Here is a 444999-nt window from a genome sequence, read left to right on the forward strand (position 1 = left end):
CTGCTGTTTGCCCGCGTGGTGGAGTGCGGCAGTTTTTCGCGCGCCGCCGAGCGCGTCGACTTGCCCAAGTCGACCTTGTCGCGCCGCATTTCGCTATTGGAAGGCAAACTGGGCGAACGCCTGCTGCAACGGACCACGCGCAAGCTGGTGCTGACCGAATTTGGCGCCAGCCTGCTCGACCATGCGCGCAAGGTGGTGGAAGAAACCGAGGCGGCCGGCGCGCTGGCCCAGCACCGCCAGCTTGGGCCCAGCGGCTTGCTGCGCATCTCGATGCCGGCCGATTTTGCCGATGCCCTGATGCGCCAGGTGCTGGCCGAATTCGTGCGCCGCTACCCGGCCATTTCGCTGGAACTCGACTTGTCGGCGCGGCGCGTGGATTTGCTGGAGGAAAATTTTGACCTGGCCATTCGCATGGGCAAGCTGCCCGATGACGCCAGCCTGGCGGCGCGCCGTGTTGCCTTCAGCACCCTGGCGCTGTATGCCTCGCCGCAATACACCAGCGTGCACGGCTTGCCCGAGCACCCCGACGATTTGTTCCAGCACGATTTGCTGAGCTTGCCGCCCACCGTGCATGGCCTGGTACGCTGGACCTTGATACGTGGCAAGACGGCCTGGGAGCGCGATTTGCCGGTGCGCCTGCTGGCCAATTCGCCGGAATTGCTGGTGCGCATGGCGTGCACGGGCGTGGGCATTGCGGCCAGCACCGACCGTTTCGCCAACGCTTATCTGCAAACGGGGGAGCTGGTGCGGGTGCTGCCGGAGTGGAATTTTCCGCTGGTCACGGGCTGGGCCGTGTTTCCTGGCCGGCGGCTGATGCCGGCCAAGACGCGCGCATTCCTGGACCTGATGGAAGAGATGTACCGCATGGATACAGCTGTATAGCCGCGTTAGCGGGACAAGTTGCCCATCACTTCACCAAGCTGCACCGGGCCGGCCGGTTGCCACGCAGGGTTGAACTGCAGCTTGTCTTTCGGGAACAGCATGACGACCGTGGAGCCGAGCAGGAAGCGGCCCAGTTCCTCGCCTTTTTTCAGCACGATATTGTCGTTGGCATAGCTCCAGTCGCGTACCTGGCCCGAGCGCGGTGGATTCACCACGCCATGCCAGACGGTGGCCATGCTGCCGACGATGGTGGCGCCCACCAGGGTCATCACGAAGGGGCCGTTGGCCGTGTCGAACACGCAGACCACGCGTTCGTTGCGGGCAAAGAGGCCAGGGATGCCGCGCGCGGTGGTCGGGTTGACGGAAAACAGCTCGCCCGGCACATAGATCATGCGCGTCAGACGGCCGTCGCACGGCATGTGGATGCGGTGGTAGTCGCGCGGACTCAGGTACAGGTTGGCAAAGCTGCCGTGCTCGAACTGCGCCGCCAGCGCCGCATCGCCGCCGACCAGCGCGGTGGTTGTGAAATTGTGGCCCTTGGCCTGGAAGATCTGGTCCTTGTCGATGGCGCCGAACTGGCTGATGCGGCCATCGACCGGGCATACGTAGTCGGCTTGCGCGATCGGGCGCACGCCTGGGCGCAGTGCGCGCGTGAAGAAATCGTTGAAGCTGGTGTAGTGCGTGATGTCCGAATCGAGCGCCTCATCCATGTTGACGTTGTAGCGGCCGACGAACAAGCGGATCAGCCGCGTGGTCATGGCGCCGCCCCTGGCGCCGGCAACCCGGCCGGCGAAGTTGGTCAACGCGCTCTTGGGCAGCAGATATTGGGGCAGGACGGCAAGACGGGACACGATAGGGGGCCTTTGAGGGGAGGGTGAAATAATGATGTAAACGCATTATAGCGGTGTCGGGAGGGGAGGGCGAATCCGGCAAGTGCCTGCGCCTGCGTTTGCCCGTGTCAAAGCCGGTAATGCAGCGACAGCGAACAGGCATTTGCGCCGCAGGTGCTGGGATGGCGGTGGCAGCTGGGCTGCGGTGCGCCGCCCGCGCCAGTCGCCGCCGTGGCGGCGGTCACTGCGGCGTTTGGGGCGGCGCTTCGAGTTTCAACTCCCATCGGCTGCCTTCGGCTGCCTTCGGCCGCCGCCGGCAGCGGCCCACCGATACGGTATCCCATGCTTTCGAATACAGACGTACCTTGTCGTTGATCGCCTTGCCTTGCTTTTGGAACTCTCCTGGTGCTTGTTCTTGGCGACGCTGCGCCAGTGCTGCCAGTGTGGCGTAGCACCGCTCGCCCTCAAATCTGGCAAGGCCTGACAGATGCGGGACTCTAACTGTTAGCGTTCTTCACTGAAAATATTAGAGATGCCTTGATCTAGAATGTGATGATGAAGTGAGCGCCATCGTTGACCGGACGGGCATAGCGCACAGTTCCGCCGTTCAACTGAATTAGCTGCCGCACCATTGCAAGACCGATACCGCCTCCCTGTTTTTTGGTCGAGAAAAATGGCGTAAACATTTCCGACGCTACCCCATCGGCAATGCCATGTCCATTGTCACGCACATCGATGCGCAACCGGCCACCGGTCGTGAGGCGCGCATCGACGGCAACTTGAGGCACCGGACTCGCGGTGGTTGCTTCTACCGCATTCTGGAGCAGGTTAACCAGAGCTTGTTCGATCTGGCCAGAGTCAGCCCGTAATGCCAGCGTACTTGATGCGACGACGAAAGTCGCGCTTCCTCCGCGGGCCTGCCAGCTCGGTGCCACCAAAGCCGATAAACGTGCAAACAAGTCTTTAATCAGGAATTGTTGCGGCAGAGGCATAGGTAGGCTAGCCAACACGCGGTAATGGCTGACGAAATGAGCCAGACTTTCAGCGCGACGGCTTATTGCGTCCAGCGCGACGTCAAGGTCTGCGGCCACGTCGGGAGCGAGAGAGCCTGCTGCCTCAGCGAGCAGCGTGCGCGACGTTTGCGAAAGGGACGCCACCGGTGTCAGTGAATTCATGATCTCATGGGTCAATACATGGACGAGCTTGCGCCAGGCTTGCATGGCTTCAGCGGATAGTTCGTCCTCCAGCGGCAGAAGTGCAACCAGGGACTGCGGCGCACCATCGACGGTCAACGCATTGCGGACGGCCAGGGCACGTTCAGTGCCATGCTCACTGTCGAACTGAACCAGCGTCCGCGTGCCAACGGACAGGCCGGCCAAAGCCGTACTCAGGGGAACTGTGTCAGTGACACGTCCAGGCGCCAGAAGGCGCCGCGCGCTGGCATTCAATGGTTCCATCCTGGTGGGAGTCATGTTGAACAGAGGGACCGGTGCATGTTCAAGGCGTGCTTCAAGCAATAGCAGCCGGAGAGTCTCAGGCGCTTGCAAAGCCGTGAGTGGAAACCGTCTCTCTGGCGTCATTGCCGTAAGGTGTCCGATTGAATGCCAAATCAGCGCTGCAGCGAGCAGCACTGTCAGGACGAGCAAAACGGCGGCGCGTGCTCCCAGGCCATCAACGCTCTCATTTAGCGCACCACCTACCCAGCCAGCCGCAGCAAGCAGGGTCCCGCCGAGGGCGACGCGAGCCTGTCTATAACCCATGTTTGTCCAGCTTGCGATACAGCGCTGCCCGGCTTACACCCAGCGTCTTGGCAGCCTTGCTGATATTTCCCTTCACTTCCAGCAGTGCCGCGGCGATGGCGGCACGTTCGAGTGTACCCAGTTCACGTGGGACATCGATGGTGAGCGGGGGCGATAACGTCGGCACAGCTGTCTTCGCCGAAATACCAAAGTCAGCGATGGCATAGACATTTTCCCGACCCAGGATGACAGCGCGTTCACAGGCATGGCGCAGGGAGCGAACATTGCCTGGCCATGCATTCGAGCACAGTACATCGAATGCAGTCGCTGCTATGGCGCGCGGGGGTTTGCGATATTGGCGCTCGTAGTGGGCCAAATAATGGCGCAGCAAGTCCGGAATGTCGCCCGCGCGCTCGCGCAAGGGCGGAACGCGCAGGACGATAGTATTCAGGCGAAACAGAAGGTCTGTGCGAAAAAGCGCAGCGTCGTGCAGCCGGTCTTCTTCGAGATTGGTGGCACTAATGACGCGCACGTCAACGCCCTCGGGAGTGTCGGCGCCCAAGGGCGTCACCTGGCGTCGTTCGAGCGCTGTCAGCAGCTTCGCTTGTGCTGTCAAGGGCATATTGCTGACTTCGTCAAGAAACAATGTGCCACCGCACGCTGCCTGGAAGCGGCCCGCGCGGTCATTGCGTGCATCGGTGAACGCGCCGCGCCGGTGTCCGAACAACTCGCTTTCCAGCGTTGCCTCTGGCAGGCTCCCCATATCCACTGCGAGAAACTGCCGGGATGCCCGGTGTGAAGCCCGGTGAACGGCTCGCGCCACCAGTTCCTTGCCAACGCCGTTTTCTCCCAGGATCATGACATTTGCCTCGGTGGGCCCCACACTGGCGATCATGTCACGCAAGGCAGCCATCGCAGTCGAGTTTCCGAGCAATCCATCGGCGTCGGCTGGCGCCGCGTCAGATGCTTTGGCATGAAAAGGCTGACGCAAGGCCTGTCGCGCAAAGGCTGCCTCGACAGCATGCACCAGGCGAACGTTATCCCACGGTTTTGTCAGAAAATCGCTTACGCCGCCCTGCATCGCCGCAACGGCCAGAGGAACATCAGCGTACGCGGTCATTGCGATGATATCGGGTGGGTTGGGCAGCGCCCTCAATTGCGCCAAAACCTGCATACCTTCGCCACCATCCGTCCGTCCCGCCGAAAAATTCAAATCGAGGAGAACAACGTCAGGACGATTGCTTGCGAGCCATGTGGGTAACTGTGCAGGATGGTCAAGTGTCGCGACCTGCGCAACGTGCCGGCGCAGCAGCATGCGCGCTGCCAGCGCCACGTCTGCATCGTCGTCGAGGATCAGTACATTTGCTTGCTTGCCGGACATTGGAAATAAAAGAATTAACAGAACTCAAGTTTATCAGCATTGCTTTGCATGATTCCACAGCGCGATATCACTTTGCCCAAAGTGTCCGGAAGTGAACAGTTTGCGTGTGCGTTTGCGAACGAATCAGCGGGCAATTGAAAAAAATGCCGGTCGATTGGTCCGAAACCGCGTGGCACGGATGTTGCGACAGGAGAAATCATGACAAAAGACTACAGCAAAAATGCATCATGCCCTACGGGTGCGGCCATGGACCAACCGGCCCTGCGACAGCGCGGCCGGCGTTGGGGCATGGCAATAGCGATTTTGCTCATCTTGATTGCACTTGCCGCACTGGCATGGTGGCTCTGGCCCAGCGGACTGCAGGTACCTGCTGCTAGTGTGCGCATCGCTGTCGTCGAGCGCGGCATCCTGCGCGACGACGTGGCCGCGCGTGCAACGGCCCAGCCGCTGCACTCGGTCGTGCTGGATGTGGTGGAAAATGGCCGGGCCGAAGCGGTGATGGTGCGCGATGGCGCGCTGGTACGCCAAGGCGAATTACTGTTCCGGCTGTCGAATCCACAGCGCCGGCTTGAGGTGCTTGCACGCGAAGCTGAACATGCGCAGCAGATTTCAAACCTGTTGAACCTGCGCCTTGCGGGTGAAACCAGCCGGGCGGAAAGTGCGCGGCGCAGCGCCGACCTCGCGTTTGCAGTCGCTCAGGCCGAGAAGCAATTCGCGAGGAGCGCGGCACTGGCCAAGCAGGGTTTCGTGTCGGGTTCTGCGCTGGAAGAAGTAGCCGACCAGCTGACGCGGCAGCGCCACGCGCTAGCCAGCGAAGACGCCGCTCGGAAAAGCGAAGAGGCAGCCCGGCGCGACGCCATCGAACAGATCGCCCAGGCGGTATCCAGGCTGGAAGATGGCCTGAAGTTGGTCAATGCCGGCGTCGATGCACTGGCCGTGCGCGCGCCCGTTGCCGGCCGCCTGGCAGATTTCAAATTGCAGGTAGGGGAAACAGTCCGATCAGGACAACGCCTTGGACGCATTGACGACATCGCGCAATTTTGTTTAGCGGCCCAGCTCGACGAATACTATTTACGTCGCCTTGCCACCGGCCTACCGGCGACAGCCGTGATCGATGGCCACACCAGGCACGTGGTTGTCAGCCGCATATATCCGCAAGTGAGCGACGGCAAATTCACGGTTGAGTTGACGTTCGTTGATGGCCAGCCGGCCACCCTCAGCCCAGGCCAGAGCGTCGACGTCCTGATCACGCTCGGTGCGGCGCGGACCAGCTTGCTTCTTCCAAATGATGCGTTCAGCAATGACACCGGCGGCGGCTGGGTATTCGTCGTGCGCGCTGACGGCGTACAAGCGGAGCACCGGGCCGTGCGTTTTGGCCGGCGCAACAGCATGCAGATCGAAGTACTCGACGGTCTGGTCGCCGGCGAACGCGTCATCGTGTCATCCTACACGCCGTATGCAACGGCGCTGCATCTTCAGCTTACCCACTAACAGGTCTCTCACGGAAATGACAAAATCATGCAATTGAATCGCACACGACAGGAAAGCATGTTCAGGCTCGTCAACATGACGAAAACGTATCGCGGCGGTGAGGTGCAGACAACGGCGCTTGACCGGATTGACCTCACCATCGCCGCAGGTGAATATGTGGCGATCATCGGGCCGTCCGGCTGTGGCAAGTCAACACTCCTGGCGATGCTGGGACTGCTGGACACGCCCGACGGTGGCGAATGCTGGTTTGATGGTCGCAATGTGGCGGGCTGGAGCGAGGCACAGCTCAACCGATTACGGCGCGGACGTATCGGTTTCATTTTTCAGAATTTCAATCTCATCGAAGAATTGACGGTTGCCGAAAATGTGGCATTGGCACTTGACTACCTGGATGTGTCTGCAACGCAACGAAAGGTTCGCGTCGCCGCGATGCTCGATCAACTAGGCGTGGCGCACCGCGCCGGTCACCGTCCTTCGCAACTTTCCGGCGGACAGCAACAGCGTGTCGCCATCGCGCGCGCGCTTGTGGCCAGTCCAGCGCTGCTGCTTGCTGATGAGCCAACGGGCAATCTTGATACAGCACACGGCGACGAGGTGATGCGCATTCTGCGTCAGATCAATGCAGATGGCACGACCATCGTCATGGTGACGCACTCGCCGACGCACGCCGCGCAAGCTTCTCGTACGGTACGGCTGCTGGACGGCCGTATCCTGATCGACGCCCTGCAGCCCGCCTGACCGGAGAGCGAACATGTTATTGACCACGATGCGCCACAGCGCACGCGCACTGCGGCGCGAACCCGCCTACGCTGCCATTGTCATAGGCACCCTGGCTATCGGCATTGCTTCAGCCATACTGATTCTCGGCTGGGTGCGTTACTGCTGGCAATATAATGCCGAAGTGCCCGATGTGGAACATGTCTACGTCGTGAAGCAACGCGACAATGTCGATCCCACGGGCCCCTGGTACGACCAGGCGCCGCTGCTGCTGCGCTCTGTTGCAGCGGCAGCACCCGGTGTGGCTGCGGCCACCGGCTACTTGCCATCACGTCCCGAGACAACAGGCTTGACGGTCAACGTCGACGGCAAGCTGCATGCCCTGAAAAGCCTGACTGTCTTGCCTGGTTTTGTCGAGATGTTGGGCCTGAGGGCAGTGCGGGGCGATCTTGCCACCGCATTGGGAGCGCCGGATCAGGTCGCGGTCACCGAATTGACTGCAATGCGCTTGTTTGGCACCAAGCAGGCCCTGGGCCGCAGTATGTTTGCGGAAGGTAAATTGTTACGGGTTGGCGCGGTGCTGCGTACGCCGGCGGCGAATACCACCATGCCGTTTGAAGCACTACTAGGCACCGATTCAACGCTCGCGGCCGATGTCCGCGATGAAATGCGAACCGGCCTCAAAGGCTGGCCAGGCAAGCTCCTGGTGCGTGTGAACACCGGCACATCCTTGCCGATGCTTGTCCGGCAGCTGCAGGACGCAGTCGACGCTGCACCAGCATTACATCAGCAGGCCCCCGAGATCAAGGCGCGCCTGGGCCTGCGCCCAGTAATGGACATTGCGCTGGCGCGGCTCGATGCAGCGTATTTCGATACGGGCATCAAGGGTAATTTCATCGCTGGCGCCGGCCAGCGGGGCGATCCGGTGGTCGTTGCCGGCCTTGCCGCTGTCGCCGTGCTCATCCTTGTTCTGGCTTCGATCAATTTCGTGAACCTGGCGACCGTGCGGGTAGTGCGGCGCCAGCGTGAACTGGCCATGCGCAAAGTGCTCGGCGTCTCAGGTTGGAACATTGCGCTGGAATTGCTGGCGGAAGCATGGCTGATCACGTTCTTGGCGGCCTCTGTCGGCCTGCTCCTGGCATGGTTGGCACTGCCGCTGTTTTCGACCCTGGTCGGCCGCCAACTCAATGACGCCTTCACAGTTGGCGACCTGGGTTGGGTCGGTACCCTTGTCGTCGGGCTCGGGCTGTTGACGGCGGCCTGGCCGGCGTGGATTGCCTGGTCTGTCCCTTCGGCAAAATCATTGGCCGGGCGCACGGCAACTGAATCGCGTGCGACTGCACGCCTGCGGCGCAGTATGACCGTGGCGCAGCTAACCGCAGCGATGGGATTTGCCAGTGTGACGTTAGCAATCGCTTGGCAGACAAGTTACGCCATGCGTGCTTCGCCTGGATTCGACCCGGCCTCCATACTCATCGTGGATATGCCTGAACAGGTCAAATACAGCGCACCAGCGCGCGGCCTGATGACGGCTTTGGCGGCTGCGCCCGGGGTACAAGACGTCGCTGTGTCGGATGACGCGATCGGCCGTCATAACGACACGTGGCGCCGCGACCTGAAACGTCCGGATGGCACCAGTGCCACGATGGAAATCAAGCAAGTTGGCCGCAATTTTTTTATGCTTTACGCCATCAAGCCAGAAGCCGGGCGCTTATTCGATCGCACCCTGGACCATGACGACGACTCCCTGCCGCTGGTCCTGAATGCACTTGCAGCACGCCAGCTCGGCTTTGCCGACGCACGAGCAGCACTTGGTCAAATCGTCATCACGACAAGTTTTGATAACAAGCCGGTCCCAGGTCGTGTCATCGGGATCGCGCCACCACTGCGGTTCCAGTCATTGCGCGAAGCACCGGCGCCGATGGCGTTCCAATTGAGCACAGGCGGTAGTGCCTTGAGCGTGCGCACGGATGGCGACCCCGCCAAGGTGGTTAATGTCATCAGGTCCATATGGCCAAGTTATTTCCCCTCGGCCATTCCGTCCATCCAGCCAGCGTCGGGCGTCCTCGCCGCCAATTATGCGGACGATGCGCGCATGGCCAGCCTGCTCGCACTGGCAACAGGTATCGCCCTGACCCTTGCCGCATTTGGAACCTACGTTCTGTCGGCCGATACAGTGCAGCGCCGCGCTCGCGAAATCGTCTTGCGCAAGCTGCATGGTGCAAGTGACTCTGCTATCGGCCTGCTAGTCTTGCGCGGCGTCGGAACTATGCTGTCGGTGGCCGCGTTAATTGGATTGCCGGTTGCAGCAGTGGCCATCGCACGTTATCTGTCTACGTGGGTCGAAACGGCACCTGTCGGGTACTTGACCCTGCTGCTCGCGTTCGTCGTGACCAGCGTCGTTGCATTGGCGGCAGCCAGTCGACAAGCGTGGATCGCGATCAAGGTCCGTCCCGCCTATGCTCTTCGAATGTAACGCATCAATGTTTGTTACGGGCACATCCGTCCCCGCCCGGACAGGCGCCTACCAGTGGCGTGCCGGAGCGCTGCAGCAGGCTTTTCAGCTGGGCTCGGGCGTCCGGCGTGCCCCGACCAGTAACGCAAATAATCAAATGCCTAGTCTGTCGAGCAAAAGCGACGCCGTGTTCCCAAGCGCTGTGGCTGCGCTTGCGCGCCGGCCTGAAAAAAAAGCACGGCCAGCCATGGCGTCCGACGCATAAAAAGAGACCCGCGTCGGATGGCGCCACAAGCTGGCGAGAGGATGCAACATGGCGCAACCAGGAGATATTCGATCCGGGTGATTGTCCTGACATAATTTTCTTGCGTCAAAAATAAAATTGCGTAACTGGCAAATGACATACGCCTCGCCGACTTCGGAAGAGGCATAATGCCGCTGCCACTTTCCGCTGCAGCACCACTTTCAAGGTCCTCCTATGCCAGTCTGCCTGCCGCTGTTTCGCCTTGTCCTGTGCGGTGCCACCTTGCTGTTTGCCTTCAGTGCCAGCGCGCAGGATACGTCCCAGGGCAACACCGGCGTCCAGCCTGCCGATGCCAGCACGGTGGCGGAGCAGGCGCAACAGGTCGAAGTCAAGGGTAATGCTTACGATCCGCGCCGCGACGATACGGCCAGCAAGATGGTGGTGGGCAGCGAGGAAATCCTGAAGTATGGCGATACCAGCGTGACCGACGTGCTCAAGCGCCTGCCCGGCATTACCGTCACCGGCGCGGCCGGGCGCCAGGGCGGCGAGATCCGCATGCGCGGCCTGGGCAGCGGCTATACGCAGATACTGCTCAACGGCGAACGCGCGCCAGACGGCTTTTCGCTCGATACTCTGGCGCCCGACATGATCGAGCGTATCGAGATCCTGCACGCGGCCAGCGCCGAATTCAGCACGCAGTCGATCGCCGGCACCATCAATGTGGTGCTCAAGAAAGCGGTGAAAAAGGCCCAGCGCGAGCTCAAGCTGGGGGCCGGGGGCGGGCGCGATGCGCGCTCCGGCAATGGCAACCTGCAACTGTCGGACAAGGATGGCCTGTTTTCCTGGTCGCTGGCGGCGTCTTTCTACCGCTACGACTATGAGTATGGCGGCGTGGACGACAGCCCGGCGCTGGACCTGGGCTATCTGCCCGATGGCGAGCAAAACTTGCTGCGCCGTATCAGCGGCGGCGGCAATGGCCGCTCCGAAGGCATCAACCTGGCGCCGCGGCTGAACTGGAATACGCTGGGCGGCGACAGTTTCACCGCGCAGTTTTTCCTCAATGCCGGCCGTAGCGACAGTCGCGGCAACTACCACACCGAGACCGTGCTGGGCGCGCCGCCCGACATCGATACCGACGACAGCCGCAATCGGAATCGCCAGGTATTCGTCCGCACCGACCTCGGCTGGGTGCACAAGCTGGACGGTGGCGCCAGGCTGGAACTGGGCTTGCGCGGCATGGCCAGCAGCAGTTCGGCCGAGGCCGCCACCTTGGGCGAGATCGACGGCGTAGGGCTGGCGCTGGACCGCAAGGTGGATGTCGATGCGAGGTACAGGACGCTGTCGTCGAGCGGCAAGATTTCCTCGCCCTGGATGCCGGGCCATGCGCTGTCGATGGGTTGGGATGGCACGCTCAGCCGGCGCGAGGAAGAGCGACGCCAGCGCGAACGCGCAGTGCCGGGCGGCAGCGCTCCGGTTGCCAGCGATGACAACTTCGACGCCGGCGTCAACCTGCTGGCCCTGTACGCGCAGGACGAGTGGGATATCACGCCGCGCTGGTCGATGTATGCGGGCCTGCGCTGGGAAGGCATCGCCACGCGCACGTCGGGCAACCGTTTTGACGCCGTCGACCAGCGCAGCAGCGTCTGGAGTCCGCTGCTGCAAACGCTGTGGAAACTGCCTGATACCAAAGGCGACCAATTGCGCCTGGCCCTGACGCGCACTTACAAGGCGCCGTCCACCTCGAACCTGATACCGCGCCGCAGCATCTCGACCAACAATAGCCAGGCGGCGCCTGACCGCCAGGGTAATCCACAGCTCGAACCGGAACTGGCGCTGGGCATCGACGCCTCGTATGACCATTACTGGGCCGAAGGCGCCTTGTTCAGCGCGCGCGTCTCGGCGCGCCGCATCGACGGCTACACGCGCCAGGGCCTGCTGTTGCAGGACGGGCGCTGGGTCTCCACGCCTGTCAACGACGGCCGCGCCGACACGCAGACGGTCGGGCTGGAGGCGAAGTTTCCCTGGCGCGCAGTACAGGGCGCCAGCGCGCCGGCGATCGACATGCGCGCCAGCATTAACCGCAACTGGTCGCAAGTGGCGCATGTGCCGGGACCAAACAACCGGCTCGACCAGCAGACGCCAGTCAGTGGCAACGTCGGCATCGACTACAAGACGCCGGGCGGCATGCTGACCACCGGTGGCAGCCTCACTTTTACCAGCGGTGGCCCGGTGCGCATCACGCTGCAGCAGTTTGCCTATGCCTCGCCGCGGCGCGACCTCGACCTGTATGCGCTATGGAAATTCAATCCGCAAAACCAGCTGCGCCTGGCCGTGTCGAACTTGCTGGCACAGGATTATGAAAACAATTCGACTTTCACTGATGCAAACGGCAGCATCGTGCGTGCCGGTATCTCGCGCACCACGCCGCAGGCGCGCGCCACCATGGAAATGAAATTCTGACGGCTGGCCTGGCAGAGAACCGCGCTGACCGTCTGCCCGCAGTTGCCTTCAGTGACCTATAATCGCGGCTTCTGATACGCTGTCTTTTACTGTTGCAAGGTTACCCATGACGTTTTCCTCCCTCGGCCTGATCGATCCCCTGGTCCGCAAACTTGACGAACTCGGCTATGCCAAGCCGACTCCCGTGCAGGCCAAAGCGATCCCTGCGGTACTGGCCGGGCGCGACCTGATGGCCGCCGCCCAGACCGGCACCGGCAAGACGGCCGGCTTTGCCGTGCCGCTGCTGCAGCGCCTGACTCTGGAAGGGGTGGTGGCGCCGCAGTGCGTGCGCGTGCTGGTGCTGGTGCCCACGCGCGAGCTGGCCGAGCAGGTCTATGCCAGTTTTCGCAGTTATGGCGGCAACTTGCCACTGCGCAGTTTTGTCGCTTATGGCGGCGTGCCGATCGAGCCGCAAATCGCCAAGCTGCGCAAGGGGCTGGACGTACTGGTGGCCACGCCCGGCCGCCTGCTCGACCTGCAGTCGCAGGGCGCGATCAAGTTCGAGCAGGTACAAACGCTGGTGCTCGACGAGGCCGACCGCATGCTGGACCTGGGTTTCGAGCGCGAGCTGGACTTGCTCTTGATGACGATGCCGAAACAGCGCCAGACCCTGCTGTTTTCGGCAACTTTTTCCGACGCGATCCGCGCCATGGCGAAAACCATGCTGAAAGACCCGCTGTCGGTGGAAGTGAGTCCGCGCAACAGCACCGTGAAAGCGGTGAAGCAATCGGTGATCGTGTGCGACAAGAAGCGCAAGCCGGAACTGTTTTTGCATCTCTTGAAGAAAAAACGCTGGGGCCAGGTGCTGGTATTCGTGAAAACCCGCAAGGGCGTCGAGGTACTGGTAAAAACCTTGCTGGAGCAGGGCGTGAGCGCCGATTCGATTCATGGCGACAAGACCCAGCCGAACCGCCTGCGCGCGCTGGCCCGTTTCAAGGCCAGCGAAGTGCAGGTGCTGGTGGCAACCGACGTGGCCGCGCGCGGCCTCGATATCGAGCAATTGCCGCAAGTGGTCAATTTTGACTTGCCGACCGTGGCCGAAGACTATATCCACCGCATCGGGCGCACCGGCCGCGCGGGTGCGTCTGGCGAGGCGATTTCGCTGGTCTGCGCGGACGAAGTGGAATTGCTGTCGGCGGTCGAGGCGCTGACGCGGCAGACCCTGAAACGCAGCGAGGAGCCCGGCTTCGAGGCCGAACACCGCGTGCCCGGCACGGGCGCTGGCGGCGCGATCCAGAAAAAGCCGGTCAAGGTGCTGGCGCCGAAAGCGGCCGAACGCGCGGCCAAGCGCCGTTTTTATCGCTGATCCGCTTCACTCTGGCGTGCTGCATGCCTGGCGCATTCGTGCCATCATGCGGGCATGACCTCGATACCCTTGTTTCCGCTCAATACAGTGTTGTATCCCGATGGCTATCTGCCGCTGCAGATCTTCGAGGTGCGTTACCTGGACATGATACGCAAATGCATCACGGGCGAGCAGCCCTTTGGCGTGGTGCAATTGCTCGACGGCACTGAGGTGCGCAAGCCGGGACAGCAGGAAACCCTGGCCCAGGTCGGCACCCTGGCGCGCGTGGTGGACTGGGCCGCGCCCTTGTCGGGCCTGCTGCAAATCAAATGCATGGGGTCGCAGCGGTTTCACCTCGCTGCCAGCGAACAGCTGAAAACGGGCTTGTGGGTGGCGCAGATCGAGCTGCTGCCGCCCGACCTGCCGGTGCCGATTCCGCAGGAACAGCAAAACGTCGCCGATGCCCTGGGCGCCTTGATCCGTACCTTGCAGGAACAGAAAATCCCGCTCGACCAGATGCCGATCCAGCCGCCATACCGGCTCGATGAGTGCGGCTGGGTAGCCAACCGCTGGTGCGAGCTGCTGTCACTGACGCCGGTGCAGAAGCAGTTGCTGCTGAGCCAGGAAAACCCGGTGCTGCGACTGGAGCTGATACAGGATACGTTGTCCGACAACGGCCTGCTGGAAGAATAATGTCAAGGGCATCACCTGGATCAAGATTCTGTTGTGCAATTGCAATTTCTGTTGAGAAATACTTTACGCTATGCCGCCGCTGGCATAAGATAATGCCCCAGAGCAATGCGGCTTTCCTGCCGCAGGCAACGTAGACGAGAACATCATGGCAAAAGCAAGCGCGGAACAGATCAATGCGGCGATGGACGCGATGGCGGCCGAGGGCCTGCCCATCACGGTGCGCGCGCTGCGCGAAAAACTGGGCGGCGGCACCTGCCTGGGCACCATCAGCAAGCTGTTTCAAAGGCGCAAGGCCGGCGCCCAGCGCAAGCTTGCCGCAGCGGCCGAACTGTCGCCCGTGCTGCGCCAGGCCATACTTGATTTTGTGGGACAGGAACTGACCGCCAGCCAGAACGTGCATGAAGCCGAAATGAATGACAATCAACAGGAATTGATGGACTTGGCCAGCGAGAACGAGCGCCAGCAGGAACTGCTCGATCTGCAGGCCAGCGAACTGGAGACCTTGCGCGCCGAACTCGAACGCGAGCGCCAGGTCGCCAACCAGGCCCGCACCGACCTGGCCAAGGCCCAGCTGCGCCTGGAAGGCTTGCCACGTTTGGAAGAAGCTGCCGAGCAGGCGCGCATGGACCTGGCCAAGGCGCAATTCAAGCTCGAAGGCATACCGCGCCTGGAGGCGGCGGCCGAAACGGCGCGCGCCGAGCTGATCGAAGCCCAGCTGAAGCTGGAAACCCTGACCCGCGTGGAAACCGAACTGGCCACGGCGCGCCTGGAACTGGAAGCCGAACGCGAAGAACTGGGCGAGACGCGCGCCGAGCTGGACGAAGAGCGCACCTTGCGCATCAAGGCCCAGCAGTTCATCGTCGATCCTATTTTCAAAACATCTGTCTGACGTTCAGACTGCCTGCGCTGACAGCATGCTCAGCCAGGCAAATCCCGCCATATTCACCACCACGGTAATCCAGAACACCACCTGGAACGAGCGCTTGGCGGTCTTGTGGCGCAGCCATTGCTGCGCCAGCAGGGCGCCCGGCCAGCCGCACAGCAAACCGAGCAGCCACAGGGTTTTTTCCGGCGTGCGCCAGGCTTTGGCGCGCGCGGCGCGCTTGTCGATTGCGTAGACGGCAAAGCAGGTAATGCTCATCACGCCATACACGGCCGCCACCAGCAGCGGCAGCTGGTACAGCACGGTAGCGGCAAGATACAGCAGGGCGAACACGGCAAGGACAAGATAGGGCATGGGGCGGCATGGAAGCGAAGTGAGCCGCATTGTAACGGCTAAAGCGGACTGCTCACCGAGCCGGATAATTGATTGTTGCAGATACATCCTCGCCACTGTGTGGCAGCGTCCACAGGCCAATGGTGCTGCATGCGATAATTTGTGCTGCCAGCCTGAACAGCGGCAACCAGAATGCAGCCGGCCAAGCACAACAGATGGATGAAACATGACGAAAGATGGTGTACCGCTTGCGGTTGTTACAGACGCTACCGGCGTAGCGCCGGGAGCCTGCTGGTTCCTGAACGGCGACGACGAGATGAGCGCCAGGGTGCTGCGCCACGATTGGTCGGCGACGGCGCTCGGTCCGCTGGGCAGTTGGTCCACGCACCTGCAATCGGTGGTCGGTACCGTGCTGGCACTGCCATTTCCTACCTTGCTGTGGTGGGGTGGCGCGCTGACGCAAATTTACAACGATGCGGCGCGCCAGTGTTTCGATGTGCTCAAGGCGCCCGGGGCGCTGGGCCAGGACGCCGCCGCCTGCTGGCGCGATGACTGGGCCTTGCTCGGGGCGCAGCTGGACCAGGTAGCCAGCAGCGGGCGCGCGATCCGCCACCAGGACATGCTGATCCCGATCCTGCGCGACGGCCAGCTGGTGGAGTGTTACTGGACCTATTCCTATACGCCGCTGTTCGGTCAGCTGGGCGGGGTGGACGGCATCATGATCGCCAGTTCCGAAACTACCGGGCGCGTGCTGGCGGCACGCCGGCAAGGTGCGCTGGATCTGCTGCGCGGCGGCCTTGCCGCGTGCGAGACGGTGGCCCAGGTGCAATCATGTACACGCCAAGCCGCAGCCTGCGTACCACGCGACCTGCTGGCCATTGCGTTTCCCGGCGAAGCCTTGCCTGATGGCCCGGGCCGTCAGGTAATGGTGGAAGCGGGCGCGGCGCGCATGGCCGGACAGTTCGTGCTGGCGTTCACCGTTGCCGAAGCCTTGCCGCGTGACCTGGCCTGCCAGCAATTTTTGCAGCAGTTTGCCGGCATCGTGGCGTCGGCCATCGAGCGCATCGAAGCCGATATCGCGCGCACCATCCTCAGGGAAGAGCGCGACCGGCTGCTGCTCGACGCCCCGGTCGGCGCCGCCGTGATGATAGGCGACCAGCTGACCTACCAGCTGGTCAATCCGATTTACGCCATGGTGTCCGGCCGTCCTGCCGAGTGGATGGTCGGCAAGGCGTTTCTCGACGTGTTTCCCGAATTGGAAGACTCGCCCGTGCACCGCAGTTTTCTTGCTGTCTACCGTGCCGGCGAGCCGTTCGTGGGCGACGAAACGCTGGTGCAGATCCACAAGAACGGCGGTGAACTGGAAGACCGTTATTTCACCTACAACCTGTCGCCATTGCGGCGCGTTGACGGCAGCGTGTATGGCCTGATGGTGATCGCCGTGGACATTACCGTCCAGGTCGAATCGCGCAGCCGCATACTGGAACTGAACGTGGAACTGAACAAGTCGTCGCGCGCCAAGGACGAATTCCTGGCGCTGCTCGGCCACGAGCTGCGCAATCCGCTGGCGCCGATCGTCACGGCACTCGAGTTGATGCGCATGCGCGATACTGCGACGCAGCGCGAACAGGCGGTGATCCAGCGCCAGGTAACGCACCTGGTGCGGCTGGTGGACGACCTGCTCGATGTGTCGCGCATCACGCGCGGCAAGATTGAATTGCGCAAGGAAACGGTCGCGCTGCCGGAGCTGGCAGCGAAAGCTGTCGAAATGGTGCAGACTGCCATCGACAAAAAGCGGCAACGCTTTGAAATCGAGATCGCACCAGTCGAGCTGCATGTCGATCCTGCGCGCCTGGCGCAAGTGCTGTCCAACTTGCTGACCAATGCTTCGCGCCATACGCCGGAAGGCGGCCAGCTTGCCATGCGTGCCAGCGAGCAGGGCGGCATCGTGACGATCACCGTCAGCGACAATGGCGCCGGTATTTCCGCCGAGCTGTTGCCGCGCATCTTCGAGGCCTTCGTGCAGGGCGAGCGCAAACTGCAAGGGTCGGTTGGCGGCCTGGGGATCGGCCTGGCGCTGGTGAAAAACCTGGTCGAGATGCATGATGGCCAGGTCCATGCCCATAGCGCAGGCGAGGGGCAGGGCAGCACATTTACGCTTGCCTTGCCGGCCGGGCGCGATGCGCTGGCCCGAACCACCGCGGTGGACCTGCCTGTGCCGCAGCCTGGCGCCGGACCAGGCGCAACGCCGCGCAAGGTATTGGTGGTCGACGACAATGTCGATGCGGCCGATTTCCTGGCCGAACTGCTCACCTCATGGGGGCATGCGGTGCAAATTGCCTACGACCCGGCCGCGGCGCTGCGGCTGTGCGAAAACGCGCCGCCGGAACTGGCGATCCTCGATATCGGCCTGCCCGGCATGGATGGCTACCAGCTGGCCGCGCAGCTGCGGCAATTGCCCGGCTGCGCCAGCCTGGTTTGCGTGGCGCTGACGGGGTTTGGCCAGCAGGCGGACCAGGCACGCTCGCAAGCGGCTGCCTTCGCGGGCCATCTGGTCAAGCCGGTCGACGCAGCAGCCTTATCGCAGCTGTTTGCCGGCATGGACCGGGCGCGATAAAACAGCGTCTCAGTGCAGCTTGATCTTTACCGCCATGTCGCCTTCTTCCACCGTGATGGCGGCGTCGGCAAACTTGGGCGGACCGAAGCGGCTGGCCGCGTCGCGGCTGAAGCCGTAGTCTTCCTTGGGGATGCCGATCATGTTGCGATCAAGTTCGGCGTTGCCGTTTTCATCGTGGTAGGCAAGCACGGCCCAGGTGCCGGCCGGCACGTCGGCTACCTTGAGCACGGTTTCGCCAGCCTGCGCCGGGGCCGAGGCCGTATGCAAACACTGTTTCAGGAAACGTTCCTGATCGCACACGGCGACGCGGATCTGTCCCTTGGCGTTGCTGATGTTGCTCACATGCACTTCAATCGTGGCTGCCACTGCAGCGCTGCTGGCCAGAAAGGCGGCACACAGCAAGGCTGCGGCCGATAAGGTCGATGCTATGGTAGGCTTGCTCATCTTCTTGTCACTCCTGTTAAAAACAAATGTTAATCAATGCATTGATCGTGCTGGCCACCGTGGTGTTCATGGAGCTGTTTTCGATAGGCGCGCACAAATATGTGATGCATGGTTTCGGCTGGGGCTGGCACCGCTCGCACCATGAGCCGCGCACCGGCTGGTTTGAAAAAAACGATTTATATGCCGTGGTCTTTGCCGGCATCGCCATCGTGCTGATTTACCTTGGCACCGAGGGGCGCCATCCGCTCGAATGGATAGGCGCCGGCATGACCGCCTACGGCATGCTGTATTTCATTGCCCACGACGGCCTGGTGCACCAGCGCTGGCCGTTTCAATATGTCCCGAAGCGTGGCTACCTCAAGCGCCTTTACCAGGCGCACCGCATGCACCACGCCGTGCATGGCAAGCATGGCGCCGTCTCGTTCGGTTTCCTGTATGCGCCGCCGGTCACCCGCCTCAAACAGCAGCTGCAGGCGCTGCATGGCGGTGCGCTGCGCGAATCGGCCGCTGCCACAGCACCGCAGGACGAAGAGTCGCCGTCTGCCTGAAGCGCGACGCCAGCGCCTGCACGCCGCCCTTGCACAGCAGCCACAGCTTGCTGGCGCGCGAGGTGCCGACCCGTTCATCCCAGGCCTTTTCACCGCGCGCCTTGACCTCGATGCCGATCTGGCGATACACCAGGTGCGCGGTGGCAATCGCCCAGGCCGAGCGCAGGGGCAGGGCGGCCAGGCCCTCGCTGGCCGACGCATAATACGGTTCCGCATGGTCGACCAGGCGCGCCGCCACCTTCGCCAGCGCCGCGCGGTGTTCTGGCAGTGCCAGTTCCGCCTGCGGTAGGCCGGCCTCGCGCAGCCAGTCGGCTGGCAGGTAGCAGCGCCCGACTTTGGCGTCGTCGACGATGTCGCGCGCGATATTGGTCAGCTGGAAAGCGATGCCCAGATCGCAGGCACGGTCCAGCACTGCCGGCTCTTTTGCGCCCATGATGGTGGCCATCATCAACCCCACCACGCCGGCCACGTGATAGCTGTAGCGCAGGGTGTCGTCCAGCGTCTCGTAGCGCGCTGCCTGCACGTCCATGGCAAAACCGGCCAGGTGGTCGAACGCGTATTGCGGCGCTATCGCGCAGCGCAGCGCCACTTCCTGGAAGGCGGCAAAGGCCGGCTCCTGCATCGGCGCGCCCGCATAGGCCAGGCGCGTCTGCGCTTCGAGCTGCGCCAGGCCATGGGCCGCTGCTGCGCCATCCTGCGCCACGGCGGCAAAGCCCAGTTCCTGGCCATCGACGACATCGTCACAATGGCGGCACCAGGCATACAGCATCAGCACGCTGCGCCGCACCTCGGGCGCAAACAGGCGCGCGGCGGCGGCAAAGCTTTTCGAACCGACAGCGATCGTGTGGGTGGCGTGTTCCAGCAATGCCTCGCTCATCGTGCGATGTCCTCCAGCATCAGGCCGGCGGTGGCCTTGGCCGAGCCGATCACACCCGGCACGCCAGCGCCGGGATGGGTGCCGGCGCCGACCAGGTACAGGTTCGACACATCGCGGTCGCGGTTGTGCGGCCGGAACCAGGCGCTTTGCGTGAGGATCGGTTCGAGCGAAAAGGCCGAGCCGACATGGGCGTTCAGCTGGTCGCGGAAGTCATGCGGCGTGAAGATGCGGCTGGTGACGAGCTGGCTGCGCAGGCCCGGCATATAGCGTTCTTCCAGATAATCGAAAATACGCTCACGGTAGCGCGGCCCTTCGACCTCCCAGTCGATGTTGGCATTGCCCAGGTGCGGCACCGGCGCCAGCACATAGTGGCTGCCGCAGCCCGGCGGCGCCAGCGACGGGTCGGTCACGCACGGCGCATGCAGGTACAGCGAAAAATCGTCGGCCAGATGCTGGCCCTTGAAGATATCCTTGATCAGGCCCTCGTAGCGCGGGCCAAAGCACACGGTATGGTGGCGCAGCTGCTCGTGGTGATGATCGAGGCCGAAATACAGCACGAACAGCGAATTGGAAAAGCGTTTTTTGGACAGCGACGCAGCTTCCGACACGCCGCGCGGGTGGTGGCCCAGCAGCGAACCGTAGGTATGCACCACGTCGGCGTTCGAGGCCACCATCTGCGCCGGAAACACGCGCCCGTCTTCCAGGCGCACGCCGGTGGCCTGGTTGCCGCTGGTGTCGATGCGCGCGACTGAGGCGTTCAATTCGATGCGCCCGCCCAGGTCTTCGAACAGGCGCACCAATGCCAGGATCAGCGCACCGGTGCCGCCGCGTGGAAACCACACGCCCCAGCGCCGTTCCAGCGCGTGGATCAGGGTGTAGATCGACGAAGTGGCAAACGGATTGCCGCCCACCAGCAGCGAGTGGAACGAGAACGCCTGACGCAAATGATCGTCTTCGATAAAGCGCGACACCATGCTGTAGACGCTGCGCCAGGCTTGCAGGCGCGCCAGTTGTGGGCCGGCCGCTATCATGTCGCGAAACGACAGGAAGGGTACCGCGCCCAGCTTCAGGTAGCCTTCCTCGAACACGGCTTTCGAATACGCCAGGAAGCGCTGGTAGCCGGCGACGTCCTTCGGATTGCGCGCATGGATTTGCCGGTCCAGCGCATCCTGGTCGTTGACATAGTCGAAATGGTGGCCGTCCTCCCAGCACAGGCGGTAGAACGGCGCCACCGGCAGCATCTCGATATAGTCCGACATTTTTTTGCCTGCCACCGTGAACAGTTCCTCGATGGCGGTCGGATCGGTAATCACGGTGGGGCCGGCGTCGAACACGAAGCCCTGGTCTTCATAGACATAGGCGCGCCCGCCCGGTTTGTCGCGCTTTTCCAGCAGGGTCGTTTGCATGCCGGCCGCCTGCAGCCGGATGGCCAGCGCCAGGCCGCCAAAGCCGGCGCCCACGACCACCGCTTGTTTTGCATTGTTCATTCAGGTTTCCTGATCTGGTGAGGGTAAAATTTCAGTGCTGCGGAAAGCGCCTGGCCGACCGGCACCGGCGGCTTGCCCGAGACCAGGCGCACCTGGTCGGCCAGGGTCAGCCGGCCTGCATAAAAACGTGAAATCAGCGGCGCCGGCAAATGATAGAAACGGCGCATCACGCGCCAGCGGTGGTCCGCTTCGCCGGCCAAAAACAGCATGCGGTTGAGCAGGCGGAAAAAAACCTGGCCACGCCATTCCTGCAGGGCGTAGGTACGGATGGCGGCAAACAGCGAGGTGGCGTCAAAGTTGTCCAGCGCGGCGATGCGATCGGCCAGGCGCACCGCATGCGGCAGCGAATAGCCGGTGGTCGGGTGGAACAGGCCGGCGCGCAGGCCGGAGCAGGGCTGGCCCTGCAGGTCGTCCCAAAAGCCATTGACATCGCCGGCCAGTATGATCGGCAGCGAGCCGTGTTCTTCGCGCAGCAGTTCGGCGACCTGCCAGCCGCGCGACGCTGCATAGGCGGCGATATTGGCGCGCAGGCGCTCGGGCTGCCAGGCGCTGGTGTCGACGTAATGGGTGTCTTCGATCAGTACGCGGTCCGGGCCGAACGGCAGCACATACACGAAGCGGTAGCCGCCTTGCTGCTCCACGCTGGCGTCCATGATGATCGGGGCAGTCAGTCCGTGCGGTGCGGCCAGCCGTACTTCCTGGCCAAGAAAAGTCTGGTAGCCCAGCGCCAGGCGGCTGCTGGGGCGCATGCCGCGCCCGTCGATCACGGCGCGCGCCTGCAGCACTTCGCCGTCGGCCAGGTGCACCGAGGTTGGCGTCAGGCTGGCGATTGCGGTGCCCAGGCGCAGGCAGTCACCGAGGGCCGCTTCGATCACGTGCGCAAAGTCGGCGGACGCAATGCTGGCGTAGCCGCCGTCCAGGCTGCGCGCATGGCCGGGAAACAGCACGTCGTATCCTGGCCAGCGGTGTGACAGCAACGGTGACAGCCACGCAAGCTGGGCCGGGGTGACGTCGCTGTCATGGAACGACCAGGTGTGGTTGCCGCCCAACTGCATGTCGCGTTCGACCAGCAAGATGCGCATTTCCGGGCGCTGCGTGCGCAGGCGCCAGGCGATCAGGCCATTGGCCAGGCCGCCGCCGACCAGCACCAGGTCGTAGCTTGCAGGCCCCTTATGCAAACCGCGCTCCGCCGGCCACTGAGTTCTGCAGCGCCGCTTCGACCAGGTCCGCCGCGCGCGCCGTGCCGCCGGCCGCCCGCACAGCGCCGGCCAGTTCGGTGCAGCGCCGGGCAAAGGCCGGCTCATCGAGCAGTCGGCGCAGTTGCGCGGCGATGTGTGCCGGCCTGGCCCAGCGCGCCGACGCGCGCAGGCCGACGCCTGCATGCTCGACCCGCGCCGCCACGCCGGGCTGGTCAAACGCGATCGGCACGGCCAGTATCGGCGTGCCGGCGGCAATCGCATCCATCACCGTGTTCAGGCCAGCGTGCGACACCACCGCATCGGCGCGCGCCAGCACCGCCCGCTGGTCGGCAAATGCGCAGACCCAGGTGGCGCCGGCTTTTTTCAGTGCCGTGATCTCGCGCGCATCGAGGCCGCCGCAGTGGGCCACCAGCAGTTGCGCGTCGGCCAGCCTGCAAGCCCTGGCGATGCGCAGCAGCAGCGCGTGGCGGTGGCCTTGCAAAGTGCCGAGCGAGGCGAAAACAAACGGACGCGCGGTGCTGATGGCTGCCAGGTCAGGCGCGCCACTGGCGTCGATCTTGTGACTGCCGCCCGCCGAGCCGCGCAGCGGCCCTACATGATGCAGCTGGGCTGGCGCCTGCAGGCGCGGAAAATCAAAACCGGCGACGGTCTGGCTCAGCTGCAGCAATGGCGACAGCCAGTCGTGCATGCCGTCGCACACCGCCAGGCCCAGCGCCTGCGCGTTGGCGGCGATGCTGCGCCGGTGTGGCGTCATCAGCCAGTCATAGACGTCGCTGCTGCCCTGGCACATGCGCAGCGCGCGCTCGTCGCGGCCCGCCGCAAACGGCATCACGGGCAGCGGCACGCCCGCTTCGCGGTTGATCGGCAGCGCGCACGCCACGGAAATGAAGGGCAGTGACAGCGCTTGCGCCACCAGGCCGGCCGCCGCTTCCATCTGGTCGCCGAGCACCACGTCGATGCCCAGGCTTTTCAAGGCGGCAGGCAGTTCGCGGCAGAACATGTCGGTGGTATCGGCCATGTCGCCAATCACGCGGCGCAGGCCCCACGGGCTGCCGGGATTGGCGGCGCGGCGCAGTGACGCGGCCAGGCTGCCGGCCGGGTGGCTGCCGCGGCCCAATGCGTGAAACCCGATCCGCGCGTCACTCAGCCACGCGCCAGCTTCGGCGCGATGTAAAAAAGTGACCCGGTGGCCGCGTTCGATCAGCGCCACCGACAACGCTTGCAGCGCGCTGAAATGGCTGGGAAAGGCCGGTGCCACCACGCCGAAATGGTGCATGTGCACCCGCTCAAAGGCCATGTGCGGTGGCCAGCACGGGCGTCGCCGGGCTGCACTCGGGCGCCGGTGCGGCAAAAAAACTGCCCAGGAAGCTGCGCGTGCCCTGGCGCATGCCGACGGCGTCGGACAAATGGCGCTCCGCTTCCTGCAAATGGTGCGACAGCCGGCGCTGCGCCTCGTCCACGCCCAAGGTGGTAAGCAAGGTGGCCTTGCCCGCATCGAGCCCCACGTCCTTGCCGGTGATGGCGCTGTCGTTGCCGGGCAGGTCCTTCAAATCGTCGCGGATCTGGAACGCCTGGCCGGCGGCCAGCGCAAAGGCGCGCAGCGACTGCGTCACTTTTGCGTCGCTTTGCGCGATGATGGCGGCCATGTCGACCGTGGCGCCCAGCAGCACGCCGGTTTTCAGCTGGTTGGTCATGGCGATATCGTCGGGCGAGCGCGCGGCGCCACCGTGCAGGTCCTGGAATTGCCCCTTGGCCAGCCCTTGCGCGCCGACCGCTTCGGCCAGCGATGTCACCAGGCTGGTGCGCACCAGCGGTTCAAGGTCGGTGGCCGAGGCAATGATGCGAAACGCGCGGCTGAGCAGGGCGATCGAGGCCAGGATGGCGACATCTTCGCCATAGGCGACATGGATCGCCGGCGCGCCGCGGCGCAGCCTGGCGTCATCCATGCAGGGCATGTCGTCGAGCACCAGCGAGGAGGCATGCACCAGCTCCACCGCGCAGGCCACGTCGATCAGCGCCGGCGAGGCGCAGCCCAGGTCGCGCGCGATGGTCATCAGCAGCAGCGGACGCAGGCGTTTGCCGGCACCCAAGGCGGCCGCGCGCATCGACAGGGTCAGCAGGTCGGCGCCATCGGCGCCATTGCTGCCATCTGCCAGCAACTGCTGTATCCGCTCTTCAAAGCGGCGCTTCATGGCCTCGTGGTCCGCCGCCACCGCGTGGAGCTCGTTGATGGCGACACCGAAGCGTCGTCTTTCTGTGGTCATGCACTGGTCTCCCGTTAGCGTGGCTGGAACAAGCCGGACTGTTCTTCTAGGAGTGTATCGGAGTTCTGGGAAATATGATGGCCTCGCGCGAATCAGGGTGTGCTGACTAACAGATGAACGTCGTGTGGACACGGGTACGAAAGCAAATCATAGCCGCGCAAGCGTCGCTTGCCTTGCGCAATGTCACCGGCTGGCTGCGCTGGCGCCGCTTTGCGCGCGGTAAATACCGGTTTTTCCGGAGCAGCAATACGCCACCACGCAGGCAATTGCCGCATACAAGCCGATCTCCGGCCCGAACAGCTCGATGGCCATCACGGTCGAGGCCAGCGGCGTATTGGCGGCGCCGGCAAATACGGCCACGAAGCCGACCGCCGCCAGCAGCGCGAACGGCTGGTGCAGCAGCGGCGCCAGCGCATTGCCCAGGGTGGCGCCGATAAAGAACAGCGGCGTGACTTCGCCGCCCTTGAAGCCGCTGCCCAGCGAGACGATCGTGAACGCCATCTTGGCGAGAAAATCCATGGCCGGCAGCGGCTGGTGCAGCGCATCGACGATGGTAGGGATGCCCAGGCCGATATACTGGTCGGTGCCCAGCAGCCAGACCGCCAGCGCCACCACCACGCCGCCCGCAAACGGGCGCAGCGGCGCATAGGCAATTGCCCGTTTCATGGCAGCGGCCAATGCATGGGTGGCGCCGGCAAACACCCTGGCTGTCAGGCCGAACAGCACGCCGGCGACCGCCATCGCGCCCAAAGCCCAGGCAGTGACGTCCGGAATCAAAGCGATGGCGTAATGGGTGTGGTGCACGCCGAGCCAGCCGCCCCAGATCAGCTCGACCCGGTCGGCCAACAGGGCGGCGGCCAGGCAGGGCAGCAGTCCGGCATGGCGCGAACGACCGACCGCCAGCACTTCCAGGCCGAACACGGCGCCGGCCAGCGGCGTGCCGAACACCGAGGCAAAGCCGGCGCTGATGCCGGCCATTAGCACCACGCGCCGGTCTGCTTCATCGAGGCGGAACCAGCGCGTCAACTGGTCGGCCAGCGCGCCGCCCATCTGCACCGCCGTGCCTTCACGGCCGACCGAGGCGCCGAACAGGTGCGACACCACGGTGGCGCCCAGCACCAGCGGCGCCATGCGCAAAGGGATGGTTTTTTCCGGGTGATTGATTTCCGTGATCACCAGGTTGACGCCGCCCTCGACCTTGCTGCCGTAGCGCAGGTAGAGCCAGCCGGTGGCAAAGCCGGCCGCCGGCAGCAGCCACAGCAGCCACGGATAGCCCATGCGCGTGCCTGTGGCCCAGTCCAGCGCCCATAAAAACCAGGCCGAGGCGGTCCCGGCCAGCACGGCAACCAGCATCGCCAGCAGCAGCCACCGGGCGTGGCGATAGAATGAATTTTTCAGAACGATAAGCCGTTTCGTGGTGATGTCTGGTGGAACAGGTCAGATTTGGACAAGTGGCCGATCGGCGTCGGAGCAGTGTCAGCCGTGGCGAAAATTCTAGCATTACCAGCCCTTGCGCGCCACCAGATTCTGGCCTGCGCTAGCCGCTGACCTTCGCCGCTACCGCCGATGCATGGTTACGCGCCAGCGCCTCGATGATGGCGGCGAGGACAAGAGGCGAAGCGTCGGCGCCGAAATGGATCTCGTGCAGCTTCTTTGCCTCCGCGATTTGCGCTTCGGCGAGTTTGACGGCATAGGCCATGCGAGCCGCTTCCGGTGGGGTCAGGATCATGGTTTCCTTGGTTCTTCGTTGCGGTGGAGAATATGGCGCTTGCGGCGCCAATTGATTGCAACTACAATCATTGCAAATGCAATCGTATCGGCTGGCCGCATTTTGCGCAAGCCTTGCGCTGCGCCAAAGCCATCAGGGAGCTCACATGCAGTTGACCATCATCACGCCGCCGTTGCCTGCTGCCGCCACGCGCCGCTCGGCGGCCGCCTGCCTGGCGGCGCTGGCAGGGCAGGACATGCAGCGCCTGCCCGTCTCGCCGCTAGGCGCGCTGGCGGCCATCACGGCGCGCCTGCGCCAGGACCACCAGCTGGCTGGCCATCTGCGCATTGTCAGTACGCGCGAGCGGGAAGCCGCGCCAGATGAGCCGGCACATGGCACGCCGCTGCAGGCCAGCGCCTGGCAGCTGCGCTTTGGCCGTGCAGGCCAGGCCGAGACGCCGCTGCTGTATCTGGTGCGGGCAGAGTCGGTCGATGCCCTGCGCGCGCTGCTGCAGGCATCGTGCGGGCGCGGCATAGTCTGCAACGACGCCGAGGCCGGAAAAGCATGGACGCGCTGGCCCAAGGGCGTGCAGCCTGCCTTGCCTGCGTGGCTGGCTGCGCAACCGGACTGCATGCCTTTCGATCCTGCTTCGGGCGCAGAAGCACGCGCCATATTGGAAGGTGCGCTGCGGGCGCTGTACCTCGATCACGATCCCGGCTTTTATTATCTCGCTACCAATGATGCAGAGGTGGCGCAAGGCCGCGCCTTGTCGGCGGATGATGCGGCTGCGGCCTGCCAGGGCATGTACCGCCTGCCGTCAGCCCATAGCGACAGGCCGGCGCAGGTGCGCCTGTGCGGCGCCGGCAGCACGCTGGCGTCGGCCAGCGGTGCGGCCGCGCTGTTGTGGCAGGATTGGCAGGTGGCCGCCGAGGTGTGGAGTTGTCCCAGCTACACGCGCCTGGCGCGCGAAGCACGCGAGGCCGGGCACTGGAATCTGTGCCATCCGTCGGCGCCACCGCGCAGCGCGCATCTGCAACGCTGCCTCGGAGACAGCGCGGCGCCAGTGGTGGCAGTCAGTGGTTATGGCCGGCAGATCGCTGGCCAGATCGGCGGCCATCTGCGCGCCCGCCTGGTCGCACTCGACCTCGATGCCGATGCATCCTGGATGGCGATTGCGGCGCTCAGGGCGCTGGCCGACGAGGGCAACTTCGATACCCGGCGCCTCGTGCAGGCGCTGCGCCAGTACGGTTACGCATGAGGCGGCACTATGCCAGCTCGCGTGTCGCGCCGGCGGCGCGTTCCAGCGCGGCGTACAGGCTTGAGCGCTCGTCCGCGCTGAACTGCGCCAGGAACAGGTCGGCCACCGTGGCCTGGTAGACCTTCCACATTTTCTTGCGCAGTGCGCGCCCCGCAGCCGTGATCGATACAAACGCGGCGCGGCCATCTTCGCTCGAGCGCGAACGTGTCACCAGGCCGTCTTTTTCCAGCCGGTCGACCAGCCGCGTCAGGTTGTAGCGTTCGATGGCCAGCGTATCGGCCAGTTCATGCATGCGCCGCGAGCCGTCACTGCCGCTTTCCAGGCCCCACAGCACGTCATACCACGCATAGGCGGGCAGGCCCGCGGTGGCCAGCCGGCGTTCGATCTCGCGGATCATCAGGCGGTGCGTGCGCACGAAGGAGAACCACAGGTCGGGGGTAGCTGCTGACATGGGAGGTACCTTTCAATTCAATTATCGTTGCAAATGCAATTATACCGCCATATAATTGGCCGCATGACGATTGCAAATGCAACTATTGCGTTTGCAATTATCCTGTCTGTCTTTCAATGCTTTCCCCTCAGGAGATATGCCATGTCCTTACCCCTCACGCTGCCCGACGCCGATCCGCAGGAAACCCGAGAATGGCTCGAATCGATGCAGGCCGTGGTCGCGCTGGAAGGGCGCCCGCGCGCCCACTATCTGCTCGACCGGCTGGTCGATGCCGACACTGCGCAATACGGCGGGCTGCACGGCCGCGTCACCACTGCCTATGTCAACAGCATCGCTACCGAGCGCCAGCCTGCCTATCCGGGCGACCCGGGCATCGAGCGCAGGCTGAACGCCTACATCCGCTGGAACGCGATGGTAATGGTGCTGCGCGCGGCGAAACATTCGAACGTGGGTGGCCACATCGCCACCTACCAGTCGGCGGCAGTGCTGTATGACGTCGGCTTCGATCATTTCTTCCGCGGCCGCAGCGAGCAGTTTGCCGGCGACCTGGTCTACATCCAGGGCCATTCGGCGCCAGGCATCTACGGGCGCGCCTACCTGGAAGGGCGCATCAGCGAAGCGCAACTGGACAACTACCGGCGCGAGGCAGGGCGCGATGGCCTGTCTTCGTATCCCCATCCGCGCCTGATGCCGGACTTCTGGCAGTTTCCCACCGTCTCGATGGGCCTGGGACCCTTGACCGCCGCCTACCAGGCGCGCTTCATGCGCTACCTCGAGTACCGCGACCTGACACCGCACCAGGGGCGCAAGGTATGGGCGTTTCTCGGCGACGGCGAGATGGACCAGCCCGAATCGCTGGCCGCCATTTCGCTGGGCGGGCGCGAAAAGCTTGATAACCTGATCTTTGTCGTCAACTGCAATCTGCAGCGCCTCGATGGTCCCGTGCGCGGCAACAGCAAGGTAATCCAGGAACTGGAAGGCACCTTCCGCGCGGCCGGCTGGAACGTCATCAAGGTGATCTGGGGCAGCGGCTGGGATGCGCTGCTTGCGCGCGACGCCAGCGGCCTGCTGCGCCAGCGCATGATGGAGTGCGTCGATGGCGATTACCAGACCTTCAAGTCGCAAAACGGCGCCTATGTGCGGGAGCACTTCTTCGGCAAATATCCCGAGCTGCTGGCGCTGGTGGCCGACATGTCCGACGACGATATCTGGAAACTTGCGCGCGGCGGACACGACCCTGAAAAAGTGCACGCGGCGTATGCCGAGGCGATGCGCACGCAAGGGCGCCCCACTGTGATCCTGGCAAAGACCGTCAAGGGCTACGGCATGGGCGAGGCGGGCGAAGGCCAGAACATCAACCATCAGCTCAAGAAAATGAGCCTGGACGCGGTGCGCGCCTTCCGCGACCGCTTTGCGCTGCCCGTCAGCGACGAGCAACTGGAAGAGATGCCCTACCTGAAGCCGGCGCCGGGCAGCGAGGAAGCGCGCTATTTTGCTGCGCGCCGCCAGGCGCTGGGCGGCCATATCCCCGCCCGTGACGCCCGCGTGCCGGCCTTGCCGGTGCCGCCGCTGTCGGCCTTTGCCACCCAGCTGAAAGACAGCGGCGAGCGCGCTTCGTCCACCACCATGGCCTTCGTGCGCATGCTCGGAACCCTGCTGAAAGACCCGGCGCTGGCCAAGATCGTGGTGCCCATCGTGCCGGACGAATCGCGTACCTTCGGCATGGAGGGCCTGTTCCGCCAGATCGGCATCCATTCCTACCAGGGCCAGCTGTACACGCCGCAGGATGCCGGCCAGCTCAGCTACTACAAGGAGGCGAAAGATGGCCAGATCCTGCAGGAGGGGATCAATGAGTCGGGTGCGATTTCGTCGTGGATCGCAGCCGGTACCTCATACGCCAACCATGGCCTGGCCACCATCCCGTTCTATATCTTCTATTCGATGTTCGGCCTGCAGCGCGTGGGCGACCTGGCCTGGGCTGCCGCCGACGCGCGCACGCGCGGCTTCCTGCTGGGCGCCACCTCGGGACGCACTACCCTGATGGGCGAGGGCCTGCAGCATGACGATGGCCACAGCCATGTGCTGTTGTCGGTGATTCCCACCTGCGTCTCGTACGACCCGACCTATGCATACGAACTGGCCGTGATCATCCAGGACGGCATGCGCCGCATGTTTGCCGAACACGAGGATGTCTATTACTACATCACGCTGCTCAATGAAAACTACCCGCATCCGGCGATGCCGGCAGGTGCCGAGGCGGGCATATTGAAGGGGCTGTATCTGCTGCACGAAGGCGCGGCAACGGAGAGCGCCGCGCCGCGCGTGCAGCTGATGGGCAGTGGTTCCATCCTGCGCGAAGTGATCGCCGCAGCGCAGCTGCTGTCGCAGGACTTCGGCGTCGCCAGCGACACCTGGAGCGCCACCAGCCTGACCGAGTTGCGGCGCGACGGCATGGCGGCCGAGCGCTGGAACCTGTTGCACCCGGCCGATGCGCCGCGCGTGCCCTACGTGCAGCAGTGCCTGACGGGCCGGCAGGGCCCGGTGGTGGTCGCCACCGACTACATGAAAATCGTCGGCGACCAGGTGCGTCCGTTTGTCACGGACCGGCGCTTCGTGAGTCTTGGCACGGACGGCTTTGGCCGCTCGGACACGCGCGAATCGCTGCGCACCTTCTTTGAAGTGGACCGCCATTTCATCGCGCTGGCGGCCCTGAAGGCGCTGGCCGACGACGGCGTGCTGCCACGCAGCGTGGTTGCCGAAGCGATCGCAAAGTACGGCATCGATGTCGACAAGCCCGATCCCGCATCCATCTGACTGTTGAGGAGTGAACTCATGAAACTGTATTACGCCACCGGTACCTGTTCGCTGTCGCCCCATATCGTCGCCCTCGAAGCGGGCATCGGGCTGCAACTCGAACGGGTCGATATCCGTGCCATCCCGCGCCTCACCGACACGGGCGCCGACTACGCCCGCATCAATCCCAATCTGTACGTGCCTGCGCTGGAACTCGATGACGGCACGATCCTGCTGGAAGGTACAGCCATCGTGCAATACCTGGCCGATCTTGCGCCGGGCAGTGGCCTGGCGCCACCGACCGGCAGCGTGGCGCGGGTGCAGCTGCAGTCCTGGCTGGGATTTATCGCCACCGAACTGCACAAGGCGTTCAGCCCGTGGCTGTTCCATCCGGAATATGGCGCACAGGCGCAGGACGTGGCCCGCTCGCGCATCGCCGCGCGGCTCGATTACGTGGAGCGACAGCTGGCCGATGGCCGCACATTCCTGCTCGGCGAGCAGTTTACCGTGGCCGACGCGTATTTGTTCACGATCCTGAACTGGTCCGACCTGGCCCGGGTCGATCTGAGCGCCTTTGCGCAGGTACGGGCGCTACTGGCGCGTGTCGGTGCGCGTCCTGCGGTGCGGGAAGCGATACGGGTGGAAGCATCCCGCGCAGCCGGGTAGCCGCTGGATTGAAATCTGCCAGCCCCTGCCGTTGCAGGGGCTTTTTCATGGCCTGGCGCTGGCGTCAGCCGTCCAGTTCCAGTTCACTCGCCAGCGCCTGGCCGATGGCGCGCTGTTCATCGAGAATGGCGCGCAAATGATGCGGCCGGGTATGCACATTGCTCATCACCACGCGCAGCACATTGGTCGGGCCAGGGTAGCGCGTCGATTCAAGCACGGTGCGTGACACAAAGCTGCGGCCTTCGGCCTTCTGGCGGTTCTGCAACTTGGCGTTGAGGGTATTGAGCTGCTGGTTCAGCGCCAGGGCCGCGTCGCTGTCGCCACTGGCCAATAGCAACTCCATGCGCTGGCGCAGGCGTGCCGGTACATGGCGGTAAGTGAGGATGAAGGTGTCGGAACGGGTGACCAGTTCAAAGTCAGGCTGATCAAGCAGCAGGGCCTGGAACTGGCCGCTCAAAGTGGCTGCCTGTTGCAGCAAGGTGGTGTAGCCGGACACGCCCAGCACCTTGAACGAGGTCCACAGTTTCAGTGCGTCGAAACGGCGCGAGCCTTCCAGCGAAGTCTGGCCCAGGTCGCCGGAATTGTCGCGCAGGATGTAGTTGGCATTATGTTTCAGCAGGTTCAGGCTGGCGCGGTCCTTGAACAGCACCATGCTTTGCGCCATCGGCACCCACAGCAGTTTATGGCCGTCGATCACCACCGAATCGGCCAGATGGATGCCCTCATACAGCGGGCGGAACTGCTCGGCCACCAGCAGCGCGCCGCCCCAGGCCGCATCGACATGGAACCAGATCGCTTCGCGCGCGGCAATCGCCGCCATCGCCGCCAGCGGGTCGATCGCGCCGGTTTCCGTGGTTCCCGCGATGCCGATCATGGCAACGATCCTTATCTTGCGTGCTTTCAGGTCCGCAATCGTGGCTTCCAGTTGTTTGACATCGATGCGGTTGTCGCGGTCGACCGGCACCAGGTGCAGCGCCGCTTCGCCCAGGCCCAGGGTGGCCAGGGCTTTCTTGACCGAATAATGGCTGCGCGCCGAGCCGATCACGGCCAGGCCGGCGTGGCCGGACTCCTGCATGGTGGCAAACAGGCCGCGTTTCCTGGTGCCCGGCAACTGGTGTTCCAGCGCCACCGCCAGCGCCGTCAGATTGCCCATGGTGCCGCCGTTGACCACATTGCCCAGCGCGCCGCTGGTGGCCGCCATCGCATCCTTGTAGACCGCGTCAGCGTGCCGGTACACCTGGCGGTGCAGCCAGCCCAAAATCTGCTTTTCAATCAGCGTCGACACATACGCCGTCTCGATCTTCACCTGGTTCTGGTTCAGCGCGGCCGTAAACGCTTCGGCCAGCACGCTGACCCAGGGCAGCGCCTGCGTCATGTGGCCGATATAGCGCGGGTGGTTCAGCTGGGCCGTATTGGCCAGCACGGTACTGTCCAGCTCTTGCAGGAAGTCGGCCACGGGCATGCCGTGCGCGGGCGGCCGGGTATCAAGCAGCTGCGTCAGCAACTGCTCGAACGGCACGTGCGGGTACGGCACCTCGCGCGCGCCGGCCAGCCAGCCGCCCAGCATGGCCAGCGCCTGCTGCAAGGGCGCGGGCGCCTGCTGCAGCGCATCGATGGAAAAATGCTGCTGCAGCAGTTGTTCGATAGGAGTGTCGCTCATTGTTTCAGTTCGTGACCCCAAGACAAACGCCGGGGTCAGACCCTGAGGGTCTGACCCCAGGTCTTGTTGTTGGGTTGATTGCATCAGAAATAGTTCAGGCCCAGTGCCGACTTGACCTCGTCGGCCGTGCGGGCCGCCACTTCGCGCGCGCGGAACGTGCCTTCTTTCAGCATCTGGATGACTTGCCCCTTGTCCTTGGCGAATTCTTCGCGGCGGGCGCGGATCGGCGCCAGCATTTCCTGCAGCACCACTTCCAGGCGTTTCTTGACGATGCTGTCCCCCAGGCCGCCACGCACGTAATGGGCTTTCATCTCTGCCAAAGCGGCTTTTTCCTGGTCGAACGCGTCCAGATAAATGAAGGCCACATTGCCTTCCAGGTGGCCGGGGTCGGCCACGCGCAGGTGCAGCGGGTCGGTATAGACTTTTTTCACGGCGGCCGTGATTTCTTCCGGCGTGGCGCCCAGGTTAATGGTGTTGCCGAGCGACTTGCTCATCTTGGCCTTGCCGTCGATGCCGGGCAGGCGGCCGATTTCCGGCACCAGCGCCTTGCATTCCATCAGCACTTCGCGGTGGTACATGCGGTTGAAGCGGCGCACGATTTCGTTGGTCTGCTCGATCATCGGGATCTGGTCTTCGCCGACCGGTACCACGCCGGCCTTGAAGGCCGTGATGTCGGCCGCCTGGCTGGCCGGGTAGGTCAGGAAACCGGCCGGAATATCGCGCTCGAAGCCGCGCAGGCGGATTTCTTCCTTGACGGTCGGGTTGCGTTCCAGGCGCGCCACGGTGACGATGTTCAGGTAGTAGAACGTCAGTTCGGCCAGTTCGGGAATCTGCGACTGGATGAAGACGGTAGTCTTGGCGGGATCGATGCCGACGGCCAGGTAGTCGAGCGCCACTTCCACCACATTGCGGTGCACCTTGTCGATATCGTCCATATTGTCGGTCAGCGCCTGGGCGTCGGCCAGCATGATGAACTGCTTGTAGTCGTGCTGGTAGGTGACGCGGTTGCGCAGGCTGCCCACATAATGGCCCAGGTGCAGCGGGCCGGTCGGGCGGTCGCCCGTCAGGATCACCGATTGCGAAGCAATGGCGGCGGCCGACAGCGGCGCGGCGGCTTCCTGACTGTCGGGAGTATCGGGGGTATTTGGCAAGCTCATCAAGTTTCCTTTCGAGCCGCCTTGTCGGGATGATCCAGGATTTGCCTGTTACGCCACCGATCGAGGCGGCGTTGATCAAAATCACATCACTATGCAGTGGCCGCGCGGAGTGAGCGGGACCACCAATTCGGGCAGGCGTGTTGTGACTGGATAAAATTCATGGCGGTATGGTTGCAGTTTGACAGCGGTCTGTCAAGCTGACTGCCAATTTAGTTGAACGCGCCATCTTCCTGCCACACTTGTGTTGAGAGTATTATTGCCCGTTGGCTAATTTGCCCATCCTTGAAACTGGAGTCACCATGCGCCTTGCATCACCCGTCCGGCTTGCCTGCCTTGCCCTCATCGCGACTTTGACCGCGCCCGTGCTGGCACAAACACCGCCGATGACGCCCGATATCGGCAGCAAGCTGCTCATGCCGGACCTGAACGACTACGTCAAGCGCGTGGTAATGATCCCGATGCGCGACGGCGTCAAGCTGTACACGGTGATCGTGGTGCCGAAGGGTGCCAAGCGCGCGCCGATCATGCTGACGCGCACGCCGTACAACGCCGCGCGCCGGGCCCAGCGCGTGAACAGCCCCAGCATGCTGGCGACCCTGCCGCAGGGCGACGATACCCTGGTGGAAAATGGCTATATCCGCGTGTTCCAGGATGTGCGCGGCAAATATGGTTCCGAGGGCGACTATGTGATGACGCGCCCGGTGCGCGGCCCGCTCAACAATACCAAAGTCGACAATGTGACCGACGCCTGGGACACCATAGCCTGGCTGGTGAAAAATATCCCGGAAACGAATGGCAAGGTCGGCATGCTCGGTTCTTCCTACGAAGGACATACGGTGCTGATGGCGCTGGTCGATCCGCATCCGGCGCTCAAAGTGGCGATACCGATGAGCGCCATGGTAGACGGCTGGCGCGGCGACGACTGGTTCCACAACGGCGCCTTCCGCATGCCCAGCCTGGGCTACCTGGCGGGCCAGACCAGCGTGCGCGGTGGCGGCGAAGCGCCGGCATTGGGCGTCTACGACGATTACGAGGCCTATCTGCGCATCGGTTCGGCCGGTGACTTTGCCAAAAAATTCGGCATCGACAAGCTGACCTACACCAAAAAACTGTTCGAGCATCCGGCCTACGACAGCTACTGGCAGGAACAGGCGCTCGACAAGATCCTGGCCAAACGGCCGTTGATCGTGCCGACCATGCATGTGGTGGGCCAGTGGGACCAGGAAGATATCTACGGCCCGTATGCGACCTATGCGGCGATGGAAGGCAAGGACAAGCTCAACAACCTGAACTACCTGGCGATCGGCCCATGGCGCCACAGCGGCGTCAACTATGAAGGTTCCTCGCTCGGGGTGCTGAAATTCGACGGCGACACGGCGCGCCAGTTCCGTGAAAAAGTCATGCAGCCGTTCCTGAACCAGTATCTGAAGGACGATGCGCCGCAAGCGAACACGGCGCCAGTGGTGTCCTACCAGAGCGGCACCAATCAATGGCAGCGCCTGCAGCGCTGGCCGCTGGCCTGCGACACCTGCGACACCAAACTGACGCCGATCTACCTGCAGGACGGCTACCAGCTGGGTTTCAATGCGCCGGCCGGCGCGCTTGATGCCAGCGGCGCGTATGATGAATACGTGGCCGACCCGGCCAAGCCGGTGCCGTTCGTGGCGCGCCCGGTGCGCCTGAACGATGGTGATGTGTGGAAACCGTGGCTGGTCAGCGACCAGCGCAGCTATGCCGACCGCACTGACGTGCTCAGCTATGTCTCGGCGCCATTGAAAGAAGCCGTGCGCATCGCCGGCGCGCCGGTGGTCAACCTGTTCGCCAGCACCAGCGGCACCGACAGCGACTGGGTGGTGAAACTGATCGACGTGTATCCCGATGAAGTGCCGTCGCAGCCGGCCATGGGCGGCTACCAGCTGGGCGTGGCAATGGACATCTTCCGCGGCCGCTACCGCGACAGCCTGGAACACCCGAGCGCGATTCCATCGGGTAAAGTCGAGCGCTACCGCTTCGCGCTGCCGAACGCCAACCACGTCTTCCTGCCCGGCCACCGCATCGCCGTGCAGATCCAGTCGAGCTGGTTCCCGCTGTACGACCGCAATCCGCAGACCTTTGTGCCGAATATCTTTTTGGCCCAACCAGCGGATTACAAAAAGGCCACCCAGCGCGTATATCACGCGGCGGGCGCGGGCAGCGCGGTCGAGTTGCCGATCATCTCGGCCGAAGAAGCGGCGCAGGTGGCGCGCTAGGCGCCTGCGGATCAGGCTGATCGCATCAGCACGGCGCCTGCTGCGATCAGGGCGATGGCGAGGCAGCGGCGGGTGCTGATTTTTTCGCGCAGCACGACCAGGGCGATGATGCTGGCGAACACGATCGACGTCTCGCGTAGCGCCGCGACGGCGGCCACGGGGGCCTGCGTCATCGCCCACAACGCCAGGCCGTAGGACGCCAGGGTGCCGAAGCCGCCAGCGAGCGCCACACGCCATTGCGTCCTTGCGTAGCTTGCCAGGGCATGGCGGCGGCGCATCAGCGTCCAGCACAGCAGGCCGGCGCCATTCAAAACGAAGATCCACATCGTATAGGCGGCTGGCGCGCCGGACAGGCGCACGCCGATACCGTCGATCAGGGTATAACTGGCAATCACACAGGCGTTAAGCAAGGCAAAGGTTGTCGCGCGCGCCGTGTTGTTTGCCGCATGGCGAGAGGCCAGATATTGGCCGAGGATGCCGGCGCAGATGCAGACGATAGCCGCCACTTGCATCGCGGACAGCCGTTCGCCGAGCAGCGGCCAGCTGGCCAGCGCCACCATCAGCGGCGCGCTGCCGCGCATCAATGGATAGGCGTGGCTCATGTCGCCGGCCCGGTAGGCGGCCGACAGCAGGCTGTAATACGCGAGCTGGGCTACTGACGAGGCGGCCAGCCAGGGCCAACTGGCCAGCGCCGGCGCGTCCAGCCAGGGCAGGGCAAGCAAGGAAATGCCAGCGGCGCTGGCCGACACCAGCACGGTAGTGAGGAAGATATCCTTGCCCGCCTTGACGATGGCATTCCAGCTGGCGTGCAGCAGGGCCGCAAACAGCACCACAGCGACGACGAAACCGGACACGAATCCTTAGCGCGGCCGTATGCTCATGGAAAGCAATTCGGCGCGGTGGTTGCGCTGGAAGCTTTCCATCAGCGTACCCGAGCGGGCGGCTTTTTCCAGCAGTTCGCGCAGCACCGCCTGGTCGGCCGCGCTCAGCGACTTGCGCGAGACATACGCGCCCGAGAGGCCCCACGGCAGTTCGGGCAGCGCTTCCAGGCGCAGCCGGTCGGCCAGGCCCAGCACGCGCGCATCGTTTTGCACCGCCCCCGACAGAATGGTCGGATTCATGATGGTGGCGTCGATAAAGCCGCTTTGCATCAGGCGCGCAATCGACAGGGCGTCGACTTCGTAGAACAGCCGGCCCTGGCTGCTCAATTCCTTGGCCAGCGCCTGGTAAGGGTGACCATAGTCGTAGCCGCGCACCAGCGCCACGCGCAGTTCGCGCCGTTCGATCAGTTCCTGCATGCTGGTGACGGGTTCGCGCGCGCCTTGCAGGGAAATGAGCAGCGGGCGGTTGCCCAGCAGGGGGATGAACAGGCCGTGCTGGTCACGCCGCGGCGTGCTGCTGGCCGGAATCAGGATGTCGGCCTTGCCGGTCTCGAACAAGGCTTCCAGGCGCGCGCGCGGCACCACGCTGAAGATGAAATTGCATCCCATCTTTGCACCCAGGCTGCGCAGGAGCTCGGGATAAATGCCGCTGACCGTGGTGCCTGCGCCGACCACGCTGGCGCCGATCTGCGACACCGGCACATGGATATCGCGCGAGCAATTCGCCCACGCCAGTGCAGGCAACGCCAGCGACAATGCGGCCGCGGTACGGCGCCAGGCGCTGCAATAAAAGTCAGTCATACCCATCCTTGCTTGCCATCGGCTCGCGCTTCGGTAAGGCGCGGCCATTTGCGGTTTATCTGCGATGTTGTATCTGATTGTATCGCATTTTGTCTCTATATTGCCTCATGGCAATGTTGTGCGGCGGTCTATTTTGTGGCGGAAACCGCAAGGCCCGTGTCGCGCCGCGCCTTGAAGTAACGCCAGGCCACGAACATGCCCAGGGTCTGCATGATGGCGCAGACAAAAAAGGTGCTGCCGATACGCCAGTCGTTGGCCGGCAAATGGCTCACTTCGCCAAGGATGAGGCTGCCCAGCAGCGGCATGATGATGATGCCCAGGCTGCTGATCGACTGCAAGGAGCCCATCAGTTCACCCTGTTCGCCGGCTGCCGATCCCCTGGAAATAATGCCCTGCAGGGCGGGGCCGGCCGCGAACGCCAGCAGGTTGCACAGGATTAGCGCATACATCATCCAGCCCTGCGTGGCCAGGCCATACAGCAGATAGGTGATGGCGCCGGAGGCCATGCCCAGCAGCGACAGGCGCACTTCGCCCAGGCGCTTGATCAGGATGCCCAGCAGGCCCGCCTGTACCACCGCCGCGCACAAGCCCACGCAAAACAGCGCGATGCCGTTCTGGCGCGGCGTCCAGTCGAAGCGGAAGTGCGTGTACAGCACCCAGGTGGTGTTGAGCATCATTTGCGCAAACGTCATCAGGCCAAAGGCCAGCACCAGGCCACGGATTTCCACGCGGCGCGCCAGCTTGACCAGCGCGGCGAAGGGGTTGATGCGGGCCAGCGTGAACGGCGTGCGCGGGCCAGCCGCCAGCGACTCGGGCACGAAAAAATAACCATAGATGAAATTGGCCGCCGACAGGCCGGCGGCGACAAAAAATGGCAGGTGCAGATTGATATCGCCCAGCAGGCCGCCCAGCATCGGGCCGCAGATAAAGCCCAGGCCGAAGGCGGCGCCGATCTTGCCGAAGCTTTTGGCGCGGTTGTCCGGCGTTGAAATATCGGACGCATAGGCCGACGCGACCGACATGCTGGCCGACGATACGCCGCCGATAATGCGGCCGATAAACAGACAGGCCAGGTTGGGCGCCCAGCCGGTGGCGAGGAAGTTGACGCACATGCCCGCCATCGAATAGAGCAGCACGGGGCGGCGCCCGATTCGGTCGCTGATGGCGCCCAGCATGGGCATGAAGATAAATTGCAGCAAACCAAATACGGCCGCCATGATGCCGTACCACATCGCTTGCTGGTCCTTGCCATCGACAAAGTCGCCGATCAGGATCGGCAGCACCGGCACCACCAGGCCGATGCCCAGCATGTCGATGAACACGCAAACGAGGATGAAATTGAGATTGCCGGCGCGCGCGGGTGCAGCGCGCGAGGGCGAGGGCGATGGTTCGGGCGTGGCGTGGTCGGTCATGCAAGCTTTCGGCGCTTGCCGCGTTGCCATACGGCTGCGCGGCTGGAATGGTTGGCGTGGCGCCGGCGCCGTGACGCAGCAGCGCGCGGGCTGGACCTTGCATTATAGACAGCGCGCGCCGCGCTGGCTATCACTCGCTGAGTGCTCGCTGATTGCTCACTTGCCTCAGGCGCCGGCCGTTCCAGCGCCCCATTCTTCGGCAAAGGCAGCACGGAAATCGAGCAGGATCTGCAGGCGCTGCGCTGCCAGCGCGCGCCCGGCCGGCGTCTGCATCATGCCGGGCAGCTTGTCGAGCTTGGTGACGATATGGTCGAGCGAATACGCCTTGTCGTCCAGCGGGCGCTGCAGCGCCAGCGGATCGCTGCCATGGGCCAGCGCGCTGCCCATGCGGGCCGCCGTGTAAAACATGCGCGCCAGGCCCACGGCGCCCAGCGCGTCGATGCGGTCGGCATCCTGCACGATTTGCGCTTCGATGGTGGTGGGCGCCAGGTTGGCGGAAAAACTGTGGGTTTCGATCGCGTGCGCGACGGCAGCCAGTTTTTCTTCTGGAAATCCCAGGCCGGCCAGCTGGCGGCAGGCCAGCGCGGCCGCCTGGCGCGAGGCAAGGTGGCGCTCGGCGTGGTTTTTCGGCAGGTTGACCAGGTCGTGCAGATAGCAGGCGGCCATCACGACCAGCGCGTCGGCGTCAGTGTGCTGTTGCAGCAGGACGCTGGCATTGCGCCAGACACGGTGCAGATGGTTGATGTCGTGGGCGCTGTCGTCGCCGAGGCCGGTGGTGGCCAGCGCCAGGAGTTGCGGCTGCCATTGAGCAAGCGAAATGTGCATGATAAGTAAATCGTGAAAAACAAAGGCGCCAGTGTGGCATAAAACGCCCAGCCCGGTTGTCGCGCGCCACCCGGTATTCTTTTTTAGTGCATTGAGAATTTACATGCGGTAACATTGCCGCATTGCAATTCCAATGCATTATTTAGTAATTTTCACGCGGGACGCACCAGGCCATGAGCCGGTGCGCCGTCTTGTGCTTTTCAAAGGAACATCATGAACACCACCACCAGCGAAACAGGCGGCGTCGCCAAGGCCGCCGAATACCTGGCCTTTACCCTGGGCCAGGAAGAATATGGCATCGACATTCAAAAAGTGAGCGAAATCCGCAGCTATGAAACGCCGACCCGCATCGCCAACGCTCCCGAATTCGTCAAGGGTGTCGTCAATCTGCGCGGCATCATCGTGCCGATCGTCGACATGCGCATCAAGTTCAACCTGGGCACGCCCAGCTATGACCAGTTTACCGTGGTCATCATCCTTAATATCGGCAACCGCGTGGTCGGCATGGTGGTCGACCGCGTGTCCGATGTGACAACCTTGCTGCCAGAACAGATCAAGCCGGCGCCGGACATGGGTCGCTCGATCAATACCGAATACGTGATCGGCCTGGGCACCATCGACGAGCGCATGCTGATCCTGGTCGATATCGACCAGCTGATGTCGAGCGCCGACATGGGCCTGATCGAAAAACTGGCGGCTTGATCTCTTAGCCCCTACGCTACTTCCAGCCCCGGATTTTGCCGTGGGCGACAGGCGCACGGTTTCTTTGCAACCCGTGCGCCTCTTTTCATGATTACGCCCGATTCCCCCAGCTGCCAGCATGCCATGAGTCTGTTGCGTAGCGCAGCCTCAGCTCTTCAGGATTCCCCATGAATTTGTTCAGAAACGTCGGCATCGGCACGCGCCTGGGCACCGGTTTTGCCATTATCTTGCTGTTTTCCATGCTGATCACCGGCATCAGCGTCTGGCGCCTGCACGAGGTCGCGGCCGACACACGCGCCATGATGGAGCAGCCGTTGGCGAAGGAGCGCCATATTTCGGATTGGTACAGCCGCATCGACAGCGCCGTGCGCCGCACCATCGCGATCGCCCGCAGTTCGGACACCTCCTTGAGCGCGTATTTTTCGGAAGAGTCGAAAGTCTCCTCAAACAGTTCGGCACAATTGCAAAAGAAAATCGAAGCGCTGATCGACCAGCCGCAAGAAAAAGCCATGTTTGCCGCCTTGCTCGAGCAGCGCAAGGTGTACCTGAGCTCGCGCGACCAGGTCTACAAGCTCAAGGGCGAAGGCCAGGCCGAGGCCGCCAATGAAGTGTTTGAAAAGACCTTCGTGCCGGCCGCCGCCAAGTACCAGAAAATGGTGTTCGACTTGCTGGAACACCAGCGCGCCGCCATCGACGCCACCGCGCACAACATCGATGCGGTCGCCGTCACCAGCCGCAACATGTTGCTGGGCCTGGCAGCCATGGCGCTGGTGTTCGGTGTGCTGTGCGCCTGGCTGCTGACGATCGGCATCGTCCACCCGCTGCGCATGGCCGTCAGCGTGGCGCGCCGCGTCGCCGATGGCGACCTGACTGCGCAGATCGACGCCAGCGCCCGCGATGAAACAGGGCAGTTGCTGCAGGCGTTGAAAGACATGAACGGCAGCTTGCTCTCCATCGTGGCCGAAGTGCGCGGCGGCACCGACAGCATCGCCACCTCGTCGACGCAGATCGCGGCCGGCAACCAGGATTTGTCGAGCCGCACCGAGCAGCAGGCCGGTTCGCTGGAAGAAACCGCCTCGTCGATGGAAGAGTTGACCTCGACCGTGAAACAGAATGCCGACAATGCGAGCCAGGCCAACCAGCTGGCCGCCTCGGCGTCGCAAGTGGCGATCAAGGGTGGTGAGGTCGTGGCACGGGTGGTGGGCACGATGGAGTCGATCAATGCATCGTCCAACAAGATCGTCGATATCATTGCCGTGATCGACGGGATTGCCTTCCAGACCAATATCCTGGCCCTGAACGCGGCAGTGGAAGCGGCGCGCGCGGGCGAGCAGGGCCGGGGCTTTGCGGTGGTGGCGTCGGAAGTGCGCAACCTGGCGCAGCGCTCCAGCCAGGCGGCGAAAGAAATCAAGACCCTGATCGGCGCGTCTGTCGAGCAGGTCAACGCGGGCAGCATGCTGGTCGCCCAGGCTGGCTCGACCATGAACGATATCGTTGCCAGCGTGCAGCGTGTGAGCGACATCATTACCGAAATCACGGCCGCCAGCAGCGAGCAGAGCGTGGGCATTGACGAGATCAACCGCGCCATCGGCCAGATGGATGCGGTCACGCAGCAAAATGCCGCCCTGGTGGAAGAAGCGGCGGCCGCCGCTGAATCGATGCAGGACCAGGCGCACAGGCTGGCGCAGATCGTCAGCGTGTTCCGGCTCGCGGCGTAAGGCCCGGAATTTTGCTGCTGCGCCTTTGCAATCGCTGTGCTGCCTGCAACACCTTGCCATTCCCGGCTTGCTCTCTGCCGGTTTTTCTTTTACCGTGTTTTCAGGCGCAATGTGCGTCGTCTGCCAGGATAGTCATATGAATTTTTTAAGAAATATCAATATCGGTGTACGCCTGTGCCTGGGTTTTGCGGGCATCTTGCTGTTCTCCATCTTAATTACCGGCATCAGCGTATGGCGCTTGCACAATGTTGCGGCCGACACGCGCGTGATGATGGAGCAGCCGCTGGCCAAGGAACGCTATATTTCCGACTGGTACAGCAAGATCGACAGCGGCATCCGCCGCACCACGGCGATTGCGCGCAGCAGCGACACCTCGCTGGGCGCCTATTTTGCGGAAGAATCGAAGGCCTCATCCGTGGTCTCCGGTGATCTGCAAAAGAAAATCGAAGCCTTGCTGTCGACACCGGAAGAAAAGGAAATCTTTCGCCAGGTTAGCGAAATGCGCAAGGTCTACCTGAGTTCGCGCGACCAGATCTACAAGATGAAAACGGACGGCCAGCTTGACGAAGCGAAAGCGGTGTTTGAAAACACCTTCGTGCCCGGCTCGGCCAAGTTCCAGAAATTCGTGCAGGACTTGCTGCTGCACCAGCGTGCCAGCATCGACGCCACCGCGCGAGAGATCGACACGATGGCCGTGAGCAGCCGCAACCTGCTGCTGGGCCTGGCCGTGCTGGCGCTGGCCTTCGGTACCGTGTGTGCCTGGCTGTTGACGGTCAGCATCGTTCATCCGCTGCGCACGGCGGTAACCGTGGCGCGCCGCGTGGCCGATGGCGACCTGACGGCGCAGATCGACGCTGACGCCAAAGATGAAACCGGGCAATTGCTGCTGGCCCTGAAAGACATGAACGCCAGCTTGCTGCGCATCGTCGGCGAAGTGCGCGGCGGCACTGACAGCATCGCCACCTCGTCGACGCAGATCGCGGCCGGCAACCAGGACTTGTCGAGCCGCACCGAACAGCAGGCCGGCTCGCTGGAGGAAACCGCCTCGTCGATGGAGGAACTCACCTCGACCGTGAAACAGAACGCCGACAACGCGCGCCAGGCCAATCAACTGGCGGCCTCGGCGGCGCAAGTGGCCGTCAAGGGCGGTGAAGTGGTGGCGCAGGTGGTCGGCACCATGGAGTCGATCAACAGTTCCTCGAACAAGATTGTCGACATTATCGCCGTGATCGACGGGATTGCCTTCCAGACCAATATCCTGGCGCTGAATGCGGCCGTGGAAGCGGCGCGCGCAGGTGAACAGGGCCGCGGCTTTGCGGTGGTGGCGTCGGAAGTGCGCAACCTGGCGCAACGCTCCGCTTCTGCTGCGAAAGAAATCAAGACCCTGATCGGCGCGTCCGTCGAGCAGGTCAATGCCGGCAGCATGCTGGTGGCCCAGGCTGGTTCGACCATGAACGATATCGTTGCCAGCGTGCAGCGCGTGAGCGACATCATTACCGAAATCACCGCTGCCAGCAGCGAGCAGAGCGTGGGCATTGACGAGATCAACCGCGCCATCGGCCAGATGGATGCGGTCACCCAGCAGAACGCGGCGCTGGTGGAAGAGGCGGCCGCGGCGGCCGAATCGATGCAGAACCAGGCGCACAAGCTGGCCGAGGTGGTCAGCGTGTTCAAGCTGCATGGCAGCAGGGCGGTGGTGCTAAGGTAGGCTGGCGATCGCCATCTGCGACAGGCGATCCGCGTCACCATTGCGGTGACGCGGTATCCAGCGCAAGCTTACCTGCGGCAGTTGTTGCATCAGCGCCAGCACCCTGGCGCGCTCGGCTGCCAATCCTTTGGCAACCGTGATCCCCAGTACATCATTGATCACCACCTGGCTGTCGCCGCATAGCAGCAGCTGTGCCGGTTTGAGCCTGACGGCTGCCTGCAGCAAGGCGGTGAGGGCCGCATATTCGGCGTCGCTGCTGTCGCCTTCGCCGGCCGGCGCGCTGATTTCAATGCGCTCGCCGTTTGGCCCCAGCAGCAGGGCGCCGATGCCGAGCCGGCCCGGATTCGGGTGGGCCGAGCCGTCGAACCAGCCGCGCCAGGCCAGCGGACCGCCATCGTCCCGGCGTTTTGCCGCATGTTGCTCGCGCCGCAACCGCGCCTTGCGTGCCGAGGCTTCCGACACCATTACTTGATGAACAGCAGGTCGACCAGCGCCGCGATCCAGCAGGCGACCAGCACGCCGACCGCCACTTGCATGCCGGGGCCGTCGTTGGCGGACAGGGCCGCCACTTTTTCCGTAATCAGCTGGACGTCGAGCGGCAGCACGCCGCTGTTGATCTGATCCATGATCTGTCCGGTGCGCTGCATGATGTTGTTGATCACCAGCAGGAGGGCGATCAGGGACGGCAGCAGGAACAGCGCACCGCGCGCCTTGCGGCCCAGCAGCAGATGTCCGGTGCCGGGAAACACCAGGGCCGACAGCAAAATGGCCTTGGGCCGTCTGGAAGAGAGTGTGCCGCTCATGCGCGCTTTCAGGAATGGTTACAAGCGGCACATCATACTATTGCCAGCCGAATTTACGCAGATAAACGCGTTTCATCAGTGTCGTCAGCACCGTGTAGGCAACCAGGATGGCCAGCAGCCACGGGAAGTAGGCCAACGGCAGCGCCTGCAGCTTGAAGTAGCTGGCCAGCGGCCCCATCGGCAGGAACACGCCGACCGCCATGATGGCCGTGGTTGCCACCAGCAGCGGCACCGAGGCGATGCTGTCGATAAAGGGCAGCTTGGGCGTGCGGATCAGGTGCACGATCAGGGTCTGCGTCAACAGGCCGACGACAAACCAGCCCGACTGGAACAGGGTTTGCTGCGCCGGCGTATTGGCGCCGAACACATGCCACATCAAGACAAAGGTGCTGATGTCGAAGATCGAGCTCAAGGGGCCGAAAAACACCATGAAGCGGCCGATATCGCGCGGGTTCCAGCTCAGTGGCTGCTGGATCAGTTCGGCATCGACATTGTCGAATGGAATCGCGATCTGCGACACGTCGTACAGCAGGTTCTGCACCAGCAGATGCAGCGGCAGCATCGGCAGGAACGGCAGAAAAGCGCTGGCCACCAGTACCGAAAACACATTGCCGAAATTCGAGCTGGCCGTCATGCGGATATATTTGAGCATGTTGCTGAAGGTGCGCCGGCCTTCGAGCACGCCTTCTTCAAGCACCATCAGGCTTTTTTCCAGCAGGATGATGTCGGCCGCTTCCTTGGCGATATCGACGGCCGAATCGACCGAGATGCCGATATCGGCCGCGCGCAGGGCGGGCGCGTCGTTGATGCCATCGCCCATGAAGCCGACGATATGGCCGTTGCCGCGCAGGGCGCGCACCAGGCGCTCCTTGTGCAGCGGGCTGAGCTTGGCAAACACGGTATGGTTTTCGGCTGCCTGCGCCACTTGCGCGTCGTCCATGTCGTCCAGTTCTGGTCCCTGCAGCACGCCGCGCACCGCCAGGCCCACTTCGCGGCAAATTTTCGCCGTTACCAGGTGGTTGTCGCCGGTCAGCACTTTCACCGTCACACCATGCTCCTTGAGCGCGCGCAGGGCCGGCGCCGTCGATTCCTTCGGCGGATCGAGAAAGGCCACATAGCCGATCAGGGTCAGCGCGGTTTCATCGGCTACGCCATACACGGTTTTGTGCGGCGGCACTTCCTTGACGCCGACGGCGACCACGCGCAAGCCTTCGGCATTCAGGCCGTGGGTGGTGGCCAGCACACGGTCGAGCAAGGCGGTATCGAGCGGCACGTCGACGCCGTCCAGGCGCAGATGGCTGCAGGCGGCCAGCATTTCCTCGACCGCGCCCTTGCAGATCAGTTCGTGATGGTCATTGCGTTCGGACACTACCACCGACATGCGGCGGCGCACGAAATCAAACGGAATTTCATCGACCTTCACATAGTCGCGCGCCAGTTGCATTTCGGTCTGCAGCTGCACATGGTCGAGCACGGCGCGGTCGAGCAGGTTTTTCAGGCCGGTCTGGTAGTGGCTGTTCAGGTAAGCAAAGCGCAGCACCTCGTCGGATGGCTGGCCGAACACGTCGGTATGGCGCTCGAGCACGATTTTGTCCTGTGTCAGGGTGCCGGTCTTGTCGGTGCACAGCACGTCCATGGCGCCGAAGTTCTGGATCGCATCGAGGCGCTTGACCACCACTTTCTTCTTTGCCAGCTTGACCGCGCCCTTGGCCAGGGTGCTTGTGACGATCATCGGCAGCATTTCCGGTGTCAGGCCCACCGCCACCGACAGCGCGAACAGGAACGCCTCCATCCAGTCGCCCTTGGTCCAGCCGTTGATCAAAAACACCAGCGGCGCCATCACCAGCGCAAAGCGGATCAGCAGCCAGCTGACGCTGTTGACGCCAGCTTCGAACGCGGTCGGCGTGCGTTCGGTGGCCGTGACGCGGGTGGCAATCGCGCCAAAATAGGTGCGGTTGCCGGTGGCCAGCACCAGCGCCGTGGCCGCGCCCGAAATCACGTTGGTGCCCATGAACAGCAGGTTGGCCAGGTCCATCGGGTTCTTGTTTTCGCCATCAGCGAGCTCGGCCATTTTTTCCACCGGCAACGATTCGCCCGTCATCGCCGACTGGCTGACAAACAGGTCCTTGGCAGTGAGCAAGCGGCAGTCGGCGGGGATCATGTCGCCGGCCGACAGCACGATAATGTCGCCCTGCACCAGTGCGCGGATCGGCAGTTCCACCTGTTTGCCACCGCGCAGCACGGTGGCGGTATTGCCGACCATCGCTTTGAGGCGCTCGGCGGCGCGGTTCGAACGGCCTTCCTGCACGAAGCGCAGCAAGGTCGACAGCACTACCATGCTGCCGATGACGATGGTTGCCTTGGCGTCTTCGGTCAGGTAGGAAACGATCGCCAGCACCGTCAGCAGCAGGTTGAATGGATTCTTGTAGCACAGCCACAGATGCTGGTACCAGGCCAGCGGCTTTTCGTGTTCGACTTCGTTGGGGCCGGTCTGCGCCAGCACGGCTTGCGCTTCGTCGTCGGACAGGCCCGCTTCTCGCGTGGCCAGGCGCGCCAGTGCGCCTGGCAGGGCTTCGCTGGCGGCGTCCAGCAACTGGCGCGCCAGGTGGTCGGGCACGGCGCGCGCAGTGCTGTTTTCCAAAGGCATGGCCTGGCGGCGGAAGTGGCCTGCCGTGTGGCGCTTGCGCAGGAACGATTCGAACAGACGGGTGAAGAGGGTCATGGCTCTTCCTTTCAGGCTAGGGATTGATTCAGGATGTGTTTATTTATTGCAATGGCGCGCCGGTCCAGACCAGGCCCAGCGACCAGGTATCGCTGCGCGGCTGGCCCGACTTGCGGCCCCAGCTGGCGTCCAGCTGCAAGCGGCCGGGCACGATGGCGCGGCGCCAGCCGACGGAGGTGGTGGCACTGTCGCCATGCTGGCCAAAGCGTTCCAGGCTGATGCCGGTGAACTCACCGAACTGCCGTTCCAGCGCCAGGCCCCAGGTGGCGGCCGTCCGTGCGCCGTGCGGGCGGATTGCGCCCAGGTTGGCGTGCAGCAACGTGTCCTGGCCTTGCCAGGCCAGGCTGACAGGCAGGTTGATACTGGTGGCCGCCTGCGCACCCGCTTGCCGCGCCAGCACCAGGCCGGCGCCCCAGCTGTTGTCCGCAAGTGGGCGCAGCACTGTCTTGCCTTGCAGGACGGTGGCGCTGCGGCGCCTTTGTTCTGTGGGCAGGGATGCGGCGCCCAGCGCCAGTTCCCAGTTGCCGGTGAAATTACAGGCCGGCATGGCCCAGGCAGCCGACTTGCCAGCGCTGGTCTCAACCCAGCTTTCCAGCTGGCAGTTGCCGAAGTCGGCAATGCCGGCGTCATCGACCGTCAGGGGGCGGCCGGCGGGCGCATCGGGCGCGGCCAGCAGCAGGCCCAGCGCCAGTGCTGGCAGTTGCGTCTTGCGTTGTAAATTGCGTTGTAACGTTTGATACCAGATCATCACCGACTCCTGTGTTTGCAGGGAGATCAGGCGAGACTTGTCGCCGGGAGGGCGGCAACAAGCCGCACCCACGGTCGGGCTCAGCGCCGTCCGTCAGGACAATCAATGGTCAGGGAGGAAGTGCGCAGCAGGGAAACCTGTTGCAAACCGCACCTTGCTCGGCAAGGCGCGGCGGAAGAGTCGCGTGCTTGCCGGGATTAATTGTCGATACAAGATCGACTACTGTCACTGGAACAAGTACTCACGTGGGACTCCGTAAAATGAATAATGGACGCATGATAAAAGTGCAGCTTGGCAAGGTCAAGCAAAGATGGGCTACATTACCGAAGCGTAATGTGAACGAAGAGGATGACAGTAATGGACAAGGTGGAAAATTACTTTGAAGCGGAACTATTGAAGCACCTGCACGGCCCGCTGCTGGCCGGGACCATGGTGGCCGATGCCGACAGCGCCGGCTATTTTGCCAGGCTGGCGCAACGCTATCCCGTTGCCGGCTCCAAAATACGGTGGAGCGCGGTAGCTGGGGCGATCGAGCGCCGCAAAAATTGCCCTGATCGTCAACTGGCCGCCAGCGGCGATTTTTTCCGGGCGATGGTGGCGCTGCACGGTTTGGACGGCCAGGCCGTGTATCTGGGCGACAGCGCCATCGATTTTGCCCTGCTGGCGCCAGTCAGCATGTTTGCCCTGCACCTGGAAGCGCTGTTGTCGATTCCGCAGCACCACTATTTCGTGGCGGCCGATTATGCGTGGTGCATGGTGCTGAGCATGGAGGGGGACATGGCGTTTGGCCTGCGGCCACAGTAACCGGCAAGCCAGGCCTGGCCTGGCTATACGGCCGGCGCGAAGCGCGCGAACGTTTCCCCCAAAAATCCCACAAACGTCCGTATCCGCGCCGACAGTTGCTGCCGCTGCGGATACACGGCGTAGATATCGGCGTCCGGCGTGCGGTAGCCGGGCAGTACGTGCACCAGCCGGCCGGTCTCCAGGTAGCGTTCGATATCCCATTCGGCGCGCATCAGGATGCCGTGGCCGTCCAGCGCCCAGTTCACCGCGATCTCGCCATCGTTGGTAGCCAGGTTGCCGCGCACTTTGACGGCCTGCGCATCGCGCTCGGCTTCCTTGCTGCCGTACAGCCTCCATAGTCCATATGCTTCGTCGCCCTGGCGGATGCTGATGCAGTTATGCCGGCGCAGGTCCGCCGGCGACTTCGGCTCGCCATGTTTCGCCAGGTAGGCCGGCGACGCGCACAGCAGGCGGCGGTTGGACGCGAGCCGTTTGGCGATCACGCGCGTGTCGGCTGGCGCGCCGAAGCGGATGCAGACGTCGAACTGGTCGTCGGTCAGCGCCGGCGGGTCGACCGACAGCTGCAGCTGCACGTCCACTTCCGGGTAGCGCAGCACATACCTGGAAATTGCCGGCGCGATATGCAGGCGGCCAAAGCCCAGGGTGGCGTTGACGCGCAGCTGTCCTTTCGGCGCACTTTTCGAGGCGCCCAGCAATTGGTCGAGCTCGGCAATCTCGGCCAGGATGCGGCGCGCATGTTCCAGCAACACTTCGCCTTCCGGCGTCATGCTCATGCGCCGCGTGGTGCGGTTCACCAGCGGCACGCCGAGCCGTGCTTCGATGACGGACAGCCGCTTGCTGACGGCCGAGGTGGTGATGCCCAGCTCGCGCGCGGCGCCGCTCAGGCTGCCGGCGCTGGACAAGGTGACGATAAAGCCCAGTTCGGCCGGCTGGAATCCATTGCTCATGATTGTGGAGTTGGAGGTTAACAATGGATTGAGTTTAGCGGGCCTTGCACGTGGCGTCCACCGCGTAGAGTGGTGTCACTACCACCTTATTCCAGGAGACACCCCATGAAAACCTACAACATTGCCACCATTCCAGGCGACGGCATCGGCAAGGAAGTCGTACCGGCCGGCCAGCAGGTACTGGCCGCGCTGGCCGCCGGCAGCAGCACTTTCAAGTTTGCCTTTGAAGACTTCGGCTGGGGCGGCGACTACTACCGCCAGCATGGCGTGATGATGCCGGTCGATGGCCTCGATGCGCTGCGCGGCAAGGACGCCATCCTGTTCGGCTCGGCCGGCGACCCTGACATCGCCGACCATATCACCCTGTGGGGCCTGCGCCTGAAAATCTGCCAGGGCTTCGACCAGTATGCCAATGTGCGCCCGACCCGCATCCTGCCCGGCATCGACGGCCCGCTCAAGCGCTGCGCGCAGGAAGACCTGAACTGGGTCATCGTGCGCGAAAACTCGGAAGGCGAATATTCGGGCGTGGGCGGGCGCGTGCACCAGGGCCATCCGATCGAGGCGGCCACCGATGTATCGATGATGACACGCGTCGGCGTCGAGCGCATCCTGCGCTATGCGTTCAGGCTGGCGCAGTCGCGGCCGCGCAAACTGCTGACCGTGATTACCAAGAGCAATGCCCAGCGCCATGCGATGGTGATGTGGGATGAAATCGCCGTGGAAGTGTCGCGCGATTTTCCTGACGTTAGCTGGGACAAGGAACTGGTCGACGCCGCCACCGCGCGCATGGTCAATCGTCCGGCCACGCTCGACACCATCGTTGCCACCAACCTGCATGCCGATATTCTCAGCGACCTGGCCGCCGCCCTGGCTGGCAGCCTGGGCATCGCGCCGACCGGCAATATCGATCCCGAGCGCCGCTACCCGTCGATGTTCGAACCGATCCACGGTTCGGCCTTTGACATCATGGGCAAGGGCCTGGCCAATCCGGTCGGCACCTTCTGGTCGGTGGCGATGCTGCTGGAACACCTGGGCGAGCTGGACGCCGCCAAACAAGTCATGCAGGCGATCGAACACGTGACGGCCAATCCGGCCCTGCATACGCGCGACCTGGGCGGCAATGCCACCACGGCGCAGGTGACGCGTGCCGTCTGCGACTTCCTGGCTACGGCCACGCAATTGCAGGCGGCGTAAGGACGGTGCCCCTGACCGGACGCAGAGCCGGCAGGGGTGCTTGCAAGGCAACCATATCAGGAGACAAGCATGTTCAAACGTATCTTTGGCAAGCTGTACGTGCAGGTGCTGATCGGCGTGCTCGCCGGCGGCCTGCTCGGCTATTTTTCACCGGCGCTCGGCACGGACTTCAAGCCGCTGGGCGACGGCTTTATCCGCCTGATCAAGATGGTGTTTGCGCCCGTGATTTTCGCCATGGTGGTGCTGGGTATCGCCAAGATGGAAAGCATGAAGGAACTGGGCCGCGTCGGCGCCCGTGCGCTGATTTATTTTGAAGTGATGTCGACCCTGGCGCTGGCGCTGGGCCTGATTGTCGTCAACCTCGCCAAGCCGGGCGTGGGCATGAATATCGATGCCGCCTCGCTCGATACCAGCAGCATCGCCAGCTATACGGCAGCGGCCGCCAAGTCTTCGCACAGCTTTGTCGACTTCGTGCTGCACATGGTGCCCGTCAGCGTGGTCGATGCGCTGGCCAAGAATGATATTTTGCAGATCCTGGTGTTTGCCACCCTGTTCGGCATCGCCCTGTCGCACATGGGACGGCGTGCCAAGCCGGTGGTCGATTTCCTCGAAGCGTTCTGCAACAGCATGTTCATTATCGTCGGCATGATCATGCGCGTGGCGCCACTGGCCGCGTTTGGCGCGATCGCCTTTACGGTGGGCAAATATGGCCTCGGTTCGCTGCTGTCGCTGGGCCAGCTGATGGGCGCCATGTACCTGACCTGCGCCATGTTCGTCTTCGTGGTGCTGGGCTCGGTTGCACGCGCCTCGGGCTTCAGCCTGTACAAATTCCTGCGCTATATCAAGGAAGAACTGTTCACCGTGCTCGGCACCAGCTCGTCGGAATCGGTGGTGCCGCAACTGATGCGCAAACTCGAACATGCCGGCGTCTCGAAACCGGTGGTGGGCCTGGTGATACCGGCTGGCGTTACCTTCAACCCGGACGGCCAGTGCATTTATTACACGATGGCGGCCATCTTTATCGCCCAGGCCACCAATACGCCGCTGTCCATGATGGACCAGTTCATCGTGCTGGGCGTGCTGATGCTCACCTCCAAGGGCTCGGCCGGCGTCACCGGCTCCGGCTTCATTACCCTGGCGGCGACGCTGGCCTCGCTGGGCACGATTCCGGTGGCCGGCATGGTGCTGCTGCTGGGCGTGGACCGCTTCATGTCCGAAGCGCGCTCGATCACCAACACCATCGGCAATGCGGTGGGCACGCTGGCGATTGCCAGGTGGGTGGGGGCGCTGGACCGCGAACGCCTGCAGCGCGTGCTCAACGGCGAATCGACGGCGGCGGAAATGCGGGCGCTGTACCAGCAGCCGGAAGAGGAAGAGCTGGCACCGGCGCCAGCGCCGCTGGCGATGGTGCAAAAAGCCTCGGCGTAATTACAGTGCTTTTTTCGGCGGCTTTTGCGGGTTGAATTCCATCGACCAGATCACCGAATTGATCTTCCAGCCTTGCGTGGTGCGCACCAGTTGCCACGCTTCCTGGCCCCAGTTGGAGCGGTAGTCACCACGGTTGAAGTTGTAGTCGAAGTAGACCTGGGCGATATCGCCGTCGCTATCGATGCGCACATTGTCGAATTTCTCTTCGATCGCTTCCGTGTCGCTGACGATGGCATCGATGAACTTGACGGCGCTGGCGCCCGGCGTGATCTTGCTGACCTTGTCGCCCCGGTCTTCGATCATGTTCATGCTCTTGTCCTTGACCACGCCGATCCAGGGGATGGTCTCGCTGTACAGCAGCTTCATGAAGCTGGCCTTGTCCTTGTTGATCAGAGACAAGCGGAAGGTTTCCACCACCTGTTCCAGTTGCTGGCGGTCGGTCTGCGAGGGTGCCGCCTGGACGTTGAAAGCGCTGAACAGCAGAAGGGCAAGCAGGCTGTGTTTCATGGGGTCTTTCAGGAGGTTAAAAAGATTGAATCGACAGCGAATCGGACAATATCTGCCACAGCGCCGCGTGGCGCTGCTGCAGGGCGGCGCCGCCGGCGTAGATCAGTTCCACGTGCAGGCTGTCGACGATGCCCAGATACGCTTGCGAATACAGTTCGATGCGCGCCGACGGCAGGGCCGGGGCCAGGCGGCCCAGGCTGGCCACGTAGTGCTGCAGCAATTGCACCAGCAGCGCTTCGAAGCCGGCGCCCACCTGCACCCGCAGCGTTGCCGGCGGCAGGTAGGCGGTGCGCAGCAGGAAGCGCAGATGGGCCGAAGCGGCGTAGCGCTCGGCCATGCGGTCGCAATACAGCGAGCCGGCCTGCTGGCCGCCGCTGGCAAACCGGCTTGCTTCATCGGCAAAGCAGCTGTCCATGAAGGCCTGCTCCTGGGCCAGGGCATCGTCGAACACGGCCAGGAACAGCGCGTCCTTGCCGCTGAAGTGCGAGTACAGCGAGGCCTTGCGCATGCCGGCCAGTTCGGCGATATCGTTGAGGGACGAAGCGTCGTAGCCGTGTTCGGAAAAGTGCGCGACGGCGACGGCGCAGATGTTATCGGCCGAAGCCGAGCGTTTCTTCATGGAGTGGCTGGTAAATATCGTTGTGAGAGCGGTTCGGCGCGCGCCGACGCTCGCCATGATACCAGCCGGCCCTGCGTTGACCGATTTTATTGTACACTTACTGCCTACCGGTAGGTAGCTACATTTTTAATCAAGCGTTAATCAGGAGAATGGATATGATGCAATTCGGAATTTTGCTCAGTGGTATCGCCGCAGCCCTGCTGTTTGCTGCCTGGAGCACGAATCGCGCGCGCGGCGAGCGGCGCGACGTGGTGCTGTTGGGCGTGGTAGCCGGCGCGCTGGCCGTGCCGGGCGCGGCGATGCTGGCGCTGTGACATTTCAATAAAAGCAGTGTCAGCCAGCCGACGGTGCCGACCGCGTCCAGCGGTCGCCCGGCTGCTTCAGGTATTTCTTGATCACATAGCACCATGGCATGGCGATCGGGATGATCACCACCACGCCGACCGCAAACAGGTTCTCCAGCATGGCCGGTTCCAGCGGGCCTGCGCGCCAGGCCGGCAGCGCGACGACGATCAGCCACAGCGTTTTCCAGGTCAGCTCCCACAGCAGCACCGGCAGCATCTGCAGCGGATAGCGGATGCCGAGCGCGCACAGCAGGCCGAGGGCGGCCAGCATGCAGTTGACGAAGCCCTGCATCATGCTCCAGGGCTGCTCGTGATGAAGCATGCCGGGCCAGATCACCAGGCCCAGGCCGACGGCGATAATCAGGTAGACGGTGCGCAGCAGATACAAACGGGTCAGCGATACGGCGTGCATGATGAGGCTCCTTGGGTTGGGGGCTTACTCGACTGCTTTCAGGATTTTTTCAATCGTTACGATGCGCGTCTTCAGGTCCGCCAGCGCAGCCGCCGTTTCAGCCTGCGCGGCGATGCTGCGCTCGGCCAGTTGGCGCCAGGACTCGTCGCTTTCGTGGCGCAGCTTCGCTTCCTTGGTGCGCGCCAGGTAGCGCATGCCGAAGATCAGCAGCACCGTCACCGGCAGCATGAAGATCGTGACCAGATAAATGTGTTCGGACATGATGGGCTTTCTATTCAGGATGGGTGGACAGGGACTGCACCGCTGCGGCGATCATCGCCGGCGTGATGGCCAGCTCGAAGTCGCTGACTTCAAAAAAATTCAGGGCCTTGCCATCCGCGGACAACTCGAGCTGGCTGCTGACCAGGCCGGCATCCTGCAGCTTTTGCAGATGCAGATGCAGCAGCGGGCGGCTAATGCCCATCTCGCGCGCCAGCTGGCTGACGTAATTGCGTCCGCCCGACTGCAGCGCCGCCACGATGCGCAGGCGGTGCGGATTCGACAGCGCGGCCAGCATGGCCAGCAACTGGTCTCCGCTCGGTGGTGGCGTTTTTAATTTCATGTGTCAACATTATCTGACATGTGAAACCTCGTCAAGATAATTCGGTTATTATCTGAGCAAGGAGGAGGCATATGGCAAACACATATCCGGAAGTGGCGAGCGCCGAGGTGGCGGAGATTTATTTTCGCGGCGTCAAGAACCTGGCCGAGCGGCCGCTGGACGATGTTTTCCAGTTGCTCGGCATGCCGGTTGACTACGATGACTGGGATCTAGGCCGCGTGGTGTATGAATGGCGCAGCGCCCGGCGTTGCGTGCGTGCCCACACCCGGCATGACCGGGTCAACGCCGTGTACCTGGTCGACCCGGTCGATACGCCACGCTTTGGGGAGGCGCTGGAAGTGATTTTTTATAATCCGGACGGCCAATAAAAAAGGCAGGCCGCGCGGCCTGCCCTGGTGTGTACCGTAGCGCCCGTCAAGACGGGCGCTACGCGTTTACTCTTCTTCGTACGAACTGATCGGCGCGCAGCCGCAGAACAGGTTGCGGTCGCCGTAGACGTTGTCGGCACGGCCCACCGGCGGCCAGTACTTGCGCTCGCGCAGCGAGGCGACCGGGTAGGCGGCCACCGTGCGGCTGTACTTGCGGGTCCAGTCGTCGGCCAGTAGCACCTGCGCCGTGTGCGGCGCGTGTTTCAGCGGATTGTCGTCGTGGTCGAATTCACCGCTGGCGACCTTGGCGATCTCCTGGCGTATCGCGATCATGGCGTCGATGAAGCGGTCGATCTCGACCTTCGATTCGCTTTCGGTCGGCTCGATCATCAACGTACCCGGTACCGGGAAGCTCATGGTCGGCGCATGGAAACCGAAGTCCATCAAACGCTTGGCCACGTCTTCGTTGCTGATGCCGGTGGCGTCGGTGATCGGGCGCAGGTCCAGGATGCACTCGTGGGCGACCAGGCCGTCGTGGCCCGTGTACAGCACCGGATAGTGCGGCGACAGGCGGCGCGCGATGTAGTTGGCGGCCAGGATCGCCGTCTCGGTCGCTGCCGTCAGGCCTTCGGCGCCCATCATGGCGATATACATCCACGAGATCGGCAGGATGCTGGCCGAGCCGAATGGTGCGGCGCTGACCGCGCCGATGCCGGAAGCGTCACGCTGGTAACCGGAAGAGCGCTGGTTCGGCAGGAATTTTGCCAGGTGGGCGCCAACGCCGATCGGGCCCACGCCTGGTCCGCCACCGCCGTGCGGGATGCAGAAGGTCTTGTGCAGGTTCAGGTGCGAGACGTCGCCGCCAAACGAGCCGGGTGCTGCCACGCCGACCAGCGCGTTCATGTTGGCGCCGTCGATGTAGACCTGGCCGCCGTGCGAGTGAATGATTTCGCACAGTTCCTGGATGCCTTCTTCGAACACGCCGTGGGTGGACGGGTAGGTGACCATCACGCAGGCCAGGTTGGCGCTGTGTTTTTCAGCCTTGGCTTTCAGGTCCGCCAGGTCGACGTTGCCGTTGGCGTCGCAGCTGGTGACGACCACCTGCATGCCGACCATATTGGCCGAGGCCGGGTTGGTGCCGTGCGCCGACGATGGAATCAGGCAGATATTGCGGTGGCCTTCGCCGCGCGATTCGTGATATGCCTTGATCACCAGGAGGCCCGCGTACTCGCCCTGCGAGCCGGCGTTTGGCTGCAGCGATACGGCCGCGTAGCCGGTCAGCGCGCACAGCATTTCTTCCAGTTGCGAAATCATCTCGCGGTAGCCGACGGTTTGCGCGTCCGGGGCGAACGGGTGGATGTTCGAGAACTCGGGCCAGGTGACCGGGATCATTTCGGACGTCGCGTTCAGTTTCATGGTGCATGAGCCGAGCGGGATCATGGTGCGGTCCAGCGCCAGGTCCTTGTCGGCCAGGCTGCGCAGGTAGCGCAGCATTTCGTGTTCCGAGTGATAGCTGTTGAAGACCGGGTGCGTCAGGTAGGCACTCTCGCGCGCCAGGTTAGCCGGCAGCGCGCTTTCCACCGAAGCTTCCACGTCGTCCAGGTTTGGTGCGGCAGGGGCGTTGGCCACGCCTTGCGCAAACACCGTCCACAGCAGCGCGATATCGTCGCGCGTGGTGGTTTCATCGAGCGACAGGCCGACATGCCGGGCGTCGATCTTGCGCAGGTTGACGCCGTGGGCAATTGCGGTCGTGTGCAGTGCTTCGGCATCGGCAACCTGGATCGTCAGGGTGTCGAAATAGGTTTCGTTGGCGACGGTGTAGCCCAGGGTTTTCAGGTTGGCCGCCAGCACGCCGGTGAAGCGATGCACGCGCTTGGCGATCTGCAAGAGGCCCACCGGGCCGTGATACACGGCGTACATCGAGGCCATCACGGCCAGCAGCACTTGCGCGGTACAGATGTTGGACGTGGCTTTTTCGCGGCGGATATGCTGTTCGCGCGTTTGCAGCGCCAAACGATACGCTTTGTTGCCTTGCGCATCGACGGTCACGCCCACCAGGCGGCCCGACATATTGCGCTTGAAGGCGTCGCGGGTGGACAAGTAGCCGGCGTGCGGGCCGCCGAAACCGAGCGGCACGCCAAAGCGCTGGCTGTTGCCCACTACCACGTCGGCGCCCCATTCGCCCGGCGGCGTGAGCATGGTCAAGGCCAGCAGGTCGGCCGCGACGATCACCATGGCGCCGCTGGCGTGCAGTTTTTCGACGCCGGCGCGATAATCGCGCACCACGCCATTGACGCCCGGGTATTGCAGCAGCACGCCAAAGCAGTCGTCCAGCGCTTCAATCTCTTCAGGTTTAAAGACGCGCACTTCGATGCCGATCGGCTGGGCGCGCGTTTGCACCACTTCCAGCGTTTGCGGCAGCACGTCGCTGGCGACATACAAGACGTTCGATTTCGACTTGCCTACGCGCTGGATCAGGGTCATCGCTTCGGCGGCGGCCGTGCCTTCGTCCAGCATCGAGGCGTTGGCGATGCCCATGCCGGTCAGGTCGGTGATCACTTGCTGGAAGTTCAAAATCGCTTCCAGGCGGCCCTGCGAAATCTCTGGCTGGTAAGGGGTGTAGGCGGTGTACCACGCCGGGTTTTCAAAGATATTGCGCAGCACTACCCCTGGCGTGAAGGTGTTGTAATAGCCCTGGCCGATCAGGGACTTCAATACCTGGTTCTTGCCGGCGATGGCTTTCAGGCGCGACAGGGCTTCCTGTTCCGGCATCGGCTGCGAGTAGGCGCCCAGCGGCAGTGCGCCCTGGTTGCGGATATTGGCCGGCACCAGCGCATCGATCAGCGCGGCGCGCGAGGCATAACCCAGCGTGGAAAGCATGGCTTCCTGTTCGGAAGGGGAGGGGCCGATATGGCGGGCGATGAAGGCATCGCGTGCTTCGAGTTGGGTCAGGCTGGTGCGGGTCATGGTATAGAGGCCAAAAAGACTGAAAAAACCGGGAGGTAGAGGGAAAACAGACGGGCCGCTAAGGCGGCCCGTGGTCAAGCGTGATTACGCGTCGGTGGCGGCGCCATACGCGGCGGCGTCCAGCAGGCCGTCCAGCGACGATACATCGGCCGGCTTGATCTTGAACAGCCAGTTGGCGTAGGCGTCGGCGTTGATCGATTCCGGTGCGTTCACCACGTCGTCGTTGACGGCCGTGACTTCGCCCGAGACCGGTGCGTAGATGTCGCTGGCGGCCTTGACCGATTCCACCACGGCGGCGTCGTCGCCGGCGGTGAAGGTGGCGCCGACGTCAGGCAGTTCGACGAACACGATATCGCCCAGTGCATCCTGTGCGTACTCGGTAATGCCGACGGTGACGGTGCCGTCCGCTTCCAGGCGTACCCATTCGTGGGAGGCGGTGTACTTCAGGTCTGCAGGAATATTCATGTGTGGCTCCAGAGGGTAAATGTTCGGTTATTGGTTATATTGGATCGGTCGGTGCGGCTGGCTCTATACCTTACGCAACCAGGATTTTACCGTTACGCACGAAAGGCAGCTTGACTACCGATGCGGCCAGCTGCTTGCCACGGATTTCCACCTGCACGGTGTCGCCCACATTGACGCCGTTCGGCACGCGCGCCAGCGCGATCGCTTCCTGCATCGACGGGCTGAAGGTGCCGCTGGTGATTTCGCCGGTGGCTTCATTGCCGGCAACGATGACTTTTTGGTGGGCGCGCAGCACGCCGCCTTTTTCACGCAGGATAAGGCCGACGAATTGCGCGTTCTGGCCTTTTGCCAGCAAGGCGGATTTGCCGATGAAGTCGCGTTCGCTGACCAGGTCGATGGTCCACGCCAGGCCGGCGTCGAGCGGGTTGACGCTTTCGTCCATGTCCTGGCCGTACAGATTCATGCCCGCTTCCAGGCGCAGGGTGTCGCGCGCGCCCAGGCCAGCCGGCTTCACGCCGGCGGCCGCCAGCGCGTTCCACAGTGCTTCGACCTGTGTCGCCGCCACGCCGATTTCAAAACCGTCCTCGCCGGTGTAGCCGGTACGCGCCAGCATCACTTCGCCAAATGGCGTGTCCTTGACGATGACGGCGTTGAAGGGCTTGATCGCTTCGGACGCGCCCTGGGTTTCCGGCAGCACCTGCCATAACTTGGCGCGTGCGTTCGGGCCCTGCACCGCGACCAGCGCCATCGGATTGTTCGCGCTGCGGCGCTCGGTGATCGTCAAGGCGCTGTTGGTGGCGGCGTTTTGCTGCTGCATCCAGGCCACGTCTTTTTCGGCGGTGCCGGCGTTGACTACCAGGCGGAACCAGTTTTCGTTGAAGAAGTAGACGATCAGGTCGTCGATGACGGTGCCTTCGGGGTTCAGCATGCACGAATACAGCGCCTTGCCCGACACTTGCAGCTTGTCGACATTGTTGGCCAGCAGGCCGCGCAAAAAGGTGCGCGCGTTCGGGCCTTCGATATCGACCACGCACATGTGCGACACGTCGAACATGCCGGCGTCGCTGCGCACGGCGTGATGCTCTTCGATTTGCGAACCATAGTTGACAGGCATGTCCCAGCCGCCGAAATCGACCATGCGGGCGCCGCTGGCACGGTGGGCGTTATTGAGTGGGGTAGCGTTGAGCGTCATTGATTCCTCGGGACGAAGGTGAAAGGGAGGGTTAACAGTACAGTTAACAGCACACAGCATGGACTGGCCGACACGGCTTTCCAGCGTGAACATCACCCCCCTGTCCTTGGTACCTGAGAGATTACGGAGAAAAAGCTCCGTGCGCCCCTTCGGTGGGCCGCCGGCAAGTGCCGCGGCCGCTCTCCAGAGTTGAGCCGCAGCATGGCCATTGCCATCGTTGCGCCTCGCCTGATCGGTCCTTTTGCCTGAGAGTTTTTGGGTAGTGCCCCTTCGGCGGCAACGCGAGTTTGCCCTCTCCCGATCAAGTGGTGGGAATATATGCCAGTGGGGGTTTTCTGTCAATCTGTAAACCGCCAGCCGGCACGCACCAAAACAGTGCTTGCAGCCTGATATTTCCTGGGTGTAAGAGTGTTGCGCACGCGGTCAGCGAGACGGCGGCCGGCGCGGAAATTTGCTATGCTCATTGCCATCATCACCGTCCCCATCGAAGAGTGATTACCATGAGTGAAAGCCATAACAACATCGAGCAGCACGGCTGGTTTACCTTGTCCGGCGACGTCAACAGCGATATGGTGCGCCGCGTCTTCGACGCCGTGGCCGACATGACCGAAGACAAGCTGACCACCGCGCATATCCTGATCCAGTCGAACGGCGGCTATGTCAGCGACGGCATCTGCCTGTACAACTTTTTAAGCAAGCTGCCGATCAAGCTGGTGACCTACAACACCGGCGCCGTCGCCTCGATCGCCGTCACCCTGTTTCTTTCCGGGCAGCAGCGCTATGCCAGCGACACGGCGCGCTTCATGGTGCACAAGTCGCATGCCACGGCCTCGCCCGGCGCGCGCCCCGATGCCCTCAGCATCATTGTCGAAGGCTTGCGGGCCGACGATCAGCGCACCGAACGCATCCTGCGCAGCCACGTGGCGTTGAGCGAAGAGCAGTGGCTGGTGCATGCATATTCCGACCTGCACCTGACGGCCGAGCAGGCGCTGACGGTCGGCATGGTCGAAGCGATTCGCGATTTCGAAATTCCCAAGGGCAAGCGCCTGACGAACATCTGAGCATGTAAAAAAGGCCTGGACCGGCATGCCGGTCCAGGCCTTTTTTCAAGTCTTGCCTGTGGCTTGCGCCATCAGGGCAAGCCCTTATTTGCCGCTTTTGCTGCCGCCGCTGCCCGACTGCTTGTTGCCGTCGTTTTTATGGCTCTGGCGGCCAGCTTCCACGTGCTGTTCGTGGGTGCCGCCCTGTTTGCTGCCCTGGGTAGCGTTGCCGGACTGCTTGTTGCCACTGCCGGATTGCTTGTTGCCTTGATCGCTTTTTTGATTCGATTTCATCATATTTCCTTTGAGAAATAAAAGAGTCACGAAAAATCCTGCGCCGGAGCGCATCGGTAAAGGGGCGCCAGAGATACCGGGCCAGCTCCCCTTGGCTGATGTGTGCCGGTAAGGCATGATGCGCGGCAAGCATGAGTGCGACTATCGGAACACTGCTTGACGCCATGTAGGATTTGGCCTGCTTTCTTGCCGGAAATAACCTGATCAAATGTAATCGGATGTAATAGTCCGGGCTGGATTCTTGAAAACCGCGGCCTGGACCTTGCCAGTCGTGGCATAGTGCAGCCTGAACTTAAACGAGCGCAGTGACGATGAACTGGAATGCAATTTCTTTTACGGCCGACATGGCGGTGCTGGGGCCGGCTGGCGTGGCCATCGCCGTCTGGCTGCTGGTGTCGAAACAATGGCGGCTGGTACTCAGCTGGAGCTTGTGGTACGGCGGCGGCATGTTGCTGGTGGTGCTGTCCAAGCTGGCCTTCATCGGCTGGGGCATCGGTAGTGCGGCCTATGATTTTACGGGTTTCAGCGGACACGCCATGCGCGCCGGCGCCGTCTTTCCGGTGCTGATGTACGTGATACTGCAGCGCGCGCCGCGCCCCTGGCGCCATGCCGGCGTGATGCTGGGCGTGGCCTATGCCGTGCTGGTGGCGGTGTCGCGCGTGGTGGTGCATGCGCACAGCGTGTCCGAAGCGGTCAGCGGCTGCGTGCTGGGGCTGGCGGTGGCGTTCGGCTTCATGTGGCGCGCGCGCGGGGCCGTCAATTTTGCCGTCAGCCATGCCCTGGCGCTGGCCAGCCTGGCCTTGATGGTGCTCATTACCTTCAAGGCCGAGCCGATGCCGACCGAAGACTGGCTGCAGAAAATCGCGCTGGCGCTGTCTGGTCATGAGCGGGTTTTTTCGCGTGCCGACTGGCAACTGGCCGGCCGCCCCTGAGCAGGCGGCACGGACTGCGGTTTTTTGGCCAGAAAAAGCATGGCAAATGGTATGATGGGCCACTTTTTTGCGATGGTGGCAATGCATGGGCCTGGTTCCGCATTGCCGTCACCGATAACCGCCAGCATAGGCAGGAACTTTAAAACACGTGCGTCTCTCTTCCATCAAGTTGTCGGGGTTTAAGTCTTTCGTCGACCCCACCAATTTCCAGGTGCCGGGCCAGCTGGTAGGCGTGGTCGGACCGAATGGCTGCGGCAAGTCGAACATCATCGACGCCGTGCGCTGGGTGCTGGGCGAGTCGAAAGCGTCGGAGTTGCGCGGCGAATCGATGCAGGACGTGATCTTCAACGGTTCCACCCATCGCAAACCAGCCGGGCGCGCCTCGGTCGAACTGGTGTTCGACAATAACGACGGCAAGGCTTCTGGCCAGTGGGGCCAGTATGCCGAGATCGCCGTCAAGCGCACCCTGACGCGCGACGGCACTTCCACCTACTACATCAACAGCCAGCCGGTGCGCCGGCGCGATATCCAGGATATTTTCCTCGGCACCGGCCTGGGGCCGCGCGCCTACGCCATCATCGGTCAGGGCATGATTTCGCGCATTATCGAATCGCGCCCGGAAGAGCTGCGCGTGTTCCTCGAAGAAGCGGCCGGCGTATCGAAATACAAGGAACGCCGGCGCGAGACCGAAAACCGCTTGCAGGACACGCGCGAAAACCTGCTGCGGGTGGAAGACATCCTGCGCGAACTGAACGCCAACCTGGAAAAGCTCGAAGCGCAGGCGGCCGTGGCTACCCGTTTCCACGCCTTGCAGGCCGACCAGGAAGAAAAGCAGAAGCTGCTGTGGCTGCTGCGCAAGAACGAAGCGCAAAGCGAGCAGACGCGCTACTTCCGCGAAGTCGAGCAGGCGCAGACCGACCTGGAAGAGCAGACGGCCAAGCTGCGCAACGTGGAACTGACCCTGGAACAGATGCGCCAGGCTCACTTTGCCGTCGGCGACCGTCTGCATACGGCGCAAGGCCATCTGTACCAGACAAACGCGGAAATCGGCAGCCTGGAAGCGCAGATCAAGTTCGTGATCGAATCGCGCGCGCGCCTGCAGGCGCAACTGGCCACCTTGACGGCCCAGCGCGACCAGTGGAGCAGCCAGGGCAGCGAATACCAGGAGCAGATCGAGGAAGCCGAATTCCAGCTTGAAGAACTGGCCGCCAAGGTCGAGCAGTCGCAGATGATGGCCGAGCAGAAGGGCGAGCAATTGCCCGAACTCGACGCCGCCTGGCGCGCGGCCCAGCACAAGAGCACGGAATCGCGCGCGAAGATCATGCAGGCGCAGCAGCAGCTGGAACTGGAATCGGCGCACCAGCGCAATGCCTCGAATATCCTCAACAGCCTGCTCACGCGCCGCGAGCGCCTGCAGCAGGAAAAAAACAGCTTGAGCCTGCCCGACAGCAGCCACCTGGAAAACCTGAAACTGCAACTGGAAGAAAAGCAGCAGACGCTGGAGGAGCAGGGTTTTTACCTGGAAGAGGCGCTGGAACAGCAGCCCAAGCTGGAGCAGGAGCGCAGCGAGGCGCAGGCCCAGGTCAATGCCGAAACAGCGGCCAACGCCCAGCTCGAAGCGCGCCTGTCGGCCTTGAAACAGTTGCAGGAACGGGTGCAGACCCAGGGCAAGGTCCAGCCCTGGCTGAAAAAACACGAACTCGACACCTTGCCGCGGCTGTGGCAAAAGCTGCAGATCGAAGCGGGCTGGGAAGCGGCGATGGAGTCCATCCTGCGCGAGCGCACCTCGGCCTTGCAGCTGTCCAATATCGACTGGGCCAAGGCCTTCTTTGCCGACGCGCCGCCGGCCAAGCTGGCCCTGTATGCGCCGTCGACCGTGCCGCCGCTGCCGCTGCCGGATGTGCCTGGCCTGAAACCATTTTTGAACCTGCTGAAACTCAATGACCCGGGCTTGCGCGGCCTGCTGCAGGACTGGCTGCATAACGCCTATGCGGTCGAAGACGCGGCCGAAGCTTTGGCGGAGCGCAGCAAGCTGCCGCCGGGCGGCTATTTCGTCACGCGTGCGGGCCACGTGGTTACCAGCGGCAGCGTGCGTTTTTACGCGGCCGACTCGGAACAGGAAGGCATGCTGGGACGCCAGCAGGAAATCGACAATATCGGCAAGCAGTTGCGCGCCCAGCAGCTGCTGGCCGAAGAAGCGCGCGCCCGTTCGGTGCGCGCCGATGCGGCCGTGGCCAGCCTCACGCGCAACCTGTCCGACCTGCGCCTGCGCATGCAGCAGCTGACGTCCTCGGTACATACCTTGCAACTGGACGTGGTGAAACTGTCCGAGGTCGAGGCGCGTTTCAACCAGCGCAGCACCCAGATCGGTGCGGATCTGGCGGAAATCGCCGCCCAGGAAGCCGAACAGCAGCAGATCAAGATGGAATCGGAAGAAAAATTCGAACAACTCGACATGGAGCTGGGCAATCTGCAGGAAGAACACGAAAACGGCCAGACCGACTTCCTGCGCAAGGAGCAACTGTTGTCCGAAGCGCGCGACGCCTTGCGCGACCTGGAACGCGCCGCCAAGGATACGGAATACGCGGAAAAATCGCAGCGCACCCGCATCGAGGAATTGCGCCGCAATATCGCTACCGCCAGCACCCAGGCGCAGCAGGTGACGGCCAGCCTGCAGGCCGGCCAACTGGAACTGGCCAACCTGGAAAGCGGCGCTGCCAATGACGGCTTGCAGGATTTGCTTGAGCGCCGCACCAGCCAGGAAAAAGCGCTGGCCGACGCGCGCCATGAGCTCGACCAGGTCACCCAGCAGCTGCGTCTGCTTGAGGACGGGCGCACGCAGTCCGAGCGCAGCTTGCAGCCGCAGCGTGACAAGATCATGGAAATGCAGCTGAAGGAACAGGCCGCGCGCCTGAACCAGGAACAGTTCGCCCAGCAACTGCTGGAGTCCGGCGCCGACGAAGCGGCCCTGACGGAAAAACTGCACCCGGACATGCGCCCGTCCTACCTGCAGGGCGAAGTCACGCGCATCACCAATGCCATCACGGCGCTGGGCGCGGTCAACCTGGCCGCACTGGACGAACTGGCCCAGGCGTCCGAGCGCAAGAATTTCCTCGACGCCCAGAATGCCGACCTGACCGAAGCGATCAACACGCTGGAAGACGCGATCCACAAGATCGACAAGGAAACGCGCGACCTGCTGCAAGACACGTTCGACAAAGTCAACCATCATTTTTCCGAACTGTTCCCGATCCTGTTCGGCGGCGGGCAAGCGAGATTGACCATGACGGGCGACGAAATTCTCGATTCCGGTGTACAAGTAATGGCGCAGCCTCCGGGCAAGAAAAATGCCACCATCCACCTGCTGTCAGGTGGTGAGAAAGCGCTGACCGCGACCGCACTGGTGTTTTCCATGTTCCGCCTGAACCCGGCGCCGTTTTGCCTGCTCGACGAAGTCGATGCGCCGCTGGACGATTCGAACACGGAACGCTTTTGCCGCATGGTCAAGCGCATGTCCGACCAGACCCAATTCCTTTTCATTTCGCATAACAAGATTGCGATGGAAATGGCCCATCAATTGATCGGTGTGACGATGCAGGAGCAGGGCGTATCGCGCATCGTGGCGGTGGACATGGAGTCCGCCGCAAATTTTGCTACCGAGGCACAAGCAGCATGACAGACCTTCAAATTACCTTGTTCGGCGCCGGCGGCGTCTTTATCGTCGCCGTGTTCTCCTACAATAAATGGCAGGAGTACAAGGCCAAGAAAAGCGTCGAGCGCGCTTTTTCCAGCGACCACGACGACGTGCTTATGCGCGAAGGCGAGGCGCCTGCACCGACAGCACATGCCGAACCGGTGCTGCGTCAGGAACCGCGCCTGGACAGCGCGTCCGCGCCGGCCGCCAAGACCGAGCCATCGTTTGGCGCCGCTCCTTCCGCGCCGGCCGTATTTGCCGATGAAGTGGGGCAGGGCGATACCGCCTACGGCCTTGACACCGTGCCATCGCCCTCGCAGGAAAACAGCGCCGCCAGCGAACTGGCCACCAGCCTGGTCGATCCGCTGATCGATTGCCTGCTGCCGCTGTCGCTGGAAGCGCCGGTGCGCGGCGAAAAAATCCTGCCGGTGCTGCAAACCTTGCGCCTGGTGGGCAACAAGCCGGTGCACTTCATCGGCCTGCACGTCAACGGCGACTGGGAGCCGATCACGCACGGCGGCGTGTACACGAAAATGCAGGGCGGGGTGCAGCTGGCCAGCCGCAGCACGGCCCTCAATGAACTGGAATACTCGGAACTGGTCACGCGCCTGCGCGTGGTGGCCGACGATATCGGCGCCGAGCCGGAAGTGCCCGACATGATGGAAGTAATGGCCGAAGCGCGCAATCTGCACCGCTTCGTGGCCGGCCACGACGCCCAGTTGGGCGTCAACCTGCATACCAATGGCGCGCCATGGGCGATTTCCACTTTGCTCGTCGCGCTGGAAAAGCAGGGCTTCGACGTGCGCCCCGACGGCCGCTTCGTGATGCCGGACGGCCAGGGCGGCCATCTGTTCTCGCTGTCGACCAATGTCACCCTGGCCGAGGAAACCACGCCACGCCTGACCCTGCTGCTCGACGTGCCTTGCGTGGCGCCGGCGCGTGACGGTTTTGGCGCCATGGTCGCCTGCGCGCGTGCGCTGGTGGGCCGCCTGGACGCGACCATCGTCGACGACTACAACCAGGCCTTGTCCGACGCGGCCCTGGCCGAGATCGCCGGCCAGGTGCAGGAGTTTTACCAGGAAATGGAAGCGGCCGATATTCCCGCCGGTTCCACCCGCGCACTGCGTTTGTTTAGCTGAAGAATCTTGTAATAATGACCGACTCGACCAACGCCGCCAAACGCGTGCTGGAGCTGACCGCCGAACTGAATCGGCACCTGCACGCCTATCATGTGCTGGATAATCCGACCATTCCCGACGCCGTCTACGACCAGCTCTTTATCGAGCTGCAGACCCTGGAAGCGGCGCATCCCGAGCTGCGCGCACCCGACTCGCCCACCTTGCGCGTGGGCGCGGCGCCGCTGCCGTTTTTCGAGCAGGTGACGCACGCCGTGCCGATGCTGTCCTTGAATAACGGTTTTTCGGACGATGACATCGTCAATTTCGACCGCCGCGTGCGCGAAGGGCTGGACCACGACGGCGCCGAAATCGATTACGCGGCCGAAGTCAAGTTCGACGGCCTGGCGATCAACCTGCGCTATGAGAATGGCCTGTTCGTGCAGGCCGCCACGCGTGGCGACGGCGCCACGGGCGAAGACGTGACGGCCAATATCCGCACCATCGGCGGCATTCCGTTGCGCCTGCATGGCGATCAGATACCCGCCTTGCTCGACGTACGTGGCGAAGTAATGATGTTCAAGGCCGACTTCGCCAGCCTGAACGAGCGCCAGCGCGAAGCCGGCCAGAAGGAATTTGCCAATCCCCGCAATGCTGCCGCCGGCAGCCTGCGCCAGCTCGATGCGCGCATCACGGCGCGCCGCAAGCTGCGCTTCTATGCCTACGGCATCGGCGCGCTGCAAGGCGCGCCGATGCCCGCGTCGCACTCGGCCCTGCTGGACTGGTATGTAAAGCTGGGCATTCCCGTGTCGAAAGAGCGCAAGGTGGTGCGCGGCGCGCAGGGCCTGTTTGGCTATTTCAGGGATATCGGCGAGCGCCGTCCCGGCCTGCCCTTTGAAATCGACGGCGTGGTGTACAAGGTCGACGCCACTGAAGACCAGCTCGAACTCGGCTTCGTGTCGCGCGCGCCGCGCTTTGCGCTGGCGCACAAGTTCCCGGCCGAAGAAGCGCTGACGGTGGTGCAGGGCATCGATATCCAGGTCGGCCGTACGGGCGCGATGACGCCGGTGGCGCGCCTGGCGCCCGTTTCGGTAGGTGGCGTGACCGTCACCAACGCCACCTTGCACAATGAAGACGAAATACTGCGCAAGGATGTCCGCGTGGGCGACACGGTCATCGTGCGCCGCGCCGGCGACGTGATCCCCGAAGTGCTGGCGGTGGTGCTGGACCAGCGCCCCGATCCTGCGCCCTTGCCGTTCAAGATGCTGGAACACTGCCCCGTATGCGGCTCGCACGTGGTACGCGAAGAAGGCGAGGCGATCGCGCGCTGTTCGGGCGGCCTGTTCTGCTCGGCCCAGCGCAAGGAAGCGTTCCGCCATTTCGCCGGCCGGCGCATGATGGATATCGACGGCCTGGGCGAGCGGTATATTGACACCCTGGTCGAGCTCGACTATGTACACAGCCTGGCCGACCTGTACAAGCTGAGCCTGGAAAAGCTGCTGGAAATGAAAGTGCGCGCCGACGAACGCGACGGTTCCACGCCCGAGACGGTACAGCAAGGCAAGATACCCACCAAATGGGCTGAAAACTTGCTGGCCGGCATCGAAGCGAGCAAGCGCCCGCCACTGGAGCGCTTTTTGTTTGCGCTCGGCATCCGCCACGTGGGCGAATCGACCGCCAAGACGCTTGCCGAATGGCTGGGCAGCCTTGAACGCGTGCGCCATGCGCCTGCCGCCCTGCTGCGCGTGCTGCCCGATATCGGCGGCACGGTGGCCGAGTCGATTGCCGATTTTTTTGCAGAAGAGAAAAACCAGCAGGCTTTGCAGGCCTTGCTCGACGCTGGCGTGACGCCGCAAGGCGAACACGCGCCCAGCGCCAAGCTGCGCGAGCAACTGGACCAGGTCAAGCTGCTGGCCGCCATCGGCATCCCCAAGCTGACCGAGCCGCGCAGCCGGCAACTGGTCGAGCGCGGCGCCACCCTGGCCACCCTGGCCGAGCAGGGAAGTGGTTTCCAGGCCGGTTTGCCGGCCGGCGTGGCCGAGGCGCTGGCGTCGTGGCTGCAGGTGCCGGCGAATCTGGACTTGCTGCGTCAATTGAACGGCATGCGCGAGCAATTGCTGGCAGAATTACCACAACTGCCAGACGCCGGCGGCAAGTTCGAAGGCAAGACTTTCGTGCTCACTGGCACCTTGCCCACCATGAGCCGCGATGCGGCGGCGGCGCTGATCGAAGCGGCCGGCGGCAAGGTCAGTGGTTCCGTATCGAAGAAAACCAGCTACGTAGTCGCTGGCAGCGATGCTGGCAGCAAGCTGGCCAAGGCACAGGAACTGGGCTTGGCGCTGCTCGATGAAGCGGGCTTGCTGGCGCTGCTGGCGCTGGACGCACCTGAATAGAACAGTTTCCATTATTTCTACATTTATTTTATTTTCTACGTACCCAGGCATATGAAAAAAATCAGAAAAGCAGTTTTCCCCGTCGCCGGTCTCGGCAGCCGTTTTTTGCCTGCGACCAAGGCGCAACCGAAAGAAATGTTGCCCATCGTTGACAAGCCTTTGATCCAGTACGCGGTGGAAGAGGCCGTCGCGGCGGGCATCACCGAAATGATCTTCATTACCGGCCGTAACAAACGCGCCATCGAGGACCATTTCGACACGGCCTATGAGCTGGAAACGGAACTGGAAGCAGCCGGCAAGCGCCAGTTGCTGGAAATGGTACAGAACGTCATTCCGAAGCATATCAATTGCATCTATATCCGCCAGTCGGCGCCGCTGGGCCTGGGCCACGCCGTGCTGTGCGCGCGCCCGGTGGTGGGTGACGAACCGTTTGCCGTGCTGCTGGCGGACGACTTCATGGACGTGGAAGAGGGCGTACGACCGGTGCTGGCACAGATGACCGATGTGTTCCAGTACGAAAACTGTTCCTTGCTGGCGGTGCAGGACGTGCCGCGCGCGGAAACCAAGCAATACGGCATCGTCAGCGCCCGCAACTACCAGCCGGACCTGGAACTGGTGTCGGCCATCGTTGAAAAACCGGCGCCGGAAGAAGCGCCGTCGACCCTGGCGGTGGTCGGCCGCTATGTGCTGACCAGCCACATTTTCAATCACCTGGAAAAAATCGGCACCGGCGCCGGTGGCGAAATCCAGCTGACCGACGGTATTGCCGCCCTGATGCGCGAGGAACGCGTGCTCGCTTACCGTTATTCGGGCCAGCGTTATGACTGCGGCTCCAAGCTGGGTTACTTGAAGGCCATGACCGCCATGGGCCTCAAGCATCCGGAAACGGGCGCCGCCTTCCGCGCCTACCTTGACCAGATGCAATCGAACCTGGAAGCGGCCAAGCTGGAAGCAAAATGACCGTACGCGCAATTCTGAAAATGGGCGATCCGCGCTTGTTGCGGATGGCCGAGCCGGTGCGTGACTTCGACACGCCCGAGCTGCACGCCCTGATCGCCGACATGTTCGACACCATGCACGCGGCCAATGGCGCAGGCCTGGCGGCGCCGCAGATCGGCGTCAACCTGCAACTGGTGATCTACGGCTTCAAGCAGAATTTGCGCTATCCCGACGCGCCCCAGGTGCCGGAAACGGTGCTGATCAATCCCGTGCTGACGCCCTTGTCGGAGCGCAAGGAAGAGGGCTTCGAAGGCTGTCTGTCGGTGCCTGGCCTGCGTGGCAGCGTGCCGCGCTGGAGCGAGCTGCACTATGAAGGCGTCGACCAGTTCGGCAAGCTCATCAGCCGCGACTGCGACGGCTTCCATGCGCGCGTGGTGCAGCACGAAGTCGACCATCTGCACGGCATCCTCTATCCGATGCGTATCGTCGATTTCACGCAGTTTGGCTTTACAGAGGTGATGTTTCCCGATCTCGATCCGAACGACGACGATTGACCATCCATAAAAATGGCCGTTACCTGTGTAATGCCGTTCAGTCACGCTGTCCGACGCATGTAAATGCGTAAGGTGTACAAACGTAAAATGGCGGGCCGGAGACGCGAGCCCGAGAAAATGCCGATGGCGGCGTTGCAGCTCCTCGCCGTACATGCGTACTGTCTTCGTCGCTGCGCCTTGCCCTCGACATTTTTCAGGCTCGCTTGGCCCGGTGGGCCTGTGCGGGCGACTGGGTTTTTAATCCGTTTTGCAGGTTTACCGGGAGCCTGGGGACACTAACTGAACAACATGGCCGCTACCTGCGGCCATTTCATTTTTCAGCGCACCTTGCGCCCGCTGCCCAGGTTGTCGAGCAGCTCCACCAGCTCATCGCGCATCGCGTCCGTCAGGTTCAGGAAGCGGCAGCCGATCTGCACCTGTTCGCCCAGCAAAAACGAGCGGAAAGTGCGCGACAGGCGAATTTCCAGGTCGGCGATCATGACCTTGTTCGGTCCCAGTTCGAGGCGCACGCGCGACAGCTTGCGGCCCACGTACAGGCCGACCGTGTCGCGCGGGTGGGCGCGCATGCCGATGCCGCCAGCCGAGAAATCGTACAGCTGCAGTTCATAGGGACGGCCTTCGAGCACGAAGGCGGCCAGGTAGTAGACGCCCAGCGGCGTTTCCAGCCGCGTCGATTCGCGTCGCTCCAGCACCAGGCAGTGGCCGGGAAAATTGGTGAGATAAACGTTGGGCCGCTCGGGGTAGGCTTCCCATTCGCCATTGATGGTAAATTGCAGCTTGGCGCTTTGCACCCACGAGACGAAGGTGGCGCTGCCGGGCGGCAGGGTTTGTCCATCATTGAGTTCGAGCACGAATTGTGGCAGGTCGTCGTCGACCGACAGTATGCGCGCCATGATGGCGTGGTCGCTGCCGTCGGCGTAGATGGAAATGGCGTCGCCATTGTCGGCCAGGCTGCACAGGGTTTCACCGATATCCCACGGGTCGCTCATATGGTGCGGCTTGGTGCCCGGCGCCATCGGTTCGGCCACATCGGCCAGGCTGGGCGCACCTTTACGCAGGGGATTGGGAATGGGATCGTTCACAGCGGCTATCTCTTATGTTCTGTTAGGCAATAGTGTATAGCCTTACAGCAATATTTACTAAGTAAATATTGCATTTGCCAATATTGCAATTTTTCTGGTGCCGCTTAAAACTGCTCGTCGGCGGAGAGGTAGCGCCACTGGCCGGTGGGCAGGTCGCCCAGCTTGACCTTGCCGATGCGTACGCGCTTCAGGCCCAGCACTTTCAGTCCCACCAGCTCGCACATGCGGCGGATCTGGCGTTTCTTGCCTTCGCGCAGGGTAAAGCTCAGCTGATCATCATTTTGCCAGCGCACCTTGGCTGGCAGCAAAGGCTTGCCGTCGAGCCAGAGGCCATGGTTGAGCCGTTTCAATTCGCTGTCCGGCAGCTTGTCGCCCTTGGTATATTGCACCCGCACCAGGTACTCCTTGTCGACCTCGGTGTCGTGACCGATCAGCTGCTTGGCCACGCGGCCGTCCTGGGTCAGCACCAGCAGGCCGACCGAATCGATGTCGAGCCGGCCGGCCGCCACCAGGCTGCGCAGTTGGGTCGGGTGGAACTGTTCCGGGCTGCGGTCTTCCGCCCAGCGGTTCTCGGCCTTGATCAGCGCCACGGCCGGCGTGTAGCCGTCTTCGGCCTGGCCGCTGACGTAGCCGACCGGCTTGTTGATCAGTACGGTCACGCGCTTGGACTGCTCGGCGGCAGCCTGGCGTTCGACGGTGATGTGCTGGCTGGGGTAAACCTTGCTGCCCAGCTCGGACACCACCTTGCCGTCCACGCGCACCCAGCCGCGGGCGATCCATTCATCGGCTTCGCGGCGGGAAGACAGGCCCAGTTCGGACATGCGTTTGGACAGGCGTAATAATTCTTCGGTCATGGTCTTTATTTCGGTAAGGGTAAATCGACGTGCACGGTCTTACACTTTCAGCGCATCGAGTAAATCGGTTTCCAGCAATATCTGGTTGCGGGCATTGTTCAGGGCCGGGCCATCGACCAGGAACACGTCTTCGACCCGCTCGCCCAGGGTCATGATCTTGGCCGTGTGCAGATTGACGCGGTACTTGGTCAGCACATTGGCGATCGAATACAGCAGGCCCGTGCGGTCATTGGCGGCCACCGACAGCAGGTAGTACTGGCCCCGCTCGTCTGGCCGCAAATCGACCGTCGGCTGGAACGGAAAGGTGCGCGACAAGCGCGACAGCCGTCCCTTGCCCGGTGGCGGCAGCGGCGCCTGCGACAGCAGCAGTTCGCCCAGTTCATGCTCGATCAGGCTGATGATGTCGCGGTAGCTCTTTGCAAAGCTCTGCTCCGTCACCAGGAAGGTGTCGAGCGCATAGCCGTTCTTCGTCGTATGGATCTTGGCGTCGAGAATGCTGAAATTCTTGCGGTCGAAATAGCTGCAGATGCGGGCGAACAGGTCAGGCTGGTCGGGCACATACACCGCTACCTGCAAGCCTTCGCCGATTGGCGCGAGGCGGCATTTTACCACTGGCAGTTTGCTGTCGAGCTTGTCATACAGCGAGCGCGTCTGCCAGGCGATGTCGGAGGCATCGTGGCGCAGGAAATACGCCACGTCGAGCTGCTGCCACAATTTGACGTGCGCGTCCGGCGGCAGGCCATACAGGCGCAGGGTGGACAGCGCTTCCTGCTGGCGGTTCTTCAGTTCGCGGTCGGCCGAATGCGGCTCGCCGCCGAGCACGCGCAAGGTCACCTTGTACAGGTCTTCGAGCAGCTTGCCCTTCCAGGCGTTCCACACTTTCGGGCTGGTGCCGCGGATATCGGCCACCGTCAGCAGGTACAGCGCCGTCAAATGGCGTTCGTCCTTGACCACTTTGGCAAATGCTTCGATCACGTCGGGATCGGACAGATCCTGCTTTTGCGCTACGGTCGACATGCCCAAATGGTTTTCCACCAGGAAGGCCACCAGTTCCGTGTCTTCCGCCGACATGCCGTGCTCTTCGCAGAACTGGGTGGCGTCGGCCACGCCGAGCTTGGAATGGTCGCCGCCGCGGCCCTTGGCGATATCGTGGAACAGGGCCGCCACGTACAGCAGCCAGGGCTGCGAAAAATCGGCCATCAGCTGGCTGCAGTACGGGTATTCGTGGGCATGTTCGCTCATCGTGAAGCGGCGCATGTTGCGCACCACCATCAGGATATGCTGGTCTACCGTGTACACGTGGAACAGGTCGTGCTGCATCTGCCCGACGATGCGGCGAAAGTTCGGCAGGTAGCGCCCGAGGATGCTCATTTCATTCATGCGGCGCAGCGCATGGATGATGCCCACCGGCGCCTTCATGATGCGCAGGAAGAGGGCACGGTTGGCCGGGTCATGGCGGAAGGCCGTGTCGATCTTGAAGCGAGCGTGCCACAGCGCGCGGGTGGCGCGCGAGGTCATGCCCTTCAGGGCCGGGCGTTCCGTCATCAGGACAAAAATTTCCAGCATCGCCGACGGGTAGCGCTCGAACGTATCGTCGGCGCTGATGTCGATCAGGCTGTTGACTTCATTGAAGCGGGGATTGATGGCGACGGCCACGTCGTCCTGCGGGAATAGCCGTGCCTCGATGTTCTGCAGCAAGATGGTGTTCAGTTGGGTGACCGTTTTGGCGGCCCAGTAATAGCGCTGCATCAGAAATTCGCTGGCGCGGCGCATGTGCGGACCGCTGCCGGTCGCCTGCAAGCCCAGCGATTCGGCGATTGCCGTTTGCACGTCGAATACGAGGCGGTCTTCGCGCCGTCCAGCGTGCAGGTGCAATCGCACGCGGATATCCTTGAAGGCGCGCTCCTTTTCCATCAACTGGCGCGCTTCCGTCAGCGTGATCAGGCCGCTGGTGGCCAGGGTGCGCCAGGAGTTGGCCAGTCCGGCCGCCTTGGCCACCCACAGGATCACCTGCAGATCGCGCAGGCCGCCCGGGCTTTCCTTGCAATTCGGTTCCAGGCTGAAGGCCGTGTCTTCATACTTGGCGTGACGCTGGCGCATCTCCGCCGTCTTGGCCTGGAAAAACGCCTGCGGGTCCATCGCGTGCTGGTAGCGTTCCTGCAACTGGGCAAACAGCGCCCCGTTGCCGCACACCAGGCGCGCTTCGAGCAAACTGGTCTGCACCGTGATGTCGGCCTTCGACTCGCTCAGGCATTCGTCGACCGTGCGGATGCTGTGGCCGATTTCCAGCCCCAGGTCCCACAGCAGTTGCACCAGCTCTTCGAGCTTTTCAGTGGTGGGCGCATCGGGCGCGTGTTCCAGCAGGATCAGCAGGTCGATGTCGGAATACGGAAACAGTTCGCCGCGGCCGTAGCCGCCCACGCCGACCAGCGCCGTGCCCGGTGGCAGGGCCGCTTCTTCCCAGGCGCGCGCCAGCACGCCGTCGACGCTCTGGCGCAGGTTGCGCAACAGCTTCTCGGGCTTGCCGTCGGCCTGGAAAGCGGCAACGACGACTTGGCGGTCGGCTTTCAGTTGCTGCTTGAGCTCTTCGCGTACATGCTTTTTCATCGGTGCCCTGGGTCGCTGCGGTGGGTGGGGTATCAGGCTTTGTTCAGGATGAACGCTGGCGGCGGCGGCATCTGCGGCGACACGGTCAGGATTTCATAACCGGTTTCGGTCACCAGCACCGTATGTTCCCACTGTGCCGACAGGCTGCGGTCTTTCGTCTTGATGGTCCAGCCATCGTTCATTTCGCGGATCTCGCGGCGGCCCGTATTGATCATCGGCTCGACCGTGAAGATCATGCCCGCTTCCAGGCGCTCCAGGGTGCCCGGCTTGCCGTAGTGCAGCACTTGCGGCTCCTCATGGAAGACCTTGCCGATGCCGTGGCCGCAAAATTCGCGCACCACGCTGTAGCCGGCTTTTTCCGCGTGTTGCTGGATCGCATGGCCGATATCGCCCAGGTGCGCGCCCGGCTTGATCTGGTCGATTCCCAGCCACATGCATTCATACGTCACTTCCGCCAGGCGCTTGGCGAGGATAGTTGGCGTGCCGACCAGGAACATGCGGCTGTTGTCGCCGTGGTAGCCGTCCTTGATGACGGTGATGTCGAGGTTGACGGAGTCGCCGCTTTTCAACACTTTGTCGCCGGGAATGCCATGGCAAATCACGTCGTTGACGGAGGTGCAAATGGCTTTCGGGTAGGGCGTATAACCGGGTGGGCAGTAATTGAGCGGGGCCGGGATGGTGCCCTGCACATTGACCATGTATTCATGGCACAGTCGGTCCAGTTCGCCGGTGGTGACGCCGACTTTCACGAACGGCGTGATGTAGTCGAGCACTTCGGCGCCCAGCTTGCCGGCGACGCGCATGCCTTCGATGTCGGCGGCGGAATTGATACGGATGGTGGACATGATGGGAATCGCAATCTGCAAGATATTCGGTGAAAAAGCGCAGAACAGTCCTGTAGGACAAAAAAAATCTGCAAATATGCCGAAATTATAAACGAGGCAGTAGCGATGCGCGGCGGTGCTTTCAGGGTGGGAAAGGCGCTGGCGGCGAAATGCGCCAGATTGGTGCGTCGGGGAAAACCGGCAAACGAAATAAACCGTTTTTTTCCTGGACATCGGCCATGTTTTTGGCGGCCGACACTGGCGTGGTTGATATTTGAAGAGTTTTAACGCCGAATGCACCGGAAAAGCGCATTGCGCAATGCAGCGGCGAGGCCATTGCACCGAAGAATGGCACGCGTTTCTGCATTAAAGAATAACAACGTTCTTTTGGTATGGAAATCGAAATATTTCACCGTGAAGAAAGTGTTGTTTCTTTGTTGAATTTAGTTTTGTACAACATTGACAGTGCCACTTTTAAAATGGTTTGATGTAGTGATGTCACGGCAATCTTGCTGAGTCGCTTATCAAGCGACCAACGGGCGGGAACACGACCGGCAGCTGGGATTCGAAAAGACATGAACATGATTTTATGTTTACAAGAGCCTGACTACATCAGTGAATAGTATTTATAAATCGGAGAAATTATGCATCAACGCACCAAGATTGCCTTAGCCGTAGCGATGGCCTTGCATTCGCTGACGGCTTTTGCTCAGGCGCAAGCCGAAGCAGAAGCGCCGCAGCGCGTAGAGGTCACTGGCTCCCGTATTCGCCAGGTCGATTTGGAGACTGCCCAGCCAGTCTTCAAAATGACCTCGCAGCAGATCCAAGCTACCGGCCTGGTCAACATCGGCGACGTTCTCAACCAGATGACCGGCATGGCGCCACCATCGTTCAGCAAGGGCGCGACCCTGACCTCGAACGCCGAGCAGGGCGGCCAGTACATCGACATGCGCAACCTGGGCGCGAACCGCCTGCTGGTGCTGGTCGACGGCAAGCGCTGGACCCAATCGGTTGACGGCTACACCGACATCTCGACCGTGCCGACCTCGATGGTCGAGCGCATCGAAATCCTGAAGGATGGCGCTTCCTCGATCTACGGCTCGGACGCAATCGCCGGCGTGGTCAATATTATCCTGAAGAAAACCATGGTTGGCGGCAGCTTCAGCGCCTACACCGGCCAGAACGCCAAGGGCGACGGCGAAACCAACGACTACAACTTCGCCTACGGTGCCGGCGACGAAAAAGCCTCGCTGATGTTCGGTTTGTCGCACAGCAATACCGCGCCAGTGTGGGCCAGGGACCGCACCATCACTTCGTTCCCGCGTGGTCCGAACAATCCGACCGCTGGCCTGGGCGTAGGCCCATGGGGTGAAATCACCTCGCTGGACGGCAAGATTGATCGCGTGCTGAACCACACCGGCGGCCCTAACGGCGTCGGCGTTGGCGCTGATCCACGCAATCCGGCCAACTACCACGACTACGATGGCCGCGCCGAAGACAACTTCAACTCGGCCAGCCAGATGATGTTCCAGTCGCCGACCAAGCTGACCACCGCCTTCACCAAAGGTGAAATCGCGCTGCCTTGGGACTTGCGCTTCAAGTCGACGGCCATGTACTCGGAACGCAAATCGAGCCGCCAGATCGCCGGTTACCCGCTGAACAGCGAATCGCAGGCCGACTATCCTGTCTACATCGACAAGGACAGCTACTTCAACCCGTACGGCAGCTCGGTTGCCGGCGCGGGCAACGGCCAGGACATGTTCTTCTACCGCCGTACCATCGAACTGCCGCGTATCACGGAAAACAACAGCCAGACCTTCCACGTCGACGCTGCAATTGAAGGCGACTTCAACCTGCGCGGCCTGCCTTGGAACTGGAGCGTTGCCTACAACCACAACCGCGTCAACGGCACCCAGAAAAGCACCGGTAACCTGAATCTGCTGAACCTGAAAAAGGCGCTGGGCCCATCGTTCATGAACGCCTCCGGCCAAGTGCAGTGCGGTACCGCTGCCAACCCGATCGCGCTGAACGCCTGCACTCCGTTCAACATTCTCGGCGGTCCGTCGGCTTCGACCCCTGAAGCACTGGCCTATGTCAATGCAACCGGCCTGTCGACCTACGGCAGCACCATCAACAGCGCCACGGCTGACCTGTCGGGCGAGTTGTTCAAGCTGCCAGCCGGTTCGGTAGGCGTGGCCGGTGGTCTTGAGCACCGTACGGTACGCGGTTTCGACCAGCCTGGCCTGTTCGAACAATCCGGTTATTCGACCGACCTGGCGTCGAACGCCACCTACGGCAACTACTCGGTGCGCGAGGCTTACCTCGAAGCAAACATTCCAGTGCTCAAGGACGTGTTCCTGGCCAAGTACCTGTCGCTCGATCTGGCCTCGCGCTATTCGGACTACAGCAACTTCGGCTCGACCACAAACAGCAAGGTCAGCGTGATGTGGAAGCCGGTCAACGACCTGCTGGTACGCGGTACCTGGGCAGAGGGGTTCCGCGCTCCGTCGCTGGGTGATACCTTCGGCGGCGGTTCGCAGTCGTTCGTCGACTACCTTGATATTTGCGATTCGGTCAATGGCGATGCTGCTACCAATGCTACTGTCCGCGCCAATTGCGCCAGAGTCGTACCAGCCGGCTATCGCCAGGTGAACCAGTCCGGCCAGCCTGTGGACGGATCCGGCGGCCAGTCCAACGTGGCCTTCCGTCAAGGCGCCGGCAACAACGCGCTGCAGCCTGAAACCGCGAAAACGAAGACCGTCGGTCTGGTGTACAGCCCTTCTTTCGTGCCAGGCCTGACCGCCACGATCGACTGGTTCAACATCCAGGTCAACAACAAGATCACTGCGATCGATGCGGAATACGTTCTGAAACAGTGCTACGAGAACAACGTGCAGTCATTCTGCGGACAGTTGCAGCGTAACGCCAGTGGCGAGATCGTCAACATGAGTCTCGGCAATGCGAACCTGGGCAAACTGGAAACCGAAGGCGTCGATTTCGGCTTCAACTACCGCCTGCCACGTTCGTCGTACGGCAACTTCACGCTGCGCTCCGATTCGACTTGGGTAAAATCGTATCGCATCCAGAGTGAAGATGGCGCCAAGTGGGACGAGTACAACGGTGAATACCTGTACAACCGCCTGAAATCGAACCTGTCGCTGGACTGGGCCTTGGGCAACTGGAATGCAACCTTCACCTCGCGCTACGTCAGTGGCACGAAAGATGGCTGCTTCTCGCCGACGGAGAGCTGCAGCAACCCGGATGGCAAAGCCACTTTTGGTCGCTACAACAAGATCGGCTCGCTGACCTATAGCGATCTGAGCGTTGGCTACAAAACGCCTTGGAAGGGTCAGATCACCGTTGGTGCCAACAACGTGTTCGACAAAGAGCCACGCATCGTGCGCCGCGGCCAGGCTTCGAGCAGCGTGGTGGATCCAGACGTGCCTATCGACCGTTTCGTCTACGTTCGCTACAACCAGTCGTTCTGATGCCACGCTCCGCAAGGAGCCTGACATAAGAGAATGAGCAAAGCCCGCCAGGTTCGCCCGGCGGGCTTTTTTCATGGGGTGTTCGATTTGCAAGGCGCGCTTGATGCGCGCGTCATTTCAGTGTACAATCCCGGGTTGCTTGAATTCCCATTTGAGCAGTGCTTGAAGCAGCCTTTAACGGGGCTGAAATTTATTTATATAAACACGCGAATCCGGTCGACAAGGGTGCCTGTATGGTGACTGATCGGATTCCAGACCCAACCCTGGAGTTAATAATGTCCGTAACAATGCGCGAAATGCTGGAAGCCGGTGTCCACTTTGGTCACCAAACCCGTTTTTGGAATCCAAAAATGGCACCGTTCATCTTCGGCCATCGCAACAAGATCCACATCATCAACCTGGAAAAAACCATGGCGATGTACCAGGACGCAATGAAGCACGTGCGTCAACTGGCTGCAAACCGTGGCACCATCCTGATGGTCGGCACCAAGCGTCAAGCGCGCGAAATCATCGCTGCTGAAGCACAACGCGCTGGCGTGCCTTTCGTTGATCAACGCTGGTTGGGCGGCATGCTGACCAACTTCAAGACGATCAAGACCTCGATCAAACGCCTGAAGGACATGGAAGCGATGGTTGAAGACGGTTCGATCGAAAAGCTGTCGAAAAAAGAAGCGCTGATGTTCTCGCGCGAAATGATCAAGCTGCAAAAATCGATCGGCGGCATCAAGGACATGGGCGGCGTTCCTGACGCAATCTTCGTCGTTGACGTTGGCTACCATAAAGGCGCGATCACCGAAGCGGCAAAACTGGGCATTCCAGTCATCGGCGTGGTCGATACCAACCACTCGCCAGAAGGCGTGAACTTCGTTATCCCAGGTAACGATGACTCCTCGAAAGCCATCATGTTGTACGCTCGCGGTGTTGCTGATGCAATCATCGAAGGCCGTGCAGCTGCCGGTAACGAAGTGGTTGAAATGGTTAAAGCCGCTGCTGGCGACGAATTCGTCGAAGTCAACGAACAGGCTTGATGCCACGCTGCCTGCGGGTAGCGGTTTGTAAAGCTCAGCAGTAATGGAAAAGGGGTGGCAGCAGCTCCCCCTTTTTTTTAACAAAAAACGATGGTGTCAGCTGGCGAGGCAAAACCTGCGCCGCGGCTATCTACTCACCGAATCAGGAGAAACACATGGCAGCGATTACAGCAGCGATGGTAGGCGAATTGCGCGGCAAGACCGACGCACCAATGATGGAATGCAAAAAAGCACTGACCGAAGCCGAAGGCGATATGGCCCGTGCGGAAGAGATCCTGCGCGTCAAGCTGGGCGGCAAGGCATCGAAAGCATCGGCACGCATCACCGCCGAAGGCGTAGTAGCAACCTACATCGCCAACGGCGTGGGCGCCCTGGTCGAAGTGAACTCGGAAACCGACTTCGTTGCGAAAAACGACGACTTCCTGGCGCTGGCAAACAATGCCGCCCGCCTGGTCGCGGAAAAGAACCCGGCTGACGTTGCCGCCCTGCTGGCCCTGCCACTCGATGGCAAGACCCTGGACGAAGTACGCGCTGCCCTGATCGGCAAAATCGGCGAAAACATGACCATCCGCCGCTTCCAGCGTTTCGAAACGACCGCCAAGCTGGCTTCCTACCTGCACGGCTCGCGCATTGGCGTGATCGTCGAATTCGACGGCGCCGATGAGCAAGTGGGCAAGGACGTGGCAATGCACATCGCTGCGATGAAGCCTGTGTCGCTGTCGTCGAACGAAGTGCCTGCGGAACTGATCGAAAAAGAGCGTTCGGTTGCAAAACTGAAAGCCGAAGAAGATGCAGCCAAAGCGGCCGCCGAAGGCAAGCCAGCGCAATCGCCGGAAATCCTGGCCAAGCGCCTGGAAGGTTCGGTACAGAAGTACCTGAAAGAAGTATCGTTGCTGAACCAGGCTTTCGTGAAAAACGACAAGCTGTCGGTTGAGCAGATGCTGAAAGCCGCTGACACCAGCGTCAGGGCATTCGCCATGTACGTGGTAGGCGAGGGCATCGAGAAGAAGCAGGACGACTTCGCAGCGGAAGTCGCAGCACAGATGGCTGCCTCCCAGGGAGCGTAAGTCAAGCGGGCCGAGAGGCCCGTTTTTTTGGCCCGCCCGCATCCACGCATGCCGGGCGGCGGCATGGGCAGCTGCCGCGCGCCTATCCGGCGCTGCGAGGCGCTGCGCCATGTCATACTCGAATAACCTCATTTATGGAGCCCCAGCTCATGTCAAAACCAGCTTACAAGCGTGTCCTTCTGAAGTTGTCCGGTGAAGCCCTGATGGGTGATGATCCCTACGGCATCAATCGCGCCACGATCGAGCGCATGGTCGCCGATGTGGCCGAGGTGGCGAAGTTGGGCGTGGAACTGGCAATCGTGATTGGCGGCGGCAATATCTTCCGCGGCGTCGCGCCCGGTGCGCAAGGCATGGACCGCGCCACCGCCGACTACATGGGCATGCTCGCCACCGTGATGAACGCGCTGGCACTGGCCGATGCCATGCGCCATGTCGGCATCACCGCGCGCGTCATGTCGGCGATCGGCATCGAGCAGGTAGTCGAGCCATATGTGCGCCCGAAAGCGCTGCAATACCTGGAAGAAGGCAAGGTCGTCGTGTTTGCTGCCGGCACCGGCAATCCGTTCTTTACCACCGACACCGCTGCCGCCCTGCGCGGTGCCGAGATCAGCGCCGAGATCGTCCTGAAGGCCACCAAGGTCGACGGCGTCTACACAGCCGATCCGCAGAAGGATCCGAACGCTACTCTGTTCCACACGATCACCTTCGACGACGCCATCTCCAAGCATCTGCAGGTGATGGACGCCACCGCTTTTGCCCTGTGCCGCGACCAGAAACTGCCGATCAAGGTGTTTTCGATCACCAAGCCAGGGGCACTGATGCGCGTGATCATGGGTGAAGACGAAGGAACGCTGGTCCACGTATAAGTTAGCTGTAATTTTAAAATTTATTATTAACAACGCCTGACAAAACCGTCGCGAGCGGAAGGGAGAGGTAGCCGAGAAGCGCAACCGTACTGTAGTACGGTGAGCATCGCAGGCTGCCTATACCGACGCGCAGCAGGTTTTGACAGGCGTCACCACAGGAGGGCACGATGTCCTTAGCAGACGTTAAAAAGAACACCCAGGAACGCATGGCGAAGTCGCTGGAAACACTGAAGGCCGACCTGGCCAAGGTGCGTACCGGTCGCGCCCATACGGGCATCCTGGACCACGTGATGGTCGACTACTACGGTTCGCCGACGGCGCTGACCCAGGTTGCCAACGTGACCCTGGTCGACGCGCGCACCATCGGCGTGCAGCCATATGAAAAGAAGATGGCCAACACCATCGAAAAAGCCATCCGTGATGCCGACCTGGGCCTGAACCCGTCGGCGCAGGGCGACATGATCCGCGTACCGACGCCGCCGTTGACGGAAGAGCGCCGCAAGGAGATGGTCAAGCTGGTCAAGAGCGAAGCGGAAGACGCGAAAATTGCCGTGCGCAATATCCGCCGCGATGCCAATGAGTCGCTGAAAAAGCTGGTCAAGGACAAGGCCTGCTCCGAAGACGACGAGCGCCGCTCGTCGGAAGAGGTGCAGAAACTGACGGACAAATTTATCGCCGACATCGACAAGATGGTGGTCGACAAAGAAAAAGAAGTGCTGACCGTCTAGTTTTTCAGGTAGGCCCACACTGCCCGGGACGGCCATGCTTTCCCGGGCAGTGCCATTTGGCGCATAATAGCGTTCTTTTCATTTGGTATTATTGTTTTCATGATCTATTCGAGTTCGACAACGGCGGTACCTGAAGTGGGCTGCGTGCCGCGCCATCTGGCAATCATTATGGATGGCAACGGTCGCTGGGCCACCAAGCGCTTCCTGCCGCGCGTGGCTGGCCACGTCAAGGGCGCCGATGCCGTGCGCAGCGTCGTCGAAGCCTGTCTCGACCGTGGCGTCGAATACCTGACCCTGTTTGCCTTCAGCTCGGAAAACTGGCGCCGCCCGGAAGAAGAAGTGTCGATGCTGATGCGGTTGTTCGTCACCATGCTCGAACGCGAAGTGGTGCGCATGCACGCCAACGATATCCGCCTGAAAGTCGTGGGCGACATGTCGCGCTTTAACACGCAATTGCAGGAACTGGTGGCCAACGCCGAACGCAAGACGGCCGGCAATACGCGATTGACCGTGACGATTTGCGCCAACTATGGCGGGCGCTGGGACATCATGCAGGCGGTCAACAAGATGACTGCCGAGGCAGCCGCAAATGGCTTGCCACAAGAACATGCTTACACCGAAGAGCAACTGGCGCCGCACCTGGCGATGGCCTACGCGCCCGAGCCCGACCTGTTCATCCGCACCGGTGGCGAGCAGCGCATTTCCAATTTCCTGCTGTGGCAACTGGCGTACACCGAGTTGTTTTTCACTGAAACCTTCTGGCCCGACTTCAACGTCGACAGCCTCGACGCGGCAATCGCGTCTTACCAGCAGCGCGAACGGCGCTTTGGCCGCACCAGCGCGCAACTAACCGAAAAGAAAAACTGATGCTGAAAACACGGATAATCACCGCCCTGGTCTTGTTGGCGGTCTTGCTGCCGGTTCTGTATCTGAATTATTTCCCTGCCTTCGCCGTGATCGCCACGGCGTTCTTCGGCGCCGCCGTCTGGGAAAGCTTCCGCATTTTCAAAAATCGCCAGGCGCTGCTGATTGCTGCCGTCTGGACGGCCGCGTTTGCCTATACCTTTTTCTTCAGCAATGGCATGGCCCAACTCAATTTCTGGTATGCGCTGTGCGTGGCCATCTGGCTGATCCGTTTCGTGCCTTCGCTGGCGACTGGCCTGCCGCCGCCAGAAGGCCTGGGCAATACCTTGCTCAGCCTGGTGTATGCGGTGACCATCGTCGGCTGCTTTGTCGCCATCGTGGCACTGTTCATGCACAGCCCTTTGTACCTGCTGTCGGTGATGGCGCTGGTGTGGATCGCCGATATCGGCGCGTATTTTTCCGGCAAGGCCTTCGGCAAGCGCAAGCTGGCACCCAGCATTTCGCCCGGCAAGTCCTGGGAAGGCGCGATCGGCGGCGGCATCGCCGTGCTGGTGATCGCCACCATCACCATCCTGGCCGCACCGTCGGTGCCGCTGCTGCAGGATACCTTCGCGGTGCAGCTGCAATTGCGCCGCGGCTGGCCGATGGCCGTGCTGGTGCTGCTGGTGCTGGTTGCCGCCAGCATCGTCGGCGACCTGTTCGAATCCCAGCTCAAGCGCCGCGCCGGCATCAAGGACAGCAGCAACCTGCTGCCTGGCCATGGCGGCGTGCTCGATCGTATCGATGCGCTGATCCCCGTCTTGCCCTTTGCTGCCCTGGTCAGCGGCTGGCTATAAGGAATTACTCTCAATGCAATACATTACCATCCTTGGAGCGACTGGTTCAGTCGGCGTCTCCACGCTGGACGTGCTCGCGCGTCATCCCGAACAATACAGCGTCTATGCGCTTTCCGCCCATACCAAGGTGGCTGAGCTGGCCGCCCAGTGCCAGCAGTTTCGTCCGCAGCGCGCCGTCGTTGGCACGCTTGACGCTGCGCAGGAGTTGCGCCGCCTGCTCGTTGAGCTGGGCGTCGCCACTGAAGTGGACTACGGCGTCGACGCGCTGTGCGCGATCGCCAGCGCGCCGCAGGTGCACAGCGTGATGGCCGCCATCGTCGGCGCGGCTGGCCTGGCGCCGACCCTGGCGGCGGCGCGCGCCGGCAAAAAGGTACTGCTGGCCAACAAGGAAGCGCTGGTGATGTCGGGCCAGCTGTTCATGGACGCGGTACAGGAGAATGGCGCGGTGCTGCTGCCGATCGACAGCGAGCACAATGCCATCTTCCAGTGCCTGCCGCATAATTACGGCCGCGTGCCACAGGCGGCCGGCGTGGCAAAGATCGTGCTGACCGCCTCGGGCGGGCCGTTCCTGACGCGCGACGTCGAGTCGCTGGACAGTGTCACGCCCGACCAGGCATGCAAGCATCCGAAGTGGGTCATGGGGCGCAAGATTTCGGTCGATTCGGCCACCATGATGAACAAGGGCCTGGAAGTGATCGAGGCGCACTGGCTGTTTGGCGCGCCGGCCGACCAGATCGAGGTGCTGATCCACCCGCAAAGCGTGATCCATTCGATGGTCTCGTATGTCGACGGTTCCGTGCTGGCCCAGCTGGGCAACCCGGACATGCGCACGCCGATCGCCAATGCGCTGGCCTGGCCCGAGCGCATCGATTCGGGCGTGGCGCAGCTGGACCTGGCGCAAGTGGCTTGCCTGCAGTTCGAGCGGGCCGACATGGTCCGTTTTCCCTGTTTGCAGCTGGCCTACGATGCCTTGCGCGCGGGCGGCACGGCGCCGGCCCTGCTCAATGCCGCCAACGAGGTGGCGGTGCAAGCCTTCCTCGACCAGCGCATCGGTTTTCGCCAGATCGACAAGGTGGTGGCGCACGTGATCGATACCGTGGCGCATGGCGCCGCGTCGAGCATCGAGACGGTGCTGGAACAGGACCGCCTGGCGCGCGCTGCGGCGCAAGCTTATATCGCAGGCAGGCTGGCGGCATGACCCTGATTACCACCTTGCTGGCGTTTATCGTTGCGCTCGGCTCGCTGGTCACCTTGCATGAGCTGGGGCACTATCTGGTGGCGCGCCTGTGCGGCGTGAAAGTGCTGCGGTTTTCGGTTGGCATGGGCAAGGTTGTCTATTCGCGCAAGTTCGGCAAGGACCAGACGGAATGGGCGATTTCCGCGCTGCCCCTGGGCGGCTACGTGAAAATGCTCGACAGCCGCGATCCCGATACCGGCGTGCTGGCACCCGCCGACATGGCGCGCGAATTCACGCGCCAGAGCGTCTGGCGCCGCATGGCCATCATCGCCGCAGGTCCGCTGGCCAATTTTCTGGTCGCCATCGTGCTGTACGCAGGCCTGTTCATGCATGGCATCGAAGAGCCGTCGAGCAAGATCGGTACCGTGGCCGAGCAGAGCAGCGCCTATCTCGCGGGCCTGCGCACGGGCGATACGGTACACTCGGTCAACGGCAAGGAAGTGGCCAGCTGGAGCGAATTGCGCTGGGAGCTGATGCAGGCTGCGCTCGACAAGGATGCCGCGCGCATCGAAGTGCGCCGCCCTGACCGTGGCGTGCAGGAAGCCACCATGCAGGCGTCGGTGCTGGCCGGGCTGGACCTGGAAGGCGATGTGCTGGGCAAGCTGGGCCTGGTGCTGGCCCGTCCGGCGCCGGTGCTGGGCAAAATCATGCCGGGCGGCGCGGCCGAACGGGCCGGCCTGCAGCCGGGCGACCTGATCCTCGCCATCGATGAAACGCCGATGACGGATGGTATCGCCGTGATCGAAACGCTGATGCGTTCGCCCGGCAAGACCTTGCAGGTGCTGCTGCGCCGCCATGGCCAGGACCTTACCGTGCCGGTCACGCCGGACGGTGAAGCCGGCAAGGGTAGCCAGGCAGCTGTAACAGTTGGTAAGATCAAGGCCGAGATCGCTTTGACGCCGGATATGATCGTCGTCGCCTCGGGGCCGTTTCAAGCGGTCGGCAAGGGCGCGGTGAAGGTCTGGGACACCAGCATCATGAGCCTGAAAATGCTCGGCAAGATGTTCACCGGCGAGGTCTCGCTGAAGAACGTGACGGGGCCGATCACCATCGCCGATTATGCGGGCCAGACGGCGCGTATCGGCCTGGTGAGCTACCTGAGCTTCATCGCCTTCATCAGTATCAGTCTGGGCGTGATGAATTTGCTACCCATTCCTGTTCTGGATGGCGGGCATTTGCTGTATTATTCGCTGGAAGTTTTGACCGGGCGCCCCTTGCCGGAACGCGTAGGCGAGATTGCCCAGCGCCTGGGGCTCGGTCTGTTGCTGACCCTGATGGTGCTTGCCGTCTTCAATGACGTGCTGCGGCTGCTCAACTGATGCCATTGTTCCTGCCATTGCGTGAGTCGCACAAGCAATCTTTTGTGTATGTTGTCCACTGATTTATCCATTGATTAGCCAATGAAATTACATTCTGCTCGTATTGCCTTGCCTTCCTTTCGCCGCAGCCTGATCGGCGCCGCCGTCCTGGCATTCTGCTCCGGCCATGCGCTCGCTGTCGCTCCGTTTACTGTCAAGGACATCCGGGTCGAAGGGATCCAGCGCACCGAAGCGGGCACCGTCTTTGCCTATCTGCCGGTAAAGGTCGGCGAAACGTTCTCCGACGAGAAAAGTATCGCCGCCATCAAGGCCCTGTATGCGACGGGCATGTTCAAGGATGTACGCCTGGAAGCCGACGGCGACGTGCTGGTAGTGCTGGTCGAGGAACGCCCGGCGATTGCAACCGTGGAATTCACGGGCACCAAGGAATTCGAAAAAGACGTGCTGGTCAAGGCACTGAAGGAAATCGGCGTCGGCGAGGCGAAGATTTTCGACAAGGCCTCGGTCGACCGCGCCGAACAGGAACTCAAGCGCCAGTACCTGTCGCACGGCCTGTATGGCGTGAAGATCACCACCACCGTCACGCCGATCGAGCGCAACCGCGTCAACGTGGTATTTGCCGTCGACGAGGGCGACGTGGCCCGCATCAAGCAGATCAACATCGTCGGCAACAAGGCCTTCACCGACAAGGAACTGCGCGAACAACTGGCCCTGAACACGGGTGGCTGGTTCAGCTGGTACACCAAGGCCGATCAATATTCAAAGACCAAGCTGACCGGCGACATCGAGTCGCTCAAGTCCTACTACCTGGACCGCGGCTATATCGAGATGCAGGTCGACTCGACGCAAGTGTCGATCACGCCCGATAAAAAAGACATCTACCTGACGATCAACATCACCGAGGGCGAGAAATACAAGGTCACGGGCAGCAAGTTCGAAGGCGAGATGTTCGGTCGCGAAGAAGAACTGAAAGCGCTGAACCTGATGCGCGAAGGCGATATCTATTCGGGTGCACGCCTGACGGCCACCAACAAGCGCATCCAGGACCGCCTGGCCACGTTTGGCTACGCGTTTGCCAACGTCAACGCCAATCCGGAAATCAACCGTGACAAGCATGAAGTGGGCTTCACCTTCTTTATCGATCCGGGCAAGCGCGTCTACGTGCGCCACATGAATATCGCCGGCAATACCACCACCCGCGATGAAGTCATCCGCCGCGAATTCCGCCAGTTCGAATCGTCCTGGTACGACAGCAACAAGATCAAGCTGTCGCGCGACCGTGTCGACCGCCTCGGCTACTTCAAGGATGTGACCATCGATACGCCGGAAGCGCAGGGCACGTCCGACCAGGTCGACGTCAACGTGACGGTGGTGGAAAAACCGACCGGTAACTTCCTGATCGGCGGCGCGTTCTCGCAATCGGAAAAATTCACCTTGTCGGCATCGATCTCGCAGGCCAACTTTGCCGGTAGCGGCAACACGGTCGGCATCGAACTCAATACCAGCCATTACAGCCGCACCATCGCGTTTTCGCAGACTAATCCGTACTACACCGATGACGGCATTTCGCGCAGCTTTGAAGTCTACCTGCGCACCACCGAACCGCCGGCGTTGAACATCGGCAGCTACAAGATCAAGCAGACCGGTGGCCGCGTCAGCTATGGCGTGCCGTTCTCGGAAGTCGATACCATCTTCTTCGGTATCGGTGCCGAGCGCTCGCAGATCGAAACCGATTCGACCAGCCCGCTGCGCTTCCGCCAGTATGTGACCGACAACGGCGGCCCGTCCGACGGCATCGGTTCGGCCACCACCAATTCCATCCCGTTGACGGCGGCCTGGCAGCGCGACAGCCGCGACAGCGCCCTGACGCCATCGATCGGCCGCTACCAGCGCGTCAACCTGGAGGCTGACCTGATCGGCGACCAGAAATACTTCCGCGCCATTTATGAGCACCAGTATTTCCGTCCGCTGTTCAGCAAGGTCACCCTGGCGCTGAAGGGCGAGCTCGATTATGGTCATGGCATCGGCAACCACGTGTACCCGGTCTTCAAAAACTTCTACGGTGGTGGTATCGGTTCGGTGCGCGGCTACCTGAGTTCCTCGCTGGGCGCGGTCGAACCGAGCACCAACGATGCCCTGGGCGGCGCCTCGCGCCTGATCGCCAATGCCGAGCTGCAGATGCCATTCCCCGGTTCGGGCAATGACCGAAGCCTGCGCTGGTTCGGTTTCCTTGACGGCGGTCAGGTTTACCAGGAAGGCGAAAAGATGCGCATCTCGCAATTGCGTTATTCTGCTGGTCTGGGGATCAGCTGGATTTCGCCGGTCGGCCCGCTCAAGCTGAGCTACGCCAAGCCGCTGAACGCCAAGCCGTCCGACCGCCTGGAGCGCTTCCAGTTCCAGATGGGTACCGGTTTCTGACCGGCATTCGCATGGGGCGCCAGCTTACACATTTTGACCATGGAGTATCATGAATACCGCATCCGCCACCCTGCCCAAGTCTCTTGCCGCAATCGCATTGTGCTGGAGTTCGCTGTTGCCGGTGCATGCACAGGCCCAGGAATCGAAGATTGCCTGGATCAGCAGCGAACGTATTTATAACGAGTCGAAACTGGCCAAGCTGGCCAGCGCCAAGCTGGCCGAAGAGTTTCGCTCGCGCGAAAAGGCGGTGCAGGAGCTCGGCGCCCGCTTCAAGGTGGCCAATGAAGCGCTCGAACGCGACATGCCGACCCTGAGCGAGGCCGACCGCGCCAAGCGCCAGCGCGAATTTTTTGAGCTCGACAAGGAGCTGCAACGGCGCCAGCGCGAATTTCGCGAAGACCTGAACCAGCGCACCAACGAAGAGCGCAGCGCCATCGCGGAAAAAGCCAATACCATCATCCAGCAGATGGCGCATGTCGAAGGCTATGACATCGTGCTGCAGGAAGCCCTGTGGGCCAGCCCGCGCATTGACATTACCGACAAGGTATTGAAGGCGCTGGACAAGTAATCGTATTACCTTAAGGATCATCAGATGGGCACTCGACTAGGTGAATTGGTCGAACGCTTCGGCGGACAACTGGCGGGCGATGCCAACCTGGAAGTAACCGGGATCGCGCCGCTGGCTGACGCCGGCGCTTCGCACATCAGCTTTCTCAGCAATAGCAAATTTCGCGCACAGGCCGCCAGCAGCGGCTCTGCCGCGCTGATACTCACGCCGGCCGACGACGCGCTGATCGGCCCGGAATACGCGGGCGCACGCGTCGTCACACCGAATCCCTATGTGTATTTCGCGCGCGCGGCGCAGTTTTTTGCCGCCCTTGCCGAAATCAAGGCACCGCCGGGCATCCACGCCAGCGCCATCGTCGATGCTTCCGCGCAGGTCGATCCTGCCGCGTCCATTGGCCCGCGCGCCGTCATCGAAGCCGGTGCGGTGGTAGGGCCTGGCTGCGTGATCGGCGCCGGCTGCGTGATCGGCCGCGACGCCGTCATTGGCGAGGACACGCAGCTGTTTGCCAACGTGACGTTCCATGCGCGCTGCGTGATCGGCGCGCGCGGCATCATCCATTCGGGCGCCGTGATCGGCACCGACGGTTTCGGCTTTGCCAACGAGGGCGGCGTGTATATCAAGATTCCGCAAACGGGCAGGGTGGTGATCGGCGACGATGTCGATATCGGCGCCAACACCACCATAGACCGCGGCGCGCTGGCCGATACCATCATCGAAGATGGCGTCAAGCTGGACAACCAGATCCAGATCGGCCACAACTGCCATATCGGCGCGCACACCGCCATGGCCGGCTGCGTTGGCGTGGCCGGCAGCGCCGTGATTGGCAAATACTGCACCTTTGGCGGCGCCGCCATGGTGCTGGGCCACCTGACGATCGCCGACCGGGTGCATGTGGGCTCGGGCAGCATGGTGTCGCGCTCGATCCTGGAGCCGGGCCAATACACCGGCTTTTATCCGCTGGCGAAAAACGCCGACTGGGAAAAAAGCGCCGCCATCGTGCGCAATCTCACCAGCATGCGCGAGAAGATCCGCGCGCTGGAAAAAACCATTAAAACACTGACCAAGCAAGACGAAAAATGACGACTACTGAAAACAAGACCCTCGACATCCTGGCCATCAAATCGCTGCTGCCGCACCGCTATCCGCTGCTGCTGGTGGACCGCGTGCTGAACTGGGAGTCGGGCAAGACCATCACCGCCATCAAGAACGTGACGGTCAACGAAGAATTCTTCCAGGGCCACTTCCCGCACAAGCCGGTGATGCCTGGCGTGTTGATGATCGAAGCGCTGGCGCAAACGGCCGCCTTGCTGTCGTTCCTGACGATGGGCGTCAAGCCCGATGAGAATTCGGTGGTGTATTTCGTCGGCATCGACAATGCGCGCTTCAAGCGTCCGGTCGAACCGGGCGACCAGCTGAAGATGGACGTTGAAATCCTGCGCGTATCGCGCGGCATCTGGAAATACAAGGCGGTCGGCACGGTCGACGGCAAGGTCGCGCTGGAAGCGGAACTGATGTGCACCATCCGCAGCTCTCAGGACGCCAGCCAGCCAGCGGGGCAGTAAGATGGCGGCGATCCACTCCACCGCGGTGATCGACCCGAAGGCCGAGCTCGATAGCTCGGTCGAGGTGGGTCCGTATACCATTATCGGCCCGCATGTGCGTATCGGCGCTGGCACCAAGGTTGGCCCGCATGTCGTGATCGAAGGCCATACCACCATCGGCAGCGACAACCAGCTGTTCCAGTTCTCGTCGATCGGCGCCCAGCCGCAAGACAAGAAATGGGCCGGCGAGCCGACCCGCCTGGAGATCGGCGACCGCAACACCATTCGCGAGTTCTGCACCTTCAACACCGGCACGGTGCAGGGCGGCGGCGTGACGCGCCTGGGCAATGACAACTGGATTTCGGCCTATGTGCACCTGGCGCACGACTGCCAGGTGGGCAGCAATACGATTTTCTCGAACAATGCCCAACTGGCCGGCCATGTGGAAATCGGCGACTGGGTCATCATGAGCGGTTTTGCCAACGTCCACCAGTTCTGCAAGATTGGCGCGCACGCCTTTGTCGGCATGAGCACCAGCCTGACCCAGGATGTGCCGCCGTTCGTGCTGTTGAACGGCAATCCGGCGGCAGCCCATGGCGTCAATATCGAAGGGCTGAAGCGCCGTGGTTTCACGCGCGAGCAGATCAACGGCATCCGCACCGCCTACAAGCTGATCTACCGCGCCGGCCTGACACTGGAAGAAGCCAAAGCTGCCCTGTTCGAAGAAGAGCAGGCCTCCACCCCTGAAGTGGCAGAGCATGTCCGCGCCATGCGCGAATTCCTTGGCGTGGCCTCGCGTGGCATCGTCCGATAAGCTCTCCGTCGCCATGGTCGCCGGCGAGGTGTCGGGCGACCTGCTGGCCAGCCGGCTGCTGTCCGGCCTCGCGCCGCAGCTGCCCGGCGCCCACTTTCACGGCATCGGCGGCGAGCATATGGCCAGCCAGGGTTTCGTTTCCGACTGGCCGCTCGACAAGCTCACCGTGCGCGGCCTGTTCGAGATCATTCCCCGCTACCGCGAGATCAAGGGCGTCCAGAACGCATTGCGCGACCAGTTGCTGGCGGAACGCCCGGCGGTCTTTATCGGCGCCGACTACCCGGGCTTCAACCTGGGGCTGGAGCAGCAGCTGAAAGCGGCCGGTATCCCCACCGTGCATTACATCGGGCCGCAGATCTGGGCCTGGCGCGGCGGGCGCATCAAGAAGATCATCAAGGCCGTCTCGCACATGCTGGTGATCTTCCCGTTCGAGCAGGAGATCTACCGCAAGGCCGGCGTGCCGGTGACCTATGTCGGCCATCCGCTGGCCGAAATGATCCCCTTGCAGCCGGACGAAGCGGCCGCGCGCCGCACGCTTGGTTTGCCGGAAGACGCCAACGTGGTGACGCTGATGCCGGGCAGCCGCATGGGCGAACTCAAATACAATACGGTGGCCTTCGTGGCGGCCTGCAAGCTGCTGCTGGCGCGCGACCGTTCGCTGCGCTTTGTTGCGCCGATGGCTGGTGAAAAGCAGCGCCAGTATTTCCTGCAACTGGTGCAAGAGGCGGGCCTGCAGGACGTCGAAATCGTGCTGACGGACGGCGGCTCGCACACGGCCATCTGCGCCGCCGATGCGGTGCTGGTGGCCTCGGGCACGGCTTCGCTGGAAGTGGCGCTGTATAAAAAACCGATGGTGATCGCCTACAAGATGATGCGCGCTTCGTGGGAAATCATGCGCCACATGGGCTACCAGCCGTGGATCGGCCTGCCCAATATCCTGGCGCGCGACTACCTGGTGCCGGAACTGCTGCAAAATGCGGCCAGTCCGGAAGCGCTGGCCGAGGCCGTGTGGCAGCAGTTGAGCGATATTCCCGGCCGCCTGCGCCTGGTGCAGCGCTTTACCGACATGCACCACAGCCTGCTGCGCGACAGTGCCAGCGAGAGCGCCAACGCGGTGATGCAGGTCATCGCCGCCAACAAAAAGTAACTGAAAAAGATTCAACGTGAAAAATATCTATCCCGGCCTGTTTGACGACTTGCCATTCTCGATCGATGAAATCATCTGCGGCGTCGACGAGGCAGGGCGAGGTCCGCTGGCAGGCCCGGTGTTTGCGGCCGCCGTGATTCTCGACCCGAACCAGCCCATCGACGGCTTGCGCGACTCGAAAAAACTGTCCGAAGCAAAGCGCGATCTGCTGGCGCCACAGATACGCGCCAGGGCGCTGGCCTGGGCAATTGCCGAAGCGTCGGAAGAAGAGATCGACCGCCTGAACATCTTGCAGGCATCGATGCTGGCCATGCGCCGCGCCGTCGAAGCGCTGGCCACTATCCCGACCCTGGCCCTGATCGACGGCAACCGCTGCCCGGTGATGCCGATACGCGGCATGGCCATCATCGGTGGCGACGACAAGGTCGATTCGATCTCGGCCGCCTCGATCCTGGCCAAGACGGCGCGTGACGCGGCGCTGGTGCAGTTGCATGCGCGCTATCCGGAATACTGCTTCGACCAGCACAAGGGCTATGGCACGAAATTGCACCTCGAACGCTTGCACCTGCACGGCGCCTCGCCGGTGCACCGCCGCTCGTTTGCGCCGGTGCGCAATGTGATCGCGCTGTTCGGCGCGCAGGAGATCGCGGCATGAAGACCATCACCTCGCGCGACAACGCGCAGTACAAGGATTTGCTGAAACTGGCGGGCAGCTCGCAGGCGCGCCGCAAGTCGGGCCGCACCTTGCTCGACGGCGTGCATCTGTGCCAGTCGTATCTGCAGCTGCGCGGCCTGCCCGAACAATGCATCGTCAGCGAAAGCGCCTTGCGCAACCCAGAAGTGATGGAGATCGTCGGCCAGCTGGAAAGCCAGCGCGCCCACGTGCTGGGCTTGCCCGATGCGCTCTACAACGCGGTCAGCCAGGTCGAACACGGCGTTGGCGTGATGTTCCTGATCGAGACGCCCGAGCGCCTGGTCACGGCGCCGGTGACGGTGTCGGCGGTGCTGCTGGACAACCTGCAGGACCCGGGCAATGTCGGCTCCATCCTGCGCAGCGCGGCCGCGGCCGGTATCACGCAAGTGTATTGCAGCGCCGGCACGGCTTTTTGCTGGTCGCCAAAGGTGCTGCGCGCGGCGATGGGCGCGCACTTCGTGCTCGATATCTTTGAAAACGTCGACCTGGCCGCGCTGGCATCGAACGCCAAGGTCACCACGCTGGCCACCAGCGGTTATGCCACCAAGCAGCTTTACGACGTCGACCTGCGCGCGCCGGTGGCCTGGCTGTTCGGCCATGAAGGGCAGGGCGTGGCAGACGACCTGCTGGCTATGGCCACGCACCAGGTGGTGATACCGCACCTGGGCCAGATCGAGTCGCTGAACGTGGCCGCCTGCGCCGCCGTCTGCTTCTTCGAGCAGGTACGTCAAAACCAATCCTGAACAGGGTCGCCATGTCTTTCCCTTTGCTGGCTGTCGGTGCGGTGCGTGACGACGCGTGGTGGCGCCAGGTGGCCGCGTTATATGCGGCGCCGCCCGGCGAGATCGTCAATCTCGAACACGGCTATTTCGGCGCCATGGCCGCACCCGTGCAGGCCGCCTTCGAGCAGGCCGTGCGCTACACCAACGAGCAGCTCAGCCCCTTCGTGCGCGGCGAATTCACGCAGCAGCATGTCGACATCCTGCGCGCGCGCGTCGCGGTGCTGATCAACGCCCAGCCGCAGGAGATCCTGCTGACGCGCAGCGGCACCGAATCGATGCAGGTGCTGATTACCCAATACCACGGCCTGGCGCCCGGTGATACCGTGCTGTGGAGCAATCTCGACTATCCGGCCATGCGCACGGCCATGCGCTGGCTGGCGCAGCGCCGTGGCGTGACCAGCACGCAAGTGACATTGGGCCTGCCCGTCAGCGACGATGAAATCATTGCCCGCTACGCGCAAGCCATGCGCGAGGCCACCAGGCCGAAAATGCTGCTGCTGTCGCAGGTGACGCCGGCCAATGGCCAGCTGCTTCCGATCAAGGAAATCATGGCGCTGGCGCGCGAACAGGGCATCGACGTGCTGCTCGACAGCGCCCACGCACTGGGCCAGGTCGCGGTGGATGTGCAGGCGATGAAGGTCGACTTTGCCGGCTTCAACCTGCATAAATGGATCGGTGCGCCAAGCGGGCTCGGTGTGGTGTATATCCGCGCCGCGCAGCTGCACAAGATCGAGCCGCATTTCGGCGACGACGATTATCCGCTGGACGATATCCGCGGCCGCCTGCACATGGGCATGCCGCCGATCGGCGCCATTCTGGCCGCGCCCGCCGCACTGGATTTTCATGAAAGCCTGGGCGGCACGCCGGCCAAGACCGAACGCCTGGCCTGGCTGAGGAACTACTGGGTCAGCCGCGCCGCGCAACTGCCTGGCGTGCGCCTGCTGTCTCCTTTGGACGCCGCGCGCGGCACGGCGCTGGTGGCGTTTGCCGTCGATGGCATGGAGGCAGGCGCGCTGCAACAGGCCTTGTTGAACCGCTTTGGCGTATTTACAGTGCAGCGCAATATCGGCGACATGGACGTTGTGCGCGCCACCGTGGCCGTCACCACCACCACCGTTGAACTGGACCGGCTGGTGGCGGCGCTGGCAGCACTGGCTGCGGAAGCGATCAATACTCGCGGCGGTTCGGCTTGATCTCTTGCAAGATAGTCGTCGAGATCTCCTCGATCGACTTGGTGGTCGACGACAGCCAGCGTATGCCCTCGCGTTTCATCATTTTTTCCGCCTCGTTGACTTCGTAGCGGCAGTTTTCAATTGCCGCATACTTGCTGCCAGCCCTTCTTTCGTTGCGTATTTCCGACAAACGTTCGGGCGTAATGCTTAATCCAAAAATTTTATTCTTGAATTCATATAAAGCCGAAGGCAACTTGTCGCGCTCGAAATCGTCGGGGATCAAAGGGTAGTTGGCCGCCTTGATGCCGTATTGCATGGCCAGATACAGGCTGGTCGGGGTCTTGCCCGAACGCGATACGCCCACCAGGATAACGTCGGCCGAGGACAGGTTCTTGTGCGACTGGCCATCGTCGTGCGCCAGCGAATAATTGATCGCCTCGATGCGGTTTTTATACTCCTCGCTGTCGACGATATTGTGCGAGCGGCCGATGGTATGGGTCGACATCACGCCCAGTTCCTGCTCCAGCGGAGCCACGAACGTCTGGATCAGGTCCATGTGCATGCCGCTGGACTTGCGGATCACGGCCGACAGGTCGGTCTTCACCAGGGTTGAAAAGATGATCGGCCGCTGGCCATCAGACGCAAAGGCTTCGTTGATCTTGCGCGCCGCGTCATACGCTTTTTCCATGGTATCGATGAAGGGCAGGCGCACCTGACGAAAGCGCAGTTCGAACTGCGACAGCACGGAATGGCCGAAGGTCTCGGCGGTGATGCCGGTGCCGTCGGACACAAAGAAAACAGTGCGCGCTGCGGAGGGCAGGGGGGGGCGTGGTTCGGTTGTCATGGTCTTCGGTCAAGATTGTGCGTCGTCAATTTGCGCCGCACAATGTAAAATGGCTGGAATGGTATTGATTGTGCTGCACGACGCCAAGAATAACAAGAACACTGTCTGTGCGCCGCGCCTAAAGATTTCTAATCAGTAAGGGTGTCATTATGACCAACGCAGCATTGCAGGAGCAGGAGAAAGACCAGGACGCGGTGTACGTCGCCTCGTTCGAACATTTGCGCATGACCGATGTCGAATCGGTCGGCGGCAAGAACGCCTCGCTCGGCGAGATGATCAGCCAGCTGGCCGAAGCCGGTGTACGCGTGCCTGGCGGTTTCGCCACCACCGCGCAAGCGTTCCGCGACTTCCTGTCGTATAGCGCCAACGGCGGCCTGCCGCTGGCGCAGCGCATCGCCGACCGCCTGGAAGGGCTGGACATCGACGACGTGCGTTCCCTGGCGCAAGCCGGCGCCGAAATTCGCCAGTGGATCGTCGAAACCCCGTTTCAGCCCCGCCTGGCCGCCGAAATCGACGCTTTCTACGCCAGGCTGGTGGCCGATTCCGATACCGAAATGTCGTTTGCCGTGCGCTCGTCCGCCACTGCGGAAGACTTGCCGGACGCCTCGTTTGCGGGCCAGCAGGAAACCTTTTTGAACGTCGTCGGCATCGACAATGTGTTAGATGCCATGAAGCAGGTGTTCGCGTCGCTGTACAACGACCGCGCCATCTCCTACCGCGTGCACAAGGGCTTTACGCACGCCGAAGTGGCCTTGTCGGCCGGCGTGCAGCGCATGGTGCGCTCGGACCTGGGCGCGGCCGGCGTGATGTTTACCATCGACACCGAATCGGGCTTCAAGGACGTGGTCTTCGTCACCTCCAGCTATGGCCTGGGCGAGACCGTGGTGCAGGGCGCCGTCAACCCGGACGAATTCTATGTGCACAAGCCGATGCTGGAAAAAGGCAAGTCGCCGGTGATCCGCCGCAATATCGGCTCCAAGCTGCTGAAGATGGAGTTCACCAACGAAGCGAAAGCTGGCCGTTCCGTGAAAACCGTCGACGTGCCGGTGGAAATGCGCAACCGCTATTCGCTCAATGACAGTGAAGTGGTGGAACTGGCGAAATACGCCGTCATCATCGAAAACCATTATGGCCGTCCGATGGACATCGAGTGGGGCAAGGATGGCCGCGACGGCAAGCTGTACATCCTGCAGGCGCGTCCCGAGACCGTCAAATCGCAGCAGAAAGCGAGCGATGTGCAGGAACGCTTCAAGCTGAAAAGCACCGGCACCGTATTGACTTCGGGCCGCGCGATTGGCCAGAAGATCGGCGCAGGTCCGGTGCGCGTGATTCACGACCCGGCCGACATGGAGCGCGTGCAGCCAGGCGACGTGCTGGTGGCCGACATGACCGACCCGAACTGGGAACCGGTCATGAAGCGCGCTGCTGCCATCGTCACCAACCGAGGCGGTCGTACCTGCCACGCGGCGATCATCGCGCGTGAGCTGGGCGTGCCGGCGGTGGTCGGTTGCGGCGACGCCACCGACGTGCTGAAGGACGGCACGTTTGTGACGGTGGTGTGTTCGGAAGGCGACGAAGGAAAGATCTACGACGGCCTGCTGGAAACCGAAGTGTCGGAAGTGTCGCGCGGCGAACTGCCGAAACTCGACACCAAGATCATGCTCAACGTCGGCAATCCGCAGCTGGCCTTCGACTTCCAGTCGGTGCCGAACGCCGGCGTGGGCCTGGCGCGCCTGGAATTCATCATCAATAACAATATTGGTGTGCACCCGCGCGCAATCCTGGAATACCCGAACATCGATGCCGACCTGAAAAAGGCGGTTGAATCGGTGGCGCGTGGCCATGCTTCGCCGAAAGCGTTTTACATCGACAAGCTGGCCGAAGGCATCGCGACGATTGCCGCCGCGTTCTGGCCGAAAAAAGTCATCGTGCGCCTGTCCGACTTCAAGTCGAACGAGTACAAGAAGCTGATCGGCGGTTCGCGCTACGAGCCGGACGAAGAAAATCCGATGCTCGGTTTCCGCGGCGCGGCGCGCTACCTGTCGGCCGACTTCTCGGAAGCGTTCAACATGGAATGCGAAGCGATGAAGCGCGTGCGCAATGACATGGGCCTGACCAACGTGGAAATCATGGTGCCGTTCGTGCGCACCCTGGGCCAGGCCGAGAAAGTGATCGACCTGCTGGCGAAAAATGGCCTGAAGCGCGGTGAAAACGAGCTGCGCGTCATCATGATGTGCGAAGTGCCGTCAAACGCCATTCTGGCCGACCAGTTCCTCGACCATTTCGACGGCTTCTCGATCGGTTCGAACGACCTGACCCAGCTGACCCTGGGCCTGGACCGCGATTCCGGCATGGAATTGCTGGCCGCCGACTTCGACGAGCGCGATCCTGCCGTGAAAGCCCTGCTGTCGCTGGCCATCAAGGCTTGCCTGGCGCGCGGCAAGTACATCGGCATTTGCGGCCAGGGTCCGTCGGACCATCCTGACTTCGCCGTCTGGCTGATGGAGCAGGGCATCGAATCGATGTCGCTGAACCCCGATTCGGTGATCGATACCTGGCAAAAACTGGCGGCGCTGAAAGCGTAAGCTGCTTCTCGCCCGCAATGAAAAACCCGCTGCCAGTGATGGCTGCGGGTTTTTTTTCAGCCGCACGGCATACGGTGATGAGCTGGCGCGAGATCGGCTAAAATGGTTCCACTTACACACGACAGGAGTTGATATGGCAAGCAAGAAACCAACTGTAAATCCGAAAACTGGCTCGGCAAAAATCGATATCGGCATTTCCGAATCGGACCGCGCGAAGATCGCGGCAGGCTTGTCGGGCCTGCTGGCCGACAGCTACACCCTGTACCTGATGACGCATAACTTCCATTGGAACGTCAAGGGTCCGATGTTCAATACGCTGCATCTGATGTTCATGACGCAGTACACCGAACAGTGGGGCGCGCTGGACCTGATCGCCGAGCGCATCCGGGCGCTGGGCTATCCTGCGCCAGGTACCTACAAGCAGTTCGTCGAGCTGGCCTCGATCAAGGAAATCGAAGGCGTGCCGCCGGCGCTGGAAATGGTGCGCCATCTGGTGTCGGCCCAGGAAGCGACGGCCCGTACGGCACGCGCCCTGTTCCCGCTGCTGGAAAAAGCCAATGACCAGCCGACTGCCGATCTGATCACGCAGCGCCTGGACCTGCATGAAAAAACCGCGTGGATGTTGCGCAGCCTGCTGGAAGAGTAATAACGCCATACATAACCTACTGCGCGTCGCGCTTTGCGGCCTGCGATGCTCACTGTGCATTCGCACAGTTGCGCGTCTCGGCCACAAATCACTGCCGCTCGCTACGGTTCTGTAAGGCGTTCGAGCGAAATGAATGATGTCCAACTATTGACGCAAGCGCAAATTGCTTTAGACTGTTTGTCATAGGTGTATGGCAAGAATAAAAGTCTGGCAATTTTTTCTTTGTAAAACCCCCGTCGCCTATATCGGTCACGGGGGTTTTATTTTTTGCAGCGGCGAATCTAAAGGAATGCATCATGGCTGATTGGACAGGCTGGTTTATCGCGGGTGGGGTGGTATTGATCCTGGAATTATTCAGCGGAACCTTTTATTTGCTGATGATCGCCATCGGCATGAGCGCAGGCGCGCTGGCCGCACTGGCGGGCGCAAATGGGCCGCTGCAGGGCTTGTGCGCGGCCGTGGTCGGCGTGGTGGCTACCTTGTTATTGCGCCGCAGCCGCTTTGGCAAGGCGGCGCGCCGCGACGCATCGCAGGATCCGAATGTCAACCTCGATATCGGTCAAAGCGTGGCCGTGGCGCATTGGGTCGATGGAGTGGCGCGCGTGATGTATCGCGGCGCTTTATGGGATGTGGAATTAATTCCCGGCAGCGATACACAGGCAGGGCAATACACCATACGTGCCGTTCGCGGCAGCCGTTTGATTGTTGGATAACACTGGAGAGTAAACTATGGAAATTAGCATCGGGAGTGTATCGCTGATCTTGTTATTGCTGGCGCTGGTATTTGTTTTCAAGACCGTCAATGTCGTGCCGCAACAGCATGCCTGGGTAGTGGAGCGGCTCGGGAAATTCCATGCGGTGCTGGGCCCTGGCCTGAATATCGTGGTGCCGTTTGTCGATCGCATCGCCTACAAGCATGTGCTCAAGGAGATTCCGCTCGACGTGCCGCCACAGGTGTGCATCACGCGCGACAATACGCAACTGCAGGTCGACGGCATTCTGTATTTCCAGATTACCGACGCGATGCGCGCTTCCTATGGTTCATCCAATTACATCGCCGCCATTACGCAACTGGCGCAAACCACCTTGCGTTCCGTGATCGGCAAGATGGAACTCGATAAAACCTTTGAAGAACGCGACCATATCAATACCGCCATCGTCAACGCCATCGATGAATCGGCGGCCAATTGGGGCGTCAAGGTGCTGCGTTATGAAATCAAGGATCTGACGCCACCGAAGGAAATCCTGCACGCGATGCAGGCACAGATTACGGCAGAACGTGAAAAGCGTGCGCTGATCGCGGCCTCGGAAGGGCGCAAGCAGGAGCAGATCAATATCGCCAGTGGCGAGCGCGAAGCGGCGATTGCCCGCTCGGAAGGCGAAAAGCAGGCCTCGATCAACCGTGCCGAAGGGCAGGCGACAGCCATCGTGGCGCTGGCGCAGGCCAACGCCGAAGCGCTGCGCCAGGTGGGCGCCGCCATCAGGGAGCCGGGTGGTGAGGACGCTGTCAATTTGAAAGTGGCTGAGCAGTATGTGGGCGCCTTTGCGCAACTGGCCAAAACCAATAATTCGATTATCGTGCCGGCCAATCTGGGCGAGATGAGCAGTTTGATCGCCACCGCCATGCAAGTGGTGAAAACGCAAAAGCCGAAAGGCGGAGTAGCGCTTCCATGAGTGATCACTAGTTATTCAATAGTAACTGGCGCCCGCTTTGCGGGCGTTTTTACGCTATCATCGCGCTTATTTGAATCAACGCAGTTGCTTGCCCAGTTTGATATGATGTGTAGCGTGCACCGTGTATTGTTTTTTTCGATTAAAGTGTGCGTCATTGCCGACGCTGGCGATACAATGCACGGAGATTGCTTGGTGAAGTTACTATTTGAAAAATGTCGTAACTTCAACATGATTTTTTGTAAATTGTCTTTTATGATGACGATAAATTGCAATGAATCAAAAAATACTTCAAAATTAATGGCACCATGGCGATTGCCGGATCCGCAGATGGTTGACGATGCCGGCCTCTTTGCAAGAATAAGATACGCAATGCCTGGCTGCGGTGTTTTGTCTTTGCCACAGCTGCCATGATAAAGACGCTGCCGGTTGAAAATAATTGCAAAAAACATTAAATTTTCAAAAAAAATCTCCTCAAGCGCGTTACAATTGGATAGAATTCGCGTATTCAGCTCTTTTTCAACTCATACAAAGGAAATATCATGGATCTGTCCAGCTTATCCCTGTCGGAACTGCGCACCCTGCAAGACGACATCAAGAAACAGATGAAGAAGCGCGAACACGACGATCTGTCGAAAGCACGCGAGCAAATCCTGGCCATCGCGCAAAGCGTGGGCGTGTCGGTAAAAGATCTGGTTGGCACCGGCATTCGTGCAAAAACCGGTACGGTAGCAGTACGTTATCGCAATCCGGACGATGCGTCGCAACAATGGACTGGCCGCGGCCGTCAACCGAAATGGGTCAAGGAATGGACCGATTCGGGTAAATCGCGTGATCTGCTGAAGGTGTAATCACCGTTGATTCGGATGCTTGTGCAGTGAATGCCGTGAGATAGGCAAAGCGGCGGCAGGCATCCGGAACTTTATATGTTGCAAGCGCTCGTTTCCCATCCTGCAGTTCCCGATAATTATCTCTCTTGCCGTTCTGGTATTTTCTTGAATAACGCCTGGCGATACCCTGTTATTGCCGGCTATTGCCGTTTCCCTGTCCGCTTTTATCCCGATGACGCCGCCTGCTTTTGGCATGATGATGCATTGCGCAGGCAAAATAAAACCCGACGCATGGTCGGGTTGGTAAGGTGATTGCCGGTCAGCGGCGATTTGTCTTCATCGCCGCCTGCACTTCGCGCGCGCCGTCGCGGTCGCGTTCTGCTGCCCGTTTGTCGTGCTGCTTCTTGCCCTTGGCCAGGCCGATTTCGCATTTCACGCGGCCGCCCTTGTAATGCAAATTGAGCGGTACCAGCGTGAAGCCGGAACGTTCGACCTTGCCGATCAGTTTGTCCATTTCCGCGCGGTGCAGCAGCAGCTTGCGCGTGCGGACTGCTTCCGGATGGATATGGGTGGAAGCGGTCGGCAGGGCGCTGATATGCGCGCCGAACAGGAACAGCTCGGTGCCGCGGACAACCACATAGGCTTCCTTGATTTGTACGCGGGCGTCGCGGATGGCCTTGACTTCCCAGCCTTCGAGCACGATGCCGGCTTCGTAGCGATCCTCGATGAAGTAGTCGTGGAATGCTTTTCTATTGTCTGCTATGGTCATGAGAATGGTAAATGTGCGCGGGTCGGTTAAACTACTGTCTCGCGCAAGCGCGATAAAATCCAAGTGTATCCAACATCATAGCAAATGGTTCTTCAATGGCAGTAGTACATAAATCAGTTTTTCTCGGCTACAGCGCCGAACAAATGTTCACGCTGGTGGCGGCAGTGGAAGATTATCCCAAATTCCTGCCCTGGTGCGGCGCGGTCGAGATACGCGAGCGCGGCGACAACACCGTCGTTGCCAGCGTGGGCATACAGTACCACGGCGTGCGCCAAAGCTTCACCACGTCCAACGAGAACATACCGTTCAGTTCCATCAAGATGAAGCTGGTAGACGGTCCTTTCAAGACTCTCGATGGCATATGGACCTTCAAGGCCCTGCGCGCTGACGCCTGCAAGATCGAGCTGGACCTGCGCTACGAGTTTTCCAGCCGCGTGCTAGAACAGATCATCGGGCCTGTGTTCGGCATGATCGCCAACAGCATGGTCGATTCCTTCTGCAAGCGCGCCGAGACCGTCTATGGCGGCGCCTGAGTCCGTTGCGGTGCAGGTCTGCTACGCGCTGCCCGATGCCGCCTTCCTGCGTGCCCTGAGCCTGCCTGCCGGCAGCACGCTGCAGCAGGCGCTCGAACAGAGTGGGGTGCTGCAGCAATATCCCGAGATCGACCTGGCCGTCAATCTGGTCGGCATCTACGGCAAGAAAAAGACGCTCGATACGGTGCTGCGCGAGCATGACCGGGTGGAGGTCTACCGGCCGCTGCAGGCGGACCCGAAGGAAGCGCGCCGGCGCCGTGCCGGTGGCAAGACTGCCAAGGCTTGATTGCCGGGTGCGCTTTACGTCAGTTCAGCGCCGTGGATCGCTATCACGCCAGGCTTTGCAAAGCTTCAAGACAAGGGGCAGGAATTTCTGTATAAGTTGCTTCGCGCCCCAAGAGACACCGTTCATGCGGGTTTCAAGGGTATCCAATGATTTGAGGGCGAAATGAGGGCGAACTGCCTACCGAGTCATCCTTTTCTTGCCTTCGATCATTCGCAGGTAGAAGTCGGGCAGCAAACCATCATCCTGCTCAAGCCAACGCGCATAGATTCGCGTGACCATCGTCGTGTCAGCATGACCCATCTGCTTGGCGACGTACATTAAATTTTCACCGGCTGAAAGCAATGTCGACGCGAAAGTGTGGCGCGTTTGGTACTGCGTTCTGTGTCTGACGGCCGCTTTCTTCAGTGTCGGAACCCAAACTCTATTCAGTCGATCGCTTGTGTCCCATCCTCGTCCGGTCGCCGGGTCGAGGAAAACGGGGCCGTTGGATAGGCGACTATATTGCTCCTGGGCTCTCAGGGCATCGTAGGCGCCGCGACGAAGATCGATCACGCGCTTGCTGGACTTTGTCTTTGTGTTATCGCTCGTGACGCCGACAACCCGTGCTCGCTCGACTCGCACCGTGCAGTTTTCCCAATCGATCGACTCCCATTTCAAGGCTATGTATTCGCTTGGGCGCATACCAGTTGAGAAGGCGAATAGCCAGATGTTGCGTAGCTGATCATCCGCAGCCGCCAATATTTTTTTTATCTCCTCAGCGCTGAATGGATCAGCTGTGGGTGTTTTCTCGTACGCATCGCGACTGAGCACCTTCCGCAGCTTGACTCGATCAAGCGGACTGCTTTCAATGAGATCGTCATTTACTGCCTGGTCCAGCACACTGCGAAAGGGGATCAGCATCTGATTGATGGAAGCGGCCGACAAGTTCAACGTGGCAAGCCAGGTTCTTATTGCAGCCGGCGTCAGGTCGCGCACGCGGGTAGACTCCCATTGCGGCTTTAGCTTTGAGGTGTAGATGCGCCGATAATTTTTTAAGCTGCTGGGGGCAAGTGTCCGCTCGTACACTGCGTACTGCTCCACAAGTAATTCGCCCACCGTCACGTTATTGCGATCCGTGCGAATTCCCAACTTTGCCAGTTGAGGGGAATCAGGAAAATATTTGACGTACGAGAAGGCGCCCATTTCGATCGCGTTGAGGATCTCGCCGCGCAGGCGCTCGGCATACCTAATATTTGCCTTCGAATGGGTCAGCAGCAAGGTTTCCCTGCATTCTGACCCACGGTACATGAACTTTATTCTTATCGACTCGCTTTTGGCGTGCGCACGTAACTCAACGCCTGGCGCGACGGACTTACTTGTTCCCATTTTGCAACCCATTCTTCTACTGCCGGCAAGTTGATCCACAGCCGACCATCTACAATTTTGCATTGATTCCCATCGAGCCATTTGCCAGCCTTGCGGCGGGCCTGCACGGAATCGACGGAATCACCTGATATTTCGACGTAGCGCTCAAGCTTCACCCAGGCCAGAGGCTGACGCTGCGCCTCAGCCTTGGCGGCCGCCGCGCGCGCATTGCGCTCGATGGTCTCGACCAGCTTGGCTACCATGTCGTGCTCGCTCATGTTCATGGCGCGCTCCTCCCCGCCGCCGCCGACACAGCCACCGGCAGCGGCGAATGTTTCGGCTTTGCCGCCTGCTTGGCGCGGATCGCCTCGACCTTCGTCCAGATCCTGGCCAGCTCTGTCTCGCCGGCGGCGTGCATGTCCAGGCCTTGGGCCAGGCACAGCGCCGCAAGGGTGACCATGACTCCGCCAACCTCCTGCGCGCGCTCGCCGACAGGCCTGCCGAAGACGTAGTCGACCAACTGGTACGCCTCGCTGGCCGTGCAGCCGCATGCCTGCACCAGTTCCAGCGATTCTTCCAGGAAGCGGTGATTGCGCTCAGCGCCATCGGCTGAAATTTCGGCGCCGAAGCACGCCGTCATCCACGGCTGCACGTGGGTCTGGAATGAATCGGCGAGGGAGTTGACAGGTGTCGTTTGTTGCTCATTATTCATCATTGTGGTTGCTCCAATATGGTTAATTCGGCGGGCGCGACCGGTTCGGCCAGGCCTTCGATGTACACGGTCATGTCGGCATCGCCCTTGTGCCAGCAGAACCCGGCAATGAAGCAGTTCAGGCCCTGGTAGCCTACCGGCCTGGCCAGTTGCTTTGCGCGGTGCAGGCGCAGGTCGTGCTGGTCGGCCAGCTCGCGCGGCGATTCGGCCGGCGCCGGCGTGCGGGCGCTCATGTTGTCGCTGGCACGCGACGGGCCCAGTTCCAGTACGGGCCGCTGTCGGAATCGTGAATGGATAACGTGAACCAGCCTTCTCCGGACGGTGGTGCCGGATCCCAGCCGGAAACGTCGACTCCGTCCTGCTCGAAGTAGGCAATGTAGGCCGGATGGCTATCGTCCTCGCTATCCAAGGACCGGTAAGTGGTTTCCAGTCCCTGCGCCGCCAGCCAGGCGATTACGTCGTCTTCTTGGCCCTCTTCGAAGTCAGGCATGTCGGGATGCCAAAACCAGCCATCGGCATCACGCACAACTGGCACTGCCTCAATAAGCTTGCTCATATTCGCCTTTCAGGTTGTCGCGGCCAGGACGCCCGCCAGGGTCGCCGCCACGTAAATCAGGATCAGGGTCGCCGCCACACGGGCGGCGGCCGACCGTTTCGCTTTGCCGCTCATCGCGTAGCCCGGACGCTGCCGGTGCGAACCCAGCGCGCAATACCCAGCTCGCATGCACTGGTCAGCGCCAGGCCGTTCGCCATCCCGCTATGGGTGGCCGGGCCATCGCAACCGCAGTAGCAGGTGCGCCGCCGGCCAGGGCGCTTGGGCTTCTTCTCGCTGTAGCGGACGTGGTCGACAGCAGAGCCGATCTTGCCCCAGCCTGCGGTGCCGCCGCGCATTGCGGCTGACAGTGCGCTTTTGCTCAGGTCGCTCAGGTCCGCCATGCCGCCTCCGTGGTTGGCATCTGGACGCCGCGCCAGGCGTAGTAAGCGGGCAGGTCGGCCACCGTTACCCGCATGCGATCTTCGCCAAACGTGAACGTTGCGCTGTGCTGCGCACCAGGGAATTTGAAGTAGAGCAGCGCCTGCGCGTGGCCCAGCCTGTCCGGACCCTGCAGCGGCGCACGGCTGACGTGCACTCTTTCGATCGAGCAGTCTGGATATGTGACTGCAAAGAACTCGATCAGGGCCGACTGGGCTGCCTTGTGGGCGCGCTGCTCGACAAACTCTTCCATCACGCAGGTGCGGCTGCAGTACACGGCATCACCGTCTACCACCACGGCCAGGTGATCGTGCTCTTCGCCCTCGTCTTCGGTTTCCTGCTGCATGCCTTCGCTGATGCGCCGGCTGCAGTGGTGGCACTCGAACCACCACCCGTGCTCGATCAGAACGGTCTTCGGTACTGGGCCGGGTGCGTACTGGTCGAACTGCGGGCGGCGGTTGCAGGATTCGACTTCGTTGAAAGTGCAGGCCAGTTCGTTGCCGCCTTCCCGCCGTGCGGCGGCGCTGTTGGTGGCGAAGGTGATGACGCAATGGCCTTCGCCGGGCTCGCGCACTTCATAGGCAAGCAGCGGCTTCATGGCGTCACCACGCCAGCCGGCACGTCGAAAAAGCCCAGCATGCCTTTGAATGGGATAAATGGCAGCGTCTTGGCGTCGCGCAATAGGAAGCCTTGCGGTCCGAAGAACCACGGCGATTCCGATTTCGACACGCAGCCGGCGATCGTCGCTATACCGACAATTCCTCCTCGCTCGATGTTGTGACGATCCGGCATCTGTATCGGCATATTGGCGAACGCAGGCCATTCCAACATCTCTACAACATCGTCATACTCGGAGCGGGTCATCCCCTGGCTAGCGTGAACCAAAAACTCGCCGCGAAACTTGGTTGGCCAGCTGCGATTCTCAATGTCCTTGTGGCCGTTGACGATCAGCCATGCCCAAGGCTGGCGAATGGATAGTGCTTTCATCATTTCTCCGATTCAATGCGCAGCAGGCCGCTGCCTGTCACGTGATCCAACACCGTCTTGCCGTCGCCCAGCAGGATCTGGCCCAAGAATGGCGACGAACCTCGGTGATTAAGCTTTCGGATTCGAGCGATATACTCCGGATGCCTCTGCTTGACCTTGCCTTCGTGCGGGGCCAACACCAAATTGGTAAATTCGCTGACCAAGTCGAACTTCTCTTTGCACCGAATCGTGCGCAGGTGTGGCCGTATCTGGTCTATGAATGCGCGAACTTTCACCGCGCTATTGATTTCCCATCGCCAGACAGGGCGCGCATTCGGCGTAGGAATTCTTGATTTTTTTCCCGCGATCGATGTGGGCCACCACGAATCGAAATAAGCGATCACTTGGCGGTCTGTGGATGCCAGGGATGCCAGTGGCCGGCAATATCCGTTGCGCCGCTCTGCTGATAGGCTAATAGTTCCTTCGCCTTCGAAGTGGCCAGCAGCCCAGGCAAGATCGGCCGGCGAAACCTCGCGCTTCCACTCCTCGATCCGAGTCATCCTGGCTTCTGCCCGCTTTATTCGGTCGGCCACTTGGTATTTCGTCTTCGCACGGTCTCGCGCGCACGCACGGCAATGCCGGGACGGTGCGCCGGCACGGTAGGTAACCAAAGTGTTTTCTTGGTCAAATAAGTGACCTCGAAGGCAATGAGTTTTCAGTTTTCGCCCGGATTTATCCAAGGCACCAGCGCCGCTGGTGGCGTTTTCGTAGGGGATGCTCATACTTCCTCCGGAAAGCCGTTGTGCTCGATACCGTCGAGCAGGCGGCCTGCCGCCTTCTTGCCGGCATAGCCCATCACCCATCCATCAGCGGTTTCCGTCTTTTCGCGCACTCGCACACCTTCGACTTGGCCCAGCATCGGCAGCCATTCACCCCATTGCTTGAATAGGTATGACACTCCGGCCGCCGCGCATTGGTCCCGCAGGCCGCGTGCCCAGTCTGGCGACATCGGCCGGGCGCCTGGGCCGGACTCGCCGCCGACGATTACCCAGTCGATGCGGGGCAGGTCAGGCATGGGATTGCCGTCTTCGTCTTCGCAGCCGGTCGTGCCCGTGAGCGGGTAAATCTCGCGGTGGCCGTCGATATCGATGCGCGCCAGGTTCACAGGCCCCAGCAACGGCTCCATGCTCAAGAATCGGCGCGCCGCCGGCACCGCCAGCAGTTTCGGGATATCGCGGTCGGCCTCTGCCTGGTTCACGACGGTGGCGCCGAGCCAGACATTCGGGAAGGCGTTGTCGCGCCAGTTCCAGCGGCCATGGTTGATCGCCAGCACAGCCTCATCTAGCATGGCCGCAGCGTTGCCGATTCGCTTCGTCAGCAGCAGCCAGTCCAGATTTGGCGTCTGCTCAATGAGGCGCATCAGGTCGAAGCGCCACTGCGGGTCGACCTCGTTGTCGAATACGTCGGCCAGGCTGGCGCAGAACACGCGCGCCCGGGTCGGCTCGACGCTGCGGGATCCGCATGCAGCGCATTGGTGACCGTCGTCGATGATGCCCATGTTCGGCCCGACGTCTCGCCACGGAACGCCGGCGCCGCGATGGCCACATGCTTCGCACTCGACGAAGTTGGCCATGCTCCAGGCGAGTGGCTTTTTCCAGTTCGCGGCGCTGGTGCGCCGGCGTGGCGCGCCTGGGCCCCAGTTCACGGTGGCGCCGCCGGCGAAGCGAGCATTGCGCGCTTCGGCGTAGCAGTGGTCGCAGCCAGGCCCGACTTTCTGGCAGCCTTCCCACGGATTGAAAGTGTGGTCTGCCCATTCGATATTGGTGTTTTCGCTCACGTTGTCTCCTTAATGGAATTCGTTGATCTTCACGTCTGGCGCTTCGGTCTGGACTTCATGCAGCGCACTTTCAAGCCAGCCGCGCACGAACTCATCCCCTGCCGCAGTGCGGAGCAATTTGTACGAAATCATCAAGAGGGCGCTCAGATACGAACTGCGCTCCTCTGGCTTGAGGTGGGGAAGGATCGCCACCGCCTTAAGCGCTTCCTGAACCATCGCGCTATCGGTCGCGTTTTCTTGATTGCTCATGCTGCCGCTCCCGCCACAGCCGCGACCGTATAAATGCCCTGCGTGCCCTTGACCACGCCGGCGGCTTCCATCGCCTCGATCAGGCGCTGCGCTCGGTTGTAGCCAGTTTTCAGGGTGCGCTGCACCAGCGAGACTGAAGCGCGTCGCTGCGCGCGTACCACTTTGACGGCCTGCTCGTACAGCGGATCGCTGGCGCTGCCGTCGCCGGCCGGCACCGTGCCTGCCGCTTCGCCGTTCAGCTGCAGCGCCGGGCGCGCCGGGCGCACAGGCTCATCGCCCTTGGCCGGCGCAGCATCGGCGGCCGGCTGTGGCGCGGGCGCGATTGCATCTGCCTCGCCGCCCAAGGCCTCGACCAGGTCGGCCAACATCTTGGCCAGCTCGCCGGCCATCAGGCTAAAGTCGCTGTCGAAGCGCTCGTCGGCTGCTTCGCCAATCGCGCATTCCCGAAGTATGTCGAGCGCTTTCACCGACTTGATGGCCAGGCTCTCGTCCAGCACGAAGGAAATCTTATCGTTCCAGGTCATAGCCAGGCGCGTGCACTGCTTGCCGGCAGCGATGTGGCGGCCCAACTCGGCGGCGTCGAGAGTGTGGCGCTTCCACTGCACGGTCGCCTTGCTCTCGCCGGTCGCTTTCAGCGTGGCATCCATGTCGACGGTGAATCCGGCCGGCGCGTCGTCGGCCTGCACCCATTCCGTCATCGTGCCGACCGGCGATCGCTGTACGCGCAGGCTTTCCAGCGGCAGCTTGTCGATGGACTTGAGCAGCAGCTTGACCACCTCGTCGGCCTTGGCCGGGCTGGCCGCGTCCACCACCAGCCAACCATTTACCGGGTCGATCCATACGTCCGTGGTGGTGGTCAGCGGAAAGGCGCGCGGCAACAACTCATCGGTGACGCGCTCTTTCAGTTCCTTCATGGCCTTTTTGCCGGGCGGGAAGCCTTGGGCTTCTTCCATTTCCGCCGCGCGGGTTTTCGTGAACTGATTAATCACACTGGACGGCAGCAGCTTCTTTTCGGTTTTCAGCTGCAGCAGGAACTGGCCGCCCGCGGCATGCACCAGCGGCTGGTCGGTACCGCGCGGTGGGGCCCATCCTTGGCTGACCATATCCATGCTGGTGGCGTCGGTGAATTTTTGTGGCTCCAGCGAGGCGGCCAGGGCTTCGGCGGTCATTCCCCAGGGCGCGGGCAGGCGGTATATCTGTAAATTCTTGAACATGGCTATCCTTGCAATTCAGCCGCGTTGCGGCGCTTCGTGAAATTCGACGCCCATCTGGCCGCCGAATGCGTGTATTTTTTCCATGTACTGAGCAAAGCCCTTGACCGTCAGATCAGTACTGCTGCCTACCAGGACCGGCTGGCCGCCCGGGTCGAAGTCCCACTTGCGGTAGGCCTCGTCCTTGCACAGTTCCGGGTCGTATTCGTCCGGCAGGAACTGCTGCTTGAAGTACTCATGCCAAATTTCGACGCTGTACTGGCGCTGGTCGCTCCAGCACTGCTCGGCGATGTCCTTGAGCGGCCCGGCCCACATGCGGGCATTCTGGTCAGGCTTCCGCGCCTTCACTTCCTCGCGCACCAGCACCTCCAGCGGCTTCTCCGCGTCGAGCGGGATGTTGCGGAGCAGGGCGATGGCGCGGTCGACCTGCTCCTGGCCGCGCAGCAGCAACTTGCGCTGCTCGAACTTTGGGCGCGTCATGGCGGTGCTCCCGCAGCACGGCGCGCCGTCATGCCGGCACCGCCTCGGCCACGATGCTGGATGCGATCCAGTCGCGCATGTACTGCCAGCGATTCCGAGCGGCCATCGGGTCAGGCACGCGTACCGATCTGGTCTTTTTGCCGTATTCCGGCCAACCAGGGCGCACCGGGCCACAGAATTCGACGTCGATCCACTTGTCATCGCTGACCGACTCGTCGTTGAGGTACATGATTTCCTGCGCAAGTGGCCCTGCGATGTCGAAGAGGCCCGACAGCGCCTCGTGGTCGTAGGTATCGATCTTGCCCAGGTCCAGCCCGCGCCCAGCGCCCACCACGCCCAGAGTGCAAAACTGACCGTCGGCCTCCAGTTCGCCGGACACCAGTTCTTTGACCTGCATCGCATCCAGCCGCGCCAGGGCCTCTTTGAGGAACGCTTGTCCGCGCTTGCCCTTGATCGATGATGCGACGGCGCCGCGCCAGCGAATCAGGCCCCAGTTGTCCTCGCAATCGTCGGAGTATCCGGAGCGGCTCATGCTGCAACACCTTCGGCGGCCGCCGGCACCGCCATTGGCGTCACGCGGTCCAGGCCATAGCAGCCGCGAATGCCATCCAGCCAGATAACGGCGCTGTGGCCGCTGAGCACCTGCGCCTCGCTGGTGGTGACCGTCTCGCGGACCGCGCCGCTGTCCAGCTCGACGCTGACGGCGGCACCGACCTGGTGCGCAGCGTTGAACTTGTCGCATGCGGCCTGGAGCTTGGCGGTCGCCTGTGCCTGGCGTTCGGCGCGCGTGGTCACGCTGCACCGCCCAGGTCGGCCACGTCGATCACGATGCCGCGGCAGTACGGCTCGCCACCTTCCACGATTTCAAATGTCGCGTGCGGTACGGTGGTCCGGTACGTCCAGTCGATGTTTTCTTCCTTGCCCCACAGCGCATCCACGGCGCGCGCGGCCGGCACGCGGCTCCAGTAGTCCTTGAGCTGCTCGTCGTCCTCGATGTCCTCGCGGAACGGCAGCACGCCCTTGGCGTCGATCAGGGCGACCCCGCCGCCATAGCAGGAGAATTCGTCGTGGATGGCGCCACGCAGCTCCATCAGATCGTCGCTGGCGCCGAAGATCACGACCAAGCCCGCCGCCTTGGCCTGCATTTCCTCTTCCTTCAGCATTTCCTTGCCGTATTCGCGGCCCGTCAGCAGGCCAGCCAGCAGTTCCTTGCTCAGCTTGACCGACGCGGCTTCGGCCAAACTGGCCGCTTTGGCGGCCGGCTGCGGCGCCGTGTGGTTGAACGCCGCCTGGTCGACCTTCGAATATGGGAACTGGTCAGCGCATTTCTTGATGCGCTGGATGAAAAACGAGCCCTGCGACTCGGCGCCCAGGAATTCCGCGAACAGGTCGGCACTGACGCCGGAGTAGTGGTAAATATCGATCTGGCCGGTCGACTTCTTCGGGTGGAACTGGATGGCCAGCAGGCTCAGCTCTGGCACGTGGCCGATGGCTGCAAACTGGCTTGACTCGACCTGGTGCATGACGATTTGAGGGGTGGCGCTCATGGTGATTTCCTGGTGGGTGACTATGGTTTAAATGGCGTGCTTGACTTGCACGGTGCTGATGTGGCGGCAGATGGCCGCGCACATGCTCTTGAAGTCGCCTTCGTGGTAAAGCTTGGCCGCCTTGTCCGTGGCCGCCGGCGCGAAGCCGATGGATTCCATGAACGTGGCGGTGACCGTGAAGCCGAGGCGGTCGCTGATCTGGCCCAGGCGCAGCGTCGGCGGCGTGGATGGCTCAGTGACGGCCTGATTCTTCGCCCCCGCTAAAGCTGCATAGCATCTGCCAATCTGATCATCCAGTGAGCGGCCAAGTTGACCGCCGGCGAGCGGGTTGGCGGCAACGCTGGACAGCGCCGGTTCTTCGGCAGGTGCCTGCGCCTCGGCGAGGTCGGCTAGGCGGCCTTGCTCCACAAGGGCGGCAGTGCGCGCAGCGGAAATGTCGGCGGCCTGCTGGTCGAGTTGGCGTTTCGTGTCGGCAGCGACGCGCGCGCGCTCGATCTGGCGCTCTTCCTCTGCCTTGCGGTCAGATTCGACCTGGGCCAGGCGGATCGCCTCGGCTGCAGCCGCTTGAGCCTTGACGCGCTCCTCTTCGCGGATCCGGGCGCGCTCGGCTTCGACCTTCACTTCCTCGGCGCGCTTGTGCACGGCGATTCGGGTGTTGATCACGAGCTGGAAGTCATCCATCGGCTTGCCGATGATGCTTGCCATGTCCATGAACAGGAAGCCGTAGTTAGCGGCGTGCTCGCGGCACCAGGCCTGCTTGGCGCGGTAGTCGGCCGCTTGCGTGTTGGCCGCAATCTTGGCATTGGCCAGCGTGGTGCCGACCGCATCGTGCAGGCTGGCCAGGGTGCGCTTGGCCTTCATGGCGCCAGCAAAGTCGGGCGCGGCCAGCTGCAAGCGGATCGGGGCGATCTCAGCTTCGAGCGCGGCAACGTGCTCGGCGTAAGCCCGGCGGCCGTCGTTCAAGATCGTTTCTTTGATCTGCTCTTTACGGGTCTTGACCAGCTTTTCCAGCTCCAGGCGCTTGCTGCGGAATTGCGCCTTGATGTGGTCGACCGTGCGCATCACCTCGTCAATGGTGGAGGTTTGCGCCAGCGCGGCGGCCTTGGCGTGCTCCAGCTTGGCCTCGGCCTCGCCGCAAAACTTGACGTTGTATTCGGCATCTGCGAAGTCCTGGTCGTCCTGCAGGTCGGTTTTGATGGTCAGCAGGAACTTCTCGGCCGCCTTCTGGTAGACCACCAGGTTGCTGCTGACGACCTTGCCTTCGGTCTGCACGACCAGCGCGGGCAGGGCGGCGGCCGGCGCTGCTTCTGGCTTCACTGCATGGTCGACTTGCGTGTAGTTCCCCACGTCGACGTCGAACTGCGGCCAGCCTGCGATGATGCGCTCGAACCAGGCTGCATCTGGATAGACCCACATCCAGACCATGTTCGCTTCGGTGCCGTCGGATGCCATGAACAGCCATTTCTCGGCGCCGGTCACCATCAGCTGCTGCTGCACCTGCGGCTGGTGCTCTTCCGGCAGCACGCCGGCGCCCACCGATGCGGCCAGCTCGGCATTCCATTGCTTGTGCTCGAAGCCGATGGTTTCGGCCATGTTCAGGCCGTCGCAGGAGGCGCTTTCGCGGCCCAGCGACAGGGTGGCGGGGTAGAGGTCTTCGCCGATGATGCGTTCGGCGAGCGGGCGTGCCAGCGCTTCAACCTCGTGGCCATAGTCCAGGATGTTCTCCTGCACCCAGTCGCTGAATTCCTTGGCCAGGCCGGTGGCCTTCATGCGCACCAGTTCGCTGCGGATTACCTTCTTCGACAGGCCCAGCATTGCGGCCGCCTCGCTTGCGCCGTGGTGGTCGAAGCGGAAGGCGTGCCAGTCGTCGCTGCCTTGCAGCAGGTTGTGGATTTCGCGGGTGAGCGTGTTTTCGCGTTGCATGATGTGTCCTTGGTGATTTTTTGTGTGGTGCTGCGATTAGTCGTTTTCGTGCGCCCAGCTGTCGATGGTCATTTTTTGCGCCTCGGTGAAGGTCGCCCGGGTGCTGAGCATGGCGATCAGCTGTGCCGGCGTTTTCTTCTTATTGATGATGGTCAGGCGCCATTCGGGCGTTTTCTGCTGGAACAGCTCGTCGGTGCATTCCGGCAGCAGGTCCTGCGCGCCAGCCGCTGCTGATGCAGGGGGCGTGATATCGCGCGGCTCGCGGTAGTCCGCCTCCAACTCGTCCGGCGTGTAGACGCCGAGGATTACGCCTGGTGCGTGCTGGCGCGCCCACTTCTTCACCGCGAGATATCCCAGCTGCTGCTTCGGATCGTCGGCCCAAAGCGTGGAGTTGCGGGTGCGCGCTTGCGCAAGCAGCAGGTCCAGCACTTTGACCTTGCCGGTGGAGCGAATCGTCGCGGAGACGCGGACGCCCAGGCCAATTTCGTCCGATAGATGCCAGGCGGGGCTGCGGTATTCGCCTTTATCACCCTTCTTGATGTCGTATTTGCCGATGACGTTTTCCCACGGGCCGTAATATTCGTAGTCGAAGTCGTCTTGCGTCAGGATGCCCGATGCAGTAATCGCGGCGTGGACCAGTTGCGCCTCATACCCAATGTTTCCGTTGATGAAGTGGGTCTTCTGCGCCACGGCGAAGGGATTCATCTGCCAGGAAATCGCCTGCATGACGACCGCCAGGCAGTCGCCCGGCGAATTGCGGTACGCGGGCGGCAAAGTTGCCTTGCCCGAGGCCATAATGTCGGCGAGGCGGATCATGCTATCCATGTGCGCAACGTCCAGGATCATCTGGCCAGTGGTGCGGGGAACTGGCACGCCTCCGGATTGCGTTGCCTGCATGGCGGTGCGGCTTTCTTGCGTAACTGCGTTCATGACGTTTTCCTTGTGAGTTTTGTAATTTCTGCCTTCAACAGCGCCAGGCGGACGGCGTGACCAATTGCATGCCGGGCGCGCCAGTTGCAAAAGGCCTGGCCTACTACACGCATTGCGACTCCCGGTGGGCGTGGCCCAGGCGCCGCACCTGCGCTGCTGATGCGTCCAGCTCGATCAGCACCTCGATCTGCTCGGTCAGCAACTCCTTGCGGATTTGTTCCAGGCCAGCCAGCTCGCGCCGCACGCCGATCAGGTACATTTCGTTCATGCGGTGCTGGTGCTGCGCCTGGTAGAAGCGGTGGGCGGCCAGCAGGCGGCGGAATAGGGCCGTCATGGACGCACCAGCACGGTGATGCTCATCGGCTCGTCGTCCGGCAGCGCGGCGAGGGTGGCGTCAGGGCTGCCGGTGCCGGCGTAGGTCTGTGTGCTTCCGCTGGCGGCGCGGGTGGTGATGACGTAGCTCATGCTTCACGCGGAAATTTAGGGGTGGTGGGACGCTCAAAGCCGATCTCATCGTGAAGCGCCTCTCCCGGGCTTCCGTGAGGGATGCAGGACAGCATTTGCTCGATAGTCTGTACAATGCACTCACTCCATTGCGCAGTGCGAAGGTCGTCAAGTCGTCCCGACGCGACGGCGTACCGGGCATCCCGGACTGCCACCTCGCACGCCTTCTCATATGCTGCAACGAGGGTCATTGCCATGTCGCCCTCGAATACAGCGTCATCCTCGAAGTAGCCGCGCCATTTGGCGGCGGCGCCCAGCTTGGCATTTGCGGCAGTGCCGCCTGTCACGGCCGTGCTCATACAGCACCTGCACGGGTAACGATCAGCGCGTGCGGCTTGCGACGGAGGTCCAGCACCAGGTCGGCGGACGCCTGCGCGCCAGCTGGCATGCTGCATGGCGCATCGAGGTTGCCGCTCATCAGGTGGCACAGCATGCCGCTGTCCTGATAGGCGTCAGCCAAGCGCTCGTAGACGGCCAGGCGGGACTGGCGGCCGGCGGTGACGTTGCGGGCGGCGATCATGCTGAGCGCCCGGCAAAAGCTGCTGCGATGCCGGCGTCTTCGCCGACCACGTAACGGTCAGTCGTGCGGCCGCAGAACGGGCAGTAACTGGCGACGCACGGCATTTCCTTGCCCTTGGCGCTGGTGAAGCCGTTGCCCGTGCCACGGATGCGGAACGGGATGTTGATCACGCTGCGCATGCTGTTGTCATTCGTCATGGCGAAGCCGGTCGCCTGGCACTCCACCGTGATGTGGTCGCCGGCCTTGGCCACGATGAACGGGGCGCTGGCCATGTTGGTTTCGATTCTTTTTACGCAGTCGCAATTCATGGTTCCGCTCTCCTGTTAGATGGTTGTTGACGACCCGGTCAATCCGTCGGGCGTGTGATTCCTGCGGCTAGTGGGCCGCCAACAAAGCAAGGGGCTGGTCACAAACCCAGCTGCTTCAAGGCCGGTCTTCGCTTTTGCTGCGCGACGATCAAGGCGAAGTTCACGCCCGTCCCTTGCTTTATTGGCGCCGGTCTTCCCCGGCTTCCAGATCCTGACGAAGATCAATCGGGCCACTCTGTGCCATCGGGCAGTTTTTTCAGGCTGCCAGCCCCATCCCGCCTTAAACAACGGCGCGGGCGACCGCTAAATCTGCAATTTCTCCAGCGCCACGGCCTGCGCGCGGGTCTTGGCCTGGCAGTTCGCCGGATCGTGGCGCGCCAACTGCGCGGCGCCGTCGATTTCCCTGGTGGCGACCGCCAGCACATCGGTGTAGATCGTGTCGGCGACAAATTCCCGAAGCGCGTTGCCGGCGGTGGCTGCGTCGCATGCCAAGGCAGTGCGCGCCAGCATATTCATGGCACCAGGCGCTGCCAGCGCATCGAGCAACATGTTTGCGATGCCGCTGGCGCCAGCGCCGCCGGTCAGCACGATGGTGCGAGCGTCTGCATTTTTCTCGGCGGCCAGGCTGGTGATCATTTCCTCGCGCAGTTCGGCAGCGTTGTGGTCGCGGGCGCTCATGGCGATCAGCCCAGATTTGCCGGAACCGGCGCGGTCGAGAAATCGAACGCTGGCGATTTGTCGCCAGCAGCGGCAGCTGCTGCTTCAATGGCAATTCTCTCGGTGCGGGACATGTCGTACTCCTGTGTTTGCTTTCGATGGAAAGAAGTATTACACAAGATGTGTATGCATGGCAAACAGTTTGTGTAATTATTTTGCGTATCGCGAAGCGACAGGATTTAGCAGACGAAAAAAAGCCCCGAATCGTCGAGGCTGGTATATGTGCTAGAAGGGGAGTTCCGGCGGCGGTGGTGGCAGATAGACCTGCCATTCGATTTCGTCAGCGTTGATCTGGCCGATCAGCGGTCCGATATCGAACGTGGAGTAGCTGGGCGAGAAGCCGCCGACGCGCGGCGCCAGGAGTAAGATGGGAAGGGTGGGGAAGAACAGTTGCGCATGCACCAGTGCTACCGGGCCGGTCGTCGGCCAAGTATGCTCTGACTCAACCTTGACCACGGCCAGCTGGATTTGCTTGATCTGGATGATGGCGGCGCATAGTTGCATAAATGCATTATGCTGCGAATATTGCCAAGTTAAAAGTAATTGGCGATATGCTGGAATTAAAAGGCCGCGCCAAGCGAGGATATCATTGCAAGTTGGCAACCTGCGTCCACGAAAAAAACTTAGGCCACGAGCGGTGGGACTCCCACCAATTGCGACCGGCGATTGGAGTAATCTCGGTGGTGCCAACGCTTCGGCGCTGCACTGTTAAGTACGAATGTTATGATAAGGATATCTGCTGCACCCATGCTATGCGGAGCGGCCCGCCCACCAATCCTGCGGACAAGGCACCCAGCGCAGCAACCTCAGTGGTAGGCTAGTCCTGGCAATCTTTCCGCAATCACTACAGCGTAGCCCTCGAACTCAGCCGGGACCTCAATTGTTTGAGTGAATTTTTTTTCGACGAGCACGCGCATTACCACTTGTCCGCCCTCGTGCCAGGGTAGGATTGTCACCATACCTCTTGGCAATGAGATGCGAGCAAGTAGAGCCTTCGCTGCGTCATTTGGATTCATGATTAGATGTTGTGGTTGTGTACGAGCGATACGTTCAGGTTAGTCAGTATGGGAATCAAAGGCAAGGCATATGATAAACCTGCTTGATCCCCTGCAAAGACTAACCCAACTGCGAAACGTTCGCCGTTCAATACGGTAGTGATCAACGATCCAGAGTCACCACCAAGAGAAAATGCATCATTCGCTCCCTGGATGACAAAGATGTTTTCGAAATACGCCTGATGATTACCCAACCCAGGAACTGTGTAGCCAACTGGAAACGGGCCAGCCATCTGCCCCATCACCACTCCAGTCGTACGCCCAGTCGTACGCCCTATTTTTTCCACGGTTTGACCCGGCAACAATTGAAAGGAATGAGCAGGGGTATCGAAAGCACTACCTTGCATAGATGATAATTTAGACACATCTGCAATTTTGAATATGGCCACATCGTTGTTTAAGGTAATATCAATATTATCCGGTACACCATGATTCATAGGAAGTGCACGCGTATGATATCCAATTGTAAATGGATCCATGCCATTTGCGGTAATGTCATTGTGCCCAGGCGCCAGGATTTTTTCTCCATCAAAAGCATAATTGCACATTCCGCTCACATGATTGTTTGATAGTCCAAACATCGTTCCATCAGGTGATTTAACGAGACATCCAATTGTCCCTGCCCCAAGCGCTCTAGCGGGGTGTATAGAACTCCCACAAGTATATTTTCCGTTGTGCAAAGTATATGGTCCGTGTGCTGACCCGCCAGTAGGCACGCCTGCCTGCGCGATGCCACCTTGAACATATTTAACGGAAACTTCTTGCAATATTGCGGACGGTAGAACTTTTAACTCTTGCTGTGTTATTTTTCGCGAAGTAAAAACGACCACTTCGTTTGTGGCTTCGTTAAATGCGATCGCATTCATGGCACGCTGGCGCAAGATGCGTTCTGATAGTCCGGTTAAAGCTAAGGAATCAAAGAGCACATTTCGAGCATCCCCTTGCTCGACCAAGGCCACCGGGAAATCTTTCTGCAATAGGTGATTTTCTTGTGCCCAGGCCTTAAGAGCTAAAGCAACTTGGCGGGCGGTAATATGGTCTTGACGAGCGTTCATTTATGGTTTGCTTAAATTAATATTATGATTTTTGAACGGAAATAGATCTTGGGAAGCCAGGATTTTTTTGATGGTTTAAAATTCTCGTGATTATATTAAAATTATCATCAGGAAATCTATCCAATAGTTGCAGGCTTTCCGCAAAACCCGCACCACGCCGACTCACTCAGCCCAGCCCGGCCGCAACTCCCGCAAACCGAATCAGGCCGCATCAGGTAGCCATCCTGCGGCCAGGCACTGGGATTGGCCCGGCGATGCTCGGCGGCTGCCGCAATGGCGGCAATGAGTGCTTGGCGGGTTCTATCGACTGTGCGCTTGTCTGCCATTGGCGTTTATTTCACCAGTCTCACGCCCGACGTTGGCGATGCAATCCCCATCAGCCTGCTCTTGCGATAGAACATGATTTCGCGCGCAGCACCGGCCAAGCACGCATCCATATCAGCATAGGTCGTGATCATCTGCAGACGCTTCGCCTCGGTCTGCTTTTCGATGGCATACGTCCAGTGCACGGTCAGATGGTCGCCCTCAATGTGCGACTTGGCGAATTCGCTGAGGCCGCGTTGCACGTCTTGGGCAGCAGCTTTGTTGCAAGGCGCCGCGTTCGCGATGCAAGGTAGAGTTCCGGCAATCGCGATGGCAAGCATCGCAGAAGATACGTTAGCGTTGTGTAAAATCCCCTGCCAAACATTTTTTAAAGCCGACAAGACGGGCATTTTCGGAGTCCAGTTTGACGGTAAATACATAGCTTGCGAGATTTTCCATGGCAAACTCATTTTCTTCCTCTAGCTGAATTTCCTCTTTAGACTTGACTTTTCTGTCCTTGGAGGCACGCTCCACGCGCATTTCCCTCAAACTCTCTTCTGTTACGCCTTGCTCCCTCAATCTCGCGACAGTCTCTGTCATCTTCCCAATTTTGAGGCAATATGATTCACTTGGCGCAGCCCATGAGACATTGCAAATTAATAATGTCGTAATACATGCAAGAAATTTTTTCATCTACAGTCGATCCTTGAAATTGCGCGCTTCAAAATACACAACTCGACCTATGACGTCGCAATCTCCAGGACGGCAGGGCTCTTGTGGGAAATCTGGATTTTCGGAAGTCAGATACCACTCACGGCGCTCATATTTGAGGCGCTTTACCACCGACTCGCCTTTAAAATTCAGCGCAAAAATGTTCCCGTTCACTCGGCTCTTGTCCGTGACATTCACAACAACCACGTCGCCCTCGAACATCATCGGCCTCATGCTGTCGCCCCTAATTTTTATAGCCAACAATGCGTCAGGCGCCAAGTCGCGCTCTTCGAGCCATAGGCGCTTTAGGTGGTAATGCCCACCGTCTTCGAACACGTGATCCGCTCCGAAACCGGAAATGCCGGCACGCACATGCTCTGGAGCCATACGAATGGCGACAGTGGAGGGTGCCATATCTTCATCATCAGTAACGGGGCTAGCCCCTGCGATAGGAGCTGAACTGTCCAGTCCCAGCAGCTGATCAGTTGTCAGGCCAAGGGCGCGCGCTACCGGCACGGCTTTGCCAACTGGCGCTCCCCGTGATTTCCAGTTGGTCAATACAGCGGGGGCAATGCCCAGCGTTTCACGAAGCCATTGCTGGTCTTTTTGCAGTTCCTCCAGTCGCGCTTCAATGCGCTCCCAAGGAATGTTGTTTGCCTTTTTGTTCATCATCAAAGAATAGCTAAACATTCACAGAGTGTGTTACACAAAATGTTTGATCAAAATACACAAGTCGTGTAATATGATCTTCATGAATCCACTAGATAAAGCAATCCAGCTGTGCGGCGGCCTTTCAGCCCTGGCCAAGGAGATCGACGTCAGCTCGGCACGGCTCGGCAATTGGCGCCTGCGCAGCGTGCCGATCGAATACTGCCTCGCTATCGAAACGGCCACTGCTGGGGGAGTATCCCGAAAGGATTTGCGCCCCGACGACTGGCACAAGATTTGGCCAGACCTGGCAGCTACGCCGGCACCGCGCCGCGCCACCGATCCCGTCCCGGCGCCAGGCCACGCCGGCCGCCAGCCGCCCACCACGAACCGCATTCTCGACACCGTGTCAGAGCGCGCTGCTGTCGGCATCGACGCGAGGGCGATTCCATGATCCACGTGATTTCCATTTCCCCGCCGCGCGCGGCGGAAGACTTCGTGCGCATTCCGCTGCTCGAACTGCGCCAGCTGCCGCCAGGTGTGCCGTTCGATGAATGCTTGGAGCAGTTGGCCGAGCCACCGCCCTGATATCTGACCGCTGGCAACACCTGAATTTCCTTTTTCACAGCGCCTGTAAAGCCAACTAACGGAGAGCATCATGATCAGCAACAAAGTATTGGCCGACGCCATCCTTCAACTCGCCAACGCCATTCATCACATCAACATGAATGCCCGTTCGCGCCACATTGCAGCCCAGGTCGAAGGCATGGTCCGTGGTGCGCAGATCGAAGCTGACATACTTGAAATCAAGCAATGGTGTGAAATTGCTTCTTCGCTCAAAGGACTCAGCGACCTCTTTGTGAATACGGTTGCCGAAACCGGCAGCGCATCCCTGTCACCCACTAGCAGCCTGCTTTCGAAATCCGCTCTTGAAGATGAGATGAAAAGGCGGGGCTTGATTGAGCCCGCATCGTCATCGGCCAGCTCGGTCGCCTCCGACCCGTTCGCACCGACCTTTGAAGTGACGCCCAGCGCTGGCGGCTACACGGCAACCATCGCAATGCGCGAGGGTTCCGTGGTGTACCTGGTCAATGCGACTGGTCCGCGTTCGAATGCCGTCAAAGTTTCAGCGGCTGGACTGTCGCCTGTGCTGGTCGAGCCTGTGGTTGAGATTCCACGATGATTCTCAGCGACGCGGATTGCACCGACGGATCATCTCGAACAGCGATACCCCATTCGCGTTTAACGACCTTCCCAAAGATGTATTGGCCATTGATATTGCCAGTAATTTCGTCCCCGACGTTGGGGCTCGGACTGTCCACAGGCCAGAGTCCAATGCCGTCACCATCGAGTATGACGGTCGCTTGATATGTCGTTTGTTTCATGGAGGTTGCCTTTCCTGTTGATTGATATATGGAAATAGAAATTTAACACATTGGCAACTTCCTCCACTTTTTATCGCTGCACCCAAACCCTGTAACACCGACCACCAGGAGAAACCATGAAGTTGAAACAAAAACGCACCGCGCTCGTCAAGAGTTACATCACGGAAGAGAACAAGGATGCGCTCCAAGCAGCTTGCGCCGCCAAGGGCAAATCGATCAGCGACGTGCTGAACGAATGCACCATCGTGATCATCCGTGACCACCATGACACCCGGCCGAAACGGAATGATACGCCGCCGTTCTCGGGCGGGAATAGACCCAAATCGCGGGAAAAGCTGGGCCCACTCCAGGCGCAGCGTCCCAGCTTCGGCGTCGTCCCGCGCGTCGTTCGGATGCGGGTTTAACGGCATGGAGGCGGCTATTGAATAAACAACCCGAGGTCACGGCCGAGGAAAAAGAGCTCGTCTTCCAGCGTTCGATGATTTACCGCCAGGCAGAGAAAGACCTGCAGGGCGCGAAGGACGGGGAGGGCGAGAGCGCGGCGAAGGCCGCACACAAGGAAGCGCGCCAGAAATGGCGTGATGCCACAGACAGGGTGGCGCGGAAATACGAAGTGCCGCGCCGCGAACCTCCGTAAATGGCGGCACCCGACAGCTACAGCATCACACGGCCGCCTGGCGGCCGATTTATCCACCATCAATCAGGAGCATGACATGTCGCAAACCCCCATCCATTCCCCGAGCCAGGCGCTGGGCAACGCCGCAGGCAACTGTCAACTGCTCGACGCCGTGATGGCAAAGCTGGGCCTGAAGAACGATGCGGCGCTGTCGCGCGCGCTCGAAGTGGCGCCGCCGGTCATCAGCAAGATCCGCCACGGCCGCCTGCCCGTCGGTGCCACGCTGCTGATCCGCATGCACGAAGTGACCGATATCGCGATCCGCGAATTGAAGGCCATCGCCACGTCGACCGCACCAGAGGTGGCGGTTTGACCTGGAAGACCATGCAGCCGGATGGCGGCGCGCCGGCGCAGGCCGGGCAGGGCGCGCAGCAGCACGACCTGGTCGAGCCGAATCCGGATTACGTCCGGCCACACGATCCGGACCCTGGCCATGTTCGCGCGCGGGCGCACTACAGCGCAATGCTGGCCGAGTTGCTGGCCGAGCAATAAAAAAGCCCGCTGGCAGGCGGGCTTCCTTGAAACATCAAAATTCGCGAAAGAATTTATGACACCGATTGTACAACACAAAGGCATCACCATCGCCGATACCATCATCGCGGTGGACAGCGTGGGGCGTTTTTGCCTCAACGATCTGCACAAAGCCGCCGGCGCCGAGAGTCGGCATCAGCCCGCGTTCTTCTTCCGCCGTCCGGAAACCCAAGACCTGGAGGCGGAATTAAACTCTGCGCCGGAGCAGAGTTTCACGACCGTGACCACGCCGGGCCGCAACGGCGGCACCTACGTATGCAAGGAGCTGGTCTACGCTTATGCCATGTGGATCAGCGCAAAGTTCCACCTGCAGGTGATCCGGACCTTCGATGCTTTGGTCGCTACCCCGGCGCCGGCCGCCGCGCCAGTGCGCAGCGCAATCTCGCCCGCCAAGGAATTCCGCGCCATCTTCGGCATCGCACGCCTGATCGGCCTGGACAAGAATGCCGCGGCGATCAGTGCGAACCAGGGCACGGCGGCGCTGACCGGCGTCAACATGCTGCAGCTGATGGAGCGCACGCACCTTGCCACGCCCGAACAAGATATTTGCTTCACGCCGACGGAAATGGGCCGCCGCTTTGTCAAAAGCGCGAAGGACTTCAACCAGCTGCTGGCCCATGCCGGCCTGCAAGAGCAGATTGCCGGGCACTGGGTGCCGACGGCGAAAGGCCGCGTGCATGCCGTCGTGCTCGACACAGGCAAGGCGCACGGCAGCGGTGCACCGATCCAGCAGGTGAAATGGCGCGACTCGGTGCTGAGCGAGGTGGCCTTGTGAATAGCCGACCAACTCATCCAGCGCGCCAGCGCGCACTGATTACCCTCACTGCGGGGCATCCATGACCGCCCCAGCCATGCGCATTCGCTGCACCACCATGACCGAGCAGCGCACCGCGAACCTCAAAAGCCTGATAGCAGAACTGGCCGCCCGCGAAATGCAGGCCGACGATATCTGCGCCTATCTGAAAATGTCGCCATCCGGCGCACGCAAATACATCGCCGACCTGCGCGCCGCTGGCGTGGCGGTGCTGGCGCGCTACGCTGACGGCACAGCAACGTATTTGGGCAAGGCCTGCTACCGCCTGGTGAATGACCCGCTGCTCGTAAGCGAGTTCCTGGGGCAGATCGAGCAAAACAAGCACGAGCCGCGCATCCCTGCGCCGCCGGCACGCGCGCTGCCTGTGGTGCCAGGCCGCAGCTTCCATATCATGGCCGACGATACCCACTTCGCAGTCCGCATCAACCGGCTCCCGGCGATGCGCGATCCGCTGGTGGCCGCGCTGTTCGGGCCCCCTGGCGAGGTGCGCCCATGAAGCGCGACGCATTCACGCTTTCCCTCGACCTGGGCACAGAGTTGATTATCGACAACTTTGCGGGTGGTGGTGGAACGTCAACCGGCTTGGAGCAGGCATTCGGCCGCCCGGTCGATATCGCCATCAATCACGATCCCGAGGCACTTGCCATGCACGCGGCGAACCACCCACACACCACGCACCTGTGCGAAAGCGTGTGGGACGTCGACCCGATCAAGGTCACCGGCAACCGGCCGGTGGGCCTGGTGTGGCTCAGCCCTGACTGCAAGCATTTCAGCAAGGCCAAGGGCGGCAAGCCGGTCGAGAAGAAAATTCGCGGCCTGGCCTGGGTAACGCTGCGCTGGGTGGCCAAGTGCAAGCCCAGGGTCGTGATGCTGGAGAACGTCGAGGAATTCAAAACGTGGGGCCCGCTGCTGATCGCCGCCGATGGCAGCGCGAAGCCTGACCCGGCGAAGAAGGGCAAGACGTTCGATTCGTTCATCCGCCAGCTGCGCGCGCACGGCTATACAGTCGATTACCGCGAAATGCGCGGCTGCGACCATGACACGCCGACGATCAGAAAACGCTTCTTTCTGGTGGCACGCCGCGACGGCATCGCCATCAAGTGGCCAGAGCCTACCCATGGCGCGCCGGACAGCATCGGCGTGCGCGCCGGCAAGCTGCTGCCGTACCGCACGGCGGCCGAGTGCATCGATTTCAGCCTGCCATGCCCGAGCATCTTCGAGCGCGACCGGCCGCTGGCGCCGGCCACGCTGCGCCGTATCGCCAAGGGGATCATGCGCTATGTGGTCGACGCTGCGGATCCGTTCATCGTTGGCCAGGGCGGCCCGGTGTACGGCGGCAAGCCTGTGTCGGCAAATCAGCCGTTCGGCACGCTGACCGCTGAAAACCATCGTGCTGTCGTGCTGCCGACTATCGTCCCTGTCACGCACCAAGGCGGCGACCGCACGGAATCGATCAGTGAGCCATTCCGCACCATCACCGGCGCGCACCGCGGCGAGAAGGCGCTGTCGACCGCCTTCCTCAGCCCTTACTACAGCGACAAGCGTTCGACAGACGCACGTGGCCAGTTCCCGAGTGCGCCCATCAATACCGTGACGACTGAGAACCGCCACGCGCTGGTCGAGGCCGAGCTTGCGCCATTCGTCATGACCAATACCACTGGACACCCCGGCGCTGGCGCCGACATGCCGGTACCGACGATCACCGCTTCCGGAAACCAGGCGTTGGCCACCGCGTTCCTGGCCAAGCATTACACGGGTGTCGTGGGTTCCGACCTGACCGACCCTATCGGCACGGTCACCGCCTGCGACCACCACAGCCTGGTAACGGCTTTCTTGACGGAGCATGCCAATGCGAGCACCCAGCGCGTGATGCCGGCCGACGCGCCGCTGCGCACGATCTGCGCCCAGGTCAAGGGCGGGCATTTCGCGATGGTGTCGGCTCACATCGCCAAATTCCGCACCGGCGCCACCGGCAGCGCCCTCGACGAGCCGATGCATACGGTTACCGCTGGCGGCCAGCAGGCGCGGCCAGGCACTGGCAATGCCATGGGGATCGTCACAGCGCATATTCAGCGCGACATGGGCGCCAGCGTCGGCCACGCCGCTGATGCCCCACTCGGCACGGTCACGGCCGGCGGTGGTGGTAAGTCGGCTCTGGTCACCAGCAACATGATCAAACTGCGCGGCACCAGCACTGCCGCAAGCACCGACGAGCCACTCGGTACGGTCAGCGCCGGCGGCCAGCACCACGCCGAAGTGCGCGCGTTTCTGGTCAAATATTACGGCAGTGATCAAGATCCTCGCTTGGAAGAGCCGCTGCACACGGTCACCAGTAAGGACCGCTTCGGCCTGGTGACGATCCACGGCCAGGACTATCAGATCGTGGATATCGGCCTGCGCATGCTGCAGCCGCGCGAACTGTTCCGGGCTCAGGGCTTCCCGGACGATTACATCATTGGCGACGACCCGGCCCAAGGCCTGAAACTGACGAAGTCGGCCCAGGTGCGCATGTGCGGCAACTCAGTTTGCCCACCCATGGCTAAGGCACTGATCCTCGCCAACTTCGCGCACGAGCGCGAGATTGCGAGGGTGGCGTGAGCATCTTCGACTATTTAAAGCCGGTCCTCATGTTTTGCTGCGCTGCTGTTCGTGCCAACTCACCTGTTGATCGCTCAACTCCAGCGAGCCTGCCGTTCATGATTTCGGTTTGCATCTTTATCGCCGAAATGATGGCTTTTGCGTCTGGTGAAATATCAGATGCAATCAAGTCATCGAACTTGCCCCACATCTCTCGTATCTGGTTCGGTTCCATACTCACCTCTGGTTATCAAAAGGATAGCATAGCATGATCGCCAACCCAGCCCAAATTACCCGCCACCACATGGCGAACCAAGCCGCGCCCGACTTCTCACTGAAGCGCAAGGTTTGCGCCTGCGGCAAGGCCAGCACCGCCAAGCAGCTGGCCCAGCACGGCAAATGCGCCGCCTGCGCGCTGGCCGCAGTCCGCGACGCAATCATGCCTGGCGACTTCGCCAAGCTCCAGCACATGCTGGGCGCCGTGAAGCAATACCCGAAATCGAAGTGGGGCTGGCGCAATTACTATTGCGCGAACATTTCAGGCGCTGCGCGGGAGGCTATGCAGCGCCTGGTCGGCGCGGGTCTGGCCACGGCCGGCCACGAAAGCGACACGAATGCCTACTTCCACGCCACGCGCCTGGGTTGCAAGGCTGCTGGCCTCGATGGCGCTGGTATCAAGCGCGCGATGGAGGATTGACGATGAGCCGTGCAAAATTATTCGCCTCTGCGCTGCCCCGAATGGCAGGCATAGAGGCATATCTTCAATGCAAGGTCCAGTTTTTCGCGCAGGCGCTCATATTCGCGGATTTGAGTTCTGATGAAATCTTGTCTCACCACGCCAGTAATTTCCATCTCCCTTGCTGCAATGACGAGATTGTGCTGTGTCGTTCTGAATTGTGTGCAGACAGCACTAAGTTCCATTGCAACACCCTTTGGCAATACAACAAGCGGAATTGTGTCAGCAGGCGTCCAAATTTCAGTTATCTCATTAACGCGGTGAAGTTCTGCGAAATTGGCTTTTGCAGGATTTTTAGCAAAGTTTTGCATGGCAGTGATTGCATATTCGAGTTTGTGCGAAGCAACTTTAATTTGCTCGGCGAAGCTTGCTGCTGTCACTTGAGCCAACGCGAATTCCTGCATTCGCCGACTTCTACGCTCAGAAGTCGCAAGCCAAATCGTCCCGCCAAATGCTCCAACAGTGCCGATTGCCGCCACCCAATAGGCCCATTCAGCAGCTCCCATTTTGCACGAACCAACGCCAACCCTACACCAAGGTATCCACACGCCAAGCATCAAGCCTACAAGCATAGCTACGCCAACAACAGCAACAGTCATTCCGGCAAGTTTTTTCCAGCCCATTATATCCTCGCTTTAAGTTGGATGAATGATAACAGGTCGAGTGTTGGCGGTGGGAAATGAAGCGCTCACCCATGAAGCCCGGCGCTAGCCTTAAACGCACAGCCTTCGCGCGCGGCGAAAGCATCGAGGCGCGCGAAGTGTCAAAGCTCAAGCGCACCTCGCCCATGCCCAGCACCGGCATGCTCTCCGTGCAGTCGCACCAGCGCACGGCGAAGACGCGCAAGGCCGGCTTGAAATCAAACGGCCCACGGTCGACGCCAATCCGGCGCGCCGCGCGCGGCCAGGACTGCACGCTGCGCCTGGCCGTCTGCAACTTCGACCCTGACACCACCGTGCTCTGCCACAGCAATTTCCTGGTGGACGGGAAGGGCATGGGCCTGAAGGCTCCAGACACGGCCGCCGCATTCTGCTGCAGCGCCTGCCACGACGTACTCGACGGCCGGCGCCCGCGCCCGGCTGATCTGTCGCTGGCCGGCCTGGAGGATGCCTTTCGCGAAGCCGTCAGCACCACACACGAAATTTTACGGTCGATGGGCCTGCTCGATGCAGCGCCTGCCACCATTCAACCTACATTGGAACACCCATGAGCGCCTTTAGCCCGCAAGAGCAAAAACACCTGAAAGAAGCCGCGTACAGCGAATTCCTGCGAGCCAAGATCAAGCTGGCCCAGCGCAAGGGCTTCGACGTCCCGCTGGACAATATCCACCCCGGCCTCAAGCCGCACACCCGCGACATCGTGCGCTGGGCCCTGGCCGGCGGCCAGCGCGCCATCTTCGCCTCGTTTGGCCTGCACAAGACCAGCACCAACCTGGAAGTGATGCGCCAGATCGGCATCCACCGCCCGGGCCTGCGCCTGATCGTGCTGCCGCTGGGCGTGCGCCAGGAATTTATCCGCGAGGCCGCGAAGCGCTTCACTGGGGAATATGAGGTGCAAGTGCGCTTCATCCGCACCGATGCCGAGATCGATGACCAGGACGTCGTCTACCTGACGAACTACGAATCGGTGCGCGAAGGCAAGATCGACGTGCGCAAGTTCCGCGCCGTGGGCCTGGACGAGGCCAGTGTGCTGCGCAGCTATGGCAGCAAGACCTATCAAGAGTTCCTGCCGCTATTCGAACAGGTCGAGTTCAAGTTCGTCTACACGGCCACGCCGTCGCCGAACCGCTTCAAGGAATTGATCCACTATGCCGGCTTCCTTGGCGTGATGGACACCGGCCAGGCCCTGACGCGCTTCTTCCAGCGTGACAGCGAGAAGGCCGGCAACCTGACACTGTATGCCCATAAAGAGCAAGAATTCTGGCTGTGGGTGGCCAGCTGGGCCGTCTTCATCCAGCGCCCGAGCGACCTGGGCCATTCTGACGAAGGCTACGACCTGCCAGCGCTCGACGTGCGCTTTCACGAGGTGCCGAGCAACTACGACACGGCCGGCGCCGAGAAGAACGGCCAGGGCCTGCTGATCCCGAACGTGGCTATGGGCCTGTCGGCCGCCGCCGGCGAGAAGCGCGACAGCATGGCCGCGCGCGTTGCCAAGGTGGCCGAAATCATGGCTGCGGATCCTGATGATCACTTCCTGATCTGGCACGACCTGGAAGACGAGCGCCACGCGATCCAGGCGGCCGTGCCTGGTGTTGTCAGCGTGTGGGGCGCGCAGGACCTGGACCAGCGCGAGCAGCGCATCGCCGACTTCAGCGACGGCAAGATCAAGGATCTGTCGACCAAGCCGATCATCGCCGGCAGCGGCTGCAATTTCCAGGTGCACTGCCACCGCGAGATCTTCGCGGGCATCGGCTTCAAGTTCAACGATTTTATCCAGGCCGTCCACCGCGTCCAGCGCTTCCAGCAGCAGCACGCCGTGCGCATCGACATCATCCACACGGAGGTCGAGCGCAAGGTGCTGGCCGACCTGATGGAGAAATGGCGCCGCCACGACGAAATGCAGGAAACGATGGGCAAGATCATCCGCAACTACGGCCTGGACCAACTGTCTATGCAGGATTCGCTGGCGCGCACCATCGGCGTCGAGCGCGCGGTGGTGGCCGGCGAGCGCTTTTCGGTGGCCAATAACGACTGCGTGCTGGAGGCCATGCAGCAGCCGGATAATTCGGTCGGCATGGTGCTGACATCGGTTCCGTTCGGGAATCAGTACGAATATTCCCCCAGTTACAACGATTTCGGTCACTCGCAGGACAACGATCACTTCTGGGCGCAGATGGATTTCCTGACGCCCGAGCTGCTGCGCATTTTGCAGCCGGGCCGCATCTACGCCTGCCACGTCAAGGACCGCATCAACTTCGGCAACGTGACCGGCGCCGGCATCCCAACGGTCAGCCCGTTCCACGCCGAGGCGATCTTCCACGGCATCAAGCACGGCTTCGACTACATGGGCATGATCACCGTCGTGACCGACGTCGTGCGCGAGAACAACCAGACCTACCGCCTGGGCTATTCCGAGGTGTGCAAGGATGGCACGAAGATGGGCGTCGGCTCGCCGGAGTACATCCTGCTGTTCCACAAACCGCAGACGGACCGCTCGCGCGGCTATGCCGACACGCCGGTCACGAAGGCGAAGCCGATGTGCTTGGACGATGCCGGCGACCGGATCCCGTTTGATCGCAAGGCCGCGCCGATTCCCGGCACCGGCTACAGCGTCGCGCGCTGGCAGGTCGACGCGCATGCGTTCTGGCGCTCCAGTGGCGATCGCCTGCTGGGCGCGGCCGAGCTGGCCAGCTTCGGCCCGGGCAAACTGGCGAAGCTGTTCACCAGCATGTCGCTGGACAACGTCTACAACTACGAATATCACGTCGAGGTGGGCGAGGCGCTGCTGGCCAACAAGGCGCTGCCTGCGGATTACCTCAGCCTGGCGCCGGGCAGCGCCGCCCCGGCCGTGTGGCACGACATCGTGCGCATGCGCACCTTGAACGGTGAGCAGTCGGCGCGCGCGGTGGAAAAGCATGTTTGCCTGGCGCGCGGCAGCCTGGTGCTTACACGCGGCAGGGGCCATGTTCCGATTCAGGATGTGCGTCTGGACGATCAGGTGCTCACGCATAAGGGGCGGTGGAAATCAGTTTTGATGGTGGCGTGCACCGGCGTCCGTCCTGTGGTCGACCTGCGCGCGCAAGGCGTAGCGGCGCTGACCTTGACCCCCGACCATAAGCTCTGGACACGCAAATCAAACTGGGTGCGGTCTCGCGACGGCGCGGCACGCGCGCAACCGGAATGGCTGCGCGCAGACGAAACCGTCGGCGGCTACGTGAATTTGCAACTGCCACCAACGGAAGAAAGCAGCCTCTCGACGCAAGAGTGCTGGCTGCTCGGTCGCTGGCTTGCCGATGGTCACGTCGGGACGCGGGGCGACTTCCATGTGAGCATCGGGCCGGACAAGTTGGACGAATTCGAGCGCTTGGCAGGTTTCCATGTGGGCACCAGCAGAACCGGGACGGCAGTGCAAATTCGTTTGAAGGCTATGAGCGCAGGCCTGACGGCTGCGCTGGGGCGTTGCGGGCAGGGCGCCGGTGACAAGCAGGTTCCTGCTGACCTGCTCGCGCTGCCGGAGCCGAAGGCGCGAGCCTTGCTGGAAGGGTACTTGTCCGGCGATGGCCACTTCCGGCCGGAGCGCGGCCGCTGGATGGCGAGCAGCATTTCCCGTCCGTTGCTGCTGGGTATGGCCATGCTGGCCCAGCGGGTGCACGGCACTATCGCTACCCTGATTGCCGGCCGCGCACCCGGAACCGCAATCATCGAGGGGCGCGAGGTTCAGACGCGCCAGGACTGGGCGATGGCATTTGATGTCACAGGGGACCGGCGCAAGTCTCAATTTCTGCTCGCTGATGGCGCGTGGAAGAAGGTTCGCAGCGCGGATGCTGCAGGCGAGGCTGAGACCTGGTGCATCAAGGTCGAGGACGATGAGAGCTTCACGGCCGAAGGTTGCATCGTCAAAAATTGCCCGTTCCAGATTGATATCGTTGATCGCCTGATCAACCGATACAGCAACCCTGGCGAAGTGATCTATGACCCGTTCTGTGGCCTTGGCACCGTGCCAGTGCGCGCCATGAAGCTGGGCCGCCGCGGCGCCGGCAGCGAGCTGAACCCGGCATATTTCACCGACCAGGTGCATTACTGCCGGGCGATGGAGCGCGAAGTCAGCATGCCTACGCTGTTCGATATGGAGCTGATGGACGAGGAGAACGCAAAGTGACGCGCGCAAATTTCAGCGAATTCGTGCTGGGCGCCATGCCCGGTACCAAGGCCGATATCGTCATCAAGTCGGGCGTCAGCCAGGCATCCGTGCTGAAGTGGGTGGGCCAGCTGCATGCCGACCACAAGATCTACATCGCTGGCTGGAAGCCACACCCGCGCGCCGGCGCCGCCATGGCCGTGTATGCAGTCGGCGACCTGCCGGACGCGCCATGCAAGCTGAAGCACCTGACGAAGCGCCAGGTTCGCCTGCGCTTCGAGGCCAAGGCCAAGCTGGACGGCCGCTGGGATAGCATGCAGGCGCGGTGGCGCAGCAAGTACTGGATCCGCAAGGCCAAGGCCGTGGGCGATCCGCTGGTGGCTGCGCTGTTCGGCGCGGCGCGTGCGCAGGAGGTCATGCCTTGAACTACTTCGAACACCACATTGGCGACTACGACAAGAACACCTCGCATCTTTCCGCGTGCGAGGATGGGATCTATTGCCGCATGATTCGGCGATACCTTGACAAGGAAATGCCGCTCGATCCGGACGTCGAAGAAATAAAACGCGTCGTCCGCGCACGCAGCCGCGAAGAAAAAAAAGCGGTTGACGTCGTTCTCAAAGAGTTTTTTTCTCTCGCTACCGATGGCTGGCATCACAAAACGTGCGACGAAATTATCCTCGCATTCCGGGCCGGCGAGCCAGAGCGCGAGGCGAAGAAAGCAAACGAGGAAACGCGCATGAGGCGGCATAGAGACGAGCGCGCAGCCCTGTTTGCGCAGCTTACGGCTGCCGGTCAGCACGCTGCTTGGAACATCGGTATCAAGGAACTCCGGGCGATGGTGGGCGCATTACCGGACCAGAAAAATCCTAAACCTGAGACGCCACCTGTAACGGCACCTGCAACGCCTGCAACGGCTACCCAAACACCAATACCCAATACCCAATACCCAATACATAAAACCTTGTCGGAGAAAATCCCCGACGCGGCGAATCCGACGGTTCCCGTGGTCGATATCAAGGAAGCCAGGGAGAAGCGCAAGCACAGTGCTGACGACGAAAAGTGCGCGCGCTGGCTGTTCGGCCGGGTGCTGGCGAACAATGCCGCCGCGAAGCAGCCGAACTTCGATACCTGGGCCGACGAGGTGCGGCTACTGCGGGAGCGCGACAAACGCACCCATGCGGAAATCTGCGAGCTTTTCCAATGGGCCCAGGCTGATGCGTTCTGGTGCTCGAACATCCTGTCGCCGGCGAAGCTGCGCGAAAAGTGGGATCAACTGACGATGAAGCGGGCGCCCTTAGGCGGAAAGAATGTACAACATGGAAACTTTGGCAAGCAGGATTACCACAAAGGCGTTGCACCAGATGGCACCTTCTGAGGGCAGGCCGCGCTTTGTCAGCGCGCAGATCGAGCGGTGCCCGATGCATGGCGAATACACGGCGATGCTGATTCGCGGCGCCTGGTCCGGCTGCCTTGACTGCATGAACGTCGAGGACCAAGTGCGCGAGGCAGAGCAGCGCGCCGCGTGGCGCCAGGAGCTCAAGGCGCGCGAATGGAGCGCAAAGCTCGGCCGGGCCGCCATCCCCGAGCGGTTCGCTGATCGGCGCCTGGCATCGTACCGGCCCGATTGCGCCGGCGCCGAGCGCGCGCTGGCCGTGGCCACCCGCTACGCCGAGAACTTCGAAGATGCCCGCGCAACTGGTGCGTGCCTGCTTTTCGCTGGCGGCGTCGGCACCGGCAAGACGCACCTGGCCGTCGGCATTGCGCACCACATCATGGCGCACGGCCGTCAAGCCGTTTTCACCTCGGTGATGCGCGCAGTGCGCTCCGTCAAAGAAACCTACGGCAAGGGCGCCGGCCGTACCGAGGCGCAGGCGATCCGCGACCTGGTCGACCCGGACCTGCTGATCTTGGACGAGGTCGGCGTGCAGCACGGCAGCGACACAGAAAAGCTCATTCTGTTCGAAATCATCAACGGCCGGTACGAAGCTGCGCGTCCGACTATCGTCATCAGCAACCTGGACGCGGAGGGCCTGGAGCAGTTCCTGGGCGAACGGGCGTTCGATCGGCTACGAGAGGGCGGCGGCAGGCTGGTGGTGTTCGATTGGCTGTCGCATCGAGGAAAACGACCGGAGCAGCCAGCGGCAAATGCCGCAGCTGCTTGACCTGCGATACCGCCACGCTGCGCGAGCGGTGTGGTGGCTACCCGCATAGCGGACACATCAGAAAAACGGCTTAGAAAGGCCTCTATGAAAAATCAAGAAAATAAAATCGCAGCAAACAAACGCCTTGCCGAGCTGCTTGGCTGGTCCAGCCTGGTCGAGGTCGGCGGCTCGTTACTCGGTATGCCGCCGGCGGGCGCGGCCGAAAGCCGTGGCCAGGCGCTGGTGCCGGACTGGGCTGGTGACTGGTCGGTGATCGGGCCGATGGCAGCAGAGCGCCAAGTCGACGTTTTGCACAGCAGGGGAAATGTGTATGGCCGCTGGGGCGCTGCTGCCAACTGCGCGGTGCGGGTAGCGGTTGACCACATGACCGATGATCGCGATGTGGCGACGCGAATGGCGCTGACGCTGGCCGTGATCGCCAAGCTGGAAGTCTGCCAATGATCGCCGTCACCTTGCCATGGCCAAGTGCTAAGCTCAACCCCAACCGCAGCAAGGGGCTGCACTGGGGCGCCGAGGAGGATGCGCGACTCGTGGAATTGGCGGCCACGATGGGGCACGCTGAGATAGCCGTGATAACGGGCAGGTCTAAGGCCTCCGTGCGCAACCGGTGCTGGCGCCTTGGCGTTCGGACCGGCGCTGAAAAATGGACCTTGGCTGACCTTGAAATTCTCTCTAACGCCTACGCTGATGGCAAATTCGTCGACGTCGTCGCTCTTGCGCGCAGTCTCGGGCGGACGGAAGCATCAATTCATTTAAAGGCAAGTCGACTTGGGCATGGTGCATCTGATAGGCCGCGAGTTTTGCAGGCGAAAAACAGGGTTAAGAAATTTGATACGCCAGAGGCCCTGCGTGCTGACCAGTCGCAGAAGGCCAAAGAGCGCATTGCAACCCAAGGTCATCCACGAGGCGCTCTTGGCCTAAAGCACTCCGGGGAGGCAAAGGAAAAAATGTCAAAAGCATCAGCGAAATGGAATGCGTCCGTTACTGAAGATCAAAGGCGAGAAATGACGATTAGGGGATTAAAGACAAAGGCCGCGAATGGCACGATGGTGAACCCTCGCCCCGGCGCAAGCTGGAAGGCGGGCTGGCGCGACATTGGTGGCATTCGGAAATACTACCGCTCCAAGTGGGAGGCGAACTATGCCTACTACCTGGAATGGCTCAGGCAGAAAGGCCAAATCGCCGCATGGAAACACGAACCTGAAACGTTTTGGTTTGATGGCATCAAGCGTGGGTGCGTGAGCTATCTCCCTGATTTTTGGGTGCAGGAGATGGATGGCGCGGTTGCGTATCACGAGGTGAAGGGATGGATGGACGATCGTAGTAAAACGAAAATCCGGCGGATGGCGAAATACCATCCCGCCGTGAGGCTTATCGTTATCGATGCGAAGGGGTATGCGGCCCTAGCCAAATCTGTTCGGCTTCTCGTCCCTGGGTGGGAGGCATGATCCGCCGCGAGTATGGCGCCAAGCCGGGCGCGGTGCGCATCGAGATTGGCGGTGCGTCATGAGCGCCAACAAGAAGCCGCGCAAGCGGTACGTGCAGAAGCCGGCCGTGCTGCCGGCGGGCCTGCGCAAAGACCTGGCTTTCGAAATGCCGGGCTTCCAGGCCAGCGAGGCGATGGGCAAAAACCACTTTCGGGAGCAGCACGTCTACGACCTGCTGAGCAACGCCGATATGGCACGGCGCACGGCGCCGGACGGCCACGAGATCCTGCCGGTGGCGCAGGCCATGGTCGAAGCGATCGCCGAAATCCAGGCGCGCGCCCAGCGCACCGGATCCTTTGGCGTCACCGGCGACGAGATGCGCCTGCTGCGCGAGGGCATTGGCAAAACGATGATTTTTCTGCGCAGCGTGTCGAATGTCGACATTGCCCGGGCGTCACTTGCGGCGATCCGCGAGTTCAACAAAACAGGGGTATTGAGGGTATGAAAAATCATCGTAGAACGCACTATTTCAAATCGGAAATGGGTGTTAACATTGACTCACAAATGAAAGGCACCCATGGGATTTCCTGATCGCTACATCGCTTCAATCGGCTCGACCAATCTGCTGGACGACGCGCTGCACCACCAGACCGAGCCGCTGGCCGCCGCCGCGCTCGCCGGCGATATCGGCGCGCTGCTGTGTCGCGTGAAGTACGCGGATGGCACGCTCGATCGCATGTTCGAAGGCAGCCAGCAGAACCTAGCACAGCTGCTGCGCGTCTGGACTGATGAGGTGATCCGCCGCGGCCAGACACGCCGCTGGGTGCCCGCAAACACGGCTTGGGATGCGCAGGCGGCGCAGGCGCTTTACCGCCGCGTGGCCGAGAAGTCGCTGGCGCATTGGCTCGACAGCACCTGCAAGGGCTGCAGCGGCACCGGCGTTAAGGTGCTGCTGGGCAATGGCATCTGCACCAGCTGCAGGGGCACGGGCACCGCAGCGATCCACGGCGCGGCCGGCCTGGAGCTGGAGCGCGTCAAGGACATGGTGAGCGAGCTGAGCGCCATTTCCGACAGCCATTCGGGCAGAGCGGGCGGCCTGTTGCGCGGCAGCGACCGGTAGCGAAAAATGTAGTGCGCCTGTGTTTACAAACAGTATTCCGTTGTATAATGCAGGCTCTTATTCAAGAAAACTCTTCCGGAAATCGTAATGTGCGCCTGGCGCCACCGATAGCCGGAACTAGCGACAGTACCCGGACCCAGCGCCGTATCTGCACGCCTTGAATTTGCCGCTCACCACGCGCTATAGTCGTGGGAGCAACATCGAAGCCACCCTTGAGGTGGCTTTTTCTATGCTGCTATATTCGCTTCGACGTGAGTATTAGTTGTGACCCGTAGCATGTGTGCGAGAACATCTTCGTAGACGAACGCTACAACTGCAGCCGCGCTGCCGTTCTCGAAGCATAATTTTTCGCCAGCTTCCGAGGCCCAAGCCTTGACGCTCTTGTTGTCGAAGGGTGGTGCCGAGTTCTGTACGTCGATCGGAAATCGAGAGCCAAGATTTTGCTTGGCGGCGAGAAAAGCTTCCTGAGTACGTTCCGTGTAGAGGAAGACGTACGCAGGCAAATGTGGCTTGTTCATTGCGGCTCCAAATATGCAGCCGTCCTCAGGGGCGGGGAGGCGACTATCGGTCCATTGTATGCGCTTCTATCAATGTTTGCGAGAAATTAACTTAACACCAAGCGTATAGCCAAGATCAATTTCCCGCGCGGGCGTAGCTCAATGGTAGAGCGGAAGCCTTCCAAGCTTTCCACGCGGGTTCGATTCCCGCCGCCCGCTCCAGCTTCTCCTTGCTCGGCACGCCGGGTTTCGCCGCCGGCCGCATCACTGCGCCGGCGGCTTTTCTATTTGAGGTGGCGCATGTTCGATATCGACTTCCGCTCCATGATCATCGCCCTTCTGTGCCTGGGCGCGCTGATCGGCGGCGCCATCGTCGCGATCATCCTGCTTGCCTGGCCCTGGTTGTGGGCGATTGCCAAGCCGGCGCTGCGCGCCTGGACTGCCTGACACTTGCGACCTGCCAGCGCGCTCCAGTGGCAGAGGCTCACAAAACGGGCGCAGTCACCGACGCATCATGGCCAAGAGGCTCCACCGCAATTCATCGCGGCCCTGCTTGGCACGGGCGGTGACACCAAGTTAAATGTTCTATCGAGGCCTGCGGCGCACCCGAGGGTCGTAGCTCAGCACCCGCAAGGCCGTTATTTTGTCCACGCCTCGGCTGATCAGATATTCCTCTGCGGCGCTCAAGCCGACTTCCATCACCAGGCGCACGGCGATATTAACTACCTTCTCGGTTTCCGTGTCAGGGCGAGAGAGGAAGGGTGCTGTCTGAACGCCGTTTGGGCGAGTGTCTTGGTTCATATATTTCTTTGCGGAAAAGCAATATCGTGCCGCGCAGAAACAATGAGGCATTGATTTTTATCAAACTTTGTTCACTCTACTGCTATGGATAAAATTCAACACCCATCGAACAACGGCGTGCTCGGAGCGCCTGCAGGCTGGGACCAAGGCGAGCTGCCATGCAACGCGCTGCCGGTTACGCACACGCACGTCGGCGACCTGCCGGCCGTGCTGTCGTACTGGCGCCCCGATGCTGACGAACTGGCCGCGCTAAACGCCGGCGGCGCCATCCGGCTGTGGGTGGTGGGCGCAACGATGCCGCCGGTGATGCTCGACGTCGACGGCGCCCAGTAGCATGGCGCGCAGACAACCAGCTGCGCCAGGCTCAGGTCGCCCGGTACCGCCACTCGAATTCACCGACCCGCTGAACAATCGATACCTGCCCGCACCCGAGGTGCTCAAGTGGGCGCGCGCAACCATCCTCACCGAAGGCGGCGCGCTCTACAACGAGGACCACGCGCACCTGGAGTCTTGCAATGTTCAGTTCCTGTGGGCGCCGGAAGGTTTCGTGAAGGCCGGCCGCGCCGTGCTGGGTCAGTGCGAAGAAGTGACGTTTCGCTGTGGGCCATGGCAAAAGGGCAGACAACAGCAACAGATGGCCGACTGGTTCGGCGCAGTGCCGGACTTCCTCATCACCCTGGACGCATCGTATTGCCTGACCTGCAGCGACGCCGAGTTCTGCGCCCTGGTCGAGCACGAGCTTTATCACATCGCCCAGGAGATGGATGACTTCGGCGCGCCGGCTTTCAACAAGTACGGGTTGCCGAAGCTGTGCATGCGGTCGCACGATGTCGAAGAGTTCATCGGCGTGGTCCGCCGCTACGGCGCCGGCAAGGACGTGCAGCGCATGATCGATGCAGCAAAGACACCGCCCGAAGTGGCGAGAATCAACATCGCGAGGGCGTGCGGAACCTGTCTGCTCAAGGTCGCATAGCTTTACGCGGCTTTTACCGGATGGCAACTTATGGCAGCACTACGAGACGAGGTGAAGCTGTTCATCGTCCAAGCGCTGGCCTGTTTTGACACGCCGACGCAGGTTTCGAAGGCAGTAAAAGAGGAGTTCGGGCTTGATGTCATGCGGCAGCAGGTGGCCGCTTACGACCCGAATTGCTACGTCGGGCGCAACCTCAGCCTGAAATGGCGCACGGTGTTCAGCGACACCCGGGCCAAGTTCCGCAACGAAGTCGCAGAGATTCCCATTGCCAGCCGGGCCTTTCGCCTTCGCGCGCTGGGCCGGATGGCGCAGCAGGCCGAGGGCATGCGCAATATTGCGCTGGCTGTCTCGGTGATAGAGCAGGCCGCCAAGGAGGTGGGCGATGTCTACGTCAACCGCCGCCTCGATGCGCCGAAAGCACCAGGTGATACCGGCGAAGGCATGCCGGCCGCACCTGAATACATATTGAAGCCCGATGAAGACCTCCCCGACAGCCCGATTCTCTGAAGGGCCTGTCGCGCTGACGCCGAAACAGGCGAACATTTATTGCTGGGGATGGCAAAAGAAGGCTCGATTCCGTGATGCGGTGTGTGGCCGGCGCTTTGGCAAGACATTCCTGGGTAAGGCCGAGATTCGCCGTGCTGCGCGCTTGGCTGCCGAGTGGGGCGTCAGCACCGAGGACGAGATCTGGTATTGCGCGCCGACGTTCAAGCAGGCGAAGCGCGTTTTCTGGAAGCGCCTCAAGCAGGCGATCCCGCCCAGCTGGCGCGCCGGCAAGCCGAACGAGACGGAATGCTCGATCACCACCAAAGCCGGCCACGTCATCCGCATCGTCGGCCTGGACGCCTACGACAACCTGCGCGGCTCCGGCCTTTTCTTTGCGCTGGTCGATGAATGGGCCGACTGCGTGTACGCCGCCTGGGAAGAGGTGCTGCGGCCGATGCTGTCGACCTGCCGCTTCGTCATCAATGGCGAGGAGCGTGTCGGCGGGCATGCGCTGCGGATCGGCACGCCCAAAGGTTTCAACCATTGCTATGACAGCTACCTCGATGGACAAGGGCGTGAACCTGACCACAAGAGCTGGCTGTACACGTCGGTCGACGGCGGCAACGTCCCGGCCGAAGAGATCGAGGCGGCGCGGCGCAAGATGGACCCGCGCACCTTCCGCCAAGAGTACCTGGCCAGCTTCGAGAACTACCAAGGCGTCATCTACTACTGCTTCGATCGTCGGCGCAATCATACCGACGACACGGTCAAGCCAGGCGATGCGCTGCACATCGGCATGGATTTCAACGTTGGCAAAGGGGCGGCGGTGGTGTTCGTGATCCGCGACGACCTGCCGCGCGCTGTCGATGAGTTCATGGAGGTGTTTGATACGCCGGCCATGATCGAAAAGATCAAGGGCCGATACAAGCAGGCCAGCCAGCAGCATTTGATAACGATTTACCCGGATGCGTCCGGCCAGAACCGCAAGAGCTCTGGCGCCAGCGAGTCGGACCTGTCGCTGCTGCGCGCCGCCGGCTTCACGGTGGTGGTCGACCATGCCAATCCTGCAGTGAAAGACCGGATCAACAGCGTCAACGCGATGCTGTGCAACACCTACGACCAGCGCCGGATGCTGGTCAATACCACCAAGTGCCCAAAATACACGCTCAGCCTGGAGCGTCAGATTTATGACGACAAGGGCGAGCCGGACAAGAAGGGTGGCTTTGACCATGCCAATGATGCCGGCGGCTACTTCATCACCAAGCGCTGGCCAGTGACGAGTCGCACGACGACCACCGCGCCGCTGCGCATGTAACAACAAGGATTTCCATGACCGACGCCGTACGCAAACAATCAGCCGAAGCTGTGAAGCTGAACGAGGATTGCGCCCTGGTTGCCGCGCTGCTGGGCGGCACCAAGGCCATGCGGGCCGCAGGCGAGAAGTACATGCCGCAATGGCCAGGGGAGGATGGCGAGACATATAAGCTACGCCTGGCCGTGGCCACATTGTTCCCAGCCTACGCCCGCACCATCGATGTGCTGTCGGCCAAGCCATTCAGCAAACCGGTGACGCTGGGCGAGGACGTACCGGAACGCCTGAAGCCTTGGCTGCAAAACGTCGACCTGGCCGGCCGCGACCTGCACAGCTTCCTGTCGGAGATCACCCAGGAGGCGATGGGTTACGGCTTCTCGGGCATCCTGGTTGACTTCCCGAAGGCGGGCAACCTGGTGACCAAGGCCGACGAAGAGGCCGCCGGCGTGCGCCCGTACTTCGTTCAGGTGCATGTGCAGAACATCCTGGGCTGGCTGCCGAAGACCGCCACCAGCTTGGAAGGCCTGACGCAGTTGCGTCTGCTGGAATGTGTGTCCGAGCCGAACGGCGACTTCGACACCAAGGAGGTCGAGCAGGTGCGCGTGCTGGGCCGCGGCACATGGCAGATCTGGCGCCAGGTCGAAACCGGCAGCAAAAAGGATTGGACGCTGTATGACGAGGGCATCACCAGCCTGAAAATCATCCCCTTTGTGCCGGTCTACGGCAAGCGCCTCGGCTACATGCAGGCCACGCCGCCGCTGCTAGAGCTGGCATACACCAACATCGAGCACTGGCAGAGCAAGAGCGACCAGCAGAATATTCTGCACGTTGCGCGCGTTCCGATCCTGTTTGCCAGGATGCTTGGCGAGGGCGGCATCACGGTCGGCGCCGGAAGCGCGGTCAAGTCCGACAATCCCGACGGCGACCTGAAATTCGTGGAGCACACTGGTGCTGCAATCGATGCCGGGCGCATGTCCATCCTCGACCTGGAAGACCGGATGCGCCAGGCCGGCGCCGAGCTGCTGGTAATCAAGCCAGGGAATGTGACCGAGTCGCAGACGCTGGCCGACAACGAGCAGGGCGCCTGCGCGCTGCAGAAGATCGCGGGCAACGTCGAGGACGCCGGTGACCAGGCGCTGCAGCTGATGGCTGAATGGGTGAATGAGCCGGAAGGCGGCCACATCACCATTTTCAAGGACTTCGGCGCCGCCACCTTGGCTGAAGCCAGTGCTGAACTGCTATTCAAGAGCGTGGCCAACGGCCGTATCTCGGGCGAAACCTACTTCAACGAGCTACAGCGCCGCGGCATCCTCTCGCCTGACCTGAAATGGGAAGACGAGCAAGAGCGCATCCAGTCCGCCCCGCCTGACCTGCTGGCGGCATAGATGGGCGCGCTCGAAGAGTGGATCGCCGAGATGTTCCTCGTGCACTCCCTGAACCTGCTGCGCTTTTCTTCCGGCGCGCAAGAAAAGATCCTGCTGCTGATGGCCGCCATGTCGAAGGAATTGACGGCCAAGCTGAACGAAGGCGAGATATCGACATACGGCAAGCAGCGCCTGGGCGCGCTGCTGCGCGAGTCGAATGCGGTGATTTCGTCGCACTACACCGGCATGCAGGCCGAAATGACCCGCAATTTGACCGGCATGGTGCGCATCGAGGCCGATTACACGGCCAAGGTGCTGACGCAGGCGCTCAAGATCGAGTTGGGCGCGAAGCTGCCGCCGGCAAATTACCTCGAAAAGCTGGTCGGCGACACGCTCATCAAGGGCGCACCGTCGGCGGGCTGGTGGAAGCGCCAGGCGCTGGATACGCAATTCCGCTTCGCAAACCAAGTGCGGCTCGGTGCCGCGCAGGGCGAAACGACGTCGCAGATCGTGTCGCGCGTGTTGGGCAAGAGCGCCAAGGCGGCCGATTCGCTGGCCGACAAGCCTGCGCTGCCCGCCACGCCACCAATGCCCGACCCGAAGGCCGCGCCGCCATTGAGCAAGCCGGGCGCCGCACCTGACGCTTTGGCAGGACCGAAAGGCAAAGGACCGGGTGCACCTGACTCGCCAAGTGCGCCGCCAGCCGGGCCGGCAGCAAAGCCTGGCGCGCCGGCAGCCGACCCATCCGGTAAGCCAGCGGCCAAGCCGCCTGGCGCCGCACCGGATCCTGTGGCGCCAGGCGAGCAGGGAATTCTCAGGGCGTCAGCAGCCAACGCCCGCGCGCTGGTGCACAGCTCGGTGCAAGCCGTGGCCAACGCCGCGCGTCTGGCCTCGTTCCAGCAGAATTCTGACCTGATCGAGTGCTTGGTATGGCTGTCGACGCTTGATTCGCATACTTGCCTACTGTGTGCCATGCGCGACCTGCAGGAGTACACGCTGGACGGGCAGGAGCCGATCAACCATACGCACGAGTGGGCAGGTGGCCCTGGCGCCATTCATTTCAGCTGCCGCTGCGTGCTCAGCACGCGCACCAAGTCATTCAAGGACTTGGGTATCGAGCTGGACGAGCCGGGCGAAAGCACGCGCCCCAGCGATGGCGGCGCGGTCAGCAGCAAGATGAACTTCGCCAGCTTCCTGGCCAGCAAAGACAAGGCCTGGCGGGCCGAATACCTGGGCCCTGGCCGTGCTGAGATGTACGAGGCCGGCAAGATCACGCTGAACGACCTGATGAATCTCAAGGGTCGCAAGCTGACCCTGGGGGAACTGCAGGCGAAGTACAAATAACAAACTTCGGATAATCGTTATGTGTCGCGAGCAACTCTGTACGCCTGAAGATTCCCGAGTAGAGCTAAGCATTCTTTGTTTGTTGCATTCAATAAGTGTTGCATGTAATGAGTGTTGCATGTAATATTCGGATGTCGGGCGATGGCGCCCTTATCCGGAGGAAACTATGAAAAATGTACGTGTCACTTTGACTGATGATCAATATGAGCAAGCATCAAAAGCAGCGAAAGACGGTGGTTTTGCCGGTATTAGTTCTTATTTTGTAAGTTTTGTAGGCGGATCCGATAATGATGCAGATGTCTCAAAGATAATTGCCGAGGCTCGTACGCCCGCATTGACAATGACCACGGTTAATTCTTTGTTCACGCTGAAGGCATTGTTTGATCGGGAATATTGGAATGCCTTCCCTGCAGGCGTGCGAACTAAAGCTGGAAAACGATTTTACGCTGAAGTAATTGCGGGCAAATTCCCAGGGATCGAAGTTGGGCCACTAACAGGGTCCAACCATCAAACATACCGTCGAACAAAGTAATAACCAAATCCATCGAATTTATTCAAGCCGCCCGGGCAATCAGGCGGCTTTTTTTATGCCGCAAGCGGACGCGACGCGGTGCACGGCCAGAAGGCCATTCACAAGGGCGGATGCCCAGAAAGCCACCAAATGAAACTCAAACTCGATGCAAATGGCAATGTCGTTGTCCAGGATGGCAAGCCAGTCTACGTACATGACGACGGGAAGGAAGTCCCGTTCGATGCAGTCGCTGCGGTGCAGAAGATCCAAGGCCTGAATGGTGAGGCGAAGTCTCACCGCGAGGCCAAGGAAGCTGCCGAAGCGAAGCTGCAAGCGTTCGCTGGCATTGACGACCCTGCCGCTGCAACGAAAGCGATCGAACTGATGAAGAACGTCGATGAAGGCAAGTTGGTCGCGGCCGGCAAGGTTGAAGAAATCAAGCTGGCAGCGAAGAAGGCAGCAGAAGAGCAGGTCGCCGCCGCCAACAAGACCCACGCCGACGAGCTGGCCCGCACCAAGACCGAACTGGATGCCATCACCGGCAACCTGTATTCGGAAATGATCGGCGGCAGCTTTAATCGTTCGAAACTCATCTCCGAAAAGTTCGCCATCCCGGTCGACCTGGTCCAGGCGCGCTTTGGCCAGGCCTTCAAGGTCGAGGCCGGCAAGATCGTTGCCTATGACGGTGCCGGCAACAAGATTTTCTCGCGCGCCCGCCCGGGCGATGTGGCCGACTTTGACGAAGCGCTCGAAACCCTGGTGGATCAGTATCCCTACAAGGATCAGATTCTCAAAGGATCGGGCGCATCCGGCGGTGGTGCGCAGCAACCGAATGGCGGCGGTGGCGGCCAAAAACAAACTGGCAATCTCGGTGGTACGCGCGAAGAGCGTGCCGCTGCTTTTGCTGCTCAATATCCTGAATTAGCGAAAGGCTAAAAAATGTCTCTCTCCCAGATGCAAGTTTTTAACAAGTACATCATGCCAGCGACCATCGAGACGCTGGCGCAGATGGTGGAAAAGTTCAACGCTGCCAGTAACGGCGCGATCCGTCTCACGACCGAAGGCTTCGAAGGCGACTTCCTGCAGGAGTCCTTCTTTGCTGCCATCCATTCGGCGCAGCGCCGTGTGAATCGCTACGGCGCCAACAGCGCCGCTGCCGCGACGGATTTGACCCAGCTGAAACACAGCTCGGTCAAGATCGCGGGTGGCTTCGGCCCGATCCGCTTCGAGCCATCGCAAATGACCTGGCTGCACAAGCCGACGGCTGAAGGCATCGAGGTCGCCTCGCGCAATTTCGCCGAAGCGATGATGGCGGACCAGCTGAATACCGCCATTGCAGCACTGGTTGCGGCCATCAGCAACAACGCCAACACGGTCAACGACGTGAGCGCGACCCAGGGCGTGGACTATATCGCCATGAACGAAGCCCATGGCAAGTTCGGTGACCACAGTGGCAACCTGGTTGCGCAGATCATGAACGGCACGACGTTCCACAAACTGATCGGCGCCAACCTGGTCAATGCCAAGCAGCTGTTCCAGGCCCAAAACGTGCGCGTTGTCGATATCCTCGGCAAGGCGGTGGTCGTTACCGACGCCCCGGCGCTGTACTCGGCCGCCGTGGGCGCTTCGCCAGGCCCCGCCGCCCCCGCGAAGCTGCGCGTCTTGTCGCTGGCCGAAGGTGCCGCAACCGTTACCGACGGCTCCGACATCATCAGCAACATCGAAACGACCAACGGTAACCAGCGCATCGAAACCACGATGCAGGTCGACTACACCTTCGGCCTGGGCTTGAAAGGCTACACCTGGGACGAAGCCTCGGGCGGTAAGTCGCCATCCGATGCTGCGCTGGCTACTGGCTCCAACTGGGACAAAGTTGCCACCAGCGATAAGCACACGGCTGGCGTGATCACCATCGGCGACGCGACCAAGTAAGCCGGCGCCGCGCCTCCACGTGGGGCGCGGCATCTTCCATCAAGCAGAAAATGGAGTCTCAAATGGAAAAAGATCAGAACAACATCTGGTATCTCGCGGGACCGATGTTCCAATACAACGAGGACGTCAAGGCGCTGGCGCGCCTGGCCGGCCTCAAGATCGTCGATGCAACCGTGGCTGTTGACCGCGTGAATGCCGCTGAAGAAGTGCCGGAAGTCACGATCAAGGCCGAGTATGCCGAGCGGGCCATGTCCGCCAATGGCGACCACGCTCCGACCGTAGCGGAGCTTCTTTCGGCCCGCGCTGATCTGCTGGCCACGCACGATCAACTGCTGGAACGCGAGCGCGCGCTGGACGAGCGCGCCCAGCGCCTGACTGAAGCGGAAGAGCGCGTTGCCGAGCAGGCGCGAGCCAATGAAGTGGAAGCGCAGCGCCTGTATGGCGAACGGGCCGCTGCTGCCGACGCAGCGACCAAGGCCGCCGTCGAAAAAGTCGCCGCTGATAAAGTCGCAGCAAAGGCTGCCGAGAAGGCCGCCGGCGACAAGAAGTAAGTCAGCAGTACAACAGCCCGCCGCGCGCGGGCTTTCCACATTAGGATCATCATGCTCATCACTGAAACTGGCGCCGGCCTGGCCGATGCCGAATCCTATGCCAGCGTCGCCGCGGCAGATGCGCGCTGCGCCAGCCTGGGCCTGATCGCCTGGGCTGCGCTGGCCGAAGCCGACAAGGAGATTGCGCTGCGCCGGGCCACGCTGTTCATGGCCACCTACCGCACGCGCTGGGCCGGTCGCCGGGTTTATCAGAAACAGGCGCTGGACTGGCCGCGCTACAACGTGGCGGTCGATGGTTTTACCGTGCCAAGCACCACGGTGCCGGTCGACGTAGTCAATGCCTGCATCGATTTGGCCGTGCGCGCCGGCAGCGGCGAGGATCTGCTGCCCGACCTCGACACCGGCTCGAACGCCATCAAGAAGGACAAGACCGGGCCGCTGGAAACGGAATACTTCCAGAACACCACTGACGCGCGCGAGCGCTTCGTGGCCGTGGACGCGCTCCTGGCGCCGTACTTCGGCTCGGCCGGCGGCGGCAATTCCATGAAGGTGACACGAGCATGAGCGCATATCCTGCAGTTAAGATCGACGGCTGTTTCGTTGCCGACAACACTTACCGCGATGGCGACAGGGTCTGGATTGTCACCAATCTGATCGCGCGCGCCAAGGATCTCACGCCGTTCGATCTGCCGCTGGCGGCGATCTACTCCGGTACCGAGGTCTGGACGCCGGTCGGCTCGGCCTACGGCATCGCACACCACGTGCGCCGCGCGTTGGACGTCGACACCAGCTACCCGATCATCATGTGCCAGCAGGGCTTCATCATGGACGGCTGGCACCGGGTGCTGCGCGCACTGATTGACGGCAAGACCACAATCAAGGCGGTGCGCTTCGCCGAGACGCCGCCATACGACTATTTGAAGGTGGGGTAGGGCATGGCCGACTACACCAAGACCGCCTCGCGCGCCGACCAGTCCCTGCGCCGCAAGGGCGGCATCGTGGTGCTGCGCCGGGTCGTGACCGGCGAGTACGATCCGGACCTGGGCATGGCGCCCACCATCACCACCGACTACGAAGGCACGGGCGTGAAAATCGCCTACGAGGCCGAGAACATCGACGGCACGCTGATCCAGGCGGGCGACCAGAAGCTTTTGCTGTCGCCGTTGCAGCGCGACGGCTTACCGATGTCGACGCCTACCACGGCTGACCTGGTGCTGTTCGGCGGCGCCAGCTACACGGTGAAGGCGGTCGGAACTACAGCGCCGGTCGACGTGGCCGTGCTGCACACACTCCAACTCAGGGGGATTTGATGGCTAAGGGTTCATTTTCCATGCAGATCGGCGAGTTCATCGCCAAGACCAAGGCGAGTCAAGATCTGCTCGTACGCTCTATTACGATGGGGATTTCTAAAGAAATCGACAGTAGGTCGCCTGTTGGCGATGCCATATATTGGAAGCGCAAGCCGCCTCCTGGTTACGCTGGCGGCAGATTTAGGGGCAATTGGCAATTATCTCTTGGCTCACCAGCTACTGCCGTCCTTGATCGTATCGATAAGGATGGCGCCGCTACCATAGCCGCCCATGGCGATGCGATGAGGGCTGCAAAAGCAGGAGATGTTATCTATCTTGTCAATAATTTACCTTATGCTAAGCGAATAGAGGATGGATGGGCGCGCCGGGCACCGATAGGTGTTGTCATGTTGACTGTGCTGAATTTTCAAAAAATAGTCGATAAGTCGGTGCTTGAAATGCGCGGCGGTACGAGTGAAAGTGACTTCGCCCAAGGCTATTCGACCTACAAATTATGAGCCAACCAACAATCCGCGCCGCGCTTGAGTCCGCCCTGGCCAGCCTCGCGCCGGCGATCGACACCGCCTGGCAGAACGTGCCGTACACGCCGGTAACCGGCCGACCGTATCAAGAGGCCTATCTGCTGCCGGCGACGCCGAACAACTACTCCATGGGTGACAGCTCGCGCCAGGAGCGCGGCGTATTCCAGGTCAGCCTGATGTATCCGCCAGGGCAGGGCAGTGCTGCTGCCGGCGCGCGCGCTGAAATGATCGCGGCGCTGTTCCGGCGCGGCGCCAGCTTCAGCAAAAACGATGTGACCGTGCAGATCGAGCGCACGCCCGAAATCGCCGATGGCCGCGAGGACGGTGACCGCTGGATGGTGCCGGTGAAGATCCGGTATTTCTGCAACTTGTAACACCCCACACAGATCGCCTCGGCGGTCTTTTTTTTCGACCAAAGAAAGGCATCATCATGGCAACAGCAAACGGCATTGATTCACTTTTGGTGATTGGAAAGCAGCCGGCGGAAGGCACCAAGGCACTGGCCGCCAACGGCCGCCTGTATCCGCGCGTGACCGCGACGTTCGACACGGACGCCGACAAATACTCGAGCAACGAAATTGACCCCAGCCAGCAACAAGGCGACACGCGCCTGGGCAACTTCCGCACCTCCGGCGCCATCAAAGGCGAAGCCTCATGCGGCACCTATGCTGTGCTGCTGGCCGCGCTGCTGCGGCGCGACTTCACTGCCGGCGGCCTGACCACGGCGCAAACCACCGTCGCATCGGGTGTGACCGGCCTGACGCGCAGCGCTGGCTCCTGGCTGGTCGAGGGCCACCGCGCCGGTACCGTGGTTCGCATCGGTGGCTTCGCAACCACGGGCGCCGCCAACAATGCAAAAAACTTCTTCGTCACATCGGTGACCGCCCTGGTGCTGACGGGCCGCTTCATGGATGGCTCCTCGATGACGGTCAAGGCCGCAGGCGATCCTGTCACGGTGACGGCGCCAGGAAAGCGCAGCTTCACACCGCTGACCGGCCACACCACCGACTGGTTGACCGCAGAAGTGCAGGATCCTGGCATTGCCGTCAACCGCTGCTTCATCGACCAGCTGGTCAGCAAGGTCGATATCGCCGTGCAGCCGAACGGCATCACGAGCATGGACTTCACCCTGATGGGCAAGTCGGAAGATGCAACCACGCCGGCCGCTTACTTCAACGCACCGGCTTCCACGCCTGGCACCGGCAAGTTCTCCGGCGCCACCGCCATGCTGTCGGTAGCCGGCATCCCGTCGCAAATCTGCACGGGCATGTCGCTGTCGCTGGACGGCCAGGTCAAGATCGATCCGGTGATCGGCTCCAAGTTCGCCACAGCCGCCTCGCGCGGCAAGGTGCTGGGCTCGGGCCAATTCACCGTGCTGATGCAGGATTCCGCCTATATCGATTACTTCAAGCAGGAAGTCGAACTGCCGCTGGCCTACGCCATGGCGGCCAGCACGGCGCCGCTGGCCGAGGTGATGACCATCTCCATGGGCCGCATCAAGATCACCAGCGCCAAGGTCGATGATGGCGAGAAAAACAAGATCGTGACCTGCGCCTTCGACATCCTGCGCTACCAGGGCGCCGACACCCAGCACGAGGCCACCACCGTGGCATTCCAGGATACCAGCTTGGCGTAACCATCCTGCCCGGCCGCGCGCCGGGCATTCCATGAAAGGCTCTGCCATGCATGAATTGAAATTCAATAATCACAACTTTGCCTTAATCGAGCACGACGGCAAAACCTGGCTCAGCGCCGCTGATATCGCCGTTGCCTTGGGTTACAAACGGAGCGACCAGGTTTCGCGGATTTTTGAGCGTCACGAGCGTGAATTTTCATCCTCGATGACGACAGTTTTTCAGGCCGTCAGTTTGGGACGCGGCGTGCCGCCTTCCGATATCCGGCTCTTTAGCTTGCGGGGCGCGCACCTTGTCGGCATGTTTGCGCGAACATCGAACGGCGTGGCGTTTCGGCGCTGGGTACTCGATCAGCTTGAGCAGGTGGAACGCCAGGTCGTGCCGCAGCACTCGCTGATGGTCGAATGGTTCAAGGCGAAGGCCGCTGCCGACGACCAAGACCGTTTTGCCAGTATGTGCGGCAAGGGCCTCAGTGAGCACAAGACGCGCAAGCCACCGCTCGCCGAGCGGCTACATCAGATCAGCAACCAGATTCAGCCTTCACTTCTTTCCTAACCCGGCCCCGCGCCGGGTTTTCTTTTGGCGCAAGCGCCACCCCAGCACCGGCCCGCCCGCCGTCTCCATTCGCGTGGAGCGGTGGGCGTGCACGGGCATTTACAACCACGCGAAAGGCACTACCCATGAACACCACCAACGCATCCCTGAATATCGCTCAAACCCTGGCAGTCGCCGGCTTCGACATCGCCAACCTGTCCGCGCCGGCCGCGCGCGTCACCTTCGACGTGCCCGTGATCTTCGACGCCGACGGCGAGGCCGTGGCCGGCATTCGCATTGTCGGCAAGAATTCCGACGAGTACCGCAAGGAAAACCACGCCTTGCGTGCCGAAGGCTACAAAAAATCCTCGCGCCGCAAGACTGCCATCGACGCCTCGACCGATGAAGGCGCTGATCAGCTGGTGCACGTCATCGATGACAACCAGAAGCGCCTGGCCCTGGCCGTGGCCGTCGATTGGTATGGCTTCACCAGCAACGGCACGCCAGTCGCGTTCGATAAGGCGCTGATCGCCACGGCCTTCGACAAATACCCGACCTGGCAAGAGCGCGTCACGGCCGCCCTGGAAAACGACGCCAATTTTTTGAAAGTCTAACCCAGGCCCTGCTGCTGTACGCCGATCACCTGTTCGATCGAGCAGCAGCGGCAGGCGATGGCAACACCAAGGGCGACCACCTCGACACCGCCCGGCAAAACCCGCTGTACCGCGCGCCCGAGGTGCCGGCCGCGCCGCAGTTGCCGCACGAGCTGGCCTACCTCTGGACCTGGTTCACACAGCTGAACCAGAAGCGCCAGTGCGATATGGCGGTCAACGCGCTGACCAGCGCCGAGATATTAGCCTGGCAGGCACGCCACCAGCTGCGATTCGATCCGTTTGAAGAAGGCGTGATCGATCGCCTCGATGCCCTGTTCATTTATCACCAAAACAAGAAGGACAAATAAATGCCTGATATCGCCGAGCTTGGTCTTTCGATCGACACCCGCCAACTGGAGCAAGGCGCCCAGGCGATGGACCGTCTTGGCACCGCCAGTGAGAGCGTCGAGAAGAAGGTCGGCAGCGCGACGACGGCGGTTGAAAAACTTGGCAAAGCCAGCGCTGACGCCAAAGGTAAAACCGCGGAAGGCGCAGCCGCTGTCGATGCCGTCGGCGAGGCCGGCGCGCGTGTGGTGCAAAAGGTCGAGGCGGCAACCGCCTCCATCGACGCAATGGGCGCCAGCGCCACGCGTATCCGCACAGTCTTCCTAGGTGGCAGCAACACGCTCGATGGCTTCATGGGCGCATCGATGGGCGTATGGCGGAGCAGCGAGGCGGCTGCCGCCGGGATCGATAGCCTCGGCGCGGCTACGGAGCGGACCTGGAAGAAGCAAGCCGATTACAACGGCGCGATGAATGATACGTCGCGCATGATGCGCCAGGCCGCTGATGCTGCGCGCACACTAGAAGAGTCCAACCACTCGCTGCTCGTTTCCTTGCAACGCGAAATTGATGTCTTTGGCATGGCGCGCGGCGAACTGGAGCGCTATCGCGCGGCCGAGTTGGGGCTGGGAAGCGCTGCGCAGACCAAGGCAGCAGCTCTGGGCAACAGTATTGATGCGATGCACCGCGAAGAGCGGGCCGCACGCGATGCGGCTGGCGCGCAGGACCGGGCGGCAGCCGCTGGCGACCGCTTTATCAAGACCTTACAGGACCAAGTGGTCACGCTGGGCATGACGACTCAGCAGCTGCAAACCTATCGTGCCGCCCAGCTGGGCGTTTCCGACGCTGCGGCGCCGCTGATCAATAAACTGGCCGAGACGGGAGAGGGTGCCAAGAAGGCGGGTGGGCACATGGAGGGCTTCAGCTTCCAGTCGGCGAGCGCCAAGCGCGAACTGCTCGTACTGGCCCACGAACTGAGCCAGGGGCAGTTCAGCCGGTTCGGCGGTTCGATGATGGTGCTGGGCGAGCAAACTGGCGCAGCGGGCCTGCTGTTCAGCAGCACTGGCCTTGCTGTGCTGGGCTTTGCGGCCGCGCTGGGCACGGTGGCCTACGCGATGATCAAGGGCGCCAGCAGCCAGCGGGAAATGAACAATGCGCTGATCTCGACCAACAATTATGCAGGCGTCACGAGCGACAAGCTGAACGATCTGGCGCATGCCGCGACTGCCGTGCACGGGAGCATTGGCGAGGCTAAGAAGGTGGTCACTGAGCTGGCCGGTACCGGCAAGTTCACGGGCGACCAGATCGCATATATCACCGATGCTGTCATTGCCCTTGAATACGCCACTGGCGAATCGGTCAAGAAAACAATTAAGGAATTCGAGTCGCTGGCTGTGCAATCAACCGGTAGCACGAACCGCGCGACTGAAGTTATCACGCGCGCAACCGTCAAGCTGGACGATACCTACCACTTCCTGACGCTTTCCGTTTATGAAGCAATTCGCGCCTTAGAAAAAGACGGTGATGCCAAAGGTGCGTCTGCCGTCGCCACAGAGGCCTTCGCTAAGGCAACCAAGGATGGCGCCGAGCAGATGATTGCGAACCTCGGCAGTGTGGCGCGCGCCTGGCATGGCGTAAAAGAGGCCGTCGGCGGCGCCATGGACGCCCTTGGCAGGTATGGCGCGAAAGTGACGCCTGGAGCCGATGTAAAAGCATATAGCGGGTGGCTGGCGGAGTTGGACACGAAGATGGCCATCGAGAATAAACGATCTGGTCGCGCACCGGATTACCCTATCCCGGAATATCAGGAGGCTCGTGCTAATGCTGTTCGTGGCTTGGTCGATGCAGTGGATAGGCTGAATAAAGCCGACGCTATCGCAATTGCGCAGGGCGAAACGGCAGCCAAAAATTCGCGCGCAGTGCACGCAGCCGCGATGATCCACGCTGAAGATATCCGCCTGCAAAAGAAAGGAATGGGAGAACTCGCGGTCGCGCTGGATGCTTACCAGTCGAACATCGATGCAATTCGAGCAGCCGACCCCAATTCTCCGCTCATTACTCCGGATGCGATCGCCGCCGGCATCGCCGCTCGAACGAAAGCGCACACCGAGCAGGCCAAACCAAAAGCGGACCAGGTCGAAAACACCGAGCTCGCTGACCAAATCAAACAGTACGCGAAAGAAGCCGCGACTGCCAAGGCGCACTACGATGCCCTGGGCAAGCTTGACGATATGTACCTCAAAGGGGGCGAGCTGTCAGTTCAACGGGCATATGAGAACAAGCGCGACTACGCCCTGAAAACCTACGAAGCTGAGATCGATGCTTTCGACCAGCAGATCGGCGCACTGCAAGGGCACAACAGCGCCACCAAGGCCGAGACCGCCAAGCACCAGAAGGAACTGAACGAGATCCTTGGCAAGCGCGACGCGGCCGAAAAGGCCTTCTTCGATGCGAGCTTTACTCGTGACGAGGAAGAGCGCCTGCGCCAGGCGGCAACGGCGACAGCCGCCGCCGATGCTGCGAACAAGGAAATTGCCAGCGTCAATGCCCAGGTCGCTGCCGTCGAAGAGCAGATCCGCACATACGGCATGCTGCCGGCGGCCAAGACAGCGCTGGCCATCGCCGACTTGGAAGAGCAGAGCGCTGCGCTGGCCGGCTTCGCGAACAGCGAGAAAACCATCGAGCTGAACAATCGCAAGATCGACAGCCTGAAGCGCTTGCGTGCCGCGCAGGGCATCGCCCAAGCCCAGGAAGCAGGAACCGACGTCGCCAAGGCCAAGGAATTGCTGGACATTCTGACGGCGGTCGACACGGCGGCGCAGGCTGCTGCCACCGGCATGGCTGAGTCATTCGGTGCCGTTGGCAAAGCGATCGGCAGCCTGACTACGGCGCTGACCGGTTACGAGCGCACGCAGGCAGCCATCGCTGCGCAACTAAAGTCAACGGTCCAGGACGCGCACGGCGATCCTACTAAGATCGCCAAAGCCCAGGCTGCTGCCGCGCAGCAGGGCGCGCAGGCGCAGATCAAGAGCTACGGTGACATGGCCAGCGCGGCCAAGGGCTTCTTCAAAGAAAACAGCACCGGCTACCGGGCCTTGGAGGGCGCAGAGAAAGCATACCGCGCGTTCGAGATGGCCATGGCCATCCAGAGTATGGTCACCAAAAGCGGCCTGCTCACGGCATTCACTGGCCTGTTTGTGACTGCAAAAGCCACTGAAACGGCGGCGACGGTGGCCAGCGTGGCACCGGACCTGGCTGCATCGGCGGCCAAAGGCGCCGCTGCCGCTGCCGTGGGCGTGGCAACCCAGGCGCAGGGTGACCCTTATTCTGCCTGGGCACGCATGGCCGCCATGGCGGCAGTGATGGCGGCGCTGGGCTTTGCGGTTGCTGGCGGTGGTGGTGGCGGTGATACCACCGCCAAGGACCGCCAGGCCGCTAATGGCACCGGTACGGTGCTTGGCGACTCGTCCGCGAAATCGGAATCGATCGCGCATTCGCTGGCCATTATGGAGAAAAATTCCGGGCTTGGCTTGGTGCATACCATTTCGATGGATTCGTCCCTGAAACAGATGGTGTCGGGTATCGGCAACCTGTCCAGCTTGCTGGCGCGCGATGGCGTGACTGCCGCCGGCGGTGGCGCGGCAGCTGGCGCGCAGACCGGCACGAAAGTGCTTGGCGGCACGCTGGGCACGGTTACCGGCGCCGTCGCCGGCGGCGTGGGTGGTGCTGCGCTTGGCACATACCTGGGCATGGGCATGGCAGCAATCGGCGGGCCGCTAGGCCTGGCCATTGGCGCTGTGCTGGGTTCGGTCCTGGGTGGCGTCGTGTCGAAACTCTTCAACACGTCGACCTCGATCAAGGACCAAGGGATCACCGGCAAGGCCATGTCGCTCGGTGATGTGGATGCCTTGGGCTTCACCGCCCAGGCCTACGCCGATATCAACACGAAGAAAAAAGCGCTCGGGATCTCGTACAGCAGCAAAAACAGCACGCAGACCGCCGCGCTGTCGGACGAAATGAACGACCAGTTCAGCATGATCATCAGCAGCATGGGCGATACCATCCGCAGCGCGGCCGATGTGCTGGGCTTGGGCGGAGCCGCCTTCAATGCCAAGTTGAATACGTTCGTGGTCGACCTGGGCAAAATCTCGCTGAAAGACCTGACGGGCGAAGAGCAGCAGAAAGCCCTGGAGACGGCGTTCTCGAAGATGGGCGACGACATGGCCAAGTTTGGCGTGGCCGATATCGCTCAGTTCCAGGCTGTCGGCGAGGGCTATCTGGAAACCTTGGTGCGCGTGGCCAATGAGCAGATGCAGGTCAATGACGTGCTGGCCGTGCTGGGCGAATCGTTCAACGTAACCGGCATTGACGCCATCAACCTGAGCCAGGGCCTGATCAGTGCATCCGATGGCCTGGAAAATCTGACCTCGCGCACCGGGTATTTTGTGCAGAATTTCCTGAGCGAGGCCGAGCAGATGGCGCCGATCACGGCGTCCGTGCGCGCGGCGATGGATACGCTGGGCTATTCGAGCGTCACCACCGTCGAGCAATTCAAAAAGCTCGTGCTGGCTCAGGATTTGAGCACTGGCGCTGGCGTATCGATGTATGGCCAGCTGATCGCCCTGGCCGAGCCGTTCAAGAAGGTGGCGGACTACACGGCCGAGCTGGCAGCAGCGACCGGCGAGTATGCGGCCGTTGCGAAAACGGCGTCCGAGATCGCTAGCGAACACCGCGACCTGCAGCAGCAGCTGAACGAGCTGACGAAGACGGAAGCGCAGCTGTTGGCAATTCAACGCGACGGCATCGCCTCGGTAAATCGCGCGTTATTCGACCAGGTACAGGCGGCCAAGGCGGTAGTGACAGCCAAGGATGCGCTGTCCAAGGCGTATGACACTGAAAAGTCGGCAATGACGTCTTCTTTGACTGCCCTGAAATCGTGGGCAACAACTGTCGGCGGCCTCAACGCCAGCCTGGCGCTGGGTAATCAGTCGATCCTGACGCCAGAGCAGCGGTATGCCGAGGCCCGGGCTCAGTTCGAAAAAACGCTGGCTGCGGCCAATGCAGGTGACACGACGGCGCAGTCCGGCCTGTCGGCCGCTGAGCAGGCGTTCCTGACGGCCTCGCAGGTGGTCAACGCCTCGGACGCCAAATACGTGGCCGATTACGCCCGCGTGATGGCGGCCAATGATGAGGCGATGCGCTGGGCCAGCACGCAGGTCGACGTGCAGCAGGCCAGCCTTGACGCGTTGACGAAACAGGTGTCGGGCCTGATCACCATCAACGACAGCGTGCTGACGGTAGCCCAGGCGATCGCCAATCTGCAGGTGGCCATGGGCGTGTCGACTGAGCTGGGCGTGAAGTTCGACGGCTCGCATGCTGGCGGCCTGGCCAATGTGCCGTTCGATGGCTATTCGGCCGAGCTGCACCGTGGTGAGGTTGTGGTCGACGCGCCGGCAGCTGCGGCGATGCGTCGTTATTTCGGCGGCGCGCCAAGCCAAGGCGGCGGCAACACTGATGCACTGGTGACCGAAATCAAGGCCTTGCGTGATGAGGTCAAGGGCTTGCGTGCTGAACAGAAAGACCAAACCGGCGCCGCTATCCGGGCAACGGTCGAGTCAAACGCCAGTGCTGCAAAGGTAGTAGTGGCCGGCGTCGACAAATCAGCCAAAACATCGGCTTGGGAAAAAGCAAACAGAAAGGTGGAATATGTCTGATGATCAGTTTTTGGCGTGGCTGCAAGATCCTGCCGCCGCGCGCATGGTGCTGATCGAAGCCCAGGTCGACGTGTCGGGCGTCGAGGTGACGCGGTATATCGCCTCGCGCCTGTACACCACCGGCCCGACCGACACGCCGGCCAACGTCGAGTACTTGCCGCTGGCCACCGGCGGTCTCGCATTCACCGAGCAGGTCAGCCTGACCGGTGAGGCTGGGCTGTCGGGCGGCGATATCGAGCTGGACAACGCCGACGGCGCGCTCGATGGTTGGCTCACCGACGTGTGGTCGAATCGTGCCGTTCGCGTCTGGTCCGGCGACCCGGCCTGGCCACGCGCCGACTTCCGCCTAGTGTTCGACGGCATCATTGCCGACGTGGCCGTGTCGGGTCGCGAATCGATCAACCTGACGCTGCGCGACAAGCTGCAGCGCTTGAATACGCCGATCACCGAGGCCAAGCTGGGCGGTGCCACGCAGAATAAGGACAGCATCCTGCCGGTGCCGTTCGGCGAATGCCACAACGTCACCCCGCTGGCCACCAACCCGGCTACGCTGGAATATGGCTTCCTGGGCAGCGTCGAGTCGATCGCCGAGGTGCGCGCCAACGGCAAGCCGGTGTCTGCCACGATCAATAATGCAGTCGGCCGCTTCACGCTGATCACAAATCCGCTAGCCCAGGTGATCACCGCCAGCGTGCAGGGCGACAATGTGGCCGGCTACGCGCCGCGCATTGCCCCGCTGGTGCAGCGCATCGCCACCGGCTACGGCAAGGCAGCCGACCGCTTCACGGCCGCCGACCTGGACCTGGCCAACCTGGGCGCCTTCGACGCGGCGCACCCGCAGTTGGTGGGCCTGTACGTGGCTGACCGGACCAACCAGGCGCAGGCCATCCAGCAGCTGGCGGCGAGCGTGGGCGCGCAGGCGATCATGTCGCGCACCGGCCAGCTGCGCCTGGTGCAGGTCGCGCTGCCGGGCCTGGGCGTGCCGGTGGCGATCGGGCCGGACCACATGCGCGAGCGCAGCCTGCACCCGGTGCAGCGCCTGCCGGTGGCGGCCGCCGTCAAGATCGCTTTCGACCGCAACTACACCGTGCAGGCCAGCCTGACGACCACTATCCCGCCCGAGCATGCCGACCTGTACGCCACCGAGTGGCTGACCGAGACCGTAGCCGACGATGCTGTGCGCGCGCGGTACCGCATCAGCGACGACCCGGTGCAGGTCGAAACCTGCCTGAAAACCCGCGCCGATGCGCATGCCGAGGCCACGCGTCGCCTGGCCTTGAACAGCGTGCCGCGCACGATCTACGAATTTGACGGAGAACCAGAGATGATGATGCTGGAACTGGGCCGGGCCGTGAGGCTGATGGATGAGCGCTACGGCCTGCAAGATGGCAAACCTGGTGTGGTGGTGCTGCTGTCGCGCTACTGGCTGACCGGCCGCGTGACCGTCGGGGTGATGGTTTGAGCGCGCTGCTGGGCGAGCGCGACCGCCTGATCATGAACACGGTGCCGCGCTATGCGACGCCGATGGACCGCGCGATGATGCTCACGGCCAGCGCCACGATGTTCGAGGTGTCGCTCGCCGGCGTGCCGACGCCGGCATCGATTACGTTCTCGGCGCTGATGCTGGGCGCCCTGGGCGCCATCACGTTTTCCACCGAGCCGGCGGTACCGCTGACCGTGGCCAACGGCAATGCGGTGCTGAACTACGCTGATATGTCGGCCAGCATTGTGACGGTCACGGCCATGGCGGTGATCGAGGGCGTGACCTATCGCGCCCGGCAGACGGTGGCCAAGCAGCAGGCCCTGGACCTGACGCCGCCGCCGGCGCCGACCGGCCTGGCCGCGACCGGTCATCCTGCCACGATCACCCTGGCTTGGGATGCTGCGCCGGCCAATTACAAAAACCTCTCGCACACCGAGGTGTGGCGCGCGCCGGCGAACAATTTTGCCCAAGCCGCGCTGGTCGGCCGTGCCGATGGCCGCGAATATACCGATCCGGTGGGTCCGGGCGCGTTCCGGTATTACTGGATTCGCTACGTGTCGCGCGCGGCCATACCTGGCCCGTACAACGCCAGCAGTGGCACGGTGGGTTCGTCCGATGCCGAGGTCGAGCACCTGCTGCAGGTGCTGGAGGGCGAGATCAGGGAAAGCCAGTTGTATGCCGACTTGGGCGCAAAAATCGATCTGATCGCCCCGTTAAGTAACAGTGTGAAGGATTTAAAAGACGTGTACGGCGACACTCTCTCTGCGGCCGCGTCGGCTGTAGCAGCGTCGCAATCGGTCAGCGCGGCAGCTACAGCAGCCGGCGAGGCGGCGCAGGCCGCCGCCGCCGCACATACCGCTGCGGTGGCGGCAGATCTGGCGAAGGCGGCGGCCGATGCTGCTGCTGGGGGCGCTGGACAATACGCCACTCAGTCAGCCCAGTCGGCCACGACCGCCAACACGGCCGCTGGCAATGCGTCGACATCGGCCGCTCAGTCGTCGCAGGCGGCTACCAATGCACAGGGCAGTGCCGGCGCCGCCAGCAACTCGGCGTCGACCGCTGTCGGTGCTGCAGGTGCTGCCGGGCAAAATGCGACCGCTGCATCGACCAGCCAGCAGGCTGCGGCGGGCTCCGTTACTGCCGCTGGCGTCGCTGCGACTGCGTCGAATGAATCGAAACTGGCGGCACAGGCGGCACGTGACGCGGCGGGTGCGTCGGCCGGTGCCGCCCTCACGTCGTCCAACACGGCTACTGCCGCCGCTACGGCTGCTGGCGACAGCGCATATGCCGCATCTCAGTCGGCAATTACTGCGACGACGAAGGCCGGCCAGGCTGCAGCTTCATCCGGCAGTGCCGCCACGTCTGAGACAAATGCAGCCGGTGCCGCTAGTCAGGCAGCAATCAGTGCGCAACTGGCTGCCGAATCGCGTAATGCCGCCGGCGGTTCCGCGACTGCTGCTGCCCAATCAGCCAGCACTGCCAGCACCAAGTCAACGGAGGCGGGGCAGAGCGCCAGTGCAGCGAGCGCGGCAGCGGTTACGGCCAGTAGCGCCTCGGGCGCGGCGGCGCTCTCGGCTGGCGATGCCGGCACCGCAGCTGGCCTGGCCGCTGGCGCGGCACAGGCCGCAGGCGGTTCCGCGAACGCTGCTGCCGGCTCGGCGTCGACAGCCAATACCAAGGCCACGGCAGCGGGACAGAGCGCAACGGCAGCCAATGAATCGGCAATTACCGCCAGTAGCGCCTCGGGTGCGGCTGCACGTTCCGCTGATGCTGCCGGTGTTGCGGCCGGGCAGGCGGGCGGTTCAGCATCAGCTGCCGCATTGTCTGCCACCAGCGCAGGAACGAAATCGACTGAGGCGGGCCAGAGCGCGACGGCGGCCAACAACTCGCGTCTTGCTGCCGAGGCGGCATATGGCCAGGCCAACGGAGCAGCTCAGGCCGCATCCGGCTCGGCGTCAACGGCCGACGCACGGGCAACCGCCGCCGGCCAGAGCGCGAGCACGGCCAGCGCGGCAGCCAGTACGGCGACCACGCGCGCAGCTGAGGCCGGCGTGTTCGCAACTCAGGCAGCCGAGTCAAAAACCCTTGCCGATGGCAGTGCATCGGCAGCAGCCTCATCGCTGCAGCAAGTGCAGGCTATTTATCGCGCGGACCTGACTAATTTGTGCCCGGACCCGACATTCGCTTCAGGTGTGCAAAATTGGACGGCCGGCCTGATTCCAGAAATTGGCGGCGCGAGCTGGCCATTTGGTACCGCCGCGCGCGTCAAAAATCGCGACAACCTGCAACTGTCCGTCCAGGTGAATGTATCGCCGGGCGACGTACATCAGTTTTCGGCATGGGTCTATGCATTGTCTGGACTGACTGCGCCGACGTTCGGTATCGGGGCGTATTTCACTGGCGCCAACGACTTTCAGACATGGGTCGGTGCCGCGAGCTGTACAGCTGTGGACGCTAACGGCTACTGGAGGCGCATATCTGGCACGCTGACTGTGCCAGCTGGTGCGCGGACGGCCAATTTGTGGATGCACCTGGAACAAGGAGGCGAGGTGCAGGACAAGTTTTGGCTTGCAACGGGCATTGAATGGCGCCCGGCGCAGATCGTGCAGGCTCTCACCGCTGTCGTCAATACTGAGATTGACGTGCGCGCCAGCCAGAATGAGGCTTCCAGCCGGCGGATTGACAACGTGCAGGCTTCCATTACTGGGCCCGGTGGGCTGACTGATCAGTACGCAGCCGTCAAAATAACGGCCGAGACCACTGCAGTCGCGCTCGGCCAGGCGCAGGCTAAGTATGGCGTTCAACTGGATGCCGATGGCGTCGCCGGAGGGTTCGAGCTCATCGCCGGCGGCGGTCGCTTGGATTTCGGCGTGCGCGCCAGCACGTTTTTCATCGCGGCACCAGCTGGTAGCGGCATCCCGTCGGCTATCCCATTCATCGTGCGCGCAACGGAAACTATCGTTGATGGCGTGACGATCCCTATCGGCGTGTATATCGCCAATGCGTATATCCAGAATGCCTCGATCACCAATGCCAAAATTGGCGGCGATATCTGGTCCAGTAACTGGTCATATGGTGTCAGCGGCTGGTACCTGAGCCGTGCGGGGAACCTTTACGCAAATTCCGTGCAACTGCGAGGGAGCATTGCCGGTGGGGCATTTACCGGGCATGCCTGGCCGACCAGCCTTGCCGGTGGGTTTTATCTGGGATCGGATGGCCTGCTACTGGGGAACTATTTTACCGGACGGTATTTTCAAGTCGATGCCAACGGCGACGTCTATTCGCCGGGTCTGACCGTGATCAATGGAGTTGCGACGTTTAGCGGGAAATTAGCAGCTGCTGGCGGAACATTTGCCGGCAATGTCGTAACCGGTGCAGGTAGCGGATTTCGCGTGGAGATGGGGCCGGATGACCCGGTGTACGCGATGTGGGCGGGTAGTGGCGCGAAGACTGATACTAACGCCATTTTCTACATGAAACGGAACGGCGACAGCTATTTTGGTGGCGCGCTGACCGGCGGCGTACTGCGGACCTCGGTGACCAACCCAACGGTCGACCCTGCTGCTCAGGTGGTCGACGGGCCGTTCGGCAGCAATGGTGGCACCGTCACTGTGGTGGGCAGTATCGACTGGCAGTCACGCAGGTCGTCCCTAAATCATCATTTCACCGCCGGCGCCGGCACCACACAGGCCGTGCTGCAGCTGTATCGAAAAATTGGAACGTCGGCCGAGGCGCTGGTTCATAGCGCTACCGTGCCGGGCAACCTCAGCATATCGAATCGAGATCCTTCTGATGAGTCGTCGACGGCGGACTGGTCCACGTCGGGTTCCTTCACATTTACAGATCCCGTCACCAGCACGGTGGAGCGAACATATCGGCTGGTGGTGGCCATCACATCCCAGGCGGTATCCACTGCGATCAAGCCTGGTGCTGGCGGCGCTGGTTTTCAACCTGCGTCAGCGACGCAGCGCCTCACCGTCATCACATCGGAATAACATGCCAAATTTACGCATCATCCATGACAACGCCGCCGACCGGGCTGTGCTGACCGCATCAAGCCAAGCCGGCACGATGGGACCGACCAATCTGCAGACCGACCGCAAGGGTGCTGTGCTGCGCGGCATGGGTACATCCCAAACCATCACCGCAACGTGGCCCACGCAGGAGGCGATCGCCTGCGTGGCGCTGATTTTTACCAACATGACCAGCAGTGCACGTATGCGGGTGCGCGGATTTAGTCAGCCAGGCGACGTAGTGCCGGCAATCGACACCGGCTGGATGATGCCATGCCCCGAAGCGCCGCTCGGCTCATACCCATTCGGAGAGGTGCCGTTGGGCTGGAATGCCTACACGTGGGGCGGGACGAATACTTGGGCGCGCGGTGGCGGCGCTGATGCTGTGGCGTGGTTCGCTCCGGTATTCCTACGCCGGCTGGTGGTTGAATTCTATTGCCTCGATCTACCAGAGGGCTACGTCGAGGCGTCGCGCCTGGTTGTAGGCAATTACTGGTCACCCGAGAACAATGCCGAGTATGGCGCCAGCCTGCAACTGCAGGATACGACCGAGGTCTACCGCACGGCCGCCGGCACCGCCAAGACAGCAGTGGGCACGACCAGCGACAAACTGGCAATCAGCCTGGCTCACCTGACGCCGCCTGACCGGGCGCGGCTGATGCGCATCCTGCGCGAGTGCGGCCCGGTTCGGCCTTTGCTGTTCAGCCTGTTCCCGGAAGACCCTGACTCGCTGCTGGAGCAAGACCACATGCTGTATGGACGCGTGGCCAATCTCGATGCAGTCAGTACACCGTATTACGAAACCTATGCTGCACCACTCCAAATCGAAGGGATATAACAATGGCCATCAAATTTACTGCGGGCATGAAAAATGTTGTCGAGGTATTGAATCAGATGTGGGATGCATTTGCGGCTGGGCCGTATAACGGGTTGCCGCTGACCGGCGGCACGCTGACAGGACCAGTGACCAGCACAAGTACTATTTCCGCTAAAACCATCCGGTCTGACAGGTTGACTGCTGGTTATGACGGCGCCGCGCTGCAGAGCGTGCTCGCCCGGTACAACACGCCGGAGGGCACGGAGCTGCTGACACTGGCCTACTGTGCGGATTTCTACGTAGCGAGTGGTCCGCCGGGTAATGCGGCCGCGACGGTGCTCAATCTGATCCGGAATAATGCGACGGGGCGTAGCATCAATGTTGGCGGCACGATTAATGCCGGTGGCGCCGACTATGCCGAATATCTCATCAAAGCGCCGCTGTGCGGCACCATTGTTCCCGGCAAGATCGTCGGCATCGATGCCGCTGGCCAACTGACCGACAAGTGGGCCAGCGCCATTGCCTTCATGGTCAAATCGACCAATCCGTGCATGGTCGGCGGCGACTCGTGGGCGCAAGGCCTGGGCGCGCGACCAGGTGCCCCGCAGCGCGGCGAGGACGATACGGATAGCACCTGGGCTGTTAAAGAGGCGGACCATGCTGCCGCGCTTGTCGCATTCGATGTCGCCCTGGAGCAGCGGCGCAAGACGGTCGACCGCATTGCCTTCGCCGGCCAGGTGCCTGTCAACGTTCAGGGCGCCACGCCCGGCCAATACATCGTGCCTGTGCAGGATAGCGAGGGTATTGCCGGCGCCGCCATGCACTTGGTAGACATGTCGATGGTCCAGTATGCCAATGCCGTCGGCAAGGTGATCGCCATCGAGGAAGATGGCCGCGCCCGCATTATTGTCAAGGTGGCGTGATGCGCGCCCCACACACCGGCGTCGACCGCGCCGGCTCCGTCTTTCGCATGTACGTCGGCGGCAACGCGATCGTGACCTGGTACGTGGCAATGACCGATCCGCGCTCGCTGATGCACTTGGTGGCCTCGACGCGCGACGGCGCCGTGCTGATCTGGATGCTGATGGTCGTCGGCGCCATTGCGATGCTCGACGCCATCATCAATGATTTTATGCCCGAGCGCTTCCACTGGCGCATTGGCCGGCGCCAGCGGCATTACATTCTGGCCGCCTTGGCGTTTTGCTACATCGCCCAGCTCTATGTCGAGTTTTTCAACCTGCGCAGCGGTGGCCTCTTGGCCTATTACCTGTGGAATGCCGCCACGATCATGTTCATTGCGTTCATCGACGCCCACCAACGCAACAAGGACAACCAATGCTCGACAGTCTGCAATTGAAGAAAATCTGCTGGGTATGGCTCGGCTGCTTCTGGAGCGCCGGCGCTGCTGCGGCGCAGGCCACGTTCGGCAGTGACCTGTCGAGCATCCCGCCGGCGGCAGTGGCCGTTGCTGTGGTGCTGGCCCTGATCGGCGGCGCCGCGGCGACGCTGCGCAAGATCGCCAGCCCGACCATCACCATCAAGTCCGTGCCGCTGGAAGTGTCGAGCGACCTACTGCTGTCGCTGCTGGCCGGCCTGGTCACGTATTTCCTGTGCGCCTGGCAGGAAGTGCCGATCCTGCTGCAGGCGGGCTTGATCCCGCTGGCCGGATTCGGCGGTGCTCGAGTACTTGAAGCCTACCTGGCTGCGGGCCTGGCCAAACTTAGCCGCTTCGGCGGCCCACCATCACCACCACCTGAAAGCCTGCCATGAACCTGACCTTGCAGCAACTCATCACCATCATGCCCAATGCCCGCACCAAAGCAGGTATTTTTTTGCCCGCGCTCAATGCCACCATGGCCGAGTTCGGCATCAACACCCCGGCGCGCCAGGCCTCCTTCCTGGCCCAGCTGGCGCACGAATCCGGCCAACTGGTGTACGTGCGCGAGCTTGCCAGCGGCGCAGCTTACGAGGGTCGCAAGGATTTAGGCAACACGCAGCCCGGCGACGGCGTGCGCTTTCGTGGGCGCGGCCTGATCCAGGTGACCGGCCGCACGAACTACGCCGCCTGTGGCAAAGCGCTGGACCTGGATCTGCTGGCCCAGCCCGCTCTGCTCGAGCAAACCGTCAACGCCTGCCGCAGCGCCGGCTGGTTCTGGCAGTCGCGTGGACTGAATACACTGGCAGACGCCGGCGACCAGGTGGCGGTGACGCGCCGTATCAACGGCGGAACGAACGGCCTGGCCGAGCGCTTGGCGTTTTTCAAGGTGGCGCAAAAGGTGCTGTCGTGAACGCGCTGGCCAAGCTGCCCGGCTGGCTGTACCTCACTGTCGCCCTGTTGGCGGGCGCTGCAGTCGGCGGTGCGTATCTGCATGGCCATGGCGCCGTTCAGGGCAGGGCGGTCGTACAGGCGCTATGGGACGCTGACAAGGCCGCCCGCGCTCAGGCAGAAACGAAGGCGGTGGCGCGACGCGTTGCCGAGAACCTGGCGCAAGCCAAACAACAGGCCGCCACAGCGCTGGCCATTACGAAAGTGTACGATGAAGAAATCAACAATGTTCGCGCTCGTCTTGCTGCTGAGCGCATGCGCCGTCCAGCCTTCTGTGCAAGTTCAGGACCTGCCGCCCCGGCCGATACCGGTGGCACCGCAAGCGGCCCTGCAGCCGATTCCACCGGTGGGCTACTTCCTGATGCGGTGGCGAGAGATATTCAAGCCCTGATCCTGCAGACGGAGGAGGTGGCCGCGACCGCCCGAGCGTGCCAGGCGTTCGTGCGCGCGCATGGAGTGACTGACTAGGCGTTGCCCACCACTTTAAGCAGCTCTGGCTGCGTGGTGGATAACGGCTTTCCGGATTCGGCGCCTGATAAAAGAGCTGCAATTCCTCCGGTGTGAATCAGATAGACGGCCATAGCGGAGGCCTCGATTTCGGCGGCATGCGACGTTTTTAAAGCGGTAGCGGTCGGGATTTGAATAGAAGGTGTGTAGCACTTGCCATCGCAACCAGTGACGACGATAACTCCTTGGTAGTGCCCAGTTTCGGTAGGGTGTACGCAAATTTGATATTCATACTGGCCCAGCCGGGAGGGTCCTGATTGCTTCATTTTATCCCCGAAGAAGGTATTTCAGTCATTCACTGCCATGTGAGTAAATGATCTTATCATAACGCTTCTAGCTGAGTATGGTCTAAGTCAAAACTATGCGAAGCCGGCTTTAAATAAAAGATGGTTGCCATTCGAACAGCTCAGCATCAAGCATCTGTGTGCGGGCCAAGTGCGATGCTTCGTCGGCAGGCAACGCCGGGTCCATCCAGCGTCGCGCATCCTCGGCACTCACCGCCACCGGCCGTCGGTCGTGAATGTCGACCATGCCGCCCATCGAATCGGCCGTTACGAGCACGAAGCCGGACTCCTCGCGGTTTTCTTTGAATGGGCCGAAGTTGGCTAAGGCCAGCAGGAACAGCGGCGCGTCATCCTTGCGATGGATATGCCAAGGTTGCTTGCTGCCTTTCTCACCTGTCCATTCGTACCAGCCTGATGCACACACGACGCCGCGCCCGGAGCGCAGCAGCGGCTTCCAGTAGGCGCCCATCAGCTTCTCGACTTTGGCATTGATGGCGATCGGTATGCGCTTCTTGCCCGGCGCGGGCGTGGCAGCAGCGGCCCAGGCTGGCCGATAGCTCCAGAATGTATCATCGACGCGCTGCTGGCCGTCCTGCATATGCAGCACCGGCACATAAGTGCCTGGCGGCACGTTAGCGCGTGCGCTGGCCTGGCTGTCGATACCCGCATCTGTCCACCCGATGCTATTCAGGTAGAGCCTGGGATTTTCGTTCTGATCGATTCGTCCGCACATTTGTTTACTGTACAACATGCGCCAATTCAATATACTGTATGGATGTACAGTGTATTGGGGCTAGTGATGAAAGTTTCGGCATCGAAGCGGCGAGAAGACGGGGCCGCGCTGTCAGCTCCTGCGTCGGCTGTAGAAGGAGCGATGCTGCTTGAGCTGCAGGTGGTCGACGTAACGCTGGAGGGGAATCGACGCCCTTCAAAAGTGGCGCGCCTACAGGTGATCGGTGCGCCACGCATTCTGGCGCAGCTTGTCCGGCCTAAACTGGTGCGGATTCAGGGATGGACCATAGTGTTGAGCGGCATTGAGGCAACTAGAGATGAGTCCGGTCACGCGCGCGAAGTCGCACAAACCTGGGTGTGCAAGCTGCACGTGCCGGGCAACGCTGTCGGATTTCGGGTCAGGGAGCTGTATCGATCTGGCGTCGCGCTACCGAAAAGATTGGTGCGCGACAGCGGTGGTTCGCGTGGACTGCTGGCACTGGCCGACGACTACTCGACCGTGCTGCAGCGCCACGCCACATGCGCCGAGTTGCGTGGCCATCAGATTTCTACATTTCCGGAGGGCCGCCTGATCGACTGCCACATTGAGTGGATGTCGGAAGAGTCATTCGAGCTAGGAGGGTTGCAGTTGCGCGCGAGTTTCGAAAGCCGGCCCGAGCAGCTGGAGCGCGGCGGATGGCTGGTTGATATCGATATCAAAGAAGGCGAGTTGACGAAGATCGAGGCGCGCATGCTGCGATAGCATACGGATCGAGTTTGACGCGCGAGGAAGAGCCGGCATTGCGAGTGAAGCTGGATGGCGAGGCATGCCTCGTAATGATGGCGCCACCTGAATAGATGCTCGATCATCGGGCCGGGCATGCCTGGCCAATGCTGGCCCAGCCGACCACGCGCTGATCCTGGTCGACCAGCACGATGAGGCGGCAGCCTGCTGCGTCGGTCCCGTAGTCCAGTTGCATGTAGTCGCCCAGGAGTTGGTAGCCGGCCGGCGTGCCGTAGCGGGCGGCGAGGGCGAAGCTGTCCATGCCAATCACGTCGCCACTGCCATTGCGAGCGCTGTCATTTATAGTGCAGGCACACAGAGCTGGTAAGATGATGGCTGCAAGTTTATACCTCATTGCCGTCCTTTGAACAATCCTGCTCTTATTGTCACCCTTAGCGGCCGGCGACCGTTGCGCCACCTCAGCAAGCAAGCGGCACATGGCGCGAAATACGATCAAAAACGAGGGCGAAATGAGGGCGAAACGAGGGCGAAAATGCAGACATTTCCAGGCCTTTCCAGACCTTTTGAAAAATGCAACAGCCGCATTTTCACTATGTCCGCAGTGGTCTGCAATGGTTCAAGACAAAAGTTGATAATTTCTGTATAATCTGCTTTTGCGCCAATAGGAAATGCTATGCGTCTACTTCAAAAAGCACTCACATTCGATGACGTGCTGCTCGTCCCAGCCTACTCCAACGTTCTGCCCGCCGATACGTCCCTCAAAACTCGCCTGACCCGCAATATCACCTTGAATATTCCCTTGCTGTCCGCAGCCATGGACACGGTGACCGAAGCCCGTCTGGCGATCGCGATGGCGCAGGAAGGCGGCATCGGTATCATCCACAAGAACTTGAACCCGAAAGACCAGGCACGTGAAGTAGCCCGCGTCAAGCGTTTCGAAGCCGGCGTGCTGCGCGATCCGATCACGATCCCGCCGGAAATGAAAATCCGCGACGTCATCGCCCTGACCGAACAGTACGGTATCAGCGGCTTCCCGGTGGTCGAAGGCAAGGTCGTGGTCGGCATCATCACCAACCGCGATTTGCGTTTTGAGCAGGAACTCGATGCCGAAGCGCGCGCCAAGATGACCCCGCGTGAAAAGCTGGTGTATGTGAACGAAGAGGCCGATACGGCCGAAGCCAAGCGCCTGATGAACAAGCACCGCCTGGAGCGCGTGCTGGTGGTCAACGACGCGTTTGAACTGCGCGGCCTGATCACCGTCAAGGATATCCAGAAGTCGACCTCGCACCCGTTCGCGTCGAAAGACAGCCAGGGCAAGCTGCTGGTCGGCGCTGCCGTCGGCGTGGGCGCCAAGGATGAGGAACGGATCGACCTCTTGGTCGCTGCCGGTGTTGACGTGCTGGTGGTCGATACCGCCCACGGCCACTCGCAAGGCATCCTCGACCGCGTACGCTGGATCAAGACCAAGTACCCGCAAGTCGAAGTTATCGGCGGCAATATCGCCACCGCCGCCGCCGCCAAGGCGCTGGTCGAGTACGGCGCTGACGCGGTCAAGGTCGGCATCGGTCCTGGCTCGATCTGCACCACGCGCATCGTCGCCGGTGTCGGCGTGCCGCAAATCACCGCCATTTCGAACGTTGCCGAAGCACTGGCCGGCACGGGCGTGCCATGTATCGCCGACGGCGGCATCCGCTTCTCGGGCGACATTTCGAAAGCGCTGGCCGCTGGCGCCTCGACCGTCATGATGGGTTCGATGTTTGCCGGCACCGAAGAAGCGCCGGGCGAAGTGATCCTGTACCAGGGCCGTTCGTACAAATCGTACCGCGGCATGGGTTCGCTGGGCGCGATGTCGGACGGTTCGGCTGACCGCTACTTCCAGGACGCCACCATGAAGGCCGACAAGTTCGTGCCTGAAGGTATCGAAGGCCGCGTGGCCTACAAGGGCAGCGTGCTGGCGATCATCTTCCAGCTGGTGGGTGGCGTGCGTCAATCGATGGGCTACTGCGGTTGCGCCACCATCGACGAGCTGCGCGAAAAAGCCGAATTCGTGGAAATCACCTCGGCCGGCATGCGCGAATCGCATGTCCACGATGTGCAGATCACGAAAGAAGCGCCGAATTACCGTTCCGAGTAAATAGCGACAATCAGACCGGCGCCCAGTGCGCCGGTCTTGCAATTGAACCCAGATAAAGTCCTCCATCATGCACTCTAAAATCCTCATTCTCGATTTCGGCTCCCAAGTCACCCAGCTGATCGCCCGCCGCGTGCGCGATTCCGGCGTGTTCTCCGAAGTGTTCCCGTATGACGTCAGCGAAGAATTCGTGCGCAACTATGGCGCGGCCGGCGTGATCCTGTCGGGCAGCCACAATTCCACGCTGGAAGGCGATTCGCCACGCGCGCCGCAAGCCGTGTTCGAGCTTGGCGTGCCCGTGCTTGGCATCTGCTACGGCATGCAGACCATGGCGGCCCAGTTGGGCGGCAAGGTTGAAAACGGCCTGGTGCGTGAATTCGGCTACGCTGAAGTGCGCGCCCGCAGCCATACCAAATTGTTGAACGGTATTGCCGACTTCGTCACCGACGAAGGCCACGGCATGCTGAAAGTGTGGATGAGCCACGGCGACAAGGTGCTGGAAATGCCGGCCGGCTTCAAGCTGATGGGCAATACCCCGAGCTGCCCGATCGCCGCCATGGCCGACGAAGAGCGCCAGTTCTACGGCGTGCAGTTCCACCCGGAAGTGACGCACACGGTGCAGGGCAAGGCCATGATCGGCCGTTTCGTGCATGAAATCTGCGGCTGCAAATCGGACTGGAACATGCCCGACTATATCAGCGAAGCGGTCGAAAAAATCCGCGCGCAAGTGGGTACCGACGACGTTATCCTGGGCTTGTCGGGCGGCGTCGATTCGTCCGTGGCGGCTGCCCTGATCCACCGCGCGATCGGCGACCAGCTGACCTGCGTGTTCGTCGACCATGGCCTGCTGCGCCTGGACGAAGGCAAGATGGTGATGGACATGTTCGCCAAGAACCTGGGCGTCAAAGTCATCCGCGTCGATGCGGAAGACCAGTTCATGGGCCACCTGGCTGGCGTTTCCGATCCCGAGCAGAAACGCAAGATCATCGGCCGCGAATTCGTCGAAGTGTTCCAGGTCGAATCGGGCAAGCTGGTGAACGCCAAATGGCTGGCCCAAGGCACGATTTACCCCGACGTGATCGAATCGGCCGGCAAGGGCAAGAAAGGCCAGACCATCAAGAGCCACCACAACGTGGGCGGCCTGCCGGACACCATGAAACTCAAACTGCTGGAGCCATTGCGCGAACTGTTCAAGGACGAAGTGCGCAAGCTCGGCGTGGCCCTGGGCCTGCCGCACGACATGGTGTATCGCCACCCGTTCCCGGGCCCGGGCCTGGGCGTGCGCATCCTGGGCGAAGTCAAGAAAGACTACGCCGACCTGCTGCGCCGCGCCGACGCCATCTTCATCGAAGAGCTGCGCAATACGCCGTACGAGCCAGTGGTGGTGCCCGGCTTCGACCAGGACAGCGTGCCAACCAACTGGTACGAAGCGACCAGCCAGGCCTTCGCCGTGTTCCTGCCGGTCAAATCGGTGGGCGTGATGGGCGACGGCCGCACCTACGAATGGGTAGTGGCCTTGCGCGCAGTGCAAACGCAAGACTTCATGACCGCCCACTGGGCGCACCTGCCGCACGCGCTGCTGGGCAAGGTCTCGAACCGCATCATCAACGAAGTGCGCGGCATCAACCGCGTGGTATACGATATTTCGGGCAAGCCGCCGGCGACGATTGAGTGGGAATGATCTCCCGTCTGGCAGCCGCTGGCAAAGCCGGGTAGGACGATCAACACAAACCCCTGATTTTTCAGGGGTTTTTTCATTTTGGGGCGCATTGTCAGGCAACCTCAGGTAACGCCGAGCAGGTTCTTTTGATGGTACTCAAGATGGTATGGCGTTCTTGGGATGATGCTATGGAGATACGTATACCATCAGGCGCAGTTGGGCCTTGATGGTATACGTGATGGTATACAGCGCGGTAAGCCCTTGTTTTTATTGGTTTTTCCAAGTCTGGGAAACGCCGGAATCGTTGATGGTACTTTTGCCGGTTTTAGCTCCATTCATGCGATCGAGTCAGCGTCTAAAACCGCATGCAAGTTACTGATTTTATTGATTATTTCGTCGGTTTGATGGTATACGTTTGGAGGCAAATATGCTGACAGATGCAAAGCTCAAAAATATCAAGGGCACCGGGCAGCCCTACAAGGTGGCGGACCGGGACGGACTGTATGCGATGGTGGCGGCGTCCGGCGGCATTTCCTTCCGCTATAACTATCGCGTTAACGGACGCCAGGAGACCGTCACGCTGGGCCGGTATGGGGTTGGTGGCATGAGCTTGCGTGAGGCGCGCGAAGCGCTTGCCGAGGCGCGCAAGGCCGTGGCCGCAGGCGTGTCGCCGGCGCGCACGAAGGAAGAGAGCATCCGGCGGCACAAGGCACAGGAACCGTTTTCTGTCTGGGCCGAACGCTGGCTCGACAAATACAAGATGGCAGAATCAACGCGCGCCATGCGCCGCTGGACCTATGAGCGTGACCTGAAAGGAGCATTTGGCTCCTTGCTGCTATCGGAAATCAGCGATCAGATGCTGCGCGAACTGTGCGACCGCATCGTTGCACGTCAGGCGCCGGCGGTGGCGGTGCACGCGCGCGAGATCGTGATGATGGTCTTCAGGTATGCCGAAGCGCGCGGGGAAAAGCATCCTAACCCGGCCGATCGCGTGCCGCCATCGTCGATCGCAACCTTCGAGCCGCGTGACCGCACCTTGACGCCGGCGGAGATCAAATTGTTCTACAAGTATCTGGACCGCACTCAGTGCGCCGCCACGGTACGCCTGGCGTGCAAGATGCTGCTGCTGACCCTGGTGCGCAAATCGGAACTGACCGATGCCACCTGGTCGGAGATCGACTTCGAGCATGCGCTGTGGACGATCCCTGGCGCGCGCATGAAAAGACGCAATCCGCATAACGTCTATCTTTCGCGCCAGGCCATGGATATGCTGGTGGCGTTCAAGACCTGCGCCGGCGGGTCCCGCTATGTGCTGCCGTCCAGGTACGACCCTGACCGACCGATGAATGGCGCGACTCTGAACGCGGTGCTGGTTTCCGTGGTCAAGAACGCCGCCGATGACGGCTGCACGCTGGACGGCTTTTCGCCGCATGACTTGCGCCGTACCGCCTCGACTCTGCTGCACGAGGCGGGCTACAACACGGACTGGATCGAGAAATGCCTGGCGCACGAACAGAAGGGCGTCAGGGCCGTGTATAACAAAGCGGAATACGCGGAGCAGCGGCGCGGCATGCTGCAGGAATGGGCAGACATGATCGATGCGTGGACCGCCAGCTAGTGTCCGCGTGCCGACGTGGCAGGCTAGGACGTGCTTTTTTTCGCACCCGGAGCGCACCCTGGCAAGGCTGCGCTTTGCTGCGCGGCGATCCACGCATCGACCTCGGCCAAGTCCCACGCGACAAGGCGCGACGTGATAGTAAAGCGCTTGGGGAAGCCGCCGCGTTTTTCCATATCCAGTATCGTGCGCTCGCAGAGCGGCACTTTCTGCAGCAACTGGCGGCGCTTGATCAAGACCCGGCCTGGCGTCAGCAGGTCGGTGGTGGTGAGTGGACGAATGCCCATGATGGAAGCCCTCCTTCAGTCAGCGTGAATCCTGTCTGGTAACAATCATTATTTCGAATTCCTGAGCCCAGTATCCGACGCCGGAAACTGCGATTCAACAGGATTTCTCATGCGATGCCGACTGGATCAAGGCTGCGTGCATCCCTGTGTGGCACGTGCACGCGAGGAGCGCTCAAACGGCCTTTAGCTGCTAAAAATTGCTTCGATAGCGGAACGCTAGTTTGCTTTGCATCAAAGCCGCCGACAACTAGCGGGGCGACGATGGCACTGTCGGCGTATCAGCTGCACGGTGCAGCAGGCCAGACGCGAAAGAGTCGAAACATGGCAGACATCATCCAGTTTCCATCCGCTCCTGGAAAGGAAAAATCGCCGTCGGTGCCCGCAGGGCCGCCAGCGAGGCCCAGCCTACGTAAAATCCTGTGGGTCATCGTCGTGCTGTGCTGGCCAGCGCTGCGCTTCATCATGACGTGCGATGTGCTGTTCCAGTTGCTGCGCACATTGGTGCTATGGGATGCACCTGGTATGCATGCCGGCTGGGCGCTACTGCTGCACTTTGCCTTCTTTTGCTACCTGACCTGGTACGTCGCATATGGCGATACGGAGGCGCCACGATGAAAAAGGTGAGTGCGCAGCTGAAACAAGGCAGTGGACCCGAGATGGAGGGCCGGCCGCTGGCGCTGCCGCTCGACCATATCGATGAAGATCCCGGGCAGCCGCGCTCGGCCGCCAATCCAGGCTTTACGGCGCACAGTCTGGCAGAACTGGGCGCCTCTATCCGCTTGCGCGGCGTCAAGACGCCGATCTCCGTGCGTCACCATCCCGACAAGCCCGGGCGCTACATCATCAACCATGGCGCGCGCCGCTACCGCGCCTCACGGCTGGTGCAGGTGGCAACGATTCCCGGCTTTATCGACGACGACTACAGCGCGACCGACCAGGTGGTTGAAAACCTGCAGCGCAACGAGTTGACGGCGCGGGAGATCGCCAACTACATCGGCCGCGAACTGTCGAAGGGGATCAAGCGAGGTCAGATAGCCAGCAATATCAGCAAATCGCCCGCCTTCGTCACGCAGCACGCGGCCCTGCTGGACTTGCCCGAGCCGGTCGCCCTCGCGTTCAACCAGGGCAGGGTGCGCGATGTGACCACCGTCAATGAACTGGTGACGGCCTACAAGGCGCATCCGGATGCGGTATCGGCCTGGCTGGGCGAGGGCGAGCCAGAAATCACGCGCCGCACTGTCAAGCTGCTCCGGGCGTTCCTGGGCGAGAAATTTGGGCAGGAAGAGCCGCCCGCCGTTGAAGAGGTTAGCGCAGATCGTGTCACGCAGGAGGCCGTCGATGTGGCGGCCGCTCACGGCGCCACGGGCCACCGCCGCTGGCGCTGTAGCGGTGTGGTGGTGATGCACCAGCAGCATGAGTGTATTCTGTTGCTCGGGTGCCGTCCCGGTGGAGAAGGGCGGGCATGGATACGCCAAGAGGATGGTGTCGAAGTCGAAATTGCGCTTGCCGAGGTTCGGCCGCTGAGGTTGTTAGGTGCTGGCGAATGATGGCGGGTGCAGCCTGGTGAGCCTAATAAAGTTGGTTGCTTGTTCTGGGAGCCACAACCTCCTACATTGGGCCCTTATGAGCGTCTACCTTCGGCCCAGGGTGTATAAAAACATAAAATTAGAAATTTCGTGGGTAGGGTTACCCTTCACAACTTTGAGAAAATTGCGTAGCACCCATTTTGAAAGGAGGACTTTTTTGTTCTCGGATTTTTCACGTTTTTACACAGCTTGGGCCAGAATCCGACGTTCATGGCTATTGAGGTAGAAGTCGTTTCCACCAAGCGAACCGATGAACACATTTTCATCCCTGCCAAGCGTATTGAAGTGAAAATGCTGGAGTGATTGCTGCTCTTAAGCTTCAGGTGAAATATTCCGTCAGCCTGCACGGTGATACCATATTCCATCGATTGATCGCTTTTGATGATGGCTAGCTTTTCCTGGCATTTCGCTGAGGAACAGTCCTATCCGCTTGCACTCTCGTAAATCGTGGGTAACACGCCACCAGCTGCTAGCGCGAACAAGCAGGATTGTCACCATTTTTTCGTGTCATACCATTTGTTGTTCGTGCCTCATAACATGACAACAATAGGTTGAAGTGCTTTCGCTCCAAATCGGCAAAAAAATGCCGCATAATAAATGAAACGGTCTGCTACACAACGTAGCAGGCCGGACATGGGGGAGACATGGCACAAGTGCTGAGAATACTGGTGGTCGATGATGTCGAAACAATGCGCAAGGTCACGGCTGGCCAACTGGCCTCGCTTGGCTATGGTTCGGTGGAGCTCGCATCCGATGGAGCCGAAGCCTGGCGCATGATTGAGCGCAAGCGTTATCACTTGGTGATTTCCGACTGGAATATGCCGGCGTTGACCGGCATCGCCCTGCTGCAGATGATACGCTCCAGTCCGCGCCATATGCACATGCCGTTCATCATGATCACCGCCGAGGCCGAGCGCAGCCGCATCGAAACGGCCATCAGCAGCGGTGTCAGCGACCTGCTGGTCAAACCCTACACTGCGGGGCGGCTGGCCATCAGCATCAAGCGCGCGATGGCGCACCAGGTTGCACCACCAGTGCCGGACACGAACATCGACGCGCCGCTCGTTGCCGTCACCGTGGATGGGGGCATCATGCCACCGGCTGCGGTTCATTTGCCACCACCGCAACCGTTGCCGCCCACTTTGCTCCTGGTCGACGACACTGCCGACAACTTGTACGTGCTGGCCAACCTGTTCAAGGGCCGCTACCGCATCAAGGCAGCGCACAACGGCGAGAAAGCGTTGTCTCTGTGCTGCAGCGACACGCCACCCGACCTGGTGCTGTTGGACGTGATGATGCCTGGCATGGACGGGTTTGAAGTGGCGCGCCGTATGCGCCAGCATCCCGGCGCGGAAAACGTGCCCATCATCTTCGTCACAGCCCTGACTGACGACGCCGCGCGCCTGCAGGGCATGGAGTTGGGTGCGGTGGACTTCATTACCAAGCCAATCGACCCGGTCCAGCTCAAGCTTCGGGTCGACAACTTCATGCGCTACGTCGAGTTGCGGCGTCACTTGCAGACCGACTACGATAATATGCTGGCTATCGCCCGCCTGCGCGATGACGTCGAGGCCATGACGCGGCACGACCTCAAAGGGCCGCTGGCCGGCGCCATCGGCATCGTGCAGTCGCTGATTGATGCCTCCGACCTGGACCGCCGACAGCTTGAGCATTTGCGGCTCGCCGAGCAAGCCATGCTGCAGGTGACCGACATGGTCAACCTTTCAACCGAGCTGTACAAGATCGAGACGGGAAAATACGTGCTCCATGCAGCGCCGCTGCCCATCAGCGACATGCTGCGGCGGGTGGTGGAGACGGCGCGCGCCACTTACGCGGGCAAGCAGCTGGTGCTGGCGGTCGACACCGATTTCGATGTCGGCACCGATGCCCCGCTGGCGCTGGGCGATGCCATGCTGACCTATTCGCTGCTGAATAATCTGATCAGGAACGCCTGCGAGGCAGCGCCCGAGCGCACCCGCGTCATCGCCACGCTGTACGCCGGAAGCCCGCTGCGCATCGAGATCGTCAACAAGGGTGTGATCCCGGAACCGATACGCGAACGCTTCTTCGACAAGTTCGTCACCGACGGTAAGTCCGGCGGCACCGGCCTTGGCACGTATTCGGCACGCCTGCTGGCGCGAGCGCAGTACGGCGAGGTGGCCTTCGCCGTCGATGACGAGCTCCAGAGCACCACCCTGATCGTCAGCCTGCTGTCGGCGCCGCCCCCGGCCTGAGGCGAATCGCGCGGCGGCCTTGCTTGTCAGGCTGGCTGGACCACGGCGTCAAGCGCTTCGAGCGCGGCGTCGAAGTCGAAACGTTCAATTGCCTGGCTGACCTTGCGCAGCTGTCGCGCCAGCGGGTGGCCGGCGGCTTGCGATTCCAATGTCTCCAACACGTCCAGCGCGGCGGTGTCGCTGTCGGCCAGCAGCTTGCGCAACTGGGCAAGTGTGGCGGCCGCGTCCGGCGGCAGGGCGGGAGCCGCTGCGATGGCCCCGGCCGGAGTGTCTTGAGACGCTGCAGTGCAGTTGCCCAGTGCGGCCAGGCCGGACAGCACCGGCGCCAGTTCATTGTCGACCGCCGTCAGCAACGCGGCCAGTTCGGCTTCGGCTACGCCGGCTTTGCATGCCAGTTCCAGCGCGGTGGCTGTCGCCGCCACGCCTTTGGCGCCGACGTTGCCGGCGGTGCCGCGCAAGGTATGGGCGACCCGCGCTGCCGCTGTGGGGTCGTCGCTTTGCCGTGCCGCTTCGAAATCCTCCCGCAGTCTGGCGTGGCCGTCGCGGAAGCGCACCAGCATGCGCAGGTAAAGGTCCTGCCGGCCCATGCTGGTCGCCAGGCCGGCGCGCTGGTCGATGCCCGGGAGCTGCGGAGGCAGGGCGTCGGCGGCCATTTTGTTTTCGGCATCGGGCTGCCGCGCCGGGGGTGCTACTCCGGCCGGCTGCTCGGGGCGGATCCACTTGCTCATGGTGGCGAACATGGCGGCGACGTTTAGCGGCTTGGAGATGTGGTCGTTCATGCCGGCCGCCAGCGCCATTTCGCGGTCGCCGGCCATGGCGTTGGCAGTCATGGCGATGATCGGCAGCTGCGCGTAGCGGGGGTGGGCGCGCAGGCGGCGGGTGGCTTCGTAGCCATCCATCACCGGCATCTGGCAGTCCATCAGCACGCCGTCGAAGGCGGCGGTCCCGGCATGGGCGAGCAGGTCCAGCGCCTGTTGCCCGTCGCCTACGATGGTAAGTACGATGCCGGCGCTTTCCAGCAGCTCGCGCGCCAGTTCCTGGTTCATGTCGTTGTCCTCGGCCAGCAGCAGTCGGGCGCCGGCCATGCGGGCCTGGTCGGCCGCGCTGCGGTCCTGTCGCTCCGCCTGGCGCGTTTCGGCCACCACGCCCTTGCCCAGTACCTCGCCGATCGCTTCAAGCAGTGTGGACGGAGTGACTGGCTTGGTCAGCACGGCCGGCAGCGCCATCTGCTGGCGTGCGGCCGCTTCCTGGGCATCATCCCGGCCGAAGGCCGTCACCATGATGACCGACGGGATGTGGGTCACGGCGCCGCTCTGCATGCGCTGCAGCGTCTCGACGCCGTCCATGCCCGGCATGCGCCAGTCCAGCAGTACCAGATCGTAGGGCAGGCCCTTGCGCTCGGCCTCGACCATGGTGCGCAGCGCGCTGTGGCCGCTGTCGGCCAGGTCAACTTCCAAGCCGAAACTGCGAGCCATGGTCGACAGGATTTCGCGCGCGCTGGCATTGTCGTCCACCACCAGCACGCGCAGGCCGAGCAGCTCGTCGGCATGGAACATGCGGCGCGGCTGCACCTCGGTCTGGCGCCCGAAACGGGCGTTGAAGTGGAAGGTCGAGCCATGGCCCGGCGCGCTTTCGACCCAGATCCGGCCCTCCATCAGCTCCACCAGTTTCTTGGAGATGGCCAGGCCCAGCCCGGTGCCGCCGTATTTGCGCGTGGTCGAGCTATCGGCCTGGCTGAACGACTGGAACAGGCGTTCGCACTGCTCGGCCGTCATGCCGATGCCGCTGTCGCGCACCCGGAAGTGCAGCTCGACTTGATCGCCGGCGTCTTCCGCCAGTTCGATCCCGACCACGATCTCGCCGCGTTCGGTGAACTTGGCGGCGTTGTTGCCGAGGTTGACCAGCACCTGTCCCAGCCGCAGCGCATCACCCACCAGTGCGGTCGGCAGATCGGCCGAGGTGGCGAACAGCAGCTCCAGGCCTTTGTCCTCGGCCTTCAGGCCGATCATGTTGGCGAAGTTCTCCAGCACGTCCTCGAGCCGGAACGGGACCTGCTCGATGCTCATCTTGCCCGCTTCGATCTTGGAGAAGTCGAGGATGTCATTGATGATGCCCAGCAGGTTCTCCGCCGAGCGGTGCACCTTTTCGATGTAGTTGCGCTGTTTTTTATCGAGATCGGTACGCAGTGCCAGGTGGCTCATGCCGATGATGGCGTTCATCGGCGTGCGGATCTCGTGGCTCATATTGGCCAGGAAGTCGCTCTTGGCGCGCGTGGCATCCTCGGCGATCTCCTTGGCGCGCAGCACCTCGGCCTCGGCCAGTTTGCGGTCGCTGATGTCGCGCACCGAGGCGCACACGCAAACGCCGCGTTCGGCGATGGCCGGCAGCCGCGACAGGCCGATCTCGACAGAGAAGCGGCTGCCGTCCTTGCGTTGGCCGTGCAGGTCGGCGCCGACCGTGCCCATCTGGCGAGCCGTGCCGTGCGCGATGAAGCCGTCACGCGAGCCGACATGGCGCCCGTGTGCCTCCGGCGGCACCAGAATTTCGATCGGCAGGCCGACCAGCTCGCCGGCCTGGTAGCCGAACAGCTGGTCGAGCTGCGGGTTGGTCATCAGGATCAGGCCGTTCGCGTCGATCACCAGCATGCCGTCCGGCGCGGCCTCGATAATGCTGCGATACCAGGCCTCGGTGGCTTTCAGCACCACCTGCTGCGCTTCGAGTTCGATCGCCATGGCCTGCACCGCGTGGCTGCGTGCCTTGATTTCCAGCGACATCGCCAGTTTGGGCAGCAGCTCGTCCATCAGCACCCGGCCCGATTCGCTGGGAGCGTCGAAGCCGGCCAGCTCCAGCACGCCCATCAGGCGCTCGCCGTTCAGCAGTGGCAGCACCTGCAGGTAGCGTGGGCGCGACCGCCCCAGCTGCGAGTGAATCTGCGCGTAGTCTTCCGGCAGGGCGTCGAGTCGGAGCGGCTGGCGGTCCTGCGCGCACTGGCCCAGCAGGCCACTGCCCAGCGCCAGTTGCGGCGCCAGCGGATGGTCCGGATCGGCGGCGTAGCTGGCGGCCAGGCGCAATGCGGCGGCGTCTTCGTCAAGCAGGTAGAGCGCGCCCTGGCCAGCCTGCACCAGCGGCGCGAGTAGTGTCAACAGGCGCTGCGCGGCCTGGTCCAGGCTGGCCGCCTGCTGCAGTTCGGCCTGGATCGAGGCTTCCTGCGACTTGATCCAGCGCTGCATGTCGAGCTGGCGCGATTCGACCTGCAACTTGGCGATGGCGCGGGCCAGGTCGCCCGTTTCGTTCTGGTAGTCAGTGTGCGGAATCACGCTGTCGAGCTGGCCGGCGGCCAGCGCATCGACCGCCTCGCGCAGGCGGTTGACCGGGCGCCGGATCGAGATGCTGATCCACCAGGCGCATAGCAGAGCCACCGCCAGGCCACCGATCAGCAGGGCGTACGTGAGGGTGCTGCTGGTGAGGGCGAATTGGCGAATCTGGTAGATGGTGCTGCGGGCGTTGGAATCCTTCACGGCGGCGATCTCGGCCATCTGCCGGTCGGCGGTGCGCATCGCGTGCTGGAAGCGCTCGCTGTTGAGCAGGCTGTTGGCTTCGGCGTTGCGGTGCAGCCGCGCCAGTTCGATTGCCTCGTCGGCGATGCGCTCGGCGCGCGCCAGCATGCTTTCAAAGACGTTATGGCGTTGCTGGTTGTCGATGCGCAGCAGGGTGGCGCGGGCCTCGTCGACGGCAAAGTGCAGCTGCTCGCGCGTCTTGTCGAGCTGTTCGAGCGCCTTGTCGACGGCAACAGGGTCCGGGGCGTTGGCCACCTTGTGCAGCATTAGCTCGAAGCGGTTGAGCTGGATGCGGGCCTCCTTGACCTGCACGATGCCGATCATGCCCTCGCTGAGCAGGCGCTGCATGTCGCTGCTCAACTGGTCTTGGGTGCGCAGGCTTTGCAGCCCCAGCGCCAGAGCCAGCAGCAGCACTGCGCAAAAGCCGGCCGCAAGCTTCTGGCGCAGGCGCAGCCGTTCAAGATAAGCCAGGGGCGAACGCATGCTGACGCTCACTGTGCAGGCAGGGTGTGTGCGATGGCGGCAGCTTGCTTGGCCATGTCCTGGTCGCTGTCGGCGTAGCGCGCGGCGATCTGCTGGAAGGCGGGCAGGTTGGCCAGGAAGGCGTCGCAGACGTCGGGATCGAAGTGCGAGCCGCGCCCCTCGGCGATGATCTGCACTGCCTTTTCATGCGGCATGCCTTCCTTGTAGACGCGGCGACTGATCAGGGCGTCATAGACGTCGGCCACCGCCATCAGGCGCGCCGAAATCGGGATGGCGTCGCCGGCAAGGCCTTCGGGGTAGCCGCTGCCATCCCATTTTTCCTGGTGTGAGTAGGCGATCTCCTTGGCCAGGCGCAGGAAGTCGACGTCCATGCCCAGCTGTTGCTCGGCGTGGGCGATGGCGTCGCGCCCGAGCGTGGTGTGGGTCTTCATGATCTCGAATTCCTCGGGTTCGAAGCGGCCAGGCTTAAGCAGGATGCGGTCGGGGATGCCGATCTTGCCAATGTCGTGCAATGGCGCCGACTTGAACAGCAGCTTGATGGTGTCGGGGTCGAGAAAAGCGCGGAAGCGCGGATGCTCGCGCAGGTGTTCGGCCAGCAGCTTGACGTAGTGCTGGGTGCGGCGGATGTGGTTGCCGGTCTCGTTGTCGCGCGTCTCGGCCAGCGAGGCCATGGCGTGGATCGTGACGTCCTGGATCGCGCCCAGCTCGCGCGTGCGTCGCTGGACTTCCTGTTCCAGGTAGTCGTTCTTGTCGCGCAGGAAGTCGGCCGCGTCCTTGACCTTGAGCTGGGTGCGCACTCGCGCCAGCACCACGGGCGGGCTGATCGGCTTGGTGATGTAGTCGGCCGCGCCCAATTCCAAGCCGTGCGTCTCGTCCTCGCTGGAGGCCATGGCGGTCAGGAAGATGATAGGAATGTCGCGCGTGTCCGGGTCGGCCTGCAGTGCCTGCGCCACCTCGTACCCGCTCATGCCAGGCATCATGATGTCAAGCAGGATGAGGTCGGGCGGCGGTGCATCGCGCGCGATGCGCAGTGCTTTCTCGCCGTTATTCGCTGCTTTGACCGTATAACTATCCTTGAGCAAGTTGGCCATCAACAGAAGATTATCCGGCGTGTCGTCCACGACAAGGATTACAGGCCTGAGGGGACGGGTATAAGATGAGTTCATGCTTAAATGCTCCAATCAGGTCTGCACTAATTTGTTGCCTAGACTATATCTGTGTCCTGTGTGCAAGTAAACCGCATATTAGTTTTGCTGCGGACAAGATGTCGAATCGCTCCCGGTGGTGGTACGCTACTTCCCCCGATCCCTGGGTATTGGATTGATTCTTCATCCTGCATAAAGCCTTTGTGAGTATCGCTAACCTCCGCATTTTCAATCGAAAATTCGGAAATCAAGATAAGGTAGTGATGGGGCGTTTGAGGGAGACTTCCGTCGCCAGGCTGAAAGTTTGCTCTGGGGTGAAAGCCGACCTATGAAGCTGCGATCCTGGCGTTTGCATGATTGCCGTATTTACCGCTGGATTAGCGCCATGGCCCGAGCACTTCCCGCCAAAAGCCGCTGCTCGCTTACAGACGCTCATTTTATGGTTCACCGGCGATGGTCTAAAGGTCGTAAACGACGCGTTGGCGATCGTGCAGCCTAACGGAAATCCTGTATGTCCGCAGAACCGGAACACGTTGGGAGCACTTGGCGCTCTTAAGGGGGCGTCGTGCTATGGCCGTTGACGCGCTGCTCCAGCTGCGCCACGCTGTCCAGTACCGCCTCTAGCGCAGGAATCTCGCCGAACACCATGCCGGTCATCGCCGCATAGTCGCGCCGCAGCGCTTCACGCATCGCCGGGCCTGGCGCCAATGTCAAGGCGCCGGGCTGCGCGGTGTCGAGTCCCAGGTCGCTGCTGCCGAAAAACAGCCGCGCGTGCCGGGCGCAGTCGGTGGCCAGTGCGTGGTCAGCCTCCCATGTCGCCGCCAGCGGTGCCTGTTCCAGCTGATGCACGTCATAGTAATGGCGCGAGACGCGCTGTCCACCGTGCCGAAGTTCTCCGCGACGGTCATGCCATTGCCGCAGGCCGTGCAGGATGATGACCTTGTCCCAGAAAGTGCGTTCCGGCTGCACGGTGACCACGTTGCTGACGGCCAGGTCCAGGTCCGGCAAGTCCTGTGCGACATAGGGCGTGACGGTGGCGGCGACATGGGGATCGAGCGCTGACTTGGCGCCTGCCTCGATCTTCACCGCCGAACGGATGTAGCCGCCGTCGGTGCCGGTGACAGCCGGGTACCAGAACAGCAATGTCTGCCCGTCCTTGTCATCGGGGTCCAGCTCCAGCCGGTGGTGGCCATCGGCAATGATGGTGGCCGCCAGATGGGCGAGTTGCGCTTTCAGTGACCCCGCGACGTGGGACTGGCAGGCGGTGCGGATGGCATCCAGGCGGGCGCGGCGCTTTTTACCGCTCAGTGCGTCAAGGTCGGCAACTTCTGCGGGATAGCCCAGGTCGTCGCGGAACACCGTGATGTCAATGTCTTCGGAAAACCGCGTGATCAGTCCGAACGCCTTGGACAGCGAAGTGCCGCCCTTGAACAGGAGGCGTGGCCCGCCAGGCGCCAGGCCATTGAAGAGCGCATCCAAGGTCCAGCAGACCCAGAAGTCTTTTTCCACGTTCTGAACCGCCGTGCCCAGGCGAGTGGCCGCGCCGAGAAACAGGTCGCGCCGGTCCGCCTCGCTGGCGTTGATGATGGTGTGAAACGCCGGGTTCAAAGCGGGTCTCCCTATGGGGTCGTGTGCAGTCCCGTGCTGGTGGTCTTTCCATTACCAGAGGGCGGATGCTGCTCTTTCGTTGCTTGTTGCGGATCGCAGCGAGGCAGTTCGCGCACCAGGCTTTGCATCCATGCCGGCAGCATGCCGAAGCCATCGAGCAGATCCTGGCGGATGGCGGCACCATGTGCCGTGTCGGCCAGGATCTTGCTGAGTTTTTTGAGGATGGCGGCCCGGTCAGACGGCAAGGTATCTTTCAGCCAGTACAGCGCCTGCACCACGCGCATGGCCGGACGCCCGGCCCAGTACAACCGGCTGGGCGCCGTGTGCTTGAATTCAATGGTCATGTTGTCGAGTTGAATCGTGCGGCGGCGCGTGTCGGTGTGGATGGTGACGCGGGCCGGTACCGCATCGGTCAGTCCAAGATCATTGGCGGCCGTCATGCCGTCGACCAGCAGGCGCAATTGGTCCCTGCGTGCAATCGCCTCGGTGACCGCACGGTAGTCCGGCGCGGTGGGCCGCTTGGTCAGGTCGCTGAGCCGGGGCCGGTCATACAGTCCCCGGTCGACGCGGCGCAACTCTCCCGCCAGCACCATGCGCTGCAAGGTTTTGTCGACGGCCTCGCGCTTGCCTAGCTGGCTGAAATCCGAGGGCACCCAGACCTGTCCCGGCGCTGACGCCTCGATCATCGCGTCGATGCTGGCTTTGAGTTCGGACATGCTTACCTCCTGTACGATATTTATAGCTCTTTTTCGGACAAGGAGCAAGAAATGTCCGAAAAATGTAGTTTTATTTCGGACGAAAATGCAATGCTCGTCGTTGACAGGCAGCTAAGGGCGGGCGCGCCTGTTTTGCGCCGCAGGCGATGCGCAAAGCTCTTCGTCCCCCGATACCGAACCTTTATTGCAGATCAAAACCGATAGGAATAGTAGGAATAATATTATTCCTACATGGTGAGTCACGGAGGCGGTCATGACCTTATCTGCGGAAGTCTATGAACGTATCTGCACAGCGGCGGATGCTCTGCACGCTCAAGGCGGTGGAGAGGCATTTCCTACCGTCGACGCGGTACGCAAGGCGGCCAGGGTCAGTATGAACGACGCCAGCGCGGGCATGCGCGAATGGCGTCGTGCGCATACGGTGCAGGCCGGCATGGCCGCCACCAGTGTGCCGGAAAAAATCCGCGACGCCGGGTTGGCGGCCCTGGCCGGCGTCTGGAACGAGGCGCAGGTGCTCGCGGGCGAGTCCCTGCGCCTGGCGCACTTGGCGTGGGAGACCGAGCGCGGGGAAGCGGAAACGCTGGCGCGGCAGATGGCCGATGCCTACGAAGTGGTACTGGCTGAACTGCAGGAATGCCAGGCCCAGCTCGCGAGAACGCAAGGCGAGGTGAGGGACTTGGTGCAGCAGAAAGAAACGATGGCAACCGCGCTTGCGGAAGTGCAGGCCGCTGCAGTGCTGTCGGCCGCACGCGCGCAGGAGATCGAGCGCCGCGCCCAGGAATTACGCACTGAGCTCGACCATGCCCATCAGGCGACGGCCCAGGCCAGGGCTGAACTGGCGCAGGCTCACGTGACCAGCCGCAATGAAATGAACGCCGCAAAAGCGGAGGCGGCGGCGCTTGCACGGCAGGGAGCGCGCAAGTAGCGGCATTCGATTGGGGAAGGCGGCCAGGCGACGCTGTCGTTGATGCAGGCCTTATTGCCTGCGCATGGCGAGGCCCGGGTTGAGCCGGCGGCATTAAAATGGCGGGCTGCGGAGCGCATCGTCTGGAACACGTATTGGTCAACAGGAGCGTATTGATGAAGCAAAGAGTGCTGGTGATGAACGGGCAGCGCCTGCTGCAAAACGAGCAGGGTGGTCAGTGGGCCACCAGCAAGGTGGACAAAGCCGGGGCCATCAAGCCCGGCATCTACGATATCTACCTGGCGCAGCCAGCCGACAAGGCCAGAACCTATGACGGCGTCATCCTGCATGCCGACAGTGCCAGCGTGTACCAGCAGGTAGGCAAGACATTGATCAAGCACGTCGCCGGCGATTTCGCTAAAGTACCTGGGACGGGCATCGACACCAGTGTCAGCTACCAGGACGGCCTGGCGCACAGCAGCGGCGCCAGCGTCAAGCAGGGGCGCAAGCTGAGCCGGTAGGGGATGGCCGCGTTGATAGCGGAGGCGCGATCATGAAGATACCGATGGAGCGGCCGCAGCAAGGCGCCAGCGCGCAGGCTGGCGCGCGCGGCGGCAACGCCGAGATGCAGGCCGATGACCAGTTTTACCAGGCGGCGGGCGAGCAGCTGGAGCAGGCGGCGATGCTCGAGGCCGCGCCGCTTGAATCGCGGTATGGCGCGGCGCTGGCGGCGCAGGTGGAGGCCAAGCACGAACAGGTCGAGCGCATCGAGGACAGGCTGGAGAGCCTGATCGAATCGCAGGCGTCCCGTCTGCAGCGCACGCAGCTGGGACAGCCGGGCATGCTGGCGCTGCCCGGCAAGCGCACGCAGTGGCAGCAACAGATGCAGCAGCAACAAAAAACCATGCAGCGGTTGCTGGGCCGCCTTGAGCTGGTGCGCGAGGTGCGCGACAGCATGGGCGTGCATGCGCCGCGTATCGAGGAGCTGGCCACCCGCAAGCTGCGCGCCCAGCAGCCCGAGCTGGCCAGCGAATGGGACGCGCTGCAGCAGGCGCAGCGCTTGCACCAGCTCCTGCTGCGCCAGAAGGAGGAGCAGCAGGGGCTTGACCGCAACCACGCGCTGCAATCCGCACGCGGCACCCGGCTCGGCCTAGCGCAGCACGGTCCATAAGGCCACCGCCGCCGCCAGGATCGCCAGGCAGCCAGCGGCGATATTCAATAGCGCGACGGCATGCGCGGCGCGCACGGACGCGGCGAGTTGCTGCAGGGCGCCGTCGATTTCGCGCCGCGCGGCCCTGGCTGCCTGGGCTCCGCCTTCCTGCATGGCGCCATCCATCGTCTCCCTGGCGGCGGCCAGCGCCGCGTCGAGGATGCGTTCCGCCTTTAACTTGGCGTCCATGCTCCAGCGCTGCGATAGCGCTTCCATTTCCTCCTTGAACCGGTCCAGTTGCGCCTGCTGGGCCTTGGCGCCGTCCTGCATCAGGCGGCTATTGATGGTTTGTAGAACCAGGATGGGATCGTCGCGCGATACCGCCAGGCCGTGCTTCGCGGCGATCTCGCGCAGCAGTTCCTCGGTGGGGTCGCCCATCACAGCACCATGGCGGCGTCGAGCTGGCCGTACACCAGGCGCTTGACGATCTTCAGGCGCTGGCGCGTCATCAGCGTCAGCGCTGACGTGGCCAGCGCCTCGTCGAAGGTCAGGCGCTCCTGTAGCATTCCGGCCAAGTCGCGTCCAAAGGTTTCCTTCTTCAGCTCGGGCAGGCGCACGATGGCCGACAGGCGCTCCTTGTTGGCCAGGTAGGCTTTCATTTGTTCGAAGCCTTTTCCTTCGTGCTCGACCGGACCCCAGTAGGGATTGAGCCAAGCGATGAAGCGGGTTTGCTCCGGAAACTGGCTGGCGAGATGGGCGAAGCCGCTGACGGTGTCGAGCAGGGCTTGGCCGCCCGTGATGACGGTATGCACCACAAGCTGGTGGCCGAGCTCTTCCAGCAAGGCCGGAATCTGGTTGCTGATCAGGTAATGCGACAGCGGCACGAAGGAACTGGCGCCATTGTCGATAATGGCGTCGCCGGTGGACTGGGCCACCAGGTCGATCAGGGCGTCGAAGCCGCGCGGATTGATCTCGTCGTCCTCCATCAGCTCGATGCGGCGCACCTGCAGCGCCTGGTAACCGTGGAAGGTGGCGTTGATGGGATCGGTATCAATGCAAAGCGGGAGGGCAGTCTTGCTGTGCATGTACTGGGCAAGCATGGCGGCGCTCAGCGACTTGCCGACGCCGCCTTTGCCTTGCAACATCATGTGGATATTGGCCATTACAGTAGCTCCTCTTTGCTGGGGACCGGGTTGAAGGTGAAGCCGGCGGGTGCCGGGGCGTGGACCGAGGCATTGCCGCCTTTCGCGGGCAAGGCAGGACGCGCCTGCTGCGCTGGGGCGCTGGACTTCTGCATGCGGTGCACGTGCTTGAGGAAGGTGTCGTAGCCGAACGGTATGCGTCCCAGCGCATGCAGGTGGCGCCAGATGGAGCACATCGAAAAGCCCGCCGCCAGGGCAGCGCGCACATCGTCGCTGACGGCCAGGAAAGCGACCAGATACTGGTCGCGTTGGGCGGGCCTGGCCCCCTTGAGCCATTCGCCCAATTGCTCGGGATATGGTTTATTCACGTCCTTGGCTCTCCATCATCCGCAAGGAAATTACACCGCCGTCATGCTTTGGCCGCTGTTGCCAGATCGACGAACCCCTGGCGTACCTCGGCGTCCAGCCATCAGGCCCGTTTCGATATATTGACCGATGAAATCCGCTCCGCTTTGTGCCAGAACAAGGGTTAAATCGAAAGGCCGTCCTACGATTAAATGGCCCGGTCGCTGCGCGGACCGGGGCAGGATAGGTGAAGTTAGCTAACCGGCACGCCGGTTCGCTATCTTCACTGAGCCTTATTCGCGCCTGCGGCGCTCAACGGACATCCTGCTCTGCGAGGCCTGCGCGGATCGCGCCAACCAGGAGCACATCATGGAAAACCCAACACCCGCCACCACCCGCAAGGGCCGCCACCTGCGCGTGCCGGTGCTGCCCGCCGAAGAGGCACAGATCAAGCGGCTTGCCATAGCGGCTGGCCTGCCGGTCGCGGCCTACCTGCGCAGGGTCGGGCTTGGCTACCGGCTGCCGGGCATTCTCGACCACCGCCGCGTGGAGGAACTGGCGCGCATCAATGGAGACCTGGGGCGGCTGGGCGGGCTGCTCAAGCTCTGGCTGACAAACGACGAGCGCACGGCCACCTTCGGCGAGGCGACGATCCGCGCGGTGCTGGCCAAGATCGCCGATACCCAAGATGAGATGCATGCCGTGATGCGCGCCGTGGTCCTGCCGCATGGGGGCGTGCAATTTAGCAGCTAAAAAATCGGACGCATGCGCCGGCGACAGTCGGCGCCAGACAGCAGGGAGGGCAGGGTGATCGCCAAGCATGTTCCCATGAAGGTCGCGGAAAAGAGCGGTTTTGCCAATTTGCTGGCTTACCTCGCCGATGCGCAGGCCAAGCGCGAGCGTGTCGGCTGCGTTACGGTCACGAACTGCCAGTCCGACCAGGCCCTGGTGGCCATCACCGAGATCCTCAATACGCAGGCGCAGAACCAGCGCGCGCTGTCGGACAAGACCTATCACCTGATCCTGAGTTTCCCCGCTGGCGAGGAGCCGGAGCCGGCCGTGCTCCAAGCCGTGGAAGCGCGCATCTGCCAGGGCCTGGGCTATGGCGCGCATCAACGCATCAGCGTGGTGCACCACGATACAGACAACCTGCACGTGCACATCGCCATCAACAAGATCCATCCCACCCGCTACACCATCCATCAGCCGTACCGCGATCACGCCACGCTGGGGCAGCTGTGCGCGGCGCTGGAAGACGAATTCGGCCTGCGCCATGATAACCACCAGGCGCGCCAGACTGGCGCCGCCAGCCGGGCGATGGACATGGAGCGCCAGGCTGGTGTCGAAAGCGTACTGGGACTGGTGCGCCGTGAATGCCACGCGCAGATGCGCGACGCGGCTTCATGGCAGGCACTGCATGGCGTGCTGCTGGTGCATGGCCTGGCGCTGCGCGAGCGCGGCAATGGCCTGGTGATCGTGGCCGCAGACGGCACCGCCGTGAAGGCCAGTTCCGTGCACCGCGACTGCAGCAAGGCGCGCCTGGAGGCGCGGCTGGGGCCATTCGTTCCCGGTCCAGCCGGCGTGGCAGATGGGCGTGGCACGCATGCGCGCCGGCCGCTGCGCCTGGGCGTGCCCACCGACGCACTGTATGCGCGCTATCAGGAGCAGCAGCACGATGCCGTTTTGGTCCGCACCGGCGTGCTGGCTGGTACCCGTGCGCAGCACAAGCGCTTGATTGCCGAGGCCAAGCGTACGGGCCGGCTCAAGCGGGCGGCGATACGCATGATTGCCTGCGGCCCGCTGGCCAAGCGCATCCTGTACGCGGCGGTCTCGAAGACGCTGGCTGCGGACATCGCGCGCATCAACGGCAACTACCTCGCGGAGCGCCGCGCCATCCGCAGCCAGCACGGGAGAATGGCCTGGACCGACTGGCTGCGCACCCGCGCGCAGGCCGGCGACGCGCAGGCGCTGGCTGCCCTGCGTGCACGCGGGGCAAGCCAGGGCCTGAACGGCAACACGCTGGCAGGCAGTCCGCTGGCGGAGACGCAAAACCGCCCGCTGCCGCCGGGCGGCCTGCGCCACGACAGCGTGACCAAGCAAGGCACGCTCATCTATTGCGCTGGCGCGACCACGATCCGTGACGACGGGCATAAGCTGAAAATCACGCGCGGCGCCACGCAGGCGGGCCTGAAGCTCGCGCTGGACATGGCGGTGGCGCGCTATGGGCGCTGCCTGCATATCGGCGGCAGCGCCGCGTTCCAGGACCAGGTCATCCAGGCGGCGGCTGCCGCGCACCTGGCGGTCACGTTCGACGACGCCGTGCTGGAGCGGTGCCGTCAAGACCTGTTGCGTGCCCAGGGCACAAAGGAGAACCACGATGCAGAAGCAGGATCACCACGCCAGGGCGCTCAGCCCGGCACAAGCGCAGCGCGAGGCGCTGCTGGAGCGGGCGCTGGAGTCGATCGAGCGCGAGCCGCCGCCGCCAACGCCAAACCACGGCGCGCCTCCGCATCCCGAGTCCGTTCCGAGCCCGACCCTGGCGGCCCTGGACGCCATCCGCCGCCCGCAGCCAGGCACCGCCTGCGAGAGCTGCCGCAACTCGGTATGGTTCGCATCAAAAGTGGAACTGAAGTGCTATTGCCGCGTGATGTACCTGGTCACGTGGAGCAGCAACCAGCCGCAGCAGATCAGCGCGTGCGACGGCATGTTCCTGGGCGGCGAACCGTAGCGGACACGCAGATATCGGCCTCGGCGGCGGTGGAGGCGTTCCTGCTTGAGCGGGAACAAACAAGGCCGGGATTATCCGATATATCGAAATTTGAACGATATGATGGTGTCAAGGGAAGGGCTGTTTTTGCAGGGCTGCACGACGCGCGCGGCCAGATGCTGGCGCTGCTGAAGCGGGGCGAAGCAACCATGGTCCTCCCGGTCAGCGAAAGAGCAGCCAAACGCTTGAGCAAGCTCTCTCCTGGAGAGGCCGTCACCTTGACGCCAGATGGCGTCATCAAGACGAAAGGACGGACCAGATGAAAGACAGGTTCAATAACGCAGTCGGCCCACAGGTGCGCAGCGCGCGGCGCGGCGCCGGCAAGGCCATTCCCGTACTCGCCGCGCTCACCCTGCTTGGCGGCTTCCAGGCGGCGACGCAGTTCTTTGCCCACCTTTTTCAATACCAGAGCGCGCTGGGCTGGCATGCCAGCCAGTTCTATCCACCCTGGGCCATCGTCGGCTGGGCGTCCAGATGGCGCGGCCAGTACCCGGACGCCGTGATGCAGGCGGGCAGCGTGGGCATCAGCGTGGCGGGCATTGGCCTGATCGCGCTGCTGGTGGCCAGGATGATCTCGGTCAACTCGGCCCGCGCCAGCGAATACCTGCACGGGTCGGCCCGCTGGGCGAACCTCGCGGACATCCGCGCCGCCGGACTGCTGCCCCGGCCGCGCGCCCTGTGGCAGGTGCTGGCCCGGCGCGCGCAGCCGACCGCCGGCGGCGTGTACGTGGGCGCCTGGCTGGACCGGGCGGGCCGGCAGCATTATCTGCGCCACGACGGGCCGGAACATGTGCTGACCTACGCTCCCACGCGCTCGGGCAAGGGCGTCGGCCTGGTGGTGCCGACCCTGCTCGCCTGGCCGCACAGCGCCGTCATCACAGACCTGAAAAGCGAGCTGTGGGCGCTGACCTCGGGCTGGCGCCAGAAGCATGCCGGGAACAAGGTGCTGTATTTCGAACCGGCCGCCGCCAAGGGCAGCGTGTGCTGGAATGCGCTCGACGAAATCCGCCTCGATACCGAGCATGAGGTGGGCGACGTGCAGAATCTCGCCACCCTGATCGTCGACCCGGACGGCAAGGGGCTCGAAACGCACTGGCAAAAGACCAGCCAGGCGCTGATCGTCGGCGTGATCCTGCATGCCTTGTACAAGGCGCGCGCCGAAGGCACGACGGCCACCTTGTCCGTGGTCGACGCCATGATGTCGGACCCGAATCGCGGCATCGGCGAGCTGTGGATGGAAATGATCACCTATAGCCACGTAGGCGGGCGCAATCATCCAGTGGTCGGTTCGGCCGCGCGCGACATGCTTGATCGGCCGGATGAGGAAGCTGGCTCGGTGCTGTCGACGGCCAAGTCCTACCTGTCGCTGTACCGCGATCCAATCGTCGCGCGCAACGTGAGCCGCTCGGAATTTTGCATCCGCGACCTGATGCACCACGACAGCCCCGTGAGCCTGTACATCGTCACGCAGCCAACCGACAAGGCGCGCCTGCGCCCACTGGTGCGCGTGCTGGTCAACATGATCGTGCGCCAGCTGGCCGACCGCGTCAGCTTTGAAAACGGCCGCCCCGTGGCCCGCTACCGGCACCGCCTCTTGATGATGCTCGACGAGTTTCCCAGTCTGGGCAAGCTCGATATCATGCAGGAGTCGCTGGGCTTCCTGGCCGGCTATGGCATCAAGTGCTACCTGATCTGCCAGGACATCAACCAGCTCAAGAGCCGCGAAACCGGCTATGGTCCCGATGAAAGCATTACGTCGAGCTGCCATATCCAGAACGCCTATCCGCCGAACCGGCTGGAGACGGCCGAGCACCTGTCCAAGCTGACCGGCCAGACCACCGTGGCCAAGGAACAGGTGACCACCAGCGGGCGGCGCACCAGCGCCTTGCTGGCGCAGGTGTCGCGCACCATCCAGGAGACGCAGCGCCCGCTGCTCACCCCGGACGAATGCCTGCGCATGCCCGGCCCGGTCAAGTCAGGCAGCGGCGACATCGAGAAGGCCGGTGACATGGTCGTCTACGTGGCCGGCTATCCGGCGATCTATGGCCGCCAGCCGCTGTATTTCCAGGACCCGGTGTTCCAGGCGCGCGCCTCGGTTCCCGCGCCCGCCAAAAGCGACAAGCTGCGCCATGCGCACCGGCCTGCGGACGGCGCGGGCATACGGCTATGAACAGCACCGCCATGAAACTGGGCGCATGGAGCGCTTATATGGGTGCGGCGCTGCTGGTGCTGGGCATGGCCGCCCATGTCGCGGGTGCCCGTATCAACAGCAGCCGCAGCATCCCCCTTGGTTTGTATTGGACCAGTTCCGCGCCGGTGGCACCTGGGCGCTATGTGATGTTCTGTCCGCCGCAGATCGGGGTGTTCGAGGAAGCGCGGCGGCGCGGCTATATCGGCGCGGGTTTCTGTCCCGGCGGCTACGGCTACATGATGAAGAAAGTGCTTGGCGCTGGCGATGATGCAGTCAGCGTGGGGCCAGACGGCGTGCGCGTCAACGGCCGCCTGCTTGCGCACAGCGCGCCGCTGGCCACCGATGGCAACCAGCGCCCCATGGCCCGCTACCAGGCGGACCAGTATGTCCTCAGCGATTACCAGTTGCTGCTGATGGCCGATGCCAACCCCAGGTCTTTTGACGCGCGCTACTTCGGCCCTGTCCAGCGGGCGCAGGTCAAGACCGTGATCGTTCCCGTGCTTACCTGGTAGCACGCCCATTTTGAACCGCAAGCCAAGGAGAAAACCCATGATGAATGAACGAGACAGGCAAACCGGCGTGGCGATCGCGGAAGCACAAACCATGGCCGCCGTCCTGCGCGAGAAGCTTGGCGACGCCGCCGTGCCTGGCGGCCTGGCCGAGTTTGCGCCGGATGAAGCCGAGCAGGCCGGCTCCTTTGCCGAGGACGCCGTGGACGAACAGGATGCGGCGGCGGGCGTCATCGACCTGGCCGATGCCGGCGCGCCGCCGCCAACAGGGAGCGCAAGCCATGAGCGGTCAAGCGAAGTCGCTGATTGACACCATCGCCGAAAAGCTGATCGCGCAGCTGAAGGAGGGCACGGCGCCCTGGCAAAAGCCCTGGCAGCCTGGCGACCCGGGGGCATTCCTGCCATTCAATCCCACCACGGGCAAGCGCTACAAGGGGATCAACTCCCTGCACCTCATGAGCGAGGGCCATGCGGACCACCGCTGGATGACCTACAAGCAGGCCGCTGCGCTTGGCGCGCAGGTGCGCCAGGGTGAAAAGGGCACGCCGATCCAGTACTGGAAATTCACCGACAAGGAAGAGGCGGCAACTCCCGGCGGCATGCCGCCGCCGTTGATTCCGGACCAGCACGTGGAAAAGCAGCCTCTCAGGCTGGAGCGGCCGCAGATGTTCTTTTCCACGGTATTCAACGCAACGCAGATCGACGGCCTGCCGCCGCTGGCGCCACCGCCGTCTGTTGCCTGGGTGCCGGCCGAACGGGCCGAAGGGATATTGCAGGCGTCGGGCGCGAAAATCGAGCATGGCGGGCGCGAAGGCAGGGACAGCGCTTTCTACCGGCCGGCGACTGACACCATCCATTTGCCCAGCAAGGAGCAGTTCCCGACGGCCGACAATTACTATGCGACTGCCCTGCATGAACTGGGCCACTGGACCGGGCATGCGAGCCGTCTTGGCCGCGATCTTGGCCACCCGTTCGGCAGCGAAGGCTATGCGCGTGAAGAACTGCGCGCGGAAATCGCCAGCATGCTGCTGGGCGATGAACTCGGTATTGGCCACGATCCCGGCCAGCATGCGGCCTATGTCGAGACCTGGATCAAGGTGCTGCAGTCCGATCCGCTCGAAATTTTCCGGGCCGCGTCCGCAGCCGAGAAGATCCAGGCGTATGTAATGGGCCTGGAGCAGGTGCAGACGCAAGGGCTGGCAGCGTCGACGAAAGCGGATGAAGGGCGCTTTATCGTCAGCGAGCGGGTGGCTGGCGTGGACCGATTTTCGCAGTCCTTCGCCACGCTGGACGACGCGGCACGCTGCTATGTGACGAAGTCGCAGTCCTTCAACCGCAGCATGGAGGCGGACGGGCGCCAGCTCGCTGCCGTGGTATGGGGGCCTGACGGCGATTTCGACGGCGAGTTCTTCGCGTCGCCGGAAGTGAAGGCGGCCGTCGAGGCGGCGCAGGAAAAAGAATGGCAGGCGCTCGATGCGGCGCAAGCCGATCGGCAAGTGGATCAGACGGAAGGGGAGGCGATCATGCAAACGGAAATGGACAATGTGGACGACAGCGAGGTATCGCGGACGCGTCTGCAGCTGCTGCGCGGCGATGTCGCCGATGCGGGTACGGCTTTTGATGATGCCGCCTTGCGGCACCTGGGCTTCACCCTGCCGCACGACTGGAACGGCCGCGTGATGGTGCAGGGCATGGCCACCGGGGAGGTGGATGGCGAGCAGCAGGAAGCATCAGCCGAACAGCTGGGTCTTCAGCCCGAGTTCTGGGGGATCTACGCGCAGCAGGCCGATGGCCGCCACCAGTGGCTGGCCGAGCGCGACTCCCAGCGCGAAGCGGCGCAGCTGGCTGGCAGGCTGGCACTGATCGATGCGCACTCCGAAACCGATGAACGCGAGCAGGCCGTGAAGCTGGCTAGATTGCATGAAGAGCGGGTCCGGCGCGATCCTGAGAGCGGGGTCGATGACCTGATGGCGGCGCGCGAAGCGCGCAAGGGAGCGGAACTGGCTGCCGTCACCGGCAGCGCGGATCTGCAGCGCCGCGTGGCGCAGTTCGAGGATGGCGGCAGCGCCATGCTGCTTGCCGTGCCGTTCAGGGAGAAGGACGAAGCCAAGGCGCTGGGCGCGCGCTGGGATCGGGCGGCGCAATCGTGGATGGTGCCGCCTGGGGTTGATCCCGCCGTGTTTGAAAAGTGGTACCGCAAATCGGCTGCGCAAGGCAATGGCGAAACGGCGCCGGAGAACGGCGCGCCAGCCGAAGCGCGCCAGCCGCGCCAGTATCTGGCCGTGCCCTATGGCGAACGCAGGCTGGCCAAAGCCGCCGGCGCCGCATGGGACAAGGTGGCAAAGTCCTGGTATGCGGGCGCGAAGGCCAATATGGCGCGGTTGGCGCGCTGGATGCCTGGCAAGGCTGGCAGCCAGCAGGCACCGGCCATGACGGCGCAGGAGGAATTCGCGGACGCGCTGCGCAGCCTGCGCTGCGTGGTGAGCGGTGAGCATCCCATCATGGATGGACAAAAGCACCGCATCACCGTGGAAGGCGAAAAGCACAGCGAGCATTCCGGTTCCGGCTTTTATGTTGCGCACCTCGATGGCCACCCGGCGGGTCACATCAAGAATAACAAGACGGGCGAGGCGATGGACTGGAAGTACAAGGGCTACGCGCTGGACCCGGAACAGAAGGCCCGTCTGCAAGCCCAAGCGGCCACCCGCTTGCAGGAACGTCAGGCCGCTCAGGCCCAGCAGCAGGAGGCAGCGGCGAGCCGCGTGGCGCGCCAGATGGCCAGCCTGCTGCCAATGGCGGAACCGACGCCGTACCTGGTATCGAAGGGGCTGCTGCCAACACCGGGCATTTTCACCGACAAGGAAGGCAAGACCAGCTACATTCCCGCCACCGACGCCGACGGCAAGCAATGGAGCATGCAATACATTGGCGAGGATGGCAGCAAGCGTTTCGCGCGCGACAGCCGCAAGACAGGCTGTTTCCATGCCGTCGGCGGACTTGAATCGCTGACCCGCGCGCCCGCGCTAGTCATTGCCGAAGGCTATGCGACCGCAGCTACGTTGTCCAAGTCACTGGGCTTTTGCACCGTCGCCGCCTTCGATTCGGGCAACCTGCCACTAGTGGCCAAGGCGCTGCACGGCCGTTTCCCGGCCAAGCCGGTGATCATCGCCGGCGATAACGACCAGCACCTGGAAGCGGAGCAGGGCATCAACCCCGGCAAGACCAAGGCGGGGGAGGCGGCACACCTGACAGGCGGCCGCGTGCTGCTGCCCATCTTCGCTCCGGGCGAGCAGGCGGCCGATCCAAAGGGATGCACTGACTTCAACGACCTGGCCTGCAAGAGCCGCTTGGGCATGGAAGGGCTGGAGCGGCAGGTGCTGCCCGTGGTGCAGTCCGCGATTGAGAGCCTGCAGGCCAAGGCCAAGGAGGATTCGTTGTCGCTCGCGCGCGAACCGATGCAGCGCCGGCTGGCCAGGTCAGGGCCGCAGTGACAGCGTTAGGGCCGGATTTATTGCGGCCTGTAGAAGAACCAGAAAACCATCAACCGGAGGGCTGATATGGATGTCTTGCCAATTACTGCCGCGCCGCTGATCCCGCATGTTGGCGGTGCTCGCAGCCAGTTTTGCCATCGTTTGCAGCCGGCAATGCGGTCGAGGCGCTGTTAGCTTGGCAGCCGTTTGAGTCGAACGGCGAAAAAGTACGGTTTTTGCTTGCTGTTTTTGATGGCGGGCAAGGGCCGTGTGCCTATTTTGTGCGAAAGGTTATACATGCGCCTGTTGCGGAGAATTCCCAAAACCGCCGTAGCCAAGCTATCTGATTATTATCATCTAATCGTCTTCTTCTTACCTGAGCGTATAGGGAAAAGCATGAAAAGCCTGTTGACCCACATCGTTGAATCCACACAAGAAATGCCGGTACGCTATGTTTACAAGTGTGCCGATTGTGGCCATCGAGGTGATCTTGCCCCTTATAGCCGGACACATCCTAAAGCTTAATTAACGCCGCTTTCCTGAGCCCGGCGCGCCAGCTCCCTCCTGTACATGCGAGATGATTTCAAATTCAACGATGAGTGAGGATGCACCTCGTTGAAATGCGTGAAAGCGTCTGGAAGCTGAGCCAGCACGGCCTCGGCAGTGCTACGGTCCATCAGGATGACGTAGTCCCGTCTGAACGTCTTCATGAGCAGACGAGACTGGATACTTAGATATGTTTTACTATCAGCTCTACTAGCATACGCGCTGGGGCGCTCAGGCTGGCCTGCGCACGATGCACCAGGCCAATATCACGATGAAAGGTATGAGCCCCCAACTCAACCGCGCGCACGGCCGCCGGCCAGCGCCGGTGAGCCGATGTTTGTGGCAGCAGGGCCACTCCCACGCGGTTGGCCACCAGCTTGACGATGGCGTCGAGCTCGTCGACTTCGCACACTTCGCGCAGAGGCAACTGCATTTCCCGCAAAAAGCGGTCGACCTGGCGCCCGCCGAAGGACGCCCGGTCATAGCGTACGAACGGCTGCTGCGACAGCAACTCCACCCAGTCATCCCCAGGCACGTCGCGTGGCACGATCAGGCGGAACGGTTCACGCGCCAGCGTGGTCCAGCGCAAGTCGCTCTGCAGCGCGAACGGCGGGCGAATGATGACGGCCATGTCGATCTCGCCCGCGTCGACCATGTTCAGCAATTCCATCGACAAGCCGGGCAGCACACGCGTGCGGCAATCGGACAACTGCCGGTGCAAGGTGGCCAGCGCGTCCGGCAGGAAGGAGCGCTGCACCGAGGCGATCGCGCCGATGGTGACCTTGGCCGCCGGAGCACCGGCGCTGGCAGACCCGAGGTTGTCGTACAGGCGCAGCAGTTCCTGGGTCTGCTCCAGTATCTGGTGGCCCATTTTATTGAGACGCGAGGAACGTCCCGCGCGGTCGAACAGCGACAGGCCCAGTTCGGCCTGCAGACGCTGCATTTGCGCGCTGACGGCCGCTTGCGTCAGGCCGATCTTGTCGCCGGCGGCCGCAAACGTGCCTTCGCGCGCGACCGAGACCAAGGTCTTGAGTTCTCGTATCATTCATCAATCCTGTTTGTGTTTATCGAAAAAATATATTGATTATTTTTTTCAGTTCGAGATTCTACAATACTTGAGCGTGATCATTGACTTGCGCGCAGCACGCCGTACCACGACGTCTTTACACACTAACAGGAGATTTCAAATGAGCCTTTCACCTTTCCACCTCGCCATTCCCGTCTATGACTTGCCAGCGGCGCGCAGCTTCTACAGCGACGTTTTTGGCCTTGAGGAGGGGCGATCCAGCACGCAATGGGTTGACTACAACTTTTTTGGCCATCAACTGGTGATCCATGAACATCCGAAGACCGCCTCTCAGGAACACGTGCATTCCAACCCGGTCGATGGACATGACGTGCCGGTACCGCACTTCGGCGTGGTGCTCGGCTGGAGCGAATGGGAAGCCCTGGCCGAGCGCCTGAGAACCTTCGGCACCAAGTTCGTCATCGAACCGTATATCCGTTTCAAGGGCCGGGTCGGTGAACAGGCCACCATGTTCCTGTTTGACCCCTGCGGCAACGCCCTGGAATTCAAGGCTTTTCAGAACATCGACCAGTTGTTCGCCAAGTAATACCGGTGGCACGGGTCTCGCCCGTGCCCAATTGCCATAAAATAAAACGGGGACAGGCATGAAACGGATTTCTTTGGTTGTACAAATTGCCATCGGACTGGCGCTGGGCATACTGGTCGGCTGGTATTTCAACACGCACCCCTTGCACCAGGACTGGGTCAGCTCGCAAGTGCTCAAGCCACTAGGCGATATCTTTATCAAAATGATGAAGATGGTGGTGGTGCCGCTGGTGTTCTGCTGCATGGTGCTGGGCATTGCCGGCGGCGACAACAAGTCGTTCGGGCGCATGGGCATCAAGTCCATCGCTTACTTTTTCGCCATCACCAGCCTGGCCATCGTGGTTGGTCTCCTGCTGGCCAACCTGTTCCAGCCTGGCACGGGTACCGATATCTCCTCCATGGTCCATGGCAGCACGGCCATGAAGATGGAGCCGCCCAAAGGCGCACTGGTGATCCTGCAAAATATCGTCCCTGACAATATTTTCGTGGCCCTGGCGGAAGGCAAATTGCTGTCCATCCTGTTCTTTGCCGTGCTGTTCGGCGTGTCCCTCAATTCCCTGCCGCTGGCCAGAAGCGCGCCAGTGGTGGCCGTGCTGCAAGGCATACTCGATACCATGTTCAAGGTGGTGCGCATAGTCATGGCGTATGCGCCGATCGGTGTGTTCGGCATGATAGGGGCGACCGTTTGCAGTTTCGGCTTCGCGTCGCTGTTGCCTCTGTTAAAACTGATCGGTGTGGTGTACCTGGCGTTACTGCTGTTCGCACTGGTGGTGCTGGGTGGAATCTGCTACCTGATCGGCGAAAACATCTTCAAGCTGATCCGTTATTTCAGGGATGAGTTGCTGCTGGCCTTTTCCAGCGCGGCGTCGGCCGCCGTGATGCCGCAGCTGATGGAAAAGCTGGAAGCCTATGGCGTGCCACGGCGCATCGTCAGCTTCGTGGTGCCGGTCGGCTACGCCTTCAACCTGGACGGCGCGGCCATCTTCCTTGGCGTGGCGACCATCTTTATCGCGCAACTATATGGCATCGACCTGTCGGTGACACAGCAAGCTATGCTGGTGATCACCATGGTGCTGACGTCGAAAGGGGCAGCTGGGGTGCCGGGCTTTGCCATCATCATTTTGTCCGCCACACTGGCCTCGGCCGGACTGCCGCTGGAAGGTGTGGCCCTGATCGCCGGGATTTTCAGGATCATCGACAGTGGCACGACGACACTCAATGTGCTGGGTAATGCCGTCGCGCCGCTGGTCATCGCACGCTGGGAAAAAGAGGCTTTGCTGCCGCAACAAGACTTGGCGGGAATGGCCCGTCCTTGAGACAAAAAAAAGCTTGCGGACACCGCAGCGCCGCAAGCCGCCCTGGCGTCAGCCAGGTTCGAGTCCTGCCAGATAAGACTGCAGGCTCTGATGCCCGCCAACGATCAGCGCGTGTATCGCCGCCGCTTGCTGCTGCTGCGGATCAGGCTCGCGCAAGTCGAAGGTGGCCTTCCAGGCGATCAGTGTCGTTGCCTGGCCGCTTACCGGCGTCAGACGAATGGTCGCGACATAGTTGTCCACCGGCAGTGGCGATTCTTCGAAGCGGTACGACAGCCTGCGTTCGCTGTCATCGACCGACAGCAGTTTTTCGCGCAGGATGGCACCATTCTCCAGCGTCAGGTGGCGCACGCAACCGACCATGCCGTCCGGCAGATCGCCTTCGATGCGGCTGTGCGTGATGGCCGGATGCCAGCGACTGATCTGGCCAAATTGCTTCAGCACTTTCCAGACATCGTCTGCCCCCTGCTCGAGCAGGGCGCAATAGTCGACTGTTGCCATGATTGACTCCTGTTTCGGGTGAATGTTCAGGCTGCGAACTGGTGATAGACCTTGGCGATGACCTTCCATCCCTCTGGTAACTTGATCAGGGTCAGGTAATCGTTGTAGTCGGCGCCGATGGCGTCTTTTTCCATATCCACGCGCACCACGGCGGTAGTCGGCGTGATGGCCAGCACGTCGAGGCGGGTGGCGATGTCCGGCGCCTTGCCATTGGTGTTGACGAAATCGAACAGCTTGCTGATCGGGCCGCCCAGCAGTTTGCCATTGGTAAAGCCGTACATCACGGCGTCCTGATGAAAAGCCTGTGCAACGCTCTCGCTACTGCCGGCGCGCAGGCCATCGACATATTGTTGTGCAACAGCGATGACGGCATCGTATTGGCTGGTTGGTACTGCCTTGATATTGTTGTTCATGATGGTTCCTTGTCGGTCAATGGGAAAGATGATTCAAGGTGCAACGTGCGTGTGATAGATCTTGCTCACCACGGTCCACTTGCCTGCCACTTTCAGCAGATTGAAGAAGTCGGTGAAGCAGAAGCCGGAAATATCATTGGTGTCGATGCGGGCGCTGGCGGCCGAGCCGACGATGTCGATGCGGGCAATCACTGCCCGCACCTCTGGCGACGGACGAAATGCCGTGTCGATGGTATCGAACAAGCCCGAAATGGCGCCGCCCGTCAGTTCACCATCCGCAGTGACGCCGAAGATGGTGGCCTGCTCGCTGAAGGCGGGCTTCATGATGCTGCTGTTGGCCTGTTTGCCGCCTTCGTTGTACTGATTGAGCACATCGACGATGGCGCTGTATTCCTGCACGTAGCTGGGTTGGGACATGAGTTGCTCCTTGGGGATGAATGAATGGCCGGCGCTTGCCGGGGCAGCGGCCGGTATGGTTCTGTAGCAAGTGCTACCGAATTGGTGTATTATATAGTGGTTGCTACAGATAGTGTCAATCGATTCGATTCAGCCGGGCCTGCAAGATTGCCGGCACCCCATATCACCGAAGGCCAGCGCAAACGGGCCACTGCCATTAACGACCTGAACTGGTCGAGACAAGGAAAACACATGAAAGATAACGCCAGCCATACCGATTTATTTTCGCCCGTCAACATGGGCGCCATCGAACTTGCCAATCGCATCGTGATGGCGCCAGTCACGCGCAGCCGCTACAGCGAGGAGGGCATCCCCGATGAGATGCATGCGTTGTATTACGCCCAGCGCGCCAGCGCAGGCCTGATCGTGGCCGAGGCAACCAATATTTCGCCGCAGGGACGTGGCTATGCCGCCACGCCCGGTATCTGGAGCGAGGCGCAGGTGGTAGGCTGGAAAAAGGTTACCGATGCCGTGCATGCGGCCGGCGGCAAGATCGTCAGCCAGCTGTGGCATGTAGGCCGCTTTTCGCACGTTGCTTTGCAGCCCGATGGCGCGGCTCCCGTCGCCCCTTCCGCCATCCAGGCCGAGGGCAACACCTACACCACCGAGGGTTTCGTGCCGGTATCGATGCCGCGCGCGCTGGACCTGTCCGAGATCCCGGGCATCATCGAGCAATACAGGATCGCCGCGCGCAATGCAAAACGTGCCGGCTTCGATGGCGTCGAAGTGCATTCGGCGAACAGCTATCTGCTGGATCAATTTCTTCGCGACTCCACCAACCACCGCACGGACGCCTACGGTGGTTCCATTGAAAACCGCGCCCGGCTGACGCTGGAAGTAACGGCCGCAATCGTCGAAATATGGGGTAGCGATCGCGTCGGCATCCGCCTCTCGCCTGTCACGCCCGATGCCGGCAATACGCCGCCGGACAGCAACGTCATGGCCATGTACGGCCACCTGATCCGCGAGCTTAACCGCTTCAACCTGGCGTATCTGCATTTCGTCGAAGGCGCGACCGCGACCTCGCGCAAGGTGCCGGATGGTATCGACCTTGACGCCTTGAGCGCGCAATTCAACGGCCAGTTTATCGGTAACAACAACTACGACCTGGAGATGGCGGTACAGCGCCGCGCGGCAGGCAAGATCGACGCCGTTGCCTTCGGTCGCCTCTTCATTTCGAATCCCGACCTGGTGCACCGCCTGCAGTCCGGCATTGAACTGGCGATCGCGCCGCACGAGTCCTACTACGGCGGCGGCGCCAAGGGTTACACCGACTGGCCAACGGCCGCCGGCTGATTCACCGCCGATTCATCGTCACTTATCGCCCGGCGGTGCCGGGCAGTCAACCGAAAAGGAAACATCATGAGTCATCTGCATAACAAGATTGTCATCATTACCGGCGCATCGTCGGGCATCGGCGCCGCATCAGCGCGCGCGCTGGTGGAGAAAGGCGCGAAAGTCGTCCTGGCGGCGCGCGACCAGGAAGGCCTGGACGCCATCGTCGCTGAATTGAGCGCGGCCGGTGGACAAGCTCTTGGCATCGTATGCGATGTCACCAGCCCAGCCGAGATGAAGTCCCTTGCGCAAGCGGCACACGACCATTTCGGCGCGGTCGACATTCTCGTCAATAACGCCGGCCTGATGCTCTTTTCCAACTGGACCGACCTGGCGGTCGACGATTGGGAAAAGATGATTAACGTTAACATCAAGGGTTATCTGAACGCGATCGCCGCCGTGCTGCCATTCATGCTGGCGCAAAAGTCCGGCCAGATCCTGAACATGGATTCGGTCGCCGGACATCAGGTGGGGCCGGCGGCGGGAGTCTACAGCGCAACCAAATTTTTTGTCCAGGCAATGACGGAATCGATGCGCAAGGAACTCGGTGTCCAGCATGGCATTCGCGTCAACACGGTCAGCCCCGGCGTGATCAACACTGGGTGGGCCGACAAGGTTACCGATCCGGCCGGCCGCAAGGCGGCGCAAGAACTCAACAAGATTGCGATTGCGCCCGAAGATATCGGCCGCGCAGTAGTGTACGCGCTGGACCAGCCGGCCAATGTAACCGTTAATGACCTGATCATTTCGCCGACCCGCCAGGACTGGTAAGCTTCTCCCTGGCACGCCAGGCCGCCCGGGCAAACGCTCTGGCGGCCTGTTTGCATTGCGGTTGCCAGGCGATGGCCGGTATACTCGATGATGAGCAGCTTTTGTTCAGCAGATTTGAAAATAGGCGGTAATCCTGATGTCCAGCACCGAAAATCTTCCATCGACCATCAGAATCAAGGGCCGGCCGCGTGGCTTCGACCGCGCCGAAGCGCTGGTGCGCGCACTCGATGTATTCTGGCGCCGCGGCTATGAACCAGCTTCGCTGGCCGAGTTGTGCTCGACCATGGGCATCAACCCGCCCAGTCTGTATGCCGCCTTCGGCAACAAGGCCAAGCTGTTTCTCGAAGCCGTCGATTTTTATGAGCGCACCTACTGGGATGCGCCGTGGGCGCGCATGGCCGATGAACCGGACGTTCATCGCGCTATCGACCGGTTCTTCAAGGAGTCTGGCGAAATCCTGCTTTCGCCAACGGTGCCCTGCGGCTGCCTGGTGGTGCTCGCCGCCATCAATGTGTCAGCGGAGTCGGTCGAGGTCTTCGATGCCGTCAAGGCCTTGCGGCAAGAGGGCATCGCCCACTTCAGCAAGCGGCTGAAAAAAGGCGTCAAGGATGGCCAGTTGCCCGCCAGGACCGATGTCAAATCACTGGCGGCCGTGCTCAATACCTTGTTGGAAGGTATGTCGATTCATGTGCGCGATGGCGTGACGTTAGGCGAAATGAGCAAGCTTGCTGCTTACGCGGTACGGCTTCTTCCGACAAACGCTAATACTTGAGCGCTACGCAACGCCAGCGCAGCGCTCAGGGCGCGACGTGGGTATGGAATATTTTGCTGACGATCGTCCATTTGCCATCGACCTTGAGCAGATGGAAGAAGTCGCTGAACGAGAAACCCGAGACATCGTTGGAGTCGACGCGCGCACTGGCAGCGGTGCCGACGATATCGACTTTGACAATCACGCTTTGAGCCTCAGGTGAGGGGTGAAATGGCGGGTTGTCGATTGCCTTGAACAGTTCCTGGATCGAGCCGCCAGTCAGCTTGCCCGTGGCATCGACGCTGAAGATGGTGGCTTTGTCACTGAAGGCTGGCTTCATGACGGTGCTGTTCGCCTGTTTGCAGCCGTCTATGTATTTGTTCAGTACTTCGGCGATGGCTTGATAATCCTGCACATAGGTTGGTTTGTTGATGGCTTTGTTACTGGCAACTTGCTGGCCGCCTTGCAGCTCTGCGGCGTGAGCGGTGGCGCCAAAGCCGGAAATGATTGCAGCGAACAACAAGGTCTTGAAGAGGGTCTTTTTCATTTAGTCACTCATGATAATGGTGGTAACCGCTGATGAAGGCAGCAGATCCGACGGGACGCCAGATCTGCCGTGCATGCTCATCGTGGACTGAACAATGCACGCCGGAAGTTCAGGGCGCGACGTGCGTGTGGAATATTTTGCTCACTACCGTCCACTTGCCTTCGACTTTCAGCAAATGGAAAAAGTCGGTGAAGCAGAAGCCGGAAACATCGTTCGTGTCGATACGCGCACTGGCGGCGGTGCCGACGATGTCGACTCTGACGATTGCCCCTTGAGCTTCAGGCGATGGTTGGAAAGCGGTATCGATACCGTCAAACAGGTTCTGGATGCCGCCGCCAGCCAGCTTGCCTTCGGCGTCAACGCTGAACATTGTTGCCTGTTCGCTGAAGGCCGGTTTCATGATGCTGCTGTCGGCTTGCTTGCAGCCATCGTTGTACTTGTTCAGTACGTTGACGATGGCCTGATAGTCCTGTACGTAAGTCGGTTTGTTCATGTTGTTACTCCTGTGGGTCATGCTGAAAAAGGCCGGCCGCGCTGGCCGGCATGGGGTCAAGCCTGGTGGTGATGTGCAAGAGCTGGCGTCCACGGCCCCAGTTCGTCCAGCTTGCTGGCGCGGTGTTCCAGCCACCAGCCGGCTTGCGCGTGCCAGTTCGCATGGGAGGTCTGCTGCGCATGCAGCGGAAAGTGCGGATCGCGCAGCGCCGCATGGCCCAGCGCGACCAGGTCGGCCTGGCCCGAGGCGATGATGGATTCCGCCTGCACCGGATCGACGATGATGCCGACGGCCATGGTGCCGATATGGGCTTTGCGGCGTATTTGTGCGGCGAAAGGTACCTGGAAGCCGTAGCCGTTCGGGTATTCATAGACGCCGAAGCCGCCGGACGAGCAATCGATGACGTCGACGCCGACCGCTTTCAGTGCTGCGGCCAAGGCGACGCTGTCGTCGATGGTCCAGCCAGTGCTGCTGCCATCGACCGCCGACAGTCGCACGAACAGCGGCTTGTCCTGCGGCCAGACGGCGCGCACTTCGCGCGCGATTTCCATTGGCAGGCGGATGCGGTTCTCGAAGCTGCCCCCGTATTCATCCGTGCGGTCATTGGTCAGCGGCGACAGGAAAGCGTTGAGCAGGAAGCCGTGTGCGTAGTGCAGCTCGAGCACATCGAAGCCGGCCGCCAGCGCGCGGCGGGCCGCAGCAACAAAATCGGCACGGACCTTGGCGATGCCGTTTTCATCAAGTGCGGTGGGCCGCAGCCAGCCGTCGGCTAGCGGACGCGCGCTGGGCGACACCACTTCCCAAGGTGTCTCGCCGCGTGCCGCATCCGCGTCATTCAAGGGGCCGTTGCCTTCAAAGGCGCGCTGGATGCTCGCTTTCGGTCCCGCATGGCCGATCTGGATACCGGGCGTGGCGCCGTAGGATTTGGCAAAGGCGGCGATGCGCGCCAGGCCGGGAATATGTGCGTCATCCCACAGGCCCAGATCGCCATGCGTGATCCGACCTTCAGGCGAGACGGCAGTCGCCTCGACCATCATCAGGCCGAAGCCGCCCAGGGCGAAACGGCCGTAGTGGACGGCGTGGTAGTCGCTTGTGTAGCCATCTTTGGCCGTGTACTGGCACATCGGGCTCAGAGCATAGCGGTTGCGAATGGTGACACCGCGCAGTGTCAGCGGTTCGAAGATTTTGTTCATGGTTTTTTTCTCGAAAAATGTCTGGCGTAAGCAGATTGATTTGTCTATGCGATCAGTATGCGGATCGGAAATAGTGACGTAAATAGTCGTAGAGAGAGATACCGTATAAACATAAAAGTCATAATCGACTGTTAGGTTCATCTGGAAGGCGCACCATGCAAGTGTCCGCTGCGGCTTCCAGGTCTGGTTTGCAGTTACCTGCCCAGGTTGGTCTTGAGTTCTTCCGATGCCTGGGCGATCGCGCTGCGGATCACCGGTACATGACTATTCACGTTCAACAGCCCGAAATCGTGAATCAGACCGTTGTAACGCACCGACTTTACCTTCACTCCCGCAGCGCCGAGTTTGCGGCCATAAGCTTCGGCTTGATCGCGCAGCACATCAAATTCCGCAGTCTGGATCAGCGTCGGTGGCAAGCCCTTGAGTTGTGCGGTCGTCGCCTGCAGCGGCGACGCGTAGATCTGCTTGCGCGCCTTGGCATCCGTCGTGTAATTGTCCCAGAACCATGCCATCAGGTCCTTTGTCAGGAAGTAGCCGTTGCCAAACTGCTTGTACGACGGCGTGTCGAAGTTGGCATCCGTCACAGGACACAGCAATACCTGCGAACGCAGCGATGGTGCGCCTCTTTCATTGGCCATCAAGGCAACCGCCGCGGCGATGTTGCCACCCGCGCTGTTGCCGGCGACAGCCAGGCGCTTGCCGTCCACGTTGATCTCGTTGCCATGCTCTGCCACCCATTTGGTCGCGCCGTAAGCTTGTTCAATGGCGACGCCGTATTTCGCCTCGGGCGACAGGCTATAGTTGACGAAAACCGCCACCGCGCCCGAGCCTGTTACAAGGTCACGCACCAGCCGCTCGTGGGTCGGGAAATCGCCCAGCACCCAGCCGCCACCGTGGAAGTACATGAACGCGGGCAGGGTGATCTGTTTGCTGCCTGCCGGGCGCACGATGGTCAGCTTCAGGTCCTGGCCATTGACGTGGATTATTTTCTCGCTGACGTCAGCCGCCGGCAACGTCACATTGGCGCCAGCTTGCGCGCTTGCCAGCGCGGCGCGGGCATCGGCCGGTGCCATGGTCTCGAGTGGTGTGCTGCCTTCCAAAGCTTGCAAGAATTTTGCCGTGTTTTGTTCCACGCCGGGCAGGTTGGCTGCAAAAACATTGCCTTGAGACAGAGCCACGATGGAAAAGGCGAGAGCGGAGCTGAGGGTATTCATGATGTTTCCTTTTATGGAAAGACGGCTTGAGCAGTCGGATTGATTTGTTTGATGTGATCAGTATGCGGATAGGCGATAATGAAGTAAATAATCATAACTTGAGATATTGTATGAACAAAAAAGTCATAATTGAAAATTCAGGCAAAGCCGATGGCGTTGACGGCGTCATCTCGACGGCGCCGCTTTATCTTCCGGGTCTGATGACCTTTGAGGCCGCCGCAAGGCATTTGAATTTCGCGCGCACTGCAGCAGAAATGGGTGTCACGCCGACTGCGGTATCACGCACCATCAAAAACATGGAAGCGCAGTTGAATGTGCGCTTGTTCAATCGCACCACACGGAGTGTCAGTCTGACCGAAGCTGGCGCATCATTGAACGCAACATTGGCGCCCGCACTCGCCTTGATCAGAAACTCCTTGTCAGAAGCTTTGCTCGCGACTGATCAACCGTCGGGCATGTTGCGTGTCAGTTCATCCTATGTCGCCTACCATATCTTGATCGAGCCGCACATGGCATCGTTCCTGGAACAATTTCCGCTCATCAACGTCGAAATCTCGCTCGATAATCAGCTGACCGATATCGTCGGCGCCGGCTTTGATATCGGCATACGCATGGGGCGAAAATTGCAGAATGATATGATTTCGGTGCAGCTGGGCGAGTTACAAAAAAGAATCGTGGTGGCGGCGCCGGATTACTTCCGCGAGCGAAGTGAACCCAATACCTTGGCTGATCTGCTCCAGCACAACTGCCTGCGCCAGCGCTATAGCGTCGGTGGACGCCTGTATGAATGGAGGTTCGAGGATCGGGGGCAAATGGTGCAAATCGAGGTCCAGGGGCGCTATATTTTTGATGAAATGCGCTCCGTGCTCGATGCCGCCATACAGGGCCAAGGAATCGCATTCATCCTGGAAGATTTTGCGAAGCAGGAACTGGCTGGCGGCGTGCTGAGACAGATACTGCAGCGGCACTGGGCATGGGACGACGCTTTTCATCTCTACTATCCACATCGCCAGCATATGCCGGGCAAGTTGCGTGCGTTCGTTGATTTTATGCGCGCTGCCAATCAAACGAAAACGTCTTGAATGCGGCCGTCTGAAAAGACGGCGTTGCTGCCGCTTTCCGTAGCGATACTGGAGGACATGCTGCTGCTCGAGAAGGTCAGCCGCCTGTTGATCACGCCATTCACGCAGGCATCATGAAAAGCCGTTCATGCCCGGCTGACAGACTGAGCGCTTGGGTCGATTTCAAGCCGTGCTTGCTTCCCGTGCAATCACATGACCGGGCTCTTCACGCTGGCGCAGCACGGCTGGCACGATGTCGGCGTATGCCGCCCACAGCGAACCGTAGGCGGGCGGCGACTGCTCGCGGATGGCGGCGTGCAGCCGAGGCAGCGCATGGAAGGGCACCATCGGAAACATGTGGTGTTCCAAGTGGTAATTCATCTTCATGTACAGGAATTCGAACACGGGATTCAAATACATGGTGCGGGTGTTCAGGCGATGGTCGAGCACATCTTCGGCCAGGCCCGTGTGCTGCGTCATGTTGAACAGCAGCGGCAGCAGGGCGCCGTAAAAGCGCGGCAACACGATGAACAGCGCCGGCAAGATGCTCTGTGCCAATACGCACCAGGCGATCAGGCTAGCAAACAGCAAGGTATAGATGCGGCTGCTCCAGACCAGCTTGCGTATTTCCGAATCAGGAATAAAGCTGCGCGTTTCCTCGCTCAGGCTGCCCATGGCATGGCGCACGGTGCGCGCGATTTCCTGCAGGCCGCCAGGCAGGAAAAAAGCGTCGAAGAGGATCGCCAGCGGCCTGGCCGGGCGCGGAAACGCGATTTCGCGGTCGCGCCCGACGACAATGGTATCGGTATGGTGGCGCGCATGGCTCCAGCGCCAATACACCGATTCATGCAGGGTCATGAAGGATGCCAGCTGGTAAAAAACATTGTTCAGCCAGGGCGTCTTGAACGGCGTGCCATGCGACAGTTCATGGGCGCAATGATCGCTGACCGAATACAATGTGCCGTATAGAAAGAAGGCCGGCAGACACCACCAGCTGCCCTGGCTGTGCCAGGCCGTCACGCCGCTGGCCGTTAACAAGGCCAGCCAGATCGCCATGTGACGCAAGCCCTGGGCGTCGCTGCGCTGCATCAGTTGTTTCATCTGCGCACGTGGCACCTCGCAGCGGAACCATTGCGCCGATACCAGTCCCCGCTTTTCCGCCTGCTCGCTGTTGGCGGCGTTCAGCCGATAGTCTTTCCATTTTCCCGCATGTGCCATGTCGCTCTCCTGTGTGTGATAAACCAGGATCATGGTAGTGATTGGCGGGTGGCTGCGGGGCGCCAGACGCGAGCTGGTCTCAAAACCATCATGCTGGCGCCTCGGCCAATGATAGAATCTATCAATCATCTTCAGCAGGCATCTCCATGAAAACAGCACCGTCCACGATTGCCGATGTTGCCCGCGCCGCCGGCGTCGGCGTCGCCACGGTCGACCGCGTCATCAACCGGCGCGCGCAAGTGCGTCCGGCCACGGCGCTGCGCGTACTGCAGGCGGCCGAGGCGCTCGGCTATCGCGGCGCCGGGCTGATACGCAAGCGCCTGGACGAGGGCGGTGGCAAGCACCGGCTGGGTTTTTTGCTGCAAAAAAGCGGCAGTGAATTTTTCCAGCTGATGGCGCAGGCGCTGCAGCAGGCTGGCAGGGACGCTGGCGGCGTGCACAGTGTGCAGGTCGAGTACATGGATGACCTGACGCCACGGCGGGTGGTGGCGCAGCTGCGCGCGATGGCCGGCAGCGCCAATGCGCTGGCATTGGTCGCGACCGAGCATCCGGTCATCTGCGCCGCCGTCGAGGCGCTGGCGGCGGAAGGTTATCCCGTGTTTTCGCTGGTGTCCGACCTGAGTGCCACCGGCCTGGCCGGCCATGCCGGGGTAGACAATGTCAAGGTGGGCCGCAGCGCGGCGTGGGCGATCGCGCATCTGGGGCGGCGTCCGGCCAAGGTGGCCGTGATGGTCGGCTCGCACCGCTATGCCTGCCAGGAGGAATGCGAAACCAGTTTCCGCACTTATTTCCAGCAGCACGAACTCGAATTCGACGTCGATTTGCTCGACACCCTGATCAGCCTGGAAGACCGCCACCTGGCCGAGGAAACCATTCATGAATTGCTGCACCGCCACCCCGACCTGACGGGCTTTTACCTGGCAGGCGGCGGCATCGAAGGCGTGCTCGACGGCTTGCGTGCGCTGGGGCCTGAATATGATTTCGTCACCGTCTGCCATGACCTGACGCCATTGACCCGCGCCGCCCTAGCCGACGGCCATGTGGCGATGGTTATTTCGCATCCGCGCGACGCGATCGCCGGCGGCCTTGTCGCCGCCATGTGCGATGCGCTCGACGGCGGCACGGGGCCACGCCGCTGCGTGGTCGATCCTTTGTTGTTTACGCCAGAAAATATCTGATTTCTTGCGCCGCGCTCAAGGCGGCAGGTAGTCGCCTGCGCCGATATTCTCGCGGCAGAACAGGCGAAATTCATTCGGCGCGCTCGAGGGTGGTTCATCGAGCCGGCCGCAGGCATGCAGCAGATGCTGCAAGCTCGATGCCGTTTGCCAGTCCGGATCCTGGTCGATCACCAGTTCCATCTCGCCCTGCTCCAGATACAAGCGGTGCTCGGCCGACAGCTCGTGGCCGGCAAGCAGGATGTGTCCGGCCTTGCCGGCCTGGCGCAGCGCCGTCACGATGCCGGCCGAACCGGCGCCGCTGTTGTAGATGCCGACCAGGTCGGGCCAGGCCTTGACGGCGCGCGCGACGGCGGCGTGGCAGCGGTCGGGCTGGTCGTGGCATTGGCGCACCTCGCCGCACAGCAGGCCCGGGTAGCGCTCGGCCAGCACTTCCTGCACGCCATGAATGCGCTCGGCATGCGCCTGATATTGCAGCGCATTGCTGATCAACAGGATGCGGCCCTGGGCCGGCAAGGCACGTCCCAGGAAATGGCCGGCCGTGCGGCCGGCGCGATAATTGTCGATGCCTGCGTAATGCAGGCGCGGCACGTCGGCGATATCGCTCATCAGGGTTACCACCGGCACTCCCGTATGAATCACCTGGCGCAGCGCGGCGCGCACGGTGATGCTGTCATGCACGGCAACGATCAGGCCATGGCGCTTCTGGCGTGGGCTGAGGATGGCGCGTGCGATGCGCTCGTCCTGGCCATCGCCCTCGGCCACCAGGGTGCGGTGGATCACCACTTTTTTGTCCAGCATGTGCATGGCGCGCTGGAACGCCAGGTTGAGGCGCTGGAAGTACGGCGTGCCGCTGCCGGCCAGGATCACGTCGAAGCGGGTCAGGCCGCGCCGCGGCTCCGGCAGCAGTCGCGGTACGCCCAGGCGCCGGGCGGCGGCCACCACGCGCGCGCGGGTCGCGGCCGAGACGCTGCCGCGCTCGTTGAGCACGCGGTTGACCGTGGTCTCGCTCACGCCGGCTTCGGCGGCGATATCGCTGAAGCGCGCCGAGCGCTTGCGGCGGGTGGAGGGTGCGGGTTCCTGCGGCAAGTCGCTCATGCTGGTGTCCTGCTTGAAAACAGCCATCATGCACCAGCCGCAGGGCGCCTCACAAGTTTTACAGCTCGACGATGCGCCGCTCGCGCCACGACACTTCGGCCGCCTGCGCCAGTTGCAGCGCCTTCAGGCCATCGGCCACAGTGGTGCGCACCGGCTTGCCGTCGATCAGGGCGGCGACGAAATGGGCCATTTCGGCGGCATACGCGGCGCGGTAGCGTTCCAGGAAAAAGTTTTCCGGCAAGCTGGTCGCCACGCCGCTGGCGGTCCAGGCTTCCACTTCCGTCGGGCGATGGTTATGCGCCTGCAGCATGCCGGCGCTGCCCAGTACCTCGAAGCGCTGGTCATAGCCATAGGCGGCGCGGCGGCTGGTGTTGATCTGGCACAGGCGGCCCTTGCGCGTGCGGATCGTCACGGCGGTGGTGTCGGCATCACCCGCTTCGCCCACCTTCGGATCGGTCAGCACCGAGGCAGTGGCGTAGACGCTGACGGCTTCGTCATCAAGGATCCAGCGGAAAACGTCGAAGTCATGGATCAGCATGTCCTTGAAAATGCCACCCGAGCTGCGGATATAGTCGAGCGGCGGCGCGCCCGGATCGCGGCTGGTGATGGCCAGCACTTCCGGCACGCCGATCTCGCCGGCGTCGATGCGCGCCTTGAGCGCGGCAAAGGTGGGATCGTAGCGGCGCTGGAAGCCGATCAGCGCCGTCACGCCGGCCTTGGCGACGGCGTCGGCGCATACTAGGGCGCGCTCGACGGTCAGGTCGACCGGTTTTTCGCAAAAGATATGCTTGCCGCTGGCGGCGGCGCGCAAGATCAGGTCGGCGTGGCTGTCGGTACTTGAGGCGATGATCACGGCTGCGATCTCGGGATCGGCAAATACCGTGTCGATATCACTGACCTGCGCGCCATGCTCGCTGGCCAGCGCGGCGGCGCTGGGCGCGTGCACGTCGACTACGTATTTCAGGCGTACGCCTTGCTGGCGTACCAAGTTGGCGCTATGGATTTTGCTGATGCGGCCGGCGCCGAAGATGGCTACTTGTAACATGTTTTTTCTCCTGTGAATGTGGGTGGATCAGGCGCCGATGCCGTCGCGCAAATGGGCCATGCTGGCGCGCAGCTGGTTTTCGATATCGTCCGAGGCCGCCACTTCTTCAGCGAACGGCTCGTAGGAAATGCAACCCTGGTAGCCGCGCGCCAGCAAGGTTTTGATCTGCGCCAGATTGCCCAGGCGGTCGCCGGCGCCGACCAGCACGCGGTGCATGTCGCGCATGGCGCCGACCGGCACGGCGCCGTCTTCCACGCCGGACACATGGATGAGCCCCGTCAGGTCAGGGAAAAAGATGTCTTCGCCGGCCAGGTGATGGTGGAAGGTATCATGCACAAGCTTGAAATCGTGTTCGGCACCGGCGTCGTACATGGCCAGCACGGCCTGCGACTTGCGGCGCACCGCGCACTCGGCAAAGCCCAGTGGTTCGATCAGGCCCAGCACGCCGCGTTCGGCCAGCATCGGTTTGAGCGCCGTCAGCGCCGCCACCAAGGCGCGATGGCGCTCGCCCGCATCGCGGCTGTCGCGCAGGCTGTTGGTCGGACACAGCACCAGCGCCTGGGCGCCACAGTCAGCGGCGTAGTCGATCAGCGCACGCGCCTCGCGTTCACGCTCGGCATCGAACTGTTCGAAGCGCTGCAGGGCGTTGATCGAGCGGATCGTGATGCCGGCCGCTTGCGTCATCTCGCGGATCTGGCGCGCCGGCGTGCCGTCGTTGATTTCAACACCGTCGAGGTCATTGCGAATTTCAATCGCGCGCACGTCGAGGCGCTGGCACAGGGCCAGGTAGTCGGCGAAACCGATGCGCGGTGCGCTCATGCGGTTCAGGGAAAACAGGTAGGGGGCAGTCATGGTGGTGCGTCTCCATCGGATTTGTCGTGTGGTGGCGCCTGGTAGCGGCGCCTGTCGACAATGTAAGAAATCGCGGCCTCGAACGCAGCATGAAAATTGACCATAAATGGTCATTCAGCGGGACAACCGGGGCTTGAACAATGTACAAATGATGGAAATGATAGGCTGCCTGCGCCCCGGATGATGGCTTTTGACAGAGTTTTCAAGATCTGCTTGAAGCGGCCTGCCGCACGCCACTACTATCGCTTCCATGGACCAAGGCGGTTCCAATCGACACACGGAGGAGCACATGACAATACAGGCAGAAAGCACGCAGGATCGCAAACGCGGCTATCAACTGATAGGCGGCGACGGCGAACAGGCCATAGAGCAGGGGCTGGCCAATGCGCAGTGGTATCGCTGCGCACTGACGCGCCCTCAAATGAAGGGACTGATGCAGCGCCAGGACGCCACCGCGATCCGCGATACCTTGATCTGGTTCAGCCTGATCGTGGTGTCGGGTGTGCTGGCTGCAATGAGCTGGGGCAGCTGGTGGGCCATCCCCGCCTTCTTTCTGTACGGCACCCTGTATGCGGGGCCGGCCGATTCGCGCTGGCATGAAACCAGCCACGGCACGGCCTTCAAGACGCCGTGGCTCAACAACGCGGTGTACCAGATCGCTTCCTTCCTGGTCTTGCGCCGGCCGACGCAAAAACGCTGGAGCCACGCGCGCCACCATACCGACACTCTGATCGTCGGGCGCGATCCCGAGATCGTGGTGCCGCGCCCACCCGACCTGTTCGGTTTGCTGCTCAATTGCTTCAACCTGAAATCGGGCTTGAGCGAGCTGGGCCAAGTGTTACTGAACGCCGCCGGCAAGATTTCCGCCGACGATCGCACCTTCGTGCCCGAAAGCGAACACGGCAAGATGGTGCGCGAAGCACGCATCTGGTGTCTGATCTATGGCGCCGTGCTCACTGCCTGCTTCGCCACCGCCAGCATCAAGCCGCTGGTCTTTATCGGCCTGCCGTCCTTTTATGGCGCGTGGCTGAGTTTGTTCTTTGGCCTGACCCAGCATTCCGGGCTGCCCGAAAACGTGCTCGACCATCGCCTCAATTGCCGCACCATATATATGAATCCGGTGTTCCGCTTTTTATACTGGAACATGAATTACCACGCCGAGCATCATATGTTTCCCATGGTGCCTTTCCATACCTTGCCCAAACTGCACGAGCTGATCAAGGACGATTGCCCGCCGCCTTATTCCAGCACCCTGGCCGCTTACCGCGAGCTGATCCCTGCGGTGCTGCGCCAGGTGCGCGAGCCGGGCTACGCTGTGCAGCGCAGCTTGCCCCAGCGTAGCGGGGCTGCATTGGATAGCCTGCCCGATGGCGCTTACGCCAAATAAAGTCATCATTCATAACAACAAACCGAAGGAGACCAATATGAGCTGCTGGACCGAAGTGTGCGAGTTCGATGAGATCGACGATGAAGACGTGATGCGGTTTGACCACGCCGGCAAGACCTACGCCGTATACCGCCTGAACAACCAGGCCTATGCCTCGGATGGCCTGTGCACGCATGAAAAAGTGCACTTGGCCGACGGCTTGGTGATGGGTAACGTGATCGAGTGCCCCAAGCACAACGGCCGCTTCAACCTGACCACCGGCAAGGCGCTCGGCGCGCCCGTCTGCGTGAACCTGAAAACCTATCCGGCCAAGGTCGAGGATGGCGTGATCTTTCTCGACCTGGCCTGACGCGGCGCTTCAGTCCGCCGGCTGCGCGCCGATTTCCTCGATGTCGATCTCGAGCCGGTAGGCCAGGGCGATGAACAGCGCCTGGCACAGGCAGATGGTGCTGGTCAGCGAACGGAAGGCAAAAGCGCTTCCTTCGGTCACCGTGAGCAGGGCGTCGGCCGTGCGCGCCAGCGGCGCCAGCTTGCTGTCGGTAATGACCAGCACGCGCGCGCCGTTGTGGTGCGCCATGCGCGCGCATTCCAGGGTTTCCTTGCCGTAGGGCGCAAAGCTGATGGCAATCGCCACGTCGCCGGCCCGTACGCTGCGCATCTGGTCGCGGTGGCCGCCACCCAATCCCGTGACCAGGTGCGCACGCTTGCTGGTGTGCTGCAGCGCGTAGGCAATATATGACGCCACCGGAAACGCACGCCGCACACCCACGACATAGATATTGTCCGCCTGCTGCAGCAAGGTGACGGCCGCTTCGAGCTGTTCGTCGTCGAGCCCGGCTGCCAGTTCGTCGAGGCCGCTGCGGCTGGCGCCGATGAATTCGCGCGTCAACTCGCCCGTGCCGACCTTGCCGTCTCGTGTGGAAATGAGCTTGCGGATGCGCTGGCGATAGTTCGGCGCGGCCCGGGCCTGGTCCGTATAGGCCTGGCGAAACACATCTTGCATTTCACTGAAACCTGAAAAACCGAAGCGCTGGGCAAAGCGCACGATGGCCGACGGCTGCACCTGGCAGGCAGCGGCGATATCGCTGATGCGTTCGAGCATCAGGCTGCTGCGATGCTGTTCGATATGCTTGGCGATCAATTTCAACTGGCGCGACAGGCTTTCGTACTCGTCGGCGATTTGTTGCATCAACTGGTCGATCGAGGAGGTTTGTGCCATCTCTTGCTCTCTTTTCTGGTGTAGGGGTCTTAAATGGAAACAATTTTCTATTTAAATTAATTTCGCAATTTTTATTGCTTTTTGTTTTTTGCTGACTTATTCTAGAAACACTGCAGCCGGGACCGAAGCCCGTGCGCCTGCCGCCATGTGCCGCGCAGCGCCGGGTTTTTCGGTCGCACAAGAGGTAAAGCATACGGGATTTTCACGGTATGCAACAACTCACAGGCAGGCCGTCCAGGCCATTGCCGGCTTGCGCAAAACTATAAACAGAGACCATCAACGCTGCACGCATTCAGAAAGATACATCGATGAAGAATCCAACTCCTTTCGCATCGGGCCGCGCGCTCGACGTGATCTGCCTGGGCCGCCTGGCGGTGGACCTGTACGCGCAGCAGATCGGCAGCACCCTGGAAGACGCCACCAGCTTCGCCAAATACCTGGGCGGCTCGTCGGCCAATATCGCCTTCGGCACGGCGCGTCTGGGCCTGAAGTCGGCGATGCTGTCGAAAGTCGGCGACGACCATATGGGACGCTTCCTGACCGACACCCTGGCGAAGGAAGGCTGCGACGTCAGCCATGTCGGCGTCGACCATGACCGGCTCACCGCCCTGGTGATGCTGGGCATCAAGGACAAGGACACCTTTCCGTTGATCTTCTACCGCGAGAATTGCGCCGACATGGCGATCGAGGCGGTGTCGTTCGATGCCGGCTTTATCGGCTCCAGCAAGGCGCTGCTGATCACCGGCACGCATTTTTCCACTGCCGCCATGCACGCCGTCAGTTCGCAGGCGCTGGCCCTGGCGCGTGCCAACAATGTGCGCACCGTGCTCGATATCGATTATCGCCCCGTGCTGTGGGGCCTGTCGGGCAAGGCCGATGGCGAAACGCGCTTTGTCTCGAACGAGGGCGTCACGCAACATTTGCAGGGCATTTTGCCGCAGTTCGACCTGATCGTCGGCACGGAAGAGGAATTCATGATCGCCGGCGGCGGCGCGGATATCATGGCGTCCTTGCAAGCGGTGCGTGCAGTCAGCGCCGCCACGCTGGTGGTCAAGCGCGGCCCGCTGGGGTCGGCCGTGATCGAGGGCACCGATCTGATCCCCGCCAGCCTGGACGAAGCCTACAACTATCGCGGCGTGCGCGTGGCCGTGCTCAATGTGCTGGGCGCCGGCGACGCTTTCCTGTCGGGTTTCCTGAAAGGCTGGCTGCGCGGCGAAGACTACGAGGCCTGCTGCCGCTACGCGAATGGCTGCGGCGCGCTGGTGGTATCGCGCCATGGCTGCGCACCGGCCATGCCGTCTCCGGTGGAGCTCGATTACTTTCTGGCCAATGCCGACAAGCTCACCCATCCCGACCAGGATGCGACCCTGGCGCGTTTGCACCGCACGACGGTGGCGCGCAAGCAATGGGATGAGCTGTGCGTGTTTGCTTTTGACCATCGCACGCAGTTTTTCGAACTGTCGCAACAGGCCGGCGTGACCGAAGCGGCCATTTCAAAACTGAAACAGCTGATGGTGCAGGCCGTGGCGCAGACGCAGGAAGCGCTGCAGCTGTCGGGCAAGACGGGCGTGCTGATCGATGGCCGCTATGGCGTCGATGCACTCAACGACGCGACCGGACGCGGCTGGTGGATAGGCCGTCCGGTGGAACTGCCAGGTTCGAACCCGCTGCAATTCGACTGGGGCCGTTCGATCGGCTCGCACCTGCTCAGCTGGCCGAAGGAACATGTGATCAAGTGCCTGGTGCAGCTGCACCCGGACGACCTGCCGGAAAACCGGCTGGAACAGGAAGCGCAGATCAAGGCCCTGTACGACGCGGCGCAAGTGAGCGGTCATGAACTGCTGCTGGAAATTATCCCGTCCGATGCCTTCCCGCAAGACGACAACACCGTGCTGCGCGCCGTCAAGCGCCTGTACAACCTGGGCATCTACCCGGAATGGTGGAAGCTGGAAAGCTTGAGCAGCACACAATGGCAGGCCATCGACGCCCTGGTGCGCGAGCGCGATCCCTACTGCCGTGGCGTGGTGCTGCTGGGCCTGAACGCCCCGATTTCCGAGCTGGCCGCCAGCTTCGAGGAAGCGAGACATAGCACCACCTGCCGCGGCTTTATGGTCGGCCGCACGATTTTCCAGGAACCGAGCCGCCGCTGGCTGGCCGGCCAGATCGATGACACGACCCTGATCGCGCAGGTGCGCGCCAACTTCGAGCAACTGATCAAGCTGTGGCGTCAGACTCGCAACCATCTGGAGCGTGCGGCATGAGCGCACAACACAAAACCATCCGTTTGACCATGGCGCAGGCGCTGGTGCGCTACCTGGCGGCGCTGCGCGTCGACAGTGGCGAGCCGCTGTTTGGCGGCGCCTTCGCCATCTTTGGCCACGGTAATGTGGCGGGCCTGGGCGAGGCGCTGTATCAATACAAGGACAGTTTTCCGACCTATCGCGCCCATAACGAACAGGCGATGGCGCATGCGGCGATCGCCTATGCCAAGGCAAACATGCGCCGGCGCATGATGGCGGTGACCAGCTCGATCGGTCCCGGCGCCACCAATCTGCTGACCGCCGCCGCGCTGGCGCACGTGAACCGCCTGCCGGTGCTGCTCTTGCCCGGCGACGTGTTTGTTTCACGCGCGCCGGACCCGGTGCTGCAGCAGCTGGAAGACGGCGGCGACGGCAGTGTTTCCGTCAACGACGCCTTCAAGCCGCTGTCGCGCTATTTCGACCGCATTATCTATCCGGAACAGTTGCTGACGGCCTTGCCGCGCGCGATCGCCGCCCTGACCGACCCGGCCGCCTGCGGCCCCGTCACCCTGTCGCTGCCGCAGGATGTGCAGACCATGGCGTATGACTATCCGGAAGAATTTTTTGCGCCGCGCGTGGTGCGTTTCCGTGCAATTCCACCGGTGCCGTCCGAGCTGGAAGAGGCTGCAGACGTGTTGCGCAACGCGAAGCAGCCTTTGATCGTGGCTGGTGGCGGCGTGCTGTATGGCCAAGCCGGCGCAGCCTTGCGCGCCTTTGCCGAACGCCATGGCGTGCCTGTCGCCGAAACCCATGCGGGTAAAAGTTCCTTGCCGTGGGACCATCCGCTGCAGCTGGGCGCCATCGGCGTCACCGGATCACCGTCCGCCAATGCGCTGGCCGGCCAGGCCGATCTGGTGTTGGCGGTCGGCACGCGCTTGCAGGATTTCACGACCGGCTCGAATTCCCTGTTTGCCAAAGCCGAGCTGGTCAGCCTGAACGTCAACAGTTTTGATGCCCTGAAACGCCGTGGCCTCGGTGTGCAGGCCGATGCGACCTTGGGCCTGCAAGGACTGTCGGCCTTGCTGCCAGACTGGACCAGCAGCGCGCAATGGCAAGAACTGGCGCGGCGCGAAGCGGCCGGCTGGCGCGAGACGGTGACCGCGATTACCGGCAAGCGCGAGGTGGCCGGCTTGCCGTACGACGGCGAAGTGATTGGCGCCGTGCAGCGCTCGTCCACCACCTCGACCGCAAACGATATCGTCGTCTGCGCGGCGGGCACCTTGCCGGCCGAACTCCATAAACTGTGGCGCACCAGCACCCCCGGTGGCTACCATATGGAATACGGCTACTCCTGCATGGGCTATGAGATCGCCGGCGGCCTCGGCGTCAAGATGGCGAAACCCGGGTCCGACGTGATCGTGATGGTCGGCGACGGCAGCTATCTGATGATGAATTCGGAAATCGCCACCTCGGTCATGCTGGATAAAAAGCTGATCATCGTGGTGCTCGATAACCGTGGCTACGGCTGCATCAACCGCCTGCAGCAGGCCTGCGGCAATGTGCCATTCAACAATATGCTGACCGATTGCCTGCAGGCAGGCGAGGGCGCTCCGCGCATCGATTTTGCCCTGCATGCCAAATCCCTGGGCGCGCTGTCCGAACATGTGGACGGTATTGCCGGGTTGGAGCAAGCCCTGGTGCGCGCCCGCGCCGCCAGCCGCACCTATCTGATTTGCATCGATACCGACGACACGCGCACCACCGAAGAGGGCGGTTGCTGGTGGGAGGTGGCGGTACCGGAAGTGTCGACCCAACCCGGCGTGCAAGCGGCACGCGCCCGTTATGAAAACGATCGCCAAGGACAAGCAAAATGACTACATGGAATGTCAAGATCGGCATCAACCCGATCTCGTGGATGAACGACGACCTGCCATCGCTGGGTGGCGAAACGCCGCTGGAGACGGCCTTGAAGGAGGGCGCCGAGATCGGCTATGCCGGCTTTGAACTGGGCAACAAGTTTCCGAAAGAATCCTCGGCCTTGCGCGCCGTGCTCGGCAAATATGAGCTGGCCTGCGTGTCAGGCTGGTATTCGGGCCGCCTGGCCAGCCGTTCGGCGGAAGAGGAAATCGCGGCGGTGCAAGCGCACCTGAAGCTGCTGGCCGAAAGCGGCGCCACCGTGATGGTCTACGGCGAAGTGGCCGACGCGATCCAGGGCGAAGCGCGCCCGCTGTACAAACGCCCGCGCTTCCAGACTCAACAGCAATGGCAGGACTACGCCGACAAGCTGACGGTGTTTGCCAGACACCTGCTGGAGCACGGCGTGCGCCTGGCCTACCACCACCATATGGGCGCGTATGTGGAGTCGCCGGCCGATGTCGACCAGCTGATGGCGCTGACGGGTGACGAAGTCGGCTTGCTGTTCGACACCGGCCATATCACCTTTGGCGGCGGCGACGCCCTGACGGTGCTGAACAAACATATCGCCCGCATCTGCCATGTGCACTGCAAGGATGTGCGGCCGAACGTGATCAAGCTGGCCAGGAATGGCCACTGGAGTTTCCTGCAGGCCGTGATCAACGGCGCCTTCAGCGTGCCCGGCGACGGCAGCATCGATTTCCCGGGCATCCTGGCCGCCCTGTATCGCCATGGTTATGAAGGCTGGCTGGTGGTCGAAGCCGAGCAGGACCCGGCCGTGGCACCCAGCTACCAGTACGCCAAGATGGGCCATGACTACCTGGCCAAACTGGTCGACGAGATTCCACGCCTGAAACGGGAGGCGGCATGAACAGCCTGCTCGTCAAAGCCCGGGCCGGCTCGAAAATCGTCGAGGTCACGCCCGCATCGGCCGGCTGGACCCATGTCGGCTTTGCAGCGCACCGGCTGGCGGCGGGCGAACAGATCAGCCTGGAAACCGATGGCCGCGAGCTGTGCATCGTGGTGCTGACCGGCACCGTGACGGTCAAGGCCGGCGAGCAGCGCTGGGAAAACATAGGCAAACGGCTGAGCGTGTTCGAAGACCGCCCGCCGGCGGCAGTCTACGTGCCACGCGGCATGCAGGTCGGCATCACTGCGACCAGCGAGGCCGAAGTGGCGCTGTGCAGCGCGCCGGGCACTACCGACCGTCCGGCCCGTTTGATCGATCCGCATACCATGACGCGCTCGGTGCGCGGCAAGGGCGCCAATACCCGTTATGTGTGCGATATCCTGCCGCAGACGGAGGAAGCCGATGGCCTGCTGGTGGTGGAAGTGGTAACGCCATCGGGCCACTCGTCGAGCTACCCGCCGCACAAGCACGATAACGACAATATTCCGGCAGAGAGTTCGCTGGAGGAAACCTATTACCACCGCCTGAACCCGGAGCAGGGCTTTGCCTACCAGCGCGTGTACACGGACGATCGCAGCATCGACCAGGCTCTGGCGGTGGAAAACCACGATGTGGTGATGGTGCCGCGCGGCTACCACCCGGTGACCGTGCCGTATGGCTACGACGGCTACTACCTGAATGTGATGGCCGGCCCGAAACGGGTCTGGCATTTTAAAAACGATCCGGCCCATGAATGGCTGATCAGCAAATAACCAAGGAATCCCCAATGACCACCCCGACAATTGCCCACTTTATTGGTGGCAAAGCCATGGCCTCGCGCACCGAGCGCACCAGCGACGTCTTCAATCCCGCCACCGGAGAAATCACTGCCAAGGTCGCGCTGGCGACCAGCAGCGAACTGAACGCTGCCGTCGCCGCCGCCCACGCCGCTTTCCCGGCCTGGTCGCAAACCTCGCCGCTGCGCCGCGCACGCGTCATGTTCAAGTTCAAGGAATTGCTGGAAACCCACTCCGATGAACTGGCGGCCTTGATCACGGCCGAGCATGGCAAGGTATTTACGGACGCGAAAGGCGAAGTCACGCGCGGTATCGAAGTGGTGGAATTTGCCTGCGGCATACCGCAAATGATGAAGGGTGAATACAGCGAACAGGTCGCCGGCGGCATCGACGCCTGGTCGATCCGCCAGGCGCTCGGTGTCTGCGTTGGCATCACTCCGTTCAATTTCCCGGTCATGGTGCCGATGTGGATGTTCCCGATGGCGATTGCCTGCGGCAACACCTTTGTGCTGAAGCCGTCCGAGCGCGATCCATCGGCCAGCCTGCTGCTGGCCAAATTGCTCACGGAAGCGGGCCTGCCCGATGGCGTGTTCAATGTGGTTCAGGGCGACAAGGAAGCCGTCGACGGCCTGCTGCACCACCCGGACGTGCGCGCCGTCAGCTTTGTCGGTTCGACCCCGATCGCCGAATATATCTACGCCACCGGCTGCGCGCAGGGTAAACGCGTGCAAGCCTTGGGCGGCGCGAAAAACCATATGGTGGTGATGCCTGACGCCGATATTCCGCAAACGGTCGACGCGCTGATGGGCGCCGCCTTCGGTTCGGCCGGCGAGCGCTGCATGGCCATTTCAGTAGTGGTGGCGGTCGGCAATGTGGCCGACCAACTGGTGGAAGCGCTGCTGCCACGTATCGCCGAACTGAAAATCACGCAAGGCATGGATCTGAAGGCCGAAATGGGTCCGGTGGTCACGCAAGTGCACAAGGAAAAAATCACCGGCTATATCGCCACCGGTGTGCAGGAAGGCGCAAAACTGGTGGCGGACGGGCGGGGCTTTGTGCTGCCTGGCCATGAAAAAGGCTTTTTCCTCGGCGGTAGCCTGTTCGACCATGTGACGCCGGAAATGACCATCTACAAGGAAGAGATCTTCGGCCCGGTGCTGTGCATCGTGCGCGTACCCGATTTCACCACCGCGCTGGACCTGGTCAACGCCCATGAATACGGCAACGGCACGGCCATCTACACGCGCGACGGCAATACGGCGCGCGAGTACACGCACCGGGTGCAGGTCGGCATGGTCGGGGTCAATGTACCGATTCCCGTGCCGATGGCCTTCCACAGTTTTGGCGGCTGGAAACGCAGCCTGTTTGGCGACCACCACGCGCATGGCCCGGAATCGGTGCGCTTCTATACCAAGCAGAAAGCCGTCACCCAGCGCTGGCCCGCCTCGACAGCGGCTGGCGCCGAATTTGCCATGCCGACCCTGAAATAACGTAGCCGGGCTGATCAGCCCGGTTTTCATTTCTCCCTGGATATAAACGGCCGCGACTGTGCCAGGGCGGAGCTTTGCCCGCAGCCTTGCGGCTGCCCGCAACTTGCCGTTGCACCGATAAGAATTGCCACATCCGTGGCATGAAAGGAGCCCTGTTGTCATAACGGGGTTCGATAACAGAGCATCAGCAGATGCTCGTATAACAAAGGGGATAGCAGTCCATGAAAACGCAACAATCAGCAATCTTGAAAAAAGCCCTGCTCGTCACCGGTTTGATGGTGTGCAGCCAGCCGTTGTTCGCTTTTGAGTATAACGGCTACTTTCGTGGCCTGACCGGCACGAACTCGTCCAAGGGTGGCCCGACCTGTTTTCAGCTGGCCGGTGCCATGAGCAAGTATCGCCTTGGCAATGAGTGCCAGGTGTATGGTGAATTTGGCTTGGGGCAGGAAGTGGCGAAAACCGATGAAGGGGCCGTCTTCAGCGCCAATATCATGTTTTCCTTTAATAACAGTAACTCTTCCTCGGATACCGACCCGGTCGGACTGCCGCAAATCTTCGTTCAGGGTGACAAGCTGCCGGAATTGAACGGCGGCAGCGCATGGATGGGGCGCAAATACTACAAGCGTGAAGCCCTGAGTCCAAATGATTTTTTCTATTGGAGCGGCCAGGGCTTCGGCGGTGGTGTGGAAGACATCAGTCTCGGCGGCACCCTGAAATTCAGCTATGCCTGGTTGCGCAAGGATAATTTGATCGCCACCACCACCGGCGGCGGCTTGCCGGCTACCGGCGCACTGGCCAGCAACGGCAGCAATTCGGCCAGCCGTCACGACTTCCAGTTGCGCGGCATCGGCACCAACCCGAACGGCTCGCTGGAAATGGGCCTGAGCTGGATCGGCAAGGACTCGTCCGCGCCACAAGCCCAATCTGGTTACGGCCTGACCGTGCAACATCGCCAGACCGGCATCAATGGCGATGGATGGAACAAACTCGCGCTGCAGTACGGCACCGGGCCTGGTACCGGCGGCACCGATTCGGCAATCGGCGCGATCGGCAACCTGACCCACAGCAAGGATGTGAAGCGTGTGCGCGTGCTCGATGGTCTTTACACCCAGATCACGCCAAAATTCGGCGTCGAACTGGTGGCCATCTATCAGAAAGATAGCGGCCTTGCGCCAGGCCAGACCATTATCGGCGTGACCGAAAACAAAACCTGGAGCAGCCTGGGTACCCATGCCGTGTATGGCCTGACGCGCCACATCAAGGTCGGTGCCGATCTGGGATTCGACGTGGTCAAGCCTGAAAACGGCCAGACTCGCCGCATGACCAAGTTCACCATCGCACCGACCATTTCGTCCGGCCCGGGAGTCAATGCCCGTCCTGATTTGCGCCTGTTCTACACCTACGCCAAATGGAATGATGCCGCCCGCCTTGCTGCCGACGTCTCCAATGCAGGCAGCGCATTGTCGACTACCGGCGCGTTCGGCCGCGCCACTTCGGGTTCGATGCTTGGCATGCAAGTCGAAACCTGGTTTTAAGGAAGCATTGCTGTCAGAGGCATGATGGTCCTAGTGGACGGTGTTATGCATGACCGTCCTTTTGCCCTTCCGTTTGCGCGGAAGGGTTTTTTTTCCTGCAATGGAGACATGATGATTGCTACATCGAACAAGGCATGCAAGATGCCGCTTGCTTGCCTGTTACTGGTGATGGGCGCCTGCCTGTCGGGCTGTGCAAGCGTGGGAGCGCTGGTCAATGGTAGCGATGGCGGCAAGACCGCCAGGCCGGCAGCCATGGCTGCGCCGGCGCAAAATATGCCTTTGGGGCCGTACAGCTTCGTGCAGCGCGTGCCCAGTGAAACTGGCGCAGCGGCCAATCAGGGGCGCGCACCCGATCAAGAAGCTTTGCGCCTGGCGCTGGCGGCGTTGCAGACGAGTGCCGGAAGCGCGGTGTTTTCGCCGCAACAGCTCGATCAGCTGTCGCTTCCGCTCAGCGCGGCGCTGGCAGCGTCCACAGCGGGAGAGGATGTGACGTTTGCGGTGGCGGCGGAGCCTGACGGTTTGCGGCTGATGTCGACCTATCGCGTCAGCAGCGGCCGCGCTTTTGTCCGCGACGGCGCATTGCAACTGCTGTTAGGCCTGGTGCAGTCGCCATTCGACCTGGAACGTGTGAGCCGCCAGCCGACCAAGGTATTTTTCACCGGTAGCCGCCTGCGCCCATCGCCGGATGTGCCGGCGTTAAAAGGTGATGGCTGGCGCCGCGTCCAGGCCGCACGTGGCGACTGGCTGGAGGTGTCGCTGGAAAGCCTGCGGGCGCGCACGGCGCCGCCGCTGCCAGCCAGCTTGCCTTCAGCGCAGCAGGCACCGGCGCGCGTGATGGACGATATCGAGCGTCGAATGGCAACCCTTGCGCGACTGCGCCAGCAGGACTTGATCAGCGAAGACGAATACCAGGAAAAGCGCCGCCTGATCCTGAACGCCTTGTAAGCATGCCAGATCGCCCCGCCTCAGTCGGTTTCTTCGCCTGGAGGGGTAATTTCCTTGATGTCGGATTCCAGCCGGTAGGCCAGGGCGATGAACAGCGCCTGGCACAGACAGATGGTGCTGGTCAGCGAGCGGAAGGCAAAAGCGCTGCCTTCGGTGACCGTCAGCAAGGCATCGGCCGCGCGCGCCAGGGGCGCCAGCTTGCTGTCGGTAATGACCAGCACCTTGGCGCCATTGTCCTGCGCCAGCCGCGCGCATTGCAGGGTTTCCTTGCCGTAGGGCGCGAAGCTGATGGCAATCGCCACGTCGCCCCTGCGGATGCTGCGCATCTGGTCGCGGTGCATGCCGCCCAGGCCTGAAACCAGGTGGACCCGCTTGGCCGTATGTTCCAGTGCATAAGCGATATACGAGGCGATGGGAAACGAGCGGCGTACGCCGACCACGTAAATATTGTCGGCTTGCTGCAGCAAGGTGACGGCCGCTTCCAGCTGGACGTCGTCGAGGCCGGCCGCCAGGTCGTTGAGACCGGCATAACTGGCGCCGATAAAGGCGCGCGTCATGTCGCCGGCGCTCAATTGCCGGTCGCCGTCGACGATCAGCTTGCGGATGCGCTGCTGGTAGTTCGGCGGCGCGCTCGTCTGCTCGGTATACGCTTGGCGAAACACTTCCTGCATTTCACTGAAGCCCGAATAGCCAAAGCGCTGCGCAAAGCGCACGATGGCCGACGGCTGGACATCGCAGGCGGCGGCGATGTCGCTGATGCGCTCCAACATCAGGCTGGAGCGGTGCTGCTCCACGTACTTGGCGATCAGCTTGAGCTGGCGCGACAAGCTTTCGTATTCGTTGGCGATTTGCTGTATCAGTTGGTCGATCGCGGCGACTTCAGCCATGCTTGCTCCTTCTGTTTCCATTAATATAAATTATAGGCGCGATTCTATCGTATAGAAGGAAATTTCGAATTATGCCGAATCGGCAAAAAATATTGCATTGCAGGCGCGACTCCATTATCCTGCCTGCACGATGATTCAGCATCATGCACGCGTCCCGCAGGAGAGCCGTTGAACAAGCGCCCAACCATGACATCGGTGGCCCAGGCCGCCGGGGTATCCGTCGCCACCGTGGACCGGGTGCTCAACAGCCGCCTGCCCGTCAAGGACGGCACCGCCGACCGCGTGGTGCTGGCGGCACAGAAAATCGGCTATCACGCCACTGAATTGATGCGCCGGCGCCTGCTCGAACGCGCACCACTGCTGACCCTGGGCTTTTGCTTGCAAAAACAGGACGATCCGTTTTACCAGGGGCTGGCCACGGAGCTGCGCGAAGCGGCCGAACAGCATGCCGGCCTGCGCTGCGAGGCGCGCGTGGAATTCATGGACCAGCTGGTGCCGCGCCTGATCGCCGAGCGCATCCACGCCGTCGGCATGGAGGTCGACGCATTGGCCGTGGTGGCGCTCGACCATCCTTACGTCAACGAAGCCATCAATGCGTTGCGCGCGCTGGGCAAACCTGTGTTCACCTTGCTGTCGGACGTCAGCTCGCCCCTTCGCAGTGCCTACCTGGGCATCGACAACCGCAAGGCCGGTCGCACGGCCGCCTGGGCTATTGCACGCATGGCGCCGCGCGCGGGCGAAGTGGGCATCCTGATCGGCAGCCAGCGATACCTGGGCCAGGAAAGCCGCGAGAGCGGCTTTCGCTCGTACTTCCGCGAACATGCGCCCGACTTTCGCGTGCTCGAGGCACACACCAACCTGGAAGACCAGGACCTGTCGCAGGAAACCGTGCTCGACCTGCTGGCTGCGCATCCCCAGATGGTCGGCCTGTGCGTTGCCGGCGGAGGCTCGGCCGGCGTGGTGCGCGCGCTGCGGGAAGAGATGCCGGCGCAGGGCCTGGTGGTGGTGGTCAATGAGCTGGTGCCGGTAACGCGCTCGGCACTGATCGACGGCATTGTCGACCTCGTCATCGCCACGCCGCAGCAGCGCCTTGCGCAGGCCGCCGTGCGCGCCATGGCCCTGTCGTGCGACGAGCACGGCCCGTCCCTGGCGGCGCCAGAGCCGCTGTCCTTTGATTTGCATACGGCCGAAAGCGTCTGACTTTTGCCCCGTGCTGGCCGTGCTTGCTGGCATGTCATGGCACTGCCTGGCAAAGCCGTCTTCCAAAATATGAAATATTTTTTCTGTATTAAAATAAAACTGAAATATTTATTGCATTTTGATTTTCCATGATCTACGATGGGTATCAGCTCATGAACAGTCCTCGCAAAGAGACGTATCTGAGTGATGAATGACCATAACGATAAACAATAATGGAGACAAAATGAAACTGAGCCGCCGCATCTTCCTGGCCTTCGCCACCGCTGCCATCCTGCCTGCCAGCGCTTTCGCCCAGACGCCGTCGATTGGCGTGTCGCTGTCCGCCTTCGACACTTTTTTGACCATCGTGCGCGGCGGCATGGCCAAGGAAGCGGAAAGCCAGAAGGTCAAGATCCAGTTCGAAGACGCCAACAACGATGTCGGCCGCCAGGTCAGCCAGGTTGAAAACTTCATCGCCCAGCGCGTCTCCGCGATCGTCGTCAATCCGGTCGACACGGCCGCTACCAAGCGCATTTCCGCAGCGGCCCGCAAGGCCGGCATTCCGCTGGTCTACGTAAACCGCAAGCCGGACGAAAAAATGGGTAACGGCACCGTGTTTGTTGGTTCCGATTCGCTGGTGGCCGGCCGCTTGCAGATGGAAGAGCTGGCGCGCCGCCTGAACGGCAAAGGCAATGTCGCCATCATGGTCGGCGCGCTGTCGAGCGATGCGGCAATCGATCGTACCAAGGGCGTCAAGGAAGTGGCGAAGAAATTCCCTGGCATCAAGATCGTCGAGGAACAGGTCGCCGATTTCGACCGCAAGAAGGGCATCGACCTGATGGCCAAGTGGCTAAGCGCCGGCGTGAAGATCGATGCGATTGCCGCCAATAACGACGAGATGGCGCTCGGTGCGCTGATCGCCATGAAGCAAGCCAAGGTCTCGCCGAAAACCGTGCTGGTGGCCGGCGTCGACGCTACGCCCGATGCACTGTCGTCGATGAAATCGAACGAACTGGCGCTGACCGTATTTCAGGATGCCAAGGGCCAGGGCACGGGTGCTGTGCAGGCGGCCATGAAAATGGTCAAGAAAGAAAAGCTGCCCGACATGAACATGATCCCGTACGAGCTGGTAGTGCAGGACAACATCGCCAAGTACATCAGCAAGAACTGATATCCGCGTAACAAGCGCCCGCCGCCACCAGGCGCCGGGCGCGGCAGTCAGACATTCATGTTTCAGAGGGGTTAGAGATGACATTTCACGATGCCATGGCGCCAGCCATGCCGGCGGCGGATGCGCGCGAGTATTTGCTGCAGGCATGCGATATCTGCAAGCGCTTTCCCGGCGTGGTGGCCTTGAACAAGGTCAGTTTGCGAGTGCGCGCTGGCGAGGTGCACGCGCTGATGGGCGAGAACGGCGCCGGCAAGTCGACCATGATGAAGATACTGGCCGGCAGTTATATTCCGGACGAGGGCACCCTGACCTTCCGCGGCAAGCGCCTGAAGCTGCGCTCACCGCGCGAAGCGCTCGATCACGGCATTGCCATGATCCACCAGGAGTTGAACCTGCTGCCGGACATGACGGTGGCGGAGAATATCTGGATCGGCCGCGAACCGGTCAATGCCTTCGGCATCGTCAACCACGCCAGGCTGAACCAGGACACGCGCGACCTGCTGGGTCGCCTGAATATCGCGGTCGATCCCGAATGCATGCTGGGCGAGCTGAGCATCGCCAACCGGCAGATGATCGAAATCGCCAAGGCCGTTTCCTACGAGTCGCAAGTGCTGATCATGGACGAGCCTACCTCGGCCATCACGGAAAAAGAAGTCGAGCACCTGTTCGACATCATCGCCAGCCTGAAGCGCGCCGGCAAGGCCATCATCTATATTACCCACAAGATGAACGAGGTGTTTCGTATCGCCGACGACATCACGATTTTGCGCGACGGCTGCCATATCCTGACCGAGCCGGCCGCCAGCATGAACGCCAGTTCGCTGATCGCGGCGATGGTCGGGCGCGAGATGGACCAAGTCTTTCCCAAAGGCCACGCCGAGATCGGCGCGGTAGCGCTGTCGCTGCGCGGCCTGTCCCGCAAAGGCTGGTTCAATGATGTCAGTTTCGACGTGCGTTATGGCGAGATCGTCGGCTTGGCCGGCCTGATGGGTGCGGGCCGCACCGAAGTGATGGAGTCGCTGTTCGGCATCGCCCCGCCCGATTCCGGTGAGATTTTTATCGACGGCAAACCCGAGCGTTTCCGTACGCCCAAGCAGGCGATCCACGCCGGCCTGGCGCTGCTGACCGAAGACCGCAAGAAATCGGGCCTGTTCCTGGGCCTGGACGTGGCCAGCAATATGGATATCACCGTGCTGTCAGACTACACATGGTGCGGCTTCGTGCAGCAGAAAAAACTCGATGCGGCCTGCCACGACATGAGCCGCCGCCTGAAGATCAAGACACCGAACTTGCAGGAAATTATCGGCAACCTCAGTGGCGGCAACCAGCAAAAGGCGCTGATCGCGCGCTGGCTGCTGAACCGTCCGCGCATCCTGATCCTCGACGAGCCCACGCGCGGCGTCGATGTCGGCGCCAAGGCCGAGATCCACAAGCTGGTCACGGAACTGGCGCAGGCCGGTGCGGCCATCATCCTGATCTCATCCGAACTGCCCGAAGTAATGGGCATGAGCGACCGCGTCATCGTGATGCACGAAGGCCGGGTCAGCGGCGAGGTAATGCGCGCCGACTTCAGCCAGGAAGGCATTCTTTCGCTCGCTTCCGGCGTCGTGCCGCCACCGCCCCCGGCACCCACATTCCAATAAAAATCATCCGTCAAGCAGGAGACATCCATCATGCAATCGCAACAAGCCATTCTTACCGACGCGGCCAAGCCGCCCCTCCAGCGCGCCTTCAAATGGCCACCCGAACTGGGCATCCTGTGCGTGCTGCTGGGCATCGCGCTGGCCTTCGAACTGCTGGGCTGGTATTTCCGCGGCCAGAGCTTTCTCGGCAACCCCACCGGTTTGCTGATCATGATCTTGCAGGTGTCCGAGATCGGCCTGATCGCCATCGGCGTGACCATCATCATCATCACCGGCGGCATCGACCTGTCGTCCGGTTCGGTGGTGGCGCTGGCGGCCATGGTGGCGGCCAGCCTGGCGCAGTCGTCCGACGCCTCCCGCGCCATCTATCCCGCGCTGCTGGACCTGCCGGTACTGCTGCCGGTGCTGGCCGGCCTGTCGGTGGGCGCCATGGTGGGCCTGATCAATGGCACCCTGATCGTCAAGACCGGCGTACCGGCCTTTATCGTCACGCTCGGGATGATGGTGTCGGCGCGCGGCCTGGCCAAGCTCTACACGCACGGCCAGCCAGTGAGCACCCTGACCGACAGCTATAGCTGGATCGGCTCGGGCGCCAATCCGGTGATCATTTTCCTGGTCACGGCGCTGTTCTTCCATATCCTGCTGCGCTATACGCGTTTTGGCAAGCGCACCTATGCGATCGGCGGCAATCCGGTGGCGGCGCGCGTGTCGGGCATCAATATCCAGCGCCACCTGGTGATCGTCTATACCATTGCCGGCGTGCTGGCCGGGGTGGCCGCCGTGATCGGCTCGGCGCGTGCTCAGACCGGCCAGTCCGGCATGGGCGTGTCGTATGAACTGGACGCCATCGCCGCAGCTGTGATCGGCGGCACCAGCCTGTCGGGCGGCGTGGGCCGCATTACCGGCACCGTTATCGGCGCGCTGATACTGGGCGTGATCGCCAGCGGTTTTACCTTCCTCGGTGTCGATTCCTATTTCCAGGAAGTGATCAAGGGCGCCATCATCGTCATCGCGGTGGTCGCCGACCAGATCCGCAAACAGAAGAAGCGCTGATCATGGACGCCCTCGCTACTTCATCGGCACAGGTCGGCATGGTCATCATCGGCGCCGGCCACTGCGGCGGACGCGCCGCGCTGGCCTTGCGCAACCTGGGCTGGACCGGCGCCATCACCGTCATCGGCGACGAGCCGCTGGCACCCTACGAACGCCCGCCACTGTCGAAATCGGTGCTGTCCGGCGAGACCGGCATGGACGCCATGCAGCTGGCCGCGCTTGACGCCTGGCACGAGGCCGGCGTCACCCTGCGCCTGGGCTGCCGCGTGAACGCCATCGACCGCGCCGCGCGCTCGATCAGCCTGGACGACGGCGGCACCATCGCCTACCGCAGCCTGCTGCTGGCCACCGGCGGCGCGGCGCGCACCTTGTCGATACCGGGCGCGCAGCATCCGCGCGTATTGTCGTTGCGCACCCACGCCGATGCGCTTGCCTTGCGCGACCATCTGCGCCCCGGGGCGCGGGTGGTGCTGGTCGGCGGCGGCTTTATCGGCCTGGAAGTGGCGGCCAGCGCGCGCGAGGCGGGTTGCGACGTGGAGCTGGTCGAAGGCGCGCCGCGCCTGCTGGGCCGCGCCGTGCCCGAATCGGTGGCTAGCCTGGTGCAGGCCCTGCACGCGGCGCGCGGCACGCGCATCCGCTGCGGCACGCAGCCGGTCGAGATCGTGCAGCGCGACGACGGCAGGCTGGCGCTGCTGCTGGCCGATGGCGACAGCATTGCGGCCGACGTGATCGTGGCCGGTATCGGCATGGCGCCGCGGCTGGAACTGGCGCGCGCCTGCGGGCTCGACGTCGAGCAGGGCATCGTGGTCGACAGCCGCTTGCAAACCAGCGACGCTGCCATTTTTGCGGCCGGCGATGTGTGCCAGTTCCCTTCAAGCTTGTCCGGCCTGGCGATGCGCCAGGAAACCTGGCATAACGCCGAAACCCAGGCCTGCGTGGTGGCGGCCAATATGCTGGGCGCGGCCAGCGCCTATGGCGAGTCGCCGTGGTTCTGGTCCGACCAGTATGACCATACCTTGCAAGTGTCGGGCGAACCGTCGCTGGCGGCCAGCTGCGTGAGCCGCGTGCCGGGCGAAGGCGCGCTGCTGCTGTTTTTCCTGGACCGGGACGGCGTGCTGGTCGGCGCCAGCGGCTTCGGCCCGGCCAGCGTTGTCACGCGCGACCTGAAGATCATGCGCAAGCTGGTCGAAGGGCGCGTCCGGCTTGACCCTGCGGTGCTGGCGGACCCTGCCCAGCCGCTCAAGAAACTGCTGTCGATGATGAAGGAGGCGGCATGACCGGCAAGCGGCTGATGGCCATCGGCATCAATATCGATGGCGTGCTGGAACATGATGGCTTGCCGGCGCTGTCGTTCGACGAGCGTTTTGCACGCGTGGCCAAGGCAGGCGTCTTCGATTACGCCGAAGTGAACCTGTGGCCGGGCGACGACGTGCTGCCCGTGATCCGCGCCAGCGAACGCCATGGCGTGCCGATCGGCGTGATGGGCGGCATTTTTTGCCTCGGCGACGACACGCTGCCGGAATATGCGGCGCGCAACGGCGAAGCGGCCGCGCTGGGCTGCCGCGTGTTCAACTGCCAGGTGTTTGCGCGCGACCAGACCGGCGTTGCCTTGACCCTGGAGCGCATGGGCGAGTTTTACCTGCGCCTGATGGAGATTGGCGTGCGCAGCGGTTGCCTGCCGTCGCTGGAAGTGCACGTCGACATGTGGACCGAGCAGTTCGGCCGGGTCGCCGAACTGGGCGACTGGCTGGAGCGGCGCGGCGTGCCGTTGCGCCTGACGCTCGACCATTCCCATCTGCTGTTCAAGCTGGGCAACCAGGAAGAACTGGCGCTGTCCGGCCTGGCGGGACTTGACGATGGTGGTCATGCGCTGCTGCATCCCGATAGCGCCACCAGCCTGTACGCGCAATGGCTGGCGCGCGGCTGGGTCGTCCACGCGCATGCGCGCAGCGTGCAGTCGCCGGGCGTGCCGAATCCCTGGATGCGGCGTGGCGAACTGGCGGGGCGCGGCATCCAGTATCCGTTCACCCCACCGGCACCGGGCAGCTATCACGGCCCATGGGACGAGTCCGAACTGACGCCGTGGAAACTGGCAGTGACGCAATTGCTGGCCTGGAAAAAGGCCCATCGCAGCAGCCCCCTGGCGCAGATCAGCTGCGAATTCATCCCGTTTGCCGATTACGGCGGCGCCACCCGCTATTCCATTCTTGAGCAAAACGTCGCCTGTGCCCGCTGGCTGGCGCAGCTGCAGCACGCCTGATCCAACCCGCTTTCTTCGCTTTGCCACTTCGCTACCACAAGGACATACCATGGGTCTTTCGATCAAATCGCGCCTGCTTGGCGTTATCGCATTCCTGTCGCTGCTGGTCGTGGCCATCGGCGTGCTGGGTTTATACGGCATGGGCCGCAGCAATGAGGGCCTGAAAACCGTGTATGAAAACCGCACCCTGGCGCTGGAAAAAGTCACCGGCATCGAAAGCGCGTTGTACCTGAACCAGTTGGCGCTGGCGTCGATGCTGCAGGATCCGCGCGCCGACAAGGTGCAAGAAGGCAGCGCGCTGGTCGGCAGGCGCATCGCCGAGATGAAGCGCAACTGGCAAGCCTACCTGGCCGGCGGCTTGAGTCCGGAAGAAAAAGTATTGGCTGACAAGTTCGACGCCAGCCGCAGTCGCCTGGAGAAAGAATCGCTGCTGCCGGCGATTGCCGCGCTGGTCGATGGCCGACCGTATGCGGCGACCATGATCGGCAAGGAAACCGAAGCGCTGTCACAGACGGTGGCGCAGAACGTGGCGGCGTTACGCAACCTGGAGGTGACGTTGGCACGCACTGAATACGAACGCAGCCTGCAGCGCCACGACGGCATCTTGCTGAGCATGGCGGCCAGCATCGTGATCGGCCTGCTGCTGGCGGCGGTGGTGGCGTTTTTCCTGGTGCGCGGCATCGTGCGGCCGTTGAACGCGGCCGTGGCCAGCGCCCGCCGCGTGGCTGGCGGCGACCTGAGCGCCGGCGCCGGGCGCCATGGCCGCGATGAAATCGGTCAACTGCTGCGCGCCATCGACGAGATGAGCGCGGGCCTGGCCGTGATCGTGGGTGAAGTGCGGCGCGGCACCGAGGCCATCGGCCACGCCTCCGGTGAAATCGCCGCCGGCAACCTGGACCTGTCTGGCCGCACCGAAGCTCAGGCCAGCAGCCTGCAGCAGACGGCCGCCGCGATGGAAGAATTGACGGGCGCCGTGCGCAAGAATGCGGCCAGCGCGCGCGAGGCCAATGCGCTGGCGGCGACCGCCTCGGCGGTGGCCGAGAAAAGCGGCGCCGTGGTGTCGCAGGTGGTCGGCACCATGGCGGCGATCGACGCCTCGTCGCGCAAGATCGCCGACATCATCGTGGAGATCGACAGCATCGCCTTCCAGACCAATCTGCTGGCGCTGAACGCGGCCGTCGAGGCGGCCCGCGCGGGCGAGGACGGCCGTGGCTTTGCGGTGGTGGCCAACGAAGTGCGCGCGCTGGCCCAGCGTTCGACCACGGCGGCGCGCTCGATCAAGGCGCTGATCGGCGATTCGGTGGAAAAGGTGGGAGCCGGCAATATGCTGGTCAGTCAGGCTGGCGGCAGCATGCGCGAAGTGCTTGACAGCGTGGCGCAGATGACGCGCATCATGGCCGAAATCACCAGCGCCAGCCAGGAGCAGAGCCTGGGCATCGAGCAGGTCAACCTGGCGATCTCGCAGATGGATGAAACCACGCAGCAGAACGCCGCGCTGGTGGAGCAGGCGGCCGCCACCGCGCAAGCCATGCGTGACCAAGCCGGCGAACTGCGCCGGGTGGTTGGTACTTTCAGGCTGGAGCGCGAGGACGATCAGGCTGCGATGGCGCGCCCCCTGGTCGGTGGAGCGGCCATGATGCGCCTTTTATGAGGTCATAACAAGAGGGCAATTGCGCCGGAACTTGCGCGACTGAGGTATCCTGGATTTTTTCGCCCCCCAGGTTGCTAAACTTCACCAATTGGAGAGCTTGTGACACGTTCAAAAACCTACATACCCGAGCTTCGTGCAGATGCGGTAAAACTGGTTCTGATCCAAGATCTGACGCTGGAAGACGCTGCATTGCGTCAGGCCCTTTCCAAGGGCACGCTGGATAACTGGGGGGATGCTGCGAGAGGCGGTACGTCACCCAGTGGTTCAAGAAAGCCGCTCTGTGCCTGAGCTTGAGGCCGAGGTAATCCAGGCTGCGCAAAGTGCTGGTCGAGGCCATCACCAACTCAAGTCATGATCTTGTGGTGGCGGACAACCGGCTCAATCAGACCTTCGCGGCGACCCGGCCGAACGATACCTGGGTGACCGACATCAGCTATATGGTCAGAGGCGAAACCGGGCTTTACCTGGCCGGCATCTACGCGTTCACCTGCGAGTTGGTGAGCTAAGCGATGGACGAGCGCATGACACAAACGCTGGCGGTAACGCGTTGTGGAAGGCCGTGCGTAACAAACTCCCTGCGCCGGGCCTGATTCCTGACTCCGACCTTGATAGCCGATATTGCATACACGACTATCAAGAACTGGTGAAGCAGTTAGGAATGAACCGTTCATGTCGCGCTTGGGCAATGTTCCATGCGCGCTGTTTTCCAGAAATTTAGGCAAAAAGCGCGGGTAGCTTGAGACCACACTGTCCGCTATTAACGTTACACGGCACTTGACGGGCGCGATCCTCAATACAGCCAAACGACATGAGGCGTATGGATGGCGTATCACAGTGTGCTCAGATAATTATTTGTTACTTTAAGACTGCGACTGCAGTACTCGTCGCCAGCTTAGAAGCAGGAAATTTCGCTTCGAGCCACAGCGCCCACTTGTGCGCTCCCATGATGATATGCTTTTGATATTTAAAATTATATTTGTTGGTTCGAGAATGATAGTTGGCCGCTCTTGCCCAAACACTCCCTGTGCCACGCAATAAATGTTGCCTCAACCGCCATGCGGCAAGATCATACGGATAGCATCCGTTCGCAGCGACATGTGCCGGAGAGATTCCATATTTTTGTAGATCATGTAAATAGACGGAATTGAACTGCATCGGACCAATGTCATAGGTCCCGTTTTTATTGATGACAACCATTCCAGGCTTGCCTCCTTCCTCTTCCGCGATCGCCAGAAGAATATTGGCGGGCACTTGGTATTTGATTGCGGCCGTGATAGAACACACGATCCGCTCCTGCTCCAGGGGAGGGAGGTCAAGCATGACGTTTCTCTATCATGATGAGGTTTCTAGTGCTATTCAGGCTTGCGGTCGCGGAATGCCGCGACTTCGTCTGCTGGATCTGCCGCGGTGTTGGCTCCTTTAGAGATACTGTCATCATCCAGCCCTGATGCTCCGCTATCTGGCGCTCCAGCAAGGTCTTGTGACCTGATGGCGGCGGCGATCTGGCCACCGATGGTTTTGCTGACGCGATCGCTTGTCGCCGAAAGTCGCTGTCCAACCTTTGCCTTGCCAACCTCCCAGGTTCCCTGCGCCAAGCTGGCCGCTGCACTTGCTGCAATCCGTCCCGTCTTCGCCGCTAGCGCCGCCGCTGCGGCCGGAGTGCCAATGCCGGGTACCGCTGTCGTTGGACGTTGCCCTGTTTTTTCACCGCTGCCCGCATTGGAAGATCCGCTCGCGCTCTGCTGCTTGGAAGGCGAAGCGGTAGGCGGCGCTGTCTGCGGAGCGCTATCTGTTGACTTCGTTTCTGCAACTCGACTTCCAGTATCGGTATCGCTGCCTGCCGCCTGCGCGGTGTCGCCCATGGCCGCTGCCAGTGCGCCGCTGCCTGTGCCAGTACTGGCTGCTTGTTCACTGCTTCCGCCTGCGGCCGATGCTGCGAAGTCGCGCGCGCCGCCGCCAGCGCTTTCCGCTGCGTTAGCCTTGGATACGGCTGCCATCAGTGCCTGCACACCGCCAGCGACGTTCGCCGTTCCTGCGACGACCGCAGCACCGGCCGTTGCGGCGGCTGTTGCAGCCATCGCTGCGGCGCCAAGGGCTGTTCCTGCACCGAAACCGCTGCCCAGTGCGCCGGTTCCACCGCCCATGGCCAGCCCACCCACCAGCGACGGAACCTTGTTGACCAAGGCGAGCAGGATGATGGCGACGACCATGATCACGGCCAGTTCTTTCATCTTGTAGGCGGCGCTGATATTCGTATAGAACTCGTCCATGAACGACTTTCCAATTCCTACCAGTAGCACCATGGTAAATAGTTGTGCGCCGATGCTCAGCACGGTTTTGTAGTAGTTGATGGCCATGTCCGAGGTCCAGCGGGAACCGCCGAAGCCAAGAAAGAAAACGCCGGCATAGGCCAGTATCCAGCCGCTGATCAGAAGCAGCAGCATATTCACACCGATCAGAGCCAGAACAATCAAGGTGATCAGGCTGATAGCCACGCCAACCGCGCTGCTGAAGGGCGACCAGACGGTTGACTTCGAAAGCACCATGGCAAAAATATCAAAACCGATATCGACAATTCCTGACGGCGATAGGATGGTGCTGGAGCCATTGGCGTTGGCGGCAATGACGCGCATAGAGTCCATGATGGACGTCGCAAAGGCGGGGCCGTTTCGAAGCAGCCACCAGTAGAAACCAGTGAAAATGGTGAAGCGCGCGAATTCGGCAAAGAACTCCCCGATATCGGCTTTACGCAAGGCCATCATGCCGAATGTCCACACCATACTGATGGTGGCCAGCGTCCAGAAAAGACGGGTCGCATGCGCTGTGATCGTTCCTGCCCAGGTAGCTGCAATCGAAGAGTAGCGCGACAGAACGTTATCAAGTACCCCTGTGCTGTCGATCTCTGCCCGGGCTAAGAGCGGGGCAAGCAGCAGCGAGAGTATTAACACTACGCGTAGCAAGGTAGTAGCCGTTGATGTTTTGGCGATACTGGCATTTTTCATCATGCACCTCACCATCCACGCGGTGGACTGGGACGAAAACTGTATCTCCGCACGCACAAATCTTCAAATTGGTTCCGGCTCTTCCGGTCCTTGATTCTTGCAATCGCTTCCGGCTCGCAGTTTTCCGCTGTCACAGGCGGCAACGAGTCCGCAGGGTCGCTCGGCGTGCACGCGGCAAGTTGGAACAGGGCCGCGAGCAATATGATCGGCTGGCGCATGGCAATCTCCTTACCAGCCGCGCACGGGGCTGGGTTTATAGGTGTTGCTCAGTACTACTTCGTCCGAGGCGCGCTGCATCGCTTCGCGGTCGGCCAGGCTCTGGTAGCGCGTGGCGATGACGTTTTGTTGGGAGATTAGCAGGCCGCGTATCTGCAGCAGTTGCGTGGCCTGCTGGCTGGCCAACTGGTTGGCGTAGCCGATGGCCTGCATCTGGCCGCTGGCGCCCTGGGCTGCCGATTGCAGCTGCATCAGCTTGCGCGCGTCGGCTTCCATGGCATCCTGCTGGCGGTCCAGACCCCGGAAGAGGGCGTCGGTCGAGCGCTTCTGCGCGTCCGAGCCGAGGCGCTGGGCGTCGCTCATCGCGTTCCATTCTGCCTGGGTGCAGCCGCGCACCGAGAAGCAGGGTGAGCCACGGTAGTCGCTGGCGCTGCGGTACTTGCGCAGGTAGGCGTCAATGCTGCCCAGGCTGCTTTTGTAGTAGCTGAGTGTATCGATCTCGCGGCGCAGCAGGTTCATGGTATGGGTGGCCTGGTCCCAGATGAACGATGGTGGCGCGGCGGTGTTTTGCAGCATGTTCTGGTATTGCTGCAGCTGGGTGCGGTACTGCTGGATCTGCTTGAGGGTGTGCGCCACGTTTTCCAGCGCGCTCACGCTGTTTTGCGACAGGTTGCTGGCATCGATTACCGGCAGCGCGGCGCGCACTGGCTGCAGGGCGGCGGGGATGCACAGGGCCATGCCTGCCAGAATTTTAGCTGCTAAAGTTTTGTCCATGATAATTGCTCCTTGCCGTCAGTAGTCAAACGCCTTGTAGGGGCGGGAAAAGGTCAGGTCCTTGGTCACGATCACGTTGAAGCGGTAGCCGGGCCGGATTTCCAGCGTCGGCGCGATGTTCATGTTCCTGGCGATCAGCTGGGCCGTCACCTGGCCAAGCTGCTGGCCCAGCGCCTCGCTCATGGCGCTGCTGGCGCTCTGGCGCGTGCCCTGGTTCAGCGTTTGCGGCTGGCTGATGGCGATGCCCGCCGTGATGCCCGACATCAGGAACGCGGAGGAGAACAGGCGAAAGTAGTGGTTGTTGACCTGGTCGCGCAGGCCCGCGTAGCCGGCGCTGTCGGCGCCGGGCATGCTGCCGATGTCCATGGCCTTGCCGTCCGGGAAGACGATGCGCTGCCAGGCCACCAGCACGCGCGACTGTCCGTAGATCAGGTCGCTTGAGTATTGTCCAACAAGGCGGGACCCTTGCGGGATCAGCCGCCATTTGCCGGTCGGGGTGTCGAACACGTCCTGGCTCACCTGCGCCACGATCTGGCCCGGCAAGTCGGAATTGATGCCCGAAATGAGCATGGCCGGGACGATGAAGCCGGCGCGCAGTTCATAGGGCGAGCGGGGCGCTTCCACGCGCGAATCGAGCCGCCAGCGGTCGCCCCGTCCCTGGGCGTCGAACTGGCGGTAGTCCTTGCCGCCTACCATGAGCGGCTCTGCCGCCACCGGCCGTGTTCCAGTGTCGCCCAGGCCCGCAGCCTGCAGCTGCTGCAGCCGTGCCATGTAGGCGCTGGTGGGGTTGTCGCGGCTCTGCGCATCGGCCTGCTGCTGCAGGGCGGCGATCTGGGTGAGAGCATCTTCGCGGCTGAGCGGCGCGCCGGCGGCAGGTGAGGAACCGGCGCTGCGCGGTGCGGTGGCCTGCACCGTGGTGCGCGCACGGACCGCCTCGTCCAGCTGGCGCAGCTTGTCCATGCGCAGGCGCTCGCGCTCGTCCATGCCGTGCTGCTCATCCATTGGCTGCGGGCCGCCGGGCGGGCGGGGCGGCGCTTCCAGGTCATCGGGACGGGCCACGATGATGGCTTCTGGCGGCGGCTGGGTTTCCTGCAATGGCGGAGCTGCGGGCTTCGCTGGGGCGACGAAGCCGTCCTTTTCCTTGCCGGCGATCTCGCTGGCGAACATGCTGGTGCTGCCTGCCTTTGCTTCCAGTGGATCTGGCGGGCGGTTTTGCTGGGCTGAGCGGTCCCACGCCACCAGCCCCATCACCAGCAGGAAAATGCCCAAGGCGCCGCCCACCAGGTACACGGGCAGGTTGTTGACGCGCTTGACGCCCGATTTTTTGCGCACGCTGCCGGGCGAGGCATCCGGCGACATGTCGTCATCGTCGCTCATGGTGCCGCCCCCCTGCGTATCCAGGCGCTGGCCGGCCGCGCCTCACCGCCTTCAAGAAGATAGGCACGGCTCAGCGATTCGCCGCCCGCATACAGGGTAAGGCGCGCCAGGACTGGCGGAGCGGCCATGTCCAGCACATAGCGCAGCGCAATGGCATCGGCAGCCGCTGGCTGTGTCGCGGCGGCGGACGTTTGGGGGCTGAATTCCGCGACGGCGTAGCCCTGCGCCCGCAGGCGCGCCAGCAGGCCCGTGCCGAAGCCGTCCTGCGCCGCATGCTGCAGCGCGAAGCGCGTTTGTGCTGGCGGGTAGCTGGCGGCAAGCCGCGCGGCCGCATCGTCGGCGATGCCGCTTTCCTGCGCGGGGACCGGCGCGGCAAGCAGGTTGCCGTAAGCGGGCGTGTCGGCCATGCGGTTTGAGGCGCAGCCCGCAAGGCCAGCCAGCAGGAAGGGTGTCAATATCAGGGGTGCAAGCATCAGGGGCCGCATGCTATTTCTCCCGCGTGATGGTGACCTTGTCCTGCGTGCGGCCCGCGCCGGCAATCAGGATGGCCTTGTCGAAGACCGTGTCGACGATGTAGCGGTCGCCCTGCACACGGTAGTTCACCATCGCCGTTTCGTCGTCGCGGAACAGGCCGCCGTCCTTGCGCACCACCAGCAGCGCGGGCGCTTCGGTCTGCGCCATCGCCAGCGGCATCTGGATAATGGTCTTGCTGCCGTTGTTGTACACGCGCACGGGCTTCCAGGGGGCGGAGCCCGTCACCGCATAGCCGAAACTCAGGTCGCCCAGGTACTCGCCGGTCTGTGCGATGGTGCGTTCCTGCTTTTCCTTGTTGTCGCGGACCTTCAGCGCGTCCCACTTGGCTGCCGCATCCTCGACGTAGGTAAAGGCGATGCGCGGCATGAACTGGCTGCGGTGCGAGCGCAGGCGGACATGGTAGGTGCGGCGGCTGGTGGTGACGATCAGCGAGGTCTCCAGCCCCACGTCGAGCGGCTTGATGATGAGGTGCTGGACTTCGGCCGGGCCGCTGCCGGTGATCGCCGGCTCCACCGTCCAGCGCGCCGTGTCGCCCAGGTGGATGGAGTTGACCTGCTCGCCCGCCTGCAGCTCCATATCGCAGACCTGTAGTACCGCGCACACGATGCCGGGCTGCTGTGCGCCGAAAAGGAAGCGCACCGTGCCGTCTTCGCCGGGCACGGGCTGCACGCCGGTGCCGCCGCCGCTGCGCCAGCGCTGCGCAATGGCGATCGCGTCCTTTTCCTGTTTGGTGAGCGGCAGGTCCTTGCCCGAGAAATAGCTGTCGGCGACACTTTTGCTGTCCGGCGCGTTCTGGGCTCTTGCCGCTGCGGCGGCAAGGCACAGTATCAAAAGAAGGGAGATGGATTTCACGGCGTGCCTCCTCAGAGCTGTTTTGCCCAGGAAAAATCGCGGACATAGATGCCCAGCGGATTGTTGCGCAGCTGTTCTTCCGTCGTCTGCGGCGTGGCGGCCACGGTGTAGACGGTCAGCAGGGCACGCATGCGGAACGGCGCCGCCTTCAGCACACCCTGGCGGTCGCGTACCGTTTCCGTCCAGTCCACCTGCCAGGTGTCGGCCGTCTGCGGCAGCGCGGAAATGATTTCGGTGCTGACGGTTTCCATGGCGGCCCGCTTGAGCGGACTGCTTTGATCGGTGCCATTGAGCCATTCGTTCGCCTTGGCCGTGGCCGGGTCGTTCGCCGCCAGCATCGAGTACAGCCGGTAGATGGCCTTGCGCTGCAGCGCGATGTCCGGCGTGACCAGGCGCGCGTCGCTGACAAACGCGGCGACGGCGGCGCGCACCACGCGCGGGTCCGCTGCGAGCGCCTGCTGCGCTGGCGCCACCGCCACCGGCTGGCCCAGCTTGTCGACTTCGACCACATAAGGCACGAAGCGGGACTGCCCGGCGACATGCACCATGCCGCCGACGGCCGCCAGCGCCACCAGCAGCGACAGCACGGCCAGCAGCTGCCAGGACTGGCGCGACGACGCGGCTTGCGCGGCATGGTCGTTCCAGGTGCGCCGCGCGGACAGGTAGGGATTGTCGCTTTCGCCTTTACGGCGCCCGCCGTCAAGGTAATCGTCCTGTGCTGGCGCCTCGCCGCTTGCGGCGGCGCGGCGGGGGCTGAATAAGCGGGCAAGGTTCATGCTGCGCCTCCGTAATCGTCCAGGTTAAGTCCCCGGCTGGCCAGCCATGGGCCGGTCCACGCGCCGCCATGCTTGGCCTCCAGCGCCTTGACGGCGGCGACCGATTCCTTGTCGGTGGCGCCAACAAAGGCCATGGCCAATGGCCCCAGCGCCAGGTCGTACAGGCGCCGTCCGCTCTCCGAGACGTAGTAGTACTGGCGCTTGGGGATGGCGGTGGCAAGGATCTCGATCTGGCGCGCGTTCAGGCCCATACGCCTGTACAGCGCCGCCGTATCCTCGTCGCGCGCATAGACGTTGGGCAGGAAAATCTTGGTGGCCGTCGACTCCACCATCACGTCGAGGATGCCCGAGCTGGCCGCGTCTGACAGGCTTTGCGTGGCCATCAGCACCAGGCAGTTAGCCTTGGCCAGCACCTTCAGCCAGACCCGTATGCGCGAGCGGAAGGCCGGATGGCCTAGCGCCAGCCAGGCTTCGTCGACGATGATGGCGGCGGGCTGGCCCTGCAGGCTGCGCTCGATGCGGCGGAACAGGTACAGCAGGGTGGGCAGCGCATATTTTTCGCCCATGCCCATCAGCTCCTCGATCTCGAACACGGTAAAGTCGGACAGCGACAGGCCGTCCTCCTCGGCGTCGAGCAGGTGGCCCATGCTGCCGTCGACCGTGTAGGGGCGTATCGCTTCGCGTACGGATTCATCCTGGATCGTCAGTGCGAATTCCGACAGGGTCTTCGCGCCGCTGGCATGCATGCTCATGACGGCGTTGCCGATTTCGTTGCGCTGGGCCGGCGTGGTGTCTACATTATTTAACGCCAGGATGGTGTCGATCCACTCCATGGCCCAGGCGCGGTCGCTGCGCGTGGCGAGAAACTGTAGCGGGCAGAAGGCAAGACTGTCGCCGTCGCCCGCCACAGTGTAATGGTTGCCGCCCATGCCCTTGGCCAGCGGATACATGGACATGCCCTTGTCGAACACGTACACCGACATGCCGTGGTAGCGGCGCAGCTGTGCGGCGATCAGGCCCAAGTGCGCCGACTTTCCGCTGCGTGTCGGGCCAAACATCAGCGTGTGCCCCAAATCGCGCACATGCAGATTCAGACGGAATGGCGTGTCGCCGTGCGTCACGCAGTGCATCAGGGCCGGTGCCAGCGGCGGATACAAAGGGCAGGGCGCCTTGTCCAGCCCTGTCCAGATGGTGCTCGTGGGGAGCAGGTCGGCCAGGTTCATGGTGTTGATCAAGGGGCGCCGCACATTCTCTACGCCGTGGCCGGGCAGGCTGCCCAGGTAGGCATCCATGGTGTTGACCGACTCCACGCGCGCCGCAAAGCCGGTGCGGTTGATGGCCTTCTCGACCTGGCGCGCGGCGGCGTCGAGCCGGTCCCGGTCCTCGTCCATCAGGATCACCACGCTGGTGTAGTAGCCCTGTGCTACCAGGCCGCTGTTCACCTCCGCGATGGCCGCCTCGGCGTCGGCCACCATCGACAGCGCATCCTGGTCGACGGGGCCGGTGCTGGTATTGAAGACCTGGTCGAAGAAGCCGCGTATTTTCTGGCGCCACTTCTTGCGGAACTTGTCCAAGTGCCGGGTCGCCTCGTGCGCATCAATGAAGATGAAGCGCGAGGACCATCGGTATTCGCATGCCAGTTCGCCCAGCGCGGTCAGGATGCCGGGCGTGGACTCGAGCGGAAAGCCCTCGATGGCGACCACCTGGACGAACTTGCGGCCGATCCTGGGAACCACACCGCCGAACAGCTCCTGGCCGCCGATGACGGCGTCCAGGTACATCGGATTACGCGGCAGGATAACAGGGTGATTGATGCCGGTGACGCAGAACTGCAGCCAGCGCAGCAGCGCGTCGTGCGTGGCGGTGCCGCCATCCTCGCCCACCACCTGCGTGCCGCGCAGGCGCTCGAGCGCCACGGCCGACGACAGGCGCGACTCGATGGTGGCGCATTCGCGGCTGAAGTAGTCGATCAGGCCCTGCGTGCGCGCCCGCTGGCCGGGCGCCGCCGCTTCATCGTCGAACATCAGCTCGACGAACCGGCTTTGCGCCAGCAGCGGCGGAAGGTAGGTGGCGCTCAGGACGAAGTAGCCTTCATACATGGTGCCCAGGCCTTCGAACAGGCGGCGGCGCTCCTCGTCGATGGCGGCGGACACCGGATCGGGGAAGTGCGACAGGCCTGCCGGCGCATAGCCTGGCGCGGGCCGCCGCACCGCATCGACGTGGATCATCCAGCCGCTGCCCAGGCCCGACAGGGCCTGGTTGATGCGGAACGAGACCAGTTCGCGCTGCTCTTCCGTGCTGCTGGCATTGTCGCCGCCGCGATACAGCCAGGCCGCCATGAAGGCGCCGTTCTTGCCGACGATGATGCCGTCGTCGACCATGGCGGCATAGTTCAGCAGATCGGCCAGCCCGGCGTCGTGCGAGCGGTGTTTGTCCAGCCGCATGCCGGCGCTGGCTGTGCGGATGCGCGCGTACAGCATGGCGAGCATCATGGCGCCGCAGGCTGCCGTGGCGAAGGAGATCGCTTCGGTCATTTGTATTGCCTCCCCTGGCTGTCCGGGTTGACGCGGAAGGGCGTGCTGCGCGCGGCGTAGTAGCGCCGGTAGCGGCGGTGGCGCAGATACACCTGGCGCAGCATCGGATCATGCGCGGCCATCAGACGGCAGGCGAACAGCGCGCCTGTCCACAGCAGCAGCCCCACCACCGTCGCGCGCAGTTCCTGCGCGCTGAAAATCAGCGCGAAGGCCAGCAGGCCGGCAAACATGACCAGCTCCCGGTCGCCGCCCATGAACTGGTTGTGCCGGTTGCCCGCGCGGCGGATGGGGATGGCGCGCAGTGCCATGGCTATGCCATCCGTGCGCCGCTGCACGCAGCGGCAAGGCGGATGGCGCCGCACAGCGTATCGCTAGATGCCGCGATTTCCGCGCCGCGCCCGAAGAAGGTGCTCATTACGTTCTGCGCGCCTACCAGCAGCGCCATCACCAGCACGATGAAGATCAGGGTGCGGAAGAACCCATTCAGGTCGCCGCCGAAAATGAGCACGCCCCCAGCGATGACGATGCCAATGATGGACAGGGCAAAGGCCACCGGGCCGGTGACGGAGTTGCGCAGGTTCTCCAGCCAGCTTTCATAGGGCAGCGAGCCGCCGGTGCCGGCGGCCGCATGCGCCTGGTGCGGCAGCGACAGAAACAACATCAGCATGATGGCCGCGCACAGCCAGAATTGGGCCTTGCGGAGGTTTTGGCTAGGTGGGCCAGGCAGGAAAATGATCATGGTCAGCTCCTTACAGTACGTGGGTGAGATAGCGGCCGTCCGCATAGCCGGCCACTTCGAGGATTTCCTGCACGCGGCGGCCAGCTTGAGTACGGGCAATGTGCACGACGATGTGCACCACCTCGCCGATTAGCGGCTCGATGTCTGCCGGCGCCGAAGGGTTGCGGCTGATAAGCGATTTGAGGCGCACCAGGCCAGCCGCCGGATTGTTCGCATGTAGCGTGGCCGCGCCACCTTCGTGGCCCGTGTTCCAGGCGTCGAGCAGGTCCAGCGCCTCGGGGCCGCGCACCTCGCCGACCAGGATGCGGTCAGGGCGCATGCGCAGGGCGGCTTTCAGCAGCGCCGTCATGGAGACGTCGAAGGAAGTGTGGTACTGCACGAAGTTCTCGGCAGCGCACTGGATTTCTCCGGTGTCCTCGATGATGAACACGCGCTCGCCGGGATCGCAGGCCACCATGTCGTTGATGATGGCGTTGACCAGGGTAGTCTTGCCGGAGCCGGTGCCGCCGGTGACAAGGATATTGCGGTGGCCAGCCACAGCCTGGCGCAGGATGGCGCACTGGCGCGCTGTCATGGATCCTGCGGCGACATACTCGTCGAGCGTGTAGATCGCGATGGCTTTCTTGCGGATGGAAAAAGTAGGGGAGGGGACGACTGGCGGCAGCTGGCCCGCGAAGCGCGAGCCATCGAGTGGCAATTCGCCTTCCAGCAGCGGCTTGCCGCGCGTGACCTCCTTGCCGTGATAGCCTGCCACGGTCTTGACGATGGCTTCGGCCTGCGCCGCGCGCAAGGTGCCGATGCACCGCATCCGTTCCCCGAGCCGCTCCTGCCACAGCCTGCCGTCGGCGTTGAGCATCACTTCCACGGTGCGCGGATCGTTCAGCGCCTCCACCAGCAGGGGACCCATGTCGCGTTCGAGCTTGCGCCGCGCGCGGTCTTTCAGCGTCGAGAAATCTTCCGTATCAGCCATGATCGGTATCCTCCTACTGCATCGAGGCAATGTCAGATATGCAAAGGATATACCGGTAAAAACGACAGGCTTAGACCTAGCGCAAAGGTCAGCCGCAAGCTTGTTGATGAGTTCGGTGTTTAGCGCCGAATCCGCTTGACTATTTCACGGAGGATATGGCGTTTCGGAAAATATGTGGACAGCGGAGCTGGCATTTCCGCGCGTCAGCTATCCTCAGGCTTGCCGCCCGCGATCTGCTGGCGGTTTGCCTCATTCCACTGGCGTACCTGAAACGCCTGGTATTCGGTCAGTACCGCTGCCACGCGCACATAACCGGGTGGCAAGCTGGTTGGCGCCTTGCCGCCGGCGAGCATGTCCAGCGACTCCTTATCCAGGTCGGTAATTTCCAATAGGGCAGGCAACGCGACGTCGAGGGCTTTGGCGATCGACTCCATGATCTTGAGCGAGGGATTGGCCTTGCCGTTGGTCAGGTCGGACAGGAACGACACCGACATGCCCGCACGGTCGGACAGTTCGTTCTTGGAGATGCCAAGTTCGTCGAGCACGCGCAGGACGTTGGTGAAGAAGATTTGGTTGTACACAGATAGTTCGAACCTTACGTAGATATGGTGGAGGTATCCTGATTCGCTGGTATTGGCTCATTGTAGGCTGGGGCTTGAGACGCGAATGTCTGTGATACGTATGCACTTTTGATATCGAAACTCATCAGACAGACCAGTCTGTAATAAATACGGATTCAGAAAATTTTAAGAAAAATTTTGCCTATATTACAATAGAATCGACGGCTTAACATCTAAATTTTTCAAGTATCATCACTTGCTTAAAAATTGGTAGAGTAATCTATCAAAATGATTAACCACACTATGGGAAATGCCATAGTAAAATGTGAGTAAGCAATAGTTACTTGGCCCAGATGCATGCAGAAAAAAATTACCTCTCAGTTGAATCGGCTATCCCAAGCGCAAAGGGAGCGTCTCGCCTATATTGAGCTTAAGGCCTTTTTTTGTGCTGACCTTACCCGAGTGGATATCGAGCGCAGATTTGGCGTCAAGCCTGCTGCATCGGCGCGCGACTTGATTGCATACCGGTGCCTTGCTCCCGGCAATCTTATTTACACCGCTGCGTCGCGTTGCTACCGTCCGTCGTCGCAGTTTAAATTACTTTTTGAGCAATCAGCCGATCGTGTTCTCTCTTGGTTTCGTTCGGGTATTGGTGATAGTCTTGATTTGCGGCTGCGCCGATCGGTACCGTGCGAGAGCGCTGGTGAACTGGTTTCGCCTGATTTAGAGATGTTAGCTAGCATTACGCGCGCGATCACGGCGCGTCAGTTGATCCGGGTGTCTTACTTGTCACTGTCCTCGGGGGCGTCTACCAAGACGCTTGCACCTTTAGCCTTGGCTGATACCGGACTGCGCTGGCATTTGCGCGCCTTCGACCAAGAGCGCGGGGGCTTCGCAGACTTCGTTCTCACGCGCATCGTCAAAGTCAAGGCGCTGCCGGAGTCAATTCCTCATGAACAATGCTTGGAATCAGATATCCAGTGGGCTCGCGTCGTGCGGTTGGAGCTCGTCGCGCACCCAGGCGTGGAGCACAAGCGCGCGGTCGAGGCCGACTACGGCATGCAGGGCGGCGTGCTTGCGCTGCACATGCGCGCGCCGCTAGTGGGCTACGCGATGCGCCGCTGGTCCGTAGACTGCACCCCTGAGCACGCGCTGGATCCCAAGTCGCACCACCTTTGGTTGCGCAACGGCGCGACGCTCTATGGCGTCGAGAGCGCGGCGCTGGCCCCCGGCCTCGAATCGGCGCAGGGAGGCGCGCATGAGCTTGTATAACGCCGAGATCTCCGCCGGGTCACTGATGCCGACCGAGAGCCGCCGCATCGCCGAGCTGCTGCTGACGAACCCGACCGATGAGCAATGGGACGCGGCGTTGAAAGACGAGAACCTGCTGCAGAAGAAGCCGTCCACCGCGCGGCGCCAAGCGCGCCTGATCCGCAACCGCCTCGACACGCTCGACGCGGAGGGCTTGGCCATGGTCGTCGAGGGCGACAGCGAGCTGCGCGGCCAAGCCTTGCTCGCGTCGGCGATCCGGCACAGCCAGCTGCTGGCCGACTTCATGCGCGACGTCTACATCGCGGACCTGCGCAAGCTCGAGCGCTCGCTGAGCCACCGCCAGTGGGACGCTTTTCTGGAAGAGTGCGCGCACCGCGACGAGGCCGTCGCCGGCTGGGCGGCTTCGACGAGCGAGAAGATGTTCCAGGTGGTCGTCCGGATCTTGGCCGAGGCCAAATATCTCGACTCGACGCGCAAGATGGGGCTGACGCCGCCGATGATCCACCCGCGGATATCCCGCTACCTGCAACGACTTGGCGACGCGAAGACGCTCGCCCTCATGGAGGCCCAAGCATGACCACGCAATTCGAGGAGCGCCTCAATCACGTCCTCCCAAGGCTCGCGTCCACCGACGTGCTCGACAACAAGGGCGCCGGCGGCGAGATCGGCTTCTGGGTGTTCGACTATCCTCCCGAATGCGAGATGCAGATGCGCTCGTGGCTCGCCTCTGTCGTGGAGCCGGGGCTGCGCAAGCAAAAGCCCGACCTGCGCTTCGCGGTCATCGACCTCTTCGAGGAGGTCATCGGGCTGCTCGAGGAGCGCGGCTTGCTGGACAAGGCCTTCGAGATGCAGCTGAAAAAGGGCGACGACGCGCTGCTCGCGTCGCTGCGCTCGGTGCTCAAAGAGGATCGCCTGGCAGCGCGCATCGTCGAGCGCCACGGCGCCGCCGCTCTGGGCCTGTTGATCATCAAGGGCGTCGGCGCGTCGTATCCAATGGTGCGCACGCACACGCTGCTGTCGGCCTTGCACCCCCACATGGGCGACACGCCCTTGCTGCTGCTTTACCCAGGACGCTATGACGGCATGTCGCTCCGCCTGTTCAATGCGCTGTCCGATGACAATTATTACCGAGCCTTCCGCTTGGTCTCCTAAAACTTCGCCAGGGACAACATGAAAATCAAAGAACTCTTCGCCAAGCCGATTGGGCGCCCGATCAATGGCGTCATCAAGGCCGACCAGCGCGACGACGAGAGCGTGTGGCAGGAGCTGGACGAATACGTGGCGACCAAGCAGGTCACCGAATACCTGCGCCGCTTCTTCGACGCCTACCTGGCCGCCGTCGACAACCCGAACGACCCGGCCGTCGTGGCGCGCATGGGCGTGTGGGTGTCGGGCTTCTTCGGCTCGGGCAAGTCGCACTTCATCAAGATCCTCTCCTACCTGCTGTCGAACATGGAGGCGACCAATGCCGGCCAGACCCGCCACGCGGTGGAGTTCTTCGAGTCCAAGATCGACGACGCGATGCTGTTGGGCGACGTGCGCCGAGCTGTGGTGGGCAAGACCGACGTCATCCTCTTCAACATCGACTCCAAGGCCGATTCAAAGAGCGACCGCGACGCGATCCTCCAAGTGTTCCTGCGCGTTTTCAACGAAATGCGCGGCCTCTCCGGCGACGCGCCGCACGTGGCGGAGATGGAGAGCCACCTGATCTGCAAAGGCGTCTACGAGAAATTCAAGGAGGCCTTCAAGGCCTCCAATGGCAAGGCGTGGGAAGCCGAGCGCGATGCCGTCGACTTCCTGCGCGACGACGTGATCGCGGGCCTCAGCGCGGCTCTGGGCATGTCGCTCGACTCGGCTGGCCGCTGGTTCGACAACGCGCGCGACGACTTCAAGATCAACATCGAGGGCTTCGCGACGCTTGTGCGCGAATACCTCGACGCCAAGGGCTCCGGCCACCGCGTCGTCTTCCTGGTCGACGAGGTGGGTCAGTTCATCGGCAAGAACCCGCAGCTGATGCTCAACTTGCAGACCATCACCGAAGAGCTGGGCACGCTGTGCAAGGGCCGCGCATGGGTGATCGTCACCAGTCAAGAGGACATCGATGCCACGCTGGGCGAGGCGAACCAGTCGCGCACCAACGACTTCTCGAAGATCACTGGGCGCTTCCATACGCGCCTGTCGCTGTCAAGCTCCAACACCGACGAGGTCATCGCTCATCGCCTGCTTGAAAAGACGCCTGAGGCGCGCGCCGAACTGGTGAAGGTGTGGAAGGAAAAGGGCGACATCATCAACAACCAACTGTCGTTCGCTGACCACGCGATCGCCTTCCGCCGTTTCCGCGACGCTGAGGATTTCACAGAGCACTACCCATTTGCTCCCTACCAGTTCCAGTTGCTGCAAAAGGTCTTCGAATCGATCCGCAAGGTGGGGGCGACTGGCCGCCACTTGGCCAAGGGCGAGCGCTCCATGCTAGACGCGTTTCAGACTGCGGCCGTGGGCAACGGCGACAAAGACACTGACGCGTTGGTGCCTTTGTATGATTTCTACCCCTCCATCGAGAGCTTCTTGGATTCGAGCGTCAAACGCGCCATCGACCAAGCAGGGGAGAATCCTGCGTTGGAGAAATGGGACTTGAAGCTGCTGCGCGGCCTGTTCTTGATCCGCTACGCCGATGCCGTCAAAGGCACGGTCGACAACCTGGCTACGCTGTGTCTGGATCGCATCGATGCGGACAAGCTCGCGCTCAAGCGTCAGATCCAGGAGAGCCTCAACCGTTTGGAGCGCCAGAATTTGGTGAGCCGCAACGGGGACCTTTGGTTCTTCTTGACGAATGAGGAGCGCGATGTCTCCCAAGAGATCAAGAGCGTGGATGTTTCCTCCTCTGAGATCGCGCGCTTGGTGGCGGAGATCATCTATGACGAAATCCTTTCGGGGCAGTCGAAGATCCGGCATAAAGAGACCAAGAGCGATTACGAATTCAACCGACTGCTTGATGGCGTCCCTTTCAAGCAGGCCAACCAGTCGTTAGTCTTCGAGGTGCTCTCGCCCATCGGCGGCGATTACGAATTGATGAATGAGGCCAAGTGCATCGGACGAAGCGCCGAGGGTGCCGGCCGCGCCATCCTCAGGATGGAGGGTGGATCGCGCGTCGACATCGAGCTCAAAACGTATCGCCAAATCGAGAACTACATCGCGAGTCCGAAAAACGACAATGCCACCACCTCGATCAAGCGCATCCTATCGGATCGCAAAGAAGAGAATCGTGAGCGGCGCCAGCGCATACGCGATCAAATCGAAGCGTTGATGGTCGCAGGAGATTTTTATGCGTTGGGCCAAAAGGTCGCGGTGAAGGCTTCCACGCCGATGGCTCTGCTTGACGACTTGATGGCCTACCTTATCGCCAACACTTATTCCAAGCTTGGCTATATAAAGGTGCGCCAACCTGATCCTATCGCGGAGATCAAGGCGATTTTGTCGGCCGACACGCGGGGCCAACAGAACATGTCTCTTGGAGGCGACGAGGGCAATGCGTTGGCCATGGCGGAAATGCGGCAGTATTTGTCAGTCGCGGCGAGTTCGAGCCGCGTGCTGCTCTCCGATGTCGTCGCCCGCTTCGCCGGCGCGCCATGGGGTTGGTTGCCTGAGTGGGAGACTGTGATCTTGGTGGCGCGCTTGTTCATGGCCGGCGAGATCAAGCTGGTCATGGAGGGGACCGATCTCGACCAAGAGGCAGCGCAGGAGCATTTGACAAAAATGGCGCGGTTCAAGCAGGTGGCCTTGCTCAAGCGGAAGACCGCCGACGCCGGTTCACGGGCGAAAGCCCGCGATTTGCATCGCGACATGTTTTCGACCGCGCCCGCCGACGATGAGGACACGATCGTCACGTCGTTCAAGACCGAACTGGGCAGGCGCCGCAAGGAGTTGGAGATCGCGAAGGCCAAGGCTGAGCAGAAGGGCTTTCCTGGGACTGAGGCGATCGTGGCATCCTTGGCCGCCCTCAATAGGCAATTGGGCATTGTCGACTCATTCGAGTTCTTGGCAGCGTTGATCGAGGCGCGTTCAGACTGGCTCGACCTTGCCGATGACATGCATGATGTCCTGAGCTTCTACGCGACGCAGGCTGGGGTTTGGTCCCGCATGCTGGAGGCGATTTCCGGCTTCTCCGATAACAGGGAGGCGTTGATCAGGGACGCGACTGCCGCGCCTGCACTTGCCGATCTCGACGAGATCAGGACCAATCCGTCGCCCTATGGTCAGATCAACAGGATCGAGGCGCTGGTCGCGTCGATCGAAAAGGTCAACGAGCGCTTGGCCGGAGAGAAGCGCGAGAAGGCGTTGTTGTCGGTCCAAGCCAAAATCGACGAGGCAGGGCGCGCGCTCGACGACGATGCCGCATCGTCAGATCTACGGAACGTCACCCTAAAGCCGCTTCAAGACGTCAAAACGCAGCTGTCGGGACTTACTAGCATTCCAAAGATTCTTTTTCTGCAGGGGCGTGGTGGCGAGTTGCTCGACGATGCGATGGAAAGGATCGCCGCAGCGAGCAGGCTCAAGGCTCAAGCGAAACCCAAGCCGGCGTTGGCTGCCACCTCACCAGTTCCGACTTCGAGTAGTCCTATCCGAGGAGCGTCGACGAGTGACGCGGCTACGGACGTAGTGCCCGCGCCTTTGCCCGCAGCGGCGAAACCAATTAGAGTTGTGCGCTCAGCCGATGTTGGAAGCAAGACCTATCTTGAAAGCGTTTCTGATGTGGATGACTACATCGAGAAGTTGCGCGCGGAACTCTTGTCCGCTATCGCATCCGGACATCGCGTCCGCGTTCAATAACAAAGCATTGTAAAGAGCCTAGAACCCCCATGAACAAAAGCAATCTCAAATCCTACGCACCCAAAGCACGGGTTGACTTCATCGCCGCTGTGACCGCGCGAGCAAACCTGCTCGGTATCAACGAAAATGGAGCGTCGGAGGCGACTGTTCGAGGAGAAATCGCCATCATTGAAGGCAGGGAATGGCCTTCAAAGGTGGCGTATCAACGCGACATCCTTATTGATCGCATCTCAAAGCATGGCTTCAAGCAGGCCATGGATGAGATAGCGTATACATGGTTCAACCGGTTTGCGGCGCTTAGGTATATGGAGTTGCACGACTACCTTGACCATGGATGGCGTTTGCTATCGAGTCGCGATGGCGGCTTGCCCGAAATTCTTGGACACGCGAGTGAGGTGACATTCGCTGGTTTAAGTCCAGAGGTGGCTCGCGGCATGCAATTGTCTGGAAATCAAGACAACGAACTATATAAGTTGTTGATTGTGGCCCAATGCAATGAGCTTTCCAAATCGATGCCTTTCCTCTTCGAGCATATCGACGACGAAACAGAATTGCTCTTGCCGGAGAATTTATTGCGCACTGATTCGATCGTTTTCAAACTTGTCGAGTCGGTGCCCGAAGAGGATTGGGAAAATATCGAATCCATCGGCTGGCTTTATCAATACTATATCAGCGAAAGAAAAAACCAAGTCATAGGCAAGGTTGTTCAAAGCGAAGACATCCCCGCCGCTACACAATTGTTCACGCCGAATTGGATCGTGAAATATCTTGTGCAGAACTCCGTTGGAAGACTTTGGTCTTTGACTAACCCCGCGACGTCGTTGAGATCCAGCTGGGAATACTATACGGAATTGCCGGACCAACAGGAGTCGTCGATATTGGAGCGGGATCGCTTGGTTGATCTTCGAAAATCGAAGGATGGCGGCAGTTTGGATCCGGAGACGATCCGCGTGATTGATCCCGCATGCGGTTCTGGGCACATTCTGGTGGAGGCCTACGAGATTCTCAAGTCCATTTATCTTGAGCGTGGATATCGATTGCGCGACATCCCTCGCTTGATTCTGGAAAAAAACTTATATGGCATAGACATTGACGATCGAGCTGCCCAATTGACTGGCTTCGCTTTATTGATGAAAGCGCGCGCTGACGATCGGCGCATCTTGCAGGAGGCTCCGGCCTTGAACATCATAGCGCTGATTGAAAGCAAAAATCTGAACGCGGATGAGCTGGTTGCGCAACTCGCTCCATTTGGAGTTGATGCTCAAGGTGTGAGATTGTTGCTGTCGTTGTTCGGCGAGGCGAAGACATATGGATCATTGCTGAAAGTTCCACTTGAGCTTTCAGCATTGCTGCCGTCGATGCGCGCCTCGCTTGACTTGGCGCGGTCAAGCGGCGACTTATATGGCCAAGCCGCCGGGCGCGCGATTGCCCCATTGGCGCTCCAGGCCGAGCTTTTGGACAAAAAATACGATGCAGTCGTGGCCAATCCTCCCTACATGGGCCGGAAATCTATGACGGGTGAGTTGAAGCGATATGCAGCCGCGAATTATCCTCAGGGGCGTCCTGATCTATTCTCAATGTTCATCGTGAGGTGCTCAGACTTGTGCGAAGAATTGGGCAGCATTGGCTTGATGACGCCCTTTGTCTGGATGTTTTTGAGTAGCTACGAAGAAATCCGCGACTTGCTGACCAATAAACTATCGATCACTACTTTGGTTCAACCTGAATACCACACCTTCTTCGAATCAGCCAACGTTCCGATTTGCGCGTTTGTTTGCGACAACTCGGGCTTGGATTCGCGAGGAAATTATTTTGATCTAACATCCATTTATGGCTCCGACGCGCAAGCAGCAGAGTTACTTGAAATTATCAAGGGTGGGGACTCTCCTCTGCGATACCAAGTGGACTGCCACGATTTTGCCAAAATTCCATCATCGCCGATAGCATATTGGACAAGTGAAAAATTGCGCATGGCCGTGCATGATTCAGAATCGGTCAGCGATTATGCGGTCACTAAGCAGGGGCTGATCACAGGGAAAAACGACCTCTTCCTGCGCCGGTGGCATGAAGTGTCATCGGATGCAACTGGTCGACTGCTGGAATCACGGCTCCAGGCTCAGGAGTCTGGAAAGCGTTGGTTCCCTTGCGTCAAGGGCGGCGCTTTTAGGAAATGGTATGGCAACAATGAATATGTAGTGGATTGGGAAGACGATGGCGTTCGAATTCGCTCGTTCACTGATGCTGATGGCGATTTGTTGTCGCGCCCGCAAAATCTCGACTATTACTTCAAGGAGGGGATGTCGTGGTCGACGTTGACGGTCGGAACGTTCTCCATGCGGTGGTGCCCTCCTGGGACTATTTTTGAATCAAAAGGGTCGATGTGTTTCCCGCACTCTAAATCGGATGGCCACTACCTCCTCGCATTTTTCAACACAAAGCTCGTCAACGCGTTCTTGCGGGCGAGCTCACCTACGCTCGATTACCACGAGGGGCCTGTTGCCAAGTTGCCTTTTAGGATCGAGCACAAAGCGGATGTGGAGGAGTTGGCTGCAGAGGCTATTCAAATAGCGAAATCGGATTGGGATGCTTATGAAACCTCCAATGATTTCCAAGGGAATCCACTCGTGCTCGCAAAGGAAAAATTCCCGCTGTTGAAGGATGCTTGGTCGCTTTGGCGCGAGCAGGCCGAAGCGAATATATCTCGAATGGTGGAGCTTGAATCTAGAAATAACAAACTGTTCATCGATTCTTTCGGTCTGGGTGAAGAGCTGGATCCCACGGTCGACAACGAGCAGATCACATTGACACTGCCCGAGCGCGACAAGGATTGCCAGCGATTGCTTTCATACGCCGTCGGTTGCATGATGGGGCGATACTCCTTAGACAGGCCGGGCATAGTGTTTGCTCGCGATGGCTCAAAGCCCATATTCGAGGGCGACTATGAGACGTTCCCGGCGGACGCCGATGGCATTATTCCATTGACTGACATGTTATGGTTTGATGACGATGCGGGTAAGCGGCTGCGTGAATTCATAGGAGCAGTGTGGGGACCCGGGACCTTGGAAGAAAATTTGTCTTGGCTCGCCGCAGGCTTGGGCCAGAAGGCCAATGAGACTCCTGATGACACCATCCGCCGCTACTTGTCCGACAAATTCTACAAGGACCATCTCCAGGTGTTCAAGCGCCGCCCAATCTATTGGCATTTTTCGAGTGGCAAGCAGGGCGCGTTCCAAGCTCTGGTTTACATTCATCGTTACAATGAAGGAACTTTGTCGCGAATGCGCTCGGAATATATTGTTCCCTTGGGTGCAAAATTTCTTAGCCGCATAGTAATGCTTGAAGCGGACTTCGATTCAGCCAGCTCGTCTGCCATGAGAACAAAGATCCAGAAGCAGATTGAAGTATTGAGAAAGAAGAATGTTGAGCTGCTCACATACGACGAGAAGTTGAGGCAATTTGCCGACATGCGCATTGCGCTCGATCTGAACGACGGCGTTAAGTCAAACTATGGAAAATTCGGCGATCTGTTGTCAGATGTGAAAGCGATTGCGGGAGCGGCAGATGAGTGATACATCGTCGAATTTCATCGGCGCGCTGCAGCGGTTGTTCGATGATGGAAACGATCTTGTTTTTTGGAACGACTCCGGCGCGGAGTTCGCCTCGCAGATCGGCGAGTTGGCGATTCAGGGGATCCAGATCCTTCGCATGGATGAGGTGCCCGCGCTGCAAGCAAAGATCCTCATTGAGCGCGAGAAAGGCGGGCGTTGGCTCGTCTACGCGCCATTCGCCGAGCCCGACCCGGCGGACGATTGGCTGCTCGACGCCCGCCTTCGCGCTAAGCCGTTCAGCGCGGACACTGCCTCCATGCAGCGCGACGAGCTTGGCTTGACGACGCATGCGCTCCGCGACCACCTCAAATCGCGCTCAAAGTTCCTCAAAGCCAAAGAGCGGTTCGAGCGCATCAAGCGTTGGGTGGAGCCGAACGACGTGGCCGACGACCTCGATCGCAAGATGATCGCCGCCCTCGCGCGCGCCGAGACGCCAGACCCTGCGGCGATCTTCTTGAAGGTGTTCGGCGCTGCGGCGGCCGATGGCGATCTTGGCGCGTTGCCCAAGCCAATGCAGGAGATCGCCGCCAACGAACTGTCCGACGCCTTCTGGCAGATGGCCGCGCGCGAGTTCGGCTACAAGGACGAGAGCTCGGATGGCCCTAGCCTGCGCGGACTCCTCTATGCCATCCTGTCCACGGACTTTTGCAACGCCATCGGGGCCACTCCGGCTCCCCTGGCTCATTTCGTAATCGAAAACCGGCCGCGCGCCTCACAGGCCTCTGTCTTCGCCAGCCGCTGGCGCACCGACATGGCGAATTACGCCAGCTACGACGCGCTGTCGAGCCAGGTGGCCGAGGAGCTCCGAATCTCCGACCTTCTCGGCCCCATGGGCGCCGAGCAGCTGGCCGAGACCATGACGTTCGAAGCCGTCGAGAAGCGCGTGATCGCCGACTTGAAGGGGCGGGTGCTCGCTGGCCGCGGCGCCAACATGGACTCCGCCCGCCAGCTGATCGGCCGCCGTCGCGACGGACACTGGGCCAACCCGATTCTGGCCAGCGCGAACGACGCGACCCGGGCCCTCGCCGGCAGCTATGACGCCATCGAGGCCGCGGCAAGCTTCTTCGAGCTCCAGGGCAAGCATGGCCAAGGGTTCAGCTTCGCCAGCTCGTCATCGGCGATCGACGCCTACCGCGCCGAGCTGCATCAGTTCGACCAGCTCTACCGCAAGTTCATGAAGGCGTCGGAATATGTCGACACCATGGGGTGGGCGCTGCTGCACGAGCTGCGCTCGGCCATGGAGGATGCATACTCCGGATGGTTCATGGGCCAGCTCTCCTCGTCGTGGGGTTCCGTGATGGAGGGGCCATCGGGCCTGCTGTCGACCTGGAAGGTGGATGGCCTGGTCAACCAACAGGACTTCTACGCCCGCCATGTGGCGCCGGCTTTCGAGGGCGGCGCCAAGCGCGTCTTCGTGGTCATCTCCGACGCGTTCCGCTTTGAGGCGGCAGCCGAGCTGGCGGCCGAGCTCAACGTCAAAAATCGGGTGAAAGCCAAACTCGACGCGATGCTTGGCGTGCTGCCCAGCTACACCGCCTTGGGGATGGCAAGCCTGCTGCCCCATGAGCGCCTGGCCTACAGGACGAACGCGTCGCTGGACGTCTCGGTCGATGGCCAAGCCGCGAACACCTTGGAGCAGCGCTCGGCGATCCTCTCGGCCCATGGCGGCGTCGCGATCGGCAAGGACGCGCTGATGGAGAAGGGCAAGGAGAAGGGCCGCGAATTCGTCAAGCCGCACAAGCTGATCTACGTCTACCATGACCTGATCGACATGATCGGCGACAAGCGCGGATCCGAGACTCAGACTTTCGACGCCACGGCCCGCGCGATCAAGGAGCTCTCCGAATTGGTCAGCTTCATCATCAACAACCTCAACACGTCGACCGTGCTGGTCACCGCCGACCATGGCTTCCTCTACCAAGAGTCCGCCATGGAGGAGGCCGACCGCTCCGTCTTGCCCGAGGACCCGCCAGGCGTGCTCAAGTCGAAGAAGCGCTACGTCTTGGGCCGCGGCATGGGGACGACCAGCAAGGCGTGGTGCGGCTCGACGGAGGTCACCGCCGGCACCGATCCTGGCGAGGGCAGCGTCGACTTCTGGGTGCCCAAAGGCGCCGCGCGCTTCCACTTCGTCGGCGGGGCCCGCTTCGTCCACGGCAGCGCGATGCCGCAAGAGGTGGTGGTTCCAGTGATCACGGTCAAGGACAGCGACTCCGACAAGGCCAAGACCAAGGTCGTCGAGGTCAGCCTGCTCGGATCGTCCAACAAGGTGGTCACGAACAAGCAGCGCTACGAGTTCATCCAGAACGAGGCGGTCTCCGAGCGCGTGCTGCCGGCCAAGCTGCTCTTTAGCATCCGCGATGGCGACAAGCCCGTCAGCGACGAGCAGGCGCTCACCTTCGACAGCTCGTCGCCGATGATCGAGGAGCGCAAGCGCTCGGTCATGTTGACTATCGAGGCGGGGTCCTATGACCGCGCGAAGGATTATTATCTGGTGGGGCGCGACGCCAAGACGAGGGCGGAGGCGCTACGCGTGCCGCTGCGCATCGACTTGTCGTTCAACAACGATTTCTAGGGGCCGGACATGGCAGAACAACACCAGGCGCCGGCCGGCGCCGCGATCGACGTCAGCTTGGACAGGCTGCTCAACGAGCGCTTCGCGGGCAAGGTCGTGCGCAAGGATTTGACCAAGCTGATCAAGGAAGGCGCCAACGTGCCCGTCTACGTGCTCGAATACCTCCTGGGCATGTATTGCGCGTCGGACGATCCGCAGACCATCGACGCCGGCTTGGTCACCGTCAAGACCATCCTGGCCGAGAACTACGTGCGCCCGGACGAAGCCGAGAAGGTCAAGAGCAAGATCCGCGAGCGCGGCTCGTTCAAGGTGATCGACAAGGTCACGGTCAAGCTCAACGAGAGCCGGGACGTCTACGAGGCCCTGATGTCCAACCTGGGCATCAAGAACGCCGAGGTGCCCGACTCCTTCGTGCGCCAGTTCGAGAAGCTTCTCGTGGGCGGCATCTGGTGCATCGTCACCATGCAATACCGCTCCGAGGAGACGCTTGGCACGTCGCGCTTCATCATCTCCGACTTGAAGCCGATCCAGATGCCGAGCTTGGACATGCAGGAGCTGTTCGACGCGCGCAAGGCCTTCACCGTCGACCAGTGGATCGACGTCCTGCTGCGCTCGACCGGCATGGAGCCCACCGCCTTCATGGAGCGCGCCAAGTGGCACTTGCTGGCGCGCATGGTGCCGCTGATCGAGAACAACTACAACTACTGCGAGCTGGGGCCGCGCGGCACCGGCAAGAGCCACATCTACAAGGAGATCAGCCCCAACTCGATCCTCGTGTCGGGCGGGCAGACGACGGTGGCCAACCTGTTCTACAACATGAGCGCCCGCAAGGTGGGCCTGGTGGGCCTGTGGGACGTGGTGGCCTTCGACGAGGTCGCCGGTATCAACTTCAAGGACCACGATGGCATCCAGATCATGAAGGACTTCATGGCCTCCGGATCGTTCAGCCGCGGCCGAGAGTCGATCAACGCGAGCGCATCCATGGTCTTCGTCGGGAACATCAACCAGAGCGTCGAGTCGCTGGTCAAGACCAGCCACCTGTTAGCGCCGTTCCCCGACGCGATGATCGACGCGGCCTTCTTCGACCGGTTCCACGCCTACGTGCCTGGCTGGGAGATCCCTAAGATGCGGCCCGAGTTCTTCACGAACCAATACGGCCTCATCGTCGACTACTTGGCCGAGTGGGCCCGCGAGATGCGCAAGCGCAGCTTCGCCGACGCGATCGACAAATTCTTCAAGCTGGGAAACAACCTCAACCAGCGCGACACCATTGCTGTGCGCCGCACGGTCTCGGGCCTGTTGAAGCTGCTGCACCCGGATGGCGCCTTCGAGAAGGACCACGTCCGCAAGTGCCTTGAATACGCTCTGGAGGCGCGCCGGCGCGTCAAGGAGCAGCTCAAAAAGATCGGCGGCATGGAGTTCTATGACGTCCACTTCTCCTACATCGACCTCGAAGACTTGCAAGAGCGCTTCGTGTCGGTGCCCGAGCAAGGCGGCGGCGGACTCATCCCGGAGGGGCGCCCGAATCCCGGCGTGCTCCACACCGTCGCCATGGGCGAGGGCGGGATGCCCAGCATCTACCGGATGGAGATCCAAGCCATGGCCGGCACCGGCAAGCTGTCGACGTCCGGCGTAGTCTCGCGCGAGCACGCCCGCGTCGCCTTTGACTACTTCAAGGCCAACGCCGGCCGTGTCAGCGCTTCGGTGCGCCCGACCGAGCGCGATTTCCACCTCCATTTGGTGGAACTGCAAAACGCCGGCGCGCCGGAGGCCTTGACGCTGGCCAGCTTGATCGTGCTGTGCTCGGCCGCCATGGGCAAGCCGGCCCTGAGCCAGCTAGCGGTGATGGGGGACATGACGCTTGGCGGCACCATCACGCAGGCGCGTAACCTCGCGGAGAGCCTGCAGGTGGCCTTCGACGCCGGCGCCAAGCGCATCCTGCTGCCGATGTCGAGCGTGACCGACCTGCCGACGGTGCCAGGCGAGCTGTTCGCCAAGTTCCAGACCAGCTTCTATTCGGATCCGGTCGACGCGGTGTTCAAAGCCCTTGGGGTCGAGTGATGGCGGGGCCAGCCGATTCGAAGCCGCCTCGCCGGCGCTACTACTCCGAGAGGACCGGATCCGCTCCGCCTCGCGTGGGCCTCGATCTGGACGAGTTCAAGCGGTTCTTCGTGAGCGCTTACAAGAACATGGTCGCCGAGGGCCTCTTCCAAGAGTGGTTCGGGGATATTTGCGTCGATCGCGGCGTTATCGATGGCAAGGCCGGTTCGGATATTCCCTTGTATGTGTATGGCAAACTGAGGCAACCGGGGATTTGGCCCTTCGAGACCAACATCCACCCGTTCGATCAGGACGAAGTGTTCGACGTCATAGAGTTCCTGTTCGACCATGCGTCCGCCGGCACTGAAGGGCATCACCACCAGTTCAACGATTGCGGCTGGCACTATAGCCAGTTCGACCAAACCGCAGGCCAAGCGACATTCAGGAAAGCGATGAACGAGATTCTTCCCGAATATGGAAGCGGCTTCGAGCTTTCGCCAGAGGGCGAGATTATGGCGCTGGCCGAGAACGGCATAGAGCCGCTGCTTGGCGCTTCGCTGCCATCGACGGATCACAAAGAATGTCATCGCCAGAGTCGACGCTGCCGTCTTGAAATTTCGCCGACGGACCTCGACCGGCGAGGATCGGCGCGACGCTGTCCGAGACTTGGGGGACGTGCTCGAGTACATCCGGGAAGATGCCAAAAAAGTGCTCAGCAGGGACGATGAGCGTGAACTGTTCAACCTGGCCAACAACCTCAGCATACGACACCACAAGCCCGGCCAGAAGACCGATTACGACCAAGCGATATGGCACAGCTGGATGTTCTATCATTATCTAGCCACCATTCACGCGTGCGTGCGACTCATCAACAAAGCTAAAGCGGGCGCCGCTGCCGAGGATGTGGAAAAGTGAAGGCTGCTTGAACTGATTAGGGTTTCGCGCCGCAATCAATTAGACCAATCGAAAATTGGTCGAAGCGGCATTCGAGCTTTCGGGAATAAGATGGCTCTCACAATAGAGGAATGACCATGTCGACGCGCGCAAAGAAGACTGACCAGAACTTTGGATCCCTTTTTGAGGATGACTATCTGATTCGAACGCTGGGGCAGATCGCGCAAGATTCCGAAGTCGCGCTCACCGAGCTCGTCGCCAACGCATGGGATGCGGGCGCCGCGCTGGTGGACATCATCATTCCCGACGCTCTCAATGGCGACTTGGTGGTCGAGGACGACGGCCACGGGATGAGCGCCCCGCAATTCAAAGAAAGATGGATGAAGCTGTCCTACGACCGCGTCAAACATCAAGGATCCTTCGTGGATTTTCCGCCGGAGCGCACAGGGTGGATTCGGCGCGCGTATGGTCGCAATGGCGTAGGCCGCCACGGCATGCTTTGCTTCGCCGACATCTACGAGGTGCAGACCTGGCGCGAGGGCAAGGGCGCGACTTTCGTGGTCAGCACTCACAGCCAAGCCACCCCCTTCAAGATGGACAGCCTGACGCCCCTCAAGCGCGGTGGCCACGGCACCAAGCTGATAGTGAAGGTTGGGCGCCACTTGCCCAACGCTGACAGCATTCGCGACCTTCTTTCGGCCCGCTTCCTGCATGACCCGCAATTCGTGGTGAGGGTCAACGGAGTGTCCATCCCTCTGTCCGAGCACACCGGGCTGGTGGAGAAGGCGACGCTGGAGGTCGCCGAAGGCATGCCCGTGGAGGCGTTCGTTGTGGACACGACGCGCGGCCTGAAGTCGACCATATATCAAGGGGTCGCGTTTTGGGCCAACAGTCGCTTGGTGGGCACTCCGAGCTGGAATGTGGGCAGCGCGGCGGTCCTCGACGGCCGGAGCCGCTTCGCCAAGCGCTACACAATCATTGTCCGGTGCGGCCCCGAATGGATGGATGAGATCGAGGCCGACTGGACTCGGTTCAAGCCGACGGAGGTGGTCCGCTCGATGAATGAGGCGGTGGCCAACTACGCGGCCAAAGTGTTCGCCAAGCTCTCGGAGGACTTCATCGACGACAGCAGCCATGACGCGCTGCTGCGCAACCGCGAGTCCTTCAAGGATCTTTCGACGTTGGCGAAGCTTGAGGTTGCGCATTTCACGCAGGAGCTTGTCACGCGCAGCCCGGTCATCACCGCCGAGACATTGGCCATCGCGGTGGAGGCCGTCATCAATTTGGAGAAGTCGCGTAGCGGCATCGCGTTGCTCGAAAAGCTCGCGCGGCTTGGCGACTCGGACGTGGATGGGCTCAACCGCCTGCTGGGTGATTGGACCGTGCGCGACGCGCTCACTGTGCTTGACGAAATCGACAGCCGCCTTAGCGTCATCGAAGCGATCGACAAGCTGAGCGGGGACCCAGCGACCGATGAGCTTCACACGCTGCATCCGTTGGTGACTCAAGCGCGCTGGCTGTTTGGTCCTGAATTCGACAGCCTCGAATACACGTCCAATGTCACGTTGAAGACCGTCGCGCGCAAGATTTTCAAGCAGAGAGTCGAGGATGGGGCGTTTTTGAAACCCGAACAGAGGCCAGACATTGTCGTGCTCGCAGACTCGACCTTGTCCATCGTCGGGACCGAGGGCTACGACAACTTCGACACGAGCCTGACGCGCATCCAAAACGTTCTCATCATCGAGCTCAAGAAGGGAAAGTCGTCCATTGGACGAGCAGAAATGACCCAAGCGGATGGATACGTGCAGGACTTTCTGCAAAGCGAAGTCATGGACGGAACGCCAATGATCCGCGCCTTTGTAGTTGGCCATCAGATCTCCTCGAAGACCACCAAGGAGAAAAGCATTTCGGAAGAGAATGTCGTGCGTGGCAAGGTCGTGGCCACGACCTATGGCCAGCTGACCCGCAGCGCGAGCCAGAGGCTCTTCAAGCTGCGCGATAGAATTCCAGCCCGCTATGAGGGGGCGTCTGGCGCCGAACTCATGGCGCGTGTCATGGACACGCCATCGCAGGCAGGCTTCGACCTGCGCGAAAAAGCCAGCGAGCCATTGGCCGAAAACGCGGCGGTGCCCACGGTGGAAGAAGCCACGGCGGGAGCAGAGGCTTGAGCGGGACGGCCTCTCCGCCTGACCATGCGCTTGTCGGGGTCGCAAAGCGTCAGGCCGTCTATCCGATCGAGGGCTTCGACTATCAAATTTGGCGCACGGTCGAGGCTTGGCTCTGCCTGGCCGCCGACGAAGCGTTGTTCATCGAGTGCGCCGAGGATTTTGACAAGCGAGGCCCGGACGGCTCGGTCGCCAACCAAGTTAAAAACTCGCCTGACGACATCTCCCTGGGTTCCAAAGATGTCCGATCCTCGATATCCAACTACTGGCGCATGCGCCAAGACAACCCTGGAGCACCACGCCTGGCATTCCGCTTCTTGACGCGAGGTGGGATTCGTTCCGAGAAGTCCTCTTTGTTTGGTTCGCGCAAAGGCTTGGATGTCTGGCGCTCGGCGGCTGAGGGGAACGACAACGACGCACTGCTATTGGCGAAGGACCTGCAATCGCGTTTGGATGACCAGGGCCTGTTGGAATTCTTGGCCGCCGCGGACGCTGGCTCCTTACGCGCCGGACTTTTCTCGCGAATGGAGTGGGTGGTCGAGGAGCCTGGAATCGACTAGGTGAGGTTGGTGGTCAAGCATTTGGCGCAACGGCTTGGGCAATCCCTGGAGGTTTCCGTCAACCGTTCGACGGCAGCCATTCCTGCGTTGCTCGAGCATTGCCGGGAGGTCGCGATCATGAAGCGCCCCGACCTCCGCAGGCTGACGCACTCGGATCTCCACAACCAATTCATGGCGGCGATTTCGATTAGGCTCCCAATGACAAATGGCGCCGCGCGCTTGATCCGCTTATTCAAAGCGGTGGACGTGGCCATCAGCCTGGAATTGCCCCTAGACGTCCGGGAGGTGCTTGAAGCGTCCATGAGGACCAGTTAGAACATCGTCGGTTCGCAAAGCACCCAAGTCGAGAAATTGAATTTACCACCGGCCTTCAATATTGGAGGCGACATGCGAGACTCCACCCAAGGCATCGCATGAAACTTGGCATTTGAAAGGAATGGCATTGAAAATTAGTGTGCGCACTCTTGCAACCAAAAACAGCGTGGTCAATCTATTCAAGGATCTACTCGCCATGGACGGCGAACAGCTCCTGATTTCGAGTGGATACATCTCAAAATTGAAGATGTTGCCTTGGGAAGACATTCTTCAATCGGTCAACCACTTGGTTCTGGCAAGCGGCCATTGGCCTGACAAAGATAATGTTAATACCCACGAGTATGTGACTGAGAGAGCCAAAGAATTCGCGTTGATGGTGCAGCATAAAGCGCGCTCGCTAAACCTCAAACCTCCCATCGTCACGTTTTACACGGGCTGGCAATGGCATGCGAAGGTTGCTCTAAAGCGCCGCAAAAATGAGAAAACCATTTCGGGTGCTATCATCGGATCCAGCAACCTGAGCTATCCCGCTCTGCACCAAGTTGATAACTCGATCTATTTCAATCAAGAGGTCGATGTCCTAATCAGCGAGGAAGATGGACCCGATGCGGTGGGTGAGCTTGCAAAACTTTTCAAGGATTTGGGGAACTCATTTAAGGGCAAGCGGGTAGAGCTAGCCCCCTCTCCTAGTCCTTGGGCCAGCAAGACGGCGCCGGTTGTCATCTCTGGCGCGGCCCAATCGAGGAGCATTGCGAGCTATAGGGCCGCGCAAGCAATTTTGACGCTAACATCGGCTTTTCACCAGTTGAAAAATGAGGCGATCAGTTTTGACGCGGAGCACTTCACCGCCGCGTCTCAGCAACAATGGGTAGGGGTTCTGACTTTGGAGAAGGGATTGGACGCCGTGGAAATTCTTCTCGCTGGGCAAGCGGCGTGGATCTTTTGCGAACGCATTGGCCAACCCTTCGCCATGCCAGTGAATCTGTGCGCCTTGGATCTCGCCTACGCGGACAGGGTGCTCAAATCTTGGCGCGTCCCATTCCTCCGCGACGAGCTTCTCAAATCAGCTGTCGACAAGCTCGAAGACCACTGCTCTGAATGGCTGGATATCGTGAAGCTTATCGAGACTGAAATGGAGGGCCGGGAATCCATTTCGCGGGACGCCATCGAAGCCATCCCGAGCGTCCAACAGCTTTGAGCTGCTACCCCTTACTTAGCGACCTCTCAAGCGAGTAATTGTGGGGGGTAGACAGGCGGGTAATGCTGAAAAGTGAATTGTATTTCATAGGGGTGTTCTACGGACACCGTCAACGCCACGGCCTCGTAATCGCCGGCCCAGATATGTCTCATATCAGCGAGATCAGCCAGAGTACCTTGGATTAATTGTAAAAAACATCACAAGCAATGTCCTAATTGCGCGAATCCATTGCTTCGCTCACGTAGGGGACATTTCTACTTGAGGAAAAGGGGACATTTCTATTTAGCTTTGAAAAATCGGGCCGGATAACTGTCAGGAGTGACTTGCAACATGCGAGAATACGAGAAGAGCACGGTTATTTCTTCCCTTGCCGTCACAAATTGGACTTACCTATGACCCACAGCATTATCCTAGACGCACAAGAGACGCTCGATCAACTTCGAAGCGTGATGGACACGGTCAGCCTGGCGCACCCACATTCAGGCGATTCTGCTGTTGAGTGGATTGATGCAATCGACAGAAAGCGGGCGTTCTTGGCGGACCCTTCACATCCTGTTGTGTTCATGGGTAGTGTCGGAGTCGGGAAGTCATCTCTAATCGCCGTCGCGGGTAATCTTATTATTGGCTCATCCCCGACCGACCGATCTAGTTTGAAGAATAATTCAGTTCTTGCGATCGGTTCAGGGCGAACCACAGTTTGCGAGGTTCGCATTCAAGCGTCCGACCACACCCGCAAAGTAGGACTCATCATTGAGCCTCTTTCTATTGACGAGATGTCGGATGAGATCCGAATTTATGCGGAGGGGGAGTGGGGCCGCCAACAACCAAATTCGCGCGGGAGTGACGAAGACGATTCGAATCCCACGGCACAGGAGGTTCAGCGTGTGATTCGCGGTATGACGGATTACAAGGAGACGCAAGAGTATCGTGTCGAAGAAAACGTGCGTCGGCGCATCTTTATACGTCCGATGGAAATTGCAGCTTCAAAATTTGGGTCTCCCGAAGCGTTTTATTTGCATCTACTTGAACGCGCGAAGCTTTCTGTGCGTAATAAATGTGAATGGTGGTGGGACAAAACAGAGGGTGATGCGTTAAAAGAGTTGAAAGAGCGTTTTGAGTCAATCAATAACGGGCTTGAGCCGTTGGCCATGCTACCCAAGCGAATGTCAGTCGTGGTACCCAATCCGCTACCAGGCAGTCAATTCGGATCAGATCTGACACTGATCGATACAAGGGGCTTGGATGGCATTGTGGAGTCTCGTCGCGATCTACAAAATTTCTTGCGCGATCCCCGGGCGATCATCGTTTTGTGTGCAACATTTAAAGATGCGCCTGGTGATCCAATGCGTGCGCTGATGCGGTCGATGACTAACGATGCTGAGCTGCGGTTAGCGATTTCCAGAACCGTGTTGCTTATATTGGACCAAGGTGATGCGGATCAGGTCAATGGTTCTGGCGGAGATCGGGAATATGGTCAAGACCTTAAGATCAACGAGTGTTTCACATCGTTAGCTAGTGGTGGTTTGCGGATGATCAATAAAGATCAGATCATCGCATTCGACGCACTCAAGGATGACCGTTCGAATCTCCTGCTTTCTATTGACGACAGTATTCGAAGAGTCCGGCGAATTGTTGAAGACCAGCTTAATCGCGATATCGAAAATGCAAATGGTTTTATAAGCAACTTTTCGAATGTGCTGAGGCCCGCGCGTCGGGATGCAGTGGATCAGCAACTGCTCGCCATTATGGCTCTGCATCCGCTCAGCGAGACCCCACTTGCGGACCCACTTTCGGGCGCTTACGGCGCAATTGAGAAGTCTCGGTATGCGTCCGTCGTATACGCTACGTGTCGTAGAAGGGGCGCTTACCTCGGTCTCAACCTATACGCTGCTGTTGAGGCCGAAGCTTCACGTGCGGTGACGATGTGGATGGATCAACTTATTTCGTCAGTATCGACTAAGCTTAATGAACTTGAGCAGGACCCATTTTTCGCAGTTGTCTTAGACCATGTTCGCTTACGACAGCGGCAATACCTCGACGCGCAAATTAAAGTGAGTCGAGATTATTCTTCACGCATCGGTGCAGAGGTTGAGAGTCTTCTTAAGCAGCAAGATACCTTGTGGGAGAGTTGTTGCGCGGAATGGGGCGCGGGTGATGGATTTAAAGCCAAAGTTGTCGGCCATTTGACGGAATGGTCTAATAAACAATTGGGCCTCAAGGCACATGAGAGCACGGATGCGTCGAGTGAAATCCCCTTATTGCGAGAAATCTTTGTGCCCGCTCGGCCCCCTAGTTTTTCATTGCATGTTCGAAATTTACGTGCCCTCACCGCAGTGACTTGGACGCCTGAGCCAGTTAGCATATTGATCGGAGCAAACGGAACTGGAAAGAGCTCTCTACTGCTAATTCTGAAGCTTATGCGAATGGCTTACGAAAGAGGTCTGCCAGAGGCGCTTGTCACTGTCCTTGGAGGCACAAATAATCTGAGGTCTTGGGGCTCAAATCCCGATGATCCGATCGAGATCGGGGTCGATATTGGTAACGCAGCGTGGCGTATTCAACTTGTACCAGGAGCTGGTACGTCCGAATATTTTACCAATGAACGATTGACCGATCGGGGGCGGGAGATTTTTTCACGCGATAGCCTTGGTAATTTTCTTCACGGGGCAGAACGCATAACATCAAGTTCCCATATGGGAATCCGCACACTCATTGATAGGGGCGCTTTGGATCCAAGCCTTCGCGCAGTTGCTACCTTTCTCAAGCGTTCTGCCGTTTATCACGATCCTGATATCTGGTCAGTTCGAGAAAACGGGTCCAGCACAGCAGATCGAGGCTCACTTCAGGCCCGGGGTGGAAATGTACTCGCTGTGCTTCGAAAGTGGTCACAGGAAAAGCAAAATCGATATCGATTTGACTTTGTCCTGCGCGGCCTAAATGCAGCATTCCCCGGCACTGTCGTGGAGATGGATTTTTCAGAAGCGGGCAATACCTTGGCGGCGCAAATTTATGCCCCTGAATCCGAAGTTCCCAAGCCGCTAGGGGGCGAAGCTAACGGATTGCTTCAGTTACTTATTCTGTTCGCCGACGTCGCGAGTGCCGAAGATGAAAGCGTCTTGGCTATCGATGAGCCGGAGAATAGTCTACATCCGTATGCTGTCCGAGTCTTCCTGCAAAAAACAACTAGATGGGCCCGGGAGCATAACATTACTGTCATACTGGCGACCCATTCCACTGTATTGCTTGACGAGTTGACCAGCACTCCGGAAAAGGTTTTCGTAATGAAGTCTTCTTCTTCCAATGGCACGCTTCCGTCCCGCATCGATCAGTTGTATGATCGAGAGTGGCTCCAAGAGTTTCGGCTCGGAGACCTATACGAGCAAGGTGAAATTGGCAGCAACGAAGATGAGCGTTGACCGTGGCGAGAATTAAACTGATCGTCACCGGCGACATGGAGAAGTTGGCGCTGCACAAATCATTGCAAAAGTGTTTTCCCGACCGCCGAGAAGGCGTTGAAGTAGTTTGGGAAGTCCCCCACAAGATGAGCGGGGCAACTAGCCACATGCTCGATGCTGATAAGGAGCCATCAAAGCCTATGCGAGCGCTTGCAAGGGCTTTGATTGCAGAGGCCTGTATTGGAAAATATGGGACCCCGTCGGATTTGGTCATCGTTGTAGATGACGTCGAGCTCGGCAATATTGGCAAAGAGGACGTCGTCGCAGCGCATTTTCGGGAGGCTGTTCGACTCGAATTGGACACGTACAAAGGTGATATCACGCTGTATAACGAGTACAAAGCGAAGGTACAGACGCGATGTTCCTACCATGTCCTAAAGCCCATGGTGGAGTCATATCTATTTGGCGATCTGTCTGCATTAGCTCTCGCAGGAGTTCCAGTTGGAACAGTCGCTAAACTCGTTCACCCTTCAGATGTAGAGGAATTTGAAACGAACGATGGTGGATGGTTGCATGCCTGTGTCATCGAAAATGCAAAGAAGGCTATGCTCGGCATCCCTTGGTGGCGGCACGAGTTTCATCCAAAGCACTACCTGGAACACTTGACTTCAAGTGGGGGCGGTGGTTATGACGAGACTGAGTACGGAAAGCATGCGTTAATCGCGTTAGACTGGACACGCGTGCCAAAAACTTTAACTGATTTCCCAATTATTCGCTCTCTTTTTGAAGACATTTCTCTTTGGTTTGGCGTAGTGAATCCAGTCGGCGCTGGAGATCTTCACCCGTCCTACTATCCGCGCGCGACAGTACGTCGCAGCTCACTGCTGCTAAGAAATATGTGATGACTGTTGGCGCCGACCTAAAATTGAACGTAAGTGTTGGCGCCGACCTAAAATTGACCCACCGCGCCGATCCAAATTTGGCTCAGGGCGGGGTGCTGCATTCTTGAGTGGCAGCTGTGGATAAGTGTACCAAATATGGAAGGCGAATTCGTGGAGGGCGAAGCCCAGAACGAATTCCCCTTCCGCTTTCACGCTCTATTTAACGATATAAACGATTTAGTTTATTATCCGTTTTTACGCAATTTCATCCTCTCCAACGGCGTTCAGATCGGCCTTGTCCGCTTTGTTCTTCTGTTCCCGCGCCTTGATCCGGCCCTTGGCCGCCATGCTGCTGTGCTGGAAGCGATACGACTGTAAGCGTCCAACCATCCCATCTATGAATTCCTGATCGGCCTCGCCAAACTATCCTCTCTATCACTACGGGAGTTAAAGATGTCAAACGAGGACCGGCAGAAGGTGTGGGAGGAACGGGTGGCGCAATGGCGGGCCAGCGGACTGTCGCAGAGGGCATACGCCATCGAGCATGGCTTTCCGATTCGCCAAGTTGGCTACTGGGTACGGCGGTTGGCCAAGGTGTCGTCCGTGCCCAGCTTGTTGCCGGTGCGGGTGGCGCCGGCGGCACCTTTGGTGGCTACGATCAGCCTGTGCAACGAGCGTGGCTGGACGTTGAGCTTGCCGAGCGAGGTGCCGGCCAGCTGGCTGGCCGAACTGATGCGCGCGCTGTGATGGAACTATCGGCCGATGCAATCTGGCTGGCGACAGCGGCGGTGGACATGCGCACCGGCATCGACGGCTTGTCATTGCATGTGCAGCAGGCGCTGGGGCGCCCGCCGTGCGACGGCACGGCCTACGTGTTCGCCAACCGCCGTCGCAGCCGCCTCAAGCTGGTGTGCTGGGACGGCACCGGCGTGTGGATGTGCGTGCGCCGGCTGCATCATGGCCAGTTCACCTGGCCGCAGGCCGACGAAGCGATCTGGCAAATCAGCGCCGAGCAGTGGCAATGGCTGGTGGCCGGGGTGGACTGGCAGCGTCTGTCGGCGCCCGCACCGGCCCAGTGGCGCCTGTGACGACGTCAACTGTTTTACTTGTAAACGTCACGCCCGCCCGGTAAACTACCGTGCATGGACCTGCTCAACGAACTTGCCCGCACCAACATCGATCCGGCTCTGCTGGCGCAGGTGCAGGCGCTGTTCGCGCAGCAGCAGGCCAAGCTGGCCGAGAAGGACTTCAAGATCACGGCGCTGACGCACGAGCTGGCCTACTACCGGCGCATACGCTTCGGCAAGGCCAGCGAGGCGCTCGTCGGCGAGCAACGCCTGCTGTTCGAGGAAACGGTCGACATGGACCTGGCCGCGATCGAAGAGGAGCTTGAAGGTCAGGCACCGGCCAAGCCGCGTCGCAAGCGAGCCGGCCGCCAGCCGCTGCCGCCTGAACTGCCGCGCATCGAGCACCGCCATGAACCCGAATTGTGCCAGTGCGGCCAGTGCGGTGCCGCCCTGGTCAAGATCGGCGAGGACGTCAGCGAGCAGCTGGACGTGGAGCCGGCGCGCTTCTTCGTGCACCGCCATATCCGTCCGCAATACGCGTGCCGTCCTTGCCAGACAGTGACGGCCGCGACTATCCCGCCGGCCGTCATTGATGGCGGCATGGCCGCCGTCGGCCTGCTGGCGTGGATCGCGGCCTGCAAATATCTGGACCACCTGCCTTTGTTCCGGATCGAGCAGATCGCCGCCCGCCAGGGCGTGCCGCTGGCCCGCTCGACGCTGGCCGAGTGGATCGGCCGCATCGGCGTGGCGCTGCAACCGCTGGCCGACCGGCTGGCCGAACTGCTGCGGCAACATGATTGCCTGCACGCCGACGAAACCCCGGTGCGCCAGCTTGACCCCGGCAGCGGCAAGACCCGCCACGCCTACCTGTGGGCCTACCGCTCCGGCGCGCATGACGACGGCCCGCCCATCGTCGTGTTCGACTACCAGACCAGCCGCGCCGGCGCCCATGCGCGTGCCTTCCTGCAGGGCTGGCAGGGCCACCTGATGGTGGATGACTATGTCGGCTACAAGGCCCTGTTTACGGACGGCCCCACCGAACTGGCTTGCCTGGCCCATATCCGGCGCAAATTCTTCGACGTGCACGCCGCCAGCGGCAGCCCCGTCGCCGAAGAGGCGCTGCGCCGCATCGCGGCGCTATACGCGATCGAGCAGCAAGGCGCCGGACTCGATCCGCCGCAACGCCTGGCGTTGCGTCAGCAATTGGCGATGCCGGTGCTGGGCGAACTGCACGCCTGGCTGCTGGCGACCCAACGGACCGTCGCCGTCGGCAGCGGCACGGCCAAGGCCGTCGACCACGCGCTCAAGCGCTGGCCGGCGCTGGAACGCTATGTCAATTCGGGCACACTGCCGATCGACAACAACCCGGTCGAGAACGCCATTCGTCCTATCGCCATCGGCAAGAAGAACTGGCTGTTCACCGGCTCGGAACGGGCCGGCCGCCGCGCCGCCGCCATCCAGAGCCTGTTTGCGACCGCCAAGCTCAACGGCCTTGACCCGGCGCGCTGGCTGGCCACCGTCCTGGAACGTCTCCCGACGTGCCCTAACAGCCAGATTGACTCGCTGTTGCCATTCCCCGACTTTACCCAACGCTGAACCCGCTGTACAGGTGGGGCGGCTGGCCGCTTACATACGACTCGTTACAGGTCTCCACGATGGTAAGCGTCAAGCCAGCCTTGCAATTACCCACAATTTCTCTTGTTAACTTTTCTTTGTTCTGTTAACTTTTCTTCATGATGATTCCGATGACGATCAAATGAAGAAGCAAAGGGCGCCGAGGGAGTCCGCGCATCGTCATTCGCTATCGTTGGAAGACGAGCAGGGGTGGATGGACAGAGAGAATGCTGCCTGCAATTTTCGAGATGAACGGCTCAAGAGTAAGCGTCTGTCCACCACCGTCTTACCTTAAACACCGCCCATCGTCATGATTGAATCTGGGGCACAAATTGATTGTGCCCACAAATTTAATTATGGACACAATAATTCAACCAGTCACAACCAGGGCGAAACGAGGCCCGTATTGTAGTGGTCAACCCATCCCGGACACTATATTAAGTTTTTCTTCGACGACGGCCGGTGCCAGTCCCTGGTTGAACTGATGCGGCCGTATCCAGTTATACCGGTGCATCAGGTAATGGCTGATGTCCCGTTGTGCTTCTTGTGCCGTCATATAACCGTTTGACGGCAGCCATTCCGTTTTGAAGCTGCGGAACAGTCGTTCCATAGGTGAGTTAACCCAACAATTTCCCCGACGGCTCATACTCTGCTGTATCCGGTAGCGCCACAATCGCTGAAGGAATTTTCGGCTGGCGTACTGACTACCCTGATCCGAATGGAACAGCAGTCCCTGCGGTCGACCACGCTGCTCGAAAGCCATTTCCAGCGCTTGCACAACAAGGTCGGCGTCGGGCCGTAGTGAGAATGCCCAGCCCACCGCTCGGCGAGCGAACAGATCCAACACCACAGCCAAGTAATACCATCGCCCCTGCGCCCAAACATAGGTGATGTCGCCGCACCAGACCTGATTTGGCGCCCCAACCGTGAACTCTCGGTTGAGATGATTCGGAATGTCGACACGCTCCACCGTGGCCTGCTTGTAGGCATGCTTGCCAGGTTGCTTGCAGACCAGCCCCAACTCCTCCATCAGACGACTAACTTTGAAGCGGCCAATGGCCGTGCCTTCCTCGCGCATCATGTCCATGATGCTGCGGCTCCCTGCTGAACTGCGGCTCTCAAAGAACAGCTCGTGGACGCGGCTACGTAATGCCATGCGCTCAACATCAATGTGTCGCACGCGCTCCCGATGTGCATACAGGCATGAACGCGCGACATCGAACACCGCGCAAATCAACTCGATTGATTCGTCACCACAAATCTGATCGATTACCTCGTACGTTCTATCCCTTCCGACATCAAGAGCGCGGTAGCCTTTTTTAAAATGGATTTCTCCCGCTCAAGACGTTCAATGCGCGCCTCTAGTTCCTGTATTCGCTGCTGATCCGGCGTGATCGCCTTGCCCTGTGGCGTGACGCCTTGTCGCTCCAATTGAAGCTGCTGAACCCAGCGGCGCATCAGCGATTCGCCGACGCCGATCGACCGGCTGGCCTCCACGTGGCTGTATTGCCGTGGTCTAATTTGCCTGGACACCTCAATAGGTGGAAAATCCACCATCTGAGGAGTTAAGCATGACAACAAGAAAGCGCAAAACATTCGATCCGAGCTTGAAGCTCGAAGTGGTCAGGATGATCAAAGAACAGGGGCTGAGCATCCAAAACGTCAGCGAAAGCATGGACATCGGCCAAACAGCCATTCGGCGCTGGCTGGCGCAATACAGTGCCGAGCAGAGCGGCCAGCCGGGCATCGGCAAGCCACTGACCGCCGAGCAGCAACGCATCAGGCAACTCGAATTGGAAAACCAGCAGTTGCGGCAGGATGTCACCATCCTAAAAAAGGCCTCGGCCTTCTTTGCCCGCGAAATGAAATGATCTACCAGCTCGTTCATCAACTGCAAAAGGAGGCCATCCCGGCCCAACAAAGCTGCCGCGTCTTGGACGTGAGCCGCTCTGGTTACTATGCCGCGCAACGACGTTCCGCCAAGCCGTTGGTATGCAAGGCCAGCGTGCATCTGAAGGCCGAATTTCAAGCCAGCGGTCAGAGCTACGGCAGCCGCCGTCTGGTTTCGGCCATGGCGAACGCCGGCTTTCACATCGGACGATTCAAGGTGCGGCGTCTGATGCGCCAGGCGGCTTTGAAGCCCGTTTGGAAACGCAAATTCGTTCATACCACAGACAGCAAACACGACCTGCCGATCGCGGCCAATGTGCTGAACCGGCAGTTCAATCCGCCGGCTCCCGACATGGCGTACGTCTCGGACATCACGTACATTCGCACCGGATCCGGCTGGCTGTACTTGGCCGTCGTGCTGGACTTGTACGCACGCAAGGTGGTTGGCTGGGCCATGGCGCCAAGCATGCCTGCCAAGCTGGTCTGCGATGCCTTGAGCATGGCCATCCAGCAGCGGCGGCCAAGACCTGGCCTGATCGTCCATTCTGACCGGGGCAGTCAATACGCCAGCGAACTTTACCAAGCTCTTCTAGCGGAGCATGGGTTTGTTTGCAGCATGAGTCGAAAAGGCAACTGCTGGGATAACGCCGTGGCCGAACGATTCTTCCTGAACCTGAAAATGGAGCGCGTCTGGCAGCGCCAATACGCCAACCACGCCGAGGCCAAGACTGACATCACCGACTACATCGTCGGATTCTATAACTGCAGGCGCATCAATTCAGTACTGGGCAATCTGCCGCCCACCGTCTATGAACGGAGAATGGCAGTACGCGAACCTATCGTCGTGTCCGAAATTACTTGACCACTGCATATCCCTGATCCAATACCAAGCATGCTGCCTGCTGCTTGAACTCAGGGGAAAATGTACGTCTTTGCTTGCTCATCAAACACCTCTCCATGGCGAGCATTCTCGCCTAAATTGGTGTCCGGGTACATTAAACTACTACATATCGCCGCCACAGCGATGAGTTCAAGCGCGCCGCCGTGGCGCGGACCGAAGTCGACGGCACATCCGTATCACTGATCGCCCGCGAGCTAAACATAAACACCAATCAGCTGTTCAGTTGGCGCAAACGTTTCGGTGGCGAGGCGCTGGCCGATGGTAACGCACCGAGTCAGTTGGTGGCAGTCACTGTGCTCGACACGCCGCCCGTAGCCGCGCCGGTCGCAGGCAGCGCGCCCGGTGTCATTGTACTGAGTGTGGGCCAAGCGCAGCTGCGCCTGGAAGGCACGGTCGATACGGCCATGCTGACGCTGCTGCTGGCTAGGCTGCTGCCATGATCGGCTTGCCTGCTGGGACCAAGATCTGGCTGGCTGCCGGCGTAACCGACATGCGCTCTGGCATGAACGGTTTGGCGGCGAAGGCGCGACGGCGCTGGCTGAAGATCCGTTCAGCGGTCACGTGTTCCTGTTTCGTGCCCGGCTTCGATCCAGCCCAAGCGCGCTTTTTGGCTCACGGCCCCAGCTTTTTTTTAAGCCAGTCCACTTCCATCTTCAGCCGACCGATCTCGCCATACAGCTTGTCCTCGGGGCTGCTTTCATTGATCGGTTTGGGGCCGCGCTTGGCGTCGAACAGCGCGCCGGCGTTCTCCAGGATTTCCTTCTTCCACTGGCCCACCAGCACCGGATGCACACCGAACTCTTGCGCGATCTCCGTCACCGTCTTGACGCCGCGAACAGCCTCCAGACCGACTTTGGCCTTGAACTCGGCCGTATGCACCCGGCGTTTTTTACCTTCACTCATTTGCTGTCATCCTTTCACGGACCACAGCTTAAACCATCGTCTCAGATTCGGGATCCACTATAATGTTCCGCCCGCGTTGTTCGCTGAAAAATTCAGCAAACAGCCACGGGCAGCTTGAAACAAGAGTGTCCGCTATTGACAGTACATCTCAAAGTTACCTCGAACGTGACGCTGCGGACTGTCGCTTCCCCGGTGGTCAATTTTAGGTCGGCGCCAACAACTCCCATCATCTTGCACAAGCGCCGCACCGGAAAATCGTCCTGTACTTTCTGAATGAAGGCGTACCTGACCCGGACGTCTTGGCAAAGTACACCGCTACGGATTCAATCTGTCGACGCAATACATTTTTTCAAATCACTGAACTAGCGTTGGCGATTGCACAGTATAATTTCCCTAGATGCATATAATAAAAAACTTTGCATAAACCCTCCTTCCAAAGGAACTGCAAGTAAGGTCTCAACAATGCTAAAATCAAAAGAACTTCTTGACGAAGTTAATCTAGGTATCGCTACGCTACAGAATTTTATTCGTCCGTATGCAAAGATAAATTTCACCGACATAAATATTTCTGCCGAAAATCTAGTAGCCGATGTTCTAAATTCTCTTTTTGACTGGAACTTGGTTAACGCCAACACTCTTAGAGCAAACTATCCTTGTATTGACTTGCTTGACGTCAGCAACGGGATTGGTGTTCAAATCACGTCTGAAAAAGGATCTAAAAAAGTGAATGAGACCCTTTCCTGCGTTTTGAAAAATAAATTAAAATTAAAGCGGATTATAATATTCACATTAACTCCGAGGCAGAAAATTTACAGTTTAAAGCCATGCCCTTGTAAATTTGATCCAAAAGCGGACATACTAGATTTTGATGGCATTATCATAAAGGCGAACGGAGTACCTTTCGAGGCACTAAGCCGACTGCATTCAAAAATAAAAGAGCATATGCCTTTTTTGACAAGTCGTTTAAATTGCGGCTTGGACGCTCAAATACTAGATGCCAATAAATATATAGCCATTGTGAATGGAAATTCAAACCCCCTTCACCAAGAGATTTTCGAATTAATTAAGAATAAAAATAAAGATTTGGCCCTGTGCAAGCTGGATGAATATGCAAAAAAGGTACTAGAAGAATCTGCTGAGATGATTTATGAATTAGCGAATTTATATGCTCTTCTTGACCCATTGAAAGCTGAACTATTCTACAAAAAGGCTGCCAATTTACACCCAGAAAAAATAGCGTCAGCTAACATTCACGCCCTAAACTTAATGAAACTTGGCCAGTTGGATGAGGCCGAAAAGATATTTAAATCGTGCCTAAAATTTCCCGACTTGACTCAAATTCAGCGCGAACACCTGAACGGCAATCTTGGAATTCTCAAAAAAAACAAATCACAATATTCCAAAGCTATTGAATATCATCGCTCGGCTCTTAAGCTGACAAGAAAAGAAGATAACGAAGGATTTGCAAACCATTTTAACAATCTCGGCATTTGTTATAATCATCTTGAAAATTACGTTCTTTCTGGAGGATACTTTCGGAAAGCTCGAAAAATTATAGAGAATGCTATTAATCTGGAGGAAGATATCGATGAACGGAATAGATTAAAGCTAAAAAATAGCAACTTCCTAACAAATGCTTCCGTTCAGCTTCAATATTTAGCGGCACAGCGAAATGATCCAAATTTATTACTAGAGGCCAAAGCGCTTCTTTTTCATGCAATCGATATTGCTGAACTATTAAAAGAAAAACTGGAACTTACTCGACACTACGGGAACTTATCCAATGTTTATAAGGCTATGCAAGACTATGAGAAAGCAAAGAAATACTTATTAAAGTCTTACGAGCTGGCAATCAGCAATAATGACCACCATGGGGAACTGACTAATCTTGTAAATCTTGGTAATCTTATGATTAAGGAGAACGTTCTTGGTGAGGCGGAGAAATTTTTGACCGACGCTCTTGCCAAAGAGAAAAATAATTACCCCAAGTTACGTGCGGAGATTTTAGGGAATTTTGCTATACTTTATAAAAAACAGAGAAAAATCGACGAATCAAAGAGAAATTTTATTTTAGCAGAACGCATTTACAAAAATCTTGGGTTACTGGAGCGCACACGCAAGTTGTCTAGTGAATTAGAAATGGATTAATAACTTACCATAGATGTAGGCAACTCAGTAGCCAAGGCTTTGTCGCGTTGCTGAACATAGGGTGACGTCTTCAAAAATGGTACTACATCCCTTAAACTGGCGGAATGCAAACTCGCATTCGCCCGATCATTTGCGTGAGATCAATGCGGGCGGATGCTAGAGTGCGCATGCCAGTATCAATACCCTACTATGAATCATAGCGATATTGTACACCCTTTTCTGTACAGTTCAGCTTATTCGACCAAAACAGAGAAACTTATAAGACAGGCGAAAATTTCAGTGAATAAAAATGTATTTATCGAAATTTTCAGAATTCTTCCATAAATGGTAACTATATTTCTAGTCATCATTAATAAAGAAATTTTTCACCAAATCTATTCATGAAAACAGTCCGCACGGCAGAAGATATGGGCCACTTTGATTTCCTTGCCGGACTGATAACTATAAATAAGTTCAATAGCTACAATTTACTAAAAATCACCGCAGCACTTATTGCGATTCCAGCACCAGATTTATCACCGGAAGCAATCGAACAACGAGAGTTACGCGCTTTGGTCAAACACGAGATGACACACTTTCTCGACCAAACCACAACGACCTGGGGCATAGAGTTCATGATTCGTAAATGCCGATTATTCAATATTATCCAAAACGGTGAAGCCCCATCCCAGGCCATGGACGTCTATTGGCTGAACGCGTCAGAGCTGCAGATGCACCATGATTTGGTTAAGTCACATATTTTGATAGCCTTGCTTTCCTGCGACACGATCAGCCATCGACTGATCCACGACCAGCGTCACGGCGCGATCATCATCGTCAGCTTCTTTAACGAGGGAAGTTTTGTACATGACGTACTTATTAGCATGCTATCCTTGTTAGAATCAAACGCTATCGCCAACGAGTATTTATCCAGATTTCACGATCTCTATAAAATGGCTCCCTGCATTCGCGAAACAGCTGAGGTAACTATCCGACTAAAGCTTGACAAAGTGTTAAATGATTCATTGCTGTCGGAATACTTCATCATGATTTCACTGGCCCGCCTGCACTTTCCTGAATTAGACACGCTCCAGTTACTACGTTTTGTAAATTCGCTCGCGCGCTTCTGCCTCACTTGTCGCTGGCAGGAGTATGAAAAATGTATGAAAAACTATAGCGCATTTTGACGGATGTCGTCGGACGAAAATCAAGCTTTTCCATATGAGAAAGTGGTCCGCCGATGTCCAGTAAAGTCCGCTGGTTCGACATTCACACTGCAGGGCGTGCAAGCTTGAAACTTGTAAACGGTACTGGAAGTTGCTGAAAAGTGTAAGATAATGAGGAGGGTGAGAAGACGGTCAATGCCTGTTTTTTATGATGGTATTTTCGATGGTATTAAATATCGATAACACAGAAAATCCAATAAAAATCAGTTACTTGCCGATGCCATTGATAATCGAGTGGGAGTGATCTCCCGTCCGGCTTGACCGGAACTGAAATGCATTAAAACCATCCCAGGCCCGCTTGTCGCGGGCTTGGTCTATTTGGAGTCAGGCAGGCTGCGCTGCCTGCGCGGTGCTGGGCACCAGTTCGATGATGTCGTCGTGGTAGTCGGCCACGGCAGTGCGGTGCGCCACGCTGATGATGGCGCTGTCGGGCAGCTCCTTGATCAAGGCCTGGTACAGGTTCGCCTCGGTGGCCGGGTCGAGCGCGCTGGTGGCTTCATCGAGAAACACGAAGTCGGGACGCTGCAGCAGCACTCTGGCGAATGCGACGCGCTGCTGTTCGCCGCCGGACAGCAATTGCTGCCAGTTGTCGCGGGTTTTCAGCGACGTGATCCGGTTGCCCAGGCCGCAGGCGTCCAGCACGCGCCGGCAGGTGGCGTCGTCGAATTGATCGGGCATTTGCGGATAGCACATGGCGGCCTTGAAAGTGCCGCTCGGCAGGTAGCTACGCTGCGGCAAAAACATGATGCGGGCGTCGGCCGGCAGCGTGACGGTGCCGGCGCCATGCAGCCATAAACCGGCCAGGGTGCGCAGCAAGGTGCTCTTGCCGGTGCCCGAAGGGCCGCGCACCAGCGTGCGGCTGCCTGCCGCCAATTGCAGTGGCGCCACATCGGCCAGCAGGTCGCCATCCGGGGTGCGCAGGGCAAGCGCGCTGCTGTGGATGCCGTCCTGGCTGACGCGCGCCACGGTAAAACCGTTCGGCCGCGCGTGCGCCTTGTCGATGGCCCAGGAAAAATCGCGCAGCCGGTGCGCCAGCGCCATCCACATCGCAAAACTCTTGTACGACTCCTGGAAGTAGCCCAGCGACGCACTGAGCTGGCCAAATGCGCCGACTGCCTGCGTCACGCCGCCCATCGTGATCTCGCCGGCGAAATAGCGCGGCAGGGCGGTCAGCGTCGGCAGCACGGCAAACAGGTGACCATAGACCGTCCTGGTCATTTCGAGCTTGGCGTTGCGCACCACCGTGGCCAGCACGTTGTCGCGGATTTTCGCGAAGCGGCGGCGCAAGCGCTGCAACTCGTTCGCGGCGCCGCCATAAAACGCGATCTGCACGGCGTTTTCTCGCACCTGCATGGCGCCGTAACGGTAGTCCGCCTCGACCGTCTGCCGTTTCATGCCCAGCACGATCAGGCGCTTGCCGACCCAATGGACCAGCAACAAATACGCCAGGTTGTAGACCAGTGCGACGTAGACCATATAGCCGGGGATGTGCAGGCTCGCGTTCCCGATGGGGATGGTCAAGGTGCCGGACAGCGTCCACAAGACCGATGTGAAGGCCACGATATTGACCACCACGTTGATCATGTTGGAAATGTTGACCACGCTGCTGTTGGCAAACAGCCTGACGTCTTCGGCGATATGCTGGTCGGCATTGGAGAGCGCACCATCGGCATCCATGTCGTAATAGGCGTGCGAGCTGAACCACTGCTCCAGGTAGTGGTTGCTCAGCCAGGTGCGCCAGTCGAGGTCGATCAGGTCGATGATGGCGGTGCGCACCACGCCAAGCGCGCCCACCAGCAAGCCCACTCCGATCGTCAGCCAGACCACCTTTTTCAACACATCCCACTTGCGGCTCAGCAGTGCGTCGGTCAGTTCGCCCGTCAGCTCATTGGCGCGGACGTACAGCCATGCCGAGCCGAACGTGATTGCCAGCCACAGCGCCACCAGCAGCCAGGCGCGCCAGCGCTGGCGCGCGCCCCAGTAAGGCGCGAACAAGTGCAGCAGGCCAGGGCGGCGGGCTGCGTGGGGCGGGGCATGGTCAGGGGAGTCTCTCACGATCGACGTATTTGACAAGTTGATAGGTGCGGCCCGCCATCGGTTGCTGTGGTGGTTGCAAGTATGAAAGGGATGAAAGTGCCATGAGATGCGCCTGTAAAAAGTAATCTGGGTGCATGAATTATCGGCTGCTGCACTGCATCATAACGTCAATGTGGAAATGTTTGCAAAGCAACAGTACAACGGTGCGCGGTTATCCGTTGACTATGTATCGTCCGTGTTCGCAACGTAATCGTGCGGTAAAGCGATGCCGCCGCACTCGGCGCCAGCCGAGGCTTTTTTGTGCATGGCTTCGAGGCCCTGTTGCACAAGCTTCACGAGCTCTATTTCTACGGTGCTGCCATTTTGCATGGACAGCAGCTTTATGGCGGAGGCAAGCGCGGGAGGAAGTTCCAGAAAATTCAGGATGAGCCCGCCTCCGATTGGCACTGGCGGGTCGATTTGTGTCCCTCTGGCGATGGGCAACGTTCCATGCACAAGCCAGGCAGTGCTGATGTCGAGGGCCGAGGCAATCTTCTCTGCCACGTCCAAACGAAGATTGGCTTTGCCTGATTCGTAGCGATACAGTTGCGTGGGATTGATGCCCGCCAGTTCGGCCAGCTGAACTTGTGAGAGATGAAGATTCTCGCGGCAGCTTTTGATCCGTTCAGAAACAGGGATGTTGCCAGACATACATATTGCCTTTCAATATAGCGCGTTGGTGAATGACCTGCCGTGAGGCACCCGTCGCCGCAACGATGAACGAGGGCGGTTTGCCTGCCACGGCCTGGTCAGCAGCAATGATTCTACCGCCTGCCACCATTGAGCGGCATCGCGCCAGTATATTGACGGCACCGAAAAAGCTCAGCCTGGCGAACTGGAAGCACGTCCGGTTCGGCCAGCAAATCGCCCGGCAAAGCCGCAAGGGCGTCCTCTTATGCTTGATCAAGCTTCAAGCGCATCAGAATTGTCACCAGCGGCTAGCGACATTTCAAGCATTTCGGCAGCCCATTGGTTCAAGCTCTTGCCGTGGGCTGCGGCCGCAAGCGTAGCAGCTTCATGGATTGCAGGATCTACACGAAGAACAAATTTTCCTGAGAAATTTTGCAGGCACTCAATGTCTTTTCTGCGTATGTTTTTAAAAAAACAGCTAATGAAATCGCCCCTTCACGCTGTAGACCAGCCACATCTGACGCATAGAAATCGGCGCCGCCATTCAGGCCAATGAACTCGCCCCGGGAACAGTTCAATTTCAGGATTAAAAGCAATGACAGCCTGATGTTCATCGATTTTCATCACGTTATTCTTGGTTTTACTCCGGGTTCCTCAAGCCCCTTCCAAGGTGATGTGTTCGTGCTGCACTAGCCAGCGGTTGGTGGGGTCGAAGTTTTAAGTCGCTGCTGATTATAACGATACACAACAGCTACCCCTTCGGGTACTCGATCCAGTACTATTGTCTGAATCATGGGTTGCTTTTTGCCCGTACAAACCGTTCTGCTGAGGTGAAGTTGTGGCAATCTTTGACATCGAAAAAGACCAATTACTAGGGTTGTCGGATACGCTTTTGGAGGAATTCATAGCTCGGCTTGCCGAGGCTGAAATAGCAGCGAAAGGGCATAGCCCTGCGTGGGTAAGGTGGTCTGGTTCGATCAATGCTCCTGATGGTGGCATTGATATTCGCGTTCAGGTTCCTGTGGACAGCCTCAATACCGGGTTCCTTGAAAGGCCAGATACCATCCTTCAAGCCAAGAAATATTCGATGCCCAAGGGCGCTATCATCGATGAAATGCGTACCGAAGGAGTGCTGTCACCTGTGATCAGTGAGCAAGCAGCGAAAGGTGGCAGTTACATCATCGTCAGTTTGGCTGATGATTGTTCTCCCCCGATGAAAAATGATCGCCTTTCAGCGATGCGCGATGCCGTCAAGAACGATCTCAACAATAGCAATATTCATTTGGACTTTTACGACCGTTCAAAGCTGGTCCAGTGGGTGCGGCAGCACCCTTCAGTTATGTTATGGTTAAAGGGAAAACTGGGCCAGGGATACTCGGGGTGGCAGGCATACGGAGCGTGGAGTAATCCACCTCACGGTATCGATGATACGCTGATTTCGGCATCAGGCGTCTCGGTTACATTGCCTTCACAAAGGCATCAAAAGCTCAGTATAGAAAATGCCATCGAGCCAATGAGAGAGCTCATGAGGACTACGGCTAAGGCGGTTCGCATCACAGGCTTATCCGGCGTAGGAAAGACCAGGATTGTACAAGCACTGTTTGATGAAACAATCGGTAAAAATGCGCTGGACCGGACATTGGCAATCTATGTTGATACTGGTGCGAATCCTGATCCTTCGGCTACGGCAATGCTGGATAGGCTTATTGCAGAGCGCCGACATGCCTTTTTGATACTGGATAACTGTCCGTCAGAATTGCACTCTTTGCTAGCGAGCAGGGTATCAGCCGCAGGCGGTGAGATAAGACTTATCACCGTTGAATATGACATCAGGGACGACAAACCCCAGACAACCGCGGTAATCCACATTGAGGCGGTCGGGCCGGAGATAGCAGAGCGGCTTTTGATCCGCCGTTTTCCCCGTATCGGTCAGAACAATGCTCGCCGCATAGCAGAGTTTGCTGATGGGAACGCGAGGGTATCCCTCGCAATTGCCGAGAGGGTAGAAGACGGCGAAAGTTTGGCTCAGCTTTCTGACGCTCAGGTGTTCAATCGCTTGTTTGAACAGCGCAATCAGCCGGACGAAGATTTGCGGCATCAGGCTGAAGTAATGTCTTTGGTGTATTCCTTCTCGATTTCAAGTGAGGAAGGTGGTAACCGCGAGCTGGATGTACTTGGCTCAATCTCAGGCCATTCTCATACCCAGTTGTTTCGATCCGTTGGAAAGCTAGCGGATCGCCAGGTTGTACAAAAGCGGGGCCACTGGAGAGCTATCCTGCCTCATGCCATTGCGAACAAGCTGGCTGCATCGGCACTCAATAGTATCCCGGTCGAGCAAATCAAAGCGACTTTTGAAGCCTCTGGTCGTCAACGCTTGCTGATGTCGTTTGCACATAGGCTAGGTCTTTTGCACGATCACCCTGTAGCGAAAGAGATCGTTGAGGCTTGGCTCCAGCCAGACGGATTGCTAGGGCGGATATTAGAGTTGGACGAGATGTCCGTACGAATTCTTGATTATATCGCTCCAGTTGCGCCTGAAGTCTTGCTTGACAGGATCGAAGCAGAACTTACTGCGCTTGATTTTAAAGGTATGCATCCACGTTATGACCCAAGGAGGCAGACCATTCTCAATTTATTGCAATTGTTGGCATACGAACCGAGCGCTTTTGACCGTTGCGTAAGACTCTTGATTAGCGTTGCGGATTGTGAAGAAAAAAGCAATAACTTTGACGCGGTTCGAGCCAAGGTTGTCGCCTTTTTCCAAGCGTACCTTTCCGGTACGCATGCTTCATTAGATCAACGCGTCATGGTCATGAACGAATGCTTTTCATCGGATCTAACTGGACGACGGTCGCTAGGTTTCAGGATGCTCGAAACTGCCTTAGGCGGACCCCGATGGAGTGGAAACGGAATGAGCGAATTCGGCGCTCGCCCTCGAAACTTCGGATTTTACCCAAACCATAAGGAACTTATTGAGTGGCGTAGCGTTTTCATCGACGTCGCTGTGAAATTGGGAACCTGCGGCGACTCTGATCTTGAGTTACCCGCGCGGCAGACTTTGGCGAATGCGTTTCGAGTAATGTGGCATCAACAAGCCATGAGAGAGAAACTGATAGATGCCACTCGTAAATTGCATGCTTACTCCCCTTTTGGCGAGGGTTGGCAAGCCGTCCGATCAACAATTTATTTCGATTATACCAAGCTCCAGGACAGGGAGAATTCCCAGCCGCTTCCAGACAACCTTGCTGCATTGGAGAGAGAGTTGGAGCCCCACGACTTAGTTCCAACCATAATGACATATGTACTAGGTAACGGCGATTGTTGGGCGCTGGATGCCGATTTTCATCATAGCGACACCAATAAGTATAACGAAGCTGAGAAGCGACTCCAAGCCAAGGCGCTACGATTAGGTGAGGACTTTGCTGTATCAGCACATGACCTTGATGCTTTGGGATCCAACCTGTTTTCAAGTGACTGGATGCCTCGTCGGGGTGCTTTTGGGAGAGGCTTAGCGAAGGGTGCGCATGATGTGAGAGCTGAATGGCGGAAACTAGTTAAATATCTCGAGCAGCAGACCGAAGTAAGAATTAATTTTGAGATCTTTGGCGGCTTTATCGAGGGGATTGACTCTGTCGATCCTGCATTAGCACAGGAGCTGCTCGATCAATGTGCACTGCATCCAGAACTTCGACAAGTACTTGTCGCCTTGCATCCGAAGCGGGATTTCACAGAATCTGACCTAAGTCGCTGCGAGACTCTTCTGGATGTACCTGACACTTATTCGGGAATGTTCGGTCCCCTCTTATGGAGGGACGAGTATGCTAATTTGCCCGGGCACCGGATACTGGCTCTCGCATACCGTATTTTGGCTAAACCGAATGGCGATGATGTGCTTTTGGACGCGCTGAGTATGAAGCTACACAGTGCAGATGAAGCTGTAGATACGCTTGGATCCGAACTGCGACTGGCCGGTTTGAGAGCTGCGATCCAGAGGCTCCAAAGAGATCATAATGATGGTGGTGGGCGTGTGGATTTTAAGATGGAGCACGTCATCGGTGCTGCGCTTCGCTTCGATGGTAATGAGGCTGAAAAGCTGGAGTGGCTCGACACAATCTTCACCGTTATTGACGAGAATTATGGTCATGTTTATGCTTTTGAAAAGACCATCCAGACCACGGTCGCATTGATGCCAGAAGCGTTTCTCGATCGCGTTTTTGAGGGTGTAGAAGAACAACAAAATCGACGATTATCGTTTATTTCTGATGGCAGCCTGAATAGTGAACCTCTTGCCCAGATAGATGTTGACGTTTTGGTTGAGTGGTGTGAAGTGAGAAATGATAGCAGTGTTTGGGCATCTGTCGCGGCGGGTATCAGTGTTTGGTCTAGCGAAGGAGAGCCGGAGGGAGTTACGTTGTCCGATGCAGCGATGAGGTTGCTTGAGGTGTCTACCAATCCAGAAGCTGTCTTGGATGCATTTGCCGGTCGAGTATCACCTTCAAGTTGGTCTGGTAGTTTGGCGGACGTGATGCAGTCTAGAGCCGCTGCGCTTGGCGTGCTGGTTGACCATAAGAACGTGATGATCGCTGTGGCGGCAAAATCAATGTCTGAAAAACTTGCGAATCTAATCGAGCGCCAAAAAGAGCGTGAGCGACGAGAAGATGAGGGGCGCGAACAGCGGTTTGAGTAACTGCGCGCTACTTTAACGACTGATTATTAGATGAAAAACCAAGGGCCGTTGACGATGAGATTGATCATCAACGGCCCTTGTCATTTGTCAGTGCACCGCAAAGTCACTGCGATGTGCGCCAGCCTCACGCCTGATGCGCAAGCGGCAGCACCGGCAGCGGCGTCACCGTCACCTGCACATCGAGATCCTGGCGCCCGCCACCGAGCACGATGCCGCGCATCGGCGTGACGTCGCTGAAGTCGCGGCCCCAGCCCAGGGTGATGTGGTCGTGCTGCACCAGGCAGCGGTTGGTCGGGTCGAAATCGATCCAGCCCAGCGCGGGGCAGTAGACCGAGACCCAGGCGTGCGAGGCGTCGGCGCCGACCAGGCGCGGCTGGCCTTCGGGCGGGTGGGTCAGGATGTAGCCGCTGATGTAGCGCGCCGGCAGGCCGATGCTGCGCAGGCAGCCGATCATCAGCTGGGCGAAATCCTGGCACACGCCGCGCCTGCCATGCAGCACCTGTTCCAGCGGCGTGGAGATTTCGGTGGCCTTGCTGTCGAATTCGAAGTCGTCGAAAATGCGCTGGGTCAGCTCCAGCGCCGCGTCGAGCTGGGGCCGGCCCGGCGTATAGCTTTTGCGCGCGTACGCTTCCAGCTCCGGGAACCAGTGCACATGCGGCGACGCATACAGATAGCGGCACGCTTCGAGCGTGGCGGCGCTTTTTTCCTTGCCCATCATGTCGCGCACGCTTTCCCATGGCAGCGTGGCCGCGATTTGCGCCAGGCCGGGGCGCGCGCGCAGCGCCACCGTTGACTCGGCATGCACCAGCAGGCTGTCGTGCGGCACGGTGAGGGCCACGTGGCGGATGATATTGCCGAAGTAATCCGTGCTTTCCTTGCCCTCGCTGACGACCGGGTCGAGCCAGATCAGGTGCGACTCGGTCTGCTGCAAGGCAAACGAGCGCGGCGTCAGGTGCAGGTATTGCTGCGACAAGGTGACCGTGCTTTGGTAGTGGTAGCGCGTTTCATGCACCACGCGGTAGCGTGCGCAGACGGCGGCGCCGGTCGGGCTATCGCTCATGAAGTGCGCTTTCTTTGCTGGTCATTGTCGGTGTAGCTGAAAAACTGCACGCTGATGTGCTCGGACAGGGCGGCGCTGGCCAGCTGGATCCGGTTCAGCAGGGCGCTCAGTGTGGCGTTGCCGTAGTTCAAGTCGGTGCCCGGCGCCAGTGCGGTCAATTCCTCTTTCAGCGGCGCCAGCAGGTGTTCGCCGCAGGCGCCGTGGGTCTGCGCGATGCGGTGCAACGTGCCCAGGATGCCGTTGATCTGGAACAGCACCGAGCGCGGATTGCTTTCGTCGCGCAGCAGCAGGTCCAGTACCGGCAGCCACTCGGGCTGGGCGCGGTAGCGGGCGCGGTAGGTGATGATGCTGTCGGACAGTTCGAGCAGCCATTCCAGGTTGCCGTTGCGGTCCATCGCCAGCGCGCGCTGCAGCACCTCGCACTGGAATTGCAGCCGTTCGAGGCGGCGGCCGATCGACATGAAGCGCCAGCCGAGGTCGCGCGTCATGCCGTCGAGCGCGAAGCCGGCCAGCATCATCAGCGAGGCGGCGGCGTCGTCGAGGATGGTCATCGCAGCCGATTGCGACGGCCGCTCGCCGGGGTGGACCGCCGGCTGCACCATGCGGTTCAGGGCGCGCCAGTTATCGACCGAAAAACGCTCGTGCAACTGGCCGGCTACCTGGTGCAGTTGGCGCTGCTGCCGGGCCAGCCCGGGCACGGCAGGCGACACTACCGCCAGCAGCAGCGCCGATTCGATCTCGGCGTCGCTGAAGATGGCGGCCGGGGCCACGCTCTGCGTCTGGGTCATGGTCAGTCCACCCAGGCTTTGCGACTGCGTCTGCACCGGCTTCCTGGCCGAGTCGAGCAGTTGGAAATGGATGCACAAGGCCTCGACGGTGGGCCATTCGGCGCCGCGCTGGTCGAAGCGCACATTGAACAGGAAATGCAGCGCCACCCGCAGCAGGCGGCCGATATTGTCGCAACGTTCGGCATGGCGGCCGTACCACAGCAGGTTTTCCGCCACCCGGCTCGACAGGTTGGTGTCTTCGCGCACCAGGTTGTCGCTGGTGATGCTGCGGTGCTGGGGGCGGTGCAGCTCCGCCTTGGCGCGCGCCTGGACCCAGGTATCCTTGCTGGCGCCGCCCATCTGCATGGTCAGCACGCGCGCGTCGGGTCCGGTGGCGACCCGCGTCAGGCCGCCCGGCATCACCACATAGCCATTCGGCGTGGCGCAGGCGAACACGCGCAGGCCGACGGCGCGCGCCTGCAAACCTGGCGTGGCGCCGCCTTTCCACACCGGCGCCTGCGACAGGCGCACCACTTCCTGGGCGATGAATTTGTCCGGATTGGCGCGCAGGGCAGCGATAAAGGCCGCGCGCGCCGCACCGTCCAAGTCCTGGCCGAACACCGCCGATTGCAGGCCCTGCGAGAAACTCGGCTTGATCACCAGCCGGTCGAGCTTTGCGATCACCGCCTCCAGCGCGGCCGGTTCGCCGCACCACCAGGTGGCCACCGACGGCATCTTCAGCGGTTCGCCCAGCAGGCGCCGCGACAGGGCCGGCAGGAAGCCGAGCAGGGCGCCGGACTCCAGCAGGCTCGAACCGAGGCTGTTGGCGACCAGCACATTGCCGCGCCTTGCCGCCTGGGTCAGTCCCGCCACGCCCAGCATCGAGCTGTCGAGTTCGAGCGGATCGCAGGCTTCGTCGTCGACCCGGCGCATCACCACATGCACGCGCTGCAGGCCGGCCAGGGTCTTCAGGTAGACCACGCCGTCGCGCACGGTCAGGTCGCCGCCTTCGACCAGCGGCAGGCCGAGATAGCGCGCCAGGTAGGCCTGTTCGTAATAGCTGGCGGTGCGCGGGCCGGCGGTCAGCAGCACGATCAGCGGCATGTCGCCATCGCGCAGCGGCGCTGGCGTATCGCCGCCCGCCGCGCACAGCCGGCCCCAATGCAGCAGGCTGTCGTGCATGGTGCGGAAGAATGGGGAGATCGGCTGCACTTTCAGTTCGCGCAGCAGGTCGGGGAAAGTGGGCGAGATGATGGCGCGGTTTTCCAGCGCATAGCCGGCGCCCGAAGGCGCCTGGGTGCGGTCGGCCATTACCCACCATTTGCCATCGGGCGCGCGCGCCAGGTCGACCGCATAAAAATGCAGGGCCACGTTGTCATGATGAGCGATATCGTGGCAAGGGCGCAGGAAGCCCGCGTGGCCGTGGATCAGCGCCGGCGGCAGCAGCCCTTCGCGCAGCATCTGCTGCTGGCCATACACATCGCCGAGGATCTGGTTGAGCAGGTTGGCGCGCTGGATCACCGCCGCCTCGATGACGCTCCATTCATCGGGCGGCAGGATCAGCGGCAAGGCATTCAGGTCCCACGGTCGCTGGCGGCCGTCGCGGTCGGCCGGCACATTGTAGGTGACGCCGTTTTCGCGTACTTGCCGCTGTACCATCTCGTTGCGCTGGCGCATCATGCCCGGCGCTTCGTGCGCCAGGTTGGCCAGCATCGCGCGCCAGTGGGCGCGCGGCACCTTGGCCGCGTCCAGCATTTCATCGAAGCTGTCGGGCGCGGCCAGGTAGTGGGCGAGAAGGGGAGAGGGCATGGGCGCGCGCTACAAAAGCACAGGATGGATTGCAGGAACGCAACAATAGGTCAATACGGCTGCCAGCGCAAGTCCAGGGTCATCGGGAAGCTCGGATTGTGTGCCTCTTTCATCACAGTCATCGGGCCCGGCGTGTGGCCGTGTGGCCAGAAGCGCGCAAAACGGCGTGCTTCGGCGGCGTTGGCATTGACGGGCGAGCCGACCTCGCTGCGCCCGCCCGGATGCACCACATGATAAGTGCAGCCGCCAATCGCGCGTCCGCTCCAGGTATCGACCAGGTCGAACGTCAGCGGCGCCTGCACCCGGATGCTCGGATGCAGCGCCGACCATGGGCTCCACGCGCGGAAGCGCACGCCGGCCACGTATTCGCCAGGCACGCCGGTCGGATGCAGCGGCAGCATGCGGCCGTTGCAGGCCACCACGTGGCGCCCGTCGGTCAGGCCGCGCACCAGCAGCTGCATGCGTTCCACCGACGAATCGACATAGCGCGCCGTGCCGCCGGCGGAAACTTCCTCGCCCAGCACGTTCCACGGTTCGATCGCCTGGCGCAGCTCCATTTCGACGCCCTCGTAGACTACGGTGCCGAAGCGCGGGAAGCGGAACTCGATGAACGGCTCGAACCAGTGATCCTCGAACGGGTAGCCGGCCTCGCGCAGGTCGCGCGCGACGTCGCGGATATCCTGGGCCACGAAATGCGGCAGCATCCAGCGGTCATGCAGCGCCGTGCCCCAGTGCACCAGCTTGGCCTGGAACGGCTGGCGCCAGAAGCGGGCAACCAGCGCGCGCAGCAGCAGCATTTGCAAGAGGCTCATGCGTTCGTGCGGCGGCATTTCGAAGGCGCGGAACTCCACCAGTCCCAGGCGGCCGGTCGGGCCATCGGGCGAATACAGTTTGTCGATGGAAAACTCGGAACGGTGCGTATTGCCGGTCAAATCGACCAGCATATTGCGCAGCAGGCGGTCGACCATCCACGGCTTGTCGCCCGGGTGCATGTTTGGCAGCACCTGGTCCATCTGCTGGAAGGCGATCGCCAGCTCGTACAGATTGTCGTCGCGCGCTTCATCGACGCGCGGTGCCTGGCTGGTCGGCCCGATAAAGGTACCCGAGAACAGGTACGACAGGGCCGGATGCACCTGCCAGTAGGTGATCAGGCTTTTCAGCAGGTCGGGCCGGCGCAGCATCGGGCTGTCTTCGGCGGTGGCGCCGCCCAGGGTGGCGTGGTTGCCGCCGCCGGTTCCGGTATGGCGGCCGTCAAGCATGAATTTTTCGGTGCCCAGGCGGGTCAGGCGCGCTTCCTGGTACAGGGTCGACATGTTGTAGACCAGCTCATTCCAGCTGGCCGCCGGATGAATGTTCACTTCGATCACGCCAGGGTCGGGCGTGACGCTGAGCAGCTTGATGCGCGGGTCGCGCGGCGGCGCATAGCCCTCGAGGCGCAGCTTGAGTTTGAGCTTGGCGGCGGTGTTTTCCACGGCCGACACCAGCGCCAGGTAGTCCTCAATGCGCTTCAATGGCGGCATGAAGACGTGCAGGCGGCCGGCGCGCACTTCCACGCACAGCGCCGTGTGGATCACCTCGCGCGCGGCCGGGTCCTGCGGCGTGCGCGCCCTGGCGGCGCTCTCGGCCTTGCCGGCAGCGAGGCCCAGCACGGGGCGCTTGTCCTTTTTCGCGGTTGGCAGCGCGCCGCGCGGGGCGAACGGGTCGACATCGAATTCCAGGTCCGCCTCGCGCTCTTCCGGCAGCACCCACGGCAGGGTGGCCAGCGGCAGGCGCAGGCCCATCGGCGAGTCGCCTTCGATCAGATACAGGTGCTCGCGCCGCAGCGGCCAGGCCGAGGTGCGCCAGTTGGTGCCCAGCATGACAGCAGGATCGTGGTCCGCCGCTTTCAACGGCAGCACATAGCCGGCCACCTGGCCCAGTCCCCGTTCCAGCAGGCGCGCCAGGCGGCGCCGCTCTTCGGGGGCTTTCAGGTCGGCTTGCAGTGGATCGATGTTGCGCGGCAGGGCCTGTTCGCGTTGCGCTTGCAGCAGCACGTCCTCGTAGGCGGCAATCGGGCTGTTGGCGGGCAGCCGCAGGTTTTTGGCCAGTTCGGTGATAAAGCTGGCCGCCTCGTCGCTGCCATAGCCGTCGTTGACGTGATCGTCCGAAAACAGGGACGCGTCGAACCACATCGGCTGGCCGTCGACGCGCCAGAAGATATTGAGCGCCCAGCGCGGCAGCGGCTCGCCCGGATACCACTTGCCCTGGCCGTAGTGCAGCATGCCGCCCGGCGCAAAGTGGTTTTTCAGCCGGTGCATCAGATTGCCGGCCAGCTCGCGTTTCTCGTCGCCGTGGGCCAGCGTGTTCCACTGCGCGCCATCCATGTCGTCGATCGACACAAAAGTCGGCTCGCCGCCCTGGGTCAGGCGCACGTCCTGGCGTTTCAGGTCGGCGTCGACCTGCTGGCCCAGCTGGTCGATCTTCTGCCAGTCCGCTTCCGAATACGGTTTGGTCACGCGCGGGTCTTCGTGGATGCGGGTCACCGTCATCTCATGGAAGAACGTCACTTCGGCCTGGTCGGTATAGCCGCTGACCGGCGCCGCCGACGACGGCATGGCGGTGCAGGCGAGCGGAATATGGCCCTCGCTGGCCAGCATGCCGGACGTGGGGTCCAGGCCGATCCAGCCGGCGCCGGGGATATACACCTCGGTCCAGGCATGCAGGTCGGTAAAATCTTCGGCCGCGCCGCTGGGGCCGTCCAGCGCCTCCTGGTCGGCGCGCAGCTGGATCAGGTAGCCCGACACGAAACGCGCCGCCAGCCCCAGTTCGCGCAGGATCTGCACCAGCAGCCAGCCGGTATCGCGGCACGAACCGGAGCGTTTCTCCAGCGTGTCTTCGGGCGCCTGCACGCCCGGCTCCATGCGCAGCAGGTAGGCGATATCCTGTTGCAGGCGCTGGTTGATGGCGACCAGGAAGTCGTTCGTCAGCATCGGCTGCGCCAGCAGGGCGGCGCGCGCCGCCGCCACCCATTCGGTCTGCAGCGGCCCGGCCGGCTCCGTCACCAGGTAGGGGCTCAGTTCGGCCGCCAGCTGCTCCGGGTAAGCGAACGGGAACTTTTCGGCATATTTTTCAACGAAGAAATCGAAGGGGTTGATGACCGTCATGTCGGCCACCAGGTCGACCGTGAAGTCGAGCACGTCGGTTTTTTCCTGGAATACAAAACGGCCGATGTAATTGCCGTAAGGGTCTTGCTGCCAGTTGATGAAATGGTCCTGCGGCTGCACCGTCAGCGAGTACGACAGGATCGGCGTGCGTGCATGGGGGGCAGGGCGCAGGCGCACTTCGTGTGGCGACAGATTGACCAGGCGGTCGTAGCGGTAACTGGTCTTGTGGTGCAGCGCGATACGGATAGCCATGCGGAATGCCTTTTCGATGTGGGCGCGGCCGAAGCCGGCGCGATAAGCTTGAGTAAGTTAAGTAAGCATGATTCATACCTGAATTTCAAGCCTAACACGCCGCGCACCGCAGGCATGTTTCTTGATAACACAGTCAGTGTAAGATGGTTTGTTCCTTGAACACCTCTGCAACGCACCACGCCGATGTCCTGCATTCCTGCGGCGCACCATGGTGGTGCAAGCGACCCTGATATTGAAAGCGATTCCTCCATGTGGCTGCGCACTGCCTGCAAGCTCGGCTTCACCCTTGACAGCGATACCCCGTTCATCTTCATGTTGCGTGCGCACAGCGGCGCCCGGCAATGGGTGGCGCGCGAGTCCTATACGCTCACGCCGAGCGTGCCGGTGACGCAATTTGCCGATATGTACGGCAACCTGTGCCAGCGCCTGGTGGCGCCGGCCGGTGAGTTTGCGATCGAGACCTCGGCCGATGTATTGACCGACGAGGCAATCGATGTGGCGTCCGGCGCGCCGTTCGATGCGGTGCAACAGCTGCCGGACGCGGTGCTGGTCTTTCTGCTGTCAAGCCGCTATTGCGAAGCCGAGCAGTTTTCGACCATGGCGGGCGAAATCGTCGCCGGCGTGGCGCCAGGGTACGATCAGGTGGCCGCCATCTGCGACTGGATCCGGCGCGAGGTGCGCTTCGACCCCGACACGGTGTACGGCCAGATGACGGCTACCGAGGTCAACTTGCGGCGCGAAGGCGTGTGCCGCGACCTGGCGCATCTGGGCATCGCGCTATGCCGCAGCCTGTGCATTCCGGCGCGCATGGTGGTGGGTTACCTGCACGGCCTGGAACCGATGGACCTGCATGCCTGGTTCGAAGCCTGGGTCGGCGGGCGCTGGTACACCTTCGACGCCACGCAGCAGACAGCACGCGGCGGCCGGGTCACGCTGGGCATGGGGCGCGACGCGGCCGATGTGGCGATCTTCAACCAGTTTGGACCGGCGTTGCCACCGCATCGGATGCAGGTAACGGTGCAGCTGCTGGCGGCGCCGGAGTAAACAAGTGCTTGATGCCGGTCTTCTTGTACGAAGCGACCACCTTGTGCACGAAGGTCAGCTTCTCCAGCACGGGCGTGCTGAGCTTGAACGGATACGAGTCCGGCGTGCCGATACTGCGATTGAGGCTGTTGAGCACGTAGGTCAGCGAGAACCAGTCTGACAGGGTGTCGTCAAACGTGTCGACCCTGGTAGGCAGGGTCACGCCATCGAGCGCCGGCTCGTCTGCCTTGGCGGGCTTGAGCGAGAGCCCGCACGCATGCGCCGTTTCCAGGGTATCGATCATGTGCAGGTAGTGGGCCCAGGTTTCGGCCCAGTCTTCCCACGGGTGCGAACTGGCATAACTGCTGACGAAATGCTGGTCCCAGTCGGCGACAGGGCCTTCGTTGTAATGGCGCTGCAAGGCTTCCCCGTAATCGGCGCGCTCGTCGCCGAACAGCTCACGGAAGCCGTCTATCCACTGGCTGTCGACCACCAGCCGGTCGAAATAATAATGTCCGCTTTCATGGCGGAAGTGTCCCAGCAAGGTGCGGTAGCGCTCGTGCATCTGTTCGCGCGTGCGTTCGCGCTCGGCCGGATCGGCTTCGGCGATATTCAGGGTGATCAGGCCGTTGTCGTGGCCGGTCATCACGCACTGGTCCGTCACGCCGTCTTCCAGGAACTGAAACGCCAGTCCGGTTTCCGGCGCATCGTCTTTCGAGGCCGGTGTCAGGTTCAGCGCAGCCAGCGAGAACAGCAGCCGGCGCTTGGCCGTTTCCAGGCGCGACCACAGCACGAGGTTTTTCTCTGATGACAGCGACGGAATCACCGTCGTGAACTGGCAAGATTCGCACAGCTCGTGCGGATCGTCGGCCGGGATCATCCAGTTGCAGACGTTATGCTCCACATAATTGCCGCACTGTTTGTACAGCTTGCCTTCGTCCCTGCTGTTCAGACTGCGCCACAGGCGATCGTCTGCCGGCTCGTAGCTGTTGATGGTACGCAGCGTGGGCTCATAGCCCAGCATGCTGTCGCAGTTCGAGCATAAGGTATTTTCAAAAAACACCTGGTTGGAACATTTATCGCAATGAAACGTTTTCATGGGTGCCGGTAAGATGGGTTGTGGTTGTCGTGTTCGCAATCTACCAGCAAACCGGGCGCCGCGATGCCTGTGTAGGACAATCACTCGCTATCGTGCGCGGCTGCAAAAACTGTCTGTTTCCGGACACCCCTGTCCGAAGCCGGGCAAATCAAGGCCGCTGGCTGGCCGCTAGCTTCGGCGCCAACACCTTGATTTGATTGATTTTTCCTTCTGCGGTAACGTGTGGCACGAAGATTGCAAAAGAGACCGTATTCGCCACTTGCCCACGCCTCACAATGGATCTCGCCCTCGACCCCGCCATCATCCAACGCCGCCAGCGCCACAAGGCACTGGTTATTGCCACGCTGCTGGGTACGCTGTGCCTGGCCGGATGGGGCATCAACCGGGTGGTCGGTCCCAGCGTGGATGCGTCCGGCCTGATGCTGGCGCAAGTGCGGGTGGGAAATATCGCCAACACCATCAACGCCTCGGGCATCGTGATTCCGGTGCATGAGGAACTGGTATCGAGTCCGATCCAGACCCATGTGGCCAAGGTGCATGCCAAACTGGGCCAGCAGGTGCGCGCCGGCGAATTGCTGCTGGAACTCGACGATCGCGCCGTGGTGCTGGCCATCGACAGCATCCGGGAGCAGCTGGCGCAGCAGGAAAACCGCATCGCCGCGCTGACGCTGGAACTGTCGCAGAAGCGCAAGCAGACGGCCAGCGCGATCGAACTGCTGCAGCTCGACCTGGAGGCGGCGCGCGTACGGCTGGTCCGCTCGCAAACCCTGCGCAAGGCGGGCGGCGTGTCGGCCGAGGATTTGCTGACGGCCGAGCTGAACGTGCGGCGCATCGAGATCCAGCTGCGCCAGCAGCGCGAACAGATCGACGACAATCAGCGCGTCACCTCGATCAATATCGAAGGCGCGCGGCTGCAAAAGAACATCCTGCAAAAGCAGCTGGCGCAACAGCAGCAGCTGTTCGAGCAGACCCGCGTGCGCGCGCCGTTTGCCGGCATGCTGACGCAGCTGATGGCCGAGGAGGGCGCCAGCGTCGGCAACGGCCAGCTGGTGGCCAAAGTTTCTGAATTGAACAACTACAAGGTCGAGGCCTCGCTGTCCGACTTTCATGCGCGCGCGCTCGGCGCCGGCCAGGCGGTGCTGGTGGAGCAGGGCAACGTCAAGCTGGCCGGCCGGGTGCAAACCATCTTGCCGGAGATCCAGAACGGCACCGTCAAGCTGCTGGTGACGCTGGCCGAGCCGAATCACGCCATGCTGCGCAACAAGCTGCGGGTCGAAGTCAATATCGTCACCGAGCAAAAAACCAATACGCTGCTGGCCGATGCCGGCCCGGCTTTCAACGGCCGTGGCCCGCAAGACATTTTCGTGGTGCGCGACGGCGTGGCTCGCAAGCGCACGCTCAATATCGGCGCCAGCGATGGCAGGAGCGTCGAAATATTGTCCGGCGCGCGCGCTGGCGAGCGCCTCATCATTTCAGATACCAGCCGCTACAAGGACCGCGACAGCGTCCGCGTGGCCGAATAACCCGAATAACCCGAATAAACGATAACAAGAAAGGTGCAACATGATCCGCCTGGAAAAAGTCAGCAAGACCTACCGCACCGACAAGGTAGAAACGCTGGCCCTGAAAGACATCGACCTGCATGTGGCGAAAGCCGAATTCGTCTGCATCATGGGCCCCAGCGGCTGCGGCAAAAGCACGCTGCTCAACCTGATCGGCCTGCTCGACCATCCGGGCAGCGGCGCGATCACGGTGGGTGGCGCGCCGGTGGCCGCGTACAAGGACAAATACGTGGCCAGGCTGCGCAACAACACCTTCGGCTTCATCTTCCAGAGCTTTCATCTGATTAATGACTTGCGCGTGATCGACAATGTCGAGCTGCCACTGCTGTACCGCGACATGTCGGCCAAGAAGCGCCAGCGGCTGGCGCGCGAGGCGCTGGAAAAAGTCGGCCTGGGGGCGCGCATGGACCATTATCCGAACCAGTTGTCGGGCGGCCAGCAGCAGCGGGTGGCGATCGCCCGCGCCATCGTCGGCCAGCCGCTGGTGTTGCTGGCCGACGAGCCGACCGGCAACCTCGACAGCAAGATGGGCCAGGAGGTGATGGACATCCTGCTCAAGCTGAACAGTGAGGGCACCACCGTCGTGATGGTCACCCACAACGAGCAGGAAGCGCGGCTGGCCGGGCGCGTGGTGCGCGTGTTCGACGGCCAATTGGTCGCCTGAAAGGAGACGGCATGTTCAGAAATTATATGCTGACGGCGTGGAAGGTTTTTCTGCGCCGCAAGATGTTCACGGCCATCAACCTGCTGTGCATCGTGCTCACGCTGGTGGTGCTGATGGTGGTCGCGGCCCTGCTGCAAAACACGTTTTACCCGACCGGCGTGGAAGGCAAGAGCGCGCGTTTCGTGCAGATGGTGATGGTGGAATCGAGCCATACCGACAAGGGCGGGCGCCGCCGCGGCACGCTGGGCTACAAGATGATCGCGCAATACTTGAAGCCCCTCAAGGGCGTCGAAGCCGTGTCGGTGTTCAGCTTTCCGCAAGCGGTGTCGGTGTACCAGGCCGATCGCGTCAGCGACCGCCAACTGCGCCTGACCGACGCCGAATACTGGAAGATCCTCGATTTTGCGCTGGTTTCCGGGCGCACGCTCAATGCCGACGATGTCGAGCAGGGCCGCATGGTGGCGGTGATCAATCAATCGACCGCGCGCCAGCTGTTTCCGGGCCAGACGTACCTGAACCAGAAATTCAACGCCAACGGACAGGTCTTCAGCGTGGTCGGCGTGGTGCAGGACGAGATGCACATCAACGCCTATGCCGACATCTGGGCGCCGCTGACCAGCGCGCCGTCGAGCGACTACAAAGATAAATTGTTCGGCATGTTCAGCACCATGATCCTGGCCTACAAGGCCGAGGATTTGCCGGCCATCAAGCGCCAGATCGTCGCGGTGGCCAAAACCGTGCAATACCCTGATCCCAACAAGTTCAACGTCACGCGCTTCTGGGGCGACTCCAAACTGCAGCTGTTCGCCCGTACTTTGCTCAGCGACCAGACCGAGGAGGGCGGCGCCGGCAAGCTGCTGGCCATTATCGTCACCTTGATGGTGCTGTTCATGCTGCTGCCGGCGCTCAACCTGGTCAACCTGAATGTCGGACGCATCATGGAGCGCAGCAGCGAGATCGGCGTGCGCAAGGCGTTTGGCGCTACCAGCGCCCAGCTGGTGGCGCAACTGGTGCTGGAAAACGTGCTGCTGTGCCTCGCTGGCGGCGCCATCGGCCTGGTCTGCGCGGCCGGTGCGCTGTGGTGGCTGGAAAGCTCGGGCCTGATCCCGTATCTGAAAGTGCACCTGAACTTCGCCGTATTTGGCTATGGCCTGCTGATCACGCTGGTGTTCGGCGTGCTGTCGGGCCTGATCCCGGCCTTGAAAATGGCACGTCTCGACCCGGTCCACGCCCTGAAAGGAACTGCCTGATGTTGCGCCACCTGTTAAAGCTGATCTGGAAACGAAAATCCCGCAACATGATGCTGAGCCTGGAAATCCTGCTGGCCTTTCTGGTGGTGTTCGCCATCGCCGCCTTCGGCCTGCGCCACTACCAGCTGTACCAGCTGCCGACCGGGCACGAATGGCGCAACCAGTGGTCGGTGAGCATGCGCGCGGCCAAGGAGCTGCCGAATGACGCCGCCATCTTCGACAATCTCAGGCGCAGCCTGCTCGATTTGCCCGAGGTGGAGTCGGTTGCCTTCGCCTCTTTCGGCACCTACGAGATGTCGCGCTGGACCGAGGAATACACGCTGCCGGACGGCAGCAGCCAGATCACCATCGATGGCCTGGGCGTGTCCGACGCCTATTTCAAGACCATGGACATGAAGCTGGCCGCCGGCCGCTGGTTTTCCAGGGCGGACGACGGCGCCGATGCCACGCCGGTCATCATCAACCAGCTTGTGGCCGACAAACTTTTTCCCGGCAAGAATCCGATCGGCCAGCTCTACATCACGAAACAGGAAGGCAAGGATGCGCCGAAACGCTACCGCGTGACCGGCGTGGTGGTGCAGTTCCGCCCCCAGGGCGAACTGCAGGAGCCGGTCTACCTGATGCTGCCGCGGTCGATGCCGGGCGTGGGCAAGGACGCGCCCAACAGCATCATGCTCAAGCTGCGCGCCGGCACGCCGCGTACTTTTGAAACCCGGCTCAATGCGCGCCTGAAGCAGGTGCGCGGCGACTGGAACTATATCGTCACGCCGCTGCCAGATGGCCGCAAGTCGATGCTGGGCACGCAGATGATACCGTTGACGATACTGTCGGTGATCGCCGCCTTTTTGCTGGTGATGGTGGCCTTCGGCCTGTTCGGCGTGCTATGGCAAAACACCACCCAGCGCATCCCGGAAATCGGCCTGCGCCGCGCGCTGGGCGCCAGTGCCGGCGATATCTACCGCCAGATCATCGCCGAGCAGATGCTGCTCAGTTCGGGCGCGATGGCCGTGGCGCTGTTGCTGCTGGTGCAACTGCCGCTGACCGGCGTATTTGGCGAGAACCTCGACTGGACTATATTTTTCATGGCCAGCGTGCTATCGGCCGGCGTGATCTGTCTGCTATCCTTGCTCTGTTCGCTATACCCGGGCTGGCGCGCCGCGCGACTGAGCCCGACCCAGGCGCTGCACTATGAATAAGGCGGTTTGAATCGATGGAATTATCGCGTAACGATGGTGGTCACCCCCGCGTCCGCCCCCGCATCCTCGTCGTCGATGACGACACGGCGGTGCAGGTCTCGCTGGCGCTGCTGCTCAAGCAGTCCGGCTATGACGCCGTATGCTGCGACGAACCGGCCCAGGCGCTGGCGCTGCTGGCGCGGCAGGCGCCTGACCTGGTGCTGCAGGACATGAATTTTTCGCTGCATACCAGCGGCGAAGAGGGCCTGGCGCTGCTGGCTGCCATCAAGCAGTGCCGGCCCGAGCTGCCGGTGCTGCTGATGACGGCCTGGGGTTCGATTGCGCTGGCGGTGCGCGGCGTGCAGGCCGGCGCCGCCAATTTCTTCACCAAGCCGTGGGACAATACCCAGCTGGTCGAACTGATCCGCGCCACGCTGGAGACCAGCGGGCCGGCGCCACTGGCCAACCCGTCGCGCCAGGCGCTCGACGCGCAGTGCGATTTCAGCGCCATCGTCGGCGAGCACCCGCGCCTGCTCAAGGTACTGGCCACCATCGCCCAGGTGGCGGCTACCCGTGCGCCGGTGCTGATCCTGGGCGAGAGCGGCAGCGGCAAGGAGCTGATCGCCGACGCCATCCACCGCAACAGCCCGCGCGCCGGCCAGCCCATCGTCAAGATCAACATGGGCGCCATCACGCCGTCGCTGTTCGAGAGCGAAATGTTCGGCCACGTGCGCGGCGCCTTCACCGACGCCAAAACCGACCGCAAGGGCCATGTCGCCAGCGCACACGGCGGCACCTTGTTCCTTGACGAGATCGGCGAATTGCACCGCGCCGACCAGGTCAAGCTGCTGCGCGTGCTGCAGGACCAGACCTACCAGGCGGTCGGCGCCAGCCGCACCGAACAAGCCGATATCCGCGTGGTGTCGGCCACCAACCGCGAGCTGGCCGAACTGGTGGCCGGCGGCGAATTTCGCGAAGACCTGTTTTACCGCCTGAACCTGATCACCATACGGCTGCCGCCGCTGCGCGAGCGGCGCAGCGACATCGCCTTGCTGGCGCGCCATATCATCGCCGAGGTGGCGCGCGGCTACGGACTGGGCACGGCCACCATCGCCCCGGGCGCGCTCGAATGGCTGAGCGCCCAGCCGTGGCCGGGCAATATCCGCCAGCTCAAGCAAACGCTGGAGCGCACGCTGCTGCTGGTTGGCCGCAGCGAACTGCGCCAGGCCGATTTCATCGACACCGAGCAGCATGGACATGGCGGCGCGCCGGGTGCATCCGGCAAGCGCCTGGGCGTCGACGGCATGACGCTGGAACAGGTCGAGCGCCACATGATCGGCCATGCCCTGGACCAGCACCAGGGCAATATCACGCGCGTGGCCAAGTCGCTGGGCCTGAGCCGCACGGCGCTGTACCGGCGCCTGGAACGCCACGGCCTCGGTGGCGGCAGCGACGGCGACGCCGCATGAGCTTGCGCTGGCGCCTGTACGCCTACCTGTCCGCGTCACACCTGCTGTTCGTCGCGCTGAGCGTGTTCCTGCTGCGCGCCACGCCGCTGACGATGCTGGCAGTCGAGGCGCTGTTGCTGCTCAGCCTGGCCCTGGGCGTGCGCCTGGTCGGCCGCGCGCTCGAACCGCTCGGCTACACGCGCCATTTCCACGACCTGCTGCAAGACCGGCATTACGCGGCGCGGCTGCAGGCCAGCGGCGATGGCGAACTCAATGAACTGGTGCAGTTGTTTAACACCATGCTGGGCGCGCTGTACCAGGAGCGCTTGCAGATCGGCGAGCAGCAGGGTTTTCTCGACCGCCTGCTCGAAGCGACCCCCGGCGCGGTGGTGGTGTTCGATTTCGACGGCCGTATCAGCCTGCTGAACGCCAGCGCGCAGGCGCTGCTGGGCTTGGGGCCGGAAACGAAGGGGCAGTCGCTGATGGCCGGCGCGCACCAGGGCAGGCATGAATTGCTGGCACAGCTCGATGCGCTGCCGCTCGGCGACAGCCGGTTGCTGAGCGACGCCGACGGGCGCCGCTATCGCTGCCAGCGTGGCCGCTTCTACGACCGTGGTTTCGTGCGGCACTTTTTGCTGGTCGAGGAACTCACGCAGGAACTTGAAAGTTCCGAGAAAGCCACCTACGACAAGCTGATCCGCGTGCTGGCGCACGAAGTCAACAACACCGTGGCAGCCACCGGCTCGGTGCTCGATTCGCTGCTGTATTACCGTGGCCAGCTCACCGAGCGCGACGGCGACGATTTCGGCACGGCGATTGCCGCCGTCAGGCGCCGCAATACCAGCCTTGGCGAATTCATCGAACGCTTCACACGCGTGGTCAAGATGCCGGCACCGGAGCCCAGGCCGGTCATGGTGCGTGAAATCATGGACGACATTTTGTACCTGTACCGCGAACCTTGCCGCAGCCGCGGTATCAGTATCGGCTGGCGGCGCTGCGATGCGGTCCCGGCGATCGCGCTGGACCGCCATCTGATGGAACAGGCGCTGCTGAACGTGGTCAAGAACGCGATGGAGGCGGTCGAGCAGGCCGGCCCGGCGGCCGGCGCCATCTGGTTCGAGCTGGCGGCCGAGGCCCATGGCGTGCGCCTGTCGGTCATCGACTCGGGCAACCTGCTGGGCGCATTGCCGGCGCGGCAGCTGTTCATGCCGTTTTTCACCACCAAGAAAGGCGGCCAGGGCATCGGCCTGCTGTTCGTGCGCGAGGTGCTGATGCGCCACGGCTTTGCTTATCGGCTGGCCGCTACCGGCCAGGGCGTGACCGGTTTGGCGACCAGCTTTGCGACCAGTTTCGCGACCAGTTTTGATATCTGGCTGCAGGGCGGGCCAGAATCGATGACGCCGACAGGGTGTGAACAGTCAAATCGCACAGTTCTGCCGGACGCGCTATGATCGCTGTCGCCCAGCCATCGAACCTACGAAAGCCAGACCGACATGCCCACCCCGAATCCTCCACCGCGCCGCGGCTCCCTGCTGCTGCTCTTACCGATCGCCCTGATCCTGCTTGCCCTTGCCGCGCTGTTCGCGTGGATCGGCGGCTGGTTCGGCAACCACCAGCTGACGCCGCAAAAAATGATGGACTTCGCCCAGTCGTCGGGTAGCCAAGCATCCGGCTTCCGGCGTGCGCACAGCAAGGGCGTCTGCTTTGCCGGCACCTTCACGCCCGCGCCAGAGGCGGCCAGCCTGTCAAAGGCGCGCGCGTTCTCGCAGCCGTCGATTGCCGTCATCGGACGCTTTTCCGCGTCCTCGAACAACCCGTATGCACCCGACGGTGCTTCACCGGTGCGCGGCATGGCGGTACAGCTGAAGACCGACGACGGCCAGGAATGGCGCATCGCCATGAACAGCTTTCCCTTTTTTGCCGCCGCCACGCCGCAAGGCTTCCAGGCGATGAATGAGGCCGGCAAGCCCGATCCGGCCACCGGCAAGCCCGACCCGGAGAAAATGAAAGCCGTGCTGGCCGCCCATCCCGAGATCGCCGCCTTCCAGGCCTGGGCGAAAACCGCGCCACGCTCCGATAGCCTGGGCAGCACCCGTTTCAACGGCGTCAATGCGTTTCGCCTGACGGACGCAAAAGGGGTGGACCGCATGGTGCGCTGGTCGATGCGCCCGCGCACGGCGTTCGTGGCGATGAGCCCTGAACAGCTGAAAGCGGCCGATCCCGATTTCCTGATGGAGGACCTGAACCGTCGCCTGGCCGCCGGCCCTTTGGAGTGGGACATGGTGGTGCAACTCGCCGAACCTGGTGACCCGATTACCGATCCATCGAAGGCCTGGCCCGACACGCGCAAGGAGGCCACCATCGGCACCTTGAGCCTGGCGCATGCCGAGCCGCAGGCAACCGGCCCTTGCCGCGATCTCAATTTCGACCCCTTGATACTGCCAGTCGGCATCGCCGGCAGCGACGATCCCATCCTGCATGCCCGCTCGGCCGCGTATTCGGTGTCGTTCAACCGCCGCGAACGCGAAATCAGCGCCGGCAAGTCCGCCTATCCAGCAGCCCAGAACGGGAGCGCCAAATGAACCGCCCACGCCACTTCAACCTGCTGGCCCGCGCGCTGCACTGGTCCATGGCCGCAGCGATTCTCGCCATGCTGTTTGTCGGCGCCGGCATGGTCGTCTCGCTGCAATACCGGGTCCAGCTGCTGGACCTGCACCGCCCGCTCGGCATCGCGATTCTGCTGCTGGCCATCGTGCGCCTGGTCAACCGCCTGAGCCGCCCGACGCCGGCGCTGCCTGTCGACCTGCCGGCGATCCAGAAATTCGCCGCCCATGCGTCGCACTGGCTGCTGTACGGCCTGATGCTGGCGATGCCGTTGATCGGCTGGGCCATGCTGTCGGCCGGCGGCTATCCTATCCCGCTGTTCGGGGTGGTACATCTGCCAGCCATCCTGCCGCACAGCCCCGAGGTGTACGGCATGCTGCGACCGCTGCACGGCATACTCGCGTATGTGCTGTTCGCTACCATCCTGGCCCACCTCGGCGCGGCGCTGTTCCACGCCTGGGTGCGGCGCGACGCGGTGTTCGGGCAGATGGCAAGGGGTGAACGGAAGTAAGCCGGCGTCAAGAAAAACTAGTCGGTTGTGGCAAAAATTTATAGCTGGCGAGGGGCCGCTTGGCGGGATTATTCTCCAGTCATGACCAATCCACTCACACTACATACCGTTTTTCTGCTGACCTTGCCCCCTTTGCTGTGGGCCAGCAACGCCATCGTCGGCCGGCTGGTGCACGACATGGTGCCGCCGGTGTTGCTCAACCTGCTGCGCTGGAGCATCGCCTGCCTGATCCTGCTGGCGCTGGCCGGCCCGGTCTTGGCGCGCGATTCAGCCATGTGGCCGCACTGGCGCCGGTTTTCTTTGCTGGGCCTGCTTGGCATCGGCATGTTCAACGCCTTGCAGTACATGGCGCTGCAAAGCTTCACGCCCATCAATGTGACGCTGGTGGCATCAAGCCTGCCGGTGTGGATGATGCTCAGCGGCCGGCTGTTCTTCGGCGTGCGTATCAGCGCGCGCCAGCTGGCCGGTGCTGTCCTGTCGATCGCCGGCGTGCTGGTGGTGCTGGCCCGCGGCGAGTGGGGCCATGTGCTCGAGCTGCGGCTGGTCGCGGGCGACCTGTTCATGATATTGGCCAGTATCGCCTGGTCGTTCTACAGCTGGCTGCTGATACACACTACCGAACCGGCCGCGCTGTGCACCGACTGGGCCGGCTTCCTGCTGGCGCAGGCGGGCTTCGGCGTACTGTGGTCGGGCGCGTTCGCGCTGGGCGAGCAGGCGCTGGGCTCTATCGTGGTGCAATGGAGCTGGGCCCTGGTGGCCGCGCTGGCCTATGTGGCGATTTTCCCCGCCATTATCGCCTTTCGCTGCTGGGGCGTGCGCTTGGCCGGAGCGGGCGTCGGCTCGTTTTTCGTCAACTTCACGCCGCTGTTTACGGCGCTGCTGTCGACCGCCATCTTGGGCGAAACGCCGCACCTCCACCATGCTCGTTCAAGGCGCATTTTGCCTACGGCGTGGACCAGGGCCTGAACAGAGCGCTGGCGCGCAACCTGAACAACCCGTTCGGCGCGGCGATGGCGCCGGTGTCGAGCACCGACAGCGATGTGGTATTGCTGGGGCTGACCGTGCCGCAGGGGGCGGGCACCTGGCTGGCGTCGTATATCCGCAAAAACGACAAGACGGCGCTCAACCAGGATGCGCAGCAGCTGGCGGCCGGCTACCGCCTTGCGCTATCCAGGCGTACCGACCTGTACGGCGTATTGGCGTCGATACGCAATCGCAACGGCGCCGGCTACACGGTGGGCAGCGCCATCGAAGGCGGCAGCGGCAACCGCGCGATCAATCTCGGCGTGCGCCACAGTTTTTGAAAAGGCGGCCAAAGCCGGCCCGCGAAGCGGTGCTGGTCAGAACCTTACCGCGCCTGATATGATATTTTAACCTTGGCAAGCTCAAACGCCTTCTCCAGAACTGACTGTAATGTCTTGTGACGAGCATGCGCCTCGTCAGTAACGCTTTGGGATAACTGCGTGTCGTTGCCACCAGCAGCTTGTTTTATAAGAGCAAGCGGCCCCCACTGTGCTGTCTGCTCTTGAGAAAGACTGTCGATACTGTCTCTAAAGCCTTCACGATAAGCCGCTTTCTCCACAGGAGGCAGTTCATCGAAATAGTCCATAATGCCCTTGAATATCTGACGATTGTCGCCTCCATTCGTCACTTTGGCGTACAACTGAGAAAAGTATGTTTCATCCTGCTTGCTCAGTTCAGCATAAGCGGCATATCGCTCGGCCTCCGTATAGGCATCATTATCACCGTAAACAATCACGCTCAGATCGTTCCGTGCCATTCCGCCAAATGGGTTCGGAACATTTTTGCTTGGAATCTGAGACAGGCCGATAGCGTAGTCTAATGATTTCTGACCCAATGCCAAGCGCCCGGCATCGGCAGTTTTGGGGAGCAGGTCCTCTTTATTGTAGTTCCCGCCTGCAATAATTTGTCCAAAATCATAAACATCACGCTGTCCCTTGGCGTATGCGTTTTTTAAATTCGTATCGGATATTTGAGCCTGTGGCTCATCCGCGCTACTTGAGCTGTAAAGCGCCCGTGCAGCGTCGGATATGGATGAAGTTACGGCTGCGTTCGAATTGGAGGGCAGTGCGGAAGTACTGTCAGAATTTTTGGAGGACAATTTATCTCGGACAGGAGCGTACGCCGCAACTGGGGCTGTATAAGACTTGATCGCTATGCTCATGGTAACCCTAAAAAAATCACTGAGTGATGGTTTGCAAACTTCAAAGCAACTTTTGTGTCAAAGCGTCCTTGACGTCTTTACACAGCCTGGGCGCAAAGCGGTCACCTTGCATGCTGCAGTTTCTTGGTCATGAATACCCGGCTGATACCTTCCCGTTCCGAGCTTATTTCACCAAAGCTCGTCCATCCATTTTTTTCATAAAAGCCGGGCGCCTGGAAGCTGATGGTGTAGAGCACCGCCGAACTGCAGCCGCGCTGGCGTGCCTCTTCTTCGAAGGCGTCAAGAATCTTCGTTCCCAATCCGGAACCACGCAGGGAAGCCGGCAGGTGAAACAGATCCAGAAACGCCAGCCCGAGAGAAGTCCTGCCAACAGCTCCCCCCAACACTTCATTGGTGATGGAATCCCTCAGGATCACGCACAGAGGCCGTCGGTCACTGCGGCCCGCTATCTGTTCATTGAACTCGTCCAAACCTTTGCCTATGATTCGTTCAAACTCGGGTTCAGCACTGTCACTGATAAAAATTACGCTCTGCGTCAAAGGAGTCCTTTCTTCTGCGCGGGCTTCGCTGCAATGGCTTCATCCGGCGGTTGATAGCTCGCGGCAGCCTTTACAGGAGAGGTACGCCGCAGTTTTCCGCTGGGTCCAGCTTGATAGTTGTTTCACACGGCAAGCGCCGTCACGGCCACAAACTAGTCGTCAAAGCCGCCACCACTGCTGTGGCGAAATTCCGATGGCAACTTGTCGTTCGAGAGGGCCTTGCTGATCGCATCGATATGCTTGGCGACCACCTCGATGTCGCCGTCCTTGAGCAATTTTTCCGCCAGCTTCACCGCAAACGCCCCGGCCCGGTCGAGGAAGCTGGTATAGGACTTCAGGCGTGTGCAAACCACCCGCATCTCCTCGGCATCTTTTGACTTCGCGATATTTTCCTTGATCTTGCAGAAATCCTCGGCCGCCACCGCCTGGCCCGATTGCCCGGCCAGCTTGGTAATTTCCACGTAAGCCCACGCCCTGAGCGTGATATGCATCCTGATATCAAAGGCGACAAAGGTCTTCATGTCCTTGTAGCCGGCATCCTGCACCGCCTTTTCCAGGCGTGACAGACAGGGCCCGCACGTCAGCAGCGACATCGATTGATTCTCGCTCTTGAGCTTTTCAAGTTCCGGCGCCGCGATCGAAAAATTATCGTAGGCCTTGATATAGCGGGCCACGTCTTCGTCGGTCAAGGCGCTGGAAAACGCGCCGCAGGCAGCCAGCAGCAGCGGCAGGCAAATCAGGAGGAGGAGTTTTTTCATTTCTTTATAATAACAAACCTGCGCGCGCGATGGTTTTATCCTGCGCTGTTTGCATGCCGGGTACGGTTACAACACCGCCGGCTGCGCCAGCGGCGGGTGCTTCAGCGCGTCGGCGATGCGCTGCAGCGCCTGGCCGATCTCCTGCTGGCTGGCAATGCCGCCGATGCAGACCCGGATCGCCTGCGGCGCCGCGCCGTCGACGGCAAAGGCGTCGCTCGGCACCACGCCGATGCCGGTGGCGCGCAGATGCGCGGTCAGCGCCAGGCGGTCCCACTGCGGCGGCAATTTGATCCACAGATGGAAACCCTCGGGATGCGCCAGGTAGCTGCCTGGCGGCAGGATGCGCGCGGCCAGCCGTTGCCGGGCCATTGATTCCTTGCGGATCGCGTTGAGCGCGAGGTCGGCGATGCCGTCCCTGATCCAGCGCGTGGCCAGCGCCGCCGTGAACGGCGCGGCCATCACGGCGGTGGCGCGCAGGGCGGCGGCCACCCGCGCGGCGCTGGCGTCGTCCGGCGCGGCCACATACGCCAGGCGCAGGCCGGCGCCCAGGCACTTGGCCAGCCCCGCCACATAATAGGTGATGTCAGGGCCGCTGGCGGCCAGCGGCGGCGGCCCGCTGCGCGGCAGGAAACCATAGGCGTCGTCTTCGATGATAGCCACGCTGTAATTGCGCGCCACCTGCACCAGCGCCTGGCGCCGCTGCGCCGACATGGTGGCGGTGGTCGGATTGAGCAGCGTGGGATTGCAATACAGCGCGCGCGGGGCGTACTGCGCGCAGGCCGCCGCAAACGCCAGCGCGTCGATGCCTTCGCCGTCCATCGGCAAACCCACCAGCCGCAGGTTCAACAGGCCGGCCAGCGCGCGCAGGCCGGGGTAGGTGAGCGCCTCGCAGCACACGACGGAACCGGGCGGCGCGATCGTGCAGAGGATCGCCAGCAACGCCGCCTGTGCGCCGGGCACCACCAGCAGGCGCTGCGGCACGATCGCCAGGCCGCGCCGCCGCAGCCATAGCGCGCCGGCCTCGCGGTCCGCCGCCGAGCCGCCAAAATCCTGGTAGCGCAGCAGGGCGGGCATGTCGGCGCCGATGTCGGCCAGGCTGGCGCGCATCAGTGCCAGCAGCTCCGGTGTGAAGGGTTCCGGCGGCATGTTCATCGACAGATCGACCTGCGGCCGCGCCGCCACCGCGCGCGGGATCGCCAGCGCGCGTTTGCCGCACACAAAAGTGCCACGGCCGACGGTGGAGTCGACCAGCCCGCGCTTGTGCGCCTCGGCGTAGGCGCGCGCCACGGTGGTGAAGTCGATCCCCAGCGCCCCGGCCAGGGCGCGCTGGGCCGGCAGGCGTTGCTCCGCCACCAGGCGGCCGATGGCGATGTCGGCGCCGATGGCGTCGGCGATCAGCAAATAAACGGGGCCTTGGCCCTTCTTCAGTTTGGGCAGCCATGCGGCGGCGTTTTTCGGCATGATCGATCCAGTCAATATCCAGGTGGGGTAGGCGATTGTATGCAGATTTCATGCCGGGTCCGGCCTCTCCTGATATTGGCTCCTGCACGGGCAAACGCAGCTGCGCGCCCGTTCGCCGTGCGGCGCCGCGCACCAGCGTGAGGCAGCCGGCGCGCGGCGCGCCCGTTTTTGATGCGCCCCGTTTGGCGCAGGAGAAATTGGCTTCCGCCGATTGACTGCATGGTTTGAATGGAGCCGGTTTTTCGGCGTGAAACATGGCGCAGCAAAGGGTGTGCGGCGTCGCTGTGGAACGCTGCCGCAAATCGCCATTTGACTGGATTTCGATCCAGTCAAATGGCGTATAAACAGGCTCGCCATGGCATGGCGCATGCATGCATTCCGGGTGCAACGCGACGCCTTTGGTGCCGCGCCAGCGCCACCTCAACCAACCAGAAGAGAGATCACCATGCCAGCCATCGACCACAAGCCACACGCCAAGGGCGACTATTTTGTTGACTACGAAGAGAAGGTTTTTGAAGACGTGAAAGCCCTGCCCGGAGAGAAGGCGCTGGTCACCTTCCACACCGTGGCCTTCGAAGGATCGATCGGTTTCGTCAACCTGCTGCAGGCCACGCGCCTGCTGCGCAAGGGCTACGAGACGTCGGTGCTGCTGTACGGTCCGGGTGTCACGCTGGGCCTGCAGCGCGGCTTTCCGACCCTGGGTGACGAAGCGTTCCCGGGCCATATGAACCACAACAACCAGCTGGTGAAGTTCATGGCCGAGGGCGGCAAGGTGTATGCCTGCCGCTTCGCGCTGCAGGCGCTGTACGGCCATGGCGAGCCGTCGCTGATCGAGGGCATCCGCGCCATCGCGCCGCAGGACGTGCTGGACATCAAGCTGCTGCACCTGCGCGCCAACGCGGTCATCATCGACACCTGGACCGTGTAAGCGGAGCGGGCGGCCATGACGACGACCAGGAAAATGGTAAGGGCGGCGGCGGTGCAGATCGCGCCGGATCTCGACAGCGCCGACGGCACGCTAGGCAAGGTGCTGCAGGCGATCGCCGACGCGGCGCGGCAGGGCGCCGAACTGGTGGTGTTCCCCGAGACGTTCGTGCCGTACTACCCGTACTTTTCGTTCGTGCGCCCGCCGTTCCAGGCCGGCGCCGAGCACCTGCTGCTGTACCAGCGCGCGCCGACCGTGCCGGGGCCGGTCACCGATGCGGTGGCGGGCGCCGCGCGCGAACACGGCGTGGTGGTGGTGCTGGGCGTGAACGAGCGCGACCATGGCAGCCTGTACAACACCCAGCTGGTGTTCGATGCCAACGGCGAGCTGGTGCTCAAGCGCCGCAAGATCACGCCGACCTATCACGAGCGCATGATCTGGGGGCAGGGCGACGCCAGCGGGCTGAAGGTGGTCGATACCGCCGTCGGCCGGCTCGGCGCGCTGGCCTGCTGGGAACACTACAACCCGCTGGCGCGCTACGCGCTGATGGCGCAGCACGAGCAGATCCACTGCGCGCAATTCCCCGGTTCCATGGTTGGCCAGATTTTCGCCGACCAGATGGAAGTGACGATACGCCACCACGCGCTCGAATCGGCCTGCTTCGTGGTCAACGCCACCGGCTGGCTGACCGACCAGCAGATCACGGCCATCACGCCGGAACCGTCCGTGCAAAAAGCGCTGCGCGGCGGCTGCTGCACCACCATCGTCTCGCCGGAAGGCGTACTGCTGGCCGAACCGCTGCGGGCCGGGGAGGGCATCGTGATTGCCGACCTCGACATGGCGCTGATCACCAAGCGCAAGCGGATGATGGACTCGGTCGGCCATTACGCGCGTCCTGAATTACTGAGCCTGATGATCGATGACCGCGCCGCCACCCCGATGCATGCCGCCGCCGATCACGTTTTACATCCAACCACACCGAGGGAGCCATCCGCATGAATACCTTCAATGCCGATCTGCCGGCCCAGCAGCTGATCACCGAACTGCAGTCGCTGGGCATGCGTCTGGCCGACCCCGGCCAGGGCGCGCCCAGCCGGCGCGGTGGCGCCGGTCCGTCCGACCACAAGGCGGTGATCGTCGACGGCACCACCGTCATGATCCCGGTGCACACCAGCGGCGCCTTCAATTCGCCTTACCTGGCGGCCGCGCCCGGCGCCGACGGGCGCAGCGCCATCCTGCGCGATGGACGCACGGTGGGCATCATCGCGTTTCCGCGCCAGCCGCGCTTTTACAAGATGCAGACGCTCGACGGCGTGCCGTACTCGCAGATCGCCACGCTGCATGGCAAGGACGTGCTGGCCACCACCGTGCTGCAAAGCTGCATCCGATATGAGAGCCGGCGCAAGTCGTGCCAGTTCTGTTCGATCGGGCAGTCGCTGGCGGCCCGACGCACCATCCTGCGCAAGACCCCGGAGCAGCTGGCCGAAGTGGCCCGCGCGGCCGTGTTGCTGGACAATGTGAAGCACATGGTGATGACTACCGGCACGCCGAACGCCACCGACCGTGGCGCCGCCATCCTGTGCGAGAGCGCGTTCGCCGTCAAGTCGGCGGTGGCCCTGCCGATCCAGGGCCAGTGCGAACCACCGGACGACGACGCCTGGTTCGCGCGCATGCGCGACGCCGGCATCGACGCGCTGGGCATGCACCTGGAAGCGGTCACGCCGGCAGTGCGGGCCCGCATCATGCCGGGCAAGGCCAGCGTGCCGCTGGAGCGCTATTTCGACGCGTTCGCCCGTGCGGTGGAAGTGTTTGGCCGGGGCCAGGTCAGCACCTACATCCTGGCCGGCCTGGGCGATACGCCCGAGGCGATCCTGCGCTGCTGCGAGCGGCTGATCGCGGCCGGCGTGTACCCTTTCGTGGTGCCGTTCGTGCCGATCGCCGGCACGCCGCTGGAAGACCATCCCGCGCCGTCGGCCGCCATGATGCGTGCGCTGCTGGCGCCGCTGGGCGAGATGCTGGGCGCGGCCGGCATGCATTCGGGCGAGATCAAGGCCGGTTGCGGGCGTTGCGGCGCGTGCTCGTCGCTGTCCACGTTTGAAAGGAAACCATCATGAGCACGCTCGCCATGCCGGAAGCGCCGACGCTGGCGGCGCGCATCAAGCTGGCCACCTCCAACGCCGAACGCGACGCCGCGTGCGCCTTGCGACGCCAGGTGTTCTGTATCGAACAGGGCCTGTTCGACGGCGACGACACGGATGCCATCGACAGTACGGCATTGACGCTGGTGGCCCTGGACGGCGGCGGCGCGGTGATCGGCACGGTGCGCATCCACCATGCCGGCGATGACGTGTGGTGGGGCTCGCGCCTGGCCGTGGCCAAAATGGCGCGGCGCCAGGCGGCGGTCGGCAGCGGCTTGATCAGGCTGGCGGTGGGGGCAGCCCGGTCGTTCGGCTGCAGCACTTTCCTGGCCCACGTGCAGCAGCAGAACGTGGCCATGTTCCAGCAACTGCACTGGCAGGCGTTGGCCGAGGTCGTGCTGCACGGCCGGCCGCACAGCCTGATGTGCGCCGGCCTGGCGGCATACCCGCCGATCCACGACGGCGAACAAGGGTTTATCTGCACGCGGGGTGGCGCATGAACGCCGAACTGGCACGGCTGACGGCGCTGCTGCGGGCGGCGCCCGGCGTCAAGCACAAGCGCGACATCGCCCGCGTGGTCCGTACCCTGGCCGCTGGCGAAGGTGCAGCCCGGGGCGGTGCCTGGGCCGCGCCGGTGGGCGACGACTGCGCCGCCATTCCCGACGGCGACGGCTATCTGCTGCTGGCGATCGAAGGCTTCGTCAACGAATTCGTCGCCAGGGAACCGTGGTTTGCCGGCTACTGCGGGGTGATGGTGAACGTGAGCGACATCTACGCCATGGGTGGCCGGCCGCTGGCCATCGTCGACGCCCTGTGGAGCCGCGACGGCGACGCCGCCCAGCCGCTACTCGACGGACTGGCCGCCGCCGCTGCCGTCTACGACGTGCCGATCGTCGGTGGGCACAGCAACCGCCGCAGCGACCGTGAACAGCTGTCGGTGGCGATCACCGGGCGGGCCACCCGCCTGTTGACCAGCTTTGACGCCCGCCCCGGCGAAAACCTGGTGGTGGCCTGCGACCTGCGCGGCCGCTACCAGGAGCCCTACGACTACTGGAACGCCAGCCTGGGCGCCCCGGCCGAACGGCTGCGCGCCGACCTTGAACTGCTACCGGCGATCGCCGAAGCCGGCTTGTGCCGCGCCGCCAAGGACATCAGCATGGCCGGCGTGGTGGGCACCGCGCTGATGCTGCTCGAATGTTCGGGCATCGGCGCCACCATCGACCTGGCGGCCACACCGCGCCCGCCCGGCGTGGCGCTGGAGCGCTGGCTGGCCACCTTTCCCAGCTACGGCTTCATCCTCAGCGTGGCCGACGACGACCTGGCACCGGTGCTGGCGCGCTTTGCCGGCCGCGAGCTGGCGTGCGCCGTGATCGGCCGCACCGATGCCGGGCGCCAGGTCCACCTGCGCCACGGCAGTGCTGATTCAGCGCTGCTGTGGGACTTTGCCGAAGAAGAGCTGACCGGCTGCGCGCCAGCGCCGATGCGGCCACCATCGAAGGAGCAGCACCATGCCTGAAGTGCGTTTTACCGTGCGCTGGCCCGACGCCAGCGTCAGCGACTGCTACTCGCCGTCCACCGTGATCCATGATTTTCTCGCCGCTGGCGCCAGCTACCCGGTGGCCGATTTCATGCAGCGTTGCCGTACCGCGCTGCAGCTGGCCAGCGACCGCGTGCGCCTGAAATATGGCTACGCCTGCTCGTCGGCGCTGGACCAGCTCGAGCGCCTGGAGGCGCGCGCCGCGGTCCTGCCACTTGATTCCACCGCCATCGTGACCATTGTCGCGATGCGGCCTTGACCCCCACCGGAGTTTTGCCATGCCACGCGAACCACACCACCAACACGTCGAAGTGCTCATTATCGGCGGCGGCCAGGCCGGCCTGTCGCTGAGCTACCTGCTCAAGCAGCAGGGGCTGTCGCACCTGATCCTGGAAAAGAACCGGCTGGGCCACGCCTGGCGCAGCGAACGCTGGGACAGCTTCTGCCTGGTCACGCCCAACTGGCAATGCACGCTGCCCGGCTTTCCCTACCAGGGCGACGATCCCGACGGCTTCATGGTCAAGGAGCAGATCGTCGACTATATCGACGCCTATATCGCCGCGTTCGGGCCACCGGCGCTCGAAGGCGTTGCCGTGACCGGCGTGCGCCGCGACGCCGCTGGCGGCTGGCTGGTGGAGACCGGCGCCGGCCTGTATCACGCGGCGCAGGTGGTGATCGCCGTGGGCGGCTACCATACGCCGATCGTGCCGGCCGATGCCGCGCGGCTGCCGGCCGGCGTACTGCAGCTGCACTCGTCCGATTACCTCAACCCCGGACAACTGCCGCCGGGCGAGGTGCTGGTGGTGGGCACCGGCCAGTCGGGCTGCCAGATCGCCGAAGACCTGCACCTGGCCGGGCGCCGCGTGCACCTGTGCGTGGGCGACGCCCCGCGCGTGGCGCGCCGCTACCGGGGCCAGGACGTCGTCAAGTGGCTCGACGACATGGCCTATTACGATTTGCCGGTGGACCGGCACCCGCTGGGCGCCGGCGTGCGCGACAAGACCAACCACTACGTCACCGGGCGCGATGGCGGGCGCGACATCGACCTGCGCAAATTCGCGCTGGAAGGTATGCAACTGTATGGCCGCTACCTGTCGCTGGACGGCGGCGTGGCCCGCTTCGGCGACGACCTGGCGCGCAACCTGGACGGCGCCGACGCCGTGTACCGCAAGATCAACGCCAGCATCGACCAGCATATCGCCGCGCACGGCATCGATGCCCCGCCTGAGGCGCCGTATGCGCCGCTGTGGCAACCCGGGCCGGACGCCCCCGCCACGCTCGACATGGCCAGCGGCGCCGTCAGTGCCGTGGTGTGGTGCATCGGCTTTCGCACCGATTTCAGCTGGGTCGACGCGCCGATCTTCGACCAGCGCGGCTATCCCGGCCATGAACGCGGCGTCACGGCCGAGCCGGGACTGTATTTCCTCGGCCTGCCGTGGCAATACACCTGGGGCTCGGGGCGGTTCTCCGGCATCGCCCGCGACGCTGCCCATCTGCTCGAGCACATCGTGCGCCATGCGCAGCCTGCCAGCGCGGCGCGCTAGCGCTCTGGCATGACCGGCAGAGGCACTTTGCTCAGCGCACTGATTTTCCCCTTCTGCGCAAGGCGGTGATTTGAACCGTCAGCCCGATCAGCAGCATCACAACCAGACCGGCCAGCGCTCCGAGCAGCAGCGGAGACTTTGGATCGCTGACAAACGGATGGCCGTCCGGCACCCGGCGCAGCGTTTCGCTGACGCTGGGCACCATCAGCAGGAACACGCTGAGGCTGAGGCAAATCGTTTCGATATAGTCGCTCGCGCGCGCCGCGAAAGGGAGGTGCGCGATCGCGTAGCCGGTCAGCAATAGCAGGATCGTTGCAATCGCGATCGCGTTGCTGGCGGGCTGGTGCGCAACAAGAAATACCGTGATTGCGCCGACCAGCATCGAGAGAAAGTAGGCAATACCGGCGCCACTACGCGGCGTGATCCGGCCATGCCTTGCCAGCATATACAGGGCCAGCGGTATGGCAGGCAAGCTGCCGAGGGTGTGTAGCCAGCCGAGTGGGGAAATTCCGAACATGATGGTGCCTTTTGTAAGAGAGTGAGACAACCTACTAGTTGGTAGTTTTTAAGATCAAAAAAAACGCCGAGTCATCAGCGTTTCACGGCCATGCGCTCCAGCAGTGGCTGCATGATGGCGGCAAACACGTCCGCATCGCCGTAGGCGCGGGCCGACAGCATTGCACCGTGCACGGTGGCCATGAAGGCTTCGGCTTCGATGCGCGCGGGGTACTGCAGTGAAATGGTGCCTTGCTGCACGCCGCGATCGAGCACCGACGTGACCCAGGCGGACAGAAAGCGAAAATGCGCCCGCACCGCCAGCGCCACTTCGCCCGGCAAGGCGGGCAGCTCGCTGGCCAGCATGGCGCAAACACAGAATGGCGCGCTGGCATCGCTGATGCACGTATTCCAATACTGTATGTAGGCGCGCAGCTGGTCGAGCGGGTCAGGAATGGCCGCTGCAAGGTGCTGGAAACCATCTTCGGCTTCCTGGCGATACTGTGCCAGCAGTGCTGTCACCAGATCGACCTTGGTCGGGAAATGGTGATGGATGCTGGGCTTGCGTATGCCGACCACCTCGGCGATATCGGCATAGCTGAAGCCGTTATAGCCGCCGCTAACGATCAGTTTGCGCGCGCATGCCAGGATGGCGTCAAAGGTGCTGGATGAATTGTTCATGTACAGAAGCCTACCTTCTAGTAGGTTTGGCGTCAAGCTTTTTCAATGATACTCAGGTCGAGGCCAGGCGCGCGTCATAAGCCAGCTGGGCTTCCTCGATGCCGTTGCCATGCTCGTAAGCCCAGGCGACGAGTGCCGTGAACGGCTGTTGCAATGAGCGCCCCAGTGGCGTGATCGAGTATTCGACCGCCACCTGGGACGACGGAATCACGCGCCGATGAACGAGTCCGTTGCGTTCCAGCCGCCGCAGCGCCTCCGTCAGCGCCTTGTGCGTGATCGGGTCGAGGCCGCGCTTGATCGCGTTGAAACGCGACGGCTGCGAACACAGCACGGTCAGTATCAGCACCGACCATTTATTGGCGACCTGTTCGAGAACCGGCCGCGTGGCGCTGATTTCCTCCAGTGGCAAGGCGTTTTTCTTGTCCATCGCGGTTTCCTTTCGTATATCTGATCTATATATGGTGCGTAATTGACACCAAATATACAAAATGTATCATGAGGCCGTCAAGACTAAGCTAACCATAAAGGAGTTGATCATGTTGCGACTTGAAGGAAAGACTGCGGTTGTTACCGGCGGCAGCAGCGGCATTGGCCTGGCCATCGCGCGGCGCTTCGCCGCCGAAGGTGCAACCGTCTACATCATGGGCCGGCGCCAGGCGCAGCTCGACGAAGCGGTGGCGCTGATCGGCGCAGGTGCGCGTGCCGTGCAAGGCGACGTGACTGTGGCCAACGATCTCGAACGGCTGTTTGCCACCGTCAGGGAGGGGACGAACCAGCTTGACATCCTGGTCGCTTCGTCTGGCGTATCGGAATACGCGACGCTGGACGGCATTACCGAGAAACATTTTGACGATGCATTCAACCTGAATGTGCGCGCCATGGTGTTTACCGTACAGCACGCGGTTCAACAAATGGCCAGCGGCGGCAGCATCGTGCTGATCGGCTCGATTGCCGGGAACATAGGCAATCCGGGCTTCGGAACCTACTCGGCCACGAAAGCGGCCGTGCGCTCCTACGCGCGAACCTGGAGCCACGAGCTGGCGCCACGCGGCATCCGCGTCAATACCTTGAGCCCCGGCCCCACCGACACGCCCATGTTCGATGGCGTTAGTGACGAGATAAGGCGCTCGCTGACCGACCGCATTCCCATGAAGCGCCTCGGGCATGCCGACGAGATCGCTGCTGCCGCCTTGTTCCTGGCCTCTGCTGAAAGCAGCTATATCGCTGGCGCGGAGCTCAATATCGACGGCGGCATGACGGCATGATGCCAGTAGGCGCCTTGTGCCTGCCCGAGCGCTTTTCATGGCGGAGTTGCTAGCGCGCGCTGCAGCTTGGTCCCGTCAGCAAGGTAGTGCCGCCCTGATCGCCGCCGGCCCGGTCGTCATGCTGGTGTTCCAGCGGCCAGATCCAGCGTCAGGAACGAGCGGCCTATGCCGTGGTATTCGATGCCGGTGGCCAGCATGGTGTCCGGCTCATACAGATTGCGGCCATCAAAAATCACCGGCTGTTTCAGACGTTTCTTGATCAGCGCGAAGTCGGGGCTGCGGAACGCCTTCCATTCGGTGACGATCACCAGCGCGTCAGCACCCTTCAGCGCATCGGACGGGCTGTCGGCGTAGCGGATCTTGGCCAGCTGCGCGGGCGCCAGGTCCAGCTGCAGCACGCGCTGCGCTTCCTTCATCGCCACCGGGTCATGCACGGCGACCGTGGCGCCGCGCGACAACAGGTCGGCCAGCAGCACGCGCGCCGACGCTTCGCGCATGTCGTCGGTATTGGGCTTGAAGGCCAGGCCCCAGATGGCGAAGTGGCGCCCGACCAGGTCATTGCCGAAGCGTTTGACGACCTTGCCGGCGAGGATATGCTTTTGCCTGTCGTTCACCGCTTCGACGGCTCGCAGTATCAGCAGATCCTGGCCGTGGCCGCTGGCCGTGCGTTCCAGCGCCTGCACGTCTTTCGGGAAGCACGAGCCGCCATAGCCGCAGCCGGCGTACAAAAAGCTGTAGCCGATGCGCGGGTCGGAACCGACGCCACGGCGCACCGCTTCGATATCGACGCCGACCTTGTCGGCCAGGTTGGCCAGTTCGTTCATGAACGAGATGCGCGTGGCCAGCATGGCGTTGGCCGCGTACTTGGTGAACTCGGCCGAGCGCACGTCCATCCAGTAGGTGCGTTCGTGGTTGCGGTTGAAGGGCGCGTACAGGCTGCGCAGCAGGTCGCGCGCGCGCTCGCCTTCGGGTGTGGCGTCGACGCCGATAACGATGCGGTCGGGCCGCATGAAGTCTTCGACGGCGGCGCCTTCTTTCAAAAATTCCGGGTTCGACGCCACCGAGAAGGTGGCATCGGTGGCACGGATGAAGCGCAGGTCCAGTTCGGCCTGGATCGCGGCGCGCACTTTTTCGGCCGTACCGACCGGCACCGTCGACTTGTCGACAATGACCTTGTATTTGTTCATGTACTTGCCGATGCCGCGCGCGGCGGCCAGCACGTACTGCAGGTCTGCCGAGCCGTCTTCGTCGGGCGGCGTGCCGACGGCGATGAATTGCAGCACGCCGTGGTGGGCGGCCGCCTCCACGTCGGTGGAAAAGGTCAGGCGTCCGGCGGCGCGGTTGCGCGACACGACTTCTTCCAGGCCCGGCTCATGGATGGGAATGCCGCCGCTGTTGAGCAGCGCGACTTTTTTCGCGTCAAGGTCCAGGCAAAAGACGTCATTGCCCAGTTCCGCCAGGCAGGCGCCAGTGACAAGGCCCACATAGCCGGTGCCGATAATGGTGATTTTCATAAGAGCGCCACAAAATTGTTTCGCTTATGGTAGCGATCAAAGATGAAGCAGGGATGAAGTCAACTGATCACGTTGCGCACGAAGTGCAGCGGCTCCTTGCCCAGGTTGACATAGGCATAGGCCTGGGCGCTGCTGAAGACCACGAAGTCTCCGGCGCGGATGGTGCGCGGCGCTTCGGTCTCCAGCGTCAGTTCGCCGCTCAGTACCCAGATCATTTCGCTGAAACCTGGTCCATCGGGCAGGGCATCGTAGCGCTGCCCCGGTGCCAGCGCCCATCGCCATAATTCCACCTGCCTGCTGACCAGACGTCCCGTAATGGACGGGAAGAATGGCGCTCACTCGACTGACGCGGAACTCTCGCATAGAATCATTGCTCTGAATCACTCAAGAGATAGCCATGTCAATCCGTAAAGCTCTTCCCACCGACAATTCGGGTGCCAAGGCTGTAGTACAGAAATCATTGGCTTCTTTCGGTTTGATCGCGGATTTTGACACCTTGGATGCTGCCATTGGCGCGCTTGGCCAAGCCAGCACCCCTAACGAAATCGAATTGGTGGCAGAGGTAGATGGCAAACTGGTCGGCTGCCTTGCAATTCAGCGTAGGGAGGGGGCTGTCGCCAAGTTGTTCGGCTTCCACGTCGATGGGAGCATGCAGGGACAGCGCATCGGCCGAGCGCTGTTGTGCCGGGCGATAGCACAGGCCGTTATCCATCATTTCAATCGACTGGAACTCGAGACCTGGGGCAACATGGAGGCTGCGGTTCACTTGTATGTGTCATTGGGATGGGTTCGTGGCCCGGACCCACTACCAGACAGCGGAGCGGACCGCTTTTACTGCTTGGCATTAGTTAAGTAAAACCCGCTTTAATCAGCGCCTCCCGCCTTGGTCGATTACTGGCAAACTGAAGGGTTGCAATGGGGCCAATGCAGCCGCCGATGCAGCCGCTAGATTTTCACCCTGGCAAGCTGCTATGCTGGGCCGAAAGGCCGGGTTCGGCCAAAAGAAGCCTTCACAAAAGTGAGCAGAACGACTAGTAGTTGTTATGCACCTTCGTAAAAACCATTAAACGCCATAGGCTTACATGATGACTCAGGCTCCCGTCGCACTTGTTACTGGCTCGACTTCGGGCATCGGCGTGGCAATTGCCCGCCGGCTTGCAAGTGAGGGATATTCAATCGTATTGCATTCACGTAATTCGGTAGAGGCTGGAAAGTTGCTCGCGCTCGAACTCGGATCGGCAATTTATGTGCAAGCTGATTTGGCTGATGATGGTGACAGAGTACGACTGATCCGCGAAGCCATAGGGGGATGGGGGCGTTTGGATGTTTTGGTGAATAACGCAGGAATCAGCCGTGTTATTGCCCACGACGATTTGGCTGCTGCGACGCCCGATGTGTGGCATGAACTCCATGAAGTAAACGTCGTTGCTCCTTTTCGTTTGATAGCTGAGGCTGAAGCGGCATTGCGTGATTCGAACCGCTCCGGTCGACCCGGCTGCATAGTCAACATAAGCTCACATGCTGGCGTGCGCCCGAAAGGGGCATCGATTCCATATTCAGCGACGAAGGCGGCCTTGAATCATATGACACGGCTACTCGCGGTTTCACTTGCGCCCGACATCCGGGTAAATGCGGTCGCCCCAGGGTTGGTCGATACACCACTTACCGCGGATTGGACTCAGGCGCAGAAACTCTGGAAAGAGCGTTCGCCGATGCGCCGGGCTGCCAGCCCGGCAGACATTGCCCAAGCCGTTGCGATGTTAGTTGCATCGGACTATCTCACAGGTGAAATCCTGCTATCAGATGGCGGATTGAATCTTACGTAGTGTGCTCGTCGTCAGGAGTGGTCTGCGACATCAAGTTCAGCTGTTAGATAGCTTTTGCGACGACAACAATCGGCCAAAAGCAACCATCCGTGTTCGATACAAAGATTTTCCGGGAGAATGAATGCTGGACCCAACAATCAAGCTCCATGACGTTGTCAGGATCAGGGAGTTGTTGCAGCCAGTCCGTTCTGAGCTGAGGGAGGGCGCCGTTCGTCAGCCACAGGTTGGTGACGTCGCATGGGTCATCGAGATTTACAAAAATCCACCGGGATACGAGCTGGAATGCAGCGACAAGAACGGAAACACCGAGTGGATGCAAGCATTCTCGACGGACAAAATCAAACTGGAAAAGATAGTAAAGCTCTAGTACACCCATAGCCTCCGATGTCCGCCTTGAGGCTAAAACGGTCGATCGAGCAGGTATGGAAAATCGTGCGCGTTGTGTCAAACCTTGTTGTTCGCGCACAGGTTGATATCGCGGCGCTGCAAACCGCCACCTCACAATTCCACGGCTTGTTCGGCAATAAATTCCCTGAACCACCGCTGCGCCGGGTGGTTGTCGCTGCGCCGGTGCCATATCAGGTGAAACACGATTTCAGGCAGCGCCAGCGGTGGCGCAAACAGCGTCAGGCCATGGCTCGCCTGCGCCTGCGGCGCCACGCGCTTGAGGATGGTGGCGGCCATGCTGGTGCGCGCGACAACCGCTGGCACGGCGAATAGTTGCGGCAAGGTCAGGGCGAGCTTGCGCTTCAAGCCCTGTTGCGCCAGCGCCTGGTCGACCAGGCCGTGCAACTGTCCTTCGGGTGACACCAGAACATGTTGCAAGTCCAGGTAGCTTGCCAGGTCCATTGCGCGGTTGGCCACCAATGGATCGCTTGAGACGATGGTGACAAATTCATCGCGCAGCAGCGGGCACGTCAGGATGCGCCCATCAGCGCTGCCCGGCAGCACGCCGATGGCAACACCGATCATGCCCGCATCGAGCAGGTCGACCGCCGCGTCGCGGTCGTTGAAGGCCAGCACATTCAGCGACACGCCCGGCATTCAAGTGGCTACCAGACACAGTCTATATGGTATTCATTCCAATAGCACGTGTGCCTTGCCGAGTGTTTTAAGCGAAAGGCCTCATTTCTTGCCGAGAATGTAGTAGCCGATTGTCATGAACAAGCGTTTAAGTGCAGTCCAGGACAGGGGATATTCACTGTCCGGACTGTAGCTGATTTTGTGACAGTTGCCAGCGTTTACTTTCCTGGTGTGGGTGATTGCCAAGTCGCCCCGCCTATCCACCGCAACGCCCCCAGCGACGGCATGAACAGATACTCCCCGCCGCGCAGCTGGTTGAAGGTCGTCACGCCATCGACGCGCCGGCGCACCGGCACTTGCGGGATCGTGAATGTGCCGGGTTTGTCCTGCAGCCCCACCACCGGATCGCGTTCTTCCGCCAGGTCGATGAAGTTGCCGCGGTTGATCCATTCCTGCTGGAAGAATTCGATGGTGTCGCAGGCGCGCGCGCTGATAAAGATAAAGAAGATACCGCGCTCGCCGTTGTCGTCTTTTGCGCTCAAGGTGCGTTGCCATTTCGGGCCAAACGTCGATGAACGGCGGATGATCCGGTGGATATTCACGTCGGTCATGATCGTCAACTGGCTGTCGCGCGGATTGAGGCGGCGCATATGCGACGCGTGCGGGCACATCAGGCCGCGCGGGTCTTTCGAGAAATCGAAACCGTTGTTGCGCGCGGGGTCGGCTCCAAGTTCCGGATCGTCGTGTTCCGGCGCCAGGGTTAACGGCGCGCCGCTGCGCCAGCGGCCCACCATCTTGGCGCCCAGCAGTTCTTCGGCGGCTTCATCCTGGGCCTGGCTACGGATATAGTCATTGAAGGCGCCGACGTGGCTCTCGTATTTGCGCAGCACCACGAACGAGCCGTTCCTGCCCAGCTCGGGCGGCTCGGGCATCGCCACTGGCGTGCCCGTTTCGCTGTTCTCGCCGAGGATGAATTCACCGGCGGCGATCGAGCGTTCCTGGCCGGGCAGGGGCTCGACGCCGCTGCCGGCCACGAATGGCTGCGAAATCGAGTCGCGAAAGCCAAACGGATTTTTTGCGTCGGCGTCGGCGCCAAAAGTGTGCTGACCCACCAGGGTCACGCCTTTGGCGCGCTCCAGCTCACCCATCGCCTTGCCCAGCGCCACCTCGAGCGCCGCTTCGTCGCGGGCGTAGATGGTCAGCGCGATATGGCAGGTGCCGGGCTGGAAGGCCTCGTCCCAATGTTCGGGCGCATTGCTGCCAAGGTCGCGCAATTGCTCGGCGCGCCCGGCCATGCCTTGCTGGAAGGGCAGTGGAAAACTGGCCAGCGACGCCTCGGGCACGCCCAGCGCCTTGAGACCCTGGAAGCTGATGGCCATGCCCATCCAGGCATCGCGGTCATCGGTCCAGCCGGCGGCCGACGGCACATGCTCCGCCATGCGCAGCAGCAGGTCGCGTCCACCTTCTGCCTCGTCGACATGCAGCATGGCGTGGATACCCACGTACGGTTCGGGGCGGGAGCGCAAGATCAGCGCCTGGATATCGTCCAGCGCCAGGGTCACATGTTCGCGCGTGAAGCGCGCTTTCAAATCGGTCAGGAATGCCATCAGTAATCCACTCCTTCCGGCTGCGCCAGGGCAAGGCTCAAGGTGTCGAGCGCCTTGCGCGTGGCGTCGTCCTGCGGTGGGTGCGCCGCCATCTGGTCGAGGAATACAGTCAGCGCCTTGTCCATGCGCTGGAAGCGGCGCGTGTCGACTACGGTGACCTGCGGATTGGCGACAAACCAGCCGGCCGCGTCGATCTGGTGGCCGGCGATAAAATCTTTTACTGCCGGGCTGTCGATGCCGGGCCAGCCTTCGATATTGGCAAACAGCAGGTCCATCAGCTCGGGGATCTTGGTGGCGAAATCGTTGATGTAGCTGTCCCAGTCGCCATCGTAGGTGGTGGCAAACAGGATGCGCGTGTCGTTGTCAAAAAAGACAAAGCGCATGTCGTGCAGGGTAGAGACGCGCTGCGCGCCGTCCATATTGCCGTTGGTCAGGTCGAAAATGCGGCGCAGGCGTTCGGCGCCGCCCGGTTTCAACGGCGCGATCGCCGTCAGTTCCGATACGTTGCCGGACTGCTTGCCGACCCTGCCGGCCGAATTGGAGGTACCCTTCAGGTCGGGATTATGCTTGCGCACCATCGCTTCGAGCGCGATTTTTGCCAGGTGTGGGGCGTCGTGGGCGACGGCGTCGACCTGGCGGCGGATTTTTTCCAGCATGGTTTCGTCGGCCAGGCGCGGGTCTGGATTGTGGTCGGTCATGGTGTGTCCTTTAGTCGGGAATATCGGAAGATTGCGCAGGTTCGACGCGCGGCTGCGCGTTCATCGCATGGCGGAAGGTGGTCGAGCGTTCATAGGCGCTGCGCCGTATGCGCATGATGCCGCCCAGCGGCCGGTGCGCGGCGACGCCATTCCACGGATTGAACGACAGCACGTCGTCGCCATACACCTGGCGGGCGGGGTTGGCGGTGGCTTGCGGCGCAAAGCGCAAGGTGGCGATCGGCCGCTGCGGCGACAGTTCCTCGGGCCAGGCGATGGCCGCGTCTTCCACCGGCATTTTGTCCAGGTCCGTGCACAGCTGCGCGCACAGGGTGTACTCGGCGCCGTGTTCGGCGAAGTGTGCGGTAACCGCCTCGCGCAGGCCAGCGTACTGCACGTCATCGATTGCCTGGCCGGTCAGGCTGGTCACGCTGTCCGAGCTTGGGTGCAGCGACAGTTTGGCGATATGGCTGCCGAAGCGGATCGCCGCCTGCGTATGGTAGGTTTCGCCCAACGGATGGTGGTTGTCGCGCGCCAGGCCATCGAGCGTCGCGCCGGGCGTGCCGCCCAGGCTTTCGACCACCTGCTTGGCGCCGTGCGCGGTACCGGCCACCAGCCGCTGGAAGGTGTCGGGCGCGTGCGAATTGGCTTCGAGCAGGGCCAGCATGCGCTTGTATTTCGCAATGGTGCCGAAGGCCAGGGCGGGAAAGTTCACCATCAGGAAGTCCTGGTTGCTGCCTTTGATGTCGGGCGACAGGCGTTCGCCGTCGACTGCGATGATTTTCAAAGCAAAGCCGCGCGCGGCCGGGATCTCGTCGGAATGAATATCGCTGGGCGCGGACGACAGGCGCGCCACCACCTGGTAAGTGCGCGGCTGTGCAAACACGCCCTGGCGCAGTTCGTCGGGCAGGCCGGCATGCACGGTCAGCTCGCCCTTCAGCAAGCCGTTCGACTTGGCGTGCGCATCGCGGATCGCATGGCGGTGGCGCTCGAACGCGCAGCGCGACGAGGCGGCCATGGTCTCGACGATTTCGGTGGTGAGCCTGGCTTCATCGTCGGCGATGACTTCGATATCGGGGGTATAGGGTATCGGATGCAAGTGGTCCTCGAAATGGAAAATGTTGAAAATAAAAGAACGATAGTGCTTTTTATATTTAACAAAATACCATTTTTTCGCGCCACCCTGCGTACGATTGCACGACGATCAATGTCGCTGGCATGGGAGCTGCGCGCGATTTTCAATAACTTTGTCGTTTTTAACGTGACGGGCCTTCATGATTTGCATCGCCGACCTGTAAAGTGGCGGGTGGACCCGGATATGCGGAGTGAGCTGGGTCTTGTCGCCGGCTGGCCGGCTGTATTTGCAAGAAAAAAGGAAGTATCCGACATGGCATTAAAAGAGTCCGTGCTGTCACGGCCCGCGATGAGTTCTGCCGTCACCATCACTTGTGCGCTGGGGCTGCTGTATTTTGGCCGCCCGGTGCTCGAACCGCTGGTGCTGGCATTGATTTTGAGCCTGGTGATCTCGCCGCTGATTCGCGTCTTCAATCGCTGGGGACTGGGCTTTCTCACCTCGACCGTGGTGTCGCTGCTGCTGGTCGGCGCCTCGGTGGCGGCGGTGGGTGCAGTGCTGGCGCTGCAACTGGTGTCGGTGACGAAGGAATTGCCACATTACCGTTCGGCGATCCACACCAAGATCGAGCGGATACAGGAGCTGACCGAACGCCCGTTCATCCGCCTCGCCGCTGAATTGAATGCGGTGTCGCCGCTGCAAAAGGGCAGCGGACACGCGCCGGCGGCCGGCTTGCCGCGCAATGCCATGCAGCCGATACCGGTCGAGATCCGCACGCCGGCGCCGGCCGCGCGCGATACGGTGGCGCGGTTTATTTCCGTCATTTCCGGGCCGGTCGGCGAAGCGGGGCTGGTGTTCGTGCTGCTGGTATTCATTTTGCTGGAGCATGAGTCGCTGCGCGAGCGCGCGGTGCGCCTGGCCGGGCAGGGCGATGTCAGCCGCACCATGCGCACCCTGGTGCATGCCGCCGAAGGCGTATCGCGGTTTTTCTTTTCGCAGCTGGTGGTCAACATCATCTTCGCGCTGACTGTCTCGCTGGGCCTCTGGCTGCTGCAGGTGCCGCACGCGCTGCTGTGGGGTTCGCTCAGCGGCCTGCTGCGCTTTGTGCCCTATGTCGGCGCACTGGTGGCGGGGCTGGCCATCACCTTGTTTGTCGCGGCGATCGATCCTGGCTGGACCCTGGCGCTATCGTGCATGGCGCTGTTCGCCGTGCTGGAAATCATCGTCGCCAACATCGTCGAACCGAAGGTGTATGGTCACAGTTCCGGCCTGTCGCCGCTGGCCGTGATCGTCTCGGCGCTGTTCTGGGGCACCATGTGGGGGCCGGCCGGCCTGCTGATCTCGACGCCGCTGACCTTGTGCCTGGTGGTGGCGGGGCGCCACATCCGCGCGCTCGAAGCGATTACCATCCTGTTTGCCGACACGCCCAGCGTAAACGATGCCGAGCGTTTCTATCATCGCGTGCTGGCCGGCAGTTCCACCGCCATCATCGAGCATGCGCATGCCTACCTGCGCCGCAACAGCTTTGCGCGCTACTGCGACCATGTGCTGCTGCCGGGCCTGGACATGGCGCTGAACGACCGCGCGCTGGGCCTGATCGACCAGCCGCAGCAGGATCGCATCCGCAGCACCGTCATCGCCCTGGCCGACACCCTGGCGCGCGACGCCAACGGCAGCCGCCATGGCGCATGGCGCCGGCGCAAGGTGTCGCTGGCCGAAGCGAATATCGGCGCGCACCTGCGCCATGCCCGCGAAGAGCGCCTGGGCAGCTTCCAGGGTTCGCTCGACGTGCCGCTGCACTCGGTGATCTTGTGCGCCAGCCTGGCCAATGACCGTGACGAGTTTCGCACCGAACTGCTGGTGCTGGCGCTGCGCGAAGTGTGCAGCGACGTGCGCAGCATCGTGCTTGGCGAGCCGCAGCCGGAGCCGGTCACCGAAAAGGGCGGCCTGGTAGGCACCGCCTTCATCATGTATCCCCACGAAACCGCGCTCGACGAATGGCGCACGCTGGTCGACGAGCTGCGCGAATATCTGCCTGACGCCACGCTGGTCACCATCCGCCACCGCAGCGATGTATCGCTGGCGCACCAGGCGGCGGTGGAGCAGAGCGTCGATATCGTGCTGCGCTCGTTCGAGGAAGGCCTGGCGTTTGTCACGCCGAAAAAATCCGCTGCGGCAAAGCGCTGAACCGCGTGGCTGGCGGAACCGGTCTATCAACCATGCAACCATGAAAAAAACAAACACGGCCACCATGATCGGCCTGCTGGCCATCTTGCTGTGGAGCGCGATCATCGGCTTGCTGCGCAGCGTCACCGAGCACCTGGGCCCTACCGGTGGCGCCGCCATGCTGTATAGCGTGGCGGCGCTGTTCTTGTTGCTCTCGGTGGGGTGGGTCAGGTTGAGCGCCTTTCCACGCCGCTACCTGGCCTGGGGCAGCCTGTTGTTCGTCACCTACGAGCTGTGCCTGTCGTTGTCGATCGGCTACGCGCACACGGCCCGGCAGGCGATTGAGGTGGGCATGGTCAATTATCTGTGGCCGACGTTTACCATCGTGGCCGCCATCGTCTTCAATCGGCAGAAGACCAATTTTTTGATCGTCCCGGGCTTCTTGCTGTCGGTGGCAGGCATTTGCTGGGTGCTGGGTGGCGAGCAGGGTTTTGACGCCGCCGGCATGCTGGCCAACGTGCGCGACAACCCGCTCAGCTACGGCCTGGCGTTTGCGGGGGCGATGATCTGGGCCGCGTATTGCACCGTGACGGCGCGCATTGCCGGTGGCGCCAACGGCGTGACGCTATTTTTCATCCTGGTGTCCGCCAGCCTGTGGATCAAATACCTGGCCGGTGGCGGCGGCCATATGGAATTTAGCGGCGAGGCGGTCGTCTACCTGCTGCTGGCCGCCGCGGCCATGGGTTTTGGCTACGGCGCCTGGAACGTCGGCATCCTGCACGGCAATGTCACCATCCTGGCCGGCGCCTCGTATTTCACCCCGGTGCTGTCGGCGGCACTGTCGAGCTTGCTGCTGCGCGCGCCGCTCTCCAGCGCCTTCTGGCAGGGCTCGGCGATGGTCTGCGGCGGCGCCATTTTGTGCTGGCTGGCGACGCGCACGCGCCGTGCCAGCCGCAGCGGGCAGGTCATCGACTGAGGCGCAGCCAGCCCATCAGCCAGCCATCAACTCCAGCTGCGCCGACCCCAGTCCATCCGCCGTCGCCGTGACGGTGATCTTGCCGGCCGTCTTGCCCGGGCGGACATATGCCATCGCCTTGCCGTGGTAGCTATGGCGGCGGCCGCGCCGGAAGCTGTCGGCGTTGTGCGGGTTGCCGCTGCCGACGGCTGCCAGGTCGCCGCCGGTGACGGCAAAGCTGATGCGTATCACGGCGTCGGGCACGAGATTGCCCTGGCGGTCGACCACCTTCGCCAGCACATGGGCGAGGGCGTCGCGGCCGGTGGAAAGACTGGTCTTGTCGGCTGTCAGCAGCAAAGCCGCCGGCGCGCCGACCGTGAACAGTTCCTTCCTGCCGATTTCGGCGCCGTTGCGCCATGCCACGGCGCGCAAGGTACCCACCTGGTAGTTGACCCAGAACGAGGCGACGCGCTTGCTGGCGCCGGTCAGCGCTTGTGATGTCAGCAGCATGTCGTTCAGGTACAGATCGACCTTGTCGGCGCCCGCGTAGACATGCACGCGCAGTGCGGTGCCGGCGGCCACGTCCCAGCTCCAGCTTTCCAGCTCGTCGAACCAGCCGAAGGCGAACGCCTGTTGCTGGCGGTTGCCGGAGACGGGGCGTGCCACCGCCATCTCGATGGCGCTCAGGTCCCATACGGCGCGCCGGTACAGATGCTGCGGCGCGCGCTGGCCGATCAGGTCGAAGTCGCCGCAGCCGGCGGCAAACCAGGGATAGGGGCCCCACAGCCCGGCGGCCTGCTTGCCCAGGTCGCGCGACTGGCCCTGGAACGAGGTATCGGTATCGCTGTCCCTGGCGATCAGCTGCGGAATATTCATGCCGGTCTCGCCCATGTAGTCCCAGGCCGACCAGACGAAGTCGCCGATCACGAAGTCATTGTCGGTGACCAGCTTCCAGTGGTCGTAGGCCGAGCTGGCGAAGCTTTCCGACTGCATCCAGGCCTTGTCCGGTACCGCCTGGCGCGCGGCGGCAAACGACAGCTGGTAGTGAATGTCGCCGAGATCCGTGTAGGGCGCGGTGGTGGGCGCATTGAAGGCACCGAAGATGCCTTGCGCCGCGCCCTGCATGATGGGGCGGCTGGCGTCGATGGCGCGCGCCCTGGCGAACAATTCCCGGCCGTGTGGTTCGGCGGCGTTTGAGTCGAAGATCTCGTTGGCGATCGACCAGATGCATACGGCCGGGCTGTTGCGCGACGACAGCATCCAGCTTTCCAGGTCGCGCTGCCACCACTGCGCAAAATACAGGTGATAGTCGTCGGGCGTCTTGGCGACATCCCACATGTCGACGAACTCGTTGATCAAAATCAGTCCCAGCTGGTCGGCCGCTTCCAGGAACTCGCGGCTGGGCGGGTTGTGGGCGATGCGTATCGCGTTATAGTCGCCCTGTTTCAGGATCGCCAGGCGCCAGTACTCCTGGTCGAACAGGCTGATCGCGCCCAGCGGGCCATGGTCGTGATGCACGTTGCCGCCCCGCAGTTTCAACGGCGTGCCATTGAGCAGGAAGCCCTTGCCGCCGTCGACGGCAACGGTGCGGATGCCGAATGTCTCGATCACCTGGTCGGCCACGGCGCCATTGATGATGAGCTGCACGATGGCCGTGCAGAGATGCGGCGTATCGGGCGTCCACGCTGGCGGATTGGCCACCTTCAGGGTCAGGAGCGCGTCTTTTTTCTCGCCAGCGGCCAGGCTTTGTGCGTCGATGCCGGTCTCGGCGAGTTGCTTGCCTTGGGCGTCGAGCACTATTACGCGCACTGCGGGCGAGGCCGGGCCAGTGGAGCGGTTGTGCACGGTCACTTGCGCGGCGATCGTTGCTTCGGCCCCACTCAGTTGCCGCGTCGTCAGGCCCACGCCAAAACGCGGGATGCGCACGCCATTGGCGATGGTCAGGCGGGTGTGGCGGTAAATGCCGGAGCCGGAATACCAGCGGCTGTTGTCGCCCAGGTTCCTGACGCGCACGGCGATAACGTTGTCGCCGCTTTTCAGGTGCGGCGTCAGGTCAAAGCCGAAGGCCGTGTAGCCGTAGGGATGAAAGCCCAGGTGCTGGCCATTGAGCCACACATCGCTGTTCTGGTAGACGCCGTCGAATTCCAGTTCGACCTGCTGGGCCGCACCGGGCGCGAGCGTGAAATGCTTGCGGTACCAGCCTTCGCCGCCGACAAAGCGGCCGGTGGCGCGCCCGCCGCCACTGGCGTTTTTGTCGAAGGGGCCGATGCGCGCAGGCGCGCGGTCTTCCAGCGCGGGGTCTTCAAAGTAGAACAGATGCGAGGGCTGGGCCGTGGCGGCACCGTCATCGCTGCCGCCGGGCAGGTCTTCGATGCTCCAGTCGTGCGGCAGGTCGAGCGACTGCCAGCCCTGGTCGGCAAAGCCGGGCAGGGAAGCGGTCTCGCCCGATTGCGCGCCGACGGCAAACAGCCAGCCCTCGTCGAACGAGCGCGTGCGCTGCCCGGAAAACTGCTGCGCTTCTCCCAGCGACGGCGCCGCGTGGCCGCTGCTGCCGCTGCCGCAGGCAGTGAGCAGGGGGTAGGCAGCGGCGGCGGCCGCGATTTGCAGGATGCGCCGCCGGTGCGGCGAGGTCAAAGGTATGGCTGGTGGTTTTTGCATGGGTCTTGTCTCCGTTTTTTATAGGGCGCAGATCAGGGCCTGCGCCGTGCTGGAGAAAAAATCATAGCAGCAGCTATTGTTGTGCAATTGGCCGATGGTTGCGTGGATTAGTCATCGGGCGCGTCGCAATAATTGTTTTTGATGCAAGCAAAATCGCTTGACCTGGCCCGGTGTGCGGCGCTATCGTGCCTGTCGATGTCACCGCCAACATAACGATAAAAGAGACGACATGGGCATGGCAAATAAAACGGTATCGGCCGATCTGGCACGGCGCGGCATGGCCGTGGCGCTGCGCGCCGGTATCGGCAGCGAACAATTCCGTGCACTGACCGGCATTGCCGAACACATGGCCTTGCAGCCGGGTGGACGCATTGCAGGCAGCCATTACACGGCGATGCTGAACGTGCTCGACCGCCTGCCCGAGCCGGGCGACCTGGTGGTGCCCGATGGAGAAGTATGCTGGAGCGATCCGTTTGCCACCAAGATCGCCATCGTCTCGAATGCGCCGAACTTGCTGGCGGCGTTCGAACAGTGCATCGCTTACCGGCCCCTGATCGGCGAGGTCGACGCGATGTCGTTCAAGCGGGCCGGCGATGACTTCGAATTCGAATTTCATCTCGATGGCGAGGCGCGCACTGCGCTGATGGCCTTGAACAGCTTGCATGGCATGCTCAAGCTGGCGCAAGTCTATCGGCCCGCAGCCGCCTTGCAGCCGTTGATCGAACTGACAGGCAGCGAGCCGCCGGCGTGGCGGCGACTGCTGCGCAGCGTGGACTGCCCGGTACGCTTCAACCAGGCGCGCAACCGCCTGCGCCTCTGTGTACCCGGCGCCGCCGATCCTTATGGCCAGCACAATCCCATGTTGTACCAGCTGTTCTGCCACAAGGCGCAGCGTGACATGCGCGCGCTGCGCCAGCGCGATTCGTTTTGCGCCCGCGTCGAAGACTTTCTCGGTGAGCTGATGCTGCGCGAGCAGCAGGGCATGGACGCCGGCGCCTGGACTGCGCCGATGCAGGCGCTGCTGCTCACCTGCCACCATTTTGCGCTGTCGCGCTCGGCCCTGCACAGGCGCTTGCAAAAGGAGGGCAGCAATTTCCAGGCCCTTCATACGCGGGTGCGGCTGGCCGAAGCCAAGCGGCTGCTGGTGCGCGACCGGTCATGCCTGTTCGAAATCAGCGATGCGCTGGGTTTTTCCTCGGCCTCGGTGTTTACGCGTTTCTTTTCGCAACACACGGGCATGACGCCGTCGCATTTCAAGGCGTGCCATTGCCCGTCCTGAATGCTCGGCGCCCTTGCCATGCCCGGGATCGGGCAAGCTGGCAGAAGTTCAGGATAGCCGCCCGGCCATCGCCGCCGATAGCGTCACCGTAAACGGGATGCGCCGCAGGATATCGCGTTCAATGTCGATGCCTTCGGGCGCATCGATCAGCTGCAGGCCATCGGACCTGAGTTCGAACACGGCGCGCTCGGTCACGTACAGCACGGTCTGGCCATCGGCACGCGCGCGTTTGCCGCTGAAGGTGATGTGGCGCACCTGCGGCACCAGTTTCGGTATCGCGCCCGGCGTGACGATGGTGACGATGCCGTCTTGCTGTTCCACCTGCAGTCCCTTGGCTTCGAAGGCGCCGCAGAACACCACTTTTTTTGCCCCTTGCGTGATGTCGACAAAGCCGCCGGGGCCGACGATGTCGGTACCCAGCCACGAGGCGTTGACATTGCCCTCGGCGTCCATTTCACCCATGCCCAGAAAGGCGATATCGATGCCGCCGCCGCTGAAAAAGTCGAACTGGTCAGTCGACTTGACGATGGCACTGGCGTGGCGCGTGGCGCCGAACAGGTGGCCGGGCAGCAGTTCGCCATTGTGCGGCCCCTGTTCGATGACGGTCCAGGCAATGTCCCTGCCTTGCGCGGCGGCGATGGCCGGAATGCCGTCCGGGATGCCGAAGCCGAAGTTGACGCAGGCGCCGGCGCGCAGTTCCTCGCTGGCGCGCCGCGCGATCAGGTAGCGCAGGCCGTCGGGCGGCGTTTGCACGGCGCGCTCCGGCGGCGCCGGCAGCTGGCCGCTGATGGCCGGATCGTAGGGTGAACCGGTGGTCTGGCACTGCTGCGGGTTGACGCAGATGCGGTCGACCAGGATGCCGGGAATGGCGACGTCGCGCGCCGGCGAGATCGGCGCGTCCAGCGCGTCGCGCACCTGGGCAAACACCAGGCCGCCGCTGTTGTGCGCGGCCATCGCGGCGGCAAACGCATCCATGTCTGACGGTTCCTCGCGCTGCGTCAGGTTGCCCTGCGGGTCGGCGGCGGTGCCGCGTATCACGGCGAAATCGACCTTGAACGGGTGATACCACAGCAGCTCCTTGCCGCCCAGCGTCACCACTTCGACGATGTCGTCGACGGCGCGGCTGTTGCACTTGCCGCCGCCGTGGCGCGGATCGGCAAAGGTGCCCAGGCCGATATGCGTCACCAGGCCATGTCGGCCGGCGCCGATTTCGCGCAGCAAAGTCTGGATCACGCCGGCCGGCAGGGTGTAGGCGGCGATCGCATTGTCGTGCGCGAGTTGCTGCATGCGCTTGGACCAGGTCCAGTGGCCGCCGATCACGCGCCTGACCATGCCCTCGTGGGCAAAGCGGTTGATGCCGGAAGCGACGCCGTCGCCGATGCCCAGCGCGTGTACCAGGGTCAGGTCGCGCGGATGGCCGGTGTCCAGGAAGCGCCGTTCGATCGCCGCGCAGATCATGTCCGCCTCGACCAGGCCGCCACCCGAGCCGCTCAATACCACCAGCGCGCCATCGAAAATGGCGTCGGCCATCGCCGCCGCCTCGCACCATGCTGCTGTCTTCATCTTGTCTGTCTCCTTGGGTGTATGTATCGAGATCGCTTGCCAAATCCCGAAACTTGAAGAATAATGATATAACTAGTTAGTTATTTACGCAAGCAGCCAGCAAAAACTGGCGAGTACAACGACAGGAGATACAACATGCATTTGTCCACCGAACACCAGCAAGTGGCCGACATGACGCGCCGCTTTGCCAATGAAGTGATACGCCCGCAGGCCGAGCGGCTCGACCACGAAGAGGCGTTTGCCGGCGATATCTACCGCGAAATGGGCGAAATCGGCCTGTTCGGCATCGCCGTGCCCGAGCAGTACGGCGGCGCCGGCCTCGACTGCCTGGCCTACAGCCTGGTGATGGAAGAGCTGAGCCGAGGCTATGCCTCGGTGGCCGACCAGTGCGGCCTGGTCGAACTGCTGACCACCTTGCTGACGCAGCACGGCACCGAAGACCAGAAGCAGCGCTGGATCGCGCCGCTGGTGCGCGCGCACCAGCGCGGCGCCTACTGCATTACCGAGGCCGGCGCCGGCTCCGATGTGTCGGGCATCAAGACCACAGCCGTGCGCCAGGGCGACGGCTGGCTGCTGAACGGCACCAAGCTGTGGATCCATAACGCGCCGGTGGCCGACGTGGCGCTGGTGCTGGCGCGCACCGATCCGGCCGCCGGCAAGCGCGGCATGAGCATCTTTATCGTCGACTGCCACAGTGCCGGCGTGGCGCGCGGGCCAAAGGAACACAAGCTGGGCCAGCGCTCGTCGCAGGTAGGCGAGCTGCATTTCAAGGATGTGCTGCTGCCGGCGGATGCGCTGCTGGGCACCGAGGGCCGGGGCTTTCACATGATGATGAGCGTGCTGGAAAAAGGCCGCATCGGCATCGCCGCGCTGGCCGTCGGCATCGTGCAGGCGGGCCTGGAGGCCTGCGTCGAACAAGTGAAGATACGCCAGCAGTTCGGCCAGGCCATCGCCGAATTCCAGGCGATCCAGTTCATGCTGGCCGACATGGCCAAGGACGCCGAAGCGGCGCGGCTGCTGGTGCGCTCGGCGGCCATGAAGATCGACGCCGGCCTGGACGCCACCGCCGCCTCGTCGATGGCCAAGTGCTACGCCAGCGACGCGGCCGTGGCGCAGACCTCGAATGCGATCCAGATTTTTGGCGGCAGCGGCTATATCCGCGGCTATGAAGTGGAACGCCTGTACCGTGACGCCAAGATCACGCAGATCTATGAGGGCACCAACCAGATCCAGCGCGTGATCATCGCGCGCAACCTGCTGAAGGCATGAGCATGAGCGCCAGCATGAGCATAACGACCAAAACCGCCATCGTCACCGGCGCCTCGCGCGGTATCGGCCGCGCCACGGCGCTGGGCCTGGCCGGCGACGGCTTCGATATCGCCGCCATCGCCTTCCATGACGCCGAGGCGCTGGCCTCGCTGCGGGCCGAAGTGGCGCAACTGGGCCGCCGCTGCCTGGTGTTCGACCATGATATCGCCGACCTGACCGCGCTACCGGCCGTGCTGGACACGGTCGAACAGCAGCTGGGCGCCATCGATTGCCTGGTCAATAATGCCGGCGTGTCGGTGCTGCGGCGCGGCGATCTGCTCGATGTCGCCGAGGACAGCTATGACCGCTGCTTCGAAGTCAATACGCGCGCCACCTTCTTTTTGACGCAGGCGGTGGCCAAGCGCATGCTGGCGTCGACCGCCCGCGAGAATGTCCATCGCAGCATCGTCTTCGTCACCTCGTCCAACGCGCAGGCGGCCAGCGTCGAGCGCGGCGAATACTGCATGTCGAAGACGGCGCTGCACATGGCCGCGCGCCTGTTCGCGATCCGCCTGGCCGGCGAGGGCATCGGCGCCTACGAGGTGCAGCCCGGCCTGATTCTGACCGAGATGACGGCGCCGTCGAAAGCCAAGTACGACGCCCTGATCGCGCAGGGCATGACGGTGGCGCCGCGCTGGGGCATGCCGGCCGACGTGGCGCGCGTGATCCGCACCATGGCCGGCGGCCTGCTGCCGTACACGGTGGCGCAGGAAGTGCGCGTCGACGGCGGCCTGCTGCTGCAGCGGTTTTGAGGAGCTGCCATGACTGCCCTGCATAGCAAGGACTGCTGCATCAATACCGCCACCCTGGGCTTTCGCGAGCCGCTGGCGGTCAGTGCCCGGCGCATCGCCGATGCCGGTTTCGGCCACATCACGCCGTGGCGCCAGGAAGTCGACGAGCTGGACCCCGAACCGGCGGCGGCCGCCATCCGCGCCGCCGGCCTGCAAACGGGCGCCTATTGCCGCACCATGTATTTCACGGCGAGCGATGCGGCGGGCCGGCAGGCCGCCATCGATTCGAACGCGCAGGCGCTGCGCGCGGCCGCCGTGCTGGGCGCACCGTACCTGGTGGCGGTGGTGGGCGGGCTGGCGGCGGGCAGCCGCGATATCGAAGACGCCCGCCGCCAGGTGCGCGACGGCCTGGCCGCGCTGCTGCCCGTAATGCGCGAAACGGGCGTGCGCATCGCGCTCGAACCGCTGCACCCGGTGTACGCGGCCGATCGCAGCGTGCTCAATACCGTCGACCAGGCGCTGGACTGGTGCGATGCGCTCGACCCGCAAGGCGAGGGCTGGTTCGGCGTGGCGCTCGACGCCTACCATGTGTGGTGGGACCCAAAGCTGTACCCGGCGATCGCGCGCGCCGGCAAGCGCATCATGGGCTTTCATGTGTGCGACTGGCGGCTCGACACGCGCGACCCCTTGCAGGACCGGGGCATGATGGGCGACGGCGTGATCGACCTGCGCGCCATGCGTGGCGCGGTGCGGTGCGCGGGCTATGGCGGCCCGGTGGAAGTGGAGATTTTTTCGCGGCTGGACTGGTGGCAGCGACCACCGGATGAAGTGCTGGCCGCGTGCCGCGCGCGGCTGGAAAGCGTGTGCTGAAGACGCCTGATTGATGTGCTTGCTGAATATGCTTGCCATCACGGCGCACTGCTGTAGAATTCAAGTAACTAACTAGATCGTTATAATGGCGTCAGCCTGAAAACGCAAACCAGACACTGGAGACATTGTGGCAGAAATTCTCTTACCGGGCCCGGATGGCCGCCTGCAATCCCATACCTTGATCGGCACCCCCTGGAGCGTGCCGGCCGCGCCCGCGCAACCATTCAACCGCATCGTGCTGTCGGCCGCGCATGTCGTCGCCGACCCGCTGGCCGATGGCGACGCCATCGACTGGGACGCCACCCTCGCTTACCGCCACTACCTGGCCGGCATGGGCCTGGGCATCGCCGAGGCGATGGACACGGCGCAGCGCGGCATGGGCCTGGACTGGCGCACGGCGCTGGAACTGATACGCCGCACCCGCGCCAGCCTGGGCGACGACAGCGTACCGGTCTTCAATGGCTGCGGCACCGACCACCTTGATCCGGCCGCCACGCATACGCTGGACGACGTCATCGGCGCCTACAAGCAGCAGATGGACGCCATCCAGCAGCTGGGCGGGCGCCTGATCCTGATGGCCAGCCGCGCCCTGGCGCGGGTGGCGACCACCCCCGACGACTACCTGTACGTGTACCGCCAGGTGCTGGCGCATGCCGAGCAGCCGGTGGTGCTGCACTGGCTGGGCGACATGTTCGACCCGGAGCTGGCCGGCTACTGGGGCACGAGCGAACTGACGGCGGCGCGCGATATCGCGCTGGAAGTCATCCGCGAGTCGGCCGCCAAAGTCGACGGCATCAAGATCTCCTTGCTGGACGCGCAGCGCGAGATCGACATGCGGCGCCTGCTGCCGGCCGGCGTAAAAATGTACACCGGCGACGACTTCAATTACCCCGAGCTGATCGCTGGCGACGAAGCCGGGTTTTCGCATGCGCTGCTGGGCATTTTCGACGCCATCGCGCCGGCGGCGGCGCATGCGCTGGCGGCCTTGGCGGCCGGCGAGCGCGAACGCTTCCTCGCCATCCTGGCGCCCACCGTGCCGCTGTCGCGCCATATTTTCAAGGCGCCCACGCGCTACTACAAGACCGGCGTGGTGTTCCTGGCCTACCTGAACGGCCATCAGCAACACATGAAGATGCTGGCCGGCCACCAGGCCATGCGCGCCTTGCCGTATTTCGCCGAGACCTTCCGCCTGGCCGATGCGGCCGGCCTGCTGCGCGATCCGGACGACGCGGTGGCGCGCATGCGGCGCTTTATGTCCTATTACGGCGTGCAGGCCTGAGGCGGCCATGGGCACCGTGCATGCGCGGCGCGATGGCGCGCTGCTGACGCTGACGCTGGACCATCCGGGCAAGGCCAATGCGCTCGATTTCACCATGCTGCAGGAATTCGAGCGCCAGATCGGCATCGTCGAGCAGGACTCCGGCGTGCGCGTGGTGCTGCTGCGCGGCACGCCAGGCGGCACTTTTTCCTCGGGTGCGGACGTGCGCGACTGGGGGCCGCTGCCGCCACGGCAGTTCGCGCGCGACTGGATCGATTTCGGCAACCGCATTTTCGACTGCTTCGAGCGCCTGCGCTGCCCCACGGTGGCGGCCATCGAGGGCGTGTGTTTCGGTGGCGGCCTGGAGCTGGCGCTGTGCGCCGACCTGCGCGTGGCCAGCGCTGGCGCGACCTTCCGCTTTCCCGAAGTGGGCATCGGCGCGATTCCCGGCTGGCAGGGCGGCGTGCGGCTGGCGCGGCTGGCGGGCCGGGGCAGGGCGCTGGAAGCGGTGCTGAGCCTGTGCACGCTGGACGCGGCGCGGGCCGAACGCTGGGGCCTGCTCAACGCCGTCTGGGACGGCGCCGCGTTCGAGCAAGAACTGGCCGCGCTGGCCGCACGGCTGGCGGCGGTGTCGCCGCAGGCGGCGGCGCTGGCCAAGGAAGCGATTTTGTGGAACGCCGAGCCGGGCGAATTCCATGCGGCGGCCGGCGCCGAGATCAAGGGCAGCCGCGACGCCGCCATCGGCCTGCAGGCTTTCCGCGACAAATGCAAGCCTGTATTCTAGTCAAAAACAAACAGTCAATAAAATCAACAGGAGCGAGACCATGAACAAAAGAAGCCTGCCTACCGAGCCACGCCGGTTCCAGATGTATATCGACGGCCAGTTCGCCGACGCCGCCAGCGGCGAGACCATCACCCGCCACAGCCCCGCCCACGGCGTGCCGGTGGCCAGCTGGCCGCGTGCCGGCAAGGACGACACCGAACGCGCCATCGCCGCCGCGCGGCGCGCCTTCGACCATGGCCCCTGGGCCGGCATGGGCGCCGCCGAACGGGCCAAGGTGCTGTTCAAGGCGGCAGACCTGATCGAAGCGCAGGCCGAAGAACTGGGCCTGGTCGAATCGCTGGAAACGGGTAAACCGATCCTGCAGGCGATCGGCGAGATCCACGGCGCCGTCGACGTGTGGCGCTTTGCCGCCGGCGCGGCGCGCACCATGGCCGGCCAGGCCTACGACAATATGGGCGAGCGCATCCTGGCGATGGTGCTGCGCCAGCCGCTCGGCGTGGTGGGCGTCATCACGCCGTGGAATTTCCCCTTCTTCATTCTCTCCGAGCGCCTGCCGTTCATCCTCGCCGCCGGCTGCACGGCCGTGATCAAGCCGGCCGAAGCGACCAGCGGCACCACCGTCATGCTGTGCGCGCTGCTGGAAAAAGCCGGCCTGCCGGCCGGCGTGGTCAATGTGGTGACAGGGCGCGGCAGCGTCGCCGGCCAGGCCATCCTCGACAGCGAGCTGGTTGACATGGTGTCGTTCACCGGCTCGACCGCCACCGGCCAGAAGGCGATTGCCGCCTCGGCCGGCAATATCAAGAAGCTGGGGCTGGAACTGGGCGGCAAGAATCCGCACGTCGTGTTCGCCAACGCCAACCTCGATGACGCGGCCGACGGCGTTGCCTTCGGCATGGCCTTCAATGCGGGCCAGTGCTGCGTGGGCGGCAGCCGCCTGCTGGTCGAGCGCAGCGTGGCCGCCGCCTTTACCGAAAAGCTGGCGGCCAAGATCGCCCGCATCCGCATCGGCGACCCGCTCGACGAAAGCACGCAGGTAGGCGCCATGTTCGACGAAGGCCATATGCACGGCGTGCTGGCGTATATCGAACAGGGCGTAAAGGCCGGCGCCACGGTGGTGTGCGGCGGCGGCCGACTGGAAACCGAGCGGGGTTATTTCGTGCAGCCGACCGTGCTGGCCGACGTGCCCAAGGGGACGCCGCTGCTGCGCGAAGAAATATTCGGGCCGGTGCTGGCGGTCGTGCCCTTCGATACCTATGACGAAGCGATCGCGCTGGCCAACGACAGCGAATTCGGCCTGTCGGCCTCGATCTGGACGCATGACCTGAACCAGGCGCTGCGCGCCTCGCGCGATATCCAGGCCGGCCGCGTCTGGGTCAATACCACGCTCGACAACGGCCCCGAAACCCCGCTGGGCGGCATGAAGCAGTCGGGCCAGGGCCGCGAGGCCGGCCTGGCCGGCATCGAGGAGTACACGGAAGTCAAAACCGTGCATATCAACCTGCAGCCGCGCCAGCACTGGATCAACTGAGGGGAGCGCCATGGATTACGACTACATCATCGCCGGCGGCGGCTCGGCCGGCTGCGCGCTGGCCGCGCGGCTGTCCGAATCGCCCGAGGTGCGCGTGCTGCTGCTCGAAGCGGGCAAGGCCGACAGCAACCCGTACATCCACCTGCCGGTGGGCTTCTACAAGATGACGGGCGGCCCGCTGACCTGGGGCTTGACCACGGTGCCGCAAAAGCATGCTCTGAACCGCGAGATCGCCTACACCCAGGCGCGCGTGCTCGGTGGCGGCAGCTCCATCAACGCCCAGGTCTACACGCGCGGCTGTGCCCAGGACTATGACGCCTGGGCGCATGACCATGGCTGCACCGGCTGGAGCGGCGCCGAGGTGCTGCCGTACTTCGTGCGGGCCGAGGACAACGACAGCCTGGCCGGCCCGCGCCACGGCATCGGCGGCCCGCAGGGCGTCAGCACGCCGACGCCGCAGCCGATCACGCGCGCCTTCGTGCAGGCCTGCCAGCAGGTGGGCATGCCGTATAACCCCGATTTCAACGGCGAGCAGCAGGACGGCGCCGGCGCCTACCAGACCATCACGCGCGGTGCGCGCCGCTGTTCGGCGGTGGTCGGCTATCTGCGCCCGGCCATGCAGCGGCCCAACCTGACCGTGCGCACCGGCGTGCTGATCGAGCGCATCCTGGTCGAGCGCCAGCGCGCCGTCGGCGTGGAAATCATTGAGCACGGCAAACGGGTGCAGATTCGTGCCAGCGGCGAAGTCCTGCTGACGGCGGGCGCCATCGGTTCGCCCAAGCTGATGCTGTTGTCCGGCATGGGCCCGGCCGACGAGCTGCGCGCCCTGGGCATACCGGTGGTGGCCGACCTGCCCGAGGTGGGCCGCAACCTGCACGACCATTTCGGCATCGACGTGGTGTATGAACTCAATGGCCCGCACAGCCTGGACAAATACAACAAGACGCACTGGATGCTGTGGGCCGGCCTGGAATACCTGCTGTTCAAGAAGGGACCGGTCGCCTCGACCATCGTCGAAGGCGGAGCCTTCTGGTATGCCGACCGCCAGGCCGCCACGCCGGACCTGCAGTTTCACTTCCTGGTCGGCGCCGGTGTCGAGGCCGGCGTGCCGAAGATCGCCTCCGGTTCGGGCGTGACCATGAATTCCTATACCCTGCGGCCGAAAGCGCGCGGCTCCGTCACCCTGCGTTCGGCCAGCGCGCGCGACGCGGCGCTGGTCGACCCGAATTTCCTCGGCCACGAATACGACTTGCGCACCTCGATCGAAGGCGTGCGCCTGAGCCGCGAGATCTTCGCCCAGTCGGCGCTGGGCAAATACGTGAAAAAAGAGCATTTTCCGGGTGGCGCCATCAGCAGCCACGCGCAGCTGGAACAATATGCGCGCCAGTATGGCCGCACCTCGTATCACCCGGTCGGCACCTGCCGCATGGGCGGCGACCCGGGCTCGGTGGTCGACCCGGAACTGCGCGTGCGCGGCATCGCCGGCCTGCGCATCTGCGACAGTTCCGTGATGCCGGCGCTGGTCAGCTCGAACACCAATGCGCCGTCGATCATGATCGCCGAAAAGGCGGCCGACATGATACGCGCCGCGCGCCTGGGCGCCGGCCTTGAAACCCGCGTGAAGGAAGCCGCATGAGCATCGAGCCATCCATTTCCCTGCCGGCCACCATGCGCGCCGCCGTGCTGGTCGCGCCGGGCCAGTTCGAGGTGCGCCAGGTAGCGGTGCCGCTGCCTGGACCGAACGATGTGCTGATCAAGGTCACGCGCTGCGGCCTGTGCGGCACCGACATGCATATCTACCACGGCAGCTATTCGGCCGATCGCTTGCCCCTGATTCCCGGCCATGAATTCTCTGGCCATATCGCGGCCCTCGGCGCGGCCGTCACCGGCCTGGCGCTGGGCCAGGGCGTGACGGCCGATATCAACGTCGGTTGCGGCGCCTGCTTTTATTGCCGCAAGAACGAGATCATGAATTGCCCGTCCATGGTGCAGATCGGCATTCATGTCGATGGCGGCCTGGCCGAGTATGTGCGCGTGCCGGCCAGCCATATCGTGCCGGTGGCAGACACCACGCCGATCGAACTGGCGGCGCTGACCGAGCCCGTGTCGTGCATCGTGCGGGCCGTGAAACGCAGCCGGCTGCGGCTGGGCGAATCGGTGCTGATCCTGGGCGCCGGGCCGATCGGCAACCTGCACCTGCAGGTGGCGCGCCAGGCCGGTGCCGCGCCCATCATCGTCTCGGACCCGAATCCCGAACGGGCCGCGTGGGCCACGGCCAGCGGCGCCGATTACGTGGTCAGCGATCCGGCGCAGCTGGCCGGCGTAGTGGCGCAGGCCACGCAGGGCAGGGGCGCCGACCTGGTGATCGAATCGGTGGGCCTGACGGCGCTGTACGAACAGGCCTTCGACCTGGTGCGCCCGGGTGGGCGGGTGCTGGCCTTCGGCTTGTCGGCGCCGGATGCGCAGGCGCATTACCTGCCGTTCAAGGTGGTGCTCAAGGAACTGGGCCTGCAGGGCAGCGTGGCCGGCATGGGCGACGACATGCACGAGGCGATGACTTTGATCGCGCATGACCGCCTGGCGCTGGATGCCTTTGTCGCCACCGTGTATCCGCTCGAACGCATAGGCGAGGCGATGGAAGCCTTTATCAGCGACAAGCGCATCAACAAGATCCAGATCGCCATCGGCGATGTGTTCAAGGAGACCGCATGAGCATTTATTTCCGACCGGGGCTGGAACGCAGCTTCGGCACGTATCCGCTCAGGGGCGAGGAGCTGGCGTTGGCCGTGCGGGCCGCGCTGGCCGCCGGCTACCGCGCCTTCGACACGGCGCAGGGCTATGGCAACGAGGCCGACCTGGGACTGGCCTTGCAGGACTGCGGCGTGCCGCGCGAGCAGCTGTGCCTCACCTCCAAGGTCGCGCCGGAGAATTTTGCGCCCGAACGCTTTATTGACTCGGTGCGCGACAGCCTGGATAAATTGAAAGTGGCGCAGCTGGACGTGCTGCTGCTGCACTGGGCGCCGGTCGACGGCGATATCGCGCCCTCGCTGGCGCTGCTGGAACAGGCGGCCGACCTGGGCCTGGCGCGCCATATCGGCGTGAGCAACTACACGGCCGCCATGATGCGCCAGGCGGCGCGGCTGGTGCGCCGGCCGCTGGTCACCAACCAGGTCGAGTTCCACCCGCTGCTGGACCAGGGCAAGCTGCTGGCGGCAGCCGCCGAGACCGGCATTGCCCTGTCGTCCTACTGCTCGGTGGCGCGCGGCGAAGTGTTCAAGTATCCGCTGTTCGCCGAGATCGGCGCGGCGGTGGGCAAGTCGGCGGCGCAGGTGGCGCTGCGCTGGATACTGCAAAAGGGCGTGGCGATCAATACCATGTCGACCAAGCCGGAAAATATCGGCGCCAATTTCGATATCATGGATTTCACGCTGTCGAGCGTCGACATGGCGCGCATCGACGCGCTGGGCGCCACCAACTACCGCGTCGTGACCAGTGCCAGAGTGCCATACGCACCGCGCTGGGATTGATTTCAAACCAAGGAGGAGACCAAACATGCAGCCCACTGAAAAACGTCAGATCGGCCGCACCGGCCTGGAAGTGACCGCCTTTGCCTTCGGCACGGCGCCGATCGGCAATATCTTCGAACCCATCAGCGAGGCCGTGGCCAGCGAGATGATCGCCACCGCCTGGGACGCGGGCGTGCGCTTTTTCGACACCGCGCCCATGTACGGCCACGGCCTGGCCGAACTGCGCACGGGCCACAACCTGCGCGGCAAGCGGCGCGACGACTTCGTGCTGGCCTCCAAGGTGGGCCGGGTATTGACGCCGGCGCCGCGCGCCAGCATCGATTTCGGCCCCTGGGTCGATGCCGCGCCGTTCCGCAGCCGTTTCGACTACAGCTATGACGGCACCATGCGCGCCTTCGAGGATTCCTTGCAGCGCCTGGCGCTGGAGCGCATGGATATCTGCTTTATCCACGATATCGACGTGTACACCCAGGGCGCGGACCAGCCGCGCGTGTTCGAGGAAGCGATGGATGGCTGCTGGCGTGCGCTCGACCGGCTGCGCTCGGAAGGCCTGGTGAAAGCCATCGGCGTGGGCGTCAATGAATGGGAAGTCTGCCACGCGGCGCTCAAGCGCCATGATTTCGACTGCTTCCTGCTGGCCGGGCGCTACACCCTGCTGGAACAGGCGGCGCTGGACGAGTTCCTGCCGCTGTGCCAGCAGCGCGGCGCCACGGTGGTGGTCGGCGGCGGCTTCAATTCCGGCATCCTGGCCACCGGCGCCAGGCCGGGCGCCAAATACAACTACGCGCCGGCGCCACCGGCCATCCTCGAACGCGTGGCGCGCATCGAGCAGGTCTGCCGCGACTTTAATGTGCCGCTGCCGGCGGCGGCGCTGCAGTTCGTCGTCGCCCATCCGGCCGTCGCCTCCTTTACGGCCGGAACCCGCACGGTGCAGCAGTTGCAACAGAACCTGGAGTGGTTTTCCACGCCGATACCGGCCGCGTTCTGGGAAGCCCTGAAGCGCCAGGGCCTGCTGCGCGAGGATGCGCCGGTGCCGGGGTGAAGGGGTGAGGGGAGCGTCGGCTTACGCGCGTTGCGCTAAGCCGACCTACGCACATCTGCCGCACGGACCGTAGGTCGGATTAGCGGCATCGCCACGTAATCCGACGCACCGTTGGCCCCATTGAAAAAACGCATGCGATCCGTGCATATCGGTGAGATTCCGATTGCAATCGCCGAATTTCAGGTTTATAGTAACTATCTAGGGAGTTACTTAAGTGCTCCCGGATAGACCCACACCCCACCAGCCAGTTTGACAATAACCTCCCCGCCACGACGGGGACACCACCAAACGGAGACAAAATTGGAAAAAGACACGTCCTTCATCAAGACCTTCATCGAGCGCGAAACCGTCAGCCGCCGCCATTTCCTGCTGGCCAGCGCCGCCGGCGTGGCAGGCCTGTCCGCCATGAGCCTGGGCCTGCCCGCGATGGCCGCGCCGGGCCAGCGCCTGCCGCTGGCGTGGAGCTACCGCGACCGCAGCAACCCGTACTGGAACGAGCTGGTGTCGGGCGGCGAGGCGTTCATGGAAAGCCAGGGCTGGAAAAAATCCGACCTGGTCCATTTGATCAACAACGGCAGCAGTGAAAAGTCGCTGGCCGACATCAAGTCCTTCCTGGCCAAGACGGGCGGCAAGTGCGCCATCGCCTGCGATCCGAACGACGCGCCGAATGCGCGCCCGGTGGTCGAATCGGTGGCCAAGGCGGGCGCTTTCGTGTCGACCATCTGGAACAAGACGGACGATCTGCACCCGTGGGATTTCGGCGACAACTGGGTCTCGCACATGACCTGGTCCGATGTCGAGCCGGCCGAAAAAACGGCCCGCATCCTGCTGACCGCGATGGGCGGCAAGGGCGCCATCGTCGGCATTGGCGGCATCCCGGCCAACGGCCCGGCGGTCGAGCGGCGCAAGGGCCTGATGAACGCATTGAAGGATTTCCCGAACGTCAAGCTGCTCGACTACCAGCCGGCCGACTGGAGCACGCAAAAAGCCAATGAAGTGATGCAGGGCTTCCTGACCCGCTTCGGCGAGCAGATCACGGGCGTGTTCAGCGCCAATGACTCGATGGCCTACGGCATTCTCGAAGCGCTGCGCGCCGAAGGACGCAAGCTGCCGGTGGTGGCGTATGACGGCAACGCCCAGGCGGTCGACCTGGTGCTGAAGGGCGAACTGCTGGCCACCTGCTTTACCAATCCGCCGTGGGCCGGCGGCATCTCGGTGGCACTGGCCTATCACGCCGCGATCGGCACCTTCAAGCCGTCGAAAGAGCCGAAGGCGCACCGCGAGTTCTACGGCCCCACCATCCTCATCACGCAAAAAGACGCCCAGGCGTTCAAGAAGAAATACCTGTCGGGCAGCATCCCGAAATACGACTGGAAAGACTTCTGGGGCCCGACCACCGGGCCGATCCGCGCCTGAGTACCAGCAAGCCCGCGGCACCCGTCGCGCCACGGCATCACGCCGCGCGCCGCCGCGGGCGCACGTCCCCGCACTGTGATTGAAGGCTTTACCATGACATCCTCCGCAACACCGTACCACCTCGCCTGGCAATGGGCGCCCGCCATCGTGCTGGCCGCGCTGCTGGCCTTTTTCACGGCGGTCAATCCGAATTTCCTCAGCGTCGCCAACCTGGCGCGCATGTCGATTTCCGCCACGCCCGCGCTGCTGGTCGCGCTCGGCGTGACCTTCATCATCATCATGGGCTCGATCGACCTGTCGATGGAAGGCGTGGTGTCGACCACCGCCGTCGTCTTCGGCTGGCTGTTCCTGGCCCTGGGCGGCCACCTGGCCGAAGGCTGGGCCTGGGTCGCGCTGCCGGCCGCCATCGCCGCTGGCGCCGTGTTCGGCTATATCAATGGCCTGATCCACATCCGCCTGTCGATACCATCCTTCATGTCCAGCCTGGCGATGGGTTTTGTCGGCACCGGCATCGCCATCCTGATGACGGGCGGCGAACAGATCCGCATCGAAGACGACGTCTTCCGCGCCTTGCTGCTCCAGCGCTGGTGGAATTTTCCGCTGATGGCCTATGTGGGCGTGGCCGCCGTGCTGCTGGCCTGGTTTATCCAGCGCAAGACCGTCCTGGGCCGCAATTTCTATGCGGTGGGCGGCGGCGAGCACCTGGCCCATGCGTCCGGCCTGAATGTGTACCGCGTGCGCCTGCTGGGCTTCATGCTGGCCGGCATGTTTTACGCGGCGGCCGCCTTGCTGGCCACCGCCCGCCTGGGCATGGCCGAAGCCAATACCGGTTCGAACTATATGTTCGTGTCGATCACCTCGGTGGTGGTGGGCGGCACCACCTTGCTCGGCGGCAGCGGCGGCGTGTGGAACACGGTGGCCGGCGTGCTGATCGTCAATGTCATCAGCAACGGCATGGTGGTGGCCGGCTTGCCGCGCTACCTGCAGGACGGCGTGCTGGGCCTGCTGGTGATCATCGCCGTGGTGCTGTCGACCGACCGTAAATCGATTTCTTTCGTGAAGTGACCGCCATGCTCGAATTTCGCAAAGTAGAAAAGAACTTCCCCAATGTGCGCGCCCTGAAGGGTGTCGATTTCAAGGTCGGCAATGGCGAGATCATCGGCCTGGTCGGCGAGAACGGCGCCGGCAAGTCGACCTTGATGAAGGTGCTGTACGGCAGCTACCAGCACGATGGCGGCGAGATCCTGATCGACGGCAAGCCGACCCGCTTCGCCAGCCCCCGCGCCGCGATGCAGGCTGGCATCGGCATGGTGTTCCAGGAACAGTCGCTGCTGCCCAACCTGAGCGTGATGGAAAATATCTTCCTCGGCTTCGAACAGCAGTTCTCGTCCTTCGGCGTGATCAACTGGAAGAAGATGGCGGCCGCCGCCCGCCTGCAGCTGAACAAGGTGCACCTCGCTATCGACCCGAAGACCATCACGGCGCGGCTGTCGTTCGCCCAGCGCCAGATGGTGGAACTGGCCAAGGTGCTGACCCTGGAAGAGCGGGTCGACGGCCAGCTGGTGATCCTGCTCGACGAACCGACTTCGGTGCTGTCGAAAGAGGAAACCCAGCTGCTGTTCAAGCTGATCCGCGAGCTGCGCTCGCGCGCCGCGTTTATCTTCGTGTCGCACCGGCTCGACGAGGTGATCGAGATTTCGGACCGCATCTACGTGATGAAGGACGGCGAGGTGGTCAGCGTGGTCGACAGCGCGCAGGCGCAGGTCGAACAGATCCAGCAGCAGATGGTGGGGCGCGAGATCAGCGTCGAATACTACCGCGAGGACAAGCAGCTGCCGCATGGCGCCGAAGTGCTGGTCGAGCTGGACGCCTTGAGCCGCAAGGGCCACTACCAGGACATCAGCCTGCGTTTGCACCGCGGCGAGGTGCTCAGCCTGGTGGGCGTGGAGGGCAGCGGCGGCGAAGCCATCCTGCGCACCCTGTTCGGCCTGGAACAGCCGACCTCCGGCAGCCTGCGGCTCAAGGGGCAAGCGGTCAAGGGCCAGAGCGCGGCCAGGGCGGTGGCCGGCGGCATGGGTTATATCCCGCGCGAACGCAAGATCGAGGGCATCGTCGACGGCATGTCGGTATGCGAAAACATGACCCTGTCGCAGCTGGGCAATTACAGCCGGGCGGGCGTGCTGCGCATGGCGGCCGAAAAGACCACCGCCGCGCAGTGGATGGCGCGCCTGGCGATCAAGGCGCCGTCGGTGCACGCCAATGCGGGCAAGCTTTCCGGCGGCAACCAGCAGAAGGTGGTGATCGCCAAATGGCGCAGCGGCGGCTCGGACATCATTTTGCTCGACCACCCCACGCGCGGCGTCGACATCGGCGCCAAGGAGGGCATCTACGAGGTGATACGCGAAATGTGCGCCGACGGCTGCGGCGTGCTGCTGATGGCCGACACGCTGGAAGAGGCGATCGGCCTGTCGCACACCATCGTGGTGCTCAAGGACCAGCGCATCCGCCACCGTTTCGACTGCGTGCCGGGCAGCAAACCGACGCCGTTCGACCTGGTCCACCACATGACCTGAGCCTGGCCTGATCACCACCTTATTACCTGAAACTGCGAGACCAAGATGAAGATAGAAAAACTGCGCGCCCACTTTCCGTGGCTGACGCTGGTGGTGCTGGCGCTGCTGGTCAGCCTGGCCCACCCCGAGTTCCTGCAGCCGGCCAACCTGCTGCAGATGGCCTCCGACGTCGCCGCCCTGTTCGTGATGGCGCTGGGGATCACGCTGGTGATCTATATCGGCGGCATCGACCTGTCGTCGCAATCGCTGGCCAATATGGCCACCGTGCTGGCCACCGTCGCGCTGCCGCTGGGCGGCCCGTGGACCTCCCTGCTGGTGCTGCTGGCCGGCGCGCTGCTGGGCGGCGCTTCCGGCGTCGCCTCGACCAAGCTCAAAGTGCCGTCCTTTATCGCCACCCTGGCGCTGGGCGGCATCGCGCTGTCGCTGGGCGCGTATGTCTCGAAGCAGCAGTCGGTGTCGATGGACGCCGGGCTGCGTGCGCAGGGTTATGGCTGGATCTATGGCGCCACCCTGGCGATTCCGCACGAGGTCCTGATTGCGCTGGCGCTGCTGGCGGTGCTGCTGTTCCTGGAGCGGCGCACCACCTTTGGCCGTGTATTGAAGGCGATCGGCTGCGGCGAACTGGCGGCACTGGCGTCGGGCATCCGCGTCGACCGCTACAAGATCGCCGCCTATGCCATGTCCGGCGCGCTGGCGGCGGCCGCCGGCCTGATCTTCGCTGCCCGCCTGGCCGGCGGCGGGCCGAACGTGGCGGAAGGCTTTCTGCTGCCGGCGATCGTCGCCGTGCTGGTGGGCGGCACCTCGCTGTCGGGTGGCGTCGGCGGCGTCCTGAACACCTTTGTCGGCACCCTGATCGTGGCGGTGATCCGCACCGGCATGGTCTACCTGGAAGTGCCGGCGCAGTCGCAGCAGTTCGTGTTCGGTCTGATGCTGATTGTCGCCATCGCGCTGACCATCGACCGCAGCAAGCTGCATATGGTCAAGTGACCGGGCAGGGCCTGGCATCGGATCTGACTCACTTTAATTGATTAATGAAGCAAGGAGCAAGCATGAAAATTCTCGTGCCCGTCAAGCGGGTGTTGGACTACAACGTCAAGGCAAGAGTCAAGGCGGACGGCAGCGGCGTGGAGCTGGCCAATGTCAAGATGAGCATGAACCCCTTCGATGAAATCGCCGTGGAACAGGCGGTGCGCCTGAAGGAAGCGGGCGTGGCGACGGAAATCTTGGTGGTGTCCTGCGGCGTGGCGGCCTGCCAGGATGTGCTGCGCAATGCGCTGGCGATCGGCGCCGACCGCGCCATCCTGGTCCACAGTGACGCCGAGCTGCAGCCGTTGGCCGTGGCCAGGCTGCTCAAAGCCGTGTGCGATCAGGAGGCGCCGCAGCTGGTCTTGTGCGGCAAGCAGGCGGTGGACGACGACGCCAACCAGGTGGGGCAGATGCTGGCCGCGCTGGCCGGCTGGCCGCAGGCGACGTTTGCCTCGGCCATCACCCTGGCCGATGGCGAGGCTATCGTCACGCGCGAAGTGGACGGCGGCCTGGAAACGCTGCAAGTGGGCCTGCCGGCCGTGATCAGCGCCGACCTGCGCCTGAACGAGCCGCGCTACGTGACCCTGCCGAACATCATGAAAGCGAAGAAAAAGCCGCTGGCTACCGTGACGCCGGCCGAACTGGGCGTCGATGCCGCCGCCATCGCCCCGCGCTACAGCACCGTGCGCGTGAGCGAACCGGCGCCGCGCGCCGCCGGCGTGACGGTCGCCAATGTGAATGAACTGATCTTGAAACTGAAACTGGAAGCGAAGGCAATCTGATGACCACCCTTGTTATTGCAGAACACGACCACCACAGCCTGCATGGCGCCACCTTCAATACGCTCGGCGCCGCGCTGCAACTGGGCGGCGAGGTGCACCTGCTGGTGGCCGGCGCCGATTGCGCGGCAGCGGCCGCCCAGGCAGCGCAATTGCAGGGCGTGACCAAAGTGCTGCTGTGCGACGCGCCCCATTATGCGGCGCAGACGGCGGAAAACCTGGCCGCGCTGGTGGTGGCCCACGCAGCTCCTTACAGCCATATCCTGGCGCCGGCCAGCACTTTTGGCAAGAATGCACTGCCGCGCGTGGCCGCCCTGCTGGGCGTGGCGCAGATTTCCGAGATCAGCGCCGTCATCTCGCCCGACACCTTCGTGCGGCCCATCTATGCGGGCAACGTGCTGGCCATCGTCACCAGCCTTGATTCGGTCAAGGTGGCGACCGTGCGCATCACCGCGTTCGATCCGGTTGCCAGCGGTGGCAGTGCCGTGATCGAGGCGCTGGCGCCGGCCTTGGATACGGGCTTGTCGCGCCTGGTGTCGCGCGCGCTGGCCAGCTCGGCGCGGCCCGACCTGGTCGCGGCGAAGATTATCGTGTCGGGCGGACGCGGCCTGGGCAGCGGCGAGAATTATGCGCGCCTGCTGGAACCGCTGGCCGACAAGCTGGGCGCCGCCCTGGGCGCGTCGCGCGCGGCCGTCGACGCCGGCTATGTGCCGAACGACTACCAGATCGGCCAGACCGGCAGGGTGGTGGCGCCGCAGGTGTATATCGCGGTGGGGATTTCCGGCGCGATCCAGCACCTGGCCGGCATGAAGGACGCGAAGGTGATCGTCGCCATCAACAGCGATGCCGATGCGCCGATCTTCCAGGCGGCCGATTACGGCCTGGTGGCCGACCTGTTCGCGGCCGTGCCGGAGCTGAGCGCAGCGCTCTAGCTGCGCGCCATTTTGCCACCCCGGGCGGCTATAATGCAGGGCAAGAAGATGCTGGACAATCAGCCAAGGAACAGAGCAATCATGGGAACAAAAATGGTATTCCGGGCGCGTAACGCCGACGCGACGCGCGACAGCATCCTGCAGGCGGCGCGCGCCGAGTTTGCCGCCTCCGGGCTCGGTGGCGCGCGTGTGGACGATATCGCCGAGCGCTCAGGGTCGAACAAGCGCATGATCTACCATTATTTCGGCGGCAAGGATGACCTGTTTGCCGAAGTGATCGCCGCCGAATACGAAAAAATCCGTACGCGCGAAATGGCGCTGAACCTCGAAGCGCTGCCGCCGATGGAGGCAATGAGCAAGCTGGTGGAGTTCACCTGGAACTACTACATTGAAAACCCGGAATTCATCACCCTGGTCAACAGCGCCAACCTGCACAAGGGCCGCCACCTGGACGGCAAGAGCGGCCTGCGTGAAATGCAGGACAGCTATGTTGCCCTGGTGACCCGCATCCTCGACCGTGGCGTGGCGCTGAAGATTTTCCGCGCCGGCGTCGACCCGGTGCAGCTGTGCATCACGCTGGCCGCCATTTCCTACTACTACCTCACCAACCAGTACACCGGCGCGCACCTGTTCGGCTTCAACTTCACCGATGCCCCAGCGTTGAAGGCTCGCCTGCAGTTCAATATCGACACCGTACAGCGCCTGCTGTCGGCATAATGGGTATCAAGGCCGGGTCACCTGACCCTGCCTTTGAAGCCTCAGGTGTGGCGCGATAGTCATGAGTGTTTTTTGTTCTCCTATTATATGTCTTATATAAGACTGGTTGAGGTACAATAACGGTCGAGATAGTCGGCCAGGCGGCCGACGCCCCTGCAATCAACCTTGACCGAGAGTATTTTATGCTAGCTGCTTATCGCAATCACGTCGCCGAACGCGCCACCCTTGGTATTCCTCCGCTGCCGCTGTCGGCGGCCCAGACCACGGAACTGGTCGAACTTCTGTTGAACCCGCCTGCTGGCGAAGAACAGTTCCTGGTCGACCTGGTCACCCACCGCGTGCCGGCTGGCGTGGATGATGCCGCCAAGATCAAATGTGCTTTCCTGGCCAGCGTTGCCAAGGGCACGGAAACGTCGCCGCTGATTTCGCGCGAGCTGGCCACGCGCCTCTTGGGCACCATGCTGGGCGGCTTCAACATCAAGCCGATGATCGACCTGCTCGACGACCCGGTGGTCGGCGCGGTGGCGGCCGAAGGCCTGAAGAAAACCCTGCTGATGTTCGACTACTTCCACGACGTCAAGGAACTGGCCGACAAGGGCAGCGCGCGCGCCACGGAAGTGGTGCAGTCGTGGGCCGATGCCGAGTGGTTCACCTCGCGTCCGGAAGTACCGCAAAGCCTGACCATCACTGTTTTCAAGGTGACCGGCGAAACCAATACCGACGACCTGTCGCCGGCGCCCGACGCCACCACGCGTCCGGATATTCCGCTGCACGCGCTGGCCATGCTGAAGAACCCGCGTCCCGGCATCAACCCGGAAGAGCCGGGCAAGATCGGCCCGCTGAAGCAGCTCGAAGCACTGAAAGCCAAGGGCCACCTGGTCGCCTACGTGGGCGACGTGGTCGGCACCGGTTCCTCGCGCAAATCGGCCACCAACTCGGTGCTGTGGTTTACCGGCGAAGATATTCCCTTCATTCCAAACAAACGTTTCGGCGGCGTATGCCTGGGCACCAAGATTGCCCCGATCTTCTACAACACCATGGAAGACGCTGGCGCACTGCCGATCGAACTCGATGTGACGCAAATGGAAATGGGCGATGTGGTCGAACTGCGTCCATACGAAGGCAAGGCACTGAAAAACGGCCAGGTCATCTCTGAATTTACCGTCAAGTCCGAGGTGCTGTTTGACGAAGTGCGCGCCGGCGGCCGCATTCCACTGATCATCGGCCGCGGCCTGACCGCCAAGGCGCGCGAATCGCTGGGCCTGGCCACGTCGACGCTGTTCCGCCTGCCGCAAAACCCGGTTGACAGCGGCCGTGGTTACTCGCTGGCGCAAAAAATGGTCGGCCGCGCCTGCGGCCTGCCGGAAGGCACCGGCATCCGTCCGGGCACCTACTGCGAACCGAAGATGACCACCGTCGGCTCGCAAGACACCACCGGCCCGATGACCCGCGACGAACTGAAAGACCTGGCCTGCCTGGGCTTCTCGGCCGACCTGGTGATGCAGTCGTTCTGCCACACCGCCGCCTACCCGAAAGTGGTGGACGTCAAGATGCACCGCGAACTGCCGACCTTTATTGAAAACCGTGGCGGCGTGGCCCTGCGTCCGGGCGACGGCGTGATCCACTCGTGGCTGAACCGCCTGCTGATGCCCGACACCGTCGGCACCGGTGGCGACTCGCACACCCGTTTCCCGATCGGCATTTCTTTCCCGGCCGGTTCCGGCCTGGTGGCGTTTGCCGCCGCCACCGGCGTGATGCCGCTCGATATGCCTGAATCGGTACTGGTGCGCTTCAAGGGCGAAATGCAGCCTGGCGTGACCCTGCGCGACTTGGTCAACGCGATTCCGCTGTACGCGATCCGCCAGGGCATGCTGACGGTCGACAAAAAGGGCAAGAAGAACATCTTCTCCGGCCGCATCCTGGAAATCGAAGGCTTGCCTGACCTGAAGGTCGAGCAGGCGTTCGAACTGTCCGACGCGTCGGCAGAACGCTCGGCCGCCGGTTGCACCGTGCACCTGGACAAAGCGCCGATCATCGAGTACATGACTTCGAACATCACCCTGATGAAGTGGATGATCGCCAACGGCTACCTCGACCAGCGCACGCTGGAACGCCGCATCCGTGCGATGGAAGCCTGGCTGGCCAATCCCGAGCTGCTGGCGCCGGACGCCGATGCGGAATACGCCGCCGTGATCGAGATCGACCTGGCCGACATCCACGAGCCTATCGTGGCCTGCCCGAACGACCCGGACGACGTGAAAACGCTGGCCGAAGTGGCTGGCGCCAAGATCGATGACGTGTTTGTCGGTTCGTGCATGACCAATATCGGCCACTTCCGCGCCGCTTCCAAGGTGTTGGAAAACAAGACCGACATTCCGGTGCGCCTGTGGATCGCGCCACCGACCAAGATGGACCAGCAGGTGCTGACGGCCGAAGGTCATTACGGCAGCCTGGGCCGCACCGGTGCGCGCATGGAAATGCCGGGCTGCTCGCTGTGCATGGGTAACCAGGCGCAGATCCGCAAGGGCGCCACGGTGATGTCGACTTCGACCCGTAACTTCCCGAACCGCCTCGGCATCGAGACCAATGTCTACCTCGGCTCGGCCGAACTGGCCGCCGTGTGTTCCTTGCTGGGCCGCATTCCGACCCGCGCGGAATACATGTCGCATATCGGCGTGATTGCCGACAATGCCGACGAGATCTACCGCTACATGAACTTCGACAAGATCGAAGAATTCCGTTCGGTGGCAGACAAGGTGCAAGTCCCGGCGTAAGCCTGTGTGACTGATGCGACCCCGGCAAGCTGGCAACGGCTTGCCGGGGTTTTTTTGTGCGCTTTTGCCGCGCTTCCTGCGGCAACAGCACCTCGCTGAAAGCGGGCGCCCTGCCTTTTGGCAGTGTGCTTGCCTGATTGTCACTGTCATGCTGTACCGGTAGCCTGGACGCGGCAAGATGCCACGCCGGCATTCTTACCGGGGAAAGATGATGGTGACACTAGAGATCAATGGCAGCGTACGCAGTTTTGACGTGACTCCCGAGATGCCGCTGTTGTGGGTGCTGCGCGATGCGGCGCACATGACCGGCACCAAATTCGGTTGCGGCATGGCGCTGTGCGGCGCCTGCACCGTGCATGTCGACGGCGTCGCCGCGCGCTCGTGCGTGCTGCCGGTGCAGGCGGCCGTGGGGCGCAAGATCACCACCATCGAGGGCGTGGGCGCGACCCCCAGCGGGCGCGCCGTGCAGGCGGCGTGGCTGGCGGCGGAAGTGGTGCAATGCGGCTATTGCCAGTCGGGACAGATCATGTCCGCTTCGGCGCTGCTGGCGAAAAACCGTGCGCCATCGGACGCCGATATCGACGCCGCCATGAGCGGCAATATCTGCCGTTGCGGCACCTACCAGCGCATCCGGCTGGCGATCCACCAGGCGGCCGCCTCGCCTGCGCTGCAAGGGAAAAAGTCATGAGCGCCGGCGTTCAGCCTTCATCATCGCGCCGCCTGCTCCTGAAAAGCGCGGGCCTGGTCGGCGGCGCCTGGGTGCTGGGATTGCTGCCGGGCGCCGGCGAGCAGGCGTTTGCGGCGGGCGCCAACGCTGCGGCGAAGCAGTTCGACCCGAATGCCTTTATTTCCATCCATCCCGATGGCAACGTGACGCTGACCATGCCGAAGATCGAGATGGGGCAGGGTACCTATACTTCGCTGCCGATGCTGCTTGCCGAGGAACTCGAAATCGGTCTGGAGCAAGTGCGTCTGCGCCACGCGCCGCCCGACGTGGCCCTGTACGGCGGCGCACGCCACGATCAGTTTACCGGCGGCTCCTTGAGCATCCAGACACTATGGCTGCCGCTGCGCCAGGCCGGCGCCGCCGCGCGCACGGTGCTGGTCGCTGCGGCGGCGCAGAGCTGGAATGTTTCACCAGAGAGCTGCCATGCGGCGCACGGCGTGGTGCATCACGCGGCTTCGCAACGGCAGATCGGCTACGGCGCGCTGATTGAAGCGGCGGCCAGGCTGCCACTGCCAACAGCGCCGGTGCCGCTGAAAGCGCGGCGCGACTTCAAGCTGCTCGGCACGCCGCAAAAGCGGCTCGATACGCGCGGCAAGATCGACGGCAGCGCGCAGTTCGGCATCGACGTGGTGCTGCCGGGAATGGTGTTCGCCTCGGTGGCGGCCTGCCCGGTGGCTGGCGGCACGCTGAAAGCCGTCGATGAGCGGCGCGCGCGCGCCTTGCCCGGCGTGCGCGACGTGGTGCGCTTGCCTGATGCGGTGGCCGTGATCGCCGACAATACCTGGCATGCGCGCCAGGGCGTGGCGGCGCTCGACATCACCTGGGATAATGGTCCAAATGCGGGCCTGACGAGCGCCGGCATCGCCGCCATCATGGCGCAGGCGGCCGCAGGGCCGGGCAAGGTGGCGCGCAATGACGGCGATGCAGCCGCCGCTCTGGCGGCGGCACCGGCCTCGCAGCGGCACACGTCCACCTATACCAATCCGATGCTGGCGCATGCGCCGATGGAGCCGATCAATTGCACCGTGCACGTGCAGCTTGAGCGCGCCGAGCTGTGGGTCGGCACGCAAATCCCGGCGCGCGCCCGCGATGCGGTCGCCAGGCGGCTGGGCATCGCACCCGAGCAGGTCACGCTGAACGGCTATCTGCTCGGTGGCGCGTTCGGGCGCCGGCTGCACAGCGACTTTATCGAGCAAGCCGCGCTGATCGGACGCCAGGTCAAATCGCCCGTCAAAGTCACGTGGACGCGCGAGGAAGACATGCAGCACGATGTGTACCGCGGCCACTATCATCACGTGGTGTCGGCCACGGTGGGCGCGGATGGCTGGCCGCTGGCGCTGTTTCACAAACTGGCGGGGCCGTCGAATATCGCGCCGTTCTCGCCTGGCCTGCTGCGCGACGGCCTGGACCTGGCCGCCGTCGAAGGCTCGGCCAATTTCAGCTATGCGATTCCAGCCATGAAAGTGGAATACACGCGCGAGGACGGCCCCGTGCCGACCGGTTTCTGGCGCGGCGTGGGCCCCACCCGCAACCTGTTCGTGCTCGAGAGCTTTATCGATGAACTGGCGCACCGCGCCAAACGCGATCCGCTGGAATATCGCCTCGCCATGCTGAAGGACAAGCCGCGCGCGGCCCATGTGCTTGCGCGCGCAGCCAAGCTGGCCGGCTGGGGCGGCAAGCAGACAACGCCACCAGGCATGCCGGCGCGCACCGGGCGCGGCATCGCCTTGCTGTATGCGTGGAATACCTACATGGCGCAGGTAGTCGACCTGTCGGTCGGCATGGACGGTGCCGTCAGCGTGCAGCGCGTGGTGTGTGTGGTCGACTGCGGCAGTATCGTTAATCCGGACACGGTGGCCGCGCAGATCCAGGGCGGCATCAACTTTGGCCTGACCGCCATGCTGTACGGCGAAATCACGCACCAGGACGGGCGCGTCCAGCAGAGCAATTTCCACGACTACCAGGCCTTGCGCATGCCAGAGGCGCCACCGGTGGTGATCGAGATCGTCGACAGCGAGGAGCCGCCGGGCGGCATCGGCGAGCCTGGCACGGCCACCTTCGGGCCGGCCTTTGCCAATGCCATTTTCGCCGCCACCGGCAAACGCTTGTACAGCACGCCGGTGCGCGCCGCCGATTTGATGGCCGGAGCGACAGCATGAACAAAAAATTGAAAATTGCATTGGCCGTAGCGGTGCTGGGCGTGGCCGCTGCGCTGGCGTTTGCCTGGCAACCGGCGATTGCGCCGGTGACTCCCGTCGCAGCATCGGCGCTGGACCAGGGCGCGGTGGCGCGTGGTGCGCGCATTGTTGCGCTGGGCGACTGCATGGTGTGCCATACGGCCAAGGGCGGCGCGCCGTTTGCTGGCGGCCTGGCGCTGCGCACGCCGTTCGGCACGCTGTACACCACCAATATCACGCCGCACGTGGACGCCGATGGTAGCGGCAATGGCAATGGCATCGGCGACTGGCCGCTGGCGGCTTTTGCGCGCGCGCTGCGCCATGGCGTGGCGCGCGACGGCCACTTGCTGTATCCGGCCTTCCCGTATATTCATTACACGAAGATGACCGACCAGGATATCGGCGACGCCTATGCCTTTCTGATGAGCCGCGAGGCGGTCGACGCCAGGCCGCCCGCCAACGACCTGCTGCTGCCGTTGCGATTGCGTCCGCTGCTGGCGGGCTGGAATCTGCTGTACCTGCGCAGCGGTCCTGCGCCAGAAGACGCTAGCCAGGACGCCATATGGAACCGTGGCCGCTACCTGGTCAACAGCCTGGGCCACTGCGCCTAGTGCCACAGCAGCCTGAACCTGATTGGCGGCGAGGGCAGTCCGGCTTTCGGCGGCGGCAATATTGATGGCTGGGATGCACCCGCGTTGACTACCTTGCTGCAAAGGCCGATCCCGTGGAACCGGGAACAGCTGGCGCTGTATCTGCGCCATGGCTACTCGCCCGAGCATGGCGCCGCCGGCGGGCCGATGGCGCCCGTCACGCACAGCCTGGCCAGCGTGCCGCAGCAAGATGTGCAGGCCATGGCCCGTTATCTGATGACCTTGCAGGCTGCCGCGCCGCCCAGGACAGCGGCGCCGGCTGCCGACAATGGGCAAGTGCGCCAAGTGCAGCAGGGGGCGCTGCTGTTTGCCGGCGCCTGCGCCAGCTGTCATGGCGCAGCGCCGCCAGACGGCTTGCCGTCGACGCGTTCGCCGCTGTCGCTGGCCACGGCGGTGGCGGGCGAACGGCCGGATAACCTGATCCAGGTGCTGCTGCAAGGGATGCCGCTGGAAGTAGGGCGGCCCGCCGCTCAGGCCTCGCGCTACATGCCGCCGTTTGCCAGCGCGCTGGACGACGCGCAGATCGCCGCGATTGCCGCCTATGTGCGGGTCGAAATCGCCAAACGGCCCGCCTGGCCCGATGTCGAAAAACGAGCGGCCAGCTTGCGCAAGGCGGCGCTGTAGGCGAGCGGGGCAATGCTGGTGGATTTGGCGCAGCCAGCATTCGCCATGGCGTGCAGGATGCTGCAAATTCACCCGTTTTCGCGCCGATCACGGCGATTTTTGCTGGCACGTATCCTGCCTATAGGTGGTCAAGCACGGGCTTTGTGGCCTGTGCGTCCTTCCATCTACCAGGAGCCATCATGAGCAATATCGCCGTCGCGCAGCAAGTGCAAGTCGACATCTTGAAATTCGTCCAGCAGTTCGAGCAGGAATTCGAGCAGGCGCATCAGCTGCTATTGAAAAGCAAGACCCTGTCCGTCACCGAAGCGGGCAACCTGAGCCTGCGCGTGCCCGGCGAGAACAAGCTGGTGATCGCCAGCTTCAATGGCGCCGGCCATGGCGTGGCGGGCGTGGTCGACTTTGACCTGAACGGCCATATCGGCACGCTCTCGCCCAGCCTGGCAGAAGTGGCGGCCCTGCATGTCGCCATCCTGCGCGAGCGCCCGCAGACGAATGCGGTGATCCACACCCACTCGCCCTACCTGACGGCCTGGTCGATCGCCGGGCGCCCGCTGCCGGTACGCTACGCCACTTTGCTGGGTAACGGCACCGATGACGTGCCGCTGGCCGCCTGGGGCGCGCGCTATGCGGCCGAACCGGTGATCGCTTCCTTGCAGGCGCACCCGAACGCCTATGCCACCCTGCTGGCCAATCACGGGCCGTTTACCTGGGCCGAGAGTGTGCTGGGCGTCGCCAAACAGCTGGTATTCCTGGAAGAGGCTGCCTATTTTACCTTCCTGGCCGAACAGCTGGGCGGCGCCAGGCCGCTGCCGGAAGGCGCGTTTGAAGCGGTACAAGCGGGCAAGAAGAAGTTTTACGCGGCTTGATGTGAAACGAGGCGGCGCCTGGCGCCGCCTTTTCCTCCTTATTCCTTCAGCGAACGCAGCGCCTCCTGCAGATAGCTGTCGTCGGCCCACTGTCTCACTTCAAAATCGTGCTCGATATAACCCTGGGCCAGCAGGAAATTTTTCTTGATCTCCAGCCCTTGCAGGTTTTGCGCCGGCAGCGACGGCATAAAGTCGCGCTCGCCGATGGCCTGCGCGGCCACCTGCGCATTCGGCAAAAACGTCACCCTCGGGAAGATCTCGGCTGCCGCCGCGCGGTGGGCGTTGATCCAGCGCCCGGCCCGTATCGACGCGCGCAAAAAGGCGATCACCACTTCCGGATGGGCTTTTGCGAAATCGGTGTTGACGGCGTTGGTGTAGGGGCCGTTGGCGATCTGCAAGGTCCAGTCGGGCAGGGTCGACAGGTCGACGATGACCTTGAATTGGCCGCTGTCGACCAGCTTGCGCGTGCGCGCCAGGCTGCTGTGGATGGCGTCGATGCGGCCATCGAGCAGGGCCTGCGCTTCCGGGTCGCCATGTTCGCGGCCCGCAGCCCTGAGCTGGCTCCACAGCTCGGCGGGGCGTGCCGCTGGCTGCACCGGCGCGTCGGGTGCCTGCGCAATGCTGACGATCTCCACCTCGGCCAGGTTCAAGCCGCCCAGCTTCAGCGCCTGGTGCAGGCCGAAGTGGGCAGCGGCGCGCGAAAAATCGATGCGCTCGGGATTGGCCGAGAGCGGCAAGCCGATGCGCTTGCCGCGCAGGTCCTCAATACGGTACAGCTCGCTATCGGCGCGCACCACGATCTGGCCGCCGGACTGGGTCGCCGTGGTGGCGATCAGGGTGGTCTGCGTCAAGTCGGCCCTGGCCCAGATGGTGGGAATCGCGCCGCCATCGCGAAACAGCGGGTTCAATGAATGGCGGTAATGGGGCAGCCAGCCGGCATTGCCGGCCAGCGAACGCAGATAGGTGGCGCTGGCGCCGACGCGCTTGAATTCTTCGTCGAGCCAGCCGAATTCGACGGCGATATTCGAGGCGACCAGCACCGGGCAGATGGTGTAATAAGCTTGCAGCGATGCGCTGCTGTGGTTCAGGTTTGTCATGGTGGTTTCCTTGGGCGATAAGGGTGTCAGGCTTCGATCGGCGCACCGACCAGGCTGCCCCATTCCGTCCACGAGCCGTCGTAGACGCGCACGTTGGAAAAACCCAGCAGCTCGGTCAGCACAAAGAACGCCAGGGTAGAGCGGTGGCTGAGGCGGCAGTACACGGCCGTCTCGCGCCCTGCGGCGATGCCCTTGGCAGCGACCAGCGCGCGCAGTTCGTCGACGGGGCGCAAACGGCTGTGTTCATCGAGCAGCTCGGCAAACGGCAGCAGCACGGCGCCCGGGATATGGCCGCCCCGTTCGGCGCCGTGGTTGCCGCCGTCCGGCCCCACGCGCAGGCCCGCGTATTCTTCCGGCGTGCGGATATCGAGGATCTGCAAATGGTCGTCGCCGAGCCGTTGCAGCAGCTGGTCGCGGCCGATGCGTATATCGTCCTTGGCGCGCGCCGGCGCCTGCAAGTCGCCATCGGCCGGCGGCAGCGGCGTGTGCACGGCGGCCAGTGCGGTGGTGGGCAAGCCGCCGGCCAGCCAGGCGCGCAGGCCGCCGTCCAGCACGCTGACATTGGTGATCCCCGCACGCAGCAAGACCCAGCGCGCATAAAAAGCGAACTGGCTATGGTCGCCGTACAGCACCAGTTGCCGTTCGGGGTTCACGCCGGCCGCGCGCAGGCGGCGGCGCAGGGTGTCGGCGCCGGCGAACTGGCGCTGGCGTTCGTCCCACAGCAGTTCCTTCCAGTGGAAGGCGTATGCGCCTTCGATGGCCACGCCGGGGCCGCCATCCTGCGGCTGGCGGCTGAGGATGGCGATCACGCTAATGGCCGGATCGTGCAGGTGTTCGGCCAGCCAGGCGGCCGGCGCCAGCAGCGGGAAGGTGGTGGAGACTACAGCGGGTGCATTCATGGTTTTCCTGTCGTGGTGGATGGTCGTGCTGGTGTTACAGCAAGGACCGGGCCAGTGGACGACGGGAAGGAAAAGCGTGCACTCATGCGGCTTTGCACGAGCTGCGGCAGGGTGGGGCAGGGCAGGCCTGCTGAAAATGGAACCGCCGCCGGTGAAAAATCACCGCCGCGGCGGCCCGATTACGCCAGCCGCGCGCTCCACACCACGCCGCCCACCACCGCCAGGCTGGCCGGGTCGACGTCGATGGAACGATAGGCGGGATTGTCGGGCACCAGGCGGATGCGCCCGCCCACTTCAAGCTGGATGCGACGCAGCAGCAGGTTGCCGCTGTCTTCCAGCAGGAATACCTGGCCATCGGCCAAGTCCTTCCTGGTGATATCGATCAGCAAGGTGTCGCCCGGCAGGAAATGCGGCGCCATGCAGTCGCCGGGCATGATCAGCGCTTTCAGGTGCGAGGCGTCGAGGCCGTTGCGCTGCAGCCAGAAGCGGCAGAAAGCCAGTTCCGTCAGGGTGGTCGGGTCCAGCCGTGGCGGCGCGTGGTCGTTGGCCGCCTGCCCCTCGTACAGCGGCAGCAGGGTCAGGCTTTGCTTGGGCATGCCGGAGGTCATTTCGCCCTGGCCCATGGCCAGCCATGCCAGGTCGACATTGGCCGCCTGCGCCAGCGCGACGAGCACCTTGCGCGACGGGTCGCCGCCGCCCAGGTAGCGCAGCAGGCCGCTATGCGAAATGCCGGCCTTTTTGGCCAGCGCGCTGACCGAACCGGCGCGGGCGACCAGGGCTTTCAGGCGCAAGGTGAAGTCGTCAATGATATCGAGCTGCAGTGTGGCCGTGGATTCGTTCATAGTTCGCTTTAGCATAAGGTCATGCCAAATTCTTCGTTAAGTTCAATGGGCTCATCATGCTATCGTTACAATGTAACAGGTAGACATCGCGCTTTAGCAAGTATTTTCACACTTTAGCGCAAAGGTGCCGTTTCTTTCCACTTTTATTGAAAGCTGCTTATCGTGAGTGTCCTGCTGACCCTGCCCACCTCGAGTGGCGCCGCGCTGTCGATCAGAGCCAAGGCGCTGGTGTTCAATGATCCCCGTTCGGAAGCGCTGCTGGCACTGGCCAATCATATTGCACCGACCGACGCCACCGCCCTGATCATCGGCGAAACCGGCACCGGCAAGGAATTGCTGGCGCGCTATCTGCACACACACAGCAAGCGCAGCGGCCCGTTTATCGCCGTCAATTGCGGCGCCTTCAGCGAAACCCTGATCGACGCCGAGCTGTTCGGCCACGAAGCGGGGGCATTTACCGGCGCCACCCAGGCGCGCCAGGGCTGGTTCGAGGCGGCCAATGGCGGCACCCTGTTCCTCGACGAAATCGGCGACTTGCCGCTGTCGATGCAGGTCAAGCTGCTGCGCGTGATCCAGGAGCGGCAGATCGTGCGCCTGGGCTCGCGCCGCACCACGCCGCTCGACGTGCGCCTGGTCGCGGCCACCAATATCGACCTGTACGACGCAGTGCAGGCCGGGCGCTTCCGGGCCGACCTGTATTACCGGCTGGGCGTGGCCACGTTGGAACTGCCGCCGCTGTATGCGCGTCAGGGCGATATCGTGCCGCTGGCGCAGCACTTCGTCAAATACTATGGCGAGCGCCTGAAGATCAGCGATGTCACCATCGACAACGCGGCGCGCCAGGTGCTGCTCGACTACGGCTGGCCCGGCAATATCCGCGAACTGGAAAACACGATTCACTATGCGATGATCGTCTGCCGCGATGGCGTGCTGCGCGCCGAAGACTTGCGCCTGGGCCGCCAGCCGGCCGCCACGCGCGCGCTGGCGCAGGTCCATCCCTTGCCGCTGCGCGAGCCGGAAACTCCGATACCTGTACCGGTACCGGAAGTGGCAGAGCCGGCCCAAGCTGGCCTGCAGCAGCAGTTGCGCACCATCCTCGAAGCGCTGCTCGACGCCGGCGAAGACGCCGCCTTCGACCAGATCGAGGCGGCCGTGACGGGCGCCGCGCTGGCGATCGCGAACAACAACCAGACGCAGACGGCGCGCCTGCTGGGCATTTCGCGCAATGTGCTGCGCACCCTGCTCAAGCGCCACCATTTTTCCGGCGGCGAACAGGAAGCAGGCGAGGTCTGCACCTCCTGAGCGCAAGGCGGCCTTACTGTCGCGCGCGGGCATGGGTAAATGCTCCCAGCGCATGATCGAGGTCGGCGATCAGGTCGCCCACCGATTCGAGCCCCACATGCAGGCGGATGATCTGCCTTTTCGGATCGAGCGGCTGGAACGTGCGCGTCGCGTGCGGCAGCTTGACCAGGCTTTCATAGCCGCCCCAGCTCGCGCCCATGGCGAACAGCTGCAACTGATCCAGGAAGGTATTGAGCACCTGCGGCGCAGTGGCCGGTAATTCGAATGAAAACAGGCCGGACGATCCTGAAAAATCGCGCTTCCACACGGCGTGGCCCGGATGGTGTTCGAAGGCCGGATGGCGCACATTCAGCACTGCCTTGTGGCGCGACAGCCATTGTGCCACCTCGATCGCCGAGCGCTCGTGGCGGTCCAGCCGCACGCCCAGGGTGCGCAGTCCCCGTAGCGCCAGGTAGGCGTCGTCGGGGCCGGCGATATAACCGAGGCCACGCACGGTGGAACGCACGTCGCTGTAGATCTCCTTGCGCGTGACGATCAGGCCCAGCATGGCGTCCGAATGGCCGACCAGGTATTTGGTGGCAGCGTGCAGCGAGATATCGACGCCGTGCTCGAACGGCTTGAAGAAATAGGGCGTGGCCCAGGTGTTATCGAACAGCACCAGCGCGCCATGGGCATGGGCCACGTCGGCGATGCGCGGCACGTCCTGCACTTCGAAGGTGTCCGAGCCCGGCGCTTCCAGGTAGACCAGGCGCGTGTTCTTGCGGATCTGCGGCGGCAGGCTGTCGACATCCAGAGGATCGAAAAAGCTCGTTTCAATGCCATAGCGCGTCAGCACATTGAGGAACACATTGCGCGCGCTGGGGTAGACATTGTCGGTCACCAGGATATGGTCGCCCGATTTTGCCACGGCCAGCACCGCGCCGACAATCGCGGCCAGGCCAGAGGGCATGATCAGCCCGCGAAAACCGCCTTCCAGCTCGGCCACCGCGTCTTCGAAGGCCACCGTGGTGGGGTTGCCCAGGCGGCCGTACATGATGCCGCGATAGGACGGATCTTGCGCCAGCTGGCGCTGCGCCTCCTGGCTGGCCGTGTCGGGCCAGATAAAGGTCGAAGCGCGGTAGATCGGCGTGTTGACGGTGCCGCCATGCGCGGCCGGGTCGCGCCCCACATGGCCCAGGCGGGTGGCGAAACTATGGTCGCGGCTGGCGCCGCCTTCGTGCTTGTCACTGCTCATTACAAAACCCTTTCCAGAAATGCGCGCGTGCGGTTGTCGCGCGGCGCGGTAAAAATATGCTCGGGCGTGCCCGATTCAACGATGCGTCCGCCGTCCGTGAAGTGGACGACGTCGGCGATTTCGCGCGCGAAGCGCATTTCATGCGTGACGATCAGGCAAGTGACGCCGCTGGCGGCGACGTCGCGGATGGTGGTGAGCACCTCCTTGACGGTTTCCGGGTCCAGCGCGGCCGTCACCTCGTCGAACATCATCACGCGCGGCTGCATCGCCAGGCTGCGGGCAATCGCCACGCGCTGCTGCTGGCCGCCGGACAGCTGGCCCGGATAGGCGTGCTCCTTGCCGGTCAGCTTGACCTTGGACAGCAGGGCGCGGGCGCGCTCTTCGGCCGGTCCCCGTTCCTCCTTCAGCACCGTCAAGGGCGCCAGGGTGATGTTGTCGAGCACCGACAAATGCGGGAACAGGTTATAGCTCTGGAAGATCATGCCGACCTGGCGGCGCAGTTTCAGCAGGTCCGGCGCGGCGTCCGTCACGCGGATGCCGCACACATCGATGGTGCCGCTGTCGACGCCGGCCAGCGCGTTGATGGTGCGCAGCAGGGTCGATTTGCCGGAGCCGGAAGGGCCGATCAGGCAGGCGATCTCGGACTGGCGCACGTCGAGCGACACGCCGTTCAGCACGATGTGGCTGCCGTAGGACTTGACCAGGTCGCGGATCACGATCTGGTGCTCACCGGTGGGTGGGTGGCTCATTCTTTCACACTCCATTTTTTTTCAAGCCGCCGCGACAGGCGCGAAATCGGATAGATATAGACAAAGAACACGATAAAGGTATAGGCGTGCGCCGGCAGCAGCAGGTCGGGCCGGGTTTCGCCGGCCAGGCGCAGGCCGACCGACGTCATCAGCTCTTCCACGCCGAGGATATTGGCCAGCGAGGTCGACAAGGTCACGATGCAGTACAAGCTCATCCAGGGTGGCGTCATGCTGCGCAGCGCCTGCGGCAGCACCACCTTGCGCAGTATCTGCCGGCGGTCCAGGCCCAGCGCGGTGGCCGCCTCCCATTGCTGCAGCGGGATCGAACGGATGCCGCCGCGCACGATCTCGGACATATAGCCCGAGGCGGGCACGCCGATGCCGATGGCCGCCTTCAGCCAGTCGGGCAGGAACACGTATTGGCCGAAGACCTTGATTTCATACGGCACCAGGTACATCAGGTAAAACACCGCCACCAGCCACGGCGCATTGCGCAGCACCAGCGTAACCTGGCGCGCCACGGCCGCGCGGCGGCGGTGCGGCGAGCATTGCACCACGCCCAGCACGGTGCCGCCTGCGGTGGCAAAGGCAATCGCCACCAGGCCCATGACGATATTCAGGACGAAGCTGGCCAACAGGCCCGGCGTCCAGGCGAGCAGGTAGCCGATCGGTTCGCGGTAGTGGCCATACATCCAGGCGGCCAGCGCCAGCAGCGCCGGCCAGCGTGCCCAGCTCCACAGACCGGCGCTCATGCGGCCACGCTTCCCGGCAGCTGCAGCCGGCGCTCGATGGCGCGCATGCCGGCCGACACCGCGCCGATCAGCAGCAGATAGGTGACCAGCAGGATCTGTATCATCACCGGCACATTGAAGCTGTCGGACCAGATGCGGTTGCAGGCATAGGTCAGCTCGGGCACCGCGATCGCAAAGGCCACCGAGGTGGCCTTGATGGTCTGGGCGATGCTGTTCGACAGCGCCGGCAAGCTGTGGCGCAAGGCCAGGGGAGCCACCACCTGGCGGAAGATCTGCAGCCGGCTCAGGCCCAGCGCTTCGGCCGCTTCCACCGTGGCGCGCGGCACGGCATCGATGCTGCCGCGCAGCGCCTCGATCTGGAAGGCGCCCGAATGCAGGCCCAGCACGATCACGGCCCAGCCGAAGCTGCCCAGCAGGCGTACCTGTTCGCCATGCTCGTTGACCACCATCGGCAGCAAGGAGCCGACGCCGAAAAAGAAGAAATACATTTGCGCCAGCAGCGGCGTATTGCGGAACACCTCGACATAGGCGTTGATGGCTTTCTGGCCGGCGGCAAAGCGGGAGCCTTTTACCGCCGCACCGGCCACGCCGATGGCCAGAGACAGCGCCACGGCCAGCACCGCCAGCGCCAGGGTCAGGCCAAGGCCGAGCACGAAGCGCCGACCGTCGGCCGGGTCCCACAGAATGGTCAGGTTCAGGCCATGTTCGATCAGCCATTCCCTGGCGGCCCCGCCTTCAGGAAAAAACGCTGCGCTCATCGTGCGCTGACCTTTACCGCGTAGCGCTCGGCCATCTGCTGCGCCCATACATTCGGCGGCAGCTGGTACTTGTGTTCTAGGCCGATGATAAAGCGCTCGCGGTGCCAGCGTTCGACGATGCTGCCCAGCAGCTGCTTGAGTTCGGGCTCGTTCTTTTTCAGCGCCACGCCCCAGGGCAGGCGCTCGTCGCCGATCAGCTTGAGCTCGAAGCCGCTCCAGCTATGGTTGTCTTCCTTGATCTTGGCGTAGCCGGTATCGTCGCCTATGGATGCCACGCAGCGCCCGTCGGCCACCGCCTTGTGCACTTCGGCAAAGCCGGGGAAGGCGGCGATCTTCAGGCCCTTGGCCTCGTACGGGCGCACCCACACCGAGGCGGCCGGCGCGCAGACCGTCTTGCCCTGCAGGTCGGCCCAGCTTTCGATGCGCGTGGTTTTCAGGGCGAACACGGCGGCGGCCGCGCTGTAGAAACCGGGCGAGGCAAAATCGATTTCGCGGCGGCGCTCGGGCGTGTCGAGCAGGGACGTCACCATGAAGTCGCAGCGTCCCTGCTTGACGAAGATGATGCGATTGACCGGCGTGATGCGCACCAGATTCAGTTTCAAGGGCTTGCCGACGGCCGCGCCGACGCGCTGGTGCAGGTCGACGATCAGGTCCCAGGTCAGGCCGGCCGGTTTGCCGGCCTGGTCCAGATAGGCGAAGCCGGGCGACTCGAAGCCGCCGTAGCAGACCGACAGCTGGCCCCGGTCCCTGATTTTTTCCAGCGCCGTATCGGCGCGTACCGACGCAGCGGCAAGCAGCAAGGAAACAGCGATGGCAATGGCAAGTGGTGATTGCATGTCGAAACTCCTCTACGTGAAGATCAGAACGCGGTGGCCAGGCGCAGCGAGTAATAGGTGCCGAAGGCGCCGACCGGGGCCTGGCTGGACGGGTAGACATAGCGCCCGCCTGCCAGGCGCAGTTCCGGGCGCGTCTTGTCCGGATAGGAATCGAACAGGTTGTTGGCACCCAGGGTGATGCTGGTATTGCGGCCCAGCTTGTAGGCCAGCGTCAGGTCGGTGACCCATTGCGCGCCGAATACCTGGTCCAGCGCGGGATTGTTGCCGGTGTCGACCACCGTGAACTTGCCGTAACGCGCTTCGGTCACTCCGACCGTCCAGTCGCCGACGGCATAGCGGCCCGTCAGGCGCAGGGTCGAGCGTGGCGAGTACGATTCGATATTGCCGCGCGTGGTACGGCCCACCAGCGCCAGGCCGCTGCCGGCCAGCTGACCCGAGTTGTCCTTCACGTCCGTAATTTTCGTCACGCCATAGTTGTAGCCCAGGCCCAGATCCAGGTTGCCGTAGCCTTTCAACGCCAGGCGGTGGCTGCCCACCACGTCCACCCCGCGCGTGCGGGTATCGAGCGCGTTGACGAAAAAGGAGGCGCCGCTCACGCCGGCAAAGCCCGCGTCACGCAGCAGCCGCTCGACCAGCGGGCCACTGAGGGTTTCGGACAGTGTGATTCGGTCGCGGATGGCGATCTGGTAGGCGTCGATGGTCAGCGAAGTGTTGCGCGCCGGCTGGAACACCAGGCCGGTGGAAAAATTGACCGATTTTTCCGGCTTCAGCGCGGTCGCGCCCGAGGCCCGCGCGGCCGGGTGGTCGACCGGGAAATTGCGCACGTCGAAAGGTTCGCCGGCACGGAAGGTGGTTTGCGTCGACGACAGATTGGCCTGGCCCAGCGACGGCGAGCGGTAGCCATTGCTGGCCGTTGCCCGCAGGGCGACCTTGGGCGTGAAGTCGTAGCGCAGCGACAGCTTGCCGTTCCAGGTGTTGCCGAAGTCCGAATAATGCTCGGCGCGGGCGGTGGCGCCCCACTGGAATTTATCGGTCAGCTGGTTTTCCAGGCCCGCATATACGCCTTGCACGCTGCGCGTGAGCGTGCCGGCGTCGTCGGGGCGGTAGCCGGGAAAGCCCTGGGCGCCGGCCGGTGCGCGCGCGCCCGCGCTGGGGCCGTCGAGTATCGGCACCGTGCCGGCGATCCACGACGCTTCGTCGCCGGCGTCGATCGAGAATTTTTCATGGCGGTACGCCGCGCCGGCCGATACCACCAGCGGTTCGGTCGAAAAGCCGACGGCGGCGTTGCGCACATAGTCGAGCGTGAGATTGGTCTGCGTGTTTTTCATGCCGCCCGCGTAAAAGCTGCGCGGGCTGGCCGCGCCCAGGCTGGCGTTGATCGAGTCGGGCACGTCGAACTTGATGCGGTTGCCGCCATGATTGACGCCCAGGTCGAACTGGCCCGTCTTGTCATTGCCGTAGCGCAGACCGGCATTCAGTGCAGCGTCGTTCGAAGTGGTGTTCAATAACGGTAAAAAACCATCAGGGAACAGCGAGCGCACCGTGCCGTTGTCGTTGGGACGGCGGAACAGGCCTTGCGAGCGGCCCAGGCGGTGCCCCACGTTGCCGAACACATAGGCGCGCAATTCCGGCGCCAGGCCCATTCGGCATTCAATACGCCGTTGTATTCTTCCAGCGCGGGCGAACCCACCAGCCACTCGCGCTGCGCCGTGCCCGAGGTTTCGCGCGGGTCGCTGGCAAAGTAGAACTGGCGTGAGTCGGCCCCTTCGCGCAGCGTGGTGCGCTGGGTATTGATGGCTTCGCCGGCCACCGTCAAAAAGCCGTCGCCGGGCAGGGCAAAGCCGGCCGAGCCGCTGGCGCTCTTGGAAAAGCCGTCGCCTTCGGCAAATTTGCCCACCTGTATCGCCGCAGCGCCGCCCGCATCCTGGCTTTTCAAGACGATATTGATCACGCCGGCAATCGCGTCCGAGCCATATTGGGCGGCCGCGCCATCGCGCAGGATCTCCACCCGTTCGATGGCGCCCAGCGGTATCTTGGCCAGGTCGAACGCTTGCGCGCCACGGCCCAGGCCATTCTTGTTGTTGACGAAAGCCGACAAGTGCGCCCGCTTGCCGTTGATCAGCACCAGCGTCTGCGATGGCGCCAGGCCACGCAGGGCGGCCGGGCGCACGGTGGCCACGCCATCCGAGCCGGCCGTCACATTGTATTGAAACGACGGCGCCAGCGCCTGCAGTGCCTGGTTCAGATTGACGGCGCCGGTTTCGGCCAGTTGCCGCGTTGAATACACGTCGACCGGCGCCGGGCTGCTCAGCTCCGTGGTATTGGCGCGGCGCGTGCCGATTACCACCACGTTGCCAGCGGCCCCCGCTGCGCCGGCCAGCGCTTCGGCGCCGGACGCGCCGCCGTCCTGGGCCTGGGCAGGCGCCAGGAAAGCGGTCAGCAGTGGAAGAAAAACAAAATTGCGCGACGAAGGAGATGGCATGGCGGGCGGTTCCTGATAATGAGAATATCCTCCTTATCAGCACGATGCGTGCCATGCTTTTTAGCGGGTTTTGACGGTGTTTTTCAGCAGGAAGTGGCCAGAAACCACCAGGCAGGTGGACCAAGGCGGGCAGCGTGGTGCCGATTTCAACGCCTTGCCACCAGCGCTGCCGGCTACGCCGCCTGTTGCAGCGGCGCGATTTCGGCCTCGATGCGCGCGGCCACGGCGGGATGGTCGAGGCGTATCGCGTCGAGCAGTTCGTCGATCGAGGAGCCGCAGCCGAATACCAGCATGTCGCCCGGACGGCACAGTTGCAGGCCGAAGCGCAGCGCATGACGCACGTCGATCTTGCAATACAGCCGCGAGGCATGCTTGCCGGCCTGGCGCGCCCCCATGGCCAGCAGGCGGGCCACGTCGCCGTAAGGCCGGCCACGGTTTTCCGATTCGTAGACCACCAGGTCGTCAAAACCGTCGGCGCACACTTTGCCGATCTGCTGCAGGTCGCACTCGCGGCGGTCGCCCGGGGCCGAAGCCACGCCGACCAGGCGTCCGCCCGACATCGAACGCGCCATTTCGGCCAGCGCCGCATAGGCCGCCACATTGTGCGCATAATCGACCATCACGCGCACGCCGTCGATATCGAAGACATTGCCGCGCAAGGGGTTGCAGCGCGCGTCGGAGACGAAACTGGCCAGGCCTTGCGCGATGTCGGGCGTCGCAAGGCCGGCGGCGGCCAGCGCGGCGGCGGCGGCCAGCGCATTGGCAATATTGTGGCGGGCCAGGCCCTGCATCGTGACGGGCGCGTCGCGCGCGTCGAGCAGGCCCACCTGGCGCTCGCCGTCGGCCAGCATCAACATGTGATCTTGCAGGAAGGCTGCGCGCCCGCCTGCGGCCAGGTGCTGCAGCAGCACCGGATTTTGCGCGTCGAGCGAAAAATACAGCAGCTCGCGCGCTTGGCGCAAGCGCGGCGCCATCGCCACGCACATGGCGTCGTCCGCATTGAGCACCACGATGCGGGCCGCATCCGCCACCACCTGCTTGACGCGGGCCAGGTCCTGCAAGGTGTCCACGCCTTCCAGGCCCAGGTGGTCGGCCGTAACATTGAGCACCACGCCGACGTCGCAGCGGTCAAACGCCAGGCCGCGCTTGAGGATGCCGCCGCGCGCCGTTTCCAGCACCGCGAATTGAACCTCGGGCGAAGCGAACAGGGCGCGCGCCGAATGGTAGCCGGTGCAGTCGCCTTGCCGGATGCGCACGCCGTTGACGTACACGCCCTCGGTGGTGGTCATGCCGGTGGCCAGGCCGCTGATGCCGGCGGCATGGGCGACCAGGCGCGTGGTGGTGGTCTTGCCATTGGTGCCAGTGATGGCGATCAGCGGAATGCGCCCGTCATCGTTGCCGAACATGTCGTTGAGCACATCGCCTGCCGGCACCGGCTGGGGCAGGGCGCGCTGCTTGCAGCCCCAGCCCAGCAAGATTGGCTGGCCGCGTTTCGCCGGCTGCATGACAGGAATGCCGCGCTGCTGCGCCGCCGCCAGCACGGCGGTCGTGCTGGCACTGCCGGCTGCGCGCCGCGCCAGCGCGCGCAACTGCGCCAGCAAGCCATCGAGATCGAATGCACGCCGCGCTGCCAGCGCATCGGCCAGCGCCATGGCGCCATTGAAAGCCGCCGCCGCGACGCGCTCCACATCGTAGCCACAGGCGATGCGATACACGCCCGCTCTGGCGTGCACCTGGCTGACCTGGCACAAGCGCGTGGTGCCGCCGGCCAGTTTTTGCAGCACCATCGCCGTGCGCGCCACCAGTTCGGCCGGGCCTGTATCGTGCGCCAGCTGCCGGCGCAACGCCGGCAGCAGCGCCAGCAGGCGGTCGGCAAGACCGTCCGGGGCCGCCCCGCGCCAGCTTTCCAGGTCCAGCACGGTCAGCAAGCACGGCGCCTGGCCGTACAGATTGGGGCCGCGCAGATAGTGCTGTTCAATGATCTTCATGGCTGGCGACAGTCCTGGTCAGTGCGCGCAACAGGTCGTGCAGGGGCGCGGGCGCGCTGCTGCCTGCATTCCCGTCGCCGTTGGGCGTGAGGTAATGGCTGCCGGGAGGCAGCAGGTGCAGGCGCACGTCGATCAGCTCGGGGCAGGCGCCGCGCTCGGTGTCGGCCATGCCCGAATGCATGATGCGCCCGTCGACTATCGTCACGGCGCCCTGGCCGATGACTTCGATGCCGATGTCGCGTTCGACGATCAGCGCCGTGTCTTCATCAATGCCGACGCCCTGCAGGTAGGGGTTTTGCGCCACCACCGTCAGCAGGCGTCCGAGCCGCTGGCGCTCGGAAAAGTGCTGGTCGATCACCACGCCCTGCACCAGTCCAAGGCCGGCGGCGAGGTGGACCGCGCCTTTTTCAGGCTGGGCGCCGGCCGCGCCGCTGGCCAGCATATGGCCAGACATGGCGGAGGCGCCGGCGCTGGTGCCGGCGATGCAGGCGCCATTGACCTTGAAGGCGTGATGCAGGGCGCGGTCAAACACCGTGCCGCCGATATTGGCCAGCAGGCGTTTCTGGTCGCCGCCGGTCATGAAGATGCCGCCCGCACCCTCCAGTTGCGCGATGATGGCGCCATTGTTGGCGTCTTCGCGCGACGTCATGACGAGGTGGTGGCGGTTGTCGGCGCCCAGCGCGCCAAACGCCTCGTCGTACAGGCTCCACATGTCATCGGGCACGCCGCTGGCGGCCGAGATGACAATGATCCTGGCGTCCTTGCCGCCACTGAGGTCGATGAAACGGCGCAGGATGGTCATGTCGTGCTTGCGGTCTTCATGGCCGCCGATGATCATCAGGTGGCCCTTGGCTTGCCCGCTGCTGCTCAATTTTTGGCGCATGGATGCTCCTTATCGGTCAGGGTTGCACTCAGGACGATGGCGGCGATGCGGTCCGTGTGCCGGTGCGCCGGGTCGCCCAGTTCGCCGCCGAACACGTCCGGATCGATTTCGCGGTAGCGCCAGTCGAAACGGCCGGCATCAAGCATGGCCTTGACGCGTTCGCGGAAGGGATCGGCGCCGTCGATGATCGCCACGCAGGTGTACAGCAGCAAGGTGCCGCCAGGCGCCAGGCGCGCCAGCGCGCAGGCGACGATATCGAGCGACAGGCCTTCGCCCAGCATGCCGCCGCCATGGCAGTAGGTGCGCTCGCCGGCGTCGAGCATGAACGGCGGATTCGAGACGATCAGGTCGAACTGGCCCGCCACGCCGTCCAGCAGGTTGCTGTAGGCGACACGCACGTTGCCGGCGCCCGCCAGCCTGGCATTGACCGCTGTCAGTTCCAGCGCGCGCGGGTTGATGTCGACCGCCCAGACTTCGGCCTGCGGCAGCGCTGCGGCGATGGTGACCGCGCCGGGACCGGCACCGCAGCCGATATCGACTGCGCGCATGGCTGGCGGCAGGCTGGCCCGGGACACATGCAGGAAATCGTCAAGCACTCTAACGTAGCGGTAGGTGTCGGGGCCGAAGAACACGGCATCGGTCTCGCGCGTGGGAAACGCCGAATGAAAATACAGGCGCCCGCCCAGCGTCGAGGCGCGCAGCGTGCTTTTCCAGTGACCCTCGTGCTGGCGCAGGATACCGGCCTCGCGCATGGCCTCCAGCATGCGCGGCGCAAGCACCTCTTCGCCGAACGGCCGGCTCCAGCCGAATACGCCGCGCAGGTCGGTGGCCAGCTCGTTGCCGGGGCGGCCATTGACGCGGCGGTGGCTGGGCGTCGAAATGGTGACGAAGGCGTAGCCGGCCTGGCTGAGCGCGGCGCCCAGTTCGAGCAGGGCGGGGCGGGGCTGTGCGTAGTCTGGTGGTGTAGTCAAGGCGCTCTTTCGGCAGGGTTCAGGGTGGGTGCGCAATGGCTTGCCGCGCGCCCGTCGATTTCATCGGCGATGCGCTGCGCGCCGTCCGGGTCCGTCAGGCGCACGGCGTCGACCAGGTCTGACAGCGAAGACGGGCATGAATACACCAGCACATCGCCAGGCTGGCAGCGCGCGAGCGCCTGCTCGAGCGCTGCGCGCACGGCGTCGATCTGCTGCCATTGCTGGCAGCGTCCGTTGACGCTGGCCTGCGCGATGCCGGCGGTGATCAGGCGGCCCGTGTCGCCCGCTTCACGGCCACGGCGCGCCGACTCGTACACCAGCAGTTCGTCGAAGTGCAGGGCGCAGGCGGCGCCCATGGCGTGCAGGTCGGCGTCGCGGCGGTCGCCGGGCGCCGTGATCACGCCGAGCAGCCGGCGGCCATGGCAGGCCATCGACCGCGCCATCTGGCCCAGCGCCGTGTAGGCGGCGCTGTTATGGGCATAGTCGACGATCAGGGTGATGTCGTCGCGCAGGCGGAACAGGTTCGAACGCAGCGGGTTGCTGTGGTTGTCCGACACAAAGCCCGACAGGCCGGCGGCAATCTGCGCCAGTGCGAAGCCGCTCGCCAGCAGGGCGGCTGCGCACGCCAGCGCGTTGGCGATGTTGTAGCGCGCGTGGCCGCCCAGCGAGGCCGGCATGTCGGCCGCCGCCAGCAGTGCGTGCCGGCGCGCGCCGTCCGCAATGACTACCTGGCCGTCCTGCAGATAGGCGCCGCGCCCGCCGCGCTCAAGGTGGCGCAGCAGTACCGGATGCTCGGGGTCGAGCGAAAAATACAGCCGCTCCACTTCAGGCGCCAGGGTGGGCGCCATCGCGCTGCAATGGATGTCTTCGGCATTGAGCACCACGGCGCGCGCGGCGCTGCGCGCCACCACGGCCTTGACCTGGGCCAGCTCCTGCACGGTGTCGATGCCGTCCAGGCCCAGGTGGTCGGCCGCTACGTTCAGCACCACGCCAACGTCGCAACGGTCGAATGCCAGGCCGCGTTTCAGGATGCCGCCGCGCGCCGTTTCCAGCACCGCGAAGTCGACTTCGGGCGCCGTCAGCACGCTGCGCGCCGACCAGTAGCCGGCGCAGTCGCCCTTGACGATGCACTCTCCATTGATGAATACGCCCTCGGTGGTGGTCACGCCGGTGCCATGGCCGGCCAGGCGGGCCGCATGCGCCAGCATCAGGCAGGTGGTGGTCTTGCCGTTGGTGCCGGTCACGGCGATGACGGGAATGCGGCCGTCGCCATCGCCGTACATGGCTTCGACGATGGCGCCGCCGGCGTCGCGCGGCTGGCCCGAACTGGGGTACTGGTGCATGCGGATGCCGGGCGCGGCGTTGACCTCGATCACGCCACCGCCCTGTTCGCGCAGCGGCAGCGCGATATCGTTGCAAATGACGTCGATGCCGGCCACGTCCAGCCCCACCTTGCGCGCGGCGCGCACGCACAGCGAACGCGTCTCGGCCGGCAGCAGATCGGTCACGTCTTCGGCCGTGCCGCCGCTCGACAGGTTGGCGTTGCCGCGCAAGGTGACGACAGTACCGGCGGGCACGATGCTGTCGGGCGCATGGCCCTGTTCGCGCAGGATCGCCAGCGCGCTGTCGTCCAGGGCGATACGCGTGAGAATATTCGTATGGCCCTCGCCGCGCGCCGGATTGCGGTTTTCCTGCGCCACCAGTTCGGCGATGGTGTGCACGCCGTCGCCGGTAACCTGGGGCGGACGGCGCCAGGCGGCTGCGGCGACCTTGTTGCCGGTGACCAGCACGCGGTAGTCGCGGCCCTGCAGGAAGCGCTCGACGATCACATTGCGGCTGTGGCGGCGCGCCAGCTCGAACGCGGTGCTGACTTCTTCGGCCGTGGTGCAGCGGGTGGTCACGCCCTTGCCGTGATTGGCGTCGAGCGGCTTGACGGTGACCACTTTGCCTTGTCCCACGCCCAGGCTGGCCGCCAGGCTTTGCGCCTGTGCCAGCGAGGTCACGGTGCCGCCGCGCGGCACCGGCACGCCCGCTTCGGCCAGCAGCGACTTGGTCAATTGCTTGTCGCTGGCGATGCGCACGGCCAGCGTGCCAGCGTCGCCGGTGATGGTGGCCTGCAGGCGCTTTTGCCGGCTGCCCCAGCCCAGCTGGAACAGGTTCGATTCTTCGGACAGGCGCTGCGTGGGGATGCCGCGCCTGCGCGCCGCCGTGATCACCGCCGCCGTGCTGGTGCCCATGGCACGTTGCTGCGCCAATTCGCGCAAGGCGGCCAGCGGCGCGTCGAGTTCGAATGCCTGCCCCTGCGCCAGTGCATCGACCAGGCGCACCGCCAGCGCCAGCGCCGCCGTGGCGACCTGCTCGATCCGGTACGGGCACACCAGTCGAAAGCGCGTCGGTTCGCCGGCGGCCTGGCCAGCGTGGCTGGACCGCACGCCATCGACTTCCTGCGGCCCGCCATCGGCCAGCCGCTGCAGCGCATGCAGCAGCCGTTCAAGTAACTGGCCCCACGAGACCGGCGCACCGGCGCCTTCGCGCAGTGCCGGCAGCATGACTTCGAGCTGCTGGTACAGTTGCGCCAGATTGCAGGTTTGCGTGTCCAGCGGCGCCAGGTCGATCAGCGCCATCAGGCAGGGAGCCTGGCCGTACAGATTGGGCCCGCGCAGCAGGCGTTGTTCGATGATATGCATGATGAGTCGCTTGGTCGGTATAGATCAGTTCAGGGAGTGCCTTGCGCCATGGCGGACGGCATGTCGCGGTTGCTGCGGGCGCCGCTGTCGTGCGCGCTGACGGCAATCAGGCCCACGTCGATGGCAGGGTCGAACAGGGCCAGCGCGCGCTGCAAGGCGCTGTCGAGAGGCATGCCCTCGGCCAGCCATTGGTGCACGCGAAACGCCAGCAGGTGGCGCACGATCTGTTCGCCGATGCCTGTCACGGCGACGGCGCCCGCCATTCCCGCATAGAAGCCGGCGCCGATAATCGGCGTGTCGCCCACGCGGCCCAGCAGCGCCGGGGAGCAGCCGCCGGTCGAGGCGGCAACGGCAAAATTGCCGGCGCCGTCGCGCACCACGGCGCCCACCGTGTCGCAGGGCGCGCCGGGCGTGATCGCTGGCGGCGCCGCAAAATTCCAGTAGTCGGTAAAGCCGGCATTGTCCACGCCGTGCTGCAACTGCTTGCCGCGCTGTAGCCGGGCCAGCAGTTCCCGATGTTTGATGGTGGCCTGCACGGTAGTCGGATCATGGTCTTCCATGCCTTGCGTACGGGCAAAGCGCAGCGCGCCTTCGCCGCACAGCAGCCAGTGCGGCGTGCGCGTAACAAGCGCGGCCAGCTGCACCGGGTGGCGCACCCGGCGTACGCCGGCAACCGCGCCCAGCTGGCCCAGGCTGTCCATCACGGCGGCATCCATTTCAATGGTCGCGCCATCCATGCGCAGTGCCGAACCGGTGCCGGCATTGAAGCGCGGATCGTCTTCGAGCACCGTGACGGCCCGCACGGCCGCCTGCAGCGTATCGCCGGCATCGACCAGGCAGTCCAGGCCTGCCTGCGCCGCCGCCACGCAGCCGTCGCGGTCTTGCGCACGCGCACCAGCGCCGCCATGCGCAAGCACGATGGGAACATGTCGGGAAGGGTTCTGCTGCATGCTTGCTCCAATCCGTGAAGGGGGCTGGCACGCACCATCGCGGTGCACTGCCTGGATTGGATTATCGGTGTTGCCCGTGGTCCCTGTGGTCAGCCGTACTCTTGTAATACTGTAAGACCTTGCTTACAGTACAGCCGTAATCGCCTTTTGCCGCGACGCCAGCACCGCGCCGACGAACAGCACCATGCTTGAAGCAAGCAGGCCGTGTTCCAGGCCCGCCGGGCCGTCGGCGATCCAGCCGACCAGCACCGGGCCTGCCACCTGGCCGAGCGCGAATACAGCGGTAAAAGCGCTGATGCCGGTCGACCATGAAGCGGGCGGCAGGTTGTGCCGTACCAGCGCCGTGGTGGACGCTACCACCGACAGGAACACGGCGCCGAATACCAGTCCCGACAGGAAGATGAATGGCGCGGCGCTGGTCAGTGCCGGTATCAGTGTTGCCGCGCCCAGCAGCGCATTCAGGATGGCCAGCGACTGGCCGCCCTTGTAGCGGTCCAGCATGCCGGCCCAGATACGGGAAGACGCCACCACGGCCAGGCCCAGCAGGGTATAGAACACGGTGATCAGCGCCGGCGCCATGCCCTGCTGCCTGAGCAGGGCGACGACAAAAGTCATATAGCCGATATAGCCGGCGCCAAACATGAAATAAGCGCCCAGGGCGTACGCAAAATCGTTGCTGGCAAAGCGTTGCGCCTGGCCCTGCGTCAGGCGCGCCTCGCCGATGCTTCTTGCCGGCACGGCCATCAGCGCGCTGGCCAGCAAACAGGCGGCGCCCAGCGCCAACCAGGCCCATTGCCAGCCATGCGATGCGCCATATTGCCGGGCGGACGACAGCGCGGCCGGTACCAGCAGCGCCGAGAGCGCGATGCCAAAGCCCGTACCGCCGTAATACAGGCCGATGATAAAGCCGGCCCGTTCGCCCTGTAGCGAGCCGAGCCTGGCAGCGAGCACCCCGCCGGCAATAAACACAAAGGCGCTGGCCACGCCGGCGCACACGCGCTGCAGTAACAGGGCGGTGGTGTCGGCCACAAAACCGGACATCAGCATGAAGGCGCTGGCCAGCACGCTGCCGACGATGAGCATGCGCCATGTGCCCACGCGGCGCAGCAGCGCAGGCGTGGCCAGCGCGCCGAGGAAATACCCGAGTGCATTGCCGGTGTTCATGGCGCCGGCCAGCAGATACGACCAGCCCAGGTCGTCGCGCATCGGTGGCAACAGCAGGCCATAGGAAAAGCGCGACAGGCCCAGCGCCACGGCCGCGCCAAGCGACAGGGCCAGCGCGACGGCCAATGGATGCGAAACGGAGGGAGAGGGAGCAGTCATGACACCGCAGTGTAGCGACTCACGCGGCCTGGGCGCGCGCTTTGGCGTGAAGGCGCCACGGCCCGGCGGCCGGCGCCTTCAAACTGACACAATCTTGCCACACTATTTATACGGTCTGTCCCAGGCCGGTCAGGTGGGCCAGGGTGTCGGCCGCATTCATGGTACTGGCCAGCGAGACGGCCGTCATGCCGCGGCTGTCGACCGCGTCGATGCGGGCGCCGTGCTTCAGCAGCAGTTCCAGGATGGCCAGGCGGTTGAACATGGCCGCCATCATCAAAGGCGTCTTGCCGTCGGGGCTTCCGCCTTCGACCTTGGCGCCGTGCTGCAGCAGCAGTTCGGCGATGTCCAGATAGCCCTTGTAGGCGACGCCGGCGAGCGGCGTCTGGCCCTGGTCGTTGGCGACATTGGCGTCGGCGCCCGCTTCGAGCAGCAGGCGCGAGGTGGCCAGGTGGCCGTGGTAGCTGGCCAGCATGATCAGGCTGTCGCCCTTTTCATTGCGGAAATTGACCGGCACGCCCTTGGCGACCATGGCGCCCAGTTGCTCCGTATCGCCTTCGCGCACCAGGGCGAACAGGCCACGGATAAATTCCAGCGTTTCGGCGTCCATTGCGGGTTTGGTCGGTGTTTCGGCGTTCATGGGGTTCCTTCAACAAATTTCGAGGTTGGCAGTTTACTATGGACACGGTAGCGGCGCAGGGCGCTTGCCTGCGCTGCTGTCGCATGCCGTTTTATTGCTTATTTCACTACGCCGCACGCCATGCGCGCGCCGCCGCCACCGAGTTTTTCAGGGTGGTCGCTATGGTTGTCGCCGCCCACGTGCACCATCAATGCGTGGCCCTTGAAGTCGCCGGCCTTGAGGCGCGGCGCCAGCACCGGATAGGTGGCCGTGCCGTCGGCGGCCACGTAGATGGCCGGCAGGTCGCCCTGGTGGCCGGTATCGTCATAAGGCCCCTTGTGCGCGGCGGTCTTGGCCGGGTCCCAGTGGCCGCCTGCGGCGCCGGCCGGGGTTGGCTTGCCGTCCGTTACGCTGGCATCGCACGATGGTTTTTCATGCAGATGGAAGCCGTGCGTGCCAGCCGGCAAGCCCTTCAGGTCGGGCGTCAGCAGGGCGCCGTATTTGGTTTGCGAAATGCTGACCGTGCCGGCGGCCTGTTCTGCACCGTTCGGTCCGGCAAAGAATAACTCCACCGTCTGTGCGTGCGCCAGTTGCGCGCCGAGCAGCAAGGCCGCTGTGAACAAGATTTTCATGCTTTTCTCCCGAGCTTGAGTTGTTGACCAGATGATATCCACTTTATTTATTGTCGCATCTTGCCGGGATCTGCCGCGCCCGGCAGGCAATCGTCTCTGTAAGCATTGTCCGACGCCACGGCGCGTAGCGTACTGATGTGCGTGGCAACCTTTCATATCGATAATGAATGCATACCGGCCGCCGCCCGGCGCAACCCGTCCGGCCTGGCCTCATCTTTTTCAGGATACATTCATGCACAGCTTGCTTTCCATTGCCCCACAGACTGTCCGGCACAACCAGGCGCCGCGCCTGCCCGAGGCACGCGCACTCTATGAGACGCTGGGCGCGCCGCCGAATGCGGCCATGGCGCGCGCGGCCGCGCGCAATTATTTGCAGCAGCAACTGCTGGCGGCCGAGCAGTTGCCCAATGTGCTGCCCGAACGCCCGGAAGACTTGCTGAACTGGTCGCGTAGCAGTGCTGAAGCGGTCGGCGTGCAATACCAGGCCTACCTGGCCGAACGCAAGGCTGGCGCGGCGCCGCGTTTTTTCACCAGCAAGTCGCATGCCCTGTATTTCCTGCGCGCCGCCGCGCCGACGAAACTGGTCGACGGTTCCTGGCTGTACAGCGCCTTGCAGCAATGGCAGCACCAGCGCTTCCGCGCGCTGATCCAGATATACCTGGAAGAGCTTGGTGATGGTGTGGAAGAAAAAAACCATGTGGTGCTGTACCAGAAGTTGCTGGCCAGCCACGGCTGTGACGACTGGCACGAGCTCGACGATCAATACTATGTGCAGGGCGCCATCCAGCTGTCACTGGCGCATGATAACGGCAACTTTTTGCCCGAGATCGTCGGCTTCAACCTGGGCTACGAACAGCTGCCGCTGCACCTGCTGATCACCTCCTACGAGCTGAACGAATTGGGCATCGATCCCTATTACTTCAGCCTGCACGTCACGGTCGACAATGGCTCCACCGGCCACGCGCGCAAGGCCACCGATGCCGTGTTGCAGTTGATGCCGCGTTTTGGCGATGCGCAGGACTTCTATCGCCGCGTGCAGAACGGTTATCGTCTCAACGACCTGGGCGCCGGCACGAACGACATCATCAAGGGCTTCGATCTGCAACAGGAGCTGGTGCGCATCCTGTGCGAAAAAAGCGTGGCCGGCAAGAACATGCATTCCGACTACTGCCGCATCGGCGGCAAGAGCATCAACGACTGGCTCAGTGACAAAAGCCAGGTGCCCGCCTTGCTGGACAAACTGACGGCGACCGGCTGGATCCAGCGCGGCGCGCCAGCCGAAGACAGCCGTTTCTGGCGCCTGATCCAGAGCGAACGCGCCGAAATGTTCGGTGTCTTCAGCCCTTACGAGCAGCAGGTGCTGCGCGACTGGATCGAGGCTCCGCTGGGCGATACTGGCGTCGCCACGCCGCGCATCATGTCGCACCGTGCAGCCATGCGTTCCATCGATACCCTGGCCGACTCGCAGCCGCGTACGGCGCACCCCGGCCTGCGCGGCGTATTTCGTCGTCACCTGGGCCTGGAGCAGCCCGAGGAACAGAATATCGACATGGATCTGCGGGCGCTGGAACAGACGGTGGCGCAGCAGGGCAGCAAGGGTTCGGCGATGGACATCCTGATCCCCTTGATGTCGCCGGCCAACCACCATAGTGCGGCCGGTTTAATGGCGACCAGGCTGTACAAACAACTGCTTGCCTAGCATGGAAACCGGCTGTACGGAGTCAGGCATCCCGTAGTCTCTGCGCTTTCTGCAACCCTGGCATGTATTTTCAGTCGCCGTTGGTCGCCTGCCTGCGCCGGCTCACGCCCGGCGTCTGGCCGGTGATGCGTTTGTAGGCGCGGCTGAAGGCGGCCTGGGAGGCGTAGCCGAGGCGCTGCGCCACGGTCTCGACCGGTACCCGGCCCTGGCCCAGCCATTGGCTGGCCAGGTGCATGCGCAGTTCGGTGGCATAGCGCAGCGGCGGCGTGCCGATGGTTGCCTGGAAGCGTTCGGCGAACACGGAGCGCGAGCTGTGGCATTCAAACGCCAGTTCTTCCACCGTCCAGTTACGGCCCGGTTGCCGGTGCAGCGCCAGGATGGCGCGCGCCAGGCGCGGGTCGCGCAGCGCCGCCACCAGGCCGGAAGCATTATCGCAGCCACATTCGACCCAGCCGCGCACGATCATGGCGGCCGCCACTTCGGCCAGGCGCGCCAGGATGCCGGCAAAGCCGACCCTTCCTGAACAGACTTCGCTTTTCATGGCGCCGAGAATCGCCGCCAGGCCAGGGTAGCGTTGCCCCATGACGTCGGCCACCATCACCCCCGACATCAACGGCCCCAAGCCCTGCATGCCGCCGAGATCGAATTCCATGCAGCCATAAAATAGAATAGTGCCCGGCGTCACGCCCAGGCTGGGGCAAGCGTCGACGGCATCGACCTTGTCGCCCAGTGGCGAGGCCTGATAGATGTCGATATCGCATGCCGGCATCTCGGCGCTCGATAGAAGTTGATGCGCGCCGCCATGCGGCATCAACACGGCATTGCCCGCCGCCAGCGCATGCAGGGTGCCGTCACTGGTGCGCAGCACGGCCGAGCCGACCGCCAGGAAGTGAAAATAGGCATGTCCGGGCCTGGCCTCGAAGTTCAAGCCAAACTCGGCGCCGGCCTGGACCCGGCGGTACTGCACGCCGCGCAGGCGCATGTCGGTCAGCAGCGCGCTGATCAGGTCGGAGGACAGGGCGAACCCATTGGCTTCGATCATTTCCGGGGTTTCAGTCAAAAAATGCAGGGTTTCCATCATAGACCATCCTGTTTCACGCGTCTACAGTGGGCATCTTGTTGAAACCTTGAGGAAGCATGCGATGAGCGATTGTATTTGTGATGTGCCAGCCGGCGCCGGAACCCGTAACGCTGCTGCCGGCACCGAACCTGCGGCACCGGCCTGGATGGCGGTATTTTCGCTGACGATGGGCGTATTCGGCCTGCTGACGGCGGAATACCTGCCGGCCAGCCTGCTCACGCCGATGGCCGTCGACATGCGGGTGTCGGAAGCGCTGGCCGGGCAGGCCGTGACGATGACGGCCGTGGTGGCGCTGTTCGCCGGCTTGCTGGTGCCGCGCCTGACGCGCCGCTTTGACCGGCGCCTGGTGCTGCTGGCTTTTTCCACGCTGATGATCGCATCGAACCTGCTGGTGGCCTTGTCGTCCAGCCTGGGCGTGTTGTTGCTGATGCGCATGCTGCTCGGTGTCGCGCTGGGCGGCTTCTGGAGCATGGCGGCGGCGGTGGCGATGCGACTGGTGCCGGCCAGGCTGCTGCCGCGCGCGCTGGCGATCATTTTCAGTGGCATCGCCGTGGGCACGGTGGTGGCGGTGCCGCTCGGCAGCTATCTTGGCGGCCTGTACGGCTGGCGCAGCGCGTTCCTTGCCGCCAGCGCGATCGGCGTGGTCACGCTGGTGTTCCAGTGGCGGACCTTGCCGCGGCTGCCGGCCCGCCACACGGCCCGGCCCGGCACGGTAATGGGCTTGCTGCGCCGTCCCGGCATTGCGGTCGGCATGCTGGGCTGCGTGCTGGCGCATACCGGACACTTCGCCTTGTTTACCTATATCCGGCCGTTTCTGGAAACCACGGCACATGTCGCACCGGACACGCTGGCGCTGATGCTGCTGGGTTTTGGCCTGGCCAACTTTGCCGGCACCTTGCTGGCAGGGCAATTGATGCAACGCAGCCTGCGTCTGACCCTGGTGCTGATGCCTGCGCTGGTGGGGGTGGCCGCGCTGTCGCTGGTGCTGCTGCCGGCCTCACTGGCCGGGCAGGCCTTGCTGATGGCGATCTGGGGCCTGGCGTTTGGCGGCGTGCCGGTGGCCTGGTCGAACTGGGTGGCGCGCGCCCTCCCGGACCAGGCCGAAAGCGCCGGTGGCATGGTGGTGGCGTCGGTGCAGTCTGCGATTGCGGCGGGCGCCGCCGCCGGGGGCGCGATGTTCAGCGTCAGCGGCATCGCCGGCGTCTTTATGGCCGCTGGCGCCTTGATGCTGCTGGCGGCGCTGCTGATCGCGCTGCGCGTCAGGGTACCGGCCGCGCAGGCTGGTGCGAACGCGGGCGCGGCGTTTCATCCATGACGGTTCAAGCCTTGGGGGGCGCCGAAATCGAGCTGAGCAGTTTCCTGACCGCGCCATGGGCCATGACGATCTCCGGCGCGTCGTGCAGCAGCGCGTTGTATTTGGCCTGGAATTCCTTGTCGCCGTCTTCCGATGGTCCGATCAGCGCTTCGAGCGCGCGGCGGTAGGTCAGGGCGACCGCAGGGGTCACCGGTTCCGGTTCGTCCAGGCGCTCGTCCATCTGCGCCATCAAGCCGGACAGTTTTTGCAGCCAGGCGAAATGCGGGTGGTTGGTGACCAGTTGCAGCAGTTCCAGCGGGCTGCCAACGGCGCGGAAGTACTGGGTTTCCACGTTGATCAGGTGTTTGTGCAGGTCGCGCAAGGCGCGCGCCAGGGCGATCAGGCGGGCGCGTTCTGCCAGGTCGTTGTCGAGAGAGGTCATGCGTGGCTCCATGGGTGGCGATGCCTCAGTGTAGCGGCAATTGCGGCTTTTCGTCCCTGTCTTTGGGTCAGGCGAATCGTGGGTACTGGTCTTCTGGCAGGCGGCAAATGCGCGTTTCAGCGCTAGCATGGTTATTTTTCCCTACATCATGAACAAAAGCCGCGTGGAAGCATTTACCGATGGCGTGGTCGCCATCGCGATCACCATCATGGTGCTGGCGTTGAAGGTGCCCAGCGGGCCGCACTGGACCGAGGTGCTGGAGATGGCGCCGGTGCTGTGCGCCTACCTGCTCAGCTTTGTGTATGTCGGCATCTACTGGGTCAACCACCATCACGTGCTGCAACTGGCGCGCCAGGTCAACGGGCGCATACTGTGGACCAATCTGCACCTGCTGTTCTGGCTGTCGCTGGTGCCGCTGGTCACTGCCTGGGCCGGCAATTACCCTCTGACGCCGGCGCCGATGGCCTTGTATGGCGTGGTGCTCTTGATGTGCGCGGTGGCTTTTCGCATGCTGGTACGCTCGCTGGTGGCCAATGAAGGCCCGGATTCGCCGCTGGCGCAGGCGCTGGGCCATAGCCGAAAGAAGGAGTTGTCGATCGTGCTGTACCTGGTGGCGATTTGCCTGTCGCTATGGTATGCGCCGGCCGGCGCCGTTATCTACGTGGCCGTGGCGATTTTGTGGCTGATACCGCAGCGTCGGAAGGAAAACCCGCAATGAACAATTTTTCAAGGAGAACAGCATGACTCAGTCTTGCCAGCATCTGCACGATATCCACACGCGCGGCGCCAATTCGGATGGCTGCGAGGAATGCCTGAAAATGGGAGACGAATGGGTCCACCTGCGCGTATGCATGGTGTGCGGCCATGTCGGCTGCTGCGATGATTCGAAGAACAAGCACGCCACCAGGCATTTTCATGCGACCAGGCACCCGATCATCCGCTCGAAGGAGCCGGGCGAAACCTGGGGCTGGTGCTATGTCGATGAATTGTTCTACGATCCGATCTGACTGGTCTGGCTGGTCCAGTCTTTCAGTTTCACGCCCAGCATGTCGAACAGGTCGAATCTGGCGGGAAACAGGTTTTTGTTGGTGATGTCGGCGATCGAACCGGGCGTCGGCCCCGCGTCGCCGGCCGAGTGGTTGAAATAATTGAAGTCGAGCTTGATCTTGGCCTGCAGGTCGCTGGCGTAGTTTTCAGGGTAGGTCGCCTGTTCCAGCGGCGGCAAGGTATTGAAATGGTCGAGCACCGAACCGAAGAACTTGGTCATCTTGCCCGTGTTGTTATATTCCTGCATGGCCTGGCTGACCACCTGCTGGCGCCAGGCCGTTTCTTCCTGATAGGCCTGGGTGGCGGCGGCGCGCCGTTCATTGATGGTGAATGTGCCGCTTTCGTCATGCGAAATGGTCGACAGCTGCTCGCGCGACAGTCCGGCAAACGGGTTGGCCCCCTTGCTGTTGACAAACTCGTTGGCCGCCGTGGCGGATTTGGCCGAGGCCTTGTCGTCCGGCTGCGGCAGTTGCGCCGCGGCGGCCGCCTTGTGCGCCGTGTCGAGTTCGTAGAATACTTTTCTATCGTCAGCAATTAATTGGTCCTGCAGCGCCGTGTGATCGAGCCCCTTCAGGCGCTCGCTGGTATGCTCGGCCGCCGCCGACAGCCTGCCGGCCAGGGTCGAGATGGAAACGCCGCCAGCTACCGCGCCGACCGTGGCGCTGGCCTTGACGGAAGCGCCGCCGTCGATCGGGATTTGCCGGCTGGTTGTCGCGGTCACGTCGGGCTGGCGCGGTGTCGTTGTTGTTGCAGAAATGCCGACCATGGTCGTCTCCTCAAGGTGGTTGCCAAAAGGATAGCACAGTCACTCCGCAGGGGGCAGGCCGCTCCAGGCCCGTTGCAGCAGCTTACGCAAGGGCGCCGCTTCGATCGGGCGCGGATTCCAGTACGGATTGGCCAGCGCGGTGGCGCAAGCCTGGTCCAGGCCATCGGCCGGCATGCCGATTTCCTGAAGGCCCGCCGGGATGCCCAGTTCCTGCGCCAGCGCGAACATGCCCAGCGCTGCATCCGTGCTGCCCAGCGCGCGCGCGATGCGCCGCATGGCCTCGGGCGCCGCTTCGGCGTTGTAGGCCAGCGCGTGCGGCAGGATAATGGCGTGGGTTTCGGCATGCGGCAGGTTGAAGCTGCCGCCCAGGGTGTGGCACAGCTTGTGATGCAGCGCCATGCCGACCTGGCCAAGCACCGTGCCGCACAGCCAGGCGCCGTACAGGCAGCTGCTGCGCGCGTCCAGGTCTTGCGGGTCCTGGCGCAGCTTGCGCAGGCCGCTGGCCAGCGAGCGGATGCCTTCCTCGGCCATCAGCGACATGACCGGGTTGCCGTCCTGCGCGTACAGGCCTTCGGCCGCATGGGCAATCGCATTGATGCCGCTGACGAACGACATGGCGGCCGGCAGGCTGCGCGACAATCGCGGATCGTAGATGACGGTGCGCGGCAGCACTTTGCTGTCGCGGCCCGTGCGCTTGATGCCGTCTTCGGTGATGCCGAAAATCGGCGTCATTTCCGAACCCGCATACGTGGTGGGAATGGCGATAATGGGCAGGGGCGATTCCAGCGCGATCGCCTTGCCCAGGCCCACCGTCGAGCCGCCGCCGATGGCCACCGCGCAGTCGGCGCCCAGGCGCGCCGCCGCCGCCACCGCCTCCCTGGCACTGGCGATCGGCACATGCATCACGGCGCCCGCATGGATGCCGGCGCAGCGCCGGCCCAGCAGGCCTGCCACCATCTCGGCCTGCTGCGTCTGTTCGGGCGTGCACAGCACCAGCGCGCGGCTGGCGCCCAGCAGCTCGACCTCGCGCTCGACATGCTTGACGCTGTCAAGGCCGAACACCACGCGCGAGGCCAGCGCCGTATAGGTAAAGTCATACATGATCATTCCCCCTTGGTTTGTCGGTGGCGGGCACGGCGTAGTCGACCTGGTGGCGGGCGATGCGGCTGTCGCCGAGCAGCTCTTTGACGCGCAGGTGCTCGGGGTGGCTGGCGTAGGCCGCCAGGCTGGCCCTGGAATCGAAGTCCATGCACAGCACCACGTCGCAGGCGTAATCGACCCCGCTCATGTCCAGCCCCACCTCGACGCTGCGCATGCCGGGGATGCGGCCGGCCAGCGCTTCGAACGAAGCCTTGATCAATTGCGCTGCCGCGTTTTTCTCCTGCGGCGTGTCGCCGCGCACATCCCACATGACGATGTGCCTTACCACAGGCGGGTGCGATCCCGCCGTCGTTGCCTGTTCCATTGCGTATCCAATCGAGCGTGTTGTACAGGCCGGCGACTGGCGCCGGCGCGAGATCAAGCCTTGTTTTTGTTGTAGACATCGAAGAACACGGCCGCCAGCAGCACCAGGCCCTTGATGATCTGCTGGTAATCCACGCCGATGCCCATGATCGACATGCCGTTGTTCATCACGCCCATGATGAAGGCGCCCACCACCGCGCCCATCACCTTGCCGACGCCGCCCGAGGCCGAGGCGCCGCCGATAAAGCAGGCGGCGATCACGTCCAGCTCGAAGCCGGTGCCGGCCTTCGGCGTGGCGCTGTTGAGCCGCGCCGCGAACACCATGCCGGCCAGCGCCGCCAGCACGCCCATGTTGACGAAGGTGTAGAACACCACGCGCTCGGTGCGCACGCCCGACAGCTTGGCCGCCTTGGCGTTGCCGCCGACGGCGTACACGCGCCGGCCCATGGTGGTGCGGTTCATGACAAAGGTATAGACGCCGATCAGCACGCCCATCACCACCAGCACGGTGGGCATGCCGCGGTAGCTGGCCAGGATTGCCGACAGCGTGATGACGAGACCGGCAAGAATCGCGTTCTTCAGCACGAACAGGTAGACGGGGCCGCTATCGATACCATGTTTGCGTGCATTGCTGCGCTGGCGCCATTCAAGCACGAAAAAGCCTGCGCCTACCAGGCAGCCGAGCAGCATGGAGGTCATGCGCAGCGGCGTGGTGCCCAGCAGTTCGGGTATGAAGCCTGCACTCAGCAGCGAGAAGCCGGCAGGGAAGGGGCCGATCGACTGGCCTTCGAGCACCACCAGGGTCAGGCCACGAAACACCAGCATCCCGGCCAGCGTGACGATGAACGACGGCATGTGCCAGAATGCCACCCAGTAGCCTTGTGCCGCGCCGATCAGGGCGCCGGCCGCCACGCACAGCAAGGTGGCCGTGACGGTATCGACCTGGTGCTGCACCATCAGCACGGCCGCCAGCGCGCCGACAAAGCCGGCGATCGAGCCGACCGACAGGTCGATATGGCCGGCCACGATGACCATCAGCATGCCCAGCGCCATGATCACGATATAGCTGTTCTGCAGTACCAGGTTGGTGAGATTGAGCGACTGCATCAGCACGCCGCCGGTCGACCACTGGAAGAACGCCATGATCAGTATCAGCGAAATCATCAGGCCGTAGTCCTGGAAACCGCGCTTGAGCGCGCCCGAAAAATCCCCGCTGGGGAGCAGCGTGCCCGCAGGCGCTGCCGGTGCCAAAGTCTTTGCCATTTCAATTACCTCCATTTTTTACGATTGCCCGCATGATTTTTTCCTGGCTTGCTTCCTGCGCGCTGAATTCGGCCACGAAGCGGCCCTCGTTCATCACATAGATGCGATCGCACATGCCCAGCAGCTCCGCCATTTCCGACGAGATCATCACCACGCATTTGCCTTCGGCGACCACCTCGTTGATGATGGAATAGATCTCGTACTTGGCGCCCACGTCGATGCCGCGCGTCGGTTCGTCGAGGATCAGCACATCGGGCTGCGCATACAGCCATTTGCTGATCACCACCTTTTGCTGGTTGCCGCCCGATAGCTTGCCGACCGCCTGCGCGCCGTTCTGGCAGCGGATGCGCAGCTTGCGCAGGAACTCGTGGCCGACCGTCACTTCGCGCTGCTCGTCGATCACCGTGCAGCTGGACACGCCGCCCAGGTTGGCCAGCGTGATATTGCGTTCGATCGTGTCGTCGAGCAGCAGGCCATCGCCCTTGCGGTCTTCCGTCACATAGGCCAGGCCGGCTGCAATCGCCTTCGGTACGCTCGACACATCGACTTTCTCGCCGCGCAGGAAGGCTTCGCCACGAATATCGGCGCCGTAGGCACGGCCAAAAATGCTCATCGCCAGTTCCGTGCGGCCGGCACCCATCAGGCCGGCGATGCCGACCACTTCGCCGGCGCGCGCTTCGAAGCTGACGTCATTGACCATCTTGCGTTCGCGATGCACCGGGTGGCGTACGTTCCAGTTGCGCACTTCGAACACCGGTGCGCCGATATTGGGCGTGCGTTTCGGGTAGCGGTCGGCCATGTCGCGGCCCACCATGGCGCGGATGATGCGGTCTTCGCTGACCGGTCCGGCCTGGCAGTCCATGGCGTCCACCGTGGCGCCATCGCGGATCACGGTTATCGCGTCGGCCACGCGTGAAATCTCGTTGAGCTTGTGCGAGATGATGATCGACGTCACGCCGCGCGCCTTCAGCTCCAGCAGCAGTTCAAGCAGCCGTTCGCTGTCGTTTTCGTTCAGGCTGGCGGTCGGCTCGTCGAGGATCAGCAGCCGCACTTCCTTCGACAGCGCCTTGGCGATTTCCACCAGTTGCTGCTTGCCCACGCCCAGGCGGCCAATCGGCGTGTCGGGGCTATCGTGCAGGCCGACCTTTTCCAGCAACTGGCGCGTCTTTGCGTAGGAGACGGCCCAGTCGATCACGGTGCCGCGCGCCTGCTCGTTACCGAGGAAGATATTTTCTGTAATCGACAGCATCGGCACCAGCGCCAGTTCCTGGTGAATGATGATGATGCCCAGCGATTCGCTGTCGTGGATCGAGCCGAACTGGCGTTGCTGGCCCGCGTAGTTGACGATGCCGTCGAAGGAGCCGTGCGGATAGACGCCGCTGAGGATCTTCATCAAGGTCGACTTGCCGGCGCCGTTCTCGCCGCAAATGGCGTGGATCTCGCCCTGGCGCACCGTCAGGTTGACGTTGTTGAGCGCTTTCACGCTGCCGAAGCTTTTCTGTATGCCCCGCATTTCAAGGATGGTTTGCATGGTTTTCTCGCATTTTTCCGCCAGGCGCGCGCAGCACACGCGCCTGGCAAAGTGGGTGGCGCTTACTTCAGCTGCGCTTCGGTATAGAAGCGGCTGCGCGTGACCAGCACGTCTTTCCAGTTGGTGGCGTTCACCAGCACCGGCGTGACCAGGTAGGTCGGCACGATCTTCACGCCGTTGTTGTAGTTCTTCGTGTCGTTGACCTGCACCTGCTTGCCGCCCAGCGAGTCGGCCACGATATCGGCCGTGCGCGCAGCCAGTTCGCGCGTATCCTTGAACACGGTGGTGGTCTGGTCGCCGCGGATGACGGCCTTGATATTGGGGATGTCGGCATCCTGGCCGGTAATGACCGGCATTTTTTGCTGGCCGCTGCCGTAGCCGACGCCCTTGAGCGAGGAGATGATGCCGATCGCCACGCCGTCGTTCGGCGACCAGACCGCGTCGATCCTGCCCTTGCTGTAGAAGGCGCTCAGCAGATTGTCCATGCGCGACTGCGCCGTGGCGCCGTCCCAGCGATAAACCGAGACCTTCTCGATTGCCACCTGCTTGCTGCGGATGATCATCTTGCCGCTGTCGATATAGGGTTTCAGAACGGCCATGCCGCCGCCATAGATCTTGTGCGCGTTGTTGTCGTCGATCGAGCCGGCAAACACCTCGATATTCCAAGGCGTCTTGCTGCCGCTCTTGTCGTAGGCGCTGGTAATGCTTTGCGCCTGCAGCACGCCGACCTGGGCGTTGTCGAAGGTGGCGTAGTAGTCGACCTTGGCCGTCTGCGTGATCAGGCGGTCGTAGGAGATGATCTTGATGCCGCGGCTGCTGGCGTTCTGCAGCACTTCGGACAAGGTCTTGCCGTCGATGGGCGCGATTACCAGCGCCTTGACGCCCTTGGTGATCATGTTTTCGATCTGGCTGACCTGGGTCGGCACGTCATAGTCCGCGTACTGCAGGTTGGCCGCGTAGCCCTTGGCTTTCAGCGCGGCGACCATGTTCTGGCCGTCGCTGATCCAGCGCGCCTCGGTCTTGGTCGGCAGCGAAATGCCGATGGTGCCCTTGTCTTGAGCAAAGGCGGCGGGCGAGGCCACCAGTACGGTGGTGAACGATACTGCGATGACAGCTTGGGTAATCAGTTTCATCTTGCGTCTCCGTCTAGTTATGTGGGCGTGCCGTTTTTTTCAGGGCGAACGCTGCCAGCGAACCTCGCGGGAGGTTCGGCACCGGGTACTGGCAGCGTGGGGGAAATCAGTCGATAAAGACTTCCGCGCCGGCCTGCTTGCTGGACGCAAACATGGCTTCGATGACGCGGCTGATGTTCAGTGCCTGGGTGGCAGGCACGACGGAAGGGGCGCCCGTGCGCAGGGCATTGAAAAAGGCGTTCGCCTCGCGGTCGAAATATACGGGGTTGCCGATTTCAGCCAGTTCCGGCGAATACTCGGTTTTTTTGGTGGCCCAGATTTCAGGGAAACTGGTTTCCTGCCATTCGGTCCAGCCGGCCGGGCGCGCGCCCTTGCCCGAGTCGTAGACTTTATAGCTGGCCGGCAGCGAGCGCGACGACATGATGCCTTCGGTGCCGTAGGCGGTGATGTCCCAGCTTTCGGTCCATGGCAGCACGTCCCATGACATGAAGTCGAGCACCACCACCTTGTCGTCGTAATTGAGCACCGCGCCGGCCGCATCCTCGCGTGATTCGTCGCCGCGGAAATTGGCGAACTTGGTGATGCGCGCATTGACCGATTTTGGCACGCCGAAGTGCAGCAGGATGCGGTCGACCAGGTGGCAACCGATCACGAACACGGCGCCGCCGATGTCGCCCGGCTGCGTCATGTGGCTGGTGGCCGCCTCGTCATGCGAGCAGCCGCCGTGGGCGCGCACCTGCACCACCTTGCCCAGCCGGCCAGAGCTCAATGCTTCCTGCATCGCGTCGACCGACGGCGCGAAACGCCAGCAATAGCCCACCTGCAGCAGGCCGCCCGTGCGCTCGACCACCTGCACGATGCGGCTGGCGTCCTGCGCGCCGCGCCCGGCCGGCTTTTCCACCAGCACCGCCTTGCCCGCTTCGAGCGCTTCGATCGCCAGGTCGGCCATCTTTTCGCTTTTCGAGTGGATCAGCACCGCATGCACGGCGGGATCGCTCAGGATATCTTCCTTGCTGCGTACTTGCAGTCCCAGCGCGTCGACAAACGGCTGCAGCAGCGGGCTGTTGTCCCAGGCGCCCATCATTTTGGCGTCAGTGCGGCGCTGGATGGCTTTTACGCGGCCCGAGGTATGCGGGTGCGTCACGCCCAGGCAGGCAATCCCGGCCACCTGGTTCTGCGCAAGTTGGTAAGTCATGTCCGTCTCCTTGATGGATTATTTTTGCGACAGGCTTGACACCGCCACCGTCAGCCCGGTGCGCGCCGATTCCACGGCGCACTCGGCCAGCAGCAGAGCTTGCAAGCCGTCTTCGATGGTCACCGGCATGGCCGACTTGCTGGCCAGCGCGTCGACAAAGGCCGTCATTTCATTGCGGTAGGCATCGACATAGCGCTCCAGGAAGAAGTTGAGCAACGGTTCGCGCGCGTCGGTGGCGTCGGCCGTCCAGCGCCGCGCCGTTGACGGGCGCAGGTTATCCTGTAACAGCATGCCTTTCGAACCCGATACTTCGAAGCGCTGGTCGTAGCCGTAGACGGCTTCGCGGCAGCAATTGATCTGGCACTGCTTGCCGGACGCCGTTTGCAGCAGCACCATCACGGTGTCGTAGTCGTCCAGTTCGGCCAGCGAGCTGTCGACCAGGCGGCTGCCGATGGCGGTGACCTGCACCGGCTCTTCGCCCAGCAGCCAGCGCGCGAAATCGAGGTCGTGGATCACCATGTCGCGGAAGATGCCGCCCGAGTGCAGCACATACTCGCGCGGTGGCATACCGGGGTCGCGGCTGCTGATGATCACCTGGCGCACCTCGCCCACTTCACCGGCATCGATGGCCTTGCGAAATGCCTGCGAGGTCGGGTCGAAGCGGCGGTTAAAGGCCAGCATCACGCGGCCGTCCAGGCGCAGCACTTCGTCGGCGGCAGCGCGTGATTTTTCCAGGTCCAGGTCGATCGGTTTTTCGCACAGCACGGCCTTGCCCTGGCGCACGGCGCGCAGCATATAGGTGATATGGGTGTCGGTCGGCGTGCCGATGACGATGGCGTCGATGTCGTCGCGGTCGATCAGCGCGGCACAATCGGTGGAGGCCTCGCAGCCATGCTTGGCGGCCAGCGCCTGCGCCGCCGCTTCGACAGGGTCGGCCACGGCCACCAGGATGGCGTTGGGATTGGCGGCCACGTTGGCGGCGTGGATTTTACCGATGCGGCCTGCGCCCAGTACTGCGATTCTGATCATTGTTGTCTCCGTTGGTGTTTTTGTGGGTGAATTATTTTGCATTGCGCGCGTCAAGCGCCGCAAACTGCGCCATCGTCGTGTCGAAGGCGCGCTTGGCCATCACGTCGAGCGGCAGGCGGCGATACGATTCGGAGATCATCTCGACGCCGTAGTACTTGCCCGTGTAGCCGGCCTGCTGCACCGCGCCGATAAAACCGGGAATATCGTAAAAGCCTTCGCCGCACAGCTGGCGGTTGAAACGCGTGTCTTCGAACAGCGTGCCGACCACTTTTTCATCGGCGTCGTCCAGTTCCACCGACTTGATGAAGCGGGCAGGGATGGCGGCTACCTTGTCGAAGCCGTCACCGCTGCGCACCACGTGCCAGCTGTCGACCGTCAGGCCGCCGTTGTGCTGGTCGGCCGTCTGCACGATGGCCAGGCCGTCCTCGATATTGCGCACGATCGAAAACGGCATGAATTCGAGCGATACGGTGGCGCCGATGCCGTCGATCTCTTCGCACAGTTTGGCAAATTCGGCCGCCATGCGCGGGAAATCGGCCGGTCCCGGATCGGCAAAGCTGGCGCAGACCTTCAGGTTGCACATGCCCAGCGCGCCGCCCAGTTCCAGCACATCGCGCTTGAACTGGTCTGAACTGGCACGCAGTTCGCCGTCCTTGTACCAGTCGGCCAGGATCTCAAGTTCAAAGTACTTCATGCCATTGTCGGCCAGAATATTGCGCACGCCATTGACGCCAACGCGGGCAATTGTCGCTTTCAGGTCGTCGAGCACCAGGCCCAGGCCTTTCCAGCCGACCTTGGCGGCCGCTGCGGCGCGCGCTTCGAGCGGAAACGGGCTTACTTCGCTGGGCGAGCAGGGGTAAACGTCGCCGGCGATGGTCCAGTAGGCCGCCAGCAGGTCGATAGCTTGGGTTTGTGTCGCTTGGTTCATTGCAGATGCTCCATTGTTGCGAGATTGGTCGGGATAATCAGATTGCGTGTGGCGCCAGCGTGAAATTCCAGTCCACGCGCCAGAATGGTGCCGTGGTACCCAGTTCCAGTGCCTGCGCAGCGTCATCGATCTGCACGAAATCGGCCACCAGTTCGCGTTTGACGCCGAATACCGTGTCCTGCGCCAGGTAGGGGCAGTCGGGCGTGAAGATATGCGTGATGACCGGCGCGTAGCCGGGCGCGGTGACGATAAAGTGCAAATGGGCGGCGCGGTTCGGATGACGGCCCAGGCTGGCCAGCAGCTTGCCGACGGGGCCGTCATCGGGGATCGGATAGTGGCGCGGCTTGACCGACTTGAACCAGTAGCGGCCCTCGGCATCGCTGGTAAACACGCCGCGCAGATTGTGTTCGGGCTGGATGCCCTTTTGCTGCACGTCGTAAAAGCCGTCGTCATTGGTCTGCCATACTTCCAGGGTGGCGCCGGCCACCGCCTCGCCGTCCAGTCCCGTGACGCGGCCCAGCACCACCATTGGCTGGCCCTTGCCATCCTGGCAGATATCGGCGCCGAGCGGGTAATGGGGCGCATCGGCGACATAAAAGGGGCCGAGGATGGTGTTCGGCGTGGCCGCGCTGGGGCGGCGATGGTTGATGGCGTCGACCAGCATCGATACGCCCAGCACGTCAGACAGCAGGATGTATTCCTGGCGCCAGTCCGAGCACATCTGGCCTGTTTCCGTCAGGAATTTGATCGCGGCCAGCCATTCCTCGTGCGTGGGTTCGACTTCCTTGACGGCGGCGTGCAGGTGGCGCACCACGGCGCTCATGACCTGACGCAGCCGCGGGCTGACGTCGGCGCCCATGCGGGCGTTGACGACCTCGGCGGAACTGGCTTCGTCAAAATAGCCGGGAGCTTCCTGCTGCCCGGTTGGGGGTGGCGTGTGCATGACTTGTCTCCTGTTTGTTTTTTACTGCTTTTGTTTGAAACGAGTATATATTGACTCCATTCGATAAAACAGAGCAGCAAAGGCAAAGTCTTTTGCTAAAAACGGGACAATCGCATGAATCAATTACGAGAAATCGAGCTGTTTGTCAGCGTGGCCGACCTGGGCAGCATCAGCAAGGCGGCCGAGCACCTGGAAATCTCCATCTCGGCCGCCAGCCGCCACCTGATCGCGCTGGAGGAACGCTTGGGCGTGCAACTGGTGAAACGCACCACGCGCCGGCTATACCTGACCGAGGCCGGGGTCAAGTTCCACCAGCAGTGCAAGACCATCCTCGACAGCCTGCGCGAAGCGGAGAATATGGTGACGGCTACCGCCACCAAGCCGACCGGCACCCTGCGCGTCACCGCTTCGCTGTCGTTCTGCCTGCTGCATATCGCGCCGCTGCTGCCCGAATTTAACCGGCATTACCCGGACATCCAGGTGGAAGTGATCGCCGCCAACCGCTATTACGACATCATTGAAAACGGCGTCGATATCGCCATCCGCACTCGCCAGGTGGAAGCGGACAGTAATATCACGATACGCCGGCTGGCCGAAACGCGCCGCATCCTGGCGGCGGCGCCAGGCTATATCGAACAGCATGGCATGCCGATCTTGCCGCCCGACCTGCACCAGCACAAGGTGCTGAACTATGCGCTGGCGGCCAGTCCGCGCGAACTGCCTTTGAGGCGGGGCAATGAAAAGATCGTCACCAAAATCCGCCCGTTGCTCGAATCGAACGACGGCCAGGTGCTGCGCCATGCGGCGCTGGCAGGCCTGGGCATCCTGGTGCAACCGAAATACATCGTGTATGACGACCTGGTGGCGGGGCGGCTGGTGCCGGTGCTCGACGACTGGGATCTGCCGCGCCTGACCATCAATATAGCGTTCCAGACGCGCGCGCATATGCCGGCCAAGGACCGGGTCTTTATCGACGCGCTGGTGGAACGGTTCAGAAAGAACGACTACGAAAGGCTGTGGATCGCCTGAGAGGGAAGGGCAGGCCGTGAAGCGGCCCGCCGCGAGGTGTTTATTGTGCCTTGCCGCTTTGCGCTGCCAGGTGTTCGCCGATAAACCAGCTTTGCAGCTCATTGCTGCGCACCACCTGGCTGACGATCAGGTCGTTGCTGCCGTCGTCGCCCATGTCGGCGGCGGCGCGCGCCAGCGGACGTGCTTCCAGCAAAATCGTTTCATGCGCATCGAGCAGGCGCGACAGTTGGGCCAGCGCCGATTCGCGGCCGCGCGGGGCGCGCGCGATCGACGATTCGTCGACCACGTCCTGCGCCAGCGCGAAGGTCACGCCGCCCAGGGTCTGCACGCGCTCGGCGATGGCGTCCATGATCAGCACTTGTTCGCCGTAGTGCTTGTCGAACAGCAGGTGCAGCTGGTGGAAGGTGGCGCCGGAAGTCTGCCAGTGGGCCTTTTTGTAGGCGTCGCGGATCGCCATGGTATGGGCCAGCAGGCGGTTCAGCGCGTGCACGCCTTGCGCGCGCACTTCGGCCGACAGGCCGATGCGTACGTTGGCCAGGGAACCGAAGTCTTGCAGGATGTCAGGAGAGTTGCTCATGATGTGCTTTCAAAGTGAGTGAAAATGCGGGCCGCGATGGCCCGTGCCAAAAAATCAGGGTGCTGGCGGCAAGCCGTCGTAGTTGACCGGCAACCATGTATAGCGGGTACCGTCCTGGTGCAGGTGGCCGAGGCCGGGGAAGGCGATATGCGCGGCGCCGACCATCACGTGGTCCTTGCCGAGCTTGCTTAACAGCGCCGCGCGCGTGCTGCGGGCCAGGTCCTGCTCGCTGTCGTACTGCACGGTGGCTTCCGGGTGCGGCAGTTGCAGCGCCGCCATATGGACGATGTCGCCCCATACCAGCAATTGCTGCTTGCCGCTTTGCACCATATACATGGCGTGGCCGGGCGTATGGCCGGGCGCGGGCATGGCGGTGATGCCGGGCGTGATTTCGCCATAGCTGGCGTAGGGGCTGAAATGCCGGCTGGCGATATACGGCGCCGTGCTGGCCACGGCGGCGTCATAGAAACTGGAGAGAAATGCCGGGCCGCTGGCCTTGCTCGCCGGATCGAGCCAGTAATCGGCTTCCTGCTGCGACAGGCGCACGGTGGCGTTCGGAAACGCCGGCTTGCCGTTGGCGACAATCCCGCCCGCATGGTCCTTGTGCAAATGCGTCAGCAGCACTTCGTCGACTTGCTCCGGCTGGTAGCCGGCGGCGCGCAGATTGTCCAGCAAACGGCCGCAGCAATTACCGTACAGCACGCCGGCGCCGGCGTCGATCAGCACCAGTTTCTTGCCCGTATTGACCAAAAAGGCGTTAATCGAGCCCTGCACCGGTGCCGCCAGGTCGGCGTCAAGCAGGTCGTGTTGTATCTGGCCTGGCGTGATGCCGCGCATCACCGTGTCGATCGGGAACGCATGCGTGCCGTCGGACAGGGCCGTGATTTCAAACTCGCCCAGCATCATGCGGTACCAGCCCGGTGCCTGCGTGTGCTGCTGCGGCGCGGCGGCGTACACGCTGGCGCCGGGCAGGGCCAGTGGCAGCAGCATGGCGCTGGCGAAAATCAGTGATGGAATGCGTATCTTGCGTCTCATGCGTGTCTTTCGGCGGTGTTGAGCTTGGATGCCATGTTATCGGCGCGGCACATCGAATACGACTATCGGAAGACCAGTCAGGCCAGTTGCAGCATGCCGCGCCGGCTGGCCAGCATCACGGCTTCGGTGCGGCTGGCGGCGTCCAGCTTGGCGAGGATGTTATTGATATGGAATTTCACAGTCCCCACGCCGATGCCGGCCACGCGCGCGATCAGCTTGTTGCTCATGCCGGTCGCCAGGTGCACCAGGATTTCCTGTTCGCGCGTCGACAGGTCGCTGCCGTGCACGCGCCCGGCCAGCTTGGCCGACAGCCCCTGCGCCAGGTATTGTCTGCCGGCCAGCACGCAGTCGATGCAGTCCAGCAGTTCCGCAAACGGCGCGCTTTTCAGCAGGTAGCCGCTGGCGCCGGCCCGCATGGCGCGGTGCACCACCTCGTCGCCTTCGTGGGCGCTGAGGATGATGATGCGCGCTTGCGGGTGCTGCCGGCGGATGCGCTGCGTTGCTTCGATGCCGTCGCAACCGGGCATGCTCATGTCCATCAGCAGTATTTCAGGGCGCAGGCGCTGGTACAGCTCGGCCGCCTGTTCGCCGTCGGCCGCCTGTCCCAGCAGGGCGAAGCTGCCTGTCGATTGCAGCAAGGACGCCATGCCGGCGCGGATCAAGGGGTGGTCGTCGGCGATCACGATGGTGGTCAAGGTGGTAGTCAATTCGGTGTGCATGATGGCGTCCGTCCTGGTTGGTTCGATACGGCCATTGTGCGAAACCTCCGCGCGCTTGCCTAGTCATACGTGGGTATAGGACCAGGCTTGTCTTAAACCTTGGTATGGGGTGGCATACCTAGGTGTGATTTTCCTCGGCGGGCAAGCTGCCTATAGTGGCCGGCATCGGCAGGCAAATGCCGCGACCACACTCGTGAGGAAAAAAATGAAGCCGATTGATCTGTTGCAGCGCTTGCCGCGTCCACGCCGCCGTGGCGCCGAATGGCTGGTGCTGGCCGGGGTGCTGTTGATGAGCGCACTGATGGTGGGCTACTTTATCTGGAGCGAACGGCGCTTGCTGATCGCCTCCGACATCGAGCGCATGCGCATGCAGACCCTGATCATCGATGAAAACCTGCAGCACCAGTTCGAAGGCGTGCGCAATGCGCTCGACAGCGCGCGGCGCGCTTTTCATCCTGGCAGCGGCTGCACGGCGGAGTGCCGGCGCGTGCTGCTGCAGTCTCTCAAGCGCGCCATGCCCGGCGTACGGGCGCTGTTGGTGGTCGACCGGCGCGGCCATATCGTGCTGTCCGACGACGACTTGCGCGATGCGCGCCTCGACGACCGCGAGTACACGCGCCAGGTGGCCGGCATGCGTTCGCCCGACACCTTGTACTTGTCGCAGCCGTACGAAAACACGCCGGGCGTATTCAATCTCAAGCTGTCGCTGGCGAGGATGGATGGCGACGGCAAGGCCGATGGTGCCGCCAGCGCCATCCTCAACCCCGAGTATTTCGATGCCGTGATGCGCTCGGCGCTGTATGCGTCCGACATGAACAGCGCGATCACCGAAGACACAGGGCGGCGCATCTTGTATGTGCCGGCCGACCCGGCCGCCATGCGGGCAGGCGGCGCGCCCGATCCGCTGTTCCTGCGCCACCAGCACAGCGGCCGCATGCTGACCGTGCTCGAAGGCGCGGCAAACGGTGGCGAACAGCGGCTGGTGGTCCAGCGCACCATGCGGCTGCACAGCCTGGGACTGGACAAGACGCTGGTGATCAGCCTGTCCCGATCAACCGCCCGCATCGAGGCGGGCTGGCACAGCCTGGCCTGGACCAGCGCGCTGGCCTGGCTGCTGACCGGCGTGATCGGCGCCGTCGGCCTGCTGCTGGCGCAGCGCCGCCGGCTGGCGCTGGAACAGCTGGCGCAGGTGCGCACCGAGGAAAGGGCGGTCGCCGCCGAGCGGGTCGAGCTGGCGCTCAATGGCGCCAACCTGGGCCTGTGGGAATGGCAGATGGCCAGCGACGTGCGCACCTTTGACGCGCGCTCCGCCGCCATGCTTGGCTATGTGCCCGACGAACTGGCGCTCGACCACGGCGAGTGGCGGCTGTTGATGCATCCCGACGACCTGGCCGTGTTGGAACAGGCGCTGGCGCAGCACCTGGACGACCGCAGCCGGCCCTACGAGGCGGAGTACCGCATGCGCCACCGCAATGGCCACTGGGTGTGGCTGCAAAGCCGCGGCAAGGTGGTCGACCGGGCGCAGGACGGCACGGCGCTGCGCATGGTCGGCACGCGCATGGATATCAGCGCGCGCAAACTGGCCGAGGCGGAAATCGCGCACCTGGCGTTTTATGACGGCTTGACCGGGCTGCCGAACCGGCGCCTGCTGCTCGACCGGCTGGGCCATGCGATCACGCGCGGCGAACGGGGTGGCTGCCACGGCGCGGTGCTGTTCGTCGACCTCGATAACTTCAAGCTGCTCAACGACACCATGGGCCACGACATGGGCGACCGCCTGCTGGAAATGGTCGCGTTCCGCTTGCAGCAGGTGATGCGCGACAGCGACACGGTGGCGCGCCTCGGTGGCGACGAATTCGTGATCCTGCTCGACAACCTGGGCGGCAGCCCGGCGCTGGCGGCGGCGCACGCCGATATCGTCGCCAATAAAATCCTGCAGGCGCTGGGCCTGCCGTATCCGCTCGACGGGCAGGACCTGCGCAGCACGCCCAGCATCGGCATCGTGCTGTTTGGCGAAGGCCATCACACCATCAACGACCTGCTGCGCCAGGCCGACATGGCAATGTACGAAGCCAAGGCGGCCGGGCGCAATACCTACCGTTTTTTTGATCCGCGCATGCAGGCCGCTCTCGATGCCTCGGCCTCGCTGGAAGCGGACTTGCGCTCGGCGCTGGCGCGGCGCGAACTGCTGCTGTACTACCAGCCGGTGGTCGACGCCGATGGCCGCATGACCGGCGCCGAGGCGCTGCTGCGCTGGCGCCATCCGCGGCGCGGCATGGTGGCGCCGGGCGACTTTATCGCGCAGGCGGAAAAAGCGGGACTGATTGGCGAGATCGGCGACTGGGTGCTGGAAACGGCGTGCCAGCAATTGGTCAGCTGGGCCGGGGCACCCGGGACGCGCGCGCTGACGGTCGCCGTCAATGTCAGCGCGCGCCAGTTCCGCCAGGGTGCGTTTGCCGAGCGGGTGCTGCAGATTATCGCGCGCAGCGGCGCCGACCCGCACCTGCTCAAGCTGGAACTGACCGAGAGCATGCTGCTGACCGACGTCGAGGACGTGATCGCCAAGATGACGTTATTGAAATCGCGGGGCGTGGGCTTTTCGCTGGACGACTTCGGCACCGGCTATTCCTCGCTCAGCTACCTGAAACGCCTGCCGATCGACCAGTTGAAGATCGACCGCTCCTTCGTGCACGACATGCTGCATACGCCGCACGCGTCGACCATCGTGCGCAGCATCGTTACCCTGGCCCACAGCATGGGCTTGCAGGTGGTGGCCGAAGGGGTGGAAAACGCCGAGCAGTGGGACAGCCTGCGCCAGATCGGCTGCGCGGGCCTGCAAGGCTATCTGTTCGGCCGCGCCGTGCCCGTGCAAGACCTGTTCAAGCACCCGGCGGCACCAATTGCGTTACCATTCATTAGCCCATCCGAAGAGACCCTGCCATGAGCAAAAAACCGATCGGCAAGATCGCCCCCTATACCCATGCAGCCGCCGGCTGGGACGCCCTGCGCTACGTGGCCCAAGGCATGCTGCGCGAACGGGTGCCGCCGGCCGGCATTGGCGCCTTGCTGGCGCAAAACCAGCCCGACGGCTTCGATTGCCCCGGCTGTGCCTGGCCCGACCGCGCCCATGCATCGGCCTTTGAGTTTTGCGAAAACGGCGCCAAGGCGGTGGCGGCCGAAGCGACTTCGCGGCGCGTGACTGCCGATTTCTTTGCAGGCCCCGGCCATACCGTCACCGAGCTGCTGCGCCAGTCCGACTTCGAGCTGGAACAGCACGGCCGCCTGACGCAGCCGATGGTGTACCACGGTGCCAGCGACCGTTACGTGCCGATTTCCTGGGATGACGCCTTCGAACTGGTTGCCTGCGAGCTGAACACGCTCGACGACCCGGACCAGGCGGCGTTCTATACCTCGGGGCGCGCCAGCAACGAGGCGGCGTTCCTGTACCAGCTGTTTGCGCGCGCCTACGGCACCAACAATTTTCCGGATTGCTCGAACATGTGCCATGAGGCGACCAGCCGCGGCCTGCCGCCGGTGGTCGGCGCCGGCAAGGGCACGGTCACCCTGGACGACTTCGAGCACGCCGACGCGATTTTGATCTTCGGCCAGAATCCCGCCACCAACCACCCGCGCATGCTGGGCGAACTGCGCGCTTGCGCCAGGCGGGGCGCCACGATTGTATCGATCAACCCGCTGCGCGAACGGGGCCTGGAGCGCTTCACCGATCCGCAGGCGATGGGCGAAATGCTGACCGGCGGCAGCACCAGGATCGCCTCGCTGTTCATCCAGCCGCGTCTGGGCGGCGATCTCGCGCTGATCAAGGGCGTGGCCAAGCGGCTGCTGGAAATGGACGATGCGGCGGCATTGCAGGGCACGCACCGCCTGCTGGACCTGGACTTCATCGCGTCCCACACGGCGTTTTTCGAGGCCTTTGCCGCCGATCTGCGCGGCGAAGCGTGGGACGTACTGGTCGCGGAAGCTGGCGTGCCGCTGGCGCAGATCGCTCAGCTGGCCGACATCTACGCGCGCAGCGAAAGGGTGATCGCCACTTGGGGCATGGGCATCACCCAGCACAAGCACGCGGTGGCCACCATCCAGATGCTGAGCAATTTGATGCTGATGCGCGGCAATATCGGCCGGCCCGGCGCCGGCCTGTGTCCGGTGCGCGGCCACTCGAACGTGCAGGGCGACCGCACGGTCGGCATCGAGGAGCAGCCCACCGCCGCTTTCCTGGACCGCCTGCGGCAGGTGTATGGGTTCGAACCGCCGCGCCACCACGGCCACGATGTGGTGGCGACGATTGCCGCCATGGAGCAGGGCACGGTAAAAGTGTTTATCGGCCTGGGCGGCAATTTTGCCGTCGCCACGCCCGACACGCCGCGCACCTTCGCCGCCCTGCGCTCGTGCGCCCTGACGGTGCAGGTGATCACCAAGCTCAATCGCAGCGCGCTGGTGCATGGCCGCGCCGCGCTGATCCTGCCGACCCTGGGCCGCACCGAGATCGACTTGCGGCAGGGCGTGGCGCAGGGCGTGACGGTGGAGGATTCGATGAGCATGGTGCATGTATCGTACGGGCGCAATGCACCGGCGTCAACACAGCTGCTGTCGGAAGTGGCGATCGTCGCGCGCATGGCCGAAGCGACCCTGGGTGCTGGCGAAGGGCAGGGTCGCCATGGCTTGCGCTGGCCCGCCTGGCGCAACGATTACTCACTCATTCGCGACGAAATCGAAAAAGTGTTCGACGATTTCCATGACTATAACGAGCGCATCGCCGTGCCGGGCGGCTTTCACCTGACGGTGGCGCCGCGCCACCGCACCTGGCACACGGCCAGCGGCAAGGCGCAGTTTGCCGTGCACGCGGTGCCGCGCGATACGCCGATTTCACGCGCGCGCGAACGCCATGGCGAACGCCTGCTGGTGATGATGACGACCCGTTCGCACGACCAGTACAACACCACCATCTATGCCTTGGACGACCGTTATCGGGGCGTGTTCGGCATGCGCCGCGTGATCTTCATCCACCCCGACGATATCGCCATGCTGGGCATGCGGGCGGGCGACTGGGTCGACGTGAAAAGCGTCTGGGACGATGGCGTGGAGCGCCGCGCCGACGGCTTCATGCTGGTGGCCTACGACATTCCGCGCGGCTGCGTGGCGGCGTATTATCCCGAGACGAATGCGCTGGTGCCCCTGGATAGCGTGGCCGACGGCGCCGGCACGCCCACCTCGAAATCGATCCCGGTGCTGTTGTTTCCTGGCCGCATGCCGGAAGGGGGAGGGCGCTAGGCACTTTTAGGCTATGTCACCGTTAAATGTGGGAACGTCCCCAAAGTGGCCCTGAGCAAGCTTTCAGGGGACAATATTCTCCTGGCGTCGAGTATCCAGCGCCAGCCCAGGTAGTTCGGCAAATAGCGCGTTGCTACGCCGTGAAAGGCGCGCAGCCAGCCCCGCAAGCGGCTGTGATACGCGTTGACGTTCTGTACGTGTACCGTGCCGCGCACACGGATGCCGGCCCGCAAGTTGACGGCTGCATGCTGGATGCCGATTTCCCTGGCAAATACGGGATAGGCCGGATGGCCATCGCTTACCAGCAGGATGTCGCGGTCGATCACCGGCGGCAGGCAGGCGTGCAGCTTGGCCTTGGTCAGCTGGCCCAGGCCTGTGACGAAATCGACGGTTTGCCCGGTGCGGTCTCGCGCCACCAGAACACACACCTGCTCATTGGAAATGCCACGTTTGCCTGCGCTGCCACCGCGCTTGCGCGCCGGCCGCGTCAGGTGCCGTGAACCTTTTTGCGACTCCAGCACATACATCTCGTCTGCCTCGGTGATGCCGTGCAGGCAGCGTGGTCGGTCGGTTTTGGCCAGCGCCAGAAAGCGATGGCGACAGCGAAAGCTGGTGTTGCGATGGATAGTCACTTGCGTGGCGGCTTTGCGCACCGAAAACGAGTTGAGCAAGCAGTCGGCATAGGCCAGCCATCGTTCCTTGTGGTGCAGATGTGCCAGCGGCGTGCCCGTCAAGGCGTTGAACGTTTTGCCACAGGGAACACAGCGATAGCGTTGCAGGCCATGGGCCTGCCCATGCCGGTGGAAATGTGTCGATTGGCAGGACGGGCAATGCAGTTGCGCCTGCGCCGTTTGTTCGATCAGGGCGACGGCGGCGTTCTGCGGCGCGCTACTGCATAACAAGTTGCTGCTGACAATACGCTGGCGATGCGACAGTTCTGGAATTTGCCTGGAGAATGCTTGCCACTGGGCTGTGTCCATGATCGGCTCCGGGAAGGAAATACCTGATCAGTTAGACCGCAGCAACGGTAGAGCGTTCCCACCGTTTTCGGTGACAGAGCCCACTTTTATTATGTGTGGGCCGGCCAAAACTATACTTTCGTATAGCCCACTTATCTTTCTTGCCATATTACAATGCTGGTGAAGAAGATACGAAAGGTCAGGCATGGCACGTGTTCCCGGCAGTCCCTTACTCTCCCTCCTGCTGGTCGGCGTCACCCTGCTGATTTTTGCGGTCGATGCGTTTACCGATCTTGACGTCGCCATCGCCGTGATGTACGTGGTGGTGGTGCTGCTGTCGGCCACCGTCTGGGCGCGCCGCGGCGTGATCCTGACTACCGTGCTGTGCCTGGCGCTGACCCTGCTGGCCTATGGCCTGATCCACGTGTCGATCTTTTCCGGCCCCGCCTCGGGCCGGCTGATGGTCAGCCTGGCGGCGATCGGCATCACCGCCTTTTTGGCGCTGAACGGCCAGGCCGCCACCGAACGGCTGCTGGCCCGCGAGCAGGCGCTACGCCGCAGCGAAGCCTTCCTGGCCGGCACCCAGCGCATCAGCAAGACGGGCAGCTTCAGCTTTACGGCGCCCGAGGCCCGCCTGTACTGGTCGGACGAGGCGGCGCGCATCTATGGCTATCCGGCCAGCCAGGCACCCACCGTCGAGATGCTGCTCGATCGCACCATGCCTGACGACCGCCCGCTGGTGCGCGCGGCCATAGACCAGGTGATGCGCTGCGAGGGCGAACTCGATGTGCGCCACCGTTTGCAGCTGCCGGACGGCCAAATAAAGTATGTGCATGTGCTGGCCCAGCCCACCTGGGACCAGGACGATCACTGCGAATACCTGGGCGCGCTGATGGACGTGACGGCCTCGGTGCTGGCCGAGCAGGCGCTGCATGAATCGCAGGTGCAGCTGGCCCACGTGACGCGCGTGACCATGCTGGGAGAACTGGCCGCCTCGATCGCGCATGAGGTGAACCAGCCGCTGGCGGCGATCGCCACCAATGGCGAAGCGAGCCTGCGCTGGCTGAACCGGCCGCAGCCGAACCTCGACGAAGCCTGTGCGGCGATCGCCAGCCTGCTTGAAGCGAGCCGGCGCGCCACCGAAGTGATACAGCGCATCCGCGCGCTGGCGCGGCGCAGCGACCCCAATCATCTGCCGCTCGACTTCAATGCAGTGGCCGAGGAAGCGGCCGCGCTGGTGCAGCGCGAATTGAGCAGCCATGCCGTCAGCCTGCGCCTGGAGCTGGCGCCCGGCTTGCCGCCAGTGCGCGGCGACAAGGTGCAATTGCTGCAAGTGCTGATCAACCTGATGATGAACGCCATGCAGGCGATGCAGGGATGCGAGGCCGGCAACGCCTCGCTGCTGCTGCGCACGGCCTGTGATGCCAACGCCGAAGGCGCGGTGCAGTGCCATATCACCGACAGCGGCCCCGGCATCCCTGCCGAACACCTGCCGCACCTGTTCGAGGCGTTTTTCAGCACCAAGGCCGACGGCATGGGCATGGGCCTGCCGATCTGCCGCTCGATCGTCGAAACCCACGGCGGGCGCATCTGGGCCCGCAGCACGCCGGGCCAGGGCGCCACCCTGTCGCTGTCGCTGCCATCGGCCAACACCTTTGTCACGGAGACCGCATGAGCAGTGTCAGCATGACCGAGGCATCGCCAGGCCTGGTGCATATCGTTGACGACGACGGGCCGTTGCGCGCCGCGATTTCCAGCCTGCTGCGCTCGAGCGGCCTGGCGGTGGCCGACTACGCCTCGGTGGCGCAGTTCCTGGCCCAGCCGCGCGCCGAAGTGGTCAGCTGCCTGCTGCTCGACGTGCGCCTGCAGGGCGTCTCGGGGCTGGACTTCCAGGCTGAGCTGAACCGCGACGGCGTGCACCTGCCGATCATTTTCATGACCGGCCACGGCGACATTCCCATGTCGGTGCGCGCGATGAAGGCGGGCGCGCTCGACTTCCTGGCCAAGCCCTTCCGCGACCAGGACCTGCTCGATGCCGTCAACCTGGCCTTGGGCGCCGACGGCGCACGGCGCGCGCGCGAACAGGCTTCGCAAGGCCTGCACGACCGCTATGCCAGCCTGACCCCGCGCGAGCGCGAAATCATGGCGCTGGCAGCCAGCGGCCTGATGAACAAGCAGATCGCCGGCGAACTCGGTACCAGCGAAATCACCGTCAAGATCCACCGCGGCAACGCCATGCGCAAGATGCAGGCGCGCACCTTTGCCGACCTGGTGCGGATGGCCGAGGCGCTGGGGATTGATACGGCGCGCCGCAAGTAATCTCCCCCTATACCCTTGTATGATTTCGCGCTCGCCCTGCAGCCTGTAAAGTTCTCCCATAAGTCAGGTGGCCGCTTGACGCCACCGATACCAGGGAGTTTGCAGTGTCCGAGTCCGTTACCAATAATGTCCATATCGCCATCGTCGATGACCATGAATCCGTGCGCAGCGCGCTCGGTAGCCTGCTGCGCTCGTATGGCTACCTGACCACCTGTTTCGATTCCGCCGAAAGCCTGCTGGCTGGCGACTCACTGGATACCTACCAGTGCATCGTCAGCGACCTGCAAATGCCGGGCATGAGCGGCATCGAACTGCTGGAGCAATTGCGCCGGCAGGGCAGCGCCACGCCGTTAATCATGATCACCGCGTTTCCCGAGCCGGCCGTGCGCCTGCGCGTGCTGCAGTCTGGTGCCTCGTGCTTTCTGAGTAAACCGTTTCAATCGAACGACCTGGTGCGCTGCATCCGCCAGGCCTGCAAAGAACTGTAACGCCCGAGTCACCACGCCAGGAACCCGCCATGCGTACTGTTTTCCACCATACCGACACCTTGCCCTCGTTGTCCGGTTTTAATCCGATTGCGCGCCGTCTGGCCGCGTTGTTGCGCCTGGGTGTGCAGCGCGTGCGGCAGCTGCGCCTGCCGTTTGCGCGCTGGTCGGTATATACCTTGCTGATGCTGGTGATCGCCGCCAGTATCGGCCTGTCGGTGGTGATGGAGCGCGCCAGCAGCGGCATCAGTAACAGCATCGGACCCTTGCTGGAGCAAACGCAGTCCGGTGATAGCGTGCGGCAGACGCTCCATGCAGACGGCGAGGCGGCCGTGAAAAATGCCATGGGCATCACGCGCCTGGTGCACCTGTTCGACCTGCTGGCGTTGCTGAGCAGCGGCTTTTTGCTGTACCACGTGCGCGCCCGCTACCGGGTCGAGCAGCAATTGGTTCACCAGGCTGGCCATGATCCGCTTACAGGGCTTGCCCACCGGCGCTCGTTCGAAACGCGCCTGCGCGGCCTGCCGGCCAGGCCGCACGCGGTGGTGCTCGGTACCATCGACCGCTTCACGCGCATCGTCGGCGGCCTGGGCCACAGCTTTGGCGACCACATGATCGTGGGGCTGCTGGGGCGCATGCGCCAGGCCGCCGAGTGCAGCGGCGGCGAAGTGTACCGCCTCGACGGCGCCAACTTCGCCATCCTGTACCAGTGGCCGCGCGAAAGCGCCGAATTCGAGGCAGCCGTGTCGGCCCTGCGCGATGAAGTGGGCGTGCCCTACAGCTGGCAGGGCCATGAAATCTTCACCAGCCTGAGCCTGGGCGCCGTCAGCTACCCGCTGCATGGCCGCGAACCGGAAGCGCTGCTGAGGAATGCCGACGCGGCGCTGCAACTGGCGCGACGCGCCGGCGGCGACACCCTGGTGCATTACTCGGAAGAGATCAACGCCCAGGCCGCGCAGCGCATCGCCACCGAAGCGGCCCTGCGCCACGCCGTCGAACGCGGCGAGCTGGAACTGCATTACCAGCCGCAGCAGGCGCTCGCCGACGACGCTCTGGTGGGTTTCGAAGCGCTGCTGCGCTGGCGCCGCGATGGCGTGCTGGTACCGCCCGACCAGTTCATTCCCCTGGCCGAAGAGTCCGGCCTGATCGTGCCGATCGGCGACTGGGTGCTGGAAGAAGCGTGCCGCCAGCTGCAGGCCTGGCAGGAGCAGGGCCTGGCCGTGCCGGTGGCCGTCAATATCTCGCCGCGCCAGTTCGCCGCACCCGGTTTCCTGACGCATCTGGAAACGCTGCTGGCCAAGAACGGCGTCGAGCCAAAGCTGCTGGAACTTGAAATTACCGAAGGCGTGGTGATGGAAGACGCGGAGGCCGCGATTGCCTTGCTCAAGCGACTGCGCGCGCTGGGCTTGCGCCTGGCCATCGACGACTTCGGCACCGGCTATTCCAGCCTGGCATACCTGTCCCGCTTCCCGATCGACAAGCTCAAGATCGACCAGTCGTTCGTGCGCAATATGGCCAGCGTCGGCGAACAGCGCGCCATCGTGCAGGCCACGATCGGCCTGGGCCATAGCCTGGGCCTGTCGGTAATCGCCGAAGGGGTGGAAACGGACGAACAGCGCAGCCTGCTGTGCGGCTGGCAGTGCGACCAGATACAGGGTTACCACTACAGCCGGCCATTGCCAGCGATGGCGGCCAGCCGGTTTTTACAAGACAGTCAACAGCAACAAGCCGCATAAACCATGAAAGGAACAGACACCATGAACATGCAATCGCCATCATCAGCCATGGACGACGACCACGATGAAAAGATCGAAGTGGCGCGTATCCGCATCGGCCGGCAGAACCAGCAAAGCGCCGTACTGGGCGCCTTTCGCGAAGCCGACCGCCTGCTGGGATCGTGGGTGCACGGCGCCGGCGACCAGGTCGACATCGACTTCGAAGTGACTTTCAACGACGGCTATGTCTTCAAGGGCCGCTACGAATTCTGGCGCAAGTCGCGCCGCCGCCCATCGCTTACGCGCCATGTCTGTGAATCGTTCCTGGCGCTGTGGCAGGGCGGCGGCAGCGACATGTCGCGCTATGCCGTCAGCAATGCCTGAGTGCGCCTGCCTACTGGCGCAGAAGTGCTTCGATGATCGATTGAATCAGCAAGGCGTTGCGGTTATTTAGATATGATCAGCTCAGCCGGGAGGCTCAAAGGCGTCGGTATTTCCAAGTTGAGGTACCCTCTTTAAACGAGGTCCAATACTGGAAGGGCTGCGGATCAATTGTCTGGACTGTTCTTGTTTTCAGCCTCGTACGCGCAAAGAGAAAATTGAATTCTTGGCCGTCTAACGAGCACGGCAATATTCGGGCATCCAGTTGTCATCGATGAGCGCGTGGACTATGCGTGTATGGAGTGGCAGCCAGTTCTCGGTTGTAGGAGTCTCACCGCGTTTGAATCTGCTAAAGAAGCCTCTGGCCTGGGGGATGTTTTCTAAGATCGATGCTTCTATCACGTGAAACTCTTTTGTGGTCGATTCTTTGAGTGCACGTATCTTGAAATTCGGTGACGTAGATGAATGATTCGCGCATGCTGCGACCTCGAACGCGTACCCTTGTCGATGGAGTACCTTTATCAGCTGCTTTGCCAAAGGGTTAATTAGAGTAAAAAGGATGTTCACCTTGCGTAACAGTGCCCGCTCACCATCGCGGGCACCAAGCCAGCATGCGCTAGCTATCATACGATGTCCAGCATTGGAAACCTGTACGATGCCGCCTGTAGCGACCATTGTAAGTTCGCCTTTGGCACCGGGGGCCAAAAACTTCGCGTCGGCGATGGGGCGGTCAAAATAAGAGAAATGGCTTTCCTCCCATCCAACTGCGTGTATTGAGCTGAAGAGGTTGCGCCAAGTGCCCACTTCTTCGCTTGGGCCGCGCGTTCCTAACAATGTTAAGACCGCGCGAATTGGGACGTCGAATCTCAATCTTTCCGGTGTACCAGATGCGAGAACAGCAACCACGTCGCTCACGTCTTGATTGGGTAAAACGTCAAGATCAATTACTGAATTGGCAATCTCGGCATCGATTGCTGTTTGAATCGCCCTGCGTCCGCCAGCTGCCATCCAACGGTCGATCGTTGCTTTGTCTTTGGACATGTCACATGCGACTGCAAGCCTGATTTTTTCATCCATAGTTATTTGCCTTTTATGTGGCGATAAGTAATAATCATAGTACACTAACTCTTATTTTAAATGATTTTGGTACAATGGTGGCGAAATAAACTTCACTGAGCGTATGCTATTATTGTCCACACCGTCACCAGCGTGGAGTTGGGGGGGGCGTGGGCTTAATTTATTTTTAATAATTTCATAAATCTGATAAAATTTTAAAATATATAATTTTTATTTATAAAGAATTAAATAAAATATATTTTTAATATTTATTTTTTGAATTTAATGTCCGAAAATGAGATGAGGGTGATGAAACTTTTTGATATAAATATGCCGCAGGACAAACTTCATGCATCTTTCAAAGAGATTTGCAGTAACCCTAAATATGCGCCAGTAAAAGATGTAATTCAGTCATGGGGAAGTGGGTTGTTGGAAAGGAGTGGCGAGAAAACTAAATTTATAAATGAGTTTCAGTCGACATTTAATTCGGCATTTTGGGAGCTTTATCTCAATAAAACATTTATTGAAATGGGTTTTTCATTCGATTACAGCAAGGCTAGTCCAGATTTTTGCGTGACTACATCAGGGGGATATAATTTCACTATTGAGGCGGTGGTGTCTGATCTTCCGTCTACCTCTTTGGCGAGGTCGAACCAAATAAGCGAATTTGAATATAAAGATTACTGCACCATTAAACTTGCTGGAAAGATAAAGGATAAAAAAGATTTATTTTCCGGAGTCAATGGAAAAAAGACTCCTTACTCATCGCTAGATCATGTTCGCGACAGACCATTTGTCGTTGCAATTGCTCCATTCGATAGTGATCTATCTCTGATGCAAAATAATGAAGTAATAAATCGTGTACTTTTCGGTATCGAGCCTCCAGACGCAGATGCGTTGAAAACTGGAAAGCAAGAGAAAATTTCTTTGATTAAAAAGCCATCAGGAGCATTAATTGGAGTAGGGATATTCACAAATGACTCTTACAAGGAAATTAGCGCCATAATTTTCTCAACGACAGGCACTTTCGGTAAAGCAGTTGTGGAGAGTCGTATCGAGAAAATAGTAAGGGCGACGAGGTTTAGAACATTTGATAAAAATCAATTTATGCGAAGCCAAGGGATGAAAAATCTGGGTATAGTAAGATTTAAATTTGGGGTTTCAAATTTTTTAATTACTACTAGATTTTTATTTGGCGATGTTGTGGCCGGCTCTGATGTGCATATTTATAATTCCGAGTATCATCGTGAAACCCATTTTGATGGATTGCATATATATTATAACCCTTATGCTGATAATCCTCTTGATCCCAGTATTTCATGGCCAATGGAGATAACTCATAATTTTTATGATGTCGAGAACGATTGCCCTATTCAGAATCATCCCGATGGAGCTTTAGTTTCAAGACAGCTCTATGATGCCACATCGTCTAATCTTAAATTTCTTCTTAATATGTATGGGTGTGATGAAAAATGAATTATAATTGGATCGGGATGGATTTCCGGAGAGATTTTTTATTGTCGAGGTGAGCATTAATAAAGTGGTGGAAATTTATTTGATTCGATTTTATCTTATCGCCATGCAAATCATATTTTCAGACATATGGAGAGGGCGTTCTCAAGGATCAAGTGCAACACCTTTGTCATTTAAAATGTCGGCATGTCGAACAGCTATAAACATTAAACTACCCAAGAGTTGGCGTGGTCATTGCCATGCACGATGACAGTGTTCTATCCGGTCCATTGCTAAACGCCTTTGCCGTTCCGCGAGCACTATCGGCTACGAACTGAAACTCACCACCAGAGCGGTCGCCTACAACGCCAACGCGGACCATCTGCAAAGTCAGTCCCTACCAATCGCGATGCGGCGTGTGGCCAAACTGGACGTCTATAGCGTGCTATTTAAAGTCGTTTGGCACCAACTCAGTCTGCGCTCTTCACCACAAAAGATTGCCCGCAAACTGCACACCCTGTGGCCCAACAACCCTGAGAAATTCGTGTGCCACCAGACCATCTTCAACGTGGTTTATTTGCATCCACGTGGTGAACTTAGTGACCGTTTAAAAACTTCATAGCAACTTTTGTGTCAAAGCGTCTTTGACGTTTTGGAGTAGCTGGCATGTGGACGCAAGAGAATCGTAGCAAGCATCAACAGGTAAGGACTTCGCTCAAACGTGGTTATCCTACAGATGTGAAAGATGAAGAGTGGCGTCTGATCGCACCGCTGCTGCCGAAGCAAGCAAAGACGGGAAGACCTCGCAAGACGGATCTGCGCGCAGTGATCAATGCGCTGCGCTATATGGTGCGGTCTGGATGCGAGTGGCGCATGCTGCCCAATGATTTCCCTCCGTATCAGACAGTCTATTACTGGTTCCGGCGGCTGATGCGGCGCATGCTGTTTCGCACCATTCATGACCTGGCACTGATGCTTGATCGCTTGTGCAATGAGCGGGAGGTGCTGCCGAGTGCCGGTCTTGTCGATAGCCAAAGCGTGAAAGCGCCAGGGGCACGAACGAGAGGCTATGACGCCAACAAGAAACTCAGCCGGCGCAAACGCCATATCGCGGTCGACACGGATGGTCGCTTGCTGGCGATGAACCTGACGCCAGCTGATATCGCCGACTCCACTGGTGCTCAGATGGTGCTCGACGGCTTGATCAAGCGCTGGCCTTGGGTAAAGCATCTGTTTGGGGATGCTGCATATGACCGCAGACAGTTGATGGACAAGGCCGAGTTCCTCGACTTTACAGTGAAATCGTGCGGCGCCTGCAGGGGCAGCAAGGTTTCGCTGTTCAGCCACGGCGCTGGGTGGTCGAGCGAACGTTTGCATGGCTGATGCGTTACCGACGCATGGTGCGGGAATATGAGCAGCGGATTGATGTTTCGGAAAATATGATTTACCTAGCCATGGGATCGTTGCTGCTCCATCGACTAAATTTCCGCTAAGTTATTAAACCGTCTCTTAGGCGTGAGCTGATCGCCTGCCTGTGCCACGACAATTAAGTACGCAAACCATGCAGTCGCGGTACCCACCGCCGCAACCAGATTCCCGATATGCAGAGCATCCATATCCGGCGTCCAGAGATCGAAGATCGCCTCATCCGGGGCGCTGGGAGCGCAACGTGATCAAAGGCACTGTCAACCGCTCATCGGTCGGCACACTAGCCGAACGCACCACCGGATTCATGGTCTTGACAAATATGGATAACGCTGTCACCAAGGTCGTCGTGGACGACTTCTCAGGCGTACTCAACCGTGAACCAACGGCCATTCGCAAGACCATGACTTACGGCCAAGGCCGCGAGATGTGTCCGTAAAATACTGATCGAACGTACCGGCATCCACATCTATTTCGCTGACCCGCACAGCCTTTGGCAACGCGGTTCCAAAGAGAACACAAATGACCTGCTACGCCAATGTATGCCAAAGGGTTCGGAACTGTGGATTTACCTCCAAGACGAACTCGACGCCGTCGCGCTCTCGCTCAATACCTGGTTGCATTCTCGCCTCAATTATGAATCGCCAATCGTCCTTTATACTCAGCACATCACGTTGCTATGAGCATCAACCACCACTGTTAATTAACCAAGCGTTGTGCTTGTTCTTTGAAACCGCCGAGCCTTGGGGGGAGGAAGTCTCACTTCAATCAGGTGATCAACTTGTTATAGTGGCACGTGAACCAAAGGACGCATGTGTTCTGAAACTGGAATACGAGCGAGACGCCTTGTTCGCCTATGCAATACAAAATCTAGAGTTATTGCGGCCATCTGACAGTCGCCGGGTGCTTTACAAGTTCACTAAACAGTGGCCCCTTCAGGGAACTGTGTTGCAAGCTGATATGTAGTAAAACTTCTTGATGATGGAAGACCGCTGCTGCTGAGGGGGAGGACCACGCTCAAACGTGGCGATCCCACGGATGTGCAAAATAAAGAGCGGCGCCTGATCGCGCCGCTGCTGCCGAATGATTTTCCGCGCGACAGACAAACCAGCTTTACCCGGGGTTGCGCGACTGGCCCGGCGGTTGCGTGACGGAAGCGCGCTGCCGCCGGCTGCCCAACGTCATCGCATATTCATGCGTAAACAAGGCGCCAAAGAAGAAGATCTGCGCCGAATAATAGATCCAGGTGATCAGCGCGACGATGGAGCCGGCCGCGCCATAGGCATTGCCGAAGTCGCCGTGGCCCAGGTACAGGCCGATCAGCACCTTGCCGCCCATGAACAGGATGGCCGTCAGGATGGCGCCGACGATCACGTCGCCCCAGGCGATCGGCGTGGCCGGCAGGTATTTGTAGATGAAGGCGAAGATGACGGTGACGATTACCATCGACAGGCCGGCCAGCGCATATTGCAGCAGCTTGCCCGGGTCGGTCGGGTCGACCCAACTGCCTTGCAGCGCCGCCAGGCCGGCGTTGACGGCCAGGGTCATCATCAGCATCAGGGCCAGCACCAGCAGCAGGCCGAACGACAGGATGCGCTCCTTTACGAACAGCCATACGCCCGAGCCTTCCGAGGGCGGGATCTGCCACAGTTCGTCCAGGCTTTCTTTCAGTTCCGCAAACGCGCTGGTGGCCGTCACCAGCACGATCACGCCGGAGATGATGCTCGCGGCAAGGCCCTCGTCCGCGCGCTTGGCGCCGGCAATGATGGCTTTCAAGGCGTCGCCGCCCTGGGCGCCGGTCAGGCCGCCCAGTTCCGTCAGCAGGGCGGTGCGCACGGCGTTTTCGTCAAAGAAGATGCTGGCCAGCGCCACCACCAGGATCAGCATTGGCGCCAGCGAAAACAGCACGTACAAGGTCAGCGCGGCCCCCTTGCTGGAAGCACGCCGGCCCAGCCAGGCGTCGGCCGCGGCACGCGCCAGTTGCGCCAGCGCATACAGATAGGACGACCAGCCGCCCTGTTTGACGCGGCTGGCGATGGCGGCCCGGCGCTCGGCCACGCCATCGTGTTGATCGTGTTGCTGGCGAGTGGTAGTTTCCAATTGTCTGTTCCTATGGCAAGTCAACAAGATGAAGCATGTTGCCATGTTGCGCTTTTCATACGCTTCTTCAGTGCGCGTGCGCACGCAAGGGGCAAGTTGGCGCACGATCGGCGGCGATGGCCGCTCGGTTAGATGCCGTACAGAGACGGCCATGTCGCTCACTGACACTGGCAGTTCATACAAGAGGCCCACCATGCGAATTCTTTTTCCCCGTACCATGCCCATCATCGCCGGCACTGTTGCTTTGCTGTTCAATACCGCATACGCCCAGCAGGGCGATGGCACCCATGTCGGCATTGCCGCCGCCATCGTCAAGCCCGACAAGGTGGAGGCGACGCCCGCGCGCATGGCCGGCATCAAGGCGCCGCCCGGCTTTGCCGTCTCGGTGTTTGCCTCGGGCCTGAAAAACATCCGCATCGTGGCCGTCGCGCCCGATGGCACGATCTATGTCAGCCGCCGCGACCAGGGCGATGTGCTGATGTTCAGGGACGCCAACGGCGATGGCCGGCCCGATGGCGCGCCCGTGAAGGTAGCCAGCCGCGCCGGCGCGCACGGCCTGGCGATCCGCGACGGCAAGCTGTACCTGGCCACCGTGAAGGAAGTATTCGTCGCTGACATCCTGCCCGATGGCAGGCTGTCGCCTTTGAAACTGATCATCGGCGACCTGCCCGATGCGGGCCAGCACGCCAACCGTACGCTGGCGTTCGGCCCCGATGGCATGCTGTATATCAGCGCCGGTTCCACCTGTAACACCTGCAACGAAAGCAACCCTGAAAACGCCAGCTTGCTGCGCGCCTCGCCCGACGGCAAGCAGCGCATGATTTTCGCCAGCGGCTTGCGCAATATGATCGGCTTCGACTGGCAGCCGCGCACGGGCGAGTTGTGGGGCATGGACCACGGCATCGATTACCTGGGCGACGACGAGCAGCAGGAAGAGCTGAACAAGATCGAACTGGGCAAGCAGTACGGCTGGCCGCATGTGTATGGCGCCGGCAGCATCTACCCGCAAAGCACGCCGCCGGGCGAGATCAGCAAGGAAGAGTGGAAGGCGCGCAGTACGCCTGCCGTGCTGGGCTACACGGCCCATGCGGCGCCGATGCAGCTGCTGTTCTACCGCGGCGCGAACTTTCCGGCAGAATACCAGGGCGACGCGTTTGTCACCATGCGCGGCTCGTGGAACCGCAGTACGCCGTCCGGCTATGAAATCGTGCGGGTGCGCTTTGCCGATGGCCAGGCGCAGTCGGTCGAACCGTTCGTGAGCGGCTTCCTGACGGACGGCGGCAAGACCCATATCGCGCGCCCGGTCGGGCTGGCGATGACAAAAGATGGCTCGCTGCTGATGGCTGACGACGCCAACGGCGTGTTGTACCGGATTGCCTATGCCGGCGGCGCGGCGCGTGGCGCGATGCTGGCGCAGGCGCCGGCCGGGCCGATGCAGCAGCAGGCCGCGCAAGGCACGAACGTGCCGCTGGCGCTGGTGCGGCCAGAAAGTGCCGGTGGCGCAAAACTGGCAGTGAGCAGCAGCGCCTTTGCCAGCAACGCCATGCTGGCACCCAACTACAGCGAATATGCCGATGGCGTCTCGCCGCCGCTGGCCTGGGCGCCAGTGCCGGGCGCCAGGTCCTACGCCCTGATCATGGAAGACCCCGATGCGCCGCAAAAGCCGTTCGTGCACTGGCTGGCCTGGAATATCCCGGCCGGCGTGACCAGCCTGCCCGAAGGGGTGCAGGAGCAGCCGCGCCTGACCGACCCCGAAGGCGTGCTGCAGGGCCGCACCACGCGCGGCTCGATCGGCTATTACGGCCCGCGCCCGCCGGTGGGCGATCCGGCCCACCATTACCACTTCCAGGTATTCGCGCTCGACACGGTGCTGGCGCTGTCCTTTGGCGCCGACCGCGACCAGCTGCTGCAGGCGATGAGGGGCCATGTACTGGCCAAGGGCGAAGTCGTCGGGCGCTACCAGCAGGTGCGCCCGCCGCTGAAATAATGCTGACAGTGTCTCCTGGTCCGGCCACGTCCGGATCGTTTGCCGCCACGGCGCATACCCGTGGCGGATTTTTTTTGCGCTGCACAGGCGTACGCACGGAAAACCGGCTACTTGCTACAGTATGGTTTTACAGATGAGCAGAGCGGGAGCGGGCATGCCTTTTTCAGAAACAGAGCAGGGTGCTGGAATGGCGTTCGACCAGGCCGCACTGGCGCAGGCGCGCCGCTTCAACCGCCAGCTGAACCGGGCGCCGCGCTTTCGCATACGCAACCGCGTGATGCCGCTGCTGATCCAGTCGCTGCTGCATCTGTCCCAGCTGACCGGCACGCGCAAGCTGGCCAGGGCCGGCATCGGGGTCGAGCGCACGATGGCAGAAGTCGCTGGCCTGGGCGTGCCGGTGCGTATCTTGCGCGGTGCACGCCCCGCGCGCGCCGTGGTGCTTGATTTCCATGGCGGCGGCTGGGTGATCGGCAATGCGCAGATGAACGATGCGCTGAACCTGGCCCTGGTGGCAGCGTGCGACGTGGCGGTGGTTTCGGTCGACTACCGGCTGATGCCAGCGCACACGCTGCAGGCCATGCTGGACGACTGCCTGGCAGCGGCGCGCTGGCTGCTCGATGGCCAGTTTGCAGGGCTGCCCGTGTATGTGCTGGGCGAATCGGCAGGCGGCCACCTGGCGGCGGCGACCTTGCTGCGCCTCAAACAGTGGCCGCAGCTGCTGGCGCGCATCGATGGCGCGGTGCTGTACTACGGCGTGTATGACCTGGCGGGCACGCCCAGCGTGCATGCGGCAGGCAGCGACACGCTGGTGCTGCATGGCCCCAGCATGGTCAGCTCCATGCGCTTGCTGACGCCGGGCCTTGACCAGCAGCAGCGGCGCCAGGCGCCGATATCGCCGCTGTATGGCGACCTGGCCGGCATGCCGCCCGCATTGATGTTCGCCGGCGAACGCGATCCGCTGCGCGACGACACGATGTTGATGGCGCAGCGCTGGCGCGAAGTGGCCGCCGTCGAAGCGCATCTGGTGCCGGAAGGGGCGCATGGCTTTATCCGCTTTCCGATCGAACTGGCGCGCCAGGTGCAGGCGAGGACACATGCGTGGATCAATGCGCGTATCAATCAGCGGATCGGCGCCTTCAGGACGCTGCCTTGACCAGCCTCACCGCAATCGATTTCCCCGCCGGCACCATGCTTTCCAGAGCATGGTGGGCCAACGGCAGCAGCGGGTTGCACTCGGGGTAGTAGCCGGCGATGCAGCCCGGCGGCACGTCGTAGGCCACCAGGCGCAGGCCGTGTACGCGGCGTTCGACGCCGTCCGGCGCCACGCCATGCACGTCGACCAGCGCGCCTTCCGCGAAACCCAGGCGGCTGATGTCGATGGCGTTGACCAGCAGCACGCGACGCGAGCCATAGACGCCGCGAAAACGGTCGTCCTCATTGTAGATGGTGGTATTGAACTGGCTGTCGCTGCGGATGGTAAACAGGCGCAGCACATCGCCGCCCGGCTGCGCCTGGTCCGGATCTTCCAGCAAGGTGCCGGGGGTGATGAAATTGGCCAGGCCGTTCGGCGTTTTCCACACGCGCTGCGCGGCGGGCACGGGCCGGCGGAAACCGCCAGGCTGCCACATGCGCGTATTGAAGTCGTGGAAGATCTGGGGGTACGTGGTGGCAATCGCCTCGCGCACTGTGGCATAGTCGGCCACCCAGGCGTCCCATGGCGCCAGCGCAAAGCGCTCCGGCGGCAGCATGGCGCGCGCGAGAGCAGCGACGATCGCCGGCTCCGAGCGCAAGGTGGCGGCGGCCGGTTCGGCGCGGCCGCGCGAGCCGTGCATGCAGCCGGTGCTGTCCTCGACCGAGACGGCCTGCTCGCCGCTGGCCTGGCGGTCGATCTCGATGCGCCCCAGGCAGGGCAGCAGGTAGCATACCGCGCCCGGCACCAGGTGGCTGCGATTGAGCTTGGTGGCGATCTGCACCGACAGGCGCAGCTTGTTCCAGGCCGGTTCCAGCACATCGGTGTCGGGCGCAGCGCGCAGGAAATTGCCACCCAGGCTGATGAAAGCCTGCACCGAGCCATTGAGCAGGCCTTCGCAGGCGGTAACGGTGTTCAGGCCCTTGCTGCGTGGCGGCTCGAAGCCATATTGTTTTTTCAATTGATCGAGCGGCGCCAGTTCCGGTTTTTCCGTGATGCCGACCGTGCGCTGGCCCTGCACGTTCGAGTGGCCGCGCACCGGGCAGATGCCGGCGCCCGGTTTGCCGATATTGCCGCGCAAAAGCAGGAAATTCGACAGCATCTGCACGTTCTGCACGCCATGGCGGTGCTGGGTCAGGCCCATGCCGTAGACGCCGATCACACGCTCGCTGCGTGCATAGGTTTGCGCCGCCGTTTCCAGGTCGGCGCGGCCCAGGCTTGACTCGCGTTCGATGTCGGGCCACGAGGTGGCGCGCACCGCAGCGGCAAAGTCCTCGAAACCCGAGGTATGTTCGGCCAAAAATGCCGCGTCCAGCACGCGCGGCGCACCGTTTGCCTGCGCCGCATCGTCGGCCTCGACCAATGCCTTGCACAAGCCCATCAGGGCCGCGCTGTCGCCGCCCGCCTTCACCTGCAAATACTGGGTGGTGATCCGGGTTTCGGCGGTGCTCAGCATCTCTGCAGGTGACTGCGGATTGGCAAAGTGCAGCAAACCGGTTTCCCGCAGCGGATTGAAAGTGATCACCGGCACGCCGCGCTGGCGCGCCGCTTGCAACTGGTGCAGCATGCGCGGGCTGTTGGTGCCCACGTTCTGGCCAAAGAAAAAGATACAGTCGGTTTGTTCGAAGTCGTCCAGTACCACGGTGCCGATCGGCACGCCGATGGTCTTCGGTAGCGCCACCGAGGTGCTTTCGTGGCACATGTTGGAACTGTCGGGCAGGTTGTTATTGCCGTACATGCGCGCCGCCAGTTGATACATATACGAGGTTTCCAGCGAGGCGCGTCCGGAACTGTAGAACACCACGCTCGCTGGTGCCATGGCGCGCAATTCGGCGCCGATTTCGGCAAACGCCGTTTCCCAGCTGGTTTCCACATAACGGTCGCTTGCCGCATCCCAGCGCATCGGCACCGTCAGCCGGCCCACGCTTTCCAGTTCATGGTCGGTCCAGCTGCGCAAGTCCTTCAGCGTGTGCTGACTGAAAAAGTCGCTGCCGATCTTCTTGCTGGTGATTTCCCAGGCCGTGGCCTTGGCGCCGCTTTCGCAAAATTCGAACGGGTGCGGGGTGGCCGGCTTGGCCCAGGCGCAGCTGACGCAGGCATAGCCGTCGGTCTTATTCTGGTGCAACATCAAGCTGCCACCCTTGAACAGTACGCCTTCAGTCAGCAGCGCGGCGCCCACTTCCTTGACGGATCCCCAGCCGCCAGCAGGGTGGGGATAGGGTTCGGGATGGCTGGCGTTGCTCATGGCGGGCTCCACAGTAATTGGTTATCGACCGAACGGTACGTGCGATTGCGGCCCGGCTCTGTGCTGCGCTTAACAGTAGGGGTAAGATGGCGGTACTGACAAACAAGGGGTATGCGGTGCGATTGCTGCTGGTGGAAGATGATCCGATGATCGGCGAGAGCCTGGTCGATGGCCTGCGTGGCGAAAGCTATGCGGTGGACTGGGTGCGCGACGGCCGCGAGGCGCAGCTTGCGCTCGACGGTTTCGAGTACGACCTGATGCTGCTCGACCTGGGCCTGCCCGGCATGCAGGGCATGGACGTGCTGCGCGCGGCGCGCAAGCGCGGCGCCGACCTGCCGGTGCTGATCATCACGGCGCGCGACGGCACGCCGGCACGCGTCGCGGGCCTGGACGCGGGCGCCGATGATTACCTGGTCAAGCCTTTCGATCTTGACGAGCTGCTGGCGCGCCTGCGCGCCTTGTTGCGCCGGCGCAGCGGCCATACGCGCTCGGTGATCGAACACGGCGGGCTGGTGCTGGACCTGGCCAGCCACGAGGCGACGTTTGACGGCGTGCCCGTGAAGCTGGCGCGGCGCGAGTTTTCCGTGTTGCGCGCCTTGCTCGACAGTCCGGGCAAGGTGATCACCAAGAGCCAGTTCGAGGAAAAACTGTACGGCTGGGACAGCGAAGTGGAAAGCAATACCGTCGATGTCTATATCTACCAGCTGCGCAAGAAGTTCGGCGCCGATTTCATCCAGACGGTGCGCGGCGTCGGCTACAAGATCCGGGTGGCGCCATGACCAGCATCCGCCACCGCCTGCTGCTTGGTTTGCTTGGCGCGACCCTGCTGTGCGTGCTGGGCGCCGGCGCCGCGCTGTACTTTTCGCTGCTGGAAGAAACCAATGAAATCGGCGACCTGCAGTTGCGCCAGCTGGCGGTGGCTGTGCCAGGCGAATTCGCGCCCGATACGGGCCGCCCGTCGCCGCAGGACCCGGAAGAAGCGTTCGTGCTGCAGTCGTGGGATGCGCGCGGCACGCTGCTGTATGCGGCGGCCGGCAAACCGCAATTGCCGCGCTACGCACTGGACGGCTTTACCAGGGTGAAAGTGAACGGCCTGCGCTGGCGCCTGTATGGCGAAACGCGGCGCGGCCGCTATGTGCAGGTGGCGCAGACCATGAACGTGCGGCGTCACCTGGCGCTCAATATGGCCTGGCGCGCCGGTTCGCCCCTGCTGGTGTTCGCGCTGCTGCTGGCGCTGATGATCGTGGTGGTGGTGCGGCGTTCGCTGCAGCCGCTGGACCGGCTGGCCGACAGCGTGGCGGGACGCTCGCCTGATGCGCTGACGCCGTTGCCGACGCAGCAGATGCCGCCCGAACTGCGGCCGGTGGTGCTGGCCCTGAATGGCCTGATGCAAAAATTCGACGAAGCGATAACGGCGCAGCGCACCTTTGTTGCCGACGCGGCGCACGAACTGCGCTCGCCGCTGACGGCGCTCAAATTACAGTTGCAGGTGGCCGAACGGGCCACCAGCGACGCGGCGCGCAGCGTGGCCCTGAGAAAGCTGCATGACCGGCTCGACCGCAGCACGCACCTGGTGCGCCAGTTATTGAGCCTGGCCCGCCACGAAGCGGCGCTGGCGCCCAACAAGCTGAAAACCGTGGACCTGGGGCAGTTGCTGGCCGGCGCCGTGGCCGACCATGGCGCGCTGGCCGACAGCCGCGAGATCGACCTGGGTGTGGTAACGCCGGCGCAAGTGCTGGTCGAAGGCGACCCGGACGGCTTGCAGGTGCTGCTCAATAACCTGGTCGACAATGCCTTGCGCTATACGCAGCCGGGCGGCACGGTGGACCTTGAAGCCGCCTGCCTCGACGGGCGCGCCATGCTGCGCGTGCGCGACAACGGCCCCGGCGTGCCGGAAGAGCATCGCGCGCGCCTGTTCGACCGCTTTTACCGCCCTGACGGCAACGACGCCTGGGGCTGCGGCCTGGGCCTGTCCATCGTGCGCAATATCGCCGACCATCACCAGGCCGGCATCGAACTGGCCGAGAGCAGCGCGGGCAGGGGTCTGTGCGTGACGGTGTGGTTTGCGGCTGCCGCTCAATAGTCCTTGCAGGTGGCCTCGTCGAAGGCCGGATAGCCGGCGCTTGGCAGCTTGTTTATCCACTGCCGCAGGAAGTTGCGCGCATCGGGCCGCACCGCATACTGGCCATCGTCGATCAGGATGGTTTCAAGGCGGCTCAGTTCCTGGCACGTCAGGCGCGGCTCCTGCATCGCCAGCAGCATCGCCAGTATTTCCGGCATCGCCTGCGCCGCCCCCTAATGCGCAGCGGACGCACCGGTTCCGAGCTCGACGCTGCACGGTTCTTCGATCCTGACGAAAGTCATAGTTCTCACCTGTTGAGTGACCAAAATGCCGGATAATCTTGGCTCAACAAGGTACCGCCTAGTCGCTCAGTTGGGTTGATTCCTCGGCCGTAAAAGCGACGGCAAACTCTTCGTCTAGAGCACGGACTTGCAGCTGTAATTTATTTCCTCTAAAGAAGTATGTGGTCATGTCGAACCTTGGAAAATAGCAACGATTTTTTGCTTTAGGGCTGCATTGCAAAAATCCTCCATGTCCATCATGCTAATCAAGGCATCGATCTGTGCCTCGCTTCGATATTCATATGCCATTAGCCGCTCAATTTGATTTTTTGATAAATACTTTCCGATATGCTGAAACGGATTTATATTCTTCGGAGTATGTGAAAGAATAATATTCCAGCTCATTTCTTTCGTAATTCCTGAATAGAGTCGCTCGTATTCAAGGTAGGTCTTAAAGAGTGACGCGTATTCATTAAGGACGGCTCCTTTGTGCCAAGCATAGAAGTCTTGAACTTGCTTTTGGTAAGTTGAAAAAACTTCATATATGTTGATTGCATTTTCAACATTGGCTATAAAATTTTTTGCTGATCTAGACCATCCACCCCAAGCCAATAGTTCTTCCTTTGATACTAAGAAAAAAGCATCTCGAGATTTGATGTCGAAATTATGCGTGATGTTCCAATTTGTTTGCGCGATTCGCCAATGAGTATTGTAGTTTCGTAGTCCCTGAAGAAAATCGTGCAATCCTGGAGTAGAAAATATTTTCTTTATTTGATCACTGTAGCATTGTACCGGTGTTTTTCGCTCAAAATTCCTCGCATGCTCTACTAATGCCATAAGCGAAGAAGTGCAATAAAACACTTTTTTCTTGACTTCGCGGTTATGCAGCTCCGCATGGTTTACATTGTTGCTTTGCCAGAATATTGAATTTTTGCTCCGTTCTCCAAAAAGGCAGATTTCATCCAGTAAATCTGTTGTGCTGGTTTCAAAAATCCATAAGCTATCTTCAAGTTCATGCAATTCACGCCACAACTTTCCGCCAGCAATGCTCTCAATAGCTGCTTTAGCGTCTGTGAAGTTGTCCATAATGGCACGTTGAATCATCGAACGAGTCCATGGATGGGGGACAGTATCAAGATAGCGGCTCATGGGCTTTGATATTTCTTCGAAGGAGTAATCGCTAAAAATTTAAAAAGGGATGTTTTCACGAAGCGCTACGATTGGTATAGTGCAGGAAGTATAATTGATCAGAAAATGCATGATGTTTGATGTAATCTGAAGTGGATGATTAATCTTATTCCTATTCCTCTCCTTTGGCTATCAGTGCGGTTGGCACATGGCGGCGCGCGTACGTGGCATCAGCGCCACTACGGTACGGTTGGCGGCTTGCAACTCGCTGCATGGCTTCGGATGCCGTTTACGCAATGTAGGCAAGTGCCTCGGGTAGGATAATCTCATATATCAGGGCATGCGGAGGTTCAACGAGCCTGCCAGCGTGCGGAATGGCTTGTGGTCTATCGCTACGCAGAGCTGGCCCAGCACGGTACCGAACAGCCAGGAGCGTTACCGATAGCTGCAGCGCGTCGCCATGTCGACTTGGGAGAGGCGCAGCGCGCAATCCTGCCGCCAGCGAATGGATGCCTTCCTCCACCATCAGCGACATAACAAGGTTGCCACCTTCTGCATGGAGGTTTCCGGCCGCATGGGCTATCGCGTTGATAATACTGCGGCTCCTAGGCTGATGAGACATAATGAGCGAACGTCCTGTGGGTAGCCGTTGTACTGAACGCCTCCTAATATCGCAGTTTTACTAACCGACGGATACCTTTCACACTTTTGCAAATGCCCGAAATTCTACCCACCATGGAAAATATAAACGTAGTCGACAAGGCGCAGCTGCGCCGTATAGAGGTTTTACACAAAAGTTTTCTTTACCAACATTTATATTGTGTAGCCTGCCTGCTTATGGTGGGGCAACTGCGCTGGACCCGCATGCGGGTAGAGGTGGACGAGGACCTGGAGTTGGAGTTCACGGATCGCTACCTCTATGTGCAAGTCAAAACCCGCGAAACGCTGATACATTTTTCCCACATCGAATCAGCACTGGAGCGATTTGGGCAGTATCGCGCTTTACACATTTCTGGAGGCAGGACTGGTCAACCTGAATTTGTCCTGGCGTTGAACCGGGAGCCGGCACCTGGACTAAGCGGCCGTATCGCTGCAGGGGAGTTTCCGCCGGACGTTCTCTTCATGCGGCCAGGTCATACCAACCCGGAACTGCCGCCGTTGTGGGCGGATACCCAGGAGGCGTACAACTGGTGTGTCGCTAGAGCCGAAATGCTGCCGTTCATCATGGTTGCACCAGATGTCTTGGTTCAAAACCTGGCAGGCGCTATGATGCAAATGGCTGCGGGACTCGACGATTTCGCCCGGCACGAAATCACGTGCGGACAGGCGAGCCAGATGCTCGAACAGTTTGTGCAGCATGTGCACGAGTTTCCGGCTCCGCCACTCAACTACCGTCCACAGGACAACGAGCCACCGCTTGCCACTGATTCACGAATTAGGCTGATCATGGGCTTCTCGGGTGCAGGAAAAACGTCGTGGGCCGCGCAAGCGGCATTGGCGGATGCGCAGCCACACGCCTATTTCGACGTGGCGGACCTTCCCAGCTCGTCCATAGCGCGTGCACTTGCAAGAGAACTTAGTGCGCGCTGGCTCAGCAAAAACCCAGATGGACGCCATGCAGTCGCAAGCGATGCTTTATCGGGCGTGGAAGCACTGAGTGTGGTGGCCACATCCCTAAAAGCGCAGCAACAGATTCATACCGTTGTAGTCGATAACGCACATCGATTACAGGTTGAGGACGCGCGAGCAATTGTGGGGGCGATCGAGAATTTGCGACTCGTATTTCTGGCACAGCCCACGGCGGAGTTGGATCAACTGAGTGCCGCGTTGGATGTTGAGCCAGAAACACTCCAAGGCTGGGGGTGTGACTCTATCGGCTACGAGGCTTCCGCACAAGAGTGCACGGTCAGCATCGCGACTGCGTTGCGGATCCGAGTTCTCACGGGAGGTCTTCCGCTTTACGTGCGCAGTGCCATCTCCGTGGCCAAAAAAGAGTACGACGGGGACTTAACGGCGTTCTGCGATGCGTTTGAAGGTAAGTCGCTCAGCACTGACACCAGACAGCACACACTTTTGACAGTCGTATTCAACGGACTCGATGAGGCTTCTAAACACGTACTTGCATGTGCCAGCCTCTCCGATGTTCCACTTACCGCCGAGGAAATCGCAGGTGTGGTGGGGGAAGCATTCTTGCTCGATCGATTGATCGTAGTACGGAAACTTCGTTCACTCCGCACCCGTGGTTTGTTGCAGGCCTATGGAAGCCAGCGCAGCAAGGTGCACGACGCGATGCGCCCGATCGCCCTTGATCATTTGATCGAAGAACCCATGGCTGGGCGGCATGCCAGGGTATTCCTACTCGATTTGGTCGAACGGTCTCTCGAGAACGATCACGAAAAGGAGCGTTTTCCTCTGTTTGTAAAACTGTTGATCGAACTTAAGGAGGTAGCTAAACTGGCAGAGCTAGGCACCGCAGAGGCATTTCACGAAGGCGCCGGTTTCCCGGAGATGTGGCCGGTACTTGAGGGCGGGGCAAATAACCTTGCCTTGACGGCTGAAGTTCGATTTGAGTGCTTGGATGCACTGCTGTACTACCGCCAAAGACATGGTCCGGAGGAAACCGTCTCGCCGCTATTAGAGCAGATGGAGGTGCTGATCGATAACGGATTGGCTGATGGCCGATCTCGCCTCGTGTTCCTCCAAAAAAGCGTAATTTATTGGGCTTTTAAAGGCGAGGAAGCCAAAGTTCAAAAAATGATTGCCAAAGCACAAGCCTTGCTGCCCGATAATGCATCATATCGTCGAACTTTTGCTTACAACGCAGCGCTTGCATGGTGGAAGATTTCGAGATTTGCTAGTGCTGAAAAAATACTTAATACTCTAGTGACCGAATATATTGCAATCTTATCTATAAATATCACTGAGTTGATGTCAAATCCTGCTTTATACGCGGCAAGGGTTCGAGCAAACGACGAATACGGAACAGATTGCAAACATCTCGCAGATTGCTATGATGTTCTTGCGCGGGTCCTAGAGAAATTGCGCAAGCCACAAACGGGACCGCGAAAAATTGCTGTTCGTCTCTTCGAGATCACTGGATCATGGGATTCGGTCGTACGGGTAGGGGTTGATCTTGTCCACCAGCATTTAGATAAAGGTGAGTTTCCGCAAGCCTTGAGGCTTGTGAGCGAATCCCTGCCAGAGGTTGTATACCGTTTTGGAGTGGTGCGTCACACGATCGAGATGCGTTGTCTTCACGCACATATTTTAGGAAAAATGGGGCAGATCGCTGCTGCCCGGGAGGTACTGAAGACAGTTGATCCTTTTCTTGGTTCCGAGCCTATCGAAGTGCGACGCGAGGCTGCGCGGCTTACAAAATTTCTTCGATAACTAGTTTAACTATAAGGCCACAGTTAGTGAGAGCCTAAGCTGCCGAGTATGACGCTTTCATCGGCGCCGAAGCCTATGAACTGGCGGCGCGGGCCCTGCCTGCTCCGGGCAGATCCTGGTGATTCACGACATGCTGGACGTCTTTCCCGGCAAAAAAGCGCGTTTCGTGCGCAACTTCCTGCAGGGGCAGGCCGGCATCGACGGCGCGTTCGGCGCCTATGTGCAGGCCGTCAGGGAAAGTGCGTTTCCGGCGCCAGAGCACTGTTTTTAAGCGCGCTGCCGGGCGGCTGGCCGGCAGCGAGGGCCTGGTGGATGGCGCCGAACAGAGGCTCGTGCGCGCGGCTGGCCAAATGGGCGAACAGCTGGCTGACGGCCGGATGGACCACGCACAGCAGGTCGACTTCGCCCTGGCGCTGCGCTTCGAGCGCGGTGTCGCCATGCAGCAGGCCGATGCCCAGGCGCTGGGCCAGCATCGGGCGCATCACGCTTTCTCGGTCGATGCTGATAATGCGGCGCGGGCGGAACCGGTGGGCCTGGAACAGCTGCTCGGCGGCGCTGCCGCAGCACAGGCTGGCCGGCGCGAAGATCCACGGCAGTTCCCCCAGCGCGGCCCAGTCCAGCGGTGCGCCAGGGTCGACCATGCCGGCCGGCGCGGCCAAGTAGATGGGAAAGCGCGCCATTTCGCGCGTGGCCAGGTCGTCGCCGGGCGTGCGCGCTTCGTTGTAGAAGCCGGCGTCCAGCACGCCGCTGCGGATGGCGGCCAGGGTGCTGCTGGAGCTGCCGTATTCCAGCGATACTTCGACGTCAGGATGGTGTTCGGCAAAGCGCCGCAGCAACCTGCCGATCAGCGCCGTGGCAGATTGCCCGCCGATGCCCATGCCGATCCGCAGGCGGCCGGCCAGCCGGCCCCTCAGCATGGCCGCCTCGTCGATCAGCGCGCGGTGACTGGCGATGGTGTGCTCGGCCATGGCCAGAATGCGCTGGCCGTGGCTGGTCAAACGCATGCCGCGCGCGGTGCGTTCGAACAGGGCCAGGCCCAGGTCGTCTTCCATGCCCTTGATATGGGCGCTGACGGCGGGCTGGCTCAGGAACAGGCGTTCGGCGGCGCGCGTGATGCTGCCTGCACGCGCCACGCAGGCAAAGGTTTTCAGGTGCAGGATGTCCATCTGGCTATGGTAGCGTCATTTTGTGCCGCTCGCCGCGCCGTGCAATCGCCAGCGCGGCGATGAGCACGACGGCTGCCACGGCAAAGGCGGCGTGCATGCCGCGCGCGACGGCGTCGCCCGGCGCCAGCGTCACGTCGCCGCCGGCCGCCAGGGCGAATACGCCGGCCATCAGCGAAGCGCCGGCCACCAGGCCCAGGTTGCGCGACAGGCTCATCCAGCCGGCCACGCCACCGCGCCAACCAGGCGCCACGCCCGTCATTATGGCCGTGTTGTTGGCGGCCTGGAACAGCGCATAGCCAGCCGTCAAGGCTATCAGCGGCAAGGCATACGCGGCCACGCCCAGGCTGGCCGGCAGCAGCGCCAGCGTCAGGCAGGCCAGCGCCGCGCACAGCAGGCCGGCCTGGAGCATGCGCTGCGCGCCATGGCGGTCGACCAGGCGCCCGGCCGGCACGCCGCATAGCGCGGCGGCCAGCGGCCCCAGCGCCAGCACCAGTCCGCTCACGGCGCTGTCCAGTTGCAGGCCGCGCGCCAGGTAGAACGGTCCTACCACCAGCGTCGTCATCATGACGATCGATACCAGCGCGCTGGCCACCAGCCCCGCCACCAGCGCCGGCTGGCGGCGCAGGTCCAGGCGCGGCGCCCGCAAGCCGGGCGCTAGCGGGCCCTCGGGCAGGTAGCGCCACGCCAGCAGCAGCGCCAGGCCGGCCAGTGGCACATTGACGAGGAACAGCGACGGCCAGCCGTAACGGGCCAGCAGCAGGCCGCCCAGCGCCGGCCCCAGGGTGGTGCCGAGGGCCGACATGCTGCCCAGCATGCCCATGGCGCTGCCCGCGCGCTGCTGGCTGACGGCGCCGGCCGCCATCGCCATGGCCAGCGCCAGCATGACGGCCGCGCCGGCGCCCTGCGCGATGCGCGCCGCCACCAGCAGCGGCAAATTGGGCGCCAGCGCGCAAAAAAGCGAGGCCACGGCGAACAGGGTGATGCCGGCCAGCAGCAAACGGCGCCGGCCCAGCCGGTCGCCCAGGCGGCCGGCCCAGACGGAAAGAACAGTCACGGCCAGCAGGTAGGCCAGCACTACCCACTGCACCTGTTTGAACGGCGCCTGCAGGCTGGCGGCGATTGCGGGCATGCCGATATTGGCGATGCTGGCGCCCAGCGCCGGCAGCAGCGTGGCGAGCGACAGGGCGGCCAGCGCACCGCGCGCGGCGGGTGTCACGGTAGAAGTTTGCATGAGGGTTCCATCGGAAAGATGGTCCACCTTACGCCGCCGCCCGATGGCGGGCAAATCGTCAATCTGGAGTCGTTACCTCAGGAAAACCGAGGGCTTGCAAACCGTGGGCTTGCAGCAGCGCCTGCGCCGTCATCGGCCTGGCAATATGGTAACCCTGCAGATAATGGCAGCCCATCGCCTGCAGGAGGGCGGCCTGGGCGGCGTTTTCCACGCCTTCGGCCACCACCTCCATGCCCAGGCTGGCGCCCATGGCGACGATGGTGGTGGCCAGGCTGCGGCCGCGCGCGTTGTGTTCGATCTGCAGCACGAAGGAACGGTCGATCTTCAGCGTGTCGAGCCGGAAGCGGGCCAGGTAGGCCAGCGAGGAATAGCCGGTGCCGAAGTCGTCCAGCGACAGGCTCACGCCCAGTGCGCTCAGGCGCGACAGCGCCACTTGCACCCGGTCGGTATCGTCGAGCAGCACGCGCTCGGTCAGCTCCAGCTCCAGCCGCCTCGCCGGCAGGCCGTGCGCATCGAGCGCGTGCCGCACCTGGTCGGTAAAGCCGGGGTCGAGCAATTGTTTCGCCGACACGTTGATGCTGACGATCACTTCGCCCATCTCGTCCTGCCACTGCGCCAGCTGGCGGCACGCCGCCTGCAGCACCCAGTGGCCCAACTCCACGATCAGCTCGCTGTCTTCCGCCACCGGGATGAAGCGGTCGGGCGGCACCATGCCCAGCTGCGCGCTGTGCCAGCGCAGCAGCGCTTCCACCTTGCGCAGCTGCCGCCCGTCGGCCGTGACGATGGGCTGGTAGACCAGTTGCAGTTCATTCGCCGCGATGGCCGAACGCAGTGCGCCGTCGATCGTCAGGGCTTCCCTGGCGTGCGCCGTCATGCTGTCGTCAAAAAAGCGCAGGTGGCCGCGGCCCGCTTTTTTTGCCTCGTACATGGCGATATCGGCATTGCGTATCAGCGCGTCGGCGCTGGCGCCATGCTGCGGATGGCAGGCCACGCCGATGCTGGCCGAGACCGACAGGGCCTGCAGCGGCAAGCTGAACGGCGCCGCCAGGGCGTCGAGGATGCGCTGGCCGACCACGCGCGCCATGGCCTCGCCAGCACCAGGCAGCACGATAATGAATTCATCGCCGCCGAAGCGCGCCACGATGGCCTGCGCCGGCAGCAGGCCCTGCAGGCGCAGCGCGAACTGACACAGCAGCTGGTCCCCTGTTTCATGGCCGAAGGTGTCGTTGATGCGCTTGAAGCGGTCGAGGTCGATAAAGAACAGCGCGCAGTCGCCACCCGCCTGCCGGGCCTGTTGCACGCAGCGTTCCAGCTCCTGCAGCAGGCCGTGGCGGTTGAACATGCCCGTCACGGGATCATGGTGGGCCGCGCGATGCAGCAGAGCATCCTTTTTTTGCCGCTCGCTGATATCGAACAGCTGCACCATGCAATACAGCTGGCCGCTCTCGATATACGGCGAGGCGATCGATTCCAGCGGCACCTGCTGGCCGTCCGGCAAGGTGATGCTGGCCATTTCGATAAATGGATAGGCGCCATGCGCCAGCTCGAAACGACGGAAATAGGCGGCCGCGGCAGCGCGCGTATCGAACAGCCGTTGATCGACCACGTGCGTGCCGATCAGGGCGGCGGCATTCGCCCGGCCCAGCAGTGTGGCGCAGCGTTCATTGGCCACCTGGATCTGGCCGCTGCTATCGTGGATCAGGAAGCCACTGCTGAGGCTGTCGATGGTGTGCACGTAGCGATGGCGGATTTTCTCCTGCACCGCATGAATCAGGCACAGCATGTAAATGGTCTTGATGGTGATCGAGTACACGAACCAGGATTCGTAGTCGGGTGGTATCCAGCCCAGCGAGTTGGCCAGGTTGTAGAGGCCGCGCACGATCAGCACCATGCCCAGGAAACGATAGCGGTTGCGATGCAAGCCCAGCCTCAGGCCCGACCACACCATCGCCGAACCCAGAGCGGCGGCCGTCATCCATTGCGCGCGCAGCGGCTGGCCTTCCCAAAAGCCGTACAGGCCAATGACGGCCAGGCCGCATGCCAGCATGAGCGGACGCAGATGGCGTCGGTGCAGATGGCCGAGGAAATACTCGGTGCCAGCGACAAAGCCGGCCACGGCGCCGCACAAGCTCAGTGCCGCGAACAGATAGTGCATCGATGAGCGCTCGCCGAGTATCCAGCTGGCCGAACCGAGGCTGAGCGACAGCTGGCCGCCGGCCCACAGCAGCGCATGCCATTCGCTGCGCTGCCTGGCCCACAGAAACAGCAGGATGGCGATCAGGATGGCGTCTGCCGCCATGGAAAACAGGATATAGGTCTGTGATGTCATGCGTGCCCGGATGATCGCCAGGGCCGGAAGAGTAAGTTACTGTTGGTCCATGGCAGCCTCATCTTACCTCAGGCCATGGGCTTGCGATAGGACCATACCGCGCGGCAGGACCAGGGTCGCCACCAGGCCGTGGCTGGGCCTGACGGGACATTCCATAATCTGACATGTGGGCGCAGGACTGAGCATTTGGAGGTGATTTATTTTGCAATTATGTGAATTATGGCGGAAAGGCACGCTGTAACAATTGTAAACTCGGTTTTCATGACGTAAAAATAACGCTGTTTTATATTTCTGCAATGAAATAATTTTATTCGGCATTGCGGTGCGAGTGTTGTTTTATGGCCCAGTCCGCAAGCATGCCACGGCCTGTCACGGGCAATGCCTGACGCTGCAAAGGCTGATCTGCTCTCGCTTTGCGGCGGTGGAAAGCTCTGTCAGCGGCACTTCATCCACACGCAGATCGCTGCAAAAATTGATTTATGTTCCATCTGGAAATACTCAGTTACAATCTCCAATGTTACTTAAAAGAATTTCTTCTTTTTGGAGAAAGAAAATTTAACATTGTTATGTAAATGAACTTTCCTCCATCCCCTTGTCCCACGGCCTGCTGCAGGTCGCTTGTTGCATCTGTTGCCACCGCGCCCGCGACGTGGCCTGTCCCTACTACTGCTGTATTAATGCTGCTGTTGCCAGCCAGGCTGCGCGCCCTTGCGCGCAGCGTGCTGCCGAGCGCGTGGAAATCATGACCGTGAACGCCAAACTCCTCCCCCTGACCTTGCTATTGTTGATCCAGGGCGCTTACGCCCAGCAACCGACCGCCGGCAGCCAGCTGCAGCAGATTCCTGTCGCGCCCCAGTTGCCGAAAGCAGCGCCCGCGATTCGCGTGCAGCGCGGCGATGTGCCGGCCGCCATCGTTGGCGACAGCACCCGCATCAAGGTAGAGCGTTTGCAGATCGCCGCGCCGCCGGTGTTTGCGGAAAGCGAACTGGTCGCCGCCAGCGGCTTCGTGCCCGGCAGCGAACTGACGTTGGCGGAACTGCGCACTCTGGCCAGCCGCATTGCCAGCTATTACCAGACGCGCGGCTATTTCCTGGCGCAGGCGTATCTGCCGGCGCAGGACATCAAGGATGGCGTGGTGCAAGTGACGGTGCTGCCGGGTACGTATGGGCAAGTGCAGCTGCGCAATAAAAGCAATCTGTCCGACGGCCTGGCGCACAGCATATTGAGCGGTCTTGACGGCGAAGTGGTTGCCACCACGCCGCTGGAACGGCGCCTGCTGCTGCTGTCCGATTTGCCGGGCGTGCAGGTCAGCTCAACCCTGGCGCCGGGCGCCTCCTTGGGTGCGTCCGACCTGATCGTCGACGTGCTGCCGGGTGCGCGCTTCAACGGCAGCGTCGATGTCGACAACCAGGGCAACCGCTACACGGGCCGCAACCGCATCGGCGCGACCGTCAATATCAATGAACTGGCCGGCATCGGCGACGTCGCCACCGTGCGCGCGTTCACCTCGACCGACGGCCTGAACTATGTGCGCGCGGCCTACCAGGGTCAGGCCGGCCTGCTGCGCTTGGGCACGGCCTACACCCATATGGACTACAAGCTGGGCAAGGAATTTGCCGTGCTGGAGGCCAAAGGCACGGCAAAGATCGCCAGCGTCTACGCCAGCTATCCGCTGATCCGTTCGCGCGCCGGCAGCCTGTACGCGCAAGTGAACTATGACAGCAAGGATTTCCAGGACAAGACCGAATCGACCGGCAGCGTCAACGACAAGACGGCCAAGATCTGGATGCTCAATCTCAATGGCGACAGCAGGGATGGCGCTGGTGGCGGTGGCATCAACAATTACTCGCTGACCTATACCACCGGCAAGATCGATATCGAAACGCCGGTGGCGCGCCTGATCGACCTGTTGACGGTGGACACCCACGGCAGCTTCCACAAGCTCGGCCTGACCGCGTCGCGCCTGCAAAGCCT

General features: G+C 62.1%; 412 protein-coding genes, 1 tRNA gene, 8 pseudogenes and 2 riboswitches (1 of these 423 cut by a window edge). Of the genes and pseudogenes, 241 read left to right on the top strand and 180 right to left on the bottom strand.

The window, feature by feature from the left end; all coding sequences use genetic code 11:
- Positions 1–882: the 3' portion of a LysR family transcriptional regulator gene (locus AC0Z42_RS03835; protein ID WP_485466921.1), read on the top strand. 24 nt of this gene lie to the left of the window's left edge; 882 of the gene's 906 nt are visible here — the last part of the coding sequence; the start codon falls outside the window, past its left edge; its stop codon occupies positions 880–882.
- Positions 883–887: 5 nt separating this feature from the next.
- Here AC0Z42_RS03835 and asd read toward each other — a convergent pair whose 3' ends face one another.
- From asd to AC0Z42_RS03850, 3 genes are all read right to left on the bottom strand, one after another.
- Positions 888–1736 (bottom strand): archaetidylserine decarboxylase, encoded by an 849-nt coding sequence (gene asd, locus AC0Z42_RS03840; protein WP_485467310.1) that lies wholly within the window; start codon positions 1734–1736, stop codon positions 888–890.
- A gap of 518 nt (positions 1737–2254) precedes the next feature.
- A complete protein-coding gene (locus AC0Z42_RS03845) occupies positions 2255–3472 on the bottom strand; it encodes a sensor histidine kinase (protein ID WP_485466922.1) in 1218 nt (405 codons plus the stop codon).
- Complete coding sequence (locus AC0Z42_RS03850) at positions 3462–4832, bottom strand: sigma-54-dependent transcriptional regulator (protein ID WP_485466923.1); 1371 nt, start codon at positions 4830–4832, stop codon at positions 3462–3464. The genes AC0Z42_RS03845 and AC0Z42_RS03850 overlap by 11 nt, the downstream gene beginning before the upstream one ends.
- A gap of 198 nt (positions 4833–5030) precedes the next feature.
- Here AC0Z42_RS03850 and AC0Z42_RS03855 point away from each other — a divergent pair, with 198 nt between their 5' ends.
- The 7 genes from AC0Z42_RS03855 (at position 5031) to AC0Z42_RS03885 (ending at position 15105) form a co-directional block, all read left to right on the top strand.
- Positions 5031–6323, top strand: a complete 1293-nt coding sequence (locus AC0Z42_RS03855) for an efflux RND transporter periplasmic adaptor subunit (RefSeq protein WP_485466924.1) — start codon at positions 5031–5033, stop codon at positions 6321–6323.
- A 27-nt stretch (positions 6324–6350) separates the two neighbouring features.
- On the top strand, positions 6351–7061 hold the full coding sequence (locus tag AC0Z42_RS03860; protein WP_485466925.1) for an ABC transporter ATP-binding protein: 711 nt from the start codon (positions 6351–6353) through the stop codon (positions 7059–7061).
- A gap of 13 nt (positions 7062–7074) precedes the next feature.
- Positions 7075–9516, top strand: coding sequence for an ABC transporter permease (locus AC0Z42_RS03865; protein WP_485466926.1), 2442 nt, complete (start codon positions 7075–7077; stop codon positions 9514–9516).
- A 457-nt stretch (positions 9517–9973) separates the two neighbouring features.
- The gene (locus tag AC0Z42_RS03870; RefSeq protein WP_485466927.1) at positions 9974–12199 is read left to right on the top strand and encodes a TonB-dependent receptor plug domain-containing protein; all 2226 of its coding nucleotides are present in this window, start codon (positions 9974–9976) and stop codon (positions 12197–12199) included.
- Positions 12200–12305: 106 nt separating this feature from the next.
- Entirely contained in the window at positions 12306–13544 is a 1239-nt protein-coding gene (locus AC0Z42_RS03875) for a DEAD/DEAH box helicase (RefSeq protein WP_485466928.1), read from the top strand.
- 54 nt (positions 13545–13598) lie between these two features.
- Positions 13599–14216 carry an LON peptidase substrate-binding domain-containing protein gene (locus AC0Z42_RS03880; RefSeq protein WP_485466929.1) on the top strand — a complete coding sequence of 206 codons (618 nt, stop codon included), beginning with the start codon at positions 13599–13601 and terminating at the stop codon, positions 14214–14216.
- Between the two features lie 145 nt (positions 14217–14361).
- Complete coding sequence (locus AC0Z42_RS03885) at positions 14362–15105, top strand: DNA-binding protein (protein WP_485466930.1); 744 nt, start codon at positions 14362–14364, stop codon at positions 15103–15105.
- A gap of 3 nt (positions 15106–15108) precedes the next feature.
- Here AC0Z42_RS03885 and AC0Z42_RS03890 read toward each other — a convergent pair whose 3' ends face one another.
- Positions 15109–15453 (bottom strand): DUF1294 domain-containing protein, encoded by a 345-nt coding sequence (locus AC0Z42_RS03890; protein ID WP_485466931.1) that lies wholly within the window; start codon positions 15451–15453, stop codon positions 15109–15111.
- Positions 15454–15658: 205 nt separating this feature from the next.
- On the opposite strand from AC0Z42_RS03890, the gene AC0Z42_RS03895 reads away from it, so the two are divergent.
- Positions 15659–18049 carry a hybrid sensor histidine kinase/response regulator gene (locus AC0Z42_RS03895; RefSeq protein ID WP_485466932.1) on the top strand — a complete coding sequence of 797 codons (2391 nt, stop codon included), beginning with the start codon at positions 15659–15661 and terminating at the stop codon, positions 18047–18049.
- A 9-nt stretch (positions 18050–18058) separates the two neighbouring features.
- Here AC0Z42_RS03895 and AC0Z42_RS03900 read toward each other — a convergent pair whose 3' ends face one another.
- The gene (locus AC0Z42_RS03900; RefSeq protein WP_485466933.1) at positions 18059–18493 is read right to left on the bottom strand and encodes a DUF2141 domain-containing protein; all 435 of its coding nucleotides are present in this window, start codon (positions 18491–18493) and stop codon (positions 18059–18061) included.
- A gap of 26 nt (positions 18494–18519) precedes the next feature.
- Here AC0Z42_RS03900 and AC0Z42_RS03905 point away from each other — a divergent pair, with 26 nt between their 5' ends.
- A complete protein-coding gene (locus tag AC0Z42_RS03905) occupies positions 18520–19041 on the top strand; it encodes a sterol desaturase family protein (RefSeq protein ID WP_485466934.1) in 522 nt (173 codons plus the stop codon).
- Here the strand turns inward: AC0Z42_RS03905 and crtB are convergent.
- The 7 genes from crtB to AC0Z42_RS03940 form a co-directional block, all read right to left on the bottom strand.
- Positions 18950–19918, bottom strand: coding sequence for a 15-cis-phytoene synthase CrtB (crtB, locus tag AC0Z42_RS03910; RefSeq protein WP_485466935.1), 969 nt, complete (start codon positions 19916–19918; stop codon positions 18950–18952). The genes AC0Z42_RS03905 and crtB overlap by 92 nt on opposite strands.
- On the bottom strand, positions 19915–21405 hold the full coding sequence (locus AC0Z42_RS03915) for a phytoene desaturase (RefSeq protein ID WP_485466936.1): 1491 nt from the start codon (positions 21403–21405) through the stop codon (positions 19915–19917). Before AC0Z42_RS03915 ends, crtB begins: the two co-directional genes overlap by 4 nt.
- Positions 21402–22583 carry a lycopene beta-cyclase CrtY gene (gene crtY, locus AC0Z42_RS03920; protein WP_485466937.1) on the bottom strand — a complete coding sequence of 394 codons (1182 nt, stop codon included), beginning with the start codon at positions 22581–22583 and terminating at the stop codon, positions 21402–21404. The genes AC0Z42_RS03915 and crtY overlap by 4 nt, the downstream gene beginning before the upstream one ends.
- Positions 22576–23901: a glycosyltransferase gene (locus tag AC0Z42_RS03925; protein WP_485466938.1), complete on the bottom strand. Its 1326-nt coding sequence runs from the start codon at positions 23899–23901 to the stop codon at positions 22576–22578. Before AC0Z42_RS03925 ends, crtY begins: the two co-directional genes overlap by 8 nt.
- Positions 23891–24868 (bottom strand): polyprenyl synthetase family protein, encoded by a 978-nt coding sequence (locus tag AC0Z42_RS03930; protein ID WP_485466939.1) that lies wholly within the window; start codon positions 24866–24868, stop codon positions 23891–23893. The genes AC0Z42_RS03925 and AC0Z42_RS03930 overlap by 11 nt, the downstream gene beginning before the upstream one ends.
- Positions 24869–25051: 183 nt before the next feature.
- The gene (locus tag AC0Z42_RS03935) at positions 25052–26221 is read right to left on the bottom strand and encodes a voltage-gated chloride channel family protein (protein ID WP_485466940.1); all 1170 of its coding nucleotides are present in this window, start codon (positions 26219–26221) and stop codon (positions 25052–25054) included.
- Positions 26222–26405: 184 nt separating this feature from the next.
- Positions 26406–26597 carry a hypothetical protein gene (locus AC0Z42_RS03940; RefSeq protein WP_485466941.1) on the bottom strand — a complete coding sequence of 64 codons (192 nt, stop codon included), beginning with the start codon at positions 26595–26597 and terminating at the stop codon, positions 26406–26408.
- Between the two features lie 145 nt (positions 26598–26742).
- On the opposite strand from AC0Z42_RS03940, the gene AC0Z42_RS03945 reads away from it, so the two are divergent.
- Entirely contained in the window at positions 26743–27834 is a 1092-nt protein-coding gene (locus AC0Z42_RS03945; protein ID WP_485466942.1) for a transketolase-like TK C-terminal-containing protein, read from the top strand.
- A 7-nt stretch (positions 27835–27841) separates the two neighbouring features.
- On the opposite strand, the gene AC0Z42_RS03950 is transcribed toward AC0Z42_RS03945, so the two are convergent.
- On the bottom strand, positions 27842–28285 hold the full coding sequence (locus AC0Z42_RS03950; protein WP_485466943.1) for a MarR family winged helix-turn-helix transcriptional regulator: 444 nt from the start codon (positions 28283–28285) through the stop codon (positions 27842–27844).
- Positions 28286–28426: 141 nt separating this feature from the next.
- Here AC0Z42_RS03950 and aceE point away from each other — a divergent pair, with 141 nt between their 5' ends.
- The gene (gene aceE, locus AC0Z42_RS03955; protein WP_485466944.1) at positions 28427–31099 is read left to right on the top strand and encodes a pyruvate dehydrogenase (acetyl-transferring), homodimeric type; all 2673 of its coding nucleotides are present in this window, start codon (positions 28427–28429) and stop codon (positions 31097–31099) included.
- A gap of 18 nt (positions 31100–31117) precedes the next feature.
- Positions 31118–31744: a glutathione transferase GstA gene (gene gstA, locus AC0Z42_RS03960; protein WP_485466945.1), complete on the top strand. Its 627-nt coding sequence runs from the start codon at positions 31118–31120 to the stop codon at positions 31742–31744.
- A gap of 64 nt (positions 31745–31808) precedes the next feature.
- Here the strand turns inward: gstA and AC0Z42_RS03965 are convergent, their stop codons facing one another.
- The gene (locus tag AC0Z42_RS03965; protein WP_485466946.1) at positions 31809–33404 is read right to left on the bottom strand and encodes an aminotransferase class V-fold PLP-dependent enzyme; all 1596 of its coding nucleotides are present in this window, start codon (positions 33402–33404) and stop codon (positions 31809–31811) included.
- An 83-nt stretch (positions 33405–33487) separates the two neighbouring features.
- Entirely contained in the window at positions 33488–34561 is a 1074-nt protein-coding gene (trpS, locus tag AC0Z42_RS03970) for a tryptophan--tRNA ligase (protein WP_485466947.1), read from the bottom strand.
- A gap of 299 nt (positions 34562–34860) precedes the next feature.
- Between trpS and AC0Z42_RS03975 the strand changes: the two genes are divergently transcribed.
- Positions 34861–36810 (top strand): CocE/NonD family hydrolase, encoded by a 1950-nt coding sequence (locus AC0Z42_RS03975; RefSeq protein WP_485466948.1) that lies wholly within the window; start codon positions 34861–34863, stop codon positions 36808–36810.
- An 11-nt stretch (positions 36811–36821) separates the two neighbouring features.
- Here the strand turns inward: AC0Z42_RS03975 and AC0Z42_RS03980 are convergent, their stop codons facing one another.
- The 4 genes from AC0Z42_RS03980 to AC0Z42_RS03995 form a co-directional block, all read right to left on the bottom strand.
- Positions 36822–37664: an EamA family transporter gene (locus tag AC0Z42_RS03980; RefSeq protein WP_485466949.1), complete on the bottom strand. Its 843-nt coding sequence runs from the start codon at positions 37662–37664 to the stop codon at positions 36822–36824.
- 6 nt (positions 37665–37670) lie between these two features.
- Positions 37671–38492: a substrate-binding periplasmic protein gene (locus AC0Z42_RS03985; RefSeq protein WP_485466950.1), complete on the bottom strand. Its 822-nt coding sequence runs from the start codon at positions 38490–38492 to the stop codon at positions 37671–37673.
- 128 nt (positions 38493–38620) lie between these two features.
- Positions 38621–39904 carry a TCR/Tet family MFS transporter gene (locus AC0Z42_RS03990; protein WP_485466951.1) on the bottom strand — a complete coding sequence of 428 codons (1284 nt, stop codon included), beginning with the start codon at positions 39902–39904 and terminating at the stop codon, positions 38621–38623.
- A 165-nt stretch (positions 39905–40069) separates the two neighbouring features.
- Positions 40070–40729, bottom strand: coding sequence for an HD domain-containing protein (locus AC0Z42_RS03995; protein ID WP_485466952.1), 660 nt, complete (start codon positions 40727–40729; stop codon positions 40070–40072).
- Positions 40730–40942: 213 nt separating this feature from the next.
- Here AC0Z42_RS03995 and AC0Z42_RS04000 point away from each other — a divergent pair, with 213 nt between their 5' ends.
- The 3 genes from AC0Z42_RS04000 to AC0Z42_RS04010 all read left to right on the top strand — a co-directional run bounded on the left by AC0Z42_RS04000 (position 40943) and on the right by AC0Z42_RS04010 (position 44857).
- Entirely contained in the window at positions 40943–41431 is a 489-nt protein-coding gene (locus AC0Z42_RS04000; RefSeq protein WP_436545030.1) for a chemotaxis protein CheW, read from the top strand.
- 167 nt (positions 41432–41598) lie between these two features.
- On the top strand, positions 41599–43149 hold the full coding sequence (locus AC0Z42_RS04005) for a methyl-accepting chemotaxis protein (protein ID WP_485466953.1): 1551 nt from the start codon (positions 41599–41601) through the stop codon (positions 43147–43149).
- 136 nt (positions 43150–43285) lie between these two features.
- Complete coding sequence (locus AC0Z42_RS04010; RefSeq protein WP_485466954.1) at positions 43286–44857, top strand: methyl-accepting chemotaxis protein; 1572 nt, start codon at positions 43286–43288, stop codon at positions 44855–44857.
- Here AC0Z42_RS04010 and AC0Z42_RS04015 read toward each other — a convergent pair.
- The 4 genes from AC0Z42_RS04015 to AC0Z42_RS04030 are packed head-to-tail and all read right to left on the bottom strand — an operon-like array spanning position 44849 to position 49130.
- Entirely contained in the window at positions 44849–45322 is a 474-nt protein-coding gene (locus AC0Z42_RS04015; RefSeq protein ID WP_485466955.1) for a ribonuclease HI family protein, read from the bottom strand. The genes AC0Z42_RS04010 and AC0Z42_RS04015 overlap by 9 nt on opposite strands.
- Positions 45322–45660, bottom strand: coding sequence for a hypothetical protein (locus tag AC0Z42_RS04020; protein ID WP_485466956.1), 339 nt, complete (start codon positions 45658–45660; stop codon positions 45322–45324). The genes AC0Z42_RS04015 and AC0Z42_RS04020 overlap by 1 nt, the downstream gene beginning before the upstream one ends.
- Positions 45661–45697: 37 nt before the next feature.
- Positions 45698–48382: a magnesium-translocating P-type ATPase gene (gene mgtA, locus AC0Z42_RS04025; protein ID WP_485466957.1), complete on the bottom strand. Its 2685-nt coding sequence runs from the start codon at positions 48380–48382 to the stop codon at positions 45698–45700.
- Between the two features lie 43 nt (positions 48383–48425).
- Entirely contained in the window at positions 48426–49130 is a 705-nt protein-coding gene (locus AC0Z42_RS04030) for a hypothetical protein (RefSeq protein WP_485466958.1), read from the bottom strand.
- 357 nt (positions 49131–49487) lie between these two features.
- On the opposite strand from AC0Z42_RS04030, the gene AC0Z42_RS04035 reads away from it, so the two are divergent.
- Positions 49488–49934, top strand: a complete 447-nt coding sequence (locus AC0Z42_RS04035) for a hypothetical protein (protein ID WP_485466959.1) — start codon at positions 49488–49490, stop codon at positions 49932–49934.
- Positions 49935–49957: 23 nt separating this feature from the next.
- Here AC0Z42_RS04035 and AC0Z42_RS04040 read toward each other — a convergent pair whose 3' ends face one another.
- Complete coding sequence (locus AC0Z42_RS04040; protein WP_485466960.1) at positions 49958–50881, bottom strand: LysR substrate-binding domain-containing protein; 924 nt, start codon at positions 50879–50881, stop codon at positions 49958–49960.
- Between the two features lie 105 nt (positions 50882–50986).
- On the opposite strand from AC0Z42_RS04040, the gene AC0Z42_RS04045 reads away from it, so the two are divergent.
- Both AC0Z42_RS04045 and AC0Z42_RS04050 read left to right on the top strand, forming a co-directional pair.
- Entirely contained in the window at positions 50987–52075 is a 1089-nt protein-coding gene (locus AC0Z42_RS04045) for a tartrate dehydrogenase (protein WP_485466961.1), read from the top strand.
- Positions 52076–52144: 69 nt separating this feature from the next.
- Positions 52145–53503: a dicarboxylate/amino acid:cation symporter gene (locus tag AC0Z42_RS04050; protein ID WP_485466962.1), complete on the top strand. Its 1359-nt coding sequence runs from the start codon at positions 52145–52147 to the stop codon at positions 53501–53503.
- On the opposite strand, the gene AC0Z42_RS04055 is transcribed toward AC0Z42_RS04050, so the two are convergent.
- Both AC0Z42_RS04055 and AC0Z42_RS04060 read right to left on the bottom strand, forming a co-directional pair.
- Positions 53504–54010: a nuclear transport factor 2 family protein gene (locus tag AC0Z42_RS04055; protein ID WP_485466963.1), complete on the bottom strand. Its 507-nt coding sequence runs from the start codon at positions 54008–54010 to the stop codon at positions 53504–53506.
- A 16-nt stretch (positions 54011–54026) separates the two neighbouring features.
- Positions 54027–54629, bottom strand: coding sequence for a TetR/AcrR family transcriptional regulator (locus tag AC0Z42_RS04060; RefSeq protein WP_485466964.1), 603 nt, complete (start codon positions 54627–54629; stop codon positions 54027–54029).
- A 155-nt stretch (positions 54630–54784) separates the two neighbouring features.
- Between AC0Z42_RS04060 and AC0Z42_RS04065 the strand changes: the two genes are divergently transcribed.
- Complete coding sequence (locus AC0Z42_RS04065; RefSeq protein WP_308920478.1) at positions 54785–54943, top strand: hypothetical protein; 159 nt, start codon at positions 54785–54787, stop codon at positions 54941–54943.
- A gap of 19 nt (positions 54944–54962) precedes the next feature.
- On the opposite strand, the gene AC0Z42_RS04070 is transcribed toward AC0Z42_RS04065, so the two are convergent.
- From AC0Z42_RS04070 to AC0Z42_RS04080, 3 genes are read right to left on the bottom strand one after another with little or no spacing between them, the layout of a single operon-like run.
- Positions 54963–55385, bottom strand: coding sequence for a hypothetical protein (locus AC0Z42_RS04070; protein WP_485466965.1), 423 nt, complete (start codon positions 55383–55385; stop codon positions 54963–54965).
- Between the two features lie 24 nt (positions 55386–55409).
- Positions 55410–55646: a hypothetical protein gene (locus AC0Z42_RS04075; RefSeq protein WP_485466966.1), complete on the bottom strand. Its 237-nt coding sequence runs from the start codon at positions 55644–55646 to the stop codon at positions 55410–55412.
- 10 nt (positions 55647–55656) lie between these two features.
- On the bottom strand, positions 55657–55986 hold the full coding sequence (locus AC0Z42_RS04080; RefSeq protein WP_485466967.1) for an ArsR/SmtB family transcription factor: 330 nt from the start codon (positions 55984–55986) through the stop codon (positions 55657–55659).
- 71 nt (positions 55987–56057) lie between these two features.
- Here AC0Z42_RS04080 and AC0Z42_RS04085 point away from each other — a divergent pair, with 71 nt between their 5' ends.
- Positions 56058–56354 (top strand): hypothetical protein, encoded by a 297-nt coding sequence (locus AC0Z42_RS04085; RefSeq protein WP_485466968.1) that lies wholly within the window; start codon positions 56058–56060, stop codon positions 56352–56354.
- A 66-nt stretch (positions 56355–56420) separates the two neighbouring features.
- Here the strand turns inward: AC0Z42_RS04085 and gcvP are convergent, their stop codons facing one another.
- The 3 genes from gcvP to gcvT form a co-directional block, all read right to left on the bottom strand.
- Entirely contained in the window at positions 56421–59321 is a 2901-nt protein-coding gene (gene gcvP, locus AC0Z42_RS04090) for an aminomethyl-transferring glycine dehydrogenase (protein ID WP_485466969.1), read from the bottom strand.
- A gap of 84 nt (positions 59322–59405) precedes the next feature.
- Positions 59406–59786, bottom strand: coding sequence for a glycine cleavage system protein GcvH (gcvH, locus tag AC0Z42_RS04095; RefSeq protein ID WP_485466970.1), 381 nt, complete (start codon positions 59784–59786; stop codon positions 59406–59408).
- A gap of 70 nt (positions 59787–59856) precedes the next feature.
- The gene (gene gcvT / locus AC0Z42_RS04100) at positions 59857–60978 is read right to left on the bottom strand and encodes a glycine cleavage system aminomethyltransferase GcvT (RefSeq protein WP_485466971.1); all 1122 of its coding nucleotides are present in this window, start codon (positions 60976–60978) and stop codon (positions 59857–59859) included.
- A gap of 90 nt (positions 60979–61068) precedes the next feature.
- Positions 61069–61175: riboswitch (glycine riboswitch) on the bottom strand.
- Between the two features lie 26 nt (positions 61176–61201).
- Positions 61202–61288: riboswitch (glycine riboswitch) on the bottom strand.
- Positions 61289–61478: 190 nt separating this feature from the next.
- Between gcvT and AC0Z42_RS04105 the strand changes: the two genes are divergently transcribed.
- Entirely contained in the window at positions 61479–62039 is a 561-nt protein-coding gene (locus AC0Z42_RS04105; RefSeq protein ID WP_485466972.1) for an ATP-dependent Clp protease proteolytic subunit, read from the top strand.
- 84 nt (positions 62040–62123) lie between these two features.
- Here AC0Z42_RS04105 and AC0Z42_RS04110 read toward each other — a convergent pair whose 3' ends face one another.
- Positions 62124–62429: a hypothetical protein gene (locus AC0Z42_RS04110; RefSeq protein WP_485466973.1), complete on the bottom strand. Its 306-nt coding sequence runs from the start codon at positions 62427–62429 to the stop codon at positions 62124–62126.
- A 194-nt stretch (positions 62430–62623) separates the two neighbouring features.
- On the opposite strand from AC0Z42_RS04110, the gene AC0Z42_RS04115 reads away from it, so the two are divergent.
- From AC0Z42_RS04115 to def, 6 genes are all read left to right on the top strand, one after another.
- On the top strand, positions 62624–63244 hold the full coding sequence (locus AC0Z42_RS04115) for a phosphatase PAP2 family protein (protein WP_485466974.1): 621 nt from the start codon (positions 62624–62626) through the stop codon (positions 63242–63244).
- A 148-nt stretch (positions 63245–63392) separates the two neighbouring features.
- On the top strand, positions 63393–66920 hold the full coding sequence (smc, locus tag AC0Z42_RS04120; RefSeq protein WP_485466975.1) for a chromosome segregation protein SMC: 3528 nt from the start codon (positions 63393–63395) through the stop codon (positions 66918–66920).
- Entirely contained in the window at positions 66917–68077 is a 1161-nt protein-coding gene (locus AC0Z42_RS04125; protein WP_485466976.1) for a cell division protein ZipA C-terminal FtsZ-binding domain-containing protein, read from the top strand. The genes smc and AC0Z42_RS04125 overlap by 4 nt, the downstream gene beginning before the upstream one ends.
- Positions 68078–68091: 14 nt before the next feature.
- The gene (gene ligA, locus AC0Z42_RS04130) at positions 68092–70446 is read left to right on the top strand and encodes an NAD-dependent DNA ligase LigA (RefSeq protein WP_485466977.1); all 2355 of its coding nucleotides are present in this window, start codon (positions 68092–68094) and stop codon (positions 70444–70446) included.
- Between the two features lie 51 nt (positions 70447–70497).
- A complete protein-coding gene (gene galU / locus AC0Z42_RS04135; protein ID WP_485466978.1) occupies positions 70498–71406 on the top strand; it encodes a UTP--glucose-1-phosphate uridylyltransferase GalU in 909 nt (302 codons plus the stop codon).
- Entirely contained in the window at positions 71403–71939 is a 537-nt protein-coding gene (def, locus tag AC0Z42_RS04140) for a peptide deformylase (RefSeq protein WP_485466979.1), read from the top strand. Before galU ends, def begins: the two co-directional genes overlap by 4 nt.
- A gap of 317 nt (positions 71940–72256) precedes the next feature.
- Here the strand turns inward: def and AC0Z42_RS04145 are convergent, their stop codons facing one another.
- From AC0Z42_RS04145 to AC0Z42_RS04165, 5 genes are all read right to left on the bottom strand, one after another.
- Positions 72257–73021 carry a flagellar brake protein gene (locus AC0Z42_RS04145; RefSeq protein WP_485466980.1) on the bottom strand — a complete coding sequence of 255 codons (765 nt, stop codon included), beginning with the start codon at positions 73019–73021 and terminating at the stop codon, positions 72257–72259.
- Positions 73022–73125: 104 nt separating this feature from the next.
- Positions 73126–73875, bottom strand: a complete 750-nt coding sequence (locus tag AC0Z42_RS04150; protein ID WP_485466981.1) for a pseudouridine synthase — start codon at positions 73873–73875, stop codon at positions 73126–73128.
- A 39-nt stretch (positions 73876–73914) separates the two neighbouring features.
- Entirely contained in the window at positions 73915–76482 is a 2568-nt protein-coding gene (locus AC0Z42_RS04155; RefSeq protein WP_485466982.1) for a [protein-PII] uridylyltransferase, read from the bottom strand.
- A gap of 32 nt (positions 76483–76514) precedes the next feature.
- Positions 76515–77327, bottom strand: coding sequence for a type I methionyl aminopeptidase (gene map / locus AC0Z42_RS04160; protein WP_485466983.1), 813 nt, complete (start codon positions 77325–77327; stop codon positions 76515–76517).
- Between the two features lie 121 nt (positions 77328–77448).
- Entirely contained in the window at positions 77449–77673 is a 225-nt protein-coding gene (locus tag AC0Z42_RS04165; RefSeq protein WP_485466984.1) for a hypothetical protein, read from the bottom strand.
- A gap of 277 nt (positions 77674–77950) precedes the next feature.
- Here AC0Z42_RS04165 and AC0Z42_RS04170 point away from each other — a divergent pair, with 277 nt between their 5' ends.
- From AC0Z42_RS04170 to AC0Z42_RS04260, 19 genes are all read left to right on the top strand, one after another.
- Entirely contained in the window at positions 77951–80794 is a 2844-nt protein-coding gene (locus AC0Z42_RS04170) for a TonB-dependent receptor plug domain-containing protein (protein ID WP_485466985.1), read from the top strand.
- Positions 80795–80827: 33 nt separating this feature from the next.
- Positions 80828–81034: a hypothetical protein gene (locus AC0Z42_RS04175; RefSeq protein ID WP_485466986.1), complete on the top strand. Its 207-nt coding sequence runs from the start codon at positions 80828–80830 to the stop codon at positions 81032–81034.
- Positions 81035–81069: 35 nt separating this feature from the next.
- Positions 81070–81822 carry a 30S ribosomal protein S2 gene (rpsB, locus tag AC0Z42_RS04180; protein WP_086145236.1) on the top strand — a complete coding sequence of 251 codons (753 nt, stop codon included), beginning with the start codon at positions 81070–81072 and terminating at the stop codon, positions 81820–81822.
- 155 nt (positions 81823–81977) lie between these two features.
- The gene (gene tsf, locus AC0Z42_RS04185) at positions 81978–82889 is read left to right on the top strand and encodes a translation elongation factor Ts (protein WP_485466987.1); all 912 of its coding nucleotides are present in this window, start codon (positions 81978–81980) and stop codon (positions 82887–82889) included.
- A 149-nt stretch (positions 82890–83038) separates the two neighbouring features.
- The gene (pyrH, locus tag AC0Z42_RS04190) at positions 83039–83755 is read left to right on the top strand and encodes a UMP kinase (protein WP_485466988.1); all 717 of its coding nucleotides are present in this window, start codon (positions 83039–83041) and stop codon (positions 83753–83755) included.
- Between the two features lie 167 nt (positions 83756–83922).
- Positions 83923–84483 (top strand): ribosome recycling factor, encoded by a 561-nt coding sequence (gene frr / locus AC0Z42_RS04195; protein WP_485466989.1) that lies wholly within the window; start codon positions 83923–83925, stop codon positions 84481–84483.
- 99 nt (positions 84484–84582) lie between these two features.
- Complete coding sequence (gene uppS / locus AC0Z42_RS04200) at positions 84583–85350, top strand: polyprenyl diphosphate synthase (RefSeq protein WP_485466990.1); 768 nt, start codon at positions 84583–84585, stop codon at positions 85348–85350.
- Positions 85350–86183 (top strand): phosphatidate cytidylyltransferase, encoded by an 834-nt coding sequence (locus AC0Z42_RS04205; RefSeq protein WP_485466991.1) that lies wholly within the window; start codon positions 85350–85352, stop codon positions 86181–86183. Before uppS ends, AC0Z42_RS04205 begins: the two co-directional genes overlap by 1 nt.
- A 13-nt stretch (positions 86184–86196) precedes the next feature.
- On the top strand, positions 86197–87381 hold the full coding sequence (gene ispC, locus AC0Z42_RS04210) for a 1-deoxy-D-xylulose-5-phosphate reductoisomerase (RefSeq protein ID WP_485466992.1): 1185 nt from the start codon (positions 86197–86199) through the stop codon (positions 87379–87381).
- Entirely contained in the window at positions 87378–88739 is a 1362-nt protein-coding gene (gene rseP, locus AC0Z42_RS04215) for an RIP metalloprotease RseP (protein ID WP_485466993.1), read from the top strand. Before ispC ends, rseP begins: the two co-directional genes overlap by 4 nt.
- 81 nt (positions 88740–88820) lie before the next feature.
- Complete coding sequence (gene bamA, locus AC0Z42_RS04220) at positions 88821–91157, top strand: outer membrane protein assembly factor BamA (RefSeq protein ID WP_485466994.1); 2337 nt, start codon at positions 88821–88823, stop codon at positions 91155–91157.
- A gap of 49 nt (positions 91158–91206) precedes the next feature.
- The gene (locus AC0Z42_RS04225; protein ID WP_485466995.1) at positions 91207–91725 is read left to right on the top strand and encodes an OmpH/Skp family outer membrane protein; all 519 of its coding nucleotides are present in this window, start codon (positions 91207–91209) and stop codon (positions 91723–91725) included.
- A 24-nt stretch (positions 91726–91749) separates the two neighbouring features.
- A complete protein-coding gene (gene lpxD, locus AC0Z42_RS04230; protein WP_485466996.1) occupies positions 91750–92805 on the top strand; it encodes a UDP-3-O-(3-hydroxymyristoyl)glucosamine N-acyltransferase in 1056 nt (351 codons plus the stop codon).
- Complete coding sequence (gene fabZ / locus AC0Z42_RS04235) at positions 92802–93287, top strand: 3-hydroxyacyl-ACP dehydratase FabZ (protein ID WP_485466997.1); 486 nt, start codon at positions 92802–92804, stop codon at positions 93285–93287. The genes lpxD and fabZ overlap by 4 nt, the downstream gene beginning before the upstream one ends.
- Position 93288: 1 nt before the next feature.
- Positions 93289–94080 (top strand): acyl-ACP--UDP-N-acetylglucosamine O-acyltransferase, encoded by a 792-nt coding sequence (lpxA, locus tag AC0Z42_RS04240; RefSeq protein WP_485466998.1) that lies wholly within the window; start codon positions 93289–93291, stop codon positions 94078–94080.
- A gap of 13 nt (positions 94081–94093) precedes the next feature.
- Complete coding sequence (lpxB, locus tag AC0Z42_RS04245; protein WP_485467311.1) at positions 94094–95227, top strand: lipid-A-disaccharide synthase; 1134 nt, start codon at positions 94094–94096, stop codon at positions 95225–95227.
- Positions 95228–95243: 16 nt separating this feature from the next.
- Complete coding sequence (gene rnhB / locus AC0Z42_RS04250) at positions 95244–95882, top strand: ribonuclease HII (protein ID WP_485466999.1); 639 nt, start codon at positions 95244–95246, stop codon at positions 95880–95882.
- Positions 95879–96664, top strand: a complete 786-nt coding sequence (locus AC0Z42_RS04255; RefSeq protein ID WP_485467000.1) for a TrmH family RNA methyltransferase — start codon at positions 95879–95881, stop codon at positions 96662–96664. Before rnhB ends, AC0Z42_RS04255 begins: the two co-directional genes overlap by 4 nt.
- Before the next feature lie 11 nt (positions 96665–96675).
- Positions 96676–97896: an aminotransferase class V-fold PLP-dependent enzyme gene (locus AC0Z42_RS04260; protein WP_485467001.1), complete on the top strand. Its 1221-nt coding sequence runs from the start codon at positions 96676–96678 to the stop codon at positions 97894–97896.
- Here the strand turns inward: AC0Z42_RS04260 and ppsR are convergent.
- Positions 97871–98719 (bottom strand): posphoenolpyruvate synthetase regulatory kinase/phosphorylase PpsR, encoded by an 849-nt coding sequence (gene ppsR, locus AC0Z42_RS04265; protein ID WP_485467002.1) that lies wholly within the window; start codon positions 98717–98719, stop codon positions 97871–97873. The two genes, AC0Z42_RS04260 and ppsR, sit on opposite strands and share 26 nt — an antisense overlap.
- A 149-nt stretch (positions 98720–98868) precedes the next feature.
- On the opposite strand from ppsR, the gene ppsA reads away from it, so the two are divergent.
- From ppsA to AC0Z42_RS04300, 7 genes are all read left to right on the top strand, one after another.
- Positions 98869–101304, top strand: coding sequence for a phosphoenolpyruvate synthase (ppsA, locus tag AC0Z42_RS04270; protein ID WP_485467003.1), 2436 nt, complete (start codon positions 98869–98871; stop codon positions 101302–101304).
- A gap of 133 nt (positions 101305–101437) precedes the next feature.
- A complete protein-coding gene (locus tag AC0Z42_RS04275; RefSeq protein ID WP_426078849.1) occupies positions 101438–101950 on the top strand; it encodes a Dps family protein in 513 nt (170 codons plus the stop codon).
- A 296-nt stretch (positions 101951–102246) separates the two neighbouring features.
- A complete protein-coding gene (locus AC0Z42_RS04280) occupies positions 102247–102663 on the top strand; it encodes an NfeD family protein (RefSeq protein ID WP_485467004.1) in 417 nt (138 codons plus the stop codon).
- A 16-nt stretch (positions 102664–102679) separates the two neighbouring features.
- A complete protein-coding gene (locus tag AC0Z42_RS04285; RefSeq protein ID WP_308920518.1) occupies positions 102680–103624 on the top strand; it encodes an SPFH domain-containing protein in 945 nt (314 codons plus the stop codon).
- Complete coding sequence (locus AC0Z42_RS04290; RefSeq protein WP_485467005.1) at positions 103625–104035, top strand: hypothetical protein; 411 nt, start codon at positions 103625–103627, stop codon at positions 104033–104035.
- A 128-nt stretch (positions 104036–104163) separates the two neighbouring features.
- Positions 104164–104472 carry an H-NS histone family protein gene (locus AC0Z42_RS04295; RefSeq protein WP_065305939.1) on the top strand — a complete coding sequence of 103 codons (309 nt, stop codon included), beginning with the start codon at positions 104164–104166 and terminating at the stop codon, positions 104470–104472.
- Positions 104473–104547: 75 nt separating this feature from the next.
- Positions 104548–104763 (top strand): hypothetical protein, encoded by a 216-nt coding sequence (locus AC0Z42_RS04300; RefSeq protein WP_485467006.1) that lies wholly within the window; start codon positions 104548–104550, stop codon positions 104761–104763.
- 7 nt (positions 104764–104770) lie between these two features.
- Here AC0Z42_RS04300 and smpB read toward each other — a convergent pair whose 3' ends face one another.
- Positions 104771–105220 carry an SsrA-binding protein SmpB gene (gene smpB / locus AC0Z42_RS04305; protein ID WP_308920520.1) on the bottom strand — a complete coding sequence of 150 codons (450 nt, stop codon included), beginning with the start codon at positions 105218–105220 and terminating at the stop codon, positions 104771–104773.
- Between the two features lie 95 nt (positions 105221–105315).
- Between smpB and AC0Z42_RS04310 the strand changes: the two genes are divergently transcribed.
- Entirely contained in the window at positions 105316–105753 is a 438-nt protein-coding gene (locus AC0Z42_RS04310) for a type II toxin-antitoxin system RatA family toxin (protein ID WP_485467007.1), read from the top strand.
- Positions 105740–106039 carry an RnfH family protein gene (locus tag AC0Z42_RS04315; protein ID WP_485467008.1) on the top strand — a complete coding sequence of 100 codons (300 nt, stop codon included), beginning with the start codon at positions 105740–105742 and terminating at the stop codon, positions 106037–106039. Before AC0Z42_RS04310 ends, AC0Z42_RS04315 begins: the two co-directional genes overlap by 14 nt.
- A 177-nt stretch (positions 106040–106216) precedes the next feature.
- Here AC0Z42_RS04315 and AC0Z42_RS04320 read toward each other — a convergent pair whose 3' ends face one another.
- The 30 genes and pseudogenes from AC0Z42_RS04320 to AC0Z42_RS04465 form a co-directional block, all read right to left on the bottom strand.
- Positions 106217–107416 carry a tyrosine-type recombinase/integrase gene (locus AC0Z42_RS04320; protein ID WP_485467009.1) on the bottom strand — a complete coding sequence of 400 codons (1200 nt, stop codon included), beginning with the start codon at positions 107414–107416 and terminating at the stop codon, positions 106217–106219.
- Positions 107338–107667: a hypothetical protein gene (locus AC0Z42_RS04325; protein WP_485467010.1), complete on the bottom strand. Its 330-nt coding sequence runs from the start codon at positions 107665–107667 to the stop codon at positions 107338–107340. Before AC0Z42_RS04325 ends, AC0Z42_RS04320 begins: the two co-directional genes overlap by 79 nt.
- Positions 107664–108098: a hypothetical protein gene (locus tag AC0Z42_RS04330; protein WP_485467011.1), complete on the bottom strand. Its 435-nt coding sequence runs from the start codon at positions 108096–108098 to the stop codon at positions 107664–107666. Before AC0Z42_RS04330 ends, AC0Z42_RS04325 begins: the two co-directional genes overlap by 4 nt.
- Positions 108095–108328 (bottom strand): hypothetical protein, encoded by a 234-nt coding sequence (locus AC0Z42_RS04335; RefSeq protein ID WP_485467012.1) that lies wholly within the window; start codon positions 108326–108328, stop codon positions 108095–108097. The genes AC0Z42_RS04330 and AC0Z42_RS04335 overlap by 4 nt, the downstream gene beginning before the upstream one ends.
- The gene (locus AC0Z42_RS04340; protein ID WP_485467013.1) at positions 108325–108651 is read right to left on the bottom strand and encodes a hypothetical protein; all 327 of its coding nucleotides are present in this window, start codon (positions 108649–108651) and stop codon (positions 108325–108327) included. Before AC0Z42_RS04340 ends, AC0Z42_RS04335 begins: the two co-directional genes overlap by 4 nt.
- A 110-nt stretch (positions 108652–108761) precedes the next feature.
- Complete coding sequence (locus AC0Z42_RS04345) at positions 108762–109031, bottom strand: hypothetical protein (protein ID WP_485467014.1); 270 nt, start codon at positions 109029–109031, stop codon at positions 108762–108764.
- On the bottom strand, positions 109019–109666 hold the full coding sequence (locus AC0Z42_RS04350) for a hypothetical protein (protein ID WP_485467015.1): 648 nt from the start codon (positions 109664–109666) through the stop codon (positions 109019–109021). Before AC0Z42_RS04350 ends, AC0Z42_RS04345 begins: the two co-directional genes overlap by 13 nt.
- Positions 109663–110058 (bottom strand): ASCH domain-containing protein, encoded by a 396-nt coding sequence (locus AC0Z42_RS04355; protein WP_485467016.1) that lies wholly within the window; start codon positions 110056–110058, stop codon positions 109663–109665. The genes AC0Z42_RS04350 and AC0Z42_RS04355 overlap by 4 nt, the downstream gene beginning before the upstream one ends.
- Complete coding sequence (locus AC0Z42_RS04360) at positions 110055–110816, bottom strand: hypothetical protein (RefSeq protein ID WP_485467017.1); 762 nt, start codon at positions 110814–110816, stop codon at positions 110055–110057. The genes AC0Z42_RS04355 and AC0Z42_RS04360 overlap by 4 nt, the downstream gene beginning before the upstream one ends.
- A complete protein-coding gene (locus AC0Z42_RS04365) occupies positions 110813–111871 on the bottom strand; it encodes a phage Gp37/Gp68 family protein (protein WP_485467018.1) in 1059 nt (352 codons plus the stop codon). Before AC0Z42_RS04365 ends, AC0Z42_RS04360 begins: the two co-directional genes overlap by 4 nt.
- Positions 111872–111880: 9 nt before the next feature.
- Positions 111881–112120 (bottom strand): hypothetical protein, encoded by a 240-nt coding sequence (locus tag AC0Z42_RS04370; protein WP_485467019.1) that lies wholly within the window; start codon positions 112118–112120, stop codon positions 111881–111883.
- Positions 112117–112386, bottom strand: coding sequence for a DNA translocase FtsK (locus tag AC0Z42_RS04375; protein ID WP_485467312.1), 270 nt, complete (start codon positions 112384–112386; stop codon positions 112117–112119). Before AC0Z42_RS04375 ends, AC0Z42_RS04370 begins: the two co-directional genes overlap by 4 nt.
- A 57-nt stretch (positions 112387–112443) precedes the next feature.
- A pseudogene (locus AC0Z42_RS04380) lies at positions 112444–113334 on the bottom strand (recombination-associated protein RdgC); the annotation flags it as partial.
- A gap of 15 nt (positions 113335–113349) precedes the next feature.
- Positions 113350–113811, bottom strand: coding sequence for a recombination protein NinB (locus AC0Z42_RS04385; protein WP_485467020.1), 462 nt, complete (start codon positions 113809–113811; stop codon positions 113350–113352).
- Positions 113812–113839: 28 nt separating this feature from the next.
- Positions 113840–114343: a hypothetical protein gene (locus AC0Z42_RS04390; RefSeq protein WP_485467021.1), complete on the bottom strand. Its 504-nt coding sequence runs from the start codon at positions 114341–114343 to the stop codon at positions 113840–113842.
- Positions 114340–114606, bottom strand: a complete 267-nt coding sequence (locus AC0Z42_RS04395) for a hypothetical protein (RefSeq protein WP_485467022.1) — start codon at positions 114604–114606, stop codon at positions 114340–114342. Before AC0Z42_RS04395 ends, AC0Z42_RS04390 begins: the two co-directional genes overlap by 4 nt.
- Entirely contained in the window at positions 114603–115358 is a 756-nt protein-coding gene (locus AC0Z42_RS04400) for a KTSC domain-containing protein (RefSeq protein ID WP_485467023.1), read from the bottom strand. Before AC0Z42_RS04400 ends, AC0Z42_RS04395 begins: the two co-directional genes overlap by 4 nt.
- Before the next feature lie 27 nt (positions 115359–115385).
- Positions 115386–117281, bottom strand: a complete 1896-nt coding sequence (locus AC0Z42_RS04405; protein ID WP_485467024.1) for a YqaJ viral recombinase family protein — start codon at positions 117279–117281, stop codon at positions 115386–115388.
- A gap of 36 nt (positions 117282–117317) precedes the next feature.
- Positions 117318–118211, bottom strand: coding sequence for a RecT family recombinase (locus AC0Z42_RS04410; RefSeq protein WP_485467025.1), 894 nt, complete (start codon positions 118209–118211; stop codon positions 117318–117320).
- 103 nt (positions 118212–118314) lie between these two features.
- Positions 118315–118545, bottom strand: coding sequence for a hypothetical protein (locus tag AC0Z42_RS04415; RefSeq protein ID WP_485467026.1), 231 nt, complete (start codon positions 118543–118545; stop codon positions 118315–118317).
- Positions 118542–118676, bottom strand: a complete 135-nt coding sequence (locus AC0Z42_RS04420) for a hypothetical protein (protein WP_485467027.1) — start codon at positions 118674–118676, stop codon at positions 118542–118544. The genes AC0Z42_RS04415 and AC0Z42_RS04420 overlap by 4 nt, the downstream gene beginning before the upstream one ends.
- On the bottom strand, positions 118673–119014 hold the full coding sequence (locus AC0Z42_RS04425) for a hypothetical protein (RefSeq protein ID WP_485467028.1): 342 nt from the start codon (positions 119012–119014) through the stop codon (positions 118673–118675). The genes AC0Z42_RS04420 and AC0Z42_RS04425 overlap by 4 nt, the downstream gene beginning before the upstream one ends.
- On the bottom strand, positions 119011–119235 hold the full coding sequence (locus tag AC0Z42_RS04430) for a hypothetical protein (RefSeq protein ID WP_485467029.1): 225 nt from the start codon (positions 119233–119235) through the stop codon (positions 119011–119013). The genes AC0Z42_RS04425 and AC0Z42_RS04430 overlap by 4 nt, the downstream gene beginning before the upstream one ends.
- On the bottom strand, positions 119232–119507 hold the full coding sequence (locus tag AC0Z42_RS04435; protein ID WP_485467030.1) for a hypothetical protein: 276 nt from the start codon (positions 119505–119507) through the stop codon (positions 119232–119234). The genes AC0Z42_RS04430 and AC0Z42_RS04435 overlap by 4 nt, the downstream gene beginning before the upstream one ends.
- Before the next feature lie 339 nt (positions 119508–119846).
- Entirely contained in the window at positions 119847–120221 is a 375-nt protein-coding gene (locus tag AC0Z42_RS04440) for a hypothetical protein (protein WP_485467031.1), read from the bottom strand.
- Positions 120222–120485: 264 nt separating this feature from the next.
- Positions 120486–120764 carry a hypothetical protein gene (locus AC0Z42_RS04445; protein ID WP_485467032.1) on the bottom strand — a complete coding sequence of 93 codons (279 nt, stop codon included), beginning with the start codon at positions 120762–120764 and terminating at the stop codon, positions 120486–120488.
- 514 nt (positions 120765–121278) lie between these two features.
- The gene (locus AC0Z42_RS04450) at positions 121279–122370 is read right to left on the bottom strand and encodes a chymotrypsin family serine protease (protein ID WP_485467033.1); all 1092 of its coding nucleotides are present in this window, start codon (positions 122368–122370) and stop codon (positions 121279–121281) included.
- 332 nt (positions 122371–122702) lie between these two features.
- Positions 122703–123083 (bottom strand): hypothetical protein, encoded by a 381-nt coding sequence (locus AC0Z42_RS04455; RefSeq protein WP_485467034.1) that lies wholly within the window; start codon positions 123081–123083, stop codon positions 122703–122705.
- Positions 123028–123366 (bottom strand): hypothetical protein, encoded by a 339-nt coding sequence (locus tag AC0Z42_RS04460; protein WP_485467035.1) that lies wholly within the window; start codon positions 123364–123366, stop codon positions 123028–123030. Before AC0Z42_RS04460 ends, AC0Z42_RS04455 begins: the two co-directional genes overlap by 56 nt.
- Positions 123367–124056, bottom strand: coding sequence for a S24 family peptidase (locus AC0Z42_RS04465; protein ID WP_485467036.1), 690 nt, complete (start codon positions 124054–124056; stop codon positions 123367–123369).
- Between the two features lie 70 nt (positions 124057–124126).
- On the opposite strand from AC0Z42_RS04465, the gene AC0Z42_RS04470 reads away from it, so the two are divergent.
- From AC0Z42_RS04470 to AC0Z42_RS04515, 10 genes are all read left to right on the top strand, one after another.
- The gene (locus AC0Z42_RS04470) at positions 124127–124486 is read left to right on the top strand and encodes a YdaS family helix-turn-helix protein (RefSeq protein WP_485467037.1); all 360 of its coding nucleotides are present in this window, start codon (positions 124127–124129) and stop codon (positions 124484–124486) included.
- Entirely contained in the window at positions 124483–124620 is a 138-nt protein-coding gene (locus tag AC0Z42_RS04475; RefSeq protein WP_485467038.1) for a hypothetical protein, read from the top strand. Before AC0Z42_RS04470 ends, AC0Z42_RS04475 begins: the two co-directional genes overlap by 4 nt.
- A gap of 70 nt (positions 124621–124690) precedes the next feature.
- A complete protein-coding gene (locus AC0Z42_RS04480; RefSeq protein WP_485467039.1) occupies positions 124691–125215 on the top strand; it encodes a hypothetical protein in 525 nt (174 codons plus the stop codon).
- Between the two features lie 318 nt (positions 125216–125533).
- Complete coding sequence (locus AC0Z42_RS04485; protein WP_065308980.1) at positions 125534–125821, top strand: hypothetical protein; 288 nt, start codon at positions 125534–125536, stop codon at positions 125819–125821.
- 17 nt (positions 125822–125838) lie between these two features.
- Positions 125839–126054 (top strand): hypothetical protein, encoded by a 216-nt coding sequence (locus AC0Z42_RS04490; protein ID WP_485467040.1) that lies wholly within the window; start codon positions 125839–125841, stop codon positions 126052–126054.
- A 76-nt stretch (positions 126055–126130) separates the two neighbouring features.
- Entirely contained in the window at positions 126131–126406 is a 276-nt protein-coding gene (locus AC0Z42_RS04495; protein ID WP_485467041.1) for a hypothetical protein, read from the top strand.
- Complete coding sequence (locus tag AC0Z42_RS04500; protein WP_485467042.1) at positions 126403–126585, top strand: hypothetical protein; 183 nt, start codon at positions 126403–126405, stop codon at positions 126583–126585. Before AC0Z42_RS04495 ends, AC0Z42_RS04500 begins: the two co-directional genes overlap by 4 nt.
- The gene (locus AC0Z42_RS04505) at positions 126527–127399 is read left to right on the top strand and encodes a KilA-N domain-containing protein (protein ID WP_485467043.1); all 873 of its coding nucleotides are present in this window, start codon (positions 126527–126529) and stop codon (positions 127397–127399) included. Before AC0Z42_RS04500 ends, AC0Z42_RS04505 begins: the two co-directional genes overlap by 59 nt.
- Positions 127400–127460: 61 nt before the next feature.
- Positions 127461–127934, top strand: a complete 474-nt coding sequence (locus AC0Z42_RS04510) for a helix-turn-helix domain-containing protein (protein ID WP_485467044.1) — start codon at positions 127461–127463, stop codon at positions 127932–127934.
- Positions 127931–130036: a DNA cytosine methyltransferase gene (locus tag AC0Z42_RS04515; protein WP_485467045.1), complete on the top strand. Its 2106-nt coding sequence runs from the start codon at positions 127931–127933 to the stop codon at positions 130034–130036. The genes AC0Z42_RS04510 and AC0Z42_RS04515 overlap by 4 nt, the downstream gene beginning before the upstream one ends.
- A 10-nt stretch (positions 130037–130046) precedes the next feature.
- Here AC0Z42_RS04515 and AC0Z42_RS04520 read toward each other — a convergent pair whose 3' ends face one another.
- Positions 130047–130250: a hypothetical protein gene (locus tag AC0Z42_RS04520; RefSeq protein ID WP_485467046.1), complete on the bottom strand. Its 204-nt coding sequence runs from the start codon at positions 130248–130250 to the stop codon at positions 130047–130049.
- A gap of 33 nt (positions 130251–130283) precedes the next feature.
- On the opposite strand from AC0Z42_RS04520, the gene AC0Z42_RS04525 reads away from it, so the two are divergent.
- Complete coding sequence (locus AC0Z42_RS04525; RefSeq protein WP_485467047.1) at positions 130284–130712, top strand: hypothetical protein; 429 nt, start codon at positions 130284–130286, stop codon at positions 130710–130712.
- A 17-nt stretch (positions 130713–130729) separates the two neighbouring features.
- Here the strand turns inward: AC0Z42_RS04525 and AC0Z42_RS04530 are convergent, their stop codons facing one another.
- Positions 130730–131374, bottom strand: a complete 645-nt coding sequence (locus tag AC0Z42_RS04530; protein WP_485467048.1) for a hypothetical protein — start codon at positions 131372–131374, stop codon at positions 130730–130732.
- A 56-nt stretch (positions 131375–131430) separates the two neighbouring features.
- On the opposite strand from AC0Z42_RS04530, the gene AC0Z42_RS04535 reads away from it, so the two are divergent.
- The 9 genes from AC0Z42_RS04535 (at position 131431) to AC0Z42_RS04575 (ending at position 140260) form a co-directional block, all read left to right on the top strand.
- A complete protein-coding gene (locus AC0Z42_RS04535; protein WP_485467049.1) occupies positions 131431–131961 on the top strand; it encodes a nuclease domain-containing protein in 531 nt (176 codons plus the stop codon).
- Positions 131958–135569 (top strand): DNA methyltransferase, encoded by a 3612-nt coding sequence (locus AC0Z42_RS04540; RefSeq protein WP_485467050.1) that lies wholly within the window; start codon positions 131958–131960, stop codon positions 135567–135569. The genes AC0Z42_RS04535 and AC0Z42_RS04540 overlap by 4 nt, the downstream gene beginning before the upstream one ends.
- Positions 135566–135973: a hypothetical protein gene (locus tag AC0Z42_RS04545; protein ID WP_485467051.1), complete on the top strand. Its 408-nt coding sequence runs from the start codon at positions 135566–135568 to the stop codon at positions 135971–135973. The genes AC0Z42_RS04540 and AC0Z42_RS04545 overlap by 4 nt, the downstream gene beginning before the upstream one ends.
- The gene (locus AC0Z42_RS04550) at positions 135970–136926 is read left to right on the top strand and encodes a YdaU family protein (protein ID WP_485467052.1); all 957 of its coding nucleotides are present in this window, start codon (positions 135970–135972) and stop codon (positions 136924–136926) included. Before AC0Z42_RS04545 ends, AC0Z42_RS04550 begins: the two co-directional genes overlap by 4 nt.
- A complete protein-coding gene (locus tag AC0Z42_RS04555; RefSeq protein WP_485467053.1) occupies positions 136913–137713 on the top strand; it encodes an ATP-binding protein in 801 nt (266 codons plus the stop codon). Before AC0Z42_RS04550 ends, AC0Z42_RS04555 begins: the two co-directional genes overlap by 14 nt.
- A gap of 84 nt (positions 137714–137797) precedes the next feature.
- The gene (locus tag AC0Z42_RS04560) at positions 137798–138154 is read left to right on the top strand and encodes a hypothetical protein (RefSeq protein ID WP_485467054.1); all 357 of its coding nucleotides are present in this window, start codon (positions 137798–137800) and stop codon (positions 138152–138154) included.
- On the top strand, positions 138151–139161 hold the full coding sequence (locus AC0Z42_RS04565; RefSeq protein ID WP_485467055.1) for a PDDEXK family nuclease: 1011 nt from the start codon (positions 138151–138153) through the stop codon (positions 139159–139161). Before AC0Z42_RS04560 ends, AC0Z42_RS04565 begins: the two co-directional genes overlap by 4 nt.
- 58 nt (positions 139162–139219) lie before the next feature.
- Complete coding sequence (locus AC0Z42_RS04570) at positions 139220–139645, top strand: hypothetical protein (protein WP_485467056.1); 426 nt, start codon at positions 139220–139222, stop codon at positions 139643–139645.
- A 72-nt stretch (positions 139646–139717) separates the two neighbouring features.
- Positions 139718–140260, top strand: coding sequence for a hypothetical protein (locus tag AC0Z42_RS04575; protein WP_485467057.1), 543 nt, complete (start codon positions 139718–139720; stop codon positions 140258–140260).
- Positions 140261–140487: 227 nt separating this feature from the next.
- On the opposite strand, the gene AC0Z42_RS04580 is transcribed toward AC0Z42_RS04575, so the two are convergent.
- Positions 140488–140778: a hypothetical protein gene (locus AC0Z42_RS04580; protein ID WP_308920577.1), complete on the bottom strand. Its 291-nt coding sequence runs from the start codon at positions 140776–140778 to the stop codon at positions 140488–140490.
- A 127-nt stretch (positions 140779–140905) separates the two neighbouring features.
- On the opposite strand from AC0Z42_RS04580, the gene AC0Z42_RS04585 reads away from it, so the two are divergent.
- The 30 genes from AC0Z42_RS04585 to AC0Z42_RS04730 all read left to right on the top strand — a co-directional run bounded on the left by AC0Z42_RS04585 (position 140906) and on the right by AC0Z42_RS04730 (position 169786).
- Positions 140906–140979: transfer RNA gene (locus AC0Z42_RS04585), tRNA-Gly, on the top strand.
- Positions 140980–141057: 78 nt separating this feature from the next.
- Positions 141058–141204 (top strand): hypothetical protein, encoded by a 147-nt coding sequence (locus tag AC0Z42_RS04590; RefSeq protein WP_485467058.1) that lies wholly within the window; start codon positions 141058–141060, stop codon positions 141202–141204.
- A gap of 438 nt (positions 141205–141642) precedes the next feature.
- The gene (locus tag AC0Z42_RS04595) at positions 141643–141891 is read left to right on the top strand and encodes a hypothetical protein (protein WP_485467059.1); all 249 of its coding nucleotides are present in this window, start codon (positions 141643–141645) and stop codon (positions 141889–141891) included.
- A gap of 1 nt (position 141892) precedes the next feature.
- Positions 141893–142531, top strand: coding sequence for a putative metallopeptidase (locus AC0Z42_RS04600; RefSeq protein WP_485467060.1), 639 nt, complete (start codon positions 141893–141895; stop codon positions 142529–142531).
- A gap of 30 nt (positions 142532–142561) precedes the next feature.
- Complete coding sequence (locus AC0Z42_RS04605; RefSeq protein WP_485467061.1) at positions 142562–143038, top strand: DUF2280 domain-containing protein; 477 nt, start codon at positions 142562–142564, stop codon at positions 143036–143038.
- Positions 143007–144332 carry a phage terminase large subunit family protein gene (locus tag AC0Z42_RS04610; RefSeq protein WP_485467062.1) on the top strand — a complete coding sequence of 442 codons (1326 nt, stop codon included), beginning with the start codon at positions 143007–143009 and terminating at the stop codon, positions 144330–144332. Before AC0Z42_RS04605 ends, AC0Z42_RS04610 begins: the two co-directional genes overlap by 32 nt.
- Positions 144333–144346: 14 nt before the next feature.
- Positions 144347–145714 carry a DUF4055 domain-containing protein gene (locus AC0Z42_RS04615; RefSeq protein ID WP_485467063.1) on the top strand — a complete coding sequence of 456 codons (1368 nt, stop codon included), beginning with the start codon at positions 144347–144349 and terminating at the stop codon, positions 145712–145714.
- Complete coding sequence (locus AC0Z42_RS04620) at positions 145715–147037, top strand: structural protein (protein WP_485467064.1); 1323 nt, start codon at positions 145715–145717, stop codon at positions 147035–147037.
- A 166-nt stretch (positions 147038–147203) separates the two neighbouring features.
- A complete protein-coding gene (locus AC0Z42_RS04625) occupies positions 147204–147569 on the top strand; it encodes a DUF1413 domain-containing protein (protein ID WP_485467065.1) in 366 nt (121 codons plus the stop codon).
- Between the two features lie 129 nt (positions 147570–147698).
- Positions 147699–148484 (top strand): DUF6651 domain-containing protein, encoded by a 786-nt coding sequence (locus AC0Z42_RS04630; protein ID WP_485467066.1) that lies wholly within the window; start codon positions 147699–147701, stop codon positions 148482–148484.
- Between the two features lie 18 nt (positions 148485–148502).
- Positions 148503–149480 (top strand): major capsid protein, encoded by a 978-nt coding sequence (locus AC0Z42_RS04635; RefSeq protein ID WP_485467313.1) that lies wholly within the window; start codon positions 148503–148505, stop codon positions 149478–149480.
- A gap of 62 nt (positions 149481–149542) precedes the next feature.
- Positions 149543–150031, top strand: coding sequence for a hypothetical protein (locus AC0Z42_RS04640; RefSeq protein WP_485467067.1), 489 nt, complete (start codon positions 149543–149545; stop codon positions 150029–150031).
- A 51-nt stretch (positions 150032–150082) separates the two neighbouring features.
- Complete coding sequence (locus AC0Z42_RS04645; protein ID WP_485467068.1) at positions 150083–150595, top strand: DnaT-like ssDNA-binding protein; 513 nt, start codon at positions 150083–150085, stop codon at positions 150593–150595.
- Complete coding sequence (locus AC0Z42_RS04650; RefSeq protein ID WP_485467069.1) at positions 150592–150963, top strand: hypothetical protein; 372 nt, start codon at positions 150592–150594, stop codon at positions 150961–150963. Before AC0Z42_RS04645 ends, AC0Z42_RS04650 begins: the two co-directional genes overlap by 4 nt.
- 3 nt (positions 150964–150966) lie before the next feature.
- Positions 150967–151341, top strand: a complete 375-nt coding sequence (locus AC0Z42_RS04655) for a hypothetical protein (RefSeq protein WP_485467070.1) — start codon at positions 150967–150969, stop codon at positions 151339–151341.
- The gene (locus AC0Z42_RS04660; protein WP_485467071.1) at positions 151341–151838 is read left to right on the top strand and encodes a hypothetical protein; all 498 of its coding nucleotides are present in this window, start codon (positions 151341–151343) and stop codon (positions 151836–151838) included. The genes AC0Z42_RS04655 and AC0Z42_RS04660 overlap by 1 nt, the downstream gene beginning before the upstream one ends.
- Complete coding sequence (locus AC0Z42_RS04665; protein WP_485467072.1) at positions 151835–152236, top strand: DUF4128 domain-containing protein; 402 nt, start codon at positions 151835–151837, stop codon at positions 152234–152236. Before AC0Z42_RS04660 ends, AC0Z42_RS04665 begins: the two co-directional genes overlap by 4 nt.
- 56 nt (positions 152237–152292) lie before the next feature.
- Positions 152293–153498: a phage tail tube protein gene (locus tag AC0Z42_RS04670; RefSeq protein ID WP_485467073.1), complete on the top strand. Its 1206-nt coding sequence runs from the start codon at positions 152293–152295 to the stop codon at positions 153496–153498.
- A 46-nt stretch (positions 153499–153544) separates the two neighbouring features.
- Complete coding sequence (locus AC0Z42_RS04675; RefSeq protein WP_485467074.1) at positions 153545–154051, top strand: BRO family protein; 507 nt, start codon at positions 153545–153547, stop codon at positions 154049–154051.
- Positions 154052–154176: 125 nt separating this feature from the next.
- On the top strand, positions 154177–154644 hold the full coding sequence (locus tag AC0Z42_RS04680) for a hypothetical protein (protein ID WP_485467075.1): 468 nt from the start codon (positions 154177–154179) through the stop codon (positions 154642–154644).
- 122 nt (positions 154645–154766) lie between these two features.
- Entirely contained in the window at positions 154767–154991 is a 225-nt protein-coding gene (locus tag AC0Z42_RS04685) for a phage tail assembly chaperone (RefSeq protein WP_485467076.1), read from the top strand.
- On the top strand, positions 154992–160679 hold the full coding sequence (locus tag AC0Z42_RS04690) for a phage tail length tape measure family protein (RefSeq protein WP_485467077.1): 5688 nt from the start codon (positions 154992–154994) through the stop codon (positions 160677–160679).
- Complete coding sequence (locus AC0Z42_RS04695; protein WP_485467078.1) at positions 160672–162141, top strand: hypothetical protein; 1470 nt, start codon at positions 160672–160674, stop codon at positions 162139–162141. The genes AC0Z42_RS04690 and AC0Z42_RS04695 overlap by 8 nt, the downstream gene beginning before the upstream one ends.
- Positions 162138–166157, top strand: coding sequence for a carbohydrate binding domain-containing protein (locus tag AC0Z42_RS04700; RefSeq protein WP_485467079.1), 4020 nt, complete (start codon positions 162138–162140; stop codon positions 166155–166157). Before AC0Z42_RS04695 ends, AC0Z42_RS04700 begins: the two co-directional genes overlap by 4 nt.
- Before the next feature lies 1 nt (position 166158).
- A complete protein-coding gene (locus tag AC0Z42_RS04705) occupies positions 166159–167013 on the top strand; it encodes a hypothetical protein (protein ID WP_485467080.1) in 855 nt (284 codons plus the stop codon).
- 2 nt (positions 167014–167015) lie between these two features.
- Complete coding sequence (locus AC0Z42_RS04710; RefSeq protein WP_485467081.1) at positions 167016–167915, top strand: hypothetical protein; 900 nt, start codon at positions 167016–167018, stop codon at positions 167913–167915.
- Positions 167912–168349 carry a hypothetical protein gene (locus AC0Z42_RS04715; protein ID WP_485467082.1) on the top strand — a complete coding sequence of 146 codons (438 nt, stop codon included), beginning with the start codon at positions 167912–167914 and terminating at the stop codon, positions 168347–168349. Before AC0Z42_RS04710 ends, AC0Z42_RS04715 begins: the two co-directional genes overlap by 4 nt.
- Positions 168328–168762 carry a phage holin family protein gene (locus tag AC0Z42_RS04720; protein WP_485467083.1) on the top strand — a complete coding sequence of 145 codons (435 nt, stop codon included), beginning with the start codon at positions 168328–168330 and terminating at the stop codon, positions 168760–168762. The genes AC0Z42_RS04715 and AC0Z42_RS04720 overlap by 22 nt, the downstream gene beginning before the upstream one ends.
- Positions 168759–169280: a glycoside hydrolase family 19 protein gene (locus tag AC0Z42_RS04725; RefSeq protein WP_485467084.1), complete on the top strand. Its 522-nt coding sequence runs from the start codon at positions 168759–168761 to the stop codon at positions 169278–169280. The genes AC0Z42_RS04720 and AC0Z42_RS04725 overlap by 4 nt, the downstream gene beginning before the upstream one ends.
- On the top strand, positions 169277–169786 hold the full coding sequence (locus AC0Z42_RS04730; protein ID WP_485467085.1) for a hypothetical protein: 510 nt from the start codon (positions 169277–169279) through the stop codon (positions 169784–169786). Before AC0Z42_RS04725 ends, AC0Z42_RS04730 begins: the two co-directional genes overlap by 4 nt.
- Here AC0Z42_RS04730 and AC0Z42_RS04735 read toward each other — a convergent pair.
- Positions 169783–170091: a hypothetical protein gene (locus tag AC0Z42_RS04735; protein ID WP_485467086.1), complete on the bottom strand. Its 309-nt coding sequence runs from the start codon at positions 170089–170091 to the stop codon at positions 169783–169785. The genes AC0Z42_RS04730 and AC0Z42_RS04735 overlap by 4 nt on opposite strands.
- Before the next feature lie 109 nt (positions 170092–170200).
- A complete protein-coding gene (locus tag AC0Z42_RS04740; protein WP_485467087.1) occupies positions 170201–170860 on the bottom strand; it encodes an SOS response-associated peptidase family protein in 660 nt (219 codons plus the stop codon).
- Between the two features lie 123 nt (positions 170861–170983).
- Between AC0Z42_RS04740 and AC0Z42_RS04745 the strand changes: the two genes are divergently transcribed.
- On the top strand, positions 170984–171583 hold the full coding sequence (locus AC0Z42_RS04745) for a hypothetical protein (RefSeq protein ID WP_485467088.1): 600 nt from the start codon (positions 170984–170986) through the stop codon (positions 171581–171583).
- A gap of 103 nt (positions 171584–171686) precedes the next feature.
- Here the strand turns inward: AC0Z42_RS04745 and AC0Z42_RS04750 are convergent, their stop codons facing one another.
- The gene (locus AC0Z42_RS04750) at positions 171687–171866 is read right to left on the bottom strand and encodes a hypothetical protein (RefSeq protein ID WP_485467089.1); all 180 of its coding nucleotides are present in this window, start codon (positions 171864–171866) and stop codon (positions 171687–171689) included.
- 372 nt (positions 171867–172238) lie between these two features.
- Here AC0Z42_RS04750 and guaB point away from each other — a divergent pair, with 372 nt between their 5' ends.
- The 3 genes from guaB to AC0Z42_RS04765 all read left to right on the top strand — a co-directional run bounded on the left by guaB (position 172239) and on the right by AC0Z42_RS04765 (position 176974).
- Positions 172239–173699, top strand: coding sequence for an IMP dehydrogenase (gene guaB, locus AC0Z42_RS04755; RefSeq protein ID WP_485467090.1), 1461 nt, complete (start codon positions 172239–172241; stop codon positions 173697–173699).
- 67 nt (positions 173700–173766) lie between these two features.
- Positions 173767–175377, top strand: coding sequence for a glutamine-hydrolyzing GMP synthase (gene guaA / locus AC0Z42_RS04760; protein ID WP_485467091.1), 1611 nt, complete (start codon positions 173767–173769; stop codon positions 175375–175377).
- A gap of 406 nt (positions 175378–175783) precedes the next feature.
- On the top strand, positions 175784–176974 hold the full coding sequence (locus AC0Z42_RS04765; RefSeq protein WP_485467092.1) for a tyrosine-type recombinase/integrase: 1191 nt from the start codon (positions 175784–175786) through the stop codon (positions 176972–176974).
- Between the two features lie 23 nt (positions 176975–176997).
- On the opposite strand, the gene AC0Z42_RS04770 is transcribed toward AC0Z42_RS04765, so the two are convergent.
- Complete coding sequence (locus tag AC0Z42_RS04770; protein ID WP_485467093.1) at positions 176998–177258, bottom strand: helix-turn-helix transcriptional regulator; 261 nt, start codon at positions 177256–177258, stop codon at positions 176998–177000.
- A gap of 321 nt (positions 177259–177579) precedes the next feature.
- Between AC0Z42_RS04770 and kleE the strand changes: the two genes are divergently transcribed.
- From kleE to AC0Z42_RS04785, 3 genes are all read left to right on the top strand, one after another.
- Entirely contained in the window at positions 177580–177873 is a 294-nt protein-coding gene (gene kleE / locus AC0Z42_RS04775; protein ID WP_485467094.1) for a KleE stable inheritance protein, read from the top strand.
- The gene (locus AC0Z42_RS04780) at positions 177870–178805 is read left to right on the top strand and encodes a ParB/RepB/Spo0J family partition protein (RefSeq protein ID WP_485467095.1); all 936 of its coding nucleotides are present in this window, start codon (positions 177870–177872) and stop codon (positions 178803–178805) included. The genes kleE and AC0Z42_RS04780 overlap by 4 nt, the downstream gene beginning before the upstream one ends.
- Before the next feature lie 683 nt (positions 178806–179488).
- Positions 179489–181078 (top strand): ATP-binding response regulator, encoded by a 1590-nt coding sequence (locus tag AC0Z42_RS04785; RefSeq protein WP_485467096.1) that lies wholly within the window; start codon positions 179489–179491, stop codon positions 181076–181078.
- A 26-nt stretch (positions 181079–181104) separates the two neighbouring features.
- Here AC0Z42_RS04785 and AC0Z42_RS04790 read toward each other — a convergent pair whose 3' ends face one another.
- From AC0Z42_RS04790 to AC0Z42_RS04805, 4 genes are all read right to left on the bottom strand, one after another.
- A complete protein-coding gene (locus AC0Z42_RS04790) occupies positions 181105–185118 on the bottom strand; it encodes a response regulator (protein WP_485467097.1) in 4014 nt (1337 codons plus the stop codon).
- An 8-nt stretch (positions 185119–185126) separates the two neighbouring features.
- Positions 185127–186284 carry a response regulator gene (locus tag AC0Z42_RS04795; RefSeq protein WP_485467098.1) on the bottom strand — a complete coding sequence of 386 codons (1158 nt, stop codon included), beginning with the start codon at positions 186282–186284 and terminating at the stop codon, positions 185127–185129.
- A gap of 531 nt (positions 186285–186815) precedes the next feature.
- A complete protein-coding gene (locus AC0Z42_RS04800) occupies positions 186816–187871 on the bottom strand; it encodes a nucleotidyl transferase AbiEii/AbiGii toxin family protein (RefSeq protein ID WP_485467099.1) in 1056 nt (351 codons plus the stop codon).
- An 11-nt stretch (positions 187872–187882) separates the two neighbouring features.
- Positions 187883–188587 carry a DUF6088 family protein gene (locus AC0Z42_RS04805; RefSeq protein ID WP_485467100.1) on the bottom strand — a complete coding sequence of 235 codons (705 nt, stop codon included), beginning with the start codon at positions 188585–188587 and terminating at the stop codon, positions 187883–187885.
- Between the two features lie 253 nt (positions 188588–188840).
- On the opposite strand from AC0Z42_RS04805, the gene AC0Z42_RS04810 reads away from it, so the two are divergent.
- From AC0Z42_RS04810 to AC0Z42_RS04820, 3 genes are all read left to right on the top strand, one after another.
- On the top strand, positions 188841–189512 hold the full coding sequence (locus AC0Z42_RS04810; protein WP_485467101.1) for a DNA-binding protein: 672 nt from the start codon (positions 188841–188843) through the stop codon (positions 189510–189512).
- A gap of 155 nt (positions 189513–189667) precedes the next feature.
- The gene (locus AC0Z42_RS04815) at positions 189668–190012 is read left to right on the top strand and encodes a KfrB domain-containing protein (protein WP_485467102.1); all 345 of its coding nucleotides are present in this window, start codon (positions 189668–189670) and stop codon (positions 190010–190012) included.
- A 32-nt stretch (positions 190013–190044) separates the two neighbouring features.
- Complete coding sequence (locus AC0Z42_RS04820; protein WP_485467103.1) at positions 190045–190662, top strand: IncP plasmid survival protein KfrC family protein; 618 nt, start codon at positions 190045–190047, stop codon at positions 190660–190662.
- Here AC0Z42_RS04820 and AC0Z42_RS04825 read toward each other — a convergent pair.
- Genes AC0Z42_RS04825 through AC0Z42_RS04835 form a run of 3 tightly spaced genes read right to left on the bottom strand, consistent with a single transcriptional unit; the run spans position 190642 to position 192151 of the window.
- Positions 190642–191079, bottom strand: coding sequence for a conjugal transfer protein TraM (locus tag AC0Z42_RS04825; protein WP_485467104.1), 438 nt, complete (start codon positions 191077–191079; stop codon positions 190642–190644). The genes AC0Z42_RS04820 and AC0Z42_RS04825 overlap by 21 nt on opposite strands.
- Positions 191079–191804, bottom strand: coding sequence for a nucleotide-binding protein (locus AC0Z42_RS04830; protein WP_485467105.1), 726 nt, complete (start codon positions 191802–191804; stop codon positions 191079–191081). Before AC0Z42_RS04830 ends, AC0Z42_RS04825 begins: the two co-directional genes overlap by 1 nt.
- Positions 191804–192151, bottom strand: a complete 348-nt coding sequence (locus AC0Z42_RS04835) for a TraK family protein (RefSeq protein ID WP_485467106.1) — start codon at positions 192149–192151, stop codon at positions 191804–191806. The genes AC0Z42_RS04830 and AC0Z42_RS04835 overlap by 1 nt, the downstream gene beginning before the upstream one ends.
- A 346-nt stretch (positions 192152–192497) precedes the next feature.
- Between AC0Z42_RS04835 and traJ the strand changes: the two genes are divergently transcribed.
- Genes traJ through AC0Z42_RS04865 form a run of 6 tightly spaced genes read left to right on the top strand, consistent with a single transcriptional unit; the run spans position 192498 to position 201086 of the window.
- Entirely contained in the window at positions 192498–192881 is a 384-nt protein-coding gene (traJ, locus tag AC0Z42_RS04840) for a conjugal transfer transcriptional regulator TraJ (protein ID WP_485467107.1), read from the top strand.
- 12 nt (positions 192882–192893) lie between these two features.
- Positions 192894–195158, top strand: a complete 2265-nt coding sequence (traI, locus tag AC0Z42_RS04845) for a TraI/MobA(P) family conjugative relaxase (protein WP_485467108.1) — start codon at positions 192894–192896, stop codon at positions 195156–195158.
- On the top strand, positions 195155–197065 hold the full coding sequence (locus AC0Z42_RS04850; protein WP_485467109.1) for a type IV secretory system conjugative DNA transfer family protein: 1911 nt from the start codon (positions 195155–195157) through the stop codon (positions 197063–197065). The genes traI and AC0Z42_RS04850 overlap by 4 nt, the downstream gene beginning before the upstream one ends.
- Positions 197062–197598 carry a conjugative transfer signal peptidase TraF gene (gene traF / locus AC0Z42_RS04855; protein ID WP_485467110.1) on the top strand — a complete coding sequence of 179 codons (537 nt, stop codon included), beginning with the start codon at positions 197062–197064 and terminating at the stop codon, positions 197596–197598. Before AC0Z42_RS04850 ends, traF begins: the two co-directional genes overlap by 4 nt.
- A 37-nt stretch (positions 197599–197635) precedes the next feature.
- Positions 197636–197905 (top strand): hypothetical protein, encoded by a 270-nt coding sequence (locus AC0Z42_RS04860; protein ID WP_485467111.1) that lies wholly within the window; start codon positions 197636–197638, stop codon positions 197903–197905.
- Positions 197877–201086: a zincin-like metallopeptidase domain-containing protein gene (locus AC0Z42_RS04865; protein WP_485467112.1), complete on the top strand. Its 3210-nt coding sequence runs from the start codon at positions 197877–197879 to the stop codon at positions 201084–201086. Before AC0Z42_RS04860 ends, AC0Z42_RS04865 begins: the two co-directional genes overlap by 29 nt.
- Before the next feature lie 500 nt (positions 201087–201586).
- Here the strand turns inward: AC0Z42_RS04865 and AC0Z42_RS04870 are convergent, their stop codons facing one another.
- Positions 201587–201775, bottom strand: a complete 189-nt coding sequence (locus AC0Z42_RS04870) for an integrase core domain-containing protein (protein WP_485467113.1) — start codon at positions 201773–201775, stop codon at positions 201587–201589.
- A gap of 20 nt (positions 201776–201795) precedes the next feature.
- Positions 201796–202656 (bottom strand): LysR family transcriptional regulator, encoded by an 861-nt coding sequence (locus tag AC0Z42_RS04875; protein ID WP_485467114.1) that lies wholly within the window; start codon positions 202654–202656, stop codon positions 201796–201798.
- Positions 202657–202798: 142 nt separating this feature from the next.
- Here AC0Z42_RS04875 and AC0Z42_RS04880 point away from each other — a divergent pair, with 142 nt between their 5' ends.
- Both AC0Z42_RS04880 and AC0Z42_RS04885 read left to right on the top strand, forming a co-directional pair.
- Positions 202799–203224: a VOC family protein gene (locus AC0Z42_RS04880; protein ID WP_485467115.1), complete on the top strand. Its 426-nt coding sequence runs from the start codon at positions 202799–202801 to the stop codon at positions 203222–203224.
- Positions 203225–203282: 58 nt separating this feature from the next.
- Positions 203283–204539, top strand: a complete 1257-nt coding sequence (locus AC0Z42_RS04885) for a cation:dicarboxylate symporter family transporter (protein WP_485467116.1) — start codon at positions 203283–203285, stop codon at positions 204537–204539.
- Positions 204540–204587: 48 nt separating this feature from the next.
- On the opposite strand, the gene AC0Z42_RS04890 is transcribed toward AC0Z42_RS04885, so the two are convergent.
- The 3 genes from AC0Z42_RS04890 to AC0Z42_RS04900 are packed head-to-tail and all read right to left on the bottom strand — an operon-like array spanning position 204588 to position 205867.
- The gene (locus tag AC0Z42_RS04890) at positions 204588–205037 is read right to left on the bottom strand and encodes an SRPBCC family protein (protein ID WP_485467117.1); all 450 of its coding nucleotides are present in this window, start codon (positions 205035–205037) and stop codon (positions 204588–204590) included.
- 26 nt (positions 205038–205063) lie between these two features.
- The gene (locus AC0Z42_RS04895; protein WP_485467118.1) at positions 205064–205450 is read right to left on the bottom strand and encodes a nuclear transport factor 2 family protein; all 387 of its coding nucleotides are present in this window, start codon (positions 205448–205450) and stop codon (positions 205064–205066) included.
- A 33-nt stretch (positions 205451–205483) separates the two neighbouring features.
- Positions 205484–205867: a nuclear transport factor 2 family protein gene (locus AC0Z42_RS04900; protein WP_485467119.1), complete on the bottom strand. Its 384-nt coding sequence runs from the start codon at positions 205865–205867 to the stop codon at positions 205484–205486.
- Between the two features lie 231 nt (positions 205868–206098).
- Here AC0Z42_RS04900 and AC0Z42_RS04905 point away from each other — a divergent pair, with 231 nt between their 5' ends.
- From AC0Z42_RS04905 to AC0Z42_RS04915, 3 genes are all read left to right on the top strand, one after another.
- The gene (locus AC0Z42_RS04905) at positions 206099–207202 is read left to right on the top strand and encodes an alkene reductase (RefSeq protein WP_485467120.1); all 1104 of its coding nucleotides are present in this window, start codon (positions 206099–206101) and stop codon (positions 207200–207202) included.
- A gap of 66 nt (positions 207203–207268) precedes the next feature.
- A complete protein-coding gene (locus AC0Z42_RS04910; protein WP_485467121.1) occupies positions 207269–208012 on the top strand; it encodes an SDR family oxidoreductase in 744 nt (247 codons plus the stop codon).
- A gap of 136 nt (positions 208013–208148) precedes the next feature.
- Positions 208149–208784, top strand: a complete 636-nt coding sequence (locus AC0Z42_RS04915; RefSeq protein ID WP_485467122.1) for a TetR/AcrR family transcriptional regulator — start codon at positions 208149–208151, stop codon at positions 208782–208784.
- Between the two features lie 25 nt (positions 208785–208809).
- Here AC0Z42_RS04915 and AC0Z42_RS04920 read toward each other — a convergent pair whose 3' ends face one another.
- The 4 genes from AC0Z42_RS04920 to AC0Z42_RS04935 all read right to left on the bottom strand — a co-directional run bounded on the left by AC0Z42_RS04920 (position 208810) and on the right by AC0Z42_RS04935 (position 212210).
- On the bottom strand, positions 208810–209310 hold the full coding sequence (locus AC0Z42_RS04920) for a nuclear transport factor 2 family protein (protein WP_485467123.1): 501 nt from the start codon (positions 209308–209310) through the stop codon (positions 208810–208812).
- Positions 209311–209419: 109 nt separating this feature from the next.
- Positions 209420–209803, bottom strand: coding sequence for a nuclear transport factor 2 family protein (locus AC0Z42_RS04925; protein ID WP_485467124.1), 384 nt, complete (start codon positions 209801–209803; stop codon positions 209420–209422).
- Positions 209804–209859: 56 nt separating this feature from the next.
- Positions 209860–210996, bottom strand: a complete 1137-nt coding sequence (locus tag AC0Z42_RS04930) for an NADH:flavin oxidoreductase/NADH oxidase (protein WP_485467125.1) — start codon at positions 210994–210996, stop codon at positions 209860–209862.
- A gap of 194 nt (positions 210997–211190) precedes the next feature.
- Positions 211191–212210: an alpha/beta hydrolase gene (locus tag AC0Z42_RS04935; protein ID WP_485467126.1), complete on the bottom strand. Its 1020-nt coding sequence runs from the start codon at positions 212208–212210 to the stop codon at positions 211191–211193.
- Between the two features lie 110 nt (positions 212211–212320).
- On the opposite strand from AC0Z42_RS04935, the gene AC0Z42_RS04940 reads away from it, so the two are divergent.
- Positions 212321–213292, top strand: coding sequence for a LysR family transcriptional regulator (locus AC0Z42_RS04940; protein WP_485467127.1), 972 nt, complete (start codon positions 212321–212323; stop codon positions 213290–213292).
- 162 nt (positions 213293–213454) lie between these two features.
- On the opposite strand, the gene AC0Z42_RS04945 is transcribed toward AC0Z42_RS04940, so the two are convergent.
- The gene (locus AC0Z42_RS04945; RefSeq protein ID WP_485467128.1) at positions 213455–214489 is read right to left on the bottom strand and encodes a fatty acid desaturase; all 1035 of its coding nucleotides are present in this window, start codon (positions 214487–214489) and stop codon (positions 213455–213457) included.
- A 146-nt stretch (positions 214490–214635) separates the two neighbouring features.
- Here AC0Z42_RS04945 and AC0Z42_RS04950 point away from each other — a divergent pair, with 146 nt between their 5' ends.
- Positions 214636–215667 carry a LacI family DNA-binding transcriptional regulator gene (locus tag AC0Z42_RS04950; RefSeq protein WP_485467129.1) on the top strand — a complete coding sequence of 344 codons (1032 nt, stop codon included), beginning with the start codon at positions 214636–214638 and terminating at the stop codon, positions 215665–215667.
- 15 nt (positions 215668–215682) lie between these two features.
- On the opposite strand, the gene AC0Z42_RS04955 is transcribed toward AC0Z42_RS04950, so the two are convergent.
- The 3 genes from AC0Z42_RS04955 to AC0Z42_RS04965 are packed head-to-tail and all read right to left on the bottom strand — an operon-like array spanning position 215683 to position 218659.
- On the bottom strand, positions 215683–216789 hold the full coding sequence (locus tag AC0Z42_RS04955; protein WP_485467314.1) for a LacI family DNA-binding transcriptional regulator: 1107 nt from the start codon (positions 216787–216789) through the stop codon (positions 215683–215685).
- A 31-nt stretch (positions 216790–216820) separates the two neighbouring features.
- Positions 216821–217807: an inositol 2-dehydrogenase gene (gene iolG / locus AC0Z42_RS04960; RefSeq protein WP_426077618.1), complete on the bottom strand. Its 987-nt coding sequence runs from the start codon at positions 217805–217807 to the stop codon at positions 216821–216823.
- Between the two features lie 27 nt (positions 217808–217834).
- Positions 217835–218659 carry a TIM barrel protein gene (locus AC0Z42_RS04965; RefSeq protein ID WP_426077617.1) on the bottom strand — a complete coding sequence of 275 codons (825 nt, stop codon included), beginning with the start codon at positions 218657–218659 and terminating at the stop codon, positions 217835–217837.
- Between the two features lie 289 nt (positions 218660–218948).
- Here AC0Z42_RS04965 and AC0Z42_RS04970 point away from each other — a divergent pair, with 289 nt between their 5' ends.
- Both AC0Z42_RS04970 and AC0Z42_RS04975 read left to right on the top strand, forming a co-directional pair.
- Positions 218949–220046 (top strand): fatty acid desaturase family protein, encoded by a 1098-nt coding sequence (locus AC0Z42_RS04970; protein WP_485467130.1) that lies wholly within the window; start codon positions 218949–218951, stop codon positions 220044–220046.
- Positions 220047–220083: 37 nt separating this feature from the next.
- The gene (locus tag AC0Z42_RS04975; RefSeq protein ID WP_065305766.1) at positions 220084–220395 is read left to right on the top strand and encodes a MocE family 2Fe-2S type ferredoxin; all 312 of its coding nucleotides are present in this window, start codon (positions 220084–220086) and stop codon (positions 220393–220395) included.
- Positions 220396–220404: 9 nt separating this feature from the next.
- Here AC0Z42_RS04975 and AC0Z42_RS04980 read toward each other — a convergent pair whose 3' ends face one another.
- The gene (locus AC0Z42_RS04980; RefSeq protein ID WP_485467131.1) at positions 220405–221265 is read right to left on the bottom strand and encodes a MurR/RpiR family transcriptional regulator; all 861 of its coding nucleotides are present in this window, start codon (positions 221263–221265) and stop codon (positions 220405–220407) included.
- A gap of 308 nt (positions 221266–221573) precedes the next feature.
- Between AC0Z42_RS04980 and AC0Z42_RS04985 the strand changes: the two genes are divergently transcribed.
- The 7 genes from AC0Z42_RS04985 (at position 221574) to AC0Z42_RS05015 (ending at position 231075) form a co-directional block, all read left to right on the top strand.
- Entirely contained in the window at positions 221574–223526 is a 1953-nt protein-coding gene (locus AC0Z42_RS04985) for a bifunctional 5-dehydro-2-deoxygluconokinase/5-dehydro-2-deoxyphosphogluconate aldolase (protein ID WP_485467132.1), read from the top strand.
- On the top strand, positions 223523–225379 hold the full coding sequence (gene iolD / locus AC0Z42_RS04990; RefSeq protein WP_485467133.1) for a 3D-(3,5/4)-trihydroxycyclohexane-1,2-dione acylhydrolase (decyclizing): 1857 nt from the start codon (positions 223523–223525) through the stop codon (positions 225377–225379). Before AC0Z42_RS04985 ends, iolD begins: the two co-directional genes overlap by 4 nt.
- Positions 225376–226290: a myo-inosose-2 dehydratase gene (gene iolE / locus AC0Z42_RS04995; protein ID WP_485467134.1), complete on the top strand. Its 915-nt coding sequence runs from the start codon at positions 225376–225378 to the stop codon at positions 226288–226290. Before iolD ends, iolE begins: the two co-directional genes overlap by 4 nt.
- On the top strand, positions 226287–227081 hold the full coding sequence (gene iolB / locus AC0Z42_RS05000) for a 5-deoxy-glucuronate isomerase (RefSeq protein WP_485467135.1): 795 nt from the start codon (positions 226287–226289) through the stop codon (positions 227079–227081). The genes iolE and iolB overlap by 4 nt, the downstream gene beginning before the upstream one ends.
- Positions 227082–227095: 14 nt before the next feature.
- Positions 227096–228595, top strand: a complete 1500-nt coding sequence (locus AC0Z42_RS05005; protein ID WP_485467136.1) for a CoA-acylating methylmalonate-semialdehyde dehydrogenase — start codon at positions 227096–227098, stop codon at positions 228593–228595.
- 221 nt (positions 228596–228816) lie between these two features.
- A complete protein-coding gene (locus tag AC0Z42_RS05010; protein ID WP_485467137.1) occupies positions 228817–230130 on the top strand; it encodes a carbohydrate porin in 1314 nt (437 codons plus the stop codon).
- A gap of 108 nt (positions 230131–230238) precedes the next feature.
- A complete protein-coding gene (locus AC0Z42_RS05015) occupies positions 230239–231075 on the top strand; it encodes an SHOCT domain-containing protein (protein WP_485467138.1) in 837 nt (278 codons plus the stop codon).
- Between the two features lie 20 nt (positions 231076–231095).
- Here the strand turns inward: AC0Z42_RS05015 and AC0Z42_RS05020 are convergent, their stop codons facing one another.
- The gene (locus AC0Z42_RS05020) at positions 231096–231962 is read right to left on the bottom strand and encodes a MurR/RpiR family transcriptional regulator (RefSeq protein WP_065307743.1); all 867 of its coding nucleotides are present in this window, start codon (positions 231960–231962) and stop codon (positions 231096–231098) included.
- Positions 231963–232130: 168 nt separating this feature from the next.
- On the opposite strand from AC0Z42_RS05020, the gene AC0Z42_RS05025 reads away from it, so the two are divergent.
- The 9 genes from AC0Z42_RS05025 (at position 232131) to AC0Z42_RS05065 (ending at position 241425) form a co-directional block, all read left to right on the top strand.
- Entirely contained in the window at positions 232131–233162 is a 1032-nt protein-coding gene (locus tag AC0Z42_RS05025) for a LacI family DNA-binding transcriptional regulator (RefSeq protein WP_485467139.1), read from the top strand.
- Between the two features lie 223 nt (positions 233163–233385).
- On the top strand, positions 233386–234312 hold the full coding sequence (locus tag AC0Z42_RS05030; RefSeq protein WP_485467140.1) for a sugar ABC transporter substrate-binding protein: 927 nt from the start codon (positions 233386–233388) through the stop codon (positions 234310–234312).
- A 77-nt stretch (positions 234313–234389) separates the two neighbouring features.
- Positions 234390–235955, top strand: a complete 1566-nt coding sequence (locus tag AC0Z42_RS05035; RefSeq protein ID WP_485467141.1) for a sugar ABC transporter ATP-binding protein — start codon at positions 234390–234392, stop codon at positions 235953–235955.
- 30 nt (positions 235956–235985) lie between these two features.
- Entirely contained in the window at positions 235986–237008 is a 1023-nt protein-coding gene (locus tag AC0Z42_RS05040; protein WP_485467142.1) for an ABC transporter permease, read from the top strand.
- A gap of 2 nt (positions 237009–237010) precedes the next feature.
- Complete coding sequence (locus AC0Z42_RS05045) at positions 237011–238285, top strand: NAD(P)/FAD-dependent oxidoreductase (protein ID WP_485467143.1); 1275 nt, start codon at positions 237011–237013, stop codon at positions 238283–238285.
- A complete protein-coding gene (locus AC0Z42_RS05050; RefSeq protein ID WP_485467144.1) occupies positions 238282–239268 on the top strand; it encodes a xylose isomerase in 987 nt (328 codons plus the stop codon). The genes AC0Z42_RS05045 and AC0Z42_RS05050 overlap by 4 nt, the downstream gene beginning before the upstream one ends.
- 49 nt (positions 239269–239317) lie before the next feature.
- On the top strand, positions 239318–240919 hold the full coding sequence (locus AC0Z42_RS05055) for a methyl-accepting chemotaxis protein (RefSeq protein WP_485467145.1): 1602 nt from the start codon (positions 239318–239320) through the stop codon (positions 240917–240919).
- A 99-nt stretch (positions 240920–241018) separates the two neighbouring features.
- The gene (locus tag AC0Z42_RS05060) at positions 241019–241207 is read left to right on the top strand and encodes a transposase (RefSeq protein ID WP_485467146.1); all 189 of its coding nucleotides are present in this window, start codon (positions 241019–241021) and stop codon (positions 241205–241207) included.
- A gap of 32 nt (positions 241208–241239) precedes the next feature.
- Positions 241240–241425: a hypothetical protein gene (locus AC0Z42_RS05065; protein ID WP_485467147.1), complete on the top strand. Its 186-nt coding sequence runs from the start codon at positions 241240–241242 to the stop codon at positions 241423–241425.
- A gap of 349 nt (positions 241426–241774) precedes the next feature.
- Here AC0Z42_RS05065 and AC0Z42_RS05070 read toward each other — a convergent pair whose 3' ends face one another.
- The 13 genes from AC0Z42_RS05070 to AC0Z42_RS05130 all read right to left on the bottom strand — a co-directional run bounded on the left by AC0Z42_RS05070 (position 241775) and on the right by AC0Z42_RS05130 (position 253274).
- Positions 241775–242239, bottom strand: a complete 465-nt coding sequence (locus AC0Z42_RS05070) for a transglycosylase SLT domain-containing protein (RefSeq protein ID WP_485467148.1) — start codon at positions 242237–242239, stop codon at positions 241775–241777.
- A 32-nt stretch (positions 242240–242271) separates the two neighbouring features.
- Positions 242272–243924 carry a P-type conjugative transfer protein TrbL gene (gene trbL, locus AC0Z42_RS05075; protein WP_485467149.1) on the bottom strand — a complete coding sequence of 551 codons (1653 nt, stop codon included), beginning with the start codon at positions 243922–243924 and terminating at the stop codon, positions 242272–242274.
- Positions 243925–243929: 5 nt separating this feature from the next.
- Positions 243930–244139 carry an entry exclusion lipoprotein TrbK gene (trbK, locus tag AC0Z42_RS05080; protein ID WP_485467150.1) on the bottom strand — a complete coding sequence of 70 codons (210 nt, stop codon included), beginning with the start codon at positions 244137–244139 and terminating at the stop codon, positions 243930–243932.
- 10 nt (positions 244140–244149) lie between these two features.
- Positions 244150–244911 carry a P-type conjugative transfer protein TrbJ gene (trbJ, locus tag AC0Z42_RS05085; RefSeq protein ID WP_485467151.1) on the bottom strand — a complete coding sequence of 254 codons (762 nt, stop codon included), beginning with the start codon at positions 244909–244911 and terminating at the stop codon, positions 244150–244152.
- A gap of 18 nt (positions 244912–244929) precedes the next feature.
- Positions 244930–246288: a TrbI/VirB10 family protein gene (locus tag AC0Z42_RS05090; RefSeq protein WP_485467152.1), complete on the bottom strand. Its 1359-nt coding sequence runs from the start codon at positions 246286–246288 to the stop codon at positions 244930–244932.
- Positions 246285–246761 (bottom strand): conjugal transfer protein TrbH, encoded by a 477-nt coding sequence (locus AC0Z42_RS05095; protein ID WP_485467153.1) that lies wholly within the window; start codon positions 246759–246761, stop codon positions 246285–246287. Before AC0Z42_RS05095 ends, AC0Z42_RS05090 begins: the two co-directional genes overlap by 4 nt.
- 13 nt (positions 246762–246774) lie before the next feature.
- Positions 246775–247674: a P-type conjugative transfer protein TrbG gene (gene trbG / locus AC0Z42_RS05100; RefSeq protein WP_485467154.1), complete on the bottom strand. Its 900-nt coding sequence runs from the start codon at positions 247672–247674 to the stop codon at positions 246775–246777.
- An 11-nt stretch (positions 247675–247685) separates the two neighbouring features.
- Complete coding sequence (locus AC0Z42_RS05105; protein WP_485467155.1) at positions 247686–248450, bottom strand: VirB8/TrbF family protein; 765 nt, start codon at positions 248448–248450, stop codon at positions 247686–247688.
- Positions 248447–250984 (bottom strand): VirB4 family type IV secretion/conjugal transfer ATPase, encoded by a 2538-nt coding sequence (locus AC0Z42_RS05110; RefSeq protein WP_485467156.1) that lies wholly within the window; start codon positions 250982–250984, stop codon positions 248447–248449. The genes AC0Z42_RS05105 and AC0Z42_RS05110 overlap by 4 nt, the downstream gene beginning before the upstream one ends.
- The gene (locus tag AC0Z42_RS05115) at positions 250981–251292 is read right to left on the bottom strand and encodes a conjugal transfer protein TrbD (RefSeq protein WP_485467157.1); all 312 of its coding nucleotides are present in this window, start codon (positions 251290–251292) and stop codon (positions 250981–250983) included. Before AC0Z42_RS05115 ends, AC0Z42_RS05110 begins: the two co-directional genes overlap by 4 nt.
- A gap of 2 nt (positions 251293–251294) precedes the next feature.
- Positions 251295–251723, bottom strand: coding sequence for a conjugal transfer system pilin TrbC (gene trbC, locus AC0Z42_RS05120; RefSeq protein ID WP_485467158.1), 429 nt, complete (start codon positions 251721–251723; stop codon positions 251295–251297).
- A gap of 10 nt (positions 251724–251733) precedes the next feature.
- Positions 251734–252693: a P-type conjugative transfer ATPase TrbB gene (trbB, locus tag AC0Z42_RS05125; RefSeq protein WP_485467159.1), complete on the bottom strand. Its 960-nt coding sequence runs from the start codon at positions 252691–252693 to the stop codon at positions 251734–251736.
- A 203-nt stretch (positions 252694–252896) separates the two neighbouring features.
- The gene (locus tag AC0Z42_RS05130) at positions 252897–253274 is read right to left on the bottom strand and encodes a helix-turn-helix domain-containing protein (RefSeq protein ID WP_485467160.1); all 378 of its coding nucleotides are present in this window, start codon (positions 253272–253274) and stop codon (positions 252897–252899) included.
- Positions 253275–253610: 336 nt separating this feature from the next.
- On the opposite strand from AC0Z42_RS05130, the gene AC0Z42_RS05135 reads away from it, so the two are divergent.
- The 17 genes from AC0Z42_RS05135 to tnpC all read left to right on the top strand — a co-directional run bounded on the left by AC0Z42_RS05135 (position 253611) and on the right by tnpC (position 279643).
- On the top strand, positions 253611–254525 hold the full coding sequence (locus AC0Z42_RS05135) for a BrxR family transcriptional regulator (RefSeq protein WP_485467161.1): 915 nt from the start codon (positions 253611–253613) through the stop codon (positions 254523–254525).
- The gene (locus AC0Z42_RS05140) at positions 254512–255102 is read left to right on the top strand and encodes a DUF1819 family protein (RefSeq protein WP_485467162.1); all 591 of its coding nucleotides are present in this window, start codon (positions 254512–254514) and stop codon (positions 255100–255102) included. The genes AC0Z42_RS05135 and AC0Z42_RS05140 overlap by 14 nt, the downstream gene beginning before the upstream one ends.
- Positions 255099–255677, top strand: coding sequence for a DUF1788 domain-containing protein (locus AC0Z42_RS05145; RefSeq protein WP_485467163.1), 579 nt, complete (start codon positions 255099–255101; stop codon positions 255675–255677). Before AC0Z42_RS05140 ends, AC0Z42_RS05145 begins: the two co-directional genes overlap by 4 nt.
- 18 nt (positions 255678–255695) lie before the next feature.
- Complete coding sequence (gene brxC / locus AC0Z42_RS05150) at positions 255696–259352, top strand: BREX system P-loop protein BrxC (RefSeq protein ID WP_485467164.1); 3657 nt, start codon at positions 255696–255698, stop codon at positions 259350–259352.
- Positions 259353–259381: 29 nt separating this feature from the next.
- Positions 259382–262921: a BREX-1 system adenine-specific DNA-methyltransferase PglX gene (gene pglX, locus AC0Z42_RS05155; RefSeq protein ID WP_485467165.1), complete on the top strand. Its 3540-nt coding sequence runs from the start codon at positions 259382–259384 to the stop codon at positions 262919–262921.
- A complete protein-coding gene (gene pglZ, locus AC0Z42_RS05160; protein ID WP_485467166.1) occupies positions 262914–265532 on the top strand; it encodes a BREX-1 system phosphatase PglZ type A in 2619 nt (872 codons plus the stop codon). Before pglX ends, pglZ begins: the two co-directional genes overlap by 8 nt.
- Before the next feature lie 9 nt (positions 265533–265541).
- Positions 265542–267593, top strand: a complete 2052-nt coding sequence (gene brxL / locus AC0Z42_RS05165; RefSeq protein ID WP_485467167.1) for a protease Lon-related BREX system protein BrxL — start codon at positions 265542–265544, stop codon at positions 267591–267593.
- A gap of 74 nt (positions 267594–267667) precedes the next feature.
- The gene (locus tag AC0Z42_RS05170) at positions 267668–268300 is read left to right on the top strand and encodes a hypothetical protein (protein WP_485467168.1); all 633 of its coding nucleotides are present in this window, start codon (positions 267668–267670) and stop codon (positions 268298–268300) included.
- A gap of 303 nt (positions 268301–268603) precedes the next feature.
- Positions 268604–270634: an ATP-binding protein gene (locus AC0Z42_RS05175; RefSeq protein WP_485467169.1), complete on the top strand. Its 2031-nt coding sequence runs from the start codon at positions 268604–268606 to the stop codon at positions 270632–270634.
- Entirely contained in the window at positions 270631–271191 is a 561-nt protein-coding gene (locus tag AC0Z42_RS05180; RefSeq protein WP_485467170.1) for a hypothetical protein, read from the top strand. Before AC0Z42_RS05175 ends, AC0Z42_RS05180 begins: the two co-directional genes overlap by 4 nt.
- Before the next feature lie 436 nt (positions 271192–271627).
- The gene (locus AC0Z42_RS05185) at positions 271628–272704 is read left to right on the top strand and encodes a phospholipase D-like domain-containing protein (RefSeq protein WP_485467171.1); all 1077 of its coding nucleotides are present in this window, start codon (positions 271628–271630) and stop codon (positions 272702–272704) included.
- A 392-nt stretch (positions 272705–273096) separates the two neighbouring features.
- The gene (locus AC0Z42_RS05190; protein WP_485467172.1) at positions 273097–276120 is read left to right on the top strand and encodes an AAA family ATPase; all 3024 of its coding nucleotides are present in this window, start codon (positions 273097–273099) and stop codon (positions 276118–276120) included.
- A gap of 2 nt (positions 276121–276122) precedes the next feature.
- Positions 276123–277001, top strand: coding sequence for a tubulin-specific chaperone D (locus AC0Z42_RS05195; protein WP_485467173.1), 879 nt, complete (start codon positions 276123–276125; stop codon positions 276999–277001).
- 135 nt (positions 277002–277136) lie between these two features.
- Positions 277137–277358 carry a hypothetical protein gene (locus AC0Z42_RS05200; protein ID WP_485467174.1) on the top strand — a complete coding sequence of 74 codons (222 nt, stop codon included), beginning with the start codon at positions 277137–277139 and terminating at the stop codon, positions 277356–277358.
- Between the two features lie 75 nt (positions 277359–277433).
- The gene (gene tnpA, locus AC0Z42_RS05205; RefSeq protein ID WP_485467175.1) at positions 277434–277727 is read left to right on the top strand and encodes an IS66 family insertion sequence element accessory protein TnpA; all 294 of its coding nucleotides are present in this window, start codon (positions 277434–277436) and stop codon (positions 277725–277727) included.
- Positions 277727–278068 (top strand): IS66 family insertion sequence element accessory protein TnpB, encoded by a 342-nt coding sequence (gene tnpB, locus AC0Z42_RS05210; RefSeq protein ID WP_485467176.1) that lies wholly within the window; start codon positions 277727–277729, stop codon positions 278066–278068. The genes tnpA and tnpB overlap by 1 nt, the downstream gene beginning before the upstream one ends.
- A gap of 54 nt (positions 278069–278122) precedes the next feature.
- Positions 278123–279643 carry an IS66 family transposase gene (gene tnpC / locus AC0Z42_RS05215; RefSeq protein ID WP_485467177.1) on the top strand — a complete coding sequence of 507 codons (1521 nt, stop codon included), beginning with the start codon at positions 278123–278125 and terminating at the stop codon, positions 279641–279643.
- 433 nt (positions 279644–280076) lie between these two features.
- Here tnpC and AC0Z42_RS05220 read toward each other — a convergent pair.
- Positions 280077–281218 (bottom strand): IS3 family transposase gene (locus tag AC0Z42_RS05220; RefSeq protein ID WP_485467315.1). Its coding sequence is split into 2 segments (ribosomal slippage): positions 280077–280984 and positions 280984–281218, totalling 1143 coding nucleotides; the frame shifts between segments, so codons are not numbered across the junction.
- Between the two features lie 14 nt (positions 281219–281232).
- Here AC0Z42_RS05220 and AC0Z42_RS05225 point away from each other — a divergent pair.
- Positions 281233–282413, top strand: a protein-coding gene (locus AC0Z42_RS05225) for an IS3 family transposase (protein WP_485467178.1) whose coding sequence is annotated in 2 segments (ribosomal slippage) — positions 281233–281503 and positions 281503–282413 — 1182 coding nt in all. Because the reading frame shifts where the segments join, the coding sequence is not laid out codon by codon here.
- On the opposite strand, the pseudogene AC0Z42_RS05230 reads toward AC0Z42_RS05225, so the two are convergent.
- Positions 282409–282495: pseudogene (locus AC0Z42_RS05230) on the bottom strand (transposase); the annotation flags it as partial. The gene AC0Z42_RS05225 and the pseudogene AC0Z42_RS05230 sit on opposite strands and share 5 nt — an antisense overlap.
- 79 nt (positions 282496–282574) lie before the next feature.
- Here AC0Z42_RS05230 and AC0Z42_RS05235 point away from each other — a divergent pair.
- Positions 282575–282892, top strand: a pseudogene (locus tag AC0Z42_RS05235) (transposase); the annotation flags it as partial.
- Positions 282893–283035: 143 nt separating this feature from the next.
- On the opposite strand, the pseudogene AC0Z42_RS05240 reads toward AC0Z42_RS05235, so the two are convergent.
- Positions 283036–283355: pseudogene (locus tag AC0Z42_RS05240) on the bottom strand (transposase); the annotation flags it as partial.
- A gap of 462 nt (positions 283356–283817) precedes the next feature.
- Here AC0Z42_RS05240 and AC0Z42_RS05245 point away from each other — a divergent pair.
- Together AC0Z42_RS05245 and AC0Z42_RS05250 are read left to right on the top strand one after the other, a co-directional pair.
- Positions 283818–285503, top strand: coding sequence for an SMEK domain-containing protein (locus AC0Z42_RS05245; RefSeq protein ID WP_485467179.1), 1686 nt, complete (start codon positions 283818–283820; stop codon positions 285501–285503).
- A 380-nt stretch (positions 285504–285883) separates the two neighbouring features.
- Positions 285884–286669, top strand: a complete 786-nt coding sequence (locus AC0Z42_RS05250; protein ID WP_485467180.1) for a hypothetical protein — start codon at positions 285884–285886, stop codon at positions 286667–286669.
- A 363-nt stretch (positions 286670–287032) separates the two neighbouring features.
- On the opposite strand, the gene AC0Z42_RS05255 is transcribed toward AC0Z42_RS05250, so the two are convergent.
- From AC0Z42_RS05255 to AC0Z42_RS05270, 4 genes are all read right to left on the bottom strand, one after another.
- A complete protein-coding gene (locus tag AC0Z42_RS05255) occupies positions 287033–288763 on the bottom strand; it encodes an ABC transporter ATP-binding protein/permease (RefSeq protein WP_485467181.1) in 1731 nt (576 codons plus the stop codon).
- A 204-nt stretch (positions 288764–288967) separates the two neighbouring features.
- Positions 288968–289435 (bottom strand): helix-turn-helix domain-containing protein, encoded by a 468-nt coding sequence (locus AC0Z42_RS05260; RefSeq protein WP_485467182.1) that lies wholly within the window; start codon positions 289433–289435, stop codon positions 288968–288970.
- Between the two features lie 252 nt (positions 289436–289687).
- Positions 289688–289897: a toxin-antitoxin system HicB family antitoxin gene (locus AC0Z42_RS05265; RefSeq protein WP_485467316.1), complete on the bottom strand. Its 210-nt coding sequence runs from the start codon at positions 289895–289897 to the stop codon at positions 289688–289690.
- Positions 289816–290028, bottom strand: coding sequence for a hypothetical protein (locus tag AC0Z42_RS05270; RefSeq protein WP_485467183.1), 213 nt, complete (start codon positions 290026–290028; stop codon positions 289816–289818). The genes AC0Z42_RS05265 and AC0Z42_RS05270 overlap by 82 nt, the downstream gene beginning before the upstream one ends.
- A 224-nt stretch (positions 290029–290252) precedes the next feature.
- On the opposite strand from AC0Z42_RS05270, the gene AC0Z42_RS05275 reads away from it, so the two are divergent.
- On the top strand, positions 290253–294101 hold the full coding sequence (locus AC0Z42_RS05275; RefSeq protein WP_485467184.1) for a hypothetical protein: 3849 nt from the start codon (positions 290253–290255) through the stop codon (positions 294099–294101).
- Between the two features lie 124 nt (positions 294102–294225).
- On the opposite strand, the gene AC0Z42_RS05280 is transcribed toward AC0Z42_RS05275, so the two are convergent.
- The 3 genes from AC0Z42_RS05280 to AC0Z42_RS05290 are packed head-to-tail and all read right to left on the bottom strand — an operon-like array spanning position 294226 to position 301132.
- A complete protein-coding gene (locus tag AC0Z42_RS05280) occupies positions 294226–295161 on the bottom strand; it encodes a transglutaminase family protein (RefSeq protein ID WP_485467185.1) in 936 nt (311 codons plus the stop codon).
- Complete coding sequence (locus AC0Z42_RS05285; RefSeq protein ID WP_485467186.1) at positions 295158–297737, bottom strand: circularly permuted type 2 ATP-grasp protein; 2580 nt, start codon at positions 297735–297737, stop codon at positions 295158–295160. Before AC0Z42_RS05285 ends, AC0Z42_RS05280 begins: the two co-directional genes overlap by 4 nt.
- 50 nt (positions 297738–297787) lie before the next feature.
- Entirely contained in the window at positions 297788–301132 is a 3345-nt protein-coding gene (locus AC0Z42_RS05290; protein ID WP_485467187.1) for a transglutaminase family protein, read from the bottom strand.
- 249 nt (positions 301133–301381) lie between these two features.
- On the opposite strand from AC0Z42_RS05290, the gene AC0Z42_RS05295 reads away from it, so the two are divergent.
- A complete protein-coding gene (locus tag AC0Z42_RS05295; RefSeq protein WP_485467188.1) occupies positions 301382–302176 on the top strand; it encodes a transglutaminase-like domain-containing protein in 795 nt (264 codons plus the stop codon).
- Here AC0Z42_RS05295 and AC0Z42_RS05300 read toward each other — a convergent pair.
- Positions 302103–303254, bottom strand: a complete 1152-nt coding sequence (locus AC0Z42_RS05300) for a zinc-binding metallopeptidase family protein (RefSeq protein ID WP_485467189.1) — start codon at positions 303252–303254, stop codon at positions 302103–302105. The genes AC0Z42_RS05295 and AC0Z42_RS05300 overlap by 74 nt on opposite strands.
- A 275-nt stretch (positions 303255–303529) precedes the next feature.
- On the opposite strand from AC0Z42_RS05300, the gene AC0Z42_RS05305 reads away from it, so the two are divergent.
- The 10 genes from AC0Z42_RS05305 to AC0Z42_RS05350 all read left to right on the top strand — a co-directional run bounded on the left by AC0Z42_RS05305 (position 303530) and on the right by AC0Z42_RS05350 (position 313772).
- On the top strand, positions 303530–304777 hold the full coding sequence (locus AC0Z42_RS05305) for an efflux RND transporter periplasmic adaptor subunit (RefSeq protein ID WP_485467190.1): 1248 nt from the start codon (positions 303530–303532) through the stop codon (positions 304775–304777).
- 40 nt (positions 304778–304817) lie between these two features.
- Positions 304818–305480, top strand: a complete 663-nt coding sequence (locus AC0Z42_RS05310) for an ABC transporter ATP-binding protein (RefSeq protein WP_485467191.1) — start codon at positions 304818–304820, stop codon at positions 305478–305480.
- 11 nt (positions 305481–305491) lie between these two features.
- Positions 305492–306730 (top strand): ABC transporter permease, encoded by a 1239-nt coding sequence (locus AC0Z42_RS05315; protein ID WP_485467192.1) that lies wholly within the window; start codon positions 305492–305494, stop codon positions 306728–306730.
- Entirely contained in the window at positions 306730–307926 is a 1197-nt protein-coding gene (locus AC0Z42_RS05320) for an ABC transporter permease (RefSeq protein WP_485467193.1), read from the top strand. The genes AC0Z42_RS05315 and AC0Z42_RS05320 overlap by 1 nt, the downstream gene beginning before the upstream one ends.
- A 14-nt stretch (positions 307927–307940) precedes the next feature.
- The gene (locus AC0Z42_RS05325) at positions 307941–309374 is read left to right on the top strand and encodes a sigma-54-dependent transcriptional regulator (RefSeq protein WP_485467194.1); all 1434 of its coding nucleotides are present in this window, start codon (positions 307941–307943) and stop codon (positions 309372–309374) included.
- A complete protein-coding gene (locus AC0Z42_RS05330; RefSeq protein WP_485467195.1) occupies positions 309371–310804 on the top strand; it encodes a sensor histidine kinase in 1434 nt (477 codons plus the stop codon). Before AC0Z42_RS05325 ends, AC0Z42_RS05330 begins: the two co-directional genes overlap by 4 nt.
- 42 nt (positions 310805–310846) lie before the next feature.
- On the top strand, positions 310847–311935 hold the full coding sequence (locus AC0Z42_RS05335) for a catalase family peroxidase (RefSeq protein ID WP_485467196.1): 1089 nt from the start codon (positions 310847–310849) through the stop codon (positions 311933–311935).
- Entirely contained in the window at positions 311932–312468 is a 537-nt protein-coding gene (locus AC0Z42_RS05340; RefSeq protein WP_485467197.1) for a cytochrome b, read from the top strand. The genes AC0Z42_RS05335 and AC0Z42_RS05340 overlap by 4 nt, the downstream gene beginning before the upstream one ends.
- A gap of 81 nt (positions 312469–312549) precedes the next feature.
- The gene (locus AC0Z42_RS05345; protein WP_485467198.1) at positions 312550–313434 is read left to right on the top strand and encodes a DMT family transporter; all 885 of its coding nucleotides are present in this window, start codon (positions 312550–312552) and stop codon (positions 313432–313434) included.
- Complete coding sequence (locus AC0Z42_RS05350; RefSeq protein ID WP_485467199.1) at positions 313419–313772, top strand: porin; 354 nt, start codon at positions 313419–313421, stop codon at positions 313770–313772. The genes AC0Z42_RS05345 and AC0Z42_RS05350 overlap by 16 nt, the downstream gene beginning before the upstream one ends.
- 44 nt (positions 313773–313816) lie before the next feature.
- Here AC0Z42_RS05350 and AC0Z42_RS05355 read toward each other — a convergent pair whose 3' ends face one another.
- The 4 genes from AC0Z42_RS05355 to AC0Z42_RS05370 form a co-directional block, all read right to left on the bottom strand.
- A complete protein-coding gene (locus AC0Z42_RS05355; protein ID WP_485467200.1) occupies positions 313817–314653 on the bottom strand; it encodes a hypothetical protein in 837 nt (278 codons plus the stop codon).
- A gap of 101 nt (positions 314654–314754) precedes the next feature.
- Positions 314755–315192, bottom strand: a complete 438-nt coding sequence (locus AC0Z42_RS05360) for a GNAT family N-acetyltransferase (RefSeq protein ID WP_485467201.1) — start codon at positions 315190–315192, stop codon at positions 314755–314757.
- Positions 315193–315344: 152 nt separating this feature from the next.
- Positions 315345–315950 (bottom strand): hypothetical protein, encoded by a 606-nt coding sequence (locus AC0Z42_RS05365; protein WP_485467202.1) that lies wholly within the window; start codon positions 315948–315950, stop codon positions 315345–315347.
- A gap of 66 nt (positions 315951–316016) precedes the next feature.
- Positions 316017–317411: an aminotransferase-like domain-containing protein gene (locus AC0Z42_RS05370; protein WP_485467203.1), complete on the bottom strand. Its 1395-nt coding sequence runs from the start codon at positions 317409–317411 to the stop codon at positions 316017–316019.
- Between the two features lie 445 nt (positions 317412–317856).
- Here AC0Z42_RS05370 and AC0Z42_RS05375 point away from each other — a divergent pair, with 445 nt between their 5' ends.
- From AC0Z42_RS05375 to AC0Z42_RS05405, 7 genes are read left to right on the top strand one after another with little or no spacing between them, the layout of a single operon-like run.
- A complete protein-coding gene (locus AC0Z42_RS05375; RefSeq protein ID WP_308920679.1) occupies positions 317857–318339 on the top strand; it encodes an MSMEG_0572/Sll0783 family nitrogen starvation response protein in 483 nt (160 codons plus the stop codon).
- A 15-nt stretch (positions 318340–318354) separates the two neighbouring features.
- Positions 318355–319335 (top strand): Nit6803 family nitrilase, encoded by a 981-nt coding sequence (locus AC0Z42_RS05380; RefSeq protein WP_485467204.1) that lies wholly within the window; start codon positions 318355–318357, stop codon positions 319333–319335.
- Positions 319332–320450 (top strand): MSMEG_0568 family radical SAM protein, encoded by a 1119-nt coding sequence (locus tag AC0Z42_RS05385; protein ID WP_485467205.1) that lies wholly within the window; start codon positions 319332–319334, stop codon positions 320448–320450. Before AC0Z42_RS05380 ends, AC0Z42_RS05385 begins: the two co-directional genes overlap by 4 nt.
- Positions 320447–320974 (top strand): MSMEG_0567/Sll0786 family nitrogen starvation N-acetyltransferase, encoded by a 528-nt coding sequence (locus AC0Z42_RS05390; protein WP_485467206.1) that lies wholly within the window; start codon positions 320447–320449, stop codon positions 320972–320974. Before AC0Z42_RS05385 ends, AC0Z42_RS05390 begins: the two co-directional genes overlap by 4 nt.
- Positions 320971–321990, top strand: coding sequence for a sll0787 family AIR synthase-like protein (locus AC0Z42_RS05395; RefSeq protein ID WP_485467207.1), 1020 nt, complete (start codon positions 320971–320973; stop codon positions 321988–321990). The genes AC0Z42_RS05390 and AC0Z42_RS05395 overlap by 4 nt, the downstream gene beginning before the upstream one ends.
- On the top strand, positions 321983–322270 hold the full coding sequence (locus AC0Z42_RS05400; RefSeq protein WP_485467208.1) for an MSMEG_0570 family nitrogen starvation response protein: 288 nt from the start codon (positions 321983–321985) through the stop codon (positions 322268–322270). The genes AC0Z42_RS05395 and AC0Z42_RS05400 overlap by 8 nt, the downstream gene beginning before the upstream one ends.
- Before the next feature lie 19 nt (positions 322271–322289).
- Entirely contained in the window at positions 322290–323555 is a 1266-nt protein-coding gene (locus AC0Z42_RS05405; RefSeq protein WP_485467209.1) for an MSMEG_0569 family flavin-dependent oxidoreductase, read from the top strand.
- Between the two features lie 31 nt (positions 323556–323586).
- On the opposite strand, the gene AC0Z42_RS05410 is transcribed toward AC0Z42_RS05405, so the two are convergent.
- The 3 genes from AC0Z42_RS05410 to AC0Z42_RS05420 form a co-directional block, all read right to left on the bottom strand.
- Entirely contained in the window at positions 323587–324072 is a 486-nt protein-coding gene (locus AC0Z42_RS05410; protein WP_485467210.1) for a hypothetical protein, read from the bottom strand.
- 74 nt (positions 324073–324146) lie between these two features.
- Positions 324147–324731, bottom strand: coding sequence for a TetR/AcrR family transcriptional regulator (locus AC0Z42_RS05415; protein WP_485467211.1), 585 nt, complete (start codon positions 324729–324731; stop codon positions 324147–324149).
- Positions 324732–324783: 52 nt separating this feature from the next.
- Positions 324784–325158 (bottom strand): winged helix-turn-helix transcriptional regulator, encoded by a 375-nt coding sequence (locus tag AC0Z42_RS05420; protein ID WP_485467212.1) that lies wholly within the window; start codon positions 325156–325158, stop codon positions 324784–324786.
- 109 nt (positions 325159–325267) lie between these two features.
- On the opposite strand from AC0Z42_RS05420, the gene AC0Z42_RS05425 reads away from it, so the two are divergent.
- On the top strand, positions 325268–325996 hold the full coding sequence (locus AC0Z42_RS05425) for an SDR family NAD(P)-dependent oxidoreductase (RefSeq protein WP_485467213.1): 729 nt from the start codon (positions 325268–325270) through the stop codon (positions 325994–325996).
- 116 nt (positions 325997–326112) lie between these two features.
- Here the strand turns inward: AC0Z42_RS05425 and AC0Z42_RS05430 are convergent, their stop codons facing one another.
- Together AC0Z42_RS05430 and AC0Z42_RS05435 are read right to left on the bottom strand one after the other, a co-directional pair.
- Positions 326113–327510 (bottom strand): UDP-glucose dehydrogenase family protein, encoded by a 1398-nt coding sequence (locus tag AC0Z42_RS05430; RefSeq protein ID WP_485467214.1) that lies wholly within the window; start codon positions 327508–327510, stop codon positions 326113–326115.
- A 59-nt stretch (positions 327511–327569) separates the two neighbouring features.
- The gene (locus tag AC0Z42_RS05435) at positions 327570–327800 is read right to left on the bottom strand and encodes a cupin domain-containing protein (RefSeq protein ID WP_485467215.1); all 231 of its coding nucleotides are present in this window, start codon (positions 327798–327800) and stop codon (positions 327570–327572) included.
- 107 nt (positions 327801–327907) lie between these two features.
- Here AC0Z42_RS05435 and AC0Z42_RS05440 point away from each other — a divergent pair, with 107 nt between their 5' ends.
- From AC0Z42_RS05440 to AC0Z42_RS05450, 3 genes are all read left to right on the top strand, one after another.
- Positions 327908–328366 carry a GNAT family N-acetyltransferase gene (locus AC0Z42_RS05440; protein WP_485467216.1) on the top strand — a complete coding sequence of 153 codons (459 nt, stop codon included), beginning with the start codon at positions 327908–327910 and terminating at the stop codon, positions 328364–328366.
- A 226-nt stretch (positions 328367–328592) separates the two neighbouring features.
- A complete protein-coding gene (locus AC0Z42_RS05445; RefSeq protein ID WP_485467217.1) occupies positions 328593–329336 on the top strand; it encodes an SDR family NAD(P)-dependent oxidoreductase in 744 nt (247 codons plus the stop codon).
- A gap of 121 nt (positions 329337–329457) precedes the next feature.
- On the top strand, positions 329458–329703 hold the full coding sequence (locus tag AC0Z42_RS05450; RefSeq protein WP_485467218.1) for a hypothetical protein: 246 nt from the start codon (positions 329458–329460) through the stop codon (positions 329701–329703).
- A gap of 131 nt (positions 329704–329834) precedes the next feature.
- On the opposite strand, the gene AC0Z42_RS05455 is transcribed toward AC0Z42_RS05450, so the two are convergent.
- The 4 genes from AC0Z42_RS05455 to AC0Z42_RS05470 all read right to left on the bottom strand — a co-directional run bounded on the left by AC0Z42_RS05455 (position 329835) and on the right by AC0Z42_RS05470 (position 333760).
- Complete coding sequence (locus AC0Z42_RS05455) at positions 329835–330371, bottom strand: LysR substrate-binding domain-containing protein (RefSeq protein ID WP_485467219.1); 537 nt, start codon at positions 330369–330371, stop codon at positions 329835–329837.
- Positions 330372–330577: 206 nt separating this feature from the next.
- Positions 330578–331966, bottom strand: a complete 1389-nt coding sequence (locus AC0Z42_RS05460) for a Dyp-type peroxidase (protein ID WP_485467220.1) — start codon at positions 331964–331966, stop codon at positions 330578–330580.
- Positions 331966–332664: a hypothetical protein gene (locus AC0Z42_RS05465; RefSeq protein WP_485467221.1), complete on the bottom strand. Its 699-nt coding sequence runs from the start codon at positions 332662–332664 to the stop codon at positions 331966–331968. The genes AC0Z42_RS05460 and AC0Z42_RS05465 overlap by 1 nt, the downstream gene beginning before the upstream one ends.
- Before the next feature lie 10 nt (positions 332665–332674).
- The gene (locus tag AC0Z42_RS05470; RefSeq protein ID WP_485467222.1) at positions 332675–333760 is read right to left on the bottom strand and encodes a catalase family protein; all 1086 of its coding nucleotides are present in this window, start codon (positions 333758–333760) and stop codon (positions 332675–332677) included.
- A 288-nt stretch (positions 333761–334048) separates the two neighbouring features.
- Between AC0Z42_RS05470 and AC0Z42_RS05475 the strand changes: the two genes are divergently transcribed.
- Both AC0Z42_RS05475 and yddG read left to right on the top strand, forming a co-directional pair.
- Positions 334049–335920: an AI-2E family transporter gene (locus AC0Z42_RS05475; RefSeq protein WP_485467223.1), complete on the top strand. Its 1872-nt coding sequence runs from the start codon at positions 334049–334051 to the stop codon at positions 335918–335920.
- A 40-nt stretch (positions 335921–335960) separates the two neighbouring features.
- Positions 335961–336875, top strand: a complete 915-nt coding sequence (gene yddG, locus AC0Z42_RS05480; protein WP_485467224.1) for an aromatic amino acid DMT transporter YddG — start codon at positions 335961–335963, stop codon at positions 336873–336875.
- 15 nt (positions 336876–336890) lie between these two features.
- Here yddG and AC0Z42_RS05485 read toward each other — a convergent pair whose 3' ends face one another.
- Positions 336891–339512: a glycoside hydrolase family 2 TIM barrel-domain containing protein gene (locus AC0Z42_RS05485; RefSeq protein ID WP_485467225.1), complete on the bottom strand. Its 2622-nt coding sequence runs from the start codon at positions 339510–339512 to the stop codon at positions 336891–336893.
- A 235-nt stretch (positions 339513–339747) separates the two neighbouring features.
- On the opposite strand from AC0Z42_RS05485, the gene AC0Z42_RS05490 reads away from it, so the two are divergent.
- Complete coding sequence (locus tag AC0Z42_RS05490) at positions 339748–340791, top strand: helix-turn-helix domain-containing protein (protein WP_485467226.1); 1044 nt, start codon at positions 339748–339750, stop codon at positions 340789–340791.
- Between the two features lie 48 nt (positions 340792–340839).
- On the opposite strand, the gene AC0Z42_RS05495 is transcribed toward AC0Z42_RS05490, so the two are convergent.
- Complete coding sequence (locus tag AC0Z42_RS05495) at positions 340840–342354, bottom strand: CoA-transferase (RefSeq protein ID WP_485467227.1); 1515 nt, start codon at positions 342352–342354, stop codon at positions 340840–340842.
- A 135-nt stretch (positions 342355–342489) separates the two neighbouring features.
- On the opposite strand from AC0Z42_RS05495, the gene AC0Z42_RS05500 reads away from it, so the two are divergent.
- The 22 genes and pseudogenes from AC0Z42_RS05500 to AC0Z42_RS05605 all read left to right on the top strand — a co-directional run bounded on the left by AC0Z42_RS05500 (position 342490) and on the right by AC0Z42_RS05605 (position 368663).
- Positions 342490–343623, top strand: a complete 1134-nt coding sequence (locus AC0Z42_RS05500; RefSeq protein WP_485467228.1) for an acyl-CoA dehydrogenase family protein — start codon at positions 342490–342492, stop codon at positions 343621–343623.
- A gap of 14 nt (positions 343624–343637) precedes the next feature.
- On the top strand, positions 343638–344414 hold the full coding sequence (locus AC0Z42_RS05505) for a 3-ketoacyl-ACP reductase (protein ID WP_485467229.1): 777 nt from the start codon (positions 343638–343640) through the stop codon (positions 344412–344414).
- A gap of 9 nt (positions 344415–344423) precedes the next feature.
- Complete coding sequence (locus tag AC0Z42_RS05510; RefSeq protein WP_485467230.1) at positions 344424–345263, top strand: sugar phosphate isomerase/epimerase family protein; 840 nt, start codon at positions 344424–344426, stop codon at positions 345261–345263.
- Between the two features lie 124 nt (positions 345264–345387).
- Complete coding sequence (locus AC0Z42_RS05515) at positions 345388–346542, top strand: dihydrodipicolinate synthase family protein (RefSeq protein ID WP_485467317.1); 1155 nt, start codon at positions 345388–345390, stop codon at positions 346540–346542.
- Between the two features lie 7 nt (positions 346543–346549).
- Positions 346550–347305 (top strand): enoyl-CoA hydratase/isomerase family protein, encoded by a 756-nt coding sequence (locus AC0Z42_RS05520; RefSeq protein ID WP_485467231.1) that lies wholly within the window; start codon positions 346550–346552, stop codon positions 347303–347305.
- Between the two features lie 40 nt (positions 347306–347345).
- Positions 347346–348833, top strand: a complete 1488-nt coding sequence (locus tag AC0Z42_RS05525) for an aldehyde dehydrogenase family protein (RefSeq protein ID WP_485467232.1) — start codon at positions 347346–347348, stop codon at positions 348831–348833.
- A gap of 10 nt (positions 348834–348843) precedes the next feature.
- The gene (locus tag AC0Z42_RS05530; RefSeq protein WP_485467233.1) at positions 348844–350469 is read left to right on the top strand and encodes a GMC family oxidoreductase; all 1626 of its coding nucleotides are present in this window, start codon (positions 348844–348846) and stop codon (positions 350467–350469) included.
- Entirely contained in the window at positions 350466–351545 is a 1080-nt protein-coding gene (locus tag AC0Z42_RS05535; RefSeq protein WP_485467234.1) for a zinc-dependent alcohol dehydrogenase, read from the top strand. Before AC0Z42_RS05530 ends, AC0Z42_RS05535 begins: the two co-directional genes overlap by 4 nt.
- Positions 351542–352360: an aldo/keto reductase gene (locus AC0Z42_RS05540; protein ID WP_485467235.1), complete on the top strand. Its 819-nt coding sequence runs from the start codon at positions 351542–351544 to the stop codon at positions 352358–352360. The genes AC0Z42_RS05535 and AC0Z42_RS05540 overlap by 4 nt, the downstream gene beginning before the upstream one ends.
- A gap of 25 nt (positions 352361–352385) precedes the next feature.
- Positions 352386–353402 carry an aldo/keto reductase gene (locus tag AC0Z42_RS05545; protein WP_485467236.1) on the top strand — a complete coding sequence of 339 codons (1017 nt, stop codon included), beginning with the start codon at positions 352386–352388 and terminating at the stop codon, positions 353400–353402.
- A gap of 300 nt (positions 353403–353702) precedes the next feature.
- On the top strand, positions 353703–354818 hold the full coding sequence (locus AC0Z42_RS05550; protein ID WP_485467237.1) for a sugar ABC transporter substrate-binding protein: 1116 nt from the start codon (positions 353703–353705) through the stop codon (positions 354816–354818).
- A gap of 93 nt (positions 354819–354911) precedes the next feature.
- Complete coding sequence (locus AC0Z42_RS05555) at positions 354912–355883, top strand: ABC transporter permease (protein WP_485467238.1); 972 nt, start codon at positions 354912–354914, stop codon at positions 355881–355883.
- A gap of 5 nt (positions 355884–355888) precedes the next feature.
- Positions 355889–357391: a sugar ABC transporter ATP-binding protein gene (locus AC0Z42_RS05560; RefSeq protein WP_485467239.1), complete on the top strand. Its 1503-nt coding sequence runs from the start codon at positions 355889–355891 to the stop codon at positions 357389–357391.
- 45 nt (positions 357392–357436) lie between these two features.
- A complete protein-coding gene (locus AC0Z42_RS05565) occupies positions 357437–358378 on the top strand; it encodes an ABC transporter permease (protein ID WP_485467240.1) in 942 nt (313 codons plus the stop codon).
- A gap of 62 nt (positions 358379–358440) precedes the next feature.
- Positions 358441–359199: an electron transfer flavoprotein subunit beta/FixA family protein gene (locus AC0Z42_RS05570; protein ID WP_485467241.1), complete on the top strand. Its 759-nt coding sequence runs from the start codon at positions 358441–358443 to the stop codon at positions 359197–359199.
- Positions 359199–360128 carry an electron transfer flavoprotein subunit alpha/FixB family protein gene (locus tag AC0Z42_RS05575; protein ID WP_485467242.1) on the top strand — a complete coding sequence of 310 codons (930 nt, stop codon included), beginning with the start codon at positions 359199–359201 and terminating at the stop codon, positions 360126–360128. Before AC0Z42_RS05570 ends, AC0Z42_RS05575 begins: the two co-directional genes overlap by 1 nt.
- A gap of 81 nt (positions 360129–360209) precedes the next feature.
- The gene (locus tag AC0Z42_RS05580) at positions 360210–360845 is read left to right on the top strand and encodes a TetR/AcrR family transcriptional regulator (RefSeq protein ID WP_485467243.1); all 636 of its coding nucleotides are present in this window, start codon (positions 360210–360212) and stop codon (positions 360843–360845) included.
- Positions 360846–361027: 182 nt separating this feature from the next.
- Entirely contained in the window at positions 361028–363619 is a 2592-nt protein-coding gene (locus AC0Z42_RS05585) for a bifunctional aconitate hydratase 2/2-methylisocitrate dehydratase (protein ID WP_485467244.1), read from the top strand.
- A gap of 211 nt (positions 363620–363830) precedes the next feature.
- Positions 363831–364307, top strand: coding sequence for a (2Fe-2S)-binding protein (locus tag AC0Z42_RS05590; RefSeq protein WP_485467318.1), 477 nt, complete (start codon positions 363831–363833; stop codon positions 364305–364307).
- Entirely contained in the window at positions 364304–366505 is a 2202-nt protein-coding gene (locus AC0Z42_RS05595) for a xanthine dehydrogenase family protein molybdopterin-binding subunit (protein ID WP_485467245.1), read from the top strand. Before AC0Z42_RS05590 ends, AC0Z42_RS05595 begins: the two co-directional genes overlap by 4 nt.
- Positions 366502–367797: pseudogene (locus AC0Z42_RS05600) on the top strand (c-type cytochrome). The gene AC0Z42_RS05595 and the pseudogene AC0Z42_RS05600 overlap by 4 nt, the downstream one beginning before the upstream one ends.
- Before the next feature lie 179 nt (positions 367798–367976).
- A complete protein-coding gene (locus tag AC0Z42_RS05605) occupies positions 367977–368663 on the top strand; it encodes a class II aldolase/adducin family protein (RefSeq protein ID WP_485467246.1) in 687 nt (228 codons plus the stop codon).
- 38 nt (positions 368664–368701) lie between these two features.
- Here the strand turns inward: AC0Z42_RS05605 and AC0Z42_RS05610 are convergent, their stop codons facing one another.
- The 3 genes from AC0Z42_RS05610 to AC0Z42_RS05620 all read right to left on the bottom strand — a co-directional run bounded on the left by AC0Z42_RS05610 (position 368702) and on the right by AC0Z42_RS05620 (position 371501).
- Positions 368702–369760, bottom strand: coding sequence for an ABC transporter substrate-binding protein (locus AC0Z42_RS05610; RefSeq protein ID WP_485467247.1), 1059 nt, complete (start codon positions 369758–369760; stop codon positions 368702–368704).
- Between the two features lie 26 nt (positions 369761–369786).
- Positions 369787–370659: a sulfurtransferase gene (locus AC0Z42_RS05615; protein WP_485467248.1), complete on the bottom strand. Its 873-nt coding sequence runs from the start codon at positions 370657–370659 to the stop codon at positions 369787–369789.
- 179 nt (positions 370660–370838) lie between these two features.
- Entirely contained in the window at positions 370839–371501 is a 663-nt protein-coding gene (locus AC0Z42_RS05620; RefSeq protein WP_485467249.1) for a LexA family transcriptional regulator, read from the bottom strand.
- Between the two features lie 162 nt (positions 371502–371663).
- Between AC0Z42_RS05620 and AC0Z42_RS05625 the strand changes: the two genes are divergently transcribed.
- A complete protein-coding gene (locus AC0Z42_RS05625; protein WP_485467250.1) occupies positions 371664–372803 on the top strand; it encodes a sigma-54 interaction domain-containing protein in 1140 nt (379 codons plus the stop codon).
- Between the two features lie 13 nt (positions 372804–372816).
- On the opposite strand, the gene metC is transcribed toward AC0Z42_RS05625, so the two are convergent.
- The 15 genes from metC to sodC form a co-directional block, all read right to left on the bottom strand.
- Positions 372817–374037: a cystathionine beta-lyase gene (gene metC / locus AC0Z42_RS05630; RefSeq protein WP_485467251.1), complete on the bottom strand. Its 1221-nt coding sequence runs from the start codon at positions 374035–374037 to the stop codon at positions 372817–372819.
- Complete coding sequence (locus AC0Z42_RS05635) at positions 374037–374786, bottom strand: amino acid ABC transporter ATP-binding protein (RefSeq protein WP_485467252.1); 750 nt, start codon at positions 374784–374786, stop codon at positions 374037–374039. Before AC0Z42_RS05635 ends, metC begins: the two co-directional genes overlap by 1 nt.
- Positions 374783–375538, bottom strand: coding sequence for an amino acid ABC transporter permease (locus AC0Z42_RS05640; protein WP_485467253.1), 756 nt, complete (start codon positions 375536–375538; stop codon positions 374783–374785). Before AC0Z42_RS05640 ends, AC0Z42_RS05635 begins: the two co-directional genes overlap by 4 nt.
- A complete protein-coding gene (locus tag AC0Z42_RS05645) occupies positions 375535–376296 on the bottom strand; it encodes an amino acid ABC transporter permease (protein WP_485467254.1) in 762 nt (253 codons plus the stop codon). The genes AC0Z42_RS05640 and AC0Z42_RS05645 overlap by 4 nt, the downstream gene beginning before the upstream one ends.
- The gene (locus AC0Z42_RS05650) at positions 376293–377132 is read right to left on the bottom strand and encodes a transporter substrate-binding domain-containing protein (protein WP_485467255.1); all 840 of its coding nucleotides are present in this window, start codon (positions 377130–377132) and stop codon (positions 376293–376295) included. The genes AC0Z42_RS05645 and AC0Z42_RS05650 overlap by 4 nt, the downstream gene beginning before the upstream one ends.
- A 23-nt stretch (positions 377133–377155) precedes the next feature.
- The gene (locus AC0Z42_RS05655) at positions 377156–378745 is read right to left on the bottom strand and encodes a TonB-dependent receptor domain-containing protein (RefSeq protein ID WP_485467319.1); all 1590 of its coding nucleotides are present in this window, start codon (positions 378743–378745) and stop codon (positions 377156–377158) included.
- Entirely contained in the window at positions 378634–379614 is a 981-nt protein-coding gene (locus AC0Z42_RS05660; protein ID WP_485467256.1) for a TonB-dependent receptor plug domain-containing protein, read from the bottom strand. The genes AC0Z42_RS05655 and AC0Z42_RS05660 overlap by 112 nt, the downstream gene beginning before the upstream one ends.
- Before the next feature lie 173 nt (positions 379615–379787).
- Positions 379788–381602 carry a Mur ligase family protein gene (locus AC0Z42_RS05665; protein ID WP_485467257.1) on the bottom strand — a complete coding sequence of 605 codons (1815 nt, stop codon included), beginning with the start codon at positions 381600–381602 and terminating at the stop codon, positions 379788–379790.
- Positions 381589–382485, bottom strand: a complete 897-nt coding sequence (locus AC0Z42_RS05670; protein WP_485467258.1) for a cyanophycinase — start codon at positions 382483–382485, stop codon at positions 381589–381591. Before AC0Z42_RS05670 ends, AC0Z42_RS05665 begins: the two co-directional genes overlap by 14 nt.
- Entirely contained in the window at positions 382470–383456 is a 987-nt protein-coding gene (locus tag AC0Z42_RS05675) for a class I SAM-dependent methyltransferase (protein WP_485467259.1), read from the bottom strand. Before AC0Z42_RS05675 ends, AC0Z42_RS05670 begins: the two co-directional genes overlap by 16 nt.
- Entirely contained in the window at positions 383453–386143 is a 2691-nt protein-coding gene (gene cphA, locus AC0Z42_RS05680; RefSeq protein ID WP_485467260.1) for a cyanophycin synthetase, read from the bottom strand. Before cphA ends, AC0Z42_RS05675 begins: the two co-directional genes overlap by 4 nt.
- Positions 386144–386172: 29 nt before the next feature.
- A complete protein-coding gene (locus AC0Z42_RS05685) occupies positions 386173–387093 on the bottom strand; it encodes an isoaspartyl peptidase/L-asparaginase (protein ID WP_485467261.1) in 921 nt (306 codons plus the stop codon).
- A gap of 123 nt (positions 387094–387216) precedes the next feature.
- The gene (locus AC0Z42_RS05690; protein ID WP_485467262.1) at positions 387217–388416 is read right to left on the bottom strand and encodes a YbfB/YjiJ family MFS transporter; all 1200 of its coding nucleotides are present in this window, start codon (positions 388414–388416) and stop codon (positions 387217–387219) included.
- Between the two features lie 106 nt (positions 388417–388522).
- Positions 388523–389053 (bottom strand): ankyrin repeat domain-containing protein, encoded by a 531-nt coding sequence (locus AC0Z42_RS05695; RefSeq protein ID WP_485467263.1) that lies wholly within the window; start codon positions 389051–389053, stop codon positions 388523–388525.
- Positions 389054–389151: 98 nt separating this feature from the next.
- Positions 389152–389664 carry a superoxide dismutase [Cu-Zn] SodC gene (gene sodC, locus AC0Z42_RS05700; protein WP_485467264.1) on the bottom strand — a complete coding sequence of 171 codons (513 nt, stop codon included), beginning with the start codon at positions 389662–389664 and terminating at the stop codon, positions 389152–389154.
- 232 nt (positions 389665–389896) lie between these two features.
- Between sodC and AC0Z42_RS05705 the strand changes: the two genes are divergently transcribed.
- Positions 389897–391363, top strand: a complete 1467-nt coding sequence (locus AC0Z42_RS05705) for an iron-containing redox enzyme family protein (protein ID WP_485467265.1) — start codon at positions 389897–389899, stop codon at positions 391361–391363.
- 70 nt (positions 391364–391433) lie between these two features.
- On the opposite strand, the gene AC0Z42_RS05710 is transcribed toward AC0Z42_RS05705, so the two are convergent.
- Positions 391434–392444: an AraC family transcriptional regulator gene (locus tag AC0Z42_RS05710; RefSeq protein ID WP_485467266.1), complete on the bottom strand. Its 1011-nt coding sequence runs from the start codon at positions 392442–392444 to the stop codon at positions 391434–391436.
- Between the two features lie 61 nt (positions 392445–392505).
- On the opposite strand from AC0Z42_RS05710, the gene AC0Z42_RS05715 reads away from it, so the two are divergent.
- Positions 392506–393759 (top strand): MFS transporter, encoded by a 1254-nt coding sequence (locus AC0Z42_RS05715; RefSeq protein ID WP_485467267.1) that lies wholly within the window; start codon positions 392506–392508, stop codon positions 393757–393759.
- A gap of 4 nt (positions 393760–393763) precedes the next feature.
- Here AC0Z42_RS05715 and AC0Z42_RS05720 read toward each other — a convergent pair whose 3' ends face one another.
- Positions 393764–394180, bottom strand: a complete 417-nt coding sequence (locus AC0Z42_RS05720; RefSeq protein WP_485467268.1) for a hypothetical protein — start codon at positions 394178–394180, stop codon at positions 393764–393766.
- 148 nt (positions 394181–394328) lie between these two features.
- On the opposite strand from AC0Z42_RS05720, the gene AC0Z42_RS05725 reads away from it, so the two are divergent.
- Positions 394329–394898, top strand: coding sequence for a TMEM175 family protein (locus tag AC0Z42_RS05725; protein ID WP_485467269.1), 570 nt, complete (start codon positions 394329–394331; stop codon positions 394896–394898).
- Positions 394899–394920: 22 nt separating this feature from the next.
- Positions 394921–395187, top strand: a complete 267-nt coding sequence (locus AC0Z42_RS05730; protein WP_065309494.1) for a UBP-type zinc finger domain-containing protein — start codon at positions 394921–394923, stop codon at positions 395185–395187.
- Here AC0Z42_RS05730 and AC0Z42_RS05735 read toward each other — a convergent pair.
- From AC0Z42_RS05735 to AC0Z42_RS05780, 10 genes are all read right to left on the bottom strand, one after another.
- On the bottom strand, positions 395172–395993 hold the full coding sequence (locus tag AC0Z42_RS05735; protein WP_485467270.1) for a hypothetical protein: 822 nt from the start codon (positions 395991–395993) through the stop codon (positions 395172–395174). The two genes, AC0Z42_RS05730 and AC0Z42_RS05735, sit on opposite strands and share 16 nt — an antisense overlap.
- 39 nt (positions 395994–396032) lie before the next feature.
- The gene (locus AC0Z42_RS05740; protein WP_485467271.1) at positions 396033–397094 is read right to left on the bottom strand and encodes a maleylacetate reductase; all 1062 of its coding nucleotides are present in this window, start codon (positions 397092–397094) and stop codon (positions 396033–396035) included.
- The gene (locus tag AC0Z42_RS05745) at positions 397087–397458 is read right to left on the bottom strand and encodes a Dabb family protein (protein ID WP_485467272.1); all 372 of its coding nucleotides are present in this window, start codon (positions 397456–397458) and stop codon (positions 397087–397089) included. Before AC0Z42_RS05745 ends, AC0Z42_RS05740 begins: the two co-directional genes overlap by 8 nt.
- A 53-nt stretch (positions 397459–397511) precedes the next feature.
- Entirely contained in the window at positions 397512–398735 is a 1224-nt protein-coding gene (gene mmsB / locus AC0Z42_RS05750; protein WP_485467273.1) for a multiple monosaccharide ABC transporter permease, read from the bottom strand.
- Positions 398722–400251: a multiple monosaccharide ABC transporter ATP-binding protein gene (mmsA, locus tag AC0Z42_RS05755; RefSeq protein WP_485467274.1), complete on the bottom strand. Its 1530-nt coding sequence runs from the start codon at positions 400249–400251 to the stop codon at positions 398722–398724. The genes mmsB and mmsA overlap by 14 nt, the downstream gene beginning before the upstream one ends.
- A 62-nt stretch (positions 400252–400313) precedes the next feature.
- Positions 400314–401384: a multiple monosaccharide ABC transporter substrate-binding protein gene (gene chvE, locus AC0Z42_RS05760; RefSeq protein ID WP_485467275.1), complete on the bottom strand. Its 1071-nt coding sequence runs from the start codon at positions 401382–401384 to the stop codon at positions 400314–400316.
- A gap of 106 nt (positions 401385–401490) precedes the next feature.
- Entirely contained in the window at positions 401491–402579 is a 1089-nt protein-coding gene (locus AC0Z42_RS05765; protein ID WP_485467276.1) for a Gfo/Idh/MocA family protein, read from the bottom strand.
- Positions 402580–402597: 18 nt separating this feature from the next.
- Positions 402598–403608 (bottom strand): inositol 2-dehydrogenase, encoded by a 1011-nt coding sequence (gene iolG / locus AC0Z42_RS05770; RefSeq protein WP_485467277.1) that lies wholly within the window; start codon positions 403606–403608, stop codon positions 402598–402600.
- 31 nt (positions 403609–403639) lie between these two features.
- Positions 403640–404536, bottom strand: coding sequence for a sugar phosphate isomerase/epimerase family protein (locus tag AC0Z42_RS05775; protein ID WP_485467278.1), 897 nt, complete (start codon positions 404534–404536; stop codon positions 403640–403642).
- A gap of 37 nt (positions 404537–404573) precedes the next feature.
- A complete protein-coding gene (locus AC0Z42_RS05780) occupies positions 404574–405479 on the bottom strand; it encodes an intradiol ring-cleavage dioxygenase (protein WP_485467279.1) in 906 nt (301 codons plus the stop codon).
- 114 nt (positions 405480–405593) lie between these two features.
- On the opposite strand from AC0Z42_RS05780, the gene AC0Z42_RS05785 reads away from it, so the two are divergent.
- Positions 405594–406508: a LysR family transcriptional regulator gene (locus AC0Z42_RS05785; protein ID WP_485467280.1), complete on the top strand. Its 915-nt coding sequence runs from the start codon at positions 405594–405596 to the stop codon at positions 406506–406508.
- A gap of 40 nt (positions 406509–406548) precedes the next feature.
- Here AC0Z42_RS05785 and AC0Z42_RS05790 read toward each other — a convergent pair whose 3' ends face one another.
- The 3 genes from AC0Z42_RS05790 to AC0Z42_RS05800 all read right to left on the bottom strand — a co-directional run bounded on the left by AC0Z42_RS05790 (position 406549) and on the right by AC0Z42_RS05800 (position 408839).
- Entirely contained in the window at positions 406549–407085 is a 537-nt protein-coding gene (locus AC0Z42_RS05790) for a Dps family protein (protein WP_426076291.1), read from the bottom strand.
- A gap of 54 nt (positions 407086–407139) precedes the next feature.
- On the bottom strand, positions 407140–408120 hold the full coding sequence (locus tag AC0Z42_RS05795) for an MBL fold metallo-hydrolase (RefSeq protein ID WP_485467281.1): 981 nt from the start codon (positions 408118–408120) through the stop codon (positions 407140–407142).
- 77 nt (positions 408121–408197) lie between these two features.
- Positions 408198–408839: a response regulator gene (locus tag AC0Z42_RS05800; protein WP_485467282.1), complete on the bottom strand. Its 642-nt coding sequence runs from the start codon at positions 408837–408839 to the stop codon at positions 408198–408200.
- Between the two features lie 205 nt (positions 408840–409044).
- Here AC0Z42_RS05800 and AC0Z42_RS05805 point away from each other — a divergent pair, with 205 nt between their 5' ends.
- Both AC0Z42_RS05805 and AC0Z42_RS05810 read left to right on the top strand, forming a co-directional pair.
- On the top strand, positions 409045–411783 hold the full coding sequence (locus AC0Z42_RS05805; protein WP_485467283.1) for a bifunctional diguanylate cyclase/phosphodiesterase: 2739 nt from the start codon (positions 409045–409047) through the stop codon (positions 411781–411783).
- Positions 411780–414125, top strand: a complete 2346-nt coding sequence (locus tag AC0Z42_RS05810) for an FdhF/YdeP family oxidoreductase (RefSeq protein ID WP_485467284.1) — start codon at positions 411780–411782, stop codon at positions 414123–414125. Before AC0Z42_RS05805 ends, AC0Z42_RS05810 begins: the two co-directional genes overlap by 4 nt.
- Positions 414126–414136: 11 nt before the next feature.
- Here AC0Z42_RS05810 and AC0Z42_RS05815 read toward each other — a convergent pair whose 3' ends face one another.
- Positions 414137–415105, bottom strand: a complete 969-nt coding sequence (locus tag AC0Z42_RS05815; RefSeq protein WP_485467285.1) for an IS1595 family transposase — start codon at positions 415103–415105, stop codon at positions 414137–414139.
- 184 nt (positions 415106–415289) lie between these two features.
- Between AC0Z42_RS05815 and AC0Z42_RS05820 the strand changes: the two genes are divergently transcribed.
- The 5 genes from AC0Z42_RS05820 (at position 415290) to AC0Z42_RS05840 (ending at position 419987) form a co-directional block, all read left to right on the top strand.
- Complete coding sequence (locus AC0Z42_RS05820; protein WP_485467286.1) at positions 415290–416759, top strand: sensor histidine kinase; 1470 nt, start codon at positions 415290–415292, stop codon at positions 416757–416759.
- On the top strand, positions 416756–417403 hold the full coding sequence (locus AC0Z42_RS05825) for a response regulator transcription factor (protein WP_485467287.1): 648 nt from the start codon (positions 416756–416758) through the stop codon (positions 417401–417403). The genes AC0Z42_RS05820 and AC0Z42_RS05825 overlap by 4 nt, the downstream gene beginning before the upstream one ends.
- A gap of 104 nt (positions 417404–417507) precedes the next feature.
- Positions 417508–417891 (top strand): response regulator transcription factor, encoded by a 384-nt coding sequence (locus AC0Z42_RS05830; protein ID WP_485467288.1) that lies wholly within the window; start codon positions 417508–417510, stop codon positions 417889–417891.
- 29 nt (positions 417892–417920) lie between these two features.
- On the top strand, positions 417921–419624 hold the full coding sequence (locus tag AC0Z42_RS05835) for a putative bifunctional diguanylate cyclase/phosphodiesterase (RefSeq protein ID WP_485467289.1): 1704 nt from the start codon (positions 417921–417923) through the stop codon (positions 419622–419624).
- 21 nt (positions 419625–419645) lie between these two features.
- Positions 419646–419987 carry a hypothetical protein gene (locus AC0Z42_RS05840; protein ID WP_485467290.1) on the top strand — a complete coding sequence of 114 codons (342 nt, stop codon included), beginning with the start codon at positions 419646–419648 and terminating at the stop codon, positions 419985–419987.
- A 231-nt stretch (positions 419988–420218) separates the two neighbouring features.
- On the opposite strand, the gene AC0Z42_RS05845 is transcribed toward AC0Z42_RS05840, so the two are convergent.
- Positions 420219–421061 carry a hypothetical protein gene (locus AC0Z42_RS05845; RefSeq protein WP_485467291.1) on the bottom strand — a complete coding sequence of 281 codons (843 nt, stop codon included), beginning with the start codon at positions 421059–421061 and terminating at the stop codon, positions 420219–420221.
- 288 nt (positions 421062–421349) lie between these two features.
- On the opposite strand from AC0Z42_RS05845, the gene AC0Z42_RS05850 reads away from it, so the two are divergent.
- From AC0Z42_RS05850 to AC0Z42_RS05865, 4 genes and pseudogenes are all read left to right on the top strand, one after another.
- Positions 421350–422516 carry a hypothetical protein gene (locus AC0Z42_RS05850; protein WP_485467292.1) on the top strand — a complete coding sequence of 389 codons (1167 nt, stop codon included), beginning with the start codon at positions 421350–421352 and terminating at the stop codon, positions 422514–422516.
- Positions 422517–422772: 256 nt separating this feature from the next.
- Positions 422773–423114 (top strand): hypothetical protein, encoded by a 342-nt coding sequence (locus AC0Z42_RS05855; RefSeq protein ID WP_485467320.1) that lies wholly within the window; start codon positions 422773–422775, stop codon positions 423112–423114.
- Positions 423115–423158: 44 nt separating this feature from the next.
- A pseudogene (locus AC0Z42_RS05860) lies at positions 423159–423985 on the top strand (IS5 family transposase).
- Between the two features lie 15 nt (positions 423986–424000).
- Positions 424001–424600, top strand: a pseudogene (locus AC0Z42_RS05865) (IS30 family transposase); the annotation flags it as partial.
- A 430-nt stretch (positions 424601–425030) separates the two neighbouring features.
- On the opposite strand, the gene AC0Z42_RS05870 reads toward AC0Z42_RS05865, so the two are convergent.
- The gene (locus tag AC0Z42_RS05870) at positions 425031–426017 is read right to left on the bottom strand and encodes a YihY/virulence factor BrkB family protein (protein ID WP_485467293.1); all 987 of its coding nucleotides are present in this window, start codon (positions 426015–426017) and stop codon (positions 425031–425033) included.
- A 193-nt stretch (positions 426018–426210) separates the two neighbouring features.
- Here AC0Z42_RS05870 and AC0Z42_RS05875 point away from each other — a divergent pair, with 193 nt between their 5' ends.
- Entirely contained in the window at positions 426211–428004 is a 1794-nt protein-coding gene (locus tag AC0Z42_RS05875) for a YbhB/YbcL family Raf kinase inhibitor-like protein (protein WP_485467294.1), read from the top strand.
- A gap of 154 nt (positions 428005–428158) precedes the next feature.
- A complete protein-coding gene (locus AC0Z42_RS05880; RefSeq protein ID WP_485467295.1) occupies positions 428159–429157 on the top strand; it encodes an alpha/beta hydrolase in 999 nt (332 codons plus the stop codon).
- On the opposite strand, the gene AC0Z42_RS05885 is transcribed toward AC0Z42_RS05880, so the two are convergent.
- Positions 429141–431438 carry an FdhF/YdeP family oxidoreductase gene (locus AC0Z42_RS05885; protein WP_485467296.1) on the bottom strand — a complete coding sequence of 766 codons (2298 nt, stop codon included), beginning with the start codon at positions 431436–431438 and terminating at the stop codon, positions 429141–429143. The two genes, AC0Z42_RS05880 and AC0Z42_RS05885, sit on opposite strands and share 17 nt — an antisense overlap.
- 116 nt (positions 431439–431554) lie before the next feature.
- Here AC0Z42_RS05885 and AC0Z42_RS05890 point away from each other — a divergent pair, with 116 nt between their 5' ends.
- Positions 431555–432217 (top strand): response regulator, encoded by a 663-nt coding sequence (locus tag AC0Z42_RS05890; RefSeq protein WP_485467321.1) that lies wholly within the window; start codon positions 431555–431557, stop codon positions 432215–432217.
- On the top strand, positions 432214–433521 hold the full coding sequence (locus AC0Z42_RS05895; protein ID WP_485467297.1) for an ATP-binding protein: 1308 nt from the start codon (positions 432214–432216) through the stop codon (positions 433519–433521). Before AC0Z42_RS05890 ends, AC0Z42_RS05895 begins: the two co-directional genes overlap by 4 nt.
- Here the strand turns inward: AC0Z42_RS05895 and AC0Z42_RS05900 are convergent.
- Together AC0Z42_RS05900 and AC0Z42_RS05905 are read right to left on the bottom strand one after the other, a co-directional pair.
- Positions 433515–433718, bottom strand: a complete 204-nt coding sequence (locus tag AC0Z42_RS05900) for a hypothetical protein (protein WP_485467298.1) — start codon at positions 433716–433718, stop codon at positions 433515–433517. The genes AC0Z42_RS05895 and AC0Z42_RS05900 overlap by 7 nt on opposite strands.
- Positions 433719–433967: 249 nt before the next feature.
- Positions 433968–434930 (bottom strand): hypothetical protein, encoded by a 963-nt coding sequence (locus AC0Z42_RS05905; RefSeq protein ID WP_485467299.1) that lies wholly within the window; start codon positions 434928–434930, stop codon positions 433968–433970.
- Positions 434931–435644: 714 nt separating this feature from the next.
- Here AC0Z42_RS05905 and AC0Z42_RS05910 point away from each other — a divergent pair.
- Positions 435645–438299: a hypothetical protein gene (locus AC0Z42_RS05910; RefSeq protein ID WP_485467300.1), complete on the top strand. Its 2655-nt coding sequence runs from the start codon at positions 435645–435647 to the stop codon at positions 438297–438299.
- Positions 438300–438384: 85 nt separating this feature from the next.
- A pseudogene (locus AC0Z42_RS05915) lies at positions 438385–438570 on the top strand (3-methyl-2-oxobutanoate hydroxymethyltransferase); the annotation flags it as partial.
- Here the strand turns inward: AC0Z42_RS05915 and AC0Z42_RS05920 are convergent.
- Genes AC0Z42_RS05920 through AC0Z42_RS05930 form a run of 3 tightly spaced genes read right to left on the bottom strand, consistent with a single transcriptional unit; the run spans position 438530 to position 443025 of the window.
- Positions 438530–439465, bottom strand: coding sequence for a LysR family transcriptional regulator (locus tag AC0Z42_RS05920; RefSeq protein ID WP_485467301.1), 936 nt, complete (start codon positions 439463–439465; stop codon positions 438530–438532). The pseudogene AC0Z42_RS05915 and the gene AC0Z42_RS05920 overlap by 41 nt on opposite strands.
- Before the next feature lie 4 nt (positions 439466–439469).
- Positions 439470–440696, bottom strand: a complete 1227-nt coding sequence (locus tag AC0Z42_RS05925) for an MFS transporter (protein WP_485467302.1) — start codon at positions 440694–440696, stop codon at positions 439470–439472.
- A 58-nt stretch (positions 440697–440754) separates the two neighbouring features.
- Positions 440755–443025, bottom strand: a complete 2271-nt coding sequence (locus AC0Z42_RS05930; RefSeq protein WP_485467303.1) for a putative bifunctional diguanylate cyclase/phosphodiesterase — start codon at positions 443023–443025, stop codon at positions 440755–440757.
- Between the two features lie 748 nt (positions 443026–443773).
- On the opposite strand from AC0Z42_RS05930, the gene AC0Z42_RS05935 reads away from it, so the two are divergent.
- Positions 443774–444999: ShlB/FhaC/HecB family hemolysin secretion/activation protein (locus tag AC0Z42_RS05935; RefSeq protein WP_485467304.1), on the top strand; the 1226-nt coding region annotated here is incomplete at its 3' end.

It is taken from the genome of Janthinobacterium sp. 1L-D-8-B-C4 (assembly GCF_057291295.1).

Coding starts and splice junctions, on each gene's coding strand:
- AC0Z42_RS03845 (WP_485466922.1), bottom strand. CDS start 3,472: ATGGGTTATAGACAGGCTCGCGTCGCCCTCGGCGGGACCCTGCTTGCT.
- AC0Z42_RS03850 (WP_485466923.1), bottom strand. CDS start 4,832: ATGTCCGGCAAGCAAGCAAATGTACTGATCCTCGACGACGATGCAGAC.
- AC0Z42_RS03855 (WP_485466924.1), top strand. CDS start 5,031: ATGACAAAAGACTACAGCAAAAATGCATCATGCCCTACGGGTGCGGCC.
- AC0Z42_RS03860 (WP_485466925.1), top strand. CDS start 6,351: ATGCAATTGAATCGCACACGACAGGAAAGCATGTTCAGGCTCGTCAAC.
- AC0Z42_RS03865 (WP_485466926.1), top strand. CDS start 7,075: ATGTTATTGACCACGATGCGCCACAGCGCACGCGCACTGCGGCGCGAA.
- AC0Z42_RS03870 (WP_485466927.1), top strand. CDS start 9,974: ATGCCAGTCTGCCTGCCGCTGTTTCGCCTTGTCCTGTGCGGTGCCACC.
- AC0Z42_RS03875 (WP_485466928.1), top strand. CDS start 12,306: ATGACGTTTTCCTCCCTCGGCCTGATCGATCCCCTGGTCCGCAAACTT.
- AC0Z42_RS03880 (WP_485466929.1), top strand. CDS start 13,599: ATGACCTCGATACCCTTGTTTCCGCTCAATACAGTGTTGTATCCCGAT.
- AC0Z42_RS03885 (WP_485466930.1), top strand. CDS start 14,362: ATGGCAAAAGCAAGCGCGGAACAGATCAATGCGGCGATGGACGCGATG.
- AC0Z42_RS03890 (WP_485466931.1), bottom strand. CDS start 15,453: ATGCCCTATCTTGTCCTTGCCGTGTTCGCCCTGCTGTATCTTGCCGCT.
- AC0Z42_RS03895 (WP_485466932.1), top strand. CDS start 15,659: ATGACGAAAGATGGTGTACCGCTTGCGGTTGTTACAGACGCTACCGGC.
- AC0Z42_RS03900 (WP_485466933.1), bottom strand. CDS start 18,493: ATGAGCAAGCCTACCATAGCATCGACCTTATCGGCCGCAGCCTTGCTG.
- AC0Z42_RS03905 (WP_485466934.1), top strand. CDS start 18,520: ATGTTAATCAATGCATTGATCGTGCTGGCCACCGTGGTGTTCATGGAG.
- crtB (WP_485466935.1), bottom strand. CDS start 19,918: ATGAGCGAGGCATTGCTGGAACACGCCACCCACACGATCGCTGTCGGT.
- AC0Z42_RS03915 (WP_485466936.1), bottom strand. CDS start 21,405: ATGAACAATGCAAAACAAGCGGTGGTCGTGGGCGCCGGCTTTGGCGGC.
- AC0Z42_RS03925 (WP_485466938.1), bottom strand. CDS start 23,901: ATGGCCTTTGAGCGGGTGCACATGCACCATTTCGGCGTGGTGGCACCG.
- AC0Z42_RS03930 (WP_485466939.1), bottom strand. CDS start 24,868: ATGACCACAGAAAGACGACGCTTCGGTGTCGCCATCAACGAGCTCCAC.
- AC0Z42_RS03935 (WP_485466940.1), bottom strand. CDS start 26,221: ATGCTGGTTGCCGTGCTGGCCGGGACCGCCTCGGCCTGGTTTTTATGG.
- AC0Z42_RS03940 (WP_485466941.1), bottom strand. CDS start 26,597: ATGATCCTGACCCCACCGGAAGCGGCTCGCATGGCCTATGCCGTCAAA.
- AC0Z42_RS03945 (WP_485466942.1), top strand. CDS start 26,743: ATGCAGTTGACCATCATCACGCCGCCGTTGCCTGCTGCCGCCACGCGC.
- AC0Z42_RS03950 (WP_485466943.1), bottom strand. CDS start 28,285: ATGTCAGCAGCTACCCCCGACCTGTGGTTCTCCTTCGTGCGCACGCAC.
- aceE (WP_485466944.1), top strand. CDS start 28,427: ATGTCCTTACCCCTCACGCTGCCCGACGCCGATCCGCAGGAAACCCGA.
- gstA (WP_485466945.1), top strand. CDS start 31,118: ATGAAACTGTATTACGCCACCGGTACCTGTTCGCTGTCGCCCCATATC.
- AC0Z42_RS03965 (WP_485466946.1), bottom strand. CDS start 33,404: ATGAGCGACACTCCTATCGAACAACTGCTGCAGCAGCATTTTTCCATC.
- trpS (WP_485466947.1), bottom strand. CDS start 34,561: ATGAGCTTGCCAAATACCCCCGATACTCCCGACAGTCAGGAAGCCGCC.
- AC0Z42_RS03975 (WP_485466948.1), top strand. CDS start 34,861: ATGCGCCTTGCATCACCCGTCCGGCTTGCCTGCCTTGCCCTCATCGCG.
- AC0Z42_RS03985 (WP_485466950.1), bottom strand. CDS start 38,492: ATGACTGACTTTTATTGCAGCGCCTGGCGCCGTACCGCGGCCGCATTG.
- AC0Z42_RS03990 (WP_485466951.1), bottom strand. CDS start 39,904: ATGACCGACCACGCCACGCCCGAACCATCGCCCTCGCCCTCGCGCGCT.
- AC0Z42_RS03995 (WP_485466952.1), bottom strand. CDS start 40,729: ATGCACATTTCGCTTGCTCAATGGCAGCCGCAACTCCTGGCGCTGGCC.
- AC0Z42_RS04000 (WP_436545030.1), top strand. CDS start 40,943: ATGAACACCACCACCAGCGAAACAGGCGGCGTCGCCAAGGCCGCCGAA.
- AC0Z42_RS04005 (WP_485466953.1), top strand. CDS start 41,599: ATGAATTTGTTCAGAAACGTCGGCATCGGCACGCGCCTGGGCACCGGT.
- AC0Z42_RS04010 (WP_485466954.1), top strand. CDS start 43,286: ATGAATTTTTTAAGAAATATCAATATCGGTGTACGCCTGTGCCTGGGT.
- AC0Z42_RS04015 (WP_485466955.1), bottom strand. CDS start 45,322: ATGGTGTCGGAAGCCTCGGCACGCAAGGCGCGGTTGCGGCGCGAGCAA.
- AC0Z42_RS04020 (WP_485466956.1), bottom strand. CDS start 45,660: ATGAGCGGCACACTCTCTTCCAGACGGCCCAAGGCCATTTTGCTGTCG.
- mgtA (WP_485466957.1), bottom strand. CDS start 48,382: ATGACCCTCTTCACCCGTCTGTTCGAATCGTTCCTGCGCAAGCGCCAC.
- AC0Z42_RS04030 (WP_485466958.1), bottom strand. CDS start 49,130: ATGATCTGGTATCAAACGTTACAACGCAATTTACAACGCAAGACGCAA.
- AC0Z42_RS04035 (WP_485466959.1), top strand. CDS start 49,488: ATGGACAAGGTGGAAAATTACTTTGAAGCGGAACTATTGAAGCACCTG.
- AC0Z42_RS04040 (WP_485466960.1), bottom strand. CDS start 50,881: ATGAGCAATGGATTCCAGCCGGCCGAACTGGGCTTTATCGTCACCTTG.
- AC0Z42_RS04045 (WP_485466961.1), top strand. CDS start 50,987: ATGAAAACCTACAACATTGCCACCATTCCAGGCGACGGCATCGGCAAG.
- AC0Z42_RS04050 (WP_485466962.1), top strand. CDS start 52,145: ATGTTCAAACGTATCTTTGGCAAGCTGTACGTGCAGGTGCTGATCGGC.
- AC0Z42_RS04055 (WP_485466963.1), bottom strand. CDS start 54,010: ATGAAACACAGCCTGCTTGCCCTTCTGCTGTTCAGCGCTTTCAACGTC.
- AC0Z42_RS04060 (WP_485466964.1), bottom strand. CDS start 54,629: ATGAAGAAACGCTCGGCTTCGGCCGATAACATCTGCGCCGTCGCCGTC.
- AC0Z42_RS04065 (WP_308920478.1), top strand. CDS start 54,785: ATGATGCAATTCGGAATTTTGCTCAGTGGTATCGCCGCAGCCCTGCTG.
- AC0Z42_RS04070 (WP_485466965.1), bottom strand. CDS start 55,385: ATGCACGCCGTATCGCTGACCCGTTTGTATCTGCTGCGCACCGTCTAC.
- AC0Z42_RS04075 (WP_485466966.1), bottom strand. CDS start 55,646: ATGTCCGAACACATTTATCTGGTCACGATCTTCATGCTGCCGGTGACG.
- AC0Z42_RS04080 (WP_485466967.1), bottom strand. CDS start 55,986: ATGAAATTAAAAACGCCACCACCGAGCGGAGACCAGTTGCTGGCCATG.
- AC0Z42_RS04085 (WP_485466968.1), top strand. CDS start 56,058: ATGGCAAACACATATCCGGAAGTGGCGAGCGCCGAGGTGGCGGAGATT.
- gcvP (WP_485466969.1), bottom strand. CDS start 59,321: ATGACCCGCACCAGCCTGACCCAACTCGAAGCACGCGATGCCTTCATC.
- gcvH (WP_485466970.1), bottom strand. CDS start 59,786: ATGAATATTCCTGCAGACCTGAAGTACACCGCCTCCCACGAATGGGTA.
- gcvT (WP_485466971.1), bottom strand. CDS start 60,978: ATGACGCTCAACGCTACCCCACTCAATAACGCCCACCGTGCCAGCGGC.
- AC0Z42_RS04105 (WP_485466972.1), top strand. CDS start 61,479: ATGAGTGAAAGCCATAACAACATCGAGCAGCACGGCTGGTTTACCTTG.
- AC0Z42_RS04110 (WP_485466973.1), bottom strand. CDS start 62,429: ATGCCTTACCGGCACACATCAGCCAAGGGGAGCTGGCCCGGTATCTCT.
- AC0Z42_RS04115 (WP_485466974.1), top strand. CDS start 62,624: ATGAACTGGAATGCAATTTCTTTTACGGCCGACATGGCGGTGCTGGGG.
- AC0Z42_RS04125 (WP_485466976.1), top strand. CDS start 66,917: ATGACAGACCTTCAAATTACCTTGTTCGGCGCCGGCGGCGTCTTTATC.
- ligA (WP_485466977.1), top strand. CDS start 68,092: ATGACCGACTCGACCAACGCCGCCAAACGCGTGCTGGAGCTGACCGCC.
- galU (WP_485466978.1), top strand. CDS start 70,498: ATGAAAAAAATCAGAAAAGCAGTTTTCCCCGTCGCCGGTCTCGGCAGC.
- def (WP_485466979.1), top strand. CDS start 71,403: ATGACCGTACGCGCAATTCTGAAAATGGGCGATCCGCGCTTGTTGCGG.
- AC0Z42_RS04150 (WP_485466981.1), bottom strand. CDS start 73,875: ATGACCGAAGAATTATTACGCCTGTCCAAACGCATGTCCGAACTGGGC.
- AC0Z42_RS04155 (WP_485466982.1), bottom strand. CDS start 76,482: ATGAAAAAGCATGTACGCGAAGAGCTCAAGCAGCAACTGAAAGCCGAC.
- map (WP_485466983.1), bottom strand. CDS start 77,327: ATGTCCACCATCCGTATCAATTCCGCCGCCGACATCGAAGGCATGCGC.
- AC0Z42_RS04165 (WP_485466984.1), bottom strand. CDS start 77,673: ATGCAGAAACGCGTGCCATTCTTCGGTGCAATGGCCTCGCCGCTGCAT.
- AC0Z42_RS04170 (WP_485466985.1), top strand. CDS start 77,951: ATGCATCAACGCACCAAGATTGCCTTAGCCGTAGCGATGGCCTTGCAT.
- AC0Z42_RS04175 (WP_485466986.1), top strand. CDS start 80,828: ATGAGCAAAGCCCGCCAGGTTCGCCCGGCGGGCTTTTTTCATGGGGTG.
- rpsB (WP_086145236.1), top strand. CDS start 81,070: ATGTCCGTAACAATGCGCGAAATGCTGGAAGCCGGTGTCCACTTTGGT.
- tsf (WP_485466987.1), top strand. CDS start 81,978: ATGGCAGCGATTACAGCAGCGATGGTAGGCGAATTGCGCGGCAAGACC.
- pyrH (WP_485466988.1), top strand. CDS start 83,039: ATGTCAAAACCAGCTTACAAGCGTGTCCTTCTGAAGTTGTCCGGTGAA.
- frr (WP_485466989.1), top strand. CDS start 83,923: ATGTCCTTAGCAGACGTTAAAAAGAACACCCAGGAACGCATGGCGAAG.
- uppS (WP_485466990.1), top strand. CDS start 84,583: ATGATCTATTCGAGTTCGACAACGGCGGTACCTGAAGTGGGCTGCGTG.
- AC0Z42_RS04205 (WP_485466991.1), top strand. CDS start 85,350: ATGCTGAAAACACGGATAATCACCGCCCTGGTCTTGTTGGCGGTCTTG.
- ispC (WP_485466992.1), top strand. CDS start 86,197: ATGCAATACATTACCATCCTTGGAGCGACTGGTTCAGTCGGCGTCTCC.
- rseP (WP_485466993.1), top strand. CDS start 87,378: ATGACCCTGATTACCACCTTGCTGGCGTTTATCGTTGCGCTCGGCTCG.
- bamA (WP_485466994.1), top strand. CDS start 88,821: ATGAAATTACATTCTGCTCGTATTGCCTTGCCTTCCTTTCGCCGCAGC.
- AC0Z42_RS04225 (WP_485466995.1), top strand. CDS start 91,207: ATGAATACCGCATCCGCCACCCTGCCCAAGTCTCTTGCCGCAATCGCA.
- lpxD (WP_485466996.1), top strand. CDS start 91,750: ATGGGCACTCGACTAGGTGAATTGGTCGAACGCTTCGGCGGACAACTG.
- fabZ (WP_485466997.1), top strand. CDS start 92,802: ATGACGACTACTGAAAACAAGACCCTCGACATCCTGGCCATCAAATCG.
- lpxA (WP_485466998.1), top strand. CDS start 93,289: ATGGCGGCGATCCACTCCACCGCGGTGATCGACCCGAAGGCCGAGCTC.
- lpxB (WP_485467311.1), top strand. CDS start 94,094: ATGGTCGCCGGCGAGGTGTCGGGCGACCTGCTGGCCAGCCGGCTGCTG.
- AC0Z42_RS04255 (WP_485467000.1), top strand. CDS start 95,879: ATGAAGACCATCACCTCGCGCGACAACGCGCAGTACAAGGATTTGCTG.
- AC0Z42_RS04260 (WP_485467001.1), top strand. CDS start 96,676: ATGTCTTTCCCTTTGCTGGCTGTCGGTGCGGTGCGTGACGACGCGTGG.
- ppsR (WP_485467002.1), bottom strand. CDS start 98,719: ATGACAACCGAACCACGCCCCCCCCTGCCCTCCGCAGCGCGCACTGTT.
- ppsA (WP_485467003.1), top strand. CDS start 98,869: ATGACCAACGCAGCATTGCAGGAGCAGGAGAAAGACCAGGACGCGGTG.
- AC0Z42_RS04275 (WP_426078849.1), top strand. CDS start 101,438: ATGGCAAGCAAGAAACCAACTGTAAATCCGAAAACTGGCTCGGCAAAA.
- AC0Z42_RS04280 (WP_485467004.1), top strand. CDS start 102,247: ATGGCTGATTGGACAGGCTGGTTTATCGCGGGTGGGGTGGTATTGATC.
- AC0Z42_RS04285 (WP_308920518.1), top strand. CDS start 102,680: ATGGAAATTAGCATCGGGAGTGTATCGCTGATCTTGTTATTGCTGGCG.
- AC0Z42_RS04295 (WP_065305939.1), top strand. CDS start 104,164: ATGGATCTGTCCAGCTTATCCCTGTCGGAACTGCGCACCCTGCAAGAC.
- AC0Z42_RS04300 (WP_485467006.1), top strand. CDS start 104,548: ATGTTGCAAGCGCTCGTTTCCCATCCTGCAGTTCCCGATAATTATCTC.
- smpB (WP_308920520.1), bottom strand. CDS start 105,220: ATGACCATAGCAGACAATAGAAAAGCATTCCACGACTACTTCATCGAG.
- AC0Z42_RS04310 (WP_485467007.1), top strand. CDS start 105,316: ATGGCAGTAGTACATAAATCAGTTTTTCTCGGCTACAGCGCCGAACAA.
- AC0Z42_RS04315 (WP_485467008.1), top strand. CDS start 105,740: ATGGCGGCGCCTGAGTCCGTTGCGGTGCAGGTCTGCTACGCGCTGCCC.
- AC0Z42_RS04320 (WP_485467009.1), bottom strand. CDS start 107,416: ATGGGTTGCAAAATGGGAACAAGTAAGTCCGTCGCGCCAGGCGTTGAG.
- AC0Z42_RS04325 (WP_485467010.1), bottom strand. CDS start 107,667: ATGAACATGAGCGAGCACGACATGGTAGCCAAGCTGGTCGAGACCATC.
- AC0Z42_RS04330 (WP_485467011.1), bottom strand. CDS start 108,098: ATGATGAATAATGAGCAACAAACGACACCTGTCAACTCCCTCGCCGAT.
- AC0Z42_RS04335 (WP_485467012.1), bottom strand. CDS start 108,328: ATGAGCGCCCGCACGCCGGCGCCGGCCGAATCGCCGCGCGAGCTGGCC.
- AC0Z42_RS04340 (WP_485467013.1), bottom strand. CDS start 108,651: ATGAGCAAGCTTATTGAGGCAGTGCCAGTTGTGCGTGATGCCGATGGC.
- AC0Z42_RS04345 (WP_485467014.1), bottom strand. CDS start 109,031: ATGGCGGACCTGAGCGACCTGAGCAAAAGCGCACTGTCAGCCGCAATG.
- AC0Z42_RS04350 (WP_485467015.1), bottom strand. CDS start 109,666: ATGAAGCCGCTGCTTGCCTATGAAGTGCGCGAGCCCGGCGAAGGCCAT.
- AC0Z42_RS04355 (WP_485467016.1), bottom strand. CDS start 110,058: ATGATGAAAGCACTATCCATTCGCCAGCCTTGGGCATGGCTGATCGTC.
- AC0Z42_RS04360 (WP_485467017.1), bottom strand. CDS start 110,816: ATGAGCATCCCCTACGAAAACGCCACCAGCGGCGCTGGTGCCTTGGAT.
- AC0Z42_RS04370 (WP_485467019.1), bottom strand. CDS start 112,120: ATGAGCAATCAAGAAAACGCGACCGATAGCGCGATGGTTCAGGAAGCG.
- AC0Z42_RS04385 (WP_485467020.1), bottom strand. CDS start 113,811: ATGACGCGCCCAAAGTTCGAGCAGCGCAAGTTGCTGCTGCGCGGCCAG.
- AC0Z42_RS04390 (WP_485467021.1), bottom strand. CDS start 114,343: ATGAGCCGCTCCGGATACTCCGACGATTGCGAGGACAACTGGGGCCTG.
- AC0Z42_RS04400 (WP_485467023.1), bottom strand. CDS start 115,358: ATGAGCGCCACCCCTCAAATCGTCATGCACCAGGTCGAGTCAAGCCAG.
- AC0Z42_RS04405 (WP_485467024.1), bottom strand. CDS start 117,281: ATGCAACGCGAAAACACGCTCACCCGCGAAATCCACAACCTGCTGCAA.
- AC0Z42_RS04410 (WP_485467025.1), bottom strand. CDS start 118,211: ATGAACGCAGTTACGCAAGAAAGCCGCACCGCCATGCAGGCAACGCAA.
- AC0Z42_RS04415 (WP_485467026.1), bottom strand. CDS start 118,545: ATGACGGCCCTATTCCGCCGCCTGCTGGCCGCCCACCGCTTCTACCAG.
- AC0Z42_RS04420 (WP_485467027.1), bottom strand. CDS start 118,676: ATGAGCTACGTCATCACCACCCGCGCCGCCAGCGGAAGCACACAGACC.
- AC0Z42_RS04425 (WP_485467028.1), bottom strand. CDS start 119,014: ATGAGCACGGCCGTGACAGGCGGCACTGCCGCAAATGCCAAGCTGGGC.
- AC0Z42_RS04430 (WP_485467029.1), bottom strand. CDS start 119,235: ATGATCGCCGCCCGCAACGTCACCGCCGGCCGCCAGTCCCGCCTGGCC.
- AC0Z42_RS04435 (WP_485467030.1), bottom strand. CDS start 119,507: ATGGCCAGCGCCCCGTTCATCGTGGCCAAGGCCGGCGACCACATCACG.
- AC0Z42_RS04440 (WP_485467031.1), bottom strand. CDS start 120,221: ATGAGCGCCCGCGACCACAACGCTGCCGAACTGCGCGAGGAAATGATC.
- AC0Z42_RS04445 (WP_485467032.1), bottom strand. CDS start 120,764: ATGCAACTATGCGCCGCCATCATCCAGATCAAGCAAATCCAGCTGGCC.
- AC0Z42_RS04450 (WP_485467033.1), bottom strand. CDS start 122,370: ATGAACGCTCGTCAAGACCATATTACCGCCCGCCAAGTTGCTTTAGCT.
- AC0Z42_RS04455 (WP_485467034.1), bottom strand. CDS start 123,083: ATGCCCGTCTTGTCGGCTTTAAAAAATGTTTGGCAGGGGATTTTACAC.
- AC0Z42_RS04460 (WP_485467035.1), bottom strand. CDS start 123,366: ATGAAAAAATTTCTTGCATGTATTACGACATTATTAATTTGCAATGTC.
- AC0Z42_RS04465 (WP_485467036.1), bottom strand. CDS start 124,056: ATGATGAACAAAAAGGCAAACAACATTCCTTGGGAGCGCATTGAAGCG.
- AC0Z42_RS04470 (WP_485467037.1), top strand. CDS start 124,127: ATGATCTTCATGAATCCACTAGATAAAGCAATCCAGCTGTGCGGCGGC.
- AC0Z42_RS04475 (WP_485467038.1), top strand. CDS start 124,483: ATGATCCACGTGATTTCCATTTCCCCGCCGCGCGCGGCGGAAGACTTC.
- AC0Z42_RS04480 (WP_485467039.1), top strand. CDS start 124,691: ATGATCAGCAACAAAGTATTGGCCGACGCCATCCTTCAACTCGCCAAC.
- AC0Z42_RS04485 (WP_065308980.1), top strand. CDS start 125,534: ATGAAGTTGAAACAAAAACGCACCGCGCTCGTCAAGAGTTACATCACG.
- AC0Z42_RS04495 (WP_485467041.1), top strand. CDS start 126,131: ATGTCGCAAACCCCCATCCATTCCCCGAGCCAGGCGCTGGGCAACGCC.
- AC0Z42_RS04505 (WP_485467043.1), top strand. CDS start 126,527: ATGTTCGCGCGCGGGCGCACTACAGCGCAATGCTGGCCGAGTTGCTGG.
- AC0Z42_RS04510 (WP_485467044.1), top strand. CDS start 127,461: ATGACCGCCCCAGCCATGCGCATTCGCTGCACCACCATGACCGAGCAG.
- AC0Z42_RS04515 (WP_485467045.1), top strand. CDS start 127,931: ATGAAGCGCGACGCATTCACGCTTTCCCTCGACCTGGGCACAGAGTTG.
- AC0Z42_RS04520 (WP_485467046.1), bottom strand. CDS start 130,250: ATGGAACCGAACCAGATACGAGAGATGTGGGGCAAGTTCGATGACTTG.
- AC0Z42_RS04525 (WP_485467047.1), top strand. CDS start 130,284: ATGATCGCCAACCCAGCCCAAATTACCCGCCACCACATGGCGAACCAA.
- AC0Z42_RS04530 (WP_485467048.1), bottom strand. CDS start 131,374: ATGGGCTGGAAAAAACTTGCCGGAATGACTGTTGCTGTTGTTGGCGTA.
- AC0Z42_RS04535 (WP_485467049.1), top strand. CDS start 131,431: ATGAAGCGCTCACCCATGAAGCCCGGCGCTAGCCTTAAACGCACAGCC.
- AC0Z42_RS04540 (WP_485467050.1), top strand. CDS start 131,958: ATGAGCGCCTTTAGCCCGCAAGAGCAAAAACACCTGAAAGAAGCCGCG.
- AC0Z42_RS04555 (WP_485467053.1), top strand. CDS start 136,913: ATGGCACCTTCTGAGGGCAGGCCGCGCTTTGTCAGCGCGCAGATCGAG.
- AC0Z42_RS04560 (WP_485467054.1), top strand. CDS start 137,798: ATGAAAAATCAAGAAAATAAAATCGCAGCAAACAAACGCCTTGCCGAG.
- AC0Z42_RS04565 (WP_485467055.1), top strand. CDS start 138,151: ATGATCGCCGTCACCTTGCCATGGCCAAGTGCTAAGCTCAACCCCAAC.
- AC0Z42_RS04570 (WP_485467056.1), top strand. CDS start 139,220: ATGAGCGCCAACAAGAAGCCGCGCAAGCGGTACGTGCAGAAGCCGGCC.
- AC0Z42_RS04575 (WP_485467057.1), top strand. CDS start 139,718: ATGGGATTTCCTGATCGCTACATCGCTTCAATCGGCTCGACCAATCTG.
- AC0Z42_RS04580 (WP_308920577.1), bottom strand. CDS start 140,778: ATGAACAAGCCACATTTGCCTGCGTACGTCTTCCTCTACACGGAACGT.
- AC0Z42_RS04590 (WP_485467058.1), top strand. CDS start 141,058: ATGTTCGATATCGACTTCCGCTCCATGATCATCGCCCTTCTGTGCCTG.
- AC0Z42_RS04595 (WP_485467059.1), top strand. CDS start 141,643: ATGGATAAAATTCAACACCCATCGAACAACGGCGTGCTCGGAGCGCCT.
- AC0Z42_RS04600 (WP_485467060.1), top strand. CDS start 141,893: ATGGCGCGCAGACAACCAGCTGCGCCAGGCTCAGGTCGCCCGGTACCG.
- AC0Z42_RS04605 (WP_485467061.1), top strand. CDS start 142,562: ATGGCAGCACTACGAGACGAGGTGAAGCTGTTCATCGTCCAAGCGCTG.
- AC0Z42_RS04610 (WP_485467062.1), top strand. CDS start 143,007: ATGAAGACCTCCCCGACAGCCCGATTCTCTGAAGGGCCTGTCGCGCTG.
- AC0Z42_RS04615 (WP_485467063.1), top strand. CDS start 144,347: ATGACCGACGCCGTACGCAAACAATCAGCCGAAGCTGTGAAGCTGAAC.
- AC0Z42_RS04620 (WP_485467064.1), top strand. CDS start 145,715: ATGGGCGCGCTCGAAGAGTGGATCGCCGAGATGTTCCTCGTGCACTCC.
- AC0Z42_RS04625 (WP_485467065.1), top strand. CDS start 147,204: ATGAAAAATGTACGTGTCACTTTGACTGATGATCAATATGAGCAAGCA.
- AC0Z42_RS04630 (WP_485467066.1), top strand. CDS start 147,699: ATGAAACTCAAACTCGATGCAAATGGCAATGTCGTTGTCCAGGATGGC.
- AC0Z42_RS04635 (WP_485467313.1), top strand. CDS start 148,503: ATGCAAGTTTTTAACAAGTACATCATGCCAGCGACCATCGAGACGCTG.
- AC0Z42_RS04640 (WP_485467067.1), top strand. CDS start 149,543: ATGGAAAAAGATCAGAACAACATCTGGTATCTCGCGGGACCGATGTTC.
- AC0Z42_RS04645 (WP_485467068.1), top strand. CDS start 150,083: ATGCTCATCACTGAAACTGGCGCCGGCCTGGCCGATGCCGAATCCTAT.
- AC0Z42_RS04650 (WP_485467069.1), top strand. CDS start 150,592: ATGAGCGCATATCCTGCAGTTAAGATCGACGGCTGTTTCGTTGCCGAC.
- AC0Z42_RS04655 (WP_485467070.1), top strand. CDS start 150,967: ATGGCCGACTACACCAAGACCGCCTCGCGCGCCGACCAGTCCCTGCGC.
- AC0Z42_RS04660 (WP_485467071.1), top strand. CDS start 151,341: ATGGCTAAGGGTTCATTTTCCATGCAGATCGGCGAGTTCATCGCCAAG.
- AC0Z42_RS04665 (WP_485467072.1), top strand. CDS start 151,835: ATGAGCCAACCAACAATCCGCGCCGCGCTTGAGTCCGCCCTGGCCAGC.
- AC0Z42_RS04670 (WP_485467073.1), top strand. CDS start 152,293: ATGGCAACAGCAAACGGCATTGATTCACTTTTGGTGATTGGAAAGCAG.
- AC0Z42_RS04675 (WP_485467074.1), top strand. CDS start 153,545: ATGCATGAATTGAAATTCAATAATCACAACTTTGCCTTAATCGAGCAC.
- AC0Z42_RS04680 (WP_485467075.1), top strand. CDS start 154,177: ATGAACACCACCAACGCATCCCTGAATATCGCTCAAACCCTGGCAGTC.
- AC0Z42_RS04690 (WP_485467077.1), top strand. CDS start 154,992: ATGCCTGATATCGCCGAGCTTGGTCTTTCGATCGACACCCGCCAACTG.
- AC0Z42_RS04695 (WP_485467078.1), top strand. CDS start 160,672: ATGTCTGATGATCAGTTTTTGGCGTGGCTGCAAGATCCTGCCGCCGCG.
- AC0Z42_RS04705 (WP_485467080.1), top strand. CDS start 166,159: ATGCCAAATTTACGCATCATCCATGACAACGCCGCCGACCGGGCTGTG.
- AC0Z42_RS04710 (WP_485467081.1), top strand. CDS start 167,016: ATGGCCATCAAATTTACTGCGGGCATGAAAAATGTTGTCGAGGTATTG.
- AC0Z42_RS04720 (WP_485467083.1), top strand. CDS start 168,328: ATGCTCGACAGTCTGCAATTGAAGAAAATCTGCTGGGTATGGCTCGGC.
- AC0Z42_RS04725 (WP_485467084.1), top strand. CDS start 168,759: ATGAACCTGACCTTGCAGCAACTCATCACCATCATGCCCAATGCCCGC.
- AC0Z42_RS04735 (WP_485467086.1), bottom strand. CDS start 170,091: ATGAAGCAATCAGGACCCTCCCGGCTGGGCCAGTATGAATATCAAATT.
- AC0Z42_RS04740 (WP_485467087.1), bottom strand. CDS start 170,860: ATGTTGTACAGTAAACAAATGTGCGGACGAATCGATCAGAACGAAAAT.
- AC0Z42_RS04745 (WP_485467088.1), top strand. CDS start 170,984: ATGCTGCTTGAGCTGCAGGTGGTCGACGTAACGCTGGAGGGGAATCGA.
- AC0Z42_RS04750 (WP_485467089.1), bottom strand. CDS start 171,866: ATGGACAGCTTCGCCCTCGCCGCCCGCTACGGCACGCCGGCCGGCTAC.
- guaB (WP_485467090.1), top strand. CDS start 172,239: ATGCGTCTACTTCAAAAAGCACTCACATTCGATGACGTGCTGCTCGTC.
- guaA (WP_485467091.1), top strand. CDS start 173,767: ATGCACTCTAAAATCCTCATTCTCGATTTCGGCTCCCAAGTCACCCAG.
- AC0Z42_RS04765 (WP_485467092.1), top strand. CDS start 175,784: ATGCTGACAGATGCAAAGCTCAAAAATATCAAGGGCACCGGGCAGCCC.
- AC0Z42_RS04770 (WP_485467093.1), bottom strand. CDS start 177,258: ATGGGCATTCGTCCACTCACCACCACCGACCTGCTGACGCCAGGCCGG.
- kleE (WP_485467094.1), top strand. CDS start 177,580: ATGGCAGACATCATCCAGTTTCCATCCGCTCCTGGAAAGGAAAAATCG.
- AC0Z42_RS04780 (WP_485467095.1), top strand. CDS start 177,870: ATGAAAAAGGTGAGTGCGCAGCTGAAACAAGGCAGTGGACCCGAGATG.
- AC0Z42_RS04785 (WP_485467096.1), top strand. CDS start 179,489: ATGGCACAAGTGCTGAGAATACTGGTGGTCGATGATGTCGAAACAATG.
- AC0Z42_RS04790 (WP_485467097.1), bottom strand. CDS start 185,118: ATGCGTTCGCCCCTGGCTTATCTTGAACGGCTGCGCCTGCGCCAGAAG.
- AC0Z42_RS04795 (WP_485467098.1), bottom strand. CDS start 186,284: ATGAACTCATCTTATACCCGTCCCCTCAGGCCTGTAATCCTTGTCGTG.
- AC0Z42_RS04805 (WP_485467100.1), bottom strand. CDS start 188,587: ATGTCCGAACTCAAAGCCAGCATCGACGCGATGATCGAGGCGTCAGCG.
- AC0Z42_RS04810 (WP_485467101.1), top strand. CDS start 188,841: ATGACCTTATCTGCGGAAGTCTATGAACGTATCTGCACAGCGGCGGAT.
- AC0Z42_RS04815 (WP_485467102.1), top strand. CDS start 189,668: ATGAAGCAAAGAGTGCTGGTGATGAACGGGCAGCGCCTGCTGCAAAAC.
- AC0Z42_RS04820 (WP_485467103.1), top strand. CDS start 190,045: ATGAAGATACCGATGGAGCGGCCGCAGCAAGGCGCCAGCGCGCAGGCT.
- AC0Z42_RS04825 (WP_485467104.1), bottom strand. CDS start 191,079: ATGGGCGACCCCACCGAGGAACTGCTGCGCGAGATCGCCGCGAAGCAC.
- AC0Z42_RS04830 (WP_485467105.1), bottom strand. CDS start 191,804: ATGGCCAATATCCACATGATGTTGCAAGGCAAAGGCGGCGTCGGCAAG.
- traJ (WP_485467107.1), top strand. CDS start 192,498: ATGGAAAACCCAACACCCGCCACCACCCGCAAGGGCCGCCACCTGCGC.
- traI (WP_485467108.1), top strand. CDS start 192,894: ATGCGCCGGCGACAGTCGGCGCCAGACAGCAGGGAGGGCAGGGTGATC.
- AC0Z42_RS04850 (WP_485467109.1), top strand. CDS start 195,155: ATGAAAGACAGGTTCAATAACGCAGTCGGCCCACAGGTGCGCAGCGCG.
- traF (WP_485467110.1), top strand. CDS start 197,062: ATGAACAGCACCGCCATGAAACTGGGCGCATGGAGCGCTTATATGGGT.
- AC0Z42_RS04860 (WP_485467111.1), top strand. CDS start 197,636: ATGATGAATGAACGAGACAGGCAAACCGGCGTGGCGATCGCGGAAGCA.
- AC0Z42_RS04865 (WP_485467112.1), top strand. CDS start 197,877: ATGAGCGGTCAAGCGAAGTCGCTGATTGACACCATCGCCGAAAAGCTG.
- AC0Z42_RS04870 (WP_485467113.1), bottom strand. CDS start 201,775: ATGAAGACGTTCAGACGGGACTACGTCATCCTGATGGACCGTAGCACT.
- AC0Z42_RS04875 (WP_485467114.1), bottom strand. CDS start 202,656: ATGATACGAGAACTCAAGACCTTGGTCTCGGTCGCGCGCGAAGGCACG.
- AC0Z42_RS04880 (WP_485467115.1), top strand. CDS start 202,799: ATGAGCCTTTCACCTTTCCACCTCGCCATTCCCGTCTATGACTTGCCA.
- AC0Z42_RS04885 (WP_485467116.1), top strand. CDS start 203,283: ATGAAACGGATTTCTTTGGTTGTACAAATTGCCATCGGACTGGCGCTG.
- AC0Z42_RS04890 (WP_485467117.1), bottom strand. CDS start 205,037: ATGGCAACAGTCGACTATTGCGCCCTGCTCGAGCAGGGGGCAGACGAT.
- AC0Z42_RS04895 (WP_485467118.1), bottom strand. CDS start 205,450: ATGAACAACAATATCAAGGCAGTACCAACCAGCCAATACGATGCCGTC.
- AC0Z42_RS04900 (WP_485467119.1), bottom strand. CDS start 205,867: ATGTCCCAACCCAGCTACGTGCAGGAATACAGCGCCATCGTCGATGTG.
- AC0Z42_RS04905 (WP_485467120.1), top strand. CDS start 206,099: ATGAAAGATAACGCCAGCCATACCGATTTATTTTCGCCCGTCAACATG.
- AC0Z42_RS04910 (WP_485467121.1), top strand. CDS start 207,269: ATGAGTCATCTGCATAACAAGATTGTCATCATTACCGGCGCATCGTCG.
- AC0Z42_RS04915 (WP_485467122.1), top strand. CDS start 208,149: ATGTCCAGCACCGAAAATCTTCCATCGACCATCAGAATCAAGGGCCGG.
- AC0Z42_RS04920 (WP_485467123.1), bottom strand. CDS start 209,310: ATGAAAAAGACCCTCTTCAAGACCTTGTTGTTCGCTGCAATCATTTCC.
- AC0Z42_RS04925 (WP_485467124.1), bottom strand. CDS start 209,803: ATGAACAAACCGACTTACGTACAGGACTATCAGGCCATCGTCAACGTA.
- AC0Z42_RS04930 (WP_485467125.1), bottom strand. CDS start 210,996: ATGAACAAAATCTTCGAACCGCTGACACTGCGCGGTGTCACCATTCGC.
- AC0Z42_RS04935 (WP_485467126.1), bottom strand. CDS start 212,210: ATGAATACCCTCAGCTCCGCTCTCGCCTTTTCCATCGTGGCTCTGTCT.
- AC0Z42_RS04940 (WP_485467127.1), top strand. CDS start 212,321: ATGAACAAAAAAGTCATAATTGAAAATTCAGGCAAAGCCGATGGCGTT.
- AC0Z42_RS04945 (WP_485467128.1), bottom strand. CDS start 214,489: ATGGCACATGCGGGAAAATGGAAAGACTATCGGCTGAACGCCGCCAAC.
- AC0Z42_RS04950 (WP_485467129.1), top strand. CDS start 214,636: ATGAAAACAGCACCGTCCACGATTGCCGATGTTGCCCGCGCCGCCGGC.
- AC0Z42_RS04955 (WP_485467314.1), bottom strand. CDS start 216,789: ATGGCTGTTTTCAAGCAGGACACCAGCATGAGCGACTTGCCGCAGGAA.
- iolG (WP_426077618.1), bottom strand. CDS start 217,807: ATGTTACAAGTAGCCATCTTCGGCGCCGGCCGCATCAGCAAAATCCAT.
- AC0Z42_RS04965 (WP_426077617.1), bottom strand. CDS start 218,659: ATGACTGCCCCCTACCTGTTTTCCCTGAACCGCATGAGCGCACCGCGC.
- AC0Z42_RS04970 (WP_485467130.1), top strand. CDS start 218,949: ATGACAATACAGGCAGAAAGCACGCAGGATCGCAAACGCGGCTATCAA.
- AC0Z42_RS04975 (WP_065305766.1), top strand. CDS start 220,084: ATGAGCTGCTGGACCGAAGTGTGCGAGTTCGATGAGATCGACGATGAA.
- AC0Z42_RS04980 (WP_485467131.1), bottom strand. CDS start 221,265: ATGGCACAAACCTCCTCGATCGACCAGTTGATGCAACAAATCGCCGAC.
- AC0Z42_RS04985 (WP_485467132.1), top strand. CDS start 221,574: ATGAAGAATCCAACTCCTTTCGCATCGGGCCGCGCGCTCGACGTGATC.
- iolD (WP_485467133.1), top strand. CDS start 223,523: ATGAGCGCACAACACAAAACCATCCGTTTGACCATGGCGCAGGCGCTG.
- iolE (WP_485467134.1), top strand. CDS start 225,376: ATGACTACATGGAATGTCAAGATCGGCATCAACCCGATCTCGTGGATG.
- iolB (WP_485467135.1), top strand. CDS start 226,287: ATGAACAGCCTGCTCGTCAAAGCCCGGGCCGGCTCGAAAATCGTCGAG.
- AC0Z42_RS05005 (WP_485467136.1), top strand. CDS start 227,096: ATGACCACCCCGACAATTGCCCACTTTATTGGTGGCAAAGCCATGGCC.
- AC0Z42_RS05010 (WP_485467137.1), top strand. CDS start 228,817: ATGAAAACGCAACAATCAGCAATCTTGAAAAAAGCCCTGCTCGTCACC.
- AC0Z42_RS05015 (WP_485467138.1), top strand. CDS start 230,239: ATGATGATTGCTACATCGAACAAGGCATGCAAGATGCCGCTTGCTTGC.
- AC0Z42_RS05020 (WP_065307743.1), bottom strand. CDS start 231,962: ATGGCTGAAGTCGCCGCGATCGACCAACTGATACAGCAAATCGCCAAC.
- AC0Z42_RS05030 (WP_485467140.1), top strand. CDS start 233,386: ATGAAACTGAGCCGCCGCATCTTCCTGGCCTTCGCCACCGCTGCCATC.
- AC0Z42_RS05035 (WP_485467141.1), top strand. CDS start 234,390: ATGACATTTCACGATGCCATGGCGCCAGCCATGCCGGCGGCGGATGCG.
- AC0Z42_RS05040 (WP_485467142.1), top strand. CDS start 235,986: ATGCAATCGCAACAAGCCATTCTTACCGACGCGGCCAAGCCGCCCCTC.
- AC0Z42_RS05045 (WP_485467143.1), top strand. CDS start 237,011: ATGGACGCCCTCGCTACTTCATCGGCACAGGTCGGCATGGTCATCATC.
- AC0Z42_RS05050 (WP_485467144.1), top strand. CDS start 238,282: ATGACCGGCAAGCGGCTGATGGCCATCGGCATCAATATCGATGGCGTG.
- AC0Z42_RS05055 (WP_485467145.1), top strand. CDS start 239,318: ATGGGTCTTTCGATCAAATCGCGCCTGCTTGGCGTTATCGCATTCCTG.
- AC0Z42_RS05070 (WP_485467148.1), bottom strand. CDS start 242,239: ATGCTTGACCTCCCTCCCCTGGAGCAGGAGCGGATCGTGTGTTCTATC.
- trbL (WP_485467149.1), bottom strand. CDS start 243,924: ATGATGAAAAATGCCAGTATCGCCAAAACATCAACGGCTACTACCTTG.
- trbK (WP_485467150.1), bottom strand. CDS start 244,139: ATGCGCCAGCCGATCATATTGCTCGCGGCCCTGTTCCAACTTGCCGCG.
- trbJ (WP_485467151.1), bottom strand. CDS start 244,911: ATGGACAAAACTTTAGCAGCTAAAATTCTGGCAGGCATGGCCCTGTGC.
- AC0Z42_RS05090 (WP_485467152.1), bottom strand. CDS start 246,288: ATGAGCGACGATGACGACATGTCGCCGGATGCCTCGCCCGGCAGCGTG.
- AC0Z42_RS05095 (WP_485467153.1), bottom strand. CDS start 246,761: ATGCTTGCACCCCTGATATTGACACCCTTCCTGCTGGCTGGCCTTGCG.
- AC0Z42_RS05105 (WP_485467155.1), bottom strand. CDS start 248,450: ATGAACCTTGCCCGCTTATTCAGCCCCCGCCGCGCCGCCGCAAGCGGC.
- AC0Z42_RS05110 (WP_485467156.1), bottom strand. CDS start 250,984: ATGACCGAAGCGATCTCCTTCGCCACGGCAGCCTGCGGCGCCATGATG.
- AC0Z42_RS05115 (WP_485467157.1), bottom strand. CDS start 251,292: ATGGCACTGCGCGCCATCCCCATCCGCCGCGCGGGCAACCGGCACAAC.
- trbC (WP_485467158.1), bottom strand. CDS start 251,723: ATGATCATTTTCCTGCCTGGCCCACCTAGCCAAAACCTCCGCAAGGCC.
- trbB (WP_485467159.1), bottom strand. CDS start 252,693: ATGGCTGATACGGAAGATTTCTCGACGCTGAAAGACCGCGCGCGGCGC.
- AC0Z42_RS05135 (WP_485467161.1), top strand. CDS start 253,611: ATGCAGAAAAAAATTACCTCTCAGTTGAATCGGCTATCCCAAGCGCAA.
- AC0Z42_RS05140 (WP_485467162.1), top strand. CDS start 254,512: ATGAGCTTGTATAACGCCGAGATCTCCGCCGGGTCACTGATGCCGACC.
- AC0Z42_RS05145 (WP_485467163.1), top strand. CDS start 255,099: ATGACCACGCAATTCGAGGAGCGCCTCAATCACGTCCTCCCAAGGCTC.
- brxC (WP_485467164.1), top strand. CDS start 255,696: ATGAAAATCAAAGAACTCTTCGCCAAGCCGATTGGGCGCCCGATCAAT.
- pglX (WP_485467165.1), top strand. CDS start 259,382: ATGAACAAAAGCAATCTCAAATCCTACGCACCCAAAGCACGGGTTGAC.
- pglZ (WP_485467166.1), top strand. CDS start 262,914: ATGAGTGATACATCGTCGAATTTCATCGGCGCGCTGCAGCGGTTGTTC.
- brxL (WP_485467167.1), top strand. CDS start 265,542: ATGGCAGAACAACACCAGGCGCCGGCCGGCGCCGCGATCGACGTCAGC.
- AC0Z42_RS05175 (WP_485467169.1), top strand. CDS start 268,604: ATGTCGACGCGCGCAAAGAAGACTGACCAGAACTTTGGATCCCTTTTT.
- AC0Z42_RS05185 (WP_485467171.1), top strand. CDS start 271,628: ATGGCATTGAAAATTAGTGTGCGCACTCTTGCAACCAAAAACAGCGTG.
- AC0Z42_RS05190 (WP_485467172.1), top strand. CDS start 273,097: ATGACCCACAGCATTATCCTAGACGCACAAGAGACGCTCGATCAACTT.
- AC0Z42_RS05200 (WP_485467174.1), top strand. CDS start 277,137: ATGGAAGGCGAATTCGTGGAGGGCGAAGCCCAGAACGAATTCCCCTTC.
- tnpA (WP_485467175.1), top strand. CDS start 277,434: ATGTCAAACGAGGACCGGCAGAAGGTGTGGGAGGAACGGGTGGCGCAA.
- tnpB (WP_485467176.1), top strand. CDS start 277,727: ATGGAACTATCGGCCGATGCAATCTGGCTGGCGACAGCGGCGGTGGAC.
- tnpC (WP_485467177.1), top strand. CDS start 278,123: ATGGACCTGCTCAACGAACTTGCCCGCACCAACATCGATCCGGCTCTG.
- AC0Z42_RS05245 (WP_485467179.1), top strand. CDS start 283,818: ATGCTAAAATCAAAAGAACTTCTTGACGAAGTTAATCTAGGTATCGCT.
- AC0Z42_RS05250 (WP_485467180.1), top strand. CDS start 285,884: ATGAAAACAGTCCGCACGGCAGAAGATATGGGCCACTTTGATTTCCTT.
- AC0Z42_RS05260 (WP_485467182.1), bottom strand. CDS start 289,435: ATGTCTGGCAACATCCCTGTTTCTGAACGGATCAAAAGCTGCCGCGAG.
- AC0Z42_RS05270 (WP_485467183.1), bottom strand. CDS start 290,028: ATGAACATCAGGCTGTCATTGCTTTTAATCCTGAAATTGAACTGTTCC.
- AC0Z42_RS05280 (WP_485467185.1), bottom strand. CDS start 295,161: ATGAGCGATAGCCCGACCGGCGCCGCCGTCTGCGCACGCTACCGCGTG.
- AC0Z42_RS05285 (WP_485467186.1), bottom strand. CDS start 297,737: ATGCCCTCTCCCCTTCTCGCCCACTACCTGGCCGCGCCCGACAGCTTC.
- AC0Z42_RS05290 (WP_485467187.1), bottom strand. CDS start 301,132: ATGGCTATCCGTATCGCGCTGCACCACAAGACCAGTTACCGCTACGAC.
- AC0Z42_RS05295 (WP_485467188.1), top strand. CDS start 301,382: ATGTGGCTGCGCACTGCCTGCAAGCTCGGCTTCACCCTTGACAGCGAT.
- AC0Z42_RS05300 (WP_485467189.1), bottom strand. CDS start 303,254: ATGAAAACGTTTCATTGCGATAAATGTTCCAACCAGGTGTTTTTTGAA.
- AC0Z42_RS05305 (WP_485467190.1), top strand. CDS start 303,530: ATGGATCTCGCCCTCGACCCCGCCATCATCCAACGCCGCCAGCGCCAC.
- AC0Z42_RS05310 (WP_485467191.1), top strand. CDS start 304,818: ATGATCCGCCTGGAAAAAGTCAGCAAGACCTACCGCACCGACAAGGTA.
- AC0Z42_RS05315 (WP_485467192.1), top strand. CDS start 305,492: ATGTTCAGAAATTATATGCTGACGGCGTGGAAGGTTTTTCTGCGCCGC.
- AC0Z42_RS05320 (WP_485467193.1), top strand. CDS start 306,730: ATGTTGCGCCACCTGTTAAAGCTGATCTGGAAACGAAAATCCCGCAAC.
- AC0Z42_RS05325 (WP_485467194.1), top strand. CDS start 307,941: ATGGAATTATCGCGTAACGATGGTGGTCACCCCCGCGTCCGCCCCCGC.
- AC0Z42_RS05330 (WP_485467195.1), top strand. CDS start 309,371: ATGAGCTTGCGCTGGCGCCTGTACGCCTACCTGTCCGCGTCACACCTG.
- AC0Z42_RS05335 (WP_485467196.1), top strand. CDS start 310,847: ATGCCCACCCCGAATCCTCCACCGCGCCGCGGCTCCCTGCTGCTGCTC.
- AC0Z42_RS05340 (WP_485467197.1), top strand. CDS start 311,932: ATGAACCGCCCACGCCACTTCAACCTGCTGGCCCGCGCGCTGCACTGG.
- AC0Z42_RS05345 (WP_485467198.1), top strand. CDS start 312,550: ATGACCAATCCACTCACACTACATACCGTTTTTCTGCTGACCTTGCCC.
- AC0Z42_RS05355 (WP_485467200.1), bottom strand. CDS start 314,653: ATGAGCATAGCGATCAAGTCTTATACAGCCCCAGTTGCGGCGTACGCT.
- AC0Z42_RS05365 (WP_485467202.1), bottom strand. CDS start 315,950: ATGAAAAAACTCCTCCTCCTGATTTGCCTGCCGCTGCTGCTGGCTGCC.
- AC0Z42_RS05370 (WP_485467203.1), bottom strand. CDS start 317,411: ATGCCGAAAAACGCCGCCGCATGGCTGCCCAAACTGAAGAAGGGCCAA.
- AC0Z42_RS05375 (WP_308920679.1), top strand. CDS start 317,857: ATGCCAGCCATCGACCACAAGCCACACGCCAAGGGCGACTATTTTGTT.
- AC0Z42_RS05380 (WP_485467204.1), top strand. CDS start 318,355: ATGACGACGACCAGGAAAATGGTAAGGGCGGCGGCGGTGCAGATCGCG.
- AC0Z42_RS05385 (WP_485467205.1), top strand. CDS start 319,332: ATGAATACCTTCAATGCCGATCTGCCGGCCCAGCAGCTGATCACCGAA.
- AC0Z42_RS05390 (WP_485467206.1), top strand. CDS start 320,447: ATGAGCACGCTCGCCATGCCGGAAGCGCCGACGCTGGCGGCGCGCATC.
- AC0Z42_RS05395 (WP_485467207.1), top strand. CDS start 320,971: ATGAACGCCGAACTGGCACGGCTGACGGCGCTGCTGCGGGCGGCGCCC.
- AC0Z42_RS05400 (WP_485467208.1), top strand. CDS start 321,983: ATGCCTGAAGTGCGTTTTACCGTGCGCTGGCCCGACGCCAGCGTCAGC.
- AC0Z42_RS05405 (WP_485467209.1), top strand. CDS start 322,290: ATGCCACGCGAACCACACCACCAACACGTCGAAGTGCTCATTATCGGC.
- AC0Z42_RS05410 (WP_485467210.1), bottom strand. CDS start 324,072: ATGTTCGGAATTTCCCCACTCGGCTGGCTACACACCCTCGGCAGCTTG.
- AC0Z42_RS05415 (WP_485467211.1), bottom strand. CDS start 324,731: ATGAACAATTCATCCAGCACCTTTGACGCCATCCTGGCATGCGCGCGC.
- AC0Z42_RS05420 (WP_485467212.1), bottom strand. CDS start 325,158: ATGGACAAGAAAAACGCCTTGCCACTGGAGGAAATCAGCGCCACGCGG.
- AC0Z42_RS05425 (WP_485467213.1), top strand. CDS start 325,268: ATGTTGCGACTTGAAGGAAAGACTGCGGTTGTTACCGGCGGCAGCAGC.
- AC0Z42_RS05430 (WP_485467214.1), bottom strand. CDS start 327,510: ATGAAAATCACCATTATCGGCACCGGCTATGTGGGCCTTGTCACTGGC.
- AC0Z42_RS05440 (WP_485467216.1), top strand. CDS start 327,908: ATGTCAATCCGTAAAGCTCTTCCCACCGACAATTCGGGTGCCAAGGCT.
- AC0Z42_RS05445 (WP_485467217.1), top strand. CDS start 328,593: ATGATGACTCAGGCTCCCGTCGCACTTGTTACTGGCTCGACTTCGGGC.
- AC0Z42_RS05450 (WP_485467218.1), top strand. CDS start 329,458: ATGCTGGACCCAACAATCAAGCTCCATGACGTTGTCAGGATCAGGGAG.
- AC0Z42_RS05460 (WP_485467220.1), bottom strand. CDS start 331,966: ATGGCATTCCTGACCGATTTGAAAGCGCGCTTCACGCGCGAACATGTG.
- AC0Z42_RS05465 (WP_485467221.1), bottom strand. CDS start 332,664: ATGACCGACCACAATCCAGACCCGCGCCTGGCCGACGAAACCATGCTG.
- AC0Z42_RS05475 (WP_485467223.1), top strand. CDS start 334,049: ATGGCATTAAAAGAGTCCGTGCTGTCACGGCCCGCGATGAGTTCTGCC.
- yddG (WP_485467224.1), top strand. CDS start 335,961: ATGAAAAAAACAAACACGGCCACCATGATCGGCCTGCTGGCCATCTTG.
- AC0Z42_RS05485 (WP_485467225.1), bottom strand. CDS start 339,512: ATGCAAAAACCACCAGCCATACCTTTGACCTCGCCGCACCGGCGGCGC.
- AC0Z42_RS05490 (WP_485467226.1), top strand. CDS start 339,748: ATGGCAAATAAAACGGTATCGGCCGATCTGGCACGGCGCGGCATGGCC.
- AC0Z42_RS05495 (WP_485467227.1), bottom strand. CDS start 342,354: ATGAAGACAGCAGCATGGTGCGAGGCGGCGGCGATGGCCGACGCCATT.
- AC0Z42_RS05500 (WP_485467228.1), top strand. CDS start 342,490: ATGCATTTGTCCACCGAACACCAGCAAGTGGCCGACATGACGCGCCGC.
- AC0Z42_RS05505 (WP_485467229.1), top strand. CDS start 343,638: ATGAGCATAACGACCAAAACCGCCATCGTCACCGGCGCCTCGCGCGGT.
- AC0Z42_RS05510 (WP_485467230.1), top strand. CDS start 344,424: ATGACTGCCCTGCATAGCAAGGACTGCTGCATCAATACCGCCACCCTG.
- AC0Z42_RS05520 (WP_485467231.1), top strand. CDS start 346,550: ATGGGCACCGTGCATGCGCGGCGCGATGGCGCGCTGCTGACGCTGACG.
- AC0Z42_RS05525 (WP_485467232.1), top strand. CDS start 347,346: ATGAACAAAAGAAGCCTGCCTACCGAGCCACGCCGGTTCCAGATGTAT.
- AC0Z42_RS05530 (WP_485467233.1), top strand. CDS start 348,844: ATGGATTACGACTACATCATCGCCGGCGGCGGCTCGGCCGGCTGCGCG.
- AC0Z42_RS05535 (WP_485467234.1), top strand. CDS start 350,466: ATGAGCATCGAGCCATCCATTTCCCTGCCGGCCACCATGCGCGCCGCC.
- AC0Z42_RS05540 (WP_485467235.1), top strand. CDS start 351,542: ATGAGCATTTATTTCCGACCGGGGCTGGAACGCAGCTTCGGCACGTAT.
- AC0Z42_RS05545 (WP_485467236.1), top strand. CDS start 352,386: ATGCAGCCCACTGAAAAACGTCAGATCGGCCGCACCGGCCTGGAAGTG.
- AC0Z42_RS05555 (WP_485467238.1), top strand. CDS start 354,912: ATGACATCCTCCGCAACACCGTACCACCTCGCCTGGCAATGGGCGCCC.
- AC0Z42_RS05560 (WP_485467239.1), top strand. CDS start 355,889: ATGCTCGAATTTCGCAAAGTAGAAAAGAACTTCCCCAATGTGCGCGCC.
- AC0Z42_RS05565 (WP_485467240.1), top strand. CDS start 357,437: ATGAAGATAGAAAAACTGCGCGCCCACTTTCCGTGGCTGACGCTGGTG.
- AC0Z42_RS05570 (WP_485467241.1), top strand. CDS start 358,441: ATGAAAATTCTCGTGCCCGTCAAGCGGGTGTTGGACTACAACGTCAAG.
- AC0Z42_RS05575 (WP_485467242.1), top strand. CDS start 359,199: ATGACCACCCTTGTTATTGCAGAACACGACCACCACAGCCTGCATGGC.
- AC0Z42_RS05580 (WP_485467243.1), top strand. CDS start 360,210: ATGGGAACAAAAATGGTATTCCGGGCGCGTAACGCCGACGCGACGCGC.
- AC0Z42_RS05585 (WP_485467244.1), top strand. CDS start 361,028: ATGCTAGCTGCTTATCGCAATCACGTCGCCGAACGCGCCACCCTTGGT.
- AC0Z42_RS05590 (WP_485467318.1), top strand. CDS start 363,831: ATGGTGACACTAGAGATCAATGGCAGCGTACGCAGTTTTGACGTGACT.
- AC0Z42_RS05595 (WP_485467245.1), top strand. CDS start 364,304: ATGAGCGCCGGCGTTCAGCCTTCATCATCGCGCCGCCTGCTCCTGAAA.
- AC0Z42_RS05605 (WP_485467246.1), top strand. CDS start 367,977: ATGAGCAATATCGCCGTCGCGCAGCAAGTGCAAGTCGACATCTTGAAA.
- AC0Z42_RS05610 (WP_485467247.1), bottom strand. CDS start 369,760: ATGACAAACCTGAACCACAGCAGCGCATCGCTGCAAGCTTATTACACC.
- AC0Z42_RS05615 (WP_485467248.1), bottom strand. CDS start 370,659: ATGAATGCACCCGCTGTAGTCTCCACCACCTTCCCGCTGCTGGCGCCG.
- AC0Z42_RS05620 (WP_485467249.1), bottom strand. CDS start 371,501: ATGAACGAATCCACGGCCACACTGCAGCTCGATATCATTGACGACTTC.
- metC (WP_485467251.1), bottom strand. CDS start 374,037: ATGAGCAGTGACAAGCACGAAGGCGGCGCCAGCCGCGACCATAGTTTC.
- AC0Z42_RS05635 (WP_485467252.1), bottom strand. CDS start 374,786: ATGAGCCACCCACCCACCGGTGAGCACCAGATCGTGATCCGCGACCTG.
- AC0Z42_RS05640 (WP_485467253.1), bottom strand. CDS start 375,538: ATGAGCGCCGGTCTGTGGAGCTGGGCACGCTGGCCGGCGCTGCTGGCG.
- AC0Z42_RS05645 (WP_485467254.1), bottom strand. CDS start 376,296: ATGAGCGCAGCGTTTTTTCCTGAAGGCGGGGCCGCCAGGGAATGGCTG.
- AC0Z42_RS05650 (WP_485467255.1), bottom strand. CDS start 377,132: ATGCAATCACCACTTGCCATTGCCATCGCTGTTTCCTTGCTGCTTGCC.
- AC0Z42_RS05660 (WP_485467256.1), bottom strand. CDS start 379,614: ATGCCATCTCCTTCGTCGCGCAATTTTGTTTTTCTTCCACTGCTGACC.
- AC0Z42_RS05665 (WP_485467257.1), bottom strand. CDS start 381,602: ATGAAGATCATTGAACAGCACTATCTGCGCGGCCCCAATCTGTACGGC.
- AC0Z42_RS05670 (WP_485467258.1), bottom strand. CDS start 382,485: ATGCGCCAAAAATTGAGCAGCAGCGGGCAAGCCAAGGGCCACCTGATG.
- cphA (WP_485467260.1), bottom strand. CDS start 386,143: ATGCATATCATCGAACAACGCCTGCTGCGCGGGCCCAATCTGTACGGC.
- AC0Z42_RS05685 (WP_485467261.1), bottom strand. CDS start 387,093: ATGCAGCAGAACCCTTCCCGACATGTTCCCATCGTGCTTGCGCATGGC.
- AC0Z42_RS05690 (WP_485467262.1), bottom strand. CDS start 388,416: ATGACTGCTCCCTCTCCCTCCGTTTCGCATCCATTGGCCGTCGCGCTG.
- AC0Z42_RS05695 (WP_485467263.1), bottom strand. CDS start 389,053: ATGAACGCCGAAACACCGACCAAACCCGCAATGGACGCCGAAACGCTG.
- sodC (WP_485467264.1), bottom strand. CDS start 389,664: ATGAAAATCTTGTTCACAGCGGCCTTGCTGCTCGGCGCGCAACTGGCG.
- AC0Z42_RS05705 (WP_485467265.1), top strand. CDS start 389,897: ATGCACAGCTTGCTTTCCATTGCCCCACAGACTGTCCGGCACAACCAG.
- AC0Z42_RS05710 (WP_485467266.1), bottom strand. CDS start 392,444: ATGATGGAAACCCTGCATTTTTTGACTGAAACCCCGGAAATGATCGAA.
- AC0Z42_RS05715 (WP_485467267.1), top strand. CDS start 392,506: ATGAGCGATTGTATTTGTGATGTGCCAGCCGGCGCCGGAACCCGTAAC.
- AC0Z42_RS05720 (WP_485467268.1), bottom strand. CDS start 394,180: ATGACCTCTCTCGACAACGACCTGGCAGAACGCGCCCGCCTGATCGCC.
- AC0Z42_RS05725 (WP_485467269.1), top strand. CDS start 394,329: ATGAACAAAAGCCGCGTGGAAGCATTTACCGATGGCGTGGTCGCCATC.
- AC0Z42_RS05730 (WP_065309494.1), top strand. CDS start 394,921: ATGACTCAGTCTTGCCAGCATCTGCACGATATCCACACGCGCGGCGCC.
- AC0Z42_RS05735 (WP_485467270.1), bottom strand. CDS start 395,993: ATGGTCGGCATTTCTGCAACAACAACGACACCGCGCCAGCCCGACGTG.
- AC0Z42_RS05740 (WP_485467271.1), bottom strand. CDS start 397,094: ATGTATGACTTTACCTATACGGCGCTGGCCTCGCGCGTGGTGTTCGGC.
- AC0Z42_RS05745 (WP_485467272.1), bottom strand. CDS start 397,458: ATGGAACAGGCAACGACGGCGGGATCGCACCCGCCTGTGGTAAGGCAC.
- mmsB (WP_485467273.1), bottom strand. CDS start 398,735: ATGGAGGTAATTGAAATGGCAAAGACTTTGGCACCGGCAGCGCCTGCG.
- mmsA (WP_485467274.1), bottom strand. CDS start 400,251: ATGCAAACCATCCTTGAAATGCGGGGCATACAGAAAAGCTTCGGCAGC.
- chvE (WP_485467275.1), bottom strand. CDS start 401,384: ATGAAACTGATTACCCAAGCTGTCATCGCAGTATCGTTCACCACCGTA.
- AC0Z42_RS05765 (WP_485467276.1), bottom strand. CDS start 402,579: ATGACTTACCAACTTGCGCAGAACCAGGTGGCCGGGATTGCCTGCCTG.
- iolG (WP_485467277.1), bottom strand. CDS start 403,608: ATGATCAGAATCGCAGTACTGGGCGCAGGCCGCATCGGTAAAATCCAC.
- AC0Z42_RS05775 (WP_485467278.1), bottom strand. CDS start 404,536: ATGAACCAAGCGACACAAACCCAAGCTATCGACCTGCTGGCGGCCTAC.
- AC0Z42_RS05780 (WP_485467279.1), bottom strand. CDS start 405,479: ATGCACACGCCACCCCCAACCGGGCAGCAGGAAGCTCCCGGCTATTTT.
- AC0Z42_RS05785 (WP_485467280.1), top strand. CDS start 405,594: ATGAATCAATTACGAGAAATCGAGCTGTTTGTCAGCGTGGCCGACCTG.
- AC0Z42_RS05790 (WP_426076291.1), bottom strand. CDS start 407,085: ATGAGCAACTCTCCTGACATCCTGCAAGACTTCGGTTCCCTGGCCAAC.
- AC0Z42_RS05795 (WP_485467281.1), bottom strand. CDS start 408,120: ATGAGACGCAAGATACGCATTCCATCACTGATTTTCGCCAGCGCCATG.
- AC0Z42_RS05800 (WP_485467282.1), bottom strand. CDS start 408,839: ATGCACACCGAATTGACTACCACCTTGACCACCATCGTGATCGCCGAC.
- AC0Z42_RS05805 (WP_485467283.1), top strand. CDS start 409,045: ATGAAGCCGATTGATCTGTTGCAGCGCTTGCCGCGTCCACGCCGCCGT.
- AC0Z42_RS05810 (WP_485467284.1), top strand. CDS start 411,780: ATGAGCAAAAAACCGATCGGCAAGATCGCCCCCTATACCCATGCAGCC.
- AC0Z42_RS05815 (WP_485467285.1), bottom strand. CDS start 415,105: ATGGACACAGCCCAGTGGCAAGCATTCTCCAGGCAAATTCCAGAACTG.
- AC0Z42_RS05820 (WP_485467286.1), top strand. CDS start 415,290: ATGGCACGTGTTCCCGGCAGTCCCTTACTCTCCCTCCTGCTGGTCGGC.
- AC0Z42_RS05825 (WP_485467287.1), top strand. CDS start 416,756: ATGAGCAGTGTCAGCATGACCGAGGCATCGCCAGGCCTGGTGCATATC.
- AC0Z42_RS05835 (WP_485467289.1), top strand. CDS start 417,921: ATGCGTACTGTTTTCCACCATACCGACACCTTGCCCTCGTTGTCCGGT.
- AC0Z42_RS05840 (WP_485467290.1), top strand. CDS start 419,646: ATGAACATGCAATCGCCATCATCAGCCATGGACGACGACCACGATGAA.
- AC0Z42_RS05845 (WP_485467291.1), bottom strand. CDS start 421,061: ATGGATGAAAAAATCAGGCTTGCAGTCGCATGTGACATGTCCAAAGAC.
- AC0Z42_RS05850 (WP_485467292.1), top strand. CDS start 421,350: ATGAAACTTTTTGATATAAATATGCCGCAGGACAAACTTCATGCATCT.
- AC0Z42_RS05875 (WP_485467294.1), top strand. CDS start 426,211: ATGCGAATTCTTTTTCCCCGTACCATGCCCATCATCGCCGGCACTGTT.
- AC0Z42_RS05880 (WP_485467295.1), top strand. CDS start 428,159: ATGCCTTTTTCAGAAACAGAGCAGGGTGCTGGAATGGCGTTCGACCAG.
- AC0Z42_RS05885 (WP_485467296.1), bottom strand. CDS start 431,438: ATGAGCAACGCCAGCCATCCCGAACCCTATCCCCACCCTGCTGGCGGC.
- AC0Z42_RS05895 (WP_485467297.1), top strand. CDS start 432,214: ATGACCAGCATCCGCCACCGCCTGCTGCTTGGTTTGCTTGGCGCGACC.
- AC0Z42_RS05900 (WP_485467298.1), bottom strand. CDS start 433,718: ATGCCGGAAATACTGGCGATGCTGCTGGCGATGCAGGAGCCGCGCCTG.
- AC0Z42_RS05905 (WP_485467299.1), bottom strand. CDS start 434,930: ATGAGCCGCTATCTTGATACTGTCCCCCATCCATGGACTCGTTCGATG.
- AC0Z42_RS05910 (WP_485467300.1), top strand. CDS start 435,645: ATGGAAAATATAAACGTAGTCGACAAGGCGCAGCTGCGCCGTATAGAG.
- AC0Z42_RS05920 (WP_485467301.1), bottom strand. CDS start 439,465: ATGGACATCCTGCACCTGAAAACCTTTGCCTGCGTGGCGCGTGCAGGC.
- AC0Z42_RS05925 (WP_485467302.1), bottom strand. CDS start 440,696: ATGCAAACTTCTACCGTGACACCCGCCGCGCGCGGTGCGCTGGCCGCC.
- AC0Z42_RS05930 (WP_485467303.1), bottom strand. CDS start 443,025: ATGACATCACAGACCTATATCCTGTTTTCCATGGCGGCAGACGCCATC.